Source organism: Corynebacterium sp. TAE3-ERU2 (assembly GCF_019209955.1).
Lineage (GTDB): Bacteria > Actinomycetota > Actinomycetes > Mycobacteriales > Mycobacteriaceae > Corynebacterium > Corynebacterium megadyptis.
Genome location: NZ_JAHUTL010000001.1, coordinates 57,672 through 519,044 on the forward strand (window position 1 = coordinate 57,672; position 461,373 = coordinate 519,044).

The 461,373-nt window shown below is 63.4% G+C and carries 394 protein-coding genes, 7 tRNA genes, 1 other RNA gene, 2 pseudogenes and 3 riboswitches (1 of these 407 cut by a window edge); of the genes and pseudogenes, 139 read left to right on the forward strand and 265 right to left on the reverse strand.

Going from position 1 to position 461,373, the window contains the following annotated elements:
* The 3 genes in view from KRX12_RS00240 to KRX12_RS00250 are tightly spaced (at most 51 nt apart) and all read right to left on the reverse strand, a layout consistent with a single transcriptional unit that may run on beyond the window.
* Positions 1 to 1,543, reverse strand: the 5' portion of a protein-coding gene (locus KRX12_RS00240) for a DAK2 domain-containing protein (RefSeq protein WP_218365355.1). The gene continues 44 nt to the left of window position 1, outside the view; only the first 1,543 of its 1,587 coding nucleotides appear in the window; it begins with the start codon at positions 1,541 to 1,543; its stop codon lies beyond the left edge, outside the window.
* Positions 1,544 to 1,557: 14 nt separating this feature from the next.
* Positions 1,558 to 2,262, reverse strand: a complete 705-nt coding sequence (locus KRX12_RS00245; protein WP_218365356.1) for a uracil-DNA glycosylase — start codon at positions 2,260 to 2,262, stop codon at positions 1,558 to 1,560.
* A 51-nt stretch (positions 2,263 to 2,313) separates the two neighbouring features.
* Positions 2,314 to 3,324: a thiamine-phosphate kinase gene (locus KRX12_RS00250; RefSeq protein WP_218363718.1), complete on the reverse strand. Its 1,011-nt coding sequence runs from the start codon at positions 3,322 to 3,324 to the stop codon at positions 2,314 to 2,316.
* A 135-nt stretch (positions 3,325 to 3,459) separates the two neighbouring features.
* Between KRX12_RS00250 and KRX12_RS00255 the strand changes: the two genes are divergently transcribed.
* The gene (locus KRX12_RS00255; RefSeq protein WP_255550002.1) at positions 3,460 to 4,455 is read left to right on the forward strand and encodes a DUF3515 domain-containing protein; all 996 of its coding nucleotides are present in this window, start codon (positions 3,460 to 3,462) and stop codon (positions 4,453 to 4,455) included.
* A gap of 13 nt (positions 4,456 to 4,468) precedes the next feature.
* Here KRX12_RS00255 and KRX12_RS00260 read toward each other — a convergent pair whose 3' ends face one another.
* The 5 genes from KRX12_RS00260 to KRX12_RS00280 form a co-directional block, all read right to left on the reverse strand.
* On the reverse strand, positions 4,469 to 5,539 hold the full coding sequence (locus KRX12_RS00260) for an ABC transporter substrate-binding protein (protein WP_218363719.1): 1,071 nt from the start codon (positions 5,537 to 5,539) through the stop codon (positions 4,469 to 4,471).
* A 17-nt stretch (positions 5,540 to 5,556) separates the two neighbouring features.
* Positions 5,557 to 6,345, reverse strand: a complete 789-nt coding sequence (locus KRX12_RS00265; RefSeq protein WP_218365357.1) for an ABC transporter ATP-binding protein — start codon at positions 6,343 to 6,345, stop codon at positions 5,557 to 5,559.
* A 7-nt stretch (positions 6,346 to 6,352) separates the two neighbouring features.
* Positions 6,353 to 7,396: an iron ABC transporter permease gene (locus tag KRX12_RS00270; protein WP_218364321.1), complete on the reverse strand. Its 1,044-nt coding sequence runs from the start codon at positions 7,394 to 7,396 to the stop codon at positions 6,353 to 6,355.
* Positions 7,397 to 7,511: 115 nt separating this feature from the next.
* Positions 7,512 to 7,653: riboswitch (cobalamin riboswitch) on the reverse strand.
* A gap of 47 nt (positions 7,654 to 7,700) precedes the next feature.
* Positions 7,701 to 8,813 (reverse strand): D-alanine--D-alanine ligase family protein, encoded by a 1,113-nt coding sequence (locus KRX12_RS00275; RefSeq protein ID WP_218363721.1) that lies wholly within the window; start codon positions 8,811 to 8,813, stop codon positions 7,701 to 7,703.
* Positions 8,814 to 8,979: 166 nt separating this feature from the next.
* Complete coding sequence (locus tag KRX12_RS00280) at positions 8,980 to 9,978, reverse strand: NAD(P)H-dependent glycerol-3-phosphate dehydrogenase (RefSeq protein WP_218363722.1); 999 nt, start codon at positions 9,976 to 9,978, stop codon at positions 8,980 to 8,982.
* A gap of 174 nt (positions 9,979 to 10,152) precedes the next feature.
* Here KRX12_RS00280 and KRX12_RS00285 point away from each other — a divergent pair, with 174 nt between their 5' ends.
* Both KRX12_RS00285 and KRX12_RS00290 read left to right on the forward strand, forming a co-directional pair.
* Positions 10,153 to 11,538, forward strand: a complete 1,386-nt coding sequence (locus tag KRX12_RS00285) for a YdiU family protein (RefSeq protein WP_218365358.1) — start codon at positions 10,153 to 10,155, stop codon at positions 11,536 to 11,538.
* A 24-nt stretch (positions 11,539 to 11,562) separates the two neighbouring features.
* Positions 11,563 to 12,561, forward strand: a complete 999-nt coding sequence (locus tag KRX12_RS00290; RefSeq protein WP_218363724.1) for a bifunctional NUDIX hydrolase/histidine phosphatase family protein — start codon at positions 11,563 to 11,565, stop codon at positions 12,559 to 12,561.
* Positions 12,562 to 12,663: 102 nt separating this feature from the next.
* Here KRX12_RS00290 and leuD read toward each other — a convergent pair whose 3' ends face one another.
* Together leuD and leuC are read right to left on the reverse strand one after the other, a co-directional pair.
* On the reverse strand, positions 12,664 to 13,251 hold the full coding sequence (leuD, locus tag KRX12_RS00295; RefSeq protein ID WP_218363725.1) for a 3-isopropylmalate dehydratase small subunit: 588 nt from the start codon (positions 13,249 to 13,251) through the stop codon (positions 12,664 to 12,666).
* 30 nt (positions 13,252 to 13,281) lie between these two features.
* A complete protein-coding gene (gene leuC / locus KRX12_RS00300) occupies positions 13,282 to 14,700 on the reverse strand; it encodes a 3-isopropylmalate dehydratase large subunit (protein ID WP_218365359.1) in 1,419 nt (472 codons plus the stop codon).
* Between the two features lie 230 nt (positions 14,701 to 14,930).
* Between leuC and KRX12_RS00305 the strand changes: the two genes are divergently transcribed.
* Positions 14,931 to 15,656: an IclR family transcriptional regulator gene (locus KRX12_RS00305; RefSeq protein WP_218363727.1), complete on the forward strand. Its 726-nt coding sequence runs from the start codon at positions 14,931 to 14,933 to the stop codon at positions 15,654 to 15,656.
* A 132-nt stretch (positions 15,657 to 15,788) separates the two neighbouring features.
* Here the strand turns inward: KRX12_RS00305 and KRX12_RS00310 are convergent.
* Positions 15,789 to 15,861, reverse strand: a tRNA-Glu gene (locus tag KRX12_RS00310).
* A gap of 853 nt (positions 15,862 to 16,714) precedes the next feature.
* Here KRX12_RS00310 and KRX12_RS00315 point away from each other — a divergent pair.
* Positions 16,715 to 17,128: a Rieske (2Fe-2S) protein gene (locus tag KRX12_RS00315; protein WP_218363729.1), complete on the forward strand. Its 414-nt coding sequence runs from the start codon at positions 16,715 to 16,717 to the stop codon at positions 17,126 to 17,128.
* Positions 17,129 to 17,261: 133 nt separating this feature from the next.
* The gene (locus KRX12_RS00320) at positions 17,262 to 18,626 is read left to right on the forward strand and encodes an MFS transporter (RefSeq protein WP_218365360.1); all 1,365 of its coding nucleotides are present in this window, start codon (positions 17,262 to 17,264) and stop codon (positions 18,624 to 18,626) included.
* 171 nt (positions 18,627 to 18,797) lie between these two features.
* On the opposite strand, the gene KRX12_RS00325 is transcribed toward KRX12_RS00320, so the two are convergent.
* From KRX12_RS00325 to gltX, 3 genes are all read right to left on the reverse strand, one after another.
* Positions 18,798 to 18,870, reverse strand: a tRNA-Glu gene (locus KRX12_RS00325).
* Positions 18,871 to 18,905: 35 nt separating this feature from the next.
* A tRNA-Gln gene (locus KRX12_RS00330) sits at positions 18,906 to 18,977 on the reverse strand.
* A 128-nt stretch (positions 18,978 to 19,105) separates the two neighbouring features.
* Entirely contained in the window at positions 19,106 to 20,602 is a 1,497-nt protein-coding gene (gene gltX / locus KRX12_RS00335; RefSeq protein WP_218363731.1) for a glutamate--tRNA ligase, read from the reverse strand.
* Positions 20,603 to 20,656: 54 nt separating this feature from the next.
* Between gltX and KRX12_RS00340 the strand changes: the two genes are divergently transcribed.
* Positions 20,657 to 21,781: an isochorismate synthase MenF gene (locus KRX12_RS00340; protein WP_218365361.1), complete on the forward strand. Its 1,125-nt coding sequence runs from the start codon at positions 20,657 to 20,659 to the stop codon at positions 21,779 to 21,781.
* Positions 21,782 to 21,922: 141 nt separating this feature from the next.
* On the opposite strand, the gene KRX12_RS00345 is transcribed toward KRX12_RS00340, so the two are convergent.
* The 12 genes from KRX12_RS00345 to KRX12_RS00400 all read right to left on the reverse strand — a co-directional run bounded on the left by KRX12_RS00345 (position 21,923) and on the right by KRX12_RS00400 (position 37,905).
* A complete protein-coding gene (locus KRX12_RS00345; RefSeq protein WP_218363733.1) occupies positions 21,923 to 22,720 on the reverse strand; it encodes a fumarylacetoacetate hydrolase family protein in 798 nt (265 codons plus the stop codon).
* Between the two features lie 192 nt (positions 22,721 to 22,912).
* Complete coding sequence (locus KRX12_RS00350) at positions 22,913 to 23,554, reverse strand: exonuclease domain-containing protein (protein ID WP_218363734.1); 642 nt, start codon at positions 23,552 to 23,554, stop codon at positions 22,913 to 22,915.
* Positions 23,554 to 25,482, reverse strand: a complete 1,929-nt coding sequence (locus KRX12_RS00355) for a DUF294 nucleotidyltransferase-like domain-containing protein (protein WP_218365362.1) — start codon at positions 25,480 to 25,482, stop codon at positions 23,554 to 23,556. Before KRX12_RS00355 ends, KRX12_RS00350 begins: the two co-directional genes overlap by 1 nt.
* Before the next feature lie 197 nt (positions 25,483 to 25,679).
* Positions 25,680 to 26,699: a 3-isopropylmalate dehydrogenase gene (locus KRX12_RS00360; RefSeq protein WP_218365643.1), complete on the reverse strand. Its 1,020-nt coding sequence runs from the start codon at positions 26,697 to 26,699 to the stop codon at positions 25,680 to 25,682.
* A 59-nt stretch (positions 26,700 to 26,758) separates the two neighbouring features.
* A complete protein-coding gene (locus tag KRX12_RS00365) occupies positions 26,759 to 27,412 on the reverse strand; it encodes a hypothetical protein (protein ID WP_218365363.1) in 654 nt (217 codons plus the stop codon).
* 136 nt (positions 27,413 to 27,548) lie between these two features.
* Positions 27,549 to 29,144: a phosphoglycerate dehydrogenase gene (serA, locus tag KRX12_RS00370; RefSeq protein ID WP_218365364.1), complete on the reverse strand. Its 1,596-nt coding sequence runs from the start codon at positions 29,142 to 29,144 to the stop codon at positions 27,549 to 27,551.
* A 212-nt stretch (positions 29,145 to 29,356) separates the two neighbouring features.
* On the reverse strand, positions 29,357 to 31,030 hold the full coding sequence (locus KRX12_RS00375; protein WP_218365365.1) for a cell wall-binding repeat-containing protein: 1,674 nt from the start codon (positions 31,028 to 31,030) through the stop codon (positions 29,357 to 29,359).
* A 215-nt stretch (positions 31,031 to 31,245) separates the two neighbouring features.
* The gene (locus tag KRX12_RS00380) at positions 31,246 to 33,126 is read right to left on the reverse strand and encodes a DUF262 domain-containing protein (RefSeq protein ID WP_218365366.1); all 1,881 of its coding nucleotides are present in this window, start codon (positions 33,124 to 33,126) and stop codon (positions 31,246 to 31,248) included.
* 67 nt (positions 33,127 to 33,193) lie between these two features.
* Complete coding sequence (locus KRX12_RS00385) at positions 33,194 to 34,213, reverse strand: cation diffusion facilitator family transporter (RefSeq protein WP_218365367.1); 1,020 nt, start codon at positions 34,211 to 34,213, stop codon at positions 33,194 to 33,196.
* A 112-nt stretch (positions 34,214 to 34,325) separates the two neighbouring features.
* Complete coding sequence (gene ilvC / locus KRX12_RS00390; protein WP_218363741.1) at positions 34,326 to 35,339, reverse strand: ketol-acid reductoisomerase; 1,014 nt, start codon at positions 35,337 to 35,339, stop codon at positions 34,326 to 34,328.
* Positions 35,340 to 35,390: 51 nt separating this feature from the next.
* Positions 35,391 to 35,939, reverse strand: coding sequence for an acetolactate synthase small subunit (ilvN, locus tag KRX12_RS00395; RefSeq protein ID WP_218363742.1), 549 nt, complete (start codon positions 35,937 to 35,939; stop codon positions 35,391 to 35,393).
* A gap of 19 nt (positions 35,940 to 35,958) precedes the next feature.
* On the reverse strand, positions 35,959 to 37,905 hold the full coding sequence (locus KRX12_RS00400) for an acetolactate synthase large subunit (RefSeq protein WP_218363743.1): 1,947 nt from the start codon (positions 37,903 to 37,905) through the stop codon (positions 35,959 to 35,961).
* 633 nt (positions 37,906 to 38,538) lie between these two features.
* Between KRX12_RS00400 and KRX12_RS00405 the strand changes: the two genes are divergently transcribed.
* The 3 genes from KRX12_RS00405 to ilvD all read left to right on the forward strand — a co-directional run bounded on the left by KRX12_RS00405 (position 38,539) and on the right by ilvD (position 43,132).
* Complete coding sequence (locus KRX12_RS00405; protein ID WP_218365368.1) at positions 38,539 to 40,170, forward strand: mechanosensitive ion channel family protein; 1,632 nt, start codon at positions 38,539 to 38,541, stop codon at positions 40,168 to 40,170.
* 6 nt (positions 40,171 to 40,176) lie between these two features.
* A complete protein-coding gene (locus KRX12_RS00410) occupies positions 40,177 to 40,794 on the forward strand; it encodes a PH domain-containing protein (RefSeq protein WP_218365369.1) in 618 nt (205 codons plus the stop codon).
* 493 nt (positions 40,795 to 41,287) lie between these two features.
* Positions 41,288 to 43,132: a dihydroxy-acid dehydratase gene (gene ilvD / locus KRX12_RS00415; RefSeq protein ID WP_218365370.1), complete on the forward strand. Its 1,845-nt coding sequence runs from the start codon at positions 41,288 to 41,290 to the stop codon at positions 43,130 to 43,132.
* 133 nt (positions 43,133 to 43,265) lie between these two features.
* On the opposite strand, the gene KRX12_RS00420 is transcribed toward ilvD, so the two are convergent.
* Together KRX12_RS00420 and KRX12_RS00425 are read right to left on the reverse strand one after the other, a co-directional pair.
* Entirely contained in the window at positions 43,266 to 44,681 is a 1,416-nt protein-coding gene (locus KRX12_RS00420; RefSeq protein WP_218365371.1) for a DoxX family membrane protein, read from the reverse strand.
* A gap of 86 nt (positions 44,682 to 44,767) precedes the next feature.
* Entirely contained in the window at positions 44,768 to 45,646 is an 879-nt protein-coding gene (locus KRX12_RS00425; protein WP_218365372.1) for a LysR family transcriptional regulator ArgP, read from the reverse strand.
* Between the two features lie 70 nt (positions 45,647 to 45,716).
* Here KRX12_RS00425 and KRX12_RS00430 point away from each other — a divergent pair, with 70 nt between their 5' ends.
* The gene (locus KRX12_RS00430) at positions 45,717 to 46,514 is read left to right on the forward strand and encodes a LysE family transporter (protein ID WP_218365373.1); all 798 of its coding nucleotides are present in this window, start codon (positions 45,717 to 45,719) and stop codon (positions 46,512 to 46,514) included.
* 105 nt (positions 46,515 to 46,619) lie between these two features.
* Here the strand turns inward: KRX12_RS00430 and mgrA are convergent, their stop codons facing one another.
* A complete protein-coding gene (mgrA, locus tag KRX12_RS00435) occupies positions 46,620 to 47,714 on the reverse strand; it encodes an L-glyceraldehyde 3-phosphate reductase (protein WP_151641628.1) in 1,095 nt (364 codons plus the stop codon).
* Between the two features lie 81 nt (positions 47,715 to 47,795).
* On the opposite strand from mgrA, the gene KRX12_RS00440 reads away from it, so the two are divergent.
* Entirely contained in the window at positions 47,796 to 49,154 is a 1,359-nt protein-coding gene (locus KRX12_RS00440) for a M20/M25/M40 family metallo-hydrolase (protein ID WP_218365374.1), read from the forward strand.
* A 126-nt stretch (positions 49,155 to 49,280) separates the two neighbouring features.
* Here KRX12_RS00440 and KRX12_RS00445 read toward each other — a convergent pair whose 3' ends face one another.
* From KRX12_RS00445 to KRX12_RS00460, 4 genes are all read right to left on the reverse strand, one after another.
* Positions 49,281 to 50,693: an HNH endonuclease signature motif containing protein gene (locus KRX12_RS00445; protein ID WP_218365375.1), complete on the reverse strand. Its 1,413-nt coding sequence runs from the start codon at positions 50,691 to 50,693 to the stop codon at positions 49,281 to 49,283.
* A 323-nt stretch (positions 50,694 to 51,016) separates the two neighbouring features.
* Positions 51,017 to 52,522: an Asp-tRNA(Asn)/Glu-tRNA(Gln) amidotransferase subunit GatB gene (gene gatB / locus KRX12_RS00450; RefSeq protein ID WP_218363753.1), complete on the reverse strand. Its 1,506-nt coding sequence runs from the start codon at positions 52,520 to 52,522 to the stop codon at positions 51,017 to 51,019.
* 64 nt (positions 52,523 to 52,586) lie between these two features.
* Positions 52,587 to 53,618 (reverse strand): 6-phosphofructokinase, encoded by a 1,032-nt coding sequence (locus KRX12_RS00455; RefSeq protein WP_218363754.1) that lies wholly within the window; start codon positions 53,616 to 53,618, stop codon positions 52,587 to 52,589.
* Positions 53,619 to 53,646: 28 nt separating this feature from the next.
* Positions 53,647 to 55,146 carry a DHA2 family efflux MFS transporter permease subunit gene (locus tag KRX12_RS00460; protein WP_255550005.1) on the reverse strand — a complete coding sequence of 500 codons (1,500 nt, stop codon included), beginning with the start codon at positions 55,144 to 55,146 and terminating at the stop codon, positions 53,647 to 53,649.
* A gap of 160 nt (positions 55,147 to 55,306) precedes the next feature.
* Here KRX12_RS00460 and KRX12_RS00465 point away from each other — a divergent pair, with 160 nt between their 5' ends.
* Entirely contained in the window at positions 55,307 to 55,621 is a 315-nt protein-coding gene (locus tag KRX12_RS00465) for a hypothetical protein (protein ID WP_218363755.1), read from the forward strand.
* Between the two features lie 168 nt (positions 55,622 to 55,789).
* Here KRX12_RS00465 and thpR read toward each other — a convergent pair whose 3' ends face one another.
* From thpR to gatC, 3 genes are all read right to left on the reverse strand, one after another.
* Positions 55,790 to 56,386 (reverse strand): RNA 2',3'-cyclic phosphodiesterase, encoded by a 597-nt coding sequence (gene thpR, locus KRX12_RS00470; RefSeq protein WP_218365376.1) that lies wholly within the window; start codon positions 56,384 to 56,386, stop codon positions 55,790 to 55,792.
* Between the two features lie 213 nt (positions 56,387 to 56,599).
* Complete coding sequence (gene gatA / locus KRX12_RS00475) at positions 56,600 to 58,084, reverse strand: Asp-tRNA(Asn)/Glu-tRNA(Gln) amidotransferase subunit GatA (protein WP_218365377.1); 1,485 nt, start codon at positions 58,082 to 58,084, stop codon at positions 56,600 to 56,602.
* A gap of 18 nt (positions 58,085 to 58,102) precedes the next feature.
* Positions 58,103 to 58,396 carry an Asp-tRNA(Asn)/Glu-tRNA(Gln) amidotransferase subunit GatC gene (gene gatC, locus KRX12_RS00480; protein ID WP_151529985.1) on the reverse strand — a complete coding sequence of 98 codons (294 nt, stop codon included), beginning with the start codon at positions 58,394 to 58,396 and terminating at the stop codon, positions 58,103 to 58,105.
* A 145-nt stretch (positions 58,397 to 58,541) separates the two neighbouring features.
* On the opposite strand from gatC, the gene KRX12_RS00485 reads away from it, so the two are divergent.
* A complete protein-coding gene (locus KRX12_RS00485; protein ID WP_218363758.1) occupies positions 58,542 to 59,198 on the forward strand; it encodes an amino acid-binding ACT domain protein in 657 nt (218 codons plus the stop codon).
* On the opposite strand, the gene ligA is transcribed toward KRX12_RS00485, so the two are convergent.
* On the reverse strand, positions 59,170 to 61,203 hold the full coding sequence (gene ligA / locus KRX12_RS00490) for an NAD-dependent DNA ligase LigA (RefSeq protein WP_218365378.1): 2,034 nt from the start codon (positions 61,201 to 61,203) through the stop codon (positions 59,170 to 59,172). The two genes, KRX12_RS00485 and ligA, sit on opposite strands and share 29 nt — an antisense overlap.
* A gap of 142 nt (positions 61,204 to 61,345) precedes the next feature.
* Here ligA and KRX12_RS00495 point away from each other — a divergent pair, with 142 nt between their 5' ends.
* Positions 61,346 to 62,017 carry a 3'-5' exonuclease gene (locus KRX12_RS00495; protein ID WP_218363760.1) on the forward strand — a complete coding sequence of 224 codons (672 nt, stop codon included), beginning with the start codon at positions 61,346 to 61,348 and terminating at the stop codon, positions 62,015 to 62,017.
* A gap of 29 nt (positions 62,018 to 62,046) precedes the next feature.
* Here KRX12_RS00495 and KRX12_RS00500 read toward each other — a convergent pair whose 3' ends face one another.
* The 4 genes from KRX12_RS00500 to KRX12_RS00515 all read right to left on the reverse strand — a co-directional run bounded on the left by KRX12_RS00500 (position 62,047) and on the right by KRX12_RS00515 (position 65,350).
* A complete protein-coding gene (locus tag KRX12_RS00500; RefSeq protein ID WP_192796162.1) occupies positions 62,047 to 62,205 on the reverse strand; it encodes a hypothetical protein in 159 nt (52 codons plus the stop codon).
* Between the two features lie 147 nt (positions 62,206 to 62,352).
* On the reverse strand, positions 62,353 to 63,339 hold the full coding sequence (locus tag KRX12_RS00505) for a hypothetical protein (protein WP_218365379.1): 987 nt from the start codon (positions 63,337 to 63,339) through the stop codon (positions 62,353 to 62,355).
* Positions 63,339 to 64,436 carry a tRNA 2-thiouridine(34) synthase MnmA gene (mnmA, locus tag KRX12_RS00510; RefSeq protein ID WP_218365380.1) on the reverse strand — a complete coding sequence of 366 codons (1,098 nt, stop codon included), beginning with the start codon at positions 64,434 to 64,436 and terminating at the stop codon, positions 63,339 to 63,341. Before mnmA ends, KRX12_RS00505 begins: the two co-directional genes overlap by 1 nt.
* A gap of 230 nt (positions 64,437 to 64,666) precedes the next feature.
* Complete coding sequence (locus KRX12_RS00515; protein ID WP_218365381.1) at positions 64,667 to 65,350, reverse strand: aminotransferase class IV; 684 nt, start codon at positions 65,348 to 65,350, stop codon at positions 64,667 to 64,669.
* Positions 65,351 to 65,454: 104 nt separating this feature from the next.
* Here KRX12_RS00515 and KRX12_RS00520 point away from each other — a divergent pair, with 104 nt between their 5' ends.
* On the forward strand, positions 65,455 to 67,422 hold the full coding sequence (locus KRX12_RS00520; protein ID WP_218365382.1) for a chorismate-binding protein: 1,968 nt from the start codon (positions 65,455 to 65,457) through the stop codon (positions 67,420 to 67,422).
* Between the two features lie 8 nt (positions 67,423 to 67,430).
* Positions 67,431 to 68,204, forward strand: a complete 774-nt coding sequence (locus tag KRX12_RS00525; RefSeq protein ID WP_218365383.1) for a spermidine synthase — start codon at positions 67,431 to 67,433, stop codon at positions 68,202 to 68,204.
* Between the two features lie 48 nt (positions 68,205 to 68,252).
* Here the strand turns inward: KRX12_RS00525 and KRX12_RS00530 are convergent, their stop codons facing one another.
* The 7 genes from KRX12_RS00530 to KRX12_RS00560 all read right to left on the reverse strand — a co-directional run bounded on the left by KRX12_RS00530 (position 68,253) and on the right by KRX12_RS00560 (position 75,383).
* Entirely contained in the window at positions 68,253 to 69,329 is a 1,077-nt protein-coding gene (locus KRX12_RS00530; protein ID WP_218365384.1) for a GTP-binding protein, read from the reverse strand.
* A gap of 69 nt (positions 69,330 to 69,398) precedes the next feature.
* On the reverse strand, positions 69,399 to 70,523 hold the full coding sequence (locus KRX12_RS00535; protein ID WP_218365385.1) for a cysteine desulfurase family protein: 1,125 nt from the start codon (positions 70,521 to 70,523) through the stop codon (positions 69,399 to 69,401).
* Positions 70,524 to 70,642: 119 nt separating this feature from the next.
* The gene (locus tag KRX12_RS00540) at positions 70,643 to 71,593 is read right to left on the reverse strand and encodes an electron transfer flavoprotein subunit alpha/FixB family protein (RefSeq protein WP_218365386.1); all 951 of its coding nucleotides are present in this window, start codon (positions 71,591 to 71,593) and stop codon (positions 70,643 to 70,645) included.
* 30 nt (positions 71,594 to 71,623) lie between these two features.
* Positions 71,624 to 72,421 (reverse strand): electron transfer flavoprotein subunit beta/FixA family protein, encoded by a 798-nt coding sequence (locus KRX12_RS00545; protein WP_151549044.1) that lies wholly within the window; start codon positions 72,419 to 72,421, stop codon positions 71,624 to 71,626.
* A gap of 56 nt (positions 72,422 to 72,477) precedes the next feature.
* Complete coding sequence (locus KRX12_RS00550; protein ID WP_218365387.1) at positions 72,478 to 73,650, reverse strand: SAM-dependent methyltransferase; 1,173 nt, start codon at positions 73,648 to 73,650, stop codon at positions 72,478 to 72,480.
* A 33-nt stretch (positions 73,651 to 73,683) separates the two neighbouring features.
* Positions 73,684 to 74,505: an NUDIX hydrolase gene (locus KRX12_RS00555; protein WP_218365388.1), complete on the reverse strand. Its 822-nt coding sequence runs from the start codon at positions 74,503 to 74,505 to the stop codon at positions 73,684 to 73,686.
* Between the two features lie 20 nt (positions 74,506 to 74,525).
* Positions 74,526 to 75,383 (reverse strand): ABC transporter ATP-binding protein, encoded by an 858-nt coding sequence (locus KRX12_RS00560; RefSeq protein WP_218363771.1) that lies wholly within the window; start codon positions 75,381 to 75,383, stop codon positions 74,526 to 74,528.
* Positions 75,384 to 75,704: 321 nt separating this feature from the next.
* On the opposite strand from KRX12_RS00560, the gene KRX12_RS00565 reads away from it, so the two are divergent.
* On the forward strand, positions 75,705 to 77,735 hold the full coding sequence (locus tag KRX12_RS00565; protein ID WP_218365389.1) for an alpha-1,4-glucan--maltose-1-phosphate maltosyltransferase: 2,031 nt from the start codon (positions 75,705 to 75,707) through the stop codon (positions 77,733 to 77,735).
* Between the two features lie 316 nt (positions 77,736 to 78,051).
* Positions 78,052 to 80,253: a 1,4-alpha-glucan branching protein GlgB gene (gene glgB / locus KRX12_RS00570; protein WP_218365390.1), complete on the forward strand. Its 2,202-nt coding sequence runs from the start codon at positions 78,052 to 78,054 to the stop codon at positions 80,251 to 80,253.
* Here the strand turns inward: glgB and KRX12_RS00575 are convergent, their stop codons facing one another.
* Both KRX12_RS00575 and KRX12_RS00580 read right to left on the reverse strand, forming a co-directional pair.
* On the reverse strand, positions 80,254 to 81,159 hold the full coding sequence (locus tag KRX12_RS00575; RefSeq protein WP_218363774.1) for a tetratricopeptide repeat protein: 906 nt from the start codon (positions 81,157 to 81,159) through the stop codon (positions 80,254 to 80,256). It lies immediately after the preceding gene.
* A gap of 96 nt (positions 81,160 to 81,255) precedes the next feature.
* Complete coding sequence (locus KRX12_RS00580) at positions 81,256 to 81,564, reverse strand: thiamine-binding protein (protein ID WP_218364327.1); 309 nt, start codon at positions 81,562 to 81,564, stop codon at positions 81,256 to 81,258.
* 175 nt (positions 81,565 to 81,739) lie between these two features.
* Here KRX12_RS00580 and mce point away from each other — a divergent pair, with 175 nt between their 5' ends.
* Positions 81,740 to 82,198, forward strand: a complete 459-nt coding sequence (gene mce, locus KRX12_RS00585; RefSeq protein ID WP_218365391.1) for a methylmalonyl-CoA epimerase — start codon at positions 81,740 to 81,742, stop codon at positions 82,196 to 82,198.
* A gap of 28 nt (positions 82,199 to 82,226) precedes the next feature.
* Here mce and KRX12_RS00590 read toward each other — a convergent pair whose 3' ends face one another.
* The 20 genes from KRX12_RS00590 to rho all read right to left on the reverse strand — a co-directional run bounded on the left by KRX12_RS00590 (position 82,227) and on the right by rho (position 103,775).
* Positions 82,227 to 82,520, reverse strand: coding sequence for a hypothetical protein (locus KRX12_RS00590; protein WP_192796161.1), 294 nt, complete (start codon positions 82,518 to 82,520; stop codon positions 82,227 to 82,229).
* A 98-nt stretch (positions 82,521 to 82,618) separates the two neighbouring features.
* Positions 82,619 to 83,311: an endonuclease NucS gene (nucS, locus tag KRX12_RS00595; RefSeq protein WP_218365392.1), complete on the reverse strand. Its 693-nt coding sequence runs from the start codon at positions 83,309 to 83,311 to the stop codon at positions 82,619 to 82,621.
* Positions 83,312 to 83,350: 39 nt separating this feature from the next.
* Positions 83,351 to 83,809: a DUF2550 domain-containing protein gene (locus KRX12_RS00600; protein WP_218363776.1), complete on the reverse strand. Its 459-nt coding sequence runs from the start codon at positions 83,807 to 83,809 to the stop codon at positions 83,351 to 83,353.
* A 308-nt stretch (positions 83,810 to 84,117) separates the two neighbouring features.
* Positions 84,118 to 84,486 (reverse strand): F0F1 ATP synthase subunit epsilon, encoded by a 369-nt coding sequence (locus tag KRX12_RS00605; protein ID WP_218363777.1) that lies wholly within the window; start codon positions 84,484 to 84,486, stop codon positions 84,118 to 84,120.
* 10 nt (positions 84,487 to 84,496) lie between these two features.
* On the reverse strand, positions 84,497 to 85,942 hold the full coding sequence (gene atpD / locus KRX12_RS00610; protein ID WP_151529961.1) for a F0F1 ATP synthase subunit beta: 1,446 nt from the start codon (positions 85,940 to 85,942) through the stop codon (positions 84,497 to 84,499).
* A 3-nt stretch (positions 85,943 to 85,945) separates the two neighbouring features.
* Positions 85,946 to 86,923, reverse strand: coding sequence for a F0F1 ATP synthase subunit gamma (locus tag KRX12_RS00615; protein ID WP_218363778.1), 978 nt, complete (start codon positions 86,921 to 86,923; stop codon positions 85,946 to 85,948).
* A gap of 51 nt (positions 86,924 to 86,974) precedes the next feature.
* Positions 86,975 to 88,651: a F0F1 ATP synthase subunit alpha gene (gene atpA / locus KRX12_RS00620; RefSeq protein ID WP_218363779.1), complete on the reverse strand. Its 1,677-nt coding sequence runs from the start codon at positions 88,649 to 88,651 to the stop codon at positions 86,975 to 86,977.
* A 56-nt stretch (positions 88,652 to 88,707) separates the two neighbouring features.
* The gene (locus KRX12_RS00625) at positions 88,708 to 89,526 is read right to left on the reverse strand and encodes a F0F1 ATP synthase subunit delta (RefSeq protein WP_151529959.1); all 819 of its coding nucleotides are present in this window, start codon (positions 89,524 to 89,526) and stop codon (positions 88,708 to 88,710) included.
* Positions 89,527 to 89,531: 5 nt separating this feature from the next.
* Positions 89,532 to 90,101: a F0F1 ATP synthase subunit B gene (locus KRX12_RS00630; RefSeq protein WP_151529958.1), complete on the reverse strand. Its 570-nt coding sequence runs from the start codon at positions 90,099 to 90,101 to the stop codon at positions 89,532 to 89,534.
* Between the two features lie 30 nt (positions 90,102 to 90,131).
* Entirely contained in the window at positions 90,132 to 90,371 is a 240-nt protein-coding gene (locus KRX12_RS00635) for an ATP synthase F0 subunit C (protein WP_018019996.1), read from the reverse strand.
* A gap of 86 nt (positions 90,372 to 90,457) precedes the next feature.
* Positions 90,458 to 91,234 carry a F0F1 ATP synthase subunit A gene (gene atpB / locus KRX12_RS00640; RefSeq protein ID WP_218363780.1) on the reverse strand — a complete coding sequence of 259 codons (777 nt, stop codon included), beginning with the start codon at positions 91,232 to 91,234 and terminating at the stop codon, positions 90,458 to 90,460.
* A 476-nt stretch (positions 91,235 to 91,710) separates the two neighbouring features.
* The gene (locus tag KRX12_RS00645; RefSeq protein WP_255550006.1) at positions 91,711 to 92,133 is read right to left on the reverse strand and encodes a hypothetical protein; all 423 of its coding nucleotides are present in this window, start codon (positions 92,131 to 92,133) and stop codon (positions 91,711 to 91,713) included.
* Positions 92,134 to 92,175: 42 nt separating this feature from the next.
* Positions 92,176 to 93,375: an MraY family glycosyltransferase gene (locus tag KRX12_RS00650; protein ID WP_218363781.1), complete on the reverse strand. Its 1,200-nt coding sequence runs from the start codon at positions 93,373 to 93,375 to the stop codon at positions 92,176 to 92,178.
* Between the two features lie 291 nt (positions 93,376 to 93,666).
* Positions 93,667 to 94,323 (reverse strand): L-threonylcarbamoyladenylate synthase, encoded by a 657-nt coding sequence (locus tag KRX12_RS00655; RefSeq protein WP_218363782.1) that lies wholly within the window; start codon positions 94,321 to 94,323, stop codon positions 93,667 to 93,669.
* Between the two features lie 176 nt (positions 94,324 to 94,499).
* Complete coding sequence (locus KRX12_RS00660) at positions 94,500 to 95,531, reverse strand: permease (protein WP_218365393.1); 1,032 nt, start codon at positions 95,529 to 95,531, stop codon at positions 94,500 to 94,502.
* A gap of 15 nt (positions 95,532 to 95,546) precedes the next feature.
* On the reverse strand, positions 95,547 to 96,362 hold the full coding sequence (locus KRX12_RS00665; protein WP_218365394.1) for a TIGR03943 family protein: 816 nt from the start codon (positions 96,360 to 96,362) through the stop codon (positions 95,547 to 95,549).
* A 104-nt stretch (positions 96,363 to 96,466) separates the two neighbouring features.
* Positions 96,467 to 99,622, reverse strand: coding sequence for an alkaline phosphatase (locus KRX12_RS00670; RefSeq protein ID WP_218365395.1), 3,156 nt, complete (start codon positions 99,620 to 99,622; stop codon positions 96,467 to 96,469).
* Positions 99,623 to 99,816: 194 nt separating this feature from the next.
* On the reverse strand, positions 99,817 to 100,677 hold the full coding sequence (prmC, locus tag KRX12_RS00675; protein WP_370625501.1) for a peptide chain release factor N(5)-glutamine methyltransferase: 861 nt from the start codon (positions 100,675 to 100,677) through the stop codon (positions 99,817 to 99,819).
* Position 100,678: 1 nt separating this feature from the next.
* Positions 100,679 to 101,752 carry a peptide chain release factor 1 gene (gene prfA, locus KRX12_RS00680; protein WP_151529950.1) on the reverse strand — a complete coding sequence of 358 codons (1,074 nt, stop codon included), beginning with the start codon at positions 101,750 to 101,752 and terminating at the stop codon, positions 100,679 to 100,681.
* A gap of 1 nt (position 101,753) precedes the next feature.
* The gene (gene rho, locus KRX12_RS00685) at positions 101,754 to 103,775 is read right to left on the reverse strand and encodes a transcription termination factor Rho (protein ID WP_218365397.1); all 2,022 of its coding nucleotides are present in this window, start codon (positions 103,773 to 103,775) and stop codon (positions 101,754 to 101,756) included.
* A gap of 593 nt (positions 103,776 to 104,368) precedes the next feature.
* Here rho and KRX12_RS00690 point away from each other — a divergent pair.
* The 3 genes from KRX12_RS00690 (at position 104,369) to KRX12_RS00700 (ending at position 107,649) form a co-directional block, all read left to right on the forward strand.
* A complete protein-coding gene (locus KRX12_RS00690; protein WP_218363788.1) occupies positions 104,369 to 106,165 on the forward strand; it encodes a long-chain fatty-acid--CoA ligase in 1,797 nt (598 codons plus the stop codon).
* 90 nt (positions 106,166 to 106,255) lie between these two features.
* Positions 106,256 to 107,332, forward strand: coding sequence for a GTP 3',8-cyclase MoaA (gene moaA / locus KRX12_RS00695; RefSeq protein ID WP_218365398.1), 1,077 nt, complete (start codon positions 106,256 to 106,258; stop codon positions 107,330 to 107,332).
* 59 nt (positions 107,333 to 107,391) lie between these two features.
* Positions 107,392 to 107,649, forward strand: a complete 258-nt coding sequence (locus KRX12_RS00700) for a MoaD/ThiS family protein (RefSeq protein WP_151529947.1) — start codon at positions 107,392 to 107,394, stop codon at positions 107,647 to 107,649.
* Between the two features lie 25 nt (positions 107,650 to 107,674).
* Here KRX12_RS00700 and KRX12_RS00705 read toward each other — a convergent pair whose 3' ends face one another.
* On the reverse strand, positions 107,675 to 108,094 hold the full coding sequence (locus tag KRX12_RS00705; protein ID WP_370625503.1) for a molybdenum cofactor biosynthesis protein MoaE: 420 nt from the start codon (positions 108,092 to 108,094) through the stop codon (positions 107,675 to 107,677).
* Between the two features lie 64 nt (positions 108,095 to 108,158).
* On the opposite strand from KRX12_RS00705, the gene glp reads away from it, so the two are divergent.
* The 3 genes from glp (at position 108,159) to KRX12_RS00720 (ending at position 110,715) form a co-directional block, all read left to right on the forward strand.
* Positions 108,159 to 109,442: a gephyrin-like molybdotransferase Glp gene (gene glp / locus KRX12_RS00710; protein ID WP_218365399.1), complete on the forward strand. Its 1,284-nt coding sequence runs from the start codon at positions 108,159 to 108,161 to the stop codon at positions 109,440 to 109,442.
* Between the two features lie 134 nt (positions 109,443 to 109,576).
* The gene (gene moaC / locus KRX12_RS00715) at positions 109,577 to 110,053 is read left to right on the forward strand and encodes a cyclic pyranopterin monophosphate synthase MoaC (RefSeq protein ID WP_218364333.1); all 477 of its coding nucleotides are present in this window, start codon (positions 109,577 to 109,579) and stop codon (positions 110,051 to 110,053) included.
* Entirely contained in the window at positions 110,050 to 110,715 is a 666-nt protein-coding gene (locus KRX12_RS00720; protein ID WP_218365400.1) for a molybdenum cofactor guanylyltransferase, read from the forward strand. The genes moaC and KRX12_RS00720 overlap by 4 nt, the downstream gene beginning before the upstream one ends.
* A 62-nt stretch (positions 110,716 to 110,777) precedes the next feature.
* Here the strand turns inward: KRX12_RS00720 and KRX12_RS00725 are convergent, their stop codons facing one another.
* Positions 110,778 to 111,350, reverse strand: coding sequence for a MogA/MoaB family molybdenum cofactor biosynthesis protein (locus tag KRX12_RS00725; RefSeq protein WP_370625504.1), 573 nt, complete (start codon positions 111,348 to 111,350; stop codon positions 110,778 to 110,780).
* A gap of 136 nt (positions 111,351 to 111,486) precedes the next feature.
* On the opposite strand from KRX12_RS00725, the gene modA reads away from it, so the two are divergent.
* The 3 genes from modA to KRX12_RS00740 are packed head-to-tail and all read left to right on the forward strand — an operon-like array spanning position 111,487 to position 115,039.
* On the forward strand, positions 111,487 to 112,254 hold the full coding sequence (modA, locus tag KRX12_RS00730; protein ID WP_218365401.1) for a molybdate ABC transporter substrate-binding protein: 768 nt from the start codon (positions 111,487 to 111,489) through the stop codon (positions 112,252 to 112,254).
* 23 nt (positions 112,255 to 112,277) lie between these two features.
* On the forward strand, positions 112,278 to 114,269 hold the full coding sequence (locus KRX12_RS00735) for an ATP-binding cassette domain-containing protein (protein WP_218365402.1): 1,992 nt from the start codon (positions 112,278 to 112,280) through the stop codon (positions 114,267 to 114,269).
* 11 nt (positions 114,270 to 114,280) lie between these two features.
* Positions 114,281 to 115,039: a metalloregulator ArsR/SmtB family transcription factor gene (locus KRX12_RS00740; RefSeq protein ID WP_218365403.1), complete on the forward strand. Its 759-nt coding sequence runs from the start codon at positions 114,281 to 114,283 to the stop codon at positions 115,037 to 115,039.
* A 111-nt stretch (positions 115,040 to 115,150) separates the two neighbouring features.
* Here the strand turns inward: KRX12_RS00740 and thrB are convergent, their stop codons facing one another.
* From thrB to argS, 4 genes are all read right to left on the reverse strand, one after another.
* Entirely contained in the window at positions 115,151 to 116,074 is a 924-nt protein-coding gene (gene thrB / locus KRX12_RS00745; protein WP_218363794.1) for a homoserine kinase, read from the reverse strand.
* Between the two features lie 5 nt (positions 116,075 to 116,079).
* On the reverse strand, positions 116,080 to 117,417 hold the full coding sequence (locus tag KRX12_RS00750) for a homoserine dehydrogenase (RefSeq protein WP_151529940.1): 1,338 nt from the start codon (positions 117,415 to 117,417) through the stop codon (positions 116,080 to 116,082).
* Between the two features lie 167 nt (positions 117,418 to 117,584).
* Complete coding sequence (gene lysA / locus KRX12_RS00755) at positions 117,585 to 118,937, reverse strand: diaminopimelate decarboxylase (protein WP_218365404.1); 1,353 nt, start codon at positions 118,935 to 118,937, stop codon at positions 117,585 to 117,587.
* Positions 118,938 to 119,098: 161 nt separating this feature from the next.
* Positions 119,099 to 120,757 (reverse strand): arginine--tRNA ligase, encoded by a 1,659-nt coding sequence (gene argS, locus KRX12_RS00760; RefSeq protein ID WP_218365405.1) that lies wholly within the window; start codon positions 120,755 to 120,757, stop codon positions 119,099 to 119,101.
* Positions 120,758 to 121,094: 337 nt separating this feature from the next.
* On the opposite strand from argS, the gene KRX12_RS00765 reads away from it, so the two are divergent.
* The 5 genes from KRX12_RS00765 (at position 121,095) to KRX12_RS00785 (ending at position 126,516) form a co-directional block, all read left to right on the forward strand.
* On the forward strand, positions 121,095 to 122,768 hold the full coding sequence (locus KRX12_RS00765; RefSeq protein WP_218363797.1) for an L-lactate permease: 1,674 nt from the start codon (positions 121,095 to 121,097) through the stop codon (positions 122,766 to 122,768).
* Positions 122,769 to 123,305: 537 nt separating this feature from the next.
* Positions 123,306 to 124,091, forward strand: a complete 786-nt coding sequence (locus KRX12_RS00770) for a (Fe-S)-binding protein (RefSeq protein WP_218365406.1) — start codon at positions 123,306 to 123,308, stop codon at positions 124,089 to 124,091.
* The gene (locus KRX12_RS00775; protein WP_218365407.1) at positions 124,088 to 125,635 is read left to right on the forward strand and encodes a lactate utilization protein B; all 1,548 of its coding nucleotides are present in this window, start codon (positions 124,088 to 124,090) and stop codon (positions 125,633 to 125,635) included. The genes KRX12_RS00770 and KRX12_RS00775 overlap by 4 nt, the downstream gene beginning before the upstream one ends.
* A gap of 2 nt (positions 125,636 to 125,637) precedes the next feature.
* Complete coding sequence (locus tag KRX12_RS00780) at positions 125,638 to 126,282, forward strand: LUD domain-containing protein (RefSeq protein ID WP_218365408.1); 645 nt, start codon at positions 125,638 to 125,640, stop codon at positions 126,280 to 126,282.
* A 161-nt stretch (positions 126,283 to 126,443) separates the two neighbouring features.
* Positions 126,444 to 126,516, forward strand: a tRNA-Arg gene (locus KRX12_RS00785).
* Positions 126,517 to 126,644: 128 nt separating this feature from the next.
* On the opposite strand, the gene KRX12_RS00790 is transcribed toward KRX12_RS00785, so the two are convergent.
* From KRX12_RS00790 to KRX12_RS00810, 5 genes are all read right to left on the reverse strand, one after another.
* Positions 126,645 to 127,052, reverse strand: a complete 408-nt coding sequence (locus KRX12_RS00790; protein ID WP_255549091.1) for a MarR family winged helix-turn-helix transcriptional regulator — start codon at positions 127,050 to 127,052, stop codon at positions 126,645 to 126,647.
* Between the two features lie 449 nt (positions 127,053 to 127,501).
* The gene (locus tag KRX12_RS00795) at positions 127,502 to 130,153 is read right to left on the reverse strand and encodes an AAA family ATPase (RefSeq protein WP_218365409.1); all 2,652 of its coding nucleotides are present in this window, start codon (positions 130,151 to 130,153) and stop codon (positions 127,502 to 127,504) included.
* Positions 130,154 to 130,162: 9 nt separating this feature from the next.
* A complete protein-coding gene (locus tag KRX12_RS00800; RefSeq protein WP_218365410.1) occupies positions 130,163 to 131,317 on the reverse strand; it encodes a DNA repair exonuclease in 1,155 nt (384 codons plus the stop codon).
* 71 nt (positions 131,318 to 131,388) lie between these two features.
* Entirely contained in the window at positions 131,389 to 132,327 is a 939-nt protein-coding gene (locus KRX12_RS00805; protein WP_218365411.1) for a hypothetical protein, read from the reverse strand.
* Between the two features lies 1 nt (position 132,328).
* The gene (locus KRX12_RS00810; protein ID WP_218365412.1) at positions 132,329 to 135,355 is read right to left on the reverse strand and encodes a DEAD/DEAH box helicase; all 3,027 of its coding nucleotides are present in this window, start codon (positions 135,353 to 135,355) and stop codon (positions 132,329 to 132,331) included.
* Positions 135,356 to 135,893: 538 nt separating this feature from the next.
* On the opposite strand from KRX12_RS00810, the gene putP reads away from it, so the two are divergent.
* The 3 genes from putP to KRX12_RS00825 are packed head-to-tail and all read left to right on the forward strand — an operon-like array spanning position 135,894 to position 138,779.
* Entirely contained in the window at positions 135,894 to 137,462 is a 1,569-nt protein-coding gene (gene putP, locus KRX12_RS00815; protein WP_218365413.1) for a sodium/proline symporter PutP, read from the forward strand.
* A gap of 59 nt (positions 137,463 to 137,521) precedes the next feature.
* Positions 137,522 to 138,274: an HNH endonuclease family protein gene (locus KRX12_RS00820; protein WP_218365414.1), complete on the forward strand. Its 753-nt coding sequence runs from the start codon at positions 137,522 to 137,524 to the stop codon at positions 138,272 to 138,274.
* A 31-nt stretch (positions 138,275 to 138,305) separates the two neighbouring features.
* Positions 138,306 to 138,779, forward strand: a complete 474-nt coding sequence (locus tag KRX12_RS00825; RefSeq protein WP_218364337.1) for a DUF2269 domain-containing protein — start codon at positions 138,306 to 138,308, stop codon at positions 138,777 to 138,779.
* Between the two features lie 196 nt (positions 138,780 to 138,975).
* Here KRX12_RS00825 and KRX12_RS00830 read toward each other — a convergent pair whose 3' ends face one another.
* Positions 138,976 to 140,994, reverse strand: coding sequence for a DEAD/DEAH box helicase (locus tag KRX12_RS00830; protein ID WP_218363809.1), 2,019 nt, complete (start codon positions 140,992 to 140,994; stop codon positions 138,976 to 138,978).
* A gap of 50 nt (positions 140,995 to 141,044) precedes the next feature.
* The gene (locus KRX12_RS00835) at positions 141,045 to 142,295 is read right to left on the reverse strand and encodes an MFS transporter (RefSeq protein ID WP_218365415.1); all 1,251 of its coding nucleotides are present in this window, start codon (positions 142,293 to 142,295) and stop codon (positions 141,045 to 141,047) included.
* Positions 142,296 to 142,389: 94 nt separating this feature from the next.
* On the opposite strand from KRX12_RS00835, the gene KRX12_RS00840 reads away from it, so the two are divergent.
* A complete protein-coding gene (locus KRX12_RS00840; protein ID WP_218363813.1) occupies positions 142,390 to 142,944 on the forward strand; it encodes a hypothetical protein in 555 nt (184 codons plus the stop codon).
* A gap of 30 nt (positions 142,945 to 142,974) precedes the next feature.
* Here KRX12_RS00840 and KRX12_RS00845 read toward each other — a convergent pair whose 3' ends face one another.
* The 3 genes from KRX12_RS00845 to KRX12_RS00855 form a co-directional block, all read right to left on the reverse strand.
* A complete protein-coding gene (locus KRX12_RS00845) occupies positions 142,975 to 143,658 on the reverse strand; it encodes a hypothetical protein (protein WP_218363815.1) in 684 nt (227 codons plus the stop codon).
* A gap of 142 nt (positions 143,659 to 143,800) precedes the next feature.
* Entirely contained in the window at positions 143,801 to 144,655 is an 855-nt protein-coding gene (locus tag KRX12_RS00850; protein WP_218365416.1) for a (2Fe-2S)-binding protein, read from the reverse strand.
* A 5-nt stretch (positions 144,656 to 144,660) separates the two neighbouring features.
* Positions 144,661 to 146,262: a carboxylesterase/lipase family protein gene (locus KRX12_RS00855; protein ID WP_218365417.1), complete on the reverse strand. Its 1,602-nt coding sequence runs from the start codon at positions 146,260 to 146,262 to the stop codon at positions 144,661 to 144,663.
* A 350-nt stretch (positions 146,263 to 146,612) separates the two neighbouring features.
* On the opposite strand from KRX12_RS00855, the gene KRX12_RS00860 reads away from it, so the two are divergent.
* From KRX12_RS00860 to KRX12_RS00870, 3 genes are all read left to right on the forward strand, one after another.
* A complete protein-coding gene (locus KRX12_RS00860) occupies positions 146,613 to 147,608 on the forward strand; it encodes a hypothetical protein (protein ID WP_218363820.1) in 996 nt (331 codons plus the stop codon).
* Positions 147,609 to 147,800: 192 nt separating this feature from the next.
* The gene (locus KRX12_RS00865; protein ID WP_370625505.1) at positions 147,801 to 151,664 is read left to right on the forward strand and encodes an ABC transporter ATP-binding protein; all 3,864 of its coding nucleotides are present in this window, start codon (positions 147,801 to 147,803) and stop codon (positions 151,662 to 151,664) included.
* A gap of 195 nt (positions 151,665 to 151,859) precedes the next feature.
* The gene (locus KRX12_RS00870; protein ID WP_218365418.1) at positions 151,860 to 155,657 is read left to right on the forward strand and encodes a multifunctional oxoglutarate decarboxylase/oxoglutarate dehydrogenase thiamine pyrophosphate-binding subunit/dihydrolipoyllysine-residue succinyltransferase subunit; all 3,798 of its coding nucleotides are present in this window, start codon (positions 151,860 to 151,862) and stop codon (positions 155,655 to 155,657) included.
* A gap of 130 nt (positions 155,658 to 155,787) precedes the next feature.
* Here KRX12_RS00870 and KRX12_RS00875 read toward each other — a convergent pair whose 3' ends face one another.
* A complete protein-coding gene (locus tag KRX12_RS00875) occupies positions 155,788 to 156,516 on the reverse strand; it encodes a hypothetical protein (protein WP_218365419.1) in 729 nt (242 codons plus the stop codon).
* A gap of 211 nt (positions 156,517 to 156,727) precedes the next feature.
* Between KRX12_RS00875 and KRX12_RS00880 the strand changes: the two genes are divergently transcribed.
* Positions 156,728 to 157,816, forward strand: a complete 1,089-nt coding sequence (locus tag KRX12_RS00880) for a magnesium and cobalt transport protein CorA (protein ID WP_218363823.1) — start codon at positions 156,728 to 156,730, stop codon at positions 157,814 to 157,816.
* Between the two features lie 351 nt (positions 157,817 to 158,167).
* On the opposite strand, the pseudogene KRX12_RS00885 reads toward KRX12_RS00880, so the two are convergent.
* A pseudogene (locus KRX12_RS00885) lies at positions 158,168 to 158,635 on the reverse strand (general stress protein); the annotation flags it as partial.
* A gap of 310 nt (positions 158,636 to 158,945) precedes the next feature.
* On the opposite strand from KRX12_RS00885, the gene KRX12_RS00890 reads away from it, so the two are divergent.
* From KRX12_RS00890 to KRX12_RS00900, 3 genes are read left to right on the forward strand one after another with little or no spacing between them, the layout of a single operon-like run.
* Entirely contained in the window at positions 158,946 to 160,250 is a 1,305-nt protein-coding gene (locus KRX12_RS00890) for a magnesium transporter MgtE N-terminal domain-containing protein (RefSeq protein WP_218363824.1), read from the forward strand.
* Positions 160,251 to 160,253: 3 nt separating this feature from the next.
* A complete protein-coding gene (locus tag KRX12_RS00895) occupies positions 160,254 to 160,841 on the forward strand; it encodes a DUF1003 domain-containing protein (RefSeq protein ID WP_218363826.1) in 588 nt (195 codons plus the stop codon).
* 30 nt (positions 160,842 to 160,871) lie between these two features.
* Positions 160,872 to 161,999 (forward strand): Mrp/NBP35 family ATP-binding protein, encoded by a 1,128-nt coding sequence (locus KRX12_RS00900; protein ID WP_218363828.1) that lies wholly within the window; start codon positions 160,872 to 160,874, stop codon positions 161,997 to 161,999.
* 96 nt (positions 162,000 to 162,095) lie between these two features.
* Here KRX12_RS00900 and tatB read toward each other — a convergent pair whose 3' ends face one another.
* The 3 genes from tatB to sigE all read right to left on the reverse strand — a co-directional run bounded on the left by tatB (position 162,096) and on the right by sigE (position 163,810).
* Complete coding sequence (gene tatB, locus KRX12_RS00905) at positions 162,096 to 162,581, reverse strand: Sec-independent protein translocase protein TatB (RefSeq protein WP_218365420.1); 486 nt, start codon at positions 162,579 to 162,581, stop codon at positions 162,096 to 162,098.
* Positions 162,582 to 162,710: 129 nt separating this feature from the next.
* Complete coding sequence (locus tag KRX12_RS00910) at positions 162,711 to 163,079, reverse strand: anti-sigma factor (protein ID WP_218363832.1); 369 nt, start codon at positions 163,077 to 163,079, stop codon at positions 162,711 to 162,713.
* A gap of 80 nt (positions 163,080 to 163,159) precedes the next feature.
* Complete coding sequence (gene sigE / locus KRX12_RS00915; RefSeq protein ID WP_218363834.1) at positions 163,160 to 163,810, reverse strand: RNA polymerase sigma factor SigE; 651 nt, start codon at positions 163,808 to 163,810, stop codon at positions 163,160 to 163,162.
* Positions 163,811 to 164,003: 193 nt separating this feature from the next.
* Here sigE and KRX12_RS00920 point away from each other — a divergent pair, with 193 nt between their 5' ends.
* Complete coding sequence (locus KRX12_RS00920) at positions 164,004 to 164,651, forward strand: O-methyltransferase (RefSeq protein ID WP_151641058.1); 648 nt, start codon at positions 164,004 to 164,006, stop codon at positions 164,649 to 164,651.
* A 108-nt stretch (positions 164,652 to 164,759) separates the two neighbouring features.
* Here KRX12_RS00920 and glgC read toward each other — a convergent pair whose 3' ends face one another.
* The gene (glgC, locus tag KRX12_RS00925; protein ID WP_218365421.1) at positions 164,760 to 165,977 is read right to left on the reverse strand and encodes a glucose-1-phosphate adenylyltransferase; all 1,218 of its coding nucleotides are present in this window, start codon (positions 165,975 to 165,977) and stop codon (positions 164,760 to 164,762) included.
* 102 nt (positions 165,978 to 166,079) lie between these two features.
* Between glgC and glgA the strand changes: the two genes are divergently transcribed.
* From glgA to KRX12_RS00940, 3 genes are all read left to right on the forward strand, one after another.
* Positions 166,080 to 167,252: a glycogen synthase gene (gene glgA, locus KRX12_RS00930; RefSeq protein ID WP_218365422.1), complete on the forward strand. Its 1,173-nt coding sequence runs from the start codon at positions 166,080 to 166,082 to the stop codon at positions 167,250 to 167,252.
* Positions 167,253 to 167,381: 129 nt separating this feature from the next.
* The gene (gene budA, locus KRX12_RS00935; RefSeq protein WP_218363836.1) at positions 167,382 to 168,137 is read left to right on the forward strand and encodes an acetolactate decarboxylase; all 756 of its coding nucleotides are present in this window, start codon (positions 167,382 to 167,384) and stop codon (positions 168,135 to 168,137) included.
* 100 nt (positions 168,138 to 168,237) lie between these two features.
* Positions 168,238 to 169,647, forward strand: coding sequence for a GH32 C-terminal domain-containing protein (locus KRX12_RS00940; RefSeq protein WP_218363837.1), 1,410 nt, complete (start codon positions 168,238 to 168,240; stop codon positions 169,645 to 169,647).
* Between the two features lie 139 nt (positions 169,648 to 169,786).
* On the opposite strand, the gene KRX12_RS00945 is transcribed toward KRX12_RS00940, so the two are convergent.
* The 5 genes from KRX12_RS00945 to KRX12_RS00965 form a co-directional block, all read right to left on the reverse strand.
* Positions 169,787 to 170,659, reverse strand: coding sequence for a methyltransferase domain-containing protein (locus tag KRX12_RS00945; protein WP_218365423.1), 873 nt, complete (start codon positions 170,657 to 170,659; stop codon positions 169,787 to 169,789).
* Between the two features lie 221 nt (positions 170,660 to 170,880).
* The gene (locus KRX12_RS00950; protein ID WP_151529904.1) at positions 170,881 to 171,051 is read right to left on the reverse strand and encodes a DUF3117 domain-containing protein; all 171 of its coding nucleotides are present in this window, start codon (positions 171,049 to 171,051) and stop codon (positions 170,881 to 170,883) included.
* Positions 171,052 to 171,173: 122 nt separating this feature from the next.
* Entirely contained in the window at positions 171,174 to 171,989 is an 816-nt protein-coding gene (locus KRX12_RS00955) for a glucosyl-3-phosphoglycerate synthase (protein WP_218365424.1), read from the reverse strand.
* 71 nt (positions 171,990 to 172,060) lie between these two features.
* Entirely contained in the window at positions 172,061 to 172,921 is an 861-nt protein-coding gene (gene folP, locus KRX12_RS00960; RefSeq protein ID WP_218365425.1) for a dihydropteroate synthase, read from the reverse strand.
* Between the two features lie 35 nt (positions 172,922 to 172,956).
* On the reverse strand, positions 172,957 to 173,742 hold the full coding sequence (locus KRX12_RS00965) for a TIGR00730 family Rossman fold protein (protein ID WP_218363842.1): 786 nt from the start codon (positions 173,740 to 173,742) through the stop codon (positions 172,957 to 172,959).
* 247 nt (positions 173,743 to 173,989) lie between these two features.
* On the opposite strand from KRX12_RS00965, the gene KRX12_RS00970 reads away from it, so the two are divergent.
* Together KRX12_RS00970 and KRX12_RS00975 are read left to right on the forward strand one after the other, a co-directional pair.
* A complete protein-coding gene (locus KRX12_RS00970) occupies positions 173,990 to 174,997 on the forward strand; it encodes a DapH/DapD/GlmU-related protein (RefSeq protein WP_218365426.1) in 1,008 nt (335 codons plus the stop codon).
* A gap of 114 nt (positions 174,998 to 175,111) precedes the next feature.
* Positions 175,112 to 176,485, forward strand: coding sequence for an amino acid permease (locus tag KRX12_RS00975; RefSeq protein WP_218363844.1), 1,374 nt, complete (start codon positions 175,112 to 175,114; stop codon positions 176,483 to 176,485).
* Positions 176,486 to 176,613: 128 nt separating this feature from the next.
* Here KRX12_RS00975 and KRX12_RS00980 read toward each other — a convergent pair whose 3' ends face one another.
* The 7 genes from KRX12_RS00980 to typA all read right to left on the reverse strand — a co-directional run bounded on the left by KRX12_RS00980 (position 176,614) and on the right by typA (position 183,869).
* Positions 176,614 to 177,192 (reverse strand): GtrA family protein, encoded by a 579-nt coding sequence (locus KRX12_RS00980; protein ID WP_218363845.1) that lies wholly within the window; start codon positions 177,190 to 177,192, stop codon positions 176,614 to 176,616.
* Positions 177,193 to 177,325: 133 nt separating this feature from the next.
* Positions 177,326 to 178,465, reverse strand: a complete 1,140-nt coding sequence (dapC, locus tag KRX12_RS00985; protein WP_218363846.1) for a succinyldiaminopimelate transaminase — start codon at positions 178,463 to 178,465, stop codon at positions 177,326 to 177,328.
* Between the two features lie 21 nt (positions 178,466 to 178,486).
* Entirely contained in the window at positions 178,487 to 178,804 is a 318-nt protein-coding gene (gene fdxA / locus KRX12_RS00990; RefSeq protein ID WP_151549115.1) for a ferredoxin, read from the reverse strand.
* A 29-nt stretch (positions 178,805 to 178,833) separates the two neighbouring features.
* Positions 178,834 to 179,277 carry a hypothetical protein gene (locus KRX12_RS00995; protein WP_218363847.1) on the reverse strand — a complete coding sequence of 148 codons (444 nt, stop codon included), beginning with the start codon at positions 179,275 to 179,277 and terminating at the stop codon, positions 178,834 to 178,836.
* A gap of 3 nt (positions 179,278 to 179,280) precedes the next feature.
* The gene (gene mshB, locus KRX12_RS01000; RefSeq protein ID WP_370625507.1) at positions 179,281 to 180,225 is read right to left on the reverse strand and encodes an N-acetyl-1-D-myo-inositol-2-amino-2-deoxy-alpha-D-glucopyranoside deacetylase; all 945 of its coding nucleotides are present in this window, start codon (positions 180,223 to 180,225) and stop codon (positions 179,281 to 179,283) included.
* Entirely contained in the window at positions 180,222 to 181,868 is a 1,647-nt protein-coding gene (locus KRX12_RS01005) for an ABC transporter family substrate-binding protein (RefSeq protein WP_218363848.1), read from the reverse strand. The genes mshB and KRX12_RS01005 overlap by 4 nt, the downstream gene beginning before the upstream one ends.
* Positions 181,869 to 181,940: 72 nt before the next feature.
* Positions 181,941 to 183,869 carry a translational GTPase TypA gene (gene typA / locus KRX12_RS01010; protein ID WP_218363849.1) on the reverse strand — a complete coding sequence of 643 codons (1,929 nt, stop codon included), beginning with the start codon at positions 183,867 to 183,869 and terminating at the stop codon, positions 181,941 to 181,943.
* 453 nt (positions 183,870 to 184,322) lie between these two features.
* Between typA and KRX12_RS01015 the strand changes: the two genes are divergently transcribed.
* Genes KRX12_RS01015 through arsC form a run of 3 tightly spaced genes read left to right on the forward strand, consistent with a single transcriptional unit; the run spans position 184,323 to position 186,012 of the window.
* The gene (locus KRX12_RS01015) at positions 184,323 to 185,021 is read left to right on the forward strand and encodes a hypothetical protein (RefSeq protein WP_370625157.1); all 699 of its coding nucleotides are present in this window, start codon (positions 184,323 to 184,325) and stop codon (positions 185,019 to 185,021) included.
* Between the two features lie 21 nt (positions 185,022 to 185,042).
* On the forward strand, positions 185,043 to 185,618 hold the full coding sequence (locus KRX12_RS01020) for a DUF402 domain-containing protein (RefSeq protein ID WP_218365427.1): 576 nt from the start codon (positions 185,043 to 185,045) through the stop codon (positions 185,616 to 185,618).
* Between the two features lie 43 nt (positions 185,619 to 185,661).
* Positions 185,662 to 186,012, forward strand: coding sequence for an arsenate reductase (glutaredoxin) (gene arsC / locus KRX12_RS01025; RefSeq protein ID WP_218365428.1), 351 nt, complete (start codon positions 185,662 to 185,664; stop codon positions 186,010 to 186,012).
* A gap of 78 nt (positions 186,013 to 186,090) precedes the next feature.
* Here arsC and KRX12_RS01030 read toward each other — a convergent pair whose 3' ends face one another.
* The 8 genes from KRX12_RS01030 to KRX12_RS01065 form a co-directional block, all read right to left on the reverse strand.
* A complete protein-coding gene (locus KRX12_RS01030; RefSeq protein ID WP_218365429.1) occupies positions 186,091 to 187,809 on the reverse strand; it encodes an ABC transporter ATP-binding protein in 1,719 nt (572 codons plus the stop codon).
* A gap of 2 nt (positions 187,810 to 187,811) precedes the next feature.
* Entirely contained in the window at positions 187,812 to 188,810 is a 999-nt protein-coding gene (locus tag KRX12_RS01035) for an ABC transporter permease (RefSeq protein ID WP_218365430.1), read from the reverse strand.
* Entirely contained in the window at positions 188,803 to 189,729 is a 927-nt protein-coding gene (locus KRX12_RS01040) for an ABC transporter permease (protein ID WP_218363859.1), read from the reverse strand. The genes KRX12_RS01035 and KRX12_RS01040 overlap by 8 nt, the downstream gene beginning before the upstream one ends.
* A 358-nt stretch (positions 189,730 to 190,087) precedes the next feature.
* Positions 190,088 to 191,671 carry an ABC transporter substrate-binding protein gene (locus KRX12_RS01045; RefSeq protein WP_218363861.1) on the reverse strand — a complete coding sequence of 528 codons (1,584 nt, stop codon included), beginning with the start codon at positions 191,669 to 191,671 and terminating at the stop codon, positions 190,088 to 190,090.
* Between the two features lie 226 nt (positions 191,672 to 191,897).
* Positions 191,898 to 192,377 carry a hypothetical protein gene (locus tag KRX12_RS01050; RefSeq protein ID WP_218365431.1) on the reverse strand — a complete coding sequence of 160 codons (480 nt, stop codon included), beginning with the start codon at positions 192,375 to 192,377 and terminating at the stop codon, positions 191,898 to 191,900.
* Between the two features lies 1 nt (position 192,378).
* Entirely contained in the window at positions 192,379 to 193,146 is a 768-nt protein-coding gene (locus KRX12_RS01055; protein ID WP_218365432.1) for an energy-coupling factor transporter transmembrane protein EcfT, read from the reverse strand.
* Entirely contained in the window at positions 193,143 to 194,630 is a 1,488-nt protein-coding gene (locus tag KRX12_RS01060; protein WP_255550033.1) for an ABC transporter ATP-binding protein, read from the reverse strand. Before KRX12_RS01060 ends, KRX12_RS01055 begins: the two co-directional genes overlap by 4 nt.
* A gap of 95 nt (positions 194,631 to 194,725) precedes the next feature.
* A complete protein-coding gene (locus KRX12_RS01065) occupies positions 194,726 to 195,331 on the reverse strand; it encodes an ECF transporter S component (protein ID WP_151549130.1) in 606 nt (201 codons plus the stop codon).
* Positions 195,326 to 195,435, reverse strand: a riboswitch (TPP riboswitch). It overlaps the preceding gene by 6 nt.
* Positions 195,436 to 195,609: 174 nt before the next feature.
* Here KRX12_RS01065 and KRX12_RS01070 point away from each other — a divergent pair.
* From KRX12_RS01070 to KRX12_RS01085, 4 genes are all read left to right on the forward strand, one after another.
* Positions 195,610 to 196,521 (forward strand): DUF808 domain-containing protein, encoded by a 912-nt coding sequence (locus tag KRX12_RS01070; protein ID WP_218363867.1) that lies wholly within the window; start codon positions 195,610 to 195,612, stop codon positions 196,519 to 196,521.
* A gap of 400 nt (positions 196,522 to 196,921) precedes the next feature.
* Positions 196,922 to 198,571, forward strand: a complete 1,650-nt coding sequence (locus KRX12_RS01075) for a sodium-dependent transporter (protein WP_218365433.1) — start codon at positions 196,922 to 196,924, stop codon at positions 198,569 to 198,571.
* Between the two features lie 2 nt (positions 198,572 to 198,573).
* A complete protein-coding gene (gene metS, locus KRX12_RS01080) occupies positions 198,574 to 198,741 on the forward strand; it encodes a methionine/alanine import NSS transporter subunit MetS (RefSeq protein WP_151529880.1) in 168 nt (55 codons plus the stop codon).
* Between the two features lie 217 nt (positions 198,742 to 198,958).
* Positions 198,959 to 199,489 carry a type 1 glutamine amidotransferase domain-containing protein gene (locus KRX12_RS01085; protein ID WP_218365653.1) on the forward strand — a complete coding sequence of 177 codons (531 nt, stop codon included), beginning with the start codon at positions 198,959 to 198,961 and terminating at the stop codon, positions 199,487 to 199,489.
* Positions 199,490 to 199,523: 34 nt separating this feature from the next.
* Here the strand turns inward: KRX12_RS01085 and KRX12_RS01090 are convergent, their stop codons facing one another.
* Positions 199,524 to 200,186: an isochorismatase family protein gene (locus KRX12_RS01090; protein WP_218365434.1), complete on the reverse strand. Its 663-nt coding sequence runs from the start codon at positions 200,184 to 200,186 to the stop codon at positions 199,524 to 199,526.
* Between the two features lie 132 nt (positions 200,187 to 200,318).
* Here KRX12_RS01090 and KRX12_RS01095 point away from each other — a divergent pair, with 132 nt between their 5' ends.
* The 3 genes from KRX12_RS01095 (at position 200,319) to KRX12_RS01105 (ending at position 203,563) form a co-directional block, all read left to right on the forward strand.
* Positions 200,319 to 200,663: an ArsR/SmtB family transcription factor gene (locus KRX12_RS01095; RefSeq protein WP_370625158.1), complete on the forward strand. Its 345-nt coding sequence runs from the start codon at positions 200,319 to 200,321 to the stop codon at positions 200,661 to 200,663.
* A 10-nt stretch (positions 200,664 to 200,673) separates the two neighbouring features.
* Positions 200,674 to 201,885 (forward strand): MFS transporter, encoded by a 1,212-nt coding sequence (locus tag KRX12_RS01100; protein WP_218365435.1) that lies wholly within the window; start codon positions 200,674 to 200,676, stop codon positions 201,883 to 201,885.
* Positions 201,886 to 202,117: 232 nt separating this feature from the next.
* Positions 202,118 to 203,563 carry an amidohydrolase gene (locus KRX12_RS01105; RefSeq protein WP_370625159.1) on the forward strand — a complete coding sequence of 482 codons (1,446 nt, stop codon included), beginning with the start codon at positions 202,118 to 202,120 and terminating at the stop codon, positions 203,561 to 203,563.
* A 254-nt stretch (positions 203,564 to 203,817) separates the two neighbouring features.
* Here KRX12_RS01105 and pyk read toward each other — a convergent pair.
* The 16 genes and pseudogenes from pyk to KRX12_RS01185 all read right to left on the reverse strand — a co-directional run.
* Positions 203,818 to 205,239 (reverse strand): annotated as a pseudogene (gene pyk, locus KRX12_RS01110) (pyruvate kinase); the annotation flags it as partial.
* A gap of 408 nt (positions 205,240 to 205,647) precedes the next feature.
* On the reverse strand, positions 205,648 to 206,529 hold the full coding sequence (gene lgt, locus KRX12_RS01115; protein ID WP_218364344.1) for a prolipoprotein diacylglyceryl transferase: 882 nt from the start codon (positions 206,527 to 206,529) through the stop codon (positions 205,648 to 205,650).
* A 101-nt stretch (positions 206,530 to 206,630) separates the two neighbouring features.
* Entirely contained in the window at positions 206,631 to 207,440 is an 810-nt protein-coding gene (gene trpC / locus KRX12_RS01120) for an indole-3-glycerol phosphate synthase TrpC (RefSeq protein WP_218365436.1), read from the reverse strand.
* Between the two features lie 162 nt (positions 207,441 to 207,602).
* Entirely contained in the window at positions 207,603 to 208,322 is a 720-nt protein-coding gene (locus KRX12_RS01125) for a TIGR02234 family membrane protein (RefSeq protein ID WP_370625509.1), read from the reverse strand.
* Entirely contained in the window at positions 208,319 to 208,717 is a 399-nt protein-coding gene (gene hisI / locus KRX12_RS01130) for a phosphoribosyl-AMP cyclohydrolase (protein ID WP_218364348.1), read from the reverse strand. The genes KRX12_RS01125 and hisI overlap by 4 nt, the downstream gene beginning before the upstream one ends.
* Positions 208,707 to 209,549: an imidazole glycerol phosphate synthase subunit HisF gene (hisF, locus tag KRX12_RS01135; RefSeq protein ID WP_218365437.1), complete on the reverse strand. Its 843-nt coding sequence runs from the start codon at positions 209,547 to 209,549 to the stop codon at positions 208,707 to 208,709. The genes hisI and hisF overlap by 11 nt, the downstream gene beginning before the upstream one ends.
* Positions 209,550 to 209,735: 186 nt before the next feature.
* Positions 209,736 to 210,572 carry an inositol monophosphatase gene (locus tag KRX12_RS01140; RefSeq protein WP_218365438.1) on the reverse strand — a complete coding sequence of 279 codons (837 nt, stop codon included), beginning with the start codon at positions 210,570 to 210,572 and terminating at the stop codon, positions 209,736 to 209,738.
* Positions 210,573 to 210,616: 44 nt separating this feature from the next.
* Positions 210,617 to 211,357 carry a bifunctional 1-(5-phosphoribosyl)-5-((5-phosphoribosylamino)methylideneamino)imidazole-4-carboxamide isomerase/phosphoribosylanthranilate isomerase PriA gene (gene priA, locus KRX12_RS01145; protein WP_218365439.1) on the reverse strand — a complete coding sequence of 247 codons (741 nt, stop codon included), beginning with the start codon at positions 211,355 to 211,357 and terminating at the stop codon, positions 210,617 to 210,619.
* A 66-nt stretch (positions 211,358 to 211,423) separates the two neighbouring features.
* A complete protein-coding gene (gene hisH, locus KRX12_RS01150) occupies positions 211,424 to 212,059 on the reverse strand; it encodes an imidazole glycerol phosphate synthase subunit HisH (RefSeq protein ID WP_151530320.1) in 636 nt (211 codons plus the stop codon).
* A 92-nt stretch (positions 212,060 to 212,151) separates the two neighbouring features.
* Positions 212,152 to 213,561 (reverse strand): MFS transporter, encoded by a 1,410-nt coding sequence (locus tag KRX12_RS01155; protein WP_218365440.1) that lies wholly within the window; start codon positions 213,559 to 213,561, stop codon positions 212,152 to 212,154.
* Entirely contained in the window at positions 213,562 to 213,747 is a 186-nt protein-coding gene (locus KRX12_RS01160) for a hypothetical protein (protein ID WP_369408538.1), read from the reverse strand. It lies immediately after the preceding gene.
* 30 nt (positions 213,748 to 213,777) lie between these two features.
* Entirely contained in the window at positions 213,778 to 214,431 is a 654-nt protein-coding gene (gene hisB / locus KRX12_RS01165; RefSeq protein ID WP_225976683.1) for an imidazoleglycerol-phosphate dehydratase HisB, read from the reverse strand.
* 84 nt (positions 214,432 to 214,515) lie between these two features.
* On the reverse strand, positions 214,516 to 215,619 hold the full coding sequence (locus tag KRX12_RS01170) for a histidinol-phosphate transaminase (protein WP_218365441.1): 1,104 nt from the start codon (positions 215,617 to 215,619) through the stop codon (positions 214,516 to 214,518).
* Positions 215,620 to 215,641: 22 nt separating this feature from the next.
* Positions 215,642 to 216,958: a histidinol dehydrogenase gene (hisD, locus tag KRX12_RS01175; RefSeq protein WP_218365442.1), complete on the reverse strand. Its 1,317-nt coding sequence runs from the start codon at positions 216,956 to 216,958 to the stop codon at positions 215,642 to 215,644.
* Between the two features lie 142 nt (positions 216,959 to 217,100).
* Positions 217,101 to 217,667: a hypothetical protein gene (locus KRX12_RS01180; RefSeq protein ID WP_218363884.1), complete on the reverse strand. Its 567-nt coding sequence runs from the start codon at positions 217,665 to 217,667 to the stop codon at positions 217,101 to 217,103.
* A 6-nt stretch (positions 217,668 to 217,673) separates the two neighbouring features.
* The gene (locus KRX12_RS01185; RefSeq protein ID WP_218365443.1) at positions 217,674 to 218,354 is read right to left on the reverse strand and encodes a hypothetical protein; all 681 of its coding nucleotides are present in this window, start codon (positions 218,352 to 218,354) and stop codon (positions 217,674 to 217,676) included.
* Positions 218,355 to 218,455: 101 nt separating this feature from the next.
* Here KRX12_RS01185 and KRX12_RS01190 point away from each other — a divergent pair, with 101 nt between their 5' ends.
* The 7 genes from KRX12_RS01190 to KRX12_RS01220 all read left to right on the forward strand — a co-directional run bounded on the left by KRX12_RS01190 (position 218,456) and on the right by KRX12_RS01220 (position 227,921).
* Positions 218,456 to 219,136, forward strand: a complete 681-nt coding sequence (locus tag KRX12_RS01190) for a TetR/AcrR family transcriptional regulator (protein WP_218363888.1) — start codon at positions 218,456 to 218,458, stop codon at positions 219,134 to 219,136.
* Positions 219,137 to 219,145: 9 nt separating this feature from the next.
* A complete protein-coding gene (gene glgX / locus KRX12_RS01195; RefSeq protein WP_218363890.1) occupies positions 219,146 to 221,785 on the forward strand; it encodes a glycogen debranching protein GlgX in 2,640 nt (879 codons plus the stop codon).
* Positions 221,786 to 222,021: 236 nt separating this feature from the next.
* On the forward strand, positions 222,022 to 223,224 hold the full coding sequence (locus KRX12_RS10980; RefSeq protein WP_218365444.1) for a BRCT domain-containing protein: 1,203 nt from the start codon (positions 222,022 to 222,024) through the stop codon (positions 223,222 to 223,224).
* Between the two features lie 66 nt (positions 223,225 to 223,290).
* Positions 223,291 to 223,953, forward strand: coding sequence for a hypothetical protein (locus KRX12_RS01205; RefSeq protein WP_218365445.1), 663 nt, complete (start codon positions 223,291 to 223,293; stop codon positions 223,951 to 223,953).
* A 269-nt stretch (positions 223,954 to 224,222) separates the two neighbouring features.
* Positions 224,223 to 226,646: a malto-oligosyltrehalose synthase gene (treY, locus tag KRX12_RS01210; RefSeq protein ID WP_218365446.1), complete on the forward strand. Its 2,424-nt coding sequence runs from the start codon at positions 224,223 to 224,225 to the stop codon at positions 226,644 to 226,646.
* A 6-nt stretch (positions 226,647 to 226,652) separates the two neighbouring features.
* Positions 226,653 to 227,681: a GTP pyrophosphokinase family protein gene (locus KRX12_RS01215; protein WP_151549152.1), complete on the forward strand. Its 1,029-nt coding sequence runs from the start codon at positions 226,653 to 226,655 to the stop codon at positions 227,679 to 227,681.
* Positions 227,682 to 227,762: 81 nt separating this feature from the next.
* Complete coding sequence (locus tag KRX12_RS01220) at positions 227,763 to 227,921, forward strand: hypothetical protein (RefSeq protein WP_218363900.1); 159 nt, start codon at positions 227,763 to 227,765, stop codon at positions 227,919 to 227,921.
* An 85-nt stretch (positions 227,922 to 228,006) separates the two neighbouring features.
* Here the strand turns inward: KRX12_RS01220 and KRX12_RS01225 are convergent, their stop codons facing one another.
* From KRX12_RS01225 to KRX12_RS01235, 3 genes are read right to left on the reverse strand one after another with little or no spacing between them, the layout of a single operon-like run.
* Entirely contained in the window at positions 228,007 to 228,396 is a 390-nt protein-coding gene (locus KRX12_RS01225) for an RNA-binding S4 domain-containing protein (protein WP_218363902.1), read from the reverse strand.
* A 2-nt stretch (positions 228,397 to 228,398) separates the two neighbouring features.
* Entirely contained in the window at positions 228,399 to 228,626 is a 228-nt protein-coding gene (locus KRX12_RS01230) for a hypothetical protein (protein WP_218363904.1), read from the reverse strand.
* Between the two features lie 59 nt (positions 228,627 to 228,685).
* Positions 228,686 to 229,345 carry a YigZ family protein gene (locus KRX12_RS01235; protein WP_218363906.1) on the reverse strand — a complete coding sequence of 220 codons (660 nt, stop codon included), beginning with the start codon at positions 229,343 to 229,345 and terminating at the stop codon, positions 228,686 to 228,688.
* Positions 229,346 to 229,451: 106 nt separating this feature from the next.
* On the opposite strand from KRX12_RS01235, the gene treZ reads away from it, so the two are divergent.
* On the forward strand, positions 229,452 to 231,224 hold the full coding sequence (gene treZ / locus KRX12_RS01240; RefSeq protein ID WP_218365447.1) for a malto-oligosyltrehalose trehalohydrolase: 1,773 nt from the start codon (positions 229,452 to 229,454) through the stop codon (positions 231,222 to 231,224).
* Between the two features lie 109 nt (positions 231,225 to 231,333).
* Here treZ and ilvA read toward each other — a convergent pair whose 3' ends face one another.
* The gene (ilvA, locus tag KRX12_RS01245) at positions 231,334 to 232,659 is read right to left on the reverse strand and encodes a threonine ammonia-lyase IlvA (RefSeq protein ID WP_255549095.1); all 1,326 of its coding nucleotides are present in this window, start codon (positions 232,657 to 232,659) and stop codon (positions 231,334 to 231,336) included.
* A gap of 139 nt (positions 232,660 to 232,798) precedes the next feature.
* Positions 232,799 to 236,344: a DNA polymerase III subunit alpha gene (dnaE, locus tag KRX12_RS01250; protein ID WP_218365448.1), complete on the reverse strand. Its 3,546-nt coding sequence runs from the start codon at positions 236,342 to 236,344 to the stop codon at positions 232,799 to 232,801.
* Positions 236,345 to 236,484: 140 nt separating this feature from the next.
* Between dnaE and rarD the strand changes: the two genes are divergently transcribed.
* Positions 236,485 to 237,363: an EamA family transporter RarD gene (rarD, locus tag KRX12_RS01255; RefSeq protein WP_218365449.1), complete on the forward strand. Its 879-nt coding sequence runs from the start codon at positions 236,485 to 236,487 to the stop codon at positions 237,361 to 237,363.
* A gap of 19 nt (positions 237,364 to 237,382) precedes the next feature.
* On the opposite strand, the gene KRX12_RS01260 is transcribed toward rarD, so the two are convergent.
* The 3 genes from KRX12_RS01260 to lspA are packed head-to-tail and all read right to left on the reverse strand — an operon-like array spanning position 237,383 to position 239,466.
* Complete coding sequence (locus tag KRX12_RS01260) at positions 237,383 to 238,021, reverse strand: hypothetical protein (RefSeq protein WP_218365450.1); 639 nt, start codon at positions 238,019 to 238,021, stop codon at positions 237,383 to 237,385.
* A gap of 24 nt (positions 238,022 to 238,045) precedes the next feature.
* Positions 238,046 to 238,978 (reverse strand): RluA family pseudouridine synthase, encoded by a 933-nt coding sequence (locus tag KRX12_RS01265; protein ID WP_218365451.1) that lies wholly within the window; start codon positions 238,976 to 238,978, stop codon positions 238,046 to 238,048.
* Complete coding sequence (gene lspA, locus KRX12_RS01270; RefSeq protein ID WP_370625510.1) at positions 238,975 to 239,466, reverse strand: signal peptidase II; 492 nt, start codon at positions 239,464 to 239,466, stop codon at positions 238,975 to 238,977. Before lspA ends, KRX12_RS01265 begins: the two co-directional genes overlap by 4 nt.
* A 138-nt stretch (positions 239,467 to 239,604) precedes the next feature.
* Here lspA and KRX12_RS01275 point away from each other — a divergent pair, with 138 nt between their 5' ends.
* Both KRX12_RS01275 and KRX12_RS01280 read left to right on the forward strand, forming a co-directional pair.
* Positions 239,605 to 240,576, forward strand: a complete 972-nt coding sequence (locus tag KRX12_RS01275) for a hypothetical protein (protein ID WP_218365453.1) — start codon at positions 239,605 to 239,607, stop codon at positions 240,574 to 240,576.
* 119 nt (positions 240,577 to 240,695) lie between these two features.
* Positions 240,696 to 242,345: an ABC-F family ATP-binding cassette domain-containing protein gene (locus KRX12_RS01280; protein ID WP_218365454.1), complete on the forward strand. Its 1,650-nt coding sequence runs from the start codon at positions 240,696 to 240,698 to the stop codon at positions 242,343 to 242,345.
* Positions 242,346 to 242,424: 79 nt separating this feature from the next.
* On the opposite strand, the gene KRX12_RS01285 is transcribed toward KRX12_RS01280, so the two are convergent.
* Positions 242,425 to 243,057: a hypothetical protein gene (locus KRX12_RS01285; RefSeq protein ID WP_218363925.1), complete on the reverse strand. Its 633-nt coding sequence runs from the start codon at positions 243,055 to 243,057 to the stop codon at positions 242,425 to 242,427.
* Positions 243,058 to 243,440: 383 nt separating this feature from the next.
* On the opposite strand from KRX12_RS01285, the gene KRX12_RS01290 reads away from it, so the two are divergent.
* Entirely contained in the window at positions 243,441 to 244,409 is a 969-nt protein-coding gene (locus KRX12_RS01290) for an asparaginase (protein WP_218365455.1), read from the forward strand.
* Here KRX12_RS01290 and KRX12_RS01295 read toward each other — a convergent pair whose 3' ends face one another.
* Complete coding sequence (locus tag KRX12_RS01295) at positions 244,410 to 245,810, reverse strand: DNA polymerase IV (RefSeq protein WP_218365456.1); 1,401 nt, start codon at positions 245,808 to 245,810, stop codon at positions 244,410 to 244,412.
* 268 nt (positions 245,811 to 246,078) lie between these two features.
* Between KRX12_RS01295 and KRX12_RS01300 the strand changes: the two genes are divergently transcribed.
* A complete protein-coding gene (locus tag KRX12_RS01300; RefSeq protein ID WP_218365457.1) occupies positions 246,079 to 247,512 on the forward strand; it encodes an HNH endonuclease signature motif containing protein in 1,434 nt (477 codons plus the stop codon).
* A 58-nt stretch (positions 247,513 to 247,570) separates the two neighbouring features.
* Here KRX12_RS01300 and ileS read toward each other — a convergent pair whose 3' ends face one another.
* The 22 genes from ileS to KRX12_RS01410 form a co-directional block, all read right to left on the reverse strand.
* Positions 247,571 to 250,756, reverse strand: coding sequence for an isoleucine--tRNA ligase (gene ileS, locus KRX12_RS01305; RefSeq protein ID WP_218365458.1), 3,186 nt, complete (start codon positions 250,754 to 250,756; stop codon positions 247,571 to 247,573).
* 358 nt (positions 250,757 to 251,114) lie between these two features.
* Positions 251,115 to 251,279 carry a hypothetical protein gene (locus tag KRX12_RS01310; RefSeq protein WP_192795949.1) on the reverse strand — a complete coding sequence of 55 codons (165 nt, stop codon included), beginning with the start codon at positions 251,277 to 251,279 and terminating at the stop codon, positions 251,115 to 251,117.
* A gap of 590 nt (positions 251,280 to 251,869) precedes the next feature.
* The gene (locus KRX12_RS01315) at positions 251,870 to 252,844 is read right to left on the reverse strand and encodes a DivIVA domain-containing protein (protein ID WP_218363935.1); all 975 of its coding nucleotides are present in this window, start codon (positions 252,842 to 252,844) and stop codon (positions 251,870 to 251,872) included.
* Positions 252,845 to 253,265: 421 nt separating this feature from the next.
* Complete coding sequence (locus KRX12_RS01320; protein ID WP_151530352.1) at positions 253,266 to 253,568, reverse strand: YggT family protein; 303 nt, start codon at positions 253,566 to 253,568, stop codon at positions 253,266 to 253,268.
* Between the two features lie 210 nt (positions 253,569 to 253,778).
* Positions 253,779 to 254,264, reverse strand: coding sequence for a cell division protein SepF (locus KRX12_RS01325; protein ID WP_151530353.1), 486 nt, complete (start codon positions 254,262 to 254,264; stop codon positions 253,779 to 253,781).
* Between the two features lie 101 nt (positions 254,265 to 254,365).
* Positions 254,366 to 255,073, reverse strand: coding sequence for a YggS family pyridoxal phosphate-dependent enzyme (locus tag KRX12_RS01330; protein WP_218365661.1), 708 nt, complete (start codon positions 255,071 to 255,073; stop codon positions 254,366 to 254,368).
* 23 nt (positions 255,074 to 255,096) lie between these two features.
* Positions 255,097 to 255,855, reverse strand: coding sequence for a peptidoglycan editing factor PgeF (gene pgeF, locus KRX12_RS01335; protein WP_218365459.1), 759 nt, complete (start codon positions 255,853 to 255,855; stop codon positions 255,097 to 255,099).
* 16 nt (positions 255,856 to 255,871) lie between these two features.
* Entirely contained in the window at positions 255,872 to 257,140 is a 1,269-nt protein-coding gene (ftsZ, locus tag KRX12_RS01340; protein WP_151530355.1) for a cell division protein FtsZ, read from the reverse strand.
* 188 nt (positions 257,141 to 257,328) lie between these two features.
* Complete coding sequence (locus KRX12_RS01345; RefSeq protein WP_218363940.1) at positions 257,329 to 258,009, reverse strand: FtsQ-type POTRA domain-containing protein; 681 nt, start codon at positions 258,007 to 258,009, stop codon at positions 257,329 to 257,331.
* The gene (gene murC / locus KRX12_RS01350) at positions 258,010 to 259,470 is read right to left on the reverse strand and encodes a UDP-N-acetylmuramate--L-alanine ligase (RefSeq protein WP_218364355.1); all 1,461 of its coding nucleotides are present in this window, start codon (positions 259,468 to 259,470) and stop codon (positions 258,010 to 258,012) included.
* 111 nt (positions 259,471 to 259,581) lie between these two features.
* On the reverse strand, positions 259,582 to 260,661 hold the full coding sequence (murG, locus tag KRX12_RS01355) for an undecaprenyldiphospho-muramoylpentapeptide beta-N-acetylglucosaminyltransferase (protein ID WP_218363942.1): 1,080 nt from the start codon (positions 260,659 to 260,661) through the stop codon (positions 259,582 to 259,584).
* Positions 260,662 to 260,670: 9 nt separating this feature from the next.
* Entirely contained in the window at positions 260,671 to 262,101 is a 1,431-nt protein-coding gene (locus KRX12_RS01360; protein ID WP_218365460.1) for an FtsW/RodA/SpoVE family cell cycle protein, read from the reverse strand.
* Positions 262,094 to 263,569 (reverse strand): UDP-N-acetylmuramoyl-L-alanine--D-glutamate ligase, encoded by a 1,476-nt coding sequence (gene murD / locus KRX12_RS01365; protein WP_218365461.1) that lies wholly within the window; start codon positions 263,567 to 263,569, stop codon positions 262,094 to 262,096. The genes KRX12_RS01360 and murD overlap by 8 nt, the downstream gene beginning before the upstream one ends.
* Positions 263,570 to 263,578: 9 nt before the next feature.
* Positions 263,579 to 264,679: a phospho-N-acetylmuramoyl-pentapeptide-transferase gene (gene mraY / locus KRX12_RS01370; protein WP_151530360.1), complete on the reverse strand. Its 1,101-nt coding sequence runs from the start codon at positions 264,677 to 264,679 to the stop codon at positions 263,579 to 263,581.
* Positions 264,680 to 264,731: 52 nt separating this feature from the next.
* Positions 264,732 to 266,225, reverse strand: coding sequence for a UDP-N-acetylmuramoyl-tripeptide--D-alanyl-D-alanine ligase (murF, locus tag KRX12_RS01375; RefSeq protein ID WP_218365462.1), 1,494 nt, complete (start codon positions 266,223 to 266,225; stop codon positions 264,732 to 264,734).
* Positions 266,226 to 266,235: 10 nt separating this feature from the next.
* The gene (locus KRX12_RS01380; RefSeq protein WP_218365463.1) at positions 266,236 to 267,744 is read right to left on the reverse strand and encodes a UDP-N-acetylmuramoyl-L-alanyl-D-glutamate--2,6-diaminopimelate ligase; all 1,509 of its coding nucleotides are present in this window, start codon (positions 267,742 to 267,744) and stop codon (positions 266,236 to 266,238) included.
* 190 nt (positions 267,745 to 267,934) lie between these two features.
* Positions 267,935 to 269,797, reverse strand: a complete 1,863-nt coding sequence (locus KRX12_RS01385) for a penicillin-binding protein 2 (protein ID WP_218365663.1) — start codon at positions 269,795 to 269,797, stop codon at positions 267,935 to 267,937.
* A gap of 330 nt (positions 269,798 to 270,127) precedes the next feature.
* Positions 270,128 to 270,976: a hypothetical protein gene (locus tag KRX12_RS01390; RefSeq protein WP_218365464.1), complete on the reverse strand. Its 849-nt coding sequence runs from the start codon at positions 270,974 to 270,976 to the stop codon at positions 270,128 to 270,130.
* 3 nt (positions 270,977 to 270,979) lie between these two features.
* Positions 270,980 to 272,029, reverse strand: a complete 1,050-nt coding sequence (rsmH, locus tag KRX12_RS01395) for a 16S rRNA (cytosine(1402)-N(4))-methyltransferase RsmH (protein ID WP_218365465.1) — start codon at positions 272,027 to 272,029, stop codon at positions 270,980 to 270,982.
* 191 nt (positions 272,030 to 272,220) lie between these two features.
* Positions 272,221 to 272,652 (reverse strand): division/cell wall cluster transcriptional repressor MraZ, encoded by a 432-nt coding sequence (gene mraZ, locus KRX12_RS01400; protein ID WP_218363956.1) that lies wholly within the window; start codon positions 272,650 to 272,652, stop codon positions 272,221 to 272,223.
* A 603-nt stretch (positions 272,653 to 273,255) separates the two neighbouring features.
* Complete coding sequence (locus KRX12_RS01405) at positions 273,256 to 273,660, reverse strand: DUF3040 domain-containing protein (protein WP_218363958.1); 405 nt, start codon at positions 273,658 to 273,660, stop codon at positions 273,256 to 273,258.
* A 193-nt stretch (positions 273,661 to 273,853) separates the two neighbouring features.
* Positions 273,854 to 274,285 (reverse strand): SAV_6107 family HEPN domain-containing protein, encoded by a 432-nt coding sequence (locus KRX12_RS01410; protein ID WP_218365466.1) that lies wholly within the window; start codon positions 274,283 to 274,285, stop codon positions 273,854 to 273,856.
* Between the two features lie 161 nt (positions 274,286 to 274,446).
* Between KRX12_RS01410 and KRX12_RS01415 the strand changes: the two genes are divergently transcribed.
* On the forward strand, positions 274,447 to 275,001 hold the full coding sequence (locus KRX12_RS01415; protein ID WP_218365467.1) for a GNAT family N-acetyltransferase: 555 nt from the start codon (positions 274,447 to 274,449) through the stop codon (positions 274,999 to 275,001).
* On the opposite strand, the gene metF is transcribed toward KRX12_RS01415, so the two are convergent.
* Complete coding sequence (gene metF / locus KRX12_RS01420) at positions 274,998 to 275,933, reverse strand: methylenetetrahydrofolate reductase [NAD(P)H] (protein ID WP_218365468.1); 936 nt, start codon at positions 275,931 to 275,933, stop codon at positions 274,998 to 275,000. The two genes, KRX12_RS01415 and metF, sit on opposite strands and share 4 nt — an antisense overlap.
* Positions 275,934 to 276,145: 212 nt before the next feature.
* Between metF and KRX12_RS01425 the strand changes: the two genes are divergently transcribed.
* Together KRX12_RS01425 and KRX12_RS01430 are read left to right on the forward strand one after the other, a co-directional pair.
* Positions 276,146 to 277,237, forward strand: a complete 1,092-nt coding sequence (locus KRX12_RS01425; RefSeq protein WP_218363966.1) for a polyprenyl synthetase family protein — start codon at positions 276,146 to 276,148, stop codon at positions 277,235 to 277,237.
* 5 nt (positions 277,238 to 277,242) lie between these two features.
* Positions 277,243 to 278,727 carry an alpha-(1->6)-mannopyranosyltransferase A gene (locus KRX12_RS01430; protein ID WP_218365469.1) on the forward strand — a complete coding sequence of 495 codons (1,485 nt, stop codon included), beginning with the start codon at positions 277,243 to 277,245 and terminating at the stop codon, positions 278,725 to 278,727.
* 71 nt (positions 278,728 to 278,798) lie between these two features.
* On the opposite strand, the gene KRX12_RS01435 is transcribed toward KRX12_RS01430, so the two are convergent.
* Positions 278,799 to 279,167 (reverse strand): Rv2175c family DNA-binding protein, encoded by a 369-nt coding sequence (locus KRX12_RS01435; RefSeq protein ID WP_218363970.1) that lies wholly within the window; start codon positions 279,165 to 279,167, stop codon positions 278,799 to 278,801.
* A gap of 71 nt (positions 279,168 to 279,238) precedes the next feature.
* Here KRX12_RS01435 and KRX12_RS01440 point away from each other — a divergent pair, with 71 nt between their 5' ends.
* Positions 279,239 to 281,539 carry a PASTA domain-containing protein gene (locus tag KRX12_RS01440; RefSeq protein WP_218365470.1) on the forward strand — a complete coding sequence of 767 codons (2,301 nt, stop codon included), beginning with the start codon at positions 279,239 to 279,241 and terminating at the stop codon, positions 281,537 to 281,539.
* A 74-nt stretch (positions 281,540 to 281,613) separates the two neighbouring features.
* Here the strand turns inward: KRX12_RS01440 and KRX12_RS01445 are convergent, their stop codons facing one another.
* The 14 genes from KRX12_RS01445 to KRX12_RS01510 all read right to left on the reverse strand — a co-directional run bounded on the left by KRX12_RS01445 (position 281,614) and on the right by KRX12_RS01510 (position 298,132).
* Positions 281,614 to 283,005, reverse strand: a complete 1,392-nt coding sequence (locus tag KRX12_RS01445) for a class II 3-deoxy-7-phosphoheptulonate synthase (protein ID WP_218363974.1) — start codon at positions 283,003 to 283,005, stop codon at positions 281,614 to 281,616.
* 68 nt (positions 283,006 to 283,073) lie between these two features.
* Positions 283,074 to 283,598: a polyadenylate-specific 3'-exoribonuclease AS gene (locus tag KRX12_RS01450; RefSeq protein WP_218365471.1), complete on the reverse strand. Its 525-nt coding sequence runs from the start codon at positions 283,596 to 283,598 to the stop codon at positions 283,074 to 283,076.
* Between the two features lie 207 nt (positions 283,599 to 283,805).
* Positions 283,806 to 285,074: an acyltransferase family protein gene (locus KRX12_RS01455; protein ID WP_218365472.1), complete on the reverse strand. Its 1,269-nt coding sequence runs from the start codon at positions 285,072 to 285,074 to the stop codon at positions 283,806 to 283,808.
* A 194-nt stretch (positions 285,075 to 285,268) separates the two neighbouring features.
* Complete coding sequence (locus KRX12_RS01460; protein WP_151529253.1) at positions 285,269 to 286,018, reverse strand: 1-acyl-sn-glycerol-3-phosphate acyltransferase; 750 nt, start codon at positions 286,016 to 286,018, stop codon at positions 285,269 to 285,271.
* A 179-nt stretch (positions 286,019 to 286,197) separates the two neighbouring features.
* Positions 286,198 to 287,163, reverse strand: coding sequence for an ROK family glucokinase (locus KRX12_RS01465; protein ID WP_218365473.1), 966 nt, complete (start codon positions 287,161 to 287,163; stop codon positions 286,198 to 286,200).
* A 72-nt stretch (positions 287,164 to 287,235) separates the two neighbouring features.
* Positions 287,236 to 288,378, reverse strand: a complete 1,143-nt coding sequence (locus tag KRX12_RS01470; protein ID WP_304505797.1) for a glycosyltransferase family 4 protein — start codon at positions 288,376 to 288,378, stop codon at positions 287,236 to 287,238.
* Positions 288,379 to 288,485: 107 nt separating this feature from the next.
* Positions 288,486 to 289,511: an NlpC/P60 family protein gene (locus KRX12_RS01475; protein ID WP_218363982.1), complete on the reverse strand. Its 1,026-nt coding sequence runs from the start codon at positions 289,509 to 289,511 to the stop codon at positions 288,486 to 288,488.
* Between the two features lie 385 nt (positions 289,512 to 289,896).
* Entirely contained in the window at positions 289,897 to 290,568 is a 672-nt protein-coding gene (locus tag KRX12_RS01480) for a C40 family peptidase (protein ID WP_370625511.1), read from the reverse strand.
* Positions 290,567 to 290,742: riboswitch (cyclic di-AMP (ydaO/yuaA leader) on the reverse strand. Its footprint overlaps the gene before it by 2 nt.
* Before the next feature lie 744 nt (positions 290,743 to 291,486).
* The gene (locus tag KRX12_RS01485) at positions 291,487 to 293,109 is read right to left on the reverse strand and encodes a cytochrome bc complex cytochrome b subunit (protein WP_218363984.1); all 1,623 of its coding nucleotides are present in this window, start codon (positions 293,107 to 293,109) and stop codon (positions 291,487 to 291,489) included.
* Entirely contained in the window at positions 293,106 to 294,311 is a 1,206-nt protein-coding gene (locus KRX12_RS01490; RefSeq protein WP_218363986.1) for a ubiquinol-cytochrome c reductase iron-sulfur subunit, read from the reverse strand. The genes KRX12_RS01485 and KRX12_RS01490 overlap by 4 nt, the downstream gene beginning before the upstream one ends.
* Positions 294,308 to 295,189: a c-type cytochrome gene (locus KRX12_RS01495; RefSeq protein ID WP_151529265.1), complete on the reverse strand. Its 882-nt coding sequence runs from the start codon at positions 295,187 to 295,189 to the stop codon at positions 294,308 to 294,310. Before KRX12_RS01495 ends, KRX12_RS01490 begins: the two co-directional genes overlap by 4 nt.
* A gap of 131 nt (positions 295,190 to 295,320) precedes the next feature.
* On the reverse strand, positions 295,321 to 295,935 hold the full coding sequence (locus tag KRX12_RS01500; RefSeq protein WP_151529247.1) for a heme-copper oxidase subunit III: 615 nt from the start codon (positions 295,933 to 295,935) through the stop codon (positions 295,321 to 295,323).
* A gap of 640 nt (positions 295,936 to 296,575) precedes the next feature.
* On the reverse strand, positions 296,576 to 297,007 hold the full coding sequence (locus KRX12_RS01505) for a cytochrome c oxidase subunit 4 (protein ID WP_151529246.1): 432 nt from the start codon (positions 297,005 to 297,007) through the stop codon (positions 296,576 to 296,578).
* Positions 297,008 to 297,025: 18 nt separating this feature from the next.
* A complete protein-coding gene (locus KRX12_RS01510; RefSeq protein WP_218363992.1) occupies positions 297,026 to 298,132 on the reverse strand; it encodes a cytochrome c oxidase subunit II in 1,107 nt (368 codons plus the stop codon).
* Between the two features lie 619 nt (positions 298,133 to 298,751).
* Here KRX12_RS01510 and asnB point away from each other — a divergent pair.
* The gene (gene asnB, locus KRX12_RS01515) at positions 298,752 to 300,674 is read left to right on the forward strand and encodes an asparagine synthase (glutamine-hydrolyzing) (RefSeq protein ID WP_218365475.1); all 1,923 of its coding nucleotides are present in this window, start codon (positions 298,752 to 298,754) and stop codon (positions 300,672 to 300,674) included.
* Between the two features lie 105 nt (positions 300,675 to 300,779).
* Here the strand turns inward: asnB and erpA are convergent, their stop codons facing one another.
* A complete protein-coding gene (gene erpA / locus KRX12_RS01520; RefSeq protein WP_151529243.1) occupies positions 300,780 to 301,124 on the reverse strand; it encodes an iron-sulfur cluster insertion protein ErpA in 345 nt (114 codons plus the stop codon).
* A 345-nt stretch (positions 301,125 to 301,469) separates the two neighbouring features.
* Here erpA and KRX12_RS01525 point away from each other — a divergent pair, with 345 nt between their 5' ends.
* The 5 genes from KRX12_RS01525 (at position 301,470) to KRX12_RS01545 (ending at position 305,175) form a co-directional block, all read left to right on the forward strand.
* Complete coding sequence (locus tag KRX12_RS01525) at positions 301,470 to 302,177, forward strand: DUF3043 domain-containing protein (RefSeq protein ID WP_218365476.1); 708 nt, start codon at positions 301,470 to 301,472, stop codon at positions 302,175 to 302,177.
* 21 nt (positions 302,178 to 302,198) lie between these two features.
* Entirely contained in the window at positions 302,199 to 302,726 is a 528-nt protein-coding gene (locus KRX12_RS01530; protein ID WP_218365477.1) for a bifunctional adenosylcobinamide kinase/adenosylcobinamide-phosphate guanylyltransferase, read from the forward strand.
* Positions 302,727 to 302,818: 92 nt separating this feature from the next.
* The gene (gene cobT / locus KRX12_RS01535) at positions 302,819 to 303,889 is read left to right on the forward strand and encodes a nicotinate-nucleotide--dimethylbenzimidazole phosphoribosyltransferase (protein WP_218365478.1); all 1,071 of its coding nucleotides are present in this window, start codon (positions 302,819 to 302,821) and stop codon (positions 303,887 to 303,889) included.
* Positions 303,879 to 304,730 (forward strand): adenosylcobinamide-GDP ribazoletransferase, encoded by an 852-nt coding sequence (locus KRX12_RS01540; protein WP_218365479.1) that lies wholly within the window; start codon positions 303,879 to 303,881, stop codon positions 304,728 to 304,730. The genes cobT and KRX12_RS01540 overlap by 11 nt, the downstream gene beginning before the upstream one ends.
* Before the next feature lie 250 nt (positions 304,731 to 304,980).
* Positions 304,981 to 305,175: a hypothetical protein gene (locus KRX12_RS01545; protein WP_151529238.1), complete on the forward strand. Its 195-nt coding sequence runs from the start codon at positions 304,981 to 304,983 to the stop codon at positions 305,173 to 305,175.
* Between the two features lie 100 nt (positions 305,176 to 305,275).
* Here the strand turns inward: KRX12_RS01545 and KRX12_RS01550 are convergent, their stop codons facing one another.
* The gene (locus tag KRX12_RS01550) at positions 305,276 to 306,382 is read right to left on the reverse strand and encodes a branched-chain amino acid aminotransferase (protein ID WP_218365480.1); all 1,107 of its coding nucleotides are present in this window, start codon (positions 306,380 to 306,382) and stop codon (positions 305,276 to 305,278) included.
* Positions 306,383 to 306,572: 190 nt separating this feature from the next.
* Here KRX12_RS01550 and KRX12_RS01555 point away from each other — a divergent pair, with 190 nt between their 5' ends.
* Positions 306,573 to 308,054: a leucyl aminopeptidase gene (locus KRX12_RS01555; RefSeq protein WP_218365481.1), complete on the forward strand. Its 1,482-nt coding sequence runs from the start codon at positions 306,573 to 306,575 to the stop codon at positions 308,052 to 308,054.
* Between the two features lie 74 nt (positions 308,055 to 308,128).
* On the opposite strand, the gene KRX12_RS01560 is transcribed toward KRX12_RS01555, so the two are convergent.
* Entirely contained in the window at positions 308,129 to 308,539 is a 411-nt protein-coding gene (locus KRX12_RS01560; protein WP_151529235.1) for an oxidoreductase, read from the reverse strand.
* Between the two features lie 240 nt (positions 308,540 to 308,779).
* Between KRX12_RS01560 and sucB the strand changes: the two genes are divergently transcribed.
* The 8 genes from sucB to KRX12_RS01600 all read left to right on the forward strand — a co-directional run bounded on the left by sucB (position 308,780) and on the right by KRX12_RS01600 (position 320,183).
* Positions 308,780 to 310,906 (forward strand): 2-oxoglutarate dehydrogenase, E2 component, dihydrolipoamide succinyltransferase, encoded by a 2,127-nt coding sequence (gene sucB / locus KRX12_RS01565; protein ID WP_218365482.1) that lies wholly within the window; start codon positions 308,780 to 308,782, stop codon positions 310,904 to 310,906.
* Positions 310,907 to 311,157: 251 nt separating this feature from the next.
* Complete coding sequence (gcvP, locus tag KRX12_RS01570) at positions 311,158 to 314,007, forward strand: aminomethyl-transferring glycine dehydrogenase (protein WP_218365483.1); 2,850 nt, start codon at positions 311,158 to 311,160, stop codon at positions 314,005 to 314,007.
* A gap of 15 nt (positions 314,008 to 314,022) precedes the next feature.
* Entirely contained in the window at positions 314,023 to 315,135 is a 1,113-nt protein-coding gene (gene gcvT, locus KRX12_RS01575) for a glycine cleavage system aminomethyltransferase GcvT (protein ID WP_218365484.1), read from the forward strand.
* A gap of 45 nt (positions 315,136 to 315,180) precedes the next feature.
* On the forward strand, positions 315,181 to 315,567 hold the full coding sequence (gcvH, locus tag KRX12_RS01580; protein ID WP_218364010.1) for a glycine cleavage system protein GcvH: 387 nt from the start codon (positions 315,181 to 315,183) through the stop codon (positions 315,565 to 315,567).
* 146 nt (positions 315,568 to 315,713) lie between these two features.
* Positions 315,714 to 316,478 carry a lipoyl(octanoyl) transferase LipB gene (gene lipB, locus KRX12_RS01585; protein ID WP_218365485.1) on the forward strand — a complete coding sequence of 255 codons (765 nt, stop codon included), beginning with the start codon at positions 315,714 to 315,716 and terminating at the stop codon, positions 316,476 to 316,478.
* A 44-nt stretch (positions 316,479 to 316,522) separates the two neighbouring features.
* Positions 316,523 to 317,557 carry a lipoyl synthase gene (gene lipA / locus KRX12_RS01590; RefSeq protein WP_151529229.1) on the forward strand — a complete coding sequence of 345 codons (1,035 nt, stop codon included), beginning with the start codon at positions 316,523 to 316,525 and terminating at the stop codon, positions 317,555 to 317,557.
* A gap of 88 nt (positions 317,558 to 317,645) precedes the next feature.
* Positions 317,646 to 318,434 carry a DUF4191 domain-containing protein gene (locus KRX12_RS01595; protein WP_151529228.1) on the forward strand — a complete coding sequence of 263 codons (789 nt, stop codon included), beginning with the start codon at positions 317,646 to 317,648 and terminating at the stop codon, positions 318,432 to 318,434.
* A 144-nt stretch (positions 318,435 to 318,578) separates the two neighbouring features.
* On the forward strand, positions 318,579 to 320,183 hold the full coding sequence (locus tag KRX12_RS01600) for an aspartate:alanine exchanger family transporter (RefSeq protein WP_218364012.1): 1,605 nt from the start codon (positions 318,579 to 318,581) through the stop codon (positions 320,181 to 320,183).
* A gap of 65 nt (positions 320,184 to 320,248) precedes the next feature.
* Here the strand turns inward: KRX12_RS01600 and KRX12_RS01605 are convergent, their stop codons facing one another.
* Positions 320,249 to 320,722: an RDD family protein gene (locus tag KRX12_RS01605; protein ID WP_218365486.1), complete on the reverse strand. Its 474-nt coding sequence runs from the start codon at positions 320,720 to 320,722 to the stop codon at positions 320,249 to 320,251.
* Positions 320,723 to 321,073: 351 nt separating this feature from the next.
* Here KRX12_RS01605 and glnA (KRX12_RS01610) point away from each other — a divergent pair, with 351 nt between their 5' ends.
* A complete protein-coding gene (glnA, locus tag KRX12_RS01610; protein WP_218364013.1) occupies positions 321,074 to 322,507 on the forward strand; it encodes a type I glutamate--ammonia ligase in 1,434 nt (477 codons plus the stop codon).
* 154 nt (positions 322,508 to 322,661) lie between these two features.
* On the opposite strand, the gene KRX12_RS01615 is transcribed toward glnA (KRX12_RS01610), so the two are convergent.
* The 5 genes from KRX12_RS01615 to KRX12_RS01635 form a co-directional block, all read right to left on the reverse strand.
* Positions 322,662 to 323,390, reverse strand: a complete 729-nt coding sequence (locus tag KRX12_RS01615) for a ZinT/AdcA family metal-binding protein (protein ID WP_218365487.1) — start codon at positions 323,388 to 323,390, stop codon at positions 322,662 to 322,664.
* Positions 323,391 to 323,627: 237 nt separating this feature from the next.
* On the reverse strand, positions 323,628 to 324,488 hold the full coding sequence (locus KRX12_RS01620; protein ID WP_151529223.1) for a metal ABC transporter permease: 861 nt from the start codon (positions 324,486 to 324,488) through the stop codon (positions 323,628 to 323,630).
* A complete protein-coding gene (locus tag KRX12_RS01625) occupies positions 324,481 to 325,158 on the reverse strand; it encodes an ATP-binding cassette domain-containing protein (RefSeq protein ID WP_218365488.1) in 678 nt (225 codons plus the stop codon). Before KRX12_RS01625 ends, KRX12_RS01620 begins: the two co-directional genes overlap by 8 nt.
* Positions 325,155 to 326,474, reverse strand: a complete 1,320-nt coding sequence (locus KRX12_RS01630; RefSeq protein ID WP_218364019.1) for a metal ABC transporter solute-binding protein, Zn/Mn family — start codon at positions 326,472 to 326,474, stop codon at positions 325,155 to 325,157. The genes KRX12_RS01625 and KRX12_RS01630 overlap by 4 nt, the downstream gene beginning before the upstream one ends.
* Before the next feature lie 41 nt (positions 326,475 to 326,515).
* Entirely contained in the window at positions 326,516 to 327,196 is a 681-nt protein-coding gene (locus KRX12_RS01635) for a ZinT/AdcA family metal-binding protein (protein ID WP_218365489.1), read from the reverse strand.
* Between the two features lie 334 nt (positions 327,197 to 327,530).
* Here KRX12_RS01635 and KRX12_RS01640 point away from each other — a divergent pair, with 334 nt between their 5' ends.
* Entirely contained in the window at positions 327,531 to 328,238 is a 708-nt protein-coding gene (locus KRX12_RS01640; RefSeq protein ID WP_370625166.1) for a hemolysin III family protein, read from the forward strand.
* On the opposite strand, the gene KRX12_RS01645 is transcribed toward KRX12_RS01640, so the two are convergent.
* Complete coding sequence (locus tag KRX12_RS01645; protein ID WP_218364023.1) at positions 328,235 to 329,725, reverse strand: MFS transporter; 1,491 nt, start codon at positions 329,723 to 329,725, stop codon at positions 328,235 to 328,237. The genes KRX12_RS01640 and KRX12_RS01645 overlap by 4 nt on opposite strands.
* Before the next feature lie 90 nt (positions 329,726 to 329,815).
* Between KRX12_RS01645 and KRX12_RS01650 the strand changes: the two genes are divergently transcribed.
* Entirely contained in the window at positions 329,816 to 330,352 is a 537-nt protein-coding gene (locus tag KRX12_RS01650) for a TetR/AcrR family transcriptional regulator (protein WP_218365490.1), read from the forward strand.
* A gap of 7 nt (positions 330,353 to 330,359) precedes the next feature.
* Here the strand turns inward: KRX12_RS01650 and KRX12_RS01655 are convergent, their stop codons facing one another.
* From KRX12_RS01655 to KRX12_RS01675, 5 genes are all read right to left on the reverse strand, one after another.
* Entirely contained in the window at positions 330,360 to 331,010 is a 651-nt protein-coding gene (locus KRX12_RS01655; RefSeq protein WP_218365491.1) for a hypothetical protein, read from the reverse strand.
* A gap of 128 nt (positions 331,011 to 331,138) precedes the next feature.
* On the reverse strand, positions 331,139 to 332,671 hold the full coding sequence (gene glpK / locus KRX12_RS01660; protein WP_218364028.1) for a glycerol kinase GlpK: 1,533 nt from the start codon (positions 332,669 to 332,671) through the stop codon (positions 331,139 to 331,141).
* 40 nt (positions 332,672 to 332,711) lie between these two features.
* Positions 332,712 to 333,452, reverse strand: coding sequence for an MIP/aquaporin family protein (locus tag KRX12_RS01665; RefSeq protein ID WP_151529214.1), 741 nt, complete (start codon positions 333,450 to 333,452; stop codon positions 332,712 to 332,714).
* The gene (locus tag KRX12_RS01670) at positions 333,452 to 335,176 is read right to left on the reverse strand and encodes a glycerol-3-phosphate dehydrogenase/oxidase (protein ID WP_218364030.1); all 1,725 of its coding nucleotides are present in this window, start codon (positions 335,174 to 335,176) and stop codon (positions 333,452 to 333,454) included. The genes KRX12_RS01665 and KRX12_RS01670 overlap by 1 nt, the downstream gene beginning before the upstream one ends.
* A gap of 666 nt (positions 335,177 to 335,842) precedes the next feature.
* Positions 335,843 to 336,382, reverse strand: a complete 540-nt coding sequence (locus tag KRX12_RS01675) for an NUDIX domain-containing protein (RefSeq protein WP_151529212.1) — start codon at positions 336,380 to 336,382, stop codon at positions 335,843 to 335,845.
* A 134-nt stretch (positions 336,383 to 336,516) separates the two neighbouring features.
* Between KRX12_RS01675 and thrC the strand changes: the two genes are divergently transcribed.
* Both thrC and KRX12_RS01685 read left to right on the forward strand, forming a co-directional pair.
* On the forward strand, positions 336,517 to 337,947 hold the full coding sequence (gene thrC / locus KRX12_RS01680) for a threonine synthase (protein ID WP_218365492.1): 1,431 nt from the start codon (positions 336,517 to 336,519) through the stop codon (positions 337,945 to 337,947).
* Between the two features lie 53 nt (positions 337,948 to 338,000).
* The gene (locus KRX12_RS01685) at positions 338,001 to 338,357 is read left to right on the forward strand and encodes a YbaN family protein (protein WP_225976647.1); all 357 of its coding nucleotides are present in this window, start codon (positions 338,001 to 338,003) and stop codon (positions 338,355 to 338,357) included.
* 83 nt (positions 338,358 to 338,440) lie between these two features.
* Here KRX12_RS01685 and KRX12_RS01690 read toward each other — a convergent pair whose 3' ends face one another.
* From KRX12_RS01690 to KRX12_RS01700, 3 genes are all read right to left on the reverse strand, one after another.
* Complete coding sequence (locus KRX12_RS01690; RefSeq protein ID WP_218364036.1) at positions 338,441 to 340,066, reverse strand: cation acetate symporter; 1,626 nt, start codon at positions 340,064 to 340,066, stop codon at positions 338,441 to 338,443.
* 35 nt (positions 340,067 to 340,101) lie between these two features.
* Positions 340,102 to 340,443 (reverse strand): DUF485 domain-containing protein, encoded by a 342-nt coding sequence (locus KRX12_RS01695; RefSeq protein WP_370625167.1) that lies wholly within the window; start codon positions 340,441 to 340,443, stop codon positions 340,102 to 340,104.
* A gap of 526 nt (positions 340,444 to 340,969) precedes the next feature.
* On the reverse strand, positions 340,970 to 342,232 hold the full coding sequence (locus tag KRX12_RS01700) for a glutaminase (RefSeq protein ID WP_218364039.1): 1,263 nt from the start codon (positions 342,230 to 342,232) through the stop codon (positions 340,970 to 340,972).
* A gap of 125 nt (positions 342,233 to 342,357) precedes the next feature.
* On the opposite strand from KRX12_RS01700, the gene KRX12_RS01705 reads away from it, so the two are divergent.
* Positions 342,358 to 343,647, forward strand: a complete 1,290-nt coding sequence (locus KRX12_RS01705) for a nitrate/nitrite transporter (RefSeq protein ID WP_255550012.1) — start codon at positions 342,358 to 342,360, stop codon at positions 343,645 to 343,647.
* Here the strand turns inward: KRX12_RS01705 and KRX12_RS01710 are convergent.
* The 3 genes from KRX12_RS01710 to glnA (KRX12_RS01720) are packed head-to-tail and all read right to left on the reverse strand — an operon-like array spanning position 343,644 to position 348,658.
* The gene (locus KRX12_RS01710) at positions 343,644 to 344,051 is read right to left on the reverse strand and encodes a hypothetical protein (RefSeq protein ID WP_218365493.1); all 408 of its coding nucleotides are present in this window, start codon (positions 344,049 to 344,051) and stop codon (positions 343,644 to 343,646) included. The genes KRX12_RS01705 and KRX12_RS01710 overlap by 4 nt on opposite strands.
* A 44-nt stretch (positions 344,052 to 344,095) precedes the next feature.
* On the reverse strand, positions 344,096 to 347,278 hold the full coding sequence (locus KRX12_RS01715; RefSeq protein ID WP_218365494.1) for a bifunctional [glutamine synthetase] adenylyltransferase/[glutamine synthetase]-adenylyl-L-tyrosine phosphorylase: 3,183 nt from the start codon (positions 347,276 to 347,278) through the stop codon (positions 344,096 to 344,098).
* Positions 347,279 to 347,317: 39 nt separating this feature from the next.
* On the reverse strand, positions 347,318 to 348,658 hold the full coding sequence (gene glnA / locus KRX12_RS01720) for a type I glutamate--ammonia ligase (RefSeq protein ID WP_151529205.1): 1,341 nt from the start codon (positions 348,656 to 348,658) through the stop codon (positions 347,318 to 347,320).
* A gap of 130 nt (positions 348,659 to 348,788) precedes the next feature.
* On the opposite strand from glnA (KRX12_RS01720), the gene KRX12_RS01725 reads away from it, so the two are divergent.
* The gene (locus tag KRX12_RS01725) at positions 348,789 to 350,381 is read left to right on the forward strand and encodes a CYTH and CHAD domain-containing protein (RefSeq protein ID WP_218365495.1); all 1,593 of its coding nucleotides are present in this window, start codon (positions 348,789 to 348,791) and stop codon (positions 350,379 to 350,381) included.
* Between the two features lie 18 nt (positions 350,382 to 350,399).
* Here the strand turns inward: KRX12_RS01725 and KRX12_RS01730 are convergent, their stop codons facing one another.
* A complete protein-coding gene (locus KRX12_RS01730) occupies positions 350,400 to 350,597 on the reverse strand; it encodes a hypothetical protein (protein WP_218364043.1) in 198 nt (65 codons plus the stop codon).
* Positions 350,598 to 350,739: 142 nt separating this feature from the next.
* Between KRX12_RS01730 and KRX12_RS01735 the strand changes: the two genes are divergently transcribed.
* Positions 350,740 to 352,029, forward strand: coding sequence for a hypothetical protein (locus KRX12_RS01735; RefSeq protein WP_218365496.1), 1,290 nt, complete (start codon positions 350,740 to 350,742; stop codon positions 352,027 to 352,029).
* A 20-nt stretch (positions 352,030 to 352,049) separates the two neighbouring features.
* The gene (gene thiD, locus KRX12_RS01740) at positions 352,050 to 352,913 is read left to right on the forward strand and encodes a bifunctional hydroxymethylpyrimidine kinase/phosphomethylpyrimidine kinase (RefSeq protein WP_218365497.1); all 864 of its coding nucleotides are present in this window, start codon (positions 352,050 to 352,052) and stop codon (positions 352,911 to 352,913) included.
* Between the two features lie 11 nt (positions 352,914 to 352,924).
* Here the strand turns inward: thiD and rnpB are convergent.
* From rnpB to cobC, 5 genes are all read right to left on the reverse strand, one after another.
* An RNA gene (gene rnpB / locus KRX12_RS01745) (RNase P RNA component class A) lies at positions 352,925 to 353,371 on the reverse strand.
* Between the two features lie 16 nt (positions 353,372 to 353,387).
* Positions 353,388 to 354,590, reverse strand: a complete 1,203-nt coding sequence (locus KRX12_RS01750) for a bifunctional RNase H/acid phosphatase (RefSeq protein ID WP_218365498.1) — start codon at positions 354,588 to 354,590, stop codon at positions 353,388 to 353,390.
* A gap of 9 nt (positions 354,591 to 354,599) precedes the next feature.
* A complete protein-coding gene (locus KRX12_RS01755; RefSeq protein ID WP_218365499.1) occupies positions 354,600 to 355,316 on the reverse strand; it encodes a C4-type zinc ribbon domain-containing protein in 717 nt (238 codons plus the stop codon).
* 9 nt (positions 355,317 to 355,325) lie between these two features.
* The gene (locus tag KRX12_RS01760) at positions 355,326 to 356,465 is read right to left on the reverse strand and encodes a Nif3-like dinuclear metal center hexameric protein (protein WP_218365500.1); all 1,140 of its coding nucleotides are present in this window, start codon (positions 356,463 to 356,465) and stop codon (positions 355,326 to 355,328) included.
* Positions 356,466 to 356,513: 48 nt separating this feature from the next.
* Complete coding sequence (gene cobC / locus KRX12_RS01765; RefSeq protein WP_218365501.1) at positions 356,514 to 357,542, reverse strand: Rv2231c family pyridoxal phosphate-dependent protein CobC; 1,029 nt, start codon at positions 357,540 to 357,542, stop codon at positions 356,514 to 356,516.
* 50 nt (positions 357,543 to 357,592) lie between these two features.
* Between cobC and KRX12_RS01770 the strand changes: the two genes are divergently transcribed.
* The 3 genes from KRX12_RS01770 to KRX12_RS01780 are packed head-to-tail and all read left to right on the forward strand — an operon-like array spanning position 357,593 to position 359,659.
* Positions 357,593 to 358,252: an HAD hydrolase-like protein gene (locus KRX12_RS01770; protein ID WP_218365502.1), complete on the forward strand. Its 660-nt coding sequence runs from the start codon at positions 357,593 to 357,595 to the stop codon at positions 358,250 to 358,252.
* Positions 358,236 to 358,724: a low molecular weight protein-tyrosine-phosphatase gene (locus tag KRX12_RS01775; protein ID WP_370625512.1), complete on the forward strand. Its 489-nt coding sequence runs from the start codon at positions 358,236 to 358,238 to the stop codon at positions 358,722 to 358,724. Before KRX12_RS01770 ends, KRX12_RS01775 begins: the two co-directional genes overlap by 17 nt.
* A 5-nt stretch (positions 358,725 to 358,729) precedes the next feature.
* Positions 358,730 to 359,659: an SURF1 family protein gene (locus KRX12_RS01780; protein WP_218365504.1), complete on the forward strand. Its 930-nt coding sequence runs from the start codon at positions 358,730 to 358,732 to the stop codon at positions 359,657 to 359,659.
* Here the strand turns inward: KRX12_RS01780 and KRX12_RS01785 are convergent.
* The 4 genes from KRX12_RS01785 to KRX12_RS01800 all read right to left on the reverse strand — a co-directional run bounded on the left by KRX12_RS01785 (position 359,596) and on the right by KRX12_RS01800 (position 362,598).
* On the reverse strand, positions 359,596 to 360,570 hold the full coding sequence (locus tag KRX12_RS01785) for a CobD/CbiB family cobalamin biosynthesis protein (protein ID WP_218365505.1): 975 nt from the start codon (positions 360,568 to 360,570) through the stop codon (positions 359,596 to 359,598). The two genes, KRX12_RS01780 and KRX12_RS01785, sit on opposite strands and share 64 nt — an antisense overlap.
* Positions 360,571 to 360,642: 72 nt before the next feature.
* Positions 360,643 to 361,587 carry a GDSL-type esterase/lipase family protein gene (locus KRX12_RS01790; RefSeq protein ID WP_218365506.1) on the reverse strand — a complete coding sequence of 315 codons (945 nt, stop codon included), beginning with the start codon at positions 361,585 to 361,587 and terminating at the stop codon, positions 360,643 to 360,645.
* Positions 361,588 to 362,056: 469 nt separating this feature from the next.
* Positions 362,057 to 362,129 (reverse strand) — tRNA-Val (locus KRX12_RS01795).
* Between the two features lie 94 nt (positions 362,130 to 362,223).
* Positions 362,224 to 362,598 carry a DUF3052 domain-containing protein gene (locus KRX12_RS01800; RefSeq protein ID WP_151529262.1) on the reverse strand — a complete coding sequence of 125 codons (375 nt, stop codon included), beginning with the start codon at positions 362,596 to 362,598 and terminating at the stop codon, positions 362,224 to 362,226.
* Positions 362,599 to 363,116: 518 nt separating this feature from the next.
* Here KRX12_RS01800 and aceE point away from each other — a divergent pair.
* Entirely contained in the window at positions 363,117 to 365,852 is a 2,736-nt protein-coding gene (gene aceE, locus KRX12_RS01805; RefSeq protein ID WP_218365507.1) for a pyruvate dehydrogenase (acetyl-transferring), homodimeric type, read from the forward strand.
* Positions 365,853 to 365,916: 64 nt separating this feature from the next.
* On the opposite strand, the gene KRX12_RS01810 is transcribed toward aceE, so the two are convergent.
* Complete coding sequence (locus KRX12_RS01810) at positions 365,917 to 366,936, reverse strand: alpha/beta fold hydrolase (RefSeq protein WP_218365508.1); 1,020 nt, start codon at positions 366,934 to 366,936, stop codon at positions 365,917 to 365,919.
* Positions 366,937 to 366,973: 37 nt separating this feature from the next.
* On the opposite strand from KRX12_RS01810, the gene KRX12_RS01815 reads away from it, so the two are divergent.
* Positions 366,974 to 367,288: an acyl carrier protein gene (locus KRX12_RS01815; protein ID WP_218364064.1), complete on the forward strand. Its 315-nt coding sequence runs from the start codon at positions 366,974 to 366,976 to the stop codon at positions 367,286 to 367,288.
* A 5-nt stretch (positions 367,289 to 367,293) separates the two neighbouring features.
* Positions 367,294 to 368,157 carry an HAD-IIA family hydrolase gene (locus KRX12_RS01820; RefSeq protein ID WP_218365509.1) on the forward strand — a complete coding sequence of 288 codons (864 nt, stop codon included), beginning with the start codon at positions 367,294 to 367,296 and terminating at the stop codon, positions 368,155 to 368,157.
* On the opposite strand, the gene KRX12_RS01825 is transcribed toward KRX12_RS01820, so the two are convergent.
* From KRX12_RS01825 to KRX12_RS01845, 5 genes are all read right to left on the reverse strand, one after another.
* On the reverse strand, positions 368,154 to 368,630 hold the full coding sequence (locus tag KRX12_RS01825; RefSeq protein WP_218365510.1) for a hypothetical protein: 477 nt from the start codon (positions 368,628 to 368,630) through the stop codon (positions 368,154 to 368,156). The genes KRX12_RS01820 and KRX12_RS01825 overlap by 4 nt on opposite strands.
* A gap of 192 nt (positions 368,631 to 368,822) precedes the next feature.
* A complete protein-coding gene (locus KRX12_RS01830; protein ID WP_218365511.1) occupies positions 368,823 to 369,668 on the reverse strand; it encodes a serine hydrolase in 846 nt (281 codons plus the stop codon).
* 49 nt (positions 369,669 to 369,717) lie between these two features.
* Positions 369,718 to 371,058, reverse strand: a complete 1,341-nt coding sequence (locus KRX12_RS01835; RefSeq protein ID WP_218365512.1) for a dicarboxylate/amino acid:cation symporter — start codon at positions 371,056 to 371,058, stop codon at positions 369,718 to 369,720.
* Between the two features lie 121 nt (positions 371,059 to 371,179).
* Entirely contained in the window at positions 371,180 to 371,926 is a 747-nt protein-coding gene (locus KRX12_RS01840; protein ID WP_218364074.1) for a trimeric intracellular cation channel family protein, read from the reverse strand.
* A gap of 33 nt (positions 371,927 to 371,959) precedes the next feature.
* Positions 371,960 to 372,031 (reverse strand) — tRNA-Asn (locus KRX12_RS01845).
* Positions 372,032 to 372,220: 189 nt separating this feature from the next.
* Between KRX12_RS01845 and KRX12_RS01850 the strand changes: the two genes are divergently transcribed.
* The 3 genes from KRX12_RS01850 to KRX12_RS01860 all read left to right on the forward strand — a co-directional run bounded on the left by KRX12_RS01850 (position 372,221) and on the right by KRX12_RS01860 (position 374,534).
* A tRNA-Ile gene (locus KRX12_RS01850) sits at positions 372,221 to 372,297 on the forward strand.
* Positions 372,298 to 372,546: 249 nt separating this feature from the next.
* On the forward strand, positions 372,547 to 374,223 hold the full coding sequence (locus KRX12_RS01855; RefSeq protein WP_218364076.1) for an AMP-binding protein: 1,677 nt from the start codon (positions 372,547 to 372,549) through the stop codon (positions 374,221 to 374,223).
* A 71-nt stretch (positions 374,224 to 374,294) separates the two neighbouring features.
* Positions 374,295 to 374,534, forward strand: coding sequence for a hypothetical protein (locus KRX12_RS01860; RefSeq protein ID WP_218364078.1), 240 nt, complete (start codon positions 374,295 to 374,297; stop codon positions 374,532 to 374,534).
* Here the strand turns inward: KRX12_RS01860 and dnaG are convergent.
* Positions 374,531 to 376,411 (reverse strand): DNA primase, encoded by a 1,881-nt coding sequence (gene dnaG / locus KRX12_RS01865; RefSeq protein ID WP_218365513.1) that lies wholly within the window; start codon positions 376,409 to 376,411, stop codon positions 374,531 to 374,533. The genes KRX12_RS01860 and dnaG overlap by 4 nt on opposite strands.
* Before the next feature lie 85 nt (positions 376,412 to 376,496).
* Here dnaG and KRX12_RS01870 point away from each other — a divergent pair, with 85 nt between their 5' ends.
* The 4 genes from KRX12_RS01870 to crtI are packed head-to-tail and all read left to right on the forward strand — an operon-like array spanning position 376,497 to position 379,627.
* Positions 376,497 to 376,931 carry a ribonuclease domain-containing protein gene (locus KRX12_RS01870; RefSeq protein WP_218365514.1) on the forward strand — a complete coding sequence of 145 codons (435 nt, stop codon included), beginning with the start codon at positions 376,497 to 376,499 and terminating at the stop codon, positions 376,929 to 376,931.
* Positions 376,932 to 376,933: 2 nt separating this feature from the next.
* Complete coding sequence (locus KRX12_RS01875) at positions 376,934 to 377,176, forward strand: hypothetical protein (RefSeq protein WP_218365515.1); 243 nt, start codon at positions 376,934 to 376,936, stop codon at positions 377,174 to 377,176.
* Positions 377,177 to 377,178: 2 nt separating this feature from the next.
* Positions 377,179 to 378,066: a phytoene/squalene synthase family protein gene (locus KRX12_RS01880; RefSeq protein WP_218365516.1), complete on the forward strand. Its 888-nt coding sequence runs from the start codon at positions 377,179 to 377,181 to the stop codon at positions 378,064 to 378,066.
* A complete protein-coding gene (gene crtI, locus KRX12_RS01885; RefSeq protein ID WP_218365517.1) occupies positions 378,053 to 379,627 on the forward strand; it encodes a phytoene desaturase family protein in 1,575 nt (524 codons plus the stop codon). The genes KRX12_RS01880 and crtI overlap by 14 nt, the downstream gene beginning before the upstream one ends.
* Here the strand turns inward: crtI and KRX12_RS01890 are convergent.
* Both KRX12_RS01890 and KRX12_RS01895 read right to left on the reverse strand, forming a co-directional pair.
* The gene (locus KRX12_RS01890; RefSeq protein WP_218364084.1) at positions 379,624 to 380,886 is read right to left on the reverse strand and encodes a deoxyguanosinetriphosphate triphosphohydrolase; all 1,263 of its coding nucleotides are present in this window, start codon (positions 380,884 to 380,886) and stop codon (positions 379,624 to 379,626) included. The genes crtI and KRX12_RS01890 overlap by 4 nt on opposite strands.
* Positions 380,887 to 380,896: 10 nt before the next feature.
* Positions 380,897 to 381,451: a YdcF family protein gene (locus KRX12_RS01895; protein WP_218365518.1), complete on the reverse strand. Its 555-nt coding sequence runs from the start codon at positions 381,449 to 381,451 to the stop codon at positions 380,897 to 380,899.
* A gap of 47 nt (positions 381,452 to 381,498) precedes the next feature.
* Between KRX12_RS01895 and KRX12_RS01900 the strand changes: the two genes are divergently transcribed.
* Positions 381,499 to 383,487, forward strand: a complete 1,989-nt coding sequence (locus KRX12_RS01900; RefSeq protein ID WP_218365519.1) for a TPM domain-containing protein — start codon at positions 381,499 to 381,501, stop codon at positions 383,485 to 383,487.
* Here the strand turns inward: KRX12_RS01900 and KRX12_RS01905 are convergent.
* The 3 genes from KRX12_RS01905 to KRX12_RS01915 are packed head-to-tail and all read right to left on the reverse strand — an operon-like array spanning position 383,484 to position 385,944.
* Positions 383,484 to 383,963, reverse strand: coding sequence for a hypothetical protein (locus tag KRX12_RS01905; protein WP_218364087.1), 480 nt, complete (start codon positions 383,961 to 383,963; stop codon positions 383,484 to 383,486). The genes KRX12_RS01900 and KRX12_RS01905 overlap by 4 nt on opposite strands.
* A 25-nt stretch (positions 383,964 to 383,988) precedes the next feature.
* Complete coding sequence (locus KRX12_RS01910; RefSeq protein ID WP_218365520.1) at positions 383,989 to 384,546, reverse strand: hypothetical protein; 558 nt, start codon at positions 384,544 to 384,546, stop codon at positions 383,989 to 383,991.
* A gap of 12 nt (positions 384,547 to 384,558) precedes the next feature.
* The gene (locus KRX12_RS01915; RefSeq protein ID WP_151529172.1) at positions 384,559 to 385,944 is read right to left on the reverse strand and encodes a glycine--tRNA ligase; all 1,386 of its coding nucleotides are present in this window, start codon (positions 385,942 to 385,944) and stop codon (positions 384,559 to 384,561) included.
* A 266-nt stretch (positions 385,945 to 386,210) separates the two neighbouring features.
* Here KRX12_RS01915 and KRX12_RS01920 point away from each other — a divergent pair, with 266 nt between their 5' ends.
* Positions 386,211 to 386,645: a Fur family transcriptional regulator gene (locus KRX12_RS01920; RefSeq protein ID WP_151549269.1), complete on the forward strand. Its 435-nt coding sequence runs from the start codon at positions 386,211 to 386,213 to the stop codon at positions 386,643 to 386,645.
* Positions 386,646 to 386,648: 3 nt separating this feature from the next.
* Here KRX12_RS01920 and KRX12_RS01925 read toward each other — a convergent pair whose 3' ends face one another.
* The 14 genes from KRX12_RS01925 to KRX12_RS01990 all read right to left on the reverse strand — a co-directional run bounded on the left by KRX12_RS01925 (position 386,649) and on the right by KRX12_RS01990 (position 401,653).
* Positions 386,649 to 387,944: an HNH endonuclease signature motif containing protein gene (locus KRX12_RS01925; protein ID WP_218365521.1), complete on the reverse strand. Its 1,296-nt coding sequence runs from the start codon at positions 387,942 to 387,944 to the stop codon at positions 386,649 to 386,651.
* Between the two features lie 127 nt (positions 387,945 to 388,071).
* Positions 388,072 to 389,214, reverse strand: coding sequence for a VIT1/CCC1 transporter family protein (locus KRX12_RS01930; RefSeq protein WP_218365522.1), 1,143 nt, complete (start codon positions 389,212 to 389,214; stop codon positions 388,072 to 388,074).
* A gap of 160 nt (positions 389,215 to 389,374) precedes the next feature.
* The gene (locus KRX12_RS01935) at positions 389,375 to 390,115 is read right to left on the reverse strand and encodes an isoprenyl transferase (protein ID WP_218364095.1); all 741 of its coding nucleotides are present in this window, start codon (positions 390,113 to 390,115) and stop codon (positions 389,375 to 389,377) included.
* Positions 390,116 to 390,130: 15 nt separating this feature from the next.
* Positions 390,131 to 390,874 (reverse strand): DNA repair protein RecO, encoded by a 744-nt coding sequence (gene recO, locus KRX12_RS01940; protein WP_218364096.1) that lies wholly within the window; start codon positions 390,872 to 390,874, stop codon positions 390,131 to 390,133.
* A 15-nt stretch (positions 390,875 to 390,889) separates the two neighbouring features.
* Positions 390,890 to 391,816, reverse strand: a complete 927-nt coding sequence (gene era / locus KRX12_RS01945) for a GTPase Era (RefSeq protein WP_255550015.1) — start codon at positions 391,814 to 391,816, stop codon at positions 390,890 to 390,892.
* A 6-nt stretch (positions 391,817 to 391,822) separates the two neighbouring features.
* On the reverse strand, positions 391,823 to 393,151 hold the full coding sequence (locus KRX12_RS01950; RefSeq protein WP_151529166.1) for a hemolysin family protein: 1,329 nt from the start codon (positions 393,149 to 393,151) through the stop codon (positions 391,823 to 391,825).
* A 3-nt stretch (positions 393,152 to 393,154) separates the two neighbouring features.
* Entirely contained in the window at positions 393,155 to 393,757 is a 603-nt protein-coding gene (gene ybeY, locus KRX12_RS01955) for an rRNA maturation RNase YbeY (RefSeq protein ID WP_218364097.1), read from the reverse strand.
* Positions 393,754 to 394,749, reverse strand: coding sequence for a PhoH family protein (locus tag KRX12_RS01960; protein ID WP_218364098.1), 996 nt, complete (start codon positions 394,747 to 394,749; stop codon positions 393,754 to 393,756). Before KRX12_RS01960 ends, ybeY begins: the two co-directional genes overlap by 4 nt.
* A 40-nt stretch (positions 394,750 to 394,789) precedes the next feature.
* On the reverse strand, positions 394,790 to 395,551 hold the full coding sequence (locus tag KRX12_RS01965; RefSeq protein WP_218365523.1) for a 16S rRNA (uracil(1498)-N(3))-methyltransferase: 762 nt from the start codon (positions 395,549 to 395,551) through the stop codon (positions 394,790 to 394,792).
* 5 nt (positions 395,552 to 395,556) lie between these two features.
* The gene (gene dnaJ / locus KRX12_RS01970; RefSeq protein ID WP_218365524.1) at positions 395,557 to 396,693 is read right to left on the reverse strand and encodes a molecular chaperone DnaJ; all 1,137 of its coding nucleotides are present in this window, start codon (positions 396,691 to 396,693) and stop codon (positions 395,557 to 395,559) included.
* Positions 396,694 to 396,786: 93 nt separating this feature from the next.
* Positions 396,787 to 397,824 carry a heat-inducible transcriptional repressor HrcA gene (gene hrcA / locus KRX12_RS01975; protein WP_218364101.1) on the reverse strand — a complete coding sequence of 346 codons (1,038 nt, stop codon included), beginning with the start codon at positions 397,822 to 397,824 and terminating at the stop codon, positions 396,787 to 396,789.
* Positions 397,825 to 397,852: 28 nt separating this feature from the next.
* The gene (gene hemW, locus KRX12_RS01980; RefSeq protein ID WP_218365525.1) at positions 397,853 to 398,992 is read right to left on the reverse strand and encodes a radical SAM family heme chaperone HemW; all 1,140 of its coding nucleotides are present in this window, start codon (positions 398,990 to 398,992) and stop codon (positions 397,853 to 397,855) included.
* Between the two features lie 8 nt (positions 398,993 to 399,000).
* Positions 399,001 to 399,681: a hypothetical protein gene (locus KRX12_RS01985; RefSeq protein ID WP_151529159.1), complete on the reverse strand. Its 681-nt coding sequence runs from the start codon at positions 399,679 to 399,681 to the stop codon at positions 399,001 to 399,003.
* A 133-nt stretch (positions 399,682 to 399,814) separates the two neighbouring features.
* Complete coding sequence (locus KRX12_RS01990; RefSeq protein WP_218365526.1) at positions 399,815 to 401,653, reverse strand: long-chain fatty acid--CoA ligase; 1,839 nt, start codon at positions 401,651 to 401,653, stop codon at positions 399,815 to 399,817.
* A 166-nt stretch (positions 401,654 to 401,819) separates the two neighbouring features.
* Here KRX12_RS01990 and malQ point away from each other — a divergent pair, with 166 nt between their 5' ends.
* The gene (gene malQ / locus KRX12_RS01995) at positions 401,820 to 403,964 is read left to right on the forward strand and encodes a 4-alpha-glucanotransferase (protein ID WP_218365527.1); all 2,145 of its coding nucleotides are present in this window, start codon (positions 401,820 to 401,822) and stop codon (positions 403,962 to 403,964) included.
* A gap of 112 nt (positions 403,965 to 404,076) precedes the next feature.
* On the opposite strand, the gene KRX12_RS02000 is transcribed toward malQ, so the two are convergent.
* Positions 404,077 to 404,382 (reverse strand): hypothetical protein, encoded by a 306-nt coding sequence (locus KRX12_RS02000; protein WP_218365693.1) that lies wholly within the window; start codon positions 404,380 to 404,382, stop codon positions 404,077 to 404,079.
* A gap of 11 nt (positions 404,383 to 404,393) precedes the next feature.
* On the reverse strand, positions 404,394 to 406,460 hold the full coding sequence (locus tag KRX12_RS02005) for a M3 family metallopeptidase (RefSeq protein ID WP_218365528.1): 2,067 nt from the start codon (positions 406,458 to 406,460) through the stop codon (positions 404,394 to 404,396).
* A 118-nt stretch (positions 406,461 to 406,578) separates the two neighbouring features.
* On the opposite strand from KRX12_RS02005, the gene KRX12_RS02010 reads away from it, so the two are divergent.
* The 4 genes from KRX12_RS02010 to KRX12_RS02025 all read left to right on the forward strand — a co-directional run bounded on the left by KRX12_RS02010 (position 406,579) and on the right by KRX12_RS02025 (position 411,944).
* Positions 406,579 to 408,003, forward strand: a complete 1,425-nt coding sequence (locus KRX12_RS02010; RefSeq protein ID WP_218365529.1) for a carboxylesterase family protein — start codon at positions 406,579 to 406,581, stop codon at positions 408,001 to 408,003.
* Between the two features lie 178 nt (positions 408,004 to 408,181).
* Entirely contained in the window at positions 408,182 to 408,907 is a 726-nt protein-coding gene (locus tag KRX12_RS02015) for a DUF2786 domain-containing protein (RefSeq protein ID WP_218365530.1), read from the forward strand.
* A 49-nt stretch (positions 408,908 to 408,956) separates the two neighbouring features.
* Positions 408,957 to 410,726, forward strand: a complete 1,770-nt coding sequence (gene treS, locus KRX12_RS02020) for a maltose alpha-D-glucosyltransferase (RefSeq protein ID WP_151529152.1) — start codon at positions 408,957 to 408,959, stop codon at positions 410,724 to 410,726.
* Positions 410,727 to 410,735: 9 nt separating this feature from the next.
* Positions 410,736 to 411,944, forward strand: coding sequence for a phosphotransferase (locus KRX12_RS02025; RefSeq protein WP_218365531.1), 1,209 nt, complete (start codon positions 410,736 to 410,738; stop codon positions 411,942 to 411,944).
* Between the two features lie 12 nt (positions 411,945 to 411,956).
* On the opposite strand, the gene idi is transcribed toward KRX12_RS02025, so the two are convergent.
* A complete protein-coding gene (idi, locus tag KRX12_RS02030) occupies positions 411,957 to 412,505 on the reverse strand; it encodes an isopentenyl-diphosphate Delta-isomerase (RefSeq protein ID WP_218365532.1) in 549 nt (182 codons plus the stop codon).
* 56 nt (positions 412,506 to 412,561) lie between these two features.
* Here idi and KRX12_RS02035 point away from each other — a divergent pair, with 56 nt between their 5' ends.
* Together KRX12_RS02035 and brnQ are read left to right on the forward strand one after the other, a co-directional pair.
* Positions 412,562 to 413,701, forward strand: coding sequence for a MalY/PatB family protein (locus KRX12_RS02035; protein ID WP_218365533.1), 1,140 nt, complete (start codon positions 412,562 to 412,564; stop codon positions 413,699 to 413,701).
* Between the two features lie 99 nt (positions 413,702 to 413,800).
* On the forward strand, positions 413,801 to 415,186 hold the full coding sequence (gene brnQ, locus KRX12_RS02040) for a branched-chain amino acid transport system II carrier protein (protein ID WP_255550018.1): 1,386 nt from the start codon (positions 413,801 to 413,803) through the stop codon (positions 415,184 to 415,186).
* On the opposite strand, the gene KRX12_RS02045 is transcribed toward brnQ, so the two are convergent.
* Positions 415,183 to 415,773 carry a hypothetical protein gene (locus KRX12_RS02045; protein WP_218365534.1) on the reverse strand — a complete coding sequence of 197 codons (591 nt, stop codon included), beginning with the start codon at positions 415,771 to 415,773 and terminating at the stop codon, positions 415,183 to 415,185. The two genes, brnQ and KRX12_RS02045, sit on opposite strands and share 4 nt — an antisense overlap.
* A 107-nt stretch (positions 415,774 to 415,880) precedes the next feature.
* On the opposite strand from KRX12_RS02045, the gene KRX12_RS02050 reads away from it, so the two are divergent.
* From KRX12_RS02050 to KRX12_RS02065, 4 genes are read left to right on the forward strand one after another with little or no spacing between them, the layout of a single operon-like run.
* Positions 415,881 to 417,458 (forward strand): ABC transporter substrate-binding protein, encoded by a 1,578-nt coding sequence (locus KRX12_RS02050; protein ID WP_218365535.1) that lies wholly within the window; start codon positions 415,881 to 415,883, stop codon positions 417,456 to 417,458.
* Positions 417,458 to 418,405: an ABC transporter permease gene (locus KRX12_RS02055; RefSeq protein ID WP_218365536.1), complete on the forward strand. Its 948-nt coding sequence runs from the start codon at positions 417,458 to 417,460 to the stop codon at positions 418,403 to 418,405. The genes KRX12_RS02050 and KRX12_RS02055 overlap by 1 nt, the downstream gene beginning before the upstream one ends.
* Before the next feature lie 19 nt (positions 418,406 to 418,424).
* Positions 418,425 to 419,300, forward strand: coding sequence for an ABC transporter permease (locus KRX12_RS02060; RefSeq protein ID WP_218365537.1), 876 nt, complete (start codon positions 418,425 to 418,427; stop codon positions 419,298 to 419,300).
* The gene (locus KRX12_RS02065; protein ID WP_218365538.1) at positions 419,297 to 420,940 is read left to right on the forward strand and encodes an ABC transporter ATP-binding protein; all 1,644 of its coding nucleotides are present in this window, start codon (positions 419,297 to 419,299) and stop codon (positions 420,938 to 420,940) included. Before KRX12_RS02060 ends, KRX12_RS02065 begins: the two co-directional genes overlap by 4 nt.
* Here KRX12_RS02065 and KRX12_RS02070 read toward each other — a convergent pair.
* Complete coding sequence (locus KRX12_RS02070; protein ID WP_218365539.1) at positions 420,937 to 421,881, reverse strand: ADP-ribosylglycohydrolase family protein; 945 nt, start codon at positions 421,879 to 421,881, stop codon at positions 420,937 to 420,939. The two genes, KRX12_RS02065 and KRX12_RS02070, sit on opposite strands and share 4 nt — an antisense overlap.
* A gap of 125 nt (positions 421,882 to 422,006) precedes the next feature.
* Here KRX12_RS02070 and KRX12_RS02075 point away from each other — a divergent pair, with 125 nt between their 5' ends.
* Complete coding sequence (locus KRX12_RS02075) at positions 422,007 to 422,909, forward strand: ribokinase (RefSeq protein WP_218365540.1); 903 nt, start codon at positions 422,007 to 422,009, stop codon at positions 422,907 to 422,909.
* Here KRX12_RS02075 and KRX12_RS02080 read toward each other — a convergent pair.
* Both KRX12_RS02080 and bioB read right to left on the reverse strand, forming a co-directional pair.
* The gene (locus KRX12_RS02080; RefSeq protein ID WP_151529141.1) at positions 422,906 to 423,178 is read right to left on the reverse strand and encodes a hypothetical protein; all 273 of its coding nucleotides are present in this window, start codon (positions 423,176 to 423,178) and stop codon (positions 422,906 to 422,908) included. The genes KRX12_RS02075 and KRX12_RS02080 overlap by 4 nt on opposite strands.
* A complete protein-coding gene (gene bioB / locus KRX12_RS02085; protein WP_151529140.1) occupies positions 423,165 to 424,202 on the reverse strand; it encodes a biotin synthase BioB in 1,038 nt (345 codons plus the stop codon). Before bioB ends, KRX12_RS02080 begins: the two co-directional genes overlap by 14 nt.
* 243 nt (positions 424,203 to 424,445) lie before the next feature.
* Here bioB and KRX12_RS02090 point away from each other — a divergent pair, with 243 nt between their 5' ends.
* From KRX12_RS02090 to KRX12_RS02105, 4 genes are read left to right on the forward strand one after another with little or no spacing between them, the layout of a single operon-like run.
* Entirely contained in the window at positions 424,446 to 426,377 is a 1,932-nt protein-coding gene (locus tag KRX12_RS02090) for a solute carrier family 23 protein (protein WP_218365541.1), read from the forward strand.
* Positions 426,378 to 426,428: 51 nt separating this feature from the next.
* Positions 426,429 to 427,214, forward strand: a complete 786-nt coding sequence (locus tag KRX12_RS02095; protein ID WP_218365542.1) for a hypothetical protein — start codon at positions 426,429 to 426,431, stop codon at positions 427,212 to 427,214.
* Positions 427,215 to 427,271: 57 nt separating this feature from the next.
* Complete coding sequence (locus tag KRX12_RS02100) at positions 427,272 to 428,048, forward strand: thioesterase family protein (protein ID WP_218365543.1); 777 nt, start codon at positions 427,272 to 427,274, stop codon at positions 428,046 to 428,048.
* 11 nt (positions 428,049 to 428,059) lie between these two features.
* On the forward strand, positions 428,060 to 428,776 hold the full coding sequence (locus KRX12_RS02105) for a queuosine precursor transporter (RefSeq protein WP_218364131.1): 717 nt from the start codon (positions 428,060 to 428,062) through the stop codon (positions 428,774 to 428,776).
* A gap of 84 nt (positions 428,777 to 428,860) precedes the next feature.
* On the opposite strand, the gene lepA is transcribed toward KRX12_RS02105, so the two are convergent.
* The gene (gene lepA, locus KRX12_RS02110) at positions 428,861 to 430,711 is read right to left on the reverse strand and encodes a translation elongation factor 4 (protein WP_218365544.1); all 1,851 of its coding nucleotides are present in this window, start codon (positions 430,709 to 430,711) and stop codon (positions 428,861 to 428,863) included.
* A gap of 84 nt (positions 430,712 to 430,795) precedes the next feature.
* On the opposite strand from lepA, the gene KRX12_RS02115 reads away from it, so the two are divergent.
* A complete protein-coding gene (locus tag KRX12_RS02115) occupies positions 430,796 to 431,368 on the forward strand; it encodes a type II toxin-antitoxin system PemK/MazF family toxin (RefSeq protein ID WP_151529134.1) in 573 nt (190 codons plus the stop codon).
* A gap of 252 nt (positions 431,369 to 431,620) precedes the next feature.
* Complete coding sequence (rpsT, locus tag KRX12_RS02120) at positions 431,621 to 431,887, forward strand: 30S ribosomal protein S20 (RefSeq protein ID WP_077940495.1); 267 nt, start codon at positions 431,621 to 431,623, stop codon at positions 431,885 to 431,887.
* Positions 431,888 to 431,989: 102 nt separating this feature from the next.
* Here rpsT and holA read toward each other — a convergent pair whose 3' ends face one another.
* The 14 genes from holA to KRX12_RS02190 form a co-directional block, all read right to left on the reverse strand.
* On the reverse strand, positions 431,990 to 432,949 hold the full coding sequence (gene holA, locus KRX12_RS02125) for a DNA polymerase III subunit delta (protein ID WP_255550047.1): 960 nt from the start codon (positions 432,947 to 432,949) through the stop codon (positions 431,990 to 431,992).
* The gene (locus tag KRX12_RS10985) at positions 432,949 to 434,364 is read right to left on the reverse strand and encodes a ComEC/Rec2 family competence protein (RefSeq protein ID WP_218365545.1); all 1,416 of its coding nucleotides are present in this window, start codon (positions 434,362 to 434,364) and stop codon (positions 432,949 to 432,951) included. The genes holA and KRX12_RS10985 overlap by 1 nt, the downstream gene beginning before the upstream one ends.
* Entirely contained in the window at positions 434,361 to 435,044 is a 684-nt protein-coding gene (locus tag KRX12_RS02135; protein WP_218364144.1) for a ComEA family DNA-binding protein, read from the reverse strand. Before KRX12_RS02135 ends, KRX12_RS10985 begins: the two co-directional genes overlap by 4 nt.
* 60 nt (positions 435,045 to 435,104) lie before the next feature.
* Complete coding sequence (locus KRX12_RS02140) at positions 435,105 to 435,932, reverse strand: DegV family protein (protein WP_218364146.1); 828 nt, start codon at positions 435,930 to 435,932, stop codon at positions 435,105 to 435,107.
* A complete protein-coding gene (locus KRX12_RS02145; protein WP_218365546.1) occupies positions 435,929 to 436,633 on the reverse strand; it encodes a histidine phosphatase family protein in 705 nt (234 codons plus the stop codon). The genes KRX12_RS02140 and KRX12_RS02145 overlap by 4 nt, the downstream gene beginning before the upstream one ends.
* Positions 436,634 to 436,637: 4 nt before the next feature.
* Positions 436,638 to 437,108 (reverse strand): ribosome silencing factor, encoded by a 471-nt coding sequence (gene rsfS, locus KRX12_RS02150; RefSeq protein WP_151529125.1) that lies wholly within the window; start codon positions 437,106 to 437,108, stop codon positions 436,638 to 436,640.
* A gap of 38 nt (positions 437,109 to 437,146) precedes the next feature.
* On the reverse strand, positions 437,147 to 437,848 hold the full coding sequence (nadD, locus tag KRX12_RS02155; RefSeq protein WP_151549316.1) for a nicotinate-nucleotide adenylyltransferase: 702 nt from the start codon (positions 437,846 to 437,848) through the stop codon (positions 437,147 to 437,149).
* Positions 437,845 to 439,101: a glutamate-5-semialdehyde dehydrogenase gene (locus tag KRX12_RS02160; RefSeq protein ID WP_218365547.1), complete on the reverse strand. Its 1,257-nt coding sequence runs from the start codon at positions 439,099 to 439,101 to the stop codon at positions 437,845 to 437,847. Before KRX12_RS02160 ends, nadD begins: the two co-directional genes overlap by 4 nt.
* A 69-nt stretch (positions 439,102 to 439,170) precedes the next feature.
* Positions 439,171 to 440,082: a D-isomer specific 2-hydroxyacid dehydrogenase family protein gene (locus tag KRX12_RS02165; protein WP_218365548.1), complete on the reverse strand. Its 912-nt coding sequence runs from the start codon at positions 440,080 to 440,082 to the stop codon at positions 439,171 to 439,173.
* A 10-nt stretch (positions 440,083 to 440,092) separates the two neighbouring features.
* Positions 440,093 to 441,313: a glutamate 5-kinase gene (gene proB, locus KRX12_RS02170; RefSeq protein ID WP_218365549.1), complete on the reverse strand. Its 1,221-nt coding sequence runs from the start codon at positions 441,311 to 441,313 to the stop codon at positions 440,093 to 440,095.
* Positions 441,314 to 441,319: 6 nt separating this feature from the next.
* Entirely contained in the window at positions 441,320 to 442,831 is a 1,512-nt protein-coding gene (gene obgE / locus KRX12_RS02175; RefSeq protein WP_151549320.1) for a GTPase ObgE, read from the reverse strand.
* A gap of 200 nt (positions 442,832 to 443,031) precedes the next feature.
* Complete coding sequence (rpmA, locus tag KRX12_RS02180) at positions 443,032 to 443,292, reverse strand: 50S ribosomal protein L27 (protein ID WP_151529119.1); 261 nt, start codon at positions 443,290 to 443,292, stop codon at positions 443,032 to 443,034.
* 30 nt (positions 443,293 to 443,322) lie between these two features.
* A complete protein-coding gene (gene rplU / locus KRX12_RS02185) occupies positions 443,323 to 443,628 on the reverse strand; it encodes a 50S ribosomal protein L21 (protein WP_151549321.1) in 306 nt (101 codons plus the stop codon).
* 142 nt (positions 443,629 to 443,770) lie between these two features.
* Positions 443,771 to 446,848: a translation initiation factor IF-2 N-terminal domain-containing protein gene (locus tag KRX12_RS02190; RefSeq protein ID WP_218365550.1), complete on the reverse strand. Its 3,078-nt coding sequence runs from the start codon at positions 446,846 to 446,848 to the stop codon at positions 443,771 to 443,773.
* 288 nt (positions 446,849 to 447,136) lie between these two features.
* On the opposite strand from KRX12_RS02190, the gene KRX12_RS02195 reads away from it, so the two are divergent.
* The gene (locus KRX12_RS02195) at positions 447,137 to 448,663 is read left to right on the forward strand and encodes a Re/Si-specific NAD(P)(+) transhydrogenase subunit alpha (protein WP_218365551.1); all 1,527 of its coding nucleotides are present in this window, start codon (positions 447,137 to 447,139) and stop codon (positions 448,661 to 448,663) included.
* 3 nt (positions 448,664 to 448,666) lie between these two features.
* A complete protein-coding gene (pntB, locus tag KRX12_RS02200; RefSeq protein ID WP_218364160.1) occupies positions 448,667 to 450,112 on the forward strand; it encodes a Re/Si-specific NAD(P)(+) transhydrogenase subunit beta in 1,446 nt (481 codons plus the stop codon).
* Positions 450,113 to 450,178: 66 nt separating this feature from the next.
* On the opposite strand, the gene ndk is transcribed toward pntB, so the two are convergent.
* From ndk to KRX12_RS02240, 8 genes are all read right to left on the reverse strand, one after another.
* Positions 450,179 to 450,589 (reverse strand): nucleoside-diphosphate kinase, encoded by a 411-nt coding sequence (ndk, locus tag KRX12_RS02205; protein WP_151529114.1) that lies wholly within the window; start codon positions 450,587 to 450,589, stop codon positions 450,179 to 450,181.
* 69 nt (positions 450,590 to 450,658) lie between these two features.
* Complete coding sequence (locus KRX12_RS02210) at positions 450,659 to 450,973, reverse strand: hypothetical protein (RefSeq protein ID WP_218365552.1); 315 nt, start codon at positions 450,971 to 450,973, stop codon at positions 450,659 to 450,661.
* Positions 450,966 to 451,271 (reverse strand): hypothetical protein, encoded by a 306-nt coding sequence (locus KRX12_RS02215; RefSeq protein ID WP_218364162.1) that lies wholly within the window; start codon positions 451,269 to 451,271, stop codon positions 450,966 to 450,968. Before KRX12_RS02215 ends, KRX12_RS02210 begins: the two co-directional genes overlap by 8 nt.
* Positions 451,272 to 451,285: 14 nt before the next feature.
* On the reverse strand, positions 451,286 to 451,702 hold the full coding sequence (locus KRX12_RS02220) for a DUF4233 domain-containing protein (protein WP_218364163.1): 417 nt from the start codon (positions 451,700 to 451,702) through the stop codon (positions 451,286 to 451,288).
* Entirely contained in the window at positions 451,699 to 453,192 is a 1,494-nt protein-coding gene (locus KRX12_RS02225; RefSeq protein WP_218364164.1) for a folylpolyglutamate synthase/dihydrofolate synthase family protein, read from the reverse strand. Before KRX12_RS02225 ends, KRX12_RS02220 begins: the two co-directional genes overlap by 4 nt.
* Entirely contained in the window at positions 453,189 to 455,864 is a 2,676-nt protein-coding gene (locus KRX12_RS02230; protein WP_218365553.1) for a valine--tRNA ligase, read from the reverse strand. The genes KRX12_RS02225 and KRX12_RS02230 overlap by 4 nt, the downstream gene beginning before the upstream one ends.
* 85 nt (positions 455,865 to 455,949) lie before the next feature.
* On the reverse strand, positions 455,950 to 456,282 hold the full coding sequence (locus KRX12_RS02235) for a helix-turn-helix transcriptional regulator (RefSeq protein WP_151640884.1): 333 nt from the start codon (positions 456,280 to 456,282) through the stop codon (positions 455,950 to 455,952).
* Positions 456,283 to 456,423: 141 nt separating this feature from the next.
* Positions 456,424 to 457,404: a malate dehydrogenase gene (locus KRX12_RS02240; RefSeq protein WP_218365554.1), complete on the reverse strand. Its 981-nt coding sequence runs from the start codon at positions 457,402 to 457,404 to the stop codon at positions 456,424 to 456,426.
* A 477-nt stretch (positions 457,405 to 457,881) separates the two neighbouring features.
* Between KRX12_RS02240 and KRX12_RS02245 the strand changes: the two genes are divergently transcribed.
* Positions 457,882 to 458,769, forward strand: a complete 888-nt coding sequence (locus KRX12_RS02245; protein WP_151549331.1) for a TetR/AcrR family transcriptional regulator — start codon at positions 457,882 to 457,884, stop codon at positions 458,767 to 458,769.
* Positions 458,770 to 458,884: 115 nt separating this feature from the next.
* Here the strand turns inward: KRX12_RS02245 and clpX are convergent, their stop codons facing one another.
* Entirely contained in the window at positions 458,885 to 460,159 is a 1,275-nt protein-coding gene (gene clpX, locus KRX12_RS02250) for an ATP-dependent Clp protease ATP-binding subunit ClpX (RefSeq protein ID WP_218365555.1), read from the reverse strand.
* 460 nt (positions 460,160 to 460,619) lie between these two features.
* On the opposite strand from clpX, the gene KRX12_RS02255 reads away from it, so the two are divergent.
* A complete protein-coding gene (locus KRX12_RS02255; RefSeq protein ID WP_218365556.1) occupies positions 460,620 to 461,252 on the forward strand; it encodes a YtxH domain-containing protein in 633 nt (210 codons plus the stop codon).
* The last annotated feature ends 121 nt before the right edge of the window (positions 461,253 to 461,373 follow it).

Below are 461,373 nucleotides of genomic sequence, written 5' to 3' on the forward strand. Positions count from 1 at the left end.
GATAGACGCTGAGCTCAATATCGCGCTGCGCCAGCACCTCCTCCTGCAGCAGCGCACTCAGCTGCTCTACCCCACTGGCGTCACTGAGCAGCACGGTCACGAGTTCGGACTCTGGCCGCAGCAGCCGTTCGCAGGCCGCCGCCACCGCCGCATCCAGGGTGCTGGCACAGGCGAGTTCTTCGCTTGTCGACGCCGCCCCCGAGCCAGCATGCGCCACATACTGGTTCGGCTCTGCACTGATATAGCTGGTACGCATCGCGGAGGCGGCCTCGGACATCGCATAGCAGTCCACCACGAGCGGTTGGCGGGGATCGTGCACGGCGATAGCCGCCAACCCCGACACCAGCTGGCTGGTGGGCACCAATTGGATAAACACCCCGCTGGCATGGGCGGCTAATTCGGTAGAGACCAATTCCCGCTTGGAGAGCATCCCATTGGGCAGCACCGAGACTTCCTTCGCGCCGACTGTAGAGATAGCCTCGCCGATCTTTTTCACCGTGTCCTCCCCGGCGCTCGCTGGCGCCACCACGGTGGCCCCGGAGGCCTCATAGAGCTCGGCGAGTTCGCCGTGCGGGCACAGGGCGATGATGATGCGCCGCTGCTGATCCACACGAGCAGATTCCGGCTCCGGCTCGGGCAGGGCCTCGAGATGCAGCTGGGAGACCTCGCCGCCATAGCTATAGGCGGTCTCGATGACGGTGCCGGGCTGCTCGGAGTGAATGTGTATCCGGCCCTGATAGTCCCCGGCGCGGGCGAGCACCAGGCTATCGCCGAGTGGCTGCAGGGCGGCGTAGAGCTCGTCGATGTCCTCGCCTTCGTAGTAGAACATCACCTCGAGGTAGGTGCTACTACGCATCTGCGTAGCAGTGCCGCGGTGCGGGGTGATGGCGGAGAGATCCTGCACCGGCACCGTCGGGTCGATCTGCTGGGCGAGCGTCTCGAGGAGCACCACGAGTCCGGCTCCCCCAGCGTCGACGACTCCCGCCTCGCGGAGGACATCGAGCTGCGAGGGCGTGGCATCGAGGGCGCGCTGGGCGGCGGCGGTGGCAGCCAGCACCACCTCTGCCAGATCATTCGAGCCGGTGGCATCGGCGGCCACGGCGGCCGCCCGCAGCACGGTCAGTACCGTTCCTTCTACCGGCTCGTTGATGGCCTCATTGACCATGGCCAGTGCGGTGTTGAGGGAGGTGCGCACCATAGTGCCGTCGATGCCGCCGCCGGCTGCGGCCAGTGCCACCGCGCGGAGCACTTGGCTGAGCACCATTCCGGAGTTTCCCCGCGCCCCGCGCACGGAACCCTGGGCGAGGGCTGTGGCGACGTCGTTGACGTCGAGTGGCTGCGGGGAGGCGTCGATAAGCGTCTCGAGATGCGCCAGTGCGGCTTCCATCGTGTGCGCCATATTGGAGCCAGTGTCCGAGTCCGGCACGGGGAACACGTTCAGCGCATTGATCTCCGCCCGGCGCGCCGCGAGCTGCGTGGCGGCGGCGCGTGCCCACGAGTGGAGTTCTGTGGGGCCGAGCGTGGTGGGGGCTGCTGAAGTCATAGTGACACTACAGTCTAGTGTTTCGGCTGGGATGCGTGGGTGGGGTGTGTATCGAGTCGCCAGTCTATGGGCGTGGCACCGAGCTTGCTGAGGATGTCGTTGGTGCGGGAGAAGGGCTGGGAGCCGAAAAACCCGCGGGAGGCGGACAGCGGTGAGGGGTGCGGCGAGCAGATACACGGGGTGTCGCCGAGGAAGCGTTGGGTGTTTTGGGCGTCGCGTCCCCACAAGATCGCCACCAGCGGGGTGTCGCGTTCGGCGAGGGCTGTAATAGCGCATTCGGTGACCTCTTCCCAGCCGTGTCCGCGGTGGGAGCCGGCGCGCCCTGGGCTGACGGTGAGTACGCGGTTAAAGAGTGCAACACCTTGTTCGCACCAGGCGCTCAAGTCGCCGTGTTCGGGCGGGGTGATGCCGAGATCGGAGTGGAGTTCGGTATAGATATTGTTCAGGCTGCGCGGTAGGGGGCGCACATCGGGTTGGACGGAAAAGGACAGCCCCATGGCATGGCCGGGAGTGGGATAGGGGTCTTGGCCGACGATGAGCACCTTGATCTCGTCGAAGGGATAGCTGAAGGCGCGCAGCACGTCGCTGCCGGCGGGCAGATAGCCGCGCCCGGCGGCGTTTTCGGCGCGGAGAAACTCTCCCAGCTGGTGGATGGTATCGGCGACGGGGGCGAGCACGGGCGCCCAACTGTCGTGCACGGGCAAGTCGGTGGTGGTCATGGCGGTGCCTTTAGCGTCGTGGTGGATGCGGTGGGGATGGGCCGGGCTGGCTTAGGGGCTGTGCCGGTCCGCGGGTCTGCTGGAAAAGGTACTCCAGCCATCGGCAAAGCGGGCGGTCTCGCCATCAACGGTGACGGGATAGGGGGCGCGGCCGCGCACGACTTCGCCGATGACGCGGAATCCGCTCGGCGCTTGGCCGGCGGTGGTGGCGATGATGGCGTGGTCCTCTCCCCCGCCGAGTACCCATTCCCAGGGGTCGCGTTCGAGGAGTTCGGCGGCGCGGCGCATGGCGGCGCTCGGCGCGATGGCGGCGCCGAAGAGGTTGATGCCGACGCCCGAGTGATAGGCGATGGCGTGGCAGTCGGTGTAGAGGCTATCGGAGGTATCGGTCATCGCGGTGGCCCCGGTGGCGCGGGCGATCACCCCGCGTTTGGGTTGCAGTTCTGGGGTGCAGTGCGAGCGCACGAGGTGGCGGAACTCCTCCGGAATGTCCTCGGGGCCGAGTTCGGAGAGCAGGGCGAGCCCGGCGGCGGATTCCCCGAGGGCTCCCGAGGCCACAACTTTTTGCCCGACGCGCGCCTTGGACAGCGTGGTGGCGGGCAGATTACCGCCGAGCTGCCCGGTGGCGGTGATGGAGATAATGAGTTCCTCGGATTCCACCAGATCGCCGCCGACGAGTTCGGCGTTGTGTTTGGCGGCTTCCTCGGCGATGCCGTGGGCGAGTTCTTCTACGAAGCTCACCGGGGTGGCGGCGGGGGCGCCGAGTGCCAGCAGTGCGGCGACGGGACGCGCCCCCATGGCTTCGATATCGGCGAAGTTCGCCACGATCGCTTTGCGACCAATATCGTGGGCGCTGGACCAGTCGAGCCGAAAATGCCGGTTGCCCACCAGCATGTCGGTGGTGACCACGGTGCGGGTATTGGGCACGGGGTGGCCGAGCACTGCGGCGTCATCGCCATTGCGGGCCGAGGGCGCGGCGCGCAGGATCGCCGCGATCGCGCCTTTTTCTCCTAGGTCGGCGAGTGTTGGCCCGCCGTAGCGGGTGGGAAAGGTCACGGGCATCGTGTTATGCCACCGTCCTCGTTGTGTGGGTGTTCATCCGTGGCGCCGCCTGCACATGCCCGGCGGGCGTGCGGGCGCCGCATTTGATGCTATCCGATGCTCCGCCACAACGGGCTGCGGGTAGAGTTTGTGGCTATGAGCAGCTCCCGTACTGAGACTCCCGCCTCTGATATTCCTCGGCGTCCCATCATTATCGCGCTGGTGCTTTCGATTCTTCTCACCATTGCGGTGCTCCTCGGCACTAAATGGCTTTTCGGCGATGGCCGCGATCCCGTAGCGCTGTCTGAATTGCCCTCTGAGCAGGCCGATTCAGCGGAGTGCTCGGCGCTTATCGACGCTCTCCCGGAGTCGCTCAACGGCCTGAAAAAGGCGCGTCTGGTGGAACCGGTACCGGCCGGGGCCTTCGCGTGGTCGGGCACCGATAATCAGCGCATCACCTTGCGCTGCGGTGTGCAGCCCCCTGCCCAGTACACCACTTTGGCCCGCACCGAGGATATTGATGGCCGCGAGTGGTTGCGGGTCAAAGACGCCACCACCGGCTCGACCATGCAAACCTGGTATCTCGTGGGTGCTACCCCCACGGTGGCGGTGACCGCCGATGCGCAATCCTTGGGCGATGCCCCCAACCCGGTGGCGGATCTCGACGATGCCTTGGCGCCGATTCAGGGCGAGCGCTTGTCCCCTGCTGCCGCCCCCTTGGCGCAGCTGGACTCCCCCGATGCCGAGAATCCCAGCTGCGCGGCCTATGAGCAGGCGCTGCCGAGCGTGCTAGAGACCTCCTCGGGCACCTACCGTCTGGTTAAGGGCTCGGAGCTGATCGCCGCCGGCTATCCGCAGGATCCGCAGAACACGGTGGCGTGGATGCCGGATGACGATGGCCTGGAGCCGATTGTCACCCGCTGCGGCCTGGCGGAGCCGGCGGGCTATGAGCCCGGTGAGCAGCTGCAGCAGATCAATGACATTCCGTGGTTCAATGACACCCAGTTGGCTAATGGAACGACCCAAGGCGTGTGGTACGCCCTGGGCCGTGATGTAGCTATTGCGGTGGCCATGCCCCAAGCTGTGGGCCAGACCGTGTTTGTGGATATCGGAGACGTCATCGCCGACACCACCGCCACGGTCGCCCGCTAGGCCGGCACCTGTTTTAGGAATCGATACGGACGTTGAGGCTGGGCTGGATATCGGATTCCGGTACCAGCCCGTACTCCTCTAGCCCCTTGCGCACGAGCTCGGCGCCGTCGATATTGAGCGGCCCGGAGGTCCACAGCGCATAGGGCAGGTTGATGAAGCGCTCCTGCTGCACCGCCTCGAGATCCTTGGTGGCGGGGTTCTTCTTCAGCTGCTCCACCTTTTGCTCGAAGCTCTGGCCGGGATAGTCGACGAAGACAAACACATCGGGCTGGGCATCGGCGAGGGTTTCCCAGCCCACCTCCACCCAGGTGTCATCGAGATCGTCTGTTGCGTAGTCTGCACCGGCAGCGGCCACCATTTCTGCGGGAGCACCCTTCGCGCCGGAGGTAAATACCGCATCGGTGCCGGAGTCGTAGAGGAAGACCACCGGCTTGTTCTCCGCCTGCGGGGCGTTATTCAGCGCCTCGATACGCGCATCCATATCGGCGATCACGTCTTCGGCCTTATCCTCATGGCCGGTGATCGCGCCGACGTTGCGCAGATCGCTGCGCACCGCATCCCACGGGTTTTCCACGCCGCGGGCGGTCGAGCCCTCTTGGCGGCAGGCCTCGGTGAGGATATAGGTGGAGATATCGTGCGTGGCTAGGGAGTCGGGGGTGATGTTTTTATCCTCCCCCAGCCCATAGCCCCAGCCGCCGTAGAACACCTGCGGGGAGGCGGCCACGATCTGTTCCAGGGAGGGATACTCCTCGCTGATCTCCTTTAAGTTATTGACCTTCTCGCCATATTTTTCGACGAGCACGTCGCGGTCCCGGTTCAGGCTTGAGACCGCAACCAGCTCATCTTGGGCATCGAGGGCCAGGTTGAGCGCGATGAGGTTGCCGTCATTGGCCAGGCCGGCGGCCTTTTTCGGAAAGCTCACCTCCTCGCCGCAGTTGGTGACGGTGACCATCTCGCCGGAGTGGTCGGTGGCATCGTTAGGCGCTGCGGGGTTCTCGGCGCTGCCGCCGCCGGAGCAGGCGCTCAGAAGGACTGTGGCGCTGCTCAGGGCGGCGACAAGCGCGAGGCGATAAGGCTGTGACATGTGTGTGTGTACGCATCCTATGGGTTGGAGGAATCATAACGGGTGGATACCCCATCGATAACGAGATGAGGGTGGCGCAGCCCTTGCCGCACAATCACCGAATCCACGCCAAAGACTGTGCGCACCCGCGCCGCGTCGAGCACCTCAGTGGGGCTACCGCAGGCAAGAACCTCGCCGTTGTGCAACACCAGGCAGATATCGAAATGCGTGAGCGCTAGGTCTAGGTTGTGGATTGTGGAGATGATTGTTGCGTGCGAGGCGCGCATGAGCTCCAAGACGCTGAGCTGGTGCTCCACGTCGAGGTGATTGGTGGGTTCATCGAGCAGGATCAAACCGGTGTCTTGGGCGAGGGCGCGAGCGATAAACACGCGCTTGCGCTGCCCTCCCGAAAGCTGGTTGCAGGTGCGTTCGGCCAGATCGGTCACGCCCACCCGCTGCATCGCCTTCTCGGTGGCCTCGCGGTCCGCAGCCGACGGCGGCCGCCACACCGACTGGTGCGGCAGACGCCCCAACGCCACGGTTTGGCGCACGGTCAGCCCCTCCGGCACGGTTTCTTCCTGGCCGACATAGGCCAGCATCTGGCCCCGCTGTTTCGCGCTCAACGACGCCAGCGGCGTGTCATCGATGCGCACCTGGCCGCGGGAAGGGAGAAAACCCGCGATGCTGCGCAGCAATGTCGTTTTGCCGGCGCCATTAGGGCCGACGATGGCGACCATGGCGCCAGGCTCCACGCTGAGGGTGACGTTGCTGAGGATAGGGGTGGCGTCGATAAGGCAATCCAGCTGCTCGAGATGGAGACTACGCATCAGAGTTCTAGGCCTCCTTAGCGAAGCTATACGAGCTCGACCTGCCCATGATGAACAGGAACAAAGGCGCGCCAATAATGCCGGTGACTACTCCGAGGGGAATTTCCTGCGCGCCTGCGACAACGCGCGAAGCCATATCCACCCAGAGCAAAAACAGCCCGCCACCGAGCATGGCGATGGGCACCAACCTGCGATGCGTTGGGCCCACCAGCATGCGTGCCAAGTGCGGCACCACGAGACCGACAAAACCGATCCCGCCGGACACCGCGACGAGCACGCCCACGAGCACCGCTTGGAGAAGGAACAGAGATGCTCGGAGCTTATCGACGTCCACTCCTACGCTTGCGGCCACATCCTCCCCCGATGCCAAGGCATCGAGACGAGGACCGAGGACGAAGAGAATGACAGCGGCCAGAAGCGTCGCCACCACCGGGATGCCTAATTTGATCCACTGCGCCCCTGCGACAGAGCCCAGCATCCAAAACATCACCGATTGCGCGGCGCGCGGATCGGGACCGATGAACACGAGAAAACTGGCGAGGGCTGAAAAGGCGCTCGCGAGCACGACACCGGTAAGGATCAGCCGCAAGGGGGTGATACCTCCCTGGGCGTAGGTGATTCCATACACCGCCATCGTGGCCACGAGCGCACCAATCAGCGCCCCGCCAGAAAGTGCCCACACCCCTAATGAGGAGAAAATGCCTAGAGTAATAACGGCTGTCGCGCCGACGCTAGCGCCGGAGGACACGCCCAACAGATAGGGATCAGCCAGAGGGTTACGCACCAGAGTCTGCATGGCCACACCGGCCAGCGCGAGCCCAGCGCCGACGATGAGAGCAAGCAGGCCTCGCGGCGTCCGCAGCTGCCACACAATGGTCTCCACCGACTGCTCCGGCACCGTGGCCGAAGACAGGCCCAGCTTCGACTGCATCACAGCAGCCACATCACCGAGCGGGATGGTGACCGATCCCACCGCTACCGAGGCAACGGCTGAGACCGCAATGAGCAGCACAAGCACGGCCACGAGGGCCGTGTAGCTGCGTCGAAAAATCGACACGCCAGCAACAATCCTTCACTGCTAGGCGACCTTAGGAAAACGAGATACTCGCATCCCCACGCGAGGCCGAAAACCTAGCCATCAAGTGGTTCACACTTTCTTTCAGCTGCCTTTAACGTTGGCCGAGGGCAGGCATTCGGACTTGTCCACATATCCTCGCTGTGAAAGCGAAGCGCGGCTTACCGTTGCGCGTCAGCTCTGGAGTTGCACCAGATTCCCCTGCGGGCTCGACCCAGCAGCGCTTTGTATTTTACACCGCGGATGGATGGCTGCGAATAAGCGTCGATAAGCGCCGCAGCTAGCGGCGAGAAAGCGCCTGCTGGACCACAATATCTAGCAGCTCAGCGTAGGGCACGCCGGAGGCCTCGAATACCTTGGGATACATCGAGATCGGGGTAAAGCCGGGCATGGTGTTGATCTCGTTGAGCACCGGGCCGGAGTCGGTGACGAAGAAATCGACGCGCGCCAAGCCCGTGCAGTTCAGGGCGTGGAAGGTTTCCACAGCCAGCGACTGGATCAGCTCCGTGGTCTCCTCGGCGAGCGGCGCCGGGATCGCGGCAGAGACCACATTGTCCAAGTATTTGGTGTCGAAGTCGTAGAAGCCCTCGTCGCCGTCCTCGGTGCCGATGAGCTGCGCCGGCACCGAAGCCACCACCTCGCCCGAGGGGTATTGCAGCACGCCGCACTCCACCTCAGCGCCGCGGATTTCCGCCTCCACGATCACCTTCTCGTCATAGGCCACCGCCGCCTCATAGGCCGCGGGGAACTCCTCCCAAGACTCCACCTTGGAAATACCGATCGAAGAACCGCCGCGAGCCGGCTTGACGAATACCGGCAACCCCAGCAGCTCCTTTTCTGCCTCACTGAGCTCGCCGCGCTGCCGCAGCACCACCTCGCGCCCCACGGGCAGCCCCGAGGCGCTCATGAGTTTCTTGGTGTATTCCTTATCCATCCCGGCCGCCGAGGCCAGCACCCCGGCACCCACATAGGGCACCCCGGAGAGCTCGAACAGACCCTGGATGGTGCCATCCTCACCGAATTTGCCGTGCAGCACCGGCACGATCACATCCACGCGATCATAGAGCTGCCCGGCGCGCTCGCCGCTGCTATAGCGGAACTCGCCGCGCCGGTTGGGATCCACCGAGAGCTGAACCTCCTCGGTGTGTTCCACCACGGGTAACTCGCGGCCGTCGGCGCGGAGCTGCTGCGGATCGGATTGCCCCACCACCCACGTGCCTTCGAGGGTGATGCCCACCGGCACTACCCGGTAGGTCTCAGCATCGAGGTGGCTCATCACCGCCGAGGCCGAGATACAGGAAATCGAGTGCTCGGAGCTGCGGCCGCCATAGACGACGGCAACAGAGGTACGGGTGTCAGTGGCATCGCTGGCAAAAGAGGTGGGAGCAGTCATCTCGGTCTTTCATATCTCGGCTGTAGTGACGGGCTGTCTTATGGACAGTAGTGCGGGACTGTGGGTACGGGCTGTGTTGCGGGGCTGTCCGCCTGCTGCGGCGCAGGCACGCGGCATTGCACCGCACCTCGGCGAGCGGGGTGGGTGCCGAACCGCTGCGATTGTACTACTCGGACTTCTTCGAACGCCCCATCAGCGCACCCACCATGGTGTCCACATCCATTCCCTCGTGGCACACCAGGTACACGGCGTGCGTGATAGGCATGTCTACCCCGTGCCGCTCGGCGAGGCGGAACACCGACTCCGAGGAGGTCACGCCCTCAGCCACCTGCCCCGAGGTGGCGTGGGTGGCCTGCTCAAGCGAATCGCCCCGGCCGAGGCGGGCGCCGAAGCTGCGGTTGCGCGACAGCGGCGAGCTGCAGGTGGCGACCAGATCGCCCAATCCTGCCAGCCCGGCGAAGGTGCGGCTATCGGCGCCGACCGCCACGCCCAGCCGGGCGATCTCGGCGAGGCCGCGGGTGATCAAGCTCGCGGTGGTGTTCTCCCCTAGCCCTTTGCCATTGGCCATACCGCAGGCCAGGGCAATGACGTTCTTGCACGCCCCGCCGAGCTCGGTGCCGATGACATCGGTATTGGTATAGGGCCGGAAATAGGGCGCAGAGCAGGCCGCCTGGGCGTATTTGGCGTTGTCCTCGTTAGTGCAGGCGATCACGGTGGCGGCGGGCTGTTCCATGGCCACCTCGCGGGCCAGGTTGGGCCCTGAGAGCACGGCGATGCGCTCCGGCTCGATGCGTCCAGCCTCGGCGATTACCTCGCTCATCCGCATCAAGCTGCCGTGTTCTACACCCTTGGCGAGGCTGATCACGATCGCCTCCCGCGGGATGAGCTCGACCCACTGCTCCACATTGGCGCGCAGTGTCTGGGAGGGAACGCCCAAGACCACGATGTCGGCGCCGGCGAGGGCGTGGGCGGCATCGGCCGTGGCGGTCACGGACTGGGGCACGCTAAGCCCGGGCAGGTAGTCGAGGTTCTCGCGCATGATCTGTATGGATTTCGCCACCGATTCCCGGCGCGCCCAGAGGCGCACGGTGGCTCCGGCATCGGCGAATACCTTGGCTAGGGTGGTGCCCCAGCTTCCTGCGCCCATCACTGTCACGTTGACCATGAACCCTGTTGTGTCCTTCCCGAGGTATCTGCTCGTTGCGGTGGTAGCTGCTCGTTGTTGTAGCTGCACTGTGTCGAAGCGGCGCGCAGAGTGGAGTCGCCGCAGACAGTGCTGCGTCTGTGTGCGAGTCTACCGAGCATTGCCCAGCGGCCGTGGACAGTACACTGTGGCGGTATGTCTACTCCTGTGTTGCGCGCCGAGTTTGCCGAGAACTTCCCCGATCTCTGCCTTGAGTGGCAGGCAGCTGATTATCCCGATGCCTCGCTGCTGCAACTCAATGAGCCTCTCGCGGCGGAGCTCGGGTTGGATCCGCAGTGGCTGCGCACGGATGCGGGGCTGGATTTTCTGTGCGGCCGGGCCAGCGGCTGCTATACCCAGCCGGTGGCCCAGGGCTATGCGGGCCACCAGTTTGGCCAGTTCAATCCGCAGTTGGGCGATGGCCGCGCCCTGCTGCTCGGCGAGCTCGACACTCCTGGTGGGCTGGTGGATCTTCACCTCAAGGGCTCGGGGCCCACACCTTTTTCGCGGGGCGCGGATGGGTATGGGGCGCGCGGGCCGATGCTGCGGGAGTATCTGATCTCCGAGGCGATGCACGCTCTCGGCATCCCGACCACGCGGGTGCTGGCGGTGATTGATACCGGCCGCAGCGTGCTGCGTAGTGGCCCTGAGCGCGGGGCGATGATTGTGCGGGCGGCCAGCTCCCATATTCGCGTGGGCACCTTCCAGATGGCGACGGTCCTTGGCGCCGAGGATGTTTCCGCCCAGCTGGTCGAGTATTGCCTCCAGCGGCATTATCCCGAGTATGCCGGCGGCGGGGCGCTGGCCTTGCTCGAGCAGGTGATGAACACTCAGATGCACACCGTGGCGCAGTGGATGGGCGTGGGCTTTATCCACGGGGTGATGAACACCGATAACACCACGATCAGCGGCGAGACGATCGACTACGGCCCCTGTGCTTTTCTCGACGCCCACGCCACGGATGCGTGTTTCTCCAGCATCGACACCACCGGCCGCTACCGCTACAGCCAGCAGCCGGCGATCCTCGGCTGGAATATGGCCCGCTTCGGTGAGGTGCTGCTGCCGCTTATCGACGCCGACCCGCAGGCCGCCATCGCCCAAGCCCAAGAGGTCCTGAGCAGCCAGGGCAGTCGCTTCGACGCCATCGCCACCGAGATGTGGGCCGCCAAGCTCGGTATCAGCGGCCGGCCACAGGCGCCGCAGGTGGTCTCCTTTGCCCTGGATTATCTGCGCCGCGAGCAGCCGGATCACACCACGTTTTTCGCCACTCTCGAGGACTACGCAGCAGAGCAGACCCATCCTCTGTGGCAGGCCTGGCGGGACTGCGAGCCGGATCCGCAGCGGAATAATCCTGTGGTCATTCCCCGCAACCACGAGGTGGAACGCGCCCTCAGCGCGGCCGTCCAGGATGACTGGCAGCCGTGGGATGCACTCCTGCACGCGCTGCGCCACCCCTTCGATGCCGACGCCGCCTATCCGGAGCTGCTCGAGCCGGCAGCTGCGGAATGGACGGAGAATTTCACCACCTTCTGCGGCACCTAAGACCGCCGTCCTACAATTGCAGCTATGGCTTCTCACGCGCAGGAAACTGATAAAGACCGCAAGAACAACGTGCTTGTCACGGGTCGGCTGCAAAAAATTCCTTCTAATCCCTGCAAGGACATCACCCGCCCGACCCTTGCTGCGGGCGCGGTGCTGTGGCGCGGCGATCGTTCCCGCCCCGAGGAGATAGAGGTGGCGGTGATTCACCGTCCCCGCTATGACGACTGGTCTTTGGCGAAGGGCAAGCTGGATCCGGGTGAGTCCCTGCCGGTGACTGCCGCCCGTGAGATCGAGGAAGAAACCGGCTACGAGGTCCGCCTGGACAAGCTCATCGGCAAGGTCAGCTACCCGGTGCACAAGCGCACCAAGGTGGTCTATTACTGGCTGGCCGAGGTCATCGGCGGCGAGTTCAGCGCCAATGATGAGGTGGACACGCTGCGCTGGCTGCCCATTGACGACGCCGCCTCGCTGCTGTCCTACCAGCTGGATGTGGACGTCTTGCGCAAGGCCGAGAAACGGCTGCGCCTTGCCCCGGATACCCGCGTCATTCTGCTGCGCCACGCCAAGGCCTATCAGCGGAAGAATTGGCAGGGCGATGACTCTATCCGGCCTTTGGATAAGAAAGGGCGTCGACAAGCGGAAATGCTGGTGCCTTTGCTCAGCGCTTTTCGCCCCGAGCAGCTGTATTCCGCCGAGCCTGATCGCTGCCAGGACACTATTGCCCCGCTGGCCGATGAGCTGGGCATGGATGTCACCGTCAATGAGCTCTTCGGCGACAATGCCTGGCTTTCGCAGATGACAAACTGCCACAGCGCCATCTCGGAGCTGTCCCGCAGCGGCACGATTTCTGTGGTGTGCTCCCAGGGGATCTGGATCCCCGATGTGGTGGCGTGGGCCGCGGCCCGCGGTCAGCTGCCGATCGATGAGATTAAGGCGAAGAAGGGCTCGATGTGGATGCTGGACTTCCGCGACGGGCAATTGGTGGGCGCGGACTATCTCGCCAGTGCCCTGCCGGTGAAATAACCGGCTTATCGCCCGCATACGCCATACGACCCCGCCAGGTGGATAACACCATGGCGGGGTCGTATGCTGCGCGGGGCGCGGGGCCGCAGCGGGGCGGCGGGCTTAGAAGACCCGCGGCATGAAGGGCTTGCGCTGGGCCTCGAAACGCTTGATGGCGTCTTCATCGCGCAGAGTGAGGCTGATATCGTCGAGCCCCTCGATCAGCCGCCAGCGGGTGTAGTCATCCACCTCGAAAGGCAGGATGTGCTCGCCGGCGGTGACGGTGCGGTCGACGAGATTTACCGTCAGTTTCAGGCCCGGGGTCTGCTCCATCAGCTTCCACAACAGCTCGATATCGCTGTGCTCCATCTGCGCGGCCAGCAGCCCGGCCTTACCGGCGTTGCCGCGGAAAATATCGGCGAAACGCGGGGAAAATACCACCCGGAAACCATAGTCCATGAGCGCCCACACGGCGTGCTCACGGGAGGAGCCGGTGCCGAAGTCCTCGCCGGCGACCAAAACCGAGCCTGCTGCGTAGTCCTCTTGGTTGAGCACGAACTCGGGGTCGCGTCGCCACGCGGCGAACAGCCCGTCCTCGAAGCCGGTGCGGCTGACCCGCTTGAGGTAGACGGCGGGGATGATCTGGTCGGTGTCCACGTTCGACCGCTTCAGCGGCACGCCGACACCAGTGTGAGTGTGAAACTTCTCCATTGTTGCTCTCTTCTCCTACTGCGACGGTGCTTAGAGGTCTGCGGGCGATGCCAGGGTGCCGGCCACCGCGGAGGCGGCGGCCACCGCGGGCGAGACCAAGTGGGTGCGACCACCCTTGCCCTGGCGTCCCTCGAAGTTGCGGTTCGAGGTAGAGGCGCAGCGCTGACCGGGCGAGAGCTGGTCCGGGTTCATACCCAAACACATCGAGCAGCCGGGCTGGCGCCACTCGGCACCGGCGGCGGTGATGATCTTATCCAGGCCCTCGGCCTCGGCCTGTTCCCGCACCCGCTGGGAGCCGGGCACCGTGAGCATGCGAACATTCTCGGCCACGCGGCGGCCCTTGAGCACCTCAGCGACCGCCCGCAGATCCTCAATGCGGCCATTGGTGCAGGAGCCGACGAAGACGGTATCGATTGTCACCTCGCGCAGCGGCTGGCCGGGAATCAAGCCCATATAGTCGATGGCCTTCTCCGCGGCCGAGCGCTCGTTTTCGTCGCTGATCTCCTCCGGGTTGGGCACGCACTCGGCCAGCGGCAAACCCTGGCCCGGGTTGGTGCCCCAGGTGACGAAGGGGGTGAGGGCATCGCCGTCGATGGTGACGACCTTGTCATAGCTGGCGCCCTCATCGGTGCGCAGGCTGGACCAGTATTCGACGGCCTGATCCCACAGCTCGCCCTCGGGCGCGTACTGCCGGCCCTTGATGTAGTCGAAGGTGATCTGATCGGGGGCGATCATGCCGGCGCGAGCACCCGCCTCAATCGACATATTGCAGATGGTCATGCGCTCTTCCATCGACAGCTTCTCGATGGCCTCGCCGCAATATTCAATAATGTGGCCCTGGCCGCCGCCGGTGCCGATCTGCGCGATGATCGCAAGAATCAGGTCCTTGGCGGTCACGCCCTCGCCGAGAGTGCCGGTGACATTAACGGCCATGGTCTTAAAGGGCTTCAGCGGCAGCGTCTGGGTGGCCATCACATGCTCCACCTCAGAGGTGCCGATACCGAAGGCGATCGCACCGAAGGCGCCGTGGGTGGAGGTGTGCGAATCGCCGCACACCACCGTCATACCGGGCTGGGTGAGACCCAGCTGCGGCCCCACCACGTGCACGATGCCCTGTTCTTGATCCGCCATGGGGTGCAGCCGCACGCCGAACTCCTCGGCGTTGGTGCGTAGTGTCTCCACCTGGGTGCGCGAGATTTCGTCCTTAATCTCCAGGATGGAACCGGTAGTGATGCCCTCGGTAGGGACGTTGTGGTCCTCGGTGGCCAGGGTGAGATCGGGGCGGCGCAAGGAGCGCCCCGCCAGCCGCAAACCGTCGAACGCCTGCGGGGAGGTGACCTCGTGAAGAAGCTGTAGATCGATGTAGATGAGATCGGGTTTGCCTTCTTCACCATGGGTCACGATGTGGTCGTGCCACACCTTTTCCGCCAGCGTTTTGGGGCTGGTCATATGATCACCGTTACCTTTCACTATGGTGCCTGCCGCAGCAGAACGGTCGTGTCTGCGTATGCCGCGGCGCGACTGGATGCACGGACGAGGGTTGTCCTCGGCATGTTCTGGCTGCGCATCTCATGCTCAACGTGGGGCTGGCACGCTGGGTCTGGGCGGTGTGTCAGGACACCCCGCTCAGCTCCAACCAGAAACTAGCCTCTCACGATATGGGATGATAATATCGTGTCATGGGAAAGTTTAACTCACTTGATGGGCAACAGTCCAGCGGAATCAAAGTACTGGACCGCACAGTACTTATCCTGAACACCGTCGCGAATTCGCCCCAATCCCTCAGCGAGCTGTGCGAACGCACCCAGCTTCCCCGCGCCACGGCACACCGGCTTGCCACCGCCTTAGAAATGCACGATCTTCTAAGCCGCACCTCCGATGGCAAATGGTCCATCGGCTCCGCCCTGCGCGCGCTCGGTGCCTCGAGCTCGGACAAGCTTATCGACGCCGCCGTGCCCATCATGGCCAACCTGATGGAGACTACGCAGGAGTCCGTGCAACTATATCGCCTCAACGGAACGATGCGTACCTGCGTGGCCGCCCAAGAGCCCTCCTCGGGACTGCAAAACACCGTGCCCGTGGGCTTTCGCATGCCACTGACCGCAGGCTCGGCCGCGCGCGTCTTCGTGGCCTATGCCCCACCGCATCTGCGCGACACCATTCTGCGCGATGCCCACTTCACCACCACCGACTTGGAGCAGGTGCGCGCCCAAGGCTACGCAGACTCGGTCTCCGAGCGCGAGGTCGGCCTTGCCAGCGTCTCCGCGCCCATCTTCGATGCCAATGGCGAACTGCTCGCCGTGCTATCGGTCTCCGGCCCCGCCGAGCGGCTTGGTCCTAACCCCGGGGCACGGCACGGGCAGGCATTACTCGAGGCCTCCCGCCAGCTCAGCGGCACCGCCTAAACACCGGCGACTGTCATAGCCCGCGGGCGGCACAACCGGCGGGTGCCGCAGCCGGCAGGTGCCGGCATACGAAAACACCTCCTCCCTTCTATCTTCCGGAAAAGATAGGTCAGGGAGGAGGTGTGCGCGTTGTACCCCGTACGGGATTTGAACCCGTGTTACCGGCGTGAGAGGCCGGCGTCCTAGGCCGCTAGACGAACGGGGCCTTGGATCGCTTCGAACTGCTCGTTCGTTGCCTGCATAAAGTTACACGACGGCTACTAAAAAATAGAAATCGCCGCCCTCAGCTGCGGAAATAGGCGTTGAGGGCGGCGTCGATAAGGCGTGTGGTGCACACGCACACGCGGGGCGTCTTCGGCGGTAAGTGAAGACGCCCCGCGCTGAACAATAATGTGAAAACCGATCCATGAACGCTCGGAGCCTCAGCGACTGCGCGTTCACGCTAACGACGAAGGTGCGGAAGTGTCGTGACCCCGGTGTCGTGCTCTCACCATGGGCCCGTCCGCTGTCTCTGCATCAGAGTCAGGTGTCGAGGTGATCTATGCGCAATCCGTAGACTATCGAGGAGGTCTCGGTGAACAGAGTCACGATAAACATTCACCTTCGCTTAGCTCTACCCTCGCGCATCTCTAGCGCGGAGAGGGATTAGATTATGGCAATGCTCGCTACGAAGGGGACGTGCGACGCTGTTACTAGAAAAGACGCTGCTTCAGCCATCCACTCTCCTTTGCTGACATGAAATTGCTCTGAACAGGTATGCGATATATCGCCGAGAATCTCACCCGATGCGCGCCGTAGCGGTGGCGACCCGCTGCGACTTAGACAACCCCGTCCTAGGCGCTGGTGGTTATCTCAAAAAACCCGTGTGAACTTCTCACCCCTCACTCTAGACCTCCGGCGACAGCGGGGGAAGAGATTCGCTATTTTTCTTTCCCCACTATTCCGCTTGTACCCCATATCGCCACCCCTGCTTCATGTGGGGGGAACGGGCACACCGGCACTCGTTTTAAGGAGCACCTTAATTTTCCCACCCGCTGAGCTGGGGTAGCGTGAGGCTCATGAGTGGTTTTGATACGTCCCGCTTCCCCTGTTCGCGGCGCAGCTTCCTCAAAGGAGTCGCCGCGGCGACCGCCGCTACCGCCTCCGGCGCCTTGCTCGCTGCCTGCGGCAGCTCTGAGACCGCCGCACAGGTGGATTCCGCATCCGTACCGGTGGGAGGCGCCGTCTTCGTCGAGGGCTGGGTTGTTGCCCAACCACAAGAGGGAGTGTTTACCGCCTACTCCGCCACCTGCCCTCACGCCCAGGGCCCCATCGATCACCTCGAGGACGTCGATGGCGAACAGGTGGCCGTCTGCTCCAAGCACATGTCGAAATTCAGCCTGGCCGATGGCTCGGTCATCGAAGGCCCCTCGCGGGATCCGATGGTGCCGGCCACGATCGACAAAGCCGGCAACGAACTGACCGTCTCCTAAAGATCCAGCGCCACACTGGGTGCGAGAGGTACACTTCTCGCGCTTTGAGGGGGCACTCACCTCTGCTTTTCCGCGCCACCCTCTATGGGGGATGAGGCGAGCGCCACGGCGGAGGCTGGTTTAGGCTCCCTCTATGCACCACCCCGATATCGACTCCACGTCATCTGCTACTACGCATCAGCCCGCGCCCTCGCGCACGGAGCGCCTTGATTCTCTTCCCGTGACCAGAAAACACGCCCAAATCTTGGGCGGCTCTGGGATCGGATGGGCGCTCGACGCGATGGACGTCGGGCTTATTTCTTTTATCATGGCTGCCCTCACCGCCCATTGGGGCTTGAGCCATACCGAAACATCGCTATTGGGATCCATCGGCTTTGTGGGGATGGCGATCGGTGCCACCTTCGGTGGTTTGCTCGCCGATAAATTTGGGCGCCGCTCCGTATTCACCCTCACCTTGCTGGTGTATGGCATCGCCACCGGCGCCTCCGCGCTTGCTGGCAGCCTCGCGGTCTTGCTCGTGTTCCGTTTCATCGTCGGCCTGGGGCTCGGCGCTGAGCTACCTGTGGCCTCCACCTTTGTCTCTGAGTTCGCTCCGCGCCGCATCCGTGGCCGCATGGTGGTCATCCTCGAGGCCTTCTGGGCGCTGGGCTGGATCCTCGCCGCCTGTATTGGTGCATTCGTGGTGGCCGCCGACGATAACGGCTGGCGTTGGGCTCTCGCTTTGGGCTGTATCCCCACCGTGTATGCACTCGTCGTTCGTTTTGGCATGCCGGAATCCGTCCGCTACCTCGAGGCCACGAACCGCCACGAGGAGGCCGAGAAGGTCGTCCGTTCCTTTGAAGAGTCCCCGGCTCTCGGACGCCAGCCGCAGCACGACCGCGCAGTGGCGGCAATGGAACCCGAGGTGGCGAACGCCCACTCTATTTGGGCATCGCCGCTGCGGCGTCGCACCGCAGCCTTGTGGACGGTCTGGCTGTGCATCAACCTCGCCTACTACGGGGCGTTTATCTGGATTCCGTCGATTTTGCACGAGCAGGGTTTCACCCTCGTGAAATCCTTCACCTTCACCCTCATCATCACTCTGGCACAGCTGCCCGGCTACGCCGCGGCCGCCTATCTGATTGAGCGTTGGGGCCGCCGCTTGACCCTCGCGGTCTTTCTTGCGGGTAGCGCCACCGCGGCGCTGAGCTATGGTTTGAGCTCGGCGGAGTGGCAGATTATTGCCTCCGGCTGCTTCCTCAGCTTTTTCAACCTCGGCGCATGGGGTGCGCTCTATGCCATTGGGCCGGAGCTCTACCCCACTGCCCTGCGCGCCACCGGCACCGGTGCGGCCGCTGGTTTCGGCCGTATCGCTTCTATCGCCGCCCCGCTGATCGTTCCGCCCCTGCTCGCCTTCGGCGGGCAAATCATGCTCTTTACCGTCTTCGGTATGGCGTTTGCGCTCGCCGCAGCCGCAGCCTTAACGTTGCCGGAAAATACCAACGTGGCACTGGATTAGCCGCAGCACCGCCGCTCTCACAGCACGTGAGAGAACGGGGCATATAATACGACAAGAAGGGGCGCCGAGTGCGCCCCTTCTTCTTGTTATGCGCCATAGAGAGCTCGCGACAAAGCAACAACCTCCCCTTCGCTTCCACCGAAGTGAAAATGAAGAGGAGGTTGTATGTTGTACCCCGTACGGGATTTGAACCCGTGTTACCGGCGTGAGAGGCCGGCGTCCTAGGCCGCTAGACGAACGGGGCTTAGGAACCAGCATGAAGCGTACTTCATACTGAAGCTGGCCTACCAGGACTCGAACCTAGAATGACGGTACCAGAAACCGTTGTGTTGCCAATTACACCATAGGCCATCGCGCTCAGCTGCTGATTGTTATCAGCTCCTGCTGTGCAACGAGGAATACTATAACCATGACGGCTCTCATTGCACAAACCAGCAGCTCAGGCGGAATTTTAGAGCTTTATTGAGGCGCCAATTGCGTTAGTTGGCGCTCTCCTCGCTCCACGGGGTACGCGCCCGGGCGGCCCGCAGGCGAGCCAGGGTGGAGTCCTTGCCCACCAATTCCATGGACTCAAACAGCGGCGGCGAGACCTGGGCGCCGGTAAGCGCCACGCGCAGAGCGCCATAGGCCTTACGTGGCTTGAGCTCCAGCTCTTCAATCAGACGAGAGCTCAGGGCCGACTCGATCTGTGCAGTGCTCCACTCCTCGAGCGGCTCCAGCACGGCGATCGCCTCGTCGAGGGCCTGGACGGCATCCTCCTTGAGATTCTTGCGGGCTGCCTTCGGCTCCAACTCGAGGTCCTCATCGGCGACAACGAGGAAGCGCAGCAGGCCCCAGGCATCGCCCAAGGTCTTGATACGGGTCTGCACCTGCTCGGCAGCGAAACGGAAGGCGTCGTCGGGATAGTCTGCCGGGAAGTCGTGGTACTCGCTGAGATAGGTGCGCAGGCGGGAAGCGAAATCGTCGAGTTCCAGCAGGCGGATGTGATCGGCGTTGATGGCCAGCATCTTCTTCTCATCGAAGCGAGCTGGGTTGGACAGCACATCGGTGATGTCGAAGTTCTCAATCAGCTGGGAGGTGGTGAAGATATCTTCATCCTTGCTCAGCGACCAGCCGAGCAGGGCGAGATAGTTGAGCATGCCCTCCGGGATGATGCCTGCATCGCGGTGGTTAAAGAGGTTCGACTGCGGATCGCGCTTCGAGAGCTTCTTATTGCCCTGCCCCATCACGAAGGGCATGTGCCCGAACTCTGGCACGCGCTGGGCCACGCCGATCTGCATGAGCGCCTCATACAGCGCGATCTGGCGCGGCGTAGAGGGCAGGAGATCCTCGCCACGCAGGACGTGGGTAACCCCCATGATGGCATCGTCCACCGGATTCACCAGGGTGTAGAGCGGCTGGCCATTGGAGCGAGCCACCACATAGTCCGGCTGGGTCTGGGACTTGAAGGAGATCTCGCCTCGCACCAAGTCATTCCACGCCCAGTCCTTTTCCGGCATGCGCAGGCGCCACACGGGCTTGCGGCCCTCGGCCTCAAACGCGGCCTTTTGTTCCTCGCTGAGATCGCGGTCGAAGTTATCGTAGCCCAGCTTGGGATCGCGCCCTGCGGCCTTGTGGCGCTCCTCCACCTCCTCTGCGGTGGAGTACGCGGGGTAGACCAGTCCGGCGTCGATAAGCTTCGACAGCACCTCCTTATAAATGTCGCCGCGCTGCGACTGACGATAAGGCTCGTGGGGGCCGCCCTTTTCCACGCCCTCGTCCCAGTCGATTCCCAACCAGTTCAAGGAATCGATAATGGCCTGGTAGGACTCTTCGGAGTCGCGGGCAGCATCCGTATCTTCAATGCGGAAGATCATCTTGCCGCCCGTGTGGCGGGCGTAGGCCCAGTTGAACAGGGCGGTGCGCACCATTCCGACGTGCGGAGTGCCGGTGGGCGATGGAGAAAAACGAACGACGACTTCTGAAGTATGAGACATGGTTGTCTAGTCTAGTAGCTTTCCCGTGGCCTGCATGAACTAGCATTACATGCCATGGCCCGATTCGCTCACCGTCCCTCTTCTGCACCGGATTTCCTGCTCTCTCGTGCCCATGGATCAGTGCGCACCCAAGGATCGCGCGCTACCTACAGCGACCCATGGGAAGCCGTGGCTGCGCTGCGCGAGGGGCGGGTGACGATGGTGGTCGGCGCTCTTCCTTTCTTGCGCGATGATCCCGCAGCACTGACCGTGCCCGAGCGGATCATTAGCGAACAAGGCCCCCTGGAGCCGCACGCGCACTATCGCATCGGCCCCGGTTCGCAGCTGCACTCCGAGCTTGTTGGCGTCGACCCCGAGGAGGATGAGCATCGGGCGCGGGTAGAGGCGGCCGTCGCCACCATCGCACGCACCCGTCTGGAAAAGGTGGTGCTTGCCCGCGCGGTGGACGTGCGCTTCGACCCACCGGCCGATCCGCTGTTGGTGGCAGCCAAGCTCATTGATCGCTCTCCCCACTGCGATGGCTTCATCGCCGACCTCTCCCCCGCTGGCGGCGACCACGCCCACACCATGTTGGTGGGCTCCTCCCCCGAGGTTCTGGTGCGTAAACATGGCACCACGATCAGCGCCTACCCACTGGCTGGTTCGGCACCTCGCGGCGTCGATAAGCGCAGTGATGAAGAAAATGGGCAGCGGCTCTACAACAGCACCAAGGACCTCGCCGAGCATGCCCATGTGGTGCAGCATTTGGAGCGCACCTTGCGGCCGCTGTGCGAGACGCTGAGCATTCCCGAGCGCCCCGAGCTGACCAAAACCGCCGAGATGTGGCACCTCGCCACCCCCATTACGGGCACGGTCAAGGAAGCAGAGATGACTGCGCTCGAGCTGGCCCTGCAGACACACCCCACCCCGGCGATTTGCGGCACCCCCACCGATGCCGCAGAGGCAATCATCACCGCCACCGAGACACCGCGCGGGTTCTATGCTGGCGCTGTGGGCTGGTCCAATCGGCGCGGGGACGGCGAGTACATGGTGGCGATCCGCTGCGCCGAAGTCGATGCCTATGGCACCCACGCCCGCACCTGGGCCGGCGGCGGGATCGTCGCCGATTCCGATCCGCAGGCCGAACTCGATGAAACCACCGCCAAGCTGCGGACCATTATGTCCGCGCTGGGGTTATAAGGGCGCGCGCGGGCCTGCGGGACTGCGGGCGTAGGGGCGCGCGCGACATACGACAACCACCCGCCGCCGAGTGGGATCTCAGCAGCGGGCGGGCATAAGTGTGAGGCCGCGACGCGCGGCGGGCGCAGGGGCGCGGCCGGTTTAGGCGCGCTCGACGGGGTTGGCCAGACGGCCCAAACCGGGGATCTCGATCTCGATGTGATCGCCGGGGAACATTTCCTCTGTTCCTGCCGGGGAGCCGGTGGAGATAACATCACCCGGCAGCAGCGTCATGGACGCGGTAATGAACTCCACGATCTCTCCCACGGACATGATCATCTGCGAGGAGTTGGAATCCTGCTTGGTCTCGGTGACACCGTTGTGCGTCAGGTGTGCCTTGATGGGCAGGTCCTCAAGATCGAGGGAATCGAGGTCGGTTTCGATCCACGGGCCCAGCGGGCAGAAGGTGTCAATGCCCTTCGCGCGCGACCACTGGCCATCGGAGAACTGCAGATCGCGGGAAGAGACATCGTTGATGACGGTGTATCCGAGGATCACGTCTTTCCAATTCTCGGCCTTGACGTTCTTGCACGGGCGACCGACGATGAGCGCCAGCTCGCCCTCGAACTCCACTCGGGTGGCGAAGTCGGGGATCTTGATGGCAGCGCCTGGGCCCACCACAGCTGTCGGCGGCTTCAGAAACAGCGTTGGGGGCAACGCATCCGCAGACTTCTTAAACACCTCCGCCACGTGGTCCGCGTAGTTGCGGCCGATCGCGCAAATCTTCGACGGCAGCATCGGTGCGAGCAACTTCACCTCGGCGATCGGCCAGCTACGGCCCGTGAATTCCGGCTTAGTGAAAGGAGTCTCTTTGATCTCCTTCGCTACCTGATCCTCACCTTCCCCCTCGATGACGGCGAAACACATTCCTTCTGGGTGGGCAATTCGTCCAAAACGCATGCCGACCATCTTAACCAGCCCGCGCTTCCACGCGCCGCTAATCGGGCATAAAACCTGCTACAGCACGGCGGCTCTCCCACCAGATGGGGTTAGTTTCCGCGCTGCTACTACGCATCAGAGCGGCTGATCCCCCATCGCGCTCGCGAGCAGGGAAAATCAGGGCCACCTAAGCGGCGCCACTCTGATGCGTAGTCACAACTGAATATCACGCAGAGTGGAGTACCCGAGGTGTGCCCTCATGGCTAGGTAGAGCTCAGCGCAGGCGATGGCGTCGATAAGCGCATTGTGATTGGGATAGCGCGGCAAGCTATAGCGGGCGCGCACCCGTGGCAGGCGAAGGTCCTCGCCGCGCGGATAGGTCGACATCTTTTCCATGTGGGTGCGTTCGAGTTGGAAGGTGTCGGCGGTGGGCACTTTCAGGGGCGCGCCGAATTCCTGTTCGCAGAGCGCGGAGAGGAAGCGCTGCTCGATCGGGGCGAAATGCACCAGCATGGTGGTGCCCGCGAGCCGGGGAAGAAACGCCTCCAAGGCCTCGCGGGGGCTTAAGCCGGTGGCGAGTTGGGTATCGGTGAGATGGTGCAGCGTCGCGGAGGTGCCCACCGAGCGGTCCTGTTTGATGAGCATATAGCCGGCCTCGCCGAGATGAATTCTGCGGCCACGCACCGGCACCCACCCGATCGAGAGCATGGCGTCCTTTTTCGGATTCAGGCCGGTGGTCTCGATATCGACGGCGAGCAGCTCCGCCTCGTCGAGGGGCGTGCGCGGGTCCTGAGCGGCGACGGCCTCGAACTCGGCGAGCGCGCCGGTGGCCTTCTTTTTTCCCCAGCCGAACATCAGATACTCCGCACGGGGTATTTGGTGCTCAGCGCTGATTGCATCGAGCGGATGATGGAAAAGGCATCGCGGAGGCCTTCGCGTTCGATGGTGCTGAGCTGTTTGGGGTCGATGTGGTAGTCCACGGCTTCCGGAGCGGCGCCACTACGCAGCTGCGCCGCCTGGTGGCGCTGCACCACCGTGTTAAGAAAATGGAAGCTATCGAGCAGATCAGCCCCGCCCTTGGCGGAGACCCACTTGCTTCCCATCGCATACTCCAGGCGCTCGGAGGTGCCGAGAGGCCGCATGCTGGTGTCGGTGGGCGCGGATAGGGCAAAGAGGCGGGCCATTTGCACGATCGTGGCCGTGCCGCCCTTTTTCACGTTGAGGGTATTGGCATAGTCGCCGCTGCGTTCCACCACGAGCCCGCGGAAGAACCCCAACGGGGCATCGCGCCGTGCCGCAAGCGCAGCCAAGTGAGCGTGCATCCTGCGCGCGCCGTGGGCCTGATCATTCGCGGATTCGATGACCTCCTCGGCAAGCGCCAGGGTGCCGGCGATACCGCGCATGTCGAAGAACACCTGCGTGTGCAGTACCGCCTCCGGCTCCGGAGCGGATACCCACGTGTGAAAGGTGTGCTTCCACTGGCTCACCGTCATGCGCCACTCGGGGTTGGAGGCCATCATCTCGCCGGGGCAAAGCACCTGGCCGGCGGCGGCAAGGCGGGTGCACACGCGCTCATAAAACGTGGCGAAATAGTCGCCATGCGCGCCGGGGTCGAAGTCATCGGCGAGGATGAGCGCATTGTCCTGATCGGAGGCGAAGCCCATTTCGCGGCGCCCGTGCGAGCCGAGCACCACGAAGCAATAGTCCACCGGGGGCGGGCCCATCTCTTCTTCCGTGAGCGCGATCAGCCGCTGGGCCAGGGCATCGGCGGCGAGGGTGAGCAGCCCAGAGACCTCCGCTGGGTCGGCGCCGCGCTCGATGAAGCGGGCGGCCACTTCCTTTGCGGAGCTATAGACCTCTGCGAGCTCCGCATCGGTTTCGGCCCGCTCCATATCGGCGTGCACGAAGATCGGATCATTGCGCAGCAGGCGCATAATATCGCCCGAGGCGACGATGCCGACGAGGTTGTGATCATCGATCACCGGCAGGTGGTGGATGCGGTATTGCGCCAGCAGCAGCATCGCCTCGAAACCGCGCATCGAACTGCTCACCGTCACCGGATCTGGGGTCATCACCACAGAAATCGGCAGCGAGGAATCGATCGCCTCCGCCACCACTTTCTTGGTCATGTCCCTATCGGTGACGATGCCTAGCAGCCGCACCGTATCTTGTGCCGCATCGACGAGCACCCCGTCTTCCAGCGCAGTTTCATCGCCCTCGACCACCAGCAGGCTGGACACGCGTTGGGAGGCCATGCGCGCCGCCGCCTCCCTAATGGAGGTATCGGGGCTGCAGCAGGCGGGCCGGCGCACCATGCACTCGCCCACCGAGCTGCGCAGCGCATCGGAGGCCGACTCCTCCCGCATCTGGGAGGCCGTCGCCCGAATCCGCTGCGACTGCGAGGAGAAAAAGCGGTGCACCTGTGGCTGGTTCTCGCAGAGCTGAAGAAATGCCTCGCGCGGCAGCCGCAACAGGAGGCTATCCTCCACCGCGACCATCGTGTACATCGACGGAGAATTATCCTCGAGCGTCGAATAGCCGAAGGAGCGCCCAGCGTCGCGGCGATCGAGCAGCAGCCCATCCTCGCCGAGCACGTCTACCGCGCCCGAACGAATGATATTGAGAAAGCTATTGGGCTGTCCCGCACTAAAAATGACCTCGCCGGCGCGGATATACTCCACCACCACATGCTGCGGCAGCTCACTCAGCGCGTCGGCCGAAAGGTGACTAAAAGGCTCATGCGCCGCTAAAAAATCGCGGATCTCTTCCAGTTCTACGTTCATGTCCCGTAGTGTAATTCACTTCACTTTTGAGACGACGTGTTTTAGACCAAAATGATCCGCGATTGTGACCTAGATCCCCACTGGGGCAACAGTGCTTATCGACGTCGCCCTCCTGCTACTACGCAGCAGAGTGCCGACAGCAACGCCCCAGGCACCCAGAGCCGCGCGAGACGAAGGCGGCTCTGGGGAGCGCACGGCTAGCTCAAGCGAGCAACGATATCGTCTCCCACCGCCGTGGTGGAGATGGCGGCATCGGCATCGCGTGCCGATAGATGATTCTGCACAGCCTCCTCGATACGCTGGGCATTAGCCTCGTCATCCAGGTGACGCAGCAAGAGCGCCATCGAGAGAATGGCGGCCACCGGATCGGCCACACCGGTGCCGGCGATATCGGGGGCGGAGCCATGGACGGGCTCAAACATCGAGGGATTCGTGCCGCTGGCGTCGATATTGCCGGAGGCAGCCAGGCCAATGCCGCCGGTGATGGCGCCGGCCTCATCGGTGAGGATGTCGCCGAAGAGGTTGTCGGTGACAATCACATCGAAACGGGAGGGATCAGTGACCAGGTAAATCGTGGCGGCGTCGATATGGCAGTAGTCCACGGAGACCTCGGGATAGTCCTTGGCCACCTCATCGACGGTGCGCTGCCACAAGGAACCAGCGTGGACGAGCACATTGGTCTTGTGGACCAGCGTCAGCTTCTTGCGCCGCGATTGCGCTAGGTCGAAGGCATAACGCACCACGCGCTCGACACCGAAACGAGTATTCTGGCTCACCTCGCTGGCCACCTCGTGCGGAGTGTTCTCCCGCAGGGTGCCGCCATTACCGGCATAAAGTCCCTCGGTGCCCTCGCGCACGACCACGAAGTCCACCTCGCCAGGATCGCGCAGCGGCGAGGTGGTTCCCGGATAGATCTTGGAAGGACGCAGATTCACGTGGTGATCAAGGGCGAAACGCATCTTCAGCAACAGGCCTCGCTCCAACACGCCCGGAGGGACTTCCCCTGGTGCACCGATAGCGCCGAGCACAATGGCGTCGTGGCGCTTCAGCTCTGCCAGATCCTCCTCGGTGAGTAGCTCGCCATTGCGGAGATAGCGGCGCGCCCCGAGATCAAAATCGGTCGTGGCAACGTCGTCACGCACTGCATGGAGCACCTTCAGCGCTTCGGCCGTGACCTCCGGCCCAATACCGTCGCCGCCGATGACTGCAAGTTTCAACCCAGATTTCATAGAGTGATACACCTTTCCCATATAGTGAACAGCGCTAGTGTAGCACGTTAGCCCTGCCCCGCGAGCACATTAACTGTGCGCTGCAACTGCAGCACCGCCGCCACCGCGCTCCGCAGCGCCGAGTCGAAACCAGCCTCATCGCAGCCGGCGACCTCCACCGCGGTGTGCACGGCACACCACCACCCCTGCTCCCCTTTCACCGGGAATGCCGCCGCATTATCCACCTTGCTGGTCGCGAAATTGCACACGTGCGCCAACTCGCCCGGTTCGCTGTCGACCTGCGAGATCGCGACCACCTGGAGGTGCCCGCCACGAGTCGCCCCAAAATCCACCGGCAGGCCATCGATAGCAAACTCAATGCGTCCAGTCTCAGCAGAGGGCTGCACCTCACTGACCCCATGGGCCTTAAACCACGCAGCCAAGGACTGCATCACCGCTGCACGGGCGGCATCATCGGGATCTTCCGCCGCAAGGTTCGGGGCAGGCTCAGCAGAGTCCGCGGCGGAAATCATCCCGCAGGCCGCCACAGCCCGCTCCCGATACGCCGAATCCGAGATGCTACTACGCAGTAGAACCCTGCCGCTTTCTGCATCAGCGACAAGTTGGGAGCCGGGATTGGCGGAATTATAGGCCGCAACTGCAAGAAGAGCGCGGGGATAGTCGTCGACGGTGAAGCTCATAGGCAAAGTCTCAGAGTGCATAACTCTGTAGCGTAGTAGCACCAAAAAATAACCCGCGTGACTACCCGAGTATCGCTACTCGGAAGCCACGCGGGCAGCAGCTACCCCCGCCGCCCCACCGCAGCGAGCACGCGGCGGCGAGGGGCAGGCGACGTGATTAGTCCAGGCAGAGCTGGAAGACGAGGGAGGCGTCGAGCTTCTCGCCGATGGTCTCCACGACCTCTTCGGGAATTTCCTGATCGATGCGCAGGATCAGGGTGGCGCCGGAGCCGGTGGCGTCCTGGGACAGCGCGGCGGCGTTGATATTGACCCCGCACTCGCCGAGCACGGAGCCGACGATGCCCACCGCGCCCGGGGCGTCGGTGTACTGCAGGAAGAGGTTGTGTCCTTCGGCGCGCAGATCGAGGCCGCGGCCGTTGATGCGCACCACCTTTTCCACGCTATTCAATCCGGTGAGGGCGCCGAAGACCTCGACGGCGCTGCCGTCGCTGGCGATCACCTTCACTCCGAGAACGGAGCGGTGGGTCTGGGCCTCAGTGGCGGTAGAGACATCCAGCTCCACGCCACGGGACTCGGCGATCTGCGGGGCGTTGACGAAGGTTACGGGCTGGTCGACTGTCGTGGCGAATACGCCGCGCAGCGCCGACAGGCCCAGCGCCTCGATGTTCTCGGAGGACAGCTCGCCGCGGCCCTGGACCTCGACGCGCACGGCAGCGCCGTCGAGCAGGTGCACCGCCACGAGTCCCAGCTTGCGGGCCAGCTCCAGCCATAGGGCCACTTCCTCGCCCACGGCGCCGCCGGAGACGTTGACCGCATCGGGAACGAACTCGCCGGCCAGGGCCTTGAGTACGGAGTCGGCCACATCGGTGCCGGCACGGTCCTGGGCCTCAACAGTGGAGGCGCCCAGGTGCGGGGTGACGACTACCTCGGGGCAGGCGAAAAGTGGGGAGTCCGTGCAGGGCTCGGTGGCGTAGACGTCGAAACCGGCGCCGCGGATGGTGCCGGCCTGGATGGCGTCGACAAGCGCCTGCTCATCGACGAGACCACCGCGCGCGGCATTGATGATGATCTGCCCCTTCTTGGCCTTGGCCAGCAGCTCGGCGTCAAACATGCCGGCGGTTTCCGGGGTTTTGGGCAGGTGAATCGTGACAAAGTCGGAGCGCTCCATGAGCTCCTCGAGCTCCACGAGCTCCACGCCCAGCTGGCCGGCGCGGGCCGGATTGGCGTAGGGATCGTAGGCGATGATGTCGGTTTCGAAGGCGCGCAGGCGTTGAGCGAAGAGCTGACCGATATGGCCGAAACCGACGATACCCACAGTTTTCCCGTAGATTTCCACGCCCTTAAAGGAGGAGCGCTTCCACTCGCCCTCGCGCAGAGTAGCGTCGGCGGCGGGGATCTGGCGCGCGGTCGAGAGCAGCAGCGAGATGGCGTGCTCGCAGGCGGAATGGATATTGGAGGTGGGGGCGTTGGCCACCATCACTCCCTGCTCGGTCGCGGCATCGATGTCCACGTTGTCCAGGCCCACGCCGGCACGGCCCACGATCTTCAGCTTCGGCGCCGCGTCGAGCACCTCCTTGTCCACGGTGGTGGCAGAGCGCACCAGCAGCGCGTCGGCGTCCGCGACCGCAGCGAGCAGTTCGGGGCGGTTGGGACCGTCAACCCACCGCACTTCCACGGCATCTCCGAGCGCATCGACGGTGGACTGGGCGAGCTTATCTGCGATGAGAACGACTGGACGGGTTGTCTCGGTCACGAGGAATCTCCTGGGGATATGGGGTGTTGGGCGGCTTCCGGCTGATGCGTGACGACGCCGCCACGCCTTCATAGAAAGTCTGATATTCCAGACTTGCGGTGAGGCCAGAAACAGGCCCACCCTCTGCTGCGTAGTACAGCGTGGGTGGGGCCTTTTAAATCTTAATGGCTAGGAGACCGATCCTTGCTGAATCGGCCTCAATTGGGGGGATTTTATTGATAGGACACAAACCACGGACGCGGCTCGATGTCCATCGTCTGCTCCGGAGTGAAGGTGGGAGAATCCTCGTCGTAGAAGTTCTTCCACGCCAAGAAGATGCGTGGATCGAGATCTTCCTTGAGCACCTCCCAGGTTTGGAACTTCAGATCCGGGGTGCCGTGACCATCGGCGTGCAGCACGATGGCCAGCTCGGGGTAGTCCACATTCAGCTGCTCGCGGTTGCGGATCATCTGCAGTTGGAACTGGTGCAGTACCAAGGGCTTCTGCGGCAGGTTATTCTCCTCGACCAGCTTGGCGAGCCAATCGGAGACCTCGTTCACCTCGGCAGCGTCCACATGGCCCACATTCTGCAGGGGCAGATCATTCGGCCCGAGCTTCCACTCCGGATCGAGCGCCAAACCCACGTTGGGGCGCCTGAGCAGCTCTTCGTAGAGCTTGGCTTGGTCGAGCAGACGCGCCCGGCCGGGCTGTAGATCAAGCACCGCATAGCCGCCGACCTCGGTGATGGCATCGAGATAGTCAAGCAACTCCTCGGTCGTGGCCTCATTGGAATAGTCATTATCATCACCCGGATCCGAGGAGGCCACGGTGGCCATCATCTCGAAGGCGGGGATGACCGGATCGTCCACATACTGCTGGTACTGCTCGGCGATGTCTACCACACGCTCCGCAGCGGAGGCAGAATCCTGCTCACCCATCGCCCCCAAGGCAGGACCAGTGTGGTGGCCATAGAGGGCAACCACGTGGCGGCCTGGGAAGACGAGCTGGCCGCCACCGGGCTGCTCCTCGGTGACCTCCTGGCTGAGCACAATGCGCTTCTTCAGGTTCTCCTTGGAACCAAAGAGACGACCCAAGGCGATCACCGGCTTATCTTCCATTCCGGCCACAGCCTTGATGCCCTCTTCCGAGGCGCGTGGATCCGGCCACGGCAGAGCAATGAGGTCAGCACCCCACGCCTTGGCGGTGGCAGTTGCCGGGATACCGCTCATCGGGGAGGTCAGCACCACCGGAGAGTTGCCGTCGTCAAGCGCGGACTGGGCTGGGAAATTCTCCTGCTCCTTGGCCTTGCCCTCGGCCGGGGTGGAATAGCCCTCCGGAACCAGCAGGGTGGGCTGCTTGGGATCCAGATTCACAATGTCCGTGATGGCCTGTCCGGTACTTTCGGTGGTCTTCTCAGTGAAGCTCTGCGAGGTGGCGGCCTCCAAGGATGCGATGGTGCCTTCATCCTTGATGAAGGTGATTTCAGCATCGTCAGTTGCCTCAGCCGCGGCGAAGTCCGTATCGCCGACCAGCAGCACCTTGGTGGCCTTGAGACGCTTGAGCTCCTCGAGGATCGCGGCGCGGTTATCGGGAGTATTCATCAGCATCGGGGCGTGGGCCACAGCCGCGATCGATGCGCCGCGCAGCTGCGAGGCCTTAGCCATCCCAGTGACCACCGCTGTCTCGGAGTGGTCATAGAAGAGCTTGGAGGCGTCAATGCCGGAGAAATCGTTATCGCCTACCACGAAAGGGGCCTCGCCGAAACGGGGGTCCACGTCGCGGGCTGCCGCTGCATTCGACGCCGCCGGTTTATTATCGGCGCCGCCATTGTTATTAGAGCACGCCACTCCCACGCTGGAGAGCATGAGCACACTCGCGGCGATCGCGATAGCCTTGTTCTTCTTCACTAAATAATCCTCTCGCCCTGACGGGTTCGATTGCTGGTTTGCCTAGGTCTTTAAACATATCTACCTACCCATTGGACGCGGTCTCGGCTGCGTGCTAGCGGACACTACGCAGCAGCCCAGCGATACCCGGCGCGCCACCGTGCCGAGGTCACGTGCGCGCACCACGAAACGCGCCCCTACAGGGCAGTATCGACAGCTTAGCCTAGCGCATCTTATTATTCTCCCGTGCTTTCTTCGGGACACTGGAAGGCATCGGGGCCCTCGTGGCCGCCACGCAGATCGTTTTCATCCACGTCGTGAATCGCCTCATTACCCATCGCCTCTTCGATGGCCTGCACCACTTGACGGCGGCGATCGGAGAAGAATTCCTCTGCCTTGGCCGCGTGCAAGTACTCGGGGCGGAGCATGGAGGTGGCGAGTACCGCGTCGAACTCGGCATCTTCCATGATGGACTTCGACTGCACGCGCGGCAGGTAGCGCGAGGGCGGGGTTCCCGAAATCACCACCTGGGTGCGCCGACCCATCGGGGCGCGGTTGAGCACCGAGTTATACAGCACTGGGTCCACACCCTGCTCGGCGCACCATCGCGGCGGGAAGATGTAGTGGAATCCGGCGTCGAGATCCTCGATATTTTCGCCGGTAAATTCCAGCCCGGTGCGCCAGTCCTTGGCCCCGCGACCCATCATGAGCGCGAAGATTCCCTTATAGGCAGTGGAATCGGCGTCGATGCTGAGCAGACGCGACTCGGCGAAGCGCGCCTTCGCCACGCTCGCGGGCAGCTCCACATCCGCGGCAGCGCCAGACTCCCCTGCTGCACCGGACTGCCCCGCTGCACCGGACCGCTCGGCGCGGGCGGCGGCGAGCACCCAGCGCGGCACTTCGTTGACGTCTCGGGCGGCCCGGTTGGCCACTGCGGCGGTGCCGTAGAGCTCGCCCATAATCACGCACCAGAACCACCTGTAGAGCCGGTCCCACGCTGCGCGGGACTGCCATACTTCCGGCTCCTCCTCCAGGATCGCAAGGATGACAGCCAGCGCCACCAGCTGGGAAGTATAGGGCACTTGCTCGCGGGTGAAGATGCGGCGGTCGCGGAGGAATTTCGCGGTGTGCGCGAAGGCCACTCGCATTGCCTCGGCGGCGGGCTTGTACTCCTCGAGGGTGAGCTGCAGGATATCCTCGCGCTGCCCCGAGGCGCGGCCACGCCGGTAGGTCACCAGCAGTGTCACGGCCTTGAGGAAGTCGGTGGTGCCGACATCGCCGAGCACCTCGAAATTGGAGAGCACATCCTTGGTCTTTTTCCAATCGTCTCCCAGCTTGTACTCGCTGTCCTCGGTGGCAAAGACCGAGGTGAGTAGGTCGAAGACGCCCATGCGTAGTCCGCCGGAGTTGGCGTGGGCGAAAATGGAGCCGATGCCGCCGGTGTGGGTATCGCGATCCAGCCGGATCATCGGCACGCTATAGCGAGACAGCGGGCGCACGACGCGGTTCATGATGGTTTTCATGCGTTCGCGCGTATCGGCGTCGCCCCGGGCGGCGAGATCGAAGAGCATGTTGGCGCCCTTGTCATTCAATAGGTCAGCAATGGGAATGACCTCATTGCTCAGCTCCGCCTCATGATCGCTGACCCCGCCGTCGATAAAGGGCCCGAAATGCGTGTGCACGATGCCGTGTTCATCCACGGAAAACACAGCTTCATCGGGCAGGATATCGCCCTCGAGCGCCTTGTTGATGTCCAGATAGAACTTGCGACGCACCCGCTTGCGGCGAAAGTCCACGGTGTCGATATAGCCATCGCCGCTCAAGGTATGAAACAGCGTGGTGAGCCGCTGCTGGCCGTCGAGAAGCAACCAACCCGGATCGGAGCCTTCATTCGGCGCCCCCTGCAGCGGCCGCGGTTTGAAGCGCACCGGCTCGCCGCGCACATCCAGAGTCATCAGCGTGCCGATCGGATAGCCGCGGAGCACCGTCAGGATGAGGGCGCGTACTCGATCCACATCCCAGCGGAAGGTGCGCTGAAAATCCGGTAGCTGCAGATCACCCCGATTGATGCGGGCAAACAGGTCAGTCAAAACATAGCTTGGCGTACTAAAACCCATACCCTTAAACCTAGCGCTTCATTCCAGCCGCGTCGCGATAGCGCTTATCGACGCCGCCCCGCGCCACTTACTCGCCTTGGCATTGTACTTCCTCATGCCCTGCGTGCTTCTCGGATTCAATCTGAATGGTGGCGTGCCCCAGGCCCATCTCCTTCAACGCGGCCGTGGCGGTATCGAGTACTACGCAGTGGTCCGAGGCGTCCAACGTATTGTCGACCACAAGGTGGCAGGAGCACAGATGCGTAGTGCCATCGAGGCTCCAGATGTGAATGTCGTGTACCTGGTTGACCGCATCGATCTCGATGAGCCGCTGCTGCACCCGATCGACGGTCACCCCGGCTGGGGCGTGCTCGAGAAGCACCTGGCAGGCATCCAGCACCAGCCGCAGGGAGCGCGGCAGAATCATCGCGGCGATAATAACGCTCGCAATGGTGTCGGCGGCCACGAAGCCGGTGTAGCGAATAATCAACCCGGCGATAATCACCGCCACCGAGCCCAATAGGTCGGTGAGCACGTGCAGATAGGCCCCGCGCAGGTTCATGCTGTCGTGCTGTCGCCGCACCAAGACCACCGCCGCGATGGTATTCACGGCCAGGCCGATCACGGCGACGATGAGCATCATGCCGGTGTCCACGGTGTGGTGGTGGCCGAAACGCCCGATCGCCTCAATGAAGATATAGATCGCAATCACAGTGACGGTGAGGGCATTGAAAAGCGCGGCGAAGACCTCCATGCGCTTATAGCCAAAGGTCGCGCCGGCGGAGTGCGCGGAGCGCCCCACCACCATCGCGATCAGGGCGATAAACAGTCCCGCCGAATCCGAGAGCATATGCGCCGCATCGGAGAGCAAGGCCAAGGATCCGGAAATGAGGCCGACGATGAGCTCGGCGAAGAAGACCGTAGCTGTCAGGCCGATAACGACAAGCAGCGCCCGCAGCGAGTCGGTGGGCACATGCGCATGCGCATGGTCGTGACCATGGGCATGGTCGTGACCGTGATCGTGGTCGTGACCGTGGCCGGAGTCATGCGCGGAGTCGTGGGCATGCTCCTCGTGGGAGTCGTGGGAATGAGGGGAGGAGGTAGTCATACCTGATAGCCTATCCCCTATTTTCATTAATTGCCAGTATTGAAAATATTATGGTTAGCCTATACGTGCAAAAGCCCCACCAGATGGTGGGGCTAATGGCTATTTGGGGCTACTACGCAGTGGCGTCCAGCGGGTTCTTCACCCAGGACATCATGTCGCGCAACTTCGCACCGGTCTTCTCGATCGGGTGGTTGGCGATCTGCTCGCGGTAGTCCTTCATCTTCGGCTGGCCGGCCTCAACGTCGGCAACCATGTCGCGCACGAACTTGCCCGACTGAATATCAGCGAGCACCTCTTCCATGCGCTTCTTGGCCTCGGCGTCGATGATGCGCGGGCCGGCAACGTAGCCGCCGAGCTCAGCGGTCTCGGAGATGGAGTAGTTCATGTTCTCCAGGCCGCCCTCCCAGATGAGGTCCACGATGAGCTTCATCTCGTGCAGCACCTCGAAGTAGGCCATCTCGGGGGCGTAGCCGGCCTCGGTGAGCACCTCGAAGCCGGTCATCATCAGCGACTCGAGGCCACCGCAGAGCACGGCCTGCTCGCCGAAGAGGTCGGTCTCGGTCTCCTCGCGGAAGGAGGTGACGATCACGCCGGCGCGGGCGCCACCGATAGCGGCAGCATAGGACAGCGTGAGGTCCTGGGTGTTGCCGGAAGGATCCTGATCGACGGCGATCAGGCAGGGCACGCCCTTGCCGTCGACGAACTGGCGACGAACCAGGTGACCGGGACCCTTGGGGGCCACCATGCCCACGGCGATGTCCTCGGCGGGGGTGATCAGGTCGAAGTGGATGTTCAGGCCGTGACCGAAGAGCAGCACATCGCCGGACTTCAGGTGCGGCTCGATCTGCTCGGTGAAGATCGTCGCCTGGGAGGTATCCGGGGCCAGGATCATGATGACATCTGCCCACTCGGACACCTCGGCGACGGATCCAACCTCGAAGCCAGCCTCTTCGGCCTTAGCGGCGGACTTGGAGCCCTCGCGCAGACCGATCTTGACCTCGACACCAGAGTCGCGCAGACACTGAGCGTGAGCGTGGCCCTGGGAGCCATAGCCCACAACCGCAACCTTGCGGCCTTGAATGATGGACAGGTCTGCATCGGCGTCGTAGAACACTTCAATAGCCATGTTGGAGAGATCAACCTTTCATTGATGGAAATGCTAGGGGTAGCGTATCACTTACTGGGACTCGAAGTCCACTATTTGAGACGCCTTCTTGTGGTTGGGCGTGAGAATGCGAGGACCACGGTGCATCGCGATCTGGCCGGACTTGGCCATCTCCCGAATACCGAAGGGCTCGAGCACCTCGAGCAGCGCGTCCAATTTATCGGGCGCGCCGGTGGCCTCGATCACCATGGAATCGGGAGAGACGTCCACGACGCGGGCGCGGAAGAGATTCGCCGCATCCACCACGAGCGGGCGGTTGGCGGCATCGGCGTTCACCTTCACCATGAGCAACGCCCGCGCGATGGTCTTCTCCGGCTCGAGGCGCACCACCTTGAGGACGTGGATCAGCTTGTTCAGCTGCTTGGTGATCTGCTCGATCGAGTCATCGTCGGTGTGGACCACGATGGTGATGCGGTTGACGCCGCGTGTTTCGGTGCGCGCCGAGGTGATCGCGCTCATGGTGTACGCCCGGCGGCTGAATAGCCCAGCAACGCGGGAGATGATGCCGTCGACATCCTGAACGAGCACGCTGAGAGTGTGACGATGGATTTCTTCAGACATTGATTCTTATCCTTCTCTCTTAGCCGCGCGATGCGGAGTCGGTGTCGGCAGCAGCCGCTGCGGTGTTCTCTGCGTAGTCGCTCTCCGCCCGCGAGGCGTGCGCCGCGTAGCCGGAGGCATTGCCATCGGAATAGTCCGAGGCGGACGCGGCCGAGGACTCTTCGTCGAAAAGCGGACGCAGATCACGGGCGTATTGGATATCCGTGTTCGAGGCGCCGGCCGAGACCATCGGCCACACCTGGGCGTCCTGGCCCACGATGAAGTCGATGAGCACGGGCCGGTCGTTGATCTCGCGCGCCTTGTTAATGGTGGGCACGATGTCCTCTTCCTTGGTCACGCGGAAGGCGACACAGCCGAGCCCCTCGGCGAGGGCGACGAAGTCCGGCACATACTCGCCCTGCTCACGCAGCTTGGTGTTGGAGTAGCGACTCTCATAGAACAGTGTCTGCCACTGACGCACCATGCCGAGATTGCCGTTATTGATCACCGCCACCTTGATGGGCATGTTCTCAATCGCGGAGGTGGTGAGCTCTTGGTTGGTCATCTGGAAGCACCCATCGCCATCGATGGCCCATACTTCCTTATCTGGGCAGCCCGCCTTGGCGCCGAGGGCGGCCGGCACGGAATAGCCCATGGTGCCCAATCCGCCGGAATTCAACCACGTGCGCGGATGCTCGAAGTCAATGAATTGCGCCGACCACATCTGGTGCTGGCCCACGCCGGCACAGTAGATGGCGTCCGGGCCGACTGTTTTAGAGAGCTCGCGGATCACGTGCTGCGGGGTGAGCAGGCCATCATCCACATCGTCCCAGCCGCGCGGGAAGCGCTCCTTGAGCGAGTTGAGATAGCTGTGCCACGCGCTGAGGTCCTGGGTGTCAACGGACTCGGAGTCGAAGGCGCGGTTGAAGGCGCTCAGCACCTCGCGGGCATCACCGACGATCGGCACATCAGCCACCCGGATCTTGCCGATCTCGGCTGGGTCGATATCAGCGTGAATCACCTTGGCCTCGGGAGCGAAGGAATCAACATCGCCGGTGACGCGGTCATCGAAGCGCGCGCCGATGGTGATGAGCAGATCCGCGCGTTGGATCGCACCCACCGCCGAGACGGTGCCGTGCATGCCCGGCATGCCCATGTTCAGTTCATGATGAGAGGGCACAGTGCCCAAGGCCATGAGCGTAGTGGCCACCGGAATGCCGGTTTTGTCGATGAATTCCTGCAGCTCCGCGGACGCATTGGCCTTGATGATGCCGCCGCCAGCATAGATCACCGGTTTGGAGGCTTGGGAGATGAGCTTGACGGCCTCATCGATCTGTCGGCTGTGCGGCGTGACCGTCGGGCGATAGCCGGGGATCTTGATCTTCGGCGGCCACTCGAAGGTCATCTCCGCGTTTTGTACATCCTTGGGGATGTCCAGCAGCACCGGCCCGGGGCGTCCCGTGGTGGCGATGTGATAGGCCTCGGCGAAGGCCCGCGGGATGTCATTGGGGTCGGTGATCATGTAGTTGTGCTTGGTCACCGGCATGGTGATACCGCGGATATCCGCCTCTTGGAAGGCGTCCGTGCCCAGCAGGGAGTGCCCCACCTGGCCGGTAATGGCCAGCATCGGAACGGAGTCCAGCATGGCATCGGCGATCGGGGTGACCAAGTTAGTCGCGCCCGGACCAGAGGTGGCGACGCACACCCCGATACGGCCGGTGGCCTGGGCATAGCCGGTGGCAGCATGGCCCGCGCCCTGCTCGTGGCGTACGAGTACGTGGCGCACCTTGGTGGAGGAATAGAGGGGATCATACAGCGGCAGGACGGCGCCGCCAGGAATACCGAAAATGGTATCGATCCCGATGAGTTCCAAGGTCGTTACGATTGCCTGCGCACCAGTCATGCGCTGACCATTCACGGCATCCGCCTGTGAGGTCTGGCTGTGGTGCGCTGCAGCCTGCGATGAGGGCTGTTGCTTCTCGGCCACGGTGGATTGGCTCCTTGTTCGTTGCTGTCACTTGCTATGTACTACGCAGCAGAGTTGTCCCACCAGCACACCGAAAGATAGAGGCGCGGGTGGGCATATCCTGCCGGCGGGGAGTGAAACATCAGCTGTGTAATTATGTCGTAGCACTCAGCGGCGCCTCGGGGGGTGATGGAGGGACACAGACCGCTGATAAACCAAAACCCTCGGCGGGAACTCGTCTGGTGTTCGAGTCCGTCGAGGGCGCGTGCTATATGGGACGACTAGTACCGACCGCTACGGCGCGCGCCGCTCGGTAATTACGAGTACAAGTCGAATGTTGGTCATGCGGCAATAATACACAGCAGCCCTCGGAACTCACACACAATTCACAGAAACTACCCCCATCAGACGGCAGCGCGGCCGAAGCGGTCCGGCCACGGCCGACGCGCCACTCCCCCAGCGCGGCCGCATGCTGCGGCGATAGCGGGCGCTCTGCCGGCAACCGCGGACAGCGCCAGCACCACGGTGGCGGCGGAACTAAAAAATGCGGCTGAGAGTTAGATGAGAGCAGGTCAGGGTGGCTGCGGGTGGGCGTCGATAAGCGCTAATAACTCGTTGGCCACACCGCGGGAAACGACTATTTTAGAAACCACCATGCTCACTCAAGCTCAGTACATCTTCTATCAAACGCTCGACTGGATCGTCAGCCAAGGTCTCACCCTTCTTCTTCTCATTCTCTTGGGCCTACTCGTGCCCAGAGTCGGCAGGCTCATCAACCGCTACGTGCAATCCAAATGGGAGGACTCCGAGGAAGACCGCAAGGCCAGTCTCGCGCTCGTCGGCGCGGCCGTCTATATCGGCCAAGGTATCGCCTACTTCCTCCTCATCCTCGTCTTCTTCAAGACCCTAGGCCTCTCGCTCGTGGGTGCCGCCGTGCCGGCGACCGTCATTTCTGCCGCCCTCGGTTTTGGCGCCCAAGCCCTCATTGGCGACTTCCTCGCGGGCTTTTTCATCATCACCGAGAAGCAATATGGTGTCGGCGACTGGGTGCAATTCGAAGGCAATGGCATCAGCGTCGAAGGCGACGTCATGCAGATCACCATGCGCGCCACCAAGATCCGCACCCTCAACGGCGAAAACGTCACCGTCCCGAACGGTACAGCCCGCGTGTGCATCAACTATTCCAACTACTGGGCCCGGGCTGTCGCCGTCCTTCCGGTGCCGCTACTGGGATCCGACTCGGTGGAATCTGCCATCAGCCGCTCCACCAGCGCCGCCGAGCGCGCCCTCAATGACCCAGTAGTCAAGCGCGATATCATCGGCGAACTCGAAGTCCATCCCGCCGTCGATGTCGTTCCGCCCACCATCGTCGGCATGCCGTGGATGATGACCATGCGCTTTATCGTCCAGGTCAATCCCGCCCGCCAATGGGCCGTCGAACGCGCCATCCGCACCGAAGTACTCAAGGAATTCTGGGACGAATACGGCTCCGCCACCACCGTCGATGGCATGCGCGTCGCCGAGCTGCGCGACGCCACCACACGTCCCCTCGAAACACCACACTCCCTCGCAGCCCGTTCTTCGCTTGACGACGCCGCCCGCGCCGATAATAAACCTGCCGAGGATGCGGCACGCGCCGCTGGCGTGGCTGCTGCTGGTGCTGGTGGCGCTGCGGGCGTGGCTGCTGCTGGTGCGGCGGGCGCTGGTGCGGGCGTGGCTGCTGCTGGCGCTGCGGACGCAGCGACGCCCGACGAGGAACCGACTCAGCAGGCTGCCGCCCTGGCCGATGAACGCACCCGCAGCTTCCCTGCCACCGATGCGCCGGTGATAGAGGAGCCCGGCGTCGATAAGCGCGATGCCGAAGAAGATCAGGGCCCCACGCACATCTTCCGCACGGACGTCTACGAGCAGCGCTGGAAGCAGGCACTCTCGCTCGGCGGACGGACGCGCGTGTCCACCACGCTGATGATGATCGCGGCACTGATCTTGCTGATCACCAAGCTATTGACGGTGCAGCCGGCGGAGGACTGGCGGGCCACGACCCGCTTCGTCGACCCGACCACCTCCAGCAGCCAGCCCTCCACCCCAGCCTCAACCACGCCATCGCCCGCGACGAGCGAGCCAAATGGGACACCCGAGCCCAGCGCCACCAACCCAGCCCCCACCAGAAACTCGCCCGCCCCTAGCAGCTCGCCTGCTCCGAGCACCTCGCCCCAAGAGCCAGAGCAGTCCGAACCGGAGAACTCGGAGGCTAATAATCCCAGCGAGACGACGGACGTAGAATAGGCAGCTATGAACTCACGCCCCGGACACTCAGATAAGCCCGCACGATCCTCCCGCGCCCGCAGCACAGACGCCGCAGGCCGAGCCGATACTGCCCGCTCGAGTACCCGGGATGGTGCTGCCAAACGAAGCGACGAGATCGTCACCACCTTCCGCCCCGACCGCAGCCACATCCTCGCGGCCGTCATCATGATCCTCATCGCCCTGGTAGGCGTGGCCTACCAGCCGTTGCTTCTCGGCTGGATCCTGCTACTGCCGCTGATCTTCATCTATTACGTCCTAAAGTCCGCCACGCTGGTGGGGCCGGCGGGCATCACCATCTCCCCCGCCTTTGGCTCCTCCACAACCGTGCCCTGGGACAACATCGACGGCGTGGAGTTTTCCGGGGCCAAAGCCCTGCTGCGCACCTCCGACTCCCAGAAGCACCGCATGCCGGGCGTGACCTTCAATTCCCTGCCCAAACTGGAAGCCGCCTCCCAAGGCCGTATCCCCGACCCCATCACCCAAGGGCGCGACGCCGCCGCAGAGAAGGTCGAAGTGGTCCATAGAGATGGGCGCAGCGAGCTTCGCGAGAAAAAGCCCGAGCGGGACGCCTCCACAGAACAGAAGGACAAGCCTCAAGGCTAGACTGAGGTGCGGCTGCTGTGGGGCGCTGAGCTCGTGTAGCTGCTGTGGTGCGATGGCGCGGCGCGGTGAGCTGGTGCGGCGCGGCGCTGTGGCGGCGGTGATCGATGGGGCGAGCACACCGTCGCTCGCGCGTGCATCCGTCTCATACTCCCCGCTGATTGTCCGCATACTACGAGCGGGCCCCCACCGGCGGCATAACTTCCCAGGGCGCACACGTGCTGTGGATGCTACTACGCATCAGCCTGACTCCCCCGCACACACCCTGCCGCCGGCTGCGGTATTCGTGGTGGAAAAACACGGCGCTGGCCCTCGTTCCGCGGTTAAGAAAAGCAGCGTCGCAGCGTCGATAAGCTGCATAAATCCGATAAAACAGCCGAGCACTCTCGCGCAACCTGGGGCGCTAAAGCTGCCCCCGTCACTAATTTTTCAGGCCTGACCCTCTACTCTGTAGCGTAGTCACCCATCAATCGTCATTTTCGGAAGTGTTCACCTTATGATTCCCCTTCGCTCACGTGTGACAACTGTCGGCCGCAATGCCGCCGGGGCGCGCGCCCTCTGGCAAGCAACTGGTACCAAGCCGGAGGATTTCGGCAAGCCCATCGTGGCCATCGCCAACTCCTATACTCAGTTCGTTCCAGGGCATGTGCACCTGAAGAATGTCGGCGATATCGTGGCCGATGCGGTGCGCGCCGCTGGGGGTGTGCCGAAGGAGTTCAACACCATCGCCGTCGACGACGGCATCGCCATGGGCCACAATGGCATGCTCTACTCGCTGCCCTCGCGCGAAATCATCGCCGACTCGGTGGAGTACATGGTCAACGCCCACACCGCCGACGCCCTGGTCTGTATCTCTAACTGCGACAAGATCACCCCGGGCATGCTCAACGCGGCGCTGCGATTGAACATCCCCACCATTTTTGTCTCCGGTGGCCCCATGGAATCGGGCGAGGCGATTGTGGTTGATGGCGTCGCCAAGCGCGGATCCGATCTGGTGGACGCGATCTCCGCCTCCGCCAACGACACCGTCGATGATCACCACCTCGAGCAAATCAGCAACTCTGCCTGCCCCACCTGCGGGTCCTGCTCCGGTATGTTCACCGCTAACTCGATGAACTGCCTCACCGAGGCCCTCGGGCTGAGCCTGCCGGGCAATGGCTCCACCTTGGCCACCCACGCCTACCGGCGCCGCCTCTTCGAGCGGGCCGGGCAGCGCATCGTGGAGATCGCCCACCGCTACTACGCAGAAGAGGACGACTCCGTGTTGCCGCGCGCCATCGCCAACCGCGATGCCTTCACCAACGCCATGACACTGGACGTGGCCATGGGCGGTTCCACCAACACGGTGCTGCACATTCTGGCCGCCGCCATCGAGGGCGAGATCGACTTCACCCTCGACGATATCGACGCGATCTCGCGGCGCACCCCGTGCCTGTCCAAGGTGGCCCCCAATTCCGACTACTTCATGGAAGACGTGCACCGGGCCGGCGGCATCCCCGCCATCTTGGGCGAGCTCTACCGTGGTGGCCTGCTTAAGGAGACCGTCCACTCGGTGCACTCCGATTCCCTGGCCGACTACATCGCCCACTGGGATATTCGCGCCGAGAACCCGAGCGAAGAAGCAATGGATCTCTTCCACGCAGCTCCCGGCGGGGTACGTACTACGCAGCCGTTCTCCACCGAGAACCGCTGGGAAAGCCTCGACACCGACGCCGCCGGCGGATGCATCCGCGACGTCGAGCACGCCTATACCGCCGAAGGTGGCCTGTGCGTGCTGCGGGGCAACATCGCCGAGGACGGCGCCATTTTGAAAACCGCCGGTATTTCCGAGGAGCAATTCCACTTTGAAGGCACCGCCCGCGTCGTGGAGTCCCAGGAAGAGGCGGTGTCTGTGATCCTGAACAAGGTGCTGCAGCCCGGCGAAGTCCTCTTCGTCACCTACGAAGGCCCCGCCGGCGGCCCCGGCATGCAGGAAATGCTGCACCCCACGGCGTTCATCAAGGGCGCCGGCTTGGGCAAAAAGTGCGCGCTCGTCACCGATGGTCGCTTCTCCGGCGGCTCCTCCGGGCTGTCCATCGGCCACGTCTCCCCCGAAGCCGCCGCCGGCGGCACCATCGGCCTCGTGCGCACCGGAGACCCCATACTTATCGACGTCGCCTCGCGGACGCTTCACGCCGATATCTCCGAGGATGAACTCGCCGCGCGCCGCGAAGAGGAAAACTCCCGCGAACGCCCCTTCACTCCACACCAGGACCGACCCCGCGCAGTGAGCAAGGCGCTCAAAGCCTATGCCGCCATGGCGTCCTCGGCCGATAAGGGCGCTGTGCGCATCGTCGACTAGGGCTAGCGGGGCGCTTCTTCCAGGCCGTGTCGGTTGCGGAGTAGAAGGCGTCGATAAGCGCTGTGCGTAGTGCGCAAAATAAGAAAGGGGCTGGTCTGTGACGACCAGCCCCTTTCGGTTATGTGTTGCGGCGCTAATTCAGCGGATTAACTCCGGCGCCAAACCACCACAGTGCAACGGCGGCCGCGCCACCAACAAGCACCCACAGCCACGAGCTCAGCAAGGGGCGGTGCGCCCACGAGCGGTTGAAGTCGAGCGATAGCTTGCCCGGGCCGGTGAACTGGAGGGCAAGTACTGCGAGAATCATGACTACGCAGAAGAGCACCTCGCCCGACCAATTCAACGGATTCACACCCGCATTGAGCACATCGATCTGGTGCAGCGCAGACAACAACGTGGCGACAATACCCACGGCCGCAGCGACCGGGGTCAAGAGACCAAGCAGCAAGAACACACCGGCGAGCAGCTGCAGGCTGGGCTGAACAACCGACAGCAGCCACGGCATCGCGTAGCCGCTGAACTCGTTTTCCAACCCAGACAGACCCTCGGAGTCGCCGAGCTGGAAGAAAGTCTTCACCCCGGCGAGGATCAGCAATGCGCCCACGCCTACGCGGAGCAGGAAGATACCGAAGTCCAGGGTGCCACGGCGGTGGTCCAGCGCCGGGTCATAGGGCTGTTCGGCATCATCGGCCGGCTCCGCCATATCGCCCTCCACCCACTGGGGGCCGGCGGCCGGTGCTGCAGCCGCGCCGGATGCTGCAGCCACGCCCGGCGCTTGTGCGTAGTCCGCATCATAATCCGCATCCCCTGCCGGCTGGGGGCGCTGAAGAGCCACAGTCTCCTCTGCAGCCGGGCGGGTCGGCTCGGGGCGCGGGGGTTGGCGTCGTTCCGAGCCAGGCTGGGCCGCGGGTGCCGGCGTGCTTTCAGGCTCCGTGGCGCGAGTGTCGCGAGCGCTAGTCGGCGCATCCGATGCGAGCGGACGAGAACGCTCGGGATGCTTGTCCGAGGCGGCCTGAGCAGAGGCAGCGGCCGCGGCGGCTGCGCCGGCGCGGGGCATCACGACAGTTTCGTTGCTGTCCTCTTCGCGACTAGGGGTGCTACTACGCACCGGAGCAGCACCGCGCTCGGGTGCGTCGTTCGCGGGCTGTGCTGCAGGCTGTTCTGCAGGCTCAGCAGCGCGTGCTTGCTCAGGCTGGCCGGCCTGGCCGCGGGGTGGAATAGCCTGCGGTGCTGCACGGCCAGTGCGTTCGTAAATACTGCCCGCCGTGGAGCGCTTGCCAGACTTCTTCGGCTCGGGCGTGGAACTCTGCTGCGTAGTAGCAGAGGACTGTTTTTTAGAGTGAGCCTCGTCGCGCGCACTCGCTGCGGGCTCGCTAGCCGCAGGCTTATCGGATGCGCGTTGCGACTCCGAAGCCTTGGCGTCCTTGGAATCCCGGCGCGCATCGGCCGAGCCCGCGGAATCCTTGGGGTTGTAGGTAGGGATTTCGGTGTCCTCGCCGAAGTCGTCGGCACGGGCCTTGTCGGGGCGGGGGTTCTCAGGCTTGGTCATGCAGCTCAGCGTATAGCGCCGAGCTGGTGAAACGAAGGATTTCCTCACCGGCGTGCCGTGAGTGTGAGGGAACCTTTACAGGATTGTTATTGCTCGAGGGCGGTGGCAGCGTCCAGGACAGCGTCGCTGAGCGCACCCAGGATGGGTGATTCGAGCCGCCAGTGCTGCCAGTAGAGGTGGACTTCTTCGACGCTGTCATCAAGGAGGACCACGTCGCCGCTGTCGAGGAGGGGGCGTAGTTGCGTCTCGGGAAGAAGGCCCCAGCCGAGGCCGACGCGGGCTGCGTAGACGAAATCTTCCGATGAGGGGATCCAGGAGATGCTGCGGTGGCGGCTGTCTTCGCCACTGCGTAGTCGCCCGAGCAGGTCGTGTTCCTGGAGCTCGTCATTGGGGCCGTAGCGCAGCGCGGGCATCGAGGCCCAGTCGAGGCTGCCGTCGGGGCGGGTGTAGGTGTCGAGGAGCCGGGGATGCGCGGCCGCGCGATAGCGCATGACGCCGAGATAGTGGGATTCACAGCCGGAGACGGCCTCGGCTTCGCGGGTGACGGCGCCGAGGACGTCACCGCGGCGCAAGAGGTTGCGGGAATGGGATTCGTCTTCGATGCGTAGTCGCAATGACGCACTATTCCAGGAGGCGACGTCGGCAAGCACCGGCCGAAACCAGGTGGAGAGTGAGTCGGCGTTAATGGCGATGGCTAGGGGCACGCGGCCGAGGCGCCCGCGTAGTTGGGCGTTGGTTTCGGCCTGCAGCAGCGCCATGCGGCGGCCCGCCTGGACGAGGATTTCTCCTGCCTCGGTGGCGCGGACGGGGTTGGCGCGTTTGAGCAGTACCCGCCCGATCGTGTTTTCCAGCGCTTTGATTCGCTGGCTGACCGCCGAGGGGCTGATGCCGAGCCGTGAGGCGGCTGCTTCGAAGCTGCCTTCATCGACGACGGCGAGGAGCGTGTTCAGCTTGACGTTGTCCATGAAGCAATTTTAACGCAGGTGAAGAATACTTAATTTTCCTTCACGCGTGGAGTGCAAGAATATTGAGTACGTGATTGCACTGAATGGCTTTTTCGTTGGATTGTCCCTGATCATCGCGATCGGACCGCAGAACGCGCTACTGCTCAAACAAGGTGTTAAAGGAGTCGCCGTGGGCGCGGTCGTCACCGTCTGCCTGCTCTCCGACATTTTGCTCATTCTCGGCGGCACTGCTGGAATGGGCGTACTCGTCGAGAAGGCCCCCACCGCGCTCGTCGCCCTGAAATGGGCTGGGGTGGTGTATCTCAGCTACTTTGCCTACACCTGTTTCCGGGATGCGCTCGCTCCGAAGGCGGGCGCACTACGCACCACGGATGTACGCGATCCCGAAGAGATGGATCTGCGTGGCGAGGATGCTACTACGCACAACACCCCCGAGATCATCGCTGAGGCAGGCGCACTCCAAGACACCTCTTTCCGCCGCACCGACATCGGCGAAGAGCACAGCGATCACGGCAGTGGCTACGTCTCCGGCGGCAGTGTTGCCACCAAGCGCCGCAGCCGCATGACTACCTCCGAAAAACCGTGGCTCAGGCCGGTGATCGCCGCGCTCGTGTTCACGTGGTTCAATCCGGCCGCCTATATCGACACGCTGGTCATGCTGGGCGGACTCGCCAACCAATTCGGCCCCGTCGGTCGTTGGGAATTTTCCGCCGGTGCCCTGGCAGCAAGCGTGTTGTGGTTTCCCACCATCGGTTTCGGTGCGCGTGCGCTAGCCCGGCCGCTGTCGAAGCCACAGAATTGGCGCCGACTCAACTTCGCCATCGGCATTGTCATGGTGATCATCACGGTGCGGTTGGCCTTGCACTAGCGTGTGAAGCGCATGCGAGGTGGCGTCGACAAGCATTATCGACGCCACCTCGCGTTTTTCAACCCGATGGCTCGTGGCCGCGTGGTTGCTCGCTCTTCTGCGTAGTTACTTCTTCTTCGACGCGGTCGCCCCGGCCCAAATATTGATTCCGGCATCATCGGAGGCCTCGTCGATGGCGGCCAGCTCGGCGTCGGTGAAGTCCAGATTATCCAGAGCCGCCACGTTGTGGCGCAGCTGTTGCGCAGACGATGCGCCCACCAGAGCCGAGGCCACAGTCAGCTCACCGAAATCACCTTGCTCGCGCAATACCCAGGCGATGGCCATTTGGGCGAGGCTTTGCCCGCGCTCGCGCGCAATGTCGTCCAGGGCCCGCACCATGGCTAGATTGCTCTCGGAGAGCATGCTTTCGCCAAAAGAGCCCTTCTCGGCCGCGCGGGAATCGGCGGGCACGCCGTCGAGATAGCGGTCGGTCAGTAGTCCCTGAGCCAGCGGCGAGAAAGCAATCACCCCGAGCCCGTTGTCGGCAGCGGATTCAAGCAGGGACTCGCCGTCCTCGCCGGGTTCTTCGACCCAGCGGTTCACAATCGAATAGCTCGGCTGATGGATCAGCAGCGGGCAGCCTTCCTCCTGCATGATCGAGGCTGCTTCTGCCGTCAGCTCTGGCCCATAGGAAGAAATACCCACATAGAGCGCTTTTCCGGAGGCGACAATATCGCGCAGGGCATACATCGTCTCCTCCAACGGCGTATCCGGATCGGGGCGATGGTGGTAGAAGATGTCCACGTAATCCACTCCCAACCGGTCTAGCGATTGATCCAGCGAGGACATCAAGTACTTGCGCGAGCCACCAAACCCGTAGGGGCCGGGCCACATGTTCCACCCTGCCTTCGAGCTGATGATCATCTCATCACGATGCCCTGCGAAGTCGCTACGCAGAATCTCGCCGAAGTTGCGCTCCGCGGAGCCTGCGGGCGGCCCATAGTTGTTGGCCAGGTCAAAGTGTGTGACGCCGAGATCAAAGGCACTACGCACAATATCTCGCTGCACATCGAGACGACGGTCATCGCCGAAGTTATGCCACAACCCGAGAGAGAGGGGCGGCAATTTTAGGCCTGAATTACCCACCCGGCGATAGTTCATGGACTCGTAGCGGTCCGGCGCGGGTTGATAGGACTGGGGTGCTTCTACTGTGAATGACATGCTCCCAGTGTGCCTGCGACAGTGGCGATCGTGCTACTACGAAACAGGGCCACTCCCCCATTACCGCTGCTAGCCCATAATATGGGGAAGATGACTACGCATCAGCTCTACGACTCCACTCTTGACCTACTTCGCACACTGATCCGCAACGCGTGCGTCAACGATTTCACTCCCGGCTCGGGCAACGAAAAGCGTACCGCCGAGACCCTCCGTGAGTTCTTCTCCGATGCTCCGGCCGAGGTTCGTGAGCGCCTCTCAATTGAAAGCATTGAGCCCAGCCCAGGTCGCACCACTCTCATCGTTACTGCCGCCCCAGCCCACGATGAGGGACTCGCCCCTCTTACCTTCTTCGGCCACACCGACGTCGTTGTCGTCGACGAACAGCACTGGACCAAACCCTGCTTTGACGCGGTGATCGAAGACGGCAAGATCTACGGCCGAGGCGCGGTAGACATGCTATTTATCACTGCAGTGCAAGCGGTCGTAACTAAATGGGCTGCCGCACAGAATCATCTTCGCCGCCCGATCCAATTTGCTGCTCTCGCCGATGAAGAGGCACGCGGTGGACTCGGGGCGGGTTGGATCGCCGAGAACCAACCCGATGCCCTTTCCTTTGATCATTGCCTCGGTGAGACCGGCGGTGGGCACATCGTTCTCGATGGAACCTCGCGCTGCGTAGTAGTCAACGCCGGCGAGAAAGGAGCTGCCCAGCGACGTATTCACTTCACCGGAGATCCTGGGCACGCATCGACTCCGTGGGGAACAACAATGACCACGGGCATCCTGGGTGAAGTCACCACCCGGCTAGCCGCATTGTCTATCCCTTCTGATCAACCCCTGTGGGAGCCGTTCGTCCGCGCCTTTGGTTTCGATCCCGAGACTGAGCGGGCATTTCTTGCCCACGAGACGGACGATTACAGCCCGTTCGGCGAGATGTCCCGCTTCGCCCATGCAATCTCTCACACCACTGTCGCTCCCACAGTTGTTCGCGCCGGCGGCCCCATCAATGTTCTTCCCTCATCTGGGTATGTGGATCTGGATATCCGCCCCACACCAGGCATGACCCAAGACGATGTGGATGCCTATCTTCTCGAAGCCATTGGCGAGCTGCGTAGTCACTGCCGCATCGAACGGCTGATCTGCGAAGATGCCACAGTATCCCCCACCGATTCACCGCTCTACGACGCGATCAGCGCAACTTTGGCCGAGCTCTTCCCCGAGGAACAGGTGCTGCCCATCATTGCTTCAGGGGGTTCAGACTTACGCTTCGCCCGTAAAATGGGCGGCGTCGGCTATGGCTTTGCAGCACATGCCGCTGGACGCACGCTCGGCGAAGTCCAGGCCCAGCTGCACGCCCACGACGAGCACCTGCATCTCGAAGACCTGGACCTGACTCTCCGTGCATACCTGGGAGTAACTGAACGCTTCGCAAGCGACTAAGCCCCGCGCGCCTTAACGACGCCGCCCGCACCGTGTACAACCACCTCGCAAAGCCGTCCCCTCTCCTCGCCCGCCCCACCTCCTAGGGGCTCCCTGGGTGGAGTTCTCGCGTGGCGTGGCGCAACGCTAACTCTGAGCGTCGGTGGCGGTGTCCTGGCTGTGATAGGCACACGGCTCGGGCCAAGGCTGGGCCCGCACTTTTGCACCAGGCGCTTGCTGCGCTGCCACGGAGTCGTTGACGTGGACTTCTGGGCTGGATTCTGCGGCGTGTGCCCCGCGGGTCGCACCTACTCGCCCCGTCTTGGGGTCCCGCGCTGCATGGTGTTTGCTGTGGTGGGCGCGGGTGTCATCGTTGTCGCTGTGGTGGATGCGACAAAGACAGGTGAGATTCTCAATATCCGTCGCCCCACCCTGCGCATAGGGCTCGATATGGTGAATTTCGCATTTGGAAATGGGCGTCGAGCACCCAGGATGTGAGCACACATTCTGCGCCGCGGCCAAGGCAATGCGCTGAAATATATTGGCGCAGCGCTCGAATCTTCCCAACCGAAGAACATCGCCAGTATGCGGATCATGGACTGCAAGGAATCCGTATTTTTTCATGCCGAGCGCCATGACTTGCTCAGTGGTCAAGGGAATACCTGTGTTTGTGGGGTGCTCGATGCCGGCATTGGCGTAATCGCAGTGGGTGAAATCTTTCGGCGAAATGCACACCACCAGAGTGCTGTCTGCATTCCCTGTACCGCGTTTAATAACGGTGCTAAACGCCTCTTCGTAGCGTTGGTGATAAGAACGCTGATCCCCCTTGGGGCGAGGCTTTCTCATTTCGCGATCGACCTGATCTGTCAGGACTGCTGCCGCATCGGGCGCAATACGCCCGAATATCCCCACATTGCCATCGGTTCCGGGTTTGGTGATAGTTAAGCGTCGAGAAGCGGCGCTATCACGGTCAGCCTCAGGTAGCGAACTATTGACCCGGCGCACGCGCAGAATCAGCAGTTCACGGGTGTCATCATAGGAATGCTCGGCGCCATAGCTGATTGCCTCGAGGCGAATCGATTCGCGAATGCGCGCATCTTTCGTGCGCAACCCAGCCAAACTCGTTTCAATGAGCCGGCGCATATCGGCGCTCAACCGGTGTCGCCGCAGCTTATCGACGCTCAAAGCCCGCAACTGGCGAGCCTCTTCAACGCGCTGCGCCGTCTCGTGAGCCGGCTCATCCTCCGGCGGTGCGTCCTTTATCGGCCCATACAACCGTGCCGCCTGGGTAGACACATTCGAGGCCCGCGTTTTCGACCACCCCAGGGTGTCTTGTAAAAACCGCACGGGCTTTTTCGTACCAGCCACAGCAACAGCCTTCTCGCTTCGGACGCGGTGCGCGAGCAAAACATCAGTGTGGGCTTTCAGGTCTTGAAGCTGCTCCAATCTCTGATAGGTGGCTATAACGTGGTCGAAATCCTCCACCCCTGATTCCAATTCTTCGGTGAGACGAAGCAAAAAGGCCTCGTACTGGCTAATTTCATCGATAAGTGCGGTCATCGTGTGTCCCCCATGGCAACAATGCTCGTCGTTGTGTGTGTTGACAGCACTGTGACAAATCCGCGCCCCCTCCGCCACGCTTTCGCCCCGCCACGCGACTGACTTGTGGATTGCGCGAAATTTATGCACAGCCTAGGACGATGGTTGTGCGGTCATCGACACTTTCGGGTAGGCACTACGCATCAGAGCGCGAACAGGAAAACACGCCGCCACCGCTAATGCGTAGTCCCTTTTACCCACACACCAACCCCTCCCAGGCTGCGAGCACGAAAAAAGCCGGCAGCACCTCTCGCGAGGTCGCTGCCGGCAGCTCTGCTGCGTAGTTACTGTAGCTTCGACGCGATGAGCTGGTTGACTACCGCCGGGTCGGCCTTGCCGCGGGTAGCCTTCATCACGGCGCCGACGATGGCACCGGTGACCTTTTTGTTGCCGGCCTTGTACTTTTCCACGATGTCAGGATTGGCAGCCAGGGCCTCGTCGACGGCCTTCTCGATGGTGCCGTCGTCGCGCATGACTTCCAGGCCGCGCTGGGACACAACCTCAGAGACGCTGCCCTCGCCAGCGAGCACGCCATCAACGGCCTGGCGGGCGAGCTTGTTGGTGAGCTTGCCCTCGTTGATCATGCCCACAACTTCGGCGACCTGCTCGGGGGTGATGGCCAGCTGCTCAAGATCGACTTCGAGCTCATTGGCCTTTTGGGACAGATAGGACACCCACCACGAACGGGCTTCAGCAGAGGTGGTGCCCGCATCCATGGTGGCGACGATGAGATCGAGGGCGCCTGCGTTCACCAGATCACGCATGGCGGCATCCGATAGCTCCCATTCCTCCTGCAAGCGCGCCCGACGCACCCACGGCAGCTCCGGCAACGTCGCGCGGATCTCCTCTACCCACTCGCGCGGAGCAACCACCGGCGGCAGGTCAGGGTCATTGAAGTAACGGTAGTCATCCGCGGTTTCCTTGCGGCGCCCCTGCGTAGTCGTGCCATCAGTTTCCTGATAGTGGCGAGTCTCCTGGCGGATCGAGCCCCCATCCTGCAGCACCGCAGCCTGGCGCTGCATCTCGAAGCGCACGGCCTGTTCCACAGAGCGCACCGAGTTGATGTTTTTGGTCTCGGTGCGGGTGCCGAACTCGCTCTGCCCGATGGGGCGCAGGGAGAGGTTGGCGTCGCAACGCATCGAGCCCTGGTCCATGCGAGCATCGGAGACCCCAAGGGCCTTGACGAGATCACGCAGCGCAGACACATAGGCGCGGGCCACCTCAGGCGTGCGGGCACCGGCGCCTTCAATCGGCTTGGTCACGATCTCAATAAGCGGCACACCGGCTCGGTTGCAATCAACCAGCGAGGAGGTGGCACCCTGGAGGCGTCCGTCGGCGCCGCCGATGTGGGTCAGCTTGGCGGTATCTTCCTCCATATGAGCGCGCTCGATCTCGACGCGGAACACCTCGCCATCATCGAGCACCACATCGAGGTAGCCGTCGTAGGCGATCGGCTCATCGTACTGCGAGATCTGGTAATTCTTCGGCTGGTCCGGATAGAAGTAGTTCTTGCGGGCGAAGCGCGAGGACTCCGCGATCGAACAATTCAACGCCAAGCCAATCTTGATCGCCCATTCCACGCCCTTGGCATTAACTACCGGCAGCGCCCCGGGCAGGCCCAAGCTCACCGGATCCACATTCGAGTTCGGGGTGTCTCCGAAATGCGCGGAGCTCGCCGAGAACATTTTGGTCTCTGTCGACAGCTCCACATGCACCTCAAGCCCCATCACGGGATCGTAGGTGGCGAGGACATCCTCGAAGTCCATCAGGTCAAAATCCGCTTGCGTCATAGCACCCCATAATAGTTCATGGCCCGCACGGAGATATCCATGCGGGCCATGATCCTTCTACTCTTTAGCCAAACAGCGCCTGAGCAGTGCGGTAGCGCCCCTCGGGCACGCTCTTCAGCTTGCCCACAGCAACATCAAGATCCACCAGCTCGATGTGCTCACCGCGCAACGCCACCGACTTGCCGAAGTCGCCAGTGTGGCAGGCGCGGGCGGCGTGCACGCCATAGCGGGTGGCGAGCACACGGTCGAAAGCGGTCGGGGTGCCGCCGCGCTGGATATGCCCCAGCACGGTGGTGCGCACATCCTGGCCGAGGCGCTTTTTGATCTCCTCGCCGATGACCTGGCCGATACCATTGAAGGTCTTGTGGCCGAACTGGTCTTCCTCGCCCTCATCGAAGTCCATGGTGCCCTCCTTGGGCAGCGCTCCCTCGGCGACGACGATAATGCCGTATTTCTCGCCCATCTGGAAGCGGCGTTCCATGCGCTTACAAATGTCATTGATGTCGAAAGGATGCTCCGGAACCACGATGTAGTGGGCGCCGCCGGCCATGCCGGCGTGCAAGGCAATCCAGCCCACGTGGCGGCCCATGACCTCCACGATCATCACGCGGTTATGGGATTCAGCAGTGGTGTGGAGACGGTCGATGGCATCGGTGGCCACAGACACTGCGGTGTCGAAACCGAAGGTGTAGTCCGTGCCATTGACGTCATTGTCAATGGTTTTCGGCACGCCCACCACGGGGATGCCGTTATCGGAGAGCCACTTCGCGCCCTTGAGAGTGCCCTCGCCGCCGATCGGAATCAGGGCGTCAATGCCCGCATCCTCTAGGTTCGCCTTGACTTGATCGATCCCCTCGCGGAACTGGTTCGGGTGCAAACGGCCGGTACCCAAAATGGTGCCGCCGCGCAGCAGGATGCGGTCAATACTCTCGTCGTCATAGAGCTGGGTGCGGCGATCCTCAAGCAGGCCCACCCAGCCGTCTTGGTATCCCACCACCGTGGAACCATACTCGGCGGTCGCAGTACGAACGATACCGCGGATAACAGCATTCAGGCCGGGGCAGTCGCCACCAGAAGTCAGAGTCGCAATACGCATGCGTTTCAGTCTAGTCCTTATCTTTGTGTTATGCCCGATCGGACAGCGTATTTTCCGGTTTCGGAAACGTGTATTTGCTTACAGTCACTAATCCACAGATCATCGCCAGCATCGGCAAGGACATCGCGAGCGCCACGCTCGTCGATAGCACCGCCCCCACAGCGGCGGCGCCGATCACCGAACCAAGCTGACGCGTAGTGTTATACACCCCTGAGCCCGCACCGGAGAGCTCCGGGGTCAGCTCCCGCATGGTCGCCACCGAGTTGGGGGCCCACACGAACGCGCTCGCCACACCGAAAAGAGTGAGCGGGATCATCAGCAGCAGCGGGGCGGCGTCGATAAGCATCAGCCCCGTCATAGCCCCGAGCACAAGCACGCAGCCGCCGAATCCCACCAGCGACATCGTGCGCGGATGTACCCGGTCGGACATGCGCCCTGTCACCGGGGCGAGCACGAAGGCCACCAGCGCCATCGGGATCAGCAGGAAACTGGCCTGCTGGGCGCTCATCCCGTGGGTGGACTGCAGAAACAGCATCACCGGCAGCATCATCGAGTTCACACAAAAGCCCATCATGGCGATCGAGAACGCCCCGATCGAGAAGTTGCGGTAGCCGAAAATCTGCAGCGGCACCAGGGGGTCGCGCTGGGCGCGGGCGGCGCGGCGTTGCAGCGCGATGAATGCTACTACGCATAAGAGCGCCAGGGCGAACAAGACCCACACCACTGGTGCGTAGTGGAGGGCAGGCCCCTGCTGCACCGCGAAGACCAACGCGAACATACCGATCATGCTGATCGCCACGCTCGCCAGATCGATCCGGCGCGCCACCCGCTCCAGTGCGGGCACCCAGGCCCACACCAACACAATCGAGACCACACCGATGGGCACATTGACGAAGAAAATCCACTGCCATCCGAAACGGGACACCAACAGCCCGCCAAGCAGCGGGCCGGCGAGGTTCGCCAAACCCGCCACCGCGCCCCACACGCCCATGGCGGCGCCGCGGCGATGACGCGGAAAGATCCGGTTAATCACACTCATCGTTTGCGGGGTCAATAGCGCCGCACCAATGCCCTGCACCGCCCGGGCGATGATCAGCGCATGCACCGACTGCGACAACCCGCACGCCAGCGAGGACAGCGTAAACACCGCCATGCCCACCATGTAGACCTCGCGCTGGCCATACCGGTCCCCCAGGCGCCCGGTCACCAAAAGCGGCACTGCAAAACACAGCAGATAGCTACTGGTCACCCACACCACTTCGGTGAGCGTCGCATCGAGCTGCGCATATAGCTGCGGGGTCGCCACCGCCACGATGGTCTGATCCAGCAGAATCATAAAGAAACCGATGCACAGCGCCGCCAGCGCTTTCCACTGCGGCCGGAGACTCTCCTGCTCCATCGGCGCCGTGGGCCCCTGACCAGGCCGCGCGGCATCAGCGCTTGTCGACGCCATCTCGGGGCCAGCAGCCGCAGCAGACCGCGCCCGAGCCGCGTCGGTATCCCGTGCGGGAAAACGAGGAGTAGACATGGCACGCCAGTCTACTCCGACGCCCCTGCTCCCCCGGCGGCCCCATCGCGCCAGCCCAGACTCGTTAGTCTCACGGTGCTACTACGCAACAGAGTGGCTCACCCCCGATCGCCGCCTCGGTTCACCCCACCGGCTGCTGTCGCGGGCTACGATAGCCGGTATGAACCTGAAAAAAGCTGAGAACGTCAATACTGCCGCCATGGTCACCGTCGGCCTGATCGGTGGCTGGCTCACCGCCCGAGAAACCTTGATCCGCCCCCTTGGTGGGGCTGTCCTTGCTGCCGCCGGCGGCTATGCGGCCCGCAGCTGGTACAAAAAGAGCGGCGGTGTGGTCGCTACCGGGCTGACCGGACTCTACGTTGCTGGTTTCGGCCTCTCCCACCCGTTGGCGAAGAAGATCGGCGCATGGCCTGCCGTGCTGTCTGTCACCGCCGCCACCGCTGGCGCTGCTTGGGCGCTCAACGATAACGCCTAACACCGCTTTTCACCGCACATCCCACGCGCCACGGCCCATGCCTCAAGTCAGGCATGTCCAGCTGCGGCGCGTGGTTTTTCTGTGGGGCGCCCCTCGCCCCGCCGCCACCGCGCTACCGGCAGTCACCTCGCCGCGCTTAAGGTCACACTGGCTATCTGTACCCTCTCATCACTGGGCGAGCGGAATACTTCCCACACGGCGATGCAGCGCGCCGCCGCCTGGTCCCGCCCCCAGCTCGGAGACCAGCACGTCTACCCGATCCACGAGGAAGCTGGGCCCCGCATAGAGCGCACCATCCTGGGCGATTTCTGCAGTAAGCGATACAGCGGGCGTCTTCTCTGGCCCGTCTCGATGAGCCTGTGTTCGCCCCCGCCGCATGCGAGCCACCGTGAGATGCGGGCGCGGGGTGGCGTGGTCCGGTTCGATTCCAGGCAGCACGCACCGCCGCATACACTCGGTCATCTCGCGTCTGCCGTCTCCCACCCCGATCCACAGATAGCGGCCGTGGAACTCCCCCGCCCCGCGCAGCGACAACCGAAACGCCGGTGTGTCCCGAAGCGATTCCGCCAGGTGCTGCTGCACCGTGCCGATACTTCCGCTGGGCATCTCGCCATAGAACTGGCACGTGATATGCCAACTGCACGGCTCGCTCCACCGCAGCTGCCCGGCCGCGTGCCCCGCCGCGGAGAGACTACGCAGCGCAGCGGCCAGATGATCGCGGGCGGGCGCACTGGGATATACCGCGCTGAATAGTCGCACACTCATACCCCTCAGCGTAGCTTTCTCACCAGCGCTTTTCGACGCCACCAGCCGCCGAATATCGGTGCGCAAGCGCGATCGAGACCGCCATGGGGCAGCCTCGTGTAGGCACGCAGTGCTCTACTGCGTAGTAGCAGAAGGCACGGCACACCTGGTGTCGCAGGTGTGCCGCGCCGTATCAGTAGCGCCAACCGGAACATCGGCCGGCGCAAGAACTAATTAAGAGCGCCCAGCCTCGAAGGCGGCGCCGACTGTGTAGAGGCGGTCGTCGCAGAAGGCGGGTGCCATCAGCTGGAGGCCGACGGGGAGGCCGCTGTCGGAAGCCATGCCGGCGGGAACCGACATACCGGCCAGGCCTGCCAGGTTCAAGGGCAGGGTGAAGAGGTCGAAGTTGTACATGGCCAGCGGGTCGTCGATCTTGTCACCGAGTTTGAAGGCGGTGGTCGGGGTGACGGGGCCGGCGATGACGTCGACGGTTTCGAAGGCGCGGGCGAAGTCGCGGGCGATCATGGTGCGCACGCGCTGGGCCTGCAGGTAGTAGGCGTCGTAGTAGCCCACCGAGAGGGTGTAGGTGCCGAGAATGATGCGGCGTTTGACCTCGTCGCCGAAGCCGGCGGCGCGGGACATGGCCATGACGTCGTTGGCGGAGTGGGTGCCATCGTCGCCGGTGCGTAGTCCGTAGCGCATGCCGTCGAAGCGCGCCAGGTTGGAGGAAATCTCCGAGGTTTGGATCAGGTAGTAGGCGTTGAGCGCGTGGTCGAAGCTGGGGCAATCCACCTCGACGATCGTTGCGCCCTGCTGCTTGAGCTGCTCGAGGGAGGCGTCGATGGTCTCGAGAACACCGGCTTGGTAGCCATCACGGATGAACTGCTTGGGGCAGCCCACGGTCACGCCGCTGAGGTCGCCGTGGGCGCCCTTGGTGGCGGCGTCGACCACGGGGGCGACGGGCTTATTCACGGAGGTGGCGTCGAAGGGGTCCTCGCCGGCGATGACTTCGTGCAGCAGCGCGGTGTCGAGCACGGTGCGGGCGGCGGGGCCGCCCTGGTCCAGGGAGGAGGCGCAGGCGATCAGGCCATAGCGCGAGACCGTGCCATAGGTGGGCTTCACGCCCACGGTGTTAGTCAGCGCGGCGGGCTGCCGGATCGAGCCGCCGGTGTCGGTGCCGATAGCCAGCGGGGCCTGCAGCGATGCCAGTGCTGCCGCCGAGCCGCCGCCGGAGCCACCTGGGGTGCGCTCGGTGTCATAGGGGTTGCGGGTGAGTTTATAGGCCGAGTTCTCGGTGGAGGAGCCCATAGCGAACTCGTCCATGTTGGTTTTTCCGAGAATCGGAATACCCGCCTCGCGCAGCTTGCGGGTCACCGTGGCGTCGTAGGGGCTCATATAGCCCTCGAGCATTTTCGAGCCCGCCGTGGTGGGGGCGTCGGTGGTGACGAAGACATCCTTCAGCGCCAAGGGAACACCGGCCAAAGCCGAGGCGGGCTGCTCGCCGCGGGCGAGAGACTCATCCACGGCATCGGCGGCCGCCAAGGCCTGCTCGGCGCCGACATGCAGATAGGCGCCGATATCTCCATCGACCTCCGCAATGCGATCAAGGAAGGCCTGGGTGACCTCGCGGGACGATACCTCGCCGGAGTGGATCTTGGTGGCCAGGTCGGCGGCGCTGAGCGAGAGAAGTTCTACGCTCGATTCAACATAAGAGCTCATGTAGTTGCTATCCCTTCTCTATTCGCCCAAAATCCGCGGCACGGCAAAACGCTGCTCGGCCGAATCGGGGGCCTGATCAAGTGCCTGCTCCGGGGTCAGCGAGGGCTTCACCACGTCCTCACGCATCCCCGTGGATACCGAGTGCGGGTGGCTCATCGGCTCGACGCCTTCGGTATCGACTTCCTGCACGGCCTCGACGTGATCAACAATATTGATGATCTGCGTGCCGAGGTGATCGAGCTCCTCGTCGCTTAGAGCTAGCCGGGCAAGGTCGGCCAAGTGGGCCACCTCGCTGCGAGAAATATCAGCCACGGTGAATTCGTCCTCCTCTTAGGGTTTCGCTGTAACTTCCCTAGCTTAACCTACGGCTACTACGCAGCAGAGTGCCCCGCCCCATGCGGCCCCACGACCCCCGCCTCCTGCCGCCTAGATCACAAAAGTCGCTACTATGAACGGTGTGTCCTACCTAATACGAGTCCTCCTGCCCGACGAACCCGGCAGTCTCGGCATGCTTGCTGAGGCGATCGGTGTCATTGGCGGCAATATCCAATCAGTGGATGTTGTGCACCAATTCGACAGCGGCACCGTTATGGATGACATCGTGGTGGATTTGCCTTCTGGCACTCTCCCAGACAGCATCGTCTCCGCCGCGCAGGAAATCCCCGGTGTGATCATCGATTCGCTGCGCCCCTTCTCGGGAGTGGTCGATCGCCGCGGCCAGATCAAGATGCTGGCTGCTGTCGCCGAAAACTCTAGGCGTATCGACGTAGCCATGAAGGAGCTTGTCGACGTCATCCCCCGCACCATGACCTCTGGGTGGGCCATTGTGCTCGGGCCTGCTGGGCGTGTGGCGGCCTCCACTGCCGCCCCCGAAGACGACGGTAATCTCCCGGAGATCAACGTCCATTCCGCCCGCCTGCTCGACCCCGAGAAAGAAACATGGGTCCCGGAACGCTGGGCGCTCTTGGATGCCTCGCTAGCGGTGGTGCCGCTGGGCGAGAGCGACTTACTGCTGGTGGTGGGCCGCCCCGGCGGCCCCGATTTCCTCTCCAGCGAGGTCGAGCACCTCGGCAACGTGGGCCACGTTATTGGCTCAATCCTAAAAGCTGCATAAAGCCCGCCTCGTCGAGGATCTCCAGGCCGAGATCGCGGGCCTTGGTTTCCTTCGAGCCGGCATTCTCCCCAGCCACCACATAGGTGGTCTTTTTCGATACCGAGGACGCCGCTTTGCCGCCGCGCGCGACAATGGCGTCCTTCGCTTCTTCGCGGGTGAAATTCTCCAGGGTGCCGGTGACCACGATGCTCATGCCCTCCAGCACCTGCGGCAGCTCCGCTTGCTCGGAGATATCTTCCTCCATGGTCACCCCGCTCGCGGCCCAGGTGTCCACGATGGCCCGGTGCCAGTCCACCTGCCACCAGTCGGCGATCGATTCAGCAATCGTCTGGCCCACGCCCTCGACTTCAGCGATCTCGGCCAGGGGAGCGTCGAAAAGCGCTGGGATCGAACCGAAATGCTGGGCGAGCGCCCGGGCGGCGGTGGGGCCGACGTGGCGAATAGAAAGCGCCACGAGTACCCGCCAGAGCTCCACCCCTGTCGAGGCAGCGAGATTATCCAGCAGTTTTTTGGCGCTCGCATTGAGCGCGCCGGTGGAGGTGGTATACACCGCGGAGGCGCGCAGGTCCTCCTCGCTGAGATCGAAGAGCCGAGCTTCGTCGCGGAGAATCCCGCGGTCGATCAGATCTTGGGCGCCTTTCTCGCCGAGGGCCTCGATATCGAAGGCGCTCCGCGAGGCCAGATAGGACAGCCGGCCGGTGAGCTGCCCGCGGCACGAACGGGTATTGGGGCAGCGCCAATCAGCGTCATCGGCCTTCGCCGGGCGCAGTCGCGTGCCACACTCGGGGCAAAGCGTGGGGAAGATATACTCCCGCTCGCTGCCATCGCGGGTATCGGCCACCGGGCCCAATACCTCCGGAATGATCTCGCCGGCCTTGCGAATCACCACGGTATCGCCGATAAGAACGCCCTTGCGGGCCACCTCCTCGGGGTTGTGCAGGGTGGCCATGCTCACCGTCGAACCGGCCACGAACACCGGATCCATCACCGCGTACGGGGTGACTCGCCCAGTGCGGCCCACGCTCGCCCGAATATCGATGAGCGTCGTGGTTACTTCCTCCGGCGGGTACTTATAGGCGATCGCCCAGCGCGGCGCCCGGGATGTCGCGCCATAGTCGCGCTGCTGCTGCAGATCATTGACCTTCACCACCAAACCATCGAGCTCGAACACGGCGTCGTGCCGGTGCTTTTCCCAGTAATTGACCTGGGCGATGATCTCCTTCGTGCTGCTCGCCGTGGTGGTGTACGGCGAGGTGGGTAGCCCCCATGCGGTCATCGCCTCATAGGCCTCGAGCTGGGAGGCGGGGCTAAAGCCCTCGCGGGCGCCGATACCGTGGCAGACCATGCGTAGTTTCCTACGCCGCACCGCCGCGGTGTCTTTTTGCCGCAGGCTCCCGGCGGCAGCATTGCGCGGATTAGCGAAGGGCTTGCCGCCTTCTGCGATCCGCGCGGCATTGACGTCGGCAAAATCCTCAATGGCGATAAACACCTCGCCGCGGATCTCGACCAGCTCGGGCACCGGATACTCCGCGCTGTGCTGCAGCTGATGCGGAATGTCCTCAATCACCTTGGCATTGGCGGTGATATCTTCCCCCACCCGGCCATCGCCGCGCGTGGCAGCCCGCTCCAGCTGGCCCTGGCGATAGACCAAGTCGATCGACAGGCCATCGATTTTCAGCTCTGTCAGGTACTCCGGCGCCGGAGTGCGCTCCAACCAAGCCCGCAGCTCATCGAGCGCGAACACATTATCCAAGCTATACAGCCGCTCGAGGTGCGTGACATTGGCAAAGCTCGACGATTCCGATACCGGCGCGCCCACCTGCAGGGTCGGCGAGTCCGGCACCCGCAGCTCGGGGTGCTCGGCCTCCAGGGTCTCTAGCGCACGAAAAAGCTGATCAAACTCCGCATCCGAGATCTCTGGCTGCTGGTTGTAGTACTTCTCACGGTGATGGCGCACTGTCGTCGCCAGCTCGTCCCACTTTTTGCGCAGATCGTCTGTAGTCACAATCCGACAGTCTAGCGCGTGCCCACCCACAGGATTGTGGTGCTACTACGCATCAGAGTTGCGCGAGATGGCGTCGTCACGCGCCCTGCCCCAACCGCACGTGGCGACCGAGTGTCCGGTGCGCAGTTTAAGCTAAGTAACCATGAACCACTTCGATCCGCAGAACATGCTCACCTTCGACCTTGAGACCACCACCAACGACCCCATGGAGGCGCACATTGTCACCTCCGCGATCGTCTCCATCAAGGGGCGCTCGGTGGAGCCGCTGGAGCTGCTCGCCGATCCGGGCGTGCCGATTTCGGAGGCCGCGACGAAGGTGCACGGAATCAGCACCGACTATGCCCGCGAGCATGGCCGCCCGCACGATGAGGTTCTGCGTGAGACCATCGACCGGATCTATCAAGGCTGGTCCGATGGCCAAAGCCTGGTGGTCTTCAATGGCACTTTCGATCTGACGATTCTGCGCCAACGCTCCCAGGACTTCGTCATTAAAGGCCTGGTCTATGACCCGTATGTGATCGACAAGGCCAAGGATCCCTATCGCAAGGGCCGGCGCACCCTGGGCAGCCTGTGCGAGTTTTATGGGGTGCGCCTCGACAACGCCCACGAAGCCACCGCCGATGCCCTCGCCGCGGCGCGCATCGCGTGGAAGCAGCTGCGCATGTGGCCCGAGCTGGCGCAAATGGACGCCGATGAGCTCATGGAACAGCAGGCCGTGTGGTACTACGAGTCGCAGTCGAGCTTGAAGAAATACTTCGAAAGCCGCGGCAAGGACTCCTCCACGGTCTCAACCGTGTGGCCCATGCGCGGCTAGCTACATGATCCGTGGGCGCGGGGGCGGGCTTAGAGAATAATCGCCGCCGCGATCACGGCTAGGAAAATCACAGAGACGATGATGCCGATGATGGTGCTGGAGCGATCGTCTCCAGTAAAGTCCGGCAAGCCGTATTTGTTTTTAGGGAGCGAATCCGGATCCAGCTCCTCGCCTTCTTCTCGGCGCACGACGTTTCTCCTTGGATCGGCAGGTGATCGATGCGCTGCTAATCCTAGCTCACCGAACCGCATCCGAGTTCTCCCCCGCCTGCGCAACGCTTATCGACGCCATCTCGCCGCCACACATCCCCTCGCCGGGCTGTGCGCTGTTGCCGCCTAGAGATCCCCGGCGTCTCGGCTGAGCATCTCGCCCACCACGCGGGCCGTCTTCAGTGCGCGCGCCGCACTGAGCAGATCGCCGCGGCTGAGATCTTCTTCCGGGGCAATATCCACCGAATCGACGAGGACGTCTCGTGGCAGCGCCAACTCATCGATGAGTCCGGCGGCCTCTTGGGCGCGGGCGCGGGGGCACTCCCCGAGTTCATCGACATGATCTGTACTACGCACCAGCCTCAGTCCGAGGCTAGTGCCCTGCTCGATCGACTCGGCGAGCGCATCTTTGGTGGAGCTATCCCACCCAGTGGCGGTGCTGAGGATCGCGTCGAAATGCATGCCCACCCTGATCTGATCCGGGGTGAGGCTGGGAACATGCAGGATACGACGGTCGGCGCTGGAGCCGAGTGCAGCCAGCGCCGGGGTGAGCTCATCGCGGTGGATCGCCGGGATGGGATCCAAGGTGGTGGCTGGGGTGAGGGTGCCGCGCAGAATGGGCGCGAGAAGCGGCTCATCGATTTGCAGCCACACTGATGCGTAGTAGCGTCGCCGAATCTCGGCGATATGGCGGGTGATGCCTTCGTACAGACTGGCGCTGAGATCGCGCATGGCCCCAGGGTCGCGGAGGAGCAGCTGGCCAGTGCTGAGCTCAATGGAGGCCGCCAGGCTCCACGGGCCCACGATCTGTTCTTTGATGACGCCGCCGACGCCGGTGCCCCAGCAGGATTCGAGCTCGTCGAGGTCTCGTTCGGTGCGGTCGAGTATGCGGCGGCTGGCGATCTGGGGGCGCGCATCCATGCGCCAGGAGCGCGGGCCGCGGGAGACCTGCAGCCCCTCCAGCAGGCTGGCGGTGCGGCCGATAGCGTCGGAGCCTAGACCGCGCTGGGGTAGGTGCGGGATTGCTCGATAATCGCCGGTTTCGCCTGCGATCACGGAGGCGGCGTCGATAAGCGAAAGCCCAGGCATGGGGCCGACAGAGTAGGCAACCATTATCGACCCGTCCCGCAAATAGTGCCGGAGCCGAGCACAATATCGCCGCCGGGATCGGGGCGATAGAGCACGGCGGCTTGGCCGCGGGCGACGCCACGCAACGGCTCCTGCAGATCCAGCACGAGCCGATCGGCGTCGCGATCCACCTGCGCCCGCGCCGCCACGACGCCGCCATGCGCCCGCACCTGGACCTCGCAGTCAAACACGCCCTCCATGTCCGGGTGGAGCACCTTCACCCGATCGGCCTCGATACGGGTGACGGTCAGCGCCTCGCGCGGACCAACCACCACGGTGCCCGTGGAGGCGTCAATATCGGTGACATAGCGCGGTCGCCCATCCGCGGCCGGGGCCTTAATATCTAGGCCCTTGCGCTGGCCGATGGTGTACTCGTGCACCCCAGAGTGCTGGCGCAGCACCGCGCCTTCCTGATCGACGATCGCGCCCGGGCGCACCCCGATGTGCTTGCCCAAAAACGCTTGGGTGTTGCCGTCGGGAATAAAGCAAATGTCATAGGAGTCCGGCTTCGAGGCGACCGCGAATCCCATCTCCTTCGCCTCCTCGCGGATCTGCGGCTTGGGAGTATCGCCGACCGGGAACATGCAGCGCTTGATCTCCTCGATGCCCAGCACGCCCAGCACATAAGACTGGTCTTTGTCTGGATCCACAGAACGACGCAGATAGCCGTCGCCGCCATCGCTCGGCTGGGTCAGCTGTGCGTAGTGCCCCGTGACAACCGCATCGAAGCCCAGCGCCACACCCCGCTCGAGCAAGGCGCGAAACTTGATCTTTTCATTGCAGCGCAGGCACGGGTTCGGGGTCTCGCCAGCTGCATAGGAGTCCACGAAATCATCGATCACATCCTCTTTGAAGCGATCGGAGAAATCCCACACATAAAAAGGAATGCCCAACTTATCGCACACCCGGCGCGCATCCGCCGAATCCTCCAAAGAGCAGCACCCGCGCGAGGACTCGCGAACCGACTGCGGATCGCGGGACAACGCCAAATGCACACCAATAACCTCATGGCCCGCCCGGACCGCCCGGGCAGCAGCCACTGCAGAATCCACCCCACCACTCATCGCTGCGAGAACCCGCACTGCTCGATCTCCTCCTTGTGCGCTCCCCCACGCCCGTGGACGCGAAGGCTGTAGTTAGGGCCGGCGGCGCCACTGGGTCGCTGGCGCTCGTGTACTCCTGTGCGGCGCCGGTGCGTGGCGCCAGTGTTAAACGAGGCCTCATCCTAACAGGCGCGGCTTGCTACTACGCATCAGAGTGGCTGTACGTAATTCCCCTCCAGCAGCGGCGACTGCCGGACACGCCCAAAGCTCTAGCTGGATGGGTGCAGCCACTGTTGTGTCAGCGTGTCGATCACCTGCTGCGCGGGCCCGCGTGCCGCGCCGATCTGACGGACCCCGTGCACGGCGTTGAGGGCGATTGCACCGTCATAGTCCGAGAGCCGGAAGGCGTGTTCAGGCTGCCATCCCAGCTGCGGTGTCTGCTCCCGCAAGAACGCGAGGGTGGTGCTGGGAAGAATATCTGGGCTGGCGGGGATGCAGACCTGGCCGCCGCGCAGCACTGCCAGGGACCAAAACGACCCCTCGGTGAGTTCGCCTGTCTCCGGGCAGCGGAAAACAATGTCGTCGTATCCGCGTGATTGGGCAGCAGCGATAAGTTCTCGGACGGGCTGAATATCGGTGTGCTTCTCTGATGCGTAGTAGCGCCGATACGGCACTTCTTCTACCTGAGTGATCGGTGCCCCGCAGCGGGGCGGCAGCTGCCGGGTGCTCACCTCGACGGAGTCCCTATAGGCGGTAATCCGCACCACGCAGGGATCGCTGGGCAGGGCGGCGAGATGGGGCTGGAGGGTGGCGTCGAGAAGCGTAAGGGGCATGTCGAGGCAGCTGCCGAAGGCGCGGGCATCGTGGCGGAGGCGGCGCAGGTGATGTTCCCAGCCGCGGACGGGGCGGGTGTTGAGGAAGGTGGTGAAATGCCCCTGCGGTCGCTGATTCATGCTCCTCCTTGTCGGCGGTGGTCATGTGAGGCTTCATCGTAGTTGGCGGCGGATGCGCGGGGCAGATCGGTCGGGGCGGGCGGCGGCTTCTAGGATTAAGGCCCATGAAGGTTCTGCTGATCGATAATGTCGATTCGTTTACCTATAACCTCGTTGACTACTTTCACCGTCTCGGCGCCAGCGTGACCGTACTACGCAACAGCGCTCCGCTGCCCCCGCTCGACGCTGTGGACGCGATCGTCTTATCGCCGGGCCCGGGCAGTCCGCACGATCCGGCGGCGCTGGGCTGTTCCAGCTCGGCGCTGGAGGCGGCTACGGCTCGCGGCATTCCGGTGTTGGGGATCTGTCTGGGCGCGCAGGCGATGGCGGTGGTCAATGGCGGCGAGGTGCGCCACGCCCCGGAGCCGATGCACGGGCGGGTCGACTCGATCAGCCACACCGAGCATCCGCTGTTTCGCGGCGTGGAGCAGGACTGCGCAGCGACGCGCTATCATTCGCTGGCGATTACCCGCCTGCCCGAGTGCATGGAGGTGCTGGCTCGTTCCAGTGATGGGGTGATCCAGGCGATCGCGCATCGCAGTCTGCCGCAGTGGGGTGTGCAGTTTCACCCCGAGTCGATTCGCACGGATGCGGGGCTGCAGATTCTCGATAACTTCCTGCATCTAGCTGCCGAACATGCCGGCTGCCAGGTGCAGATTCATAGCTTCGCGCATCTCGTCGAGGAGTCGGAGCTCTACTGCGTAGTCCGCCAGTGGGCGCGCTACTACGCATCAGCCTCCATGTGGCTCAGCGCCGCCGCCGATCGCTTCAGCTATCTTGGCATCGGCTCCCGGGTGGAGTCCTTCGGTTTCGCCGATGCGCCCAGCATGCCGACCGTGCACATCGACCGCGACGCCCCGGAGCTGGGGGCATTCACGCTCGGCTGGGTGGGCTACTTCGACTATGAGACGCCCACGCACGACCCCGACGCCGCCACCACCGCCCGTTCCGCCGATCCGGCCAGCCAGTGGATGTGGGTGGACTGCTGCGTCGTGATCGATCGCGAACAGGGGCAGATGCATCTGCTCGGCCGCGGCGGCCTCGAGCAGTCGCTTATCGACGCCATCTCCGCGCTTGCTCCCCTGCCCGCCGAGCAGCACCCTATGGCCCAGCCCAGCCATCCGCCGGCGCGCCCGCCGGTGACGCTGCTCTCGCCGCCGCGTATCCGCGACGATCGCGCCAGCTACATGGACAAAATCATTCAGGCGCAACGCCACATCCTCGACGGCGATACCTATGAGGTGTGTCTGACTACGCAGCTGGAGGTGGAGGCAGAGCTGGATGTGTGCGCGGCCTTCGACTATTTACGACGCCGCCACCCCGCCCCCTATTCGGCCTTGCTCGAATTTCCCGACGTGCAGATCCTGTCCTGCTCGCCAGAAAAGATGCTCAGCATCGATGCCTCCGGCCGGGCGGTATCGAAACCGATCAAAGGAACTCGGCGCCGCGACAGCGACCCCGCCACCGATCGTGCTTTAGCAGCCGAGCTACACACCGAAAAAGAACAGGCCGAAAATTTGATGATCGTCGATTTGGTACGCAACGATCTCACCCACCACTGCCAGCCAGGCTCGATCACGGTAGAGAAACTCTTCGACGTTGAAAGCTACCCGAGCGTGCACCAGTTGGTCTCTACTGTCTCTGGGCTACTACGCAGTAGAGACGATGCCCTCCCTCTCGTGCGCGATTGCTTCCCTGGTGGCTCTATGACGGGCGCGCCCAAGATATCGACGATGAGAATCCTTCACCAGCTCGAAGGCGCCCCGCGTGGCATCTATTCTGGGGCGCTCGGCTATCTCAGTAGCAGCGGCGCCATCGACCTTGGCATGGTGATCCGCTCCTTCATCATCAAGGGCACCACGGTGAGCTTCGGAGTAGGCGGGGCGATCACAGCCCTATCTACCCCGGCTGAGGAATGGGAGGAGATCATGGTGAAGTCGCACCTATTCCGCGAACTCATGGGAATCGACACTCTCGAACAACCGCCCGAGGACCACGTAGCCACCTGCTCGACTACCCCACCCACCACCTAAGGACCGATATGGCACGCCGCAACCGCTCCCGCACCGAGAAGCATCCGAGCACCAGCACACGGGCACTTGCTGGAAACTATGAGCTCAGCCACGGCGAGGCGACGTTGAAATTCGATAACGGCTGGTGGCTCTATATTGATGGCCACCCCTCTTCGCACCTCAAAATCGGAGAACCGCGCTATCTCGCTTTCGATTACATGCAATGGATCGCGGCCTGCGTCGATAAGCATGTGCGGGCGCAGCTTGATCCGCAGCGGCTGCGCATCACCCACTTGGGCGGGGGCGGCTGTTCGTTGCCGCGCTACTTCGCGGACGTGTATCCGCGCTCGCGCAACTCGGTGGTGGAATACGACGCGGTGCTCGCCGAAAAGGTGCGGGAATGGTTCGACATCCCGCGCGCCCCACAGATAAAGATCCGCGTCGGCGAGGCCGCCGCCACCACCGCATCCTTTCGGCCCGAATCACGCGATGTCATCATCCGCGACTGCTTCGCCGGCGGCGCGGTGCCCGCAGCCCTCACCGAGCGGGAGTTCGTGCACAATGTGCACCGCAGCCTGAGCGCGGACGGGATCTACGTCGCCAATACCTCCGGCGCAGCGCGGGCCGAACGTGTGGTGCTCGACGAATTTTTCGCACACACCGGGATCATCGCCCCCGCCGCTGTGTTGAAATCGGGTTCTGCTCGCGCCGCCAACGCGGTGCTGGTGGCCTCCGATCGGGCGCTGCCGGATCCCGATGCACTACGCAGCAGCATCGTTCCCGCCCGATGCGACTTCCGCTAGCCGCACCCAAAAGCGCCGTTGCCGCCGTTGCAGCGGCCGCAGCGGCAGTTATACCTGCACCAACGCCCGTGCCTCCTCGTCGGTGAGCATGGCCTCCTCGAAGGCCTGCAGCGCCGCACGCTGATCGAAATTCACCCCGATGAGCACGACTTCATTGGAGGGAGCCACCCCTGCGCTCGCCCAGGGCGCGGCTGGCTGAATGGTGAGATTGGGCCCTGCTTGGCTCCACACGTGGGCCATCTCGAGGCGATCGGCGAGCCAGCAATGGCCCTTGGAACGTACCAATCCAGTTGTGCTGCGTAGTGCCTGTACCAAGCGCTCGCGATCAAAGGGGCGATCCCCACGAAAGACCACGGAGGAAATCCCGTACTCCTCGGTTTCGGGTGTGTGCGGATTCGCGAGCTCCTCGGTATAGCCCTGGTAGGTTGCCGCGGTGTGGGCGTCGTAGAGGGCGGAGTCGAGGATGGCGTCGGCGGCGATCTCGCCGTGGGTCACGGGCACGATACGCGCCCGCGGGTTCATCGCGCGCACCGCGTCGATGGTCGCCCCCGTTGCGGCTTCGCCGGCGATATCGGTTTTGGTGATGAGGATGAGATCGGCGAATTCTGTTTGCTCCACGAGCAGATCGGCGATGGTGCGCTCGTCGTTTTCGTCGAAGCTGGCGCCGCGCTGCAGCTGGGTGATGAAGGTGGAGGCATCGACGAGCGTGACCATCGAGTTGATGGGGGCGACATCGCACAAACGGGTGCCGTCGTCGAAGGTCCACTCGAACGTGGCCGCCACGGGCATCGGTTCGGAGATACCGGTGGATTCGATGACGATGTGATCGAAGCGCCGCGAGCGGGCTAGCTCGCCGACGCTGTCCACGAGGTCCTCACGCAGTGTGCAGCAGATGCAGCCATTGGACAGTTCCACGAAGCGCTCCTCCCCGCGCTCGAGGTGACTGCCCTTGGCGATGAGATCGGCGTCGATGTTGATTTCGGAGAAGTCGTTGACGATCACCGCGATTTTTCGCTCGCGGGCATCGTGTAACAGGTGATTGAGCAGCGTGGTTTTGCCCGCCCCTAAAAATCCCGACAATACGGTGACAGGGGTCGTGGCAGCAGGTGTGATAGGTGAACTCATGGCCCATCACCATACCCTATTGGAAACCGATTCCATTAAACGGGCGCCGGATCGCCCTACCAGCCCGCTTCAGCACATCCCAGCGACGCGGGCCATCTCAACAATCCGCGGAAACTCCTCCACGACGCGCGCAATATCCTCCTCGCATGTGGTGCGCCCCAGCGTCATACGCACCGCCGAGCGCGCATCCGCCTCCGAGACCCCCATCGCCAGCAACACCTCGCTCGCGCGATTCACCCCGGCCGCGCACGCCGAGCCCGTGGCGCACTCGATCCCCGCGCTATCGGCGAGCATGATCAAGCTATCGCCCTCCGCCCCGGGCACGCTGAAGTGCAGATGCCCCGGCAAGAGCTGCTGTCCCTCACCATGCATGAGCACATTCTCGATGGAGTCCCGAAGTCCACTGCGTAGTCGCTCACGCACATCTTCTAGGCGCTGCTTTTCGACGCTCATCTCCGCGCACGCCTCCCGCAAAGCCGCAGCCGTGGCCACTGCTCCCGCCACGTCCACAGTGCCGGGGCGGATACCGCGCTGCTGCCCGCCGCCACACAGAATCGGCTGCGGCACCGGCGAGCGCCGGGCGAGCAGCAGCCCCACCCCGCGGGGACCGCCAAATTTATGCGCGCTCGCCGCTAGGGTGTGTGCCCCGAGCTCACGGAAACTCACGGGGATGTGCCCCACCGCCTGGACGGCGTCGATATGCACGGGCGTATCCACCGCCGCGGCTGCATCCACCAGAGTTTCTACCGGCTGCACGACCCCGGTTTCGTTATTGGCCAGCATCATCGTGGCCACCGAGTGCGGGGTGGACAGCACCGAGCGGATGGAGTCTTCGTCCACCGCGCCGCCGGGGCTGACGGTGAAATATTCGCACTCGCGGCGGGCCACGACCTCCCGCACAGCCGGGTGCTCGATCGGGCTACTCGCCACGGGCAGCTCGGGCTGGGCCTGCGCGAACCCGGCGACGGCCAGATTGTCGGCCTCAGTTCCCGAACCGCAGAAAATTACCTCAATGGGTTCGCAATCGAGGCACTCGGCAATAGTTTCGCGCGCCTCGGACAGCAGCGCATTCGCCGCCCGCCCCGAGCCATACTGCCCGCCGGGGTTGAGCGCCCCCGAGGCCTCGATCCACACCTGGCGAGCGGTCTCGCGCAGCGGTGCTGTTGCTGCGTAGTCCAGATAGATGCGCTTCATTGCTTCCTTGGCTTCTCCTACATCCGGTTGTGCTACTACGCAGCAGAGCCCCATCCCGTACTCCCCCACCCGCGCCTGTCGCTACCCCCTACGTAGACGACGCGGGCACAGGGAGTTATCTAGCCGCGACGGTTGGTGATCTCCTCGATCAGCTGCGGCACCACCTCGTCGACATCGCCGACCACGCCGAAGTCCGCGATCTCGAAGATCGGGGCGTCTTCATCGCTATTGATCACCACGATGCGCTTGGCGGTCTGCATACCGGATTTGTGCTGGATGGCACCGGAGAGACCGAGGCCGATATATAGATCCGGCGAGACGGTCACACCGGTTTGGCCGATCTGATAGTTGCCGTCGTAGAAGCCCTCGTCCACTGCGTCGCGGGTCGCGCCCACCGCACCATCGAAGAGATCCGCCAGCGGCTCGGCCAGGGTCTTGAAGCCATCGGCAGAGGACAAGCCACGCCCACCGGCCACCACCACAGGAGCCTGGGTGAGCTGCGGACGATCCCCACGCTCGGTGGGAATAAAGGAGCGGACCTGAGCATCCAGCGGCGAGGAGTCGGGCAGATCGATGGTGGCCAGCGCCCCGGCGGCCGGTGCCGCATCGGGCGTGATGGCGCCGCCACGCACCGCATAGATCGGGCTCTCGCCGCCCACGGCGGCTGTGACCGAGTATTGGTCACCGAAGATGGACTGCGATGCGGTGCCATCGGGGTTGATCGCCACCACATCGTTGAGCACGCCCGAGGCGACACGCGCCGCAAGCCGCCCCGCGATCTCAGATCCAGCCACCCCAGCTGCCACCACGATCGGGCCAGGCTGGCCCGCGGCGAGCATAGACAGGGCATCCACCTCGGGGATGATGAGCCGCTCGGTAACGGACTCCGACTCGGCGGCGATCACCATTTCTGCGCCCCACTGCCCCAGCTGGGCGGCAAAACCCTCGGCGGTACCGGGGGTGCCCACCACCACCGCCGAGACCTCGCCGAGCTGGCGGCCAGCGCTAATCAGCTCGGCCGTGACTGCGTCGAGCTCACCATTGGAATGCTTGACAAGTACGTATGTCATTGTTGTTCACTACGCCTTTCTGACTGCGCTTTAGAGCAGGCCCTCGGAGGACAGGTAATCGGCGATGGCCTTCGCGCCGTCACCGTTGTCGCGGACGATCTGGCCGGAGCCGCGCTCCGGACGCGGCGTGGCGGACTGCACCACGGTGGCGGAGTGGGCCACGCCCACCTGGGAGGGATCCACCCCGATAGCGGCGAGATCGATCCGCGTGATCTCGGCCTTCTTGGCAGCCATAATGCCCTTGAAGTTAGGAAAGCGCGGCTTCGCGGCGCGCTCACTGATGGAGACAACAGCCGGGTAGGACGCACTCATCTCATAGCTGCCCTGGTGGTCGGTGCGCGTGGCCTGCACGGTCCCTGCCTCCGGATCGGCGTCCACATCGGCCACCATGGTCAGCGCCGGGAGCTGGCGATATTCCGCCAAAATGCCCGGGATCATGCCCATCTGCCCATCGGAGGAGGCATTACCAGCAATAATGAGCGCCACATCATCGATGGTGTTGATCGCGTTGTGCAGCGCCCAGGCTGTGCCCATCGTGTCGGAGCCCGCCAGAGAATCGTCGACAAGCAATACCGCGTCATCGGCACCCATGGCGAGGGCCTTGCGCAGGCACTCCTCGGCGCCCTCGGGGCCCATGCTCAGCGCCACCACGCGGAAGCCGGCATCGGGGTGCGCCTCTTTAATGCGTAGTGCCTGTTCCACCGAGTACTCGTTGATCTCATCGATCACCTCGTCCGCCGCCTCGCGGTCGAGGGTGAAATCCTCCTCGAGCGACTTCGTGGACCACGTATCGGGTACGTGCTTGACCAGTGCAACCAATGCTGGCATGAGCTCGTTCAATCTCCTTCGGGCAGTATTTCAACACACTTTTGTTGTCTATTTGCTTAGCGGACACCATCGTAATGCTTCCGCGGATGGCAGACAAAGGCCATCGCGCCCCGATCGAGGCGGGCGATCACGCAGGCATAGGCCTGCGATCCACGCAGTTTCAGTTTTTTACGTAGTACATCGGGATCCACATCCACCCCGCGCACCAGAATTTCCAGACTCCCCGCCGCGCGCCGCTTCATCACCTGCCGCAGCTGCTTCAACGGCGCGGCCTCAAGCACCTCGAAGCCACTCGCTCCCGGCGGGATCTGCTCCCCAGTGAGATAGGCAATGTGCTCATTGAGCATCCACAGCCCATGACGCTGGGCATAGGCGCGCACCAGCCCCGCCCGCACCACGGCCCCATCGGGGTCGATGATATAGCGGCCCACCTCGCCCACGGGCGCCTCCGGCGGCTCCTCGGCACTGGTATAGCGATCCACCGTGCCCGCCTCGTCGATCACCCAGGCCTCGCGGCCGCTCGCGCCGAGCTGCTCGGAATAGAGGCAGGTTTCTTTCACCGCCCCCGCCACGCTCGCCACCGTCACCAGCCCCGGCCATTCTGCGTAGTCGATGCCCGGGGCGCACTTCACCACCACAGGGGTATCCGGATAGGCCGCCAGAAGATCCGGCAGCGGCGGCACCAGATCCTGCACCTTGGTGATGCGCCGCCCACCAGCCCGGCGCGCCGGATCCGCCACCACCACATCGGCGCCGGGCGCCACTGGGGCGAGGGCATCGGCGCGCACGCACCAACCCTGCGCCAGGTTGTGGGCCGCCATGGCCACCCGCGCCGGATCGAGATCCGAACCGAGATAGCGCAGCCCGGCGCGAGTGAGCTCTAAGCCCTCACTGCCGATCGAGCAGGTGACATCATTGACCAACGCCTGCTCTCCACACAGCGCCCGTAGCCGCTCGGCGCGGGCAGCCGCCACCTGCCACGGGGTGGCCTGTTGGGCAGATTCCTGGCACATCAGCAGCTCCTCGCCACCGGTGCGGAACTTCTGCGCTGCCGAGCGGCGAGCACTCACCAGCTCAACGACAGCGCGACCATAGTCGCCGAACTCCGCGCGGGCGGCGGCGTGATCGGCGATCATGCTCGCCTTCGTGCAGGCATGCTCCCGCGCCCAGTGCGCGATGGCGGGACCGTGGGATGCGAGAAAATGCACCTCGCTCGGGCTTAAGGACATAGCCCTACAGTGTAGTTGCCGCCCCCACTGCTACTACGCATCAGAGATCACACGTCCGAAATAGCTATTGCATTCCGGCTTATCGACGATCGGCTCCATGTCCACCTCTGGCAGCGTCGCTAAGAGCGCGGCGACAGAATCCACGGCGCTGAGCACCCGCAGCTTCGACCAAGTCGGCAGCACGAGCTGCACTGTTCCCTCAGCCCAGCCATCAAGCAGCTCCTGGGGGCGGTACCAGCCGGCAGTCGTTGTTTCCCCAGAGACCGCATCGGGTCGCTGTTCGCGCGGTGCAACCACCACAAAGGAAAAAGCATCGAAGCTGCGTGCCGCGCCGGGAGGGCCGATCCAGCGGGCGAAGGGGTGCAGCAGCGAGGACGCTATCTGCAGCTGCTGGGTGTGCAGGAAATCGCCGAATCCGAGCTGCTTGGACTCGAGCGCGAGGCGTTGCTGATGAAACCTATCCGCCCGCCGCAGCAGCTCCTGCGTGCCCTCGCAGGCAATGAGCGTGCCGGTTTCTTCGAAGAGTTCGCGGACCGCGGCGGTCACAATCGCCGCAGCGTGGTTCGGCGCAACTCCGAGTCTGTGTGCCCACTGCTCAGGCGACGGCCCCTGCCACAACGCAGCGTGCATAGCGGAAGAAAGATAGTCGCCGCGGTCCACCCCACCACCGGGAAATACCGTGGCCGAGGGGAAGGTGGGCATGGAGTTCACTCGGTGCTGGGCATAGACCTCAAGACCGGCCTGCCCGTCGCGTACTAATACCACCGTGGCTGCCAGCCGCGGGGCGGGCGGGGTGTGGCCCGGCGGCAGCCGCAGGGCGGCCTGGGAGAGATCGCGGGCGGTGGGACGCTCCATCACTCTGCTGCGTAGTAGCCCTAGGAACGCGGGGCGCGGTGCGCCCCACCGGTGCGGGAGCGACGGGCGAAATAGCGGCCGTCGATACGATCCAAGGTGATCTGCTGGTGGAAAGTGGTGGTGAGGTTCTCACTGGTGAGGACATCATCAATGAGGCCCTGGGCGACGATGCCGCCCTCGTCGAGAAGCAGCGCGTGGGTGAATCCGCGGGGGATTTCCTCCACGTGGTGGGTGATCATCACCGTGGCCGGCGCATCGGGGTCCATGGCGAGATCGCCGAGATAGCCCACGAGGTCTTCGCGGCCGCCGAGGTCGAGGCCCGCGCCCGGTTCGTCGAGAAGCAACAGCTCGGGATTGGTCATCAAGGCGCGGGCGATGAGCACCCGCTTCTTCTCGCCCTCGCTGAGCGTTCCCCAGGTGCGATCCCGCAGATGCAGGGCGCCTACCTGCTCGAGGGTGTCGATGGCGTGCTCGAAGTCCATTTCCTCATAGGCCTCGCGCCAGCGGCCGAGAATGGCATAGCCGGCGGAGATCACCAGATCCGCCACCTTTTCATCCTCGGGGATGCGGGTGCCGATCGCCGAGGAGGTCATGCCGATCATGGTGCGCAGATCGCGCATATCGGTCTTGCCCACTTGCTCGCCCATGAGAAAGGCCACACCACTCGTGGGGAAGGCCTCTGCGGCGGCTAAGCGGAACAGGGTGGTCTTGCCCGCACCATTCGGGCCGATCACCACCCAGCGCTCGTCCAGCTCCACCTGCCAGGTGATATTGCCCAGGAGGGCGCGACCATCGCGCACGAAAGAAATATCACGAAAATCGATCAGCAGGTCCGGATCCGTGGGGGCTACAGGCGAGGAACTCATAGCCTCCATCATGGCGGAAAAATGCAGTGCTGTGGGCGAGCCACACCCTGGCCTCCCCCTGCGGCGCCCTAGCGGCGCCCCGGCGGCTGCGGTGGCGTCGACTCAGCGCGCGGCGGTGGCGCGCGGCGGGATCGATTGAGCGCGCGCCGAGCACTGGTCACTATCACCTATAACTGTGGTCAAAATACCAAAAGCAGCACCCTGTAATTCCCCTTCTGAGCCAGTAGACTTGGGGTTCAACGTCGCATCGTCTATACAAAATCGTCTATATAAAACTGCCCCGCGCTCGAGCCCTTTTCGGCCGGCGCGGAGCGAGAGAAAGTGGTGTCTATTGTGACTGGCAGACTCGGTATTGATGACGTCCGCCCGTACATCTCAGGGAATCGTTGCCCCTCCAAGGCCGTCGTTGGTGAGGTCGTTCCCGTCTTCGCCCTCGTCTGGCGCGAGGGGCATGATGCTATTTCCGCCACCCTCAACGTTAAAGGACCCAAAGAGTCCTCCGTGGCTCCGAAGATGAAGCGCATCCCGATGAGCGCGGATGCCTTCGATCAGGACGAGCACCACGCGATCTTCGTGCCCGATGTGCCGGGTCAGTGGAGCTTCCGCGTGGACGCCTGGTCCGATCCCATGGCCACCTGGCGCCACGCGGTCACCGCCAAAATCCACGCCGGCCAGTCCGCAGCCGAGCTGGCCAACGATCTGGAGACCGGCGCCCAGCTCTTCGAGCGCGCCGCCAAGAAAGCGCCGAAGACCTATCAGCAGCAGCTTCTCGACGTCGCCGCCACGCTGCGTTCCGACGCCGAGGTCCGCGCCCGCGTCGCGCCCGCGCTCTCGAAGGACATCCTCGGCATCTTGGACCTGCACCCGCTGCGCGAACTGCTCACCCGCGGCCGCACCCACAAGGTCGAGGTCATGCGCCGCAAGGCCCTGGTTAGCTCGTGGTATGAGCTCTTCCCCCGTTCCACCGGCGGCTGGGATGACTCCGGCGCGCCCGTGCACGGCACCTTCGCCAGCACCGCGGAGCAACTGCCGCGGATTAAGGCCATGGGCTTTGATACTGTCTACTTCCCGCCGATCCACCCCATCGGCGAGATCAACCGCAAGGGCCGCAACAACACCCTGGTGACCGAGCCGAACGATGTGGGCTCGCCCTGGGCCATCGGCTCCAGCGACGGCGGCCACGACGCCGTCCACCCCCAGCTCGGCACCCTCGAGGACTTCGACGCCCTTATCGCCCGCGCCAAGGAACTGGACCTCGAGATCGCCCTCGACTTGGCGCTGCAATGCGCCCCCGATCACCCCTGGGCTAAGGATCATCCCGAGTGGTTTACCGTCCTTCCGGACGGCACCATCGCCTATGCGGAAAACCCGCCCAAGAAGTACCAGGACATCTACCCGCTCAACTTCGACAATGATCAACAGGGCATCTACGACGAAGTCCTGCGCGTGGTGAAGTTCTGGATCAAGCGAGGCGTGACCACCTTCCGCGTGGACAACCCGCACACCAAGCCCACCAACTTCTGGGAGTGGCTCATCGCCACCGTGCATGAGACCAACCCTGAGGTGATCTTCCTCGCCGAGGCCTTCACCCGCCGCCCGCGCCTCTACGGCCTGGCCAAGGCAGGTTTCTCGCAGAGCTACACCTACTTCACCTGGCAGACCTCCAAGCAAGAGCTCACCGAGTTCGGCCAAGAGATTGCCCGCATGGCCGATATCTCGCGGCCCAATCTCTTTGTCAATACTCCCGACATTCTCCACGCCTCCTTGCAGGAGGGCGGCCGTGGCGCCTTCGCTATCCGCGCCACCCTGGCCACCACCCTCTCCCCGCTGTGGGGCATGTACTCCGGCTTCGAGCTCTACGAAGGCGAGGCCGTGGCCCCCGGCAGCGAGGAGTATATGGACTCCGAGAAATACGAGCTGCGCCCCCGCGACTTCGAGGCCGCACTGCGCAATGGCGACTCCCTCGAGCCCTATATCACCACCCTCAACCGGATTCGCCACGAGCAGCCCGCCCTGCAGCAGCTGCGCTCCATCCACTTCCACGACATCGACTCCGAGCAGATGATCGCCTACTCCAAGGTGGACGCCCTCACCGGCAACACCGTGCTGGTGATCGTCAATCTCGACCCGTGGAACGAGCACGCAGCCACCGTGCGCCTCAACATGGAGGCCATCGGCCAGGACTGGGATGCCGAGTTCGAGGTCACCGACCAGATCACCGGCAACCGCTACACCTGGAGCGCCGCCAACTACGTCAACCTCAAGCCCTGGGAGAACGTCGCGCACATCTTCGTGCTGCCCGACGTGCCCCCTACCCGGCGCGAAGCACTGGCGTGGCGCACCATCGAGGACTATCGCCTCTAGTCCCACCGTCGGCACTGAGGGCTGGCAGCTGCGGTGCCCGGCGCGGCACCGACTGCGGCGGGTAGCACTACGCAGCAGAGTGCGAGTGGCAGCGAGACGGCGTCGATAAGCGTCTCGCGCCGCTGAGCACCGGCGCCCCTCGCTCTTCGTGGCATCCGCTCCGCCCCTGCCCACAGTGCCGTGCGCCACCCTCTCAGGGCGCGTGCCCACCGCCGATCCGGCAGAGGACACGACAGCTCTCAGCCCGATCCGCTACACCGCGTACTCTTCTGCGTAGTAGCTCAAACACCCGACCATCCGACAGAAAGCTCACCCCATGCCCTTCGATCCTCACGATCCCACCCTCGGCATCCCCGACCACGACTTGCAGCGTCTGCGGTATTGCCAGCACCACGACCCCCATGCTTTCTACGGCTGGCACGCCACCCCGAGCGGCGCGGTGATCCGCACCCGCCAACCCGGCGCGGAGAAGGTGGAGATCCTCACTGCTGATGGCGGCACCCACGAGGCGGTGCACACCACGGATGGCATTTTCGCCATGCTGCTCGAGTCCTCGGAGCCGATTGACTATCGCCTGCGCGTCACCTGGCCGGGGATGGAACCGATCACCGTCGCTGATGGCTACCACTTCCTGCCCACGCTCGGCGAGACGGACCTGTACCTGATTGGTGAGGGCCGCCATGAGCGACTCTGGGAGGTGCTGGGCTCACATGTGCGCACCATCGACACGGAGATGGGTCCGGTGGTCGGCACCTCCTTCGCGGTGTGGGCGCCGAACGCGATCGGTGTCGCCGTGGTGGGAAGCTTCTCCGGGTGGAACCCGGCCCAGTACCCGATGCGTTCGCTCGGGTCCTCGGGTGTGTGGGAGGTGTTTATCCCCAACGTCGGCGTGGGCGAGGTGTATAAGTACGCCATCCAGAGCAAGGAGGGCTACCGCCGCGATAAGGCCGATCCCATGGCTCGCCAGGCGGAGGTGCCCCCAGCGACGGGATCGATCATTAACGAATCCACCTATGAGTGGAAGGACGATGCCTGGATCACCAAGCGGGCGCGTTCCAATGCTCAGACCGAGCCGATGAGCGTCTACGAGGTGCATCTCGGATCGTGGAAGCAGGGGCGCACCTACGAGGATCTCGCCGTCGAGCTGGTGGACTATGTCGATCACATGGGCTACACCCACGTGGAGTTCCTGCCGGTGGCGGAGCACCCCTTCGGCGGCTCCTGGGGCTATCAGGTCTCAGGCTACTACGCACCAACGTCGCGCTGGGGCACCCCCGATCAATTCCGTGCCCTCGTGGATGCCTTCCACGCCCGCGGTATCGGCGTGATCGTGGACTGGGTGCCGGCGCACTTCCCCAAGGACGAATTCGCCCTCGCCCGCTTCGATGGCGAGGCCCTCTACGAGCACCCCGACTGGCGCCGCGGCGAGCAGCGCGACTGGGGCACCTATGTGTTCGACTTCGGCCGCACCGAGGTGCGCAACTTCCTCGTCGCCAATGCGCTGTATTGGTGCAAGGAATTCCACATCGACGGCCTGCGCGTGGACGCGGTGGCCTCCATGCTGTATCTGGATTACTCCCGCGATGAGGGCGAGTGGCTACCCAACCAATTCGGCGGCCGGGAAAACCTCGAGGCCAAGCAGCTGCTGCAGGAAGTCAACGCCACCGTAGCCAGTACCTTCCCCGGTGTACTCACTATTGCGGAGGAGTCCACCTCCTGGCCGGGTGTCACCGCCCCGACCTACAACGACGGCCTGGGCTTCTCCCTGAAGTGGAACATGGGCTGGATGAACGACACCCTCGAGTATTTCGCGCAGGACCCCATCCACCGCAAGTACCACCACAACGAGATCACCTTCTCGATGGTCTACGCCTACTCGGAGCGCTACGTGCTGCCCATCTCCCACGACGAGGTGGTGCACGGCAAGGGCACTCTGTGGACCCGGATGCCCGGCGATCCTTGGAACAAGGCCGCCGGCGTGCGCACCCTGCTCGCCTATATGTGGGCGCACCCAGGCAAGAACCTGCTCTTCCAGGGCCAGGAGTTTGCCCAGGTGCAGGAGTGGAATGAAAACCGCTCCATCGATTGGGGAAACATGGAGGGCTGGGAAGGCGAATACCATCGCGGCGTGCACCAGCTGGTGCGCGATCTCAACTCCAACTACAAGGAGCTACCGGCGCTCTATTCGCTCGATAGCGACCCCGCCGGTTTCCAGTGGGCCAAGTCCGATGACGCGGACAACAACATCCTCGCCTTCTACCGCACCGGCGATAAGGGCGAGAAGCTGCTCTGCGTCTTCAACTTCGGTGGCTCCTCCCAGCAGGCCTATACCCTCGGCGTGCCGGAGGCCGGCCGGTGGTCGCTGCTGCTGAACACCGATGCCGGCGCCTATGAGGGCGCGGGCAACGATATCGGCAGCGGCTTCGACGCCACCGACAGCGCCTGGGACGGCTACCCCTACTCCACGACGCTGCACATCCCCGCGCTCTCCGCGCAGTGGTACCGGCTAGACAGCTAGCTAGTACAGTGCCGAGGCCAGCTTGCCCCGCGCCGCCAACACGCGCGGGTCAGCGGTCTCGTACATGCCAAAAAGCTCGATGAGGCGGTCCTTGAGGGCCGCCTTTTCTTCGCCCTCGGCCTGGGTGATCGCCGCGATGAGCCCGTCGAAGGCCTCCTCCACACGCCCATGCGCGATCAGCGCATCCGCTGCTGCGTAGTGCTTATCGACGCCCCCCTGCGCCGCATCCCCCTCATCATCCGCGGCAGCCTCGCTTGCACGGGCCCGCTGGATCACCTCGGCACGCTTAGACAGCTGCACCAGCTCCGGATCCTCCGGATGCTCGGCCAGGGCCTCCTCGAGGATCGGCAGCGCCTGGTCGAGATCAGGCTCGGCGGCGTCAAGGAGACTACGCACCTGAGCAATACGGGGATCTTCTTCCGGCTCCTCGCCCGGCAGCCCCTCGAGTTTGCCGGCGACAGCCCCCACCACGGCGGCGGTCCACTGCTGCAGCGCCTCCTCGGGCTGGCCGCCCTGGAAGTCGGTTATTGGTTGGCCTTGGGCGAGCGCCAGCACGGTCGGCAGGCCCTGCACGCCCAGCGCTTGGGCGAGCTGCGGGGTGCGATCGGCGTCCAGATATGCGTAGATCCAGCTGATCTGCTCCTGCGTGTTGGCGAGACGGCTCAACACGGTGTGCATCTCCGCGGACTCGGGCGAGCGCTGGGTACCGATATGCACCACCACCGGCACCTGCATGGAACGCTCCAGCACCTCGGACTTAATGTTCTGCTCGGTGACATCCACCACCGGTGCCACGGTGTGCCCGGCATCGCGACCCTGGGTGTGGCCCTTCGCCTCCGCGCGGGATTTCACCTCCCCCAGATCAATAGCCCCAGCAACAAATCGTTCAGGTGCGTTCTCAGCCATGGTGCTCCTTAGTTCTGCGTAGTGTAATTCTGCGTAGTGTAATTCTGCGTAGTGTAATTCTGCGTAGTGTCGTCTACCGTGAGTTCGGCCGCATCCTCACTCAGCCTCACTCAGGTGCTTTTCTAGCGATGCTACTTTGCCCTTCAGCCGGTCGCTGTAGCCGGGCCGAATATCGGCCTTCAACACCAGCGACACCCGAGGACTCACCTCCATCACCGCCTCCGTGGCGCGCTTGACCACGTCCATCACCTCATCCCAGTCGCCCTCGACGAGGGTGAACATGGCATTGGTTTCACAGGGCAGGCCGGAGGCGCGCACGACGCGCACCGCCTCAGCAACAGCCCCAGACATCTCGGCGTCCGTCGTGGGAGTGACGGTGGGTGCGACAGAAAAAGCAATCAACATGGGACACATCCTAGCTGCGTGTTTGCGGCCGCGCTGCCACCGGCGATGGGTGTGGTGGCAGCGGGCGGCGTCGATAAGCGACACGCGCTCGTGTTGTGTCACAGTGTGGTTTCTCTCAGTTCTCGCGGCCGGCTTCTGCCCCACAGCCGCTGCTAAGTGGCTTAAAGTGGGGAGCATGAGTAATGACATTTCTGGCATTGAGATTCCCCACGAGTACGTCGTCTGCCTGGACCACGTGGGTATCGCTGTTCCCGACTTCGACGCCGCCGTGGAGTTCTACCGCTCCGCATTCGGCTGGGTGAACCACCACGACGAGGTCAATGAAGAACAGGGCGTGCACGAGGCCATGATCGGCCCGAAAAACATGTCCGCCACCGACGGCATGATTCAGCTCCTCGCCCCGCTGAACGAGCAGTCCACCATTGCGAAGTTCATCGATAAGAAGGGCCCCGGCCTGCAGCAGATGTGCCTGCGCACCAACGACATGGACGCCCTCTGCGAGCATCTGCGCAGCCAGGGCGTGCGCCTGCTCTATGATGCACCGAAGCAGGGCACCGGCGGCGCCCGCATCAACTTCGTTCACCCGAAGGATGCCGGCGGCGTGCTTCTCGAGCTCACTGAGCCGGTGAAGTAACTCCCCCACTCCCTTTTGGGCGCGGCCCCTAGCGGCGCGCCCAACATGCGCGGTGCCAATGACGACGATCAGCGGCACCGCGCATCGTGTCTTTCGGCCACGCCACAATATGCGCCGTGCCCGCGTAGATCGGCCCCTGACAGCCCGGGCACACATAGTCCTTCACCGCCGAGGGCCCGCCCATCTCGCGCACATAATAGTCGCGGCCGAAGCTATAACTCGGCCCCTCCTCCACGCGGGTACCCCAATAGCCGCTGCCATCGCGCGGCAACGGGCGCCGGGCATAGCGGCCCGTCGTGTTTCTGCGATTCCTCCGCGGCACGACACTTACCTCCCGTGTATCTGCGGTTATTCCACTGCCACTCTGATGCGTAGTAGCACCGCCGCTTATCGACGCCACCTACCCGCCTTTTCCCCTGCTTAGAACAGGCGCAGCTCGTCGGATTCGAGCCCGCGCAGCTCGTTATAGTCGAGGACTACGCAGGAGAACCCGCGATCTTCGGCCAGGGTGCGTGCCTGGGGCTTGATCTTCTGGGCGGCGAAGACGCCGCGGACCGGTTTCAGCAGCTCGTCGCGGTTGAGTAGCTCCACGTAGCGGGTGAGCTGCTCCACACCATCGATTTCTCCGCGGCGTTTGATCTCGACCGCAACGGTCTGGCCTTTTTCGTCGCGGCAAAGAATATCCACCGGCCCGATCGCGGTGAAATACTCGCGGCGAATGAGCGTATAGCCGGGGCCGAGGGTGGTGATGTGTTCGGCCAGGAGCTCCTGCAGGTGCTGCTCCACCCCGTCTTTTTCCAGGCCTGGGTCCTCGCCGAGGTCGTATTCCAATTCGGAGTGGATGGCCTCGACTGTGATGCGTAGTTGCTCACCTTTGGAGTTTTCCACCACCCATAGCCGCACCCCGGCCTCGGCCTCGTCGGCATCGTCGATGGCCTGCTCGGTGAGCGTGCAGGGAGGTGTCATCCAGTTCAGCGGCTTATAGGCGCGATCATCGGCGTGGATGGACACGGAGCCGTCGGCTTTGATCATCAACAGCCGATCGGCGGTGGGGAGATGGGCCTCGAGCCGACCCACATAATCAACGGAACAACGAGCAATCACAAGACGCATTCTGACTACATTAACAGAGTCAGCGGCGGGGTCTGAGAGCTATTGATGTCCCTGGCTTTCGCGAAAATACGAGCGTGCGGCCCGCAAATTGGTGCGCACGCGCTGCCGTGAAGGCGCCGCTTCAATCCATGCGGTCAGCGCCATTTCGCTGTGCGCGTCCAAGGCTACTTCGTAGTGCTGGCCGGCGATATCTAGCTCCAGGATGGACAGATACGGCTCCATAAAAGAAGCCTCCCCCGCGGTGATCCGGCGCCGGGATACCACCTGGGTATCGGACCGGCTGAACACCATATTCGGGGAAGGCAAAAGAGAGCGCACCTTGTAGTAATAGAGCACCATGCCGCGATAGCGGAGCATTCCGTGACGCCAGCCATGCACTCCTTCGGCGGGCAGCCGCCGCATAATAACCGGGGTGCCCTGGGATCGCAGCGTAAAAAATCGCCACAGAACGAGGAGGGCCGCCACTCCGGCTGCCGCAATAATCACACTGGCGATCACTCGCACTTCCATTGCCACTCTCCCGCCGCGCATCAGGTACTCAGAGACTCGGAAATTATTCCCAGTCTACATCTATTGCAGACCATCTTCTTCATTATTGCTTCTAGCTGCGCTTATCGACGCCAACTCACCGCTATCTCCTCTGATGTCTGCTGTGAGACGCGCGGCGAAGCAAGGCAATACGCGTGCGACGAGAACAGTGACAGCACGGGAACAGACACAGCACGGGAACAGATATGGCACAAGAAAAAGGCGCCATCCCGGTCTGGGATAGCGCCTTTATTCAGTAGCGTGTCAGCCTTGGGGCTTTAGCCCGCGTGGCGACGAACTGCCTTCAGCTCGGCTTCTGCCCGAGCCTTCTCCACAGCGTCGCCCGTGGCCAATGCGGACTCAGCGGCGGAAGAATCCACCTCGTCGGCCCACGTTGCATAGTCGGCCAGCACGGTGACCTTCTCCGGAGTGACGGAGAGGAAACCACCCTGGCAGGCGGCGACCTTCTTCTGGCCGTCTGTCGCGGTCAGAGTCACCACGCCATTGTCGACGAGCTGAGCGAGCATAGGCTCATGCCCTGGCAACACGCCGATTTCACCTTCGATGGTCTGCGCGGTGACGATGGTGGCCCGACCGGACCACAGCACGCGTTCCACGGAGACCAGTTCTGCGGCGATGTCAGCCATAGCTTAGCCCTTAACCTTCCGCTTGGATCTTCTTGTAGGCAGCCTCGACGTCGTCCAGCCCGCCGAGACCGTTGAAGGCCTGCTCCGGGTAGTGGTCGAACTCGCCGTTGCAGATGCGCTCGAACGCGTCGATGGTGTCCTCCAGCGGCACGTAGGAGCCGGGCAGACCGGTGAACTTCTCAGCAACGAAGAAGTTCTGGCCCAGGAAGCGCTCGATACGACGGGCACGCTGCACCGTGATCTTGTCTTCCTCGCCGAGCTCATCCATACCGAGGATAGCGATGATGTCCTGCAGCTCCTTGTTCTTCTGCAGAATACCGATCACGCGCTGCGCCACTGCGTAGTGACGCTCGCCGACAATACCGGGCTCGAGGATACGAGAGGTAGAGGTCAGCGGGTTCACGGCCGGGTAAATACCCTTCGATGCGATACCACGGTCAAGCTCGGTGGTGGCGTCGAGGTGGGCGAAGGTGGTGGCCGGGGCGGGGTCGGTGTAGTCGTCCGCGGGGACGTACACGGCCTGCAGCGAGGTAATCGACTTGCCCTTGGTGGAGGTAATGCGCTCCTGCAGGACACCCATCTCGTCAGCCAGGGTGGGCTGGTAGCCCACGGCCGAAGGCATACGACCCAGCAGGGTGGACACCTCAGAGCCAGCCTGAGTGAAGCGGAAGATGTTGTCGATGAACAGCAGCACGTCCTGGTGCTGGACATCGCGGAAGTACTCCGCCATGGTCAGACCGGACAGGGCCACGCGCATACGCACTCCTGGCGGCTCATCCATCTGGCCGAAGACGAGCGCGGTGTCTTGCAACACGCCCATCTCCTCCATCTCGAGGTGGAGGTCCGTGCCCTCACGAGTACGCTCACCGACGCCGGCGAACACCGAGGTACCGGAGAACTCGCGGGCGATACGGGTGATCATCTCCTGGATGAGCACGGTCTTGCCCACACCGGCACCACCGAAGAGACCGATCTTGCCACCCTTCACGTAGGGGGTGAGAAGGTCAATCACCTTGATGCCGGTTTCGAGGATCTCGGTCTTACCCTCGAGCTGGTCGAATGCCGGCGGCTCGCGGTGGATGCCCCACTGCTCGCCGTCGCGGCCGAGACCCGGCTCGTCGAGGCAGTCACCGAGGGCGTTGAACACGTGGCCCTTGACGACGTCGCCCACGGGCACCGAAATCGGCTTGCCGCTGTCCTTGACCTCTGCACCGCGGACGAGGCCGTCGGTGGGGGCCATGGAGATGGCGCGCACGAGGTTATCGCCCAGGTGCTGAGCGACCTCGAGGGTGATGGTCTTTGCCACTGCTTCGAGGGTGACCTCGACTGTCATGGCGTTGAAGAGTGCCGGAAGAGCGCCGCGGGGGAATTCCACGTCGACAACCGGCCCAATGACACGAACTACTCGACCGGCAATTGCGGTCTGAGCATCGTGCTCTTGTAGAGCTGTAGACATAATTTAGTCACTTTCTCCGCTTTCGGCGAGCGCTCCCGCGCCACCGACGATCTCTGTGATTTCCTGCGTAATTTGAGCCTGTCGAGCCTGGTTGGCAACGCGGGAGAGGTCATTGACCAGCTCGGTTGCATTGTCCGTAGCGGACTTCATGGCGGTGCGGCGGGAAGCGGATTCTGCCGCAGCGGCCTCCAGGAACAGGGCGTACACGGTGCGCGAGACATACTTCGGCAAAAGCTCTGCCAGAAGAGTGTCTGCGTCGGGCTCGAAAAGGTAGTCCGCTGCCACACCCTGGTGTTGAGTCAGGATGGAGTCCTCGGAGTCGAACTCCTCAGTTTCCAGAACCGGCTCGATGGGCAGCACCTGCTGCACCGAAGCGGTCTGGGTCAGCATCGACTCAAACTTGGTGTAGACAACGTGGACCTGGTCAAAGCCCTGAACGCCCTCGCCCTCATCGCTCTTCAAGCCCTCACGGGGCTTGGTGTAGCCCTCGGAGCTGGCCAGGAAGCCATCGATCAGGTGACGACGCACGTCGTGCGTTTCTTTCCATGACGGGTCTTGCGAGAACCCAGTCCACGCACCCGCAAATTCTTCGCCTCGGAAACTGTAGTAGCCAACACCCTTGTTACCGGTGACATAGCGCACCGTTTCGTAACCGCGATCCTCCAGCATGCGCGTAAGCTCCGCTGCCTTCTTGAACACGTTGTGGTTGTAGCCACCGGCCATTCCTCGGTCACTCGAAACCACCAACACGGCGGCACGCTTGCCGTTTTCACGCTCGTGCAGCATCGGATGATCCAGGGAGCTGGCGGATGCCAGCTTGTTGATCACACGGTGCAACTCGACCGCATACGGCTGCGAGGCCTCAACCCGTGCTTGGGCCTTGGTGATTCGCGAGGTGGCGATCATTTCTTGAGCTTTAGTGATCTTCTTAGTGGAGTTCACTGACCTGATGCGGTCGCGAAGCTCGCGAAGATTAGCCATGAATCATCGCCTCCCTTCTTTTCCTTGGACGGTCATTGTGTGCATCACTGCTTACTTCTTAGCAGCTTTCTTGGACACGGAAATCTGGCTCTTGCTGACTTCCGTCTCGTCGAGTGCATCAACTTCCGGCTCATTGATAATCGGGGTTCCGTCCGAGGCCTGGAAGCTGGCCGCGAAGTTATCGGCTTCTTGGCGCAGCTGATCCTTGGACTCATCAGAGAAGGGAACGCCGCCCTTAATCTGCTCGAACACGTCACCGGCAAAGGCATGCAGGTGTTCGTGCAGCTCAGACTCGAAACGACGGACGTCCTCAACGGGAACGGAGTCGAAGACGCCTTCGTTCGCGAGGTGGATGGAGACCATTTGGTCCTCCACGCTCATCGGGTTGTTCTCTGCCTGCTTCAGCAGCTCCACGAGGCGCTGTCCGCGCTCGAGCTGACGCTTGGAAGCGGAGTCCAGATCCGAAGCGAAGGCAGCGAATGCCTCCAGGTCGCGGTATGCGGCCAGATCCAGACGCAGGTTACCGGAGACCTTCTTCATGCCCTTGGTCTGAGCGGCACCACCCACACGGGAGACCGAGATACCCACGTTAATAGCGGGGCGGACACCCTGGTTGAACAGGTCGGACTCGAGGAAGACCTGACCGTCGGTGATGGAGATCACGTTGGTCGGGATGAAGGCGGACACGTCGTTCGCCTTGGTCTCGATGATCGGCAATGCGGTGAGCGAACCGGCACCCATGTCGTCGGAGAGCTTCGCAGCGCGCTCCAGCAGACGGGAGTGCAGGTAGAAGACGTCACCGGGGTAAGCCTCGCGTCCCGGAGGACGGCGCAGCAGCAGGGAGATCGCACGATACGCCTCGGCCTGCTTGGTGAGGTCATCGTAGATCACCAGCACGTGCTTGCCCTGGTACATCCAGTGCTGGCCCAGAGCGGCGCCCGAGAAGGGAGCCAGCCACTTGAAGCCTGCAGCATCGGAGGCCGGGGCCGCCACGATGGTGGTGTAATCCAGTGCGCCGTGCTCGCGCAGAGTCTCGCGGACTCCAGCGATGGTCGAGCCCTTCTGGCCGATGGCCACATAGATACAACGGACCTGCTTTTGCGGGTCGCCGCTGTCCCAGTTGGCCTTCTGGTTCAGAATGGTATCGATGCAGACCGCGGTCTTACCGGTCTTGCGGTCACCAATGATCAACTGACGCTGACCGCGACCAATCGGGGTCATTGCGTCGATTGCCTTGATGCCGGTTTGCATCGGCTCTTCGACCGGCTGGCGCTGCAGCACGGACGGTGCCTGCAGCTCCAGGGCACGCTCTTCTTGCGATGCAATTTCGCCCAGGCCGTCGATGGGCTGGCCCAGGGGGTTGATAACGCGGCCGAGGAAGTCATCCCCAACCGGAATCGAAAGGACCTCTCCGGTCCGCTTTACTTCGTCGCCCTCTTTAAGAGTCTCGTAGTTACCCAAAACCACGACGCCGACGCGGTCAGTGTCAAGGTTCTGAGCGACGCCAATCACGCCGCCAGGGAACTCGAGCAGCTCATTCGCCATCACCGACGGTAGCCCCGAAACCTGGGCAATACCGTCAGCTGCCGAAATGACCACGCCGACCTCCTCGCGGGAGGCCTCCGGGGAGTAGCTCGAGGTGTAGCTAGCAATCGCGCTACGGATCTCATCGGAGGAGATCGTCAGCTCCGCCATGTTCTTCCTGCTCTCGGTTGTTTCGTCCAGCATGTTGTCCAAAAATGTAGTCGTGTCAGTGCGTAGTGCCTGCGACCCGCAATGCGGGTTTAGGCGAATGCGCGGCGCATTCTTTCGATCTTGCCCTTGGTAGAGCCGTCGATCACTTCATCACCGACGCGGATGATCACTCCACCGAGGAGGCTGGTATCAACCTCGGTATGGACGTTCATCGCACGACCGTAAATACGTCCCAGTTTGTCCGCTAGTGCCTGCTCCTGCGTGGAGTTGAGCTCTGATGCAGCAACGACATGGGCAACTGAGCGGCCAGAGACCTCTGCAGCGGAGTCAACGAGAGAAGCCAGATCATCGATCGGGTTCTTCTCCGGGCGACCAATGGCTTGCAATGCAAGCGCCTCGGTCACCGCGGTGACCTTGCCGTAGAGAACCTTGGCAAACAGCTCACGCTTCCGAGATGCAGGTTGGGTCCGGTCGCTGAGAAGATGAGTCAATTCGGGCTCATCTTCCAGGATGCGGCTCAGTCGGAAGAGCTCGCCTTCCACCTGCTTCAGCTGACCCTGCTCCTGTGCGGAGCGGAACAGGAAGCGTCGTCCAACCTCAACCAGTCCGGTGCGCATTTCGCGCGGGTTGGACCAGTTGAGCTTCACAATGTCGCACAGCACGCCAAGGGCGGTCTCCGAGACTTTGCCCCCAAACACCGTCTCCATCAGGCCGGCGCGAGCGTCGGCCGGAGCGGCTGTATCGGCTGCTGCCACACGCAGGCCGCGGTCAACATCCAGGGCATCGACGATGTCGAACAACTCGGTGCCCGTCTGAGCGGTAACTGCTACTGCGTTGTCGGAGCTGTTGGCCACGCGGTCAACAAATCCGAACGCTTGGTTTAGCGCCTCGCGGCTCGCTGCGTGCATATCGCTCACTTTCCTGCCGGAGCCACGCTATCGAGCGAGGACAAGAAGTTATCGATCGTGCCCGAACGCTTGACGTTGTCGGAGAGTTGCTCTCCGAGCAGACGCTCAGCAAGGTTGATCGAGTTCTGTCCCATCTCGGAACGCAGTTCAGAAACAACCTGCTCGCGCTGGGCAAGAAGCTGCTTCTCTCCGGACTCAATAATGCGGTTGCTCTCTTCGGTGGCCTCGGCCTTCATCTCGTCCACGATCTTCTTGCCCTTGTCGCGGGCTTCTTCGCGGATCTGCTGTGCTTCGGCGCGGGCCTCAGAAAGCTGCGCGTTGTACTTTTCCAGCGCGGCCTTTGCCTCAGCCTGTGCGGCCTCGGCGCGTTGAATGCCGCCCTTGATCCGGTCCTCACGCTCGGCCAGGACCTCTTGGAACTTCGGAAGTACGAACTTCCAGAAGAGGAACAGGATTACGATGAGCGAAACAAAGGACCAGACGAGGTCGTAGTTAGCAGGCAACAGCACGGAGAATTGTCCCTCCCCGGGAAGCTCCTCCCCACCGGCTGCTAAGTAGGTATAGACGTTCGTCATGAGTCTTTAGTGCTTTCGTGTCTGTTCGTCTTAGAGGATGAAGCCGGCGACCAAGCCGATGAGGGCGAGGGCCTCAACGAAGGCGATGCCCAGGAACATGGTGGTACGCAGCTGGCCGGCCATCTCAGGCTGGCGAGCCATGCCCTCGAGGGCCTTACCAACGAGGATGCCGATGCCGAGGCCCGGGCCGATGGTGGCGAGACCGTAGCCGACGGTGGCGATGGAGCCGTCAAGACCGTTAGCGGCCTGTGCGAGGATGACTTCGTTCATGATGTGTCGTTCCCTTTCTAGGGGCTCAGCGCTTCCTTAACTGAGCCTGGAATTGTGTGGTTTTTTGGTCCGCTGAAATCAGCGGGTCAGTGTTCGTCTGCGTGCAGAGAGAGTTCGATATACACGGCCGACAGCAGGGCGAAGATGTACGCCTGCAGGAAAATGACCAGCATCTCGAACAGAGTGAATGCAATCGCTGCGAATAGGGTCACTGCGGACAGCGCGGTCCAGCCATTCATCTGCCAGAAGAAGAAGTTGGTGGCAGAAAACAGCAGCACCAGGATGATGTGACCGGCCAACATGTTGGCCATAAGACGCAGAGTGAGGGTTGCGGGGCGCAGCACGAAGGTGGAGAAGAACTCCAGCGGAATCACCAAGAAGTGCAGCGGCCATGGGAGATTAGGAATCACCACAGAGGACTTGACGTACTTGAAGAATCCGTAGCGCTTAGCACCCGCATAGACGAAGGCGATGTATCCGAAGATCGCCAAGACCAGCGGCATGCCGATTCTGGCGTTCGGAGAGATGTTGAGGCCAGGAATGATCGAGGGGATATTCATAGCCAGAACAAGGAAGAAGATAGTGGCAATAACCGGCAGGAACCGGCGGCCCTCCTTCTTGCCCAAGATATCTTCCGAAATGTGAATACGAACGAAGTCAAGGAGCATCTCGGCTACGTTCTGGAGGCCACGCGGAACAACCTTGGGGTTGCGCATAGCCACGAGGAAGAAGATCGCCAACAGCACCGCCATAAGCAGGCGGACGAACATCAGACGGTCGATTGCGAACCAAGTATCGTCGAACCAAATTGGACCCGGGGAAAATTCGTGTTCCAGAGAGGGCGGATGGAACTCACCCTTCATGGACAGTGTTGTAACGCTCAGCGTTCTCTCCCGTGTTCGGGCCGAAACGCCCTGTACAGAGCAGCTTCGGTGCGATGGACGTCTGATTTTCTTTGGCCGTACCGGACTCCGTCGCACATCTCGTGACGGCCAATTGTGGGCAGCGCATAGGAGCGTTTGCCCGTCGATAAGATTATCAGGCTTGTCTCAAGTTCACCCGAAAGATGAAACGGCCACGCCCACCCCTCGCCTAGACATAAGAAAAACCCGCGCGTAGCGGGCATTTTTCCCCTCTTGTAAGCTGTCTCACAGGGGCTATACGCCCCTGTTATGGGGGTGGTTCCGCCGGCACGGGTTCTCGCGATAACTATTGAGCAGAGTGAATAGATGCACCACCAGCCCCAGCAGCATCCCCCCAGTAGAGGGGATTACGGCGGGAGAACATGTCTTGTGTGGGCAGCGAGTAGGCGTCGATAAGCGTCCGCCCGCACTCGCAGTTAGTTGATGGTGGTCACCTTGGTGGTCATAATCGCCCAGACCTCGGCGCCGAGAACGATCACCAGCGCCGCGATCGTGGTCACAACGAGCGCAATCGGATCATAGAACGTCAGGTCGCGCAGGGCCCACAGCACGATGATGAGCACGACGATCTTCACGAGCCAGCCACCCAGCACCACCACGCCCGTCATCTCTGGGGAGGTATGGGAGGTAAGAAGGGTGCTGAGCACGGTGAGCAAGACGAAACCGCCACCGATAGCCGCGCCGAGAAGCACGCCCCACACTCCGGGGAGATCGCGAATGAGCCACCACAGCAGCACCGACAGCACCGTCACGGCCACCAGCGCCAGCGAACCCATCTTCATCGCGCGCACCAAGGGGCGCCGCGGATCATCGTATTGCGAGGCGGTTTTTTCAGTCATAATGCGGAAATTGTACACACTACGCACTAGCGCAGCGCCCAGCTAGGAACCCCGCGCCACAGAGGTCGAGCTGCGGCGCATATGGCGCCCTTCCCCACTGCCCCGAGTACCGGCCGCGCGACGCAGCGAAGGCAGCACCGTCAACACCACGGCGAGCAGCGCGCTCACCCCGAAGATCGGGCCGGCGATGCGCGCCGGAAACACCGTGAACCCCACCGCGCCGAAGGCGACCACCGACACCCAGGTGTACAAAATGAGCACCACGCGGCGGTGGGTGTGGCCGATGTCGAGCAGGCGGTGATGCAGGTGCTTGCGGTCGGCGGCAAAGGGCGAGCGCCCCGCGGAGACGCGCCGCACCACCGCCAGAACCAGGTCCAGCACGGGGATGAAGATCGCTGCCGCCACCACGATGAAGGGGCTGAGCAGGGCGACGATGTCCTCGGTGCCGTAGAGGCTCATGTTGATCTTGCCCGAAGCGGAGGTGGCCGCGGCAGAGAGCAGCAACCCGATGAGCATCGCTCCGGTATCGCCCATGAAAATGCGGGACGGCTCGAAATTATGGGGCAAGAAACCGGCACAGACTCCCACCAAGGCAGCGGCGATAATCGCCGGTGGATAGGCCGAGACAGCTCCGCCTTGATCGTGCAGCACCGTCAGGGAGAACACGAGAATGGCCGCCCCGGCGATCATGCCCAGCCCTGCGGCGAGTCCGTCGATGCCGTCGACGAAGTTAATGGCATTAATCAACGCCACCGTAAACACAGTGGTAAAGACCGTGGACTGGACACTATCGAGGATGACGGTGGTGCCCTCCCCAAAAGGCACATAGATCAATGTCCACGACAGTCCGAGGGCGCTCATCACAATGGCGGCCAGAATCTGGCCGATGAGCTTCGTGACGGCGTCGAGCTCGAAGATGTCATCGATCACGCCCACCACGACAATCACAATGCTCGCCCAAAACACCGCATGCATTTCGGGAGTCATGGGCATAAACCCACGCGTCAGCGCCGGCAGCTGGGAGGCCATCACCACCGCCAGCACCAGCCCAGTAAACATCGCTACCCCGCCGAGCTGTGGCTTCGGGATTGTGTGCACGTCCCGATCCCGAATATCGGCCAGCAGCCCGGCGCGCACCACCGCATGCCGAATGATGCCCGTGGTGAGATAGGTGACCGCGCAGGCTGCCAGCAAAATGAGCGCAAGCTCACGCAGCGGAACACCCGCTCCACCAGCGCCCATCGTGTTGTCCTTTCCTTCTCGTGCCGCCCAGGTTGAGTCTCGCGGGCGATATCTACTACTGCTACTACGCAGCAGCGTCGCCCCTAGAGTGGCCCCTAGTGTGGCCCCACGCCCTGTGCACTCTTCGTCTCAGCAGTCTAGGCCACCGCCAGCACTCACGGGGGTGGCCACGGCTGTGGCAGAGGCCAATTCGTCTTTTTCGCGCACCGCCGCGTGCCGACGCGTGCTGCCGGCGCGCCGCATCACCACGGGCCAAACGATGCGGCCGTGAGCGGTGATGTCTCGTGTACTTTAGCGGGCGCGGAGCTGCTCTGGGTCGATCTCGAGCACCTCTGCGATCCGCTCCGCGGAGATTGCGCCCTCGCGGAGTAGCCGCGTCTTGTTGCCGGAGAGATCAACGATGCTGGAGGGCTGCCCCATGGCGCACTCCCCACCGTTGAGATAGGTAGACACCGCGTTGCCGAGCTGCTGCTTGGCGTCGACAACGGTGGTGGCCGGTGGCTGCCCGGAGATATTGGCGCTGGATACGGCCATCGGGCCGGTTGCGCGGAGCAGTTCGATGGCCACGGGGTGCAGCGGCATGCGGAGCATCACGGTGCCGCGGGTATCGCCGAGGTTCCACATCAGCGACGGTGCTTGTTCGATCACGATGGATAGCCCGCCGGGCCAAAAGGCCTCGACTAGGCGTTGGGCATTGGGCGTATAAGTATGGACCAGGCCGCGTACTGTGTCCCAGCTTCCGATGAGTACCGGCACCGGCATATCTGGGCCACGACGCTTCGTGGCGAGGAGCTGATTCACCGCCTGATTATTGAAGGCATCGCATCCCAAGCCATAGAGGGTATCGGTAGGAAGAACAACGAGCTTTCCTTCCGCAACCTCGGCTGCAGCGGTGCGGACACCGAGCTCGCGCTTGTCATCTTGGGAGCAATCGAAGATCCGAGACACGTCGAATTCTCTCCTTATACGTCAGCGGCAATTGTGGTGGTGTAGCAAAAATAGTACGCCCCAGAGCACACGGCGCGATAACACCGTCCACGGTAGGCCGCCTATTCGGGTGCTCGCAGCTGCAGAGTGGCTAGGCTCTCTGCCGCGGCCCATGCCCGCAGCACACGCCAGCGGCGCTATAGTCCGCCGAAAAGTATACCGCCGACGATCACCGCGCTGAGGATGGAAAAGGCCAGCGCGAAGGGCACGAAACGCAGCACAAAGGCCTTGCCCCACATGCCGTATTGCATGGCGATGAGCTTGATATCCACCATCGGGCCCACCACGAGGAATACGAGCTGCGCTGTGGGCGAGACATGGGTGAAGGAGGCGGCGATAAAGGCATCGGCCTCCGAGCACAGGCTGAGCACGATCGCCAGCGCCGCCATCACGGCGACGGCCACGAGCGGGTATTCATTGATCGTCTCGAACCAGGAGCGCGGCACGGTCACCTTGATCAGTGCCGCAGCCATCGCGCCGAGGGCGAGGAAGCCACCGGCGTTCATCAGATCGCTCAGCGCCGAGGCGCGAAATACATCCAGCTTCTTCACATGGCTATGGTCGTGGCCGCGACCGATCTCCATGTGCTCCTCTCCCCTGATGCTGATCCACATCCATCCCACGAGGATGGCGGCGGCGAGCGAGGCGAGAAACCGCGCCCACACCATGAGGGGAAAACCATTGAAGGCCACGGCGGTAGAGACGAGTACCACCGGATTGATCGCCGGCGCGGCGAGCATGAACGCAAGCGCCGCAGCGGGCGGAATCCCGCGCCGAATCAGTGACCCACTCACCGGAACCGAGCCGCATTCACATCCCGGGAGTAATAGACCGGAGCTGGCCACGGTGGGCACGGCGAGAAATTCATTGCGCGGAGTGATTGTGCGTAGTGCGGTATCTGACACAAACGCCGATATCGCCCCCGACACGATCACGCCGAGCACCAGAAAGGGCATGGCCTGCAACGTGATGGCGACGGTGATCGAGGCCCAGGATTCCACTGCGCCGCTCATTGGCAGGATAGGCCCGCGAATGCGGACCACCACCAACGCAAGGGAGAGCAGAGCTACCGCAGCGACGGGAATAAGCCACCAGCTGCGCGGCCCTATTCCGTGTCGGCGCTGGCGGAGATCGCTTGCGGTGTGCGGGGGATGCGCGTGCGTGGTCATCTCACACCTGCTTTCTTAGAGATAAGGGCGGTTGGGTTGATCGATCGGCTCGGTTTCTTCCACCCGCAGCACCGGCCATTGCGCGTCGGCTGCGGTGTCTACTGTGCCGCTGAGCTCGTACCACTGATCTGAAACTGGGTCCGCGAGGCCTTCTAGGCGTACCTGATAGGGAATGGCATCGGCCGCGCAGCAATAGATCTTGAACCGCCCGAGAAACCAGCCTCCCTCCGCGCCTTCTGAGGCGAAGCCCACCACCCGGACCTGCACCCCATCGAGGTCCTCTTTGGAGCCAAAGTAGAAGCGGTTGGCGAGATCCTCGAGTGTGATCTCATTGACGTCATCGCGCGCCAGCTCGGGAAAGGCGATGGTGCCATCGGGGTTGCGTTCCACCCGCACCAGTTGTTGGGCGCGTTGCGCCTGCGGATCCCCCATGCTTGTCGACGCCCCGCCCACGGCCGCCGATCCCAACATCGACGCCCCTAGCGGGTCCGGCGCGCTCACCACCGCGAGCAGCACGGGCACAAGCAACACCCAGGACGTGGCGCGCACTGGGTGCTCCCCCGCTGCGGTGGCCGCGTCGAGCCGCACCCGAGCCAGGGACCACACTCCCAAGCCGAAAAGCGCCAGCCCGGTGAGAATCATGACCGGGCGAAAGAAGGGCTGCACATAGTTGTTGAGCTGCCCAGTAATCGCCAATACCAGCAACACGATGCTCAGCAGCACCACGATGGTGGAGGCCAGCACGGTAGATAGGCCCTGTGCGGGGCTGGTCTCGCGCGTCTCCGCGCAGCAGGCCTGCTGAGGCGGAGATGAATGCTCACACGGAGCCATGGTGAGTAGATGTCCTTTCCACGGGCTACTACGCAGCAGAGTGATCTGAAAATCAGTGTAGGTATCTGCGGGGCTAGAGCGTGTGACCGCCCTAGCCGCGAGACCTAGCTGGTGCGGGAGCGGCTGCTCAGCAGCGCGATTCCACCCACCACGACGATCACGGACACACCGGCCAGAATCCACCACACGGTGTGCGTATTCGAGGAGGTGGCGTCGTACTGCGCCTGCTTATCCCATTGCGGGCTGAGATCGATGGCACCTGGATCCGTGTCGAGCTCGAGGGCATTGGCGGCGACGTAGAAAATATCTGTTTGATCCAACTGCCCCACCACGTTCTGCGCGCCGGGCCCGGAGGCAGCCACCTGAATCTGCGCCCCGGTGTGGGTCTGACCACCGAGCGCCACATCATCCTCATTCGAGGGCGCGGTGGCGTAGTTCATGGTCATCTCCACCCCTGGGGTGGTGCCGGCGAGGGTGATGGTGCGGCCAGCTGTGATCGCCCCCGGGTTGGTGATCTGCGAGGTGTGCGCATGATCGGTGGTGGAGATGATCAAGGTGGGCTCGCCGGTGGTCTCTACCCACTCGCGGACTGCGGCGAGGGTGGCGTCGTAGTCGCTGAATTCCCCGAACTGGCCGCAGGCATCGGCGTCGTGGCCGGCCTTGTCCACCGAGGCGGCTTCAACCTGTAGCAAGAAGCCGGCGTCGTTGCGCAATAAATCCAAAGCCGTGGTGGTCATCTGCTCCAGCGATGGGATCTCCGGGCCGCGCTCGCTATTGGCGCTGCACTGCTGGGCGGGGGCGATGGCGCCGTCTTCGGTGGGGATCGATTGGGCATAGTGTCGCGGCAGGTTGCCGGGGGCGAATAGCCCCAGCACGGGGCTGCCGGTATGGGCGTCGCTGAGCCGCTGCATCTCCTCGGTCGTGCTCACGATCTGATAGCCCTGAGCCTCGGCGTTCTCGAGGACACTCTTACCTTCGGTCCAGTCGTTGCCGGCCCACATCCCACCGCGTTGCACGATCTGCTCGAAGGCCTCGCGGCCGCCGCCGAGGGTCACATCGGCGCGCAGATCCACGATCTGCTCCGAGATCGACCCGAGACCGCCATTCTCCCGATACTGCGAGTCCATGTCTGGGCCTTGACATTTCTCATTGTTCTTGTCCTTCTCCGGCCCATAGCACTTGCGGTTCAAGGCGTGAGTGGCGAAGGCGGCCGGGGTGGCATCTTGCACCTCGGCGGTGGTGACATTGCCGATTTTCATGCCCTTGGCTTTGGCCAGCTCCGCCATGGTGGGCACCGGCACGCCGGTGACATCCACGCCCACCGCGCCGTTATAGGTTTTGATCCCCGAGTTCCACGCCGAGCCCGAGGCCGCGGAGTCGGTAACGAGATCCGGTTGGCCGGTGCTGCGGGAGAGCGCATAGGTGGTAGCACTGCCGGTGAAGTCGAAGTTGTCATAGCCGGGCAGCCGTCCCGAGGGGCCCACGAGATAGTTGCGGGCGGAGGTGATCTCGGAATTACCGGTGCCATCAGAAATCATCAGCACCACATTCTTCGCCTTATCCGTAGACAGCCCGTGCCCCTGCGTGCCATAGTGTGCGCAGTCTCCTGGCTGAGGCGCGCCGCCATCGGCGGTGACGAGATAGCACGTCTCGCGTACATCATCGCGTGCCGCGGCAGCCTTCTTCAGGTCGATGCTCTGGAACGGAGAGGACTCAGCCACCTCCCAATCGCCGAGGCGCAGCGCATTGGCCATCACATAAAACATGTCGGTTTGATCGATCATGCCGATCACATTCTCCGCTCCCGGACCGAAAGCGGCCACGCGCAGCTCGGCACCATTGTGCTGGGTGGAGAATTTCTCCTCCCCTTCAATCACCTCTGCGGGCAGCGTGCCATAGCCGACGGCCTGGCCCACTCCATCGTTGGTGGCCAAGCGGGTCGCGGGGCTGACCGACTCCGCGCTATCGGGAAGGATCTGCGCCGAGTGGGCGTGATCGGCAGCCAGCAACACCAGGGTGTTGCCATCGGCGCGGGCAAAGTCGAGGGCTTCCTGGATGGCCTCGTCGATGCGCTCGACCTCACCAATCATCCCGCAGGCATCGGCGGCGTGATTGCGCTTATCAATGCTGGCGGATTCTACCTGCAGAAAAAAGCCGGTCTCGGCCTCAGGATCGTCTAGCAGCCGCAGGGCCGTGGAGGTCATCTCGGCCAACTCGGGCTCGCTACCGGTGTCATTGGCGCTACAGGTCTCGGGCGGCTTCTGCGCCCCACCGACGGTGGCCGTGGAGGGGGCGAAACGGGTGGTGAGATTGCCGTCGTTGAACAACCCCAGCACCGGCTCCTCCTGCGAGGCCCGCTCTACTGCGGCCAGCTCCTCGGCAGTGGTGACGACGGTGTAGCCGGCGTCGGTGGCGTTATCGAGCACGCTGCGGCCTTCCTGCCAGGTCATCGTGCTATCCAGATAGGGGGTGCGCGCCGGGCCGCCCTCTTGCACGATCTCGCGGAAGGATTCCATGCCGCCGCCGAGGGTGATATCGGCGCGGGTTTCCACCAGTTGCTCCGAAATGGATCCCAAGCCGCCGTTGTTGCGGTACTGCTCCGAGTACTCGCCTCCCTGGCAGCGTTCGTGCTTATCCTCTTCCGGCCCGTAACACTTGCGCCCCACCGCATGCGCCGCGAGCGACGCTGGGGTGGCATCCTGAACTTCCGAGGTGGTGACATTGCCGGTGCGCATGCCCGCCTTTTTGGCCAGTTCCACGATATTCGGCACCGGCTCGCCCTCAAGATCCACGCCGATGGCGCCGTTATAGGTTTTAGTGCCGCTCGTCCACGCGGTGGCGGAGGCAGCCGAGTCTGTGACGAGGTTGAAGCTGCCATCGCGGTCAATGGAATGGTGGGTGTAGGTGCCGGTGGCGGACAATTCATCGATGCCCGCGAACCGTCCGCCCGCCCCCTTGAGATAGTTCCGCGCTGCGGTGATGGTTTGTTGATCCATGCCATCGCCCACGATGAGGATCACGTTGCGGGCGGTCTCCGTACTGCGGCCCGGCCCTGCGGTGCCGAAGCGGGCGCAGTCGCCCGGGCCTGGGGCGCGGACGGTGCCGTCGTCGGTAATGGCGATGCAATCGCCGCCGTCGCTGGGCGCGGTGTTTGTTGGAGTGTCCTCGGCATGGCCGAGCGGGGCTAGTCCGAATCCGGTGAGTGCTGCGATGAGCAGGCCCGATGCGCACAGTCGGGGCACTCGAGTCGATATCGCCATGATGCTGTTGTATCCCTTTTAGCTATCCACGTCGGGAGCCACCGCGCCGTCGCTGCTCAAGGAATTCGCAGCCGGCGCTGAGGTGGCTCGGGCATAGTCGATGCCTCGAGGGATCACTCTAAAAAGTGAGCATGACACGGCCTGTACCGTGACGCTACGCACATATGAATACTCGGTGACGAATAAGAAACTTGTTAGTTTCGGAAAGCTATCGCGAATCGATGGATACCATTAAGATCGTCGAGCACCTCGGCAGGGCTGAAGGCCCCATAACGATCAAGGGCGTCCCGCACCAATCGTGAAGTGGCATCATCATGTTCGATGCCCACTGCCCCACCGGGGCGAAGCAGCCGCGCCAGCACAGGAATCATCGGCTCGATCACACTCATCCCGTCCGCACCAGCAAATACTGCCGCATGGGGGTCGGCGGCCACCTCTGGCTGGACGACGCTGCCCTCCGGCACATACGGCGGGTTGGTCACTATCAGATCCACCTGGCCATCCAGCGCCCTAAGCAGTTGCGGATCGGTGGCGTCGCCTGCGAGCACCTCGAGGTTCGGGTACGTGGAGGCGTTCTGCGTAGTATATTCCCGCGCCCGCGCACTCAGCTCCACCGCACTCACCCGCGCCTGCGGCACAGCCGCGGCAATCCAGCAGGCCAGCGCGCCCGAACCGGTACAGAGATCCACCACGCGAGGCGCGGCTATCCCCGCGTGCATCATGTCCTCTAGGCGCTGCACGGCCCACTCGGCGAGCACCTCGGTTTCTGGGCGCGGAATAAATACCCCGGGCCCCACGGCGAGGTCGAGGGGGCCGAAGGCGGCGCTGCCGAGAATATGCTGCAGCGGCTCCCTGGCGGCGCGGCGAGAAAGGAGCTCGTCGAAGTCTTCCGGTCGGGACAGAACGTCACCGTGATGAAAAAACAGGCGGGAGCGGTCGATGCCGAGATGGTGGGCGAGCAGCGAGGAGGCGTCGTTAAGCGCAGAAGAGCAACCGCTCGCGGAGAGACGAGCGGTTGCTTTCTGTAGTGCTTGACGGACCGTGAGGTCGGTCACGTTAGTTCTCCGCCTCCAAGCGCGCGGCGCGTTCGGCCGCCTGGAGCGCGGTGAAGAGATCATCGAGCTGACCATCCAGCACCGAATCAAGGTTATTGGCCTTGTAGTTGATGCGGTGATCAGAGATGCGGTTTTCCGGCCAATTGTAGGTGCGGACGCGCTCAGAGCGGTCCATGGTGCGCACCTGATTAGCGCGGCCCTCGGCGGCCTCCGCCTCGGCTTCTTCCTCGCGCATCTGCTGCAGACGAGCGGCCAGCACCTGCATGGCGCGGGCACGGTTTTGAATCTGCGAGCGCTCCTTTTGGCAGGTCACCACCACTCCCGTGGGCAGGTGGGTGATGCGCACGGCCGAGTCAGTGGTGTTCACGCCCTGACCGCCCTTACCGGAGGAACGATAGACGTCCACGCGGATGTCCTTTTCGTCGATCTCCACATCCTCGACCTCATCGGGCTCGGGGTAGACGAGCACACCGGCCGCGGAGGTCTGGATACGACCCTGCGATTCGGTGACGGGCACCCGCTGCACGCGGTGCACCCCGCCCTCGAACTTGAACACGCTCCACGCGCCATCGCGGGAGGGCTGCTTCGAGCGGATCGAGAGGGTGATGTCTTTGACGCCACCCAGATCGGACTCGGCGAGGTCGAGCACCTCGGTGGAAAAGCCATTCTTATCGGCGAACTTCTGGTACATGCGCACCAGCTCACCGGCGAAAAGCGCGGCTTCTTCGCCGCCGGCACCGGACTTCACTTCCATCACGATGTCATCGCCATCGTGCGGATCGCGCGGGGCCAGTAGATCGGCGAGCTGCTCCTCGAGTTCGATGGCACGCTGCCCCAGCCGCTCGGCCTCCTCCGCAAAGTCATGATCCTCATAGGCCATTTCCTTCGCGGCTTCGTGGTCCTCGCGGGTGGACTTCAACTCCTTGTACACCTTCACGATCGGGCCGAGCTCCGAGTAGCGCTTTGCGACGCGGCGCGCGGCCTTTTGATCGTTATGGAGTTCAGGATCAGCCATCTGCTGCTCCAGGCCGTGATATTCGGCCAGGATGTCATCAACTGCTGAAACTTGGCTCATCTTAGGAGTATTCCTCCTCCTGGTCGGCCGCCATCGGCGCGGAGGATGCTACCTGCACCATGAACTCGCCATTGTTCTTGGTCTTCTTCAGCTGCTTGATCAGCAGGTCAATGGCCTGCTGGTTGTCCAGCGCAGACAGGATACGGCGGAGCTTGTGCATGATGCGGGCCTCTTCCGGGGCGAGCAGCAGCTCATCCTTACGGGTACCGGAGGGATTAACATCCACGGCCGGGAAGACGCGCCGCTCGGAGATCTTGCGATCCAGCTTCAGCTCGGCGTTGCCGGTGCCCTTGAACTCCTCGAAGATCACGGTATCGCCGGCAGAGCCGGTCTCCACCATGGCGGTGGCGATGATGGTGAGGCTGCCGCCGTTTTCGATATTGCGGGCAGCACCGAGGAAACGCTTCGGCGGGTAGAGCGCATTGGAGTCCACACCACCGGAGAGGATACGGCCCGAGGCTGGGGAGGAATTGTTGTAGGCGCGGCCCAAACGAGTGATGGAGTCCAGCAGCACCACCACGTCCTCGCCCTGCTCCACCAGGCGCTTGGCGCGTTCGATGGCAAGCTCGGCGACCGCAGTGTGCTCGCTCGGCGGGCGGTCGAAGGTGGAGGCAATAACCTCGCCCTTGACGCTGCGCTGCATGTCCGTGACTTCCTCGGGGCGCTCGTCCACCAGCACCACCATCAGGTAGCACTCCGGGTTATTGGTGGCGATGGCGTTCGCAATGTTTTGCAGAATCGTCGTCTTACCGGCCTTCGGCGGGGAGACGATCAGGGCGCGCTGGCCCTTACCAATGGGCATGATCAGATCGATCACACGGGTGGTGAGGATCCGCTGCTCGGTTTCCAGGCGCAGACGCTGGTTCGGATACAGCGGGGTGAGCTTGGAGAAGTCCGGGCGCTGCCGAGCCTCGTCCACGCTCATGCCGTTGACGGTATCCACGCGGACCAGCGGATTGTACTTCTGGCGGCGGTTATTGCCGCGGTTATTCCCGCCGACCTTGGCTTGGCCGGTAATGGCGTCGCCGCGACGCAGCCCGTTTTTGCGAATCATGTTCTGATTGACAAAAACGTCCTGGGTGCCGGCCTGGTAGCCGGTGGTGCGCACGAAGGCAACGTTGTTATCCACGATGTCCAGGATGCCGCCTACCGGCTGCAGCTGGTCATCATTGCGGTTGTCATTATCGTCCTGGCCGTCGTTGCCGCGATCGTTATTGCGATCGTTGTTGCGGTCATTATTCCGGCCACGACGGTTGTTGCGATCACGACGATTGCGGCGACCGCCCTTGTCATTGCGGTCTCGGCGATTGCGGCGGTTACCGCCCTGATCATTGTTGTTATCGTCATCATCCCGGCCGGAATCATCGCCATCGCGGTTATCGCGGTTCTTATTCCTGCCGCGGTTGTCGCGGTCGCGGTTATCGCGGTTATCCCGATCGCGGTCACGATTGCGGTTATCGCGGTCGCGACGATCACGGTTGTCGTTGGAGGAGTTGTCCTCGGAGTCACCGCGCTCATTGTCATCCTCGCCGCGGTCATTATCACGACGCTCGCGCTGAATCTGGCGCTGCTTATGGCGGCGGGCCCGGCGCGCTGCGGAGCGAGACTCGTAGTACACCGGCTCATCCTCAGACTCGGAGGACTGGGAGGAGGACTCGGCGGCCTTCTCCGGCTTCTCGTTCTTGTCGCCCTTATCGGAGTTCTTCTCGGCCTTGTTCTCATCGGCGGCGTCGTGCTGCTCTGGGGTGTGGGCCTTGGCAGTAGCGCGACGACGTCGCGAACGCGGCGAGTGATCCTCGGCCTCAGCGGAGGAATCGGAGGCGTCCTTCTTCGCCGCAGCGCGCTGAGAGCCCTGTCCCCCATTGCCCCCGGCCGCGCCGTTCTGGGCAGCCTTGATGGCGTCAACGAGCTCAACCTTGCGCTTACCGGAGAGACCACGCAGACCCAAGTCGCGGGCCATCGCGCGGAGTTCCGGCAGCCGCAGGGTGTTCAGGTCCTTAGCGGAAGTGTCCTTGTCGGTCACAGAGTTCCTTTCATCGCTTTTCTTCATCCCCCGTGATCGCCGCGGCTGTGCAGGAAACACGCCGTATGCAGCGGATACGAACACCTGCCCTAGTCGCTAGGGCACGCATGGGCATTCGAGGTTAAAAGCTACTGTGGAGTTTGATATGGGGACTACCTGTGGATCATGATTACCCAGCGGTGAAATGTCGGCAGATAGTCTATACGCGTGGCGTAAACGCGAGGCGTCACGGAGTGCGGGCTCACGGCCGTCGACGCAACGTCGATAAGCAGTGGCGGTCAGCCGCCTCCTACAAGGGCGATCAAACAATGTGATGTGAGCCGCACCACACGCACCGCAGTCTGCAGTTAGCCACCGCGAAGTGGTAAAGAGTGTGCGGGGAGTGTGCGACGTCTAAAGCCTCGTTGACGCCTGTGTTCGCACCAAGAGCGTAGAGCACGATCCTCAATCATTCTTAAGTTGCGTGCTACTGACTCCCGATCATAACAGAGCTGTAACTCTCCTGCGAAGAGGCATCGCTTGGTTTGTGCCATGTGGGGTTGGGCCCGCGATCAGACACAAGTGTGTCGCGCCGAACAGTTAAGCTAGACCCTATGCGCAGCACCATGCACGATATCCCCCTGTCCTTGGCGCGAATCCTCACCTACGGCTCCACCGTGTTCGGCGACACCACGGTCACCACGTGGAGGAATACCGGCCCCGAGACCACGACCTTCGCGGACATCGGGTCCCGTGCCGCCGCTTTCGCCCATGCCCTGCGCGATGAGCTGGGAATTGACGGCGACCAGCGCGTGAGCACCTTCATGTTTAACTGCGCCGAGCATCTCGAAGTGCTCTTCGCCACCTCGTGCATGGGGGCGGTATTTGCGCCGCTGAATAAGCAGTTGATGCACGATCAGATTCGTCACATTATTAATCACGCCGAGTCGCGGGTGATCGTGGCGGATCCTTCTCTCGCCGCGCCGCTGGGCTCTATCCTGCGCGGCTGCCCCACCGTGAGTGCGGTGGTGTTTATCGGGCTCGAGGACCACGAGCAGCTACGCGCGCTCATTCCAGAGCATCTGCCCGTGTATTCCTATGAGGCGCTGCTCGATGGGCGCTCGGCGCACTATGACTGGCCGGAATTGGATGAGACCACGGCGGCGGCCATGTGCTATTCCACCGGCACCACGGGGGCGCCGAAGGGCGTGGCGTATTCGCATCGCTCTCTATATATCCAGACCCTGGAGTTGCGCTCCTCCGATGCGATGGCGATTGCCCACGGCGTGCCCTTTTTATGCTGCGTGCCGATCTATCACGTGTTGAGCTGGGGTGTGCCCGTCACCGCCTTTATGTCTGGCACCCCGCTGATCCTGCCCGGCTCCGATGTCTCGGCCCCGCGACTGGCGGAGATTATCGAGACCTGCCACCCGCGCATGGCGCATGGGGTGCCCACCCTGTGGATTTCCCTCATGGTGCATTATCTTTCCCACCCGCCGCAGCGCATGAGCCTCACTGAGCTATTCGTCGGCGGCTCCCCCGTGCCGCCGGTGCTGATCCAGCTGTGGGAGGAACGCTATGGCGTGGATGTGGTGCACGTCTGGGGCATGACGGAAACCTCCACGGTCGGCACAGTCTCGCGCCCACCGGTGGGCGCCTCCGGCGAGCGGCGCTGGCTCTATCGCACCTCCCAGGGCCGTTTTTCGCCCTCGGTGGAATTCCGAGTGGTCAACGATGGCGCTATCCAGTCCTCCACGGACCGCAACCAAGGCGAGATTCAGGTGCGCGGCAATTATGTGACCGAGCGCTACTATGACTCCCCCACCGAGCATGGCGAAAACCCTGCCTCGGTCTTTCGCGGCGAACCGGTGGATCATGCCGCAGAACAGTTCACCGAGGATGGCTGGTTAAAGACGGGCGATGTGGGCTCGGTGACCAAGGATGGCTTCCTCACCATCGAGGACCGCGCCCGAGACGTGATTCGCTCCGGTGGCGAGTGGATTTACTCGGTGCAGCTGGAAAACATGGTGATGGAACACGACGATGTGGTCGAAGCCGCAGTGATCGGCTACCCCGACGATAAGTGGGGCGAGCGCCCCCTGTCGGTAACGGTGCTGCACCCAGGCGTCGATCCGACCCGGGAGACGGCGGAGCGGCTGCGCGATAGCCTGCGCGAGCGCCTGCCCCGCTGGATGCTGCCCGAGTATTGGACCTTTGTCGAACGCATCGACAAAACCAGCGTGGATAAGTTCGACAAGAAGGATCTGCGCATGCACCTGCGCGATGGAGATTATTCGGTGATCAAGCTGATCGGCCCCGGCGCCTCCACCCCGCAGGACAGTACCCACCGCGCGGAGAACACGGAGGATAGCGGGACCAACGAGGGGCAGGATCCCGCAGCGCAGCGGTGACCGTAGCGGTGATCGCAGCGGTGGCCGCAGCATAAAACCCAAGGGGTGTGCTGGCATCACAGTCGGTGTATCTATACTCTTGTCTGCACCATGAACAATGACGCTGCCCCTCTCTCCCCTCAGCGCGAGGCCGCATCCGAGCCAACCACCCTGCTTTTGCAGGATAGGTTCGGCCGCACGGCCCGCGATCTGCGTGTGTCGTTGACCGATAAATGCAATTTGCGTTGCACCTATTGCATGCCCGCCGAGGGGCTGAATTGGTTAGCTCAGGAAAAGACGCTCACCGATGAAGAGCTGTGTCGCCTCCTGCGCATTGCGGTGGAACGCCTCGGCATTCGTCAGCTGCGTTTCACCGGCGGCGAGCCCCTGCTGCGCCGCTCCCTGCCCGAGATCATCGCTTTTGCCACCAGCTTGCGCACCGATGAAGGCCGCGCCCCGCTCACCGCGTTGACCAGCAATGGGCTCGGGCTAGATAAAAGGGCCGCTGAGCTTGTCGACGCTGGCCTGAATCGGGTGAATATCTCCTTGGATTCGCTCGATCGCCACCGCTATCACACCCTCTCGCGGCGCGACCGCCTCGATGATGTGTTGGCCTCCATCGACACCGCACTCAAGGTCGGGCTCACTCCGGTCAAGATCAATACCGTGGTTATGCCCAACTCGAACGAAGGCGATATTCTGCCCCTCGCCCACTTCGCGGTGCGCACCGGCGCTCAGCTGCGCTTTATCGAACAGATGCCCCTCGGTCCGCCCGAGAAATGGGATCGCAACATCATGATCACCGCCCAGGACATCCTGGACACGCTCGCCGAAGACTTCGAGCTGACCGCCTCCTCCACGCCCCGCGGTTCCGCCCCAGCCCAGCTGTGGCATGCTGTAGAGCGCCAGCACCCGCATCACTCTGGGGAGATCGGGGTGATTGCCGCGGTGACGCATCCCTTCTGTGGCGACTGCGATCGCTCGCGACTGACCGCCGATGGCTTCATGCGCAATTGCCTATTCTCCCGCAGCGAAACGGACTTGCGGACGCTGCTGCGCTCGGGGGCGAGCGATGAAGAGATCATGGCCGCCTGGGCTGAGGGCATGGCGGAGAAGAAAGCCGGCCACGGGATTGATGATCACAGCTTCATCCAGCCCCAGCGCCTCATGTCCGAAATCGGCGGCTAAAGATACGCCGCCGCCCTGACCCAAATCGTGTGATTGTCTCAGAGGAGAACCCGCCCGTGATGTCTGATGTGAATGTTCAGGTTCGTTTCTTCGCCGCCGCCGCAGATGCTGTGGGCCGCGAGCACATTACCCTGCACCTGCCGGCAGAGTCGGCGGTAGCCGATGCGCTTGCCGCGCTGCACCGCCGATTCCCCACCGCCGCGCCGGTGCTGGCGAACTGCGCGGTGTTCATCGACGACCACCTCGAGGCGGATGAATCCCGCCAGCTGGCGACCGTAGAGAGCATGGATCTGCTGCCGCCTTTCGCCGGCGGCTAAAGTAGTGCCGCTGCCGAGTTAAGGCTTAAGCGCAGTTCGACCACTCATAGCTGCCATCGGCGAAATACTGTTTCTTCCACACCGGCAGACGCAGCTTGACGGCGTCGACAAGCGCTGCGATGGCGGCAAAAGAGTCCTGCCGGTGCGAAGAGGATACCGCCGCGGCGAGTGCCACGTCCCCAATGCGCAAGGAGCCGGTGCGGTGATAAACGGCCAGCGCGTGCAGATCGAAGCGCTCGGCGATGTCGTCTGCCACCTCGGCGATGATGCGTGAGGCGGCCGGATGCGCGGAATATTCGAGCGCGCTCACACTATGGCCGTGATCGTGATTGCGCACCCGCCCATCGAAGGTGACCACCGCACCCGCCTCGGGGCACGCGACCGAGGCATGAACCTCGACCATATCGATCGGCTCGGTGCACATTCCGGAACTGGTGACGGCCAAGGGGCATCCTTTCTGCACTGCGGCTGACTCCGCTGCTCATCGCTACTCGCTAGACTTGCCTACTATGCCACAGATTCGCAATGTCGACGATCACCTGCGCGCCGTCGTCGAACTCGGCCAGCGCTACCTCACCGCCACTGCTGCATCCACCGAGACGCGGGCGACGGAAGACTGTCGCGGCCGGGTACTCGCCACGGACCTTTCCGCCCGCTACCCCATCCCGGTGTTTCATAACTCGGCGATGGACGGCTTCCTGGTGCATCACGCTGATCTCAGCGACGGCAGCACCACCCTGCCGGTGGTCGCGGATGTGCCCGCCGGCAGCGCCCCGCACACCCCGCGCCCAGGCGAGGCAGTACGCATCATGACTGGCGCCCCCATCGATCTCAGCGGCTCGCCCGCAGAGTCCCCGCTGGCCGTGGTGCCGGTAGAGGCCTCGGATATGCCCATCGGGCGCAGCGACTGCCCCGCCGAGGTGCGCCTGAACGGCACGGCTGCTCCTGGCCAGCACATTCGCGCCGCCGGGGAAGATGTCAGCGTCGGACAGCTCGTACTCACCGCGGGCACAGTGCTCGATGCCGGCGCGATCGCCACCGCGATCTCCATCGGCTACGCCGAACTCAGCGTCTACCGCCTGCCCACCGTGGCAGTACTCTCGACCGGCGATGAGCTCCGCGGCCCCGGCGAAGAACTCGGCCCGGGACACATTCCCGATTCCAATGGCCCGATGCTGGCGGCGCTAGTTTCCGCCCTCGGCGCCGAATGCATCCGCGTGCACAGCAGCTCCGATTCCCCCGCAGAATTCGAAGACACCCTGCGCTCGCTGAGCGAGCGCGCCGATCTGATCATCACCTCCGGCGGAGTCTCGGCGGGCTCCTTCGACGTAGTCAAGGAAGTACTCAGCCGCCACGGAGTATGGTTCGGCCCCATCGCCCAACAGCCCGGCAAGCCACAGGGCCTCGGCATGATCCACGACACCCTCATCACCTGCCTGCCGGGCAACCCGGTGAGTGTCTACGCGTCCTTCCACCTCTACGTAGCTCCGCTCATTCGGCTACTACGCAGCAGAGCGAGCACCCCGGATCACTGGGATCTTCCCATCATTCACGCCACCGCTGGTGGGCACTTCCCCAGCGATTCCCGGCGCGCCCGTTTCGTGCCCGTGTGTCTGGAGCGCGAGGGCTCCATCACCGATGCGACGGTGCGGGCGGTACCCGCCCATGATCGCGGCCTCGGCTCACATCTGATTAGCTCGCTCGCGATCGCCGATGGGCTTGCGATCGTCCCACCCGGGGCAGGCGATATCACCGACGGCGCAGCTGTGTCGGTGCTCAGCACCCGGCTCTAGAGGGCTATATGCCGGCGGCGGGTGCCGGCGAGTACGATTCGGGCGCGCGCCACCAAAGTCCACCTTCGGGCGCGCGCCACCGTGCTTTTATCCACGACTTAAGTATTTTCCAAGGACGTTTCATGAGCAAAGATCTGACTTTCACCCACCTCAACGAGGCTGGCACCGCCTACATGGTGGATGTGACCGCCAAGAACCCCACCGTGCGCGAAGCTACCGCCTATGGCGAGGTGGCGTGTTCGGCCGAGGTGATGAGTGCGCTGAGGGATAACCGCGTCCCGAAGGGCGATGTGCTCGCCGTGGCCCGCATCGCCGGGATCTCGGCGGCAAAGAAAGTGCCCGAGCTTCTCCCGCTGGCCCACACCATCGGCGTGCACGGCTGCTCGGTGGAGCTGGAATTGCAGGACGACCACGTGGCTATCACCGCCACGGTGCGCACCGCTGATCGCACCGGCGTGGAGATGGAGGCACTCACGGCAGTCTCGGTGGCGGCACTCGCCGTGATCGACATGGTGAAGGGCGTGGATCGTTCTGCCTATATTCGCCGCAGTGCGATCATCGCCAAGTCAGGTGGACGCTCCGGCGACTGGTCCCGCGAGATTCCCCAATGAGCGCCCAAGTCGATGTGATTCTGCTGGCCGGGGGCCGCGGCAGTCGCATGGGTGGCCGCGATAAAGCCACCGTCGAGGTGGCGGGCCGCCGGCTGATCGATCACTGCCTCGCCACTATCGAGGCGATCGCAGAGCCCGCGGCCATGTGCGTGGTCACTACCCGCCCTGTGGAGCTGCCGGAGACTATTCTGCGCGCCACCGAGCGTCCCGCCTTCGCTGGGCCGGTCGCCGCTATCGCCGCGGGTGCGCAGCGGCTACGGGCGGATCGCACGCCGAGTCCCACCACGCTTGTTCTCGCGGTAGACGCGCCTCACTCCGCCCAGCTCTATCCGCAGCTGGCCGCGGCACTCACGGCACCCGCAGCCGGTGGCGAGAATGCGGCAGAGCAGGCGCACACAGCCCACAGCGCGGACACAGCGGGCGGAGATGTCGCTCTGGTGCGTAGTAGCGATGGCCACCGCCAGCCTTTATGCGCTTTGTGGCGCACCGCCTCCCTAGAACAGGCGGTGGCAGCGGTAGAGGAATGCGCCGGGGCTGCCGTATCGGCGTTAATGAAGAATCAGCGCATCATTACTGTGCCGGGAGATGGCTCCGAACGCGACTATGACACGCTCGCCGCGTTGGAGGAGTTTCCGCCGGCGGCCGCCCAGCGGCACGACTAGCGCGCGGCCGGCGCGAGGCGGCGCGGGGCGAGCCCAGCCCCAGTGCCGATAGACGCAAGCGGCTAGTGGTGCTCCTGGTTTTCGTGCTCGCTGCTGCCGTCCATTTGATCCACAATGTGGCTCAGCAGCGGGCCCACCACGGCCAGCACATCCTTTACTCCGCCGCGCGAACCCGGCGCGTTGACGATCACCGCGGGACGCTGCCCAGAGCGGCGGGCGATGCCCACCAGCCCCCGCGACAACGCCGCCAGCGGAGTCTTCTCTAGCCCGCGCAACAGAATCTGGGTGGAGATTTGGCGCAGTTCCACATCGAGCAAGGGTGCCGTCGCCTCGGGGGTTAGATCCCGCGGCGATACCCCGGTGCCGCCGGTGGTCAGCACCACCCGCGCGCCTGCCTCGATCGCCGCGATGATCGCGCCCTGCACCGAGTCCACACCGTCTTCGACGACCGTGATCTCCTCCACTGTCACCCCATGCGAGCGCAAACCCTCGCGGGCGATGGGGCCCGAAAGATCCTGCCGCTGCCCGCGGGCGCAGCGATCGGAGACGGTGATCACCGCGCCGGGGATATCCGGCATGGCGGCAATGGGCTGGGGGCTGTGGTGGGTGTGCTGATGGGCAGTGTGTTCAGTCACGATAGGGTGGCTCCTCATGCGTGTCGACGGCGGCGGTGGCAGGCGGCGTTCAGGCTGCTGCGTAGTGCCACTGTAGGTGATGCCTCAGGTGTGCGGGCAGCGCGGTCGCCCGCGGGACGCTGTGTACCATATGTGCATGCGTAAAATCCTGACGACGTTGAGTAGTGTGTTCGTCGCAGCCGGCGTGCTCAGCGCCTGCTCCTCCCCCACAGATGTTCCCGGCGGAGACGCCACCCAACTCGATGTCTTCGCTGCCGCCTCGACGCGGGTGCTCAATGATGACTTCGCGGATCTCGGCTCCGAGCTGGATAGCCCTGCCGAGTTGGTGATTCACAACGCGGGCTCCTCGGCGCTGGTACAGCAGCTGGTCGATGGCGCGCCTGCGGATGTGCTCATCACCGCCGATGAGCGCACCATGAACCGTGCCGTCGAACAAGGCGTAGTCGATAGCCCCGAGATCATCGCCAGCAACTATCTGGTGTTGGTCGTCCCCGCGGATAATCCCGGCGAGATCACCGGTTTCGATGAGTCCCTGCTCGATGCCACCGTCGTGCTCTGCGATGAGCAGGTGCCCTGCGGGGCAGCATCAAAGACGCTTATCGACGCCACCCTGCCGTCCCTTCAACCCGCATCGCTGGAGTCGAATGTGACCGATACCCTGGGCAAGGTCACCTCGGGCGGGGCCGATGCCGCGTTGGTCTACGCCTCTGATGCAATCGCCGCCGGCGACGCCGTGCGCACCTTCGAGATCCCCGGTGCCGAGGCGAGCCCTAACCGCTATCTGGCCGCTGTGGTTGCGCGAAGCGAGAAGAAGCCAGAGGCCGCCGCCTTTGTCCGGGCGCTGCATAGTAGCGCCGCCGATGAGGCGTGGTCCCGCCACGGCTTTAGCCCCGCCAGCTCCTAGTTTTTCTCGCAGAAGTCATCGCGATGCCTGCCGCACTTACTCCTGCCCGCACCCGCCAAACCCTTCCCATCATCGTGGCCGCATGGTGTGGGCTCTGTGTGATTATTGCCCCTGTGCTCACCCTGCTGTGGCGGGTGCCGTGGAGCCGGGTGCCGGAGATTGTGCGCGAACCCGCCACTCGGGAATTGATCGGGGTGACGATCTCCTCGGCGCTTTGGGCCACGCTGATCTCCACTGTCCTCGGCTTGGCGGTGGCGCTGTGGGTGCACACCTTGCGGGCTGGGCGCACGATCACCCGATTGCTGGTGCTGCTTCCCTTGGCGTTGCCGCCGGTGGTGGGCGGCATGGCGCTGACCACGCTGCTCGGGGTCTACGGGGTGGGCGCACCGCTATTGAATCTCTTCGGGCTGCGCTTCGCGTTCGCCTTCCCGGGCGTGGTGGCCTCGCACGTATTTATCGCTATGCCCTTCGTGGTCATCACTATCGAACAAGCCCTAGCCCAGCTGAGTCCCCGAGTACAGTCCTCGGCCCGCTCGGTGGGGATGAGCACGGGGGCGATCAACCGGCACATCCTCATCCCCACGGTGCTGCCGGCGCTTGCTAGCGGGGCCGGTTTGGCCTGTGCCCGCTCCCTCGGCGAGTTCGGCACCACCCTCACCTTCGCCGGCTCTTATCCTGGAGTGACCCGCACCCTACCGATCGGTATTTATCTCGAGCGGGAGATCGACCCCGAACGCGCCCTCGTTTTGGCGGCGGTGCTCATGCTGCTGGCCGTGGCGGTGCTCGGGGCGGCACTGGGCGGGGCGGCTCTATGGCTGCGGCCGCGCAGCGCCGGGAAGGCCCACCAGGCGACGCTCGGCCCGATCGATGCCACTGCCCTCTCCAGCCTCACCGCCCCCACCGAGACAGCCGCAGCGCTGAGGATCGGCGAGGGCGTACACGCCACCACCTTCCCCCAGGCCCGCACCACCGCGCTGGTCGGAGAAAACGGCGCGGGCAAAACCACCTTGGCGCGCATGATCGTCGGCGAGCTCCATGGCACCCGCATCCAGCTGGGCGAGCGGATCCTCGACCCGGCAGGTACCGCAGGCACGGTGGTGCCGATGCAGCAGCGCGGCATTGTGCTTCTCACCCAAGACCCCGCGTTGCCGCCTAGGATGCGGGTGCACCGAGTGCTCACTGTGGTCTGTGGCAGCGCCGAGACCGCCACCCAGCTGCTTGCCGCGGCGGGGATTGCGGAGCTCGCGGAGCTGCCCATCGCCGAACTCTCGGGCGGCCAACAAGCCCAAGTGGCTCTGCTGCGCGGCCTGGCGGCTCGCCCACATACGCTCATCTTGGATGAGCCCATGGCCGCCCTCGACGCCGCGAGCGCCAGCCGCTGGCGGGCAGTACTCGAGGCCTGTGCCCAGCAGCGCACCGTACTCCTCATTAGCCACAACGTGGTCGATATCGCCACTCTGGCGCACTACGCAGCAGTCCTCGAGGCCGGCGAGGTCACCGCCTTCGGCGATGTGGAAGAGATGATGCACCAGCCACCGACTGAGTTCATGGCGTATCTCGCCGGCCTCAACCGGCTGCACGCCACGGTGGTCTCGCACAGCTCGGGGCTGGTGACGGTGCGCTGTGCCGGGCAGCTGATCGACGCCACCACCCAGGACCACACAGCCCCCATGCCCGAGAGCCACACCAGCCCGCTATCTCCAAATAGCGATGTTGCCGTGCTGCTCGCCCCCACCGCTGTGAGTATCGCCCCCAGCGACACCACCGCGCGGACCTCGGCGCGCAACTGCCTTCACGGCACCGTCGTGGCCTTGGAACACAGCGGCGAGCAGGTCAGTGTGCACGTGCGCGTGGCCGAGAGCACCCAGCTGCTACGGGCCGCGGTGACCGCGCGCAGCGTCGCCGAGCTGGGGCTGAAGGTGGGCAGCACGGTCTGTTGCACCTTCAAAGCGCTGGCCACCTCGGTGCACCCCATGCCCCGCACCGAGCGTTCTCAACGCCGGCGCGCCGAGTAAACTACTCCACCATGCCCACCCCGCACGCCGAGTCGTCCCGCCCTGCGAGCAGCCCGTCACCAGGTCCCGCGCCCACCCGCGCGCTTTTCGACGATTCCCTGCCGCTGAGCGCCAAACAACGCCTCGTCCTCGAGGCGGTGCGCGCCCACAGCGATGGCGCCAGCATCTCTGCCTTGGCATCCGATACCGGCATGCACGTCAATACTGTGCGCGGCCACATCGATGAATTGCTCGCCCGCGGCGCGGTGCGTAGTAGCACCACCCCAGCCACGGGCGGGCGGGGCCGGCCCAGCTTGGTGATCCACGCCCGCATTCCCGATTCGGCGGAGATCAGCACTGAGCAGATCGAGCTGGTCAATGAGCTCGCCCAGCTCTTGGCCTCAACCGCCGATACCTCTGCCGCCCACCGCAATGCGGTGCAACTAGGCCACCGCTGGGCGCAGCGAGTCGGCTACGGCGGCGAGCACTGCACGGACTACGCAGAACAGGTAGCAGCGCTAGTGACCCTGATGCGTCGCACCGGCTACGACCCCGATGAACCGCAGGAGGATCCCGCCGCGCCCGAAACGCGGATCATCTCTTTGAACCGCTGCCCCTTTGTCTCCGAGTCCACCCAACCCGATCCGCTGGTCTGCTCAATCCACCACGGCTTCGCCCAAGCCGCGCTGGGCACCGTCGCCGATCACCACACCACCTTGAACCTGGTTCCCTATGTGCGCCCGGGCCAATGCGATATTCGGCTGGACTGCGCTCCTCTACAGCAGAGTTAGCACCCACTGACGCAGCGAGCCCCGTTGTTGCTGCGTCTGCTTCGCAGACACAGTTCACAACGGGGCTTTATGGCGCGTCGAGAAGCCAGCAGCTTCCGCGCCCATATGGTTTTAGGAGCGCTCGACGCGCACCGGACCGGCTACCGGCAATTCCATCACTTTCAGCCCAGAGGCGCGGGCGTCATCGAGGATGGCGGCCTCGACCGGCTCGGTGGAGAGCACCATCACGGTCGGGCCGGCACCGGAGAGATAGGCGGCATAGCCGCGGTTGCGCAACCGGTTGACCCATTCGGCGGTCACGGGCAGCACATCGGCCCGGTAGGGCTGGTGCAGCCGGTCGCGGGTGCCCTCCCACAGCAGCTCGGGATGGTGCTGCAGGGCCATCACCATCACCGCGGTACGCGAAACATTAAAGCGGGCGTCAATGTGGGTGACATCCGAGGGCAGGACCTTACGCACAGCATCGGTGGAGGCGTGGAAATCCGGCACCAAGGCGGTGGCCTGGATGGACTCGTGCACTGGCAGCGACACCGCATGATATTGCGGCTGGGTGCGCCCGTCTACGGGAATATCGGTCCACGACACCACCGCGGCGCCCAGCACGGAGGCCGCGGCGTTATCGGGATGGCCTTCGAAAGCGGAGGCCAGCTGCACGATCTCGGCGGCGCTGAGCGGCTCGCCGGCAAGCCCATTAGCGGCACACACTCCCGCCACGGCGGCAGCCGCAGAGGAGCCGAGCCCACGCGATTGCGGAATGTTGTTATGGCAGCTCACCTTCAGCCCAGGCGCACTCATCCCCGCAGCGGCGAGACCGCTGCGCAGCGCCTTCACCACCAAGTGGGTTTCGCCGCGCGGCAAATCGTCCTGGCCTTCGCCGAAGATCTCCACCTCAAGCCCTGAGGAGGTGACCTCCACCTCAACGGTGTCGTATAACCCCAGCGCCACGCCGAGCGTGTCGAAGCCCGGGCCGAGATTGGCCGAGGAGGCGGGAACGGTGACGCTGACCCGAGTGCCGGGAACCAAGTCCGTCGCCATGGCCTTTAGCGTCCTTCCAAACGGATCACGCTGCGGATGGTACGCACAGCGTCGAGTTGCTTGATGGCATCCACGGTGGCGGCCAGATCCGCCTCGGTAGCGGAATGGGTGACCACGATCAGACGTGCATGGTCCTCGAATTCCTCCTGGCGCACGGTGCGGATCGAGATCTTGCTCTCGGCGAACTTGGTAGCGATCTCGGCGAGCACGCCCTCCCGATCCTGGACTTCCATATCCACGTGATAGCGGGTACGCACATCGCCGAAACTGGCGATGGGCAGATTGGCGTAGGTGGACTCGCCCGGGGCGCGACCGCCGTGCACCTTGTTTCGAGAGGCGCCCACGAGATCACCCAGCACCGCGGAGGCGGTGGGCGCACCGCCGGCACCATTGCCGTAGAACATGAGACGACCAGCGGCCTCTGCTTCGACGAAAATGGCGTTGAAAGACTTGTTCACGCTGGCCAGCGGGTGCGAACGCGGGATCAACGTGGGGTGCACGCGGGCGGCGATCTCCTCCACGCCCTTATCGTTGGTGAATCGCTCACACACGGCCAGCAGCTTGATGATGTAGCCGGCATCCTTGGCGGCCGCGATATCGTCGGCGGAGATATCGCTAATGCCCTCGCAGTACACATCATCCGCGGTGACGCGGGTGTGGAAAGCCAGGGAGGCCAGGATGGCGGCCTTGGAGGCGGCGTCGTGGCCCTCAACATCAGCCGTGGGATCGGCCTCGGCATAGCCCAAGCGGGTGGCTTCGGCGAGCATGTCGTCGTAGTTCGCCCCCGTGGAGTCCATGCCATCGAGGATGAAGTTGGTGGTGCCGTTGACGATGCCCATCACCAGCTCCACCTGGTCGCCGGCGAGCGAGCGACGCAGCGGGCCAACCACGGGGATAGCGGCGGCCACAGCGGCCTCGAAGTACAGGTCCACGCCAGCGGCATCGGCGGCCTCGGCGAGCTCGGCCGAGTGGGCGGCGACGAGCGCCTTATTGGCGGTCACCACGGACTTGCCGGCACGCAGCGCGGCCAGAACCAGCTTGCGGGGGTAGTCGATGCCACCGATAACCTCCACCACAATGTCCACATCGTCTCGGTTGATCAGAGACATAGCGTCGGTGGTGAGCAGATCCCGGGAGACGGCGTCGGCGTGCTTCTCAATATCAGAGACGGCCACGCCCTTCAGCTCCAGCGGGCCGCCGATGCGGTGCTCGAGAGCATCGGCGTCCTGCTGCATAATGCGCAGCACTTCGCTTCCGACGGTGCCGTGCCCCAGAATCGCGACGCCAACCGGTGAGCCAGCGCCCTTCCCAGGCTTGAAGGTTACGGGTGCGTTCTCAGACATGGATCGATATTCCCCTTAAGAATTATTTCTGTCTGTGGTCGGTGTTGGGCGGGTAGCTACAGCATCCGCGCTAGGCGGGCGCAGCGTGAGGCAAGTATAAACCTCCGCCGCCGCGATCGCCGTGGGTGTGTCCCAGGCCTCAAGGCCGCTGGGTGGGACGCTACGGGCTAGGCGCCGGTGGTATTTTCCAGCGCCAGGATGTCCTCCACGGTCTCACGGCGCACCATGAGCTTGGCTTCGCCGCCGCGCACGCTCACGATCGGCGGGCGCAAAAAGGCGTTATAGCGGCTGGACATCACATAGCAGTACGCGCCGGTGGCGGCGATGGCGAAGAGATCACCGCGCCGCAGGTCATTCGGGTAGGAGGCCTCATTGATCAGAATGTCGCCCGACTCGCAGTGCGCGCCCACAATGCGGGTGCTGATGTTCTCCCCCTCGGCAAAGCGATCGACTAGGCGGCCATCATAGGCGGCGCCATAGAGGGCGGGGCGGATATTATCGCTCATCCCGCCATCGACGGCCACATAGCGGCGGGTGGTGTCCGCGTCCACGTGCACGTCCTTGACCGAGCCCACCTCATAGAGGGTGACGGTCGACGGTCCCGCGATAGCGCGACCCGGCTCCACCTTCACCGAGGGCGCAGGGATTCCCAGCTCGTCGGCACACTCGGCCACCCGACCGATCAGGTCGGCGGCCACCTCGCGCACATTGAGCGGCTCTTCCTCTTCGGTATAGGCGATGCCATAGCCGCCGCCGAGATCCAGCACGCGCAGCTCTGCGGTGTCCGCAGCGGGCAGCTCATCATGTAGTTGCTTGAACAGCCCCAGCACGCGCTCGGCCGCCACGGAGAAGCCATCGGCGTCGAATACCTGGGAGCCGACATGGCAATGCAGGCCGATAAGGCGCAGGTTTTCGGCGCGCACGGCCGCACGGGCCGCCTCCATGGCGGAGCCAGAGGCGAGGGAGAAACCGAATTTCTGATCCTCGTGCGCGGTGGCGATGAACTCGTGAGTGTGGGCCTCCACGCCGGGCTTCACGCGCACCAATACATCCTGGACGTGGCCGGAGGCGGCGCTGAGCTCATCGAGTAGTTCCAGCTCGTCGGCGTTATCCAGCACCACGGAGCCCACCTTCTCGCGAATAATGGCGCGCAGGAAGGCCACGGACTTGTTATTGCCGTGGGCGGTGATCCGCGCCGCGGGGAATCCGGCTGCGAGCGCGATCTGCAGCTCTCCGAGGGAGGCCACGTCCATGCATAGCCCCTCCTCATCGACCCAGCGCGCCACGGTGGCGGTAAGTAGCGCCTTCGATGCGTAGTGCACGTTATGGCCGCCGCCGAAAGCCTCGGCCATATCGCGGCAGCGGCTCCGGAAATCGTCCTCATCGATGACATAACACGGGGTGCCATAGGTTTCCGCGATCTCGGGAAGCGGCACACCAGCAATGGTGACCACGCCGTCGTCTTGGCGCATGGCATTACGCGGCCACACGTGGGAGGGAATGCTGTTGAAGTCGTTCATCAAGGGGGCTCTTTTACTTAAGTAGTTTGATCAGCGGCATACACGCCCACCCCACCACCACGCCGACATCCCACCGCACGGTGGGAGGCAGCGAGGTGGCGTCGATAAGCGATCGCGGCCACCTGCGGTCGGGAGTTCGTGGTGAACGAGATTACCCTACGCTACATGCGCTCCGGCGCGGTGACCCCGCACAAACCGAGCGCATTGCTCAACACCTGGCGGCTGGCGGCGGCCAAGGCTAGGCGCGCGATGTGCAGCTCGGTGGTCTCCTCGCCGGCCTTGGGCAGGATCTGGCAGGTGTCATAGAAACGGTGGAAGGTGCCGGCCAGCTGCTCGGCATAACGGGCGATTCGGTGCGGTTCGCGCAGGTCAGCGGCCGAGGCGATCGCAGCGGGGAACTCGCCCAAGGTGCGGATGAGATCACCCTCGCGCTCGCTATCGAGCACCGAGTAATCGATATCGGCGCCCTGCAGGCTCACACCCAGCTCGGCGGCCTTGCGCGCAATCGAGCACAGGCGCGCGTGGCCATACTGCACATAGAACACCGGGTTATCCGAGGAGCGGGAGGCCCACAACGCGAGATCGATGTCGAGGCTCTGATCTACCGAGGAGCGAATCATCGCATAGCGGGCGGCATCTACGCCCACGGCCTCTACCAGATCATCGAGGGTGATCACGGTGCCGGCGCGCTTGGACATGCGCACGGGCTTGCCATCGCGCACCAAGTTCACCAGCTGCCCGATGAGCACTTCCACCTGTTCGGGGCGATAGCCCAAAGCGGCAGCGGCGGCCCGGAGCCGGGAAATGTACCCGTGGTGATCAGCGCCGAGCATGTAGATGCACAGGTCATGGCCGCGATCAATCTTGTCGGCCACATAGGCAATATCACCGGCGATATAGGCGGCATCGCCATCGGATTTGATGACCACCCGGTCCTTATCGTCGCCGTAGTCGGTGGACTTCAGCCACCACGCGCCATCGGCTTGGTACAGGCTGCCATTATCCTTCAGCGTCTGCACCGCCGCATCGACGGCCCCGGATTCGAAGAGGGAGTTCTCGTGGAAGTAGACATCGAAGGTGGTGCCGAACTCCGCCAGCGAGGACTTGATGTGGGCGAACATCATCTCCACACCATGAGCGCGGAAGGTTTCTTTCATCTCCGCCTCGGGCAGCTCGAGGGCATCCGGCACGCGGCGCAGCACCTCGGTCGCGATCTCGGTGATGTAGTCGCCGGCATAGCCGTCCTCGGGGGCGGGCTCATTCTTAGCCGCGGCGATCAAGGAGTTGGTGAATCGATCGATCTGGCGACCGTGGTCATTGAAGTAGTACTCGCGGGTCACCTGGGCGCCGCTGGCCTCGAGCACACGCCCCAAAGAATCGCCCACGGCGGCCCAGCGGGTTCCACCCAAGTGAATGGGGCCGGTGGGATTGGCCGAGACGAACTCGAGATTCACGCGCTCCCCCGCGAGGGTATCGGCGTGGCCATAACGCTCACCTGCGGCGAGGATCTCGGCGATGATCGCGCCCTGGGCGGCGGCGTTGAGGCGGATATTAAGAAAGCCCGGCCCGGCGATCTCAGCCTCGGAAATGCCCTCGTGCTGTGCCAGAGCCTCGGCCAGCCACTGAGCGAGCTCCCGAGGATTGGCCCCCGCACGCTTGGCCACCTGGAGGGCGAGGTTCGTGGCGTAGTCACCGTGCTCCGGATTGCGCGGACGCTCGACGGTCACTGTCTCAGGAAGGACAGAAGAATCGAGGTCGTGCTCGGCAAATACGGATTCCGCGGTGCGTCGAATTAATGCAGCAAGATCGGCAGGTGTCATAGCGGATCAGTGTATCGCATACCCCCATTTGCTCCACCAATTTCTTCACGAACCTCCAGCGTAACCTTAAAAAATCCTGAAATGAGACACAGAGCACCTCAGCTTATTTTTGGATTCACGACATCCTACGTAAGAATGGTTGTGAACATCACATCCCACCTGTGGATGTCTCATAGAACCAGTATCGGTGTGCAGAACTTCACACTGCGAGTGCACTACTGGCCCACATCCGAACACGCGCCGCACCACCCCTCGGCGGCACGGGCCAGCAGCAGAGAGGCATGTTCTGAAGCGATACAGCAGACACACACAGGTCCACCACACTTAAGGAGTTGCGGTGAACAATACATTTACCGTGGTCACTGATGCCGTGGGAGGCAGTCTTGGCCTCTCTGCTTTAGTAGCAACCATCCCCCTGGTCACCTTTTTCGTGTTGCTTCTCGGCTTCAAGGCCCGAGCACACGTCTCCGCGGCGGCCGCCACCCTAGCTGCGATCCTGGTAGCCGTCTTCGGCTTCAGCATGCCCACCGAACTCGCCCTGATGTCCGCCCTCCGCGGCGGCATCTTCGGCCTTCTGCCCATCGTCTGGGTGATCGTGATGGCCATCTGGTTCTACCAGATCACGGTGGCCTCGGGCCGTTTTGAAGACCTGCGCCGCACCTTTGACAAGCTCGGCGATGGCGATGTGCGCATCCAAGCCATCCTCATCGCCTTCTGCTTCGGCGGCCTGCTCGAGGCCCTCGCCGGCTTCGGTGCCCCCGTGGCCATTACCGCCACCATGATCCTCGCCCTCGGCGTGAAGCCGCTGCGTGCCGCCACCGCCGTCCTGCTGGCCAATACCGCGCCGGTGGCCTTCGGCGCCGTGGCTATTCCGATCACCACCGCCGGCGATGTAGCCGGCCGCACGGCGGAGCAAACCGCCAATATCGCCGCCATCGTCGGCCACCAGGCCCCGCTGATCGCCGTGTTCGTGCCCGTCATCTTGCTCTTCATCCTCGACGGCATGCGTGGTGTGCGCGAAGCATGGATCCCCGCCTTCGTTATCGGCGGCGCCTTCGCTATCGCCCAGTGGGCCACCTCGAACTTCTTTGCCTACCAGCTCACCGACGTGGTCGCCTGCATCGTCTCCCTCGGCGTGGCCTTCGTCTTCCTGCAATTCTGGACCCCGCGCGGCATCGAGGAGCTGCGCGAGCGCATGGACCTTCCCCCGGCCGCAGTGGCCGAGGAGCTGCCGGCCCGCCGCGTCGGCATGGCACTGCTGCCCTATGGTGTGGTCACCTTCGTCTTCGGTATCGCTAACTTGGGTTCCACCATCCCCGAGGCACTGAAGTCCATCGCCATCAGCGTGGAGTGGCCGGTACTGGCCGATCGCTTGGTTAATGCCCAAGGCGATCCGATCAAGTCCACCTACACCTTCGCGATCATCGCCAACCCCGGCAGCCTGATGCTGATCTCCGGTCTGATCGTGGCCGTGATCTACGCCATCTTCGACGAGAATGGCACCTACCCACTCAAGGCCGGCCAGGTGCTGCAGGCCTTCACCGACACCGCCTATCGCATGCGCTGGTCCGCCCTGACCATCGTGCTCGTGCTGGGGCTGGCCTATGTGATGAACTACTCCGGCCAGACCATTGCCATCGGCGAGTTCGTCGCCTCGCTGGGCGGCGCCTACGCCTTCCTCGCCCCCACCTTGGGCTGGGTGGGCACCGCTGTGACCGGCTCCGATACCTCCGCCAACGCCCTCTTCGGCAAGATGCAGGTCACCGCCGCACAGCACGCTGGACTCAACCCGGATCTCATGCTTGCGGCCAATACCTCCGGCGGCGTGGTGGGCAAGATGATCTCCCCGCAGTCGCTGGCGATTGCCGCCACCGCCGTGAAGATGGAAGGTCGCGAGTCCGACATTTTCAAGTCCGTGGTTCTGTGGTCCTTCGGCATGCTCATCGCTGTGTGCACCATCGTCTACCTGCAGACCAACGTGCTCTCCTTCATGGCACCCGTGGTTCCCTAAAACCACTGCGGCGCTTATCGACGTCGTCCCGCTGCCGCATCCACCCTCCTCGGCACCGGTGCCCGCCGTGCTGGTGGCGGGGCCAGGAGAAGGCGTCGATAAGCCGCAGCACCGCATGGAAGTTAGGTAACGCTCAGCTTCTTACCCCCGTTGCCCTGTACTCGGCAACGGGGGTTTTCTCCATCCCCCTCTCCCCCACCTTGGGGTCAGCCGGCCATCACAGCTCCAATTAGGAAACACGAGTGTTTCTTAAATATATGCAGGTGGACCGGCTTTTTTAGAAGCGCGATCGGTTCACATTCTGAGCAGATTTCGGGTAGATTAGACATATCCGAACGTAGGATGTGTCGGTGAAAGCTGACGCCGCCGCCGTTCGTTCGCGACGTGCAACTACCCCCTCACCGCGTCGGCCTCTTGACTTTGGCACGTCAAGCAGTCCAGAGCGGTAGCCCCGCCGCGAGCTCGACCTCATGCCACTCGATGTAATCGCCATTGTGCGCCAACAATAGTTAGCCAACATTAGTTAAAGGAGCGTCCGTGCGAGTCGCGATCTTTACCACCTGTATCGGTGACATTCTCGGGCCGGACATCGCTAAGGCGACCGCCCTGATTTTGTCCCGCCTCGGCCACGATGTTGTGGTCCCCGATAAACAAACCTGCTGCGGCCAGATGCACATTAACACTGGCTACCAGCGCGAAGCCGTGCCACAGATTGAAAATTATGTGGACGCCTTCTCCGATCCCTCTATCGACTGCATCGTCAGCCCCTCCGGTTCCTGCGCGGCTGCGGTGCGTCATGAACACGAGCGGATCGCAGATCGCTATGGCTCCGCGGCGCTGCGCGATGGGGCTGCAGGCACCGCCAAGAAAACCTATGAGCTCTGCGAGTTCCTCACCGATGTGGAGCAGCTCGAAAACGTGGGCGCATTCTTCCCGCACCGCGTGACCTATCACAGCTCCTGCCACTCCCGTCGCCTGCTCCAGCTGGGCGATCGCCCCTACCGGCTCCTGCGCGCCGTGGAGGCCATCGACTTGGTGGAGCTGCCCTCCTCCGAGGAGTGCTGTGGCTTCGGTGGCACCTTCTGCGTGAAAAACGCCGAAACCTCGGCCGCGATGGTCAATGACAAGACCCGCAATATCAAGTCCACCCTCGCCGAATACGTCACCTCCGCGGACTACTCCTGCCTGATGAACATCTCCGGCACCCTCTCGCGCCAGCACAGCGGTATCCGCAGCGTGCACATCGCCGAGATTCTCGCCTCCACCAAGGAGCACCCGTGGACCCCGGATTCCGCCGCTTATACCAAGGAGTTCATGCTGTGACCACCTTCCTCGGAAACCCCACCGTTCCTCCGACAGCGCCCGAAGGTGTCGGCTACCTGCGCGGCTCGCGCAGCTTCCAAAAAGGCGCCCACGATGGCCTCTACAACGCCACCCAGCGCCGCAACCTCTATAACGCCACCCACACCATCCGCAATAAGCGCGCCCAGGTCGTGGAGGAACTTCCCGACTGGCAGGATCTGCGCGAGGCCGGTTCCGGTATCAAGCGCGATGTTGCCTCCCGCATGCCGGAGCTGCTCGAGCAATTCGAGGCAGCCGTCACCGCCCACGGCGGCCACGTGCACTGGGCCCGCGATGGCGTCGAAGCAGGCCAGATCGTGACCGATCTGATCAAGGAAACCGGCGAAACCCACGTGGTCAAGATCAAGTCCATGGCCACCCAGGAAATCGGGCTCAACGATCAGCTGCGCGATGCCGGTATCACCGCCCGCGAGACCGACCTCGCCGAGCTCATTGTGCAGCTGGGACACGACTTCCCCTCGCACATTCTGGTGCCCGCCATTCACCGCAACCGCGCCGAGATCCGCGATATCTTCGTTCGCGAGATGCCCCACACCGACGACTCTTTGCCGGCTAACCCGCCGGAGCTCGCCGAGGCCTCCCGCGTGTTCCTGCGCAAGCAGTTCATGGAAGCCAAGGTGGCCATCTCCGGCGCCAACTTCGGTGTGGCCGAGACCGGAACCGTGAGCATCGTCGAATCTGAGGGCAATGGCCGCATGTGCCTTACCCTGCCCGAGACGCTCATCTCGGTGATGGGTATTGAAAAGCTGCTGCCCACCTTCCAGGACTTCGAGGTATTCCTGCAGCTGCTGCCGCGCTCCTCCACCGGTGAGCGCATGAACCCCTACACCTCGCTGTGGACGGGCGTGACCGAAAATGACGGCCCGAAGAACTACCACATCGTGCTGCTGGACAATGGCCGTACCCACGCGCTGTCGAACGAGATTGGCCGCGAGGCGCTGAAGTGCATCCGCTGCTCGGCCTGCCTCAACGTCTGCCCGGTGTATGAGCGCGCCGGCGGCCACGCCTATGGCTCCACCTACCCGGGCCCCATCGGCGCGATCCTCTCCCCGCAGCTGACCGGCATCATCGACCACAATGACCCGAATGCCTCGCTGCCCTACGCCTCCTCTCTGTGCGGCTATTGCTTCGAGGTATGCCCCGTCAAGATCGACATTCCGGCCGCGCTGCTGGAGCTGCGCCACCAGAAGATCGAAACCGATAAGCCAAAGATCGAAGGCGCCATCTTCGGCGCCATGGGTCTGGTGTTCGGCAACGCCAAGATTTGGAGCCTCGCCACCAAGTCGGCCTCTCTGGGGCGGGTCCTGGGCGGCTTCAATAAGAAGATCACCCACATGCCGAGCTTCCTCGCCGGCTGGACCGATGTGCGCGACACCGCCGTGCCCGCCAAGACCTCCTTCCGCGACTGGTTCAAGTCCGAGGAGGCCCAACAGTTGCTCAAGGACGCCAAGCGCGAGGGGCTGCCCGCCGCCGCTCATGCCGGCACCGACGAAGAGGAGAAGTAGCCATGTCTACGCGTAACGACGAGGCCAAAAAGGAGATCCTCAACCGCATCCGCAACGCCCAGAAGCTCTCTAATGTGCAGACCGGCGGCTACGATGTGGTGCGCAACTACATCACCGAGCACGATTATCCGCGCGAGGAAATCAAAGAAGTGCTCATCGATCGCCTGCTGGACTACAAGGCCATCGTGGAGCAGAGCACCGAAGCAGAGCTCGGCGCCACCATCGTGCGCCTGCTCGAAGAGCGCGAAGCCAAGGACGTGCGCTATGCGCCAGGTCTGGACGCCAGCCTCTTTGAGGGCTTCTCCGGCAGCGCCACCCCGGACGATGTGACAAGCGATCCCCGCCTGCTCGACTCGGTGGATGTGGTGGTCACCGACTCCCACACCTCCTCCGCCCAGACCGGCACGATCTGCCTGGAATCCAATGAGACCAACGGCCGGCGCGCCCTCACCCTGGTTCCGGACTGTCACATCTGCATCGTGCGCATGGACACCGTGGTCTACGGCGTTCCCGCCATGATCAGCCGCCTCGACCGCCATCGCCCGATCACGATGATCTCCGGGCCCTCGGCCACCTCCGACATCGAGCTCAGCCGTGTCGAAGGTGTGCACGGCCCCCGCACCCTGATCGTGGTGCTGGTGGACTAGACGCACCGCCCTGGGGCCCGGCAGCCGCCTCCACGCGCCACCCGCTGGGCCCCACTCTGCTGCGTAGTAGCACCTCCGACCCAGGTTTTATCGCACGGCAGGGATAGTGCTAACATACGTACGGTGCATAGCAGCGGGTAACTGCTACTACGCATATTTTTGCCCCCGTAGCTCAGGGGATAGAGCATTGGTTTCCGGTACCAAAGGTCGCACGTTCGAATCGTGTCGGGGGCACAGAAGAAGGGAGGGGCCGCAGCGATATGCTGCGGCCCCTCCCTTTTGCCCTGCGGCCGCTCCCACCGGCGGCCTTCGCACAGGAGCTGCGCCGAGCCACTCGCCCGTGGGCGATGCTCATGGCTGGTTTAGGGAGTGGGCCGGGCTTGGAGGACGTTCCTGAAGAACACGTCGAGGTGGTGGGCTTGATCATTGCTCATGTGGTCGAAGATCAGCCGGTTGACGGACTCCACGTGCATGGGCACTGCCTGCTTGAGGCGCCGCTTGCCCTCCTCGGTCATGATCACGACAACACCGCGGCCATCGCCGACGCATTTGGTTTTTTCGATCAGCCCGCGGCGTTGCATGCGGGAGAGCTGGTGCGAGGCGCGGCTGCGATCCCAATTCAGGTGGGCGCAGATTTCGCGGATCCGAGCTTGCTCGTCCTCTGACTCGGACAGCACGACCAGCACGGCGAATTCGGGCGAGGTCAGCTCGGCTTCAGCTTGCAGAGTGTCCTCTATATCGCGCTCGAGTTTGCGTATCGCATCGAGCATGAGGCGCCAGAGTGCTTGCTGATTGTCATTTAGCCAGCGTGGCTCGTGCTGAATCACTATCCCTTATCTTCCTTAACTTTTCCGCGCGCGAGATCTGTGCGCTACCGGTCTGGTGCGGTCGGCCGCGGCTGTAGCCAGCCTTGATGCGGCCGCAGTGGCCCGCTGCAGAGTGTGAGTGGCGGCAGCCGCATAAGCGGCGCCTCACGCTGTAGCGGGAGATGAGGGAATAGCTCGTGACGCGCAGAACACCTCCGGTGCTCATGTCACTGAGTTCTTCTAAGACTAGCGTGTCACAGCAGTCACGTCATCTTTGCTTAGCTGGAACAAACTGGCTCAGCGCCGTGGGATGCGACTCGGAGCACGCGAGAAAGAGATACTCCTCGCTCGCGTGCTCGGCTGCTGGCGCGCGTCGGATCCTGCTGTCACATTCCGCGCGTGCTCAGCGGCGTTTAGTGAGCAGCGCGCTTCAACTCCTCGACGCGGTATTCTTTGCGCTTGCCGATGGCGGCGAAACGCTGGGGATCGCAGGTCATGATGAAGATCTGCTTAGTGGCTGCCTCGCGCTCGATCAACCCCGACAAGCGCTTGAGCCGCAGCACATCGGAATTGCCGAGGGCATCATCCATAATCACCGGCATCACGGTATCGACGCCGTCCGACTCCGCGTTGTTCGCCGCCAGGTTCGCAATAGCGAGCCGCAGCATCAACCCCAGTTGCTCAGAGGCGCCACCAGAGAGCTCATCCACGCTCAGCTGCTCTTCGCGAATCACTCGCCCGACAAGACCGGTCTCGTCAAACTCATAGGAGACCTCACCCTCATGCAGCTGCGCGGCCAAACGCTCAAGCTCCTCGCGGATCGGCTTGGCATAGCGCTGCGTGACATCGCGGTAGTGCCGCTCGAGGGTATCCAGCAGCAGTTTGGCCACATCGGCCCGGTGCTGGGTACGCGCGAGAATGCTCTCCACGCGCTCGAGCTCGGCCTTGGCGATCTTCTCCTTCTCCGCAGCGCCCTCAAAGGCGTTGATACTGCCCTTAATCTCCGACTGGCGCCGATAGGCCTCCTCGAGGTGCCCCTCGGTGTTCTTCAGCAGGGTCTCATCCTGTTCCGCGGCGCGGCGCGCCTGCTCGAGGCTGAGAACACTATCGTCTTCCTCCAGGGCCTGCAGCGCCGCAGTGAGCGTGGCGAGCTGAGCATCGAGGCTGCGCAGTTGCTCTTCCTCGGCCTCATCACTGTGCTCCTGCTCCGCGGCCTCGAGGGCCTGCGCGCGACGCTTCTGCTCATCGATGGCATCCTTGAGTTTCTCCCGGGCCACAGCCACGTCTTGGTCGATCCTCGAGGTCCGCGCCTCCTCTAGGTTCGTCCGCGCCTTCGCGGTGGCGGCATCGGCCTGTTCCACGGCCGTGCGCAGCTCGTTGAGGCGCTCCTCAAGCGCCTTCTCCCCTGCCTCGTCGGCGCTCATGCCCTCTGGGAGTTCCGCGGCCTGGAATTTCTCAACGGCGTCTCGGATATCATCCACGTCCCGCTTCCCTGCGTGCCGTGTCCGCGCCTTCTTCAGGCGCGCAATATCCGCGGTGATGGATTCGGCGGTCGTGGCGATCTGCTTGAGCTGCTGCACAGAGTCCACCTCGAACTCGGTGCACAGCTGATCGCGCTCGCGGATGAGCTGGTCCAGAGCATCCTTTTCGGCAGCCACATTGGCCGCCGGTTCGATCACCGCATCGACCTCGCCGATGCGCAGCGTCGTGCGTTCGCTGACCTGCACCACCGTGGCCGTATCGCTGAGTGTGTGGGTCTCACCATTAACCGCAATCTCGGCACCCGCGGCGGAGGATAGCGTCAATGTCGAACTCGCCGCCGCCACCGTGGCCTGGGCGTAGACAATCTTCTCCGCGATCTCTTCCGCCCGGGCGATGTCGCTGCTGCTGGGCACATCCTCCGGCAGTTTCTTCTTCTGCTGGGAAATCTCGGCGGTGTACTCGTCGTACTGCGCCAGAAATTCCGTGTCCTTCTGGTGGCGGATTCGCTCGCGCACGGCATGCTGGTGCTGCTCCCACACCCGATATTCGGCGCGGGTGCTCTGCTCGGCTTCCACCGCGGCATCGAGTGCGCTGCGGAGCCCCTCGATCTTTTCCGCATGCTCCTTGGCCTGTAGTTCGAGCTCTTGTTGCGTCCGCTCGCACTCTGTCACGCGCTGCGCGCTGGCAGCCAGCTCCTCGGCAGCGCGGGCCCGCTGCTTCTTTCGCTCCTCGATGCGCTGCTTCTTTTGCTCCTCGACATCCTTTTTCGTCTGCAGGCGTTCCCGCTCGGATTCCCGCTTTTCCGCTCGCACCACCTCGCGTTGCGACGCCTCCAGCTGCTGTTTCAGCTCTGGGATCTGCGGCTTCAGCCGAGCCAGCTCAGCCTCAGCGGCCTCATAGTTTTCTAGCTGGGCGCTCAAGTCGGTGATCGCCGCGCGGGCTTCGGCGTGACGCTTCGTGGCGTCTTCTACCTCCTGCTGGGCCTGCTTGAGTTCCTTGGAGGGCTTGCCTGTTTTGGTGTAGTAGCGCGAGACCTCATCGCGCACCTTCGCCATCAATTCGGACTGTGAACCCTGCGCGATACCGGCACCATCCCCAGCATCGGCGAGCTGCAGAGGCTTCTCCAGCTGGTTAAAGCCCACCTCCCCGAGAGTGTGGTCCAATGCGCCCTGTTTGACGAAGAGCAACTTATGCAGATTGCTATCGAGGTGTTCATCGATGATCTGCATGAGCTCATCATTGGCCTGATCGTCGGTGTAGGTCCGCGGATTCGGGGAGTGAATGACAAGCCGAGCGTTCGGCTTATTGAGGAACTGCTTGCTGATGGTGAAGTGCTGATCACCGATCGTGGCTTCGAGGCTGACCTGCATAGGCTCGGTGCTGCCCACCCGGCGCATGCTTTTAATCCACTTCTTTTGCGCGGTGGACTTTTCGGAGAGCACGAGGTCAATAGCCTCCACAATGGTGGACTTGCCCACCTCATTGGGGCCACTGATCATGCACACACCGCTGGCCGGAATGTCCCGTAGCTCGAGGTGCTCGATGGAGCGAATATTGTCAATAGTGATGGAATGAATCTGCATGGTACTGCCCTACTTCCGCTCAGAAACGATCAGCCGGTGCAGCAGCCCCACCGCGTCGCTCGCCGTGTTGTCTGTGTCCGCCTCTTCGATGAGTTCGCTCATCGCCGCCCCCACATATCCACCGAGCCCGAGATTCTCGAGCTCCTCCTCGGACGGGGCCAGCAGGAGGTTATAGGTGCGCTCGCGTCGATAGAGCGCGGCAAAGATACTCTCTAGTTCTGCCAGCTGCTCTTCGAGGTAGCGCATCGTATCGAGGGTGGCCGTGCCCACCAGGGCATATTTCACCACCGTGGTGGCCTTATCGGGATACTCCCGCAGGGCGCTAATGAAGGCTTCCGCATCCTCGTGGCTGGCGATCTCGTACTCGAGCGCATGCCACGTCCAGGTGCCGATGTGGTGCGACTCGACCGTGACCTGCGAGGTGGAACCGGTGGCCTCGATGTCTACAACGAGAGCATTGCCGGAGTCCTTCTCGCCGCCGCCGGCGGTGGAGAAATCATGATAATCGGTGACTTCCGGGCTGCCTGAGAACCACACGCGCCCCGTGGAGCCAAGCGAGGCGGTGGAGTGGGTATCGCCCAAGGCCAGATAATCAATCACCCGGCGATCCAGGGCACGCTCAACGGTGCCAAGGTCGATCGGGACGCTATCATCATCATTGCTGCGCGACTCCACCTGGCCGTGCCCCACGGCAATGCGCACGCTCCCCTCTTCTGCCTGCTCGAGATCCTCCAGGGCCTCGGCCACGATATCGGTGGAGACACGCTTGCTGAGATAGGGGGCGCCAACGAGCTCAACGCCTGGGCGAATCTCTATGGGCGCGCTATCGCGGATCACATGGACATTGTCGATGGCGTCTGTAAACCGGAAAATATTATTGGCCACTAAGGGATCATGATTGCCCGGCAAGAGATACACCGGTACAGCTAAGTTGCGCAGCACTTCCATGGTGCGGCCGGTTGTTGTGGCATTGAGACTATTGGCGTCGAATACATCGCCGGCGACGACGATGAACTCGCAGTCCTGCTCGGTGGCAAGATCACCGAGCTTTTTAATGGCCGCGAGACGATCGGCATCGAAGCGACTATGCGCCTCAGCGGGAAGAAAACCCCGCTTCATTCCGATCTGCCAGTCCGAGGTGTGAATAAATCGTGTTCGTGTCATGCATTCATTGTTAGCAAAACTACCGGACACTGCACGCTGCACTGTCGCCCAGATGTTCTACTGTCGCCGCTTTAAGGGGAATCTGGGCTCGAAGAACCCTCGTTGTGGGTGAGGAAATAGTACATATCCTCGATATCTGTGATGGCCCGCAGCTCATCAATCGAGGTATAGGACACCGAGCGCATCGCGATGTGCAAGAGGCTGAGATCGGAGTCGTCGAGGGCAGGCTCCACCTGCGGATCCGGCAAGGAAGGAAGCTCACCTCCCTGCCAGAACGCCGTGGCATCCACCTGCTGCTGGCGTTTCTGCGTGGACGAGCGGCTGGACGCCGCCGCGGCAGCAGGCTCGTCGGGAGTGCCGCTGCGAGCGGTGTCCTTCCCCCGCTCCGCTGGAGCGTTCGCCGCGGCGTTCTCCTTAACCCGCCGCTTCACCGCCGCCTCGATCTCCTGTGGATCCCAGCCGCGCAGATCGAAGATGCGCGAGCTGCGGCGGGATATCTCCGCAGCGGCGGCATGGGCCACGGCCACGATGTGCTTACACACTGGGTTGGGATCTGGGCACTCACACGTGCCGGTGATGCTGCGCGGATCGGAAAAGCCGAGCAGGCGCTGCGCACGACGATCCAGCTCGCCCCTTAAGAATGCCGGCAGATAATCCGGCAGGGAGACAAGATAGTCCCACAGCTCGCGCTGGTCGCGGCGCGCAATGGGAGCGAAGCGCAGCTGTACCTCGAAGGGCTCCGGCCGGGAGCCACGCACCTGTGCGCTGATCAGATTCTCGCTATAGCTGAGCAGCGCCACCCGATCCTCGCGGGCATAGTCGCGGCCGCGCTGCTTGCGGCCTGGATCGGTGTCCCGCTCGACAGAATCGACGATGAATCGGGAAACTGTAGACAGCCACTCGCGGTCCTCGGGCTGCTTCTCGGCGGCGGCAGCACGCTGCTGAGGATCGTGCCGTTTCGCGCCAAAATTCGCATAAATGACGTTATCGCGTGAGGTATAGCGGGGCATATTAGTCCTCGTCCTCCTCGATGGTTCCGCGGTAGGTCAATAGGGTCTCCAGATCCTCTTGGCTCAGCTCGCTGATCCAGCCTTCGCCTTCACCAACAATATCGCTGGCCAGTTGGATCTTGCCCTCGATAACATCCTGGATGGCTTCTTCCATGGTGCCCTCACACACCATCTTGTACACCGTCACATCCTTGCGCTGGCCGATCCGGTAGGCGCGGTCCGTGGCCTGGTTTTCTACCGCCGGATTCCACCAGCGGTCCATGTGCACCACAATATTGGCCGCAGTCAGGTTCAGCCCGGTTCCGCCGGCTTTGAGGCTCAGCACCATAATCGGCGGGCCCTCCTCCGATTGGAACTCGGTGACCATCCGGTCGCGCCCCTTCTGCGACACCCCGCCGTGCAGGAAGGGCACCTCGCGCCCAACGTGCTCGCTCAAGTAGGGCACGAGAATATCGCCAAAAGCACGATACTGGGTGAACACCAGCATCTTTTCCCCATTGTCGAGGGCGGCGTCGATAAGCTCCACGAGCCTGCCGACCTTACCGGAGCGGTGTATGCCCTGGTAGGTGATGGAGGAGCCATCGCCGAGGAAGTGCGCGGGATGATTGCAGATCTGTTTAATGCGGGTCATGGCGGCGAGGATCATGCCGCGGCGCTTCATCGACGCGGTGTCCTCCACCTCCTTTTTAATGCGATCCACATAGGACTTATACAAAGCCGCCTGCTCTTTGCTCAGCAGCACGTGCAAGACGTTCTCAGTTTTATCGGGAAGATCGTCGATCACCGCCGGGTCGGTCTTTAGCCGCCGCAGGATGAAGGGGGCGGTGAGCCGACGCAGCGCGTCTTTCATCTCCGGATCATCGTAGACCTCGATAGCGCGGGCAAAGTGATTGCGGAAGAAGGAGGCGCTGCCCAACATCCCGTAGTTACAAAAATCCATCAGCGAATGGATCTCCGCCAAGCGGTTTTCGATCGGGGTACCCGTCAAGGCGATGCGATGCGCGCTGGGAATCACCTTTGCCGCACGCGCCATGCGGGTGGAGGAGTTTTTGATCTGCTGTGCTTCATCCAGCACGAGATGCTGCCAGTGCAGCTCACAGAATAATTCGACATCGCGCGAGAGCACCCCATAGCTAGTGATCACCAGATCGCACTGTTTTGCCTGGTGCACAAATTCTTGACCTTTCGGCCGCTCCGAGCCGTGATAGACCATGACGGAGAGATCTGGGGTGAATTTCTGGGCCTCCCGGTGCCAATTCGACAGCACCGAGGTCGGCGCCACCACCATGGTGGGCGCCTCCCTGAGTCCCTCGTGCTTCTCTATCGCCAGCAGGGTGAGAAGCTGCAGAGTTTTGCCCAAACCCATGTCATCGGCAAGCACCGCGCCCAGCTCGTGGCGCGCCATCCAATACAGCCAATCCACGCCGCGGCGCTGATATTCCCGCAATGTGGCATGCACGCTATCGGGAATTGCAAGGCGCACCGGCGTGGGAACGGGATCGGCGTCCGCGCTCATCAGCGAACTAAACCAGTCGCTGCCACGAAACTCGATATAGCGCTGACCAGCGCTCTTCAGCGCCATCTCGCGCAGCGCCGCGGCCGAAAGATAATTCTCCTCCGCCAGATCGAGCTCATCGGCGCGGGGATCGTCCTGCTGTGCCGCGGAGTCCTTCGCGCTCACGCTATGGCTTTTCACCATCTCCACATAGGCGCGCACCCCGTCCAGGCTGCGGCTATCCGCCATCACCCACGAGCCACGCAGCTCAATCAACCCGGAGGTGGATTCGATCAGACGCTGCGCTTCCTCCGGCTCCAGCTCCACCCCGCCGAGCGAGAGCGTCCAGTCATAGCTGAGCAGCTGATCCATGCCATAGGTGGAGGCACTAGTGAAGTTCTGCACCTTGGAGGTATGCAGCTTGGCCGTGAGCTCATGCTCTCCCCAGGAGCGCGGCAGCATCACCGTATAGCCGGCGCTGCGGAGCTTCGGCACATCCTTATCCAGAAACTCCCCCAGCTGCTCCAGGGTGAGGAAACGATCCCAATCCCCGCGTGTTCCGGGCTCCTCGCCCCACGGATCATCCTGCTGTTGCTGCTCCACCTCGGGGCTGCCGAGGGTGCTCGCCACCTCGAGGAGTCGATTGTGATCATCGCGCAGCCTATTCGCGAAGGCGGCGTCGATAAGCTCGGCCTGCACCGGCAGAGGTGTATCCACCCCGAAGCGCACCTGAATCCGCACCGGAAAGAGCAGCTCCTCGGCGTCGGAGTCTGGGAGATCGGAATGGGTGGGGGCGTCTTCCACGATCACCATGAGCTCTACCCGCGAGCTAGTGATGGAATCCTTCCACTCATTGAGTTTGCTCGCGAGCGTCGGTCCGCCGCGACGCAGCGATTCCGAGTTAAGCAAGGTGCGCGAGAAGGTATGCAGCTCGCGGGAGCGGGGCTCGTCAATGAAGTCCCGCAAAATATAGGAGGCAATCCAGTGCGGCAGCTCCTCGGCCATGTCATCGGCCACGGCGGCGCTGCCATTGGCGGTGAGCACCTGCGGAATCGCTAAGTGCATACGCCCCATCCACACCCGCTCCCGCCCGGAGGGCAAGAGCTGCCATTGCGGCCACCAATGATCATCTGCCCAGCGCACCCGCAGCACCACCCGCCCAGCGCGCACGAACTGCTTCAGCCCCCGATAGAACTGAATAATCCACAGCAGATCGGGCGCTACTTGCGTGACGACGCTATCTCCCTGCTCCCCATCGAGCAGGGAGATCAATTCCTCAATGATCTCCACGGCCTTCTCGGGATAGCAACGGGCGACGGGGATGGGCAGCCGCACGCGCCGCCCTTTGGGCGTGCTCAAGTGCGCAGTGAAACGATGGCCGAAGTTGAGGGGGTGAATGAGCGCGAGAAGCTCCGGGCTAAACGCGTCGGCGGGAAGCTGTTCGGGGATGAGGATTTTGTGCCCCTCCACCTGCTCGACCCACAGAATCAATCCGCTTTCGCGATGCCAGAAACCGTGCACGAGATGCGTCACGTCCGTCCACCCTCCTTTCCTTAGTCCTCGTCTTTTTGCTGTGCTCACCACGACGGCGGCTGTGGTTGATCCGCGACCGCGGATCGTGTCGTTGCTGGGTCAGCTTCTCAGCCCTAAGCGATCGATTCTAGTCCTTCTCCGCGCCGCGTGCGGCTGCGCCCAGCTGACACGGTCCGACGCTACTGCGCACGTCTATGGCGCTACCCGCAGCCGCTCAGGCTGGACAGGGCCTGTCCCCCTCATAAGAGCCTAGCGAGCAACCTGAATAAGACATGAGAGCACAACCTCTGTACTATCGGCCAACGCACAACGGCCACGTGGTGTACGTGGCAGCTACCCCGATGTTCGAAGACAACGGTCTGAGTGAGCGCGCCGGTCTCCGCCATGGGGTGTGAGAGGCGCGCTGAGATTGGGCTGTGCGCAGGCGAGTATCGCCTTGAGAAGCGTCGTGGGAGACGCCCCGGCCCTGTGCTGGTGCCTGCGCACAGGCACGACAAGCTGCGTAGCATCGGAGAAAAATGAGAATGGAGTGCACGACTTGAGCGAAAATACTTGGTTTATTCTCGCGATCATCATCTACATGTTGGCGATGCTCGCGATTGGTTATTGGAGTTATAAGCAAACAGACGAATACGACGATTATGTGCTCGCTGGTCGCGGCCTGAATCCTTTTGTTGCCGCCCTCTCGGCGGGCGCCTCGGATATGTCCGGCTGGCTGCTCATGGGTTTGCCGGGCGCGCTATTCCTCACGGGCTTCTCGGAGCTGTGGATCGCCATCGGCCTGCTGATCGGCTGCTGGGCGAACTGGACCTGGGTGGCGCCGCGCCTGCGCTCCTATTCGGAGATCGCGAATAACTCGATTACGGTTCCGAGCTTCTTGGAAAACCGCGTACAGGATAAGTCCCGCGTACTCCGGATTGTCTCCGCCGTGGTGATCATCCTCTTCTTCACCTTCTATGTGTCCTCCGGCATGGTCGCCGGCGGCAAGTACTTCGAGTCCACCTTCGGTGGCAGCTACTTGGACGGCATGCTCATCGTGGCAGCCGTGACGGTGGCCTATACCTTCATTGGTGGCTTCCTTGCTGTGTCCTATACCGATGCCGTGCAGGGCACCATCATGTTCCTCGCGCTGATCGTGGTGCCGATCATGGCACTGCTGTCCTTGGACGAGCCGTCCAGCATCTTCACCTGGGCTGTCGAACAGCCCTATGGCCCCTATGACGCCGGCAATTCCTCCTACTTCAATATGATCTCTGGCGTCTCGATTACCGCGATCATCGGTAACCTCGCCTGGGGCTTGGGCTACTTCGGCCAGCCGCACGTGATCGTCCGCTTCATGGCGCTGCGCGCGCCCTATGAGGCTAAGGCCGGTCGCTGGATTGGTGTGGGCTGGATGCTGCTGTGCATCATCGGCGCTACCTTCGCCGCCTTGGTGGGCACCGCCTTCTTCGGCCAGGATCCCTCCATTCTGGTCACCGACCGCGAGGCCTTCGAAACGATCTTCCTCGACATGGGCCGGATTCTCTTCCACCCGCTGCTCGCCGGTCTGCTGCTGACCGCCGTGCTGGCGGCCATCATGTCCACCCTGTCCTCCCAGCTGCTGGTCACCTCCTCCGCACTGATCGAGGATCTGACCAAGATCGTCTACAAGCGAAAGCTGCCGGACAATATCCTGGTGAACCTCTCGCGCACCGCCGTGGTGGCCGTGGCCGTGATCGCCGCCGTGCTGGCCATCAACCCCTCCGACTCGATTCTGGGTCTGGTGGGCTTCGCATGGGCGGGCTTCGGTTCCGCCTTCGGCCCGATCATCCTCGCTTCCCTCTACTGGCGTCGACTCACCGCCGGCGGAGCGATTGCCGGCATGATCACCGGCGCGGTCGTCTCCTTCGCCTGGGGCATGTCGCCGCTGAGCGACACCCTCTACGAGATGGTGCCCGGCTTCTTCCTCGCCACTGTCGTGATGGCCGTGTTCTCGGTCATGTCCAAGGGACCCAGCCAGCAGGTGCTGGATGAGTTCGATAGCGCATCGAAGCTCGCCAGCATCGCCGAGGAGCAGCCCAAGATGGATATTGAGACTGCCGCCGAGCAGCTCGAGACCAAGGGCTAAATCCTCTCGATCACACGCAAAGGGAACCTCATCGAGGTTCCCTTTCGTCATTGAGAGGTATGGATCTTTCTTCCCGCCGCGGCTGGTTTATCCTTTTATGCTTATCGACGCTTCTCTGGCTTCTTATCGGCCTCGCCGCACGCGTGCCCGCGCATCCGCCCACCGAGCCGCAGCTGCCTGGATTACACAGCACGCTGCCCACGGTGAGCGTCGTCAAGGCGCGTACCCGCCACCCTGGATACCGGCGAGAATTCTTCGGGCCGGGCTGGCGGGACCACCCCGGCTTGGGCGCGGGCTGTACCACGCGCGATCGCGCGCTGCGTGCCGCGGGAGTGCAGGCGCCGTGTCACAACGGGCCCCGCGGGGTGATTCAGGATCTTTATACCGGCGAGCGGATTGACGCTGCCGTCGAGGAGCTCCAGATCGATCACGTATTTCCGCTCGCCGCCGCGTGGGATATGGGGGCGGCCATCTGGCCGCGTGCCAAGGCGGAGGATTTTGCCAATGATCCACTCAACGTGGTGGCTGTGAGCGCCGCCGCCAATCAAGACAAAAGCGACGCCCTGCCCGCGGCATGGATGCCTCCCTACCACCGGCATCGCTGCTGGTATTCCCAACGTCTCGCCGCTGTGGCGGCGCGGTATCAGCTGGCACTATCCCAGCCGGATATTACGCGCATGAAGCGCAGTTGCTGGGTTAGCGAAGTTCTAGGACTTTCACTAAAATCGCAGTTTGCGCTGAGTTATCCGGTTGGGCACCCACAGCGTGGCCAGCGCGGGAGGCCTCGGCGTGATGTTTCTACCACCCAGTAATAGTTCACCCCTTAGTGAAAGAGGACTCACCATTTCTACTGTGATGCTGGCACTCCACGTGCTCTCCGCCGTGCTCTTCTTGGGCCCGGTCACCGTGGCTGTATCGACCTTCCATGTGCAAGCAGCCCATGCACATAACGGCAACGATAAGGCCAAGGGTTCCGCCGCGCTGCTCTACCGGATCAGCAACACCTACGGCTTGCTCTCGCTGCTGGTGCCGCTGCTGGGCTTCGGCGTGATGTTCTCCAACCTCGATGCATGGCTCAAGGAAGGGCTGCTGCACACGTCCATTCTGCTGTCCGTCATCGCGTGGGCCGTGTTGTACTTCTTGATTCTGCCCCGCCAGAAGGCCATGGCTGCCGAATTGGGCATTCTCGACGCCGACGATATGCCGGAGAATGCCACCGTGCAGGATTGGGACAAGGCAAAGTCCCAGCTGTCGATGTTCGGCGGCATCTTCTCGCTGCTGTGGATCATCATCTTCGCTTTGATGATGACGATGTAGCGGCACGCTTTATCACTGCCTCCTCGCTGCCTCCGTGGCAGCGAGGTTTTCTTATGTCTCCGTGCCGCCCGCTGTTTTAGCGGCGTCGCGGGCGACGTGTACGAGTGCCCCATGCAGTCGCTACAAGAGAAAACACCACCTCGCCGGATAATCCAGCGAGGTGGTGTGGGGTTATTGTGCTGAGAGCTCGGGGAGCTTAGTAGCGGTCGTCCCGGCGACGGAAGCTGCCACGGCGATCACCGCGGTCTCCCCTATCGCGACGGTCGAAGCCACGGCCACCGCGGCCGCCATCACGGCCACCACGATCGCCACGGTCACCACGATCGAAGCGTCGACCGCCATCGCGACCACCACGGCCACCGAAGCCACGGCCGCCGCCACGACCACCACGGTCACCATAGCCGCGCTCCAGGGAAGCATCGGGGGCAGACTCGATATTGATCAGCTGGCCCGAAATGCGGGTATCTTCCAGCCGGTCGAACACATCGCGGGGCAGGTCCTTGGGCAGCTCGACCAGGGTGTGATCCACATTGATCACGATCCGGCCGAAGTCCTTGGAGTTCAGCCCGCCTTCGTTTGCCAGCGCGCCCACGATGGAACCGGGACGCACATGCTGCCGCTTGCCCACGGCGAGGCGATAGATGCTCATGTTCTGATTAGAACGCTCGAAACGCCCACCGCGGTCGCCGCGGTCACGGCCACCACGATCGAAGTCGCGCTCGCGACGATCGGAGCGGTCCTTACGCTTATCGCGCGGCGGCTCCTTCATCAAGAATTCATCGCTGGCCTGAGCCTGCGTTGCCAATGCCGCCGCGATATCCACCATCGGAATATCGTGCTCATCAGAGTATGTCTGCACCAAGGAACGGAAGATGGTGACCTGAGAGTCCTCCAGCGCCTCGGTGATGGAATCGGCGAACTTCTCCTTGCGGGATTCATTCACCTCATCAACGGTCGGCAGATCCATCTCGTTCAACGGCGCGTTAGTGGCGCGCTCGATAGAACGCAGCATGCGGCGCTCACGCGGGGTGACGAAGAGAATAGCCTCGCCGGAGCGACCGGCACGGCCGGTACGGCCAATGCGGTGCACATAGGACTCGGTGTCGTGCGGGATGTCGTAGTTCAGCACATGGCTGATACGTTCCACATCCAAACCGCGGGCAGCCACGTCGGTGGCCACGAGAATATCGAGGCGACCATCCTTGAGCTGGTCCACAGTGCGCTCGCGCTGGGCCTGCGGAATATCGCCGTTGATGGCCTGCGCGGAGAAGCCGCGAGCACGCAGCTTTTCTGCGAGCTCCTCAGTCTCGAACTTGGTGCGCACGAACATGATCATCGCTTCAAACTCGGTGACCTCGAGGATACGGGTCAGAGCATCGAGCTTGTTGCGGTGCGCCACCATCAGATAGCGCTGGTTGATATTGGTGTTGGTGCGGCTGGTCGAACGGACGGTGATTTCCTGCGGCTGATTGAGATACTGCTGGGAAATCTTGCGAATGCCGTTCGGCATCGTGGCCGAAAACAGTGCCACCTGCTTGTCTGCAGGGGTGTCGGCGAGGATGCGCTCGACATCCTCTTGGAAGCCCATTTGCAGCATCTCATCGGCCTCATCGAGGACGAGATAGCGCAGGCCGGAAATATCCAGCGAGCCCTTCTGCAGGTGGTCGATCACACGACCTGGGGTACCCACGACGATGTGAGCACCGCGGCGCAGACCCGACAACTGAATGCCATAGGACTGTCCACCATAAATCGGCAGCACGTTGATGCCGCCGAGGTGATCGGCGAAGGACTGGAAGGAGTCAGCGACCTGCAGCGCGAGTTCGCGCGTCGGTGCCAATACCAGTGCCTGCGGAGAACGCTCGTCCTTGTTGATGCGCGCCAAAATTGGCAGCGCAAAGGCGGCGGTCTTGCCGGTACCCGTCTGGGCGAGGCCTACGACATCGTGGCCTCCCATGAGAACGGGAATGGTTTGTTCTTGAATAGGGGACGGCGTTTCAAAGCCAACCTTGGTGACTGCCTCCAACACATCTGAGGGTAAGTCCAAGCTTTCAAAGCCGGTGGGTGAGCCGGTGTCCTCAGAAGTGTTCGCATCCCTGGTGCTGTGCTGATCGGCAGACTGTGCTGCCGCACCTTGCGAAGTATCCTGAGAGTCCGACGAAACGATATGATCCGGACTGTCCACGTCTCCGGTGACGTTATCGGTGTTACTCATTGCCCCACCACGTTACGCTGCGCGGCGACGCATAGCCAATTGTCTCGGGCTTATCCCTTCCGACAAGGGCTTTCAGCAGCGCCGTCATCACGGGACTCCAGGGACTCACGCGCTCCCAACCACACCACTGCGGCAGTGAATCCAATCAGTCCGCAGGAGGCGAAGGCCCAGCCATAGCCGACCCAGCCCGCCAGAGCACCCACCACAATCGGGCCGGTGATCGTCCCGAAATCTTGGGCCATTTGGAAATTGGCGAGAACACGACCACCGGAACGCTCCCGCCCCACCACATCGGCCAGCGCCGCCTGCTGCGCGGGGTTGAGACAGCCCGCCCCGAAGCCGGCGAAAACGGAGACGGTCAGCAGCGTGATCGGCTCTTGGGTGAGACCAATGCTGGCCGTAAACACCGCATTAATCACCAATCCCGTAATCACTAGGGGCTTGCGCCCCCATTGATCGGACAATCGCCCAGAAAATTGCAGGGCAAGCGCATTGCCGCCGGCGAAAAAGGCGAGTGCGATACCAGCAACGGCACCAGCTTGGTGGAACATCGCAGCGGAAAAAAGAGGAATGATGGCCACGCGCACGCCGAAGTTAGACCAGCCATTGGCGAAGGCGGAGACCAGCGCTGCCCGATAGGCGGAATCCCGCCAGGCCTCGGAAAAGGTCATCGGGGCTAAGGTGTTCGTGTTCTCATAGGAGCCTATTGCCTCGGCGGAGAGCATCACATACACCACTGCGGCGGCCAGCAGCACGGTGGCGCCATAGATGAAAAATGGGGCGCGCATGCCCATAAAGGACAAGGCGGCGCCCACCACGGGCCCCACGATATTGCCCACAAGAAAACCGGTGGCGTAGATAGAAGAGGCCTTGCCGCGCACCTCGGGTGGCGCCATGCGCACAATCAACCCCATGGCCGAGACCGTGAACATGGTCGAGCCAATACCGCCGATACCGCGCAGCACCACGATCTGCCAATAGTCACTCACCGCGCCGACGAGCCCCGTGGTGATCGCCACGGTGATCAAACCGGTGAGATAGACCTTGCGGGAGCCCAGGCGATCAATTGCCCGCCCGGACACTGGGGCGAAGAGAAGCCGCGAACCCGCGAACACAGAGACGACGGCACTCGCCGCAGCGAGGGAGACATCAAAGCTGCGGGCGAATTGCGGGATGATCGGCGCCACGATGCCAAAACCGACGGCAATAATAAACGCCGCCGCAACAAGCGCCCAGATTTCCTTGGGCAGCGGCGGGACAGAACGCTTCTCCTTGTCCTGCGTATGTGCTAGTCGACGCATCACGCGCCTCATTCCTCCTTCGATACCCCACCCTTTCGAACAGGTGTTCGCTTTTGGCGTGGGAGTGTCTCAGCCGCTGTTTAGACTGCGGGCCATGCGAAACATTAACAGCAACACTAAGCCCCATTTCTTTAATCCCGCACAGCGTTATAGCAGCTCCAGCCGCACTGGGCAGCGGCCAGTTTCCACGGCCACGGCGCTGGCCCTCATCAGGCGGGACCACCCCGATATCGTGGAGCGGGTGGCATCGACGATTCACCATCCCCGCTCTTTAGCGCGTACCCCCAGCACGTGGCGGCCACCGACGCTCACTCTTCCCGCGGTGGACATCGCCGGTGTTCCCGAGTTGAAGCTGAATATCACCCGCTATCGGGCGAACCCAGCCATGGCGGCAGCGCTGGCCCAGGGGCCGCACTCCCCCACTCCGGCGTATGCCGTGATCGCGCGCTTTACTAATCCACGCGGCGATAGCGTTCCTGCCAGCGTCAGCGAGGCGTGGATGCGCTCTTTCATTCCCGAGGAGGCGTCGTTTATGGTGCACGAGATCCTCACGCCCACCGCCCCCACCTACTGCTGGGTGGTGGACAGCACCTATGCACCGCTGCCCTCACCGGTGTCGTTTTTTGTCCAACACACCACCGCCGCTTAAAGCGCACGGCGGTGGCGCGGGTATGACTGCCTAGCTGTCGTCCTCGTCGAGGTCGAAATACTCTTCGTCCTCGGTGTCATAGAGTCCGCCGAGGGCGGCGCGCCGCTGGGCGGCATCGTGATCGTCCTCGTCGATGGGCGCCAGCTGATCCTCCCAGTCTTCGGCTTGATCCGCGGCGAGGCTAATGACATCGAAAAGACGGTCATAGTCGGTGAAGGAGCCGAGGCTGAGGATCTCGTTATCCCATGCCTCATCATCGTCTCCAAGAGCGATGAACTCCACGGTCGCCGTGGGCACGCCCTCCTCGAGGTCCACGCGGAGCACGATCTCGGAGTTGGCTGCCACCTCAGCGCGCACGGTATGAGCGTCCTCTTCGTCTTGGAAGAAGTCCAGATCCGCAATGCGATCATCGGTGCCGCTGAGCACATCCCGCAGGATGGTGACTACCTGGTCGGTGGCGATGTGCTCACTCACGGTGGCAACAGCATCCTCTACCGAGAACACCACCGCCACCAAGACGGCCTCGAAATCCTCATCTTCCTCATCCACATCGGCGGCAGCAATGTAGACATTGGCGGCAGGAAAGTCAGGGTCGATGTCCACAAAGTGGATCTCCACCTCGGAGGTGATCGGTACAAAGAGAGTGCAGTCGTGCGCACGCGACTCGATGCCCGCATCGTCTAGTGCCGCTGCAATATCCTCTAAGAAACTCATGGAGGCAGGCTTTCCTTCCACATAGATGGTTACGTGACACCCCGCCACAAGCGGCGGGGCTGCCGCTCTACAGCCTAGTTGCCCCGCCGCAGAATCGCCGCAGGGTGATTGATGGACATCGGGACGCCACGCGAGATGCTTCTTAGAAGCTCGCCAGCGCCGCACATTGCTGTGCCATGCGTTCGCGCTTGATATCGGGTTTTTGTTTCGGACAGGACACGCACACGCCGCAACCGGGAGAGTGAAAAATCATGCAGCACGTCAGCCTTTTAGTGCTCAGCACCACATCATCATCGGGCTCATCCTCGCCTAGTGCCATCTGCAGATCGCTGGGACGAAACTCCCCATCGACATAATCAAAGAAGCGCGGCTCCACCACGCGGGCGCGATCCTGCAGCTCTACGCGCATCCCCTCGAGCACCGCCAGACAGGCGGCGATGCCCTCATAGGGAGCAAAAGCCTCATTGCCCGCCGTGGCTGCCGCCATGGATACCGCATCGCTGACCACCGCCCATAACGCGGCCACAGAGACATCAGTGATCTCCGCGAGACCGCACACAATCGGCTCGAGAAGCTCCGCCCATCCCGCCCCGAGCTGCCGATAGCTATCCGCGGAGGGTTCGAGCACATGGTTCGGGTGATAGCCATACCAAAAACCCGCACCATGGCCGGTGGGTGTGTGCACAAACATGGTGGCTGGATGCTCCGCGTCGCAGATCGCCACGAGATCGTGATCGAGGGCCAGCATCATTGTTGGCTCAATGAGGGTGGTGACAAAACTATGAAACCACAGCTGCGCACAGTGTTTGTCCTCGTCCATGGGGAAAAGCTCATGGGTGGCGGCGATGGCCTGGCGCAGGCGGTCGAGGAGGGCGGCGTCGATAAGCTGCGTGGAGAGTAGCTGCTCCGAGTCCTCATTTAATGGCGACAGCGCTTGGCTGAAGCGGGGATGCTCGTGGATCAGCAGCGACCAGTGCGATGCCGGACTAAAACTCATCTTTTTCATCCCTCCTGAGACGCCGAGCAGTGGGCAGTGCGGGGCAGAATCGACTCGAGTAGCGCCAGCGTCTTTGCCACCCGAGTGGGGCTGGTGAAATCGGGCTCATCATTGCCCCACTGCCGCAAATCATAATTATCCCACGCTTGGCGACGCTGTGAGCGCGGATCATACACCACCGTCGATGCGCTATCGAAGACTTTGGTGGCCCTACGCGGCATGCGATCCGCCACTGCGGCGTGATAGCGCGGCCACCCCGAACCGACCTGGGAGTGATGAATGAAGTTGCCCCAATAGGCCTGCAGCTCGGTGGTGAGCGCCGCGAACTCGGCGGCGCCTCCGAGCCTATTGAGACCAGAGACTCGCGAGGCCTCCATATCGCCAAAGACGGCGGTGAGCTCGAGCGAATGCATCGCCCCAATGCCGAGGCGGCGCAACACAGCGGGGGCGAAGTCGAATCGATACATCCAGGTATCGGCGATGCGCGCATGGGCCTCGGCGAGCCGCACCGAGGGCACCCAAAACACGGCATCGGTGAGCAGGTCCGCAAAATCCTCGCGGCTAAACGCGGCCGAGTACTCGCGCAGCACCTCGTGGGCACGTTCGGTATCGAAGGCGGTGAGCATGCGATGCGCCGAACGCGAGCGCGCGGACTCGCGAACATAGAGGGCCTTGGCCATCGAGGCTTCGTCATTATTCGTACCGATCAAAAGCGGCACCGGCGCCTGGCGCCCCTGCGCGAAGGCATCCAGCGGGTGCTGCGGCAGCACATGGCCGTCCACCACTGGGCCATAGGGCGAGTTGAGATTGAGCATGTCCCGCAAGCGCAATTGGGATAGGCTGCCGGCGCGCACCAGATCGGCGGGCGGCAGCGCCCGGAGCACGGACATATCGGCGAGATCGTGCAGTTTAAGATTGTCGACCAGCGCCCGCGCCCAGCGCCGCGACTGCTCCTGGGAGTGAAACGAGGCCGCCGGCGCGGATTGGGCAATAGCCTTGTGAAATAACCCCCGCGCTGCCGGCGAGGCCAGCAGCGAAATCACGCTCGCCGCGCCCGCGGATTCGCCCATGATGGCAATATTGTTGCTATCGCCACCGAAGGCAGCGATATTCTTTTTCACCCAGCGCAACGCCGCCAGTTGATCGTGCATCGCCGGGGTGGGCACGCATTGGCCACTGATCTCCGATAGATCGAGATAGCCGAATACCCCCAGCCGGAAGTTCAAGGAGACGTAGACCACATTCAGGGCGCGCACAAAGTTATGCCCGCGCAGCATGGTTTCATGCGAGGAACCCACCAGATAGGAACCGCCGTGAAAATACACCACCACGGGCAGCTGCTCGTCGGTATCGGGGCGCACAATATCGAGGTTGAGGCAGTCGGGCCCACCCGCCAATTTCGTTCCCCATAAACTGGCCGGCTGCCATGCCTTGGCGCCATATTCGGTGCAGTCTTTCACCCGGGACCACGGTTCGACTGGATGGGGCACGCGCCAGCGGCGTTCGCCGTCGACAAGCCCCGCATAGGGCACTCCTCGCCACGTCAGCAGTCCGGAGCGCGCCACTCCTTTGACATAACCAGCGGTGGTTCGGACCAGCGTTTCCATATCCTCCACGGTAGTTGTTCCGCGTGGTTGGTGTGGGCTACTACGCAGCAGAGTTCTTCAGGTCGCGCCGCGCGCAGCCCTTCGATTATCAGGCGCGTGTGGAGAAGAGATCACAGCGGGCCCGGCAGGCGCATGCGGAATATAAATTATGGCAGGTGTCGTTTACTGTTGTGTATATCCGGCGGTGCAGTACAACCACTACACTGGGCAACAATGCCCACCAGCCCTGATACACAGCGCCCTCCGCCAGAATGAGGCCGCCTGGGGCTGGGCATTCCTAGCACTCAAAGAATCACATACCGCCGATTATTTTCCCCATTATGAATTTCTACTAAGGAGCTCTACTTATTATGTCTCAATCCACTTCACAGGAACCGACGTATGACATCACCGATGCATTGGGTTCTGATCCCGAAACCTTGCACGAGCGCACCGGAGCATCCGGCAAGATCCTGATTAAGGCCCTCAACCATGTGGTGAAGATGCAGTCGTCTTCGATCACCAGCTACGTGAACTGGCTGCGCAAGCGCAACCCAGAGGCCAGCCCAGCTGATATTCAGAAGATGCTGGACCAGCACATCACCTATCTGGCCACCGGCTCTGGGGCCTCCGCCGGCATGGCCGCTGCCGTGCCGGGCATCGGTTTTATCACCGGCGCCGCCGCCGTGGGCGCGGAGTCGCTGGTATTTCTCGACGCCGCCGCCTTCTACACCATGGCCTCGGCCTATCTGCGCGGCGCGGATATCTCCGATCCCCAGCGTCGCGAAGCACTCATCCTCGTGGTGATCATGGGTTCCTCCGGCACCGCCCTCGTCGATGCGGCCGTGGGCGATCTTGGCGTTGAGGGAGGCGCATCGACGATCTCTACCCTCTCTCGCTTCTCCGGGCCGTCGATGAGCAAGATTAATAACCGCCTGCTCAAGCAGGCGTTGAAGCAGACCAATAAGCGACTGCGCGCCGCCTGGATCGGCAAGGTGATGCCCCTGGGTATTGGCGCTGTGATCGGCACCGTAGCCAACCGCAAGCTGGCCAAGAAGCTCATCGGCAACACCTATGACTCCCTGGGCTCGGCACCGGCGGAGTTCCCCTCCCTGCTGCCTGCCCTCGAGGAGATTAAGGATGAGGACGTCAGCGCCATGGACAAGGAAGTCACCGAGGCTGTCACCAAGGCCCACCAGAACGAGGGCCTGGCTGCCCGCAGCTGGGAGTTTGTCAGCTCCACCGCCAGCAACGTCGGCAGCAGCGTCGCTGATGCCGCCCACGGGGTTGCTGGAGGCGTGTCCGGTGCAGTGCGTAAACTTCCTTTCGTAGCGAAGAAGAAGGACGCCACCGACGGCGAGGCCTAAGCTCGTGCGCTAAAACGCACCTGACGGTGCACCGCTGCCCGCGGGCAGCACTCGGCCCCGCCACCTGTGGTCGCCCACCGCTTCATGCGGTCGACGCAGGTGGCGGGGCTTTTTTCCTGCATCGACAGGCCGCGGCTGCCAAGAGCGGTACAGAGTAGATCGACACACAGAGCTTTAAGGAGGAGCAGAACCGTGACCGCTTCGCAGTCCGCGCACTCTGAGCCGGAGCGCGCAGGCATCACCGAGCGCGGCAGCTCCCGCACCTCCTCATCGCAGCGTCCGGCCGCGAAGTCCCAGCGCGGCTTTCCGGCCCTGCGGCGGCTGCTCAGCACCGCCTGGGAGCTGAAGTCGGTCAGCCTCTTTGCCATCGTCTGCACCCTCGCCGAGGTTGTGGCCGAGCTCAGCGTGCCCCTGCTGACCGGTAGCGCAGTGGATATCGCCACGGGCTCACGCAAGGCCACCTCCTGGACCGAGTTCGTCCATCGCTCCGGAATCTTTGCCCCCTTCGGTGTGTCGGGAAGCGCCGATGCGCTGCGGATCGTGGTGATCTCTCTCATCCTCGCCGCCCTGATACGTTTCGTCTTCCAGGCGGGGCGCCGCTACTCCGCGGGCAGGTTATCCATCTCCGTTCAGCATCTGCTGCGCATACGCATTCTTTCCACGCTGTCCCGCCTCGACGGCCCCGGCCATGACCGCATCCGCACCGGCGAGGTGGTCTCGCGCTCTATCTCGGATCTCAACCAGATCCAAGGCATTCTGGCCATGACCCCCTTGGCGCTCGGCTCGCTGCTCAAAATCCTTGCCGAGCTCGCAGTCATGCTCTGGCTTTCTCCCCTGCTGGCGCTGGTGGCGGTGATCTCGCTGCCGGTGGTGGTCGTAGCCGCGGCTGTGTCGCGCCGCCCGCTCTACGCCGCCACGTGGACGGCGCAACAACAGGCCGCCGAGGTAGCGAGCCACGTGGAGGAAACCGTCAGCGGTATTCGCGTGGTCAAGGCCTTCACCCAGGAAGATCGCGAAAGCACGACTCTCGCCGCTGCCAGCCGCCGGCTTTTCGCCCTGCGTATGCGCGTCGCCCGTCTCACCGCCCGCAGCATTCCCTTCATTGAACGCCTCCCGCAAATCGCGCTCGTGGCCAATGTCGCCCTCGGCGGTCTTTTAGTGCTCAATGGCACGATCACCCTCGGCGTCTTTGTCACCTTCTCCTCCTACTTGGTCTCCCTCACCGGCCTCGCCCGCGTCTCCTCCGGCATGCTCATGCGCATCTACATGGGCTTTTCCTCGGTGGAACGCGTTTTTGATGTCCTCGACCAGCGCCCCGCACTGCCCGATTCCACCGATCCTGTGCCCCTGCCCGCCAGCCGTCTCGGCCTCGACGTGCACGATGTGCACTTCAGCCAGCCGGAGAATGGCCGCGCCGTACTCAACGGCATGTCGCTGCGCATTCCCCCTGGCACCCGCATGGCCATGGTGGGCCCTGCCGGCTCCGGTAAAACGATGCTCACCCAGCTCGTGGGCCGTTTCTACGATCCCGACGAGGGCAGCATTGCGCTTATCGACGCCACCTCCCACCGTTATGACCTGCGCGATATTCGCCGCGCCGAGCTGCGTGAGCGGGTGGCCATCGTCTTCGACGATCCCTTCTTGTTCTCGGATTCCATCCGCAACAACATCACTGTCGGGGCAGACATCTCGGAGGAGACACTCCGCACCGCCCTCGAGGCCTCCTGCGCCGCCGAGTTTGTGGATGAGCTCGACGACGGCCTCGACACCGTCTTAGGAGAGCGCGGCCTCGATCTCTCGGGGGGCCAGCGCCAGCGCCTCGCCCTCGCCCGGGCCCTCGCCCGTGGCGCGGATGTGGTGGTGCTTGACGACGCCACCTCCGCCATCGACGCCATCACGGAGGCAGCGATCTACGAGGGCATTCGCCGCCACTACCCCGACCTGACGATCCTCGCTATCGCCCACCGGGCCTCCACCCTGGAACTCACCGATACGGTGGCGCTGGTGGATGAAGGCCGCGTGAGCGCCTGCGGCAGCTTGGAGGAGATCTCGGCGAATCAGGACTTCGCTCATCTGATGGATCTCAGTTTCCAGCAGCGCCCCAGCGAGGAGGAGCCGGTCCCCTTCGACTCGGAGCTCCGGCCGAGCGAGGAGCAACTCTGGCCTGCAGAGCCGGTGGGGCGGCGGCCGCAGGAGCGCGGCACGATTGCCAAGTCTCAGGCCACCGCGATCAGCGGGCGGGGCGCGTTGATGTCCCAGCCGCTGAATGATCGCCTCGCCGCCGATATCGCACGACTGCCCGAGGCCACCGAGCAGCCTCATCTCGCTGTGTCGAATACCGAGGAGGGCTTTAGCCTCACGCGGCTATTTCGTCCCGTTCGCGGTCTCATCGCAGCCAGCATTGTGCTGTTGGTGATGGGCGTGCTCGCCGATATCGCCCTGCCCACCCTCATCCGCTATGCCATCGACCGTGGCATAAGCGAGAACAACCTGCGCATGCTGGTGCTCATGGCGCTCGCCGGGCTGGCGATGATTCTGCTCAGCTGGGCGGCGGCGGTGGCCCAAACCATCATCACCGCCCGCACAGGTGAGCGTCTGCTCTACGGGTTGCGTGTGCGTTCCTTCCGCCACATCCTGCGGCTGTCCATGGACTTTTTCGAACGCACCCTCTCGGGCAAGATCATGACCCGCATGACCACTGATATCGATGCGCTGAGCTCTTTTCTCCAAACTGGGCTGGCACAGACCGTGGTGGCGTTGAGTACCCTAGTGGGTATCTCTGGGATGCTTCTGGCCACCAATGTCCAGCTCTCGCTGCTGGCCTTTAGCGCACTGCCGATCGTCGCAGTGGCCACCGTGGTGTTTCGCCGCATCTCCTCTCGGCTTTATCGCCGCAGCCGGGAACAGGTCTCGGCGGTCAACGCCGAGTTCCAGGAATCAGTGGGAGCACTACGCACCAGCCAGATGCACGGCGCCGTGGATCGCAGCCTCGCGGAGTTCACGGCCGCAGCAGCAGAATACAAGCGGCTACGCATCGCCTCCCACACCGCTGTTTCTCTCTATTTCCCCGGCATTAATGCCATCTCGCAGCTCGCCCAGGCGGCCGTGGTGGGTTGGGGCGCCACGATGGTGCTGGAGGGGGAGATCTCTGCGGGCGTGCTCGTTGCCTTCGTCATGTATCTCAGCGCTCTCTTCGGCCCGATCCAGCAGCTCTCCCAAGTCTTCGACAGCTATCAACAGGCCTCGGTGGGCTTCAACCGCATCCGCGATTTGCTCATCACCCAGCCCAGCGTGGTGTCCACGGGCACGCGGGACGACGCCGACCGGGCTGCCAACGGCGCCCTAGCCCTCGATGATGTCAGCTTCAGCTATAGCCCGGATACTCCTGCGGTCACCGAGCATCTATCCTTCGAACTCGCCCCCGGAAGCACGGTGGCGGTAGTGGGCCAGACTGGGGCGGGCAAGTCCACCATCATCAAACTCGCTGCCCGCTTCTACGATCCTGCCTCCGGCGCGGTGCGCGCCCGCGGGATAGACATCCGCGACTTTCCGCTCGCCGCATGGCGGGGACAGATCGGCATGGTGCCACAAGAAGCACACCTCTTTAGCGGCACCATCGCCGAGAACATCGCCTATGGCCGCCCCGAGGCCACCCACGCTGAGATCACTGACGCCGCCGCTCGCGTCGGCGCGCTGAGCGCGATCGCCAGCATCCCCGGCGGATTCCGGGCCCAACTCGGGGAAAAAGGCCGCGGCCTGTCCTCGGGACAACGTCAGCTCGTTGCGCTCGCCCGCGCCGAGCTGACCCAGCCTTCCCTGCTGCTTCTCGACGAGGCCACCGCCACCGTGGATCCCGCCACGGAAAACACCATTCTGCAGGCCTCAGACCGCGTCACGGAGGCCCGCACCAGCGTGGTCGTGGCCCACCGCTTGAATACCGCCGCGCGAGCGGATCGGATCATTGTGATGGATCATGGCCGCATCATCGAGGACGGCACCCACGAGAACTTACTCAACCAAAAGGGAATCTATTGGCGCATGTGGACTTCCTCTTAGGAGGGTGTACTCGGCGGCAGGAGTGGTTAACCCGCTCACACCCGCCACCGTGGTGGTCAGATCTCGCACGAGAGGTGCGTAATTTCTGCCCAGATTTAGGCGACAAAAGGGGTGGACCACCGTTAGTCTGGTCCAATACCACTAAACTGTGTATGAATCACCCAATAACCCAAGGAAATGAGGCGAGCACCTGCCGTGAGCAGCGCTAGTACTTTCGGCCAAAATCAGTGGCTGGTAGACCAGATGTTCCAGCAGTTCAAGGAGGATCCCTCCTCCGTAGACAAGGAATGGCGCGAGCTGTTCGAAAAGGAGGGCAGCCCCGCTGAGCCCACCCCCGAGAACACCCCCGCATCCTCGTCCAAGAGCTCCAAGAAGGCCGCCCCCAAGGACACCGAGGGCTCCGGCCCTAAGGCCCCTGCAGCGCCGAAGAACACCGCAGGTCCGAAGAATAAGGCCCAACACAGCGAGCCACAGCCCATCGCTGAGAAGGCCCGAAAAGCAGCCACCGATCCCAATACCAAGATTGCGCAGGCTCGCGAGGCCAATAAGGAGAAGAAGCGGAAGGCAGCCCAATCGCCTCTGACTAAGATTCAGGACAGCCCCGAGGCCGGCAATTTCCCCATGAAGGGTGCCGCCAAGGCCGTGGCAAAGAACATGGACATCTCTCTCGAGCTGCCCACCGCCACCTCGGTGCGCGATATGCCGGCTCGGTTGATGTTCGAAAACCGCTCGGTCATTAACAATCACCTCAAGCGGACTGTGGGCGGCAAGATCTCCTTCACCCACATCATCGGCTACGCCATGGTGAAGGCAATCATGGCGCACCCCGATATGAATAACTCCTACGAGGTCATTGACGGCAAGCCGAACCTAGTGGTGCCGGAGCACATTAACCTCGGTCTTGCCATCGATATGGAAGGCAAGGGCGGCGAGCGTTCCCTCGTGGTCGCCAAGATCGCCGAGTGTGAAACCCTCGACTTCAAGCAGTTCGTCGAGGCCTACGAAGATGTGGTCGAGCGCGGCCGCACCGGCAAGCTGAAGATGCCGGACTTCCAGGGCATCACCTGCTCGCTTACCAACCCGGGTGGTATCGGTACCCGCCACTCTGTGCCCCGCCTCACCAAGGGCCAGGGCCTCATCGTGGGCGTGGGCTCCATGGACTACCCCGCCGAGTTCGCTGGCGCCTCCGAGGATCGCCTCGCCGAGCTGGGCGTCGGCAAGCTTGTGACCATTACCTCCACCTACGATCACCGCGTGATCCAGGGCGCCGAGTCCGGCGAGTTCCTGCGCACCATGTCCCAGCTGCTGGTGGATGACACCTTCTGGGATGAAATCTTCACCTGCATGTCTGTGCCCTATGCACCGATTCGTTGGCGCCAGGATCAGCCCAACACCGGCATGGACAAGAACACCCGCGTGATGCAGCTGATCGAGGCCTACCGCTCCCGCGGCCACCTCATCGCCGATGTGAATCCGCTCAACTGGCATCAGCCCGGCATGCCGATTCCGGATCACTCCGATCTGCAGCTGGAGACCCACGGATTGACCCTGTGGGATCTGGACCGCACCTTCCACGTGGGTGGCTTCGACCAGCGCGAAACCATGACCCTGCGCGAGGTCGTCACCAAGCTGCGCGCCGCCTACACCCTGAAGGTGGGCTCCGAGTACAACCACATTCTGGATAATGACGAGCGCACCTGGCTGCAGGATCGCCTCGAGGCGGGCATGCCCAAGCCCACCGTCGCCCAGCAAAAATACATTCTGCAGAAGCTCAACGCCGCCGAGGCTTTCGAGAACTTCCTGCAAACCAAGTACGTGGGCCAAAAGCGCTTCTCCCTCGAGGGCGCCGAGTCCCTCATCCCGCTGATGGATGCGGCCATAGATACTGCCGCCGGCCAGGGCTTGGACGAGGTCGTTATCGGTATGCCTCACCGCGGCCGTTTGAATGTGCTCGCCAATATCGTGGGTAAGCCGCTGAGCCAGCTCTTCAAGGAGTTCGAGGGCAACGCTGACCCGGCTGCTGCCGGTGGTTCCGGCGACGTGAAGTACCACCTCGGTGCCGAGGGCAAGCACATCCAGATGTTTGGCGATGGCGAGATCAAGGTGACGCTCACCGCTAACCCCTCGCACCTCGAGGCCGTTAACCCGGTCATGGAGGGCATCGCCCGCGCCAAGCAGGACATCCTGGACAAGGGCGAGGCCGGTTTCTCCGTCATGCCGCTGCTGCTGCACGGCGACGCTTCCTTCGCAGGCTTGGGCGTGGTGCAGGAGACCCTGAACCTGGCCCAGCTGCGCGGCTACACCGTGGGCGGCACCGTCCACATCGTGGTGAATAACCAGATCGGCTTCACCACCACCCCGGATTCCGGTCGTTCCAGCCACTACGCCACCGATCTGGCCAAGGCCTATGGCTGCCCGATCTTCCACGTCAATGGCGACGACCCGGAGGCCGTGTACTGGGTCGGCCAGCTGGCTACCGAGTACCGCCGTCGCTACGGCAAGGATGTCTTCATCGACCTCATCTGCTACCGCCGTCGCGGTCACAACGAGGCCGATGATCCCTCGATGACCCAGCCGAAGATGTACGACCTGATTGACGGCCGCGAGACCGTTCGCGCCCGCTACACCCAGGACCTGATTGGTCGTGGCGATCTGAACAAGGACGACGCCGAGGCTGCCGCCCGCGACTTCCACGATCAGATGGAGTCGGTGTTCAACGAGGTCAAGGAAGCCAAGAAGCGCGATGCCTCCGGCCAGGAGGGCATCACCTCCTCCCAGGAGCTGCCGCATGGTTTGGACACCTCCATCACCCGCGAGGAACTCGTGGAGATGGGCCAGGCCTATGTCAACGTCCCCGAGGGCTTCGAAATCCACAAGCGCGTCAAGCCGGTGGCCAAGAAGCGTGCCCAGTCCGTCAAGGAAGGCGGCATCGACTGGGGTTGGGGCGAGCTGCTCGCCTTCGGTTCCTTGGCCATCGGTGCGGAACGCACCGTGCGTCTCGCCGGCGAGGATTCCCGCCGCGGTACCTTCACCCAGCGCCATGCCGTGATGTTCGACCCGAACACCGCCATGGAGTACAACCCGATCGACCACATCGCTCGCGAAGGCGGCGAGGGCAAGTTCATGGTGTACAACTCGGCTCTAACCGAGTTCGCCGGCATGGGCTTCGAGTACGGCTACTCCGTGGGCAACTTGGATGCTGTGGTGGCATGGGAAGCCCAGTTCGGTGACTTCGCCAATGGCGCCCAGACCATCATCGATCAGTACCTCTCCTCCGGTGAGGCGAAGTGGGGCCAGCTGTCCAAGCTGATCCTGCTGCTGCCCCACGGCTACGAGGGCCAGGGCCCGGACCACTCCTCCGCCCGCATCGAGCGCTTCTTGCAGCTGTGCGCCGAAGGCACCATGACCGTGGCCCAGCCGACCACCCCGGCGAACCACTTCCACCTCATCCGCCGCCACGCCCTGAGCGACCTGCACCGCCCGGTCGTGGTCTTCACCCCGAAGTCCATGCTGCGCAACAAGGCCGCCGTGTCTGCCGTGGAGGACTTCACCGAGGTGAGCAAGTTCCAGTCGGTGATCAATGACCCGAACCAGTTCGATCGCAACGGCGAGCAGCTGGGCGATCCGGAGAAGGTCAAGACGATCCTGCTGTGCTCCGGCAAGGTCTACTACGACTTGGAGAAGCGCCGCGCCGACGACGGCCGCGATGATGTGGCTATCGTCCGCCTGGAGATGCTGCACCCGATCCCGCACAACCGCCTCAACGATGCCTTCGAGTGCTACCCGAACGCCGAAGAGGTGCGCTTCGTGCAGGACGAGCCGGCCAACCAGGGCCCCTGGCCCTTCCTGGCCCTGCACCTGCCGGATCTGCTGCCGGATATGCCGAAGCTGCGACGCGTGTCTCGCCGCGCCCAGGCCTCTACCTCCACCGGTATGGCCAAGGTGCACCAGTTCGAGCAGAAGCAGCTCATTGACGAGGCCTTCGCCGACTAGACGCCTGCAAGCTGAGCCCACATAGCCAGCGGGCTCAGCACAGTGCTACTACGCATCAGCCCCAGGAACCGAGTGATCTCGGTCCTGGGGCTGATGCGTTCGCTGCGTCGTCGATGCTGCGGCGTCGCGTTTAATCCGCGCCGTTGGAAAGCACTCGGTTGGAGGACAAGAAGGTGGTGTAGACCTCATTTTGATCCTCGCCGCTATTGAGCTCCTCAGCGATCTCCTTCAAGGAGGCCTCGGAGATAGCGCCATTGACCACGTTGAGCTTGTCCCATTCCTTACGGTTGAGCAGTGGCCGCTGGTAGAGCACGATAAAGTTCTGCGGCAGTTTCAGGTCTTCGCTCTCTGCGCAGCCATGAGTCGGCGAAAAGTTCGAGTTATGCACGGTGCGCGGCAGTGAGCCCAAGAGGCTATCGAGCACCGTTTCAGAGAAATCAATATCGGTCGGTGTGATCTCACCGGCATCAATCTTCGCGGTGTAGTCCTGCGATAGTTCCTTGGCGCGGACGGGATTGAGTGCTTCGAGAGCCGTGCCGAGGCAGACCACTACGACATCGGCATGGTTGGTTTCCACGGCCTGAATCCGCGCGGCCGTGTCAAGGTCATATTCAAAGTCCACGAAGGTTTGGCGGCCACGAGAGGCAAGCGCCCGCGAGTACAGCTCCCCCATGATCACCTGTTCTTGATCGGAGGAATCCACCATCACCTGCACCGGTGATACTTCTACCTCATTGACCTCGCGGTAGGGCTCGGCGACGCATCCACTGCTCAGCATGCCCACCACACCGAGGGCGCATACAGTGCGCACGGTCGCAGGGGCGCTGGGGTGGAGCTGCCGAGGCATCGTCGTGGTCATGGTGCAAGCAGGCCAATCTAGCTAGGCAAATGGGACTGGCGTGGAACACGAGGCATGCGGCGCACACGCGCGGCCACACCACCGCTGATTCTAGCGCAGCTGCCCCCATAGCCCGTGGCGCCACGGAATTGCTGATATCGCCCTAAGCGGCGGTACACTTGCCTGCGGTCCGCACCACAGTGCTGGGCGTGTACGTCAAGGAGGTTCTCGCATGGTTGATCCACTTCGTTTGCCGCATAAGAGTGGTAAGCACACTGACGCTCAGGAGCACCCTGTGGGGTCTCGACTGCGCGTGCCCGTGGAGCGGGCCGTGGATCGCTGCCGCGTGATGTGCCACGGACGCGAGCTGAACCAAGAGTTCTCATACGAGAGTGCCCTGCACTACGCCACTGAGCACGAAGACTGCTACGTCCTTTTGGAGCTCTCGGAGCCTGATGAGCAGCAGATGGAGCACATCGCCGCGATCTACGGGGTGGATGAACTGATCGTGGAAGACACCGTGACCGCCCATCAGCGGCCCAAGGTGGAGCGCTACGATGATCAGCTCTTCTTTGTGCTGCGCACCGTGGTGTATCAGGAGCATGAGCGCGTCCGTGACGCGAAGGAGATCATCCAAACCGGTGAACTCCAGATGATTCTCGGCCCCAACTTCATCATCGCTATCCGTCACGGAGTACTTACCGGGCTGAAGCGTTGGCGCCGCGAGCTGAGCGAATGGTCCGAGCAGCTCGAGCTAGGCCCTGTGGCATTAGCGTGGCAGCTCTCTGACCTGGTGGTGAATGAGTACGTGCGCATCGCCGGCGAGCTCACCACGGATGTGGACGAGATCGAGGAAGAAGTCTTCACCCCGAACTCCCCCATCGATATTTCGCAGATCTACATGCTCAAGCGAGAGATCCTGGAGATGAGGCACTCGGTGGATCCGCTCAGCACCGCGCTGCGTATCCTCACTCAGAACCACAAAGATGTGCTGAGCAAGCCGCTGCGCTCCTATTTCCGTGACGTGCTGGATAACCAGCTCATTGCGGCCGACTCCATCGCTTCCCTCGATGAGCGCCTCACTGCCTTGATCGATGCTGCCGTGGCCAAGGTCACCATGCAGCAAAACTCGGATATGCGTAAGATTTCCGCGCTCGTCGGTATGGCCGCGCTGCCCACCATGATCGCTGGTGTGTACGGCATGAACTTCGATCACATGCCGGAACTGCACTATGAGTACGGCTACTACGTGGTGCTCGGCGTCATGATTGCCGCGGTGGTTCTCATGTGGTGGGTGCTAAAGAAAAACCACTGGCTCTAACCTCAGCGCCGTGGGGCGCAGGCTAGAACCAGTGGCTCTCATCGTGTTTCATGCGCGGCGTTAGCGTCGCGGAAACTCCGAGTTATCGGAGGGCTCTCCCCACGCCTGATCCTGCTGTGGCTGTTGTGGTGCAGGCTGCTGTGGGTGCTGCGGCTTCTCCTGTTGCGCAGTTTGTTGCGGCTGCTGTTCCTCACGAGGTGCGGGCCAGCCGCCCTGCGGCTGCTGCGGCGCAGGTTGCTGCGGATTCTGCGGCTGCTGCTGCGGCGCCTGCTGCTGCACAGGCGGTTGCTGCACAGGCTGCTGCGACCAGGTGCTGCGGTCGTTGTTGCGGGGCCGAACGATCTGGCCGCGGGCAATCGAGTCACGGGCTTGGCGGGCGGTGTGCGGCTCGCACAAAATGTCATAGCGCCCGGCCACAATCTGGGTGCTCGACGCGAAATCGCGTTTCCCCTTCGACGCGGCATAGGGCACGCTCACAGACACCAGCCCGAAAATCACACCGAGGATCGCACCGGTGAGAAGCGGTACCAGCCAGTTTTCATAAAACAGCCCGAAGAGCAGCCCGAAAAACAGGCCCGCCCACGCGCCGGATACTGCGCCGCCTAAGAGCACCTTGCCCCAGGTCAAGCGACCTTGAACGCGCTCGACTTCCATAAGATCAACCCCCACGATGGTGAGGTCCTTTACCGGAAACTCCTGATCAGAGAGCATATCTACGGCGGCTTGGGCCTGTTCATAGCTCTCGAAACTTGCAACCGGCCACCCTTCCGGGCGCTTCTTCATCGCCATCGCCTTCACGTTGTTCGCGGGGGATGTCATAGCAGTATCTACCAACTTCTTTGCATCTACGGGCAGCACAGCGCCGCCTGGGAATCATTCAGAGCTCGCTTAAGCCGCGCCATCTGGGCTGGCTCGTTATCGGGCCTTCACTAGCCCTAACGCCCGAAGCCTGCGGAAGGTTCCCGAACAATACGTTCCACTACCTCGTTTATGGGGTTTCCCATGCGTAGTACGCTTATCGACGCCCACCTCGCGCCACCTCCCCTCCTGCCGCAGGTGAACACCCAGCTTGGGCGAGCCCCAGCAGCAGTAGCAGGATCTGTGCAGCTGACCGTTACAATATCTAGTTATGAATGCAGTGACGAGAGTGTATGCCGGCCGACTGGCCGGAATGGTGGTGCGTAGCCCAGACGCCGAACCCATTGGTCGTGTCCGCGACGTTGTCGTGATGATGCACGGGCTCGAACGTGACTCTCGCGTACTCGGTCTGATCGTGGCGCTTCCTTCCAAGCGCCGCATCTTCCTGCCGATGCTGCGCGTAGCCACCATCGAACCCCAAGAGATCGTCCTTGCCTCGGGGCAAGTATCGATGCGCTCCTATCAGCCCCGCGAGGGCGAGACGACTATCTCCCAGGACATCATCGGCGCCAAGGTGCACGTCGATGATCCCGAGCTGGAGAATCTCCATGGCAAAGCCGTGGAGGTCGCCGATGTGGAACTGACCCGCACCCGTACTCGCGACTGGGTGATCTCCAAGATCGCGGTGAGCGCCAATAAATCCACCTTCGGCCGGCGCCCCACGCTCTATGTCACTCCGTGGAAGTATGTGCATGGCCTGGGAGAAACCGCGACCAGCCACGAGCAGGAAACCGCGAAGCTGCGCTCCCAATTCGAGGAGATGCGCCCGGCCGACGCGGCGCCGCTGTTCTACAACCTCAGCGCCTCCCAGCGTCGTGCCGTCACCAGCGGCCTGAACGACGAGCAATTGGCCGATATTCTCCAGGAGCTCTCTGAGGAACGCCAGGCCGAGCTGATCGAGGAGCTGGCTATCGAACGCGCCGCGGACGTGCTCGAGGAGATGGACCCGGACGATGCCGCCGACCTGTTGGAAGAGCTCCCCGACGCCACCGCCGACGTGCTGCTGGAACTGATGGATCCAGAAGACTCCGCGCCCGTGCGTCGCCTCATGAGCTTCCTGCCTGACACCGTCGGTGCGCTCATGACCTCGGACCCGTTGGTGATGACCCCGCAGCGCACTGTCGCCGAGGCACTCGCGATGGCGCGCAACCCCGATCTGCCGACCTCGCTGTCCTCTATGGTGTTTGTGGTGCGCCCTCCCACAGCGACCCCTACCGGCACCTACCTGGGATGTTTGCACCTGCAAAAGCTGCTGCGCGAACCCCCTTCGGAGCTCATCGGCGGCTTGCTCGACCCCGATCTCCCACCGCTGTATGCCGATGACCTGCAGGAAACTGCGGCTCGGTATTTCGCCACCTATAACTTGGTGTGTGGCCCTGTGTTGGACGATGACGGTCACCTTCTCGGTGCCGTCGCCGTCGATGACTTGCTCGACCACATGCTGCCCGAGGATTGGCGCGAGACCGGAATCCGGCCCGCCCAGTCCGAGACCACCACGCCCCTACAGGAGGCCTAGCTGATGAGCGATTACCGCAATAGCCTCGATACGCCCATGGCCACGCGACGCCGTGGCCTCCGCATTAATGCGGACGCTGTGGGCGCCATGGCGGAAAGGGTTGCCCGTTTCTTCGGAACTGGCGAGTACTTGTTCTGGCAGACCATCTTCGTGATCACGTGGATCGCGTTGAACCTCGGCGCGTGGAAGTGGCAGTGGGACCCCTACCCCTTCATCCTGTTGAACCTGGCCTTCTCCACGCAGGCCGCCTATGCGGCGCCGCTGATTCTGTTGGCCCAAAACCGACAGGAGGACCGCGACCGCGTCTCCTTGAGCGAGGATCGCCGCCGCGCCGCCCAGACCAAGGCCGATACGGAGTTCCTCGCCCGCGAGCTGGCGTCGGTACGCCTCGCGCTGGGTGATAGCGTCACTCGTGACTATCTGCGCCGCGAGATGGAAGATCTATCCAGTTTGCTTGAGCGCATCGAGGCGAAGCTGGACGATGAATCCGCGGCACGCATCGCCCGCGAACACGGCGACCACCAGTCCTCCGAGTTCCATGAGCCCACTCAAGGCGATGTGGTAGACACCAACCGCCGCCCCCACAGCTAAAGCCCACAGTCAGGAGAATCGCACACCCCGATGTCTCATATTGAAGAATCCCTCGTCCGCCAGGCCCTCTCTCGTGTCGAAGACCCCGAGATCGGTCGCCCCATTACGGAGCTCGACATGGTGAAGTCGGTGGAGGTCACCGGCAACGATGTGGCAGTGGTGATCTATTTGACCATCGCCGGCTGCCCCATGAAGTCCACCATCACAGAGAATGTGCGCGCCGCTATCGAGGAGCTCGACGGCGTGGGTGAGGTCTCGGTCAGCACGGATGTGATGAGCGATGAGCAGCGCCGCAATCTGCGCCTGCGCCTGCGCGGCAGCCAGGATGATCCGGTCATCCCCTTCTCGCAGCCCGACTCCACCACCCGCGTATTCGCCGTGGCCTCCGGCAAGGGTGGTGTGGGTAAATCATCGATGACGGTGAACCTCGCCGCCGCTCTCGCAGCGCGGGGGCTCAGTGTGGGCATTCTCGACGCCGACATCTACGGCCACTCCATCCCGCACATGCTCGGCAGCACCGAGGCGCCCAATATGGTCGAAGATATGATCATGCCGCCCCAGGCGCACGGCATTAAGCACATCTCCATTGCCCACTTCACCGAGGGCAATGCCCCTGTGGTGTGGCGCGGGCCGATGCTACACCGCGCGATCACCCAATTCCTCACCGATGTGTTCTGGGGCGATATTGACGTCCTCCTGGTGGATCTTCCGCCCGGCACCGGCGATGTGGCGATCTCGATTTCCCAGCTGCTCCCCACGGCCGAGTTGTTGATCGTCACCACCCCGCAAGCCGCCGCCGCCGAGGTGGCGGAACGCGCCGGCACCATTGCTCAGCAGACTCGGCAGCGGGTGCGCGGGGTTATTGAAAACATGGGGGCTATGGTGCTTCCCGACGGCAGCACGATGGATATTTTCGGCTCCGGTGGCGGCGCCACGGTGGCCTCCCGCCTCACCGAGCTACTCGGCACCCAGGTGCCACTATTGGGATCGGTGCCGCTCGACCCCGCGCTGCGGGAACAGGGCGATACAGGCATCCCGATCGCCGTGCATGATCCCAGCAGCCCCTCCGGCGCGGCGGTGACCGCGATTGCCGAGCAGCTGGTGCGCCGCGAGGGCTCGCTCACCGGCGTCCAGCTGGGAGTGAACCCGCGGCGCTAGCAGCTGCGTGAGGCGCGCATAGACACCACCCCGCCTTCGTGAAGGATCTTTTCTCTCACGAGGCGGGGTGTGGTGTGTCTTCAGGAGCAGCGCGGCCTAGGTGATGTCATCCCAGCTGAAGTTGCGGTTCTGTGGCCCGCTGGGCGGCATCTGCTGTGCCGGGGGCTGGGCGGAGGAATCGGCGTCCTGGCCCCGGGTATTCGGCACCACCGTGCTGCCGGAGGCGGGTGGCACCGCAGTGCGGTCGCGATAGGCCTCGCCTTGAGTGTCGCTGGCCATGATCTTCTTCGGATCAAAGGAGTCGAGATAGGAGCCATCGCCGTCGAAGAGCGCCTTCGTCAGGGCTGCTTTGGGGCCCATGGCGGTGAATTTCGACAGCTCTTGTACCGGTCGGGCCACCTCTTCGAACTCGGGGCCAATCTCTTCATTAAGAGTCTGTTTGGTGCGGTTGATGGCATCGCGGGCGGCGATGAACGCGGCACGGACGTCTTGGATGACTCCAGGCAGCCGGTCGGGGCCGACGACGATGAGCACCACGACGCAGACGACGAAAATCTCGCTCCAGCCGACGCTAGAAAACACCAGTCCCTCTTTCTTCTTCGCACCATCTCGCTATAGCAGGACACTACTTGTTTCAGATTCTAGCGCGCCACGCCGGCGCGATATGCACCAGGAGCAGCAGGCACACCCGCAGGAAAAAACAGCGGTGCTCTAGCGCCCCTGGACGTGACGAACAGCGCGGTAGAACACCTCGACGCGATCCATCAAGCTGGGTGCACTACCGCGACTTATCTCGTCTGCGCCTGGCCCTTCCGGGCAAGACATTTCAATCTGGGCAAGCTTGGCGATGAGCGAACGCGGTGCTCGCAGACCATCATTGACCCGCTGCCGCACTGACTCGGCGGCCTGCCGCTGGCGATGAACCTCATGGCGACACAAAGGGCAATGCACCAAGTGCACCCGCGCGCGGTCAGCGGCGATCGGGCTGAGCTCGTTATCCACGTAGGCGGCAATGGCCTCGGGTCCTAGGTGCTCGACTGAGTCGAAGCTATCGGCTTCGTTGCGGTAGTCGCTGATCATCTCCGTCGGTCACCTCACCTTCAATGTGCTCGTGTGTTCATGTGTGCTGTGCTGCAGCAGCTGCGGCAGCAGTTCCGGCGCTAGCTGTGGTGAGGCACCAATAGCTTCGCGTTTTCATCATCCGCTGCGGCGGCCCGTTCCAAAGAAGCTCGGAGCTGGGTCCGGCCGCGGTGAATCCTGCTGCGTACAGTTCCCATTTTTACCCCGAGGGTATCTGCAATTTCATCGTAGGACATGCCAAGTACGTCACAGAGCACGATCGCCACACGAAAATCGGGCGATAAACTATCGAGGGCCTCCTGCAAGCTGGGATCCAGATTGGCCACGTGATAGGCCTGCTCAGGGGTCAAAACTGTGCCGGGAACACGCTCATAATCCTCGGGCAGCGATTCCATCCGGATCTTGTTGCGGTGGCGCACCATATCGAGAAACAAATTGGTGGTGATGCGGTGAAGCCATCCCTCGAAGGTGCCCGGTTGGTAGTTTTTTAGCGAGCGAAACACACGCATGAAGGTCTCTTGGGTGAGATCCTCAGCGTCGTGCTGATTACCGGACAAACGAAAAGCGAGGCGATACACGCTATCTGCGTGTTCCTCGACGAGCTCGGCCCAGCTGGGCATCGATCCTTGTCCTGCATCGAAGGCAGCAGTGCCGTGAAGCGGTTCCTCACACGCTGCAGCTGTAGGGGATTCTGCAGCGGCGGGCGAAGCGAGGGCAGGACGATCAGTCATGAGAGCTATTGTGCCGTATGGAGATAAGAAATAACTGAGTTCCGCACAACAATCCCGTAACGCTCGACTGGGAATGCGCTGTCAGCACAGCCGCTGCGCCCTTTTATGGCACTTAAGCCACACCTGTCACAGCTTTGCTGCTGGTGGTGCGTTGTTCCCCCGCCCTGCGCACCGCCACTTTAAAATAAGGCGCGTGACTGAGACTGCATACCGTGCTTTGACTGACTACATTCGCTCTACCGCCGTCACCAGCGAGAGCCTGCAGGCCGCAACGGAGGGCGCAGCGGAATTCGGCGTTCCCACCCTCGACGCGATCAGCGGCTCCGTATTGACTCTGCTGGGCTCCCAAGCTGCCCGTGGCGCAGAACCAAGCGCAATTGCTGTCACCCCCGCCGCCGCAGTGGTGGGCCTGCACCTCTTCGAGGGCATGGGCCCGGCGGGACATCTCACCTGTATCGACCCAGAGCTCGAGCACCAGAAACTGGCGCGCCGGAGCTTCACCGAGGCAGGTATCGCAGCCTCGCGCTTCCGCTTCCTGCCCTCGCGCCCCCTCGAGGTGATGGGCCGGCTAGCCACGAACTCTTATGACATCGTCTATGGCGATGTGGCCCCGCAGGACATGCAGGCCTTTGTGGACTCCGCGTGGCCGCTGATTCGCCCCTCCGGCATGATCATTGTGGCCGCGAGCCTGCTCGATGGCACCGTGGCCGATGAGTCCCGCACAGACCGAGACACCGCCGCCGCCCGCGCCCTCGACGAACAACTGCGCGACTATCACGATGCCCTCGTCACCCGCCTCCCCCTGGCCGGCGGTCTCAGCATCATCAGCAAGCGCCCCTAAGCCGCGAGACAAGCGTCGTCACGCATACTCGCGACGCCACAGCATAGACGTCAGCGCCTGGGCTTGTCCTCATGGGAGAAGCCCAGGCGCTGCAACGTGTGGGTCTAGCTAGACGATCTCGTTTTTGCCCACGCAGACCACGCCGCCGGGGCTGACCTTGAAGCGGGACTTATCGCGCTCGTGATCGACGCCGATGAACTCGCCCTCGCTCACCTTGACGTTCTTGTCCAAGATGGCGTGGCGCACCACCGCACCCTTGCCAATACGGACGCCGGGCATCAGCACCGCGCCCTCGACAGTGGCACCGTCCTCCACGATCACATTGTTCGACAGCACCGAGTTACGCACCGTGCCGCCGGAGATAATGCAGCCGGAAGAGACCATCGAGGATTGCGCTATGCCGCCTTGCACGAACTTGGCCGGCGGCAGGTTGCCGATCTCGGAGGTGTGGATGGGCCAGTGCTTGTTGTAGAGGTTAAACACTGGGTGGACGCTAATGAGATCCATGTGAGCCTCGTAAAAGGCGTCCACGGTACCGACATCGCGCCAGTAGCCATGATCGCGCTCGGTGGAACCGGGCACCGCATTGGCCATGAAGTCGTAGACGTGGGCGTCGCCGCGATCCACGAAATAGGGGATGATGTCTCCGCCCATATCGTGCTCGGATTCGTCATTGTCTTCATCATCCAGCAGGGCCTTGATGAGGGCCTTGGTGGTGAACACGTAATTACCCATGGAGGCATAGGTGACGTCCGGATCGTCCGGGGTAGCCGGCGGATTCTCGGGCTTCTCGAGGAACTCGGTGATATTGCCGTCTTCATCGGACTGGATGCAGCCGAAGGCGGTGGCCTCGGAGCGGGGCACGCGAATGCCGGCCACAGAGACGGACTTCCCAGACTTGATGTGCTCCTCCACCATCTGGGAGGGGTCCATGCGGTAGACGTGATCGGCGCCGAAGACGATAACGTAATCCGGTTCTTCGTCATAGATCAGGTTCAGCGACTGCAAAATGGCGTCTGCGGAACCGGTGAACCAGCGCTTACCCAGGCGCTGCTGCGCGGGCACTGGGGTGATGTACTGCTCAGCGAGGCCAGAGAGCTGCCACGACTGAGAGATATGACGGTCCAAGGAGTGCGACTTGTACTGGGTGAGCACGCAAATCTGCATGAATCCCGCGTTGACAAGATTGGAAAGCACAAAATCGATGAGGCGATAGGTGCCGCCAAAGGGAACGGCTGGCTTGGCACGGTCAGCGGTGAAGGGATACAGGCGCTTACCTTCGCCGCCAGCAAGGACAATTGCTAGAACATGTGGTTGGCGTTTCACGCCTTCCAATCTATCCCCTTTTAGGTAGACGCGCCGGAAAAGTGGGTTACCCCATACACACTTCCGCCCCCTCGCTCGCGAGGTCACACTACTGTGGGGATTATGCGAGTTGGAATGATGACCAAGGAGTACCCACCGGAGATTTACGGCGGCGCAGGCGTGCATGTGGCGGAGCTGACCCGCTTCATGCGCGAGCTCGTTGACGTCGATGTTCACTGCATGGGTGCGCCCCGCGATGAGAAGAATGTGTATGTCCACGGAGTGGATCCCGCACTCGAGGATGCCAACCCGGCCATCAAGACCCTCTCCACGGGGCTGCGCATGGCCACTGCCGCACACAATGTGGATGTGGTGCACTCCCACACCTGGTATTCCGGCCTAGGCGGGCACTTGGCGGCGCGCCTCTACGACATCCCCCATATCGCCACCGCACACTCCCTCGAGCCGCACCGGCCGTGGAAGCGCGAGCAGCTCGGCGGCGGCTACGAGGTGTCCTCGTGGTCGGAGAAGAACACCATGGAATACGCCGATGCGGTGATCGCTGTATCGGCGCAGATGAAAAACGCCATCATGGAGGCCTATCCGCGCATCGACGAGAACCGTATTCACGTGGTTCTCAACGGCATCGACCCCGAGCTGTGGCATCCCCGCCCCACCTTCGATGACAACGAGGACTCCGTGCTCCGCGAGCTCGGCGTGGACCCGAACAAGCCCATCGTCTCCTTCGTGGGGCGCATCACCCGCCAAAAAGGGGTAGAGCACCTGGTCAAGGCCGCCTCCCACTTCGATGAGGGCGTGCAGCTGGTGCTCTGCGCCGGCGCGCCGGATACTCCCGAAATCGGCGAGCGCACCGCCACCTTGGTGCGACAGCTGCAACAGCAGCGCGACGGCGTGTTCTGGGTGCAGGAGTTTTTGCCGAAGCCGAAGATTCAGGAATTCCTCACCGCCTCGGATACCTTCGTCTGCCCCTCCATCTACGAGCCGCTGGGCATCGTCAATCTCGAGGCCATGGCCTGCGGCAGCGCCGTGGTCGCCTCCGATGTGGGAGGTATCCCCGAGGTGGTCAATGACGGCGTCACCGGCAGCCTCGTGCACTACGATGCCGAGGACACCGAGGCCTTCGAGCGCGACTTGGCCGCCGCGGTCAATGAGATGGTGGCTGATCGTTCTCGCGCCAAGGAGATCGGCGAGAAGGGCCAGCAGCGCGCCGTCGAGCAGTTCTCTTGGGCCACCATCGCCGAGCAGACCATTGATGTCTACCGTTCTTTGATGTAACTGCTCGTAGCCGCAACCTTGCTCCCGCTCCAGCACGCCGCTGTGGGCGGGAGAGGTGTTTTATGGGCAGGCGAGATGGCGTCGATAAGCGTGCGGCAGCATCCTGGGAGTCGCGACTAGGCTGGGGCCATGACCCACTACCCCACACACAGCACCCAGCTCGCGCCGGTGGAACGACATACGATTTTTCAAAACTCGCTGATGACGGCGCTGCTCGATGGCATTTACGACGGCGACATGACGGTGAGTGAGCTGCTGGGGCAGGGCAATTTTGGAATTGGCACCTTCGACGCCCTCGATGGGGAGATGATCATCGTCGATGGTCAGTGCTATCAGGTGCGCGGCGACGGCACGGCCCGCCCGGCGCGCCTGGACCAGTGCTCGCCATTCACAGTGGTGACCAATTTCGTGCCGCGCATTAGCGCCCACGCGCCGAATGATATGTCGCGCAGCGATCTCGGCACCTATATCGATTCGCTCCAGCCGAGCGAAAACTACATGTACGCCGTGCGGATTAGCGGCCAGTTCCACGATGTGTCCGTGCGCACGGTCACCCGACAGGAAAAGCCCTATCGACCTATGGTGGAGGCAACGGCAGACGATACCGAGATGCATTTTGCGGATGTCTCCGGTGTGATCGGCGGGTTCCGCACCCCCGTCTACGAAAAAGGTATTTCCGTTCCCGGCTGCCACGTGCACTTCATTGATGATGCGCGCAACCGCGGCGGGCATGTGCTGGATTTCCGCGTCAAGGACGCGATTATCGAGCTCTGCCCCGCAACGGAGCTGAACCTGCGGCTGCCACTCTCCTCGGATTTCTCCCGCGCCGACCTCGCCCCGGAGAACCTCGATGAGCAGATCCACACCACGGAAGTAAAAAGTTAAGTACTATCGACGCCGCAACGCTCTACCCATTGTGAACTGGGTGTGCGCAGCAGCCAATCGGTGCCCGAACACAGTTGTCGAAAGAAACACTAGGTACGTTATGAGCCACCGCCCCGAGTTACACGTCACCGCCGAAGAAGGCATTCTCGCGGCCCCCGCTGGGGTGCTGCTGCACGACGACGTGTGGCACGTTTTCAACCAGTACAAGCCGAGCGCCTCGGCGAGCTCCCGCTGGGGGCACCAGGCCTCCCGCTCCCTGCCCTATGACTGGGACGTGTGCGATGATGTGCTCGCCACCCACGGCGACGAGGTCGAGCTGCGTGCCGGCTCGGTGATCCCCGTGGGTAAGGGCATCGACATCTTCTTCACGGCCGTCTCCGCAGACGCCACCACCATCAAGGTGGCCGAGATCGCCGACGCGGACGCCACCACCGAGACAGTGGCCGATGACATCTCGCACCTCGATAGGCATGTGGACAATGTGCACACCGTGGTCTCGGACTGCCACGGCTATTCCCACTTCCGCTCGCCCTGCGTGGTTCCTGATTGGCGCTCCACGCAACGCGATGATCACCACGGCTGGATCATGCTCGCCGTGGCCGGTTCTTCCGACAACCCTGACATTGTGGTCTTCGAGTCCGCCGATCGCCGCGACTGGAATTTCGTGGGCCCGCTGCGCTGCGTCGGCACGCCCAGCGGCGTCAGCCAGTATCAGCGCATCGTCTCTCCCCGCCTGATTCGCTTGCAGGATGAGGTGGACGAAAAGATTTATGATGTTTTGCTGCTGACCGTTGAAACCGATGGCCGCGATATCTCCGGCTATCTGGTGGGCACTCTCACCGACTCCGAGTTCAGCGTGATCACCCCCTTCACCCGCCTCGACCGGGGCCATGATTTCTCGCGTCCCCGCAACACCAATGTGGTGACCGGCTTCAACACCGACCCCGCGGCGCGCTACGCATCCAGCACCATGTTTGGCCTGATGAACGGGGTGGGGCGTGGCGACGATCCCACCACCCATCTGAGCCTGCAGCAGGAAAACTGGGCCAATTGCCTCACCCTGCCGCGCCGAGTGACCCTGCAGGGCGGCATCCTCTACCAAACCCCGCGCGCTGGGCTTCCCGACGCCATCCGCGCCTCCGAGCACGCCCGCGCCTTCATTGCCCGCCTGGATGCGCAGCCGAGCGAGGACGCCGTGGTCGATATCGAGCTCCGCGACGCCACGGGCGCCGTCGCTGCGCGCGTGTCCTATTCTTCCGATGAGATCACGCTGGATCGCAGCATGAACCCGCACCACGAGGGCAGTGTCCCCGCCGTGGCGGAGCGCAGCAGCGAAGAAACCGAGGCGCTCTCCCTCATCGTGGATGGCTCCACCGTGGAAGTCTTTGCCGACGGCGGACTGATCGCGATGGCCTCGCGGGTGTATTTCGATGGCGGCTGCCAGTCCATCACCTACACCGCCCGCCATGGCGCACGGGTGGAATCGACCATGGAGATCGAGCCGCTCTAAACCCGGCTAGCCGCCGCGGCTGGTTGCTCATCGCTTATGGGCCCGCACCCCCTATGTGTATGCATGAGGGGTGCGGGCCCAGTGCTGTTTTTTGAGCTGTACCGGCTAGTCGCCGGTTAGCTGCCAGTCATTCGCCGAACTAGTCGCCGACGCGAGCGAAGCGGGTGATGCTGGCGCGGGCGGTGATCTCCATGCGCTTGGGCAGCACAGCCACGCGCTCGGCGAGTACCTCCGGCTCGATGTGGCGCGCCGAGGGGCTCATGCCGATCTGGGCGGCGATAGAGGGCTGATCGAGGCTCATGCGGAATTCCACCAACTGCGGCGACTGCACCGGGACGAGATACTCCGACATCTCCTCGATCAGGCGCTCGGTACTGCCCTGCTCTACGTCCAGAATGCCGAGTGGCTCCCGCAGCTCACTCAGGTGCCCGGGTTCGGCGTTGAGCATCACTACGTTCCCGCCGAGCGCGAGCACACGGGCACATTCCGCGGCATTGTGCGGGGCGAAGATCAGGGTGAGGGCGTGGATGGAGCGATCGAGCAAGGGCAGGCGCTCTAAAGCATCCGCGACCACGGCGCCGACGCGCGAGTGGGAGTGGGTGAGCTTTTCCGCGGCGGGAATAGAGACGTCGATGCCCACGCCGCGGGAATCATCCACTGCATCCAGCGTGTGCGACAGATAGTAGCCCGTGCCGGCGCCGATCTCGCACAAGGCGGGGGCGATATCGTTGCCCACTCCCGCGTCCTCGAGGGCCTCATGCACACCCTGGGTCACGGCCTCCACGAATGGTGCGTAGTGCCCCTGGGATAAAAAGGTTTCGCGATCCGCCACCATCTGGGCGTCATCGCCATCATGGGCCAGCCGGCCATTCGCCGCGAGGGTGACAAAGCCCTCGGCAGAGACCTCATAGCTACGCCCCGTCGCCGACACCAGGCTGCGGTAGCCATCGTGGGACACCAGCGGGGTGCCATCCACAGGGTCGGCGAGGAGGTCACTTACATCATCGAGCACGGCTACCGCCTATCTACATCTTTGTTCGGTTCAACTGCGCCGCGCGGCAACATCACCGCACGCAATGGTTTACGCAGCATAAGTAGTGCATACAAGGAATCCTCCTCGCTGCACTGGGCACAGAACATTTTTGCCCATGGTACAACCAGGAGGAGGAGCACCCAAACTTCACCCGTGGCCGTGCCGAGCACGAACGCTAGGGCGAAGAAGGAAGCGGGAGGCTAGGCCTCCGCAACATCAAGAAGATGGTGGCCAAGCTCGGCTGCTTCATCCTTGCTCAATTCCACCACCAAGCGGCCGCCACCGTCAGCGGGGATCCGCACCACGATTTTCCGGTTTTCTTCGACAGCTTCCAATGGTCCATTCCCCGTGCGCGGTTTTTGAGCAGCCACGATAAGCCTTCCACTATGACAAAAAATTGTTACAACTACCCATACATCCTACGCCGTAGAACGCGGCCATGCGTTGCTTTTGTCCGGTGTACTCAGCCTTGAGCCGCTCACAGTGGGCCAGCTCACGGTGTGGTGGGCATGCTGTGCGCCGCAGCGTCGCTACTCGCGACGCCGAGCGATTCCAGTGGCGGCCGGCTGGCACACGAATCACGCTCGAGCAGGACTCGGGCCACGCTATCGGCGGTATGGGCCAGCTGTTGCAGCGGACGATGCTTGTGGCGTTTGACCCCCAGATCCGCCTCGGCAATGGCGGCGGGGCCGAAGCGTGCTGCGATATCGAGCACAATTCCGATTTCCACGCCGAAGTCAATGATGAAGGAGCAGGCGCGGGCACTCGAGCGACGCAGGGCATACTCCCCCGCCAAGGGCTGGGAGATGTGGCCGAGCTCGGGGTGCAGAATCCGCAGCAGAGGTTTGGCGGTGAGCTCGGTGACGCGGCCACCGCCGTGTGGGTCCTCGCCGAGTGGTCGCCGATAGGCGGCTTTGACGAGGTGGATCCCAGGATCGGCCAGCGGCGCGAGCAGGCGCCGGACGAGGTGCGGTGGCGGATTCTGTAGATCGGCGTCCACAAACACCACATAGTCGCCTCTGGCGGCGGCAAGCCCGCGCCAGAGGGCCTCGCCCTTGCCGGGGTGGGGCGCAATAGCAGGATGGATCTCGCGCCAGTTAAGCACCCGTGCTCCCGCGGCGGCGGCACGGGCGGCGGTACGATCTTCGGAGTCGGAGTCGATGACGATGATCTCTGTTGGATCATCTTGCTGTACGGCCGCGATCACTTGGGCCACGGTGGCTTCCTCGTTGAGGGCAGGAATCACCACCGAGACGCTGGCGCCGCCGAGGTGCTCGGAACACTTAAGGGGCGGCGCAGACGGAGTCATATGTCTCGTTATATCAGGAGCGTGGCAGCAGCATCGATTCGCGCGCATCTATCTAGCGCGGGGCGTGCCGCCTAGATCAACCCTCGTTGCGCCCGCACCGGCGCCATATCGCCGGAGATCGCGGCGACCATGCGGCAAACATCCACGGTATCGCTGACTTGGTGGACCCGAAACGCCGCCACCCCGTGCGCTGCGGCATGCGCTGTGGCCGCGAGGGTGCCAGCTACCCGCTTATCCACGGCACGGCCGGTAGTCTCGCCTACAAAGTCCTTATTCGACAGCGCCATGAGCACCGGCCAGCCGGTAGCCACGACCTCATCGATGCGGCGCAAAAGCTCAAGTCCGTGATAGGTGTTCTTGCCGAAATCGTGGGTGGGATCAATCAACACCTTATTCTCCGGTACCCCGCACGCCACGGCCCTCTCGGCGAGGGCACTGGTCTCAGCAATCACGGCGTCCACCACATCGTCATAGCGCACCCGGTGCGGGCGGGTACGCGGCTGCTGCCCGCCCGTATGGGAGCACACATAGCCCACCTTCTTCTCCCCGGCGAGCTCGACCAGCTCCGAATCCACCCCCGCCCACGTGTCATTAATAAGGCTCGCGCCGGCTTCCACGGCGGCGCGCGCCACCTCGGTGCGCCAGGTGTCCACCGAAATCGCTATCTCGGGGTGGCGCTCATGGGCGGCGGCAATGATCGGCACCACCCGGTCCACCTCTTCCGCAGCAGAGACGAACTCGCCGGGCCCCGCCTTTACCCCGCCGATATCGAGAATCGTGGCTCCTTCGCCAACGACGCGGTCGATGCGGGCGAGGGCGGCGTCGTCGCTAAACGTGGCCCCCTGGTCATAGAAGGAGTCGGGGGTGCGATTGATGATCGCCATCACCGCCGGCAGTGGGCCGGGCCGAAACGCGGGGGACAAAGCGGGCATGAGGATCTCTCTCGTGTGCTCGGGTCTACCCTGGGCTAGGCCTGCGGCGCCGCGGGCGGCTCGGCCAAGCCGAACTCACTGTGCACGCGGGTGATGTGCTGCACTGCTTCGTCTATGTCGTCGGTGATGATGAAGCGATCGACATCGTCTTCGTCAATAAAGCCCTCCTCGATCACCCGGTCCAGCATCCACTGTTTCAGCGGCGCCCAAAACTCGGTGCCGATGAGCACTATCGGATAGTTGGTGATCTTGCCCGTCTGGGTGAGCACGAGCGCCTCGAAAAGCTCATCCAAGGTGCCGAAGCCACCGGGCAGGCACACAAACGCCTGGGTGTACTTGAAGAGCATGGTCTTGCGCACGAAGAAATAGCGGAAGTTCAGGCCCAGATCCACCCACTCGTTGAGGTGCTGCTCGTGCGGCAGTTCAATGCCCAAACCCACGCTCAGCCCATCGGCATCGCTGCAGCCACGGTTCGTGGCCTCCATCAGGCCCGGGCCGCCGCCGGTAATGACGGCATAACCGGCCTCCGCGAGCGCCGCGCCGAGCTTCCGGCCCAGGACGTAATAAGGATGATCGGGCGCGGTGCGGGCAGAGCCAAAGACCGTCACCGCCGGCGGCAGCTCCGCCAGGGCGCCGAAGCCCTCGACGAACTCGGACTGGATGCGAAGCACCCGCCAGGGATCGGTGTGCAGCCAGTCCGCGGCGGCGGAGTGATCCAAGAGCCGTTGATCGGTGGTGGACTCCTGCGGGGACTGCTGCCGCATCAATACCGGCCCGCGGAGGCCACGGCGGGGCGAGTCAGGGGTGGTGTCGCTGGTCATATGCTCATCCATTCTTCGCTTCAGACATCTGTTTGTAGCTGTTCACACTAGCCGTTGCGCGCGAACACGGCGTGGGATTACACCACGGGCACACGCAGTGCGCTGCCAAGGCTACCCCGCCCTACCGCTGTGCGCAGGAGGCGGCATTCTGCTTTCATTACACCGTGGCGATGGCGTGTCTGGGAGCGCCGCGGGCCGAACCCTGCCCATACTTAAGCCGCAGCAAGCTGAAGGTAGGATGAGATTCATGCTCACACATGGTGCCACTGCAGTGGGAATTGCAAATATCGCGATGGATGGGACTGTTCTCGACACCTGGTATCCCCACCCCGAGCTGATGATGGACGCGGACTCGCACACGCTGCCCTCGAGTTCCGGAACCACTCGCCTCGGTGCACATCGACTGACCCCAAAAATGCTGTCGCTGGTGCGTATCGACGAGGACCGCATGGTGGAACAGGTGGCGGTGTCCACCACCATCCGCGATCTCTCCCAGCCGCCGCTCGATGCCCACGATGTATTCCTGCGTCTGCATCTGCTTTCGCACCGCATTGTCCGCCCCCACGAGATCAACATGGATCGTGTGCTCGATCTCCTCTCCACTGTGGTGTGGACCAATAAGGGGCCCTGCCTGCCCGATAATTTCGAGTTCGTGCGCACCTCCCTGCGTTCCCGCGGCCTCATCCATGTCTATGGCGTCGATCGGCTGCCCCGCATGGTCGACTATGTGGTGCCCTCTGGGGTGCGCATCGCCGAGGCCGAGCGGGTCCGCCTCGGCGCCTATCTCGCCCCCGGCACCTCGGTGCTGCGCGAGGGCTTCGTCTCCTTCAACTCCGGCTCGCTGGGGCCGAGCAAAATCGAGGGGCGCATGTCCTCCGGCACGGTGATCGGGGAAAACACCCGGGTCGGCTTGGCCGCCACCGTGATGGCCGGGCGCAGCGAGACCAATCCGCGGGTGCCCACCACCATCGGCGAGGACTGCGTACTCGGCGTCAGCTCCGGCGTCATCGGGCTCGATCTGGGAGATCACTGCAGCATCGGTAATAACGTGGTGCTGGAGCCACACACCCCCGTTCTCTTCTTCGACGGCGCCCTCCCCCAGCCCGGCGCGTCCATGGAGCAGGGCCGGTGGGGCACCGCCGCGGACATGGCCGGTGGGAGCAACTGGACCGTGCGCTGCGCAGCAAGCGCCGGCACGATCGTCGCCTCCCAAGCGCCACAGCAGGCAACACCGGGCTATAACAGCTTTAGCTAAGGGGCTGATCAGCGGCCGAACGGGCAGCATCGCGCCAGCGTGCTACCCCTTATGTGATGGGGCGGCTGGCAGAAAATGTACCGAGCGGTACAGAGTGTAATACGCTAGCTAACCATGACTACCGTGGACACAGCTGAGAACACACTCGGCTCAGGCTTAAAAACCCGCCACCTGACCATGATGGGGCTCGGCTCCGCCATTGGTGCGGGACTCTTCCTTGGCACCGGCGTGGGCATCAAGGCCGCCGGCCCGGCGGTGCTCTTGGCCTATATCGTGGCCGGCATCATCGTGGTGTTTGTGATGCAGATGCTGGGCGAGCTATCTGCTGCCCGCCCGCGCTCCGGCTCTTTCTCCGAATATGCGGAAATGGCCTTCGGGCACTGGGCTGGCTTCACGCTCGGCTGGATGTATTGGTTCATGCTCACCATGGTGATGGGCGCGGAGATGACCGGCGCAGCCGCCATCATGGGCTCGTGGTTTGGGGTGGCTCCCTGGATCCCGGCGCTCGTCTGCGTAGTATTCTTCGCCATCGTGAATCTGGCCGCGGTGCGCGGTTTCGGCGAGTTCGAGTTCTGGTTCGCCTTCATCAAGGTCGCCGTGATTATCTTCTTCCTGATCGTCGGCGTGCTCATGATTATGGGCTGGCTGCCCGGCCACGAGGCCGTAGGCTTGACCAACTTCATCGACGCCGGCTTCGCCCCTAATGGCATCTCCGGTATTGCCGCCGGCCTGCTGGCTGTGGCCTTCGCCTTCGGCGGTATTGAGATCGTCACCATCGCCGCAGCAGAGTCCGAAAAGCCCCGCGAGTCCATTCGCGTGGCGGTGCGCTCGGTAATCTGGCGTATCTCCGTGTTCTACCTGGGCGCAGTGCTGGTGATTACCTTCCTGCTGCCCTACTCCCGTATCGGCGGCGCCGATTCCGCCGCGGATTCTCCCTTCACCATCATTTTGGGCATGGCGAATATCCCCGGCACGGTGGGCTTCATGGAGGCCGTGATCGTGCTGGCGCTGCTCTCGGCATTCAACGCCCAGATCTACGCCACTTCGCGCTTCGTCTACTCCTTGGCGCAGCGCGGCTACGCGCCGAAGGCCTTCCGCTCGCTCAGCGGCACTAACCAGGTTCCCACGCTCGCGGTGATCCTCTCGGTGATCTTCGCTTTCGGTTCCGTGGCCCTGCAGTGGTGGAACCCCGCGGGGCTTTTGGAGTTCCTCTTCAATGCTGTCGGCGGCTGCCTCATCGTCATCTGGGGATTCATCGTCGCCAGCTATCTCAAGCTGCACCCGGAGATGGAGCGCAATAAGGAAATCTCGGTCCGCATGTGGGGCTATCCGTGGCTCGGCTGGGTCACGCTCGCCATGCTGGCGGGGCTGACCATCCTCATGCTTTTCGACGCCTCCTCCCGCCCCCAAGTCAGCTCCGTGACGGTGCTGACCCTGGCGCTTGTCGCCCTGTCCTTCCTCACGAAGGGTTCGGCGCGAAAGAAGTAACTACGCAGCAGAGTGTGGGGGCATAAGCCCCTGTTGTCCGCCACACACAGCACACCCCGAGACGCCGCATATCCAGGCATCTCGGGGTGTGGTGTATCTGTGCAGTTCTGTGAGGCGTCCCCGCCCGGCTAGACCGGCGCCTGCTCCAGCACCACCCGTGTTTTTCTAAAGGTCCACAGCTTATTCACTACGAAATTCACGGGCATGGCCACCGCCGTACCGGCTAGGGCCGCCCAGTAGAGCTTGGTGCGCAGCCCCGTGGAGCCATCGAAGATATCCGAGGGCAGAGCCACGGGCGACTCTGGGTTGATAAGCAAGGTGGACACTACCTGGGTGACTACCAGCGCCCCGAGCCCGGCGATGAGGAAGGGGATGAACTGCTTCAGCCAGGAGGGCCGGTGCGAGGTGCGGAAGGTCCACATGCGGTTGAGCTGGAAGTTCGACATATTGGCCACCAGGAAGGCGATGGTCAAGATGATGTGGAACCAGCGGATGTGAAACTGGGTGCCCAGCAGGTTCATGGCGGCGTCTTCTTCGTGAATACCGAAGCCACCGTCGAGGATTTTCTTCACGACCACCACGGTGAGGAAGTTCACCACAACGCCGGAGGCGCCGACAATGCCAAACTTGAGGAATTGCCGGAAATTGCGGCGATAGCGTGAGGCCCCCGAACCGCTGCGCGGCTGGGCTACCTGGTGGTTAGTCACTACTCTCTCCCCTAGCGAATGCCATGTTGAATACGGCTCAGGCGGGTATCCACCCGCTGGTGTTCATCCAGAGTTTACCCGCTGCATGCCGCAGAATAGGAACCCTTCATAGGCCCCTAGCGCGGGTAATGGCCTAAGCCGGCGCTCGGCCGAAGCCTCCCGCGAGGCGCCGTGCCGCCGCCTCGATCGCGCTATCGCTGGCAGTGATAGATAAGCGCACATGGCTGTGGCACTGCTCGTTATCGCCATAGAAGGTGCCCGGCGCGGTGATAATTCCGAGATCCGCGAAGGCCTCCACGGTCTCTTGGGCGCTGCGCCCTTGGGTGACCCAGAAGTACAACCCCGCCTCGGAATAGTCCACCTGCAGCCCCGCGGCGTCCAGGGCGGCGCGCAGTGTTTCGCGGCGGCGGCGATAGACCTCGTACTGCTGCTGCTCGTGCTCCTCGCTACTCAGCGCGCACACCATGGCGTGTTGCACCGCCCAGGGCAGCGATAGACCGCAGTGCTTGCGCACCTCGGCCACCTCGCCCAGCAGGCCGCTATCGCCGAAGATGAAACCTGCGCGATAGGAGGCCATGTTCGAGGTCTTCGACAGCGAATGAATCACGATGAGGTTCTCGAGGCTCTCCCCGCACACCTCGGGATGGGCGATGGAGCGAGCCCGACCGGAATAGTCCAAGCCGAGATAGCACTCATCGGAGGCAATAATCGCCCCGGTCTCGCGCGCCCACGCCACCAGTTCCTTGAGTTCGGCGGCGCTACGGACACGGCCGGTGGGATTCGATGGCGAGTTGATATACACAAAGTCCGCATCGGAGGCGGTGATATCCGCGACTTCTTCGGCCACCACGACGCACGCCCCACACAGCCGCGCGGCGATATCGTAGGTGGGATAGGCGATCGCCGGTACGGCGATGCGGTGCTCGCCGCCGAGGCCCAGCAGCCACGGCAGCTGGGCGATGAGTTCTTTGGTGCCGACCACGGGCACAATCGCGGCCGCGGGCACGGGCTGTATGCCATAGCGGCGGTGCAGTGACTGCGAGATAGCGTCGATAAGCGCCGGAGTGCCGAGGGTCGGCGGATAGCCGGGATGGGTGGCGTGGGCGCGCAGGGACTCGGCGATGGGCTCGGCCACGGGATCGACCGGCGAGCCCACTGTCAGGTCGATGGCTCCCTCGGGGTGGGCGTGGGCGCGCTCGATAATGGGCCCGAGGCTATCCCACGGGAAGGCGGGAAGGCGACGGGCCAAGGGCTGGCGGGAACGCGCGGTCACGATGAGAGCCTCCCTGAACCTTTAAGCCTGGGGAGGTAGCTCGGAGACCAATGGCGGATCGAAGTCTTGGGCGCCGAGCTTGGCAGCACCGCCGGGCGAGCCGAGGTCATCGAAGAAGGCGGCATTGGCGTCGTTGTAGTCAATCCACTCATCCGGCACATCGTCCTCGTAGAAAATAGCCTCCACGGGACACACCGGCTCGCAGGCGCCGCAATCCACGCACTCATCCGGGTGGATGTAGAGCGAACGCTTGCCCTCGTAGATGCAGTCCACCGGGCATTCTTCCACGCACGCCCGGTCCATCACGTCGACGCAAGGCTGAGCGATGGTGTACGTCATGTGAGCTAACTCCTGAAAATGTGTGACAACTATGGTTGTGTGGTGTGCGCATCGGGGCGCGGGGGCCGCGGGCTTTTCTGCCACAACGGCATGAGACCGCCCGCGATTCCAGCAGCAAGTAACAACACCGAGCGCAAACTAGACCCGACAAGCATATCCCCAGTCACCGACACCGAAAAAGTTAGGATCATATAACCTGACACCCACACGATCGCCGGTACGGCCGCCGCGAGCATGTTCTCCGTCCACAGTCGCGCCGTGCGGGTCAGCACCGCCGTGAAGAAGAAGGCGATCACGATGGTGTAGGGAAAAGGAATCGAGTTCCCGCCCGGCAGTGTGATCCACGTGCCTAGATAGACCACCTCCAATAGCACCGACACCAGCGATCCCACCGATAACCACAGGAGGCCGCCGGCGATTTCACCGGTGCTGTGCTCGGCGTAGGTGTAGCGCTGTGGATGGCTGAGCTGCATCGCCTAGTCCTCCTTCCCACAGTGCGGGAGTTGGGCCAGTTCATCCTCGCTGAGCACATGGATCTCATTCACCTCATCGAACACATCCGTGGCCTCGCGCGGCAGCTCTGGCCCCGCACCAATTTGATAGCTTTCGCTCGCCGTCACCGGCTGGGCAATGAGATTCGATAGCGCAAACACAGGAGTATCCGCCTCGGCCTGCGCGGGCACCGGGTTGGTGGCGCTCACGGAGCCATCGGCGATCCAAATCTGGGTAGCGTGGGCCTTCATCGCCGCCACCTTCTGGGCCTGCTCCGCAGGGCTCAGGGCCAGGCGAATATCGGCGTGCTCGACCCGCGCGATCTCCGCATCGGCGCGGCGCCACGTCTGGGGAATGGAGCGGATTCCCGCGAAGCCGGCCTCGAGATCCTCCTCCAGCGTCACCGCCCACAGGATGCGGATGTGCTCCGGGGCGGCCCGATGGGTGATGGTATGCGCCGCGATGTGATCTGGGTGGCCATAGCCGCCGTCCGGGCCATAGGTGATCAACAGCTCAGGGTCGTACTCGGCAATGAGCTCCCGCAGCTGCTCGGTGGCCTGATCCAGGTTATTCACCAAGGCCCGCGGGTGCGCCGCGGAGGGATCGCCGGCCATACCAGAGTCTCGCCACTGCCCCGGGGCGCCGAGGTGAATCCCGCGCACCCCAAGGGCCGCCAGCGAGTCCTGGAGCTCGCGGATACGGAACCCGCCCAGCTGATCGGAGTGCTCGGCGACTAAGTTCTGGTAGGGCTCACCGATCACCTCTCCCTGTTCACCCAGGGTGCAGGTGACCACGATGACATCCGCGCCGCGGCGCGCCAGATGGGCGAGGAGCCCGCCGGTCCAGATGGCCTCATCATCAGGATGGGCGTGGACAGCAAAAACGGTGACGCCATTTAAGGGCATCTCGGACTGCACAGTGGTGATCATGGGGTTTCGGTGTTCTCCTCAGGGGTGCCGATACGACTGGGACCTAGGCCTTGGCGCACGCTCCAGCTGGCGGCGCCGGCGAGTCGCCCAGCATAAGGATCAACGGGCCACTCAGCGAAAGTGGAGGCGGGGCCGATAATACGCGCCCCTGCCGCATCAAGGCGGATGGTATAGGACAGTGGGTAGGTCAGGATCTCGCGGTTTTCCACCGACCGCACCGCCTCGGTGGCGGCGGTGCCGTCCACTGCGCCGGCGAGATACTCGCGCAGTGTGGCGTCGAGATCGCTATCGCATAGCTGCGACACAGCCACTCCACATAGATAGCGGGTCGCAAGCTCGATGGGGGCTTGCTCCGTGCGGGAGTGGGTGACAATACCGTCGATATGCCCCTCGGGCATGAGGGTGCTAAAGAGCTCGGCGGTGGTTGTCAGGATCACGTTCACATCGATGCCCTGCTGCGCGGCGAGATCGCTGATAGACCGCGCCGCCGTCACGGCCTCGTCATCGGCGGCATCCACGCCGAGCACGACGGAGCGGCCCGTGGGCAGCGCCTCCGGCTCTATCTCTGGCTGTGGGAACTCGCTGGGATCTGCCAGCCCGAGATGCGCACTTCGGCCGGTGGCGAGCTTGGCCACGAGGGGGGCGTCGATAAGCCTCATGAAACCGGCCCGCCTAGCCGGGGTGCTCAGCGTGGGGGCCTGGGTGTTTAACACCACGTCAAGACGGCGATGATAGACGCGGGTGGCGGTCTCTACCCCGGGCACGAGCTGCAGGGCGGGCTCGGTTGTCTCCTCCAGCGAGAGGTCGGCCAGATCCATCTGACTGCGGCGCATCATCTCAGCGGCGCTACCGGCCGAGCGAATCTCGCGGAAAATGAGTCTTTCGATCTTCGCGGGCTGCAGTCCCCAGTAGCGATCATTCCGCGACAGCACCACCTCACCGCGCTGCCTGTCAATGGAGGAGACTTGATAACGCCCGCCGGAGACCGGCATGGTGTTGGCCAGAACGCGGTCGAATCCATCGGTACCGGTGAGGAAAATATGGCTCGGCAGCAGGTGCGTGAACAACCTCTGCCACTGCTCCACGCGGTGGCCGAAGTCCACGGCCACGGACTTGCCGCCATTGCTGACACGAATACCGGAGATCTGGCGATAGCCAGCGGTGTCTGTCGTGCCTGGGGTGGAGACGATGGATTCCCACAGGTATTGAAAATCGGAGCCGGTGATGGGGGTGCCATCAGACCATTGGGCCGCGGTGCTGATCTGATAGCGCACCGTCTGCACCGCATCGCCGACCGGTTCTATCTCCTCGGCGCTGGTGAGCAAAGAGGAATTGAGCTCACCGCCGACGAAGGCGCTGGGCAACACCAGCGCCGCCATGGATTCCACAAAAGGTGTGGAATCGGCGATCAGATGCGGATTAAAACCGTTGAGCAAAGGATCCATGCCCACGATGATCTTGTTGCGCTCAGCGGGATCGATATCCTCGGGGCGCTCCGGCGGCGTGGAGGAGGACGTGGTACTGATCGTCCGCTCCACTTCCTCCACCGGCGGCGGGCCCGGATTGGCTGCACAGCTGGCAATACTGAGAGCGACGACCACGCTGGTGCAGCTCAGCGAGGCACGGCGAAGCACATTGATCACCCTCATGAGTCTAGCGGCTAGGCCGGTGCGGCCGAGAAGTCGCGCTAGGTGTTGCGGGCTACTTGTTGCGAGCTACTTGTTGCGGGCCTTCTCGCGGGCGCGGGCGCGGCCACGGTCGGTGGCAGAGAGAATCACCTTGCGCACGCGGATGCGCTCCGGGGTGACCTCCACGCACTCGTCCTGGCCACAGAACTCCATGGCCTCGTCGAGGGAGAGCACATGCGCCTTCGCCAGGGTAAAGGTGGCGTCCGCCGTTGCCGAGCGCATGTTGGTGAGCTTCTTCTCCTTGGTGATGTTGACGTCCATGTCCTCATCACGGTTGTTCTGCCCCACAACCATGCCCTCATAGGCCTCCATTCCGGGCTCCACGAAGAACTGGCCACGATCGGCCAGCTGCATCAGCGCATAGGTGGTGACCTGACCGGAGCGATCGGCCACCAAGGAACCGGAGGCGCGGTCCTTGATCTCGCCGGCCCAGGGGCGGTAGCCATCCGAGTAGTGATTGGCAATGCCAGTGCCCTTGGTGTCGGTCATGAACACGGTGCGGAAGCCGATCAGACCGCGGGCGGGCACCTCGAATTCCATGCGCACCCAGTCGCTTCCGGTGGTGTCCATGGACATCATGATTCCCTTGCGGCTGGCCAGCAGCTGGGTCACAGCACCCTGGTACTCGGCGGGCACGTCGATGACCATGTGCTCGAAGGGCTCGTGGATCTTGCCGTCGATGGTCTTGGGCACCACCTGGGGCTTGCCGACGGTGAGCTCGAAACCTTCACGGCGCATGGTCTCCACCAGCACGGACAGCGCCATCTCGCCGCGGCCCTGCACCTCCCAGGCGTCGGGACGCTCGGTGGGCAGCACGCGCAGGGAGACGTTACCGATGAGCTCCTGCTCGAGACGGGCCTTCACCACGCGGGCGGTGAGCTTATCGCCACCGCCGCGGCCGGCCATCGGCGAGGTATTCACTCCGATGGTCATGGAGATCGCCGGCTCATCCACAGTGATACGCGGCAGCGGGGTCGGATTCTCCACATCCGCGAGGGTGTCACCGATCATCACCTGATCGATACCGGAGATCGCCGCGATATCGCCGGCGATAACCTCCTTGGCGGGCACGCGCTGCATGCCCTCCGTGGAGAGCAGCTCGGCAATCTTGACGGTCTTGGTGTGCTGATTGCCCTCATCGTCGTAGTGAATCCATGCCACCTGCTGGCCCTTCTTCAACACGCCAGCGTGGACGCGCACCAGGCCAATACGGCCCAAGAACGAGGAGGAGTCGAGGTTGGTCACATGGGCCTGCAGCGGGGCGTTGATATCGGCCGAGGGCTCGGGCAGCACATCGTAGAGCACGTTGAAGAGCTCCTGCAGATCCTTCGCATCCGGCACATTGCCATCACCGGGGTTTTCGGTGGAGGCGGTGCCGGCGCGGCCGGAGGCGTAGAGCACCGGCAGATCCAGCAGTGTCTCGGCGGCCGCCTGGGCTTCCTCGTCCTCCAGAGTGGAGGCGAGCTCGAGCAGCAGGTCCTGGGATTCTTCGACCACCTCGTCGATGCGGGCATCGGGGCGGTCGGTCTTGTTCACGCAGATAATCACCGGCATCTTCGCCGCCAGGGCCTTGCCCAGCACGAAGCGGGTTTGGGGCAGCGGGCCTTCGGAGGCGTCGACGAGCAGCACCACGCCATCGACCATGGACAGCGCCCGCTCCACCTCGCCGCCGAAGTCGGCGTGGCCGGGGGTGTCGATGACGTTAATAATGAGATCTTCGCCATTCTTGCCCTGGCCCACACGTCGAATGGAGGTGTTCTTGGCCAGAATGGTGATGCCCTTTTCCTTCTCCAGATCACCGGAGTCCATCACCCGATCGGCGATCTCTCCGTGGTCACCGAAGGCACCGGATTGTTCGAGCATGGCGTTGACGAGGGTGGTTTTGCCGTGGTCAACGTGTGCGACAATGGCGACGTTTCGGAATTCGGTGCGCGCGGTAGTGTTGTTTTCGCTCACGGGCTTGTGTGTACTCCTGCAATATAGATGGTGATCGCGGCGCGCAGACGATGAAGAAGGGAACGCGCCTATCGCCTTCGCGTCATACGCGGGCAACGACTAGCCGAGTGTACCCCCTTTTCCGGCGATACCACATCTTTTAGAGTAGATTGTAACGAAATGGCAACAAAAACCTATCTATTCCGACAGTGACACATCCTCTTATGCCTTCACAGAGTGCGGTAGCTACTGCGGCCGTTGCGCGTGACGACGCCGCCCCGGGGCGGATACCCCGCAGGCCCGAGCCTGTTCCGTCCGTGGCTGCGACGATGATAGTGAACACAGGCCTAGCCTCACTCTGAGAAATGTATTAGTGTTGTGACTGTTGTGACTAATGTGGTTTAAGTGAAGTCTGTGGACTAGAGCTTTGTGCCCGTCGCATGTACAGCTTCCAAGAAAGGACACTGAAACCCCGTGAAACTCCGTACCCCGATCGCCGTCGCCTGCGCTGCCGCCCTGACCGTTGGCGCCACGCTCTCCGCCCCGCTGGCCACCGCGCAAACCAGCTCCGATATGACGGTTCCCGTCATCACCAATCCCCAGCTGATCGACGATCTCGGCCGCCCCTCCCCTGAGGTACTGGCCCAGGCCCGCGCTTTCGCCAACCAGCCCTTCATCCCCGAGCAGCTGCGCGATGCCGTGATCGCCGCCGTGGAGTTCTACGAGGGTGGCCACTCCCCCGCGGGTGCACCGCTGCTGCAGCCGGAGAACACCCCCGAGTTCACTCAGTTCTACTGGCCCACCATCGCCGGCTCCTGCATCGGCGGCGAGCACACCGCCGTGGGCACCGCCATCGCCGTTCCCGGTCCGGCCGATCTGCCGCTGCCGGGTGTTCCCGCCGATGAGGCCGGCTTCGTGTTTACCGCGCTCGGCACCCCCGGCCTGGCTGCAGAGCAGCAGGACGCACTCAACGTGCACTGGATGAATATCGACACCCTGCAGTTCGGCACCTCCCGCCTGGACGATGGCGGCCTCAACCCCGACGGCCCCGCCACGCTCAACGGCACCGCAGCCACCGGCAAGGGCACCATCATCGCTGTTCTCGAGGGCACCGTGAATACCTCCGAGACCGCCTGCCACTTCGCCCCCACCGCCGCGATCTTCACCGTCTAAGAGCGACTGCGCAGGTATCTCATGTCCACCTCCCAGGCCGATGCGAAGGATGGAGGCCCCACTGTGGATCTCCATCCCGTAAAGCAGGAGACCTTTGACGTCTCCGCGCTGACCAACACGGACCCCAAGGGCTACCTGCGCGCGGTGGATACCTACACCGAAACAGACTTCGGGCTGTACATGGCGCGCGGGGCGGATCATCCCCGCTTCGGCTATCTCGAATCGTGGCTGTTGCCCGAGCTCGGCCTGCGCGCCAATATTTTCCACTTCCGCCCCGGGGTGGATGTAGACCAAGAGCTCTACATCGACATCGCAGATATCAACCGCGAGGGAACCACCTGGACCACGCGGGATCTCTACGTGGATCTCGTGGCCACCACCGGCACCCCCATCGACGTGCTCGACATCGACGAGCTCGCCGCCGCCACCTCCGCCGGGCTCATCACCGCCTCCGAGGCTGAGCGCGCCATCGATCGCACCCTCACCGCCGTGGAAGGCATCACCCGCTATGGCGATGATGTGCACCAGTGGCTGCGCTCGCGCGGTATCACCCTCGAGTGGGCGGACAACGTCACCCTCACTCCCGCGGGCTGCTAGTTCGCTATACGACGCCACGCTCCACACCGGTAGCCTTGGCGGCATGACCCTTATCTATCACAATCCCCGCTGTTCCAAGTCCCATGCCGCGCTGCAATATCTGCGCGATCGCGGCATCAAGCCGACCATCGTGCGCTATCTCGAGGACACCCCCGATGAACAGACGCTCCGCAGCCTGCTCGCGGATGCTGGCCTGCGCGCCCATGAGGCCATCCGCACCGGCGAATCCGAGTACGCCGAGCTGGGGCTGAGCCCCGAGACGCCGGAGGATGAGCTTATTGCTGCCATGCTCGCCCACCCGAAGCTGATCGAACGACCCTTTGTGCGTAGTGCCTCCGGGGTGGTTATTGCTCGCCCCACAAAGAAACTCGACGAGATCATCGACCCCGCCTAATTCCCCCTAGATAGCACCTAAGGGCCGCTGCAGCACGTGCTGCGGCGGCCCTTGTGGCGTTGTGGGTGCGGGCGGGGCTTAGTCCCCTGCTCCGAGCTCGATGCCGAGCCCAGGCACGGAATCAATGAGATTCCGGGTGTAGTCCTGCTGGGCGTGATCGAAGATATCGTCCGCGCTGCCCTGCTCCACCACCTTGCCGTTTTGCATGACCACGATGTCGTCGGCGGTCTGGCGCACCACGGCGAGATCGTGAGTGATGAACAGATAGGAGAGATTGAACTCATCCTGAAGCTGCGTCAGCAGCTGCAGAATCTGGTTCTGCACCAGCACGTCGAGGGCGGAGACGGCCTCGTCCAAGACGATCACTTCCGGCTGCAGCGCCAAGGCGCGGGCAATAGCGATGCGCTGGCGCTGACCGCCCGAAAGCTCATTGGGGTAGCGGCGCATGGTCGAGCGCGGCAGTTGTACCACATCCAGCAGCTCGGCGACGCGCTTTTCCCGCTGCTCGCGGTTGCCCACCTTGTGCACCTTCAGCGGCTCCTCGATGCAGCGGTAGATCGAATACATCGGGTTGAGCGAACCATAGGGGTTCTGGAACACCACTTGGAGCTTGCGGCGCATATCGAAAAGCTCCTTGCGGCCCAAGGTAGAGAGATCGGTGCCCTTGTAATACACCTTTCCCTCGGTGGGGTCGAGCAGGTTCAGCACCATATTCGCCACCGTGGACTTACCCGAGCCGGACTCGCCCACCAGCGCCAAGGTGGTGCCGGTGCGCAGCCCGAAGCTGACATCATCGACGGCCCGCAGTTCCTTCTTCGCGCCGCGGGCGCCGCGGACATCAAAGATCTTGGTGAGATTCTCCACGCGGATCACCTCGTCCTGTACCTGCGAGTGATCGCTGCTGAGCTTGTCCGTGGACTCCACACCCTGCTGCTGTGCCTGCTGAATGCGGGCGGAGGCCAGCGAGGGGGCGGCGTCGACAAGCCGGCGGGTATAGGGGTGCTGCGGGTTGCGCAGAATCTTCAGCGAGGGACCCGATTCCACAATGCGGCCGCGGTGCATCACCACGAGGTGCTCGGCGCGCTCGGCGGCCAGGCCCAGATCGTGGGTAATAAACAGCACGGCGGTGCCGAGTTCCTCGGTGAGGGTGCCCAGGTGGTCCAGGATGCGCTTTTGCACCGTCACGTCGAGAGCCGAGGTGGGCTCGTCGGCGATGAGCAGCTTGGGATGCGCGGCCAGGCCCATGGCGATCAGGGCGCGCTGGCGCATGCCGCCGGAGAACTCGTGCGGATACTGCTTGGCGCGGCGCTCCGCGTCCGGCAGGCCCGCCTCCTCGAGCAGCTCGGCGACACGCTTGTCGTACTCCTTCGGATCCACCACGTTATTGGCGCGCAAGGATTCCTTGATCTGGGTGCCAATGCGCCACACGGGGTTGAGGTTACTCATCGGGTCCTGCGGCACCAGGCCGATCATCTTGCCCCGGTATTCTTGGCGCTCCTTCTCGGAGACATCGGTGATGTCCTGGCCGTCGAAGGTAATGGAGCCGCCGGTGATCTTTCCGGTGCCGGGCAAGAGCCCGAGGATGGACATGGCGGCGGTGGACTTACCGGAGCCGGACTCGCCCACGATCGCCACGGACTGCCCGGGATAGATGGCGAGGTTGATGCCACGCACGGCATCCACGGTGCCGGTGGTGGACTCGAAGGAAATCTTGAGATCTTCGAAGGTCAATAGCGGCACGGAGCGATCCACCTCGGCGGAGTTATCGGTGCCGGCAGGGGGCGTAGTATTCGTCATATTTATCGCTTCCTTGCCTTCGGATCGAGGGCGTCGCGCACGACGTCACCCATCATGATGAAGCTGAGCACAGTCATTGCCAGCGCCACAGCCGGGTAGAAGAGCACCATCGGCTGGGTGCGCAGCGAGGCCTGGGCGCGCGAGATGTCGCCACCCCACGAGACCACCGTCGAGGGCAAACCGATACCCAGGAAGGACAGCGTGGCTTCGGCCACGATGAAGGTACCCAGAGCCACGGTGGCGTAGACGATGATCGGCGCCGCCGCATTGGGCAGGATGTGGCTAAACAGGATCTTGGTGCGCGATGCGCCCAAGGCGCGGGCGGCGGTGACGAACTCTTCATTCTTTACGCTCATCACGGCACCGCGGGTGATGCGGGCGATCGAGGTCCAGCCGAAGAGACCGAGCACCACGATCACGGTGAACACCGTGCGGTGATCCTTAAACATCTGCATCACCACGATGGCGGCCAGCACCAGCGGCAGCGCGAAGAAGACGTCGGTGATGCGGGAGAAGATGGAGTCCACGATGCCGCCGAGATAGCCGGCGGTAGCACCGATGAGCACGCCGAGCACCACGACGAACATCGTGGTGAGCACGCCGACGAGCACCGAGGCACGCGCCCCGTAGATGGTGCGGGCGAAAATGTCACAGCCCTGGCGGTCGAAACCAAAGGGGTGACCATCAGTGGGCCCCTTGAGGGAGTTGGCCAGCTCGCAGGTCTGCGGATCCACGCTGGTAAACAACTGCGGGACCAAAGCGAGCACAATGGCGGCGAGCATGAGCACGGCCGAGGTCCAGAACAGCGGACGGCGACGCAGGTTCTGCCACGCCTCGCCCCACAGGGAGGTCGGTGCGGACTCATCGGCCACCGCGTCGACAGCACCGAGGCCGGTTTCATCCACGGCATCAACGAAGTGCTCTTGGCCCTTCTTCGTCTCAAAGGCGGGACCCTGAAGGTTCTTCTCGGGGTTGAGGTGTGCGGGAGATGGTTTAGGCATAGCGAATCCTCGGATCGAGCACGGCGTAGATCAAATCCACGAGCAGGTTGGCCACAATATAGACGAGCACCAGCACGGTGGTGAAGGACACCACGGTGGCGGGCTCGCCCTTGAGGATGGCTTGGTAAATAGCACCGCCGACACCGTTGATACCGAAGATGCCCTCGGTCACGATGGCGCCACCCATGAGGGCACCAAGATCCGCGCCGAGGAAGGTGGCAACGGGAATCAAAGAATTGCGCAACACGTGGCGGTTCATCACCGTGCTGCCCTTCAGGCCCTTGGCGCGGGCGGTCCGCACATAGTCGGCGGTGAGGTTCTCACTCACGGACTGTCGGGTCAGGCGCAGCACATAGGCGAAGGACACCGCGCCCAGCACGATCGCAGGCATGAGCAGCGCCTCGAAGGACTCATTGGGGCCGACCGTGGTGGGCAATAGTCCCCACTTCACGCCCACCATGAATTGCAGCACGAAGCCGATCACGAAGGTGGGCACGGCAATCACGAGCAGAGACAGCACCAGCACGGTGGAGTCGAAAATGCCACCGCGGCGGATACCGGCGACCACGCCGAAGAGAATGCCGAAGAGGGTCTCGAAGGCCAGTGCCATGAAGGCGAGCTTGATGGTCACGGGGAAGGCATTGGCCATCACCGAGGACACAGGCTGACCGGAGAAGGTGGTGCCGAAGTCAAGAGTAAAGATGCCCTTGATGTAGAGCAGATATTGGACGAGGAAGGGTTTATCCAGGTTGTACTCTTCCCTGATGCGTTGAGCCGCGGATTCGGATAGTCCACGGTCACCACCCAGGGCTTGCACAGGATCACCCGGCATGAGGAATACGAGCGCATAGATCAGCAGAGTCGCTCCGATGAACACCGGAATCATCTGCAGAACGCGGCGCCCCACATAGCGCAGCATAGGCGAGGACTTTCTAGGTTAGGTAGCGCGGTTGACGCGTCGATCCTCCCGCAAGCCACCACCGCTGGCCGATCCGATTGTCCTGTGATGCACGGAGAGCTCGGGGGCGCAGTGAGACTAGCGAGACTATCGCTTTAAATTACCAAAGCTTCACACATACCAGCACCCCTGGCCGCTGCGGATGACACCGTACGAGCGTTGAGAACTGTGATTATTCAGAGCGCAACGTCCTTTCGGAGACTCATCCCAGGCCGCCAGGGGTGCTGGGGATCAAAAGCGAACACTGCGCCCGGCAGTGCCGCCCCACCCGTGGGTACACGAGCTGGGCCACACCGCCGCAGGCGCAGGCGAGAACAGATTACTTCTTGGTGATCTGCTCGTAGACGGGGACGGACTTCCAGTTGAAGACCACGTTCTCCACGGTGTCGGCGCTGCCGCCGGTGACGTTGGAGTACCACAGCGGGATCGCGGGCAGATCCTCAAGCAGGATCTCCTGGGCCTCGTTGTAGAGCGGGGTGGCTTCCTTCACAGACTCGGCGCCGGCAGCCTCATCGAGCTTGGCGTCGAAGTCCTTGTTGGAGTAGTCACCATCATTGGAGCTGGCGCCGGTGGCGTACAACGGCCCCAGGAAGTTACCCAGGCCCGGGTAGTCAGCCTGCCAGCCGGTACGGAAGGCAGTGGTGATCTCGCGGTTGGTCACCTCATCGCGCAGGGACTTGAAGTCCGGGTAGGGCTTGCCCTGAGCGTTGATGCCGAGCACGTTCTTCAGGGAGTTGGCGGTCGCATCGACCCATGCCTGGTGGCCACCATCGGCGTTATAGGCGATCTCGAAGGTGCCCTCGAAAGGAGCGATCTCATCGGCCTCGGCCCACAGTTCCTTGGCGCGGTCCGGGTTGAAGTTCAGCACCTCTTCGCCCTTGAGATCGGGGTCATAGCCGTCGATCACCGGGGAGGTGAAGTCCTTCGCCGGGGTGCGGGTGCCGAGGAAGATCTTATCGGTGATCTCATCGCGGTTCACCGCCATCGAGATGGCTTCACGACGCAGCTTGCCCTCCTCACCGTTGAAGTGCTCCAGGCTCTCCGGGATGGTGAAGGACTGGAACACGGCGGCGGGCTGGTTCACCGCGCGGTCGCCGAGCTCTTCCTCATAGGTGGAGAAGGCGGAATCCGGCACGGCATCCAGGACATCGAGGTTGCCGGAGAGAAGATCGGCGTACGCGGCGTCCTGCTGCGGGTAGAAGGTGAAGCGCACGCCGTCGTTCTTCGCGGCACGCTCACCGTCGTAGTACTCGTTCGGGACGATGAGGGCGTCCTGCTGGTGGTTCCACTCTTCGAGCTTGTAGGGGCCGGAGCCCACCGGGGACTCGCCGAAGGCGTCCATGTCCTCGAAGGCGACGTCGGGAAGCGGGAAGAAGGCGGAGTAGCCAAGGCGCAGCGGGAAGTCAGACTCGGGCTGCTGCAGCTCGATGGTGAAGGTGTAGTCGTCCTCTACCTTCAGTCCCTCCATCTCGGAGGCGCCATCCTCGTAGCCCATGATGGGCTCGAAGAAGTAGGCGGAGAGCTGCTCGTTCTCCATGGCATAGTTCCAGGCCTTCACAAAGTTCTCGGCCTTGATCTCGGTGCCATCGGAGAACTTCTTGCCCTCCTTGAGCTTCACGCGATAGGTCTTATCGCCCTCCAACTCGATGGAGTCAGCGAGATCGTTATGAACCTCACCCTCGGTGTCGTAGTACACGAGACCGGTATTAATGAGGTCAATAATGCGGCCGCCACCGGTCTCATTGGTGTTAGCCGGAATCAGTGGGTTCTGTGGCTCGGATCCGTTGGCGCGGATGTAGTCAGCTCCGCTGCCCCCGCCAGAACCGTTATCATCCGAGCACGCAGCGAGGCCCAAGGTGAGCGACGCGGCGCCGAGGATGGCCAGCGACTTCTTTAGCGTCATGGCGTTAGTTCTCCCATTCGAGGTAGGTCATGCATATGGTGATGTCATCGGGTAATGACGATCGCCTTTGCGGCACGTCACATCTTAGTTTGCCTGAGAACTAAACACGAAAAACTCTTAGCTCACTGTGTGCTGCAGCTCAGCTACCTGAACCTTCACCCCTTGTAGGGGGCCGGAAAACATTTCTATAGGTCCCCAGAAAGCCCCCTCGCGCGGGGGTAATTAGCTAGGGTGCGCGGGAAAAGTCCACATCCTGCCACGGCAGCACGGAAAGAATATGCCGATCCTCCTGTGCCGCCCACATATCCCAATAGGCCGCATAGCCCGGATCGCGTTCAAGCGCCCGCCGCTTGCGCTCGGCAGCGTCGAAATCGAGGAAGATCGTGGCCACCGGACCGCGCGCCCGGGCGGCCGCGACAGTGGCGGGGGTGATGGCCCCGCAGCCTTCCACAATCAGCGGCGCGGTGGCCTGAAGACTCCGCCACTGCCCTGCCCGCCCCTGCTCCCAGTCCCAGCGGTAGTATCCCGGCGCGATGGGTGCCAACACATCCTTGGCGACGATCTCACCGGCGGCGGCCAGCCCATGCCAACCCGGATAGAGATCATCGAGGTGCACTAGCTGGGCGCCGCTGCACTCGGCCAACCATCGCGCCAGGGTGGTTTTGCCCGCCCCGGAGCGGCCGTCGATAAGCACAGTGCGTGGCATCTTAAGCCCCGAGGAAACGGAATGCGCCGCTGGCGATAGACACCCCGAGCGCCACAAAGGAAATGGCCAGGCAGGCGAGCAAGATGGCGTAGTCGCGGCCAGACATGGTCGATTCCCGCGCCCAGGTGCGCTCGTGATCGCTGCCGAAACCGCGGGCCTCCATGGCGGTGGCGAGCTTGGAGCCGCGGCGCAACGCCAAGACGAGCAGGGCGAAGATCTGCCCGAAGAAACGGGTGACGCGGCCACGATCGCCGAGCCCGCGCGAGCGGCGCGCCCGCTCAAGTGCCCGCCAGTCGCGTTGGAAAAGACTCATCAATCGCACGCCGGCCACCGAACCGATGACGAAGCGGGCAGGCAGCTTGAGCACCTGGGCCAGCCCATCACCGAAATCGGTGGGATCGACTTTGTAGGAGACGAGCACCACGGGCAGGCCGATGGCGAGCACGCGCAGCATGATCGCGAGCGCCAGCTCGAGGGAGTTATCCGTGATGTGGGCGAAGAGGAAACTGGCGTATTCGGTGCCTTCGGGCCGGCCATACAGGGCCATGGAGATACCCGAAATGGGCGTGACGGCCAGAATCGGCCAGCCGCGGCGAGCCAGCTGCAGCCACGACATTCCGCACAGCGGCGTCACCGCGAGGGTGCAGAGCAGCGCCACCCCGGCCGATACCCAATCCACGCTGATGAGCAGTGGTGTCGTGAGAAAGAGCACGCCCAGCAGCCGGGTGACGGGATTCGTGCCACGGAGGACGTTTACGCGTGCGCTCATGCTGCTCCCTCCCCCGCCTGGGGTGTGGGGGCGTGCTTATCCACGTGGATGCGGTGATCCCCTAGCGCGTCGATAAAGAGCTGATCGTGGGTGATGGAGGCGATCGCCACGCCCTCATCGGCCAGCTCGCGGATCAGATGCACCAATTCGGTGAAGGTGCGCCGGTCTTGGCCAAAGGTGGGCTCATCCAGCAGCAAGACCTGTGGGGCGGCAACCAGCGCCGTCGCCACAGACAAGCGGCGTTTTTGCCCGCCGGACAGAGTAAAAGGATTGGCCTCGGCGAGGTGGGCGAGCCGCAGCCGCTCTAAAAGCTCATCCACGCGGGGATGCTCCTTCAGATGCTTATTGCCGCTAATCACGCGCGGGCCCACGAGCAGCTCCTCGCGCACGGTGCGGGCGACAAATTGATGCTCGGGGTCCTGAAACACGTAGCCCAAGGTTTGGGCCAAAGCGACAGAGCGCAAGCGGTGCGGATCGACGCTGCGCTGCGGTGTGTGCACCCGCACGCTCCCGCGCACGGGCCGGAGCAGGCCGGCGACGCTGAGCGCCAGCGTCGATTTACCGGCGCCATTATCGCCGGTAATCACGGTGGAATGCCCGGCGGGAATGCTGAGGTTCAGCGGCCCCGCCACCGGCTGGTTCTTCTGCCACCCCACCATAAGATCCGTGGCGGATAGTGCTGCATTGGCGTTCGCCGGCACGGTGTGGGCGGCGGGTAGGTCGAGCTCCACCCCGGGAACCCACACTCCCTGCTCCGCCAGTTCGGAACCATGCTCGGCGATGACGGTGTCGATGGGCCCATCGGCGGCGATATCGCCCGCAGCGCCCACGACCACCGTGCGATCGAGGTGCTGCTGCCAGATGTCTACCCGGTGTTCCACCACGATGAGTGTCGCCCCGGTGCGCTCGGCAACGGCGATCACCGCATCGCGGACCTCGCGCACCCCGGTGGGATCGAGGTTGGCGGTGGGCTCGTCGAGCACAATCACCCGCGCTCCCATCGCGATCACCCCGGCCAAAGCGAGGCGCTGTTTTTGCCCGCCAGATAGCTCTGCGGTGGGATGATCCAGCGGCAGATGCAGCCCCACCAGCTCGAGTGCCTCGGGTACTCGCCGCCAGATCTCCGCGCGCTCCACGCCGAGGTTCTCGCAGCCAAAGGCGACATCATCGCCCACGCGCGAGCTGATGACCTGCGAGTCGGGGTCTTGGAGCACCATTCCCACGAGGCCACGGGCCTGCTCGGGCGAGCGCCCCGCAACAGTGATGCTGCCGTGCTCATCGCCCTCATCCTCGCCGCCCAGCACGCCGGCGATGGCGTGCAGCAGCGTGGACTTGCCCGCTCCGGACTGCCCTAAAACGAGCACCCGCTCACCCTGCTCAATCTGCAGATTAATGGAGCGCAGAGTCGGGTTTTTTCGGCCTCCGTGCCGCCAGGAATAGTCCCGCACATGCACGGGGGCAGCGGCGTCGCTGAACTGCGACAGACCGTGTGAGTGCTTCACTATGGGCCACTTTCCTTGAGGTTCTCGCCGTGGACGGCGACGCACCCACGCGCTGCGGCGGATGCGGTTCGGGCAGCTTAGACTTCAGCGCGGTGTTCGCGGCCTACCGCGAAACGATCCAAGGCGCCAGCCGCTGCGAGCGCCCGCACCAGCACATAGCCGAGCAGACCCGCCAGGAAGAGACCGGAGACGATCAGGGTGGAAAGGTAGGTGATATTAAAGAGCAGCGACTTGGCGTAGTTGGCGCTGAGCACCAGCTCCAGCAAGAATGCCCCAACTGCGGCGCCGGCACCGGCCAGCATGGCCACGACGGGAGTGAAGCGTCGATAAGCAAAAATGAGGAAGATCAGCTCTGCGCCGATTCCCTGCGCAAGACCGGAGTACAGGGTCTCCGGGCCCCACTGGCTACCCAAGGTGGCAGAGACGGCGGCGGCGAGCAGCTCCACGAAAATCGCAGCGCCGGGCTTGCGAATCACCAGCCCGCCAAGAACGCCGCCGAGCAGCCACACGCCCACGGCGATACCGCCCAAACCAGGGGTGAGCGCGTCTGCGGCGGTGTACCAGGCGTAGCCCACCGAATTCCAGATCCAGAAGATCAGACCGGTCGCCACACCCAATACGGCGGCCACCACGATGTCGACGACGCGCCACCGCGAGGCGGTGCGCTGGGTTGATGATGTCATGAAAAAGTACCCTCCCTCTCGCCGGAATTACCCGGATCAGGTTCACACGGTGTGTTCTCAGCCCCAGCGCGGCCTATGGCGCGCGGGCACCCGCGGTAATGTCAGTATTTAGTATGCTTAGGCAACGGCGCGACTCCCACACAGATAAACGCACAGGCCAAGGCTGGTCCATGCACACTGTGGAGTGGCAGCGCCGGTACACGGCTCTTGCAACACTAGCGGGGCTAGTGCACCCTAAGCAACCGCTCTTTTTCCCCGTATCTAGTTAGGACCTCTTCATGGCCGGTGGGCTTGCAGCGCTTCTCGACGACGTCTCCCTTCTTGCTCGGGCCGCCGCCGCGAATATTGACGATGTGGCTCTCCACGCGGCCAAGACCTCTACCAAGGCCGCCGGCGTGGTGGTCGATGATGCGGCTGTGACCCCGAAGTTCGTCGCCGGAGTCTCGCCCTCGCGCGAGCTGCCCATGATCTTCCGGATCGCCCGGGGCTCGCTCTTTAATAAGCTCATTGTGATCCTGCCGCTGGCGCTGCTATTGAGCTGGCTGGTGCCCTGGCTACTCAACCCGATCCTGATGGTCGGCGGTGCCTTTCTCTGCTTCGAAGGCATGGAGAAGGTAGTCGAGCTGGTCACCGGCGCGGAAGGCAAACAGACCCCGGCCTCCGCCAATAAGTCGGTGGATGAGGACCAGCTGGTCAAAAGCGCCATCGCCACCGATCTCATTTTGAGCGCGGAGATCATGGTGATCTCCCTCAACCAGGTGGCCCACCTGACCTTCGGGGTGCGCACCGCGGTGCTCGTGGTGGTGGCCATGGGCCTGACCGCGCTGGTCTATGGCGCGGTGGCGCTGCTGGTGAAGATGGATGATGTGGGGCTCAAGCTCGCCGCCTCCGATAACTCCGGCGCCGCCACCTTCGGCCGCGGACTGGTCGCCGCTATGCCGAAGGTGCTGGCCGCGATCAGCGTGATCGGCACCTTCGCCATGCTCTGGGTCGGCGGGCACATTATCGTCCACGGTGCCGCCGAGCTGGGATGGCGTGGCCCCGAGGACCTGATGCATTCCCTCTCCCACGGCCACTACAGCTTCCTCGGCTGGTTGATTAATACCGGCTACTCGCTCGTGGTCGGTGCGATCATCGGCAGCATTCTGGCCACGGCCGTGCACTTCTCGCCGCTGAAGCGCAACCACTAACGCAACCACTACGACTTCACTACAACTTGGGCGGGGTATATCTCCGCAGGCGCCGCACTGGGGTGAGTCTCCGCTGCGGCGCCTTTATTGATGGGCATTACTATATAAGACCCCTATTTTTCTGCTCTTTGCTCCTGCAACCCGAGATTCGCAGCGCGCAGCAGCACTCTGCGCGACCCTCGCTACCCCCAGATGAGCGTAGCCGCGAGCCCTCGACAGGCCTCCTAGCTGGGAAACCCCGCCTTTCTTAGATTTTCCTGAAATTCTATAGAGGCTGTTCTTATATCCGTACCGACTCTGTTATTGTGAGACCAAGTTTCCCACCATGTGAAACTTTCTTTGAGAGTGAGGTGCGCGGCACACTGCGGCGCATCGGAATCAGTAGAAAAGAGACCGAGACATGTCTACCTCCACGAGCACCGCAGGTAGCGCCGAGGTCGCCCAGGGCCGCGAAACATTCTCCTCGCGGCAGGCGTTCCTCTTCGCTGCCATCGGCTCCGCTGTGGGCCTAGGAAACATCTGGCGCTTCCCTTATGTTGCCTATCAGTCCGGCGGTGGCGCCTTCCTCATCCCCTATATCGTCGCCTTGATCACCGCGGGTATCCCGCTGCTGTTCTTCGACTTCGCCGTGGGCCACCGCTTCCGCGGCTCGGCACCGAAGGCATTTCGTCGCCTAAAGTCCTGGACCGAGCCGGTCGGCTGGTTCCAGGTGGGTGTGTCCTTCTTCATCACCATCTACTACTCGGTGATTATTGCGTGGGCCGCGATCTACGCGTTTAGCTCCATCGGCAAGTCCTGGGGCGATAATGCGGAGGAATACTTCTTCAACGACTTCCTGCAGATCGACGCCACCTCCATCAACAGCCTGAACTTCGTGTGGCCGATCGCCATCGTCCTCGCCGTCGTGTGGGTACTGGTCCTCGCCGTGCTGGCTCTGGGCGTAGATAAGGGCATTGGCCGCCTGTCCACCTGGGCGATCCCAGTGCTGGCCGTGATGTTCATCGGCATGGTGATCTATGCGCTCACCCTGCCCGGTGCCGCCGCCGGCCTGAACGCCTTCTTTACTCCCGATTGGTCGGCACTGAGCAACCCGACGGTGTGGATCTCCGCCTATGGCCAGATCTTCTTCTCGCTCTCGGTGGCCTTCGGCATCATGCTCACCTACTCCTCCTACCTGAAGCCGCGCTCCAACCTCACCGGCACTGGACTGGTGGCCGCCTTCGCTAACTCCTCCTTCGAGGTGCTGGCCGGTATCGGCGTGTTCGCCACCTTGGGCTTCATGGCAACCCAAGCGGGCGTGGGCGTGGACGAGGTCACCTCCTCCGGCCCGGGCCTGGCCTTCGTGGCCTTCCCCACCGTTATCTCGGAAATGGGTGGGCTCTGGGGCTCGGTCTTCGGCGTCGTGTTCTTCGCCTGCCTCGTGATCGCCGGTATTACCTCTCTGCAGTCCCTGCTCGAGGTGGTCATCGGCGCCTTCCAGGACAAGTTCGACCTTCCCCGCGTGCAGGCTGTGCTGCTGGTGGGCGGTTCCATGGCCGTGATCGCCATGATCTTCTTCCCCACCACCTCTGGTCTGGTCACCCTCGACATCGTGGATAAGTTCACCAACAACATCGGTATTGTCGCCGTCGCTATCGCCGCGATCATCGTGGTGGACTGGATTCTGCACCGCACCGATGAGCTGGCACTGCACCTCAATGCGGTCTCTTCCTTCCGCGTGGGCAACACTTGGCGCATCTTCGTCGCCAATATCACCCCCGTGGTGCTGGCGATCATCCTCTTCCAGGAGATCACCACCCTGATTGCCGAGCCCTATGAGGGCTACTCCCCCGCCCAGCTGGGCATCTACGGCTGGGGCGTGATCGGCGTGATCTTCATCGGTTCGATGGCGCTGACCATCCTGCCGTGGCGCGGCAACCAGGCCCTCGATGGCCCGCCCGGTTCGGACTTCGGTGTGGATGTCGATCATTCCCTCGGCTTCCGCGGCATCGGCGACGATGGCCCCGAGGCCACCCTCCACAAGACCGCCGACACCAAGGAGGCGCACTAATCATGACCGGTACCGCAATCATCATGATGGCCCTGTTCATCCTCGTCATCTGGGGCGGGCTGGTGTACTTCAGCGTGCAGCTGATGAAGCACCCCGATGAAACCTCCGGCTTCCTCGGCGCTGACCCCAAGGCAGACGATGACATCCTGCTGAAGCTAGAAAAGAAATAAGCCGGCACCGACCTCGTGCTCAGGCCCATCAACCCGCGTGCTTCTCGACGTTGCGCGCGGGTTGAGTGCATTATCCCCCACAGCGCTGTACGTCTGGCCGCTGCGCGCCTCGAGACACGCGCCCGGTGGCGACGACGGTGGCACGAACGGCACGGCCCGCCCTATTCTGGGCCGCACACTAAAAAAGCCGAAAATAATGTGAAAGGACGTGGACGTCGTGTCCGATCTGAAGTCTGTGACCGTCGCCGTTGTAGCCACTCATGGTTTTGATGATGATGAGCTCTCCAGCCCCATCGCCGCCATCACCGAAGCCGGTGGGCGGGCGCTCGTAGTCTCCACCGAGGCCGGTGAGATCGAGGGCAAGAAGGGCTCCACCGTGGCGGTGGATGTCACCACCGAAAAGGCGGATGCCGCTGATTTTGATTGCCTGCTCTTGCCCGGGGGAACCAAAAACGCCGATACCATCCGCACTGATGCCCACGCCGTCGCACTCGTGAAGAACTTGGTGGAGGCCGGCAAACCAGTGGGCGTGATCTGCCACGGTGGCTGGATTCTCAGCGACGCCGATGTGCTGCGCGGCCGGACCATCACCTCCTACCACTCGATGAAGACCGACCTCATCAACGCGGGGGCCACCTGGGTTGATCGCGAGGTCTGTGTCGATGGCGCACTTATCTCCTCGCGCACCCCCGCCGATCTGCCCGCCTTCAACGAGGAGATCCTGCGCGCCTTTGCCGCCGCGCACTAAGCCCCCTCGCCCCTGGCTGCTGCCTAGTTACGGGCTAGACCAGCAGCAGCTGGCCACCCTGGGCGCGGATCTCACGCAACGCCTCCAGCGAGCTCTGCTCTGCCACCCCTGCGGTTAAAGGCACGAGAAGCCGCACGGCGAAGCCCGCTGCAAGGCCATCGAGACAGGTGGCGCGCACGCAATAGTCCGTGGCGATGCCGGCAACATCGAGGGTTGTCACCCCGTGTTCCCGCAGTGCCTCGGCGAGGCTCGTGCCATGCGGGGTGGCTCCTTCGAATCCCGAATACGCCGCAGTGTATTCGCCTTTGCTGACGTCAATGCGTATCTGCTCGGGGGCGGCCGCTGCGGCATTATCGAGCGCCCGCAGCGCCTGGGGATGTAATTCCGCTCCTTTAGTGCCGGCCACGCAGTGCTGCGGCCAGCTCTCGGCAAAATCGGGATCCTCCGCAAAGTGGGCTCCGGGATCGATGTGCCAATCGCGCGTGACCGCGCACACCGCATAGTTGCGGGCATGGGCGGCGCAGAACTCCGCCGTCGCCGCCAGCGCGTGGGCACCGCCCTCCACCCCGAGAGCGCCCCCTTCGACAAAGTCATTTTGCCCATCCACGAGGACAAAAGCGGCACGATCCTGTGGGGCCGAATAACTCGTGGTGTCAATACCGGCAGCGCGTAGTGTCTGAAGTGTGAGTGTAGTCATATCTACTACTCTAGGCCTACCCGCCGTCCACCCTTGACCACGCGCAGCAGGCAACCCTATTATCTTCATATGCACGAAGATAAGAAGCTAAGGAATGGATCACCTAAACGCGTCCCGAGTGATCACGTGCACGTGCCTGCTATCACCGAGAGCGGCTCCTTGGAACTCGCCGCCGCCGAAGTGCTCAAACTGCTCGCTGACCCCACGCGCATTCGCATCATCCTCACCCTGGGGAAAGCCGAAGAGATGAGCGTGAACGAGATTTCGGCCACCGTCGCTAAGCGTCCCGCGACCGTCTCCCAGCATCTCGCCAAAATGCGCCTGGCGCGGATGGTCACCACCCGCCACCAGGGCACCAGCGTCTACTACTCGCTGACCGATGAGCACGCCATCCAGCTGATCAGCGAGGCCATGAACCAGGCTGAGCACGCCGTGAGCGCCGAGGCGCTCTCCCGCACCCACACCCACGACAACTAAAGGCACCGTCATGCTTTCTGTTCTTCGCAATCACCGCTACGCTCGGCTTTTCGGGGCCCAAGTTATTGCTCTCGTGGGCACGGGATTGCTCACCGTTGCCCTGGGCCTACTCGCCTTCGATATCGCCGGCAGCCAAGCCGGCAGCGTGCTGGGCACCGCGCTGAGCATCAAGATTATTGCCTATGTGCTGCTCTCCCCCGTAGCCACCACGCTGCTCGCGGGGTGGAATCCTAAGGTAGTGCTGGTTTCGGCGGATGTGGTGCGCGGCCTCATTGCCTGTGGCCTGCCTTTTGTCACCGAGACATGGCAAATCTATATCCTCATCTTTATCCTGCAGGCCGCCTCGGCCACCTTCACCCCGACCTTCCAGGCCCTCATCCCCGATGTGCTGCCCGATGAAGAGGACTACACGCAGGCACTGTCCCTGTCTCGCCTGGCCTACGATTTGGAGTCGGTGCTTTCGCCGCTTCTCGCCGCCGCGCTGCTGGCCGTGATGAGCTATCACTTGCTCTTCCTCGGCACGATCATCGGCTTTGCCTGCTCCGCCGCGCTCATTCTCAGCACTCACATCGAGGAGTATCGCCGCACCCTCGAGATCGACCGCACCGAATCCATCTTCCGCCGCCCCCTCGCCGGGGCCCGCATCTTCCGGCGCACCCCAGAACTGCGCGGCGTGGCCTGGTCGAATCTCACCGTGGCCGCAGTCGGGGCCATGGTCATCATCAACACCGTGGTGGTGGTGCGCGATCAACTGCAGCGGCCGGAGTCCGATCTCGGTATCTTGCTCGCCTTCTTCGGCGCCGGCTCGATGTTTATTGCTCTCGTGCTGCCGCGGCTGCTGCACTACGCAGTAGACACCACGGTCATAGTCCTCGGCGCCATCAGCGCGCCACTGCTCCTCGCGGCGGTTGCGCTCGCCCTCCACGGTTCGGCCGCGTGGTGGTTGATGTGTCTGCTCTGGGCCCTGCTCGGCGCAAGCGCCGCGCTCATTGCTACCCCGAGTTCGCGGCTGCTGCGCCGCCACAGCACCGTCGATAACCGCACCGCCGTGTTCGCCACCCAGTTCAGCGCGTCTCACGCCTGCTATCTGCTTACCTACCCGGCCGCAGGTTTCATCGGCAGCCTCGTCAGCCTCTCGGCTGCGGCCTGGACGCTGGGCGTGCTCGGCGCGATGGGAGCAGCGGGAACCGCCCTGTGGTTCGCCCGCGCCAAGCGTAGCTAGCTGGGGCATTCCCCACCCCCTATCGCTTGGCTAGGAGCCATAGGGGGTGCATAACCCCTTGTGCCGCGCTGCCTGCGCCTCTAGGGTTGATGGCACTATACCTTCTTTTCCCATAGTTGCCCCCTCGGGGCTTTTTGCTTGCCCCACCACCGTCCGCGGCGGACGGCGAGCGAGGGAAAAGGGGGCGAGAACACCCAGTGCACGCAACCTGCGAAAGGAACCTAGTACCCCCGTGAATGACACCACAGCCGCCTCGGCGCATGCGCGCGATAAGAGCCGGACTATCAAGAACATTATTGATAATCACGGGGTGAAACTCGACTGGCAGAAAGCCTTCTACCAGGACATGCACGCCAATCCGGAGCTCTCCGGATTTGAGGTGGAAACCGCCCGTAAGATCGCCGCGCACCTACGCAACTTCGACTGCGAGGTACACACCGGCATCGGTGGCCACGGCATCGTGGCTATTTTCCGCAATGGTGATGGCCCCACCGCGCTGTTCCGCGCCGACTTCGATGCGCTGCCGGTGAAGGAAACCTCCGGCGCCATTTACGCCTCCACCCGCACGCGGGTGCGTGAGTCTGGGGTGGAAACCCCGATCATGCACGCCTGCGGGCACGACATGCACACCACCGCCCTGCTCGGCGCCTGCGCCGTCATGGACTCCACCCGCGATAGCTGGTCCGGTACCTTCGTGGCGCTCTTCCAGCCGGCTGAAGAGATCTCGGTGGGCGCGGCGGCGATGGTCAATGATGGCCTCGCCGATATCATCCCGAAGCCCGATGTGTGCTTTGGCCAGCACGTGATCGCCGGTCCCGCTGGCCGCATCCTGTCCCGCCCCGGAGCGGCACTTGCTGCATGCGACACCATCACCATCAAGCTCTACGGCAAGTCCGCGCACGGTTCGATGCCGCACAACTCCATCGACCCCACCTACCTAGCGTCGATGATCGTGGTGCGACTCCAAGGAATCGTGGGACGCGAGATCAACCCCAATGACTTCGCTGTGATCACCGTCGGCTCCCTGATTTCCGGGCACACCAATAACACGGTGCCGGGCGAAGCCACCTTGGTGCTCAACTGCCGCTTCTACGACAACGAGGTCAAGCGCAAGACCTACCAAGCCATTAAGCGCGTGGTGCACGGCGAATGCCAGGCCTCCGGGTGCGAGCGCGCCCCCGAGTTCCGTTTCTCCAATCACGGCGAACTCACCGAGAATGATCCCGTGGTGTATTCGCATGTGCGCTATACCTTCGACGAGGTCTTCGGCGAGGAGAGCGTGGACGCAAAACGCTGGACTGCCTCGGAGGATTTCACCAATATCCCCCGCGCCTTCGGCGCCCCCTACTTCTTCTGGCTGGTGGGTATCACTCCCCGCGAGCAGTGGGAGAAGGCGCTCGCCGAGGACACTATCGAGGACATTCCCGTCAATCACGCCGGCGACTTCCTCCCGGATTATGAGCCTTCTGTGGAGGCCTCCACCAAGGCCGCGCTGTGTGCCGTGCTCACCTACTTGGTAGACGATAAATCCGAGGCCACCATTCAGCGCCCGGACGAGGCGAATCTGCCGAAGAATCTCCCCTCCGATCCCACCGAGGTGCGCTCAGAGGCCGTGGTGGAATCCGCGAACCTCCCCGACGCCGAGGCCGCACACCGCGCCCACGAGCTGCGGAAGTAACACCATCGGCCACCGCCCCTGTTGAGACGGGGGCCGCAGACGCCACAGACCACCGATCCCCACTCCTGTCATGGGAGAGGATCGGTGGTCTGTGTTATGTAGTGCGGTAGTAACCGCAGCCAGCCGCCCTAGTGCCAGCCGGGGCGGACACTTACGGCAGGCGCAGGCTACTTCGCGGTCGAGCTCGTCGTGCCGGTGCTGGTGGCGGTGGAGGGGGTCTCCGATACCAGGGTGGCGTCGCTCTCGCTCTCACGCTTGGTGGAGCGGGTGTTATCGCCGAGCAGGTGCACCTGGATCATGTTGGTGTTACCGGGGATTCCGGGAGGAGTACCGGCAACAACCACCATCACATCATCGCGGTCGTACTCGCTCATCGACAGCAGCGCCTCGTCGACGGCCACCATCATCTCATCGGTGTCGTGGACGGTTTCGGTCAGGAAGGTCTCCGCACCCCAGGACAATGCCAGCTGCGAACGCACGGCCGGGTCGGGGGTGAAGACCAACAGCGGCAGCGGGCAGCGCAGGCGAGCCAGGCGCTTCGCGGTATCGCCGGAGGTGGTGAAGGCCACCAGAGCCTTGGCGTTCAGACGCTGGGCGATATCGCGGGCCGAGTAGGTGATCACGCCACGCTTGGTGCGCGGAACGTGCGTCAGCTGCGGCACATCGCCGTCCTTTTCCGCGACCCGCACGATGCGGGACATGGTGCGCACCACGTTGTGCGGATCCACACCAACGGAGGTTTCACCGGAGAGCATGACGGCATCCGCACCATCCAGCACGGCGTTGGCCACGTCGGAGGCCTCGGCGCGGGTCGGGCGGGAGTTTTCGATCATGGAATCCAGCATCTGGGTAGCCACGATCACCGGCTTAGCGTTTTCGCGTGCGATCTGGATGGCGCGCTTCTGAACCAGCGGCACCTCCTCCAGCGGCACCTCCACGCCGAGGTCACCACGGGCAACCATGATGGCGTCGAAGGCCAGCACCACGGACTCGAGAGCCTCAACGGCCTCGGGCTTTTCCAGCTTGGCGATGACGGGGACGCGGCGGCCCTCCTCATCCATGACCTTGTGCACGAGCTCGACGTCGGCCGGGGAGCGCACGAAGGACAGGGCGATGAAGTCCACGCCCAGGTTCAGCGCGAAGCGCAGGTCCTTGATGTCTTTCTCGGACAGGGCCGGCACGGAGATATCCATACCGGGCAGGGAGACACCCTTGTTGTTGGACACTGGGCCACCTTCGGTGACCTCGCAGACGACGTCGTTGCCATCGACCTCGATGCAGACGAGGCCGACCTTGCCGTCATCGACCAGCAGGCGGTCACCCGGCTTGGCGTCATTGGCCAGGTTCTTGTAGGTGGTGGACACGCGGTCGTGGGTGCCCTGCACATCGTCCACAGTGATGCGGACGGTTTCGCCGGTCTCCCACATAGTGGAGCCGTCGATGAAACGGCCGAGGCGGATCTTGGGGCCCTGCAGGTCGGCGAGGATGCCGACAGCGTGACCAGTCTTATCGGTGGCCTCACGGACCCAGCGATAGTTCTGTTCATGGTCGGAGTGATCACCGTGCGAGAAATTCAGGCGAGCCACGTCCATGCCAGATTTGACGAGCTCAAGAATGCCCTCCTCACTAGCAACGGCGGGACCGAGGGTACATACGATTTTCGTTCTCCTATTCACGCTTCCCCACTGTAGTGCTCCTAGCGCAATCCGGCTACACACGCCGCTGTGGAGAAAGCGCTGGAAGACGCACTAACAGCCCCGCTGAAGCCCACACCGCCCTGTTGTTTTATCCACAGAAATGTCCACAAAACCACACAAATGCAGGTCAAACAGGCACAAAACCACATTGTGATCTGGGTCCATGCCGCCCCGTGATGTGCGAGATGTGGCCACAGCCACCCTCTCTGGCGAAGTTGATCACACTGGCACGCACCACCGCCTACACCGTCGCCGCACCGTCATCGCACTGCCGCCTACAGCACCACCGCACCACCGCCGCAGGCGAACACAGCCGAGACATAAAACGCACCCACCATGTGGTGAGTGCGGTCTCTGTGCTCTCGGCTAAGTGGCCCTGCTGGCGCCTCAGAGCGTGCTCTGTGGGGACTCCACCGCAGCGGTCTGGGTCTGCGCGGCGTCGCGGTGGCGTTGCCGCGCCCGCATCATGATGAAGACGAGCACTGCGGCGAGGAACACCACAGCGGAGACAACGGTATTGACCCGCAGGCCAAAGATATGGGTGGCCGCATCCGAGCGCATCAGCTCGATGACGAAGCGGCCTGCGGTATAGCCGGCCACATAGAGTGCGAATACCTGGCCGCCGCGCAGCGAGAAGCGCTTATCTGCCCACAGCAATAGGGCGAAGATGATGAGGTTCCACAGCAGCTCGTAGAGGAACGTCGGGTGCACGGTGGCCAGCACCTCGCCGGTGGAGCGGCCCGTGACCGGCGCGAGCATGCCAGTGGCGTCGACGCGCTCATAGATCTCCAGCGCCCAGGGCACATCGGTGGGATAGCCATAGAGCTCTTGGTTGAACCAATTGCCGAGGCGGCCGATGGCCTGGGCCAGGATGATGCCGGGGGCGACGGCATCGGCAAAGGGGGCGAGCGGGATCTTCTTCATGCGGAAATACACCGCCACGGCAATGGTGCCGAGGGCAATTGCGCCCCAAATGCCCAGTCCGCCATTGGTGATTTTCAGCGCGTCGATGGGAGAACAGCTCTCGCAGAAGTACTTATCGTGATCGGTGATCACGTGATAGACGCGGCCGCCGATGATGCCGCTGGGCACTGCCACGAGTGCCGCATCATAGACGACCTCCCCATCGCCGCCGCGATCCTGATAGCGCTTTTTGGTCAGCAGCAGCGCCGCCACGATGCCGGCAATAATGCAGAGCGCATAGGCGCGCACGGGAATGGGGCCGAGCTGCCATACGCCCTGCGGCGGGGAGGGAATGGCACGGGTCAGCCCCGCGCTTAGGCGGCCGAGGTCGCCCGCGAAAAGCGCAGACGGCAAGCCGGCGGAAATAAACTGGTCTAGCACCGTGTGGGATCTCGCTTCGTGAGTTGCTAGCGGGTGGAGGGACACGCCGGATGCTGTCCGGCTGCCACCAGTTTACGACACAGCCCCGCGGGGTCCTCATGGGTGACCAAGGAGGTGGAAATGATCACCGCATCCGCGCCCCAGCCGGCGTAGGTCATCAGCTGCTGCGGGGTATCGACGCCCGACATGGCGATGCGCACCACCCCGCTGGGCAGGCCGGGGGCGATCTCAGAAAAGGCCGTGGGGTTGAGCTCGAAAGTATCCATGGACCGGGCATTCACCCCGATGAGCGTGGCCCCGGCCTGCACCGCCCGGCTTGCTTCTTCGCGGGTGTTGACCTCGACCAACGCGGTCATGCCCAGGGATTCGATACGATCGAGCAGCGCCTCCAGCCGGTGCTGATCCAAGATGGCGGCAATCAACGGCACCACGTCGGCGCCGAAGTAGCGGGCCTCGTGGATCTGGTAGGGGTCAATGATGAAGTCCTTGGCCATCACCGGCACATCCACTGCTTGTTTCACCGCGCGCACATCACGCAGATCGCCGTTGAAGCGGCGGCGCTCGGTCTGGCAGGAAATGATACGCGCCCCCTCGCGCTCAAACTGCTGGGCCAAGAGCGCGGGGTGTTCGATGGCGGCGAGCTCGCCCTTATTGGGCACGGCACGCTTCAGCTCGGCAATAATGGAGCATCCCGGTTGGGAGAGGGCGACGCGGGCGTCTCGCGGCTTCGGCGCCGAGAAGGACAGCCTTTTGATCTCTTTAAAGGGCAGGTGGTGCTCGCGCGCCTTCACGTCCTCGCTGACGCCAGCGAGAATGCGCTCGATCTCCGAAACCATGCCGTGTCCTTCGAGTGTGTCCGGCGGCTGTGGTGGCCTGTATAAGAATCGCACCACCGCCCTGGAATTAACTCTTTTAGGCTATAGCCTGCCACGGGCTATCCCTAAATTACCCCTATTTTCCCAGTTCACGGCACCTCTATACGGAGTTATGCAGAGAACTTAAGAGGTGGATGTGGTGCCTGCGTCCTTGTCCTCGTCGGTGGTGTCCGGGGCCTCGGTGGGATCAATATCTTCATCGAGGGCATCCCACATCACGCGCCCGGAATCGGGGGATTCCCGCAGATCCTCGCCAAGTTTTTCGCGCCGCGCCGCCCGCTTCTCGTATTTATTCGACGCCGCGCGTGCCTGCCCTGGCTGCAGCAGCAACAACACGCCACCGAAGACCGCGCTGGCGCAGGCCACCAGCGCCAATGCGGGGCCGAGGGTGGAGCTATCAACGGCTTGGATGCTGGCCCACTCGGTGAGTGTCTGTACCTGCTGCGAGGTGCCGGCCGCGGAGGCGCCCGCATCGTGGGAGTCCGCGAGCAGCAGCGCCCGCGCCCGCGAGGGGTCCGGCTCGCCTCCCAGCACGCTGAGCGGGGCATAGCCGCCGACTACCCCAGCCACAGCCACCACGCCACCAATGACGCGGCGCACGAGGGGACGCAAGACCGCCGCCGCTACCACCGAGGCGAGAAAGAGCAGGGCGATGGCGGCCAGCTCTGTCGACCACGTGGCGCCGAGGATCTCGAAGGAGGCTGCTCCGGATTTATCGTCGAAGCTCTCGACGCTCACCCACACCATGCGGGTGGATACCCACGCCACCACGGCGCCCAGGGCAATCGCCCCCAAGGCCATCCAGTACTTGGCGGGGCGCTGGGCTGTGCTGCGCGAGCTCACTGCTGTTCTCCTTCTGCATCCTCGAGCGCGCAGCCGAAGCTGAGCTCACGGTCATCGAAGCAGGTACGGCTACCGGTGTGGCAGGCGGCGCCGGTCTGGTGCACGCGCATCAAGAGGGTATCGCCATCGCAATCCGCGGCCAGCGAGACCACTTTTTGCACATGCCCGCTGGTGAGCCCCTTGATCCAATACTCCTGACGGGAGCGGGAATAGTAGGTGCCGCGACGCGAGGCCAAGGTATAGGCCAGCGCGTGCGCGTCCATCCACGCCATCATCAATACTTCCTCGCCGCGTTCCTCCTGCACCACCACGGGAACGAGGCCATCGGCATTAAAGCGCACCTGGGCGGCGACGGCGGGGTCCAGCTCATAATCGGCGGGATTGCTACTTGGCATCATCGTCCTCCTCGGCTGCAGCGGGCTGCGCGGCCGGGGCGACGCCGCCGCCCCGGCTGGTGCGCACCTCCAGGTTGGCGTCGATAAGCGCCTGCTTGCAGGAGGCAATGCTGACTTCTTGGAAATGGAAAATGCTGGCCGCGAGCACCGCATCGGCGCCGGCCTCAATGGCGGGCGGGAAATGTTCGGCGCTTCCGGCACCACCGGAGGCAATCACGGGCACGGACACGGCATCGCGGACGAGGCGGATCAGCTCGGTATCGAAGCCGGCCTTGGTGCCATCGCCATCCATGGAATTCAGCAGGATCTCCCCTACCCCGCGGCGCTCGGCCTCGCGGGCCCACTCGATAGCGTCGATCTCGGCTGAGCGCGTGCCGCCATGCGTAGTCACCTCAAACCCGCTGGGCTGCGGGGTGCCACCGGCGGGCACGCGACGGGCATCGAGGCTGAGGACCACGCATTGGGAACCAAAGGTTTCCGCCAATTCGGTGAGCAGCTCGGGCCGGGCAATCGCGGCGGTATTCACGCTCACCTTGTCCGCCCCGGCGCGCAGCAGCTGGTCCACATCCTCCACGCTGCGCACCCCGCCACCAACGGTGAGGGGGATGAACACTTGATCGGCGGTGCGGCGCACCACGTCGAGCATGGTGCCGCGGCCGGCGGTCGAGGCGGACACGTCGAGGAAGGTGAGTTCGTCTGCTCCCTCGGCGTCATAGCGGGCCGCGAGTTCCACGGGGTCGCCGGCATCGCGCAGCCCCTGAAAGTTCACGCCTTTTACTACGCGCCCTTGATCCACATCCAGACACGGAATCACTCGCACTGCTACGCCCACGGTTGTTCGTCCTTACCCACGATTGTTGTTCACGATTACAGAGTTTTTGACTGTAGTTGAATTCTCGTTATCAGTCTCCCACGCACCGGCCGGTACACCGCGTACGGGGTGGGGGCTTATCGACGCCATCCTCCAGCCACCAGCAGCTGCGGCCCGCCGGCTGCACCCGGCTGCCTTGATGCGCCCCTAGCCGGCCTGCCGGATGACGTCCATGACCACCTCGTGGATTTCCGGGGTGGCGGCCACCATGCCGATGCCCCCGGGCCGCCACGGCGTGCCGCCAAGATCGGTGACCACATTGCCCGCCGCGGTGTTGAGCACATAGCCGGCGGCGTTATCCCACGGGTGGGGGCTAAAGCTCACGGCCCCGCCGAAGCGGCCAAGTGCGGTATAGGCGAGATCCACACCTACCGAGCCGCTGATGCGCAGCCGCGGGAAACGGGTGATGAGTTCCCCGAGCAGGGCGTGGCGCAGTGTCGTGGGGAAGCGGGAATCGCGGGGCGAGACAATGGAGCCGAACCCGAATTGGGTGATCGAGCGCACATGCTCTGCCGGCTGCGGCGCCGCCACCCCGTTGAGATACACCCCCGAGTGGGTCGTGGCGGAGAGCAGCTCCCCGGTGGCGGGCAGTGCGGTCAGGCCCACCACGGCCTGCCCGCCGACGATGAGGCTGACCAGAATCGCGCACTGCGGGTTGCCTGCGGAGTAGTTGGAGGTGCCGTCGATGGGGTCGATCACCCATTGCGGGCCGGGGGTCGTGGCGGCTGCTGCGTAGTCGCGCACCGCGCCAAATTCTTCGCCGGCACAGGCGATACCAGTGTGGGCGAGAAGTTCCTCGCTGAGCGTGCGCTCGAGCTGCAAGTCCACGGCGGTGGCGAAGTCCCCCGGCGCCTTTGTGACGGCAGGCGGGGAGCCGAGCCCGCCGCGAAAGACCGGCAGCAGCGGCTGCAGAATGCGTTCCGCGGTGCAGCGCAGCTGCTCGAGCTGCTGGGCGTCATAGTCCGTCTGGGGTGTCTGCGCCATGGTGGTCTCCGCCCAATCCTGATGTGTCGGTGCCGTACTCGTCGCTAGTCCAGCGCGTCCACGGCGGCCTGCACCTCGGCGAGGCTAAAACGGTGTTCGTAGAGGGCCTTGCCGATGATCACCGAGTCGATGCCCTCGGCACGGTGCTGGGCCACGGCCAGCACATCCTCGATGCTGGAGATGCCGCCGGAAGCGACGATGCAGGCATCGGTAGCGGCGGCCACATCGCGCAGCAGGTCAATATTCGGCCCAGTCAAGGTGCCGTCCTTGGATACATCGGTGACGACGAAGCGGCTACAGCCGGCGGCGTCGAAACGCTCGAGAACCTCCCACAGATCGCCGCCATCGGAGACCCAGCCATTGCCGCGGGTGCGCCACTCGCCATCGATGTGCTTGACATCCAGCCCGATCGCTACCGCCTCGCCATAGCGCTCGAGCACCGCCTCGGCCCAGTCCGGGTTTTCCAGCGCCGCGGTACCGATATTCACGCGGGCGGCACCGGTGCCGAGGGCGCGCTCGAGCGAGGCATCGTCGCGGATACCGCCGGTGAGCTCCACCTTGATGTCGAGCTCCCGAATCACCTCTGCCATGAGCTCGTGATTGGAGCCGCGCTTGAAGGCGGCGTCGAGGTCCACAAAGTGCAGCCACTCGGCGCCCTGCTCCTGCCAGGTGCGGGCCGCCTCGAGCGGGCTGCCATAGCTTTTCTCTGTCCCAGCCTCGCCCTGGTGCAGGCGCACGGCCTGGGAATCTACAACGTCGACGGCGGGAATGAGAGTAAAACTCATGACGATCAATGATCCTTCACGTGAGAAGAGTCGGTGGCCGCTACTCGGGCCCGGGCGGGGATTAGCTTAGAGCGTAGCAATCCAATTGCGCAGCAGCTCGGCGCCGCTGTCGCCGGATTTCTCGGGGTGGAACTGGGTGGCCCATAGCGGGCCGTTTTCGACGGCGGCAAGAATGCGATCGCCACCGTGCTCGCTCCAGGCGAGCTTCGGGGGCAGGAAGGGCTCTTCTACCTGCATCTCCCAGGAGCGCACGCCATAGGAGTGCACAAAGTAGAAACGCTCCGCTGGGTCAATGCCGTCAAACATGCGCATGCCGGCATCGGCCTCGACGGTATTCCAGCCCATATGCGGCAATACATCCGCCTCGAGCCTTTCCACCGTGCCCGGCCACTCCCCCAGCCCCGCGGCATCCACGCCATGTTCGACGCCGCGAGCAAACATCACCTGCATGCCGACGCAAATACCCAGCACGGGCCGGCTCCCGGCGAGACGCTCCCCGATCAAACGCGGCCCCTGCACCTTTTTCAGCCCCTCCATGCAGGCGGCATAGGCGCCGACCCCGGGAACGAGCAGGCCGTCGGCGGCGAGCACCTCGCGCGGATCATGGGTGACCAGCGTGGTCACGCCGTGGCGTTCAATTGCTCGGTGCGCCGAGCGCAGGTTTCCGGCGCCATAGTCCAGAATGGCCACTGTTGTTGTCATGAGGTTGTCTCCACCTTGTTTTGTGCTTATCGACGCCACCCTGCAGCGGCGGGGCGGGCGCATCCACGAATTCTAGCCTGCGGTGGCCGAACCTAGCCGCGCTTCTTGTTTTTCTTTCCCCGCTTCCAGCCGCCGGGGCGCGGGGCGCGGCGCAGCAGCGCCTCCACCGGCACGGCACTGGCGCCGACGCGACGGATCTTGCGCATGCCATAGACGGCTTTGCGGGCCACCGGCACCTGGCGCAGCTGGGCGCGGGTATTGCCATATTCGGCGATACGATGCCGGCCCATCACCGCATCGGCGTAGCTGATCATCAGCCCCACCACGACCAGGCCGGCGCCGACGATAAAGGCGTCCTGGTAGGCGGCGCGGGCGGCCACGATACCGAGTACGAAGGAGCCCATGCCGGTGCCGGTGTCATAGGACATATTCCACAGCGCGGAGGCTTCGGAGACCTTCGAGCGCGGCAGTCGGTTGAACATGGCCAGCAGGGCCTCGTTTTGGATGGCGCCGAAGCCACCACCGAAGGCTAGTGCCGCAAAGAGCAGCAGCCAGCTGGGCCACTCGAAAATAATGATCACGGCGATAGCAACCAGGCCCAGTGCAGAGAGAATCTGGGCGGGGCGCATGGTGGCCCCGGCCTCGCCGCGGCGATCGGCCACCACGCCCGAGAGGAAGCGGAAGATCATCTGCGCGCCACCGACGACCGAGAGCACGATACCGGCGATAAACGCACCCGTGTTGGGGTCCATATCGCGGATCGCGGCCGGCAGGAAGGAGGACACCGCACCGAAGCCCATGGCCACCGTGGAGATGGCGATGGCGGGCACGGTGATGAGTTTCCACGTGGCGACGCGCTGGTTGAAGCCCTCGGACTCCTCTTGGTTATCCGTGGTGGGATTGGGCCGCACCGGCGGAATGAGCACGCACAGCGCCGCGCCGGAAACACCGATCACTGCGGCGATGATATAGACCACCGTGAAGCTGACATTATCGGCCACCGCGAGGCCAATCGGCAAAAAGACCATCTGCGATAAGCCGACGCACACGCCCAGCATGCCGGAGGCCTTACCCAGGAAACGCAGCGGCACGATCTCCGCGATGAGGGCTGCCTGGGCCACCGTGATAGCGCCGAAGCCCACGCCGCGGAGGGCGGAAAAGAGCAGCGCCGGCACCACTGTCATACCCAGCAGGTGGCCGAGAGCGGGCACGCCGAGCATGAATGCCGAGGCCACCATCACCGGCCGGTATCCGAGGGCGCGGATGGCCTGCGGAGTGAAATATTGGGTGAGCACGGTGGCGGCCATGAAGATGGCCGTGGTCGCACCAGCAAGCGCGTCGGAACCACCGGCATCAATAACGGCCAGCGGCACCACCGGCAGCAGAATGGAGAAAGCGCCGAAGGCCGAGCCCACTGCGATGAGCGTGGCAATAAACCCGGGCGACTTCCACATGCTGGGCAGTTCTTCGAGTTCTGCTCGTGAAAGTACCCGAGTGCTCATCTAGGCTCCTAACTCTCCAATCATCCACAACACCCCGCCAGCGAAGCCGATCAGGGCTAATACACCTAAGACTATCGTGAGTACTTTTTGCTCTGCCCTATAGGCCGAGATAGCGCCGCCGACCAGCAAACCAGCCACCATGAACAGCAGATATATCAACCACGAGGTGCCCGTGTCTCGCTGCATATCGGCGGCGGCGAGAACATAAAACTGCATCTACAGGCTTCCCTTGGTCGAGGGCACACCGCTGACGCGCGGATCCTTTTCCACCGCCTGGCGCAGGGCGCGGGCCACCGCCTTGTATTCGGCCTCGGTGATGTGGTGGGGGTCGCGGCCATAGTGGCAGCGCACGTGCAGCGCGATCCGCGCATTCAGGGCCAGGGTTTCAAAGAAGTGATGGTTGATCACGGTGGGATAGTGCCCGCCGATCACCGCCGTGAGCATCTGGTCCGGCTCCCCCTTCATCACGCAATAGGGGCGGCCGGAGACATCCACGATGCCCTCCACCAGGGACTCGTCCATGGGCAGCTGGCAGGAGCCGAAGCGGCGAATACCGGATTTATCTCCCAGCGCCTCCGCGAAGGCCGTGCCGAGCACGATGCCGGTGTCCTCCACGGTGTGGTGAGCATCGACCTCAATATCGCCCTTGGCGCGCACCTCAAGATCGAAGCTGCCGTGGCTGGCAAAGGCGTGCAGCATGTGGTCGAAGAAAGGCAGCTCGGTGGAAATATCGGCCTTACCGGTGCCATCGAGGTTCAACTCCACCGAGATGGTGGATTCCTGGGTGGCCCGCTCGATGCGAGCGCGGCGCTCCTTATCGGCGGTTTCTGCGCTGATGCGCTGATCCCTGCTGTGGCTGAGATCGGGCATGATGTGCTCCTTGGTCTTTACGCCGGCCCCGAGCACTGTGGCTGGGACCGGCATGGTGTGCGTGTCGTGTTCTGAGAACTCTGCTTATATATTCTGCTGAATCTCGCGTGCGGCGGCGAGGAAGGCATCATTTTCCTCCGGCAGGCCCACGGTCACGCGCAAGAAACCGTCCACGCCCACGTCCCGGATCAGCACTCCCCGATCCAAGAACTGCTGCCACACCTGGTGGGCATCGGCGAAGCGTCCGAAGAAAATGAAGTTCGAGGAGCTATCAACCACCTCGTAGCCGATCTCCTTCAGCTCTGCGGCCACCCGATCGCGCTCCGCAGCAAGGGTGGCGACCGTGGCCAAAGTGTCCTCGGAGTGCTTCAGCGCCACCACCGCGGCGGACTGGGTGAGCACGGAGAGGTGATAGGGCAAACGAGTAAGCATCACGGCCTCAACAAAGGCGGGCGCGGCTACAAAATAGCCCACGCGGGCGCCAGCGAAGTCGAACGCCTTCGACATCGTCCGCGAGATCACGAGCTTGTCCGGATAGGTATCAAGCAGCGTGGCAGCCGAGGGTTGATCGGAGAACTCCGCATAGGCCTCGTCCACGATCACCACGCCCTCGGTGGCCTCGATGATGGTGGCAATATCCTCCAGCGAGGTCAGCCCACCCGTGGGGTTATTAGGGGTGGTCACAAACACCACGCTGGGTGCGTGCTCGGCGATCGCGGCGAGCGCCCGATCGATATCGATATCGAAATTCTCATCGCGGGGACAGTTGAGAAACTCCGTCATGGTCGATTCGGAAAGAATCGGATGCATGGAGTAGCTCGGCTGGAAGCCCAGGGCGGACCGGCCGGGGCCACCGAAGGCCAGCAGCAATTGCTGCAGCACCTCATTAGAGCCATTGGCCGCCCAGACATTGTCTACGGTGACCTCGACCCCCGTCTGGCGGGAGAAATACTCGGCCAACGCGGTGCGCAGCTCCACGCTGTCTCGCTCCGGGTAGCGGTTGAGTCGCGCAGTATCGGCGGCGAGGCGTTCCTGCAACTCGGCGACGATCGCCTCGGAGGGCGGATAGGGGTTCTCATTGGTGTTGAGTGCGACCGGCACCTCGAGCTGCGGCGCACCATACGGCGATTGCCCGCGCAGGCTATCGCGTAAGGGCAAGTCATTCAGCGAAGGGTGGGAAGCTGCCATGAAGTCTCACGCCTCTTTCTTCTTAGTCGGTGGCTGCGTCGGTGCGGGCCTTGATGGCCTCACCGTGGGCGGGCAGGGCCTCGGCATCGGCGAGGGCGATCACGGCGGGGCCGATCTCGCGCAAGGCCGCGTCGTTGTACTCGATGAGGTTCACGGCCTTCAGGAAGGTGTGGGTAGACAGCCCCGAGCTGTGTCGCGCCGTCCCCGAGGTGGGCAGCACGTGATTGGACCCGGCCGCATAGTCACCCAAGGGTACCGGCGAATAGGTGCCCACAAAGATCGCCCCCGCGTTGCGGATCTTCTCCGCATCCGCCCGGGACTGGCGGGTGTGCACCTCGAGGTGCTCGGCCGCATAGGCGTCGGCGGCGCGCAGCGCCTCCTCCATGGAATCGACCAGCACAATACCGGACTGGGCGCCACGCAGGGCCTGGGCCACGCGCTCGGAGTTCAGCGTCACGGAATAACGCTGCTCCACCTCGCGGTCGACGGCGGCGGCGAACTCTGCGGAATCAGTAATTAATACAGACGCCGCCATCACGTCGTGTTCGGCCTGGCTGATCAAGTCATAGGCCACTTCCACGGCATCGGCGCTGTCATCGGCGACGATGGCGATCTCGGTGGGGCCGGCCTCGGAGTCGATGCCCACCACGCCGCGCACCAAGCGCTTAGCGGCGGTGACAAAGATATTGCCCGGGCCGGTGATCATATCGACCGGCTCCAGATCGGCGCTGTCATCGCCATAGGCCAGCAGGGCCACCGCTTGGCCACCGCCAACGGCCCAGACCTCGTCTACCCCGAGCAGCTCACAGGCAGCCAAGATGGTGGGGTGTGGCCAGCCGCCGAACTGCTGTTGCGGCGGAGAGGTCACTACCAGGCTGCTCACCCCGGCCTCTTGGGCGGGGATGACGTTCATCAATACCGAGGAGGGGTAGACGGCATTGCCGCCGGGCACATAGAGCCCGACCCGCTCGACGGGAATGAACTTCTCGGTCACCGTGGCCCCATCAGCCAAGGTCGTGGTGCTGCTCTGTGGAACCTGAGCGGCGTGCACCTGACGAATACGGGAAATGGCCTCGTCGAGGGCAGAACGCACCTGCGGCTCCAGCGAGGCAGCGGCCTCGCGCATCACCGCCTGTGGCACCCGCACCGACTCAGGGCGGATGCCATCGAACTTCTCGCCATAATCTAAGGCCGCGGCGGCGCCGCGCTTCTGGACGTCGGCCACCATGGGAGCGACGGTCTCGATAACAGCGCCCACATCAGTGGCACCGCGCGGCAGCGCCTCCCGCAGCTCGCGGGTCGAGGGGGTTGTTCCACGAAGGTCAGTAATCTGCAGCATCGCTCACACACATCTTTCGTTAAATTCATCGGCTGCTCGGCGGGCGTGTGGGGCTATTGTAAGAGCCCACCCTTAACTATCGGCATTCTACGCCCCGTACAGGTGTAGCCCCCCGATACCTCTACCGCAGGAAACACCGCGCTCAGTGCCGGGCCGGTGCGGACTGCTCCGCTGCGGGCTGCTGCTCGCCGACGCCGACGCTCACCCAATAGGACAGCGCCGCCACCCCGGCCGCGGCCACCACGCCCACCCGTCCGGTGAGAGTCACAGCGATCATGGCACTATCCCCCACCTCAACATCGTGCAGGTCGGGCAGCGGATGGGCGATCATGGCCAGCCAATTGCCGAGATCAAAAGCCATCAGGGCGCCGATGGCGGCGCTGCCCACCACGGCTGCCATGGTCCAGAGGCTTGGGGCGGCTGGGCAGCGTCGATAAGCGCCCATGCCCAGCACCATCGCTACCGCGGAACTCGCGATAACCCACAGCGCATACTGCGGAAACTGCTGCGCAATGGCCGCGGCATCGCTGTATACCCGCCCATCAGCGGCCACGGTGACCCGCTGGCCGGGGCGCAGCAGACCCCACGGAAGAGCCCACGCGGCATTGACCCCCACCGCGAAGGCAAAGCTGCCGAGCGCCGTGCGCACAGCGGGGCGCTCGCTCACATAGCGCCGCAGAGAAGACGCGGCGCCAGTCGATCCTGCCATGCCCACCTAGTTACACATGGTCCAGCGGCCATCTTCGCGTTCAAAGCGCATGGTGCTGGTTTCGGCATTCGGGCCGGTCGGAGTGACCTGTGCGCTCGCGGAATCGCCATTGACCTGAATATCGCTGACGTCCTGCACACCAAGGTTGAGATTGGGCTGATCCTGCAGCGACACATCCGGCACCTTCGAAGGATCGCCCGCGGCATAGCCGCCATTGCTTTCAATCACGCGCCGGCAGGTGTTGTTATTGGCATATTCCATAAAGGAGCGCAGGGTGGTCTGCTCGCCCCAGCCGCGCACGAGCTGCTCAATTTCCTGCTTGTCTTTCTCATTGGCCGGCTGTCCACCCTCGATCGGCTGCTGGTCAGGGGCCGCCGCGGCCGCCTGCTGGGCTGCCTGCCGGGCCGCCTCCAGCTGCTCCTGCTGGGCCTGCTGCACCCGCTCGCGCTCATTCTCCGCGGGGGCGTCCTCTGCCTGGTTATCCTTGTTCTCTTCGGCCTTCTCCTCCTCGGAGCGCTCCGGCGTGGCCGTGGAGGTAGAGGTTGTTGTGGTGGTGGATTGGCTACTGCTGCTCGAGGACGAGCTCGGTGCCGAGTCCTCCTCGTCGCGGCTGCAGGCGCTCAAGGTCAAAGGCAGCACCAGCAGCGCTGCGACGACGCTCTTCTTGGACAGAGACGCGATGGACACGATAGACAACTTCTCCTCAGTTAAAGGTCTACTACCCGCATAGGCATCTCATCCCGCGGGTCAGTGCTGGATCAACCGTAGCAAACACACCTGACAACCATATGAGAATCCGCGCAGACCAGTCCCAGACTCCGCTGAAAACCATCTCGATGCTTGTCGACGCCACCCGCTCGGCGGAGTTCACTACAGTAATCACTGTGCAACTATCGAAACAGGCGATTATTGACTCCGCCATGACCATCCTGGACACCTTTGGATTGGCCGATATGACCATGCGGCGCGTGGCCACCCACCTCGGGGTAGCCCCTGGGGCTCTGTACTGGCATATCCCCTCCAAGCAGGCGCTGATCGCGGAGATCGCCCAGGAGATCCTCGCCCCGGCGTGGGCGGAGATGCCCGCAGAGGGCGTCGATACGCACTGGAGCGAACGCCTCGAGCAGGCGGCCGAGCGGCTGCGGGAATGCCTGAACGCCCACCGCGATGGCGCCGAGATCGTCAGCGCCGCACTTCCCCAACCCGAGCTGGCGGCCCGCGCCGGCGAGATTTTCCGCGCGCATCTGCCGCCGGAGATCCCCGCCGCCCAGCGCGAGGACATGGCAGCAGTATTTCTGCACTACGTGATTGGCGCCGTCTTGGCCGAGCAGTCCACACGCCAACTCACTGAGCTTGCTCACCCGCGCGAAGAATCCCCTTCTCACCTGCACGAGGTGGACTATCGCGGCCGCTTCGATATGGGCGCCCAGCTGCTGGTTAAGGGTATTATCTCGCAATACCGTCTATGATCGTTCCCTATGAGCACTTCTGATCTACCCTTCGAAGTTTGGCCCGGCGATGCCTACCCTCTGGGTTCCACCTACGACGGCGCCGGAACCAACTTCGCCCTCTTTTCCGACATTGCGGAGAAAGTGGAACTCTGCCTCATTGATGCGGATATGAACGAAACCCGCGTCAATATGGAGGAAGTGGATGCCCACATCTGGCACTGCTACCTCCCTGGCGTTCAGCCCGGGCAGCGCTACGGGTATCGCGTGCACGGCCCCTATGACCCCGACAACGGACACCGTTGCGACCCGAACAAACTGCTGGTTGATCCCTACTCCAAGGCTTTCGCTGGGGAATACGATGGCGATCCCTCGCTGTTCTCCTACGACATCTTCAAGCCCGAGGATCCGAACGCCCGCAACACCGAGGACAGCCTGGGCCACACCATGCTGTCGGTCGTGATTAACCCCTTCTTCGACTGGGGCGCAGATCGCGCCCCAGAGGTTCCCTATCACGAGACCGTCATCTACGAAGCCCACGTCAAGGGCATGACGATGACGCACCCCGATGTGCCGGAAAACCTGCGCGGCACCTATGCCGGCCTGGCCCATCCGGCCATCATTGACTACCTCAAGCACCTCGGCGTCACCGCCATCGAGCTGCTGCCGGTCCACCAGTTCTTCCAGGACGATCGCCTGCGCGAGCTGGGCCTACGCAATTATTGGGGCTATAACACCTTCGGCTTCCTCGCCCCGCACGAAGACTATGCCGCCGCCTCTGAGCCGGGCGGAGCCGTGGCCGAGTTCAAGGGAATGGTGCGCAGCTTCCATGAAGCTGGCCTCGAGGTGATCCTCGACGTGGTGTACAACCACACCGCCGAGGGCAACCACATGGGCCCGACCATCTCCTTCCGCGGTATCGACAACGCCGCCTACTACCGGCTGGTGGATGGCGATCGCCGCCACTACATGGACTACACCGGCACCGGTAACTCCCTGAACGTGCGCCACCCGCACTCGCTGCAGCTGATCATGGATTCGCTGCGCTACTGGGTCACCGAGATGCACGTCGATGGCTTCCGCTTCGACCTGGCCTCCACCTTGGCCCGCGAGCTGCACGACGTGGACCGCCTCTCCTCCTTCTTCGATCTGGTTCAGCAGGACCCGATCGTCTCCCAGGTGAAGCTCATCGCCGAGCCGTGGGATGTGGGCGAGGGCGGCTACCAGGTGGGTAACTTCCCGCCGCTGTGGACCGAGTGGAACGGAAAATACCGCGATACCGTCCGCGATTTCTGGCGTGGCGAGCCCGCCACCCTCGGCGAGTTTGCCTCCCGTTTGACCGGATCCTCCGATCTTTATGCCAATAATGGTCGCCGCCCCACGGCCTCCATTAACTTTGTCACCGCCCACGATGGCTTCACCCTCAATGACTTGGTGAGCTACAACAACAAGCACAACGACGCCAATGGCGAGGGCAATAACGACGGCGAATCCCATAACCGCTCGTGGAACTGTGGCGAAGAGGGCCCCTCCGAGGACCCGCAGGTGCTGCAGCTGCGTGCGCAACAGCGCCGCAACTTCCTCACCACCCTGCTGCTCTCCCAGGGCACGCCGATGCTGGCGCACGGCGATGAAATGGGCCGCACCCAGGGCGGTAACAACAATGTGTACTGCCAGGACAACGAGATCGCGTGGATGGACTGGGAGCAGGCCGAGACCAATGCCGATCTGGTGGCCTTTACCAAGCGCCTGCTGAACATTCGCGCCATCCACCCGGTGTTCCGTCGCCGTCGCTTCCTCGCCGGCGGCCCGCTCGGTGATGCGCAGCTGGCCAAGCGCGATATCGCCTGGCTGGTGCCGGATGGCAAGGTGATGAGCCAAGAGGACTGGAACTTCGCCTTCGGCAAGTCGCTCATGGTGTATCTCAATGGCGATGCCATTGCCGAGCCCGACGAGCGCGGCGAGAAGGTCCATGATGATTCCTTCATTTTGTGCTTCAACGCCTATCACGAGGACATTCAGTTCACCGTTCCCGATGAGCAGTTCGGTAAGAGCTGGCGTTTGATCGTGGACACCACCGAGGCCACCGGCTACCCGCTGGAAGAAGAAGTGGTCGAGGCTGGGCAGACCTTCGTGGTTCCCGCCCGCTCCACCTCCATCCTCAAGCAGATCGAGCCGCCAGAGGCCGAGGAGAACCAGGCCAGCGATGACGAGTACGCTCGCCGTCTGCACGCCGTGAACGTGGGCTCCGAGCGCACCAACTACTCCGGTGAGCGCCTCGAGCGCGCCCTGCGCGACCGCGATCACCGCATCAAGCAGTCCCAGGCGCGGCTGGCCAAGCTCGCCGAGACCGATCCCGAGAAGGCCAAGGCCAAGCTCGAGCGCGCCAAGGCGAAACTCGAGGAGGCACAGGGCATGGAGGATGCCGAAATCGACGCCCTGAAGGCCGAGGTGGAGGTCCTTATGGCCCAAGCCGAGCAGCACGCCCGTGAGGATTCCGAGAGCGCCGGTGAGCAGCAGGCACAGTCCTACTCCTCCAACGACACCGAGGCCCGTTCGCACACCGATTGGACCGAAGAGCTGGCGGATGCCGAAAAGCGCGCCCACGAGAAGGTCGAGCAGGTAACCCGCGAGACCGCCGAGCGCGTCCAAGAGAACAAGGCCGACTAGCTCAGCACGAGGCCGCCTCCAGGCTTCACCCACGCCCGCGTATGATCGTGACAGACATGTACACGCTCCTCTGCGCGGGCGTCGGCTATGTGCGCGGGGGTGCGGCCAGCCGCCGAGTGCGCGGCCAGCCGCCGAGTGCGCGGCCAGGCGCCGAGTGCGCGGCCAGGCGCCGAGTGCGCGGCCGCACAGGGCGTGTACGGCCTTGTTAGCGCGAATGAATATAAGGAGCGGGACACGTGGTTGCGGTTCATGGCGGAAATGTGGAATTTGTGGGCACCACGCTCACCTTTCAGCCCAGCGAGCTTGCCCGCGCCCTTCGGGTGCCGGCGCAGTCCATGCGCCTAGATTCCTCCTGCACGTGGCAGCTAGAGGAGCCGACCGCACTCAGCTGCGGCACGCTCACCGTGCGCTCCGATCACGACTGCCTGACGATTACTATCGCACCCAACCACGCCGAGACCGCCCGAGATCTCGTGCGGGTACTCACCGGCATCGCCACGGGAGAGGGCATGTCCATTCCCGGCCTGGACTGTGTGCTCGCCAGCGGCGAATTCACCCATGGTGATCCCGGCCAGCTCGAGACGCTGAGCCTCGCACGGGTTCGCGATGGCCGGATAGAAGAAGAGTGCACCCTCGAAGGCGCAGACATTGCCACTCGCTGCAGCGAGTTCTTGGGCCACGACATCCTGGTGGCCTATAACGCGCAGCCACTCCTGCTGGGTATTGCCCAGGCGGCCCGCCGGGAAGGCGTGGATGCACCGGAGTGCGAGTTCGGCTGCCTGCTTGCTCTCACCCGCGCCCAGGCCGCCACGGCGGATGCCCCCGCCCAGCAGGTCCGCTTGGGCATGCCCATTGCGGAGACACTCACCCTGCTTGGCGCTGCCACCGCAGACGCCACCGAGCCCGGAGATCTCCGCGCGGTATGGGCGGGATCCTCGCTGCGGCTGGGACGCTGCAGCTCCTCCGGAACAGTGCAGCCCGTACTGCACGATCGTCTAGCCGGTGTCTCCGGCACGAGCGCGCGTGCCGCCGCGAGCACTACCGCTGGGCAGGAGACATCCGATACGACTGGGGGCGCGAAAGCCAAGGGCTCTGCCAACGCCCCGGCATGGGCCAAGGTGCAAGCCCCCGACTCGGTGCCGGAGGCCAACCCCAATGCCACCAAGGACAACCCGCTGTTTGGCCAGAATGTCACCCTCACTGGCGAGTTCTCCCCCTTTGACAAGGGACAGCTCTGGGAGCGCATCGCCGACTGCGGCGGCACTGTGGGCAAGAACGTGACCAAAAAGACCACCATTCTGGTGTGCGGGCCGTGGAATGGGATCACCTCCAAGCAGAAGAAGGCGGAGAAATACCGCGAGCAAGGACAGAGCATCGAATTCTGGGATCAGCCACGGCTGCTGCAGGTGCTCGGCTTAGACGAAGAACCTCCCTTCTAGCCCCCGATAAGGGGTGTGTGCGGGGCCAGCGGAACCTCAGCGGCCCTCGGGAGAGTCCACATCACTATGACTCTTCATACGCATCTGATCACGCCCCTTCTCCGGCCGACGGCATTAGTGCGCCGGGACCGTCTCGACAGCGCCCACTTCGCGACATCAGCACCGCTGGTGAATCTGTGCACCACTTTGGCCGCAACCCTCTGCCATGACGGCACCCCGCTCACCCAGCGCGATATCGACTCCCTGCAGATCAGCGTCTCTCGCGCGTGGGGCATGGCGGCCACGAATCTCGTCGATGCCGCCCGCACCCCGCGGGGCCTGCGTTTCCTTACGCGCCGGTGCGGGGAGATGACCCAAATCCGCACTCCTCGCTACTCGCCCACTGCGTGGCTGGCCCACCCCACTACCTTCACCATTCTCAATAATCACCTCACCAACCTGCTCGGCAGTGATGTGGTGTTCGTAGCGCTCTCCGATGATCATCTCTTCGCCGTTCCGGTGCGCGCGGCCGCAGGCTTCAGCGATGATTGGATCACTGAGCTTGCACGCATCCACCTGCCGCAGCGCCCCGGAGAGCCCCCGCAGCCGCTCAGCCCGCACGCCCTGCTCTACCAAGACGGCTTTCCACATGAGCTCAACCCGCAGAATATGCCCAGCACGCTCGCGTCCTCCCCGGCCGCGGCGCGACGGCGGCGCACTATTCCGCTCATGGGAAGCGAAGCAAGCTAGCCCGCGAAGGACCCAGGCGTTCGGGACCAGGGTGGGCTGGGGCATGCCCATCCGCAGCAGAACCCGCACGCGGAGCAGAATCGCCCGCGCAGGGCTAGTTCTGCCGCTGCGGGCGCGAGCAGGTCTACACTCATAAGGCACATGTGCGTGTGCGTCTGCTCCGCGATAGTGCTAGCGAATCTCGAGCGCCGTCACTGAGCGAGAACCTGGGCGCGCCGCGTGTGCTGTCACGCATTGTGCGATTTCTACAAACTGAGGACTGATTTTTCATGCCCCGTACACCCATTACCTCCACGTATCGTCTCCAGCTGCGCGGCCCGAAAGCCGATGCCCAGGGCCGTGCGTTTGGTTTTGCCGAAGCAGCCGAGGTAGTCCCCTATCTGCATGAGCTGGGTGTGAGCCACGTGTACTGCTCGCCGATTCTGGCGGCGGCACCGGAATCCAATCACGGCTACGACGTGATCGACCCCACCACCGTCAATCCGGAGCTGGGTGGTATCGAGGGCTTCCGCGCGTTGGCGAATGTGGTGCATGAGCACGGCATGGGCCTCGTCATCGATATCGTGCCCAATCACGTGGGCATCGATAATCCCCGCGATAATGCGTGGTGGTGGGATGTACTCAAGCGCGGCCAAGCCTCGGAGTTTGAGTCCTATTTCGATATCGACTGGCACAAGGATAATGGTGCCGGGGGCAAGCTGGGACTGCCGGTGCTCGGCGCGGAGGGCGATGAGGACAAGCTCGAGTTCCGCGAGGTCGAGGGCGAGACCGTCCTTGCCTACTATGACAATATTTTCCCCATCGACGAGGGCACACTCAGCGAGGATCCCCTCGAGACGTATCGCCAGCAGCACTATAAGTTGATGTACTGGCGCGACGGGGTGATCAGCTATCGCCGCTTCTTCTCCGTCAATGGCCTCGCCGGCATCCGCCAGGAAGATCCGCTGGTGTTTGAGCACACCCACCGCGTGATCCGCCAGCTCTGCGCCGAGGGGCTTATCGACGGTATCCGGGTGGACCACCCCGATGGTCTCTCCGATCCTTTTGGTTATCTCAAGCGGCTGCGCGATGTGATCGGTGAGGATCGCTGGCTGGTGGTGGAAAAAATCCTCGATGTGCACGAGCCGCTCGATGCCCGTCTCGCCGCCGATGGCACCACCGGCTATGACGCCCTGCGCGAGCTCGACGGGGTCTTTCTCAATCGCCGCGCCGAGGATGCACTCTCGATGCTGGCTCTCGAGCAGTCCGGCTCTACCTGGAATCAGGCGGCGATCGATGCAACTGAGCACGCCCTGAAGCGGGATGTGGCTGCCGATGAGCTCTCCGCCGAGGTACGCCGCCTGGCGCGGGCGCTGCGCCGCGATAACTTCTCCACTGTGGGCGGGCGGGTCTCCGATGAGGAGCTCTTCGACACCATTGTGGACTTGGTGGCCGCCATGCCGGTCTACCGCGCGGACTATCTCTCTTTGTCGCGCGTGACCGCCACCATTGTGGCGGATATGGGCCGGCGCTTCCCCTCCCGCCGCAACGCCCTCGACCTCATCTCTGCTGGCCTATTGGCCGATGGCGAGGCCAAGATCCGCTTCGCCCAGGTGTGCGGCGCGGTGATGGCTAAGGGCGTGGAGGACACCACCTTCTACCGCGCCTGCCGTTTGGTGGCACTGCAGGAGGTGGGCGGCGCCCCAGGACGTTTCGGTGTCTCCGCCGCAGAGTTCCATCTTTTGCAGCAGGAGCGCAGCGTGCTGTGGCCCAAGGCCATGACCACCCTGACCACCCACGACACCAAGCGTGGCGAGGATGTGCGCGCCCGTATCCTCTCCATTTCTGAGACTCCCACCGAGTTCGCAGAATTAGTGCGCGAGGTCTTGGCGCTCACCCCTGCCCCGGATTCCCAGACTGGGCTCTTTTTGCTGCAGAACCTGCTGGGTATCTGGCCGGAAGACGGCGAGGTATCCGATTCTCTCGTGGAGCGTTTCCACGCCTATGCGGAAAAGGCGATGCGCGAGGCCAGTGTGCACACCACCTGGACTGATCCGGATGCCCAGTTCGAAGATTCCATTCACAATTGGATCGATGCGCTCATCCAGGGCCCTGCCACCCCGCTGATCACCGCCTATGTGCAGCGGCTGGCGCCCTCGGCACGGGTGCTCTCGGTGGGCCGTAAACTTCTGCAGCTCATCGGCCCCGGCATCCCGGACATCTACCAGGGCAATGAGTTCTTCGATGATTCCCTCGTGGACCCAGATAATCGCCGCTTCGTCGACTACACCAAGCGCGAACAGTGCCTGCAGATGCTGATCGAGCAGGGACTGCGCACCGAGGAGGGCACGGCGCTTATCGACGCCACCCCCGACCTGGTGAAGCTCGCCGTGGTGCACGAGTCCTTGACCCTGCGCCGGGGGCACCCGGATTACTTCATTAACGCCGACTATCAATCGGTATTCGCCCAAGGTGTGGCGGAGAATCACCTCGTGGGCATGGCCCGCGGCGATGGGGAACGCAATGTGGATGTGATTGCGGTGGCCACCCGCACCCCGCTGCTCTTGGACGATGACGGCGGCTGGCGCGACACCACCATCACTCTGCCCGACGGCACCTGGCAGGACCGCTTCACGGGGCGCCAGTGGCAGGGCACCATCGCCGTCGCGGATCTTTTCGCCACCTTGCCGATCGCGTTGCTGGAAGGTATCTAAAACGGAGTGAGCACTGAACCTGTTTCCGAGGGTGACATCGTACACACCCCCGAGCACATATCCGCCCTCAGCGACACCTATACGCAGTGGTGCGCTGCGCATCCCGATGCGGCGGAACGCTTTCAAGATGTGATCGAGGATCTGCTCACCGATGGCGGTATCACCTATGACCGGGTGGTGGCGCGGGTGAAACAATGGCCCTCCTTAGAGGCGAAAGCCTATAAGCGGGATGCCGAGGGCGAGTGGGTGTATCCGCATCCCTGGGACGATATTCATGACATTCTCGGGGTGCGGGTCACCACGTTTTATTCCACCGAGATTCCCATCGTGATCGACATGCTGGGCGGGCATTTCCATGTGCTGCGCTCAATCGATAAAACTGCGCAGACGCGGGTGAGCGGTAGTTTCGGCTATGGCAGTCACCACCTGGTGGTGCGGGTTCCTTCCGATCACGACGATCTGGAAGATTTCGCCGGGCTGACCTTCGAGGTGCAATTGCGTACCGTGCTGCAGCATGCGTGGGCCGAGTTCGAGCACGATATCCGCTATAAGGCCTCTGGGGCCACTGTGGATCCGCGGGTGGATCGCGCTTTTACTCTCGCCGCTGGGCTGATTGAGTTGGCCGATCAGCAATTTGATCAGATAGCGAGCATCCAGAATCCCTCCCCGGAGCCGGGCGATGATGTTGCCTTGACTGCGATCACCTTGCCCGGCGTGCTGGCCATTTTGTTGGGCTCGCAATTCCCGCGTTCTAAATCCGAGCACTATCCGTGGCTGGAAGAGCTCCTCAAGCGCAATGGTGTCACCACCGTCGCCGAGTTGAAGGAGCTGGTGAACGCGCCCGCGATTGCGCGGCTGCGGCGACGCTTGGACTACCGTTTCCAACCCAGCCAGGTGCGCATCGTGGACGATCTGCTGCTCGATCGCTTCGGCGAAGAGCACATTGCCCGCACTGATTCCACCGGTAACCGCGCTGCTCAGCGGCCACATCGCCTCGCCCGCCGCTTGAAGCGGCTGCGCCGCGAGGACACCTAGGGGCTTCTCCACCGTAGGTTCGGTGGGCTAGACTGGCGGCTGGTACATACCCCATCCGACTAGTGCAAGGAGACGATCGAGATGGATAGTTTTGCAGAGCAGTTCCCTGTTGCCGCTGACATGGTGCACGTGTGGGCGCTGCGGGCAGCCGATTTCTTCCGCGAGTTCGGGATCGATATCCCGCCCGCTGAGTGGGGCATGGACGATCTGGACGCTGTTGTGGGAAGCGTGGAGTTCTAGCTTTTCAGCGGCTATCACCAGCGCCGCACTGGACGAAGGACATCACTGTTCTTCTTCCGGTGCGGCGCTTATGTGTATTGCAGAGCTATAGCTCGTCGCTGCGGCCACGCAGGCGATCGAGTTGGCGGCGTTCTTTCTTCGTGGGGCGGCCGGCGCCACGGTCGCGGCGCGGTTGCGAGACCAAGATTTCTCGCGGCGGAGGCGGCGGGGAATGATCCACATAGCAGGTGCGAGCGATGGTGGCGCTGACGCGTTTTTTGAGAGTCTGCGTGACCTCAAGCTCAAGGTTGCGGTGCTCCACCCACACGCTGACGCGGTCTCCCGGCGCGACGAGTTGGGAGGGTTTGGCCGTGGTGCCATTGATCTTGACATGCCCTGCTTTGCACGTCGCCCCGGCACGGGTGCGAGTTTTGACGATGCGGACAGCCCAGATCCATGCGTCGATACGCACGGGCTCGCTACTGGGGGAGGTCACAGCTAATTCAGGTCCCGGTGGTTGATGATTTTGTGCACGCGCCAAGCGTTATAAGACGCCCCCGCGACCGCGCAGATAAACACCAGCATCGCCAGCGTTGAGCCGATAATAAGCCCGGCAATGGCCGCACCGGTACCACCGATGCCCCAGATAGCCGCGTTGCGGGAGTATTGCCGAACCGCTCGTTTGCGCCGTTCGACGGGGTTATTGGGGTAGCGCTGCATACTCATGCACCCAATAGTACCCACTGCCCTGGCCGCACAAGCAGCGCGGGCACGGGCGTGTGCAGCTACTTTCGCTGCGGCGTGTCCACCCACATGGTGCCGTCCCGCTGGGCCTCCACCGTGCCGCCGGTGAGCTGTGCGATCAGTGTCTGAGCGCGCTCCTCGTCCGCCGGGTCGAGAGCAAGGCTCAACGCCACCCCTTGGGCGGTGTATTCCGGATCGAGCACCGTCAGCTCGAAGCCATGCGGATAGCGCAGTTCCGCCTCTATTTTTCCGGCGGTGGCGTGATCGAGCTCCAGCCGCAGCAGCAGCCGTTCCGCCCTTTCGACCACGTGGACGTTCTCCATGGCGCAGTGCACCGCCTGCCCATAGGCGCGCACCAGCCCGCCGGTGCCCAGCTTTATTCCACCGAAGTAGCGCACCACCACGGCCACAACGTTCTGCAGACCGGTGCCGCGCAGCACATCGAGCATGGGCATTCCGGCGGTGCCGGAGGGCTCGCCATCATCGCTGGAGCGCTCCACCGGCTGAGCGCCGTCCACGTGGAGGATAAAGGCGTGACAATGGTGGCGGGCATCCGGGTAGTCGGAGACGCAGCGCGCGATAAAGGCGCGGGCATCTGCTTCGCTGTCGGCGCGGGCGATCAATCCGATAAAACGGGAGCGCTTTTCTTCAAATTCTGCCTCTGCGGGCGCCTCGATGCTCTCTGCTGGCAGCTGGTACATAGGTGACATTCTTGCATTAGTCCGCGCGCTCGACCGCATTGTCCCGCCCCAATGTGCCCGCTCGGTGCGGCGGTGCTGGCCGGGGTGGTTGCTACAGTGGACAAGCATGAAAACTTTTAGCGTATGGGCCCCGTATGCACGTGCCGTGTCGTTGCTTGTCCACCCCGGCGGAGATTCCTCCCGGGAGCGCATCATCGAGCTGCACCGCGATCCCCATCGCAGAGACGTCTACACCACCTCGGAGATCAGCCCCAGCCCGGGCGATCGTTATGGGTTCATCCTCACCACAGACAATGAGGAGGCCGAGGGTGGCGTCGATAAGCTCGGGCCCCTGCCCGATCCCCGCTCTCATGCGCAACCGGATGGGGTGCATGGCCTCAGCGCCGTCGTGGATCACGATTATCCTTGGGAGGACCAGGCGTGGACCGGCCGCAGCCTTCCCGGCCAGGTACTCTACGAGCTGCATGTGGGCACTTTCAGCCCCGAGGGCACCTTCACCGGCGTGATCGATAAGCTCGATCACCTTGTTGATCTCGGTGTCACGGCGATTGAGCTGATGCCCGTGCAGCCCTTCGGGGGCAACCGCAACTGGGGCTATGATGGCGTGTCGCTGCACGCGGTCCACGCCGGCTATGGCGGACCCGATGGGCTGAAGGCGCTTGTCGACGCCGCCCACCGCCGCGGCATCGCCGTGGTGCTGGACTGCGTGTACAACCACTTCGGCCCAGAAGGTAACTATGTGGGCGCCTTTGGCCCCTACACCTCGGGAGGCTCCACCGGCTGGGGCGAGGTGGTCAACCTCAACGGGGAAGATTCCGATGAGGTGCGGCGCTACGTCCTCGACGCCATCGAACAATGGCTGCGGGACTATCACATCGACGGGGTGCGCCTAGACGCGGTGCAGGCCCTCGACGATCCGGGCGCGGTACCGATTTTGGAGGAGATCTCCGAAGTGGCGCGTCGCGTGGAGGCAGAGACTGGAATCTCGCGGTTTATGATCGCCGAATCCGATCAAAATGATCCCCGCCTGGTCACCGCGAAAGAAGCGGGCGGCTATGGACTCGATGCGCAGTGGATTGACGATATCCACCACGCCCTCCACTCCCTCGTCAGCGGCGAGCAGCACACCTACTACACAGACTTTGGCGATACCGCCACCCTGGCGAATGCGCTGGAGGAGGTCTTTGTGCACACCCGCTGGCATTCCACGTTCCGCCGGAAGCGCCACGGCCGCCGCCTCCACACCGATGTGATTCCCGCCAGCCGCTTTGTCACCTACACCACCACCCACGACCAGGTGGGCAACCGCTGCCAGGGCGATCGCCCCAGCCAGAACCTCACCCCTGCCCAGCAGGTGCTCAAGGCCGCCACAATCTACCTCTCCCCCTATACCCCGATGCTCTTTCAAGGCGAAGAATTCGGTGCCACCACGCCCTTCCAGTTCTTCGTCTCGCACGGCGATGAGGAGCTGCTGCGCCTGACCGCGGAGGGCCGTTTGCGCGAATTCGCCAGCGCTGGGTGGGATCCCGAAGACGTACCCAACCCGGCTGAGGAAGATACCTTCCTCCGCTCCAAGCTGAACTGGGACTTCGATGCCACCCAACACCGCATCATGGAGGCCTATCGCACACTGCTGCAGCTCCGCCGCAGCTGCGGTTTGGCCGATCCGTGGCTCGAGCACATGGAGGTCAGCTGCGATGAGCAGTGGGTGGCCATGGACCGCGGCGAGTACGTGTTCGTGGGCAACTACTCCGAACGTGAGGCCCACGTCCCCTTCGGTGGCACGCTCGTCTACTCCTTCACCTCCCCCGAGGTGGGCGAAACCCACACCACGCTCGGCCCCTGGGAGTTCGCGCTGATCAAGGCGGATAAAAACTAGGACGCAGCCGGTAGCACTACGCATCAACGCCACCTCTCCTCCGTGCCGAGGGCACGAACTGGGAGCAGGTGGCGTTGTTATGGGCTAGGCCTGGGCCGCGTCCTCAGAACTACACCAGGAACTGGTATTCCGGCGACTCTGGGGTGAGCATGGTGCACTTCATGCGGGAGGCATCCATGCGCTCGAGGAGAGGATCGAGATCGCGGGCGCGGGAGAGCTGCAAGCCCACCAGCGCGGTGCCGGTTTCTCGGTTATTGCGCTTGAGGTACTCGAATCGGGTGATGTCATCATCCGGGCCGAGAATATCGGTGACAAAGCTGCGCAACTGGCCGGGCTCTTGGGGAAAATCAACCAAAAAGTAGTGCTTGAGGCCGCGGTGCACCAACGAGCGCTCCACGATCTCGCTATAGCGCAACACATCGTTATTGCCGCCAGAGATGATGCACACCACGATCTCGCCGGGCTTGAGGGCGACGTCGAAAAGCCCCGTCACAGACAAAGCACCGGCGGGCTCGGCGATGATTCCCTCGTTTTGGTACAACCCGAGCATCTGGGTGCACACCGCGCCCTCATTGGCGGAGATCATGTGCACGCGCGAGCGGTTGCGGTCGATGATGCGATAGTTGAGATCGCCGACGCGCTTCACGGCCGCGCCGTCGATAAACGGATCGACCGTGGGCAGCGTGGTAGGCCCCTTGTTCTCGAGGGCGGCCTGCATCGAGGCGCCCGTCTCCGGCTCCACACCAACGATGGCGGTGGTGGGCGCCATATCGGCCAGATAGCTGACCACCCCGGCCAGCAATCCGCCGCCGCCCACAGGCACCACGACAGTGTCCGCCGATTTGCCCATGGCGGTGAGCTGGGCGAGAATCTCGGCGGCCACGGTGCCCTGGCCGATGATGGTGTCGCGGGCATCGAAGGGCTCCACGAGGGTGGCGCCGGTCTCCTTGGCATCGGCCTTCGCCGCCGCCGAGGCGGCGTCATAGGTATCGCCAATCTGGATGACCTCGACGAAGTCGCCGCCGTGCACGCGGATGCGCTTGAGCTTCTGCTTCGGGGTTTGCTCCGGCACATAGATGCGGCCGGTGATGCCGAGGGTGCGGCACGCATAGGCCACGCCTTGGGCGTGATTACCAGCAGAGGCGGCCACGATCCCGGCGGCACGATGCGCGTCATCGAGCTGCGAGATGTTGTTATAGGCGCCGCGGATCTTATAGGAGCGCACGTCCTGGAGATCTTCGCGCTTCAGATACACCTCCGCGCCGGTGAGCTCGGACATGCGGGGGCTGTACTGCAGCGGGGAGGGACCCAACACGGTGGAAATTCGCGCCTGCGCCATTTGAATATCGGACGCGTGAATCTCCAGAGATGCAAGCTCGTGCGTCGCGGTGTCAGCTGGCGTGGGCGCGTCAGTCGCGCTGTGGTGATCCGTCATGCAGCAAGATTCTAGCGCCTCGCGCTATCGCCTTTGTGCTCCCCTCCCCTAGAGCGCAGAAAACGCCACCCTTCAGGACCATCGCAGAGGCGCGCGCGATGGTGGCTGGAGGGTGGCGTCGATAAGCGACATCGGGGCGCTAGGCCAGAATGCCGGGCCCCATCTCTGCCTTGAGATCGCCCATCAAGCTGGGGGTACGGTTCACGCGCAAGTGATCGCCGAGCACCATCATCGTGGTTTCCTCGCCGCACTCGAGCGTGAGATACACATCGGATTCGCCCTTATTGGCCTGCAGCACACCCTTCAAACGGGAAATATTCGCAATCGTGCACTGATCGGCGCGCATGCGCAGCCGCAGCGGAATACCATTGCCACTTCCCGCAAGATCGGGCTGTTTCATGTCATCGCAGAAGATCGACTGGCGCTCATCCTTTTCGGAAATGTGCGCCTTCACCAACACGATGCTGTCCTCAGCGATCATGCCGCTGACCAGGGCGTAGACCTTGTTAAACACCAGCACCTCGAGCTGGGCGCCGATGTGGTCCTCGATCGTGATAATCACCCAGGGCGAGCCATCGCGCTTCGAGAAACGACGGTCCACCTTGGAAATAATGCCGCCGATGGTCACCTCTTGTCCGTGACGCACATTGCGCTCCAAGATGTCGGTGAATGCCGTATCGGTTTGCAGCGCCAGGGCGTCCTCGAAACCGTCCAGCGGGTGGCCGGAGACATACAGGCCGAGCATTTCCCTTTCGAGGGCGAGCTGCTGCTTTTTATCCCAATTCTGATCCGGCACCTCGATCTCGAAGATCGTGGTGTCCTCGGCCCCATCGCCCAGGCTGGCGAAGAGATCGAACTGGCCCTTGGCCACCGCCTTCTTGGTGGAGGAAACACCATCGACTGCTTCTTCGTGAATCAGCATCAGGCCTTTACGGGGATGGCCCAAGGAGTCGAAAGCGCCCGCCTTGATCAGCGACTCGGTCACGCGCTTGGTGCACGCCACGGTATCGATTTTGTCCAAATAGTCGGAAAAAGAGGTGAAACTTCCCTTTTCTTCCCGCGCGGCAATGATGGAATCCACCACTTCCTCGCCCACATTGCGCACCGCGCCCAAACCGAAGCGGATGTCCTTGTCCACCGATTGGAAGGTCAGCTTGGAATCGTTCACATCCGGCGGGAACACGTGAATACCAAGGTGGCGGCAATCGGCCAGGTACACGGCCGACTTGTCCTTGTTATCCGAGACCGAGGTGAGCAGCGCCGCCATGTACTCAGAGGTGTAGTTCGCCTTGAGATAGCCCGTCCAAAACGAGACCAGGCCATAGCCCGCGGCGTGCGACTTATTGAACGCATAGGAGGCGAAGGGCTCGATGGTATCCCACAGTGCCTTGATGGCCTCCGAGGAATAGCCGTTTTCTTTCATCCCCTTCTCGAAGGTGATGAACTCCTTCGCCAGCACCTCGGGCTTCTTCTTACCCATGGCTTTACGGAAACTATCCGCTTGGCCCGCCGAGTAATTGGCCACTTTCTGCGAGATACGCATGATCTGCTCTTGGTAGACGATCAGACCATAGGTGTCTGCGAGAATTTCCTTCAGCGGCTCGTCCAGCTCGGGGTGGATCGGCTCGATGGGTTTGCGCCCATTCTTACGATCCGCATAGGCCAAGTGCGCGCCCACACCCATGGGTCCGGGGCGATAGAGCGCGAGCGCCGCGACGATATCGTCGAAGTTTGTTGGTTTCATGCGCTTAAGCAGTTCGCGCATACCGGAGGAGTCCAGCTGGAACACGCCGAGAGTATCGCCGCGGGAGAGCAGCTCATAGGTTGGCTCGTCCTCGGTGCTGAGGTTTTCCAAATCCAGATCTTCGCCGCGGTTTTCCTTGATGTTTTCTAGGGCGTCACCGATGACGGTAAGGTTGCGCAGCCCCAGAAAGTCCATTTTCAGCAAACCGATAGCTTCGCAGGCAGGATAATCCCAGCCGGTGATGATGGCGCCGTCGGAACGCTTCCACATCGGAATGTGATCCATCAGCGGCACCGAAGCCATAATCACCGCACAGGCGTGCACGCCCGCTTGGCGCACCACGCCCTCGAGGCCGCGGGCGGTCTCATAGATCTGCTTCACATCCGGATCGGACTCAATGAGTGAGCGCACCTCCCCAGCTTCCTCGTAGCGCTCGTGCTCGGGGTCGGTGATACCGGCCAAGGGAATATCCTTCGCCATGATCGCCGGCGGCAGGGCCTTGGTGATGCGGTCCGCGATCTGATAGCCGGGCTGGCCAAACTGCACGCGCGCCGAGTCCTTCAGCGCCTGCTTGGTTTTCACCGTGCCGAAGGTGATCACCTGCGCCACTTTGTCCTCGCCCCAGCGGTCAGCGGCATAGCGCACCATTTCGCCGCGGCGGCGATCGTCGAAGTCGATATCGATATCGGGTGCGGAGGGGCGCTCCGGGTTGAGGAAGCGCTCGAACAGCAGATCATGCTCGATCGGGTCAATATTGGTGATCGTCAGCGCATAGGCCACCAAGGAGCCTGCGGCCGAACCACGGCCCGGCCCCACGCGGATACCGACAGAGCGGGCGTGCTTGATCAGCTCCGCCACGATGAGGAAGTAGGAGGGATAGCCCTTCATGTCGATCACTTCGACCTCGTATTGGGCGCGGTCGATATAGTCCTGCGGCACCTCTCCATCGGGGAAGCGGTTACGCAGGCCCTCAAGCACCTCGTGCTGCAGCCACGACGTCGGGGTTTCGCCCTCCGGAACATCGGCGATCGGCATGCGATCGTGCGGATGCGGCTCCCAGATTTCGCTGTAATCTTCTACGCGCTCCGCGATCCACAGTGTGTTGTCGCAGGCCTTGGGCACCAGAGTGTCCCAGGTGTCGCGCATCTGATCGGCGCTTTTAATGTAGTAGCCGGTGCCGCCGAATTTGAAGCGATCTTCATCGTGCAGGGTCTTGCCGGTCTGCACGCACAGCATCGCCTCGTGGGCCTTGGCCTGGGATTCGAGCACATAGTGGCAGTCATTGGTCACCAGCGGCGGCAGCTGGAGCTTCTGCCCAATTTCGAGCAGTTCCCGTCGGACCCGCTTTTCGATATCGAGCCCGTGGTCCATGAGCTCGAGGAAGAAGTTGTCTTTGCCATAAATGTCTTGCCACATGGCGGCCGCCTCGAGGGCCTGATCGAACTGCCCGAGACGCAAACGGGTTTGCACGTCTCCGGAGGGGCAGCCGGTGGTGGCGATAATGCCCTCGGCGCGCTCGGCGATCAGATCGGCGTCCATGCGCGGCCACTTACCCAATTGGCCTTCATAGGAGGCCATTGAGGAGAGGTAGAAGAGATTTTTCAACCCGGTGGCGTTTTCCGCGATCATCGTTTGGTGCAAATACGCGCCCGAGGCGGAGACGTCATCCGATTTTTGGTGCGGCTCGCCCCACCGGATGCGCTGTTTATTAAAGCGCGACTCCGGGGCCAAATAGGCCTCCACGCCGATGATCGGCTTGATGCCCATATCGGTCATCTTGCGATAAAACGCATCAGAGCCGTACATGTTGCCGTGATCGGTCATGCCCACGGCCGGCATGCCCTGACGCTTGACCTCCTCAGCGAGCAGGTCGATCTTGGCCATGCCGTCCAGCATGGAAAACTCCGTGTGATTATGCAGATGAACGAAGGATGAGCCCATAGTGTCACGATTCTAACTGCTTTCCGCTGCCGCCTCGAAGCCCCTCGTGGCGCGCCCCTTCTTCCTCCCCACTACGCACTTATCGACGCTGCCCTACAGCAATGAATCCGGCCCCAGGCCGAGGGCCTAAGGTATCTAGCATGGTCTACGGCGTTCTTGCTTATTTGCTGTGGGGACTTTTTCCCGCCTATTTTCCTCTGCTCGACCCCGCGAGCCCCTTCGAGATCTTGGCGCACCGCATCGTGTGGACCGCCGTAGTGATGGTAATCGTTATCAATATCACAGGGGCGTGGAAAGAGCTCTGGCGCGCCAGCAGCCGCACGTGGATGACTGTGGCCGCCGCCGCGGTGGTGATCGCGATCAATTGGCTCGTCTACGTTATTGCGGTAACCACCGACCATGTTGCCGAAGCCGCGCTGGGATACTTCATCAATCCCCTCGTGGCCGTGGTGCTCGGATTGGTGTTTTTACGCGAAAAGCTGCGCCCGCTACAGACCGTGTCGGTGATAATCGCCGCCATCGCGGTCGCGCTCCTGCTGCTCTTTAGCTCCACCCCACCACTCATCGGCCTCACCCTGGCTTTTAGCTTCGCGATCTACGGTCTGCTTAAAAAGCGGGTGCCGCTACGCCCGAGCGCCTCGCTTGCGGCCGAAACTATCGTGCTGCTGCCCTTCGCCCTGCTCTACCTCATCTGGCTCGAGACCAGCGGCCAGGGCACATTCCTCTCCACCGGGATCGGGCACATGGGGCTGCTCGCATCCTCCGGCGCGGTCACGGCGCTGCCGCTTTTGCTTTTCGGCATGGCGGCACAGCGCATCCCGCTCTCCACGGTGGGCATGCTGCAATACATCACCCCCACCATTCAGATGCTCTGGGCGCTCTTTGTCACCCACGAGCACCTCGACCAGGTGCGCTGGATCGGCTTCATCATTATCTGGATCTCAGTCACGATCTTCATCGTCGATATCGCGGCGCATGGAGTACACCGCCGCGCCCAGAATCGACGCCAGAACTCCTAGCGGTAGCGCCCGGCCGGCTTTAGAGCGCCGGGGTCTGCTGCGTAGTGGCCGGGACCTGCTGCGCCGTCTCGAAATCAGCGCGGTGGACCGGCATGATTCCGAAACGCCCCCACGCGGCGTCATTAGGCAGCGCCTCTAGGTAGGCGACGTCCTCGTTCAAACTGAGTGTCTTAATGGTGCGGGTAGGCGCCCAAATCACCAGTCCTTCGATCGGCGTGGACTCGGCGTCGTCAAGCAAAAACTGGGCGGCCAAATCGTGGCGCAGCGCCGTGGCAAATACCTCACGCCTATCCGCGGCGGCCGATGGCTCCGGCACCACCACCGGCGAGGACATGTTGAGCACCACCGCCGAGACCCGGGGCACATCCAACTCATCGGCGATGCGCGCCGCCCGGGTCACCGACACAGGCGCGTCGAAAGTCACCAAAGCGAAAGCCGGCTCTTTACTGTCGAGCCCCGAGACTGTCGCCGCAGCGCGCTCGGCATAGTGATCGATAGATTCGCCTGTCTCCCGCCCCAGCATGTCTCCATTCGAGCTCGCAGGGCGCTCGCCGGTGTAGACCCGGCCGGCCGTGAAGACCACGGCAATGGTCAGTAGCGCCACGCCCACAGCAATGAGGACATAGCGCAGCATCGAGGAGTGGTTCACATCAGACATGGCATACCCATCGTGGTGTATCGGCTAACTTTCCCGAAGAGTATCGAGCGCTCGCGCAAGATCCTCTGGGTAGTCGCTCGTAATCGTCATCTTTTTGCCCGTGGCAGGATGATCAAACGTTAATGACACGGCATGCAGCCACTGCCGGTTGAGGCCGAGCCGCTCCGCGAGCGCAGGATCCGAACCGTACATGGGATCGCCCACACAGGGATGGTGCAAACTGGAAAAGTGCACGCGAATCTGGTGGGTGCGCCCCGTCTCTAGGTGAATATCGAGCAAAGATGCCTCGGCGAAGGCCTCGAGAGTCTCGTAGTGGGTGACACTCGGCTTGCCGTCGCGTGTTACCGCGAAGCGCCATCCCGCGGAGGGGTGGCGGCCAATGGGGGCGTCGATCGTGCCCTCGAGCGGATCGGGGTGGCCTTGGATGAGAGCGTGATACGTCTTGGTCACCGTGCGCTCCTTGAAGGCGCGCTTGAGCACCGAGTAGGCGAGCTCGGATACGGCCACCACCATCACTCCCGAGGTTCCCACATCGAGCCGCTGCACAATGCCCTGGCGCTCCGGCGGCCCCGAGGTGGCGATGCTATAGCCCGCGGCTTTCAACCCGCCGACCACGGTGGGGCCCTCCCAGCCGATCGTGGGATGCGCGGCCACACCGACCGGCTTATTGATGGCAATGACGTGCTCGTCGGAATACAGCACCTCCATGCCCTCGATCAGTTCCTCTTTAGGGATGAGATCCTGGTTCGGCCCGGGCAGGGTGACCTCGAGCAGCGCGTCGACGGCGAGCCGATCGGATTTTCGCACCGGCTGACCGTCGATAAGCGCATCGCCCTTCGCCACAATATCTGCGGCCGCCGACCGAGAAATCCCCAATACCTTGGATAGGCCTTGGTCTACGCGCATTCCCGCCAAACCATCGGGGACCGGCATGCGGCGAAACTGCTCAGAGCTCATGCTGTCTCCTTCGTTGGCTCGGGTTCAAAAAACATCGACACAATCACCACGACGACCCCAATGGTGATCGCGGAATCCGCCAAGTTGAATACGGCGAAGCTGCCAATGGAGATGTAGTCCACGACATGGCCGACGAAAAAGCCAGGCGCGCGAAAAAGCCGATCGATGAGGTTGCCTAGGGCACCGCCCGCGATGAGGGCAACTCCGATGATCTGGGGACGGTGCACCATTGTGCGACCGAAGTAGAGCGCGCCGAGAACAAACACCAACTGCACCGTGGTGAATACCCAGGTGTGATCTTCTCCCATAGAAAACGCCGCACCGGAATTAAACACCAGTACAAGACGCGCCCAATCGCCGATGACTGACACGGGATTGAGGGGGTCGATGGTGTGCAGAATGGCTTGTTTAATCACCTGGTCCAGCACCGCGATCACCACGATGATCGGGACCAGCACTCTCAATGCGCTCCTCTTCTTTGTTTCCACGCCATCAATATTGCCTTACTCCCCGCGCAGAACAGAACTGCCGCGCCTTCCGCCGCGCTTATCGACGTCTACCTCCACACCGCTGCACACTGGCCCCCGCACTAACCAGCCCATGCAGTCTCACTAGAATCATCGGTTATGACACCCCCGTGCCGCAGCCACCGCCCTCGTCGTTTATCCCGCAGCGTCATCGCCCTGTGCGCAGTTGGCGCCGTGGGCTTAGCAGGATGCTCCGCTGAGGATTCCGCCACCGACACCGCCGCTGTAGACAGCGATAATGCGGTGGAGTTGCAGCTGGACTCCCCCAAAGTCACCGTCATCGATGCCGGGGCGCAGGATTCTGCCACCGAACTTCGCTACACCGCGACTGCGGACAGCCCAGAAGAGGAATTATCGGTGGTGGCCTACGACGGTTTTAGCCAACAAATCGCAGCCCTTAACGAGGTCGAACCTCAGGCCCCCGCCGGCGGCGATGTCACCAGCCTCACCCTGCCGCTCACCGGCCACATCGACGGCGATAGCGGCCGAGTCGAACTCGCACTAGGAGCCCCCACCTCGACGGATCTGTCCCTCAACGACACCCTCGCCAGCGCCGAAGGATTCCGGATCGCGGTCGACCGCAGCGATCGTGGAATAGCGAACTCGGTGCGTCTCGCCGCCCCGAAGGAGGCATCCGACGAGGCCCGCTCCATGGTGGAATCCGCGGTCTTCACCTGGCTATCGCTTTCCGTGGTGTTCCCCGAGGAGCCCCTCGGCGACGGCGCCCAGTGGACCGTGGACAGCCGAGTACCGGGCGAAAACTCCATGCTCCAAACCATCACCTACACCCTCGACGCCCACGAGGGCACCACCGCCACACTCAGCGCCGAGATTCAACGCCGCTCCACCCTCGGGGCGCTCAGCGCCGGCGAGGACCACCCCGAACTAGAGGTCGTCTCCACGGAATCAACCTCCACAGGCGAGCTCACAGTGAACCTCGACAGTAGCGTCCGAAACACCGGCCGCATGGCAGTAACCACCCGATTGGTCTACGCCGCCGATGCGGCACGCGAGGACCAACAAGCCGTGATTCAAGATCTCACCAGCGCAGTGGAGTATTCTTCCCCATAGAACACTGGGTGTCACCCCACTACAGCAGTCGCCGCGCGCCCAGCCCGCACGCCGGCGACGCCTCAACGAGCCTGCGCACTGTGAGGCCGACACCATCACCCGCCGATGAGGAGCAGCCCATGTCTAAACACATCCATATTGCCGTCGACGGTGTCAGCTTTTCCTATGGGGCACACCGCGTTCTCACCGATGTGTCCTTCGCCGTCGGCGCCGGCGCAGTGGCCGGACTCATCGGCGAAAACGGTGCCGGGAAATCAACGCTCATGCAGTTGATCAGCGGCACCCTTGAACCCGATGTGGGAGCAATCATCACCCCCACCAAAACCGGCTACCTCACCCAAGAAGTATCGTGGCCGCCCACCGCTCCCCTGCGCTCGATCATCTCCGACGCGATCGGCGAGCTCAAAGCCATCGAGCGCGACATCATCAGCGTCTCCGAAGAACTCGCCACCCACCCCGACTCCGCCGAGCTCGCCCAACGCTTCGACACCCTGCTCGCCGCGGCCGAACGCCACCAAGTCTGGACCCTCGACGCCCGTATCGCAGAAGTCCTCGCCGGCTTAGGACTGGCCAAAGTTGATCTCGACGCCCCCATAGGCTCCGTCTCCGGCGGGCAACGCCGCCGCCTCGCCCTCGCCGCGCTCCTGCTCCGGCCCGTCGACGCGCTCATCTTGGACGAGCCCACCAACCACCTCGACGATCTCGCCTGCGACTTCCTCATCGACGAACTCCGGTCCTTCGACGGGCCCGTGCTGATGGCCAGCCATGACCGCTGGGTATTGGACAAAGTCGCCACCCATATCGTCGATCTCGATCATTCCCTCGGGCCGGAGGGCGGCGAAGGTGAAAATCTCGCACAAGGCGTGGTGTTTGGCGGAAGTTTCTCCGAATACCTCGCCTATCGCAAAGAACTTCGCACCCGCTGGGAACACGACTACCGAATCCAGGAAGCAGAACGCTCCCGTCTCGAAGCCGGGGTGCAAGTAAGCGAAACCGATCTTTTTGCCCGCCAGGACTCCAAAACAGAAACCCGCTCCTCCGCCAAGTACTACGCCGACAAGGCAGCCAAAGTGCACGGGCAGCGCATACGTACCGCACGCAATCGCCTCGACGCTCTCGAGCGGCGGGAGATCCCCGCGCCGCCGAAGCGGCTCGAATTTGCTGGTTTGCCGGAGCACTTTCTCACCACCACTGGCTCGGACTACGCACTCATTTTTCGTAATTTCACCGTTCCTGGCCGCATGGAACACGCATTATCGGCAAAGATTCGCCACGGAGACCACGTTCTCATCACCGGCCCAAACGGCGCCGGAAAATCGTCCCTGCTGGAAGCAATCGCGAATACCACCGATGACGAAAACCCCAGTTTGATTATCGGCGATGACCTTCGCGTCGGCTGGATGCAGCAGGACACCGACTGGGACGATCCCTTCCGCAGCGCCAATGACATTTACGCCGATCACGCACCCAAGGGCGCGGCCTCTCTCACCGAGCTGGGTTTGCTCAGTGAGGAAGCTGCTCGGCGCCCGATTGAAAAGCTGTCGTTGGGGCAGCGCCGCCGGGTAGCGTTGGCGATCGTGTTGGCGGATCCACCGGATATTTTGCTGTTGGATGAGCCCACCAACCATATTTCCCTCACCTTGGCCGAGGAGCTCGAGGAGGCGCTGGACGGCTACGAGGGGGTGCTGCTGCTGGCCACCCACGATCGGTGGATCAAGCGGCGGTGGCAGCAGCGCGTGATTGATATTCCCGCACCGCGCCCCGAATAGAGCGCACAAAAAAGGGCCCATCCTCCCGCTGCGGGGAGATGGGCCATGTGCTGCGCGGCGATGCGCTCGCCGTGTCTGCTTATTGCGGGGCGGGGGCGCCTTCCGGTGCGGGCGGTGCCTCGCCCTCGGGTGCGGGAGGAACCTCGCCTTCAGGGGCGGGTGCTTCGCCCTCGGGGGCGTTGTCCTCGGGCACCGGTGCCGGGGCGGGGAGCTCCTTGCAGAATGCGGGAACTTCCTCTGGGGCGACGGTGCTGTTGACCACGGTGCAAGCCCAGTCTTGGGAGACCTTCCAGTGGCCGTCTTCGTTGACGAACTCCACGCCCTCAGCGATCTGCGGCTCGCGATCCGGGAGGGTGAAGTGGATGGTGGCCATCACGCTATCGGGGGTCCAGCCGGGCAGGATCGGGTCCACCACTTGGAAGTTGGCGCCGGACTCTTGCTTGGAGCGGGTCATGACGTCGAACAGCTCGGGGGCCTGGTCACCGTTTTGTACGGTGAGCACGCGCTCCTCGATGGGCAGGTTCGGATCGGTGGCCCGGGCCAGAACGCCGTTGAGTTCTTCCAAGGTGGGAAGTTCGACAGCGGCGGTCGAGGAGCTGGTGCTGGAGCTGGTCTCAGACTCCTTGGAATCGCTGTCCTCAGAGCCGCACCCTGCCAGCACCAGCGATGCGGCGGTGACTAGTGCGAGTGCACGTGCCTTGTAAAGTTTCACTACTCTCCTCAGTCCTTGACTGTGTAGGTCAATTTTGTGATTGTCCGCCCAGCGCCACTCAGCGTAGCGCGGGCGCGTCCACACGGGTAGGAACCACGATCGCGGGCACCATCAGTGACCGCGAGTCATGAGATGACGCAGCCATCTCAGCCCCTTCTCAGCGGCAGCTTAGAGCCGCTTCATGCAGGTCTCGGGCGGAAAATCTAGTACTTGGATTCTACACGGGCCAACGCGAATGGCCACATCCTGGACGGCGTCGATAAGCGCCGAATGGCGGGTGTGGGCGTACGAGAGGAGCCACGGTCGCTGTTCGGAGTAGCGCGGCAGCGGGCTATCGAGGCGTTTCCGCCCGCGGCGCGGCGGCGGTGTGGCACGCTATATGCATGACTAACGAGACCGATACCACTGCGGAGCACGCCACCACCCCAGCTGCCAAAATTGTTGTGATTACCACGGGCGGAACGATCGCCTGCACAACCGATCGCGACGGAGTGCTCTTGCCCACAGTGAGCGGAGCCGAGCTGCTGGAACCGGTCGCCCAACGCTTCGAGGACACACAGCTGGCGCTCGAGGTGCGGGAGCTGGACCGCCTCGATTCCTCCGCGATGACCCTCGCCGACATCGACGCCATCATCGCCGCTGTCCACGACGCCCTCGACGACCCCACGGTGACCGGTGTCGTCGTCACCCACGGCACCGATTCCATGGAAGAAACCGCCGTTGCCGTCGACACCTTCCACGATGATCCCCGACCCGTGGTCTTCACCGGCGCCCAACGCAGCTTCGACCACCCCGACTCCGATGGGGTCGGCAACCTCTTCGAGTCCGTCGTGATCGCCATGGACTCCAGCGCCCGCGGCATCGGCGTCATTATCGTGTTCGGCCACGCCGTCATCCCCGCACGCGGCGCCACCAAATGGCACACCAGCGACAACCTCGCCTTCGCCACCAACGCCCCCGAAGAGCCCACCCGTGCCGAGCCTCTGCCCGTCGCGCCCCTGGCTGACGTCACCGTCGATATCATCGCCGCATATCCCGGCGCGCCACGCACGCTTGTCGACGCCGCCCTCGAGCACGGAGCCGACGGCCTCGTCATTGAAGCCATGGGGGCAGGCAACGTCGGCCGAGAACTCGCCATCGCCGTCGGCGAAGCCCTCGACGCCGGCACCCCCGTGGTGATCACCACCCGCGTTCCCCGCGGCGACGTGCACGGCTCCTACGGCGGCGCCGGCGGCGGCGCCACCCTGCTCCAAAAGGGAGCCCTGGGATCCCACTACTTCCGCGCAGCTCAGGCCCGCATTCTTCTTGCTGCCGCTATTGCCACCGGCGTTCACCCCGCGACGCTGTTCTAATTAATCCATCTCTTCTTCATACCCGGCCAACCACTCCTCCCACTCCAGGGAGGCCAGTGGATCGGCGGGCTGAAGATCCGGGTCATCTACGGCGAAACTTCGCGTACGTCCACGCGTTGTCGTGCGAGTTTCAAAACGCACCGACACGATTCCGTGTCCAGAGCCCTGTACCCAACCGTGACCGTACTCGGGGTGTACCACGTCCTGGGTGGCGGTCCAGGTGGGGCTATCTGGCTCTGGTTCTGGGGATTCTTCGCCGTCATGAGCGGGTTCTGGAGAACTATCCCGAACACCCACCTCGGTATCGTCAAACTTCGCGGGCGGCAGGACCCGCTGATCAAGTTCGGGAAACATGACGTTTTGGCGTGCCGCCTCCAAACCGGAAAACGACACCCCAACGAGCCTGATCGGCCCGAGTTCATCTGGGTAGCGCACCATTTTCTTGGCCACCGCGTGCAAAGTGTCGAAATCATCGGTGGCATAGTTCAGCGTGTGCGAGCGGGACTCGATGTGAAAGTCCGCCATACGCAATTTCACTGTGACCGTACGGGCGCCGCGGCCATCCTGGAGTAGCCGTCGGTGTGCTCCACTTGCGGCGCGCTCCACTGCAGCGTCCACATCATTGCCTGTGACAAGATCCAGCGGATACGTGTGCTCTTGAGAGATCTGTTTCGCAATCGCGCGCGGTTTAACTAGGCGGTGATCGTGTCCGCGCGCAAGATTCCACAACTCGAGGCCGGTTTTACGGCCGAGGCTTATCACCACTTCTTCTTCGCTGAGTGCCGCGAAGTCACCGATCGTTTCCACCCCGAGCGCCCGCAGCTTGGATGCGGAGACAGGACCGATCCCCCAGAGTTTGCCCACGTCCAGGGGATGGAACATGGCTGATTCCTCTTCTTGGGCAACCACGAAGACGCCATCCGGTTTCGCCTCACCTGAGCCGATTTTCGCGAATTGCTTACCGCTGCCGGCCCCAATCGAGGCGGGCAGGCCTGTTTCTTCGCGAATTTCTTCGCGCAGCTCTTCGGCCCAGGCTTTCACAACCTGAGGTTCCTCGCCTTGTATCTCGTGGGGCTCGAGAAAAGCTTCATCGATGGAGAGCTGTTCAATAACGCCGGCCCGCCGTGCCACGATCTCGAATACGCGCGCCGATGCTGCCTTGTACACGGCCCGGCGCGGCTGCACGACCACTGCCCCGAAGCCCACCATGGCTTTCGCTTGAAACATCGGCATGGCCGAGTGCGCACCAAACGTGCGCGCTTCATAGGATGCCCCGGCCACCACACCGCGCCCGTGCACCCCGCCTACGAGCACGGGCCGGCCGCGCAGCGTGGGCCGTGTCAGCTGCTCACAGGATGCATAAAACGCATCCATGTCGATGTGCAGCACCCAACGTCTCATACCTTCGAGTTTTCCAGATCTTTCTCATGCGCTTATCGACGACGTCTCCTGGCGATGTACCCGCACAGGAGAGTGACCAAACATCGCAGTCTAGTTCCACACCGTCGTTCTGGGCGAGACAGTACGCCCCAGTTGTGCATAACCCCGGAACAAAGCTGAGTATTTCACAGACGCACCGCGTATCAGGCTTTCTGCCAAGCCAAGATCGCCTGGGGTCGCTAGTCTTCGGCTACACCCCAAGAACTACCGCCTCTAGGAGAACACCATCATGTCTGTACAACGCTGTCACCAGCTCATTCGCGTCATCGGCGATGCGTATGAGGAACTCGTCGAACTTTTTGACTTCGACCAGGGTGGAACCCTGAGCCTTGCCGAGAGTTTGCCGGCGCTCGTGGAGCTGGAAAAACACAAGGCTGTACAAGCGCATTTAGACATTTTGCTCTGCCATCTCGCCGGCAAAGAAAATCTCACCCACGTCGCTGGGACCAATAAGCCCCGTCGCGTTCTGCGTGAGCACCTGGGCTGGTCAGGTAGAAAAATTACCGCTGCTATAGGCGAAGCGAGCCGGCTGTACAGTCCCGTGAAAGATGCCCGCATCGAAGCGGCCGAAACCGATCCAGCTCTCGACGCCGAGGTCAAGGCAGACATGGGTCTCGCCACCGATTTGCGCGCCATCTCTCGCAAGAAACTACTCACCCAGCACATTGGCGCAGAAAAACGCACCCTCATTGATAAGCAGCTGCTCAACCTCATGGCACACAACTCCCTGCAAACCGAAACCTTGCGTGCTGAGGCCATCGACTACGCCGCCAGCCATAGCTTCAATGCCACCCGCTCCTTCCTCCGCGAAAAAGTGGCCTCGCTCAACGACACCCTCGAACCCGATAAAGAGCACGCCGAACGCAACCGTTTCTTCACCGTGTCCAAGCCCGACAAACACGGCGGACAGCGTATTCACGGCTATCTGCCGCCACGCACCTGCGCCAAGTTGCATTCCCACATGGACAAACATCTGCGCACCACCCGCGACAAAGATGATGCCCGCAGCCTCAACCAGGTCATGGCCGACGCCTTCGACTCAGCCATCGGTTCGCACCAGAACAAGGGGGTCTTTGGCATCTCCATCTCAGCGAAGGACTTCGATATCGAGGACTATCGAGCCGCCAACGTTAGCTTCCCCACCGACACCGGCGTGAGCCTGAGCCCAGCAGACGTACTCAAGGTGGCGGAGCAGAAATATGGTTTCGTGTGTGTCCACGACCCAGAGACAGGCCAAGCACTGTCTGTGCACAAGGTGGAACGCCTTGCCAGCTTCCGCGACCGCATAGCGCTACTGGCCTCCGAATTGGTGTGCTCGCACCCAGACTGTAACGAACCAGCGAGCCGCTGCCAGGTCCACCACCTGCTCGCGTGGAAGGACGGAGGAAAAACCGAGCTCCCGAATCTCACCCTGCTGTGTCCCGAACACCACAGCGATAACGACGATTCGCGCAGCAACCCACACAAAACCCACGCGGTACGAGATCCCCGTACGGGCCGTGTGGGCGTGACCTACCCCGCGACAGCCACGCACCCCACCCCCACCATCACCTTCAACGACTCCCCCGACGCCCAACGCTCAGCGGGGGCACGTATCCGACAGCAAGCATGGCCCCAGCGCCTGCACGCAGAGGAGACCACGGAATGGCGCTATGCCAGCTAAGCCGCCCTGTAAACGCAACAAACCCCGCCGAAGCGGGGCTTGGTGACACGGGCGGCTACTATGCCTCGTTCTTCTTCACAGAGACATACACGCCGTCGAGAACAGGATGGCCGTCCTCGAGAGCATCGTCAATGATGGACAGATCCGTACACAGAACCTCACCAGCGATGGTGTCCTTGTGCTTAGTCGCCCACTCCAGCTTGTCTTCCGGAACCGACAACACGGCAGTGATTCGATCGGACACCTCAAACTCGGCGGCCTTACGAGCATCCTGGATACCGCGGATAACATCGTTGGCCCAACCCTCGGCCTCCAAATCCTCGGTGAGGGTCATGTCGAGCACCACGAGGCCCTCCATACCAGCAATCTGGTTGGTGGACTCGGGGTTGTCCGCAACTAGCTTCTCGGTGAACTCGCCCTGCTGCAGCTCGACGCCATCGGCGACCACGGTGTCGCCGGAACGAGAGTAGTTGCCAGCCTTGACCGCCTTGATGGCTTTTTGCACATCCTTGCCCAGACGCGGACCAGCGACGCGGGCGTTCACCACCACCTCGAATCGGCCGACGGCATCCACATCGTCAGTGAGCTCAACCTCCTTCACGTTCACCTCATCACGAATGATGTCCGCAAACGGCTCGAGGCGCTCTGCGTGCGGCACAGCCACGGTGAGTTTCGGCAAAGGCAGGCGGTTACGCAGCTTGTGCGACTTACGCACCGAGGAAGTAGCCGATACCACCATGCGCACCTCGTCCATTGCCTGAACAAGCTTCTCGTCACGCGGGAACTGCGACGCATCCGGGAAGTCAGTCAGGTGCACAGAGCGCTCACCGGTCAAACCGCGGTAAATCACCTCAGTAGCCATCGGCAGCAACGGGGCGGCCACACGCGTGAGAGTTTCGAGCACGGTGTAGAGGGTGTTGAACGCCTCCGGGAATTCCTGGTCGCCTGCCCAGAAACGATCACGAGAGCGACGCACGTACCAGTTGGTCAGAGCATCACAGAACCACCGCACCTCATCGCAGGCAGTAGCAATGTCCAGGTCATCGAGGGCCTTGTCTACGGCCTCGACGAGATCACCGGTCTTAGCCAAGATGTAGCGATCCAGCACGTTGGTCGAGCTGGTATCGAAGCGCGCCGGGGTGGAGCTGTACAGCTGCAAGAAGCTGTAGGCATTCCACATCGGAAGCAGCGCCTGGCGCACGCCCTCGCGGATTCCCTGCTCGGTCACGATGAGGTTACCGCCACGCAGAATGGGTGAGGACATGAGGAACCAGCGCATGGCGTCGGAGCCGTCCCGGTCGAATACCTCGTTCACATTGGGATAGTTGCCCTTGGACTTGGACATCTTCAACCCGTCATTACCCAACACGATGCCGTGAGCAACCACGTTGGAGTAACCGGCCTTGTCCCACAGCGCAGTAGCGATGACGTGCATGGTGTAGAACCAACCACGCGACTGACCCGAGTATTCGACGATGAAGTCGGCCGGGTTGTGGGTATCGAACCACTCTTTGTTCTCGAAGGGGTAGTGCTTCTGGGCGAAGGGCATGGAGCCGGACTCGAACCAGCAGTCAAGTACTTCTGGTACGCGCCGCATGGTGGATTGCCCGGTCGGATCGTCCGGGTTGGGTCGGGTCAGCTCGTCGATGTAGGGGCGGTGCAGAGACGTCGGTCGCGTCCCAAAATCGCGTTCAAGCTCGTCGAGGGAGCCGTAGACATCGACGCGCGGGTACTCGTCGTTGTCGGAGACCCACACTGGGATGGGAGAGCCCCAGTAGCGGTTGCGGGAGATGTTCCAGTCGCGTGCGCCTTCCAGCCATTTGCCGAATTGGCCGTCGCGAATGTGCTCCGGAACCCAGCGGATCTGGTCGTGGTTGAGTTCCACCATCCGGTCGCGGATTTTGGTGACCTCGATGAACCAGGAGGGCAGCGCCATGTAGATCAGAGGCTCACCAGAGCGCCAGGAGTGCGGGTAGGAGTGCTCGATGGTCTGGTGGCGCAGGACGCGTTTGGCGGCCTTAAGGTCCTTGATGATGTGCTTGTTCGCATCAAAAACCAGCTGTCCCTCGTATTCGGGCACAGCGTTGGTGAACTTGCCGTCCATGTCGACGGGGATGACCACGTCGATGCCGTTGGCCGAGCAGGTATTCATGTCGTCTTCACCGAAGGCGGGGGCCTGGTGAACGATGCCTGTACCGTCTTCGGTGGTCACATACTCGGCGGCAAGGATCTGGAAGGCGTTGGGGTGATCCTTGAAGTGCGGGAAGATCGGCTCGTAGCTCAGGCCAACGAGTTCGTTTCCGGGGTGGGTGGAGACGATCTCGTGATTCTCGCCGAGCTCCTTGGTGTACTGCCCCAGCAGGTTTTCGGCGATCAGGAAGTCCGCGCCGCGGAATTCTTCCAGTCCGTCGTCGCCGACGCGCACCCGCACGTAGGTGACGTCGGGGTGGACTGCGAGCGCCAGGTTGGATGGCAGGGTCCACGGCGTGGTGGTCCATGCAAGAGCCTGGGTGCCCACGAGCTCGGGGTTGGCGTCACCGTTGGCTGCGGTGATGGGGAAGGTCACCGTCAGGGTGGGGTCTTGGCGCATTTTGTAGCTGTCGTCGAGGCGGGTTTCCTGGTTAGACAGCGGGGTGTGCTCGGCCCATGAGTAGGGCAGCACGCGGAAACCTTGATAGATCAGGCCCTTCTCGTAGAGAGTTTTAAACGCCCACATGATGGATTCCATGTAGTTCAGATCCATCGTCTTGTAGCCGTTGTCAAAGTCCACCCAGCGGGCCTGGCGGGTGACGTATTCTTTCCACTCTTCGGTGTACTGCAGCACGGAGGTGCCGCAGTATTCGTTAAATTTCGCCAAACCCATGTCTTCGATCTCACCTTTGTCGGTGATTCCGAGCTGCTTCTCTGCTTCCAGCTCGGCGGGCAGGCCGTGGCAGTCCCAGCCGAAGACGCGATCGACTTTCTTGCCCTTCATCGTTTGGAAGCGGGGCACGATGTCTTTGACGTAGCCGGTCAGGAGGTGGCCGTAGTGCGGCAGGCCATTGGCGAAGGGAGGTCCGTCGTAGAAGACGAATTCTTTGGCGCCTTCGCGTTGTTCAACGGAGGCGTGGAAGGTGCGATCGTTCTTCCAGTAGTCGAGAACGTTCTTTTCCATGTCGGGGAATCGGCTGCTTCCGCCGCTCATGTCTACGCGGGGATAGACTCCGCCTACGTTGCTCTTCGATGAGCTTTCGCCTGTGGTCATGTGGGCTCCTTACAAAGACAATTCTGGGCAGTTATGCGTGTGGTGTTATTCGCCTAGGGACGAGTTTCCCTGAGCATGTCTGCCCTGGATACCCGCGGTACCACCCTATTTGCGTGCACCCCAGGAGGGTGCGCGCCTCTTCGTTTGTCTTGTGTAAGGATTATCGACCCTCGTCGGCTGGTTCTACTTGCCGCCGTGGCGGTGTTCTTCCAGCGGCTCCCCGGTGATTGCCGGATCAATGCCTTGTGTTGCGTCACGGGGTGTTTACCCCTCGTTTGTGATGCTTCCGGGCAAGTATATCGGAGAATTCTCCTTCAGCGATAGTTCGGTTTCTTCGCCTGCCGCCGCGCGAGCATGGCTATCGCTTTCGCCGCGCGTAGCGCCATGTATCGATTCCCCATACCGCGATGCCGGCGATGGAGGTGGCGATGAGAAGATAAGCGAAGATGATCTCCTCGGTCTGCACAGTGAGAACAAGCAGAAAGAAACTTGCGAGGGCGAGCACGATAGCGAGAAGCATCATAGCCAGGATTGTAGAGGGTGAGGGGCTGTTTTTTGCTTTACGACGCCACCCCGACTGCCCCTGTGTCCTTCACGCCCACCTGCGCCGCGCCACCGCGTCCTTGTAGCTGAGCCAGCGTTGAGGAATGCCCTCGCCCCGTGGCGTCCATTCGCTCTGCCTTGGATCCGTGTTGGGGCCTTCGGGGGCTAGGGGATGTTCTGCATAGAGGGCCAGCCGCCGCGCTATTGTCCCGTGCCGCCTATACTCTCCGCCTGCCCAGGCTCATACACTCCTCAGCACCGCCTTGTGTGTGCTCTGCCGGGAAAACCGCCCACGCGGACGGTGTGGTGGCCGCGGCGGGCAGCGTCGCTACTGCCCAACCGGACTAGTCCTCTCTGTGACGTCTCGGGAGACATCAATGACGGTGATTTTCTCCTGCACCCCGATGCGCTGGGGTTCGTTCTGGCTGAATCCTTGCTCAGGCTGAACCTCTCCCCCAGGTTCCCAGCGTCTCTTCGGCCCCACCAGCCTTCAGGGTGGCGTCGATAAGCGTGCATGCCGAAGGCCCCACACACATCGGTGCGTGGGGCCTGTGGCTAAAAAACGTGCTGCTAGTTATTCGAACCGTTGTGGGGGTTCGGAGCCGAGGTGGTGGTGGTATCCAGCTCCTGCAGCTTGGTCTCCAGCAGGTTCTTCAGGCGGGTGCGGTACTCGCGCTCGAAGACACGCAGCTCGTCGATACGGTTCTCGTAGACGCTCTGCTGCTGCTTCATGGTGGCCATGGTCTCGCTGTACTTGCGGTCGGCCTCGGTCTGCAGGCTGGAGGCCTTCTGCTCGGCCTGCTTGACCTTGGCATCGGACTGCGCGGTGGCGTCGTGGATCATGGTCTCGGAACGCTGCTTGGCATCGGAGAGCATGCGCTCGGACTTCTCGTTGGCTTCCGCAATGGTCTTTGCGGCCTGGTCCTTGGCGGTACCCAGGGTGCGGCGAGAGGTCTCGTTGGCCTCGTTGATGGTCTTCTCGGCGGTCGCGCGGGCTTCGTCCAGCATGGACTGAGACTCGTTGCGGGCGTCGTTGGTGAGACGATCGGCCATCTCCTGAGCCAGACCCAGGACGCGAGCGGCCTGCATGTGGGTCTCGGGGGAAGCGTTTTGATCATCTGCGGCAGCGGCCACGGAGACCGGCTGCTGCGGCTGCTGCTGAGCGCCAGCGTTGTCGCGGGCCTGGGCTGCTGCCTTGCGGGCCTCCTCGGCCTCCTTGCGGGCAGACTCGGCCTGCTTCTTGGCTTCTGCGAGTTGGGACTCGTACTTGGTGGCGAGCTCCTTCTCGATGCGCTTGCGCAGCTCGGTCTCGTTGACCGCCGGGCTGGCAGCAACTGCGCCACCGCGCACGGTGTCGGCGGAGTCGAGCTCCGACTGGAGCTCCTCTACCTGGGCACGCAGTGCATCGTTGTCGTCTTGGAGTTGACCAAGAGTGTCTTCGACGAGATCGAGGAACTGGTCAACCTCATCCTCAGCGTAGCCTCGCTTGCCGATCGGCGGCTTGCTAAAGGCAACATTGTGCACGTCGGCTGGAGTCAGCGGCATTGACGATTCCCTTCGCGTTAGTTTCTCTATCTTAAAAATTCTCTCAGCCGCTCCGGCGTCGCACAAGATGCTTAGACACTCTTTCGCAGCTTTGAAAATTTTTCGCGACCGACGGGGGATCTGCCTCCGTCGAATCTATATTTCTACGTTTTTCTCTTATTACGTTATCTTACGCAGATTCCCTCAAGGTGCACTGCACCTTAACACAATATACGGGTTTGATTTCGGATGTCTACGCAATTTGCTGCCGAGTCCGCGAGGACTCTGCCCGCGGGTTACCCCCGCTAGCCACATCGTAGTATCCGATTTCTCATGCTCTACACAGAACATCACCCCGTATACCGGGCCGCAGCCTCACGGCAGTGAAGCTGATATCCCGAGTGTACGGGGTGGGAGGTGACACCGTCGAGAATTGCGCAAATTACACGAACGCGGCGCTATAGATGGCGATGACGATGTACTCCAGCAGGATGAGGCCGATGAACAGCACCAGCACGGAAACGTCCAGGGCCACTCCGCCCATGCGTACCGAGGGGATCATCCTGCGCAGGGCCTTCACGGGCGGGTCGGTGACCATGAAGATGGGCTCGGCGATGTAGTAGAACCAGCGCGGCGGGGAGAAGCTGCGCGAGAACGACACCACCATCTCAATCAGGATGCGGGCGATGAGCACATAGCGGAAGATGCGGATCGCCCAAAGCAGAATCATAAAAGCTGTAGTCACGGGTGTAGAGCCTAACGTATCTCACGTGTCGAGGAACAATATTTCTCGCCCTGCGTGGGCCGACCAGTCGCCGCGGAGTGTAGCGAACGTCATACTCCAGGCGCGGCGCTCAGCGGGGCGCAGGTGCTGCACACTGCTGCTAGTACGACGCCCACCGACGAAAAGAGGAGCGTCGGTGGGCGTAAAAAGATCGTGGGGGCGGCCGGCGTATTAGACGCGGGCGGTGCGCTCCAACTGGGTGGTGGAAACGTGTGCCCCGTCCGGGATGAGAGCGAAGACACGCGGAGCAACCTTCTTCATGGTGCCGCGGAGCGCAAAGCCCAGGCCGGCGGCGAAGTCCACCACGCGATGGGCGTCCTCGCTATTCATGCGGCTGATATCGAACACCACGGCATCGCCATCACGGAAGGGCTCGCCAATGCGCGCAGCTTCGGTGTAGCTGGAGATCTCCACGGGCACGATGGCGCAGGCGTAGGAGCGGTCACGGTCACGATCCCGCTCGTAGTAGCCCTCGGATTCCCGGCTCGGCTCCTCGTAGCGACGGCCGTAGCGCTCGCTGTAGCGATCCTCACCATAGGGGCGCTCGGCGTAGCCGCGCTCCTGGTAGCCGGCCTCGTCGCCGTAGTAGGCGTCATCCATGTCATCGGCGATGGGGCCGAGTCCGAAATACTCTTTGAACTTGTTCAAGCTCGACATCGTGTGGTGTTCCTCTTCTTAGATCTATGTGGAGGGATTGTGCTGGTCAATTGGGGTGTAACCAAGAGTGCGCGAGGCTCACAACCGCGTAATTTCTATCGTTAGACTACTGGCCGCGGGCCGAGGATATCCGTTCCGACACGCACAAATGTCGATCCCGCCTCAATTGCATGCACCATGTCCGCGCTCATGCCTGCCGAGTAGTCCAAGCGCCGCCCTAGCTGCTCCGACCAACGCTGCACGACTGCGGCGCCGCGCGCAAAAACGTCGCGCGGATCGGCGTCGAGCGGCGGCACACACATGAAGCCGCCACAGCGGGTGCGGGGCTGCGATTCGAGCATCTCGACGATCTCTGCCAGCTGATCCAGTCCGGTGCCGCCGCGCGCGCTATCGCCATCGGCGGAGAGCTGCACGAGGCAGTGCAGCACCGTGTCCTCCTGGCGCTGGCCACGCTCGATGGCCAGCTCCATTCCGCGATCCAGCTTCTCGGCGATGGCCACCGAATCCACGGAGTGCACCCAGTCTGCCCAGCGGGCGATCGAGTTGGCCTTCTTGGATTGGATCTGCCCGATCATATGAAAGGACATCTCCGGCAGGGCTTCCTTCTTCTCTTTGGCCTCTTGGTCCCGATTCTCCCCCACCGCTGTGACTCCGAGCTCCTGCAGCAGCGCCACATCGGAGACGGGATGAAACTTCGTCACTGGCAGCAATTGAATCTCGGCGGCCTCGCGGCCCGCATGGGCGGCGGCCTCGGAGATGGTGGCGCGCACCCGCTCTAGCCGGGTGGCGAGTTCCTCGCGCCTGGTCAGCGTCTCTTCACTCATTTTTCCTCCTAGGATCGGCGTGGCTCGTGTGCGTGAGCCGCGGCGCGGCCGTTGAGCCACACCAGCCCCGCTTGGCGTCCGGTGGGCCCCTGGGCGCGGCGATAGGAAAATAGCGACTCGTCCTCGATGGTGCAGCGGGGATCAACATCAATGGCGCGCACGCCCAGCGCGCGCAGCTGCGCTACCAGCCCGGCCCGAATATCCAATCCCGTGGTGCCCGTGGCGGTGCGGCACCGACTACCCGGCAGACGGGACTCGACATCGGCGGCCATCTCTGGCGGCACCTCATAGCGCGCCCCAGAGGCGGCGGGGCCGAGCAGGACATGGATGGCCTCTGGCCGGGCCCCGAGCTCCACCATGGTCTCTACGGTGCGGCGGACGATGCCATTGCGCGCGCCCATCCGGCCGGCATGGGCGGCGGCGACTACCCCGGCATGGTGATCCGAGAGCAGCACCGGCACGCAGTCAGCCACCAGCACGGCGAGAGCGAGGTCGGCGCTGGTGGTCACCAGCGCATCGCTGGCGGGCACCGGCTCCTGCTGCGGACGATCGACCACGGTGACTGTCGGGGAATGGATTTGCTCCATCCACACGATGCGCTCCGGGGCGAGGCCGATGATGCGGGCTAGCCGGCGGCGATTAGCGGCGACAGCCTGCGGATCATCGCCCACGTGATCGCCAAGATTAAAACTGTCGTAAGGGAAGGCCGAAGCCCCGCCGGCACGGCTAGTTACAACCTTGCGGACGGGGCGAGTATCGATAGTCACGTAACTGCTTCAGTTCCTAACGCATGAAATCGGGAATGTCGAGGTCATCCACCGGCGGCTCCGAGCGGCGCGGTTCGGGGCGCTCCTCGTAGTCATTGTGGGTAAACAACCCCGGGGAGCGATCGCTGCCCAAGCGGTGGCGTGCTTGGTTAGCGCGGTCATCATAGGCGCGGTGCTCGCGGGCCGGCTCCTCGGCACGCTCGGGGGCGGGGCGCTCGCCGGACTCGGCGCGCTCGCCGCGGCCGAACATGCCCTCGTTCTGGCGCGGTGCCGGGGTGGGGCTGGCGGCAGCCGGGCGCTCCGCGGGCTGGCGCACATTATCGTTATCGGCCACCGAGGCGGCATCGTCGAAGCCCGTGGCGATCACGGTGACGCGCACCTCGTCGCCGAGGGTGTCGTCGATGATGGTGCCGAAGATGAGATTCACATCCGGATCGGACTGGCTCTCCACCATCTCTGCGGCCTGGTAGACCTCCTGCAGGCCCAGATCGGAACCACCGGCGAAGGAGAGCAGCACTCCCTTGGCGCCTTCCATGGTGGACTCCAGCAAGGGAGAGTTGATGGCCTGCTCTGCTGCCGCCACCGCGCGGTTATCGCCCCGCGAGGAGCCGATGCCCATGAGGGCGGAGCCGGCATCGGACATCACGGCACGCACGTCCGCAAAGTCCACGTTGATAATGCCCGGGGTGGTGATGAGCTGGGTAATGCCCTGCACGCCGTTGTAGAGCACCTCGTCCGCGGAGCGGAAGGCCTCCATCATGGAGAGGTTGGCATCGCCTAGCTGCAGCAGGCGATCATTAGGAATCACGATGAGAGTGTCGCAGGAGTCGCGCAAGGCCTCGATGCCCTCGAGCGCCTGACGCATACGGCGGCGGCCTTCAAACTTGAAGGGACGGGTCACCACGCCCACGGTGAGCGCGCCCATCTTCTTGGCGATATTGGCCACCACCGGGGCCGCGCCGGTGCCGGTGCCGCCACCCTCGCCGGCGGTCACGAAGACCATGTCGGCGCCCTTCAGGGATTCCTCGATCTCGGACTTGTGGTCCTCGGCAGAGGTGCGGCCCACCTCGGGATTAGCCCCGGCGCCAAGGCCGCGGGTGGCCTCACGGCCAATGTCGAGCTTGACGTCGGCATCCGAGAAGAGCAAAGCCTGCGAGTCGGTATTAACGGCGATAAATTCGACGCCCGCCAGGCCCTCTTCAATCATGCGGTTGACGGCGTTGACGCCGCCGCCGCCGACACCGACGACCTTGATGACGGCGAGGTAGTTGTTCGGTGAGGTCATGGTTATAAGGCTCGCCTTTCGGGTTTTTCTCGTGTGATCCTAGTTTTATGTGCGCTCAGGTGTAGCCCACATATTGTTGAAACAATGTAAGTCCATCATGGTCGACACATACGCATTTGAGGGTGACATTCGCGCGGCGTGTCTTTAACCCTAAAGCTCAACTTTAGAGTTCTGACGTGCGCTTTCGCTTAGCGGGTCGTGACCATATTCGGGTTGCTCACATTCCACCAGTCCTCAGGGCGAGTGAGCACCGCACGGGTGGCCCGTGCCTTATTGGCGGCATCCTCGGCCGAGCCCCAATACACGGCCTTGGCCCCCATCTCGGCGTTCTCGAAGTGCAAGGTCAGCTCGAAGGGGCTCGGGGCTTCGACGAAGCGCAGCAGCCCGCGCTGGTCGCCGGCGATCTCCTCCCACGCGTTCACGGCGTCGACGACGGCCGCATAGATCTTGGGGTTGTCATCGCTCATGCCCACAATCTTCATCGCGCCGCGCGGATCATCGCTGATCACGAAGGGCACCCCATCGCGGTCGGCAAGATGCGCGCCATCGGCCTGTTCGGAAAAGATGAAGGGTTCGCGCTCCACCACCTGGACTTCGATGCCGCGGGGCGAGGAATGGCCCACCGTCGCCGATTTCACCCACGGCAACTCCGCGACGCGGCTCGCCGCACCAGCGGTATCCACGCGCAGCGAGTTTTCCCCTTCCACCACACCAGCGGCGGCGAGCACCTCCTCCGTGGAGGTTTCCTTATTCCCCTCTACCGAGACCTGCGAGACGGTGATGATGGGAAAGAACACGCAGATCAGCACTGCCACTGCCCCCAGGGCGATCACCGCGCCGAAAGCTTGGACAATCCTCCTGCGGCTCACTTATTCCCCCGCCTCTGCTGTGGTGGCGGAGCTGGACAAGCCCTCGAGAATTTCGTCGGCAAGCATCGTCACCGAGCCCGCCCCCATAGTGAGCACAATGTCGTGCGGGTTCACCAGTTCAGCAACCACCCCGGGCACCTCGGCGAAGCTATCCACATAGCGGCAGGGCGCGCTCACCTTATCGGCGATGACGCTGCCGTTCACGCCTTCGACGGGCTCCTCGCGGGCGCCGAAAATATCGAGCACCACCACGGCGTCGGCCATCGACAGAGCGGCGGCGAACTCCTCAGCGAATTCGATCGTGCGCGAGTAAAGGTGCGGCTGGAATACCACCACCACTTTGCCTCGCCCGATCGCGCCGACCTTGTCCTGGGCGGCTCCAATCACGGCGGAAACCTCGGTGGGATGATGCGCATAGTCATCAAAGACGCTCACCCCCAGGGCCGGCCCCTCGGCCACGGTGCCGTGATACTCGAAGCGGCGGCGCACCCCGGTGAACTCGCTGAGCCCTTCGGCCAGGGCGTCCACATCGCCACCGGCGACATGGCCGGCGAGCAAGGCGGCGGCGGCGTTGAGCACCATGTGCTCCCCGGGTACGTGAATGGTGACGTCCACGGCGGTATCGCCGAGGCGAATCCGGGCGCGGGTGCCATACACCGTGGTGGTGCGCTCCTCGATAATCGCGCCGGCCGGCACATCTGGGTGCATGGAGCAGGCCTCGCGGGTGCCATAGCCGACCACCGTGGTGCCCTTAGCCACACACCGCTCCCCCAACGCGGCGGCGTGTTCATCATTGAGGCACACCACCAGCGTGCCATCGTCGACAAGCCGCGCTGCGAAATCATCGAAGACGGTGAAATAGGCGTCGTGGGTTTTGAAATAGTCCAGGTGATCCGGCTCGATATTGGTCACCACGGCCACCTTGGGCCGGTATTGCAGCAGCGAGGCATCCGATTCATCGGCCTCGGCCACAAAGCAGCTGCCGGTGCCGTGGTGGGCGTTGGTGCCGGCCTTATTGAGCTGGCCGCCGATAGCGAAGCTGGGATCCATGCCCGCCTGCTGCATGGCCACTACCGCCATGGAGGTGGAGGAGGTTTTGCCGTGGGTGCCCGCGAAGAGCACCTGGTCGTGGCTATCCATGAGCAGCGCCAGCATTTCCGAACGGCGCAGGATAGGAATATTCAGCTCACGGGCGCGCACCAGCTCGGGATTGTCTTGGGGGATCGCCGCGAAGGAGGTGACAACGGCAGTGGGGGGTGTGCCCTCCCGGTCGATATTGGCGGCGTCGTGGCCGATGGAGATGTCCACTCCCATGGACCGCAATGCCAGCACCACCCGGGAATCCTTGGCATCGGATCCACTGACCTCGGATCCTCGCGCCAGCAAGATGCGCGCGATGCCGGACATGCCCGCACCGCCGATTCCAATCATGTGCACCCGCGTTAGGTCCGCGTCCACCATCTGCTCGCTCACCACTGTTCTCCTCGTGTATGTGTGTTTCTGTGCTCGTGACGACGCCACCTCGCCACCACAGTCCTGCTGTGGGCGGCGCGGCGCGCCTTAGGGTTGATGTTAGCCGCGTGCGGCCTGAACGATGCGCTCGGCGATGTCCTCGGCGGCGCTGCCCAATCCGGCCTGGTCGGTGGAGTGCACCATGGCCTCATAGAGCTGTTCATCACTCAGGATCGCCAGCACCTGGGTGGCGAGGCTGTGGCCGTTGAGATCGGCGTCGGCGATGATGGTCGCGCCGCCGGCACTGATCACCGGCTGGGCATTGAGCCCCTGTTCGCCATTGCCATGCGGCAGCGGCACGTAGATGGCGGGGGTGCCGGAGGCACTCACCTCGGCCACCGTCATCGCGCCGGCCCGGCAGCAGATGATATCGGCGGCCGCATAGGCCTTGTTCATCTCGGTGATATACGGCAGCGGCACATAGCCGGCACGCGCCTCGGGTGCCTCGTTCTTCTTGCCATAGGCGTGCAGCACCTGCACCTCGCCGGCGAGGAGCTCCTCGAGTCCCTCGGCCACGGCACGGTTGAGCGAGCGCGCGCCCTGGGAGCCGCCGGTGACCAGCAGGGTGCGGCGCTGCGGATCCAGACCGAAGCTCTCGCGTGCCTCCTGCTGCGCCTGCTCCCCGCGGGTATGGGCGTGGGCGCTGCGGATGGGCACGCCCACCACATCGCCGGGGATGCCGGACTCGGCCACCGCATTCAACCCGGTGCCACCGAGACGTACGCCCAGCTTATTGGCCATGCCGGCGCGGGCATTGGCCTCGTGTACGAAGAAGGGGATGCCGAGGCGGCGCGCCGCCAGATAGGCGGGCGCGGAGACATAGCCGCCGAAGCCGATGAGCACGTCTGCGTCGACAGCCTTGAGTACTGCGATGGTGGCGCGCACCGAGTTGAGCACCCGCCACGGCAGCTTGGCCAGAGCCATGCTGGGTTTGCGGGGCACCGGTACCGGTGGGATGGTGCGCAGCTCATAGCCGCGCTCGGGCACGAGGTCCATCTCGAGTCCTCGGGTGGTGCCGAGGGCTGTAATGCGGATATTCTCCTCCCGCGCCCGCAGTGCATCAGCAACAGCGAGGGCAGGTTCGATGTGGCCAGCGGTGCCGCCGCCTGCCACCACCACGGATAGTGTTGTCTCGCTCATGGGGCCTTTCTACCTTTGCCGATTATGGGAATGAGGATGGCGACGCACATGGGTGAGTGGTTCGCCATAGCGGCGCACGCGATCGCGTTCGCTGTGCCGGGTCAGCGCTTCTCGACGCCGCGAGCTGGGCCGGGCATCGCGCTGCTCATGCTCTCCCCCACTGCGGGGTGACTCGCCCCGGCCCTCGCGAACGGACACGCCCGTGGCCATCGGCTCGGGCAGCATGAGCAGCCGATCGAACCATGGCCGGCCATGGGACTGCAGGGCGGAAATCGCCTCTGGTTCGTGGCGGGCGCAGTTCAACAACAGGCCCATGGATGCCAGGGTGATAATCGCCGAGGTACCGCCCGCGGAGATCAGCGGCAGCTGAATACCCGTCACCGGCCACAGGCCGATCACATAGCCGATATTAATGAATGCTTGGATCACGATGGAGCCGGTGAGCGTGGCCGCCAACAAGGAGAGGAAGCGGCTATTGCTCCGCAGCGCGATGCGGAAACCGAGCACGCAGAGCGCGGCGTAGAGCACGATCACCATGGTGGCGCCCACGAGCCCAGTTTCCTCGCCGATGATGGCGAAGATGAAGTCGTTTTTCGCCTCCGGCAAATAGAACCACTTGGCGCGAGATTGCCCCGGACCGACGCCGAACAGGGACCCATCGGAGAGGGAGAGATAGCCCTGATAGGACTGGAAGGCGGCACCGCGGGTGTCATCGAAGCGACCGAAGAAGGCGTCCTTGAACACCGAGATGCGATCGGAACGAAAACCCGAGGAATTCCTCACCGCCACCGCCAGCGCGATAACGGTGGCGACAGCCGTGAACACGATATAGCGCAGATCCAATCCGGCAAATACCAGAGTCACACCCACCACGACGAGGAACGCCAAGGCCATGCCGACGTCCCTCTCCGCGAGGATCAGTCCAAGCATCCCCACCGCGACGAAAATGAACCAGCCGAAGCGTGCTTTTTTCTTCTCCGGAGGGCAGTCCGCGAGCCACGCGGAGCCCCATACCGCGATTGCCACCTTGGCCAGCTCGGAGGGCTGGAGCCGGATGGGGCCGAACACGATCCACGATTGGGAGCCCACCTCTTCGCGGCCGGTACCAATGGAGGGCACGAGCACGAGGACCAAGAGCAGCACGGACACGGCCAGCACCCAGGGGGCACTGCGCCGAATGGCCTGGGGGCGCAGGCGCAGACACAGCCACATCGCCACGAAGCCCACGCCGACCATGAGGGCTTGGCGCATCGCCGTGCCAAACACGGAGGCGCCCTCAAGCACCGACCATGTCATCGAGGAACTGGCCACCATCAAAATGCCGAAGAAGGCGAGGATGACCACGATGGAAGCAACAGCGTAGTAGTCCAGCAGTGGCCGCAAGGCCACGTGAAAATATTTCCGTCGGCCGCCGTGTTCGTTGGTGAGCACGTTAGACATTGCCACCTCCAGTTGTGGGGAATGCGGCACGCATGGCGTCGGCGAAGATATCGCCGCGTTCACCCATGCCGCTATACATGTCCAATGATGCCGCAGCAGGCGCCAAGATCACGTCAACACCGGCCACGGCGTGTTCGCGGGCGAAAGCAGCGATCTCTGCCATGGCCTCGTACTTATCGGTGCTGGTTGAGACATAGACCGGCAGCTCGGGGACGTGCAGCGCCAGCTGCTCGGCAATGAGCGGGGCGTCCACCCCGAGCAGTGCGGCGGCTACCATGCGGTCGCCATGAGCGCGGACCACCTCGGAGACATCGGCGCCTTTGAGCTGGCCGCCGGCCACCCACAGGATGGACTCGAAGCCCTTGAGGGCGGCGTCGGCGGCGTGCGGATTGGTCGCTTTGGAATTATCAATCACGGTGATCGCGCCGGCGGCATCAGTCACCTGGTGCACCACCTGGCCGCGGTGGGCGGCCACCCCGAAGCTATCGAGAGCGGCGGCAATATCGGCGGGGGCAACTCCGTGGGCGCGGGCCATGGCAGTGGCGGCCAAGGCGTCGAGCTGACCGGCGCGCCCCGCAGGGGAGATCCCCTCGATGGGGCGAATAGGGATGCCCTCCTCGGCAGCGGCTGCCGCCGGCAGAAATGCTCGATCCACGATCCAGCCGTCCCGCACCCCCACCTGGCCAGGGGCGGGATCGCCCAGGGTAAAGCCCACGGTGCGCCCGGCGGCCTGGGATTCCATGGCGCGCACATGCTCATCGTCCACGCCGAGTACGCTCAACTCGCCGCGCAGGATGCGTGCCTTGTCCGCGCCATAGGCAGCGAAGCTGCCATGCCAGTCAATGTGGTCCTCGGCCAGGTTGAGCACGCAGCCACAGTCTGGGGTGAACTCGCTGCTCCAGTGCAGCTGGAAGCTCGATAGCTCCGCCACCACCACCTCCACCCGTGGGGTGTCCAGCAGCGCATCGGGGATGGCGATGCCGATATTGCCCACCGCCGCCGAGGCCGGATTGTGGCGCTTGATCATCGCCGCCAGCATGGCGGTGGTGGTGGTTTTCCCATTGGTGCCAGTGATCGCCAGCCAGGTGCGGCGCGGGCCGAAGATCTCGGCGCGGTCCACAAGGTAGGCGAATTCCACATCGCCAAGGACGGGAATGTCCGCGGAGATGGCGTCGACAAGCAGCGGCGAATCGGGGCGCCATCCCGGTGAGGTGATCACGCAGGAGAACTCGCTCAGCCGGGCGCGGGCCGCCGCCGTGCTCAGGGCTTCGGCGCCGAGTTCGGCGATGGCATCGGCTGCGGCGGGATTATCGTCGGCGATCGCCATCTCCGTACCCAAGGCACGCACGAGTCTGGCGCAGCCACGACCCGAGATGCCGGCCCCGGCCAGCAGTATGGGACCTGCGAGAAACTCCGGCAGCCCAGAGGCGTCAGCGGTGGATGGGTGGGAGAGCTGATCTGCAGACATGATGAAAGGCTATACCCCTGCGCTGGTGAGCCACTCGCTGTAGAACAGCGCCATGCCCGCGGTGCAGGCCATGGCTGCGAGCAGCCAGAATCGGATGGTGACGGTGGTTTCAGCCCACCCGCCGGACTCGAAGTGGTGGTGGAAGGGGGCCATGCGGAACACGCGGGTGCCGCGAGTTTTGAAGACGATGATCTGAATGGCCACCGAGGCGACCTCGATGACGAAGAGCGCGCCGACGATAATCATGAGCAGCTCCGTGCGCGAGGCCACGGACAATCCCGCCACGAGGCCACCGAGCGCGAGTGAACCGGTATCACCCATGAAGATCTTGGCGGGCGCGGCATTCCACCACAGGAAGCCCGCGCAGGCGCCGGCGCCGGCCGCCGCGAGCATGGCGAGATCAAGCGGATCGCGCACCGAATAGCAGCCCGGCTGCACGGCGACATCGCAGGAGTTGCGGAATTGCCAGAAGGTCATGGTGGTATAGGCCACCATCACCATGGCGGTGGAACCGGCGGCGAGTCCGTCGAGACCATCAGTGAGGTTCACCGCATTCGACCAAGCGGACACGAGGATGTAGATGAACACCAAAAACACCAGAGTGCCCAGGATGCCTCCGCCAAAAGCCAGATCCACGGTGTCGATATCGCGAATGAACGACAGGTGCGTGGACGCGGGGCTGATGCCTTGGTCATTCTCAAAGCGCAGCGCACAGAATCCGAAGATGACGGCGACCGCGAGCTGCCCGAAGAGCTTGCCCTTCTTATTCAGCCCCAGATTGCGGCCCTTCGCCAGCTTGATGTAGTCATCGGCAAAGCCCAGCCCGCCGAGGGCGAGCGTCAACAACAGCACCAAGATGCCGGAGGCGGTGAAGGCGGTGGATCCGGTGATCGCGCCCACGATGGTTGCGACCACATAGCCGCCGAGAATACCGGCGAGGATCGCGATGCCGCCCATGGTGGGGGTGCCGCGCTTCCGGAGGTGCGAGGCCGGCCCATCCTCGCGAATTTCTTGGCCCAGCCCCTCGGCCGAGAAGCGACGAATGAGCACCGGGGTGAGGAAAATGGCAATGAGGAAGCTCACTACCCCGCTGATGATGATCTGCGTCATGACGTAATCTACCCGTGCGTTTCTTTCTATACCTTCGTGACTGTTCTGGCGTTTATCGGCTCTTGCTCAGTTGCGCCAATTGCTCGGCGACGTACCACAGCCGATCGGCATTGGACGCCTTGACCAACACCACCTCGCCCGGCTCGACGCCGGCGGCAATGATATTCAGCGCCCCGTCCACGCCCTCGGCGATATGGGTGTCGATACCGAGTTCCTCGGCCACGCCAGCGAGGGCGTGGGTGTTGACGTCCGTACCGACCGTGATGAGGTGATCGATGCCCTGATCCAGCAGCACCTGCCCCAGATCCTCGTGGGCGCTGATGGCATCCTCGCCCAGCTCGGCCATCTGTCCTAAGATCGCCCAGCTGCCGGTGCCAGCGGCGGCGGCCGTGGAGGCCAGCGTCTTGATGCCGGCGCGCATGGAGTCCGGGTTGGCATTATAAGAGTCGTTGATAATCACCACTCCATCGCTGCGGGTGGTGATGGCCATACGGTTCGCCGAGGCCGCCGTGTGGGCGCTCAGAGCCGCCGCGATCTGTGCGCACTCTAGGCCCACAGCATGCCCCACCGCCGCCGTGGCCAGGGCGTTATACACCTGATGTTCGCCGCTGACCTGCAGCTGGACATCCGCGCTGCCGCTCGGGGTGGTGAGGACGAAGCGCGGGCGTGCTAGCTCATCCACGCGCACCTCGGTTGCCGTGATATCGGCCTGCGGCTGGGGCGCGCGCCCGTCGAGCGCCGCCGAGGTAAAGAGCACCCGCGCCGCGGTCGTCTGCGCCATCTGCGCCACCAGCTCATCATCGGCGTTGAGCACCGCTACCCCGTCGGCGGGCAGGGCCTCGATGATCTCGCCCTTGGCGGTGGCGATATTCTCCCGCGAACCAAACTCGCCCAGGTGGGCGCTGCCCACGTTGAGCACCACCGCAATATCGGGGCGGGTGATCTCGGTGAGATGACGAATATGCCCGATCCCACGGGCAGACATTTCGCTGATGAGATAGGTGGTGTCCTCATCGCATTTGAGCGCGGTATAGGGCAGGCCGATCTCATTATTAAAAGACCCAGGCGGCGCGACGGTCTCCGCCACCGAACGCAGCAATGTGGCCAGGAAATCCTTGGTTGAGGTCTTGCCCGCGGAGCCGGTCACACCCACCACCTTCAGCCCGTGTTGCTGCTGCAACTCCGCGGTATTGCGGCGGGCCAGCGCCGCCAACCCGCCCACCACGGCCTCCGTGCGGCCGGTGGTATCGACGGCGAAGGCATAGGCGTTGTCCATGCTGCGATCCAGCTCGGTCACCGGTAGCACGATCGCGGGCCCCTCGACCTCCTGGGCCACCAAGGCAGCCGTCGCCCCAGACTCGAGGGCGGTCGGCACGAAATCGTGGCCATCCACATTCGCCCCAGGCAGGGCAACAAATAGCGAGCCCTGGGCAACATTGCGGGAGTCAAACTCCACCGGCCCGGTCACGATGGACTCAGGATCGGCACTGGCAGAGAGCTCCCCGCCGGTTATCTCGGCGATCTGCGCGAGCGTGTACTTCTTCATCAGCTGGCCTTTACTTGCTCTCGGTGCCGCGCTGCTTGAGTGCGGCACGGACCTCTTCACGATCATCAAAGTGGTGGTTGACGCCCTTGATCAGCTGGCCGGTCTCATGGCCCTTGCCGCAGACCACCACGGCGTCGCCCGGCTGGGCCCAGTTGATGGCGGCGATAATGGCCTCGCGGCGATCGCCGATCTCCGTCACCTCGGCGCCCGGGGTCTCGGCCTGCTGCTCGGTGGCGCCGCGCACGACCTCGGCGCGGATGGATGCCGGCTCCTCGGAACGCGGGTTGTCATCGGTGATCACCACGAAGTCGGCGCGCTTGACCGCCTCTGCGCCCATGATCGGGCGCTTAGTGGCGTCGCGATCGCCGCCGGCACCAATCACCGCTGCGACCCGACCGGAAATCTGGGCGCGTACGGTGTCCAGCACCTCGGCGATGGCCCCCGGCTTATGGGCATAATCCACCACGGCCATAAAGTCTTGGCCCTCATCGATGGATTCCATGCGCCCGGGCACGGCTACCTCGGCGATGCCTTGGGCCACTGCGTCCACATCGGCGCCAACTGCATGAGCACAGGCGATGGCCAGGGCGGCATTAGCCACGTTGAAACGGCCGGGCAGCGGCAGCTGCACGGTGTGGGCGGCGCCATCCACGGTGAGGATAAAACGCTGGGAGCCGGTAGCGGAGACCTCAATATCGGAGGCGGTCACCTCGGCGCTCTGGCCGTGGGTGGCCACGCGCAGCACAGACTCGCCGGCGCGCTCGGCCATGGACTCGCCCCAGTGATCATCGATGCACACCACTGCCTGCTCGGCGTGCTGCGCGCTGGAGGGATCAAAGAACAGGGCCTTGGCCTCGAAATACTCCTCCATCGTGGGGTGGAAATCGAGGTGATCCTGCGACAGGTTAGAAAAGCCCGCGACGGCGAAGTGCGTGCCGGCGACGCGACCGAGCACGAGGGCGTGGCTAGAGACCTCCATGATCACGTGTGTGACCCCCTCCTCCACCATGGTGGCGAAGAGCTTCTGCAGCGTCGGGGCCTCCGGGGTGGTGAGCTTGGTCGCCACGGGGGTGCCGTTGATACGGGTTCCGGTGGTGCCGATCAGCCCCACTCGATGCCCAGCCTTCATCATGCCCTTTTCCAGCATGTAGCTGGTCGTGGTCTTACCGGAGGTGCCGGTGACGCCGATGATGCTGAGCTTCTCCGAGGGGTTGTTATAAATCGCTGCGGAGACCGGTCCGAGGATCTCGCGCACATCGTCTACCACGATGATCGGGCGGGTCTCCTCCGCGTCGCGAAGAATGCCGGCGCCGGCCTGATCGGTGAGGATCACCGCGGCCTCACAGCCGCTGGCATAGGTGGCGCCGTGCACCTGAGTGCCGGGGAGCGCCGCGAACACAGCGCCCGCGGGCAGCGAGGTGGAATCCAGTCCAATCTCGCTCACGCTCAGAGCCTCGCTGGGCTCATTGATTACGCTGCCGCCGCTGAGGGTAAGGACCTCAGAAAAGTTCAGTGCCACGCGCAGTTTCCTCCTTGATATATAGGGCTCATTAGTCTCTAGCGCTATTCAGTTATAGGCTGCCGTGCTGCTCGCCGGCGCCGTGGTGCGCATTCGGTTGCGCTCTACTTTAAGCGCAACCGCCGGGCGATGCTGCACCCGCCTCGCACCGCCCTGCACCGCCCGCTGCGGGGTGGAGCAGGACCTGTGCCTAGTAGGCCTGAAGCACAAGGTTGCCCTCGCGCGGCGGGCTGAGCGGAACATTATCCCGCGCCAGCAACCACTGCGCAATGTCTTTAAACAGGGGCGCGGCCGTGCCGCCACCGCCGCCGTGGACGCCGCGTTCTGGGTCATCGAGCATGATGCCGATGACATAGCGGGGATCATCCGCCGGAGCGATACCGGCGAAGGTGATCCAATAGTCCGAGTTGGAGTAGGCGCCGGTATTTTCATCGACCTGCTGCGCGGTACCGGTCTTGCCGGAAATCTGATAGCCCTCAATCGCCCCATCAGGAGCGGTTCCGGATTGGCCACCATCGGCGCCCTGCACCACGCCTTGGAACATATTGCGCACCACCTTGGCCGCCTCGGGCTTCATCACCTGCACGCTCTCGGGTGCCTCAATGGGCACCTCATTGCCCTCGGCATCGGTCTTGGACTTCACGATGCGCGGCTGGATGCGCTCGCCATCATTAGCGATGGTTTGATAGATCCCCGTCATCTGCAGCAGCGACATCGCCATACCCTGTCCGATGGGCAGGTTGGCGAAGGTACCGCCGCCCCAGTCCTCGCGGGCGGGCAAGAGGCCGGCGGTCTCGCCGGGCAGCTCCACTCCCGTGGCTTCTCCGAGGCCGAAACGGTGCAGATAGTCATTGAAGCGATCCTCCCCTACGCGCTGGGCGAGCATCAGGGTGCCCACGTTGGAGGATTTAGCGAAAACACCGGTGGTGGTGAAGCCCACCGTGCCGTGTGGCCATGCATCGCGCACGGTCACACCCGCCATGTCGATGGAGCCGGGCACGCTGAGCACCTCGTCTGGGGTGGTCAGCTCATTGTCGATCGCCGCAGAGGCGGTGATGATCTTCGCCACCGAGCCCGGCTCGAAGGGATTGGAGATCGTCGGATTGGTGAAACTCCGCCCCTCCTCGAGTTGCTTTTTAATATCGCCATTGGGGTCAATGGTGTCGGAATTGGCCATGGCGAGCACCTCGGCGCTGCGGGCGTCGAGCACGATTGCCTGGGCACTCTCGGCACCGGAAATATCCTTAGCCTGCTGCACCTGCTGCTGCACATAGGTCTGCAAATCCAGATCCAGTGTGAGCTCATAGCTGGCGCCATCCTGCACCGGGACGACGTCGCGAAGCGTGCCCGGAATAGCCTGGCCATTGGTGGAGACATCCTCCTTAGAGGAGCCATCCTTCCCAGCCAGATTCTCGTCCGCATAGAGCTCGAAACCGAACTGGCCCTCGCCTTCCATGCTGGTCTTACCCACCACGTTCTGGGCGATAGCCCCATTGGGATAGTTGCGGATTTCTTGATAGTCCGCGGCAATACCGGGGAAGGTGTCGACGATCTCCGCCGCCACATCCGGATCCACATTGCGCACGAGGATCTCATAGGAGGAATCGGCCTCGAGCTTTTTCAGGATGTCTTCTGGCTTCACGTCCTCCGCGCTTGCCCCAGCCTCCTTGATGGTGGCGGGAATCTCCTGCGCAATTTTCTCCAATTGCTTATCGACGTTGTCCGCGATGGCCTGCTCGCGTTCCTGCTCGCTCATATCGTTGTAGCCGCCGGCCTCGTAGAGCTTATAGTCCTGGCGTTCGCGCTCTTCCTCACGGAACTGCTTCGGCGAGACGGTCAGCGAGCGGGCCTGCATGGTCGAGGCAAGGCTGTGGCCATGACGATCCTCGATCGCGCCCCGGCGCGCGGGATCCACATAGAGGCGGCTGCGCTGGGCCTCCGCCTTGGCCGCAAACTCCGGGCCCCACACGACCTGCACGAGGGCGAGTCGGCCGATGAGCACCACGGCGAGAAGGATCGCAAAAACTTGCGCCACGCCGAGGCGCTTTTTCAGATTGACGGGGCCACTGGTGCTGAGCCACGTCCAGAAACGCGAGGTGGCCTGGGGCGGCTGCGACCCGCGTTCCGAGCGCGGGGCACGGGGAGCATCGTCGAGCCGGGGGCGGCGGCGAGAACGCGCCGAGACGTCGGCCGCCTCACCGCGTTCGCGGCGAACCGGGCGGCGGGGTTCCCTGCGGCGCGGCCTAGATGATTCACTCACGAACCGAGACTCCTTCACTACCCTTAAAGAAAACGCTGGCCTTGGAACTGACAAGACAGGGCTTTTAGCCTCAAAACTACAGCTAGTGCCCTGTCTATAGAGGTCGAGTTCAGTCTAAACCGCCTAGCGCCCCGCATAGGGGAGCGGCGCACCGGATTGCGCGCTATTCGGCGTCTCGCGCGTTTCGGCGACACCATCATTCACCGAGTTATTACGCGGCGCGACGGCTTCGAGACGATCGCGCATCTCCTCGGTGCGGTTGGGATCGCTGCTGGCGCGGTTCGGCCGGCCCTGTCCCTTATTGACGTCAATGATCGGCAAATTCCCATTGGGGTTGGGAGCCAGCTTCTCCTCCACTACCCCATCGCTGCGCACGTCGAGAGCACCCGGCTGGCCGGGAATCACCATCTTGTGATCGGCGGCCCTGGCGGCCGCATCAGCGGCGGCGCGGGATTGTTCCACATCGCGGCGCAGGGTTTCGAGCTGATTACCCAGCTGGGCATCCTGCTGCGAGAGGCGCTGAATAGTAAAGGTCTGCTCCGTGTTCAGTCCGGACAGCGACATCGTGCCCACCACACCGAGCACGCTGAGCAGGAGGAAGAACACCAAGGTGCGCACCACGCCCTGATCCGGGCGCGGGGATTCCACGCGGCGGCCGCGCACCGACACCACCTGTTGGCTGCCCAGCCTGCGCTGGAACTTCCGCTGCGGCTTCGGCGCCGCCGGCGCCTGCGGCCGCAAGGTGGTGGCACGGTGGCCATAACGGGTGCTCAATGACTCCCGCTCGGCGGTGTCCCTGTCACGCTCGAGCGTATCGACGCTGCTGAAGGTGCTCGTGCTGTAATCCCGCGAGCGATGGGAGGTATCCGCCCAACGCGGGGAGGGACGATAAGCATCGTGCTCTGCCTGGCCCGAGCCATCCTGCGCGCTGCGCCGAGGACGCCGCACGGGGGTTCCTGCGGTGAGGGTCATGTCTTAGAGCCTTTCTTCCGATACTTTTTCAGCGGCGCGCACCCGCACCGATGCGGCGCGGGGATTCATCTCGATCTCGGCGGCGGATGCCTTCTCCGAGCCGCGGGTGAGCAAGCGGAACGACGGAGCGGTTCCCGGGAGATCCATGGGCAGCCCCGGCGGAGTGGTGGAGGTCGTGAGATCGGTGAGCACCTTTTTCACGATCTTGTCCTCGAGCGACTGATAGCTCATGAACACCATTCGCCCGTGCGGGGCGAGTCGTTCGGCCACCACGGGGATGAGCTTTTCCAGTGACTCGAGTTCCGCATTGACTTCCACACGCAGGGCCTGGAAGGTGCGCTTGGCTGGATGCCCGCCCGTACGCCGGGTCGCCGCGGGGATGGTGTCGTACAGCAACTCCACGAGCCGCGCCGAGGACTGGAAGGGCTCCTTCTCGCGCTCCCGCACGATCGCGCTGGCAATCTTGCCCGCAAAACGCTCGTCACCATAGGTTTTGAGGATGCGCGCGAGATCTCCGTGGCTATAGGTGTTGAGCACATCCGCCGCGGTTAAATGCTGGCTATTATCCATGCGCATATCCAGCGGGGCGTCCACCTTATAGGCGAAACCCCGATCGACTTGATCGAGCTGCATGGAAGACACACCCAGATCGGCGAGCGCCCCGGTGAGGCCATGCTGCTGGGCGCGGATAGCGGCCGGCGCCGTCGAGCGATCGATCTCCTCACCCAGATCATCAAAGCGGGCGTGGATCGGACAGAAGCGAGCGCCGAAGCGCTCGAGCCGAGTACTGGCCTCAGCCAGGGAGCGGGCATCGCGATCGACGCCGATAACGAAACAGCTGGGGAAGGTGGACAGCAGATGCTCGGTGTGTCCACCCGCACCGAGAGTGGCATCGACGATCACGGGATGCTCGGAGGCCTCGATCGCGGGAGCGAGTAGCTCGGTGACGCGATCGCGCAGCACGGGGACATGGCCATGATTGGCTTCGAGCTCCCGCGCTTGGGCGCTGGCTGTATCCACGTCGCGTTCCTGTTGTGTGTGCTGTGACGTCATGGTGCGCGATCGCACCCCCTCTCGCTATGAGTCGTGCAGGTAAATAGATGTGTGGTCTCACCGGACACGTCGGCGGTGTATATAGAGCTCCGTCCGAGGGAACATTCTGGTATCGGGGAAGTACACCAGAACTTCAACCTCAGCCGGAGGTCTACACACACCGCGTGGGCGTTGTCGACAGCGGGCCTGTGTTAGATAAAGCCGCCCAGAACGTCATCCTCTGCTTCCGCGAAGGAATCCTCGGTTTCGGCCTGGTACGCAGCCCATGCCTCGGCATCCCAGATTTCTAGGAAGTCGACCGAGCCGATCACCACGCACTCTTTCTTCAAGGCCGCATACTCACGATGCGCCGCCGAAAGCGTGATTCGACCGTGCCCGTCAGGGCGTTGCTCGTCCGCACTCGCAGCGAGGTTACGAATGAACGCCCTCGCCTTGGGGTTGGTACGCGACACCGCCGCTGCCTTACGTGCTCGAGCAGCAAACTCCTCACGGGGATACACGGCCAAGCTGTGATCTTGACCCTTGGTGACCATGAGGCCGCCCGCAAGTTCCTCGCGGAACTTTGCCGGCAGTGTGAGCCGTCCCTTGTCATCGAGCTTCGGGGTATAGGTGCCAAGAAACATGGGTTTATTGGCCTCCTTTACGTGTCAATCACCTCGAAACCCAGTGATGCGGGATACCTCGTTCAACGCGGCACTCAGGTGCGCATCTCGCATGCCTTCGATATCCAATTTCCTGCCCGCCGAGCGGCCACAATGAGCCGGCCAGCTGACCTAGGCCCCACAATACCCCACTTTCCCCCACTTTTAACAGCCTGCGCCGCCCATTTCTTTTTCTTCTCGCTAAATCCACTGTTCATCGCGGTATTTTTCTCTCGAGCGCGGTGGGAGACACGATGCGCGATGACTCTCTGGGGCGTCACAGTAGGGCACGAGAGGTGACTGTAGTACTCCTGACCCCCATAATCCCCATGCGCACCACCTCTACCTTTTCGCTTTTCAACCGCACTATCTTCACCTTGCACTCGGCCGAGAGCACCGAGTGGGGCACAGTGGGGGATCGCGGTGGGAGAAAGTGGGAAGCCATGTAGTGCACTAGCCCCGTGGGGGTGTGCCGATACTGCTGGCGCGAGGTGTGGGCATGAAAAAAGCGCGCACCTTAATAGGTGCGCGCTGGATGGGGCCTCAGACCCTTAGCCCCCCCCCTAGCGATGAACGGTTGGGGCGTTAGTGCTCGCCGAAGCGGCGGCGGAAACGCTCTTCCATCGAGCTTGTGTCTTGTTTCGGTGCGGCCGCGGGGCGGGAGCTACTGACGGTGTGCAGCTTCGGACCTGACTCGGCCGAGCCGCCCTCGCCGCCGTCACGCAACATCCAGAGACCAGCGCCGAACATAATAAGAAAGCCCACTGCGCCGAGGGCGATGAACCACAGGTTGGTCTGGCTCAGCGCGATGCCACCGATCAGCACAAGAAGGCCGATGACGCCGACGGCAATCCCCCGCAGGCTCAGCGAACCAGAACCACCACCGAAAGCGGATTCCTCTTTAATTGAGGATCCAAACTTGGGATCGTCTGCAAGTAGTGACTGCTCAATCTCACGGAGAAGCTTTTTCTCCTGCTCTGAAAGCGACACTGTTCCTCCCGGGCGGGTGTGTGGCTGGGCTCCTTGTGCAGAGCACCTGCCGCTGATGGGGTCTTCAAAATACAACAACGTTTCACTGCCGCGAATTGTTCCGATCACCATTCACCGGCAGTACTCCCACCCCCGACAGCCCCACACGCCCCGCCATGGATAGCCGCCTCATGGCGACGCTGCGGCCGAGTTTCTAGGCTGCGGTGGAAGTGGGATGCAGCTGCTCATCTACATCGTCTAGGAAGGACTCTACCAGCCGCATCAAGGCACCCACGCGGGCTGGGGAAATGTGCCGATCAAGGCCATTAAGTGCACGCTGCCTCACCCGGGAGAAGGCCTCGAAGAGATCGGCATAGTCGGCACCACGTTGATCTACGAGGCGCAGCTGATCCCAGGCTGAACGCGGCAGCCGTCGCCGCTTCGCCACAGGACTATCTGCCACCCGCGCTCCCGCGAGACGCAGCGCAGCGCGGTAGCCATATTCGAGAGCATCGAGCAATTTATCGTCCAGCAGCGCCTGCTGCGCGGCCTCATAATTGTCCACACCGCTGCGGAAAAGCCGGACACTATTCGGAACGCGAGGACGGAGGGAGGAGACGGTGGAGGATACGATCGGGGTGGCCATGGGCTGCTCCTTCATTATTGAGTGCTGTAGTGCGTTGTTTAGCTGTGACACTAGTGAGCACCCAGGACACTCCACCCTCCGTGTTCGAACACGTGTTCTATCGAGAATGTTCGGCTAGAATATGCCACACATCGCAGAGAAGAATGGTGAAATAAGAAGTTATGGCTGTGGAGGAAATACGCGAGCTCACGACCGTCGAGTTTTGTATGCTGACCCCGCATTTGGTGGACATCTACATTCGCGCAATGGGCTATGACCCCACCTTGGCCGATTCCCGCGTTTCCGCGTGGCGGCATAACTCCCGCAACCGCGATTTTCACGCCTTCATCGCCGTCCACGATCGCTCCATCGTCGGCGTGGTGTACGGCTTTCGTAGCAATAGCACCCAATGGTGGTTCAATCAGGTCTATCACGGGGTACGCCAGACCTACGGCGCCCATAGTCCGCAGCTAGGCACCCTCAAGGATTATGTGGAACTCTCCGAGATCCACGTCGATCCCGCCTATCAAGGCCGAGGCATTGGGCGCCGCCTCATTACGGCGTTTATCGACGCCGCCCCCACCCAGATTCTTCTCTCCACTCCAGAAACCGCCGGGGAAAACAACCGCGCTTTCGGCCTCTACCGCTCTTTAGGCTTTCAGGACCTGCTGCGCAATTTTCGTTTCCTCGGCGATTCCCGCCCCTTCGCGGTGCTTTGTCTTCCCACCTCTTCTTAGGCGGCCGGCTGCCACGCCGGGGCCATGCCGAGATTGTGCAGCACCTCTTGCGTGGCGCGGGCGAAGTTCATCGTCATAAAGTGCAGATCCTCCACCCCTTCCGCGATCAAGCGCTCGGCCATCTCGGAGGTCACCTCGATCCCCACGGCCCGGACCTGCTCATCCGTCTCTGCCGCAAGCAAACGCCGTTCCAGCGCCGTCGGCAAGGAGGAACCGGACAACTCCACCTGACGCCGGGCCGAGCGCAGGCTCGTGATCGGCATCAGGCCGGGAATCACCGGCTTCGCGCCGTGTACGGGATCGGCGGCAGCAAGCCGATCTCGGAGCCGCAGGAAGTGCTCCACATCAAAAAACATTTGGGTGATGGAAAACTCCGCCCCGGCGCGCAGCTTCTCCAGGGTCCAGTGCGTGTCCGCGTCTAGATTCTCGGCGCGATAGTGGCCTTCGGGGAAGCTGGCGACGCCGATAGTGAAGTCGCGGCACTCCTCCACGGATTTGGTTAAACGGATGAGATCGATGGCATAGTTCAGTCCGCCTTCGGTGGGCACCCACTCCCCCAGCGGATTGCCGGGCGGATCACCGCGCAGGGCCAAGAGGTTGGTGAGCCCCAGGTGGGCATACTCCCGCAGGATCGACGTGAGTTCCTCGGCGGTGTGTTCCACCAGAGTCAGGTGCACCAAGGTGGTCAGCGGGTGCTGCGAGAGCCGGCGCGCGATGCGGCCGGTGCGCTCGCGGGTGGAGCCGCCGGCGCCATAGGTCACCGAGGCGAAGGCCGCACCCAGATCGTGGAAGGTGCTCGCCGCGTCCCACATGCGCTGCTCGGCTGCGTCATCGCGGGGTGGCATGAATTCCACCGAGAAGGCCACGCGAGCTTCTCGGGGAGCAGTGATGGCGTCGATAACCGAACGGTGCTGCGGCTGTGTTGTGGGCATGGTGCTGCATTAAAGCACATACAAACCGCTTTGTGCGCGAATTGCCCCCAAAAGTGAACCGAGCGGTTCATTCCTACGGAAAATTATGTGCCCCGCACGCACCTCGTGTCTGCTGCACACGCTAGAGTCAACAGTGATACAACCTAGACCCTCCTCGCCGCCGGCTGGGGCCTCGCTGACCCCTACCCCACTATCGATCTGGAGAGACTGTGATGTCGACTCACTCGGAGCTGTTCACCGACCCTATTCAGGCCATTCCGCCAGTGGTACGTGAGCATTTGCTGAGCTACTGCACACAGCGCAATCAGCACTCCCTCGCTATGGACGAGAACGTGCATCTCGGCACTGCGGTGCTGGAAGATTTCGTGCTCAGTGGCGGTAAGCGCATGCGCCCCATCTTCGGCTGGACCGGCTTCATGGGCGCTCGGAGCCCCGAATGCACCGAGGATATTGAGGCTGTTACGACTGCCTTATCCGCCCTCGAATTCATCCAAGCCTGCGCTCTTATTCACGATGACATTATCGACTCCTCCGATACTCGGCGCGGCTACCCCACCGTGCACCGCCGGGTAGAGGCCTATCACCGAGAGCAAGGCTTTTCCGGCGATGCCGCCCACTTTGGCGAATCACTGGCTATATTGCTCGGCGATATGGCGTTGGTATACGCCGATGACATGGTGATGGATTCCGGCCTATCGGATGCCGCGCTGCGGCGCATACGTGAGCCCTGGCGGGCGATGCGCCATGAGGTCATCGGGGGACAGATCCTCGATATCACCATCGAGTCCAAAGGCGTCGAGGGCGTGGAGGCACCCATGCGCGTCAATCGCTATAAAACGGCCGCCTACACCATCGAACGCCCGCTGCATCTGGGCGCCGCTATCGCCGGCGCAGACGAGAAGACCATCGCCGCCTATCGCTCCTATGGTCGTGACGTGGGGATCGCGTTCCAGCTGCGGGATGATGTGCTCGGGGTCTTCGGCGATCCAGCCGTCACCGGCAAACCGGCCGGCGATGATCTTCGCGAGGGAAAGCGCACCGTATTGGTGGCGCGCACGCTCGCGATTCTCGATGCTCGCGCCCCGCAGCGGGCTGCCCGACTGCGCGAAGGCCTCGGCCACGTGGAAAGCGCCTCCGATATTCAGGAGCTAGCCGAGATTATCGCTGACTCCGGGGCCGTGGACGAGGTGGAAAGCCATATCACCGAGTTAAAGAACCAGGCGCTCGCGACCATCACGGCGGTACCCACCGTGGCGGGCATTCTCGGCGATCTTGCTGAACGCGCAACCGCGCGGAGGATGTAGTGGCGATGGACTGGGCTCGTGCACGCTGGGTCGGTCTCGTCGCCGCAGTGCTGATCATCGCGGGATCCTATGGCGGAGGTGCCATCCGCAACCGCGGCGGAGTATTAGAGGCACTCGGGCTGGACTTTATGAGCTACGGCCATGGCGCCGGGGTGTCCAATACCGTGGTTTGGCTCGGCATTATGGGCACCGTGGCCGCCTGGGTGCTCCTAGGGCGGCAGGTGATGTGGAATCCGCGGCTCTCCGAGAAGGACAAAGTCGCTGAGATCCGCCGCTGTCTCATCGCCTGGGTCGCCCCACTTCTTGTTGCCGCCCCGATTCTCTCGCGCGACGTCTATAGCTATCTCATGCAGGGAGCGATGCTGCGCGATGGCTTCGACCCCTATACCCAAGGCGCTGCGGTGAACCCCGGGCCCTTCCTTTTGGAGGTCAGCCACGACTGGCGCAACACCACCACCCCCTATGGGCCGCTGCATCTATGGATCGGCGAAGGCATTACGAGCCTAGTCGGCGAGAACGTCACCCTCGGCGTGCTGCTATACAAGGTGGTCTCTATCGCCGGCTTCATCGCTATTGCGTGGTCCACGCCGAAGATTGCTCGCTGCCTCGGCGGCTCACCGGCGCTGGCGCTGTGGCTGGGCGTGGCCAACCCGGTGATGGTGCTCCACCTGGTGGGCGGCATGCACAACGAATCGCTCATGGTGGGCTTGGTCAGCCTCGGCCTGCTCTGCGCGCTGCGCCAGCGCTTCCTCTGCGCGGTGCTGCTGGTGTCTGTCGCGGTCTCGCTCAAGGCCACGGCGGCGCTGGCGCTGCCGTTTATCGTCTGGATGGGAGCCCGCCATCTCGCGGCCGTCCTGGAACGCCGGACGGGGCTCGCTCCCACTCCCCGCGCGCTCCTCGCCTTCTTCGCTACCGGTGCCTGGATGGTGGTGGAGTTCGCCGTGGTCATGATCGCGGTCACCGCCGCCTCGGGCTCAAACTGGGGATGGGTATCGCAGCTTTCGGGGAACTCGAAGGTGATCAACCCGCTGGCGCTGCCCTCGCTCATCGCCGACATTGTCACCCCGGTGATCCTGTTCATCACCGATGACTTTTCCTATAACACCGCGCTGGCCATCACCCGCCCCATCTGCGGGGTCATCATGCTTCTCGGCATCGCAGCAGCGTGGTGGATCTATCGCCAGAACAATCGGCGCAATATCATCGGCATCGCCGTGGCCTATGGCTGCGCCGTGGTATTCAACGCCGTTACCCTCCCGTGGTACTACACCAGCCTGCTCAATGTGATCGGGACCTTCCGCCCCTCGATGAGAGTCATCAAGGCCACCACCCTGCTGTCTATCATCATTGCGCTCGCCTTCACCGGCAGCGGCAATCACCAGCTCTACAACCCAGTCTGGATGGTGCCCACCACCATCGTGGCTTACTTCGCCACCGGCTATATCTTCACCGACGCAGAACGGCAACAGCCCCGGCACCGCACAGCCTGAGCCGAACGCGAGGCTGCGTTGCGGTAGAAGGATGCTGTGCCGGCGACGGGGCGTCGATAAGCGTGCTGAGTTTAGAGAGCCATGGCCTGGGCGCGGCGCATAACCTCGCGGGCGAGATGCCCGTGGAGAGCATCGACGGGGCGACCGGGCAGCGAGTCATCGGCGCTGAAAAGATACTCCAGGATCTCAGCATCCGTGTAGTGGCCATCGGACAATAGCGCGATCACTCCGGGCACAAAGCGGTTGAGCGAACCGTCCTCGTTGAGGAAGCGCTCCGGAACATATTTCACGCCATCCCGCTGCACCACAAGCAGCTGATGATCGCGGACGAGGTGATGCACCTTCGTCACCACCACACCCATGCGCTCAGCCACATCGGGGATGGCTAGCAGGGGCTCGTCAGGGCTTAAAACATCCTTGGACACTGGAATCGAACTCACGGCACCTAATGTATTACAGAGTGACGAGAAACGGTTAGCTTAACTTCGTTAATGCAGGCATACTATTCACCATGACTCAACTGGCGGTCGGCACACTTCTCGATCAGCGCTACCGAGTGGAAACTCTTATCGCTCGGGGCGGAATGTCCTCTGTGTACCGGTGCCTAGACCTGCGCCTCGGGCGCCCCGTGGCGGCAAAGGTACTTGATGATCGGCTCATGGATGACCCCGTCTCGCGGGAGCGTTTCCGCCGCGAGGCCCGCTCCATGGCGCAGCTCTCGCACCCGAGCCTCGTGAATGTCTATGACACGAACTCCTCCGGCGATCACGTATTCCTCATCATGGAACTGATCACCGGCGGCACCCTACGCGAGCTGCTCTCCGAGCGCGGCCCCATGCCGCCGCACGCGGCCACCGCTGTGATGCGTAGTGTCCTCACCGCGCTGTCGGTGGCGCACCGCGAAGGCATGGTGCACCGCGACGTCAAGCCCGATAATGTGCTGATCAACGGCAACCATCAGGTCAAGCTCGCCGATTTCGGGCTGGTGCGCGCCACATCGCACGCCCACCACACCTCCGACCAGATCATCGGCACCGTCTCCTATCTCTCCCCCGAGCAGGTCGATGGCTCCTCGGTCGGCCCCGCCTCGGATGTGTACTCCGCCGGCATCGTGCTCTTCGAGCTTCTGAGCGGCGATACCCCCTTCACTGGGGACAACCCCATGGCCCACGCCTATGCCCGCCTGCACGCGGATGTGCCGCCGCCCTCCACGCGCATCGACGGCGTCCCCCCAGAATTCGATGAGCTCGTCGCCCGCGCCTGTGCGCGCAACCCCGCCGATCGCTTCGCTGACGCCCAGGAGTTCCTCGACGCCGTCAACGACGCCGCACGCACCCTGAACCTTCCCGATTTCTCCGTGCCCGTGCCCCGCCACGGTGCCGCGCACCGGGCCACCACCGTGGTGAGCCCCGCGATGAATCCAGAGCCGAACGGCCTTATGGAGGGCCCCGGCCAGCCCCAGCAGCCGCGCGAGGGGTTATTCCCCGACGCCGAAGAGGAGGCCGGCCCGCACGCCACCACGCAGGAAACCCGCACCTTCGGCGCCGTTCCCCCGGCCGGCCCCGCTGGGCCGGCGGTTCCGGCAGGTCAAGCGGTTCCGGCGGGCCCCATGGGCGCCCCCGACGCCCCTACCCCGCATGGCGCGGCACAGCCCACCGCCTACGATGCCCCTGAGAATCCCCCGGCTCCCGCTGCGTCGGCAGCGCCCTCGCGCCCGTCCCGGCCCGCCGGCAATCGCCGCGGCATTGGCTTTTGGGTATGGCTGGTGGTGATTGCCCTTACCACCGCAGCGGTGGCCGTGGGTGGTTGGTGGTTCGGCTCCGGACGCTACGGCGATATCCCCTCGGTCCTCGGCATGGACCAAGAACAGGCCGTGGCCACCGTGCAGGAGGCCGGTTTTTCGGTAAGTACCGACGAGATCTATGACGACGAGGTCGCGGCTGGGGAGGCGGTGAATACCCTGCCCCCTTTTGGCGAGCGAGTACCACGCGGTCATGATGTCGTGGTACTCCTCTCCCGTGGCAAGCCGACCGTCCCCGCCATCCCCCAAGACCACGACCCGCTGAAATACGAGGCGGCTGTCACCGACCGCACCCTGGAGTGGGAGCTGGGCGAGGCCGCCTATGATGACACCGTTCCCGCCGGCAAAGTCCTCGACGCCTCCCCTGCCCCCGGCACCGAGGTGAAGGTGGGATCGGCGGTATCGGTGATTCTGTCCAAAGGCCCCGCCCCCGTGGAGGTACCCGATATTCGTGGCCGCAGCGAAGACTCCGCCCGCGCTATGCTCAAGCGGGCCGGCTTGGAGGTCTCCGAGGTGCGCAAGGAATACGACGAGGGCGTGGACCCAGACGAGGCGGTATCGACCATCCCCTCCTCCGGTACCTCGCTGAACCGCGGCGACTCGGTGATCCTAGTGATGTCGAGTGCCATCAAGGTACCGAAGATCACCGGGCTGAGCCTCGACGAGGCGAAAGACGTCCTCTCCGACGCCGGTATCAGCATCCGAGAGGCCTCCTATGTATCGAAGACCGGCCGCGTGGTCGATGAGGTAGTGGCAGTAAGCCCCTCCCCCGGCTCCGGTCTGGATCCGTCGAACGCCACCGTCTCCGTGGAGGTGGCGTCAAAGGTGAAGATCCCGAGTGTCTTGGGCAAGCGCGTATCCGATGCGGTGAAACAACTCACCGAGGACGGCTTCGCGGTGGATACCTCGGGGCTGGACGATGATGATCGCGTAATCGCCCAAAGTCCCCTCCCCGGGCTGAGCAGAGACTCCTCCCGCGGGGATGTGACCATCGAGCTCACGGCCCTCTAACGCCCAGCTGGCATAACACAACGGCCCGCACTCCCTGTATCGGGGAGGCGGGCCGTTGTGCTGCGCGGAGGAAGCTACTGGTTACGCAGCATCTCCGCGACGAGGAAGGACAGCTCCAAGGACTGCTGCGTGTTCAGTCGCGGATCGCAGGCCGACTCATAGCGGCCTGGCAGATCGATATCGGTGATGTCCTCGGCACCACCGAGGCACTCGGTGACGTTCTCGCCGGTGAGCTCAACGTGGATACCGCCGGCGTGGGTGCCGAGGGCGCGGTGCACCTCGAAGAATCCCTGCACCTCATCCAGCACCTTGTCGAAGTGGCGGGTCTTATACCCATTCGAGGAGGTGTGGGTGTTGCCGTGCATCGGGTCGGTCTGCCACACCACCTTGTGGCCGGATTCTTCCACGGCGCGGACGATTCCGGGCAACACGGTGCGCACTTTGTCATGACCCATGCGGGCCACCATGGCCAAGCGCCCCGGCTCCTTGTTCGGATCCAGCTTCTCGGCATAGGCAACGGCCTCTTCTGGGCTGGTCTTCGGCCCCAGCTTGATGCCCACGGGGTTAGAGATCAGCGCGGCGAAGTTCACGTGGAAGTCATCGATGCCGCGAGTGCGCTCACCGATCCACAGCTGGTGTGCGGAGAGATCATAGAGTCCGGTCTCGCCGTTTTCGTCTTGGCCAAGACGCAGCATGGCGCGCTCATAATCCACCAGCAGCGCCTCGTGGGAGCAGAAGATATTGGCTTGGCGCAGGGACTCATCGGAGACACCGCAGGCCTGCATGAAGCTCAGTCCGCGCTCGATCTCTCGCGCCAGGGCCTCATAGCGGGCACCAGCCGGCGATTGCGCCACGAACTCGCGGTTCCACTCCGTCAGGCGGTACAGATCCGCCGTGCCGGAGGCAGTAAGGGCGCGCACCAAGTTCATCGCGGCCGAGGAGTTTGCGTAGGCGCGGATCATGCGGGCCGGGTCGTGGCGGCGCGCCTCAGGGGTCGCCTCCACACCATTGACGATGTCGCCGCGGTAATTGGGCAGCCCATTGGCATCGAGGTCCTGGGAGCGCGGCTTGGCGTATTGGCCAGCGATACGGGCCATCTTCACCACCGGGGTGGAGGCGCCATAGGTCAATACCACCGCCATCTGCAGCAGGGTCTTCACATTCGCCTTGATATGCGGCTCGGTATTGGCCTCGAAGGTCTCGGCGCAGTCGCCGCCTTGCAGCAGGAATGCATTACCGAGCGCCACTTCACGCAGCTGATTCTTCAGCAGGTGAATCTCCGGCGGCAGCACCACCGGCGGCACAGACTCGAGGATCTTGCGCACCGCAAGGGCTTCCTTCTCATCCCACGACGGCTGCTGCTTGGCTGGGCGCGCCACGACATCGTCAAAGCGCTCCCGAATGCCCGCAGGCAGCGGGGGAAGATCGGGCAGCTCGGATTCTGATATATCTACACTCCAACTCACACGTTTATTCTTAGCACACCGAACTATTCTTCCCTCCCCTTGCCTACCCCAGCAGAGCGGGGCGGATGCTACTTTCGGCGCGAGATGGACTGGGCTGCCCCATCGAGGCCCAGCGGCATGGCGTTGGTGCAGATAAGAAACTTGGCGCGGTTGTGCCTGGCGTCGACAAGCGCATCGTGCACTGCGCTCGGCACGGCCGGCAGTTGCGGCCTACCAGCCATTTCCCAGTACTGCTTCAGCTCGCGGGTAAAGCGCGGCAGCTGCCGTGGCAGGCCCCGCATATCCCCCCAGAGCTGCGCGAGGACGATGTGATCATAGGCGCCCACCCAGGCCCATAGTTCGGGACGAGTGCCGTCGTGGGTGAGGAACTCAAAGACCTCGCGACGGATGGTGGCCCGCGTTTTCCACTCGCGGCTGCCGCGCTCCGGCAGCTTGTCGAGCACGTGCGCGCGCACCCAGTCATTGGCTGAGCGCGGATCAAACTCGCTCGACACGGCGTAATATTCACGGCCGTCCTCGGCAACAATCCCGATAGAGACCAGCTCGATGGTGGTCCCGTCCTCAATAAACTCGGTGTCGTAGAAGAATCGCACGGTGGTTGTCTGCTTGCTTTCTACGCCCCGGAACCTCTTCTGCCCCGGCGCGAGCGTGGCCGTCTGCGCGCTGCCTGGCGAAGAGCAGCCGACAGAGCACAGAAAGGCGAACGTACTCGAAGTGTCATTTCAGTCTAAGCACACCGGCGCGCCACGTGCTCAGCGGGGGTATAGCCACCCTCGCCGGAGCCGCCCAGGCGCACGTAACTAGCAGCGCGAGTGGCGTGCGGACGCCGCATACTCGGCGCTATTGTCCGGCTGATTCTTCCCCGCATCCCTGCGGCCAGCGATCATCGGCTCGATCGCCGGCGGCGCTAGGGTCCAGCCGAGCACTGGCACACGAGAGAGCAGGTAGAAGCCATAGCAGGCGGCCATTGCCACGATGAATACGCCGATCACCCACAGCGATGGACTCGACAGCAGCCCGTTACCCGGCTCGATGAGCACGTCCTCGCGGTAGCGAAAGAGCATGCCGAAGAGCACAGAGATTGCGATGGGGTGGCCGATATAGACCACGAGGGTGTGACGGCCGACGAAGGCGAGCGCGGAAAACAGCAGCGGCACGCTGGCGAGCGCCACCGCCAATAAAATCGCCGTGGGCAGCAGCCAGAGCCGCCACAGCAGCCCCTCGATGAGGTCGATGAACTCGGTGCTCCAGCCCCACATGCCTTCCTCACGTACGGGCAGCCCCGCAAGCGTCCCCGAGCGAGCCGAGCCCAGCCACCAATCATGCGCGGCATAGGCCGCCAACCCACTGAGCCCATAGGCCGCAATGAAGCGCGGCTGAGTGCAGCTGCGGGCAATCCAGGTGATGGCGACACGGTAGCGCAGTCCGATCATGTAGATGGGCAGATACTGCGCGAAATGCAGCACAATCGACGCACTCACGGGGGTGAGTTGCAGCAGCACTGGGCTAAAGGAGGCGGCCACTGCCACCCCATTGCTCAGCCGCCGGGTGGCCCATGCCCAGAGGCAGAACACGGCCAAGCAATACAAGAACCAGTACATGCCCTCGCCGTGGAGCACGCTATCGACTACCCACCCCGCCCCGCGGTGCTCGAAGTCGGCGAAGCGCACCATCTCATATTCTTTAATGAACAAGTAGATGGGCATCCACACTAGGTAGGGCAAAAAGAAAAACCAGATGCGTTTGGTGAGGACCTCGCGGAGGGAAAAGCGCAGCACTTTCGCCGAGAAGTAGCCGGAGACCAAGAAGAATAGCGGCATGCGCAGTGGATCCAGCAGATGGTTGAGCTCTGCCAGCCACGTGTCCATTCCATAGGGCACCTCTAGGCACACGTGCAGCAGCGTTACTCCGACAATGGAGAGCCCCTTCGCGGCATCGGGCCATTTCAGGCGCTCTTTCACCACCGTGTGCTCCTGCACATGCGGCATGCCGTGGCCGGTGGCATCCGGCTCCATCCTCTGTTCCACATCAGCAGCGTTATATCGCGTGGCAGGCTGATTCTGCGTCATGCGCCCGTACACTTTCTCCCTCGTGCCCCGTCATCCCAAGCGCGCTTATCGACGCTCAGCTCCCCGACACGATCACCGCGACTGCGCATGCAGCAGCGGCGCCGATAGGGGTTCAGCAGGACTGCCCTAACCCTATCGACGCCGCTCAAAAAAGTTAAACTATGCCACCTTAGCGTAACCTAAGAATCGCTGTCTTAGCCCTCCCAATTGGCGGGGAGTTCCGCCCCTTCCGGATAGCCCTTGCCCGCAGCGAGTGCTTCTTTGACATCCGCGGCATACAGGTCCACATAGGGATAGCCGGACATCTCCGAGAACAGGGCCGTGATGTGGTCGGTGAGCGCGCGGGCGGCCTCATAGCTATCGGGGTCCAGGCCGCGCTCCTGCACAAAGGCGATGGGGTCGATCGGTGGGGCCACTTTCATCCACACCTTGGCGGGGCGCACAATCCACGAGCCGATGGGATTGGCCTTGCGGGAATTGATCATCGCCACCGGCACGATGGGCTGCTGACATTCCAAGGCGGTGCGGGCCATGCCGGTCTTGCCGCGATAAATGCGACCATCCGGCGAACGGGTGCCCTCGGGGTAGACGCCGAGCACGTCGCCGCGATCGAATACCTTACGGGCCGCAGCAATAGCATTAGCCGCAGCATCCTCCGAGGTGCGATCGATCGGCACTTGGCGTAGCGAGGTGAAAAACCACAGCTGTATCTTGCCCACCAGTCCGGTACCGGTGAAATACTCATTCTTGGCGAGGAAGGTGATCTCACGGTCGCACAGCAGCGGGAAGAAGAAGGAGTCCATCACGGACTGATGGCTAGAGGCGACGATCGCAGAGCCGCTCGCTGGGATATTCTCCTTGCCTTCAATCTCTGGGCGGTTATACACCCGCAGGAAGGGTCCGATGAGGATGTTCTTAAACACCCAGTACCACTTGTTTTTCATGTGCGACTTCCCTAGCAAATGGGGCGCTGTAGATGATCTGCCCTACACGGGGCACACCACGGCTCGGCGCCGGTGAATGCATGATCTGTCCTCCCACGAGGACCGTAAGTATAGGTTAGTAGAAACTAGCCTTCACGTCCGGAAGTTTCGCCGCGAGGACGCCCGCGGTGCGCACAGAATCAGTCCACCGGGGCGAGGAAACGGGTGCGCGCCCGATCGGCCGCGCCAATCATGCCGGCATCCGAGCCCAGTTCCACCGTCTTAATATCGGCGAGCGGACGGTGTCCGGCGCCCACAATGCGCCGCGCGAAGCGCTGCTTCGCGGCCTCAAGATACAGCGGAGAATCCTTGGCCACGCCGCCGCCGACCACAATAAGCTCGGGATCGAGGATATCGGCGACGATGGCCAACCCCTCCCCTAGCCAATGGCTAAAGTGCTCCACCACTTTCACCGCAGCAGGATCCCCATTACAGGCCGCCTGCATGATCCTCCTGCCGGTGAGCTCATCGGCCTGCGAGCGGAAGCGACGCACAAAGCTCGACTCCTCGAACTCGCCGGAGCCAATGATCTCCTTGGCAAAATCCGGCAGCGCCGTGCCCGAGCAATAGCGCTCTAGGCAGCCCCGTTTACCGCAGGGGCAGCGACGCCCATCGGGTACCACCGTGATGTGCCCGAACTCGGGGGCGGTGCCGAAAGCGCCACGATAAATCTCCCCGTTATGCATGAGCGTCGCCCCGATCCCAGTGCCGATGGCAAAAAGCACCCACGTCTGGGCGTCGCGGGCGGCACCGAAACGGTACTCGCCCCACGCAGCAGCATTGGCGTCATGCTCGAGGACAACGGGGAGGTCAATGAGCCGCTCGATGTCCGCGCGGACGTTCTTATCGCGCCACGGCAGATGCGGGGCGAAACGTACCCGCTCGCATTCGGGATCGATAAAGCCGGCGACAGCAAGCCCCACCGCCCCCACATCGTGGCGAGAACGCAGAGACGTGACCACATACGCAATCGCCTCGTCGAGTCCACGCTGGGTGGACGGGGTGGGGACCTGGGTCGAGTCGATGATGCGCCCCTCGGGCGTCACTACGGCGCCGCGAAGGTTGGTACCGCCGATATCGAAACCGATGGAGTGGGTGGCAGACATAATGGAAGCTCTATGGGTCCCGTCTCTAGAGGTTAAAACTCACCCAGTATATATGCGCTTGACTGCGTCATTCTAATCGCTGGACGAGTGGAGAATACGCTGCAGCCGCGCCGCCATAATCGGCCACGCCCAGTGCTGCACCACGTGGGCGCGGCCCCGCTGCCCCATTGTGCTGCGCAGAACGTCATCATCGAGCAGACGAACTATCGCGTGCACTAGGCTGTCGATGTCTCGACCATCGACCACGATGCCCGTCTCCTCCGTCACGGTCTCTGGCGCGCCGCCGGAATCGCCCGCCACCACCGGCACCCCACTGGCTTGGGCCTCGAGGTAGACGATGCCGAGCCCCTCGACGTCGAGGCCCTTGCCGCGGGTACGGGCCGGCATACTAAAGACATCGCTGGCGGCGAGCAGCTGCCGCATCTCGCCGAATTCACACTGCCCCATGAGGTGGATGCGCTCGCTGGCCTGGGAGTTGGCGTCGATAAGCGCGCGCAGTTTCTTCTCATATGAGCCGGTGCCGACAAGCACGAGTCGCGCCTCGGGGTGGCGGGCAAGAATGCGCGGCATGGCGCGCACCAGCTGGTCCTGGCCCTTGCGAGGCACAAGCCGAGAGATACAGATGATCAGCGGCTCATCGCCCCATCCATAGCGGGCGCGTACCTGCCGCCGTTCTTTCTCGCTCAGGGGGTGAAATAGCTCGGGATCCACTCCCGAGGGCAGCGGCTCATAGCGTGGATGAGTACCCAGTGCCGGGCGGATCCGGCCCAAGGTGTAGTCGGAGATATAGGTGATCACATCGGCAGAAGCGCCAATGCGCCGCAGAATCTGGCGGGCGCCGGGCACCATCGACCACCCGACCTCGTGGCCGTGGGTGGTAGCCACCACCTGGCGGGCCCCAGCCGCCCGCGCCGCCGAGCCGAGCACCGCGAGAGGGGCCGCAGCCCCAAACCACACGGTGTCGATATCGTACTGGGCGATAAGACGACACATCTCCGCTCTGAGCCCGGGAGTGGGCAGCATGACCCGGCGAGGCCAGCGCACCACCGTGTACTCGACCTGGGCATCCCATGCTGCGGCCGCCGCAGCGTCTTGTGTGGAGGCAAGCACCACAATCTCCGCGGGATCGAGATAGGAGACGAAATCGCGGAGATAGGACTGGATCCCGCCGACTGTGGGCGGGAAATCATTGGTGACAAGCAGCGTGCGGCCCATAGTCATCCCATTCTAGCGAGGGCCCCTAGGCCACACAGTGGGGCCTAAAAAAATCACGCCACGCGATCCTCCCAGAGAGGACGGTGGCGTGAGGGGGCGTGCCGGTATTAGTAGCGGCGCGCGCCGTAGAAGGGCATCGAATCCACGGAGACGACCTGCACGGGGATACCATAATCCGAGGCGTGGACCAGCTTGCCATCACCGATGTACATGCCCACGTGGGTGGCTCCGGGGTAGTAGCCCACGATATCGCCCGGCTGCAGCTGATCGCGGGATACCGGCGTGCCACCGGCCATCTGGGCCTGGGAGGTGCGCGGAATGGACTTACCCTGCTGCGCATAGGACCACACCATCAGCCCAGAGCAGTCGAAGGCGTCGGGGCCGGTGGCTCCCCAGCCATATGGAGCGCCGAGCTTGCTCATCGCGGCATTCACCGCGCTCATCCCGCCTGGGTTCGAGCTGGTAATACCGGCGAGATCGAATCCCTCGATGGGGCCGTTCTTGTTTTGCCACGCCTGGCGCAGGCTCGGCTCCAGGGCGTCAATACGCGCCTCCAGCTCACTGGTGCGCTTATTCAGCTCATCCTGCTCGCGCTCGAGCTTGGCCCGCTGGGCCTTCAGGTCGCCTAGGCGGAAGTCGGCCACAGCCTTGGCTGCAGCGGCACGCTCATGTTCCTGAGCTGCCTCGCGCAGCGCCTCCTGCAATTCCACAATGATGCGCTCATTGCGCTGACTCAGGGCGCTCATATAGGCAGTGCGATCGATGGCGTCCTGCGGGTTATGTGCCGAGGAGATGCCCGAAAGGGGATCGAGGCTCGCACCGCGGTAGCGGGCCTTAGCCACCTGGTTCACATCGCTGCGAATGCTCTCGGCGTTCTCTGCCGCTTCTTGTGCAGCCGCAGAGGCTTGCCGGTACTCCTCCGCGAGGCGCGCCGCCTCCTCATTGCTCTTGTCAATATCGATGGACAGCTGCTTGACTTCCTCGTTCTTCGCAGTGGCCTCGTGGGAGACCGCGTCCATCTCCTTAATCAAGCTCTCCATCTGGGCGGGATCAGCGCTGGCAAGAGGCGCAGCGATGCTGCTGGCAGATAGGGCAAGGGCGCAGGTAATAAGCCCGAGCTTGGTGAGTTTCATGTGTTCTCCACGTGCGTGTTAGAAGTGCCGGCGCTGAAACAACAGCGTCACAATAAAAGTTACAGCGGGCCACGGGCCGCGCTGTGTGGTGTTCCTGCTCCCCTAGGGAGCACACACCCAGTTAGCGGGTTAGTTTAGCGTAAATTCCGCCAATACCAACCCCGATGTGACCACTGAGGCTTAGAGTAAATCACAGTGGTGAAAGTTATTGGCCCAGCCAGCTAGACGAGGCCGCAGCCCTGCCCACCCCCAAACGTAGGCGGCGAGCGAAGAGGGCTACGAGCACCGGCGCCCCAGCGAATGCCGAGGCGCCGCCATAACGACAAAACCGCAGACCGTACGTTGGTCTGCGGTGTGCTGTCAGGGCTGTCCTCGCCTGTGGCTCTTAGAAGCGAACCACGGAGTGGATCGGCATGTAGTCGAGCGGACGCTCGCCCACCGGGGTGCCGGACTGCATGGCGTCGATGATGGTGCCATTGCCCACGTAGATGCCGACGTGGGAAGCGCCGCCGTAGTAGGCAACGATGTCGCCGGGACGGATCTGGGACAGCGGCACGCGGACGCCGGCAGCTGCCTGCTGCTGAGAGGTGCGCGGGATGGACTTGCCCACCTGGGAGTAAACCCAGGAGGTGAAGCCGGAGCAGTCGAAGGCGTCCGGGCCGGCAGCGCCCCAGACGTAGGGAGCGCCGGTCTTGGAGCGAGCGATGCTCACGATGCGGTCACCAACAGAGTTGGAGGATGCCGGAGCGACAGAGCGGGCGACCTGAGCCTGGCCGGGAATCTGCACGGGCAGCTGAGAGCTCAGCTGGCCGGTATCAACGATGTTGTTGATCTCTGCCGGCACACCGGGAATGTTCGGCACGGCCGGAACGCTAGGAACGTTCGGCACGCCAGGAACGGACACGTTGCCGACGACCGGCACGTTGATGTCGAGGGCCTGAGCCGGAGTGGCCAGTGCGGCGGAGGCACCGGCGGCAACGGCGGTTGCGGCTGCTGCGTTGCGAACGATACGGCTTGCGCTACGACGATTGTGATTACCCATTTGAAACTTTTCCACGTCTTCCTTGTTTGAACCGGCCGGGTTAGCTGACGGGCTAGGCATCCGGAAGGCCTCCCATCCTCGCGCCGTGCTCTCTATACTGAGCACTCTTGCGAGAATTTCACCCCAGATATTTAGGTGGTTCCCCGGCTCCGGCGGCATCCTCAGGATCGGAGTTGATCAGAGACTGTGCCGGATTAGGTCTGGCTTATTCTTTTCGGTAGATGTTCGTCGGTGGCGACCAGATCGTTTTCTTACTCTCTGCTTCGTCCCGCGAAGTCTCGTTTAGGTTACGAAACGGCAACGATACTTGTCCAGCTTTCAGCAAAATCTAGGCGCTGTTATCAAGTCGTAATCTTCCAGTGACCATTCGGTGATCGAAACAGGCGACGGCGACGCGGCCCCAGACCGTTCGAATGACACCCCTTTTACCTGCAGTTTTTCGCATATTTTCGTCCCATGCTGCACCGATAGTGGGAGCCGCCCACCGTCGGCCGGGGCTCCATAATTATTTTTTGTGACCTTCCCCACTATGGCCGTTATCGGGCCGTGATCGTGCCCGAAACGTTATCTCAGCGCGACCACACGAAGCCCTAGGATGTCTGATCAGTAGCCCTGGAAACGCCCCTGCGCCCCGCCGAGCGCACCGACCGCGCCGGCTGGCGAGAGCGGTACTGCCCCGAGAACCGCGTGCTGGCCGCGTGGCGGTCTCTAGGCCGCTGTGGGGAACGCTTCCCTACTGCGCGTGGACAGGTGACTGTGCTGCTTGCCAAGGCGGTAGAGGCGGTGTCTACCCCACCGTCGGACCACGGTTGGCTGTGTGGGCCCTCGATGGTGCACACCGAGCATAAGAGAAGGACCCTCACCCCGAGGGTGAAGGTCCTTGACTCTATGACGCAGTAGTCTCAGTACAGAATATGTACTTCAGGTGTGATGCTATTCGCGGCCGGCATCCTTGTCGGCGCGGCGATTAGCCTCGTTGAGGTTCTCGAGCATGGTGCGCTCTTCCTCTTCGTTGGCGTGCTCGATCTCGGCAGCGCGGCGAGCGACATCCTCGCTGTCGGCCTTCCACAGGCCGCGACCCGGGTGCCCACCGAAACCAAGCTGGTTCGGCTGGTTCGGCACCTTGGCGCCTGCGTACTCGAGCGGGATCTGGTGTCCGTGCTCGTCCACTGGGCCGATGGGCTGGTGAACTTCCACGTACTCGCCGTGCGGCAGACGCACGATCACGCCGGTTTCGACGCCGTGCTCCAGCACCTCGCGGTCAGCGCGCTGGAGGCCAACGCAGATGCGGTAGGTGATGAAGTAGGAGATCGGCGGCAGCAGGATGAGGCCGATACGACCAACCCACGTCATGGCGTTGAGCGAGATATCGAAGTGATAAGCGAAGAGGTCGTTACCACCAGAGACGGTCAGCAGTCCGTAGAAGACCAGAGCCATCACGCCGATACCGGTACGGGCCGGTACGTCGCGGGGACGCTGCAGCAGGTTGTGGTGCTCATCGTCGCCGGTGATCTTCTTCTCGATCCACGGGTAGGCGAAGAGCAGGACCACGAGGATGCCAAGCATGATGGCAACCCAGAACACGGCCGGGATGGTGTGGTTGCCGATGTAGAGCTCCCACGCCGGCATGACACGGGCGGCACCGTCAGTCCACAGCATGTAGATATCAGGCTGGGAACCAGCGGAGACCTGTGCCGGGTTATAGGGGCCAATGTTCCAGATGGCGTTGATCGTGGTGATACCTGCCATCAGGGCCAAGGCACCGGCGGTGATGATGCCGAAGGCGGAGGCCTTCAAAGCGAACACCGGGAGAATACGGACGCCCACAACATTGTTCTCGGTGCGACCTGCGCCCGGGAACTGGGTGTGCTTCTGGAACCAGACGATCGCCAGGTGTGCACCGATCAGGGCCAAGATGATGCCCGGCAGGATCAGCACGTGGGCGATGTAGAAGCGGTCCAGCATGATCTCGGAGGGGAAGTCGCCACCGAAGATCAGCCAGTGCATCCAAGTACCGATGATCGGCATACCCACGATGATGGCGGACATAATACGCAGACCCACGCCGGAGAGCAGATCGTCCGGCAGGGAGTAGCCGAAGAAGCCCTCGGCGACGGACAGCAGCATCAGCACGCTGCCGATGATCCAGTTAGCTTCACGCGGGCGACGGAACGCGCCGGTGAAGAAGATACGCATCATGTGCACGATGATGGAGATCGCGAAGGCCAGGGCGGCCCAGTGGTGCATCTGTCGAATGAACAGACCACCACGCACCTCGAAGGAGATGTTCAGCGCGGTCTCGTAGGCACGAGACATCTCCACACCGTTGAGCGGTGCGTAGGCACCGTCGTAGATGACCTTGGAGATAGACGGATCGAAGAACAGGGTCAGATAGACACCCGTGACGATCAGGATAATGAAGCTGTACAGCGCGATCTCACCGAGCATGAAGGACCAGTGAGTCGGGAACACCTTGTTAATTTGGGTGCGCAGGAAGCCGGCTCCGCTGTAGCGAGAGTCAATGGCTTCTGCGCGCTCAGCTAGTTTATTGCTCATGATTTACGCTCCCAGAATGCCGGTCCGACAGACTCGATAAAGTTGCCTGCGGCGACGAGGTAACCATCTTCATCGACGGTAATGGGCAGCTGCGGCAGGGCACGAGCGGCGGGGCCGAACACCGGCTTGCCGAAGTGCAAAGCGTCGAACTGCGATTGGTGACAGGGGCACAGGATTCGGTTGGTCTGAGCCTCGTAGAGCGAGGTCGGGCAACCGATGTGCGTGCAGATCTTGGAGTAGGCGTAGTAGTCGCCGTAGTGGAAGTTCTCCTGTCCGACACGCTCGATCACCTTGGCAGCGTCGGCGCTGCGCAGGCGGATCAACATGACGGCGTTACGCGGACCGTGGATCGAGTGCATGTGCTCCTCGTAGACCATGGCCTGCTTGTCGTAGCGGTCGCCGTCGTTGACGTACTCGTCAGGAAGCGGGAACACCGTCTCCATCGAAGCTGCCAACAGATCTTCGGGACGCATACGCACCAGACGGGTCACACCCTGGGTGGTGTAGTGCCCATCGTGCTTCTCCGCGGTCACGCCGGTGTCGCGGCCCAAGTACAGCTTGGTGCCGTGCTCGGCGAGGGTCCAGCCGGAGGTCCAGAGGGTGCCGTCACCCTGGATGCCCAACTCATGAGGCTTCCACGGGTTCTTCACCATGCCGCCGAGCGGGGCCAGGATGCCCAGGCCGGCGACGGCTGCGCCGGCGCCCATGACACCCTTGAGCATCTTGCGACGACCCAGAGTGGAGGTCTCCCAAGCGTCGTTGAGCAGCGCGCCGAGGGTCTTTGCATCGACCTCAGCGGAACCGCCATCGTGACGCTGCTGGACGGAGATCTCTTCGGGGATGAACTTCTTCACATAGGTGACTACGCCCATACCCATCGAGATGATGCCCAGACCGGCAGTCAGGCCCAACATCGGGGTGTAGAAGGTGTAAAGCCACAGTCCCTCTTGGCCGAGTGCCTTGTACTGCCACGGCCAGAAGAGGTAGATCGCCATGAAGGCGAGCATGAGAACGATGCCCGCGATGAAGAAGAAAGCGACCGAGCGCTCGGCTCGCTTCTCAGCGGGGTCATTCTCAATCGGGAAGCGTTCCTTGCGGTACGCAACCGTGACGTCATCAAGCTCGGTGCCGAGACGGGCGAGCTCCTCGTTGCTCATCGCAGCGAGTTCTTGCGAGGTGTATTCTTTGCTGTTTTTGCTCATGAGCGCGATCCAATCCACAGAGCAGCAGCGATAAGCGCTGCCATACCGGCAAGCCACATGAACATACCCTCAGCCACTGGGCCGAGGCCGCCGAGGCTCCAACCACCGGGGCTCGGGGTTTCCTTCGTGGACTTGATGTACGCGATGATGTCCTTCTTCTCGTCCAGCGAGAGCTGACGATCGGAGAACTTCGGCATGTTCTGAGGGCCAGTGAGCATAGCCTGGTAGATCTCTTGCTCGTTGGCGGGATCCAGAACTGGGGCGTACTTACCGGAGGAGAGCGCACCGCCACGTCCGGTGAAGTTGTGGCACGACGCACAGTTGAGGCGGAAGAGCTCGCCACCGCGGGCGACGTCTGCCGGATCGATAGTGCCGTCGTAGTGGCTACCGCGCAGCGACTCCATGGCGATGGTGCCGTCCTCGTTCTTCACGAGGCCGGGACCGCCACCGTTGGCGTCCACATATGCGGCAAGTGCCAGTGCTTGGTGCTCGTTATAGCGCGGGGTCTTGCGCTGTGCCTGTGCCTCATTGCGCAGCATCGGCATACGGCCAGAGTGCACCTGGAAGTACACGGCGCCTTCGCCAACACCGATCAGGGAGGGACCGCGTCCCTCAACGCCCTGAAGGTTGGTGCCGTGGCACGTAATGCAGGCTACGTCGTAGATGTCCTTACCCTCTTGAACGAGAGCGGCATCGTCTTTTTGAGCGGTTGCTACCTGTGCATCGGGGGTCAGTGCGTGAGCCAGCAGGCCGGCGCCAGTCAGACCCACCGTGAGTGCAAGAGCACCCGCGACGGAACGGCGTGCCTTACGCCGCGTCCGGGTCTTCTTTGCTTCCGCGGACTTCGCCGCAGAAACATCGTGTGGTGTGGTATCCATCATTTTCCTTTTTCGGGTTTCGGAAAGTGAAGGGCTGTTGATCCGCGACCACTCCTTCTGCCCTGCCGCATCACTGCCTGCCTGTCACAGACTGCGGTTGAGAGCCAGAAATGGCGCGAGACCGATACGGCCTACTGAATGAAGTAAATGGTTGCGAACAGGGCAATCCAGACAACATCGACGAAGTGCCAGTAGTAGGACACTGCCATTGCTGCGGTTGCCTGTGCCGGCGTGAACTTGGACTTCGCGATACGAAGCAGGACAACCACAAAGGCCAGAACGCCCGCGAGGACGTGGGCTGCGTGGAAGCCAGTCGTAATGAAGAAGACCGAGCCGTAGACACTGCTCTGAATAGTCAAGCCGTGCTCGACCAAGTGGTAGTACTCATATGCCTGGCCAACGAGGAAGATCGCGCCCAACAGTGCGGACAGTGCATACCACCGGCGGAGACCGAAGACGTCACCCCTTTCTGCTGCAAAGACGCCCCACTGTGCGGTGAAGGACGACGAAATAAGGATCGCCGTGATCATCATCGCGTAGGGGACATTGAGGTGGCCCGTTCCCTCGTCCCACGAAACTCCCTGGCCATTGGCGCGGGAGACGAAGTACATGGCGAACAGACCACAGAAGAACATCAATTCCTGAGACAGGAACACGATCGTTCCCACACTGACCATGTTGGGTCGGTTCAGTGCGGCAACGCGCTGTGTTGCTGCCGTTCCTGAGTTATTTACTGCGCTCGTCACGCTTCTAAGTATGACTGATTCCTAAGGAAGATTCATCATCTACCCCCGATATAGCGCCAACTTTTTCCGTTTTCCCAGCTCGCGCTCGAGGGTTTTCTAAGAATTTAAGAAGTTTTCGATGAGCCGGGAACTTTTTGGAACCGCATCCGACGCCCCTCCGTCGGCGGTGGCAACTACTCCCCCAGGCGGGCCCGCGGCGTGATCGTCAAGGATCTCAGCAGCGTGTGCCCAATTCTCTCGCGCTCTGCTATCTCTGCGGGCGAAAGTGAGTATGCGTTTATGCTAGCGGATCAGTGCTTATTAACTCTCATAAATGCACCCTAAGAACGGCGAGATTCATCTCACAGACCCGCACAACTGGGCTTCGGCCCCCCATAGTTACCCCCATGCGGAGGCCCCTTCCGCGCGAAGATTCACCTCCCCCACCCTTAATGAGGAGAGGACGCTCACACGCTCCCGAACCACGCCGGCGACAGCTAGGGTTCTTAGGCTGCCCTTAGACATAACACACGCGGCACCCGCCTCAACTGAGAGTGAGGTGGGTGCCGCGTGAAAGTTTTTGTGAGCTATGCGGGCCGTGCGTAGGAAGCAGACAACCTACACACCGTGGGCCCGCCTAACCGTTAGCCCGGAAAAAGACTTAGTGCTTTTCCTTCGGGATGCCGTACTGCAGGTTGAGCATGGTGGTGGACCAGATAACCAGGACCGCACCGAAGCCAATCATCCAGTAGTGCATGTAGATGATGCCCGCGCCCAGCACGAAGATGGAACCAGACATCACGGCCGGCCAGATGGAGCTCGTGGAGAAGAAGCCGTAGGTGCCGGCACCGTCTTCCACTTCTGCTTCCTCCCAGTCCTGCGGGAGGATATCTTGGCGCTTCTCAGTGAAGTGGAAGTAGCCCGCGAGCATCAGGGTCATGAGGGTGGAGATCACCAGCATGGTGATACCGATCCACTCGCCGCCCGGCAGGTTTCCGGAGTCTTCAACGAAGATGGTCGCGAAAATGTAGATGATGGACGCCGCACCAATGTATGCGGTGAGGGCGTACAAGAGTTTAGAGCTGACCTTCATGTTTCTTGACCTCGTTTCCTAGTTGCCCGCGTTAGCGCCGGGCTTGTCGAGGAAGTTCCCGCCATCGCGAGAGTCCTCACGGCCAGAGACGAACGGAGCGGTGGAGGTGGCGTAGGGGGCCTCGCCGATAGACTCCAGAGCGGCCGCATTGGTGGCCTGCGGATTATTAATACGGTACTCGAGGTACTGCTTGAACTTCTCGGGGGAGACTGCACGAACCTCGAAGTTCATCATGGCGTGGTAGGTACCGCACATCTCAGCGCAGCGACCCACGAAGGCGCCTTCCTTATCGATGCTCGTGATCTGGAACTCACGCTGAGACTTATTGGCCTCCGGGTGGGAGTACACGTCACGCTTGAAGAGGAACTCCGGCACCCAGAAGGAGTGGGAGACGTCAGCGGAAGCCAACTGGAAGGAGATCGCGGTGTTGGTCGGCAGGACCAGAACCGGAACCTCTTCGGTGGTGCCGACGGTCTCGATCTTGTTGTAGCGGAGGTAGGAACGATCGTTCAGGGACGTGCCATGAATCGGGTTCGGATTCTTCACACCCTCGGGATCCTTAGCGGATGCCTCGGCTGCAGCCTGACGCTCCTCATCGATGCCCTGGTACTCATTACCGGTCGGGGTGAACTGGCCGTCCACCTCTTGGTAGCCGAACTTCCAGTTCCACTGATACGCGGTCACGTCCACGGTCACCTTCGGATCCTTATCCAAAGCGGTGACGCGGTCCTGGGTCTGCACGGTGAAGAAGAACAGTGCCATCACAATGATGATCGGCACGCCGGTGAGCACGAGCTCAAGAGGGATGTTGTACTGAGTCTGGCGCGGGAACTCGTCCTTGCCAGCCTTCTTGGCGCGCTTCGCGGAGAACCCGAAGATCGAGTAGATCATGAGTCCCCACATGATGATGCCGATGATCCAGGCCGCAACCCAGACCCACACCCAGAAGTTACCCATCTCGTACGACTCGGGGGTCACACCCTCGGGCCAACCCATGCGCAGGGCATGGAAAAAGCCGTTATCAGGTGGGGTGACGTCACAACCAGTCAGCGCGAGTGCGCTGACACCGGTGACGCCTGCAAGCATCGCCTTGCGCGAAATACCACGCTTTTTACGCTGTTCCACGTGTGTCTGCCTTCCTGTCCACACAAAAACTTTGTGAGTGCCCAGAGCTGCGAGCTCGTCCTAAGACACTCTCTTAACTAAGCAGAGTACTGCATATCGGCTGTTTTTCCATGTTGTTTGTCATGATTCTTTAAGGATTCGGCCGATTCCTGAAAATTCTCTGAGGATTGTCCTCGGCACTTCCTGCCACAACGAGAGCGACGCCCGTCAATATTGTGCCCTAAGTCACCAGTTTTGGGGCGGGCTGTTCTCCCCCGTTCGGGCGTAGCCGCTCCCCCGCTCGCGCTCGCTTCATAGCGAGGTTCGCGGCTGCACCATGGCGCGTATCGAGGCTACACGGCCCTCAACCCAGCCCACGTAACGCTTAGGGCTCCACGTGATCACGGCTGTACTATTGGGAACGGCGTAGCGAGCCCGTGAGTTGATACGTCGTGGATACGCCGCGCGCTGAGGTGCTGTGGCCGAGCCCGCGCCACCTTAGCGGGCGGTGACCGACTCCCCTCGCGGGGATTCCACAGCAGTGTCGCTCGCGCCAGAGCGCACCGTCGGCACTGTACGCTACGTCCTTAATATCTATAGCCCTCTGACACTCTTTAGGAATCGAGGAACCAGCCCGACTATGTGTGGTCTTCTTGGAATGCTCACCGCCGAGGCGAATGCCGCCGACTTTCAACACGCCGTGGAGCAGGCGCTGCCCTGCATGCACCACCGCGGTCCCGATGCCTCGGGCACCTGGCACGATGAGCATGCTGTCTTTGGCTTCAATCGCCTCTCTATCATCGACCTCGCACATTCCCATCAGCCCCTGCACTGGGGCCCGGAGGGCGAGCCGGATCGTTACTCGATGACCTTCAACGGCGAGATCTACAACTACATCGAATTGCGGGAGACCCTGCGCAAGGAGGGCTATACCTTCCACACCGATGGCGATACCGAGACCATTGCCGTGGGCTATCACCACTGGGGCGATAAGGTGGTCGAGCACCTGCGCGGCATGTTCGCCATCGCTATCTGGGATACCAAGGAGCAGGTCCTCTTCCTGGCCCGCGATCAATTCGGCATTAAGCCGCTCTACTTCGCCACCACCCCGGCCGGCACGGTCTTTTCCTCCGAGAAGAAGACCATCCTCTCCATGGCGGAGGCCATCGGTCTGGACCTGGACCTTGACTATCGCGCCATCGAGCACTACGTGGATTTGCAGTATGTGCCGGAGCCGGAGTCGCTTCACGAGGACATTCGCCGCCTCGAGTCGGGCTGCTTCGCCACGGTGCGTCCGGGCGAGAACTTGGTGCAGCAGCGCTATTTCCGCCCGCAGTTCAACACCACCCCGGTGCCCAAGGGTGCCGAGCAGGATCTTTTCGACCGTATCGCGCGGGCGCTGGAGGATAGCGTCGAAAAGCATATGCGAGCAGATGTCACCGTCGGTTCGTTCCTCTCTGGCGGTATCGACTCCACCGCCATCGCTACTCTCGCTAAGCGGCACAATCCGAACCTATTGACCTTCACCACCGGCTTCGAGCGGGAGGGCTATTCCGAGGTGGATGTGGCGGCAGAGTCGGCGGAGGCCATCGGTGTCGAGCACATCGTGAAGATCGTCTCCCCAGAGGAGTACGCCACGGCCATTCCGCGGATCATGTGGTACCTGGATGATCCGGTGGCGGACCCGTCGCTGGTGCCGCTGTATTTCGTGGCGCAGGAAGCCCGCAAGCACGTCAAGGTGGTGCTCTCCGGCGAGGGCGCCGATGAGCTCTTCGGCGGCTACACAATATATAAGGAGCCGCTGTCGCTGGCGCCCTTTGAGAAGGTCCCCTCTCCCCTGCGCGCGGGACTGCGTCGCCTCGGCGCTGTGCTGCCCGAGGGCATGAAGGGCAAGTCCCTGCTCGAGCGCGGCACGATGACGATGGAGGAGCGCTACTACGGCAATGCGCGCTCCTTTAACTTCGAGCAGATGCAGCGGGTGATCCCGTGGGCGAGCCGCGAGTGGGATCACCGTGAGGTCACGGCCCCGATCTACGCTGAGTCCACCCACATGGATCCGGTAGCACGCATGCAGCACCTCGATCTCTTTACCTGGATGCGCGGCGATATCTTGGTCAAGGCCGACAAGATCAATATGGCTCACTCCCTTGAGCTGCGCGTGCCCTTCCTCGATAAGGAAGTATTCGCCGTGGCGGAGACGATCCCGCACGAGCTCAAGATCGCGCAGTCCACCACCAAGTACGCACTGCGGAAGGCCATGGAGCAGATCGTGCCCGCGCACGTGCTCCACCGCAAGAAGCTGGGCTTCCCCGTCCCGATGCGTCACTGGCTGGCCGGCGATGAGCTGCACGGCTGGGCCCAGGACACCATCAACGAGTCCCAGACAGAGGAGATCTTCAATAAGCCAGAGGTGCTGAAGATGCTCGCCGAGCACCGCGCCGGCACCTCGGATCACTCCCGTCGCCTATGGACGGTGCTGGCCTTCATGGTCTGGCACGGCATTTTCGTGGAACACCGCATCGATCCGCAGATCGAGCAGCGCGACTACCCGGTGGATCTCTAAACCACCCCACACAGCACAACAGCCCAGCATCCCGCACAATCGGGAGCTGGGCTGTGGTGTGTGTATGGACGCTTATCGACGCCGCCCTCCACTCACAGTGCGTGTTTAGTGGAAGGAATCGCCGCAGGCACAGGAGCCGGTGGCGTTCGGGTTGTCGATGGTAAAGCCCTGGGCTTCGATGGTGTCGGAGAAATCAATGGTGGCGCCGGCGAGATACGGGGTGCTCATCTTGTCCACGACGAGCTTCACGCCGCCGACCTCATCCATCTTGTCGCCGTCCAGGGAACGGTCGTCGAAGTAGAGCTGATAACGCAGACCAGAGCAGCCGCCAGGCTGCACGGCGATACGCAGGGAGAGATCTTCGCGCCCCTCCTGCTCGAGCAGAGCCTTCGCCTTCGCGGCGGCAGCCTCGGTGAGGATTACTCCGGTGGCGGATTCGGGTGCAGTCATGGTGAGTGGATTCTCCTTATAGTTATTGAGTCATAGGACACACGGCGGTCCTCGCGGGAGGTGGGCTGATGCCGTGCCCCAGGCGCGGACGCTGCTGTCATGTCAGTGGCACCAAGGCTACCGCGTGCCTCTACTGAGTGTAAACACATCCTCACAGGCACCTATTCCCCACCCTGCGTTCGCCCGCGGCTGCCTGTACGCAGTGCTTCAGCTGCCTGGGCCGCGGCGTGGGCGGGGGTGCGCCACCGCCACCACGGACCCGTATCACCTGCCGCGCCGGCCAGCGTGGGTACTTCGCGCGCGCCGATGGGTATCTCTGGGGAATCTTTTACTAGCCTATTAGGCGTGAAACTACCGTGGCAGAAGAATCAAGACGAGACCGCATCCGACGCCCCCGCTGACACCAGCGCCGCAGAGGAGCATTCCACCGACTCCGAGGAGCAGCACCCGCGGGGCTATACCCCGAAGAAGGGCCGCCCCACCCCGAAGCGCAATGAGCGTGAGCGCGAGCGCGGGGTGCGCCGCGAGCACTTCTCCGCACCGGAGACGCGCGCCGAGGCCCGCGCCCGGCGGAAGAAGTTCAAGGAGTCGATGACGAAGGAGGAGTACAAGGAGTACAAGGCGCGGCAGAAGCGGCAACGCCGCGAGGAGCAGCGCCGGATCCAAGAGGGCATGGACCGCGGCGAGGAGCGCTATCTCCTCGAGCGCGATAAGGGCGAGGTGCGTGGCTTCGCCCGCGATTGGGTGGATGCCCGCCGGTTCATCACCAATATGATGATGCCGCTGGCCCTGATCCTGCTGTTTATCATGCTGGTGTCGAACGCCGTGCCGCAGATTTCGATGGCGGCATCGATGATCGCGATGATCATCATGCTGGCGATCTTCGTCGAAGGCATCATCATGGGCCGCCGCGTCAATAGGGCCGCCCGCTCGAAGTTCCCCGGCTCCACCGAGCCTGGTTTCGGTTTGGGCTTCTACGCCTTCTCCCGCGCCGGCCAGCCCCGCCGCTGGCGTTCCCCGCGCCCGCGCGTGGAGATCGGCGCCGAGGTCTAAAGCCATGCTGAAAGGCTCGCGATGCGTCATCTGATTCTCGGCGGGGCCCGCAGTGGCAAGTCGGGCTATGCCGAAGCGCTGCTCAGCGATGCCGCGGATGTGCTCTATGTGGCCACCGCTCGGCCGTGGCCGGGCGATGAGGATTTCGCCGCCCGCATCGCCGAGCACCAGCGTCGCCGTGATCCGCGGTGGCGCACGGATGATTCTTCCGATCTTCTCGCGGTGCTGCGCACCCCGCCTGCCGCGACTCTGCTGGTGGACGATCTGGGCACGTGGATCACCCATGAGCTCGACCACGCCCAGGCGTGGGAGAAACCGCGCGGCACCATCCGCCCGCGCTGCACGGCGCTTATCGACGCCATCTCCTCGCTGCCCGCATCCACCACACTGGTAGTGGTCAGCCCAGAGGTGGGGATGGGTGTGATCCCCGAGCACCGCTCCGGCCGGCTCTTTCGCGATGAGCTGGGCTGGCTCAACGCGCAGCTCGCCGCGGTGATGGACAACGTCACCTTGGTGGTCGCCGGTCAGGCACTGCCCTTAAAAAAATGAAATTCTCGGTGCTGCAGCCGTATTCTGGGTACGTCTGATCCCCAATGCGGAAACCACTCGCGGTTTCCCGTGCCAACATAAGGAGCTGTCTCATGGAGTCCCTGCCCTCCGCCTCCGATCTATTTGCCAAGGTAGATCCCCCTAGCACTGCGGCGCGGCAGGCGGCGATCGCGCACCAAGCGGACCTGACGAAGCCTGTGGGCGCCCTCGGCCGCTTTGAGGAGATCGGCATCTGGATCTCCTCCTGCCAGGACCAGTGCCCGCCGCGCACCATTACTCAGCCCACCATTGTGGTTTTCGCTGGCGATCACGGCATCGCCGCCAATGGTGTCTCCGCCTATCCTTCTGAGGTGTCGATTCAGATGGCGGAGAATATCCGCCACGGCGGCGCCGCGATCAATGTGCTGGGCCGGGCCGCCGGCGCCGAGGTGCGGCTGGTGGATGTCTCCCTCGACCACGATGTGTGGGGCGATGAGCGCGTCTCTCGTTCCTGCGGGTCGATTGACCGCGAAGATGCCATGACTAATGAGCAGGTGGTGCGCGCCCTCGAAATCGGCAAGCGCATCGCCGATGAAGAAATCGATCGCGGCGCGGATCTCCTCATCGCCGGCGACCTCGGCATCGGCAATACCACCCCGGCGGCTGCTCTCACCGGCGTCGCCACCCGCCTAGAGCCCGTCGTGGTGGTCGGCCGCGGCACCGGCATCGACGATGAAGGCTGGAAACGCAAGGTAGCAGCGGTGCGGGATGCCATGTTCCGCGCTCGCTTGCTCAACCGGGAACCCGTCAGCGTGCTGTGCACCATCGGCTCGCCGGATCTGGCCGCCATGGCTGGTTTCCTCGCCCAGGCTGCGGTGCGCCGCACACCGGTGATCCTCGACGGCGTCGTCGTCACCGCCGCCGCCCTCTGGGCTAACCGCCTCGCTCCCGGCGCGCGTCAGTGGTGGATCGCGGGACACCGTTCCGTGGAGCCGGCGCACAGCGCCGCACTCGAAGCCTTGGATCTCACCCCAGTTCTAGATTTCGGTATGCGCCTCGGCGAGGGCTCCGGCGCCGCCGCTGCCCTGCCGATCGTGCGGGCTGCGGTAGACATCATGACGGATATGGCCACCTTCAGCTCTGCTGGGGTCTCCACCCACAACGAGGACGAGAGTGTCGGGTAAAGCGGGTCCCTCCGGCAGTGGCCGCCACGGCCACCCGCTGTGGGAGGGGCCAGCCACCATCTTTTCTTGGCTCACCGTTCTCCCCCTCCGCGGGGCCACGGTATTCGATACCACCACTGGTCGGCGGGCCATGACCTCCGTGCCGCTCGTCGGCCTCGCCCTCGGCGCCGTCGCTACCCTGATCGCTGTGGTGAGCGCCCCCGCCTCCGCCGCGCTGGCTGCGGTGCTCATCGTGGTGGCGGTGCAACTCTTGAGCCGCCTCATGCACCTCGATGGGCTGGCGGATGTCGGTGATGCGCTGGGCTCCTATGCCCCTCCGGAGCGGGCCCGCGAGATTCTTGGCGATCGCTATACCGGGGCGCTGGGCATGGGCGCGGTCCTGCTCGCCCTGCTCACCCAGGTGGCTGGGCTGGCCACTGTTCTCGGCGCAGCAGCCCCCTCGGCCGCGCTGCTGCTGGCCCTGCTCAGTATCTTCTTTCTCTCTCGGTGGTCGGCACTCGTGGTGTGTCGTCGCAGTGCCTCGCCACAGCGGCAGGCGCTCTCTCCCACCGGTTTCGGGGCGCTGATCATGGGCACCGTGCCCGCGTGGCGGGTGGCTGCCTGGGCCGCCGGTTTCGTCGTGATCGCCGCTGCGGGGTGGCTCGCCTTGGGTGCTCCTGGCATGGCTGCGGCCACGATCCTGAGCACCACGGTGATCTGGCTCTGCGCCGAGGGCCTGGTGCGCCACATGGCTCGCCGCTTTGGCGGACTCAATGGAGACTGCACCGGCGCGATCATCGAGATCACCACCGCTCTTGCCGCCGTGGCCTATGGACTCAGCCTCTCCTGGCTCGCCTCTTAAGTGCAGGGGGAGGCGGCGGGGGTGGCTCCGTGCGCTCCCGCCGCAGCTGTTGTGGACACGTCGACATCGTGGAGAAAATTCCCGCCCCGAGCGCGAAGTAATGAATAAATTTTCCGCGGCCACATCAGCATTGTTTCCCCAGCGCACACAGCATTTTTTACTTATTGCCCCTTAGTGAGCGAGCAATTAATCTCCTCTGTGCAAGTGTTCAGAAAGCCACGACTGTGGCACCACAAGAGGGAGACACACTTTGTCCTTCGTCCTATCCATTAATGAGATCGTTGATGGCCCCATCAAGGATCTGTACCTCGAGTTCGGCGGCAACAACTGCTGCCCGCCCCCGGCACCGGCGATCCTGCCGAACCTCACCACCGTAGATTTCTCCGGTGCGCACTTCGGCTCCACCGATCTGCTCGACCTCAACATCGATCTCTCGGCTCTCTAAGCCATCCTTATATTTAAGCGATACATCTCACGCACACCGCAACACCGGCGCCCCCTCCCATGAGGGACAGCGCCGGTGTTGTCTATGAGGACTACGCTGCTTAGGCCTCGATGAGCGTGTGAATCCAGCCGTGCGTATCCTCCACGGTGCCGCGCTGGATACCCGTGAGGTGATTGCGCAGCTCCATGGTGACCGTGCCGGTGGCACCGCCAGCGATCTCAAAATCGCCGTGAGCGGACTTCACCGCGCCCACCGGGGTAATCACAGCCGCGGTGCCGCAGGCCAAGGCCTCGGTCATGGCCCCCGAGGTGGCGTCGTCACGCCACTGCTCCTTCGACACCAGCTCCTCCTTGACCTGATAGCCGAGATCGCGGGCCACCTGAAGCAGAGAATCGCGGGTCACGCCGGGAAGCAGAGAACCGGACAGGGCGGGGGTCACCACGGTGACATCCTCCCCTTCGCCGTAGACGAACATGAGATTCATGCCGCCCATCTCCTCGATGTAGTTCAGCTCGATAGAGTCCAGCCACACCACCTGGTCGCAGCCCTTTTCTTCCGCCTGGGCCTGGGCCAGAAGCGAGGCAGCGTAGTTGCCAGCACACTTGGCCGCACCGGTACCACCGCGGGCAGCGCGGACGAAGTCCTCGCAAATCCACACCGACACGGGCTTGATGCCCCGCGCGAAGTAGGCGCCGGCCGGGGAGGCGATGAGCACATAGGTGTAGCTATTCGCCGGGTGCACACCCAGGGAGGTCTCGGTGGAGATCATGAAGGGGCGCAGGTACAGAGATTCCTCGCCGCCGGCGGCCGGAACCCAGTCGCGGTCGATGTCCACCAGCTGGCGGATGGACTCGAGGAATACCTCTTGGGGCAGCTGCGGCATGGCCAAGCGGTGCGCCGAGTTCTGGAAACGCGCAGCGTTGGCATAGGGGCGGAAGGTGACAATGGAGCCATCCTCGTGCCGATAGGCCTTCAGCCCTTCGAAAATGGCCTGGCCATAATGAAAAACATTCGTGGCCGGATCAAAGGACAGCGGGCCATAGGGGCGCACCTGGGCGTCGTGCCATCCCTTATCGTGGGACCACTCAATGGTCACCATGTGATCGGTGAAGTGCTTGCCAAACCCCGGGGCCTCAAGAATCTTCGCGATCTCAGCGGCGGGGGTGGGGTTCTCGTTCTTCCTAATGGTGAACTCTAAATCTTGCATGGTATTAAGCTACTCCCTCTCTGGTTTCAAAGCCCTGATTACCCTAAGTTTCGGGCAACCAACTCGCGGCGGCGCTTCTTAGCTCACGCTAGGCTGGTGGAAGTCTTATTCACAAGACGTTGCCGGCGCCACCGACCACAGCTGGGCGTCGATAAGCATTGACCGCTGTACAGAAAGGATTGCGAACCATATGGCGAACTCCCTGCCCGCGCGCGGCTACCTGCCTGAATTGAAGCGAAGCAAAAAGCTGGAGAAGAACACCTCCGTGCTGCTCGTGCCCGTCTACGAGGGCGAGAGCGAATTGGAGCTGCCCGTACTGGGGCCGCTGGACGATGCCTCGGCGCGCTCCCTGTGTGATGCGCTGAGCGCTGTCGGCGCCACCGGCAAGGCCGGCACCGTGCACACTGTGCCCGCCCCGAAGAAGCTCAAGGTAGACGCAGTCGCCGCGGTGGGTCTGGGCGCTGCCGAGGACTCCGATGCGGAGACGATTCGCCGTGCCGCCGGTAGCGCCATGCGCAGCCTGCCCGAGCACGCCGTTGTGGCCACCACCCTCTCTGAGCTCAATACCGCAGCCGCCGTCGAGGGCTGCGCGCTGGGCGCGTATGACTATCGCGGACTGCGCACTGAGGGCGAGAGCACCCGGCCTAGCTCGGTGACCTTCCTCGGCGCCGATAAGAAGGAATTCGAGGCCGCCGTGATCGTGGCCGAGTCCGTGGCGCTGTGCCGCGACCTCGTCAATACCCCCTCCTCGCACCTCTACCCCGAGTCCTATGCATCCTTCGTGGCCGAGGAAGCCGCGAAGGTGGGGCTGCAGGCCACCGTGCTGGATGAGAAGAAGCTCGCCAAGCGCGGCTTTGGCGGCATCCTCGCCGTGGGCATGGGCTCGTCCCGCACCCCGCGGCTGGTGCGCCTGGAGTGGAAGCCGAAGAAGGCGAAGACCCACGTGGGCCTGGTGGGCAAGGGCGTGACCTTCGATACCGGCGGCATCTCCATTAAGCCGGGCGCCAATATGGAGAACATGATCTCCGATATGGGCGGCTCCGCGGCCATGATCGCCACCATCGTTGCCGCCGCCCGCCTCGAGCTGCCGGTGCAGATCACCGCCACCATCCCGCTGGCGGAGAACATGCCGGGTGGCAAGGCCTACCGTCCGGGCGATGTGATCACCCACTATGGCGGCACCACCTCCGAGATCCAGAACACCGACGCCGAGGGCCGCCTCATCCTGGCGGATGCCTTGGTGCGTGCCAGCGAGGACAATCCGGACTACCTCATCGATAGCGCCACCCTCACCGGCGCCCAGGTGGTGGCCTTGGGTGATCGCACCTCCGGCGTGATGGGCGACGAGACTCTCCGCGAGCGCATTGCCACCACGGGTCGCGATGCAGGTGAGCCGGCATGGGCCATGCCGATTCCGGAGGAGATCGCCGAGCAGTTCTCCTCGCCTTCCGCGGATCTGCGCAATATTGGCACCAACCGCTCCGCCGGCATGATGCAGGCCGGCTATTTCCTCAGCCGCTTCGTCGGCGAGGGCATCCCGTGGGCCCATATCGATATCGCGGGCCCCGCCTTCAACACCACCGCCGTCCACGGCTACACCCCGAAGCGCGCCACCGGTGTTCCGGTGCGCACCTTGGTGGATCTGCTCCGTGACATCTCGGTCAATGGTTAAAGACCTGCACCCATGACTAATCCCATCCACTTCGGTGGATGGGATTTTTCCTTTTCTCTGCCTTCTACCCAGGGCTACTTATCGACGCCGCCCTCGGGCTCATTGTGTCTCTTTTCCCATTCCTCGCGCCGCTGCCGCTGTTCCTCGCGCTTGCGGAGGATACGGTCACGTTCGATTCGCTCGCGCATCCTTTGCGGATACCCCGTCTCCTCCACATCGAAGAGGCCGATACCCAGCGCGGAGGCGGTGGCGTTGATGCCCTTGGGCCCGCCAATCCGGCGGCGGATGAAGTCTCCATGCTCATCCACCAACACCACGCTCATCTCATTCACCAGCGTTTCGGGCTCGACGAAGCCCTCCACGAAGCCACGGCCCTGCATCCATGCGCGCAGCTCGGCGAGATCGGCGTCCCGGATGGATCCGGTGGCGCTGCGGGGAGCCTTGAGTCCCTTTTTGGATCTGCCACGGTTGAAAAGATTGAACATGACACATCATTCTACAAGCCCCCTGCGATAAGGCGGGGCTGCTCTCCACTGGGGGCATAGCGGGCCTGCACAGCATGCAGAGATCCGCTCCCACGCGCAGGGCCGCGCGGATAGGGGCACGCTATGCACAGAATGCGGAGCCTAACCGCCTACAATGGACCGTTAAAAGCGGTACTCTTTTTGTTGTTACCGTTTGACGATTTTTCACACGCTACTTTCATGCGAGGAGACTTAAAAACAATGGCGTTCTCCGTAGAGATGCCCGAGTTGGGCGAGTCAGTTACAGAAGGCACCATCACCACGTGGCTGAAGTCCGTGGGCGATACGGTCGAGGTCGACGAACCGCTCCTCGAGGTGTCCACCGACAAGGTTGATACCGAGGTTCCTTCCCCCAAGGCAGGCGTCCTGCTTGAGATCAAGGCTGACGAGGACGACACCGTCGACGTTGGCGACGTTATCTGCGTCATCGGCGACGAGGGCGAGGAGCCCTCCGGCGATTCCGATTCCGATTCTGATTCCGAGGAGTCGGAGGCCGAAGAGTCCTCCGCCGAGGAAGAGAAGAAGGAGTCTGAGGACAAGCCGAAGGCAAATAAGAAGTCCTCCTCCAGCGAGGCCACCGACGTGGCCATGCCCGAGCTGGGCGAATCCGTTAGCGAAGGCACCATCACCTCCTGGCTGAAGTCCGTGGGCGATACGGTCGAGGTCGACGAACCGCTCCTCGAAGTGTCCACCGACAAGGTTGATACCGAGGTTCCTTCCCCCGTCGCCGGCACCCTGCTCGAGATCCTCGCCGAAGAAGACGACACCGTCGACGTCGGTGACGTTATCGCCCGCATCGGCGACGCCGACGCCGCCAGCTCCTCCGACGACTCCGACTCCGACGACGACTCGGACGAAGACGAGGCAGAGGCCGAAGAAGCTGAAGCCAAGGAAGAGAAGAAGGAGTCTGAGGACAAGCCGAAGGCTGATAAGAAGTCCTCCTCCAGCGAGGCCACCGACGTGGCCATGCCCGAGCTTGGCGAATCCGTTACAGAAGGCACCATCACCTCCTGGCTGAAGTCCGTGGGCGATACGGTCGAGGTCGACGAACCACTCCTCGAAGTCTCCACCGACAAGGTTGATACCGAGGTTCCTTCCCCCGTCGCCGGCACCCTGCTCGAGATCCTCGCCGAAGAAGACGACACCGTCGACGTCGGTGACGTTATCGCCCGCATCGGCGACGCCGACGCCGCCAGCTCCTCCGACGATTCCGACTCCGACGACGATGAGGACGAGGCAGAAGCCGAAGAAGCTGAAGCCAAGGAAGAGAAGGAAGAGAAGAAGGAGGAGCCTAAGCAGGAGTCTGCTCCGAAGAAGGAGGAGAAGTCCGAGGCTCAGCCTGAGAAGAAGGAAGAGAAGAAGCAGGAGAAGGTCAATACCGGCGATAACCTGCCGTATGTGACCCCGCTCGTGCGGAAGCTGGCTGATAAGCACGGCATTGATCTCTCCACTGTCGAGGGCACCGGTGTGGGCGGCCGCATCCGCAAGCAGGATGTGCTGGCTGCCGCCAAGGGCGAGTCGAAGGGCGAGTCCGAGGACGCAGCCCCGGCGAAGGAGGAGACTCCCCGCGTGTCCACCAAGTCTGTGGACCCGGCGAAGGCCGAGCTGCGTGGCACCACTCAGAAGGTCAACCGTATTCGCGAGATCACCGCGAAGAAGACCCTCGAGGCCCTGCAGATCTCCGCGCAGCTCACCCAGCTGCACGAGGTGGACATGACCACCATTGCTGCCCTGCGCAAGGAGGCCAAGCCGGCCTTCACCAAGGCTCATGGTGTGAACCTCACCTACCTGCCCTTCTTCGCGAAGGCCATCGTGGAGGCCTTGGTGTCCCACCCGAATGTCAACGCCTCCTACAACGCTGAGACCAAGGAGATCACCTACCACCCGAGCGTGGGACTGGCTATCGCCGTCGACACGCCGAAGGGTCTGCTCACCCCGGTGATCCACGAGGCCGAGAAGCTGTCCCTGCCGGAGCTGGCGAAGGCGATCGTGGACTTGGCTGATCGCGCCCGCAATAACAAGCTCAAGCCGGCCGATCTGACCGGTGGCACCTTCACCATCACCAATATCGGTTCCGAGGGTGCGCTCTCCGATACCCCGATCGTGGTTCCGCCGCAGGCAGCCATGGTGGGCACCGGCGCTATCACCAAGCGTCCGGTCGTGGTCAGCGAGAACGGCAATGACGCCATCGCTATCCGCCAGATGGCCTACCTGCCCTTCTCCTATGATCACCAGATCATCGACGGCGCTGACGCTGGTCGCTTCATGACCACCGTCCGTGACCGCCTCGAGAACATCGACTTCACCGAGGATCTCGAGCTGAGCTAAACACAGGGCTCTTCCCAACCACCCCGCGCAGTGCGTCAACGCCAGCGCGGGGTGGTTGTCTTTATGCACCACCCCACAATCACCCCCACCGCTACCCCCGCATTCCATCACCGCAGGATGTCTGCAATCCGAGAATGGGGGCCACCACTCTCAATCCCAAACAGTGACCCAGCTCCTATAATGAGGGGGACATTTCTTTTCCTTACTGTCCTTCATCCCCAAGGCACATCAACCCCACGGAAAGGCCCACTTTGTCTTTCAGCGATCGCCATATCGGCCCCGACGCTCATGAAACTTCGATCATGCTGGACACGCTTGGCGTCTCCTCATTGGAGGAACTCATTGAGAAGGCCGTCCCCGCCTCGATTATCAATACCGAGCGGATGAACCTGCCGAGCGAGCAGTCGGAATTTGAGGCGCAGCGCGTGCTCGCCCACGACGCCGAGCAGAACATCCCCCTCAAGTCCTTCTATGGCCAAGGCTTCTCCTCCACCATCACCCCGTCGGTGATCCGCCGGGGTGTTCTTGAGGATGCCGGCTTCTATACCGCCTATACCCCTTATCAGCCGGAGATCTCCCAGGGCCGCCTCGAGGCCCTGCTGAACTTCCAGACCATGATCTCCGAGCTGTGCAACCTGCCCATCGCGAATGCCTCGCTGCTGGATGAGGCCACCGCCGTGGCCGAGGCCATTAGCTTGATGAGCCGCAAGGTGAAGAAGGGCCGCAGCGTGGTGTTGGACAGTCGCCTGCATCCCCAGGTGCTGAGCATCGCCCGCGAGCGTGCCCGCGTTATGGAGCTCGAGGCGCACGTCCAAGACCTGTCCGTGGGGTTGGTCGCCGAGGATCTTGTGGGCACCGTGATTGCCTACACCGGCACCGAGGGCGATGTGCGCGATATTTCTTCGCTTATCGACGCCACCCACGACCGTGGCGGTCTCGCCACCGTGGTAGCAGATCCCATGATGCTGGTCCTGCACACTGCCCCTGGTGATCTCGGCGCGGACGTGTGCGTGGGCACCACCCAGCGTTTCGGTGTGCCGTTGTTCTTCGGCGGGCCCCATGCCGCGTTCATGGCGGTCACTGACTCCTTGAAGCGCCAGATCCCGGGCCGCATCGTGGGCGTGAGTAAGGATCTGGACGGCTTCCCAGCGTATCGCCTGGCCCTGCAGACCCGCGAGCAGCATATTCGCCGCGATCGCGCCACCAGCAATATCTGTACCGCCCAGGCATTACTGGCCGTCATGGCCTCGATGTATGCCGTCTATCACGGCGCGGAGGGGCTGAAGGGCATCGCCCGCGAAATCCACCGCAAGGCCTGCAGCTTTGCCGATGCCATCGAGTCTGCGGACGACGAGCTATCGCTGGTGCACTCCACCTTCTTCGATACCGTCTGCATCTCCACGGGCGGCCGTGCCGACGAGTTCGCCACCACCGCCCTCGAGGAGGGCTATCTCATCCGCGCGGTGGATGAGGACCGCGTGTGTGTGAACTTCGGTGAGGCCACCACCGAGGACGATATGGCGGCCTTGTGCCGTATCTTCGGTATCGCCGACGACACCCTGGAGCAGGAAGCCGAGTCGCGCATCGAGCAGGAGCGCGCCGATGAACCGCTGCGGCATGAGATCTTCTCCCAGATCCACTCCGAAACCCAGATGATGCGCTATATTCGCCGTCTTGGCGACCGCGATCTGGCCCTCGACCGCACCATGATTCCGCTGGGCTCCTGCACCATGAAGCTCAATCCCACCTCTGCGGTCGAGCCGATCACTTGGCCTCATCTGGCAGATGTGCACCCCTTCGCCCCGGAGTCGCACACCAAGGGCTGGCGTCGTATCATCGAGGATCTCGAGACATGGCTGGCGGAAATCACCGGCTATGCCAAAGTGTCGGTGCAGCCCAATGCCGGCTCCCAGGGCGAGCTGGCCGGTTTGCTGGCTATCCGCCGCTACCACGTCTCCCGCGGCGATGATCAGCGCGATGTGTGCATTGTTCCCGCCTCCGCCCACGGCACCAATGCCGCCTCTGCTGCGCTGGCGAACCTGCGTGTGGTCGTGGTGGCTACCGCCGATGATGGCACGGTAGACATCGAGGATCTCAAGGCCAAGCTGGAGGTCCATGCCGGCCATGTCGCCGCCATCATGATCACCTACCCCTCCACTCATGGCGTGTATGAGGAGAATGTGGGCGAGGTGTGCGAGCTGGTGCACGAGGCCGGCGGCCAGGTCTACATCGATGGCGCCAACATGAATGCCCTCGCCGGTATCGCCCGCCCCGGCGCATTCGGCGGCGACGTCTCCCACCTGAATCTGCACAAGACCTTCACCATTCCGCATGGTGGTGGCGGCCCGGGCGTGGGCCCGATCGGCGTGGCCGAGCACCTGGTGCCCTTCCTGCCCACCGATGCCCGCACCGCCAATCCGCATGAGGATGCCCCCGTGGGCGAGGGCGTGCCGATCTCTGCCACCTACTATGGCTCGGCGGGTGTGACCCCCATTTCCTGGATGTACCTGCGGTTGATGAGCAGCGAAGGCCTCTTCGCCGCCTCCGCCCATGCCGTGCTTGCCGCCAACTACATCGTGAAGAAGCTCGAGGGCGCCTATCCGGTGCTCTATACCGGCAAGAATGGTTTGGTTGCGCACGAGTGCATCGTGGATCTGCAGGAGCTAACCAAGCAGTCCGGCGTCACTGCCCTCGACGTGTGCAAGCGCTTGGTGGACTTCGGCTTCCACGCCCCCACCCTCGCTTTCCCTGTGGCCGGCACCCTCATGGTGGAGCCCACCGAGTCCGAGGACCTCGCGGAGCTCGATCGCTTCGTGGAGGCGATGCTCGTAATCCGCGAAGAGATCCAGGAGATCATCGACGGCACGGTCGCCGTGGAGGACTCCGTGATCCGCAAGGCCCCCTTCACCGCGGCCAGCGTCGTCAGTGATGAGTGGAACGAGAAGTTCAGCCGCGAAAAGGCCGCCTTCCCCGTGCCGGGGCTGCGCCGCGATAAGTATTTCCCCGCTGTCCGTCGTATTGATGATGCCTATGGCGATCGCAACCTGGTCTGCTCCTGCCCGCCGCCGGAGGCCTTCGACATCGACTCCGACCACGCTTAACCCGAAAGGCTCACCATGACTGATCTTTTGCACTCCCCGTTGCACGATCTCAACGAGAAGCTCGGCGCCAGCTTCACCGACTTCGGGGGCTGGAATATGCCGCTGAAGTACGGCCGCGAGCTCGAAGAACACCGCGCCGTGCGCGAGCGTGTCGGTGTGTTCGACCTGTCCCATATGGGCGAGCTCTCGGTGCGCGGTAGCGATGCCGCCGCATTCTTGGATTATGTGCTCGTCTCGCAGCTATCCACCTTGCCGGTGGGCAAGGCGAAGTATTCGATGATTGTCAACGCCGAGGGCGGCATCATCGATGATCTCATCAGCTATCGCCTCGCCGAGGACGAGTTCTTGGTGGTGCCCAACGCCGGCAACCAGCCCGCAGTGTGGGCCGCCTTCGAGGACCGCGCCCGCGAGCGCTTCGCCGATGCCGATCTGGTGCTCGAGAACCAGAGCCTGGACACCGCCCTCATCGCCGTCCAGGGCCCGCGCAGCGCCGAGCTGCTCAGCGAACTGGTTCCCGCCGATTCGGCTGACACCCTCAATGGGCTCAGCTACTACTCCGCCGCCCCGCTCGCGGTGGCCGGGGTGGATACCCTCGTGGCCCGTACCGGCTACACCGGCGAGGATGGTTTCGAGGTGTATGTGGACAAGGAGCACGCCCCCGCTGTGTTCTCTGCGGTGGTCGACAAGCTCGAGGCCTATGAGGGTGCCGTCTGTGGCCTTGCCGCTCGGGACTCCCTGCGGCTCGAGGCCGCTATGCCGCTCTATGGCCATGAGTTGAGCGAGGATCTCACCCCCGTAGATGCCGGCTTGCGTGTGCTCGTGGGCAAGAATAAGACGGGCGAGTTCTACGGCGATCAGCTCCGTGAGCTGCCCACCCCGCAGCGCAAGCTCGTGGGGCTGCGGGGCGAGGGGCGTCGCGCCGCCCGTGCCGGCTCCGTGCTGTATGTCGGTGAGGAGCGCGTTGGCGAGATCACCTCCGGCCAGCTCTCCCCCACCCTCGGCCACCCCATCGCTTTGGCCTATGTAGACGCCGATCACGCTGCAGAGGGCACCACCCTCGAGGCGGATGTGCGTGGCAAGCGCCAGCCAATGACCATTGTTGCCCGCCCCTTCTACAAGCGCGGCTAAACTATTTACCATTACGTTCTCCAGCTCGACAGAAAGGACTCACCCATGTCCCAGCTGCCCTCCACTTTCTCCTACTCCGAGGATCACGAGTGGATCGATCGCGCCGCGGATGACGCCGCCGGCACCACCGTCAAAGTTGGTCTGACGTCCATCGCCGCGGATCGTCTCGGCGAGATCGTCTTCGTGGATCTGCCCGCTGTGGGCGATTCCGTGGAGGCCGGCGAGATCTGCGGTGAAGTCGAATCCACCAAGTCCGTCTCGGATATCTACGCCCCGGTCACCGGCACCGTCACCGCCGTCAACGAGGAGCTCGAGGACAACCCGGGCCTGATCAATGACGAGCCCTTCGCGGGCGGTTATCTCTTCGAGGTCGAGGTGCAGGAGGTCGGCGAGCTCATGGATGCCGCCGAGTACGAGGCACAGAACGCCTAACTCGTCTATCAGCCGCTTCACGCTTATTGTGTGGAGCGGCCTTTTCCTGCTTATCGACGCCCACCTCTGCCCCACAACCAGCTGCCGCCCACGGCAGCAAGGCGAGTGAGGTGCACGCCACAGGGCGCGTGTACCCTTGAGTCATTATGACTGCACCGCGCGAGCCTTTTACCCCCGCAAGCCAAGCAATCAGGCATCTCGATACCCCTATTGAGCTGCATCGGCTAGGCACCCGCGACTATGTGGAGATGTGGCACGAGCAGGCGGATCTGGCGGCGGCGCGCGCCCGCGATGAGATCGCTGACCGGGTGCTCATGCTCGAGCACCCCTCTACCTATACGGCGGGTAAGCGCACGCAGGAATCAGATCGCCCGACCAACGGCGTGCCCTGCATTGATGTGGATCGCGGCGGGCGAATCACCTGGCATGGCCCCGGCCAGTTGGTGGGCTATCCCATCATCAAATTGCGGGATCCGGTGGATGTGGTGGACTATGTTCGCCGCGTCGAGGAGGCGCTCATTCAGTTGGTGCGCTCGCTGGGGCTGAGCACGGCTGGGCGGATTGATGGCCGCTCGGGGGTGTGGGTGCCCGCCGATGAGCGCGGCCCAGATCGCAAGGTCGCGGCATTGGGTATTCGCATTACGCGAGGAATAACTATGCATGGTTTTGCGCTGAACTGTGATAACACCTTGGACTATTACGATCACATCGTTCCTTGTGGCATTAGTGACGCTGGGGTCACTACCCTGTCACGGGAGCTGGACACCGATGTGCGGGTGGAGGATGTGATCGAGCCGTGTTACCACTGGCTGGTTGAGGCTTTTGCAGGCCGGCTGGAGGTGGCCGATCACAGCTTTGGCTCCGCCGAGGACCCCTGCTCCCCAGCTGCCATCCGGAAACTATCGCTATAAAACACACGCCTCGCCCACGGTGGGGCCCGTAATTTGAGGACAAAGTGAGCGAAAAGAAGCTACTACGCATCGAGGCGCGGAACGCCGAGACTCCGATCGAGAATAAGCCGCGCTGGATCCGCACCCAGGTCAAAACTGGCCCGGAGTATAAGGACATGAAAAACCGCGTGTCCGGCGCCTCTCTGCACACGGTGTGCCAGGAGGCCGGCTGTCCCAATATTCACGAGTGCTGGGAGGACCGCGAGGCCACCTTCTTGGTTGGCGGCGATCAGTGCACTCGGCGCTGCGATTTCTGTCAGATTGCCACGGGCCGGCCCACCGAGGTCGATCGCGATGAGCCTCGTCGTGTTGCTGAGTCCGTGCAGGAGATGCAGCTGAATTACTCCACGATTACTGGCGTCGCCCGCGATGATCTGCCCGATGGGGCATCGTGGATTTATGCCGAAACCTGCCGCCAGATCCACAAACTCAACCCCAACACGGGTGTGGAACTATTGGTCGACGATTTCCGCGGCAACCCAGACGCGCTGCAGCAGGTCTTCGAGTCCGAGCCGGAGGTCTTCGCGCACAATGTGGAAACGGTGCCGCGCATCTTTAAGAAGATCCGTCCCGCCTTCCGCTATGAACGTTCTTTGGATGTGATCCGCCAGGCTCGTGATTATGGTCTCGTGACCAAGTCCAACTTCATCCTTGGCATGGGCGAAACGGTGGAGGAAGTGCGCGAGGCCATGCAGGATCTGCATGATGCCGGCTGTGAGATCCTCACCATTACGCAGTATCTCCGCCCCGGCCCGCTGTTCCACCCCATCGACCGCTGGGTGAAGCCCGAGGAGTTCGTGGCGCATTCCAAGGCCGCGAAGGAGATCGGATTTAAGGCCGTGATGTCCGGGCCGCTGGTACGCTCTTCCTACCGCGCTGGGCGCCTCTATGCGCGGGCGATGGCCGAGCGCGGCGAGGCCCTGCCGGAGAACCTCGCGCACCTGGGCGAGGATACCGGCACTACCGCCCAAGAGGCCTCCAGCCTCATTCAGCGCTATGGCGCGTCCAAGGACACTCCGGTAACCTCTGCCCGCCGCTAGGGCGGCCCTAAAAGACACACGTGAGGAAAGGGTGACACAGGAAGAGGCAATGCGGGCGTGAGCACGCTGATCGCCTATCCTAAAACACATGGCTGATACGAATAAGAAACAACGGAAACTAGCGGCAAAGCAGGCCGCCAAGGAAGAAAAGGCGCTGAAGAAACAGCAGCGCAAGCAGAGCCGGGCGCAGGTCTGGCAGGCCTTTAAGATGCAGGCGAAGAACGACAAAAAGCTCGTTCCGCTCATGCTTCTCGCCATCATCGGCCTCGGCCTTGTCTTCTTCCTCATCGGTTCGCTCTTTGGTGGCCAGTGGTTCCTGCTGCCGCTGGGCTTGGTGCTGGGCTTCGCTTTGGCGATGTACATCTTCACCAAACGCGTGGAGAACACTGTGTACGATCGCGCCGAGGGCCAGGCCGGCGCCGCCGGCTGGGCGCTCGAGAATCTGCGGAGCGGCCCCGGCGTGGAGTGGCATACCCGCACTGCGGTGGCCACCAACCACCACATGGATGCCGTGCACCGCGTCATCGGCCCCGCCGGTGTGGTGCTCGTTGGTGAGGGCGACATCAAGCGGGTCCGCCCGCTCATGGCGAATTACAAGCGCCGCCTCGTGCGTATCGCCGGGCAGACCCCGATCTATGAGATCTTCGCCGGTGAGGGCGAGGACCAGGTGCGAGTGCGCAACCTGCAAAAGGAAATGATGAAGCTGCCCCGCAACTATAAGAAGAAGGAGCTGGGCGCCCTTTCTGCTCGTTTCGAAGCGATGGACCGCGACCCGCTCCAGGCCGCTGGCATGCCGAAGGGACCTGTGCCCAAGGGCGCATCCATGGCCGGTATGAACCGCCGCGCCCGCCGCGCCGCCCAGCGTCGCTCCAAGTAGGCCGCGCCTAAAAATCAGCCACGAGCACTGCCTCTTACCTCCGCTGCCCCTCGGGCGCGGAGGTTTTTCTCTGCCCTCCCCCAGCCCTGCATAGCACCGGTGGACGTTCTATGTTTTAGAGCGCCGACGTGCAATGATGGATGGGTGAGTATCTTTGCTGAGAACCACCTGCTCGCGCTCACTGTCATCATGGCGGTGGGGCTGATTATCGGCAGGATCAACATCGGGGGATTTCGCCTCGGGGTGGCCGCTGTACTCTTTGTCGGACTGGGCTTCGCCACCGTTGAACCGGGCGTCAAGCTTCCCGAGGTGGTGTACCTGCTGGGATTGGCATTATTCGTCTATACCATCGGGCTCGAGGCAGGGCCGACATTCTTCGCCTCTTTACGTACCCGGGGGCTCAAGCACAACGCGTTTATCCTCGCGGTGCTGTCTCTGGTCACGGCCATATCGTGGGGATTGATCACCCTCACCGGCTTGGGGGTGTCTACCGGTGCCGGCATGTTTACCGGCGCGGTCACCAACACCCCGGCGCTGGCCGCCGTGGTGGATTCACTGGCCGAAATCTCACAACCGGAGCACCTCGATCTGCCCGTGGTGGCCTACTCCCTCGCCTATCCACTGGGTGTGCTCGGCGTGATCATGGTGATCGCCATCTTGGCGAAAGTGCTCAAGATCGATCATGAGCAGGAAGCCATTGACGCCGGCGTGGCGCCCCACGAGCTGGTCTCACAGCGCGTCCTAGTGATCGCGAATGATGTTCCGGCGGTGGACAATATTCCGCTGCTATGGCAGCTGCGCGTCATCATCTCCCGCGTCCAGCACGGGCATCGGGAAGGGCTGGCGGAGTATGGCGATCGGGTGCGCCCCGGCGATATCCTCACACTCGTCGGCGAGCCGACCGAGGTCGAGCGTGCCGTCGAACGCCTCGGAAAACCGCTCGAAGGCGGCCCCTCGCATGATGAAGATCTGGACTTTCGCCGTATCTTCGTCTCCTCGAAGGACGTCGTGGGGGTGCCGCTGTCGAAGCTGGAACCGAAGCTCCAGGGCATGCTGGTGACCCGTGTTCGCCGCGGCGACGCCGACATGGTGGCCACTCCCGATATGATGCTGCAGCTCGGCGACCGCGTCCGCGTGGTGGCCGACCCACAGACGCTGCGCCGCGCGAACCGTATTTTCGGCGACTCCTATGCGCGAGTATCCAATGCCGACATGCTGCCGCTGCTGGCGGGCTTGGCCTTGGGACTGCTCGTTGGACTTATCCCCTTCCCACTGCCCGGTGGTTCTGAGCTCAAACTGGGCAGCGCGGGTGGCCCGCTCCTCGTCGCGCTGATCTTGGGCGCGATTGGCCGCACCGGGCCGGTGGTCTGGCAGATTTCCTATAGCGCGAATAACGTCCTCCGCACCACCGGTATCACGCTCTTTCTCGCGGGAATTGGTACCACGGCGGGGGCAGGCTTTAAAACTGCGCTCAGCGACCCTGCCTCATTGACCATCATCGGCGTGGGTTTCATCATCACCGTTCTGGTCTCTACGATCACGATTCTCGCCGGCTACTTCTGGATGAAGATTCCTTTCGGTCAGGTCGCCGGTATTCTCGCCGGCGTACAAACCCACCCTGCCGTGCTCAGCTACGTCTCTGACCAAACCAAGAATGAACTGCCCGCAATCGGCTACACCACGGTCTATCCCGTTTCCATGGTGGCGAAGATCGTCCTGGCCCAGGTCTTGGTGTTCATGCTGCTCTAGCGAGCGCCGCGACGCACCTCATAGTTCAGGCCCCTGGTACATAACCAGGGGCCTGTGGTGTTCTTTTAGCCGAAGATTACTGCGGTTTTGGTGACACGGTCGTGGATGCCGCGGCCGTCCTCATCCACCATTGCGGCGGGGAAGATCAGTAGGGTGAGAGCAGTGCGGGCGGCGGCCCTCCACAGCCCCACTGTGGTTTCCTCATCAATGCGGGCCACACCAATTCCCAGCAAAGCCTGGCCGGGAGTACGGGCGAGCAGCGTCACGCTGATCGTGCCCAGGATGAAGTAGCACAGATAGGTCAGCGTGGCCGTACCGGTGAAGAAATCAGAGAACTGATCAATGATGATGGCGGTACCCCAACACAGGGTCCAGTCCACCAGGACACCGACGGACCGCCGCATCACCGATGCCAAAGCGCCGGGCCCCGTCTCTGGGAACCCGAGCTTTTCACCAGCCCACTTGGCGGGTCGATCGGCGTTCTCGGCCGAACTAGGAATTGCGGGACCGTCAAGCCAGCTACGCCTCTTTTCTGCCATGATCCCAATGTAATCGGGGACACGAGAGAAATGAAACTATTCGCATTATCCTTTTTCTCATCAACCCCACGGCCGCGGGGCCTCAGCAGCGCTATGACGGCTGGGCGAAACGCCCACCCCCTTTTCGTTCGAGCTATAGATATTCGGGTACTATGGGGTTCCAGCGGCACGCGCCATATCGCAATATAGCCCGCGCCGTTCTCCTCATACCTGACGGTGTTCCTAAGCTGGAGGGCTGCGTCGATAAGCGCGTATAACTCACACGCCATAGCGGCCCCACGGCAGTGATGTAGCACCTACACTGGGGAGGAGATCTCAACCCAATAAAATAGCCCCAAGGAGCTAATACCCGTGGAGTTTGAAACCCCGAGCGACGTAGTCAAATTTATTCAGGACGAAAACGTTGAGTTTGTAGACGTGCGCTTTACCGATGTTCCCGGCACGGAACATCACCTCACTATCCCAGCGTCCATGCTCAATGAGGACGCAATGGAGGAGGGACTGGCGTTCGATGGCTCGTCGATTCGCGGATTCACCACGATCGACCAGTCCGACATGAACCTTCTGCCGGATCTGTCGACCGCCTATATCGATCCCTTCCGCGCTGCGAAGACCCTCAACGTTCGCTTCTTCGTGCACGATCCCTTCACCCGCGAGCCCTTCACCCGCGACCCGCGCAATGTGGCCCGCAAGGCGGAGGAGTATCTAGCCTCGACCGGCATCGCCGATACCTGCTTCGTCGGCGCCGAGGCCGAGTTCTATCTCTTCGACAAGGTGCGCTACGCCTCAGATGTGCAGCGCAGCTTCTACGAGGTGGACTCCGGCGAGGGCTGGTGGAACCGCGACGCCGCAACACAGATCGACGGCAGCCCCAACCTGGGCTATAAGAACCGCCACCAAGGCGGCTACTTCCCCACTGCCCCCTATGACCAGACCATGGATCTGCGTGACGCCATGGCCAAGAACCTGCTGCGCATCGGCTTCGATGTGGAGCGCTTCCACCACGAGGTGGGCAATGGTCAGCAGGAGATCAACTACCGCTTCGACACCCTGCTCCAGAGCGCCGATCTGCTGCAGAGCTTCAAGTACGTGGTGAAAAACACCGCCATCAAGTGGGGCAAGACCGCCACCTTCATGCCGAAGCCGCTGGCGAACTCCGCCGGTAGCGGCATGCACGCGCACCTGTCGCTGTGGAAGGACGGCGAGCCGCTCTTCCACGACGAGTCCGGCTACGCTGGCCTCTCCGATACCGCCCGTTATTTCATCGGCGGCATCCTCGAGCACGCTGGCGCTGTGCTGGCGTTCTCGAACCCGACGCTCAACTCCTACCACCGCCTGGTGAAGGGCTTCGAGGCCCCGATCAACCTCGTGTACTCGCAGCGCAACCGCTCCGCCGCCGTGCGCATCCCGATCACCGGCTCGAACCCGAAGGCCAAGCGCATCGAGTTCCGCGCCCCGGATCCTTCGGCGAACCCCTACTTCGCGTTCTCCGCGATGATGCTCGCCGGCTTGGACGGTGTGAAGAACCGCATCGAGCCGCATGCGCCCGTGGATAAGGACCTCTACGAGCTGCCGCCGGAGGAGGCCGCATCCATTCCGACCGCGCCGACCTCCCTGGAGGAGTCCTTGGCCGCGCTTGAGAAGGACGCCGACTTCCTCACCGAAGGCGATGTGTTCACCGAGGATCTCATCGACACCTACGTCAAGTACAAGTGGGACACCGAGATCACCCCGTCTCGCATGGGCCCGACCCCGCTGGAGTACGAGCTCTACTACGACTGCTAAACGCTGCGCGTAGCTCCACCGTCCGCATCATCCGTTGCGGGCGGTGTTTTTTATGCTTATCGACGCCCACCCGCGCCACCATCACCGTCCAGACAGACGACGACCGCCTTCCCGCAGAGAGCGAAAGAAGGCGGTCGGCTACGGCGCTTCCGGCTTAGTCGTCGTGGTCGTGATCGTCGTGGTCATGGCCATCGTGGTCATGCTCGGCATGATCGTGATCGAAGAGTAGTTCCTCGATGCTGGCCTGATCGGCGGTGGCGGGATCGACGAAGGTGGGCAGTTGCTGGGAGTCCAGCAGCGCGTCCTTGTCCTCGCCAAAGCGGGCGTGGAAGAAGGTGGTGTCATCTTCCTCTTCCTTCTCGCCCAGCAGCAGGAAGGGGTACGGGGCGGAGTCATCCGTGGCCGTGAATACGTACCACGTGAAGTCGTCATCATCGCCGACCTTACGATCCACGGTCTCGAGGAACTCATAGGCGCTTGGGGCGTCGGCGGGGTTGTCCAGGTCCTTATAACTGCCCACGAAGGTCATCTGATCGCCATCGATCACCAGCCCCTCTTTGCCATCGCCATAGGTCTCGAGGATCGTGTTCTTCAGATCATCCCAGTTCTCGGAATGCTCGATCGCGGCCTTGGCGAAGTCGGCGGCCATCTCGGGATCGTTGATATAGCTGCCGAGACTACGGTAGGAGCCATCCCAATCCTGCAGGGCGGCGGCAGCCTCATCGGCCTTATCGGAGACCGCATCGGTGGCCTCAGTGGCCGCCTCGGAGGCGGCGCTGGTGGCATCGGACACGCTATCGGAGACCTCGTCGCTAGAACAGCCGGCCAGGGCTACTGCGCTGGCGGCGCCCAGAGCGATGAGGGTCGTCGGTAGTTTCTTCATAAAATAGATATCCTTCGCTACTGCGACAGTGGTGAACAGCACCCAAGGCTACCTGAGATATATCGACGCCAGTCTCTATGTAGATAACGATCCGTTTACGATTGCCCCAAGTGACCGCGCGCGTCAGGCGCCGGACGATACACAAACACGGGCCCTCGTCGTGGCTGCGGCAGGAAAAGTTCTCTTCCCTGCAGGCCGACGAAGGCCCGTGTGGTGGCTGTACCCAGCGGCCGCCGTTTAGGCGGAGCGGCTGAGCACTGCGGAGGTATCGCTGAGTGCCGACTGCTTACGATCCGGCTTCACGATGGCGCGGTAGCCAACGAAGATCAGGAGGCCGACCACAGCGGTGACGACGATCGCACCACCGGGGCGCAGATCGAAGGTGTAGCTGAGGGTCATGCCGAGCATGGTGTAGATGATGCCCAGCACGATCGAGAGCAGATAGGCCTGCTTGTAGCTGCGGGCCACGATGAGTGCGGTGGCCACTGGCAGCACCATGAGAGAGACCACGAGCAGCGCACCGATTACCTTGGCAGCCAATGCCACAGTGACTGCGGCGAGCGCGGTGAACACGGTGTTCACCAACTGCACCTTGGTGCCGGAGATACGAGCCAGCAAAGGATCGACGACCATATCTTGCAGGCTGCCGTAGAACACCACGCTGGCGGCGACCACGAGCACAAACACGATGGAGGTGGCCCACACGTCGAATTGGGTGACGGCGGTAATCGAGCCGAAGAGATAGGACTCGAAGCTACGGCCACTCGGCGCCAAGTCGGCGAGGATCACGGCCACACCAAGACCGGCACTGAGGGTCACGGCCGTGGCCATGTCGCCGTACTGCGGGAACTTCTTACGCATCAGCTCGATGCCGAAGGCGCCGATCACGGCGACCACAATAGCGCCGACGACGGGGCTGAAGCCCGCGATCAGGCCGAGGGCCACGCCGGCAAGCGAGGTGTGGGAGAGCGCATCGCCCATCATCGCGGTGCGACGTGCCACCATCACGATGCCGATCAGGGGAATGGATATCGAGAGCAGCAGGCCCACCAGCAGGGTGCGGCGGACGAACTCGAATTCGAAGAAAAGCTCAAGCATCGATCAACTGTCCTTCCTCGATGCGCTGGATGCGATCAATGGTGACATGGCGGCGGATTTCGTCGAGATCGTGCGTAACCATGAGCACGGTGAGGCCATGCTCCTTACGCAGCTGCTCAATGAGAGTGAGGAACTCGACACGAGAGCCGGCATCGACACCGGAGATCGGCTCATCCAGGATGAGTAGATCGGGTTGGGTAATGAGCGCGCGGGAGATAAGCACCCGCTGCTGCAAACCACCGGACAGCTCTGAGAAAGGTACATCGACGATCTTCTCCAGCCCCATGGAGCGGAGAGTCTCCTCTGCCTTGTCCCGTTGCTTCTTCCGAGCGAAGGTGAACATGCCCATCTCCCGAGTCAGGCCTTGGGCTACCAACTCGCGGGAGGTGATGGGAAAGGAGATCTTCTCGGTGGTGGTGGCCTGCGGCACATAGCCGACGCGGTGTAGCTGATCCCCCTTCGACGAGGGCGATCCGAACAACGTCGAGGTGCCCTGGGTGGGCTTATAGGCACCGATGAAGATCTTCAGGGCGGTGGACTTGCCGCAGCCGTTCTCGCCGGTGAGACACACAGCCTCGCCGTTATTGAGGGTGAAGTTCACCCCTTTGAGGACGGGAAAACGGCCGAAAGAAAAGTGCAGGTCCTTGGTTTCGATAACTGCGGTGCTCACTGCTTTTCCCCCAATGATTCGTAGAGGTTTTCTAGGTTCATGCGCATATATCCCGTGTAGCCTTTGTCGCCTCCGCCGTACTCCATGGAGTTCAGCGGCAGCGCCCGACCATCGACTTCTTCGGCCACCACATTTGCGGTCTTGGGATCGGTGCCGTCTTCGTAATACACAACGTCGATGTCTTGCGCACGGGCGAAGCGAATGGAATCGGTGAGCACGCGCAGGCTCGGAGCCGAGTTCGTCGTCAGCCCCTGCAGCGGATGCTGGGTGAGCTGATAGTCACGTGCGAGGTACGCGAAAGCATTGTGGGCGGTCACGAAATCGCGGCGCGGGGCGTCGAGCAGCTTCTCCTTGAACTGTGCCTCCATGGTGGTGAGTTCACGCACCAGGTTGGACTTGTTCTTCTCGATCTCTTTTTCGTGATCGGGGATCAGCTTGCCCAGTTCCACGTTGATGGCATTCGCGTAGCGCTTGGCGTTGACCACCGACAGCCAGGAGTGCGGATCGAAGCTCACGGTATCCGTTTCGGAGGAACCGCCGTCGACCACATTGCTCAGCTCCAGTTCATTGCCGTCGCCGTCCACGAAGCTGTACTCCAGCAGGGACTCGGACACGCGATCAGAGACGAACACCCACTCCCCCGAGTCGGGGAATTTGAAGGTCACTTCGCCAGATTGGTGTCCCATCTGAATGTCATACACCTGGCCAGGGATGACGTCGGTGGCGGCTCGCTGCTGGAGCTGTGCGCCCTTATCGTTCATCACCTCGCGGCCCTTGTCGATGTAGTCCTGCTCGCTCAGCCCTTCCTCGAAGGGGAAGAAGGCGCCACGCAGCGAGCGCTCGTGGGTATGGCCAAAGAGCATCGTGTAGTTCGTCGAACTATCGATGGTGCCGTGCCCCATGTACTGGAACTCGCCGAGAGCGGCTGCTCCCTTGTAGTTAATGAGGTCCACGTAGTCAGAAAGCTGCAATACCGGCAGGTTGGGTAGAATGTCGCGAATTTGCGGTAACCACGGCTCCATATTGGCGCCGTTGACTACGAGCATGTCGGCCTCAGAGAGGGCCTTGATATTTTTCGGTGTGGGCTCCCAGAGATGCGGGTCTTGGCCTTCGGGCAAGAAGCTACGTACCTCGGCGTGCTCGCCGGCAATATCGGACACGAGGCTGTAGATCGGATAAAACGACGCATAAATCAGCGGAGCATCGCCTGAAGGGCCTGAAGACGACTCATCGCCCCCGCCGTTCGTTGCGCTAGGTGAAACCGCGCAACCAGCGAGAGCGACGAGCAAACTGAGGAGCAGAAGGATTTTTTTCATCACTTCAGTGCGTGCCTATGCGGCACAACCTCCATCAATTTTTAGTGAGCGTGCTCCAGAAGTTCTTCCTGGATCTGGGCCTGGGTGGCGCTGTCCGGGTTCAGGAAGGTCGGGAAGTTCTCGGCCTCGAGGAGGGCATCCTTGTCATCGCCGAAACGAGCGTGGAAGTGCTCGAGGGTCTCCTCGCCGTGCTTCGGCATGAGCAGAACGTACTTGTTCTCGGTGTCACCCTTGGCCTCGAAGACGTACCAGGTGAAGTCCTTGCCGTTGTGGCTCTTCTCTACGGACTCAACGAACTCGTACTCAACGGGCTCCTCGGAGGGGTTCTCCAGCTCGTCCGCGGTCTTGACGAAGGTCATGGAGTCGCCATCGACAACCAGACCGGCGTAGGGCACACCGTAGGACCCCTGCAGCTCCTTCTTGAGCTCGTCGATGCTCTCGCCGTGCTCTTCAGCAGCCTTGGTGAAGCCTTCCTCCATCTCGGGGTCATCGATGTAGCTACCGAGGCTGCGGTAGGTGCCATCCCAGTCCGCGAGGGTGGCCTTGGTGGCCTCGGTGGCCTCGGAAGCGGCCTCGGAGGCGGTCTCGCTAGCCTCGGAAGCGGCGGAGGTAGCAGATTCGGTTGCCGAAGAAACAGTGTCCTTGGCTTCCTCGCTGGAGCAGCCAGCGAGCGCCAGGGAACCGGCGGCGGCGATTGCGAGGATGGAGCGGGAAAGCTTCATGAGAGCCCTTTCCTTTTGTGCACAGTTACGGTTTACATCGGGCCGCCATTCAAAAAATTTATCTTTTTGGACGCGGCTCGAGACAGGGTTCAGTTGATTGAACCAAGCTGAGCTTAGGCTAAAACGATGTGGAGAAGAGTGTCAATAGATTACCCCCTAGTGGGGCGATACCCCGCCTATCCTCGAACTTTATTCGTGATCTAGCTCGCCTTGCCGGTGAATTCACCCGAGCTTAAGCTGTGAACGTCCACCCACCGCGGCGGGTAGGAAGAATGGCTAGGCATACACGATCTATTACGGCCTTCGGCACACCACATAAGAGAAAGGCATCCCCGTGGAACCCTCCACAATAACGGTCCACAGCACTCGTGCTTATCGCGGCGAGCGACCGCGGGGGCGCGGCTGGGTACACGCCGTGGCCACCGTGCTGGGAATCATTGCCGCCAGTGTGTTGGCTACCTATAGCTGGATCATGCTCACCCCAGCCCAGGCGAGCGGCGTGATGATTTATGGGGCGGGCATGGTGGCCCTGTTTAGCGTCTCGGCGACCTACCATCTTGGGCCGTGGCGCCGCCCCAGCACCGTGATGTGGTGGCGTCGTGCCGATCATTCCACCATCGCCGTCTTTATCGCCGCCACCTACACCCCCATGCTGCTATTGAGCGTCGACTCCCCCCTCGCTGAGTGGATGCTCGTGGCCGCATGGGGCGGCGCCGCCGCCGCGGTGGCGCTGAATATGTTGTGGATCAACCATCCCCGCTGGCTGGATGTAGCGGTATATCTCGTCTTGGGCTGGCTCGTGGTGCCTATCCTCCCGCAACTTCTTGCGGGCACGGGATGGACTGTGGTGTGGCTCCTTGCCGCCGGTGGCGTGATCTATTCTGCGGGGGCTGTTATCTATGGGCTCAAGCGCCCGGGCCGTACTGCCCGCTATATCGGCTATCACGAGTATTTTCACGCCACCACTGTGGTGGCCGCCGGGCTGCACTATGCGGCGGTGTGGCTGGTGGTCATGAACCACGCTGCCGCACTATGCGCTTAACGCTGTGGGCGCAGGGTGAAAAATGCCATGGTCGCGGTGGCGCCCATGAGCACGACGGCGATCGCGGAAGTCACCACCACACCGGAATCGAAGGCGGCCCGCGCCGAGGCGGCGAGCGCCTCGCCCGCCTCGCCACCGATAGACTCCGCGGTGGCAATAGCGCCGCCGAGGGTATCGCGGGCGGTGGCCGCGGCGGCACCGGAGATCGCGTCGGGCACATCCACATTGCTGCGATAGACGGCATTAACCACCGAGCCGAGCACCGCAGTACCAAGCACGGCCCCCACCTCATAGGCGGTTTCCGAGATCGCAGACGCCGCCCCGGACTTCTCCGGGGGCACAGCGGAGAGGATGAGGTCATTAGAAATGGTCTCCGCCACGCCCACGCCAATGCCGATCACCATGAAGGCGAGCACAAGACCTAAGTCGGAGTGGGAGCGGCCCGAGAACAGCACCATGAGATAGCCGGCCGCATTCATCAGCAGCCCGAAGGTCACCAGCAGGTGCGCGTCGATACGCATCGCGGCCCTCACCACCAGCAGGCCGGCGATGATCGTGGCGATCATTCCCGGCACGAGCAAGAGCCCGGCGACCATGGGGCTGTGCCCGCTCACCAACTGGAAGTGCTGGGAGATAAAGTACAGCAACCCCACCAGCGACAGAATGGCAAAGAGATTAGCCAGCACGGCGCCGGTGAATTGACCCAGCCCAAATAGCCGCATGTCCAGCATCGGATTGGAGCTGCCCAGCTGTCGGCGCACGAAGAGCACCCCGCAGAGCAGGCCGAGGGCGGCGAAGAGGATCGGCTGCCAGCTGAAGCCGGAGGCGCCGATGCTTTTGATCGCCAGCACGATCGGACCCATGGTGAAAAAGGCCAGCACAATAGAGAGAAGGTCCAGCGCCCCGGGATGCGGGTTGCGGGATTCCGGAATCCACAGCGGCCCCAGCACGATCAGCGGCACCAGCACTGGGATGGCCATCAAGAAGACAGAGCCCCAATAGAAGTGCTCGAGCAGCACGCCACCCACCACGGGGCCGATGGCGGCGCCGCCGGAGAATCCCGCGGCCCAAATCGCAATGGCGAGGCGACGCTCCGTGGGATCACTAAAGATATTACGAATCAAGGAGAGCGTGGCCGGCATGATCATCGCGCCGAATAGTCCCATGCCCGCGCGGGCCGCCACCAAGAGGGCGGCGCTCGGGGCGAGGGCGGCGACCACGGAGATCACTGCGAAGCCGGAGCAGCCGATCAACAGCATCAGGCGCCGACCGACGCGATCGCCGATACTGCCCATGGGAATGAGCAGTCCCGCCAATACCAGCGGGTAGATATCCACCAACCACAGCAGCTGGGTGCCGGTAGGCGTCAGCTGCTCGGAAATATTTGGCAGGGCGAAGCTGAGGACCGTGTTATCGATGGAGACGAGCAGCACTGGCAGCATGAGAACCGCCAGCGCCTTCCACCTATCTCTCTGTTCTGGAGTCATAGCGCTACACAATCTAACAGACCCAGACTAAACCGTCCAGCCGGTACAGTTTTGCTGGTAAAGAGCACCTTACTGCGCTAGTATGACGGCATGTCCGCACGCGAAGCTGTCCTCGACGCCTATGAAACGCTGCTCATTGAACGCGATGATCAAGCCGCCACGATCAAGGCCATCGCGCAGACCGCCGGCTGTTCCAAGGGCGGGCTGCTCTACCACTTCCCCAGCAAGCAGGCGCTCGCAGACGGTCTCATCGACAGGCTGAAGCGCCGCACCAGCGACGATATTGAGACGATGCGCACCGCCGAGGAGGGCGCGGTGAACTACTACCTGCGCACCTCCGCCGTCACCGATGACCACTTCGGCCGCACGCTCATGGCCGTCACGAAGATCGGCGCCAGCCACAGCGGCACCGTGGAGAACGCGCTGTCGATGGTGCAGGAACGCTTCCTCGCCGAGCTGCGGCGCTACTGCCCCAACGAGACTGTGGCCATCGCCGTGCTGCTGCTGGGCGATGGCCTGTACTACAACGAAATCAACTCCGGATTCTGCTGCACGGCGAAGCGGGATGTGACACCTGAGGTTCTCGCGGCTGCCGCCACGCTTATCGACGCCACCTCGCCGGAGTAATCCCCGTTTAGGCGGGGGCGTTGATGTAGATATTCTCCAGCAGCTGATCCCGTAGCTCTGGCTGTACCGGCTCGCCGGATTCATCGATCACGGTGGCCACGAGGCTAATCGAGCGCTCCCCGAGCGGCACCACGATCATCTTCGCCTCCTGCACGACCTGCACATCCAGCATGGCGGTGTTATAGGTCATGTTCTTCGCAGGATAGCCGCAGACCTCGGGGGCGTCCGTGACCTGGAGGTCACCATCCTGGGAGAGCATATTCAGGGTGTCGGTGTATTGCTGGAAGGCCTCCTCTGGGCCGACCTCGACGGTGCCGCCCACAATGCTGGCGGTGACCGAGCCGGAGCTCATGGACAGCAGAATGGAATCGGCCTCGGCCTCTGGGTGGCGCTCCCAGCCCTCGGGCAGGGGCATCGCCACGGTATAGCCGGTATCGCCGACAGTAACCTCCGCGCTCGGCCCCTCAATCGGGGCGCATGTGCCGGCGGTGTCTGCGGGCGCATCCGCCGCGGCGGGAGCCTCCTCGCTGGCGGTGCTGGACGCCTCGGCCGCAGGGGACTCCGCGGCAGAATTATCGGCCTCCGAGCCGCAGGCGGCGAGCGGCATGATGAGCGCGGTGGTGGCTAGGGCGGCGAGGGAGATTCTGAGGGGACGCATAGTTGAGTATCGTAGCGTGCCGCGCGGACACGGACAGGGACAAGCCCCGCCCACGGTGGCTATGAGTGCGAATGCACACCGTGAACGGGGCTTGTATCTATTCCCTCACACACTGTCCCGTGCGGAGGTTAATCCTCCTCGGGGACCTCCCAGTTATAGGAGCGCTCCACAGCGCGGTTCCAATCGCTGTAGAGACGATCAACCTCTTCTTGCGGCATGGAGGGACTCCATGTCTTCGCCTCAGAGGACTGGTCCTTCAATGCGGCCAGGTCTTCCCAGAAGCCGACACCCAGGCCGGCAGCGTAAGCCGCGCCGGTAGCGGTGGTTTCCACGTTCTTCGGGCGCACCACCTTGGTGCCCAGAATGTCGGACTGGAACTGCATGAGCAGCTCGTTCATGGTCATGCCGCCGTCGACGCGCAGGTTGGTGATCTCCACTCCGGAGTCGGCCACCATGGCGTCGGCCACCTCGCGGGTCTGGTAGGCAGTGGCCTCCAGCACGGCGCGGGCGATGTGCTTGCGGTTGGTGAAGCGGGTCAGGCCGACGATCACGCCGCGGGCATCGGAGCGCCAGCGCGGGGCGAAAAGTCCCGAGAAGGCGGGCACGATGTACACGCCGCCATTGTCCTTAGCCTCGCGGGCGAGATTCTCCACGGAGGGCGAGTTGGGGATCAGCTGCAGGTTGTCCCGCAGCCACTGCACCAGCGAGCCACCCATGGATACCGAGCCCTCCAGCGCGTAGACGGGCTTTTCGCCCTCGAGCTGGTAGCAGACGGTGGTGAGCAGGCCGTTTTCGCTCAGCTGCGGCTTGGTGCCGGTGTTGAGCAGCAGGAATAGGCCAGTGCCATAGGTGTTCTTGGCATCGCCGGCGCGGAAGCAGCCCTGGCCGAACATGGCAGCCTGCTGATCGCCCAGGATGGCCTTGATCGGCACCCCGGAGAGCGAGCCGCGGGCACGGATGGAGCGGAAGTCGCCCACGGAGGGACGGATCTCGGGAAGCATGGCCATCGGAATGCCCATGGCCTCGCACAGCTCCTCGTCCCACTCCAGGGTTTCCAGGTCCATGAGCAGGGTACGGGAGGCGTTAGTGACATCGGTGGCGTGCAGCGCCTCTGCCCCATCGTCGCCCTCGGCGCCGCCGGTCATGTTCCACAGCAACCAGGTGTCGATGGTGCCGAAGAGCAGCTCGCCCTTCTCGGCACGCTCGCGGGCACCCTCGACGTTGTCGAGAATCCACTTCACCTTCGGGCCAGCCGGATAGGAGTTGATGAGCAGGCCGGTGCGCTTCTGCCACTTATCGGCAGTGCCCTCACCGATCAGCTTGCGGCAGATCTCGGTGGTGCGGGTGTCCTGCCAGACGATGGCGTTGTAGATGGGCTCACCGGTGTTCTTGTCCCAGACAACGGTGGTCTCGCGCTGGTTGGTGATACCGACGGCCAGCACGTCCTGGGCGGAGATGTCCTGGTTGGCCAGGGCGCGGCCGACGGCGCGGCGGGTGTTATCCCAAATCTCCTTGGGGTCGTGCTCCACCCAGCCCTTCTGCGGGAAGTACTGCTTGTGCTCGTACTGGCCGACAGAGATCTGGTTGGCGTCGTGATCGAAAATGATGCAGCGAGTCGAGGTCGTACCTTGATCAATCGCGGCAATGTATTTGGTGGACATAATGTTCTCCAATGGTGGGGGGGTGATGGGGGAAGGTGGATTACATGACGGTGGCCATGAGGCCAACGACGACGGCTGCAATCATCGGGGCGACAACAGGCACCCAGGCGTAGCCCCAGTTCGCGTCGGCCTTGCCCTTGATGGGCAGGAGGAAGGCGTAGGCGATACGAGGACCAAGGTCACGGGCCGGGTTGATGGCATAACCGGTGGGGGTACCAAGCGACATACCGATGGAGACCACCACGAAGGCCACGGCGAAGTAGGTCATCGGGCCGAGCTCGCCACCGGTGGGGCCCCAGGCGATGAAGGCCAGGAGCACGAAGGTGGCCATGAACTCGGTGAATGCGTTCCAGCCGTTCTTCGGATGGGCGGGGCCGGTGAAGAAGATGCCACCGGTCACGCTGTTCGCATCGGTGTTCTCGCCGTTGTCGTCCAGCGAGTTGGCGTCGAAAAGCTGCTTGAAGGTGAGGTAGCAGAGGACTGCTCCGAAGAGACCGCCGAGCATCTGACCGACGATGTAATAAGGAACGAGCTCCCACGGGGTGGCACCATTGAGCGCAAGCATCACAGTGACGGCCGGGTTCAGGTGGCCTCCGGAGACATTCGCCACGGAGGCACCGATAAACACGGCCATACCCCAACCGAGGGCAATGAGAAGCCAGCCAGTGTTCCGGGCGCCGGAGGTGCGCAGCGTATTAACGGCGCACACTCCATTACCGAGGAGCAGGAGCAGTGTGGTGCCGAGGAATTCCCAGCCCAGCGCTTGGGTTGCTGTGATCATTAGATATCTACGCTTTCGTCGATGTTGGTTCGGGGATCGCCGGCCTTGATCATGTAGTCGGTGGCAGCGGCATCGGTGAGAGCCTTTTCGGCGTTGAGCTCGGCTTCGACGCGGCCACGGAAGCTCTCCAGCTCTGCCTCCACAGTTGCGTCATCCCAGCCCAGGTGCGGGGCGATGAAGGTGGCAACGGCCTCGGCCGCGACGGTGCCGCGATCGTCGTACTCCATAGCCACGCGCAGGCGGCGGTTGAGCACGTCCTCCAGGTGCAGCGCACCCTCGTGGGTGACGGCATAGAGCACCTCTGCCCAGATATAGCCCTCCGCACCCTCGATGGGCGTGAGCAGGTCCTTATCCTCGGCGGCGGGGGCCAGTACCTCTTCATAGAGGGAGCCATAGCGGCCGAGCAGGTGCTCGATGGTCGCAGCCGGCAGCTCGTAGCGGGCGGCCAGCGCGTCCACCTGGTTGGCGAGCGCATGGTAGCCATCGGCGCCCAGGATCGGGGTCTGATCGGTGATGGACTCCGGAACCTGCTTCGGGATGTCGCCGATCGCGAGATCCACGGCATCCTTACCGATCACGCGGTAGGTGGTGTACTTACCGCCGGCCACGGAGATCAGGCCCGGCAGGTCGCGGGCAACAGCGTGGTTGCGGGAGAGCTTGGTGGTGGTATCGGAAGAGCCGGCCACCAGCGGGCGCAGACCGGAGTAGACGCCCACGATATCGCCGTGGGTGATCGGGGTGCGCACCCGCTCGTTGAGCTCGCCCAAGATGTAGTCGATGTCTTCCTTGGTGGGTGCCGGGTCTGGGCGACCCTCGGTGTACTCGGTGTCGGTGGTGCCGACGATCCAGTACTCGCCCCACGGAATCACGAAGAGCACCGACTTCTCGGTGACGAAGCAGAGTGCGGCGTCGGATTCGATCTTGTCCTTCGGCACCACAATGTGCACGCCCTTGGATGCGTGCACGGAGAACTTGCCCTCCACGCCGGCCATCTTGTGGATGTCGTCATTCCACACGCCGGTGGCGTTGATGAATACCGAGCCATGCACGGTGGTCTCACGGCCAGTGTCAGTATCGCGCAGGGTAGCGCCGACGACGCGGCCGTGCTTCTTTTCAAAACCGACCACCTGGGTGGAGGTGCGGATGGTGGCGCCGTACTCGGCGGCGGTGCGCAGCACCGTCATGGTGTGGCGGGCGTCGTCGACAAGCGTGTCGTAGTAGCGGATACCGCCGACCACAGCATCTTCCTTCAGCGCCGGGACCACCTTGAGGGCGCCCTTGCGGGTGTAGTGCTTCTGCATGGGGACGGTCTTGGCGCCACCCATGAGGTCGTAGAGCGTGAATCCGCCGAACATCATGACCCGCTCCCACACGCGGTTGGTCAGCGGGAAGAGGAACTTCAGCGGCTTGACCTGGTGCGGAGCCAGGGTGGACATATTCAGCTCGCGTTCGCGAAGGGATTCTGCCACGAGGCGGAAGTCCAGCATCGCCAGGTAACGCAAACCGCCGTGGAACATCTTGGAGGAACGAGAGGAGGTGCCGGAGGCAAAGTCGCGGGTCTCGATCACCGCGACCTTGAGACCACGGGTGGCGGCATCGAGGGCAGCACCTGCGCCCACCGAGCCACCGCCGATGATGACGACATCAAATTTCTCTGAACCGAACTTCTCCCAAGATTCCTCGTAGTACTCGGGGTTGAGTGCCTGCTTCGATGTGGAAGCCATGTGAAAGTCACGACCTTTCCGGCCCGTCGACGCCTCGTGTTGCACTCACCAATGGGTGAGCTTCGGCGCATCGGTGGAGGCCAACAATGGGTTGATGTGAGGACGCAGTGCGGGAGTTAGGAAAGTTCTAACACTCTCATCACTTAGAGCACTGAGCCCTAATGTCAAAGTCCAGAGTAACAGCGCCTACCCCACCCCAAAAGGGTGCTTTTTATTAGTAGGACAAAGCAAGTCCCACACAAAGGGGCATAACCGCAGGTAAAAGACATATATGCAGCGAGCTATGCATAGTTGGTTGTGACTTGTAGCACATTGCACCGCTAACCTACGGTGTCGTCACTACCCCCTTTCGGGGCCTGTTTTTTCAAAATAAGGGCCGCCAAAACTACGGAATAGTAACCGACTTTTAGCTGGCGTTTTAGAGAATTCATCCCATGTCTATGCGCATAAGCTACGGAATGGTAATGAGTTATACCCCCGCGAATTTGAAAATGATCACCACCCCACAGGAAACAAAGCTACTAATCGGTAAGCGGGCATATATGTCCTGTCATTTTGCGCCCAGTTACCCCCAGCATCCTCCCCCAAAACCGAACCCTTTATGTCTATTACGGCCATCGCCGACCCCTCCCCCAGAAGGGCCGGCGAGCGCGGCCTCCCCCACCGCTAGAAGGCCGGCTTGTCCCGCTTGTGATAGCCCATGCGCGGCTGGAAGCCCTGCGGGCGGCGTCGTTGCGCGACGGCGTCGGCGATGAGCAGCCGGAAGCGCGGCGCCACGGAGGAGGGCAGCTGGGCGATGCTGAACCAGCCCACCGCACTGGATTCGTCATCGCCCACGGCCGGCTCGTCTTCGCCCACCACCTCGAGGCGGAAGGCGATATCGATATAGGAGGCAACATCCCCATTGGGGTAGGTCACCGGCCCCACTGCCCCGCACCCAAGAAGAGCGGCGACGCGGGTATCAAGGCAGGCCTCCTCTTTCACCTCGCGCACGGCGGTGGTGGTGGGTTCTTCTCCCGCATCGGCAATGCCGGTGACCGGCGTCCACATGTCATTGTCTGCCCGGCGGACGAGCAATACTTCGGGAGCATTGAGAAAGTTGCCGGTGGTGGACTCGCGTAACACGATCGCGGTCACCCCTGGAAGAAGCAGCGGCTCGTGGCCGATTTTTTCACGAAGACTGAGAATATAGTCAGGTGTAGGCATATCACCTGACTCTACCCGCACACGCTGCACGGATAGCCGGTGCGCCCGCGCCCTCACCCGCTTCAGGGGAGATATCCGCCGCCGGAGCGGGGTCGAAGTTTTGCTCACTGCACCAACCCCCTAAGCTGGGTGAGGTGCACTACATTTCTACTCGCGATACCTCGGCCACCCCGTATTCCTTCACCGATATTCTCCTCGGCGGCCTCGCCCCCGACGGCGGGCTCTTTTTGCCCGAAAGCTACCCGCAGCTCAGCGACGAGCAGCTCACTCAGTGGCGAGCTGTACTGAATGAGCAGGGCTATGCCGCACTCGCTTTCGAGGTGCTGCAACTATTCGTCGATGACATTCCCGCGGAGGATCTGCGCGGTATCTGCGAGCGCGCCTACACCACCCCGAAGTTCTCGGACCCGGAGATCGTTCCGGTGCGCACCCTCGGCGATGGCCTGCTGCTCGGGCGCTTGTCCATGGGGCCTACGGCCGCTTTTAAGGACATGGCCATGCAGCTGCTGGGCGAGCTCTTTGAATACGAGCTGGCCCGGCGCGGGCAGTCCCTGAATATCGTGGGTGCCACCTCCGGCGATACCGGATCCTCGGCGGAGTATGCGATGCGCGGGCGCGAGAATATCCGCGTGTTCATGCTCACCCCCGCAGGGCGTATGACTCCCTTCCAGCAGGCCCAAATGTTTGGCCTGCACGATGACAATATCTTCAATATCGCCCTCGATGGCGTCTTCGATGACTGCCAGGATGTGGTCAAGGAGATCTCCGCGGATGCCGACTTTAAATCCACTCGGTCGATTGGTGCGGTGAACTCCATCAACTGGGCCCGCCTCATGGCCCAGGTGGTCTACTACGTTTCCTGCTGGATTCGCGCTACGTCCTCCAATGAGCAGCAGGTGTCCTTCTCCGTGCCCACCGGCAATTTCGGTGATATTTGCGCCGGCCATATCGCGCGTTCGATGGGCGTTCCCATCGACAAGCTGATCGTGGCCACGAACGAAAACAATGTGTTGGAGGAGTTCTTCCGCACCGGCGATTATCGGGTGCGCAGCTCCGCCGAAACCCAGGCCACCTCCTCGCCGTCGATGGATATCTCCAAGGCCTCCAACTTCGAGCGCTTCATCTTCGATCTCCTCGACCGCGACGCGGCGGCCACCGCGGAGCTCTTTGGCACCCAGGTAAAGCAGGGCGGTTTCTCGCTCAGCGAGCATCCCGCCTTTGCCCGCGCCGCAGCGGAGTATGGCTTCCTTGCCGGCACGTCTACCCACGATGATCGCCTGCGCACCATCGCCCGCGTGCACCGCGACTATGGGGTGCTCATCGATCCCCACACCGCGGATGGTGTGGCCGCCGCCGAGCAGAACCGCGAGTCCACCGACTCCCCCATCATCTGCCTAGAGACGGCGCTGCCGGTGAAATTTGCCGAGACCATCACCGAGGCCATCGGCTCCGCCCCGGAGCTGCCGGAGCGCTTCGCCGGGATTGAAGATGTGGAGTTCCGCGTCTTCGACATGCCCAATGATGCCCAGCGCGTCAAGGACTTCATCGACGAGCGGCTCGCCTAGCGCGACGCGGCAAACATTAGTCTTGCCTAAAGCACCCTTGTTAGTATGCAAGGGTGCTTAAGTTTATGCTGCGGGCGGTCGGTGTGATCGCCACCGGATGCGGAATCATCGGCATAGTGTTGCCGCTGTTTCCCACGACGCCGTTTTTGCTCCTCGCAGCGTATTGCTTTGCCAAAAGCTCTCCGCGGATGCACGACTGGCTGCTCTCCCACCCGCAACTCGGCCCCTATATCACCAACTATCAATCTGGGGCGATGAGCAAAAAGCACAAGATTTTCACCCTCACCACGATATGGCTGGCCGTGGCTCTTGCCATCTGGCGAGTGGATCATGTGCTCGTCTACACCCTGTTCCCCTTGGGCGCGCTGGGCATGACCTGGCATATTTCGCGGCTAACTACCGCCCGCTAAAACCACCACCGGCCCACCCCTCGAGTCTGCACTGAGGTGGTGGGCCGGTGTGGCGCGGGGTGGCGTCGATAAGCGAGAAGCAGCTAGTGCTGCACCGCCTTGGCGGCGCCGATTCCGGTGAGGGCGCGCACTTCCATCTCTGCCGCCTTGCCCTCGAAGTTATCGGGCTTACCGAGGTAGGTGCCGATAATGCCGAGGAGGAAGCCGGCAGGGATCGCGACGATCGAGGGATTGGTAATCGGGAAGATCGCGAAGTCCGCATTCGGCAGCATGGCCGTCTCCGTGCCGGAGAATGCTGGGGAGAGCACGATGAGAATGACGGAGGTGAGCAGGCCGCCGTACATGGAGAACAGGGCGCCGGTGGTGTTGAAGCGCTTCCAGTAGAGCGAGTAAATGATGGTGGGCAGGTTCGCCGCGGCGGCGATACCGAAGGCCAGGGCGACCAGGAAGGCGATATTTTGGCCCATGGCACCAATGCCCATAACGATGGCGAGCACGCCAATGACCACCACGGTGATCCGCGAGACTCGCACCTGCTCCTCTTCGGTGGCCTGCCCCTTACGGATCACGTTGTTGTAGAGGTCGTGGGCCACCGAGGCCGAAGCGGTGATGGCCAGACCGGCGACCACGGCGAGGATGGTGGCGAAAGCGATGGCAGAGATCACGGCCATGAAGATCGTGCCACCGACCCGCGCCGAGAGCAGCAGCACAGCGGAGTTCACTCCACCGGGCGCGGCCTGGATCTGCTCAGGCCCCACCAGCGCGGCGGCGCCATAGCCCATGAACACGGTGAGCAGGAAGAAGAGCGCGACGATGCCGATGGTCCACGCCACCGAGCGGCGCGCCTCATGGGCGGTGGGCACGGTGTAGAAACGCATGAGCACGTGCGGCAGGCCAGCGGTGCCGAAGACGAGCGCCATGCCGAGGGAGACGAAGTCCAGCTTGGTCAGCGTGGAGGCGCCGTATTTCAGGCCCGGGCCGAGGATGTCCTCGCCCTTGGGGTGATTGGCCACGGCGGATCCGAGCAGCTCATTGAAGCCACCCTTGACGGCGAAGAAGGTCAGCAGGGTGATGAGGATGGAGCCGCCCACCAGCAGCACCGCCTTGATCATCTGCACATAGGTGGTGCCCTTCATACCGCCGACGAGCACGTAGACGATCATGAGCACGCCGACGATGGCGACCACGCCCGACTGCGCGACCTTGCCCTCGATTCCCAGCAGCAGGGCGACGAGTCCGCCGGCGCCGGCCATCTGGGCGATGAGATAGAACAGCGAAATAGACAGCGTCGAGATCGCGGCCGCGGTACGCACCGGGCCTTGCTTCAGCCGGAAGGAGAGCACATCGGCCATGGTGAAGCGGCCGGTATTGCGCAGCGGTTCGGCCACGAGCACCAGGGCCACCAGCAGGGCCACGAGGAAGCCCACCGAGTAGAGGAAGCCGTCATAGCCATAGAGGGCGATGGCGCCGGTCACGCCGAGGAAGGCGGCGGCGGAGAGGTAGTCGCCAGCGATGGCGAGGCCGTTTTGCTTGCCGGAGAAGGAGGCGCCGCCGGTGTAGAAATCGGAGCCCTTCTGCGAGGTCTGGCGGGTCACGCGGATCACGATGCCCATGGTGGCCACGATGAATGCCACGAAGATGGAGATATTGAGCACCGGGTTGCCGGTGCTGATCGCTTCAGTCGCGAGCACTGTTGTGGAGTGAGTCATAAGTAGTCCTTGGTATCTGCTAGGAGGGGGCGGCGCTAGTGCTGCTGGGGTTCACTGAGGCGCTCGTTCATCTGCTCACGGATCAACGCGGAAGCGGGATCCAGCGTGTTATCGGCGAAGCGCAGATAGGCCCAGGTAACAATCCCGGCGGTGAGGAACTGGGCGATGCCGAGGACCATGCCGAGGTTGATATACCCGAACACCTTGATGGTCACCACATCCACCAAGAAGGTGGCGGTGACGATATAGAGCAGATACCAGGTGATGAAGGCGACGAAGACGGGGAAGACGAATCCACGGAAGGTACTACGCAGGCGTGTGAAGTCTTCTGTCTGGGCGGTCTCGATGAAATCCTGCTCGGTGGGAGTCCGGGGCACGACCGGATCCCTACCCTGCGAGGAGGGGGATGGGGACACAGGCATGGGTGTCTCACTTCCTATTGTCAAAGGTTGGGCTCATAGCGACCGACACCTGTGACCCACCACGCGCCTCCATGCACGTGACGTGGACCTCATAGTGTGCGGTCGTTGTGAAGTGAGACACTACAGGCAGATGTGAAGACTGTGAAGCGACTTTCCTTTCCCATCCGAGCGCATCACCCCCGCGAAAAAATGAGCCTCGCCTAATCTTCTTTGCAGGCCTGCAAAGGCGCGCCACGCGCCCACCGCAGGACACACCGCAAGCGACGGAGAAAATGGACTAAAAAATACTTTTATGTATCAAGAATCTGCCTTAATGGGGGTAACCGTGCCGTATTTCGCGCCCGATACACCCCCTTCCCCAACGTAACTTATGCAAAGTTCTTCACATTTTCTCGGCCGTCTACCCCCTATTGGGCGGAGCTGTCGGAGCGAGCCGCGGCGCGGCCGCCACTACCCCCACCGTGGCGGCGCCAGCCCGGCGCTAGTGCCGAATGAGGCCGATATCGGTGACCACTTCGAAGCACTCCTCCCCACTGAGGGAGGATTGGTCCACCTGCGAATCGGGGTCGATAATTACCACGCGGTGGCCCTCCTCGCGCAGCCGCCGCAGCCCCTCGAGCAGCATGCGCAAGGCCACCGGCGCCAGGGAGATAACGCGAGAGATATCCACGGCGAAAATCGGACCGCGAATCTCGCGGGTGCGCATGGCGTGCAACAAGGCCTCGCCGGCCGAGAAGTTGAGCGTTCCCTGCAGCTTGAGAAGGGAGATATCTCCCTCTTGGACCAGCTCGCGCACCGCGTTCACGCCACGCCGGTCGGTGGCCATTAAGTGCAGGCCCCAATCGCGGGAGAGCCGCTGAAATACTTTGCGCCCCAGTACCGAGTTGCCATTGACGTCGAGCGGCGGGGAGAAAGTGGCAATGCCCAGCTGCCCAGGCAGACAGCCCATCATGCCGCCCGAGACCCCCGATTTAGCGGGAATGCCCACGGAGGTCATCCACCGTCCGGCGGCGTCATACATGCCCGCCGAGGCCATCACGGCCAAGGTTTGGTGGCACACATCCTCGCTCACGACCTGCTCGCCGGTGAGCGGCTGCACCCCACCATTGGACAGGGTGGCGGCCATGACCGCGAGATCCCGCACGGTGACATTAATGGAGCACTGATACACATAGGACACCACGGCGTCATGGGCGTCGTCGCCGATAATCCCATAGGAGCGCAGCATATGCGCGATGGCGAAATTGCGATCCGAGTTATCCAATTCCGAATAGGCCACCGCCATGTCCACGCTGAGCTCGCGCCCGGCCAGCCGAGAGAATTGGGCGAGGATCTTCTCCACGCGTTCTTCAATGGTGGAGTCCACGCCATTAATCAGCTGATTAATAGCGATCGCCCCAGCGTTGATCATGGGATTGACCGGGCGGTTGGTGGGCGTATCCAAAGAGAGCTCATTAAACGCCTCGCCGGATGGCTCTACGCCCACAGTCTCCAGAACCGTCTGCAGGCCGCATTCCTCGAGGGCGAGGGCGTAGGCGAAGGGCTTGGACACCGACTGCATGGAGAATTCCTGCTCGGCATCGCCGACACAGTAGATACGGCCATGCGAGGTGCATAGGCCGATGGCCTTGCGCTCCGGATCGGCCTGCGCCAGCACGGGGATATAGTCGGCGACCATGCCTTCGGCGTCATAGTCGATGGACTCGAGTGCGAGCGACAGGTAATCGTGAATCGGGGTAGACATACTCAGCTCCAAAGCCTTCCTTATCGCTGCGGGGCCACAGACGGGACAGACTCGACACTACCAACGCTCGCCCCCTGCCTATGACCCGCCTGCCAGCGGCGCTCGTGCCAGCACTATCGTGGTGGATGATGAACACCTCCGCTGCCGCGTCCTCCGCGTCCTCTGCTGGCGCCCCCGACCCCACTGACCCCACCGCTGCCGTCAGCCAGCGGCAGGCGATGGTGGTGTGGCTGGCGGCCGTCGTGGTCTACATCGTGGCCATCATGGGCCGCGGTTCCTTCGGCGTGGCCAGCGTCGAGGCTTTTGAGCGTTTTTCCGCTTCTGCCAGCGGGCTCGCCGTGTTCACCGCGGTGCAGATGGGGGTGTACGCCCTCGCCCAGATTCCCACCGGCGTGCTGATTGATCGTTTCGGTGCCCGCCGCCTGCTTGTTGCCGGCGCCCTCGTCATGGCCGGCGGCCAGCTGCTGCTCGCGCTGAGCACGAGCTTTACGGTGGCCATCATCGCCCGAGTGCTGGTGGCGATGGGCGATGCCACCGCATTTTTGTCGGTGATGCGCATCATTCCGCAGTGGTTTCCCTTGCACCGGGCACCCATTTTCACCCAGCTGACGGCCGCATTGGGGCAGGTGGGCCAGTTCCTTTCCGCGGTGGTATTTCTCGGTATTCTCCACGCCGCGGGCTGGGAAGTGGCCTTTATTTCCGCGGCTGCGGCGGGCGTGCTGGTGGCGCTGGCGGCCTGGGTGGCTATTCAGGAGCCGCCCCGCCGGCTGGTGAGTTCCACCCAGCCGCTGCGGACCCGCCTGCGCATCGTGGCCACCCATCCGGCCTGCTGGCAGGGCTTCTTCATTCACGGCATCGGCTTATTCCCCCAGGTGGTCTTCACCCTCACCTGGGGCATGCCGCTGATGACCCTCGGCATGGGGATCAGCGCCCACGTCGCCGGCTGGGTGCTGGTGGTCAATACCGTGGTGCAGGTTCTTGCCGGCCCGCTCCACGGGCTCATCTCGGCGCGCTTCGGGGCGAATCGCTGGCTGCTGGCGCTGGTGAGCTCGGGCATCACCATGGCGCTATGGGCGCTCTTTTTCGCTAGCGCCTCCCCGCGCGGAGTGGCGTGGATCGTGGTGCTCAATGTGGTGATGGGCGCGCTCGCCCCGGTGGCCAATTATGGCTTCGACCAGGTGCGCGAGGCCGTGCCCCACGAGGTGCTCGCCACGGGCACCGGCTTGGCCAATATGGGCGGCTTCACCGCGGGGATGATCGTCGCCCAGGGCTATGGCATGCTTCTCGACGTCGCCGCCACGGACAGCACCCACTACACGTGGGGCGATTTCCGCTTCGCTGGGCTCGCCGCCCTCATCGTGTGGGCGCTGGGCGCCAGTGCTTTGGTGTGGGCGCGCCGCCGCGAGCGCCGCTAGCGCGGGCTGGGGCCACCACGGCCCCGCAGCAGCGCATCCACCACGCTGTGCACGGCTTGGTCGCCGAGGGTTTGGCGCACGGCGTCATAGACCTTGGCGGCGTCGAAGCTCGTCCCGCGCGGAAATTCGATCCTGTCCGCGCCCTCATCTCCGGTGGGCGGGGTCGCCGCTGCGGATTCGGCATCCTCGACTTCCTCCGCGTCCACCACATCCTCGCCGGCCGAGGCGGCGGCGGGAGCACCGGGCACGCCGTTGTGCTCCACATAGATCTCGCGGTCGTCCTGATCGATCACGAGAAACTCCTCGGGATCGACCCCGAGGTTACGGAGGGTATCGGCGAACTCGATGAGATCACCGACGGTGGGGCTATCCATTTCGAGCCCGATACGCATGGAAATATTCATTGCACTGCTCCTTCTAGGCGCTAGGTGCACCCCAGTGTAGCGATCTAGAAACGCTCACTCCCCCGGGGAATGCGCCGCATCTGTTGGGGTCGCTGCTGGCCGCCACCGGAGAAAGACCCCATGGGCCCGAATCGGTGCTCCATCCCCTCCGAATCGGCAATCTCATCACTGATGGTGGACTCGCCCCAGAACACCTCGTCCACCACCTGCCGGGCGCGGCGGGTCTTTTTCAGATAGTCCTCCAAGAATTCTTGGTAATTCATGGGGTTCCAGCCGGCGGCCGCCGCGGTTTCCGCGAGCTGCGGCCCGGGCTGCGGCAGCTGATCGGTGCGCTTGCCCCGCACCAGCACCAGCGCATTGCGGGCACGAGTGGCGGCCAGCCATGCGGAGCGCAGAATCTGTACCTTCTCCGCGTCCACGATGCCCTCATGTTCCATCACATCCAGCGCCTCCAAGGTGGAGGTGGTGTGCAGGGCTGGGTGCTTGTGCGCCTCAAGCATGCTCACGAGCTGCACCGTCCACTCGATATCGGTGAGCGCGCCCCGCCCCAGCTTGGTGTGGGTTTTACGATCCGCGCCGCGCGGCAAGCGTTCATTGTCCACGCGCGCCTTCATGCGGCGCACCTCGCGCACGGTCTTTTCATCCACGCCCCCAGGGGGATAGCGGAACTCGTCGATGGCGGCGAGGAACTGCACGCCCAGCTCCTTATCGCCGGCAATGTCGGTGGCCCGCAGCAGCGCCTGTTTCTCCCATACCGCGCCCCACGAGGAGTAGTAGCGCTGATAGCTTTCCACGGTGCGGGCCACGGCCCCCGATTTCCCTTCGGGGCGCAGGCCCAAATCCACCTCGAGAGAGGGATCGCTGGAGGGCTTGCTCAGCCGGCGGCGCATGCGATCGACGATGCGCTTCGCCCACATCAGCGCCTCATTCTCCCCCACCGACTCCACGGGCTCGGCCACAAACATCACATCGGCATCGGAGCCATATCCCAGCTCCTTACCGCCCAACCGGCCCATACCAATCACCGCGATGCGGGCAAGGGGTTTCTCCACCTCGCCCTTATGCACGGAGCCGCGGATCTCGGCGGCGAGGGCGGCGTCGAGCACCGCATCCCAGATCTCCGAAAGGCTCGCGCACACCGTCTGCACGTCGATCAGCCCGAGCAGATCCGCGGAGGCGATACGCGCCAGCTCTACTCGACGCAGCGAGCGGGCCACGGTGATCGCCCGGTCGGGATCATCGTGCCGGGCCGCGGCCGCACGCAGTGACTTGGCAATGGTCTCCGGCGATTGCTCCAAAAGCCGCGGCCCCTTGGCGGAGTCGCTAAAGAGCTTGAGCACCTCGGGGGCGGAGACCACCAGATTCGCCGCATAGGGCGAGGTCCCCAGCACTTTCATCAGGCGCTGCCCCACGATCCCCTCATCGCGCAGGGTACGCAAGAACCACGTGCGGTCATAGGCCGCATCCGAGAGCTTGCGATAGTTGAGCAGACCCTGGTCCGGGTTGGCGGTATCGCCCAGCCACTCCATCAGGGTGGGCAGCAGCATCGCCTGGATCTTGGCCTTGCGGGAGGAGCCCGAGGCAAGCGCCGTCAGATGCTCATAGGCCCGATCCGGGAATTGATAGCCCAAGGCGGCCAGCTGCAGCTTCGCGGATTCCTTACTCAAGGTGAGCGTGCCGGTATCGAGGGCGGCCACCGAGCCCAGCAGCGGGCGGTAGAACAGCCGCGTATGCAGCCCACGGACCTGAATGGAGACGCGCTTGAGCTTCTTCAACAGGGTTTCCGCGCTGGTGCCGCGCCCCTCCCCGCGCAGCCCGGCAGAGCGCGCCAGCCACCGCAGGGCGGTGGTGTCCTCCGGCTTGGGCAGGGCATGTGTGCGCCGCAGGCGCTGCAATTGCAGGCGGTGTTCAATGGTGCGGAGAAACTCATAGTCCTCGATGAGTACCTTGCCGTCTTCTCGGCCCACATAGCCGGCGTCGATAAGCGCCTCGAGTGCAGACACGGTCGCCTTGGTGCGCAGGGTCTCATCCACGCGACCGTGCACCATCTGCAGCAGCTGCACGGCAAATTCCACATCGCGCAGCCCGCCGCGGCCGAGTTTGAGCTCGCGCTCCTGCATATCGGAGGGCACATTATTCAGCACTCGAGAGCGCATGTGTTGCACGCCCTCCACGAAATTATCCCGCTGGCTGGCCTCCCACACCATGGGCTCGAGCGCCTCGATATAGCGTTGTCCCAGCTCCATATCGCCGGTGAGGGGGCGGGCCTTGAGCAGCGCCTGAAATTCCCAGGTTTCCGCCCAGCGCTTGTAGTAGCTCACATGCGATTCGAGGGTGCGTACCAGCGCCCCCTGCTTGCCCTCGGGGCGCAGGGCGGCATCGACCTCGAAGAAGGCCTTGCCGCCGATGCGGATGAGTTCGCTGGCCAGGCGGGTGGCCTTCGGGGTGGCGGGTTCGGCCACGAAGATCACATCGACATCGGAGATATAGTTCAATTCCCGCGCCCCGCACTTGCCCATGGCGATCACCCCGAGCGCGCAGTCCAGGGGATCCTCGCCATAGACCCCGGCGGCGGCCACGGCGAGCCCCGCGGTAAGCGCGGCATCGGCCGCATCGGACAGCCGCGCCGAGACGGTTTTAAACGCCACCATCTCTAGGCCGGAGCGGCGGCTGGTCTCGGGATAGGTGCCGGCAAGATCCGCGGCGGCAATGCGCATGATGATGCTGCGATAGGCTACCTTCAGCGCCCGCTCGGCCTCGGTGCCCACCATGCCGGCCACATACATGCCCACCTCGGAGCAGTTCTCGGCCGCAGGCTGCGCGGAGACATCCTCGGCGAAGCGGGCGGGATGGGCATCCACCGCGCCGAGCATGAGACGCAGCATCTCCTCCTTGGTGGGCATCGGCTCTTTGAGGCTGCGCCACGTCTCCGGATGGGCCACCAGATGATCGCCGAGCGCGGTGGAACCGCCGAGCAGCGCGATGAGCCGGACCCGCAGCTCGCGGTGCTCGCGCATGCTGCGATCAAACTCGGCGCGTTCCGCATCGTCGAGGTTGGCGACCAAGCGGATGAGGGTATTGAGCGCCAGATCCGGGTCGGCGGCACCGGAGAGCTGCCGCAGCAGCTCGAGGGACTCCTCGTTGTACCACCCCAGCTCCTTGAGGTCATCGGCGGCCGTGGGGCGCTGGAGGGACAAGCTGGCTGGGGTGGGCAGGCTAGTGCGCATGATCTTTATCCTCGACTGCGGGCGGTGGAATGCTCGATCTTAGTAGTGCAGATTGGTGCGCAATTCCCACGCGCTGATCTGGCTTTGATAGTCCCGCCACTCGCTCCACTTGCTGCGCAGGAAGAACTCGAAGACGTGCTCGCCCAATACCTCGGCGAGGAACTCGGACTGCTCCATCATGTGCAATGCCTGGTCCAAGCTGGCCGGCAGGTCCTGATAGCCGAGGGCGCGGCGCTCCCGGCGGGTCAGCTGCGAGATATCGTCCTCGGCCGGATCGGGGAGCTCATAGCTTTCTTTAATGCCCCGCAGACCGGCGGCAAGCAGCACCGAATAGGCTAGGTAGGGGTTGCAACCGGTGTCTGGGGAGCGCACCTCGATGCGCCGGGAGGAGACCTTCGTGGGGCGATAGGTGGGCACGCGCACCATGGCGGAACGATTCGACACTCCCCACGTGGCCGCGGTGGGGGCCTCATTGCCAAACATGATGCGCTTATAGGAGTTCACCCACTGGTTGGTGACCGCGGAGATCTCCGGGGCGTGGTAGAGGATTCCGGCGATGAACTGCTTCGCGGTGCGCGAGAGGTTGTACATGTCATCGGAGTCGTGGAAGGCATTGGTATCGCCCTCGAAGAGCGACATGTGGGTGTGCATGGCCGAGCCGGCGAAATCCCGGAAGGGCTTCGGCATAAAGGTGGCCTTCACGCCGTGGTGGGCGGCCACATCCTTAATCAGGTAGCGGAAGGTCATGATGTTATCCGCCATATTCAGCGCCTCGGCATAGCGGAGATCAATCTCCTGCTGGCCCGGCGCGGTCTCGTGGTGCGAGAACTCCACGGCGATGCCCATGGATTCGAGCGCGGCCATGGCGTCGCGACGGAAACGCGGGGCATCGTCGTAGGTGGCGTGGTCGAAGTAGCCGCCGTTATCGGTGGGGACGGGCTCTTTGCCATCGGTATCGAGGCTACGCACCATGTAGAACTCAATCTCGGGGTGCAGCAACGCCCGGAAGCCTTCATCCGCCAGCCTTTCAGTCTGGCGCCGCAGCACCTGGCGGGGATCCACCCACGAGGGCTGGCCATCGGGCATGACGATATCGCAGAACATGCGGGCGGTATTCTCCAGCCCTTCGCCATAGGAATCCGGCAGCATCTGGAAGGTGGAGGGATCGGGCTTGGCCAGGGTGTCCGATTCAGAGATGCGGGAAAAGCCCTCCACGGCCGAGCCATCGAAACCGATGCCGTCTTCGAGCGCGATCTCGAGCTCTGCGGGGGCGATGGCCACGGACTTCAGGTAGCCGAGAATATCGGTAAACCAGAGGCGCACGTAGCGGATGTCTCGTTCTTCAATGGCGCGGAGCACGAATTCCTGTTGGCTGTTCATATATTCCAACCTACTTGAGTTCGGCGATCGAGTTGGTCCAGTATCCTGCCCTGATCTACAGCCGCGACTCGGCACACCCCCGAGTGGTGTTTACGCAGCTAACACGGAGCAAAACTGGTAGATATTGGGCATGGGCACTGCCACGAATCTTGAGGTTGAAATAAAGTTCTCCGCCACCGAGGAGCTCGCGGTTCCGGATCTGACGCATGTCTCTGGCTGTGCGGCCGCGCGCGAGACCGTGGTGCACCGTTTATCGGCGGTGTATTTTGACACCCCCGATCTGCGGCTGACGCGGGCGAAAGTGACGCTGCGGCGCCGTACCGGCGGCAAGGATGACGGCTGGCATATCAAGCTGCCCGGCGAGCAGGGCCGGCTGGAGATTCACGCCGATAGTGATCCCGCAGATCCGGAACGCATCCCCGCGGAGATTCTGGCGACGGTGCGGGCCTTAAGCCGCGGCCAGAGCCTCGAGCCTATCGCCCGAGTGGATAATGAGCGCCACGAGACGGTGTATGAGGATGCGGCGGGAGAAGCGCTGGCCGAGTTCTGCGATGATCACGTTTCTGCCCGCTCTTTCCTGCCCACGGGCACGGCGCGGCGCTGGCGCGAGTGGGAGATCGAGCTCGCCGGGCCGGCCGCCGAGACCAAGCGCGGGGCGAAGTTCTTGCGCAAGGCCAGCAAGGTGGTGCGCGCCGCTGGCGCCAGCGACTCCGATAGCCCCTCCAAGCTGGTGGCGGCGCTGGGCGAGTCGATTGCTGCCGCCCCCACTCCCCCGCAGCTGGCCGAGCTGCCCTCTTCCTCCCCCGCGGCGGGCGTGGTGGCGGCGCTGGCACAGAATCGCGATCGCATCGTGGAGATGGATCCGCGGGTGCGCCGCGATGAATGGGATTCGATCCACCAGATGCGGGTGGCCACCCGCGAGCTGCGCAGCCACATGCGCACCTTCGAGGGCATTCTCGTGGGCGAGGCCTATGGCCATATTGAGCAGGAGCTCAAGGCCCTGGCCGGCATCCTCGGCCAGGCCCGCGATGCGGAGGTGGTGGCCGAGCGCATGGCTCACCTGATTGAGGCCGAGGACAGCGGCATGATCGATGAGACCACCCGCACCCGCGTGCTCCAGGGTCTCCACCGCGATTATCGCCGCGCCCACGCCCGGGTGGTGAAGGTGCTTGATAGCGAGCGCTATCTCACCTTATTGCGAGATCTCGACGAGCTGCTCGCCCATCCGCCGCTGGCCGACGACGCGCATGAGGCCGGCGACACGGCCGCCGCGGCTGAGCCGGAGCAGGTGCTGGCCAGCCATCTCGACGACGCCTACCGCCGCTTGGTGAAGCGCCATAAGAAAGCGGTGGCGTTGTGGGCCGACCAGGAGCTGGATCTGCACACCCGCGAAAACGCGGTGCACAATATGCGCAAGGCGGCGAAGAAGCTCCGCTATTCGGCGGATGCCGCCGGTGCGGCCACCTCCTTGAAAACGAAGAAGGTGGTGAAGGCCTGTAAGCGCATGCAGTCTGTGCTCGGCGATTTCCAGGACACCGTTACCTCGCGGGATATGATCGTGCGGCTCGCGCTGCGCGCCCGCGCGAAGGGCGAGGATACCTTCGCCTATGGGCTGCTCTATCAAAAAGAACGCCAGCTGGGGCTGCAGGCCCTCAGTGGCTATGAAGAGTCTTTCGACGCTATTCGCGCCGCCTATACAAAGATGCGAGGGCGGCGTCGATAAGCGCTGCGACTGCTGGTTTTATCCCCAGTCGTCGTCGTTCCAGTCGTCCTCGCGCTCGCGCTCATCGGCGGCCTCGTTGCGCTGGTGCGCGATCTCGAAGGCGTTGCGGGCCTCTTCTTCGGTGGCATAGGGACCCATGCGATCGTCCCACGATCCCACCTTGTCGGTGGACACTTCTCCGGTGGAGGTGTTGTAGTACCACTTTTTCTCAGTCATGCAGTCTCCTTAAAAACTATGTGTATTGGGCATTATGCCCATTGTAGGGGCCTTAGCGCCCCCATGTCGGCACATGCGGGAACACGCTGTCCTAGAGTGGGTGAGAAGTTATGTTCCCGCAGAGTCCTAAGGAGGGGCCAAGGTGTTGTGGCCGAGCGCACATCCTGATCACGCAGCGGAGGTGGCACGGCTACACCCCACCGCCGCTCCGGTGGCCTCGGCCCCTGCGACTGTGCCGGTCATGGGCGAATATGGCGATGACACCGGCGGCACCGTGATCATTGCGCACACGACCTATCGCAGCGCGGTAGCCGCCAGCCCCATCGCCGAGGATGTGGTGCGGGTGCAGGTGCACGCCCGCGATGTGGACGGCACCACCACCACGTTCAGCGAGACCATTGGCTGGTCGCGGGTGGTCGAGCTCATGGATCAGCCGCCCGCTGCCCACGCGGAGCTGCGCGCCGCATATCCGTGGGCATGGCGCTTATCGACGCTCATTGCCAGCCTCGGCTGGCGCCCCTCCACCACCTCCGGTCACGCCGGCCTGGAGATCACTGTCTTCACCGATATTCCCGACGTCGAGGGCTTTGGCCGCTTCGAGGCCACCGAGGCGGCGCTGGCGCTGCTCATTCACAGCGAGTCCACGGCCAAGGACGATGCGCCCGGGCGCACCCGCGTGGTGGACACCTTGGTGCATCATGCCGCCACGCTGGCCCCGCAGCCGGTACTTCCCGCCCGCTACCATGCGGCGCTGCGCAGCGCCGGGGCGACCACGAAGCCGCATCTGGTGGTGCTCGATCACGCCGATGGCTCGGTGACGGCCGCCGCGCATCTCAGCCAGGACGGCGGGCAGCCGCACGTGGTGATCGGGGTGTATGCCCCGGGCGAGCGCCCCGCGCCTGCGGAGGCGAGCGCCACCCGCCGCGCCTGCATGGCTGCGGCCTGTTCTACTTTCGGGGTGACGACACTGCGAAGTCTGCCCGATGCCCCGGAGCGTATCCATGACTGGGTGCAGGCGCTGCATATTCACCATTCCCACAGCGATACCCCCGTGCCGGACTATGTGCCCAGCGCCCGCGAGGCACAGGAGTGGGCCGAGTTTTTCGCGGCGGAAGATGAGCGCGCCCAGCACACCGCCATGTTTTTGCGCTCCCGGCGCGAATCCCAAGCCTATGAGGCGTTGAATGCCTCGGCGGCAGCGCTGGCGGCGCACTGCGCCACCGGCAGCCCCCTCGATGAGCACCTCACCGCGCTGGTGCAGCTCTGCCGCACCCGCGGGGCCGTGGCGGCCCGTCCCTTAGAGTGGGGCGTCTCGCCCGCGGTGCTCGCCGTTGTCCCCCAGTCCCGCGCCCAGCACACCATTGCCGAGCTCAGCGAGGACGGGTGTGTCGTCGTCGCGTTGGGCACCGGAACCACCGCCTGTATGCACTAGCCCCACCGATACGAGAGCCTATGACCTTCGACTCCATCCCTCGCGTCCTGTCCATCGCCGGTACGGATCCCACCGGCGGCGCCGGTATCCAAGCCGATATCAAGGCCATCTCCGCGGCCGGTGGTTTCGCCATGACGGTGGTGACCTCCCTGGTATCGCAAAACACCCGCGGGGTGCGCGAGATTTTTACCCCGCCCCGCTCTTTCCTGCGCGAGCAGCTAGAGGCGGTGCGCAGCGATGTGGATATTGACGCCATCAAGATCGGCATGCTCGGCGATCGCGAGACCATCACCGAGGTGGCGGATTTTCTGGGGCGTATCGACGCCGATATCCCGGTGGTGATCGACCCTGTGATGAAGGCCTCCTCGGGGGATCTGCTACACGATGAGCGCTCGGCCGATGCCTTGATCGAGCTGCTCCCCCGCGCCGATCTGATCACGCCCAATGCTGGGGAGCTGGCGGTGCTCCGGCAGGCCATGAACGGCGGTGGCCCGTTCCACGCTGGGGCCTGTGCGAATCGCGAGGAATCGCTGGCCTATGCCACCGAGGTGGCGCGCACGCTGCACACCGCCGTGGTGTGCAAGGGCGGCCATATCTCCGATGCGGACGCCGGTAACACCCTGATCACCCCCGATGGCGCCCAGTGGCATACCCCCGTCGAGCGGATCGATACCCGCAATACCCACGGCACCGGCTGCTCCTTGTCCTCGGCTATTGCGACGCGGCTTGGCGCCGGCGAGCACGCCTCCGAGGCGGTGCATTGGGCCACGGTGTGGCTGCATGAGGCCATCGCGCACGCCGATGAGCTGGAGGTCGGCCACGGCCACGGGCCGGTGCACCACTTCCACCAGCTCTACCGGCAGGCTGGGCTGCTGGGCGAGTAAAAAAAAAGGGGCGAATGAGCCGGCCTATGAGCCGGATTCTGTTCCCGCGGCTGCTGCCGTGGGCGGTAATCATCCATCTGGACCCGCCATTGCTGACGGGCCTCACGCGGCCAACCCACACGGCTCAAGAAGTCGAGCAACTTCAGCCTTTCACGTGGCTGTCCGTGTGCAGGCACACCAGAGGTGCGCCCTTCGGCCTTGCTCCCGGTGGGGTTTACCTAGCCGCCCGCATCACTGCGGGCGCTGGTGCGCTCTTAACACACCCTTTCACCCTTACCTGCCAGTGCATATCATCCAGTGCAGCTGGGAGGCGGTTTCCTTTCTGTGGCACTATTCCCGCAGGTCGCCCTGGGTTGCCGTTAGCAACCACCGTGCTCTGTGGAGTCCGGACTTTCCTCGACGAGGCGACGTACACGCTTCCGCGCAGTTACGCCCGCCGCGATTACCCAGCCGACTCATTCGCAAGAAGTTAGCTTAGCCGGTGAGATTCACAATGCGCACACTCACTGGGCCATCGGCATAGAACTCCACCACAGAAATGGAGGCGAGGTCGAGGTGCAGCCGGTGGAAGAAGCGCTCATCCGCGCCAAGTGCATGCCGCAGCACCGCCTTGATGGGGGTGACATGGGCGACGAGGGCAAGGTTGCGTTCGCGGTGGTTCTCAATGAGCTGCTGCACACCCTCCCATACGCGCTGATCGGCGTCGAGTACGGATTCCCCACCGGGGGCGGCCGTGGTGGGGTCGTTCAGCCAGGTGCTGTGCAGCTGTGGATCGCGGGCGTGGGCGTCGGCGAAGCTCAGCCCATCCCAGTCGCCAAAGTCCATCTCGCGCAGGCATTCGGCGGTCTCCACCGCCGGGCCGTCGACCGTCTCGGCGAGGATCTCGGCGCTGCGCTGGGCGCGGCTCAGCGGCGAGGCCACGATGGCGTCGATGTGCTGGGCCCCATAGAAGCCCTCGCCGTCGAGGCCGGCGGCAATGCGCTGTGCGGCCGCCCGCACCTGCTGTTCGCCGAGCTCCGTAAGCGGGGCATCGGAGTGGCCGGCATAGAGTTTCTGCGCGGACATCTCGGTTTGGCCGTGGCGCAGCAGGATCAGCCGCGTCGGCGTGCTCGTCGCCCCAGTCCAGCGCGCCGCGGTGCTGGGGGCGCTCGGCGCGGGGTCGAGCGGCAGTTCCTGAACGGTGCCGGGCTCGTCGGTGGCCAGTAGCGGATGTACCGCCCGCGGCTGCGGGCGATCCTCCCCGCCGAGCACCATATGCCCCGGCTTCACCCCGGTGCCGTGCAGATCCATGGCCTCATTAGAGAGCTCATCGGCCCGCTTATTCTTGGCGCGCGGAATCCAGTGATAGCTCACTGCCCCGATCTCCTGGGCCAGGGAGCGCGCCGCCAGTGCCAGCTTCTGCATATCGGCGTGCTTGATCTTCCACGCCCCAGACATCTGCTGCACCACCAGCTTGGAGTCCATGTACACCTCCACCTCGGAGGCGCCAAGGTCGCGGGCGACCCGCAGGCCGTTAATCATGCCGTGGTACTCGGCTACGTTATTGCTCGCCGAGCCCAGGTATTCCACCACGGTGGCCAGCTCGCGGCTGCGGGTGGCGTTATACACCACGGTGCCGGCCCCAGCGATGCCGGGATTGCCGCGCGAGCCGCCATCGGATTCAATAACCAGCTTCATAGATGCCCCCTAGCCGCGCTCACGCACCAGGTAGGTGCCACACTCTGGGCAGGTGGGAACGCTATCGCTGGGGGCAGACATGATGGCGGATGCCTGCGCCACCGGCAGGATAATGGAACACCCGCCACAGGTGCGCCCATTAAAGAATGCGGCGCCGAAGGCGGAGGCGCTCGCCGCGAGCAGCCGCAGCGCGTCCTCGGGAAGCTCGGCGCGGATCTCCGTGATGCGCTCCGCATTCGAGGCCTCGGCGGCCTCGGTGGCGTGTTGGGCGGCGGCCACGGCCCGCTCCGCGGCCTCGATCTTGCGGTCCAGCTCATCGGATTCCGCGCCGCTGGCCATGGTGTTCATCTCGGCGGCAGCCACCCGCTGCTCCGCCTCCTGCAGCAGGTCCTGCTGCTCGCCCAGTTTTTGGCGAGTGGAGCGGAGATCGTGCTCGAGATCGCGGCGGGTGGCGGTATCCGTCGACGCCCCCAGGGCCTGCACATTGGCCTTTTCGCGGCGGCGTAGCTTGCGGATATCCGCCTCGATCCGGCTCACTGCCCAGCGCTGATCCTCGGTGGACATCTGCGAGGCGGCGCGAGCATTGCGCTCCTCGGCGCGCTGGGCGAGCAACGCCTCCAACACCTCGCGCTCGGCCTGCTCTTCTTTTTTCAGCGGGCCGGCTCCGACGCGTTCGCGGCGAGCTAATTCGGCGAGCATGGGCTGCAAGTGCGCAGCTAGGCGCATGATTCTCCTCTAGTGGTGGTGCGGGTGTGCGGACATCGTCCACGGATCAGTACGGATGTCGATGATTGTAGTGTCTAGCCCCGTTTCCGTAGCGATCAGCTCACTGACCTGCGCCGTCCAGGGGAACTCGCTGGCCCAGTGCGCGGTATCGATCACGGCGGGGCCACCGGCGCGCAGATACTCGTCCACGGGGTGATGGCGCAGATCGGAGGTGACGTAGACGTCCACGTCCAATCCGCGCACCGTATCGAGGAAGCTATCCCCCGCCCCGGAGGAGACCGCCACGCGCTGCACGAGCTGCTCGGGATCGCCGGCGGCGCGAATCCCCCAGGCGGTTTCGGGCAGGGCGTTCGCCACCTGCTGCACAAAATCGGCGAGCCGCATCGGCTCGGGCAGCTGTCCGATGCGCCCCAAACCATAGGCCTGCTCGGGATCGGTGATGCCGGCGAGCTCGACGATATCGAAGGCCACCTCCTCATAGGGATGGGCCTGCTGTAGCGCGTCATGGATGGCCTGGCGGACCCGGCGCGGGGCCACGCATTCCACCCGCCACTCGGCGGTGCGCTGCAGGGTGCCCACCTCGCCGTCATAGGGATCGGCGCCGTCTTGGGGCTCAAATTGGCCGGTGCCGGGGAAGCTATAGGCGCACTTGGCATAGTGCCCGATCTCGCCCGCACCAGCGCTAAATAGCGCCTGCTTGACCTGCTCCAGATGGCTCTCGGGCACCTGCACGCCCCACTTGTCCAGCCCAGCGGGATCGATCGGCTTGATGGGCCGGCCGGGGCGAATGCCGACGAGCTCGGCGAGCTTATCGTTCACTCCGGGCCGCGCCGAATCGGCGTTGGTGTGCGCCGCAAAAAGCGCCACCCCGCCGCGGATAAGGGTGTGCAGCACCTGCCCCTTCGGGGTGTCGGCGGCCACCGAGTTCACGCCCCGTAGCAGCAGCGGGTGGTGCACGATGAGCATGTCCACTCCCTGCTCCACGGCGCGCTGGGCCACCTCGAGGGTGACATCCAAAGCGAAGCCCACAGAGCGCACCGGGGCTGCCGGGTCGCCGCAGATCAGGCCCACCTTGTCCCAGGATTCCGCCAGATAGGGCGGGTAGGCGCGGTCTAGGATGGTGCGGATATCGGCCACGGTATAGCTCATCGGCTCTCCTCAGTCGCTGTGGGATCTCGTCCACCCCAGCGTACGTGCCTAGTCCGGGATGGTGGCGCAGGCCTCGAGGAAGGCGTCGATAAGCGTGCGCACGGCGGCCTCCTCGCGCACCGCAAGCCGCCAATAGCGCTCATCCAACCCAGGGAAGCTCTGGCAGGGGCGCACACTAATCCCGTCACGGGCGAGGGCCAGGCGCACCTGCTCGGGGTGGTGGCAGCGCGGCTCGATGAGCATAAAGGGCGCAGGCGAGGTGGGCAGGTGGATCCGCGCATGCGGGGCGAGCAGGGCGCACTGGCGTTGTTTCGCCGCCGCCAGCCGCTGCCGCTCCTGGCGGAGGAACTCCTCGCCCCGGGCGGCCACAGTAAGAAAGGCCCGGTACTGCAGCGTGCTCAGCGGCCAGTGCGGACGGTAGCGCGCCCAGCGCTGGAGAATCTCGGGGCTGCCCACCGCATAGCCACAGCGCAGCCCAGCCAGGGCGAAGGTTTTGGTGAGCGAGCGCAGCACCACATACTCCCCCGCCGCGGCCTGAGTGATCACGCTCTGCTCATCGCCGGCGATATCCATGAAGGCCTCATCCACCACCACGGTGCGCTGCGGGGCGCGCAGCGCGGCGATCTCCTCGGCGCTGTAGAGCCGGCCGGTGGGGTTGGTGGGATTGCCGAGCACCACCATGTCGGCTGCCGCAGGAATCGGCGGGAGCGAGAAATCGGCGGCGGTCCGACACAGCTCGACCTCAAAGCCTTGGTCGAGCAGCTGGGCCGCGGGCTCGGTGAAGCCGGGGCTGAGCACCACGGGATGGCGCGGCTCGCAGCGCCCCAGCAGCGCAAAGCCTTCCGCGGCGCCGTTGAGCAGGAGCACATTTTCTGCCCGTACCCCGTGCATCGCCGCGATCGCCTCCTGGGCCTGGGCGGCGAGGCCGTGGTCCGGATAGCCGCGCAGATTATCCACCTCGGCGCGCAGCGGCGCGAGCAGCCACTCCGGGGTGCGGGCGGCGACATTCACCGCGAAGTCGAGCTCCGCGGTGGCCGCGGGCACATCGCCGTGGAAGTGCAGATCATAGAGGGACACAAGCTTCAAGCCTAAAGCATGGCGTGGGTGTTTCTGACAGACTGGACAGCATGAGTTCTGGGACATTTCTGCTGCTCGATATTGATGGCACCCTCGTGGATTCCTTTCGCGGCATCCGCCATAGCCTGCTGCTCGCGCTCGACGAGCTGGGTGTGGAGCACCCCAGCGAGGAGTTCCTCTCCACTATCGCTGGTCCGCCGATGGAGCAGACCCTCGGCCGGCTCGGTCTGGATGAGCAGACGGCGCGCCGTGGCCTGCACGCCTATCTGCGTTATTTTGGCGAGTCGGGCTGGTCGATGTCGCAGCCCTACCCCGGCGCGCTCGAGTTTCTGCGCCGCGCCGCCGCCACCCCGGGGCTGACCGTGGCCACCTGTTCGAGCAAGGGCGAAGGCTTTGCTCGCCAGACCCTGGAGCACTTCGACATGATGGAGCATCTCGCCTTCCTTGGGGCGGCCGAGGAGCACGGCACCCGCCGCACTAAGATTGCGGTGCTCGACTATGTCATGGACCGCCTCGAGATCGATCCGCAGCGCGACACAGTGGTGCTGGTGGGCGATCGCATCCACGATTTTGAGGCGGCCCACGCCCGGTCGATCGATTCCATCGCGGCTGAGTGGGGATATGGGCGCCCGGACGAGTACGCGGCGGCCACCCACTCGGCTTCCGATTTTGCAGCCACCGAAAGGATTCTCAGTGACTACTTCAGCTAAGCCCCACATCGTGTTCGTCTGCACCGGCAATATTTGCCGCTCCCCCATGGCCGAGGTCATCGTGCGCGCCGCAGTCGAGGATGCGGGCATGGCCGACGCCGTCGAGATCTCCTCCTGCGGTATCGGCGGCTGGCATAGCGGCCAACAGGCGGATCGTCGCGCCCGCGCCGAATTGGCTGCGCATGGCTATGATGGCGAGTCCCATCGCGCCCAGCAGCTGAGCAGTGCGCTTATCGACGCCGACCTGCTCATCGCTCTCGACGATGGCCACATCGATGACCTTCTCTCCCAGGGCGCCGCTGAAGAGCGCATTCGTTTATTGCGCTCCTTTGATCCGGACTCCGCTCCGGGGGCCATCGTGGAGGATCCCTATTATGGCGGCAGCGAGGGCTTTAGCATCACCCGCAGGCAGATCGAGGCGGCCACCCCGGGCATTGTGGACTGGGTTCGTCACGCGACTTCGCTAAGCTAAGCACCGTGTCTGGACATAACAGCGCCGAAAGCAGCCGCAGCTCTGCGGGCCTGAAGGCTTTTCTCAATCCTGGCTGGGTGATCGCCGCCGTCCTTGTGGTGGCCTTCACCTATCTTGCTATTGCGGTGCTCGCACCGTGGCAGCTGGGCAAGAACTCCGATACCAATGAACGCAATGAGCAGCTGGATGCCGCTTTTGCGGTGGAGCCGGTGGACTATAGCGAGCTGGTGGACTCCACCGGCCGCATTGATCCGGCAGATGAGTGGCATCGCGCGATTCTGCGCGGGCACTATCTCCCCGAGCACGAGGTGCTTTTGCGTATGCGCCCTGTCGGCGGCGGCCCGGCCTTCAACGCGCTGACCCCCTTCGAGCTGGATTCCGGCGAGGTGGTGCTGGTCAATCGCGGCTATGTGCCGGCCCGCAATACCGAGGTGCCCTCCATTGCGCCCGCGCCCAACGGCGAGGTGACGATCACCACCCATGTGCGCGTCAATGAGCCCACCCCCACTCAGGAGCCGATGCTCGATCAGGGCTATGAGCAGGTATGGGGCATTAATACCGAGCAGATAGCGGAGCTCACCGGACTGCCGCTGGGCCGCGATTTTGTGCAGCTCACCGCGGATCAGCCGGGGGTGCTCACCGCCCAGCCGCTGCCCTCAAAGGAGAGTGGCCCCTATCTCTCCTATGGTTTGCAGTGGATTGCCTTTGGCATCATGGCGCCGCTCGCGCTGGGCTATTTCATCTATGCCGAGCTGCGGGAGCGCCGCCGCGATGAGGAGGAAACGGAGCACACCTCCGCCTTGGATCCGCTCTCTCAGCCGCAGCCCTATCTCAGCGACACTCCGGCCACGCCGAGCCCGAAACGGGCCCGCTATAGCGAGAAGCGCCACAGCGCCTTCCAGCGGCGCGCGGAACAGGACGAAGAGCGCTTCTGAGCCAGCAGCACCGCCCCGAGCGCCGCGAGCGCTTGGGTGCGCCGCGCCAGCTGTACTGCCGCCCGCAGATCCTGAGCCTGCGGCGGCGACCCGGCCCCCAAGTGGGGCCGGTTTTCTGTGCCATGGGCATAGACGGTGGGCCCGCCCAAGCGCACCCCGAGATACCCGGCGGCGGTGGACTCCACCACCCCGGCATTGGGGCTGGGATGCTGCGGGGCCTGCTCCCGCCAAAAACGCAGCGTCGCACGCCCCCGGCCGCGAGTGGCGGCCAAGGCCACGTGCAGCGCCCCATTGATACGGGCGGGGATATAGGCAACGACATCATCGATGACCGCGGCGACGCGCCCGAAGCGGAGATAACGCTCGGAGCGATAGCCCACCATGGCGTCGAGGGTGTTAATCGCGCGGTGGGCGGCCACCAGCTCGGGGCGGCCGGTGGCGGCGAGCACCAGCGGCACCACCGCGGCATCGGAGGTATTCTCCGCCAGGGATTCGGTGCCGGCGCGGGCCATGGCCGGCAGATCAAGCAGCGCGGGATCTCGGGAGCAGAGCCAAGGGATCCAGGCGCGGGCGCTCTCGCTCTCTCCGGCCTCAAGGGCATCGGCCAAGCTGCTGCCGACGCGCTCGAGGGTGGTGCCGCCGAGACTGGCCCACAGCACCGCCGCCATGGTGAGCTCCGGGGCGCGTTTCGCCGCCGCGTGCGTCGCGAGCACCACAGGGGCCAGCGCCGCGCCCCAATAGAGGGCGCCGCGGGCCACCGAGTCGGCATAGAGGCGGCGCTCCAGCCACAGCGCATAACGGCCGAATAGCGCCACGGGGTGCCCGCGCTGCGGATCGCCGATGATCCGGTCGGCGGCGACCCCAGCGATAATGCCGCAGGCGCCGGCGCGGCCGTGCGTAGGAGCAGTCATAAGCGTCTAGCCTACGACAACCGCCCCCACACCATGCAGGGCGTGGGGGCGGTGGCAGGCACTCAGAGCGACTTAGCGCAGCTTATTGGCCACGATGTGGCCCATAGCCTTGGTGCCCTGGACGGTCGGGTGGTTCGGCAGCGGCCCGATCACCGGGTCCGCCACGCCGGCGACCCAGCGATCCTCATTGCGGGGAGCGCAGGTGCCGTGGCCGATGCTCTCGGGGTAGATGTCCACGAAGTTCATGCCAGCGAAGTGAGCGGCATTACGCAGGGAGTCGCGGAACTTCTCCTGCACCTGGGTAGCGCCCGGGGTGGCGATGGGGTGCAGCACGTGCTGCTCGTTGTAGAGGCAGACCTGATCGTTGGTAGCGAACTCGGGGTAGGACACCAGGGAAACGCGAGCGTTCGGGGCCACCTGGCGGATGCGGTTAGCGGTCTCGCGCATGGTCTCGCGGAAGAGAGTGGAATCCGGGGTGGGGATATTGGCCATGTCCATGCCGGCATCGACCCACTGCAGGGTATCGAGGCCACCGTACATCATGGCGACTTCCTTGGTGCCGGGGCCGATGGATCCCTGCTGGATGGCGAGCTCCAGGTAGGCGCGCAGCTGAATGACGGGGGCGCCGCCGGTGCCATTGCAGGACCAGTCAGCGAGGGAGTAGCCGAGGTCGCGGGCAGCGGTCTTGGGCCAGTTATCCATATCGGTGGCGCAGTTCGGCACCAGCGGGCTCTGCGCAGGAGCCAGGCCACGCGGGCCACCCTTACCGGCGTTGGCGGTGAAGGAGTCACCGAAGGTCACCATCTCCTTCTCCCCCGAGTGAACCGGCTGGAAGGGCAGGCCCGGTGCCGGCGGCAGTGCCGGGGCAGCAGGCAGACCCGGGATCTGCGGCACCTCCGGCAGCGGCGGCAGCTGCGGAAGCTGGGCAGAGGCCACGTTGGCGGAGCCCAAGCCGATGGTGGCCACAGTCACCGCGGCGACGGTGGCCTTAAGGATGGAGGAGGAGAAACGACGCATAACTCACATTTCCTAAGAATATGCAGCCCCCGCCCAGACTGAACTCCCCCTCAGCAGAAGCTGAGAAGAGCGCTCATCGAGGCGGCCGAGACTGCACGGCGGTCATATTGACACCCTCGCCACGATCCCGACAGGAACGCAGCACAGAGGGTTTTAAATCACGTGTTGAGGATAGATCATAGATAATCGTGACACAACCGTTATCTAGCGGGGCAGGCAGCGACACGGCCGCTGCGCCCTTATTTTCTTCTCAGCCCCACAGAGGCCATTCCCCCAGCGCATTGCCCCTTTTATTAGTGACCGTAGCGACGGTGACACAGCAGCTATATAGCTGCTAAAAATAAACTTTCTGCAACACCCTTTTGGGTTCAAAATTCCCAATTTTCACACCCACCACATGTGCCACAGCGAATCTCCCCCACACATACACACAGCCCCACCGCACTGCTGCGATGGGGCTGTGAATCTGTGCGCCCTGACGGGCTCGAACCGCCGACCTGCTGGGTGTAAACCAGCTGCTCTTCCAGCTGAGCTAAAGGCGCGCACGCTCACCATTGTGAGCTGTGTGGACACAGTAGCACAGCCCGAGGGCAATCCTTAAACAATGCCCTCTAGCTGCGCGAATGAGAAAAGAAACTAGCGCTTATAGCCGCGCTGTACCAAGCAGGAACCCTGCCAATCGCCGAGGCGCTCTGCCTTGGTTTGCACCAGCCCGGCGAGCTGCGCGGATTCCGCGATCACGCCCGGTTCGATGGTGCCGGGCTGGCCGGCGCCGGGGGTCAGCAGCCACACTGCGCCACTGTCGGCGAGGGAGCGAAGGGAGTCTACGAGGCCGTCGACTAAGTCGCCGTCCTCTTCACGCCACCACAACAGCACGACATCACAGAGTTCATCAGTGTCTTCTTGGAGGAGCTCGGCGCCGATAGCGTCCTCGAGGGCCTCGCTGATCGTGCTGTCCGCATCCTCGTCCCAGCCGACTTCTTGGATAATGTCGCCGGTCTTTACATCCATCAGCTGGGCATAGCCTGCTCCGCTGTTGTTTACGGCGCCGGGGGCGTCGCCCACTGGGTTGGTTCCTTCCTGAGCTTTAGTTGAGGTCACCCTTCAGAGACTACAGCCCTGAGAGCCTTTTATCTCATCCCAAACTAAAAAAGACCCTCCCGTGCCCACACGTCCCACCACTAGCGCGGGGCCGCACCCCCGTTCACTACACACAGTGCGGACCCGCGCGCCGCTCTTGTTCTGCGGCCGCCCTGGGGCCACTGTGTGGCGGCGCGAGGCGCTTAGCTGCACAAAGAGCATGGCCAATCTGCAGGCACGAAGCATAAAAGGCGGCGGGGCGGCGTCGATAAGCATTGTGCACAAAAGGATCAGTGGAACGCAGTGCCATGCCACCGCGGATAGATCCGTATTCTAGTGAGTAGACAGAGTCTCCGCGGACACCCCATTGCGCCGCTGCGCGCCCCCTTTTAGAGGGTGATGGGGCATTCGACGAAGGAACAATTTTTTGACCCTAGGAGGTTTAAGGCATGGCTTCCACCGCCGGCGACAGCTCTCAAGACCAAACAAACTTCTCCCTCATTCGTGATGGCGTCGCGTCCTATCTCAATGACGTGGACCCAGAGGAGACCCGCGAATGGCTGGACTCCCTCGATGGCATGCTCGCGGAGTCGGACATCACCCGTGCCCGCTTCCTGATGCTGCGCCTGCTGGAGCGCGCCAGCGCCCGCCGCGTACCGCTGCCCTCATTGACGTCCACGGACTACGTGAACACCATTCCCACCAGCATGGAGCCGGAGTTTCCCGGCGATGAGACCATTGAGAAGCGTTATCGCCGCTGGATCCGCTGGAACGCCGCCATCATGGTGCACCGCGCCCAGCGCCCCGGCATCGAGGTGGGCGGCCACATTTCCACCTATGCCGGCGCTGCCCCGCTCTATGAGGTGGGCTTCAACCACTTCTTCCGCGGCAAGGATCACCCCGGCGGTGGCGACCAGATCTTCTTCCAGGGCCACGCCTCCCCCGGCATGTATGCCCGCGCCTTCCTCGAGGGACGCCTCAGCGAGGACGATCTGGATGGCTTCCGCCAGGAGGTCTCCCGCCCCCAAGGCGGCATGCCCTCCTACCCGCACCCGCACCTGATGCCGAAATTCTGGGAGTTCCCCACCGTGTCCATGGGCTTGGGCCCGATGAACGCGATCTACCAGGCTCGCTTCAACCGCTACCTAGAGAACCGCGGCATCAAGGACACCTCCGATCAGCATGTCTGGGCCTTCCTTGGCGATGGCGAGATGGACGAGCCCGAATCTCGCGGCCTCATCCACATGGCTGCCTTGGACAACCTGGACAACCTCACCTTCGTCATCAACTGCAACCTGCAGCGCCTCGACGGCCCGGTGCGCGGTAATACCCAGATCATTCAGGAACTCGAGTCCTTCTTCCGCGGCGCCGGCTGGTCCGTGGTGAAGGTCGTGTGGGGCCGCGAATGGGACAAGCTCTTCGAAAAGGACAAGGAAGGCGCCCTGGTTCACCTGATGAACCACACCCCGGACGGCGATTTCCAGACCTTCAAGGCCAATGACGGCGCCTATGTGCGCGAGCACTTCTTCGGCCGCGATGAGCGCACCGCCAAGCTGGTCGAGGACATGAGCGATGAGGAAATCTGGAATCTGCGCCGCGGCGGCCACGACTACCGCAAGATCTATGCCGCCTTCAAGCGCGCCATGGAGACCAAGGATCGCCCCACCGTGATCCTGGCGCACACCATTAAGGGCTACGGCCTGGGCCACAACTTCGAGGGCCGCAACGCCACCCACCAGATGAAGAAGCTCACCGCGGAGGATCTGAAGAAGTTCCGCGATAAGCAGGAAATCCCGATCTCCGATGAGGAATTGGAGAAGGATCCCTACCTGCCGCCGTACTACAACCCCGGCCCGGAGTCCGAGGAAGTCAAGTACATGCTGGAGCGCCGCAAGGAGCTCGGCGGCTTCCTGCCTGAGCGTCGCGATAGCTACCAGCCGCTGAGCGTTCCGCCGATCGAGAAGCTGAAGTCCGCGCTCAAGGGCTCGGGTAAGCAGAAGGTCGCCACCACCATGGCGATTGTGCGCATCTTCAAGGATCTGATGCGCGATAAGGAGCTGGCTCCGCACTTCGTGCCGATCATCCCCGATGAGGCCCGCACCTTCGGTATGGACTCGTGGTTCCCGACGCTGAAGATCTACAACCCGCACGGCCAGAACTACACCCCGGTGGACCATGACCTCATGCTCTCCTACCGGGAGGCCACCGACGGACAGATCATGCACGAGGGCATCAACGAGGCCGGTTCCATGGGCGAGTTCATCGCCGCCGGCACCTCCTATGCCACCCACGGCGTGCCGATGATCCCGCTGTACATCTTCTACTCGATGTTCGGCTTCCAGCGCACCGGCGACTCCATCTGGGCAGCGGCGGACCAAATGGCCCGCGGCTTCCTGCTCGGCGCCACCGCCGGCCGCACCACCCTCACCGGCGAGGGTCTGCAGCACATGGACGGCCACTCCCCTGTGCTGGCCTCCACCAACCCCTCGGTGATCTCCTATGATCCGGCCTTCGCGTATGAGCTGGCCTATATCGTCCGCGAGGGCATCGACCGCATGTACGGCGAGGGTCGGGGCGAGGATGTGATCTACTACCTCACCATCTACAACGAGCCGACCTCCCAGCCGGCCGTGCCGGAGAACCTCGATGTCGAGGGCCTGCTCAAGGGCATCTATCTCTTCGACGATGCCGAGGATGCCGAGCACTCCGCGAATATCCTCGCCTCCGGTATCGGCATGCAGGCCGCGCTGAAGGCCCAGGAGATGCTGCGCGAGAACTACGATGTTGCCGCCAATATCTACTCGGTGACCAGCTGGACGGAGCTGGCCCGCGATGGCCAAGCCTATGAGCTGGCCGCGCTGCGCCACCCTGATGAGAAGCACGAGAAGCCCTTTGTCAGCCGCGCGCTTGCCGACGCCGAGGGCCCGTTTGTGGCCGTCTCGGACTTCGCTACCGCTCTGCCGGATCAGATCCGCAAGTGGGTGCCCGGCGACTACACCGTGCTGGGTGCCGATGGCTTCGGCTTCTCGGATACCCGCCCGGCAGCCCGCCGCTACTTCAATATCGACGCCGAGTCCATCGTGGTCGCCACCCTGGCCGCGCTTGCCCGCGAGGGCAAGGTAGACGAGGACGTCGTGGCCCAGGCCGCACGGGAGTATAAGCTCGACGATCCCACCGAGGCCTAAGAAGCACACACGCCCCCATGCCGCTCACGCGGTATGGGGGCGTTGCTGTGTGTTCCGGAGAAAACTAGTCGAGAGCCTCGATCAACTCATCGATGCAGGCGCTGAGCAGCTCCGGTTGCTCCAGCGGCAGCATGTGGCCGGTATCGGCCACGATCTTCAACGTGGCATAGGGCCATACCTCGTGGATCCGCTCGGACTGGCTGACGGGGGTAAAGATGTCCTTTTTGCCCACCAGAATGAAGCCGGGAATCCCCCGCAGGTACTGGGCGGCGGCGAGCTCTTCGTGTTCCTGGAGATCGTCGAAGAAGCCCACCAGCGTGGCCAAGGGGGTATGGCGAATCATTTCCGCATGGAACTCCACGATGGGGTATTCGATGTCGTGCGCCTTGAACACAGAGGTCGCCAGCGCCGGGCCGAGCAGCTCGCTCATGGAGTCACGATATTTTTGCACCACCTCGGGCGCGGCCTCGACGGCGTTATAGGCCATATCCGCGATCGGCGAGGCCAGCACCTGCGGCACGCCCTGGGCGGAGAAGGAATCGATGGCGGTATCGACGAGCACGAGTCCCTTCACTCGCCCGGCGAGGTGCTCGTGATAGCGGCGCAGCATATTGAACACGACGAAGCCACCGAGGGAGTGCCCGACGAGGATGAGCGGCTCGTCCTCGGTGCGGGCGCTGATGGCGGCATAGACATCATCGGCGGCGCCGGAGATGGTGCACAGCCGGGGATCCACTTCCCCCGTCTCGCCGTGCCCGCGCAGGTCCACGGCGAGGCTGCGGATCCGCGGATAGCGCTCGCGCAGGTGATCGATCTGCAGGAAGAAGGAATCGGCGGTGAGGGTGAAGCCGTGGACGAACACGACGGTGGCGTCGGGGTCCTGCTCACAGCCGAGCTGATAGTACTGCACTGCGATGTCATCGACATCGACGGTGCCCGTGGCGGTGGGGTTGGTCAGCCCGGGGGCGTGCTGGTCGGAGGCGTGGCGATAACGGCTCTCGCGGAGCTTCTTTCGCCCGCTGGGGGTGAGCCGCCACACCATGGCTTGGGTGAGCTGTTCAAAGCGGCGGGGAACGAGATCCATAAGTGTCCATCCTAGTCGCACCGTTAAGCTAAGAATCATGAGCCAACTAGGAGAACAGCTTGCCCGCGCCTTGGGCGCGCAGCCGGCCGCGAGCGAGGAACCCGAGGACACCTCCGATACCCGTACCCAGATCACCCGCCTCATCGCCCGGGTGAAGGACATGGACCGGGAAGCCGTGGACGTCGATGCCGACTTCAGAGAGGATCTCGGGTTCTCGCGACTGGAGCTGCTGGAGCTAGCGCTGCGGGTAGAACAGGCCACCGGCCTGCAGGTAGGCGACGAAGACGCCTTCACCTTCAGCACCGCCGCCGAAGTGATAGCCGCTGTGGATAAGCAGAACAGGGCACAATAGGAGCTATGACTGCTCATATTTCCTTTTTGACCGACATGGACGGTGTCCTCATCCAAGAGGGCAAGATGATCGACGGTGCCGATAGCTTCATCGCCGAGCTCGAGTCCAATGAGATCGAGTACATGGTGCTCACCAATAACTCGATCCACACACCCCGCGATCTCGCGGCCCGCCTGCGCAACACCGGCCTGGAGATCCCCGAGGAGCGCATCTGGACCTCGGCGCTGTCCACCGCCCGGTTCCTCTCCAGCCAGGTGGGCGAAACCACCGCCTTCGTGGTGGGTGAATCTGGGCTGACCACCGCCATGCACGAGGCCGGCTGGATCATCTCCGACAAGGAGCCGGAGTATGTGATCCTGGGTGAAACCCGCACCTACTCCTTCGAGGCGATCACCCGCGCCATCCGCTTGATTCGCGATGGCGCCAAGTTCATCTGCACCAACCCCGATGTCACCGGCCCCTCCCCCGAGGGCATTTTGCCGGCCACCGGCGCCGTGGCGGCGCTGATCACCTCCGCCACCGACCAGAAGCCCTACTTTGTGGGCAAGCCCAACCCGGTGATGATGCGCAGCGCCTTGAATGAGCTCGGTGTGCACTCCGAGTCCACCGTGATGATCGGCGATCGCATGGATACCGACGTCAAGTGCGGCCTCGAGGCCGGGATGCGCACCGTTCTCGTGCGCTCCGGTATTTCCGATGATCTCTCGATCACCAAGTTCCCCTACCGCCCCACCAAGGTGGTGGATTCGGTCGCCGATCTGGTGGGTCACACCCTGGATCCCTTCGAGGACGGCTTCTACACCGATGGCGCCAAGAAGTCCTCCACCGCCAGCTCCGGCAAGAAGAAGGGCTCTAAGAAGAAGAACTAGGCCGAGACGATCCGCACGCTCGTGCTGACCTGTGCACTGAGGCTCTCGCCGAGCTCAGTCAGGGCAGTCGCGAGCGTGTCTAATTCCGTGGCCGTGCCGCTGAGTAACTGAGAGCAGCTCACAGTGCGGCTACGCGGGTCGCTCTGCCACTGGGTGCACCAATTCGCCTCATAATCCACGGTGGCGCTGGCCGGCACCGCCGGCTCCGAGCGCAGGTGGGTATAAAACAGCTCCTCCACGGCCATGCGCCGGGAGCGAGGCAGCCCCGCGATATCCACGACGGCGATCTGAATATCATCCACCCGGGGGCGAGGAAGCGCCCGCAGGGCTGGCCGCAGCGCGGCGCGGTGGGCGAAGTGATGGCAGGTAGCGGGGAAGGTCATGGTGCTGGCTCGTTTCTTCTCTGCGGGACCCAGCTCGCCGTACAGCGCGGTGGCGCTGGCGAGCAGGTGGCGTCGATAAGCAATGGGCAAACCCCGCGGTGCGGGTGCCCTAAGACGAGGTACGTCTTCCCCAACGACCTCTCATGGTGGCGCGGCACGTGGCCGCGCGTCTAGAAGCAATAGTGCTGAAAAAGAGAGCACCCCAGCAACCCTCAACCACCAGTTGATACCCCCTTTTTCTCAAGTGGTACTTGAGGTTCACAGCGCTCTCTGAGGCCGCTCTTAATTCCGCTGCTGCAGCCGGCGCCACACCCCGTCATTGAACTCGGACCACAGTGGCTTGGCCCAGTCACCGAAGTCGCGGTCGGTGAGCACGACGAGCGCGGTGCGGGTCTCCGGAACGAACCACATATAGGTGCCACTGACGCCGAAGTGGCCGATGGTTTCCGGCGGCATGGAGGCCCCCGTCCAGTGCGGATCCTTCTGCCCTTTAATCTCGAATCCGAGACCCCACGGGCAGGGCTTCTGCATGCCATAGCCGGGCACAATGCCGATGAGTTCCGGATACTGCACGGTGGCGAGCTCGCGGCTCATCTGCTGCGAGAGCAGGGAGGGCACGAGCAGCTCCTGGGCGAACTTGGCCACATCCGACACACTCGATTCGATGCCGTGCCCGGGTGAGCCCTTGAGCACCGTGGTGGCCATGCCTAGAGGCTCGCACAGGGCCTCGTGGAAATACTCGGGAAAGCTGATCCCCGACTCCTGCTCAAGGAACTCGGCGAGCAATTCAAACCCATAGGAAGAGTAGATCCGGCGCTCTTCTACCCCGCGCATGCGATCGCCCTCATGAAAACCCACCCCCGAGGCATGCGCCAGAAGATGGCGCACAGTCGAGCCTGCGGGGGCGGGTGCGGGTGCCGGAGTATCGAGGTCAAAGACGCCTTCCTCCACGGCAATGAGGAAGGCATAGGCGGAGAGGAGCTTGCTCACGCTGGCCAGCGGCACCACCTTTTTCGTGTCACCGACGGTCTCGGTGAGGGTGGCGGCGCCGGTCTCGCGATCGAGTTGGACCAGGGCGCCGGCGACATTGTCCACGGGCCACTGCGTGATCTCCTCCAGAAGCTGCATACCCGCCATGGTAATACCTTGGCGGGCAGCGTTTGGCCTTCTTGAGACGCTAGGACGTCACGTCCGCGTGGCTGCGCTCCTCCTCATAGGTCGAGACCTCCTCATTGTCGTAGGTGTGCTCATCGAGGATGCCCTCGCGCTTGGCCACCACAGTGGGCACCAGCGCCTGACCGGTGACGTTCACGGCGGTACGGCCCATATCCAGGATCGGGTCCACGGCGAGCAGCAGGCCGACACCGGCCAGCGGCAGCCCCAGCGTGGAGAGGGTGAGGGTGAGCATCACGGTCGCGCCGGTAGTGCCGGCGGTCGCTGCCGAGCCGATCACGGACACGAAGACGATGAGCAGATATTCCTTCACGCCGAGGTCGATGCCATAGAACTGCGCCACAAAGAGCGCGGCGATGGCCGGGTAGATCGCGGCGCAGCCGTCCATCTTGGTGGTGGCTCCGAGCGGCACCGCGAAGCTGGTGTAGCTGCGGGGCACGCCGAGGGCCTGCTCGGTGGTGCGCTCAGTCACGGGCATCACGCCCATGGAGGAGCGGGTAACAAAGCCGAGGGAGGTCACCGGCCACACCTTGCGGAAGAAGGTGCGCACGCTCAAACCGTTGAGGGCGAGAACGCTCGGGTAGATCACGCCGATCACCACCGTGAGGCCGAGGTAGATGGCGAGAACGAAGGCGCCAAGCGAGCCGATGGTATCCCACCCATAGGTGGCCACGGCGCGGGCGATCAGCGCGGCGGAGCCAATCGGCGCCAGCCGGATGATCCACCACAGCACCTTCTGCACCAGCTCCAGCAGGGAGCGGGAGAACTCAATCACGGGCTCGGCCTTCTTGCCCACCTGCACCGCGGCGATACCGAAGGCGATGGAGAGCAGCAGCAGCTGCAGCACGTTGAAGTTCGGGGTGGCGCTGAAGCCGTCCGCCCCCTCACTGACGCGCACGCTCAAGCCGAGCATATTGTCCGGCACGAGCGAGGAGATAAAGCCGAGCCAAGAGCCCACGCTGTCCGGCTCCGCGGCACTGGCGGCATCCACGCTGCTATTGGCGCCTGGGCGCAGGACGGTGCCGATAATCAGACCGGCCACCACCGACACCAAGGCCGTGATGGCGAACCAGATGATGGTCTGCCCCGCCAGCCGGGCGGCATTGGTCACTTCCCGCAGATTAGCCACCGACGTGATCACGGCGGTAACCACGAGTGGCGGAATAAGGAGCTTCAGCAGGCTCACATAGGTCGAGCCGACGGAGCTCACAACCTCCGTCAGCCACGAGTCGTCGCCCATACGGCGGGCGAAGAATCCCAGAATGAGGCCAATGATGAGGCCATAGATAACTTGTGCGCCGAAGCTGGTGAACTTTTTCCAGCTCGGCGAGGATGTGGCAGTCATAGTCGCTGTCTTTCTCGTTGATGCTTGTCGACGCCCACTCGGGGCCGGCGCAGCACCGTGCTGCGCCAAGTTCCACATCCTAAACCGAACCGATCCGTTCAGACAATTAAGACAGCTTAGTCTATTTCTTTTTCATGTAGGTATTCCAGGTCTGGCGGGCCCGCGCCGCCATGGAGCCGCGCACTCGGCGGGGGTTGGCGAGAGTGCGCGTGCGCATCCATACCTTGCGGGCACTCAGGGTGGAATTTTGTGGCAGCACCCACCCCATCCAGAAGGCAAAGATGGCCATGAGCGCGCCGGTGAGACCGGCCACCACCATGCCAATGCCCGAGAGGCCATAAGAATCAAAGACCACGAGCACGGCCGAGGCCACGAGCGCCGGCACCGCATAGAGGGGCTGCCCGCCAAAGACGGCGGGCGGATTGCCGGCAAAGACATCGCGGATCATGCCACCGCCCACGGCGGTGATGAGCCCGAGGAACACGGCCGAGGCGACCGGCAGATCAAAAGCCAAGGCCTTCGAGGTGCCGGTCACGGCCCAGACGCCCAAGATGATGGCGTCGGCATGCACCCGAAACATCGTCCACCACCGCGCGTGCAGATCAAGCACAAAGGCAATGAGCGCCCCCACGCCGGCCATGGGCAGATAAATGGGATTAGTAATGGCTACGGGGGCGCCTTCTTGGATGAGGACATCGCGCAGCATGCCGCCGCCGAGAGCTGAGAAGACGGCGAGAAAGAAAAAACCCACCACGTCGAAACCACGCTGGCGGGCGATCGTGCCGCCGATGACTCCATTGAGTACCACGCCGATAAGATCCAGCACGGCCCAGAGAGTGAGAATAGAGGGGGAAACTACAGCAGTCATCGATACTTTTTCCTTACCCCAGACATGAAAAAGCTCCCCCAGTTGGATTCGAACCAACAACCCTTCGATTAACAGTCGAATGCTCTGCCGTTGAGCTATGGGGGATTGTGTTTTCAACTAAGTCCTGTAGCGGACCTCGCTGGCAACGAGAAATAACTATAGCCCGCCCCTACAATCACAAGCAAACTCGCTGCTTATTCCAATTTTTGAGGCTTAAGAAGAGCAACTATCACCACAGCAGAACGACGGGCTATAATGACCCTCGCGCCTAAGGCTTTGCACTCGATGGCGCGTGGGGCTGTAGCTCAGTCGGTTAGAGCCGCGGACTCATAATCCGCTGGTCCCGGGTTCGAGCCCCGGCGGCCCCACCACTACACTTCTTTCACAAGCGCAACACCACCCCCACTGGCCACACCCGCTGGCCGTGGGGGTGCTGCATATATAGCCTGCTCGCTGGATTCTTAGGCGGCCCTGTCTTGGTTTTGCCCCACGGATCCCTAAAGTGTAGGTGAGCAATAGCTTTTTATCATTTTGTAACCTTGCGCTTATTTAGAGCGATACACCTAGATGAGGCGTTCAGCCCAGCGCCATGTATCCCAGAGGAAAGGCCCGAAAAGACGATGTCCCAACGTCCCACACGCGTGAGCGCAGCCACCCATGCAGATCAGCTCGTGCGCAGCATTAAGCCCCTGAAGAAGACCGGCGTACTCCGCAATCGCTCGCTCAGCGGCTGGAAGGATACGCTCACGGCTGTGGGCCGCTGGGGACTCAGCATTACCTCGCTCGTGGAACAGTCCACCGTCGAATTTGGCGATCGCACCGCCATCATCGATGACTTCGGCGAGCTCACCTTCGCCGAGCTGCGCGAGCAGGCCCGGAACATGGCCATTAACCTCGCCCTCAACGGGGTGAAGGAGGGCGACATGATCGCCATCCAGGCCCGTAACTCCCGCGGCATCATCCTGCCGCTCGCCGCCGCCGGCTATATCGGCGCGCAGCCCATGATCGTCAATCCGGCATCGTCGACCACCCAGATCACCAATATCTTCAACGCCTATGGCGCGGACGTGTTCATTGTGGACGCCGAATACGCCGAGGTCGCCTATGCCAACCCGGATGTGCCGCACTATGTGGTCGAGGGTGCGGTAGCCGCCGAGGGCGAGGAGCAGGTGGACATTTCCAGCAGCCCCACGATCGCGGAGCTGACCTCCACTCCCGCCCAGAGCTTCACGCTGCCGAAGCGCCCGAAGCCGCAGAATACGGTGATTATGTCCTCCGGCACCCGCGGCATCCCCAAGGGCGTCGTCATGCCTATCCCGCTCACCCCGAAGGCCCTGGCCGGCGTGACGCGCGTAATCCCGTGGCGCATGAACATGACCATTCAGGCCACCGCCTCGATCTTCCACGCCTGGGGCTATGGCAACCTGCTGGCCGCACTCATCACCGGCAGCACCCAGATCCTGCGCCGCCACTACGACCCGGTCGAGGCCGTGGCCGATTGCGAGCGCTACAAGGTCAACGCCATCATCTCCTCCGCCGTATTCCTGCGCGGCTTCGTGGCCGAGGCGAAGAAGACCGGCGCTAAGATCGGCCCCTTCGAGTTCATCGCGAACTCCGGCAATGCTGTGCCCGCCTATCTGGTGGAGGAGCTCGTGGATGCCTTCGGCCCAGTGCTCTACAGCCTCTATGGCTCCACCGAGCACTCCCAGATCTCGATTTCGACCTCCGAGCAGATGCTGGCTGATTCCTCCAATGCCGGCCGCCCCAACCTGGGCACCGTGCTGAAGATCTTCAAAGAGGACGGCTCCGAGGCCGGCGTCGGCGAGCTGGGCGAGATCTACTCGGCTAACTCCATGACCATGGTGGGCTTCCTCTCCGATAAGTACACCCCCTCTACCCACGATGGCCTGCTGGCCACCGGCGACCTGGGCTACCTGGACGAGGACGGCTTCCTGCACTTGGAAGGCCGCGCCGATGACATGGTGATCAAGGGCGGCGAGAATGTCTTCCCCCGCGAGGTCGAGGAGTATCTCGGGGCGCTCGATGAGGTCGCCGATGTCTATGTCTCGGGCAAGCAGGACGATGTGATCGCCCACCTCGAGGCCTGGGTGGTCAAGTCGGACTCTGCCACGGCGCTCACGAAGGACGAGCTGCGCGAGAAGGTGCGCGTCGCCCTGGCCGAGCACAATGTGCCGGAGTACATCTTCTGGGTGGATGATCTGCCGCGTAATGACAGCGGCAAGGTGGTGCCCCGCTGGCTGCCGGACCCCGCCACCCTGGACCAAGACCAGAGCTAGCGCGACCCGACTGTCCTGACCGCCTCTTGCTACAGTGGTTCGATACACGTTGTGTATAGGAAAGGACAGGAATGATTCAGTTCGTTGTCGGCGCTGCCGCCGGTTATGTCTTCGGCACGAAAGCAGGCCGTAAACGTTATTCCCAGATCAAAAACGCCTATCAGGCGGCGGTGAACTCCCCCGCCTCGAAGGCGGCGGTCAACGCGACGCGCAAGGCCATCGCCAATAAGCTCGATCCGCAGCCGCGGATGCGCGAGGTGAAGAACCTGCGCTCTGATAACCAGTCCGTGCTGGAGCCGGACGAGGACTAGTAGCGGTTCGCCCGCTCCAGCAACTGGCGGCGCTGCTGTTCCAGCGCCACCACATCCGCGAAGAGGCTGTCATAGGCCTTTTCGTCTTTCGTGGGGTTCATCCGTTCCAGCTGCCCTTTGAGCTGAGCGATAATCTGCCCCACGCGCACTTCCTGCAGCCGTGAATACACCGAGTCCGCGTAGCGCACCAGATGGGCGGCATCCACGCGGATGGTTTCCACGGCCAGTTCAGAAACTAGGCCGCGGCCGTGAATATCCGGGATTTCCCCGGCCACCGCTGCGAGCCAGTCCACGCCCTCGTGATCACCGTCCGCCTGCAGGACCTTATCCACGGCCTGTTTCACCGCCACATACGAGGGATGCGTGAAGGTGGAATCATCAAAGGCCCGCATATAGGGCACCGCGATCTCGGGGTGCTGCAGCGCCAATTTAATCGCCTCCCGCTCCGGCCAGAGACGGCTATCGCGCGGATCCGGCCGCGGCACCCGTGGCTCCTCCTGCGGGGCCGCTTGTGGACGCCGCTTCGACTGCTGCTGCGGGCGTGGGGCCCGCGCCTGTTCCCGCACCCGGCGCACCACCTCGTCGATATCGCGCCAGCCCAGCCAGCCGGCAAGCTGGCGGGCGTACTCGTCCCGCAGGGTGTGGTCGTGAATATCGGCGATGACGGGGATCGTGCGCCTGAGCGCCTGCAAGCGCCCCTCGACGGAGTCCAAGTCATAATCCTCGATGATCGAGCGCACCACGAACTCGAACATGGGCTCGCGGCTGGCCACGAGCTCGCGGACTGCGGCATCGCCCTTCTCTAGGCGCAGATCGCAGGGGTCCAGCCCCTCCGGGGCCACCGAGACATAGGACTGGCCGGTGAATTGCTGATCGCCATCGAAGGCGCGCATCGCGGCCTTCTGCCCTGCCTCATCGCCATCGAAGGTATAAATCAGCTCGCCGCGGAAGTAGGAATCGTCCAGCATGAGCCGGCGCAGCATCTGCAGGTGCTCCTCGCCGAAGGCGGTGCCGCAGGCCGCCACGGCGGTCTGGATGCCGGCGGCATGCATGGCCATCACGTCCGTGTAGCCCTCCACCACCACCGCCTGGTGGGAGGCGGCGATATGCTTTTTGGCCATGTCCAGCCCGAAGAGCACCTTGGACTTCTTATACAGCAGGGTATCGGGGGTGTTCATGTACTTACCCAGCTTGTCATCGTCGAAAAGCTTGCGGGCACCGAAGCCGATCACATCCCCGGCCAGGTTCTTGATCGGCCACAGCAGGCGGCGGTGGAAGCGATCGATCGGGCCGCGGCGGCCCATCTTGCCCAGACCCGCCGCCTCAATCTCGGTGACGTCGAAGCCCTTGCGCAGCAGGTGCTTGGTCAGGGTGTCCCAGCCCGCCGGCGCATAGCCGCAGCCGAACTCGCGGGCGTGCTCGGAGCTGAATCCGCGCTCGGTGAGAAAATCGCGGGCGGTCTGCGCCTCGGCGGAGCCCAGCTGCTCTTGATAGAACTCGTGGGCGATCTTATTCACCAAGATCAGCCGCTGCCGCGTGCCCACGTCTTCCCGCCGGCCCGGTCCCCCGCCCTCATAGGAAATCTGGTAGCCAATTTTCTCCGCGCAGGCCTCCACGGCTTCGGGGAAGCTGAGGTGTTCCATCTTCATGAGGAAGGAGAAGACATCCCCGCCCTCACCGGAGGAGAAGCAATGAAAATAGCCGCGGGCTGGGCGCACGTGGAAGGAAGGTGTTTTCTCATCCTTGAAGGGCGATAGCCCCTTCAGCGAGTCCACACCAGCGGGCTTGAGCTGCACATAGTCGCCAACGATCTCGTCGATCGGCGTGGCCTCTCTGATCGCTTGAATGTCCCGCTCAGGGATACGTCCTTTACCCATGGCCCCTACATTAGCGTGCGGCTGAGACACGAATCATGCCACCGCTGCTGATCTCTATCAACGGAGGCTAATACACTACGTGTTTATGGCTGATGAACGTTCTTCGGGGCCACGCGGCTCCCTGCGTCGAGTGGCGCTGTCCGTCGGCGCCGTCCTCCTCGCCGGTCTCGGCGCCTATATCGGGCTCGATGGCTCGGAGCCGTCCACCGATAGCAGCGCCAGCAGCGCCAGCGGCGATACCTGCGCGCTCGATACCCTGCCGCCGGAGGCCGCGGAGGTAGTGGAGCGCATCGAGGCCGGCGGCCCTTTCGACTACCCCGAGAACGACGGCACCCACTTCGGTAACTACGAGCAGCTGCTGCCGCAGCGCGCCCAGGACTACTACCGCGAGTACACGGTGGAGACCCCAGGGCTCAATCATCGCGGGCCGCGGCGCATCGTCACCGGCGGAGACGCACCCGATGTGTGGTACTACACGGCCGATCATTATGAGAGTTTCTGCAGGATGACGGGAGTTTAGGCATGCAGCTAGTGGCAGTGGATTGTCGGCGCGCACGCAGTCGCAGCGAGCTGATTGCGCTGATCTCTGATGCGCTCAGCGCCCAGCCGCATCAGCGGGCCAGCAACCTCGACGGGCTGCATGATGCGTTCAAGGAGCACCCAGTCACCCACCTGCTGCTGCGTGGGGTGCGGCTGAGTGCGGCCGAGGTGAATCCGATCGAGACGGTGGCCCGCGCCGCCGCGGTGACGGTGGTGTGCCGCTGAGTATGAGTGTCTCCCATCCCGATTATTTGCGGCGCTTCCAAGACTGCGCCGATGCGGCCGCCAGCCAGGTCATCCGCTCCTATTCCACTAGCTTCGGCTTGAGCAGCCAGCTGCTCGCCCCAGCCGTGCGCCGCGATATCCACAACCTCTATGCGGTGGTGCGCATCGCCGATGAGATCGTCGACGGCACCGCCACGGTGGCGGGCATGAGCCCCGCCGAGATCCGTGCCGAGCTGGATCGCTATGAGGCGGCGGTGCTGGCTGCCCCCGAGCGCGGTTTTCATACCGACCCGGTGCTGCACGCCTATGCCGCAACCGCCCGCCGCTGCGATTTCCAGCGCGAGCACATGGCCGCCTTCTTCGCCTCCATGCGCCAAGATCTGGACCGCAGCGAGCACACCCCGGAGAGCCTCGCTCGCTATATTTATGGCTCGGCTGAGGTGATCGGTCTGATGTGTGTGCAGATCTTCCTCGCCGGCCGGGAGGTGCCGGCCGCGGATCGGGACACGATGGAGCGCGGCGCCCGCAGTCTCGGCGCGGCATTTCAAAAAATCAACTTCCTGCGGGATCTCTCCGAGGACAGCGCTAGTCTCGGCCGCGCCTATCTGGGCGAGCTGACAGAGGAATCCAAGGCCGCGCTCATCGCCGAGATCCGCGCGGACCTGCAGGTCTCCTATACATCGATCCCGCTGCTGCCCACCTCCTCGGCGCTGGCGGTGCGCTCGGCCACTAATCTTTTCGCCGCCCTCAGCGATGAGCTGGAGCAGGCCCCCGCCGAGCAACTCTATCGGCAGCGACTGCGCCTGAGCCCCGCCCGCAAGGCGGGCATCATTGCCCGCTCCCTCGCCCAAGGTGCACTCCACCGGAAAGGCCCCCATGTATCCCTCTAGTGCCCTCGTGATTGGCGCCGGCGTCGCCGGACTGGCCACCGCCGCGCTCTTAGCCCGCAGCGGCATGCAGGTGGATGTGGTGGAAAAGAATGACGAGGTGGGCGGCCGTGCCGGGCTGCTCGTGGAGGACGGCTATCGCTGGGATACCGGCCCCTCCTGGTATCTCATGCCGGATGCCTTCGACCACTTCTTCGAGCTCATGGGTACCTCGACTGCCGAGCAGCTGGATCTGCGGCTGCTCGATCCTGGCTATCGGGTGTTTATCGACCCCTATGAGCCGCTCGATGTGCCCTTCGGCCGAGACGCCGCTGTGGAGCTCTTTGAGTCCCTCGAGCCGGGGGCCGGCGCCACTCTGGAGACCTACTTGGATCAGGCCGAGGACGCCTATGACATCGCCATGCAGCGTTTCCTCTACACCACCTTCTCCTCGCCGGGGCCGCTGCTCGATTCCAGCGTGCTGCGACGACTCGGCACCCTCAGCTACTTGCTGAGCACCTCGCTGGATAAGCATGTGCGGCGGCGTTTTAGTGATCCGCGGCTACACCACATTCTCAGCTACCCGGCCGTGTTTCTCAGCTCCCGCCCCGAACGCACCCCGGCGATGTATCACCTGATGAGCCACACCGATCTCACCCAGGGGGTGCGCTATCCCATGGGTGGTTTCGCGGCCGTGATCGACGCCCTCTACCGCCTCGCCCGCGACGCGGGGGTGCGCTTTCATCTCTCTACCCGTGTCACCGCCATCACCCATGAGGGGAAGCGGGCCACAGGGGTGCGCGTCCTCGACGCCCAGGGCACGGCCGCCACGCTCACCGCGGACGTGGTGGTCTCCGGCGCGGATCTCCACCACACCGAAACCACGCTGGTGCCCGAGCGGCTGCGCAGCTACTCGGAGCGTTCCTTCGCCCGGCGGGATCCCGGTATCGGCACGGTGCTCGTGCTGGCCGGGGTGGATGGCCCGCTGGAGCAGCTCGAGCACCACAATCTGTTCTTCTCGCGTGACTGGACCCCGGATTTCGATGCGGTCTTTTCCGGCCCCCACCCGGATCGTCCCCTGGGCGCGTCGCAGTCAATGTATGTATGCCGCCCCTCGGCCACGGACCCGAGCGTCGCCCCGACGGGTAAGGAGAATCTTTTCCTGCTGGTTCCGGTGCCCGCGGATATCAGCCTCGGCCACGGCGACGCCTATGGGCACTCCCCCAGCGCAGCGGTGCAGGCGATTGCGGACTCCGCGCTGGCGCAGTTGGGGGACGCCATCGGCGAGTCGGCGCTGCGTTCCCGGGTGGAGGTGCTGCGCACGATTGGCCCAACGGATTTCGCGGATCGCTATCATGCCTGGTGCGGCGGCGCGATCGGCCCTGCCCACACGCTGCGCCAGTCGGCTTTTCTGCGCGGCGCTAATGCCTCCTCCGAGCTCCGCGGCCTCTACTATGCGGGTGCCACCACGGTGCCTGGGGTGGGTGTGCCGATGTGTTTGATCTCGGCGGAGAACGTGCTCAAGCGGATCCGCGGGGATCGCTCGGGCGGGCCCTTGGCCTCCCTCGAAGGGGAGAATACCTAGCAGTAGAACACGGAGATATCGGCGGCGTTGCGGGCGGTGCGTTCGAGCCGGGATTCTGTCATGGATGCGATCTGATCCACGAGCACCCTCTGGCGCTGTTGCTCGTTCTCGGCCTGGGTGTACCAGGCGGCGAACATCGGGTCGAGCGAGCCGGGCGCGCTGAGATGCAGGTAGTCGTACACCCGATAGATGAGGTTGCGCTGCCGGGTTTGGCGGCGCTGGTGCTGGTCTTCTTCCATCACGTATAACACGGCGATGGTTTTGAGCATGCGCACCTCGGCGGCCACCTCGGCGGAGACCACCAGCTCTCCGTGATGCCGGCCTAGGGGCGCCCCGTCGTGGGCGTTAAGGGTGGCGCTAATGGCGGCACCGACATAGCGGCCGACCAGCTGCGAGGTCATGGCTTTTAATCCGGTGAGGGCGCGCAGGGAGCCATCGAAGTCGGCGGCTTGGGCCACACAGGAGAGCTGACGTAGCCGGTCGGCGGCGTCGATAAGCTCCTCGGGGCTGCCGCCAAAGGCGTGGGCGCCTTGCTGGGCGAGGGCGGCAAGTTCCACCAGATCCCAGAGCACGCCGAGACGGATGCGGCCGGAGAGAATGCCGTCTTCCACATCGTGCACGGAGTAGGCGACGTCATCGGAGAAGTCCATCACCTGGGCTTCCATGCACTTTTTCTGCCCGCTCACCCCGGCGCGCGCCCAGCGGAGAATCTCGCGATCCTCATCGTAGGCACCGTATTTGCGGCGTCCTTCGCTGGCGGTCCAGGGGTATTTGCAGGAGGCGTCGATGGCGGCGCGCGATAGGTTCAGCCCATAGCTATTCCCGGCGGCGTCGAGCACCTTCGGTTCGAGGCGGGTGATGATCCGCAGGGTTTGGGCATTGCCTTCGAAGCCGCCGGCGTCTTGGGCGACGGTGTTGAGCGCCACTTCCCCATTGTGCCCATAGGGCGGGTGGCCGATATCGTGGCAGAGCCCAGCGAGTTCGCAGAGGTCGGGGTCCAGCCCGAGGCCGCTGCCGATTCCGCGCGCAATCTGCGCCACCTCGAGGGAGTGCGTGAGCCGGGTGCGCGGGGTGTCGCCATCGCGGGGCCCCACCACTTGGGTTTTGTCCGCGAGTCGTCGCAGTGCCGCCGAGTGGAGGACGCGCGCCCGGTCGCGGGAGAAGTCGCTGCGCTCGTCGGGTGCGGCCCCAGGGAGCTGCGCGCTTTTGGCCGCTTCGCTCAGGCGGCGTTCATAATCGCTGGCGGAGTAGACGTTCACCCTAGTGACGCTAGTAGAGTTGCTTCATTCGGGCCCGCAGACTTGGCCGATAAAATGAGCCAAGCGTGCGAAAACACCGCTCGACACGTCGCGCCCAGCGCCGACCGGCCACGGTCTCCACCACCAGCACCGCCAGCCCACCGGCCTCATGCAGCAGCCCATAGACGCGCAGCCTCGCCCGCACCCCATGCCCGGTGGCGGCATATCCTTCCCGACGCGCCACCCACCGCGCTCGCAGCAGATGAGTCCGATCCGTCACCACGATCAGCGGTGTTCGCTTATCGACGCTTGCCCCCACCGCTTCCAAGGAGCTGCGCGTATCGTGGCCTTCCGGCACCTCGACGAGGTCGCAGCGCGGCACCCCGCGCTCCGCGAGATAGTTCGCCCCCGCTTCGGCTTCGCTGAAGCGATCCCCGGGTAATTTCCCGCCGACGATGACAATCCTCTGCACGGTGTGGTCCTGATAGAGCCGGTGGGCGGCGCCGAGGCGCGCGGCGAAGACCTGGGAGGGCACGCCATCGTACTGGGAGGTTCCCAGCACGAGCGCTGTGGGGGACGTGGTCATAGTGGTGCCGAGACTAGCACGGCGCAGAGTGCACTACTCTGGCACGTATGAGCACGCGCATAGTTGGTCCCCTGTCCGCCACCATGATTGCTGCCGGCGCTATCGGCCTGCTTGCCGCTGGTCCCAGCGCCCATGCGGAAGCACCGCCAGTGACCATGGTGTCCTCCGCGGATTATCAACAGTTGAGAGACAATTATGTGGGTGATTTTGCGGGGGTGTTCTCCTCCGCGGAGGCTACCGCGATTAGCGACTCACTACGCCAGGGCTTTCAGGATCATGGGCGGCTGCTTTATCTGATTTTCGAGTCTGATTATCAAGGCACCGGCACCGAGCGGGCCGAGCAGTGGTTCCAGCAGATGTCCGGCGATAACGTGGCGATCATCTCGGTGGATGTGTCCTCGCGCGCCTATGGCTACCACGCTGGTTCCGAGTGGTCGGAGTCGGAGCTCAAAGACATTGTTAATGCCGGCCTGCCCGCCCTGGGAGACAGTAACTGGGCTGCGGGGGCGCAGACAATGGCTGATACTTATGCCTCCTCCGGTTCTTTGAGCGGCGAGGAGATTGGCTGGCTCGGCGGCGGTGCCGTTGCCGTGGTGGGCGCCGGCGGCGGGCTGTGGTACGCCTCGAAGCGGCGGCGTAAGCAGGAGCAACGCCAGCAGATTGAACAGGCCCGACAGTTCCGCTCCGATGATGTGGATAGCTTCCGCAGCCTCGATACCGAGGTGCTGGCCGAGCTCGCGGAAGAAGAGCTGGTCTCGACCGATGAGTCCATTCGCCGCGCCCACGAGGAGCTGCGTCTGGCGAAGGCCGAGTTCGGTGAGATCCGCACCCGCCAATTCACCCAAGCTCTCGAGTCCTCACAGCGCACCCTGCACGAGGCTTTTGCCATCAAGAGCGCCCTCGATGCGGGGAATTTCCGCGGCGAGCGGCGCGATGGGCTGGTGCGGATCGTGACCTCCTGCGCGAGCGCCGATGATATTCTCGACGCCCGCTCCGAGGATTTTGCGCGGATGCGCAATGTCTTGCTCAACGCCCCAGAGAATCTGGATCGACTCACCCAGCGCATCGTGGATTTGCGCACTCGACTGCCGCGCGCCGAGGAGCAGCTGGAGCAGCTGCGTTCCCGCTATAGCGCCAGCACCTTGGGGTCGATCACCGACAACGTGGAGATGGCGGAGAAGCACCTCTCCGAAGCCGAGTCCACCCTCGATACCGCCCGCGACCGCGCCCAGCTGCCGGCGGGCGAGCAGTCCGATGTGGTGGATTTGATCACCGGTACCGAAAAGCTCGTGGACCAGGCCGATCAGCTGCTGGCTGGCGTGGAGCACGCCGAGACGAATATCGCCGGCGCGCGTGCCGCCCTGCCGGGGCTGATCGAGGAGGTCCGCGCGGAGCTGCGCGAGACCGAGGATCTCATGCGGCGCAGCCGCAGCACCGGCGTGCGGGTAGATGAGCAGCGTGTCAGCTCCGTCACCCAGCAGGCCGAGCAGGCGGTAGCCCACGCACAGGAGCAGGGTGAGGCCGATCCCTTGGCCAGCCACGCCACCCTCACCGAGGCCGATGGCGAGCTCGACCTGCTGCTCGAGACCCTGCGCACCACCTCGCGCGTGGGTGAGGAACTGCTGCGGCGTCTCGACAGCACCTTGGCGTCTGCGGATCGTCTCATTCAGTCCACCGAGGATCTGGTGGCCACCCGTGGCCGAGTCATTGGGGCGCGGCCACGCACCCTGCTGGCCGAGGCCATCCAGCTGCGCTCGCGGGCGCAGCAGCTGCGCGGCACGAATCTGCGGGGCGCGGCTGATACCGCTGTGGAGGCGCATCGCGCCGCTGATCGCGCCTATCGCGCGGCAGAAGACGAGATTTCCAAGTACAACGATCGGCACCGCTCTTCGGGCAGCACCTCGGGTGCCTTTGTGGCTGGCATGGTGATCAACAGCCTGCTCAGTGGCGGCGGTGGCGGCGGCTTCAGCGGTGGTGGCGGTTCCTTCGGCGGCGGTGGCGGTGGAGGCTCCTTCGGTGGCGGCGGCCGTTTCTAGTAGCGCGGCCGTCTGATCGGCGAATCCACCACCACGCAGGCCCATGTCAGCACGACGGCGTCGATAAGCGGAATCTCGGCATGGGCCGGGCCGTTTTCTATCTCGACGCGGCCGGACACCCGCGGCCGGGTGAAGGCCGCAATGGCGCCATCGGCGGTGGTGATGGCGCGTTCTTTGCGCCAGACCGAGCAGCGATCCAGCTTGTAGCGCCGGTCGCCGCATTCGGCCTCGAGAGAGGTAATGGTAAAGCCTGATTGGCGCACGCACATCATCTCCCCGTCTGCGGCGGTGGCGCGGAAGCTGAAGGAGGTGGTGCCGGGGGTGTATTCCACGAGGAGGCGCTGGCCGTCCACGTAGATCACATCGGAGCGCACGTGGGCGATGAGGAGATCATCGCGGTCGAGCAGCTCGTTTTCATCCCATACCCACACCCACGGCGATTGCCCGGGGGTGGTGGAGACTCGCTGCTCAACCATGATCGTGCGCCCTTTCTATCGGTGCTTAAAGCAGGAACACGGCCAGCGCCAAGATGGTGAGCAACACCAAGGTGGCGATGATGATGGTGGAACGCGACTCGAGACGGTTCTCCAATGCGATGCGCGCCAGCCAAGCGAGAAACACGGCTTCCTCCTGGCTAAGCAGATCATCGGAGGGAAGATCGCTCAGATCCAGCTCGACGTCGCGAACTCCCGAGTTGAAGCCAGTGAATTGGCCCAGCTTAGTACCGTCGTGATCCTCCACCACCCAGTTATTGGAGGATTCATTGACCACACGCATGGCCCGGCCATTAGCGTCCACGGCGAATGCCTTGGCCTTGGTGAACTTGGTGCCAGCCTCTTCGGGCTTCGCGCTGTAGACGCGGCCGTCCGGGGTGGTGGCAGAGGCGCCGTCATCGGGGGCCACATGGAGGCGCCACGGCTCGCTGCCGCCCACGCTCATGCGCCCGGATACGCCCTCTTGGGTAATCACGTCCACGGCCACCACATCCGCGCCTTGACGCAGCTTCATGACGGTGCCGGACTCGCCCTTTTCGCGGCGCGACCACTGCAGATTCTCCATGTGTCCTACTCCTTAGCAGCCAATGAGGCGCTGGGCCAGATAGCCCTGCAGCTGGTCGATGGAGACGCGCTCCTGCTCCATGGTGTCGCGCTCACGCACGGTAACTGCGTTGTCCTCGAGCGTGTCGAAGTCCACGGTGACGCAGAAGGGGGTGCCGATCTCGTCGTGACGACGGTAGCGGCGGCCAATGGCACCGGAGACGTCATAGTCGATGGTCCAGTACTTACGCAGCTCATCGGCCACCTTTTCGGCGGTCGGGGTGAGCGTTTCCTTCTTGGACAGGGGCAGCACAGCCACCTTGATCGGAGACAGGCGCGGATCGAGCTTCAGCACGGTGCGCTTATCGACGCCACCCTTGGCATTCGGGGCCTCGTCCTCGGTGTAGGCATCGCAGAGGAAGGCCATGAGGGCGCGGGTGAGGCCGAAGGAGGGCTCGATCACGTAGGGCACATAGCGATCGCCGCTCGCCTGGTCGAAGTAGGACAGGTCCTCGCCGGAGGCGGTGATGTGGCTGGAGAGATCGAAATCGGTGCGGTTAGCCACGCCCATGAGCTCGCCCCAGGGGTTGCCGCTGAAGTCGAATTTGTACTCGAAATCGATGGTGCGATCGGAGTAGTGGGCGCGCTCGTCCTGCGGCACATCGAATTGGCGGATGTTCTCGGGGTTGATGCCCAGATCGATAAACCAGTTCCAGCAGGCATCGACCCACTCGTCGAACTTCTCCGGTGCTTCTTCCGGCTTGACGAAGTACTCGATCTCCATCTGCTCGAACTCGCGGGTACGGAAGATGAAGTTGCCCGGGGTGATCTCGTTACGGAAGGCCTTACCCACCTGGCCGATACCGAAGGGCGGCTTGAGGCGGGCGGTCGTCATCACGTTTTTGAAGTTGATGAAGATACCCTGGGCGGTTTCGGGGCGCATGTAGTGCAGGCCCTGCTCGTTATCGACGGGGCCGAGGTAGGTCTTCATCAGGCCCGAGAAGAGCTGCGGTTCGGTCCACTTGCCGTCCTGGCCGGTCTCGGGATCCTTGACATCGGCGAGGCCATTCGCCGGCGGGTGGCCGTGCTTCGCCTCATAGGCCTCGAGCAAGTGGTCGGCGCGGTAGCGCTTGTGCGTGTGCAGGGACTCCACCAGCGGGTCGGTGAAGGTCTCGACGTGGCCGGAGGCCTCCCACACCTGGCGCGGCAGGATGATCGAGGAGTCCAGGCCCACCACATCGGCGCGGCCTTGAACGAAGGTGCGCCACCACTGCTTCTTGATGTTTTCCTTCAGTTCCACACCCAGCGGGCCGTAGTCCCAGGCCGAGCGGGTGCCGCCGTAGATCTCACCGCATGGATACACCAGACCTCGGCGTTTGCAGAGATTGACCACGGAATCGACAACAGATTGCTGTGCCACAGGAAGCTCCTCTTTTAGCGTCTACACATGTAAGTCTCAACCATACTATCGCTAGGGGCCACAGCCGCTGTCATCTCCTCGCCCGAGAGACGTCCCTTCCCTGATGTAACCGTTTTCATTTCAATTTCGATAAACCTTAAAGGAAACAGATGACAATACTGTGTCGGCCCCATTGTGGGGCTTACACTAATGCCTGATGATCCCCGTCTCGGCGATAACAGCCCCGCCGAGTGATTGTTCCCCTGTAACTCGAAGGAGTCAGTTCGATGGCTACCCGTAACGACCCGACCATCCCCAAGCTTGGCGTGCGTAGCACGAGGCAGCGTGCAGCCGTGGTGAATGTTCTCCGCGACTTGGACGCTTTCGCTTCTGCGAAAACGATCCACGAGGAGCTCACCCGCCGTAATTACCGAGTGGGCCTGACCACCGTCTACCGCACCCTGCAGTCCTTGGCTGATATTGAGGCCGTGGACGTGCTGAACATGGCTTCCGGGGAGACGCGCTACCGCCATTGCGACACGGAAGGACACCATCACCACCTGGTCTGCACCGACTGCGGCAAGACCGAGGAAATCGAGGGTGGCCCTGTGGAGGAATGGGCCCAGCAGGCCGCCCAGGCTCATGGTTTCAAGCTCACTGCCCATACCGCCGAGGTCTTCGGCTTCTGCGCCGAGTGCGCCCCTCGCCACTCCGCCCCTTAAGCACTAGAACGGGGCGGGCTCGTCCGCCTCGGGGTGCACCTCACTGCCGTAGATCGCCTCATTCTTCTCGCGCCGCACCTGGTGCTTGTGGCGCATCCGCTCCTCCAGCGTCAGCCGGCGCATATCCTTGATCACTCCCTCCGGCACGGAGGTGGCTTCCTCACCGTCCTTGGAGCGCCAGATAGTGTTACCCTGCGGATCCATCTCGACGGTGTACTCCCCGAGCGTCTTGAGCCGGTGATGCTTGGTGCACAGTGGATGCAGATTCCACGTCGCCGTCGGGCCACCTCGGTTATATTCCTGGAGGTGGTCCATCTGGCATTTCGATGCCGCCGTGGTACACCCAGGGAAGTTGCAGCAGCCATAGCGGGCGATCACCTCGTGCCGCTGCGACTCCGTGGGCTGATAGGAACCCACCTCCGAATCAGAGAGCAACTGGAGCGCGGTCACCTGCTTGAGCAGCTCGTCTGTGGCGTACTCCGATAGCCACCCCTGCTCGGGAGTCCACGCCTGCTTCTCATACCAGTTGGCGTAGACATGAAAGACCACCTTGGTGTTGGTGTTCTGCGTCATCAGCTCCACGAGCGCATCCGTCCGCGAGATCCCCCGCTGCGCGGCCACTTGGGCGATCGTCCCCATCACCTGGTGATAGCGATGATTCTTCAGCTCGATGTCGATATAGCCGGTATCGCCCTCGGGATTGTCCCAAAAGCTCACTGATTCCTGCGTTGTTCGGCGCGGATCTTTCTCCCCACTGGAATCCACCCCGAGCGGATCCACCCGCACCAGGATGTCATTGATGCGCCGGCGCAACCAGTAGCGCCCTTTGAGCTGCTGATTATTGCGCCGCGGCAGCACATCGAGCAGGAAATTCAGCTCAAAGTCCACCCTTTTCTCCGGCGCAATCCCCACCAATGCCGAGGCGAGAGCAAGCAGGTGGGAGTCATTGAAAATCGGCCTCAGGCGCAACACCGCCGCGAGCAACGGGAAGTCCCGGAAAAGCTGGGAGAGCTCCAGGAGCGTCACCACGAAATTCTCGGTACACCCTAAAGGCCCGGCGAAGCGCGCCGCGGTATATTCCACCGCATCGCCCTCCCCCGCCCTCTCCGCGAGATAATCGATCAGCTCGATGCGACGACGATTCACCTCGAGGGCGCTATACGGTAGTGTCGCCAGCTCGTGACTATAGCGACAGTCTGTATTGTTAATACGTTCGAACACCGCGCCCCATAGCGAATGGGAGCTGTAGATAGTACGGGCCTCTGCGGGTAATTGATCTTCTTCTAGCTGCGCAAACATTATTCCCCCTGCACGCTATTTCTATCCTAAACTTTTCCCCTTAGAACTATATTCTCGCATAGGTGTTCGATAGTCAATAGCTGCGCACGAGTTTTTTTTAGACAGGGCAGCTCAGCCAGCAGCCCAGCTAGGAGATACTGGTACCGAAGATCGTGCCCAATAGCCAGGTCACGCCTGCCGCTCCGAGACCAATGGCCAGCTGCCGCAGCGCCCGCTTGGCCGGCGGCCCGCCGGAGAGTACGCCCACGATGCCACCGGTGAGCAGCAGGGCGATACCAACGAGCACGGTGCTGATCACCGCAGCCGTGGTGGTGGAGAGGGCAAAGAGGAAGGGCAGGATGGGGATGAGGGCACCGCCGGCAAAGAACGCGAAGCTCGACAGCGCCGCGGTTATCCCTGTACCCACGGATCTGGTATCGGAGGACGCATCGCTCAATTCGCCCGGGGTCTGAACATCATGTGCGGTGCGGATGCGCTGCAGCACGGCCCGAGCTTTGTCTTCGGCCTCCTGCTGATCGATTCCGCGGGCACGATAGACCAAGGCGAGCTCATTGGCGTCGAAGTCGAGCTGCGGCAGGGCGCGGCGTACCTCGGGGTCGGGGGTGGATGCCTCGAGGAGCTCTTTTTGGGACTGCACCGAGACGTACTCCCCCGCCGCCATCGAGAGGGCGCCGGCCAAAAGTCCGGACACACCGGTGAGCAGAATGACGTTCTGCGACACCCCGGATCCCGCGATGCCGAGCACGAGCGCGAGGTTAGAGACGAGACCATCGTTGAGCCCAAAGACCCCGGCGCGGAAGCCGCCGGACATGCGTTCCCGGGAGCGCGCCGCGAGGCCGCGAACGACCTCGGCGTGGATGCGCTCATCGGCCTGCATTTGGCCGGTGGCGTCTTGGTCCTCCTCATAGGGGCTACGGGACTCCGCGTTTTGCATGAGCGCCAAGGTGAAGACTGATCCGAAGTGGCGCGCCATGAAAGCCATAAACCGCGTGGAGAAATCAGGCCGCAGGGGCATGCCCACTTCGTCGCCGAGGAGGGTGTGCCAGTGCTGCTCGTGCCGCGACTCCGCTTGGGCGATGCGCAGCAGGATCTCGCGCTCCTCCCCCGTCTTACCGCGGGCGAGCTCGCGGTACACGGCCGCCTCGGCGCGTTCATTGGCGAGGTATTGGCGCCAGCGCTTTACTTGCTTGGGGCTGGCAGTACTGAGCAGCCGCGCAGCCTTCTTCCCTCCCGCCTCATGGCTTCCTGCGGACGTCGCTTTGTCTGACATTTCTCTCCCAGCTCATGCGTGCGCCACGTCGCGCGCGTTATGTTCACGTGCCGCGGCTCATGACGACGATACGTGGCCGATTACCACGTGATCGCCGGTATCTTAACCCCTCGTGGCGGCGCTGCCAACCGGGGTTGATCATGGGATATGGGTGAAATTTTTATTTCACTCCACCGAATCGGCGATCGCGGCGGGCATATTCCTCCACTGCGGCGAAAAGGTCCTGGGGAGTGAAATCGGGGAAGAGTTTGTCTTGGTAGACCATCTCGGCATACGCGGATTGCCAGAGCAAAAAGTTTGAGGTGCGCTTCTCCCCCGAGGGCCGCAAGAAGAGGTCCACATCAGGCATATCGGGCTCGTCGAGGAACTCGGAGAAGCGCTCCTCGGTGATAGCCCCAGGCGAGAGCGTCCCGGCACGGGCTTGGCGGGCGATCTCGCGGGCGGCGTCGACGATCTCGGCTCGGCCGCCGTAGTTCACGCACATAGCCAGGGTCATGCGGGTGTTGGACGCGGTGAGCTGCTCGGCTTCTTCCAGCTCGCGGATGACGCTGCGCCATAGCCGCGGCCGGCGGCCTGCCCACCGCACTCGCACGCCCTTCTCGTTGAGTACGTCGCGCTGCCGCCGCAGCACATCGCGATTGAAGCCCATGAGGAAGCGCACCTCGTCCGTGCTGCGCCGCCAGTTCTCGGTGGAGAAGGCGTAGGCGGAGAGATACTCCACGCCCAATGCGAGGCAGGCATCCACCACATCCATGAGCACGGCTTCGCCGCGTTTGTGGCCTTCGGTGCGCTTGAGGCCGCGTTCCTTAGCCCAGCGCCCATTTCCGTCCATGACCAGCGCAATATGGCGCGGAATAAACTCGGCGGGAATGTTCGGCGGGGTAAGTTCAGATGAATTCACTCCCTCATTGTGCCATTAATCCGCCCGCAGGCTGAGCACGCCCCGTTCGAGGTGGTATTGCACGTGATCGGTGATCAAGCGGTGCGCTGTATCCACCAGTGCCGCCCATTGCACCGGATCGGCCTGCTGGGCGCGGGCCATGGCATCGTAGCGGCCGTGCGCCATCCACCACATGAGCCGAAGCGCCTCGGTGGGCACGGTGGCGGCACCGGGTGGGCGGCATTCGGCGCATACGGCCCCGCCGGAGCCGGGGTCGAAGCCGCGGTGGGGCCCCGGTTTATCGCAGTGGGCGCAGTTGAACATTTCGGGCAACCAGCCGGCGCTGCCCATCGCCTGCAAGAGGAAAATATCGAGGCTGAGCAGCGGAGTGTCATCGTGGCGCAAGGAGTCGAGGGCGGCGGCGGCGAGATCGAACAGAGCCGCATCGGGCAGATCCGCCAAGGAGAGCTTTTCGGCGGTTTCGAGCACCGCGCAGGCCGCGCTATAGCGTTGGTAGTCCTCGATGATGCCGGATGCGTAGTAGTTCACCGTGTCTGCGCCGGTGATGAGCGCCAGGTTTTTGCCTGGGTAGCACTCGACGTCGAGAAGCACGAAGCGCTGGATCCGGGAGCCGAAACGCGAGCGGGCGCGGCGTACTCCTTTGGCCACGGCGCGCACCAGACCGTGTGCGCGCGTGAGCAGCACGACGATGCGATCGGCCTCGCCGAAATCATAGGTGCGCACCACGAGGGCGCGGTCGCGGAAGCTGCCGCGTCGCACGCGTGAGGACCTCCCCTAAAACCCGAGTCGTCCCAAGGATTTGGGATCCTGCTGCCAGTCTTTGAGCACCTTAATACGCAGGTCGAGATAGATATTATGGCCCAGCAGCTGGATGATCTCTTGGCGGGCGTTGTGCACGATGCGCCCATAGCGGCGATCGGCCTTGCCCATGAGGATCTTCTTCTGCCCGGGCCGCTCCACATAGATCACGGCGTGCACGTTTTTCACCCCGGGGCGCTCGGGATCGTCCAGCACCTCGTCGATCTCCACGGCCACCGAGTGCGGCAATTCCTCTTTGAGCCCGCTGAGGGCGGCCTCGCGGATGAGCTCGGCCATGCGCTTCTCGGTGGAGTCGTCGGTGATGTGATCGTCGGGATAGAACTTCGGCCCCTCGGGCAGCAGCCCCACAATCACGTCCATGAGCACATCGAGCTGCTCGCCCGACATCGAGGAGACCGGCACGAGTTCCGCCTCGGGCCCGAGCAGCTCATGGGCCTGCAGCAGCCGCTCGGCGATGGTATCCCGGCTGACCTTATCCACCTTGGTGATCACGCCCAGCAGGGTGGTGTGCGGCGCCACCTTGCGCACGTTCTCCACGATCCACCGATCGCCGGGCCCGATCTTCTCATCGGCGGGAATGGTGATGCCGATGACATCCACATCGGCATAGGTCTCGGCCACCATCTCATTGAGGCGCTCACCCAGCAGGGTGCGCGGACGGTGCAGCCCTGGGGTATCCACGATGACTACCTGCGCGTCCTCGCGGTGCACGAGCCCGCGAATGGTGTGCCGCGTGGTTTCCGGCTGATCGGCAGTAATGGCCACTTTCTCGCCCACCAGGGCGTTCATCAGCGTGGACTTGCCGGTATTGGGCCTTCCCACGAAACTCACAAAGCCAGAGCGGAAACCTTCAGGTGTATCGGTGAACATGCGCTTAAGCATACGCGATCAGCGTTGCGGCTCTTCGTCCTGCTCCGCTGGCTTATCGACGCTGACCACCACGGTGACAATACGCATCCGGCCCTTGCGATCCGTGCCGCCTTCCGCGGTCAGGGTGAGCCCGTGGGTATGGGTGCTGGAGCCGGGCAGGGGCACGCGCCCCAGGCCGAAGGCCATGAGCCCGCCCACGGTGTCCACGTCGAGGTCATCGTCAAACTCGAGATCCTGCTCGAGTTCCTCGGCCACAAACTCCTCGAGCTCGTCGAGGGAGAGCTTGGCGTGCACGCGGTAGCACCGCTCGGAGATCTTCTCGATGGGGGCGATCTCATCGGAGTCGTACTCGTCGGCGATCTCGCCCACGATCTCCTCCAAGATGTCCTCGATGGAGATCAACCCGGCGATGCCGCCGTATTCGTCCACCAACATCGCGATGTGGAAGCGCTGCAGCTGCATCTCCTGCAGCAGCTCGTCGAGGGACTTCGAATCGGGCACGAAGCTGGGCTCGCGCATCAGGTCGGTGACGGCGACGCTACGGCCGCCATCGGTGGAATAGTAGGTCTGCTGCACGAGGTCCTTGAGATAGACCACGCCCACGATATCGTCCACGTTTTCCCCGATCACGGGGATGCGGGAGTAGCCGGAGCGCACGCATAGCGAGGTGGCCTGGCCGGCATTCTTGTCCTGCTCGATCCACACCATCTCCGGCCGCGGCACCATCACTTGGCGGGCCGTGGTGGAGGTGAGGTCAAAGACGGACTGGATCATCTTGCGCTCGGAGTTTTCCACGATGCCGTTTTCGAGGGCCATGTCCACCATCTCGCGCACCTCCACCTCGGAGGCGAAGGGGCCATCGCGGAAACCATCACCGGGGGTGAGCTTATTGCCCACCCAGATGAGAATGCGGCTGATCGGGCCCAGCACATAGCCGATGGCGGAGAGCACCACGGCGGAACGCAACGAGACCGTGTAGGGGTTCTTGCGCCCCACGGTGCGGGAGAACACGCCCACCACGAGATAGTTGATGAGGCTGAAGCCGAGCACCGCGATCAGCAGCGCCCAGGCCTTGCCATCGATCAGGTCCACGGTAAACAGGGCGATGAGTACCGCGGCGATGGCGTCGAGAAGCGTGCGCAGCAACACCAGAAGATTGATGTTGTCGGCGCGGCGCTGCAACACTTTCAGGAGGGTTTTGGAACCCTCCTTCTCGCTTTTGACCATCTCTTCCACGCGGGCGGGAGAGATGGAATTGACGGCGGATTCGATGGTGCCGAAAGCCGCGGAGGCGATGGTGGCGACCACCGCCCCGAGGACGAAGATGAGCAATAAGGTGGGTTCCATAAGTTAGGGGCGGGGCTCCGCGATCGGCGGAATGTGTCCTTCTGTATCGGTCAGGGTCTCATCCAACTCGGCGCGATCGGCCGCGCTGGGAAAAGCAGATGCCCCCGAGGGCTTGGCGGGAAACTCGAGCTCGCGCTCGTGGATGTCATCGTACCAGTCGGCCAAAAGCTCATTTTGCAGCGCGAACATCTCCCGTTCCTGCTCGGGCTCGAGGTGATCGAAGCCCATCAGGTGCAGGCAGCCGTGCACAGTGAGCAGCGCCAATTCGTGGGAAAGATTGTGGCCAGCCTTGGTGGCTTGGCGCTCCGCGAACTCGGGGCAGAGCACGATATCGCCCAGCATGGCCGGGCCGGGATCGGCGGCGTCGGGGCGCCCACCGGAACCGGGGGTGAGCTCGTCCACGGGGAAGCTCATCACATCGGTGGGGCCTTCGAGATCCAGCCAGCGCACATGCAAATCGGCGATGGTGTCGAGGTCCACGATGTGGATGGATAGCTCTGCGGCTGGGTTGATGTCCATGCGTCGCAAAGCGAAACCGGCGACGTCGATGAGTGCTTCCTCATTGACTCCCGGGTATCCGGACTCATTAAAAATCTCGATGCTCACTGCTGGGCCTTCCGCTTGAGCTGGCGTTCATCATAATCGTCATAGGCGTCCACGATGGCGCCCACGAGCTGGTGGCGCACCACGTCCTCGGCGCCGAGATCGGCAAAGTAGATATCCTCTACCCCGGAGAGGATCTCGCGGACAATGCGCAACCCGGACTTCTGCCCACCGGGCAGATCCACCTGCGTGATATCGCCGGTGACCACCATCGTGGAGCCGAAGCCGAGGCGGGTAAGAAACATCTTCATCTGCGCCGGCGTGGTGTTCTGGGCCTCGTCGAGGATCACGAATGCATCATTGAGGGTGCGGCCGCGCATATAGGCCAAGGGGGCTACCTCGATCACACCGGCCTCCATGAGCTTGGTGATGGCCTCGGGGTCCATCATGTCGCGCAGCGCATCATAGAGCGGCCGCAGATAGGGGTCGATCTTGTCATTTAAGGTGCCGGGCAAAAAGCCCAGCTTCTCCCCTGCCTCCACGGCGGGACGAGTAAGAATGATGCGCGAGACAGCCTTGGACTGCAGGGCCTGCACGGCCTTGGCCATGGCCAAATAGGTTTTACCGGAACCGGCCGGGCCGATACCGAAGACCACGGTGTGCTGGTCGATGGCATCCACATAGTCCTGCTGGCCACGAGTCTTGGGGCGAATCACCTTGCCCCGGCGGGCCACGATCTCCTGGGCCAAGCGGCGATTGACGCCCTCGGGGGCCTCGACGCTCACCATAGTAATGGTGTGCTTGACCGCGTCGCGGGTGATGACGTGCCCCCGCCGAGCCATGGCCTGCAGCTCGTTCAGCACGCGGCGCGCCCGGGCCACCACGGGGGCGGGCCCGGTGAGGGTGACCTCGTTGCCGCGCACGAAGAAATCGCAGGCCAGCTGGTTGTCGAGGACCTTGATGTTCTCGTCATTGATCCCGCAGACCGCCTGGGCTAGCTGCGGCTCGATGCTATAGCTCAGCGATGCGGTTTCGGTGCGCTCGTAGATTCCCACGTGCTCTCTTTCTTGTCCTTTCCGGAGTGTCCACTGCAGCTTAACGTAGATGCCAGCGCGGAGTGCGCGAACCAATCGCGGCCAATGCCACCAGCCCGGCGCTGGCGGTGCGCAGCACCTCGGGGCCGAGCAGCACCGGCTGGGCGCCCGCCGCGCGAAAGGCCGCCAGCTCCTCCTCACTGATCCCGCCCTCGGGGCCGACGATGAGCATAATCTCTGGGGCATCAACAGGGGCGGTGCCCAGCGACTCGGTGGCCTCCTCGTGCAACACATAGGCCAGCCCGCCGGCGGCGGTGAGGGCCTCGATGCGCTGCACAATCTCGGCGGTCTGGTGCAGCTGCTCCACCTCGGGCACGACGGGGCGGCGGGACTGCTTGGCGGCCGCCACCGCCGTGCTCACCCATTTGCCGTGCAACTTCGCCCGCTTCTGCGCCGGCCACTTGGCGATACACCTGCTGGCCTGCCAGGGAATGAGGGCATCGACCCCGCCCTGGGTGGCCAGATCCACGGCGAGCTCCGCCCGCTCGGATTTGGGCAGCGCCTGGACGATACTCACCCGCGGCCGCGGCGCGGCCACCTCCTCCACCGCGCAGACAGTCAGCTCCACGCGCTGCTTGCTGGGCGGGGCGGCGATCTCGCAGCGCAGCACGAGGCCGCGGCCATTGCTCAGCCGCAGCTGCTCGCCCACGCCGAGTCGCATCACGGTGCCGGCATGGGTGGCCTCTTGGCCGCGCAGCTCCACGCGCGCACCCACCGGCGCGGCCGCCGCGAGCTCGGGGTCCAAAAAGAGCGGAAGGGACACTGCTTTTACCTGCGGAAGCGGCTGCGGACGCGGTCGAAGAAGCCCTCGCCCTCACGGTCCTGGCTATGCACCTTGACCGACTCGGAGGACTGGGCACGCACCTTCTCCAGCAGCTCGCGGGAGGCGTCATTGAGCTCGGTGGGCACGGTGACGTCGAGGTGCGCCACCATGTCACCGGCGCCCTCGGCGCGCAGCTTCGGCATGCCGGCGCCGTGCATGCGCACGGTCTGTCCGGGCTGGGAGCCGGGCTGGATATCCACCGTCAGCTCCTCGCCGCGAAGATCGGTGACGGTGAGAGCAGCGCCGAGCGCCGCATCCACCATGGGCACCTTCGCGGTGAAGTGCAGGGTATCGCCATCGCGGGTGAATACCGGGTGCGGGGTGGTGCTGACCTCCACGTAGAGATCGCCGGCCGGCCCACCACCGTGTCCGACCTCGCCCTGGCCGGCCATGCGGATGCGCATGCCGTCGGCGATGCCCTGCGGAATAGACACCACGAGATCGCGGCGCTTGCGCACCCGTCCCTCGCCCGAGCACTCCGAGCAGGGATCCTTGATAATCTCGCCGAAGCCCTGGCAGGCGCGGCAGGGGCGGGAGGTCATCACATTGCCGAGGATGCTGCGCTGCACCTCTTGGATCTCGCCGCTGCCATGACACGTCCCGCAGGTCTCGGGCGCAGCCTTGGACTCCGAACCGGTGCCCTCGCAGCGATCGCAGAGCACGGCAGTATCGACGGTGATGTCCTTCTTGACTCCGCGGAAGGCCTCCTCCAGGGAGATCTCGGTGCGCAGCAGGGCATCGTTGCCGGGCTGCACTCGCGAGCGCGGGCCACGGCCGCCCCCACCGGCGCCACCGAAGAAGGCTTCGAAGATATCGCCGAAGCCGCCACCGGAGAAGCCACCGCCATAGCCGCCCTGGGCGCGCTGCTCCATCGGGTCCCCGCCCATGTCCACGATGCGGCGTTTCTCGGGATCGAGCAGGACCTCTTGGGCCACCGAGATCTCGCGGAACTTCTCCGCTGCTTCCTCGGTATCGTTGACATCCGGGTGGTACTTGCGGGCCAGCTTGCGGTACGCCTTTTTAATCTGCGCATCGCTTGCCGACGAGTCCACGCCCAAGATTCCGTAATAGTCACGAGCCACGAGTCTTAATCTTTCCCCTAAGTAGTTGTATATTGACAGTGCTCAAACACCGATAGCTTAGTCTCCTCCCCTACAAGGAGAAACTTCGCGGAATTATTCCCCGTGATATTCGTCTGTGAGCACCCGCGACACATAGCTGGCCACGGCCTGCACCTTGGACATGGTGCCGTAATAATCCATATAGGTCGGCCCCATCACCCCCATGCCGCCCAGGCGTTCGCCGGTGCCATAGCCGGTAGCCACCAGCGAGGTGTGCTTCAGCTCCGATTCCTCGTGCTCGCCGCCGATGGAGACGCGCACGGAACCAAGATCGTGGGCATTGGAGAGCAGTTTGAGCACCACCACCTGCTCCTCCAGCGCCTCGAGCACCTCGGGAAGCCCCTGGGGAAAGTCGCCGCGGGCGCGGCTGAGATTGGAGGCGCCGGCCAGAATGAGGCGATCGGAAGGCGCCTCGACGAGGGTCTCGATAAGCACGGTGGCGCAAGTGATCACGGGAATACGGATGTCGTGCGGGGCGTGCGAGGCCAGATCCGCCAGCGCCACCGAGGCATCGGAGAGGGTGTGATTGCCCAGGGCCCGGTTGAGGGCGTGGCGCAGCTGCGCCACCTGTTCCGGCTCGATCACATCCTCGAGTTCCACATTGCGTTGCTCCACCCGGCCGGTATCGGTGATGAGCACGAGCAAGAGCCGCACGGGGCTGAGCAGCACCACCTCGCAGTGCTTGACCCGCGAGACCTGCAGCATCGGCATCTGCACCACCGCCGCCTGGCGGGTGAGTTGGGAGAGCAGCTGCACGGCGCGTCGCAGCACATCCTCCAGATCCACCCCTTCCTCCAGGAAGGAGAGGATGGCGCGCCGTTCGGGCAGCGAGAGCGGTTTGACGTCATGAATGGAGTCCACGAAGCTGCGATAGGCCTTCTCCGTGGGCACGCGCCCCGAGGAGGCATGGGGCTGGGTGATAAAACCCTCCGACTCCAGCACCGCCATGTCATTGCGGATGGTGGCCGAGGACACCCCGAGGTTATAGCGCTCCACCAGCGACTTCGACCCCACGGGCTCCTGAGAGCTGATGTAATCGGCAACAATCGCGCGCAGCACGCGGACGCGCCGCGCATCAGTGGCTGTGGACATGCATCTACCTCCCTCTTAACGCACCAGCCTAGTGCTCCTCCTCCGCGAGCAACAGATCGGCGATGATCCCATCGGCCAAGAGGCGACCCTGATTACTCAGTCTGAGCCGGTGCTTATCGACGCTCAGTAGCTGGCGATCAACGTAGCGGTCGATCGTCTCCGCAGCAGCCGGGTCCAGCGCGCTCCGCGCTATTCCCTCGCGCATGCGCAGGCCCAGCATAATCTGCTCGGTGTGGCGGTCGCTAGCGCTGAGCTGCTCCGTCTCCTGAATCGGCAACTCGCCGCGGCCGAGCCGCTCATAGTAGCGCCGCGGATGCTTGACGTTATAGAAGCGCTGGTTGCCGATATGCGAGTGCGCCCCCGGCCCGGCACCCCACCAGTCGGCATCGCGCCAGTAGCCGATATTGTGCCGGCACTCCCCGCCCGGGCGGGCCCAATTGGATACCTCATACCAGTCGAGTCCGGCCGCTTCGAGGCTGTGGGAGATGAGCTCATAGCGGCGGGCCATCACATCATCGTCGGGGGCGGGCAGCTGCCCGGTGCGCACCAGCCGCCCCATTTTGGTATTCGGTTCCACGATCAGCGCATAGGCCGAAACATGGTCCACCCCGGCCCCTAAGATCGTATCGAGGGTGAGGCGCACATCATCATCCGTTTCGCCCGGGGTGCCGTAGATCATGTCCAGGTTCACGTGCTCGAAACCGGCGGCATGCGCCTGCTCGGCCGCCGCGGCGGCACGGCCTGGGGTGTGGGTGCGATCGAGGGTGGCCAGCACCGACTCGCTGGCGGATTGCATCCCCAAAGACACGCGGGTGAAACCGCCCGCGCGCAGCTGCTCGAAATAGCGGGCCGAGGTGGATTCCGGATTGGACTCGGTGGTGATCTCCGCATCGGGGGCGAGATCATAGTGCTGGCGGATCATGCCCAGAATGGAGACGAGTTTCTCCGCGCCGAGCAGCGAGGGCGTGCCTCCGCCAATAAAGACCGTGTCCACCACGCGATGGCTGGTGGCGGCGGCCGAGAGCTCCAGCTCGATGGCGAGGGCCTGGAGATAGGACTCCGGGGAGGAGGCGCTACCGAGCTCGCCCGGGGTGTAGGTATTGAAATCGCAATATCCACAGCGCGTGGCGCAAAAGGGCACGTGAATATACACGCCAAAGGTGCTCATGGCTGCTCTCATGCACCCCGGTCGCTGGCGTGCATGCGGCGCCGCACCGAGGCCACCACGCCGTCGATCCACGCCCGCTCGGCGAGGAACTCGGGCGGGTGGGAGCCGCGGGCAGCCGCGGCATAGGAGGGGTGGGCGCGGGCGACGGTCTCCAGCCAACCCTCGGCGCAGGCGTGCACCAGCCGGCGGGTGCGGGTGAACATAGTGGCGAGGCTCACGCTCTCAAGGTCTGCGGCGGCGCAGGCAGTCTGGTCCAGCTCCCATTCCACAATCGCGGCGAGCTGCTGGGTGGCCAGTTCGGTGCGACCCTGCATGGCGTCGCTCAGCGCCGGCACCGACATCGGACTCGATAGCGCGAAAGAGGTGGAGAGCAGGTGGGCGTCGACAAGCTGCGGGCGCGCATATCGCTCCGTGCGCTTGCTGGATTCCCACACGCCCATGGACCCGGCGCGCAGCCCGCTGATGAGGGCCTGGCGGATGCCGTAGAGCTCCGAGACCACCACGCGGGCGTCGTTGATGGCTTCCACCGCGATCTCGTCGAATTCGAGGAGGCATTCCTCCACGAGCTCGGCGTCCCAGTCGGTGATGGCTTCGGCGATGTGCTCGATGTATTCGGCCACTTCATCGCCGATGTTGTACATCTCTTGAGTGAGCTCTTTGAGGCGCAGCTTGGCGTCAAGTAGCTCCACGTGCTGCTCCTTTACTCGCTGGGACGGGCGGGTTGTCTTCTGCGCGTACGACTTTAAGCCAGTTCTAAGAAAAAAGGGGGATGCCTCGCCGGGTGTGGCCCGATGGAGACATCCGCCCTGGGTAGTCCTGCGGCTAGTTCGTGCGGTAGAGCACGTCGATCTCTTCCGAGAAGCGCCGCACCACCACGTTGCGCTTGACCTTCAAAGTGGGAGTGAGCTCGTTTTCTTCTTCCTTGAGGTCCCGGTCCAGGATGTAGAACTTCTTGATCGCCTCGGCGTGGGAGACCATCATATTGGCGGAGTTGATCGCGTCCTGGATTTCGGCACGGAGCATGGGATCGAGGGCCACATCCTTCACCGACTTGGAGAGCGGGATATTGCGCTGGGCCTTGAAGTGCTCGAAGGCCTCCGGCTCCAGGGTGATGAGCACGCCGACGAAGGGCTTGCCATCGCCCACCACCAGCGCCTGGGAGATCAACGGGTGGGAGCGCAGCTGGTCCTCCAGCGGGCCGGGCGAGATATTCTTGCCGCCGGCGGTGACGATGAGATCCTTCTTGCGCCCAGTGATCTCGATGTGGCCGGATTCGTAGATCTCGCCGAGGTCGCCGGTGTTGAACCAGCCATCCTCGTCGAAGGACTCACGATTGGCCTCCTCGTTGTTCCAGTAGCCGCGGAAGAGGGTCTGCCCCTTGAACATCACCTCGCCCTCCGAGGAGAGCCGGGCGGAGACGCCACCGACGGGGCGGCCGACGGTGCCGATGATGTTGTCATCAAAGTTCACCGCAGCGGCGGCGGTGAGCTCGGTGAGGCCATAGCCCTCATAGACCGTCACACCGATGCCGCGGTAGAAGTGCAAGAGATCCCGGTCCATGGCGGCGCCACCGGAGATGCAATAGCGCACCGAGTTACCCAGCGCGGCGCGGAGCTTGGAATAGACCAGCTTGTCGTAGGTGGCGTGCCGCCACTGCAGGGTCTTGCTGGGGCCTTCCTCGGTATCGAGGGCCTTGGAGTATTCGCGGGCGGTCTTTTCCGCCTTCTCAAAGATCGCATCCTTGATCGGGCCGGCCTGCTTGGCGTTGAGCGCGGCGCCGTTGCGCACCTTCTCGAACACGCGCGGCACACCCAAGATGAGATGCGGGCGGGAGCGCTGGAACTCCACCGACAAGGTGGAGAAATCGGACCAGTGGCTCTGAGTGGCGCCCGAGATCACCACGCCCAAAGACACGGCGCGGGAGAACACGTGGGCCAACGGCAGGAAGGTGAGCACCCTATTGCCCGGGGTGGCCACCTGGCCGATGGGGTGAGTAAGCAAGGCATAGGCCTCGGCCAACCAATTGTGGTGCGTCAGCATGCAGCCCTTGGGGCGGCCGGTGGTGCCGGAGGTATAGACCAAGGAGGCGAGATCCTCGGAGCGGGTCTCGGCGATGCGTTTTTCCACCTCGGCGTCGTCTACCTCACGGCCTTCAAACATGATGGTGTCCACGGCGGAGGCATTAATTTCGAGGATGCGGCGCAGCTTCGAGGCCGAGCCGGACAGCCGCGGCACACCATTCTCATCCACCAGCAGGTTACGCATGAGCGCAGTGTGTTCTTGGGATTCGGTAAAGGCGAAGACCGCGCCGGAATCCTCAATAATCCACTGCACTTGGCTGAGCGAGGAGGAGCCATAAATCGGCACCGACACCGCCCCGGCCGCCCAAATAGCGAAATCAATGAGCGTCCACTCATAGCGGGTCTCGCAGAGCAGGGCCACGCGATCGCCCTTCTGCACTCCATTGGCAATTAAGCCCTTGGCCACCGCATAGACTTCCTCCGCAAATTCCTGGCCGGTGACATTAACCCATTCGAAGTTCTGCGGCCGGGTAAACATAATGCCGTAAGGGCGGGAGCGGGCGGTCTCCAGCATGGCGGTCAGGCATGTGTCATGCTCGCCGATGCTGTACTTCGCGGGGGTGGAGTACTCATTCACCATGCTTATTGTGGACCTTTCTTTCAACCGGGCGGCAACGCCGTTGCCTATTTTGAAGAAACCTTCATGTTGTAAGCTACCCGCCCCCACTGGCCGAGCGCACATAGCTCGCCAACGATAGCGGGCAATTATTGCACGATCCTCAGCGGTCAATGGCACTATGGTTCCTGTGAGCTCTAGAGACGAACTTCGTAATTTAGCCAGTACCCTGAGTGTTGCGACGCAGTACACCGCCAACGACGGTTCCGTAGTGGAGGTGAGTGAGGACACCCTCATCTCCATCATTGGGGCCTTAGGTTATGAGCTGTCCGCCGACTCCTCTGAGCAGGAGTTAGCGCAGTTACGCGCCCGCGTGGAGGATGCGGAAGCCACGCGCCCCCTGCCGCGCTGCGTAGTGGCCCGAGAAGGGGATCGCCACTTCTTTAATGTGCACGTGCACGACGGCGCCGCAGCCGATGTGCGGATCCTGCTCGAAGACGGCGGCGAGGTGCGCCCCCGCCAAGAGGATAATTGGACTCCCCCACGCACCGTCGATGGCTGCGCCTGGGGCGAGGCAACCTTCTCTACCCCCGATGATCTCCCCCTGGGCTGGCACACGCTGCAGTTGCGCTCCGAGGATATCGAGGAGGAGTGCCAGCTGGTAGTCACCCCCACCATGTTGAGCACCACCGCCTCCCTGCGCGAGCAGCCCTGCAGCGGCGTGATGGCGCAGCTCTATTCAGTGCGTTCCGCCGACTCGTGGGGCATCGGCGATTTCCATGATCTCGGCACCCTCGCCGAGGTGCTCGCGACGCATGCCGACGCCGACTACGTGCTGGTCAATCCGCTGCACGCGGCCGAGCCTTTCCCGCCGGTGGAGGATTCCCCCTACCTGCCCACCACCCGGCGCTTCATGAACCCGATCTACCTGCACATCGAGTCCATTCCGGAGTATCAGGCCCTCGACGCCCAGACCCAGGCAGAGATCCAGCAGCTGGCCGCGCCGCTGAAGGAGCTCAACCACTCGGGCGGGCTTATTGATCGCAATCCGATCTACGCCACCAAGCTGCAGGTGCTGCGCGAGCTCTATAACACTCCGCGCTCCCCCGAGCGCGAGCAACAGTTCCGCGAGTATGTGGAGATGGAGGGCCAGGGCCTCATCGATTTCTCCCTGTGGTGCGCCGAACAGGATCTCGCCGCCGAGGCCGAGCACGCCGCGCAGAATGGCAACCACGCCCTGAGCGAGGAGCCGATGGAGGTGGCCGCCTTCTACGCCTGGGTGCAATGGCTCTGCGATGCCCAGATGCGCCAGGCGCATCACCGCGCCCTCGACGCCGGCATGCGCATCGGCATCATGGCCGATCTCGCCGTCGGGGTGCACCCCGGTGGCGCCGATGCCCACACCCTCGCCGAGGTGCTGGCCCCGCAGGCATCGGTGGGTGCTCCACCGGACGCCTATAACCAGCAGGGTCAGGATTGGTCCCAGCCGCCGTGGGATCCCTTCAAGCTGGCGGAGTCCGGCTATGCGGCCTGGCGCGACATGTTGCGCACGATTCTGCGCCACAGCGGCGGCATCCGCATCGATCACATTCTGGGCCTATTCCGCCTGTGGTGGATTCCCCGCATGCAGGCGCCCACCCACGGCACCTATGTGCACTTCGACTACAACGCCCTCGTCGGCATCCTGGTCCTTGAGGCCGAGCGCGCCGGGGCGGTGGTGATCGGCGAGGATCTCGGTACCTTCGAATCCTGGGTGCAGGATGTGCTCGCCGAGCGCGGCATCATGGGCACCTCTATTTTGTGGTTCGAGTCCGAGCCCGAAGGCGGCGGCCCGCGCCTGCCCGAGCACTACCGCGAGCTGTGTCTCACCTCGGTCACCACCCACGATCTGCCTCCCACCGCCGGCTATCTGGCCGGTACCCATGTGGAGCTGCGGGATCAGCTGGGATTGTTCAGCCGTTCCAAGGAAGAGGAAAACGCCGAGGATCTGGCGTGGCAAAACGAGGTGCTGGAGCGCGTCCGCGAGCGGGGCTACTTCCGCGGGCACAGCCCCGTCGAGACCTTCCTGGGCGCCGAGCGCGGTGAGCGCGGGCAGCTGGTGGACTTGGTGGCTGCCCTGCACCGCTATGTGGCCGCCACCCCCTCGCTACTCACCTGCACCGCGCTGGTGGACTTGGTGGGCGATAAGGCAGTGCAGAATCAGCCGGGCACCACGAAGGAGCACTACCCCAACTGGTGTGTGCCGCTGCGCACTGCCACCGGCGAGCCGGTGCTTATCGAGGATCTGGCGGATGCGGAGTTCTTCCGCACCATCGCCGCGGCGGCGACGCGTTAGAGATGGCCGAGTAGCGCCATCACCACGACGAATAGCAGCAGCGCGATGAGTGCGAGCGTGACCCGCGACTTGCCATAGGTACTGCGCGGGCGGCGGCGACGGGGCTTATTCTTCATTCGGTGGTGGGCTCTTTCCAGGCGACGGGTTCTTGGTTCATCACGATCTTAGTACCCCGCGCCGCCGGGCCCGGCCGGACGGCCGCGGCGCTGCTGCTGCGGGAGGTGTCCTCGGCGTGCACGCGGGCGTGAATGCGGGAGCCCGCAAGGTCGATCACGCGCAAGAGCACCACCGCCCCAATCCCGCAGAGAACGAGCGTGACGGTGGTGACCACGGGCGCCTGCAGCCACACGGGCAAGGAGACGATCCACTGGCCGAGCTCATTGGTGATCTCAACGTAGATCTCTCGCAGCGCATCCATGGCTATGTAGTTTAGCGGGTCGCTCCCGCCAGGCCGCGCCGCTGCAGGAGCGGCTGGATATCCTTCTCGCGGCCGCGCAGCGTGGTGAAGGCCTCAGTGAAATCGCGGGAGGCGCCGCGGGAGAGCACCAGCTCCCTAAAACGCTGCCCCGCCGCGCGCACCGAGGCGGCATCGACGCCGCTGGGGCCATCCTCGCTGCGCTCGGCAGCGATGGCGGCGCCCACCTCCTTGAACCATTCGAAGCCATCGGCATCGAGCGCCTCCGCCCAAAGGTAGGAGTAGTAGCCCGCCGAGTAGCCACCGGCGAAGATGTGGTTGAAATAGCGGGTCTGATAGCGCGGGGCGAGGTGCTCTACCTCTAGCCCGGCGTCGCTCAGCGCGGCGCGCTCGAACTCGGCGACGGCCTCCGGGGTGGCGGCGATCTTTTCGGCCGCGGCGGCGCTGAGGCTATGCCAGGCGTAATCGATAATCGCAGCACCCAGATATTCGCTGGTGGCGAAGCCCTGGCCGAAGGTGCGGGAGGCGTGGATCGCGGAGACGAGTTCTGCGGGAATGACCTCGCCGGTGACGTGGTGGCGGGCGTAATTGTCCAGCACCACCGGCTCCAGCGCCCAGTTCTCGTTGATCTGGGAGGGGAACTCCACATAGTCGCGGGGCACGCTCGTGCCGGAGAAGCTGGGATAGCGCACCTGAGAGAGCAGCCCGTGCAGGCCGTGGCCAAACTCGTGGAAGAGAGTGGTCACTTCATCCATGCTGAGCAGCGCCTCGGAACCATCGGCCGGCTTGGTGATGTTCAAGACGTTGATCACCACCGGCTTGGTGCCGAGCAGCTCCGATTGCTCGACGAAGCCGGACATCCACGCCCCGCCGCGCTTGGAGGGGCGGGCATAGTAGTCGGTGAGCAGCAGGCCAATGCCGGTGCCATCGCTATCGCGCACCTCCCATACCTGCACATCCTCGTGATAGCCGCGCAGGTCCTCGCGCGGGTGCACGGTGATGCCATAGAGGCGCTCGGCGGCGAAGAACACGCCCTTTTCCACCACGCTGCGCAGCGGGAAGTACTCGCGCAGCTGGGACTCGTCGAGGGCGTAGTCCTGCTCGCGCAGCTTATTTTCCCAATAGGGCCAATCGGCGGCGGTGATCTCCTCGCCGCCGGCCACATCCTGGATGCGCTTGTACTCGCCATGCGCATTAGCTGCGGCGGCCGGGGCGAGATCCCGCAGCAGGGTCCACACCGCGGCGGTATCGGGGGCGGTTTCTTCTTCCACCACCAGCTCGGCGTGGCTGCTATAGCCGAGCAGCTCGGCCTTGCGTGCCCGCAGCTGGGCCATGCGCACCGCCACGGGGGTGGTGGATTCCACGCCGCGGGCCAGCGAGGCCTCGTAGACGCGGCGGCGCGACTCCGGCCGCTCGAGCTGCGCCTGCACAGACTGCACGCTCGGCAGGTTCAGGTGCAGCACATAGCTGCCATCCTCTTCGCGTGCCGAGGCAATCGCCGAGGCCGAAAGCCCAGCGAGCTCCTCCTCGGAGTCGAAGCTGACGGCGAGCTTCTGGGTATCGCTGAGCAGCTGGGAGCCGAAACGCTCCGAGAGCGAGGACAGCTCGCGGTTGAGCTCGGCCAACTCCGCCTTCTTCTCCGCATCGAGGGTGGCGCCGGAGCGGGCAAAAAGCCGCAGATAGTACTCGTGCAGCCGGCGGGACTCCTCATCCTCCGGCACCTCGGCATCGCGCACCAGCTGGTAGAGCTCGGTGTTCTGAATGATGGCGTCGCGGTGGGCCGCCAACTCTGGGGCGAGCTCGGCGGCCAGCTCGAGCATCTCCTCCGTGGAATCGGTATTGCACAGGTTGAAAAAGACCGACTCCACGCGGGCGAGATCGCGCCCCGAGGCCTCGAGCCGCTCTACCACGTCCTCCCAGCCCTCGCTGCGGAGAATCTCGCGGATCTCCTCCTCGTGCCGGCGCATGGCCTCAGTAAACGCGGGGCGAAAGTGCTCGAAACGGATGGCGGCGAAATCGGGCAGCTGATAGTCCAGAGTGGAGGGGGACAGCAGCGGGTTGTGCTCAGTGGTAGATGTCATAGCCGCCAATAGTAACGAAGACTATCAATAAGGAGCACGCCGGCGAGGCGGCGTCGATAAGCGATCGCCAGTGCTTTTCTTGGGGAAAAGACTCGCCCCTGCGATAGCATGGACAGCCATGAGTGAGAACACGATCACCGTATCGACTCCCGCGGGATCGATCCGCGGGCGAGTCTACGAGGACGGGGTGGCCGAATTCTGCGGTATTCCCCACGTGCACTACGAGCAGCCCTTTGACTTCCCTGAGCGGGCCGACGCCGCCACTGAGGTCATCGATGCCACCACCCCACGCCAGCGCCCGGTGGGGCTGAGCGTGATCGCCCCCGTGTCCGCGGTGCCGCGCGCAGAGCATGGGGTGCCCGCCGATCTCCCGGTGATCGCCTATGTGCACGGCGGGCGCTATGAATCCGACCACTATGACGGCTCCTGGTATCGCTCCCACGCCTTCGCCCACTCCGGGGCCATCGTGGTCTCTATCGGCTATCGCATGCGGCTCGAGGGCTTCGCCCAATTCCGCGCCGATGAGAGCTTTGCCTACCGCGGGGTCAGTGATGTGCAGCTGGGGCTCGACTGGATCCAGCGCTGCATCGAATCCTTCGGGGGCGACCCCACCAATGTCACCCTGGTGGGCCAATCCGCCGGGGCCGGCATCGCGCTGTGGCTGGCCCGGCGCGACCACTACACCGGCACCTTTCGCCGGCTGGTGGCGATGTCGCCCGGTTATCCGCCGCAGGATTTCTTCGCCCGCCGCGGCTGGCTGCGCAGCGCCCTCGGCGCCCCGATCACCCAGACCTCGCTGAATAACCTGGCCGCGCGCAAGCCCGGAAAGCTGGCAAAGGGCTATGCCTCGCTGCGGCGGCGCTATTTTTATGGCCCCGCGGTGGGCCCCTATCCCTTCATCCCCGGTGAGCTGGCGGATGTGGATATTCTGCTCACCTACACCGAGCACGAGATGTATCTCGAACCCAGCGCCGCGTGGATGGATGAGCACGCGCCGTGGCTGGCGAAGCTCGGGATACGGCTGCTGGCCGGGCAATTCCTGTTGCATAGCGCCCGCAGCTATCTGCACTGGGCGGACACACACTACCCGAAGCAGGTGGCGCGCCGCTTCGCCTCCGATTCCTCTATTACCCGCTGGGTGCAGGCCGCGACAGAGCGCACATCCGGCTCCACGTGGCTAGTGCAGTTTGCCGGCGATGCCGAGAACGGGACACCGGCGCTGCACTGTGTGGATCTGCTTCTCGCCTTCGACATGCTGGAGCATTCCTCCCCCATGGTCGCCACCTTCGCCGCGGGCGATCCGCAGCGGCTGGCCCCGCGGGCCGGCCAAGTGCACCAGCTGCTGGTGGACTTCGCCCACGGCCAGCGCCCCTCCTGGCCCTGCCATGAGCCCGGCCGCGGCAACCGGGCGGCTCTGTCGCTGTCTTTAAGCGATCCCGCCGCGCCGCCGCAGGTGGTCAGCGATCCGCTCTACGGGGTGCGCGTGCACTTCCGGCTGCCGGTGCAGCAGCGCAGAGCGGCCCGGCGCGAGGCCTGGGAATAACCACGGTGGCCTGCGGATACTAGCCCATAGACGGCGGCAGGCTGTGGATAGGAAAACCCCTTATGCACAGCCTTGCCCGCATTCTGGCCAACGGGCACCCACGGCGGGGCTCGGGCATTTAGTCTGCGGATACATCACTCATCCGCTTTCTAGCTACACCCACTTCAGGAGATTTCCCATGGCCAGCTCACTCGACACCATCAAAGACAAAATCCAGAAAATCCTCAGCCAGGCCCGCGATCGCGCCGGCACCGAGGAAGGCGATACCTACTTCGCCAAAGCCTTCGAGCTCATGGCGCGCTACGAGCTCGACGAACGCGACCTCGACACCGAGGATCCCAGCGATACCGTCAGCCATATGCATATCGAGTTCGGCGGCTCCTATACAGATATGCAAAGCACACTCCTCATGGCGATCGCCCGCTCCCTGCATTGCGAGGGTTTTGTCTACTCCACCTACCGCTCGGTAAAAGTCGGCGAGGCTGTTGTCTTTGGCCGCCTCCGGCACCTTGAACGGGTCTCTACCCTCTACACCCTCATCAACCCGATCATGCTGGTGCGGGCCAGCACTCTCCGCCACGATGCCCACAGCGGCGGCTATTCCTCCACGGTGACGCTGCGCCGCAGTTTCATGCGCGGCTTCATCACCATGATCTCCAGCCGGCTTGCCGAGGCCGAGGAGCAGGCCGCCGAGTCCTCCAGCAGCTATGAGCTGGCGCTTATCGACGACGCCTCCCTGGCACGCGCCGCCCGTGCCGAATTTATCGGCGATGCCTCCTTAAGCACCCGCAGCGCCGAGGGCCGGACCTTCGATCCGCACGCCTACTCCCGCGGCATGGACGAAGCGACGGCCACCGATATCGGCCAGCACCGCATTCGCCGGCGCGCCGCCCTCGAAGCCTAAAGGGGATCCGCTGCCGCGCGCGCCGGGAGTTTTCTCTAATCTGGTCTGTATGGCTGAAGACCCTTTGAAACTCGCACACCAGGAGCCCGCCGCTGAAACGGAAGTGGATGCGGAAGGCTATGTCGTAGAACCCTCCTCCGAGGACTATGCCACCCCGAAAATGGCCGAGAATAGCCTCGAGCCGGGATGGTACAAGGAGGCCGTCTTCTACGAGGTGCTCGTCCGCGCCTTCCATGACTCCACAAATTCCGGCTCCGGTGACCTCCAGGGTCTGATCTCCAAGCTGGATTATTTGGAGTGGCTGGGCGTGGACTGCCTCTGGCTTCCGCCCTTCTATGACTCCCCGCTGCGCGATGGCGGCTACGATATCCGCAACTTCCGCGAGGTGCTGCCCGAGTTCGGCACGGTGGATGATTTCGTGGAGCTGGTGGACAAGGCCCACAAGCGCGGCATCCGCATCATTACTGATTTGGTGATGAACCACACCTCCGACCAGCACCCGTGGTTTGTGGAGTCCCGCAAGGACCCCGAGGGGCCCTATGGGGATTTCTATGTGTGGAGCGATTCCGACAAGAAATACGCCGATGCCCGCATCATCTTCGTCGATACCGAGACCTCCAACTGGAGCTGGGATCCGGAGCGCGAGCAGTATTATTGGCACCGCTTCTTCTCCCACCAGCCGGATCTCAACTACGAAAACCCCGAGGTGCAGGAGGCCATGCTGGATGTGCTGCGCTTCTGGCTCGACCTCGGCTTGGACGGATTCCGCCTCGATGCGGTGCCCTATCTCTTCGAGGAAGAGGGCACCAATTGCGAGAACCTGCCCAAAACCCACGACTTCCTCAAGCGCTGCCGCGAGGTCATCGACGAGGAGTACCCGGGCCGGGTGCTGCTCGCGGAGGCCAATCAGTGGCCGGCCGATGTGGTGGAATACTTCGGCGAGCCCGTCGAGGGCGATGAGTGCCATATGGCCTTCCACTTCCCCCTCATGCCGCGCATCTTCATGGCGGTGCGACGCGAGTCTCGTCGCCCCATTTCCGAGATCCTCCAGGACACCCCCTCCATTCCGTCCTCGGCGCAGTGGGGTATCTTCCTGCGCAACCACGATGAGCTGACGCTCGAGATGGTGACGGACGAGGAGCGCGCCTTCATGTACGAGCAATTCGCCAAGGAGCCGCGCATGAAGGCGAATGTGGGTATTCGCCGCCGCCTCGCCCCGCTGCTCGAGGGCGATCGCAACCAGCTGGAGCTCTTCACCGGCCTGCTGCTCTCCCTGCCCGGATCCCCGGTGCTCTACTACGGCGATGAGATCGGCATGGGCGATAACATCTGGCTCGGAGACCGCGACGGCGTGCGCACCCCCATGCAGTGGAGCAGCGACCGCAATGGTGGTTTCTCCAAGGCCGATCCGGAGCGGCTCTACCTGCCGGTCATCCAGAACTCCCAATACGGCTACGATGCCCTCAACGTGGAGGCCCAGATGGCCGGGGAGAACTCGCTGCTGCACTGGACCCGCAATCTGATTCAGACCCGCAAGCAGCACTCCGCCTTCGGCTTCGGCGAGTTCACCGAGGTGCCCGCCAAGAACTTCGCCATCCTCAGCTATCTGCTGCGCGATGAGAAGGAAACCCTGCTCTGCGTGAACAATATGTCGCGCCGCCCGCAGGCCGTCTCCCTCGACCTCTCTGAGTTCGCCGGCCGCGTGCCGGTGGAGCTCAGCGGCGGCGAGCACTTCCCCGAGATCACCGAGCAGCCCTGGGTGGTCACCCTGGCCCCGCACGGATTCTTCTGGTTCGAACTCACCGATCCCGACGCTTAGGAGCTGATCATGGATTCCGCACTCGCAACCATGCTGGCCGCCCAGCGCTTCTATGGCGCAAAATCTGAGGCCATCACCGATATTGAGGTGGTGCAGACCGCCCCGCTCACCGGCAGCGACGCCATCAGATGGGTGGTGGCACGGGTGCACCGAGCGAGCGGCTCCGATCTATATCAGTTGCTTCTCGACGAGAACAACGCCGATGTGCTCTCCCAGCCGGCCTATGCGGCCCGCATGGGTGAGCTCATCACCAGCGACTCCCTGCCCGGCGGCGGCGCGGTTCATGCCGTGCCCGGCGCCACTCAGCCGCTCCTGCCAGCGGGGGCACTCGGCCGCGTGATCGAGGGCGAGCAGTCCAATACCTCCATCATCTTCGGCGAGACGGTGATCGTGAAGTTCTTCCGCAAGCTCGCCGGCGGCATCAACCCCGATGTGGAGCTTTTGGCTGGGCTCTCGGAGCATCACTGCAGCCATATCGCCCCGCTGCGGGGATATCTCACCCACGAGATCGAGGGCGAGACAATGATTACCGGCATGGTGCAGGACTTTGTGCACCACGCCACCGATGGCTGGGTCGATGCCCTCGCCGCGGTCCGCGCGGGCGCGGACTTCTCTGACTCCGCCCGCAACCTCGGTGTGGCCACCGCCGAGGTGCACCAGCTGCTGGCCCGTCATTTCGGCACGGAGACCGTGCCCGGCTCCCAAGTGGCGCAGGCCCTCAGTAACCGTTTGGAGGATGTGCTGGCCCAGGTGCCCGATCTGGCTCCCTTCGCCGAGCAGGCGCGGGCCGTGTATCAGCGCCTGCAGGATCTCGAGGTACCGGTGCAGCGGGTCCACGGCGATCTCCACCTAGGACAAACCCTGAAACAGGGCGAGAAATATATTCTCATCGACTTTGAGGGCGAGCCCGCCCGGCCGCTGGCGGAACGCCGGCGCATGGACAGCCCACTGCGGGACCTCGCGGGGCTGATCCGCTCTCTCGACTACGCCGCCAATTTCGAGCACACCGGCACCGCAGAGAGCCGGCAGCTGTGGTCTGATACCGCCACCGCCTCCCTGCTGGATGGCTATCACTTCGATCCGAGCAACCAAGATAACTTCGATATCCTGGATGCTTTCGTGCTCGATAAGGCGCTCTACGAGGTGGCCTATGAGGCCAATAACCGCCCCGACTGGATGTGGCTGCCGCTGGGTGCGGTCCGTTCTATCGCCGGCTAACTCCGGCCCCTATCAGGGACAGCCCAGTGCATCGCGGAGCGCGCGGTGGCTGAGCTGGTCCACCATCCAGGGGCTGAAGGCAAAGCCAGTGGCATCCACCGCGGCCGCCAGCTCGGCCGGGGTGGCCCAGCCATAGGAATCGACCTCGGAAGGGGCGGGCTGCAGCTGGGAGGTGGCGTCGATACGCGCAATGTAGACGGGGCAGAACTCGTGCTCCACGATGCCGCTGGAATCCACCGCGCGATAAGAATAGGTGGGTAGTACCTGCTCGATCCCGTGCAGCCCCTCAATCCCGAGCTCATAGCGGGCGCGGCGCGCGATCGCCTCCACAGCCTCCTCACCAGGGGCGGGATGCCCACAAAAACTATTGGTCCACACCCCCGGCCACGTGGCCTTGCTCAGCGCCCGGCGAGTGAGCAACACCCTGCCCTGCGTATCCTGGACATAGCAGGAAAAGGCCAGATGATAGGGGGTGTCCGTGCTGTGCACCTCGGACTTCAGTGCGGTGCCGATGGGCTGATTGTGGCTATCAAGCACAACCACGAGTTCGGGGGCGTTCATACTCACCCACCATAGCGGCTAGGCATAGGCGGTCGGGCACATGCACAATAGAGGCCATGGTTTGTCACTTCCTCGATAACGACACGCTGCGCCGGCGAGGCACCCGCAAGTGGAATACCTATGACCCGGCGCTGCTGCCGCTGTGGATCGCCGAATCTGACTTCTCCACCCACCCCGATGTGATCACTGCGCTGCGGCAGGCGGTGGAGCGCGAAGCCTTCGGCTACCCCGTGCAGGTTGAGGGCGTGAAAGAAGGGATGAGCGCCTTCTATCGCCAGCGCTATGGCTGGGCGCCCGAGCCCGACCAGGTAGAGGTCACCGCCGACGTGGTCCGCTCGGTGCAGCTGGCCATTGAGCTGCTCAGCTCACCCGAGGACGCCATCATCGTGCCCGTGCCGGCCTATATGCCCTTCCTTGAGCTGCCGCGGATCACCGGCCGCGAGATGCTGTGTATCGACGCAGACCCCCAGCCCAGTCTGGAGCAGATCCGGCAGGCTCACGCCCGCGGTGGCCGGGTGCTCATTCTCTGCTCCCCGCACAATCCCCTGGGCGTGATCTATGAGCGCGAATATCTGGTGCAGCTCACCGATCTCGCCGCCGAGCTGGGCATGCTCGTGATCGTGGACGAAATCCACGCCCCCATCTGCTATGAGCGCCCCTATGTGCCGGTGGCCTCGGTGAGCGAGAACGCCCGCCGGGTGTGCGTGACCGCCACCGCCACCTCGAAGGCATGGAATATCGCTGGGCTGAAATGCGCCCAAATGTATTTCACCAACCCGGACCACCAGGCAGCGTTTCAGGCGGCGGGGCCGCTGGTCACCGACGGCTATTCCACGCTTGGCCTCGTCGGCGCTGCGGCCGCCTATACCGCCTCCACCGATTATCTCGATGAGCAGCTAGAACTGCTGCGCCGCAATCGCGATTACCTGCTCCACGCCCTACCCGAGGCCCTCCCTGGAATTAAGGCCAGCGCCCCCGAGGCCACCTACCTGATGTGGCTCGACTTCGGTGATACCGCCCTCGCCGCGGGCGAGGAGACGGCCGCGGAATATCTCGAGCACCACTGCCGCGTGGTGCTCAACGATGGCGCCACCTTCGCCCCCGCGGAGCGCTATGCGCACTGCGCCCGGTTGAACTTCGCGACCCCGCCGGAGAACCTCGAGACCTTCGTGGAACTGCTGCGTCGGGCACAGTGACGTTGAGCACGCAGCGCATACCGAAGAACGAGTGGTAGGACCAGTACTGCTAGGCTGCTGAGTCGATAGCTCACATTCTGTCTAGAAAGCTCTCTTCCGATGTCTGACTCCGCTCGCTCGGCTGTGCAATCCACGGCAGTGTTCGCCACCCTCACCACGGCGACACTCATGCTGTTCTCGATGTTCTTTGGTGCCGGCAACCTCATTTTCCCGCCCATTCTCGGCGCCCAAGCCGGCACCCACTTCGCCCCCGCCATTCTTGGCTTCCTCGCCGCCGGGGTGGCCCTGCCCGTGGTGTCGATGATCGCGGTGGTGATCTCCGGCGAGGACGTGCTGGACTTATCGCGCCAGGCGGGTCGATTCTTCGGCGTGGTCTTCCCCGTGCTCATCTATCTCTCCATCGGCGCGTTCTACGCCGTGCCGCGCACCGCGGTGGTGAGCTACTCCACCGCCTTCTCCCCCGTATTCGGCGTGGACTCCCGCGCCGCCACCGTGGCCTTCTCCGCGGTGTACTTCGTGGTGGTCTGGCTCATGTGCTACCGCGAGACCGGCCTGATTGATCGCATCGGCAAGTGGCTCACCCCCGTGCTCCTCATCCTGCTGGTGCTCATGGTGGTCATGGCGCTGCGCCAGCTCGATCCCACTGGAGTGCCTGCCGCCGAGAAGTTCGCCGAGCACCCCGGCCCCACCGGACTGATCGAGGGCTATCTGACCATGGACTCGGTGGCCGCCCTCGCCTTCGGCATCGTGGTGATCTCCGCGCTGCGCGAAAAGGGCCTGGGCTCCCCCGATGGCATGGGCCTGAAGCGGGGCGCCATCATCGCCGCCGTCGGCGCCGGGGTGCTGCTCGGCGCGGTCTATATCGCCCTCGGCATGGTGGGCCGCGTGGTGCCCAACCCCGAGCAGTACGAGGACGGTGCCGCGATCCTCACCGATATCGCCTATGTGACCATGGGCCAGCCCGGGCGTGTGCTCTTCGGCATGGTGGTGCTGCTGGCGTGCATCGGTACCGCCGCCGGACTTATCGGTTCCACCTCTGGGTTCTTCCACCGCCTGCTGCCAGCCGTGAGCTATCAGCAGTGGGTGCTGGTCTTCACCCTCATCTCCTTCGCCGTGTCCACGGTGGGCCTGCAGTCCGTATTGGCGATCGCCGGCCCCATCATCGGCTTCCTCTACCCGCCCGCGATCACCTTGGTGGCCATCACGTTGCTGGCGCCGCTGTGGAAGAGCCGCCGGCTGTTCTACACCTTCCGTCTGGGCGTGTGGGGCGCGGTGGTGTGGTCGCTGCTCGCTTCCCTGTCCTCGGTCGGCGTGGCCAGCGAGAGCATTGAGCGTCTCCTCGGCTGGGCGCCGATGCATGAACAACAGCTGGGATGGGTGCTGCCGGTCCTCGCCCTCATCATCGTCGGGCTCATCCTCGATAGCGCTCTCCCGCCGCGTCGCCCCCTGCCCGCTCCGGTCCGCGAGACAGTGGTGCCGGCCTAGGCGATCTTGCCGATCTTATTCACCTCGAGCTGCGGATTGTCCTCGCGGAGGCTATCCGCCAGCTCATAGGCGGTGGGCCGGCTGCCGCGGGGCAGGCGCACACAATAATCCCGCAGAATGGCGGGCACCTCATGGGCCAGCTGGTGCGCGTCCACCCGCTGCTCGATATGCGCCGGCACCAGCGTCATGTAGGTGGTGATCGCCCCGTCGCGATGCTCCGACCAGATGTCTATGCGGTGCAGCTGATCGCGGTGAAAGCTCACCCCCGAGGCGGGGATCGTGATCATGCGTCCCACGATCACTCGCCGCCGGCGGGCGTGAAAGACGAAGCGAATAAATTGCAGCAGCGTGATGACCACGCCGACGATCGGTAGGGCCGCCGCCACCCCATAGAGGGTGCGGAGAGTCTCGTGGGTTTCCGAGGCCCACGCCCCCAGCAGCGCCGCCCCGATCAGGCCGAGAACAAGCACAAACACCACGCACAGCGCGGTGGTTCTCGAGCGCAGGATCGCCCCGCCACTCATCCGCACCGCAATGATGTCTCGGTCTGTGCCGCGTCGTGCCGCTGGTTGTCCTGCCTCAGTCATGGGGCTCATTCTAGGCAGGCTTTCTCCCTTAGCCGCGCTTCAACCCGCGTCTGCACCGATCCCCCGCATTCCTGAGAACGCCACTCAGCCGACTAGCCTGTGCAAGTATGAATCTCCCCTCTCGCCGCTCGCGGCGCGACCGCACGGGCCTAAGGACCGCCGCGCTCGCCACGGCACTCGCCGTGGGAGTCAGCGGCTGCAGCGCCGGCTCCACCGCAGTACAGGTGGGCCGCGTGGCTGGGGCTAACGACATTGTGGTGGCTGCCTCGGCGTCCCCAGTCTCCCTCGACTTCACCACCAACTCCGGCGCGGCCATTCCCGGCGCGCTGATGAGCAACGTGTATGAAACCTTGGTGCGCATCGACGATGAGGGCCAGATTGTGCCCTGGCTGGCCACCTCCTGGGAGGTCTCGGAGGATGGTCGCCGCTACACCTTCACCCTGCGCGATGATGTCACCTTTTCCAATGGCGATGCCTTCACCGCCGAGACGGTGAAGTTTTCCATCGACCGTGTCCGCTCCGAGGCGTGGAGCAATGGATTGAAGAAGAAGATGGACATCGTCGAGTCCGTCGAGGTGCTCAGCCCCACCGAGGTCTCGGTGCAGCTGGCGGCGTCGTCGAATCAATGGCTGTGGGATATGGCCACCCTCGTGGGGGCGATGATGACGCCCTCGGCCATGGACACCCTCGCCAGCGCCCCCGTAGGCACGGGCCCCTATGAGGTGGAGAACTTTGCTATCGGCCACTCCATTTCTTTTCGGGCCCGGAATGACTATTGGGGCCCGGCCCCGCAGAACCAGGGCGCCGCGATCCGCTATTTCGCCGATGCAGTGGCAGCCATGAACGCGCTGCGCTCCGGAGACGTGGACGTGGTCTATTCCATGCAGTCGCCCGAGCTGCTCCACACCTTCGACCCCGCCCGCTATACGGTCGAGGTGGGTACCACCAATGGCGAGGTGCTGTTGTCGATGAACAACAACCGCGCCCCCTTTAATGATGTCCGCGTGCGCCAGGCGGTGATGTATGGCATCGACCGCCAGGCCGTGATCGACACCGCATGGGACGGGCACGGTATCGACACCGGCGGCGCCCCAGTGCCGCCCACGGATCCCTGGTATGAAGCCTCCACCCGCTATCCCTTCGACCCGGAGCGCGCGCGGCAGCTGCTCGCCGAGGCGGGCATCGATGAGAGCAATAACCACGTGGTCTTCTCCGTGCCCTCGCTGCCCTATGCGGTGGCGGCGAGTGAGATCGTGGTCTCGCAGCTGCGCGATATTGGCTTGGATGTGAGCATCCGCTCCACCGAGTTCCCGGCGGTGTGGCTGAACGAGGTGCTCAAGCAGCAGGATTATGACATGTCGCTGGTGATGCACATCGAGCCGCGCGATATTCCGCAGCTTTTTGGCAATCCCGAGTACTATTTGGGCTTTGATTCGCCCGAGGTGCGCGCCCTGCTGGAGAAGGCCGATCGCGGCACTGCCCAAGAGCAGGTGCGCTATATGAAAGAGGCGGTCGATCAGATCATGGCCGAAGCCGGCGCCGATACCCTCTTTAATTTCCCCAATATTGTGGTTACCGACCGCGCGGTCAGTGGCGTGCGCGCCGATCAGATCACCGAGGGCCTCGAGCTGGCCACGATGCACCGCGACCCCGATTATGGGAAGTCTGGGAAGGAGCGCAGCTAATGTTTCGACTGCTCCTACGCGCGGGCATGCGCTTCGTGCTCACCGCGCTTGTAGCCTCCGTGGTGATTTTCGCGCTGCTGCGACTGATCCCCGGCGATCCGGCCGCCATTGCTCTCGGCGTCAATGCCACTGATGAGCTCATCCGCCAAAAGCAGGCGGAGCTCGGCACCGATCGCCCGCTGCTGCTGCAGTATCTGACCTGGATTGGCGGGTTTTTCACCGGCCACTGGGGAGTGTCCATGCAATCGGGCGAGGACATCACCCCCATCGTGTGGGACCGGCTGCAGGTGAGCCTGATCCTCATGGGCTGCTCGATGACGCTGGCGCTCATGATCGCCGTGCCACTGGGAATGTGGGCCGCTATTCGACGCCACCGCGCGGATGGAGTGGCCATCACCGCGTTGAGTCAGGTGGGGGTGGCACTGCCGAGCTTCCTCGCCGGCATCCTCTTGGTCACGATCGTCTCCGTGCGCTGGGGGCTGCTGCCCGCTAATGGCTGGGTGCCACCCAATGCCGACCCGGCGGGGTTTATCGCCCGGCTCATCCTGCCCACTATGGCGCTGGCCAGTGTGCAGGCGGCCATCATGACCCGCTATGTGCGCTCCGCTGTGCTCGATGTGCTGCACCAGGATTTCATGCGCACCGCCCTCGCCAAGGGCATGACCGTCTGGCAGGCGATGCGCGCCCATGGGCTGCGTAATGCCGCCCTGCCGGTGGTGACGGTCACCGGGCTGCAGATGGCGGCGCTGATCGTGGGCGCGGTCGTGATTGAGCGCGTCTTCGTACTGCCCGGGGTGGGGAGCTATCTTCTCGACGCGGTCACCGGCCGTGATCTCACCGCGGTGCAATCCGTGGTGATGGTGCTCGTGCTCATCACCCTGCTCACCACCTCTATCGTCGATCTGTCCTATAGCCTTCTCGATCCGCGCATCCGCGCCGGTCGCTAACACCGGGAGGGAAGAAGAGATGCATACAGAATCTCCGGATGCAGGCGCCGTCCGCACGCGGCAGCGCAAGCGCCCGCCGGCCAGTCTGTTCATCGGCGGCGGCATCGTGGCGGCGGTGGTGCTCACCGCGCTCATCGCGCTGGTGTGGACCCCCTTCGATCCGATCCACGCGGTGCCCGAGGAGCGGCTGCTCGGCCCCAGCGCGCAGCACTGGCTGGGCACTGATCGCTATGGCCGGGACGTGGCATCACAGCTGATGGCTGGGGCGCATATCACCCTCGCCGTGGGCGTGGTGGCGGTGGGCATCGGCATGCTCTGTGGAGTACCGCTGGGCATTATCGCCGGCATGCGCGGCGGGGCGATGGATGCGCTGGTGATGCGCGGCGCCGATCTCCTTCTCGCCTTCCCCGCGCTGCTCTTGGCCATCGTGCTCGGCGCGGTCTTTGGCACCTCCACGTGGTCGGCCATGGCGGCCATCGGTATCGCGGCCATTCCCGGGTTTGCGCGCGTCGCCCGTGCGGGCACCCTCAGCGTGCTCTCTCTGGACTTCATCGCCGCCGCCCGGATGTCCCAGGCATCGGGGCGGGCGATCGCGCTGCGGCATGTGCTGCCAAATATCCTCAGCCTCGTGATCGTGCAGGCCTCGGTGGCCTTTGCGCTGGCCATTCTCGCCGAGGCGGCCTTGAGCTTCCTCGGCCTCGGCACCCCACCGCCGGAGCCGTCGTGGGGGCGGATGCTGCAATCGGCGCAGGCCTCGCTTTATACCGCCCCGCAGCTGGCGCTGTGGCCAGGGTTGGCGATCGCGCTGACGGTGCTGGGCTTCAACCTGCTCGGCGACGGTCTGCGGGATCTGCTCGACCCCAGGCTGCACTCGACACGAAAGGCCGGCCAATGAGTGACACAGTGCTGGACGTAGACGATCTTCAGGTGCGCACCCGCGATGGGCACCAGCTGCTGCGCGGGGTGAGCTTTAGCATCGCGGCCGGGGAGAAAGTCGGAATCATCGGCGAATCCGGTTCGGGTAAATCGCTGACCGCGCTGAGCATCATGGGGCTGCACTCCCACACGCTGCACACCAGCGGCAGGATCACGCTGCGCGGCGAGCCGGGCAACCTAGTGGACTACTCCCCTGCCCGCTACGCCAGCCTGCGGGGCCGCCGGATATCCATGGTGTTTCAGGAGCCCATGACGGCACTGAATCCGCTCATGAAGATCGGCCCCCAAGTACGCGAGGCCGTGCAGCTGCACCAGCAGGATCTCGATTCCGCCGCCCTGAAGCGGCGCGCCCTGGCGCTGCTGGAGGAGGTGCGCTTGCCCGATCCAGACGCCCTCTACGAGCGCTATCCGCACCAGCTTTCGGGCGGGCAGCGCCAGCGCGTGCTTATCGCCATCGCCTTGGCGAATGATCCCGAGCTCATCGTCTGCGATGAGCCCACCACCGCGCTCGACGCCACGGTGCAAGCCTCCATTCTGGCCACCCTCAACCGCCTCACTGAGCAGCGCGGTACGGCCGTGTTGTTCATCACCCACGATCTCGGAGTGATGGCGCAGATCTGCGAGCGGGTGCTGGTGATGCGCGAGGGCGAGATCGTGGAACGCGGCACGACCCAACAGGTATTGCGCGAGCCCGGCGACTACACCCGCGGGCTGGTGGCCGCCTCGGATCTGGCGGCACGCGATTCCCGCGGGCACTTGTACACGGTGGGCAGCGCCGATGAGAGCTATCGCCCGGGCCACGCCTATGCCCAGCCGGAGTTTCCCACCCCGGGGCCGGTGGTGCTGGAGGCACAGCAGATCTCCCAAAGCTATCGCTCCCGCGGCTGGCGCGCCCGGCAGCGCCGCACCACCCAGGCCTTGGAGCCGCTATCGCTGAGCCTGCGCGCCGGCCAGCGCCTCGGGGTGGTGGGCGAATCCGGCTCGGGCAAGTCCACGCTCTTGAAGCTGCTGGCGGGGCTCGAGTCGAGCCGCAGCGGCGAGATCCTCGTCGATGGACGTGCCGCCACAGCGCGCACGCTGCAGCAGGTTGCGCAGATCGTGTTCCAGGACCCGGCTGCGTCCCTGGATCCGCGGATGCGCGTCGGCGAAAGCATCGCCGAACCGCTGCGGGCCGCGCGCCTCGGTGCGGCGGAGCGGACCGCGCGGGTGCAGGAGGTGCTGGCCGATGTCGGCCTCGACGCCGAGGTGGCGCGGCGTTATCCCCACGAGTTTTCCGGCGGGCAGCGCCAGCGCATCTCTTTGGCGCGCGCCCTCGCCCCGCGACCGCGGATATTGCTGGCCGATGAGCCTGTCTCCGCCCTCGATGTCTCCGCCCGGGCCCAGGTGATCAACCTGCTCACCGAGGTGGTGCGCGAATATCAGCTGGCCTTGGTGTTCGTCTCCCACGACCTCGGCGTGGTGCAGGCCCTGTGCTCGGAGGTAATGGTGCTCAAACAGGGCCAGCTGATCGAGGAGGGCGCGACCGCCGAGCTTTTCGCCCAGCCCCAGCAGAGCTATACCCGCGCGCTTATCGACGCCGTGCCGCGGCTGAGCCCCTAAGCGCCCAGGAGTTGGCCGGCCAGGGCATAGGCGTGATTGGGCCAGTACTCCCGTGGCCGCGGCCGCGGCGAGGCCTCATTCTGGTGGAAGCAATCAATCACATCCACCCAGCGCGAGGGCCAGGCGTGCATGCCATCGACCGCGCCCAGTAGCGCGCCGGTGATGGCCGCATTGGTGTCGGTGTCTCCTCCCCTGCCCACGGTGCGCACCAGCGACTCCTCGGCGCGCAGGACCGAGGCCAGCTCGTAAACCGCGTTGCCGAAGGCGATGGTCACCCAGCCTTCGTGTTCGAGGTACTCGGCCGGCGGGACCTCGCAATGGGCCTCCACCAGCGCCGCTACCTCTGGATAGGATGCGGCCTCGGCCTGCAGAATCTCGAGGGCCTCGGCACGGTCCGCGCCGGTAGCAATGATGCGGGCGATGGTGAGCACGTACACGCTCTGAATATCCATGCACAGCGGATTGATGTGGGTGAGCGAGCATTCTTGACGCGCCCACTCGGCAAGCCGCTCCGCGCCCTGCGGGTCCTCCTCCAACACCCGGGCGCCGAAGATCCCGAGCGGGCTGACGCGCATGAGGGCGCCATTGGCTTGGGACTCGGGATTCTTCTGGCCGCGGTTGAGCGCCGAGGAGCACGTAATGCCGATATCGAAAGGCTCGGATTGTGCCCAGCGTCGATAAGCCGCGGCCACGTCCTCGAGCACGAAGGTGCCCTGCCGCACCAAGGAGGCGGCGAGGGATAAGGCCATCTCGGAATCATCAGTGGGCTGGCCGGCGCTGAGCCCATAGGTGCCGCCATCGGCGAGCTGCCGTACCCCCTTCGGGTAGTGCGCCTGGATCGACTCCGCCGAGCGGAACTCGACCAAACTGCCGAGAGAATCTCCAATCAATTGCCCATAGAGTGCACCGCGGGCGCGCTCGAGTCGATGTGTTCTCACCATGGCTATAGACCCACCTTCCTCGCACAATCCTTGACTCTTCGCATTCTAGGACAGCGCTGAGACACCAGCCCCGTCCTGCTTCGCCCGCGGCATCGACGGCGCAGGTATCGGCTAAAATCTGGGGCATGAGCATCGCTGTCGTAGGTTCTATCAATGCCGATCTCACCGTGCGCGTGACGCGGCACCCCGCCCCTGGAGAAACGCTTCTCGGGCACAGCAGTACGGTCGCCCCAGGCGGCAAAGGCGCCAATCAGGCGGTGGCCGCGGCCCGGATGGGGGCGCAGGTCCATATGATCGGCGCGGTGGGCACGGATTCCTATGCGGAACCGGCCTGCGCCATCATGCGCGAAAGCGGCATGAGTGAGGAGGGCATCACGAGCGTGGAGGGGCCCACGGGCCTGGCGGTGATCACTGTCGCCGCAGATGGGGAGAACAGCATCGTGGTGGTGCCGGGGGCGAATGCCGCGATGAGCCCAGAGCTGGTGGATGCCCACGAGGAGCTTATTGCCGCGGCCTCCATCCTGCTGGTGCAGGGCGAGATTCCGGCCGCCGCCATCGAACGGGCCATCGCTGTGGCCACCCGCCATGGAGTGCGGGTGGTGGTGAATCTGGCGCCCGTGATCGAGATGGATCCCGCGGCGCTGCTGCACGCCGATCCGCTCATCGCCAATGAACACGAGGCGGGGCTGATCGCGCAGCTCTATAAGAAACAGGGCCAGGGCAGCCCAGAAGAGCTGGCGACGCAGCTGCGCGAGGCAGGCTTCGCCAGCGTCATCATCACATTAGGCGCCGCGGGCGCGCTGGTGGCCACGGCGGAAGGAATCCAGCAGGTGCCCTCCCCGCGGGTCGAGGCCGTGGATACCACCGGCTGCGGGGATGCCTGCGCGGGCGCACTCGTCGCGGCGCTGGATGAAGGCGCGGACCTGATCGAGGCCACGGCCCTCGGCTGCCGTGTCGGTGCCTTTGCCGCGACCCGCGCCGGGGCCCAAACCTCGTATCCGAGCACCGCGGAGGAGCTGCCCTCCTAGCGCTCTAAAGCGCGGGAGTCGAGCTCGCCGTGCCGGGAGCAGTGCGCCACCCAGCCCATGGGCATGATCTGGACGACCATGCGGCGTCCGCAAATCTGGCAGAAGCGCGGCGGCTCGAGCCCGATCTTGGCGCCGCGGCTCAGCTCCGCGAGGCCCTTCTTATTACGCTCGGCGTTCTCATCCAGCGGCTGCCCCGTATTGGGGTGATAGATCGGTTCCTCGCCGGTGAGAACCGCCATGAGCAGCTCGTCCGAATCAGATCGTCTCATTGAGGGCTCGGATCGGGAGACGCAGCTTGCCCAGCATGTCGAGGTCGGTTTCGGCGGGGCGGCCGAGGGTGGTGAGGTAGTTGCCCACGATCACCGCGTTGATACCGCCCAGCAGGCCCTGCTCGGCGCCGAGATCACCCAGGGTGAGCTCGCGGCCGCCGGCGAAGCGCAGCGTGGTCTTCGGCAGGGCGAGACGGAAGGCACCGATGGCACGCAGCGCCTCATTGGCCTCCATGGGCTCCTTGTCGGCGAAGGGGGTGCCGGGGCGCGGATCGAGGAAGTTCATGGGCACCTCGGTGGGATCCACCGAGGCCAAGTTCTGGGCGAACTCGGCGCGCTGCTCGCGGGACTCACCAAGGCCCAAGATGCCGCCGGTGCAGACCTCCATGCCCACCTGGCGCACGTTCTTCAGGGTGTCGATGCGCTCATCAAAGGTGTGGGTGGTCACCACCTGCGGGAAGTAGGACTCGCTGGTCTCGAGGTTGTGGTTATAGCGGTGTACGCCGGCGTCCTTGAGGCGCTGCGCCTGCTCCAGGGTGACCATGCCGACCGAGGCGGCGATCTCGATATCCACCTCGTCCTTGATGGCGTGGGTGGCGTCGATGAGGTCATTCATCAGCCGCTCGTCCGGGCCACGCACCGCGGCAACGATGCAGAATTCGCTGGCTCCGGTCTTGCGGGTCTGCTTGGCGGATTCAATCAGCTCGGGAATATCGATGCGGGCGGCACGAACCGGGCTATTGAACATGGCCGACTGGGAACAGAAGTGGCAATCCTCGGGGCAGCCGCCGGTCTTCAGCGACACAATGCCCTCGACCTCAACTTCGTCACCGCACCACTTCAGGCGCACCTGGTGGGCCAACTCGAGGAGTTCTTCGATCTTCTCATCGGGCAGATTCAGTACTGCGAGGGTCTCCTCATAGTTCAATCCCTCGCCGCGCTCGAGCACCTTGGTGCGTGCGTGCTCGAGAATAGTGCTCTCATCAAGGGCGCTACCCTGGGCGTCCTGCGTAGCCGTGGTCATAGCTGTACTCCTGTGTCGTGGGCAATAGGTGTTGCATGAGATGAACATCGTTTAGCAACAGATGTGTCAACGATAACACAAGCACTCGAACACTGTTCACGGCTTCGTGGCGTCGATAAGCCATGCGCACGGGGGTGAGTTCGTGGCCCCGCAGCTAGGTTCACTTCTTAGCAGGCTTTAAGGTGTAAGGCGCATAATTCGCCCTTTCCAGCTTCTTTTCTGAGACAAGGAGAGACGCCACTCGTGGCCACTTCCACCCCCACCGCCGTGCAGCGCACCCATCCTGTCCATCACGTTCCCGCCCCCGGCAAGCTCGCGGCCCTCGGCCTGCAGCACGTGCTGGCCTTCTACGCAGGCGCGGTGATCGTGCCGCTGTTGATCGCCAGCTCGCTGAATCTGGATGCGGAAACCACCATTCACCTCATCAACGCCGATCTGCTCACCTGCGGTATCGCCACCTTGATTCAGGTGGTGGGCATCGGCAAGCACGTCGGTGTGCGCCTGCCCTTGGTGCAGGGCGTGACCACCACCGCGGTGGCGCCGATTATCGCGATCGGCCTCGGCGTCACCGATGGCGAGGGCGGGGTGGAATCCCTGCCCACCATCTATGGCGCGGTGATCGCCGCCGGCCTCTTCACCTTCTTTGTGGCCCCGCTCTTCGGGCGGCTGCTGCGCTTCTTCCCGCCGGTGGTCACCGGCACCGTGCTGCTGGTGATGGGCACCTCCCTGCTGGCGGTGTCTGCCAATGACTTCACCAACTATGCCGAGGGCACGCCCGATCCCCGCGATCTGAGCTATGCCTTCGCCACCTTGGCCGTGATCGTGCTGGTGCAGCGCTTCTTCCGCGGCTTCTTGGGCACGCTCTCGGTGCTCTTCGGTCTGGTGCTGGGCACTGCCGCGGCGCTGCTGCTTGGCGACGCCGATCTGTCCAAGGTGGGCGACGCCGCCCCGCTGGGCATCACCACCCCCTTCTATTTCGGTATCCCCGAGTTCAATGCCGCCGCGATTGTGTCGCTGCTCATCGTCATGGTGATCACCATGGTGGAAACCACCGGCGATGTCTTCGCCACCGGCGAGATCGTGCGCAAGCGCATCGGCAAACCCGATGTGGAGCGCGCCATCCGCGCCGATGGCCTCTCCACCCTGCTCGGCGGCGTGCTCAACTCCTTCCCCTATACCTGCTTCGCCCAGAATGTCGGCCTGGTGCGCATCACGGGTGTGAAATCGCGCTGGGTGGCGGCGTCCGCGGCGGGCTTCATGATTCTGCTGGGCCTGCTGCCCAAGGCTGGGGCGATCGTGGCCTCCATTCCCGCGCCTGTGCTCGGCGGCGCCTCCCTGGCGCTTTTTGCCAATGTGGCGTGGGTGGGCATGCAGACCATCGGCAAGGCTGATTGGAAAGATGACCGCAATGCCGTGATCGTCACCACCGCCCTCGGTTTGGCCATGCTGGTGACCTTCAAGCCCGATATTGCCGAGGCCCTGCCCGAGTGGGCGCGCATCTTCGTTTCCTCCGGCATGACCATCGGCGCGATCACCGCCATCGTGCTCAATATCGTGTTCTTCCACCTCGGCGCACAATCCGGCTCGGATGTGGCCCGCCACGAGGGCCGCCAGGTCTCGCTGGAGACCATCAACGCCATGGAGCGCGAGGAGTTTGTGTCCACCCTGGCCCCGCTCTTCAACGAGGAGCAGTGGCCGCTGCACCGCGCCTGGGAGGCCCGCCCCTTTGAGGATGTGCAGGCGCTGCGCGAGGCCGTGCAGGTGGCGGTGCTCATGGCCGAGCCCGCGGAGCGCAGCCGCTTGATCGCCGACTACCCCGATATGGCCACCCTGGTGCTCAGCAGCACCGACTCTGAGGACTCGCGCCTCAACCAGGCCCGCGGCTCGGTGAGTCTGGGCGAAGCCGATGACGTGGAGACCGAACAGCTGCACGTGCTGGCCGAGACCTATCGCGAAAAGTTTGGTATGCCCTGGGTGGCGTGCCTGCGCACCGATGACAGCATCGACACCATCATCGCCGATGGCGTGCGCCGACTGGAAAATTCCGAGGCACAGGAGCTGCGCCGCACCCTCAGCGAAATCGTCGAAATCGCCAATGACCGCTTTGACATGGTGCTTGCCGACGCTAATCCCACGCGTTCCGCCTGGGATCGGAAGTTCACCGACATCGACTAAACCGGCGCATCCCTAGCATGGATACTGACCCTCAGTAGAAGGAGAAGCCCCATGAGCCCGTCTACCCCCGCGCCGCTGACTCCCATCAGCGTCGACCCCGCCGTTCTCACCCCGCGCCCCCACTATCGGGTGCTGCTCAGCAGCAGCCCCTCCCCGCACGAGGTGCGCGAGCATCTGCACGAGATCTTCGCTGATCGGCTGCAGACCCGCCTCGAGGAGCATGCCAGGCTGGTGTGCGTGCTGGACGGGCAGGTGGAGTATGTACTGAGCGCCCAGAGCGCCGAGGATCCCGCGCCCCACTCCCACGCGGTACTTGGGCCCCGCACGCCGCTGTCCAGCGCCAGCACCCAGCTCGAGGTGCGGGTGCATTCGGAGGTGCAGCCGCTGGTGCGCGCCCGCGAGACCCTGCGGGAGCTGAACTATATGCACGCCGAAGTAGCCGCCGCCCTGGCCGTGCGAGAGGACGCGGTGGCGGTGTGCCACGTGTTTCGCGGCGCCAGCCGCCCCTTCGCAGTAGATCCGCAGGTGTTTAGCGAGGCAGTGCGTCACGACGTTGTCTCCGCCTACATCGTGGACCTGATAGTCACCCGCACCGACGAGGGCGCCCAAGGCATGAGCATCGGCATGGTGGAAGCAGGCCACCCAGAGCTGCAGCTGCACTCGAGCGCCCAGCCCAGCGAGGTATATAACCAGCTGGCCGATGTGTGCCAATGGGCGCTGGCCCATCAGCCCATCGCGGCCGGCGATAGCCTGACGGTGGACGACCAGTGCTACCGCGCCGTGGAGGCCGAGTGGGCGGCGGGGCATCGACCAGCGCTGGAGCTGCATCTCGAGTAGCCCAAAAACGGGGGACATGGCCCTAAACGCGGCTACAGCCCGAGTAGAGTGTGATCTATGTCAAACTCCTATTTCACCCGCACGAGTGCCAGCGAGTTCGTCGCCACGGAACTCACCGCCGGCGCGTGGAATCCCCAAGAGATTCACATAGCGCCCGCCCTGGGGCTACTCACCTACATCCTGCAGGAGGATTTCGCCGCCCGCCGCCCCGGCGACACCCTGGATCTCTCCCGCATCAGCTTTGACATTCTTGGCACCGCCCCCATCGGCGAGGTGCGAGTGGATACCGAGGTGATCCGCCCCGGTCGCACCATCGAGTTGGTGCAGGCGCGGCTGATCATCGCCGAGCGCCCCGTGGTGATCGCCCGCGGCTGGTTCTCCGCCGCCTTCGATACCGGTAGCATCGAATCCACCACAGTAGAGCGCATGCCCTCCCGCTACGCCATCCCCAGCTGGAACTTCCTCGAGGCCTGGGAAGGAGCCTTTGTCGATAGCGTGGACGCCCACCGCACGGTGCTCAGCCCCGGTCACGCCCAGGGCTGGCTCTCCTCCCGCACTCCCCTGCTGGAGGGAGTGGAGGTCTCGCCACTGGTGAAGCTGATGACGGTGATGGACATCGTCAATGGCCTTGTGCTCAAGCACAACCCGAAAGAGGTGGCCTATCCCAATATCGATCTCAGCATCCACCTCTTCCGCGCCCCCGAAGGGCACTGGTTTGGCGCGGATACCACCATGAGCATCGGGCCTGCGGGGCACGGCCTCACCCACACCCATCTGCATGATGAAAAAGGTCCGATTGGGGTGTTGTCACAGACGCTGACGGTGCGGCCTTAAAATGCTTGGCTATGACTTCATCTACGACGCCCGCATCTGGGCAGGCGGCGGAGCCAACAGCCTCCGCCGCCGCTACTCACTCCGGTGGCCCCATGCCACAACGCTCGCTGTTTCCCATCTTCGGTGCCGTGTTCGTCGCGGTATTCCTGCTCTCTAATATCACCGCCACCAAGGGGGTGACCATCGGCCCGCTGGTGACCGACGGTGCCTTCTTCCTCTTCCCCCTCGCCTATGTGATTGGTGATGTGCTCACCGAGTGCTACGGCTTTAAAAACGCCCGCCGGATGATCTTCACCGGCTTCGGCACCGCCGTGCTGGCCATTATCACCTTCTATATCGCCATCTGGCTGCCGGCGGCCGACTTCTACGAGAACGACGAGGCCTTCGCCACGGTTCTGGGATTGGTGCCGCAGATTGTTGTCGCCTCCCTCGCCGGCTATCTGGTGGGCCAGTTGCTCAACTCCTATGTGCTGGCCACCATGAAAAAGCGCAGCGGCCAGAAGCGGCTCTGGTCGCGCCTGCTCGGCTCCACCGTCGTGGGCGAGCTAGCCGATACCATCATTTTCTGCGCCATCGCCGCCTCCGTCATTGGCATCACCACCTGGGGCGATGCCCTCAACTACACCATCGTCGGCTTCCTGTGGAAGACCGCCATCGAGATCGTGGTCATGCCCATCACCTATGCCGTGATCGGCTGGGTCCGCAAGACCGACCCCACCAGCTGGTAGCCAGCATCCCACCTCAAAAAATTAAGGGTGCGGGGCCAGAGTTGCTGCTCTGGCCCCGCACCCTTCGACGTCGCTAGGGGGACGCTACTTTCCCTCGTCGGTGGACAGCGCCGCCACGAAGGCCTCCTGCGGCACCGACACCGAACCGATATTCTTCATGCGCTTCTTACCGGCCTTCTGCTTCTCCAGCAGCTTGCGCTTACGCGAAATATCGCCGCCATAGCACTTCGAGAGCACGTCCTTGCGCAGCGCCCGAATATTCTCACGCGCAATCACCTTCGAGCCGATCGCCGCCTGCACCGGCACTTCGAACTGCTGGCGCGGGATCAGCTCCTTGAGCTTCACCGTCATCTTATTGCCATAGGTGCGAGCGTGATCGCGGTGGACGATGGCGCTGAAGGCATCCACCGGCTCACCCTGGAGCAGGATATCCACCTTCACCAGATCGGCTTCTTGCTCGCCGGCTTCCTCATAGTTGAGGGAGGCATAGCCCTTAGTGCGGGACTTGAGGGTGTCGAAGAAATCGAAGATGATCTCGCCCAGCGGCATCGTATAGCGCAGCTCGACGCGGTCCTCGGAAAGATAGTCCATCCCACCGAGCTGGCCGCGCTTGGACTGACACAGCTCCATGGTGGGGCCGACGAAATCGGCGGGGATGATTATCGTGGTTTTCACGATCGGCTCCCACACCTCCCGCAGCTTGCCCGAAGGCCAATCCGAGGGGTTGTAGACGATGGATTCCTCCCCCGCCTCATCGAGCACGCGATAGTTCACGCTCGGCGCGGTGGAGATCAAGTCCAGATCGAATTCGCGCTCGAGGCGATCGCGGGTGATCTCCATGTGCAGCAGGCCGAGGAAGCCGCAGCGGAACCCGAAGCCCAGCGCCACCGAGGTCTCCGGCTCATAGGTCAACGAGGCGTCGTTGAGCTGCAGCTTCTCCAAGGCGTCGCGGAGGTCCGGGTATTGCTCCTGCGAGATCGGGAATAGGCCGGAGTACACCATCGGCTTGGGCTCTTGGTAGCCCCGCAGCGGCTTCTCAGCACCCCCGGTGGCCCAGGTGACGGTGTCACCCACCTTGGACTGACGCACATCCTTCACGCCCGTGATCAGATAGCCCACCTCGCCCGGGCCGAGGCCCTGGCATTTCTTCGCCGTCGGGCTCATCACGCCGATCTCAAGGGTTTCGTGGGTGGCGCCCGTAGACATCATCTTCAGCTTCTGGCGCGGCTCGAGGCGGCCATCAAAGACACGAATATAGGTGACCACACCGCGGTAGGTGTCATAGACCGAATCGAAAATCATGGCGCGCGCCGGCGCGGAATCCGGCATCTCGCTGGCGGGGGCGGGCACCAGCTCGCACACCCTATCCAGCAGGGCCTCGACGCCCTCGCCGGTCTTGCCGGAGACCCGCAGCACCTCCTCGGGTTCGCAGCCGATGATGTGGGCGATTTCGAAGGCGTATTTTTCCGGGTCGGCGGCGGGAAGGTCGATCTTGTTGAGCACAGGGATGATCTCAAGATCGTTTTCCATCGCCAGATAGAGATTCGCCAAGGTTTGGGCTTCGATGCCCTGGGCGGCGTCGACAAGCAAAATTGCGCCCTCACAGGCCTCCAAGGCGCGGGAGACCTCATAGGTGAAGTCCACGTGGCCTGGGGTGTCGATCATCTGCAGCACAATGTTCTCACCGGCGTGCGCGCCGGTGCGCGGCACCCACGGCAAACGCACGTTCTGCGCCTTGATGGTGATACCGCGCTCGCGCTCAATATCCATATTGTCGAGGTACTGATCACGCATATCGCGCGCATCCACCACGCCCGTCAGCTGCAGAATACGATCCGCCAGCGTGGACTTACCGTGGTCAATGTGCGCGATGATGCAGAAATTACGGATCTGCGCCGGATCCGTGAACGTAGTTTCCGCACAATTGATAGCCATATCTCAACCTTCCCTGTTTTAGCCCCTCATACCCTACCTGAGCCGTATCGACGCCCACGGCAACGGCGTATAAACTGGGCAAGCATGGGTGACAGACTCGGCGCCATCGCCTCCTCGCTGCGGGATTCGGTGTGCTATGTCGCGGAACAATTCCAGCCCCCTAGCGATGAAGACCTTGACGATACCCTCGCCACGGTACGGGAACGCCTCGGCATATCCGGCACCGAAACCAACGAAGATCTGCGCCGCCTGCGCGCCGCCACCTCCGTACTGGTGCACGACAGCCGCGTGCTCTCCCGCAATATCTACTACGCAGCAGACATGGACGGCCAAGCCGAGCCGGGCGAAGTGGTGTGGGTGTGGCTGCGCACCGAACCCACCTCCGAGCCAGAAGACCGCGCCCTCGTGGTGGTGGGACGCACCCGACAAACCATTTTAGGGCTCCTCATCTCCTCCAACCCCGAACACCAAAACGATCCCTCGTGGCTCGATATCGGCTCGGGCAACTGGGATCTCGCCGGCGAGCAGTCCTGGGTGCGCATCGACCGCGTCATCGAAGCCTCCGAGCTCGGAATCCGGCGCCAAGGGGCGATTCTGCCGCGGCGGCGCTTCGGAAAAATCGCCCACCGCCTGCGCTCCGAGTTTGGCTGGAGTTAGCAACTGTTTGGTCGGGCCTTCATCGCCCTGCTAGAGTGTGTCGAGTTGTTCATTTTCGCGCGCGCGGCGCCAGCAGGCAGTATGCCCCATGGCCGCCGCCGAGCCAGAGTGGCGCATTAGGTGTTCAGTACCTTGAGTTCACCTCCCTGCCCCACGCGCCCGCCCAGAATGGTGCGGGCACGGCTTATACCAGCGCGAACGTGGCTGACAGTGACCATACCGTTTCCGCCAACGATAAAGAGGTTCTAGACCATGGCAAACATCAAGTCTCAGAAGAAGCGCATCCTGACCAACGAGAAGGCTCGTCTGCGCAACAAGTCCGTGCGCTCCGCCGTGCGCACCGAGATCCGCAAGTTCCGCGCCGCCGTCGAGTCCGGCGACAAGGCTGCCGCTGAGGCCCAGCTGCGCGCTGCTTCCCGCAAGCTGGACAAGGCCGTGTCCAAGGGCGTGTTCCACCGCAACAACGCTGCGAACAAGAAGTCCAATATGGCTCGTGCCTTCAACAAGATGGAGGGCTAAGTAGCCTTCTGCCTTACCGCGCCACCAGCACTCGCTGGCCCGGCGCGGTTTTTTCATGCCCGCCCTCTTTTGGGTCTTGGGGGTGCTGAGCGTGGAGGGTGCCTAGCGGGCCAATTCTGCGATGCGACGCACCGCGAATTCCACGGCGTAATTGGGCTCGAGGCCTTGGCCCTTGACCGCGGCATCGAGCTCGGCCACCACGATGACGGCCTCGCTGACATTACGGCTGCTCCAGCGGCGGGCAGCCGCGGCCACCTTTTCCACCTTCCATGGCGGCAGCCCCACCACGCGGGCCAGCTCATTGCCGTTGATGCGCCCCCGCACCGAGTACAGCCGAGCGATAGCGCCCACCGAGTTGGCCAATGCCGCAGAGATCAGCACCGGCGACACGCCCAACTGCAGGGCGCGGCGAGTAGAAGCCACCGCCCGCTCCACGCGGCCAGCGCAGGCCAGGTCCGCGATATCGAAGCCCGAGACTTCCGCCACCCCGGAATAGAAGGCGCGCACCGCTTGTAGGGTGACATCGCCATTGGTGTCAGAGACCAACTGGCTCACGGCGCCGGCAAGCTCGCGAAGATCCGAGCCCACACCCTCCAACACGGCCGTGACCACATCTGGGGTGGGACGCACCCCATGGGAGCGGAACTCTTTATTAACGAAGCTCGGCAGCTCATTGCGCTTGACCTTATGGGCCTCGTGCACGGTGGCGATCTTCGCCAGCTTGGTGGCCATCTTTTTCTGCCGTCCGCCGCCAGAATGCACAACGATCAGCGTGATGCCATCCGCTGGGTCCACGGCCGCCTCGAGCAGGAGCTTCGCGGCCTCCTCCCCTGCCTCGTGGGCATGGGTGAATACCACCACCCGCTCCTCGGCGAAGAGGGAGGGACTGAGCAGCTCAATGAGCTCGCTCGTCGTCACCTCACCCGCGCGCAGCTTGGTCACCGGCACTGGGTGGCCGGCCTGCTCAGACACGGCGTGAATAACCGCGCGCTGGGCGCGCTCGGCGAGGAACTCCTCCTCGCCCAGAACGAGGTGCAGGGCTGGTACAGACACGCCCTCCATCATGCCACGCGCCGCCGCGCGGGCAGCAACACGAGAAACCAACAACAGGCGAGGACCACCCCCACCACCGAATAGGGCCCGGAACCGCTCTCAATCACCGCCCAAGGCATGCCGGCAAAGAACTCGGCGCAGCGGTGAATCCACCACGTGCAGGGCTCGATAATCCGCACTGCCACAGCGGCCAGCGGCTCCGCTCGCAGCGCCACTAAGACCACAGCGAACAAACCGACGATTGTCACCGGCGCCACCGCCGCAGCCACGCACACATTGGCCGCCACCGCCACAGCAGAGACCCGCCCCACCATCAAGGCGAGCAGGGGCATAGTCACGATGTCCGCGGCAATCGCTACAGACAATGCTCGGATACACACATCAGGCAGCGGCAGCCATGCCAGCCGCGGGTAGAGATACGGGTGCAAGGCCACAATCCCCGCGGTGGCGGCACAGGAGAGGGCAAAACCATAGCTCACCGCCAAATCGCTGTCCCATAGCAACAGCCCCGTTATCGCCACAGCGAGCGCGTGCAGGGGTTCAGCCCGAGAGACGCTCACCACCGCCACCAGCCCCACCACCCCAGTTACGGCCGCTCTTTTCACCGAAGGCTCCGGCCCCACCAGCACCACAAAGGCCACCAGCGCTAGACCCGCAGCCGCGCATTGCCAGCGCGGCCCGCAGCCGGCGAGCCGGCAAGCGATCACGCACGCGGTGGTCACGATGGCCACATTCGCCCCCGAGACCGCCGAGAGGTGGCTGAGCCCCGTGGCGAGATAGGCCGCGGTTTCCTCCTCGCTTTGCAGGGAGGTATCGCCAAAGACCATGCCGGGGATGAGCCCCACCGAGCGCTGCCCCACGTTCTGCTGCACAAGCTCCATGAATCGTGCCCGCACGGTGTGCGCGCAGTGATCCCACCAGCTCGGCTCGCCCACAACACGGCCGTGCTGCAGCCGCGCCACCACGGCGTTCAGCCCGACGCGGGTGTCCTCCTGCAGCTGCACGCTGGCGACTACCTGTTCGCCGCGGTGGGGCTGCCAGCGTTCACACGGGTGAAAGACGGGCAGCTCGGCCGGGTAGCGGGCAAGGCGCAGGCGGGTAAGGCAGGTGCTGCCGCCGGATACGTCCGTGCTGCTGATTACTCGTCCGGCAAGCTCGTAGTGGCCGCGGGCCTGGGTTATGGGGTGCTGCTGGATGAGCAGGCGCCGCAGCTGGGCGACGCCACCGTGCACCACGACCGTAGCGGCCAGCAGTAGGGCACTTCCCGGCGCGCGATACGCCCACGCGGCGGCGACAGCGACCACCCCCAGCACCGCGAGGAGCAGCGGCCCGTGCTCGGTGGCCACCACCACCCATGTGGATGCCCACGCCATGCAGGCGATCGGGATGAGGCGCAGCTCGATGAAGGCGACGGGAGGGTTCACAAGGTGACCAGGTCCTTTATTGCCTCGAATTTGGCGGGGCCGATTCCTTTGACCTCCAGCAGCTGATCGACGCTCTCAAAAGGCCCGGATGCCTCGCGATGGGCGATGATCGCTGCGGCGGTTGCTGCCCCCACCCCGGGCAGTGTCTCTAGTGCGGCGCTATCGGCGCTGTTGAGCGCTACCTTCCCGCCCGGCGCAGCGCCCGGTGCGGCGGGGTTGAGTGGGGCTGCGCCAGCGATGGGGAGATCTTCCTCGGGGCCGGGCACATAGAGTTGCTGGCCGTCGCTGAGTTTTTGGGCTAGGTTGATTGCGCTGAGCTGCGCCTCCGGCAGCGGGGCGGCATGGCGGAGCGCATCATCGGTGCGCGCACCTGCGGGCAGGTGCTGCAGCCCAGGATTGGCGACGTGCCCGACCACGGCCACCACGATCTCCTTAGGTTGCTCGGTGGTGGTCTCGTCCTCATAGACAGCCACCGATTCGACCGGCGGTGGAGATGCATCGCGGAGCTGGGGCACGAGAAATACCCCGCCGAGGAGCAGCAGTACCACGGCGGCGATCAGGCCGTGGCGCGGGCTCAGCCGCAGGCGGGGATTATCGGGATAGCGGACCTGCAGGAGGTCTTCTTCGCCGGTGGGGCGAGTCAGCTCGCGCAGGCGATCAAGCGGGGAGGCGGAAGTCATGCCCCGCAGGCTAGGTGGCGGGCGAGGTGGCGTCGATAAGCGTGCGGTGCGGGCTGTGGACTACAGTTCGTTTTCCACAGCTAGGGCCTCGATGACGGCGCTGGGGTTGCCGCGAGTCACGCTCACCGCTATGGTGCCCGGCCCAGTGTGGGTGGCGAGGGCCGGTTCGAGGCGATCCAGCCGCACCGTGGAATCAACGTGGATGCGCTCCACGATGTGAATGGCCAGCTGGCGGGCGGATTCGCGGGCCTCGTGGTGCAGCACCGTCACCACCGCCGGTTCCTCGCAGCAATACAGCTCCACGACCTCGGCGAGCTTCGCTAGCGCCTTGGCTTGGGTACGGGTTTTTGCGGCGATCTCGATGCGGCCCTGTTTGAGATGCATGAGCGGGCGGATCGCGAGCGTGGCAGAAAAGAGCACATTGGCGGCCGAGAGACGCCCAGACTTGCGCAGCTCATCGATCTTGTGCACATAAAACCACACCTCGGAATGCTCGAGCACCTCCAAAGCGGCGTCATAGCAGGCATCAAGATCGGCGCCCTCGCGGGCCTTGAGGGCAGCGGCAATACAGGCAATACCAATGGTGGGCCCCAAGGATTCGGTGTCGAGCACGCGGACGCGGCTATCCTCAAATACCCCGGCGGCGGTGACGGCCGCAGACCATGTGGAGGAGATCTCCTTGGACATGTGCAGGGCGAGCACGCCCTCGTCGCCGCCGCGTTCTAGCTGGCGGGCATAGGCGGCCACGAGCTCGAGCGCGGATAGCCCCGCGGTGGTGCGGTCTTTGTCCGAGTGGGTGACGTGAATGTCTACCACCGTGATGCCGAGCTGCTCCGCGAGCGCGGGCGGCAGGCAGGCGGTGGAGTCGGTGACGATGCGCACCGTCATGGATGCGTGCTTTCACACACCGTCAGCCCCGGGGTCACACCCACGTTCCATCCCTCGAGATACCACTGGGCGTTGTCCAGATTATCGGCGGTGAAGGACTGCGGCTGGGGGGAACTGGGGTCATAGTGCGGGCGGGCCTGTAGCTGTGCCCAGCAGGTATTAGACACGGTGGACAGCCGGGAGAATTCCTCGGCCGTGGCGAAGCCGAGCAGCGAGCCGGTGAGCGCGTTGATCGTGCCGCCGTGGGCGACACACAGAATGGACTTGTCTTCCCACTCCTCTACCTCGGCCATGGCCTCATCCACTACGGCCCGCGCCCGGGCGGCGACCTCAAGGCGGGTTTCCCCACCCGGCGGCGCCCAGGACACATCATGGCGCCAGCGGGCGCGCGCCCCAGGGGTGGCGGCGTCGATCTCCGCGTGGGTTTTGCCCTGCCACTCCCCGAGATGGGTTTCGCGCAGCCGCTCATCGGTGATGAGGGGAACGTCCAGCAGTGTGGCGACTTCCCGCGCCGTATCGTGGGCGCGCTGCAAATCAGAGCAGACCACGCGCACGAAGTTCAGCCCCGATAGATAGCGGGCGGCTTGGCGCGCCTGAATCACACCACGCTCGCTGAGCTTCGTATCGAGCTGGCCTTGCATGCGAGCGGTGGCGTTATATTCGGTCTCTCCGTGGCGTAGCAGGACGAGTCGTCGGCCCATCGCGCTAGATTTCGTTCTCGGAGGGATCCTCGCCGGCGAGCGGGATCTGTCCGATGTCGTTGACCTCGCGGATATCCACCTCGTCGCCCCAGTCCTCGGGGCGGGTGAGCGTTTCCAAACCCTCGACGTCTACCAGCGGACAGTCCGCCCAGAGACGATCGAGGCCGTAGAACTGGCGCTCGGGCCCGCGGAAGATGTGGACCACGATGTCTTCATAATCCAGCAGCGCCCAGCGTCCCTCACGGGTACCTTCGCGGCGCGTGGGGTGGTTCCGGCCAGCCTTGGCCAGCTGGTCCTCCACCTCCTCCACGATGGCGCTGACCTGGCGCTCGTTATCGGCGCTGGCGATCACAAAACACTCGGTAATGGCGAGGCGCTCGGACACATCGATCACGGCGATCTCTTCGGCCAGCTTCTCGCTGGCGGCAAGCGCTGCAATCGACGCGTACTTAATGGCGGATTCTCGTGCTGTCACTTAATAAAACTCCTTTAAAATTCTTCTTCTACCGTAATCTATCGACTGCCCTCGGCGTGAGTTTCCGCGCCCGCGCGGCCCGCGCCGTCCTCGGCAGCGCCCGCGCCCTCATAGGACGGCTGCGATAGGCGATCCCGCCCCTCGGGCCGGTAGAGCTGCCGCTTGGCTATGTATTGCACCACTCCATCCGGCACAAGGTACCAGACCGGCCGGCCGGCCCGCGCCCGGGCGCGGCAATCGGTGGAGCTGATCGCCATTGCGGGAATTTCCACGATGGACAGGTGCTCATGATCGACTTCGGGAAGAATATCCTCCTCCAGCTCATAGCCGGGGCGGCTCACCCCCACGAAGTGCGCGAGATTAAACATCTCTTCCCAGTCCCGCCAGGTGACGATCTTCGCCAAGGCATCCGCGCCGGTAATAAAGAAGAGCTCGGCGCGGGGAAACTGTTCCCGCAGATCATGCAGGGTGTCGATGGTATAGGTGCTTCCACCGCGGTCGATATCCACCCGTGAGGTCGCGAAGCGTGGATTGGAGGCGGTGGCGATCACCGTCATCAGGTAGCGATCCTCCGCATCAGAGACATCGCGCCCTGCTTTTTGCCAGGGCTGGCCGGTGGGCACAAAGAGCACCTGGTCCAGCTGGAAACGATCGGCCACTTCGCTGGCGGCCACGAGGTGGCCGTGGTGAATCGGGTCGAAGGTGCCACCCATGATTCCGATACGTGCAGGGGCGCTCACGGGCGGGTGTGGCCTTCCCCACGCACAATCCACTTGGTGGAGGTCAGCTCCGGCAGCCCCACGGGGCCGCGGGCGTGCAGCTTCTGGGTAGAAATTCCGATCTCCGCGCCGAAGCCGAACTGCTCGCCATCGGTAAAAGCGGTAGAGGCGTTGAGCATCACAGCCGCGGCGTCCACTTCGCGGCCGAAGCGCTCCACCACGCCGCTGTCTTGGGCGGCAATGGCCTCGGTGTGGCCCGAGGAGTGGGCGCGGATGTGCTCGATCGCCCCAGCGACACCCTCCACTACCACGGCGGTGATGTCCATGGAGAGATACTCGGTGTCCAGGTCCTCTGCCGTGGCGGCCACGGCCTCATCATTGAGCTCCAGCAGCTGCTCATCGGCGTGCACGCGCACCCCGGCAGCCACCAGGGCGTCGATGATGGCGCGGCGGCTGGAGGTGTCGAGGGCGGCGTCGATAAGCACGGTCTCGGTGGCGTTGCACACGCTCACCCGACGGGTTTTGCCATTGAGTAGCAGGGCGATGGCCTGCTCCAGATCTGCCGAGGCATCAATATAGAGGTGGCAGTTGCCGGTGCCGGTTTCGATGGTGGGCACCGTGGCGCCGGTGACCACAGCATTGATCAGGCCGGCCCCGCCCCGCGGGATCACCAGATCCACCAGCCCACGGGCAGTGATCAGTTCCGTGACGCTCTCGCGGCTCTCGCAGGGCACCAGCTGCGCGGCTGCACGCGGCAGATCATGCGCGGCGAGCACATCCTGCAGGATGGCCACCAGCGCCCGGTTGGATTCCACCGCAGACTTAGAGCCGCGCAGCAGCGCCACGTTGCCGGACTTCAGGCAGAGGCCAAAGGCATCAACGGTGACATTGGGGCGTGCCTCGTACACCATGCCAATCACTCCGAGCGGCACCCGCACCTGGCTGAGTACCAGCCCATTCGGCAGGGTGTGGCCGCGGGTGATCTCCCCGACAGGATCGCTCAGTGCCGCCACTTGGCGGAGGCCATCGGCGATGCCGCTAATGCGCTCGGTGCTCAGGGCGAGGCGGTCGAGCAGCGCCTCCGAGGTGCCGGCGGCGCGTTCCCGTTCTAGGTCGCGCTCATTGGCGTCAATAATCTCCTCGGCGCGCTCTTCGAGGGCCGCGGCGGCCGCCAGCAGCACCTCATCCTTCGCCGGGGTGCGCAGCTGCGCGATGCTCGTGCTTGCCTCACGCGCGGCGCGGGCTAGGTCCATAGTCGTTGTATTAGCGTTCATAGCTCACAACTGTAGCGTGCACTGACGCTTGACGACGCCATCTCGCAGCCACAGCAGCCCGGCAGGCCACTAATAGCCCTGATCCACCGTCACCTCGGTGGGCATGGCCTCCCCCGCCTGATAGGCGGTGAAATTCTCCACGATCTGGGGAGCAATCAGCCGGCGGATCGAGTCCTTCGTATTGGCGGTATGAGGGGTGATCACTACCTGCTCCATCTCCCATAGGGGGTGGCCATCCGGCAGCGGCTCCGGCTCGGTCACATCGAGTCCGGCGCCGGCGATCTCCCCACGATTGAGGGCATCCACCAGGGCGTCGCTATCTACGAGCGGGCCACGGCCAACGTTGATGAGCACCGCATGCTCGGGCATGAGCTTTAAGGTGCGCTCGTTGATCATGTGGTGGGTGTCGTCTGTGAGCGGGGCGGCGAGAATCACCGCGTCCGAGGAGGACAGCACCTCATCGCGATGCTCCGAGGAATAGGTCTTATCGGCCCCCTCCACGGGGTTACCGGAATTATTGACCGCGAGGACAGTGCAGCCGAAGCCTTTGAGCATGGGCACCAGCTCGCGGCCGATACCACCGGCACCGATGATGCTCACGGTGCTATCGAAGAGCCAGCGGGTGGCGCTATCCACCTGTTTTTGGCAGCTCCACGACTGGGCGCGGGCCACCGGGGTGTGCTGGTGCAATTGGGCCAGCAGGAGCGCCACGGCGGACTCCGCCACTGGGCGGGCGAAGGTGCCGGAGCAATTAGAGTAGCGGCGCGAGCCATCGATAACGCCATGCGTGAAGTAGGCATCGATACCGGCGAGCCCAAACTGCACCCACTTCACGGAGTCGGGCAGCTCGGGAAAATCCTCGGCCGAGCCGTTATACACGAGCAGCTCTGCCTCGGAGAGATCCTCGGTCAATTCACCACCGACGGCAGCGAGTTGTTCTTCTACGGTGTCCCAGTGCGTCGGTCCCATTGCATATTTCATGCACCCCACACTACGCATGTGAGGAATAGCTCGACAGGTAATCCGCGTGGATTACCGGTCGCTTCATGCCCTCCGGCAGCTCGTGGGTGTGCTTGCCCAGCATTCCGTGCAGGGTCTTGGCATCATAGGAAACCTCGCCGCGGGCAATGGTGGTGCCCTTGGGGTCCTGAATTTCCACAATATCGCCGGAGCGGAACTCGCCATCCACCTCGGTGATGCCCACGGCCAAGAGCGAGGAGCCGCCACGCTGCACCACGCGCGCCGCGCCCTCGTCCACGCGCACCACGCCAGAGACATCTGCGGCATAGAGCGCCCAGAAGTTCCAGGCCTTCAAACGTCCCTGCTCCGGGTGGAATACCGTGCCCACCTGGGCGGAGGCGAGTGCCGGGCCGATATTATCGGCGCTGGCGAGCAGGACGGGGATACCGCCGCGGGAGGCGAGCCGGGCCGCCGAGACCTTAGAGGCCATGCCGCCGGTACCCACTTTGCCGCCGTCGCCGGCCACAACACCTGCGAGATCCTCCGGCCCAGTGACATCGGAGACGAACTTCGCTCCGGGCTCGGCGGGGTTGCGATCATAGAGACCATCCACATCCGAGAGCAGCACCAGCGCATCGGCCCTGATGAGGTGGGCGACGATCGCGGCGAGGCGATCATTGTCGCCGAAGCGCAGCTCGGAGGTAGCCACCGTATCGTTTTCGTTGATGATGGGCACACAGCGCAGCTGCCGCAGCCGCTCCACGGTGCGCTGGGCGTTGCGGGCGCGGGAACGCTCCGCCGCGTCGGAGGCGGTGAGCAGCACCTGGCCGGTGGTGCGGCCATAGCGGGCGAAGGAGCGACCCCACTGATAGGCCAAGTGCACCTGGCCTACCGAGGCGGCCGCCTGCTTGGTGGCCAGATCCCCCGGCCGGCTTTTCAGCCCCATGGGGGCCATACCGGCGGCCACCGCACCGGAACTGACGATAATGACATCGGTGCCGGCTTCCATGCGGGCTTGGCAGGCGTCCACGAAACGGTTGATCTTCTCCGCCGAGACCGCATAGTTCTCGTCTGTCACCGAGGAGCTGCCCAGCTTGACCACGATCTTCTTGGCCTTGGCAATCTCCCCACGCAGTCCTTCTCCAGCGGGTTCGTCGAGCACCGTCTCCGGTATTCCGGCGGGCGGGAACTCAGCCGATGGGGTGTCCTGCAGGGCATAGGGAGTAGTGGGCAGCAGTGTGTCTTCGTTCATCTATTCCTAACCCTCCCAGCGGTCGCGGGAGGCTTCTTCGTCACCAAAGTCGAACTCATCGATCAGGCCGCGGCGCGCCTGGGAGGCGCGCTTACGCTCTGCGGCAGTAGAACGGGTGGAACGCCCAATGCGGGCATCGGTGCCACGGGCGGTGGCTGGGGAACCGGAGTCACTGACACCAGCGGTGGTCAGCGGCTCCCACTCGAAGGTGATCTCACCAATGGTCACCTCGGCTCCCTCGCGAGCGCCCATCTTATACAGGGCGTCCTCTACACCCAACTTGGCCAGACGATCCGCGAGATAGCCCACCGCCTCATCGTTCTCGAAGTCGGTTTGTTGAATCCAGCGGCGCGGCTTTTCGCCCAGCACCTCGTAGCCGCCGGGGTTATTCGGATCGGCCACCACGCGGAAATCATCCTTCTTATGGGCGTCCACCGCAACGGGGCGCACCACGGTGCGCTGTTGGCGCTGCTTGGGATGCTTCTTCCGGTGTTCCTTCACCAGCTCCATGAGGCGATAGCGCAGCGGGTCGAGGCCCTGATGCGCCACGGCAGAGATGATGAATACCGGCCAGCCGAAGGCCTCGCGGAGATCCTCCATCACAAACTCGGCCAGCTCCCGCGCCTCGGGGATATCGGCCTTATTCAAGATGATAACGCGGGGGCGTTCGCGCAGATCGCCCAAGCCGGTGTCATGGTCGAGCACCGACTGGTAGGCGGCCAGCTCATTTTCCAGCGCCTCGATATCTGAGACCGGATCGCGCCCCGGCTCGAGCGTGGCAAGGTCCACCACATGGGCGAGCACGGCGGTGCGTTCGATATGGCGCAAAAAGTCCAGACCAAGGCCCTTGCCCTCGGAGGCGCCCGGGATCAGCCCCGGAACATCCGCGATGGTGAAGGAATCATTGCCCATGTCCACCACCCCAAGATTGGGCTGCAGGGTGGTAAAGGGGTAATCGCCAATCTTGGGCCGCGCCGCGGAGAGCACCGAAATCAACGACGACTTACCGGCAGAGGGAAAGCCCACGAGCCCCACGTCTGCCATGGACTTGAGCTCCAGGATCAGATCGCGTTGCTCCCCCGGCTCGCCCTTCAGCGCAAAGCCCGGGGCCTTGCGCTGCTTATTAGCCAGCGCCGCATTGCCGAGACCACCGAAGCCGCCCGAGGCGGCCACGAAGCGGGTACCCACGGCCACCAGATCCGCCAGCACCTCGCCGTCCTCATTGAGCACAACAGTGCCCGGCGGCACCTCGAGCACGAGGTCCTCACCGCGGGCGCCATTGCGGTGATCGCCGGCGCCATTATTGCCGCGGGAGGCCTTCAGGTGGGGGCGATAGTGGAAATCGAGCAGGGTGTGGGCTTGGTCAGAGACCTCAAGGATGATGTCTCCACCGTGCCCGCCATTGCCGCCATCCGGCCCGCCGAGGGGCTTGAACTTTTCGCGGTGCACAGAAGCACAGCCATGCCCGCCGTCACCAGCCTGCAGGTGCAGTACAACGCGGTCTACGAAACGGTTCATGTGGTCCTTTAGATCGAGGAAGATTAAGCACCTGATTGTAACTCACAGCCGCAGCAATCCACACGATCCCCGTTCCGGAGAGCACGGGCCGCACCTTCATGCCGGCCCTAACGCCGCGCGTAGCCCACCCGAGAAAGATTAAAGCCGCCTGCCTCCCCGTGCGGGGAAACAAGCGGCTTAGATCTGAAGCTCTACAAGCTTTAGGCAGCTTCGGTCGGAACGATGTTCACCATGCGACGGTTGCGCTTGGTGGTGAACTCGACGGAGCCTGCTGCAAGAGCGAACAGGGTATCGTCGCCACCGCGGCCGACGTTCTCGCCGGGGTGGAACTTGGTGCCGCGCTGACGGATGAGGATCTCGCCTGCGTTCACCTTCTGGCCGCCGAAGCGCTTCACGCCGAGGCGCTTTGCTTCGGAGTCACGACCGTTGCTGGAGCTGGATGCACCCTTCTTGTGTGCCATGACGGTTTTTCTCCTTTAAGCCTTCTCGGCCTACTTGATGCCGCTAATCTTGATAACGGTCAGGTTCTGACGGTGACCCTGACGCTTCATGTAACGGCTCTTGTTCTTGTACTTCAGGTTACGGATCTTCGGGCCCTTGACGTGCTCGATAATCTCCGCGGAAACTTCCACCTTGGCAAGCTTGTCGGCGTCGGTGGTCACATCGGCGCCGTCGACGAGAAGAACCGGGGTGAGAGCCACGGACGAACCCGGCTCACCCTCGATCTTCTCGACCTTGACGAGGTCACCTTCGGCAACCTTGTACTGCTTGCCGCCGGTCTTGACGATCGCGTACATAGGAGGGCTACCCCTTTTTCTAAAAACTCGGCTCGGGCACTCAAGGCGCCCGATTTAAGGACTTGTACTTTATTTCATGCTGAACGCACTGCGAACAGCGACTGTCCAAGACTACCTTTATCGGCTAGCAAAACACAAACCGCTACTTTTTGTTTGTGCTCCGGCGTGTCGCGCGACGCCTCCGGCCCTTGCTTGTCGACGCCGCCTGGCGCTGCTCGGACTGGCGCTTCTCCGGCTGTCGCTTCTCGGACTGGCGCTTCTCCGGCGCCTGCTCCTTCGCGGGTGCCTGCTCCGCACGGCTGTTCTTGCGCACCACCCGGCGACGACCACGTCGGCGCCGCGGGGAGGAGTCCTCGGACTCGTCCTTATCCGCCTGCTGCTGCGACTCGGGGGCCGGCTCAGACTGCGGTGCGGGGCTACGGTTCTCCTCGGAGCGAGCGCCCCGCGTGGAGCTACGGCGCCTGCCGCCGCGGCTACGCCGCGAGGACTGGCGACGGGAACCATCACCGGAGTCGCGTGAGTCACGCGACTCCGCTGCGTCCTCGGTCTCCTCGGCCTTGTCAGCGCTGGGCTGGGCAGGCTCGAAGTCCTCGCGCTTGGGCGCGTGATCCGAGCGGGAGTTCCCGCGGGTAGCGCGCTTGCGGCGCGGGGAGCGTTCGAACTCCGCCATAGCCTCGTCGAAGCTGGCCGGGGTGTAGTCCGCACCCGAGGGCTCGTCCGGGTCTTCCGCATCGGCGGTGTGAACCGCCTTGGCGGCGATGGCCTGTACATCCTCGGCGCTGCTCTCTTCGGAGCGCTTCTTCTCGGAACGCTTCTTCTTGGCCGGCTCCTCAGCTTGGGCAGAGTCCTTATTATCAGCAGAACGCTTCGTGTTCGTGCGCTTGGTGCTGCGGCGACGGCCGCGGCGCTGACGCTTCTCGGATTTCTCTTCGCGCTCAGCGTTCTCCGCCGAGTCCTCCGCGTTATCCGCTTGGGAATTGAGCGAGATGACGGCGTCGGCAAGCTCCTCGATGCTCTTCTCCGACTCCTCCTCGCGGTGCATCGCGAGGGCTGCGGGGTGCGAAGCCGGATCGTGGGAGGAGTGCTTCTTGTCCTGCTTGTCGTTCTTCTCGTTCTTCTCACGACGCTCGGAGCGATCGGACTTCTCGCCCTTATCGCCGCGGCGGCGCGGCTTGCGCGTCGGCTGCTCGCTCTGCTCGACCGGGTCGGTGTGAATAATCAGGCCACGGCCATCGCAGTGCTCACACTCGGTGGCAAAGGTATCGAGCAGCCCGGTACCCAGCTTCTTGCGGGTCATCTGCACCAGACCCAGCGAGGTCACCTCGGACACCTGGTGGCGGGTACGGTCCCGGCCCAGTGCCTCCTTGAGGCGGCGCAGCACGAGATCCTGGTTCTCGGGCAGGACCATATCGATGAAGTCCACCACGATCATGCCGCCGAGGTCACGCAGGCGCATTTGGCGCACGATCTCCTCCGCAGCCTCGAGGTTGTTCTGGGTGACGGTCTCCTCAAGATTGCCGCCGGTGCCGGTGAACTTTCCGGTGTTCACATCCACCACGGTCATGGCTTCGGTGCGATCGATCACCAGGGTGCCGCCAGACGGCAGCCACACCTTGCGGGAGAGGGCCTTGGAGAGCTGCTCATCCACGCGGTAGTGCTCGAAGGCATCCACCCCACCGTGTTTGTTGGGGTCATACTTTTCCATGCGATCCTCCAGATCGGAGGCCACGGAGTGCACATAGGCGTAGACGGTATTCCACGCCTTCGAACCATCCACCACGAGGTGGGAGAAGTCTTCATTGAAGAGGTCGCGGATCACCTTCACCAGCATGTTGGGCTCTTCATACATGGCGACCGGCTTCGCACCCTTAGAGGACTTCTCCTTCTTGGTGCGCTCATCGATCTGCTCCCACTGGGCGTGCAGGCGGGCCACATCAGCAGCGATGGCCTCCTCGCTCACCCCTTCCGCAGCGGTGCGGATGATGGCCCCACCCTGCTCGGGAACAACGCGCTTGAGAATGTCCTTCAGCCGTGCCCGCTCCGGGGCGGGCAGCTTGCGGGAAATACCTGCGGTACGACCACCCGGGACATACACCAAGAATCGACCGGCCAGCGAGATCTGGGTGGAGAGGCGTGCACCCTTGTGCCCGATCGGGTCCTTCACCACCTGCACGAGCACCTGATCGCCGCTCTTGAGAGCGTGTTCGATGGTGCGACGACGCCCGCCGAGACCAGCGGCGCGCCAATCCACCTCACCGGCGTAGAGCACACCATTGCGGCCCTTGCCGATGTCGATGAACGCGGCCTCCATGCTGGGCAGCACATTTTGGACGCGGCCCAGATAGATATTGCCCACCATCGAGGACTGGGTATCGGAGGTCACGAAATGTTCCACCAGCATGCCGTCTTCCAGCACGCCCACCTGCGTCACCCGTCCTGGGTGATCGGTGCGTTCCTTCTCCCGCACCACCATGGTGCGCTCCACGGACTCGCGGCGCGCCAGGAACTCGGCCTCGCTGACGATATGGCGTTCATTCTTGCGCGCTTCTCGACGCTCACTCCGGCGGCGACGCTGCGCCTCCAAACGGGTCGAGCCCTTGATGGCCTTGGGCTCATCAATCGGTTCGGGATCGGCGTCCTTCTGCGGCGACTTCTTGGACTTTGCCGGCTTATCCTCGCGCTTGTCCTCATTCGACTTGCGGGACTTGCGCTCGCGCGGCTTGTCCTCGCGACGCGGCTTCTCCTTCTCCGCGGCCGGTGCGTCCTCCTCCGGGGTGGCGGCGTCGACGGCGGGAGGGATGAACAGCGGCATGGGCGCTGCTGCGGCGGAGGGATCCTCCGGCGCTGGGGTGATCTCGGGGACGATCTCCTCGAGGAGCTCCTCAGAGGCATAGCTCGCGAGCTGCTTGTCCACCTTTTCTTCGATCTGGCTGATCTCGTTTTTCACGTTGTTTTCCACGCGCTTACGGATCCGCACCTCCGGGGATTCCTCCCCGTTCTCGGGCTCCGGACCTGGGGTGTCGCTGCGGAGGGCCTCGAGCAGCTGGGCGGCCTCGTCCTTGGTGAGCGAGGACTGCGCCACCTTGACCAGTCCGATCTTGTCCAGCTCAATGATGAGTTCCTTGGAGCTCATTCCCAGCATCTTCGCCATGGCAAAGACTCGGGTTCGCTCCCCCAGCTGGTTGATATCAAGTTCAGTTGTGTTGGGCTTTTCGGCCACGTTCTACTCCTTTATGCGAATCCGCGAGGGAGCTCTGCTCGACCACGCGCGATTCAGATGGGGATGAAAGTTCGGTGTGAAGTTATTGCTTGGTGAAATCTCCGTCTTCCTATTGTGGCACATCCCCGAGCCCACCCTTGGAGTTAGACCGGCCCGGCGTTGCAGATCGCCCGAACCGAACACATGTGTGGCAGGTAACACAGCTAGCGGGGTAGGGATCCCCTTCACGCCCGCGTTAATCTAAAGAGAAATTCAACACGTTGCATCAAGGTGAGGAGAAACAGCGTCATGCTGATAGGTATCCCGCGGGAGACCGATCCCGCACAGCCCCTCGTCTCCGCCACCCCTGATACCGTCGCCAAGCTCTTAAAAAAGGGTTTTGAGGTGCAGGTTCAGCGGGGCGCCGGTGTGGCCAGCGCCTATCCGGACGAGCTGTATGAGCAGGCTGGGGCACAGCTGGTGGGAGAGGACGTCTGGCATGCAGACATCGTCACGTGTCTCGATACCCCGGACAAAGAATCACTCAGCGCCCTGCGGTCGGGGGCCACGCTCATCGCCCGCATGGACCCCGCCCGCAATGAGGATGTACTGACGTATCTGAGCGAACGCGGCATCACCGCGCTCGCTATGGACGCTATTCCCCGCATCTCTCGCGCCCAGTCCATGGATGTCCTCTCCTCCATGGCCAATATTGCCGGCTATCGCGCCGTGATTGAGGCGGCCACCGCCTTTGGCCGGCTCTTCACCGGCCAAGTCACCGCCGCCGGTAAGATGCCGCCGGCCACCGTCTACGTCATCGGCGCGGGCGTGGCGGGGCTTGCCGCTATCGGCACCGCCCACTCGATGGGCGCAATTGTGCGCGCTACTGATCTGCGCCCCGAAACGGCCGAACAAGTGGAGTCCATGGGGGCAGAGTTTGTGCCCATCCCCGTGGCTGCGGAGACCTCCACGGATGGCTATGCCAAGGAGATGACCTCCGCCCAGGCCGAGGCCGCCGCTCAGCTCTACGCCCGCGAAGCCGCCGGCGCCGATATCGTCATTACCACCGCCAGCATCCCGGGCCGGCGCGCCCCTATCCTGCTGCGGGGTGAGGATGTGGCACAGATGGCTCCCGGCAGTGTGATCGTGGATATGGCCGCCGCCAGTGGCGGCAACTGCGAGCTCACCCGCCCCGGTGAGGTTGTGACCACAGCCGGCGGGGTCACCATCTTAGGCTTCAAGGATCTCGCGGGCCGCCTGCCCGCGCAGGCCAGCCAGCTCTATGGCCAAAATATCGTCAATCTCCTCGGCCTGCTCTGCCCCGAGCGCAACGGCCAGATTGCCTTGGATCTTGAGGATGAGATTATCCGCGCCATCACCGTCACTCACGACAACCAGATCTACTGGCCGCCGCCTCCGGTAACGGTATCCCACACGCCGCAGGCGCCCGCAGCGGAACCGGCGCCAGCAGAACCTGCAGAAGAACCGAAGACGGCGTCTTCTCGCCTCTGGTATCTCCTCGGCGCGGTGGCGGCAGTGGCATTAGTACTGTCGAGTCCACTCGCGGTGGCCTCGCACTATATCGTGCTGCTGCTCGCGATCGTGGTGGGCTTTTATGTGATCACCGCAGTCACACACTCGCTGCACACACCACTGATGAGTGAGACCAATGCGATCTCCGGCATTGTGATTCTCGGCGCGATCCTGCAAGTGGGATCCACGAATGTGCTGGTATCGGCCTTGTCCTTTGTGGCCATCATGGTGGCCTCGATCAATATTTTCGGCGGGTTCCACGTGACCTCCCGCATGCTCACCATGTTCCGGCAGGAGGGGTAGACAATGGATAGCGCACTTCTTATCGAACGCATCACTCAGGTCGCGTATCTGGCGGCGGCGCTGCTCTTTATTCTCGCGCTCGCGGGACTATCGCGACAAAGCACCGCGGCCCGCGGTAATCGCTTCGGCGCCCTCGGCATGGCCATTGCGGTACTTGCCACCATCGCCCAGGCACTGATGAACTCCACCGCCGACCCCGTCCACTACCGCTCTCCCGTGGTCACGCTGCTGCTGGTGGTCCTGGCCATGGCGCTCGGCGGGCTCATCGGCTGGGTACGGGCGAATAAGGTGGAGATGACCGGCATGCCCGAGCTCATCGCCGCCCTGCACAGCTTCGTGGGTCTCGCCGCGGTGCTCATCGGATTCAATTCCTACCTGCACGCCCATGCCGTGCCCGCGGATATGCTGGGCTTCCACTTGGGCGAGGTGAGCGTGGGCATCTTTATCGGTGCCGTCACCTTCACCGGCTCCATCGTGGCCTATCTCAAGCTCTCCGCACGCATGAAGGGTGCACCGCTGGAGCTGCCCGGCCGCAATATGATCAACCTCGCGATCGTGGTACTCGCGCTGCTGGCGACGGTGGTATTTATCCGCATCGGCGAGTCCCACTCGGTGTGGGCATGGATGGCGCTGCTGCTGGTGACCATCCTCGCGCTCATCCTCGGCCTGCACTTGGTGGCAGCGATCGGCGGCGGCGATATGCCCGTGGTGGTGTCCATGCTCAACTCCTACTCGGGATGGGCGGCCGCAGCCGCCGGCTTCATGCTGAGCAATAACCTGCTCATTATTGTCGGTGCGCTCGTCGGTTCCTCTGGTGCCTATCTCTCCTACATCATGTGTCAGGCGATGAATCGCTCCTTCATCTCGGTGATCCTCGGCGGTTTTGGTGCCGAATCGGCCAGCTCTGGGGCGCAGCAGGACATGGGTGCACATACGGAAACCACCCCCGAGGAGGTGGCGCAGCTGCTGGCCACGGCACGCACAGTGATGATCACCCCGGGCTATGGCATGGCGGTGGCCCAAGCCCAGTACCCGGTGGCCGCGCTCACCGCTGCCCTGCGGGAGCGTGGCGTGGAGGTACGCTTCGGCATTCACCCCGTGGCGGGGCGTCTACCCGGGCATATGAACGTCCTTCTCGCCGAGGCCAAGGTGCCCTATGACATCGTGCTGGAGATGGACGAAGTCAATGATGACTTCGCTGATGTGGATGTGGTGTTGGTGATCGGCGCTAATGACACCGTCAATCCCATTGCTTATGAGCCGGGCTCCCCGATTGCCGGCATGCCGGTGCTCAAAGTATGGGAGGCACAACGGGTGGTGGTATTCAAACGCTCCATGGGCGCCGGCTACGCCGGAGTGCCCAATCCGCTGTTCTACAAAGACAACACCGATATGCTGCTCGGCGATGCCCGGGCGTCGGTGGAGGCCATCCGCGCTGCACTGGATTAGCCCGCATACGCCAACAGCCCTTCCCGCCAAGCGGCGGGGAGGGCTGTTATGTATGAAGCGCGGGGTTTAGAGGTTCGGGAACCAGATGGAGATCTCACGCTCGGCGGACTCGGGAGAGTCGGAGCCGTGCACCACGTTCTCGGCTACCTCCAGGGCGTAGTCGCCGCGGATGGAGCCCGGGGCGGCCTTGGACACCGGATCGGTGCCGCCGGCCAGCTGGCGCCATGCCTCGATGGCGCGGGGCCCCTCCACCACACCAGCGATCAGCGGTGCGGAGGTGATGAAGTCCACCAGCTCGCCGAAGAAAGGCTTATCGGAGTGCTCGGCATAGTGCTTCTCGGCGGTCTCCTTATCGGCGACGCGCAGATCCAGTGCCGCGAACTTCAGGCCTTTGCGCTCGATACGGGCGATAATCTCGCCCACCAGTCCACGGTTCACACCGTCGGGCTTAATCAGGATGAGTGTACGTTCAGTCATGGTTTCCTACTCTAATGCACCAAGATCGCGCGCGGGCAGAATCCTCCCCAACGCCGGCGTGAATGCAGGTCAGAGCCCGTCGACGTAGTCGATGGCCTCTTGGAGGGTGACCCGGCGGTCATAGCGCCGCACCTGTTTGACGGCCGCCGCGGTGTCCGTGGCTTTGAGTTCACGCACATGCCGACGCTGCTCGACGCCGAGCTCCACGGGGCGCGGGTTCTTCGCCCGGGTGTACTGCGACCAGGAGGTGACCGCGAAGATCACCAGCAGGATGAGGCTGGCGATAAACATCCAGCCACCGAAGTTGCCGTCGATAAGCATGAGCACCACCCCGATGGCAGTGATGACTACTCCGAGGAGGCTGATGATTATTTCTTTATTCATGTCGCTCCTTATCGAGGGCGGCTTTGACCGCCTTGGCCCCGGCGCCGGGAAACCAATACGCGAGCCGGGTGGCCGCGGCGGGATCGTCGAGCTCTGCCAGCTGCTTCCGCTGCGGCCGAGACAGCCGGATGATGCCGCGCTGCTCTTCTCGGCGATGCCGCGTCCATGCGGCGAGTATCACCGGCATGAGCACCAATAACGCCAGGGTAATGAGGGGATGCGCCCCGAGCAGCGAGGCGCCCACGATCAGCGCCGATAGGCCGATGAGCTGATAGAGATCGCGTTGGGAATTACGCATAGGTCTTCCCCGCTTTAGGTGTGCTGGCTGGCGAGATAGCCGCGCCGCATCCGCTCAAGAATGTTCTTGCGCAGGTAGAATACATAGGCCCACACCACGATGAAGACCACGGCCATGATGCCCATGGACACGTGCACGATAATCCCTGCCAGGGCGAAGATTTGGAGCACCCAAATGGCGGGCAGCGCCCAGCGGGCTTTCATCATGAAGGCCAGCACCATATGCGCCACGCCGACCGCGCTCACATACACCCAGTTGAAAGTGGTCCAATAGGAGCCGCCATCCACGCGCAGGATCACGGTGAGTACCAGCAGCAAAGAGATGGACTCCATGCTCAAAATGCCCGCCATCACCCCGCGCAGACCCTTCATGGGGTCTTTATCGGGGGCATGGCCTGGACCGAGGGGACCATATTCCACGTTCTTGCTCATGTTGGTTCCTTTCCAAACAGGGCGCGGGCCTCCCCGGCGGTGACCACCGATCCGGTAATCACCACACCGGAGCCAGAGACCATCTCCCCTACCTCGCCGGTGTCTTCGGCCAACTCGATGGCTAGCTCGACGGCGGTGGGCAGCTGCTCGGCCACATGCACGCGCTCTTCCCCGAAGATTTCGCGGGCGATCTCCGCGAGCTCATAGACATCGCTGGCCCGCGGCGAGGTGTTCTGGGTAATAACCACCTCATCCAGCACCGGCTCGACCGCCTGCATCAGGCCGCGGGCGTCCTTATCTCCGAGAATCCCGAGCACGCCGACGAGGCGGCGGAAGTTGAAGTCGCGGTCGAGTGCCTGGGCCAGTGCTGCCGCGCCGTGCGGGTTGTGGGTGGCATCGACGAACACGCTCGGGGTGGAGCGCACGCGCTCCAAACGGCCAGGGGAGCTGACCGTGCCGAAGCCCTCGCGCACCGTGTTCAGATCGAGGGGGCGTCCCGGACCGGCGCCGAAGAATGCCTCCACGGCGGCCAGAGCGCAGGCAGCATTGTGTGCCATGTGTGCACCCGAGAGCGGCAGGAAAATATCCTCATAATCCCCAGCTAGGCCGCGGATGCTGATGTCTTGGCCGCCCACCGCCACGGTGGAGCTGAGTACGCCGCACTCGTGGCCATAGCGGGCCACGGCGGCATCGGATTCCACGGCGCGGTGCAGCACCACGTCCATCGCCGCCGGCTCCTGATTGCCCACGACCACCACATTATCGGGCGGGGTGAGTAGATCGGAGGCATCCCAGCGGGGCTTGATGATGCCAGCTTTTTCCGCGGCGATCTCCTCGAGGGTGTCGCCGAGATAGTCCGTGTGATCGACCCCGATGGGCATAATCACGGCCACATCCGCGTTGATCACGTTGGTGGCATCCCAGCGGCCGCCCATGCCCACTTCCACCACGGCGACGTCCACGGGGGCGTCGGCGAAGGCGGCGTAGGCCATGGCGGTGAGCACCTCGAACTTGGACATGGGCACCTCCGAGGAGGCGTCCACCATCTCCACGTAGGGCTTGATCTCCTCCCAGGTGCGCACATAGTCGCGCGGGTGGATCGGCTGGCCGTCGATGGCGATGCGCTCGGTCACCAGCTGCAGATGCGGGCTAGTGGTGCGGCCGGTACGCCGGTGGAACGCCCGCAGCAGGGATTCGATCATCCGCACCGTGGAGGTTTTACCATTGGTGCCCGCCACGTGAATGGTGGGATAGCTGCGCTGCGGCGAACCCAGCAGATCCATGAGCTTTTCGATGCGCTCCAGGCTGGGATCCAGCTTGGTTTCTGGCCAGCGCAGATCCAGCTCCGCCTCGCAGGCGGCGAGCGCCTGCATATCCGCAGGCGTGATCTCCTGGGATTCTGGCTGCTCTACCTCCTGGTTGACGTCGATAGGCAAACTCAACCCGGTCTCGGAGAGTTCTAGCTCTCCGAATTCTTCCTGATCCTTCATGAGAGCTGCTCAAGTCGCTTGCTAATGCGGTCGAACTCTTCGCGGGCCACCTGCTGGCGGGTGCGAATCTTCTCCACCACGGCCTCGGGGGCCTTGGCGAGGAAGTTCTCATTGCCCAGCTTCTTCGCGGTGGTCTCGAGTTCCTTCTCGGCGTTCTTCAGATCCTTTTCCAAGCGCTTGCGCTCGGCCGCAGTGTCCACGGTGCCGGAGGTATCGAGGTCCACGCTGACGGTGGCGGCGCTGAGGCGCACCTCCACGCTGGCGCTGGCATTGAAGCCCTCACCGGGGGCATCGAGGCGCGCCAGGGAGGTGATGATCTCGCGCTGGTTATCGAGGTCGGCGCGGGCAAAGTCCACCCGAGCCGGCACCTTCTGCGAGGGCTTGACGCCTTGATCGGAGCGGAAGCGGCGGATCTCGGTGATGAGCTTGACCGTATCGTCGATGCGGCGCTGCGCGGTCTCATCGCTGTCTCGCTCCTCGGCCTCCGGCCAGGAGGCGATCACGAGGCTCTCGCCATCAGTGAGCGCGGTCCACAGCACCTCGGTGACGAAGGGCATGGTGGGGTGCAGCAGCCGCAGCACGGTGTCGAGGGCGTGGCCCAGCACCCGCTGGGTGATGGCGCCACGGTGACGCTCGGCCTCGCTGGCGGTGTCGTTATCGCGCGGGATCTGCACCTTGGCGATCTCGAGGTACCAGTCGCAGAGCTCGTCCCAGGTGAAGTGGTAGAGCTCCTCATTCGCCTTCGCGAATTGATAGTCGTCGAGATAGCGATTGACGGTGCCCACCACCTCGTTGAGGCGGTCGAGGATCCACCGGTCGGCATCGCTCAGCTCGGCGCGTGCGGGCAGCTCGCCCACCTCGGCGCCATTCATCAGGGCGAAGCGGGTGGCGTTGAATAGCTTGGTGGAGAAGTTGCGGGCGCTCTGGGCGGCATCCTCACCCAGGGGCAAATCCACCCCAGGGTTGGCGCCGCGGGCAAGAGCGAAGCGCAGGGCATCGGCGCCGAAGCGCTCCACCCACTCCATCGGATCAATGCCATTGCCCAAAGACTTCGACATCTTGCGGCCACGCTCATCGCGCACCAGGCCGTGCAGGTAGAGGTCGCGGAAGGGAATCTGCGGACGCCCCTCCGCCGCGGTACCCAACTCGGTTTGGGTGGCGGCGAAGGTGCCGAACATCATCATGCGCGCCACCCAGAAGAAGAGGATGTCATAGGCGGTCACCAGCACCGAGGTGGGATAGAACTTGGCCAGCATCTCGGTATCGGCGGGCCAACCCATGGTGGAAAACGGCCACAGCGCCGAGCTGAACCAGGTGTCCAATACATCGGGGTCCTGCTCATAGCCGGCGGGGGCTTCCTCGCCTGGGCCGAGGCAGAGCACATCGCCCTCGGGGCCGTACCAGATGGGGATGCGATGCCCCCACCACAGCTGGCGGGAGATGCACCAATCGTGCATATTGTCGACCCACTCGAAGTAGCGCGGCTCCAAGGAGGTGGGGTGCACGGCGGTATCTCCCTCGCGGATCGCGTCGCCGGCCATGCGGGCCAGCTCCTCGACCTTCACCCACCACTGCTGGGACAGGCGCGGCTCGATCGGCTCGCCGCTGCGCTCGGAGTGGCCCACGGAGTGCACATAGGGCCGGATTTCCTTGACGATGCGTCCCTCGGCGGCGAGCGCCTCGCGCACGGCGACGCGGGCCTCTTCGCGGGTCAGGCCATCGAATTGGGTGCCGGTATCGGCGATGCGGCCCTTCTTGTCCATGATGATGGGCATGTCCAGATCGTGGCGCAGGCCCATCTCATAGTCATTGGGATCATGGGCCGGGGTGATCTTCACCGCGCCGGTACCGAACTCCGGGTCCACATAATCATCGGCGATGACCTGCAGGGAGAGATCATCACGGAAGGGGTGCGGCAGGGTGGTGCCGACGAGATCGCGGTAGCGCTCATCATCGGGGTGGACGGCCACGGCGACATCGCCGAGCATCGTCTCTACACGGGTGGTGGCCACAATGACGTGCGGCTCGGCATCGTCGAGGGAGCCATAGCGCATGGAGACGAGCTCGCCTTCCACGTCCTTGTACTCGACCTCGATATCGGACACGGCTGTCTCCAGCACCGGCGACCAGTTGACCAAGCGGTTCGCCCGGTAGATCATGCCGGCGTCATAGAGCTGCTTGAAGATGGTCTGTACCGCCTCGGACAGTCCCTCGTCCATGGTGAAGCGTTCCTTGGACCAATCCACGGAGTCACCGATGGCGCGCATCTGGCGGGTAATGGTGCCGCCGTATTGGCGCTTCCACTCCCAGACCTTCTCGACAAACTCCTCGCGGCTGTAGTCGAAGCGATCCTTGCCCTCGGTCTCCTTGAGCATCGCCTCCACCTTGGTCTGGGTGGCGATGCCCGCGTGGTCCATGCCCGGCAGCCACAGCACCTCATAGCCCTGCATGCGCTTGCGGCGCACGATGGAGTCCATCAGGGTGTGGTCGAGCGCGTGGCCCATGTGGAGCTGGCCGGTGACATTCGGCGGCGGCAGCACAATAGAAAACGGCGGCTTCTCGGAGGCCGGGTCCGCAGTAAAGTATCCGGCGTCTACCCACCGCTGGTAGAGCTCGGGTTCAACGGTCGATGGGTCCCAGCTTTGTGGAAGCTGCTCGCTGCGGTTGGCCATACGGGTTGGCACTCCCCCTTCAAGATAGAAGTCGTTCGTATTTCTCCCATCTTAGCCCGTCGCTTATCGACGCCCACCCGAGCCTTTAAGGCATGAGCAAACGAGCCAAATGGGCGAACTGCTCATCGCTGATGGTGTAGCGCACCCGCCGACCCTGCTGATAACGATGAATGAGCCCCACCTCGTGCAACTTCTTGAGGTGATGGCTCACTGTGGGCTGGGAAATCTCCAGAATCTCTTCCAATTGTGCCGAGGACATCGAGCTATCCGAGGCCACGAGAGAGAGCAGGCGCAGGCGGGTGGGATCACCCAAGACCTTGAAGGCTGCGGCAATGGCCGCGGACTCGTGTGGGGAGAGGTGGTGGCTATTGAGCGAGCGCTCAACCGGAAGCTCACTGGTGCGCGTCGGGGCGCTCATCTTAGTCCTCCTAATTTTAGGTTTGGCTAACTTTGTCTAATGTACATCGCCGCAGAAGGAGGAAGCAAGCAAAAACCGCCAGATCCCACATAAGGGAATCTGGCGGTAGCAGGAGTGCGCACCCGCTGGGGCGCACGAGGTTTAGAGCAGGCCGGCGTTCTCTACGGCGGCGCGCTCCCCGAGCAGCTCCTTGACGTTCGCGGCAATACGCTCAGCCTGGAACTCGGAGGTCTCGAGACCCTCGACGATCTTCCACTCACCGTTCTCACAGATGGTGGGCTGGCCGGCGAGGATGCCCTCGGGCACGCCATAGGCGCCGGTGCCCGGAACCGCGGCGGAGGCCCAGCTGCTGGTGCCGTTGATCCAGTCGTGCATGTGGTCAATGGCGGAGGAGGCAGCGGAGGCAGCGGAGGACTTGCCGCGCACCTCGATAATTTCTGCACCACGCTTGGCCACGCGCGGCACGAACTCGTTGACGTACCACTCGTGATCCACCAGATCGGAGACCTTCTCGCCATTCACGGTGGCGTAGGTGATGTCCGGGAACTGGGTGGCGGAGTGGTTGCCCCAGACGACCATGTTCTCGAAATCGGCGGAATCCTTGTCCAGCTTGGTGGCCAGCTGCGAAATGGAACGGTTGTGATCCAGGCGCATCATGGCGTTGAAGCGCTCGTGGGGCACGTCCTTGGCGGCAGACATGGCGATCAGGGCGTTGGTATTGGCCGGGTTGCCCACCACGAGCACGCGCACATCATCAGCGGCGTGATCGTTAATAGCCTTGCCCTGCGGGCCAAAGATCTTGCCATTGGCCTGCAGCAGCGCGGAGCGCTCCTCGCCCTTGCCGCGGGGCTTGGCGCCCACGAGGAACGCTGCGTTAGCGCCATCGAAGGCTACAGCGGCGTCATCGGTGATGTCGATGTTCTTCACCAGCGGGAAGGCGGAATCCAGCAGCTCCATGGCCACGCCCTCCGTGGCCTTGACGGCCTCAGGGATCTCGAGGAGCTTCAGCTCCACGGGAACATCCTTGCCGTAGACATCGCCGTTGGCGATGCGCCACAGCAGGGAGTAGGAGATCTGGCCGGCGGCACCGGTGACGACGATTTTCTTGGGGGACTGGGACATGATGTGGCCTTGCCCTTTCTTAGTAGAGTACTTTGAGCCCAGCATAGCGAGTCCGATCGTGTTTTGCTTGTTTGATTGCACACATCACATGTCTGAAATCTGGGATAATACCCACGGAAACACCACAAACTCGGAACTTTCCTGTCCGAACCCTTGCGTGTAGGCCAACAAAACGGGCATGGTGCTGGCCCCGCCGAGTGAGCGTCGATAAGCGAAAAAGTACGGATCTAACACCACACGCGGGTGAGGGAATTCCAACCCCTAAATGGTGTGACGAGCTTCGTACTCGCGGTCGGAAGAATATGCGGGTAGTACCATAATTTGGGGTGGAAAAGACGCCACCCCTGCCCGTTGTGCTTCACCGCGAGGAGCGTGAGGGCACGATTGAATAGTTGAAGGAACACCGCACGTGACGGCCGCACGACCCACCCAGAACGGACGTCAGTGGCCCGATCTCAAGGAGGATAACGCGCAATCATGACATCTGACTCCTCGCCCTATAAATACACCTCTGCGGACGCCGCGCAGTCCTCGGTGTATGCGGGAGAAGATCTCGCTCCCTTGAACTTCGAAGATGGCAGCATGCCACTACCCACCACCCCCGAGGCGGACTCCGCCGCGGCCACCGCCCCAGAGAATGAGGAGGGCGTCACTCCGGAGCATGTGGTGAAGGTAGCGCTGCGCACATTCGCCACGCACGGCTTCAAAGATTCCCGGCTCAAGGCCATCGCCAGCGAGTCCGGGATGTCCAAGCGCATGATCCACTATCACTTTGGCGATAAGCGCGGGCTGTATGTGCGGGTGATCCAGCGCGCCATCGCCGATCTGCGCCCAGTCATTGATGAACAGGCCCTCGAGACCGCCGTGCCGGTGGAGGGTATGCGCTCCATGGCGGAAGCGATCTATGACCAAATCACCGCGCACCCCCTGGCGGCACGGCTATTGGTGATGGAATCCCAGCAGAATCAGGCCAATATGGAGCTCTCCGGCCCCTTCGCGGATCAGTCCCAGGCGATGCTGCACATGGAGAAGCTGCTGATGCTCGGCCAGGATTCGGGAGCATTCCGGCCGGGAATTTCGGTGATCGATATCTACACCATCATCATCGCGCCCACGCTCATGCGCAGCACCTACTATTCCGCATACCTCAATCTCTACAACGTGAACCTCTTGTCCCAGGAGAATACCGAGGGCATGCGCCGCATGGCGGTGGATACTGTGCTGAGCTTCTTGACCTCCAATATGCAGTCCAGCGGCGGGATGAGCTATCTCAGCGCCGATGCCACCACGCATCTCAAGCACGACAATCAGGCCGGCGGCGAGGACATCTATTCCATGGAAGACAGCCTCTACGGCAGCTCTTAGGATCGGCGCTTATCGACGCCACCCTCCCCCAGCCATCCTCACACCAAAAAAGGCCAGCCCCTCGGGGCTGGCCTTAAATTGTCTGCCGCTAGGGCGCCACTAGGGCGCCGCGGTCTTAGGCAGTTTTTTCCGCGCCGTCTCCCTCTGCGGAGTATTCCGGCTCCTCTTCGCCACGGGCGGCGGGGCCGGTGATCGTGACGGTGGAGACATCCTCGCGATCTGGGACCGTGTACATGATCGGCACCAAAATCTCTTCCATAATTGCGCGCAGGCCGCGGGCGCCGGTCTTGCGCTCCAGGGCCTGATCGGCGATGGAGGCCAATGCCTCCTCCGTGAAGTGGAGGGACACCCCATCCATCTCGAAGAGCCGCTCATACTGCTTCACCAGGGCGTTGCGCGGCTCGGTGAGAACCTTCACCAACGCCTCGCGGTCGAGGTTGCCCACCGATGCCACGACGGGCAAACGGCCAATGAACTCGGGGATCAGCCCAAACTTCACCAGATCCTCCGGGCGCACCTCGGTGAAAATATTCTCCGTGGTCTCCGGCTTGAGGGAGCGCACCTCAGCACCGAAGCCCAAGCCCTTCTTACCGCGGCGCTCCTCGATCACCTTCTCCAAACCAGAGAATGCACCGGCCACGATGAAGAGAATATTAGAGGTATCCAGCTGGATGAACTCTTGGTTCGGGTGCTTGCGCCCACCCTGCGGTGGGATAGCAGCCACGGTGCCTTCCAGGATCTTCAACAGAGCCTGCTGCACGCCCTCGCCCGAGACATCGCGGGTGATGGAGGGGTTTTCGGACTTTCGCGAGATCTTGTCGATCTCATCGATGTAGATGATGCCCGTTTGCGCGCGATCCACATCAAATTCTGCGGCCTGCAGCAGCTTCAGCAGAATGTTCTCCACGTCCTCGCCCACATAGCCGGCCTCGGTGAGGGAGGTGGCGTCGGCGATAGCGAAGGGAACATTGAGCAACCGAGCCAAGGTTTGGGCGAGATAGGTCTTGCCCGAACCGGTGGGCCCCAACATGAGGATATTGGACTTGGCGATCTCCACCTCGTCCTCATCCATGGAGAAGGAGGCGCCGACCTGGCGCATGCGCTTGTAGTGGTTGTACACCGCCACAGCGAGAACCCGCTTGGCCTCGTCTTGCCCGATCACGTACTCATCAAGGAACTCCGCGATCTCCCGCGGGCGAGGCAGGCGGCTCTCCTCCGCCTCCTCTTGGGCGGCGGTATTGAGCTCCTCCTCGATGATCTCATTACACAGCTCGATGCACTCATCGCAGATGTAGACTCCGCCACCTGCAATGAGCTTTTTCACCTGCTTCTGGCTCTTTCCACAGAAGGAGCACTTCAACAGGTCAGCAGTCTCTTGCATATGTGCCATAAGCTGGAAAAACCCTCATTTAAGTCTCGTGTGTTGTGCGGCAGGAGCCGAGTGCGTCCTACCTACTCTAGCGCCTCCACCCCTAGGAGAGGCAGCGGCAGCGCCGAGCACACCATCCTTCAACCATTCTGCACCCGGAGCTATTCCTCACCCCGTGCACGGCCCCACCCCGCGGTGCCGATGGAACCTCCAGCAGGAAAGTATTAAGAAATGCAACCCTTTCTTTAACGTGATTTACATCTCCCCTTAATTGCAATTAAACACATTAAAAAGCAGGTCTCAGTGAAATATGGCGATTGTGCACCACTTCCATAATCGTCACATATCTATAACATTCTCAGATTTAATTTGATATTGGACGAATGGGCACTACAGTTAGGGCAGAAGGCCTGCTGCACAGCCTAACAGCCCAGCATGGCCCGATTTTCTCAACAAACCTATTTACTCAAGGAGTTAAATTATGCGTAAAAACACCCTGCGCACCGTTACCGCCATCGCTGGTTCCACCCTATTGCTTGGCCTTGCCGCCTGCTCTAGCGATGACGCCTCTGACGCCGTATCCGATGCCACCGATTCCGTCAGCTCTGCCGCCTCTGAGGTCAGCGACGCCGCCGGCGACGCCAAGGACGAGGCCGAGGATGCCGCTGGCGACGCCAAGGACAAGGCTGAGGATGCCGCTGGCGACGCCAAGGACAAGGCTGAGGATGCCATGGACGACGCCAAGGACGCTATGGACCACAAGGATGCCATGGATGTCGCCGAGGCTGACCTGCCCTCCGAGATCACCGAGGCCGCTGAGTCCTACGACATGTACGGCGAGAACGCCGGAGCTTTCGTCTCCGCTTATGAGCGCGACGGCGTGACCGTTGCCGAGTACGAGAACGCTGCCTTCGTCAAGAGCGACGCCGGCACCTACCCCGTCATCGGCGGTATGTGGAAGGTATGGCAGAACGAGGGCGGCCTGGACTCCGAGATCGGCGCCCCGACCGAGGCTGAGCGCGAGGTCGATGGCGGCTGGGAGCAGACCTTCACCGGCAAGACCATTCACATCATGCCGAATGAAGAAGGCACCTTCGTTGAGTCCTTCAGCTAATAGGCATTCGCTGAGCATCCACCTCCGCCGCTAGGCGGTCCCAGCTGGGTGCTCGCAACACAGCTCCCCTCCTCGCCTATGCGAGGAGGGGAGCTGTTGTCTGTGTGGTGCACGCGCGCTC

What these genes read in the sequence shown, in the direction of transcription:
- KRX12_RS01280 (WP_218365454.1), top strand. Translation starts at nt 240,696, where the DNA reads ATGTCTAAACACATCCATATTGCCGTCGACGGTGTCAGCTTTTCCTAT.
- ilvA (WP_255549095.1), bottom strand. Translation starts at nt 232,659, where the DNA reads ATGACGGATCACCACAGCGCGACTGACGCGCCCACGCCAGCTGACACC.
- glpK (WP_218364028.1), bottom strand. Translation starts at nt 332,671, where the DNA reads ATGTCCACCAAATACATTGCCGCGATTGATCAAGGTACGACCTCGACT.
- KRX12_RS00550 (WP_218365387.1), bottom strand. Translation starts at nt 73,650, where the DNA reads ATGTCCTTAAGCCCGAGCGAGGTGCATTTTCTCGCATCCCACGGTCCC.
- KRX12_RS01465 (WP_218365473.1), bottom strand. Translation starts at nt 287,163, where the DNA reads ATGTCTGCCACCCACTCCATCGGTTTCGATATCGGCGGTACCAACCTT.
- KRX12_RS01055 (WP_218365432.1), bottom strand. Translation starts at nt 193,146, where the DNA reads ATGAGCGCACGCGTAAACGTCCTCCGTGGCACGAATCCCGTCACCCGG.
- KRX12_RS01835 (WP_218365512.1), bottom strand. Translation starts at nt 371,058, where the DNA reads ATGACTGCCACATCCTCGCCGAGCTGGAAAAAGTTCACCAGCTTCGGC.
- KRX12_RS01310 (WP_192795949.1), bottom strand. Translation starts at nt 251,279, where the DNA reads ATGATGCTTCTCGCTATCGTGCTCGCCCTCGCAAGTTTCTTTCTGCTT.
- KRX12_RS01670 (WP_218364030.1), bottom strand. Translation starts at nt 335,176, where the DNA reads ATGGCTTCCACATCGAAGCAGGCACTCAACCCCGAGTACTACGAGGAA.
- KRX12_RS00315 (WP_218363729.1), top strand. Translation starts at nt 16,715, where the DNA reads ATGAGTGGTTTTGATACGTCCCGCTTCCCCTGTTCGCGGCGCAGCTTC.
- KRX12_RS00625 (WP_151529959.1), bottom strand. Translation starts at nt 89,526, where the DNA reads ATGCACGCAGCGAGCCGCGAGGCGCTAAACCAAGCGTTCGGATTTGTT.
- KRX12_RS01595 (WP_151529228.1), top strand. Translation starts at nt 317,646, where the DNA reads ATGGCTGATACGAATAAGAAACAACGGAAACTAGCGGCAAAGCAGGCC.
- KRX12_RS01770 (WP_218365502.1), top strand. Translation starts at nt 357,593, where the DNA reads ATGAGTTCTGGGACATTTCTGCTGCTCGATATTGATGGCACCCTCGTG.
- gcvH (WP_218364010.1), top strand. Translation starts at nt 315,181, where the DNA reads ATGTCCCAGCTGCCCTCCACTTTCTCCTACTCCGAGGATCACGAGTGG.
- KRX12_RS00895 (WP_218363826.1), top strand. Translation starts at nt 160,254, where the DNA reads ATGAGCGATTACCGCAATAGCCTCGATACGCCCATGGCCACGCGACGC.
- treS (WP_151529152.1), top strand. Translation starts at nt 408,957, where the DNA reads ATGGCTGAAGACCCTTTGAAACTCGCACACCAGGAGCCCGCCGCTGAA.
- clpX (WP_218365555.1), bottom strand. Translation starts at nt 460,159, where the DNA reads ATGGCACATATGCAAGAGACTGCTGACCTGTTGAAGTGCTCCTTCTGT.
- KRX12_RS01455 (WP_218365472.1), bottom strand. Translation starts at nt 285,074, where the DNA reads ATGACGCAGAATCAGCCTGCCACGCGATATAACGCTGCTGATGTGGAA.
- hisI (WP_218364348.1), bottom strand. Translation starts at nt 208,717, where the DNA reads ATGCCAAGTAGCAATCCCGCCGATTATGAGCTGGACCCCGCCGTCGCC.
- KRX12_RS00995 (WP_218363847.1), bottom strand. Translation starts at nt 179,277, where the DNA reads ATGCAGCTCAGCCATCCACAGCGCTACACCTACGCCGAGCACAGCACC.
- lysA (WP_218365404.1), bottom strand. Translation starts at nt 118,937, where the DNA reads ATGAACGACTTCAACAGCATTCCCTCCCACGTGTGGCCGCGTAATGCC.
- KRX12_RS00575 (WP_218363774.1), bottom strand. Translation starts at nt 81,159, where the DNA reads ATGGCTGAGAACGCACCTGAACGATTTGTTGCTGGGGCTATTGATCTG.
- KRX12_RS01910 (WP_218365520.1), bottom strand. Translation starts at nt 384,546, where the DNA reads ATGGAGAATCTGCAGTGGTCGCGCCGCGAAAAGGGCGAGTCCGGCACC.
- KRX12_RS01930 (WP_218365522.1), bottom strand. Translation starts at nt 389,214, where the DNA reads ATGTCAGACAAAGCGACGTCCGCAGGAAGCCATGAGGCGGGAGGGAAG.
- KRX12_RS01895 (WP_218365518.1), bottom strand. Translation starts at nt 381,451, where the DNA reads ATGACCACGTCCCCCACAGCGCTCGTGCTGGGAACCTCCCAGTACGAT.
- lepA (WP_218365544.1), bottom strand. Translation starts at nt 430,711, where the DNA reads ATGGCTATCAATTGTGCGGAAACTACGTTCACGGATCCGGCGCAGATC.
- KRX12_RS01905 (WP_218364087.1), bottom strand. Translation starts at nt 383,963, where the DNA reads ATGGTTGAGCAGCGAGTCTCCACCACCCCCGGGCAATCGCCGTGGGTG.
- KRX12_RS02060 (WP_218365537.1), top strand. Translation starts at nt 418,425, where the DNA reads ATGCATACAGAATCTCCGGATGCAGGCGCCGTCCGCACGCGGCAGCGC.
- KRX12_RS00890 (WP_218363824.1), top strand. Translation starts at nt 158,946, where the DNA reads ATGAATGCAGTGACGAGAGTGTATGCCGGCCGACTGGCCGGAATGGTG.
- KRX12_RS01050 (WP_218365431.1), bottom strand. Translation starts at nt 192,377, where the DNA reads ATGCCACGCACTGTGCTTATCGACGGCCGCTCCGGGGCGGGCAAAACC.
- KRX12_RS00420 (WP_218365371.1), bottom strand. Translation starts at nt 44,681, where the DNA reads ATGACCAAGCCTGAGAACCCCCGCCCCGACAAGGCCCGTGCCGACGAC.
- rsmH (WP_218365465.1), bottom strand. Translation starts at nt 272,029, where the DNA reads ATGACGTCACAGCACACACAACAGGAACGCGACGTGGATACAGCCAGC.
- KRX12_RS01040 (WP_218363859.1), bottom strand. Translation starts at nt 189,729, where the DNA reads ATGCTGCGCTATGTGGGGCGCCGCGTTCTGCAGATGATTCCGGTGTTC.
- KRX12_RS00250 (WP_218363718.1), bottom strand. Translation starts at nt 3,324, where the DNA reads ATGCCCGTGACCTTTCCCACCCGCTACGGCGGGCCAACACTCGCCGAC.
- sigE (WP_218363834.1), bottom strand. Translation starts at nt 163,810, where the DNA reads ATGACTGATCGTCCTGCCCTCGCTTCGCCCGCCGCTGCAGAATCCCCT.
- KRX12_RS01425 (WP_218363966.1), top strand. Translation starts at nt 276,146, where the DNA reads ATGTCGACTCACTCGGAGCTGTTCACCGACCCTATTCAGGCCATTCCG.
- KRX12_RS00835 (WP_218365415.1), bottom strand. Translation starts at nt 142,295, where the DNA reads ATGCGTCGACTAGCACATACGCAGGACAAGGAGAAGCGTTCTGTCCCG.
- KRX12_RS00840 (WP_218363813.1), top strand. Translation starts at nt 142,390, where the DNA reads ATGCGAAACATTAACAGCAACACTAAGCCCCATTTCTTTAATCCCGCA.
- KRX12_RS00700 (WP_151529947.1), top strand. Translation starts at nt 107,392, where the DNA reads ATGTCTGATGTGAATGTTCAGGTTCGTTTCTTCGCCGCCGCCGCAGAT.
- KRX12_RS02055 (WP_218365536.1), top strand. Translation starts at nt 417,458, where the DNA reads ATGTTTCGACTGCTCCTACGCGCGGGCATGCGCTTCGTGCTCACCGCG.
- KRX12_RS01675 (WP_151529212.1), bottom strand. Translation starts at nt 336,382, where the DNA reads ATGCCTACACCTGACTATATTCTCAGTCTTCGTGAAAAAATCGGCCAC.
- KRX12_RS02145 (WP_218365546.1), bottom strand. Translation starts at nt 436,633, where the DNA reads ATGGGCCGACGACTCGTCCTGCTACGCCACGGAGAGACCGAATATAAC.
- KRX12_RS00425 (WP_218365372.1), bottom strand. Translation starts at nt 45,646, where the DNA reads ATGGACAACGTCAAGCTGAACACGCTCCTCGCCGTCGTCGATGAAGGC.
- KRX12_RS02065 (WP_218365538.1), top strand. Translation starts at nt 419,297, where the DNA reads ATGAGTGACACAGTGCTGGACGTAGACGATCTTCAGGTGCGCACCCGC.
- KRX12_RS00580 (WP_218364327.1), bottom strand. Translation starts at nt 81,564, where the DNA reads ATGTTGATTGCTTTTTCTGTCGCACCCACCGTCACTCCCACGACGGAC.
- brnQ (WP_255550018.1), top strand. Translation starts at nt 413,801, where the DNA reads ATGTCTGACTCCGCTCGCTCGGCTGTGCAATCCACGGCAGTGTTCGCC.
- KRX12_RS00800 (WP_218365410.1), bottom strand. Translation starts at nt 131,317, where the DNA reads ATGACACGAACACGATTTATTCACACCTCGGACTGGCAGATCGGAATG.
- ndk (WP_151529114.1), bottom strand. Translation starts at nt 450,589, where the DNA reads ATGACTGAACGTACACTCATCCTGATTAAGCCCGACGGTGTGAACCGT.
- KRX12_RS01710 (WP_218365493.1), bottom strand. Translation starts at nt 344,051, where the DNA reads ATGAATATTTCCATGCGTATCGGGCTCGAAATGGATAGCCCCACCGTC.
- moaA (WP_218365398.1), top strand. Translation starts at nt 106,256, where the DNA reads ATGAACAATGACGCTGCCCCTCTCTCCCCTCAGCGCGAGGCCGCATCC.
- KRX12_RS01470 (WP_304505797.1), bottom strand. Translation starts at nt 288,378, where the DNA reads ATGGGCCGCACGCTGCTTGTCACCAATGATTTCCCGCCCACAGTCGGC.
- KRX12_RS01265 (WP_218365451.1), bottom strand. Translation starts at nt 238,978, where the DNA reads ATGAGCTCTGAGCAGTTTCGCCGCATGCCGGTCCCCGATGGTTTGGCG.
- ilvC (WP_218363741.1), bottom strand. Translation starts at nt 35,339, where the DNA reads ATGGCTATTGAAGTGTTCTACGACGCCGATGCAGACCTGTCCATCATT.
- KRX12_RS00520 (WP_218365382.1), top strand. Translation starts at nt 65,455, where the DNA reads ATGAAGGTTCTGCTGATCGATAATGTCGATTCGTTTACCTATAACCTC.
- pntB (WP_218364160.1), top strand. Translation starts at nt 448,667, where the DNA reads ATGGATAGCGCACTTCTTATCGAACGCATCACTCAGGTCGCGTATCTG.
- KRX12_RS01830 (WP_218365511.1), bottom strand. Translation starts at nt 369,668, where the DNA reads ATGCAGCTTCTGGAGGAGATCACGCAGTGGCCCGTGGACAATGTCGCC.
- KRX12_RS01415 (WP_218365467.1), top strand. Translation starts at nt 274,447, where the DNA reads ATGGCTGTGGAGGAAATACGCGAGCTCACGACCGTCGAGTTTTGTATG.
- ilvD (WP_218365370.1), top strand. Translation starts at nt 41,288, where the DNA reads ATGATTCCCCTTCGCTCACGTGTGACAACTGTCGGCCGCAATGCCGCC.
- KRX12_RS02220 (WP_218364163.1), bottom strand. Translation starts at nt 451,702, where the DNA reads ATGAGCAAGAACGTGGAATATGGTCCCCTCGGTCCAGGCCATGCCCCC.
- KRX12_RS00720 (WP_218365400.1), top strand. Translation starts at nt 110,050, where the DNA reads ATGAGCGCCCAAGTCGATGTGATTCTGCTGGCCGGGGGCCGCGGCAGT.
- leuC (WP_218365359.1), bottom strand. Translation starts at nt 14,700, where the DNA reads ATGACCAGCCCCAAAACGCTGGCGGAAAAGGTGTGGCACGACCACATC.
- gatA (WP_218365377.1), bottom strand. Translation starts at nt 58,084, where the DNA reads ATGAGCTCTTATGTTGAATCGAGCGTAGAACTTCTCTCGCTCAGCGCC.
- modA (WP_218365401.1), top strand. Translation starts at nt 111,487, where the DNA reads ATGCGTAAAATCCTGACGACGTTGAGTAGTGTGTTCGTCGCAGCCGGC.
- KRX12_RS01490 (WP_218363986.1), bottom strand. Translation starts at nt 294,311, where the DNA reads ATGAGCAAAAACAGCAAAGAATACACCTCGCAAGAACTCGCTGCGATG.
- glgA (WP_218365422.1), top strand. Translation starts at nt 166,080, where the DNA reads ATGCGAGTTGGAATGATGACCAAGGAGTACCCACCGGAGATTTACGGC.
- dnaG (WP_218365513.1), bottom strand. Translation starts at nt 376,411, where the DNA reads ATGGGTAAAGGACGTATCCCTGAGCGGGACATTCAAGCGATCAGAGAG.
- KRX12_RS01045 (WP_218363861.1), bottom strand. Translation starts at nt 191,671, where the DNA reads ATGACGCTAAAGAAGTCGCTGGCCATCCTCGGCGCCGCGTCGCTCACC.
- KRX12_RS02015 (WP_218365530.1), top strand. Translation starts at nt 408,182, where the DNA reads ATGGCCAGCTCACTCGACACCATCAAAGACAAAATCCAGAAAATCCTC.
- KRX12_RS00460 (WP_255550005.1), bottom strand. Translation starts at nt 55,146, where the DNA reads ATGTCTACTCCTCGTTTTCCCGCACGGGATACCGACGCGGCTCGGGCG.
- argS (WP_218365405.1), bottom strand. Translation starts at nt 120,757, where the DNA reads ATGACACCTGCCGATCTTGCTGCATTAATTCGACGCACCGCGGAATCC.
- KRX12_RS00790 (WP_255549091.1), bottom strand. Translation starts at nt 127,052, where the DNA reads ATGCTCGATGCGATACGCAAACTCGAGCGCGATATAGAGGACACTCTG.
- glgX (WP_218363890.1), top strand. Translation starts at nt 219,146, where the DNA reads ATGAGCACTTCTGATCTACCCTTCGAAGTTTGGCCCGGCGATGCCTAC.
- KRX12_RS00265 (WP_218365357.1), bottom strand. Translation starts at nt 6,345, where the DNA reads ATGCGTAGTCTCCATCTCGAGCAGCTGGATTGCCTTATCGACGCCACC.
- KRX12_RS01785 (WP_218365505.1), bottom strand. Translation starts at nt 360,570, where the DNA reads ATGACTGCTCCTACGCACGGCCGCGCCGGCGCCTGCGGCATTATCGCT.
- KRX12_RS02100 (WP_218365543.1), top strand. Translation starts at nt 427,272, where the DNA reads ATGTCAAACTCCTATTTCACCCGCACGAGTGCCAGCGAGTTCGTCGCC.
- holA (WP_255550047.1), bottom strand. Translation starts at nt 432,949, where the DNA reads ATGGAGGGCGTGTCTGTACCAGCCCTGCACCTCGTTCTGGGCGAGGAG.
- KRX12_RS02050 (WP_218365535.1), top strand. Translation starts at nt 415,881, where the DNA reads ATGAATCTCCCCTCTCGCCGCTCGCGGCGCGACCGCACGGGCCTAAGG.
- KRX12_RS00355 (WP_218365362.1), bottom strand. Translation starts at nt 25,482, where the DNA reads ATGAACGTAGAACTGGAAGAGATCCGCGATTTTTTAGCGGCGCATGAG.
- KRX12_RS00605 (WP_218363777.1), bottom strand. Translation starts at nt 84,486, where the DNA reads ATGGCTGACATCGCCGCAGAACTGGTCTCCGTGGAACGCGTGCTGTGG.
- KRX12_RS00845 (WP_218363815.1), bottom strand. Translation starts at nt 143,658, where the DNA reads ATGAGTTTCTTAGAGGATATTGCAGCGGCACTAGACGATGCGGGCATC.
- rpsT (WP_077940495.1), top strand. Translation starts at nt 431,621, where the DNA reads ATGGCAAACATCAAGTCTCAGAAGAAGCGCATCCTGACCAACGAGAAG.
- mgrA (WP_151641628.1), bottom strand. Translation starts at nt 47,714, where the DNA reads ATGTCATTCACAGTAGAAGCACCCCAGTCCTATCAACCCGCGCCGGAC.
- KRX12_RS01065 (WP_151549130.1), bottom strand. Translation starts at nt 195,331, where the DNA reads ATGACATCATCAACCCAGCGCACCGCCTCGCGGTGGCGCGTCGTCGAC.
- murC (WP_218364355.1), bottom strand. Translation starts at nt 259,470, where the DNA reads ATGGTGGACGCGGACCTAACGCGGGTGCACATGATTGGAATCGGCGGT.
- KRX12_RS01560 (WP_151529235.1), bottom strand. Translation starts at nt 308,539, where the DNA reads ATGTTCAATCTTTTCAACCGTGGCAGATCCAAAAAGGGACTCAAGGCT.
- KRX12_RS00495 (WP_218363760.1), top strand. Translation starts at nt 61,346, where the DNA reads ATGAACCACTTCGATCCGCAGAACATGCTCACCTTCGACCTTGAGACC.
- KRX12_RS01870 (WP_218365514.1), top strand. Translation starts at nt 376,497, where the DNA reads ATGGCTGATGAACGTTCTTCGGGGCCACGCGGCTCCCTGCGTCGAGTG.
- glnA (WP_151529205.1), bottom strand. Translation starts at nt 348,658, where the DNA reads ATGAACAGCCAACAGGAATTCGTGCTCCGCGCCATTGAAGAACGAGAC.
- KRX12_RS01035 (WP_218365430.1), bottom strand. Translation starts at nt 188,810, where the DNA reads ATGCCTAAACCATCTCCCGCACACCTCAACCCCGAGAAGAACCTTCAG.
- KRX12_RS02035 (WP_218365533.1), top strand. Translation starts at nt 412,562, where the DNA reads ATGGTTTGTCACTTCCTCGATAACGACACGCTGCGCCGGCGAGGCACC.
- KRX12_RS02075 (WP_218365540.1), top strand. Translation starts at nt 422,007, where the DNA reads ATGAGCATCGCTGTCGTAGGTTCTATCAATGCCGATCTCACCGTGCGC.
- KRX12_RS00440 (WP_218365374.1), top strand. Translation starts at nt 47,796, where the DNA reads ATGGGGAAGATGACTACGCATCAGCTCTACGACTCCACTCTTGACCTA.
- KRX12_RS01075 (WP_218365433.1), top strand. Translation starts at nt 196,922, where the DNA reads ATGTCTACCTCCACGAGCACCGCAGGTAGCGCCGAGGTCGCCCAGGGC.
- KRX12_RS02045 (WP_218365534.1), bottom strand. Translation starts at nt 415,773, where the DNA reads ATGACTGAGGCAGGACAACCAGCGGCACGACGCGGCACAGACCGAGAC.
- KRX12_RS02245 (WP_151549331.1), top strand. Translation starts at nt 457,882, where the DNA reads ATGACATCTGACTCCTCGCCCTATAAATACACCTCTGCGGACGCCGCG.
- KRX12_RS00515 (WP_218365381.1), bottom strand. Translation starts at nt 65,350, where the DNA reads ATGAATCAGCGACCGCAGGGGCATTTCACCACCTTCCTCAACACCCGC.
- KRX12_RS01475 (WP_218363982.1), bottom strand. Translation starts at nt 289,511, where the DNA reads ATGAAACTCACCAAGCTCGGGCTTATTACCTGCGCCCTTGCCCTATCT.
- KRX12_RS01460 (WP_151529253.1), bottom strand. Translation starts at nt 286,018, where the DNA reads ATGAAAAACAAGTGGTACTGGGTGTTTAAGAACATCCTCATCGGACCC.
- KRX12_RS00615 (WP_218363778.1), bottom strand. Translation starts at nt 86,923, where the DNA reads ATGGCTAATCTTCGCGAGCTTCGCGACCGCATCAGGTCAGTGAACTCC.
- leuD (WP_218363725.1), bottom strand. Translation starts at nt 13,251, where the DNA reads ATGGAGAAGTTTCACACTCACACTGGTGTCGGCGTGCCGCTGAAGCGG.
- KRX12_RS00820 (WP_218365414.1), top strand. Translation starts at nt 137,522, where the DNA reads ATGGATCTTTCTTCCCGCCGCGGCTGGTTTATCCTTTTATGCTTATCG.
- KRX12_RS00290 (WP_218363724.1), top strand. Translation starts at nt 11,563, where the DNA reads ATGGCTTCTCACGCGCAGGAAACTGATAAAGACCGCAAGAACAACGTG.
- KRX12_RS00630 (WP_151529958.1), bottom strand. Translation starts at nt 90,101, where the DNA reads ATGACGAACGTCTATACCTACTTAGCAGCCGGTGGGGAGGAGCTTCCC.
- KRX12_RS01925 (WP_218365521.1), bottom strand. Translation starts at nt 387,944, where the DNA reads ATGTTTGCGCAGCTAGAAGAAGATCAATTACCCGCAGAGGCCCGTACT.
- KRX12_RS00940 (WP_218363837.1), top strand. Translation starts at nt 168,238, where the DNA reads ATGAGCCACCGCCCCGAGTTACACGTCACCGCCGAAGAAGGCATTCTC.
- KRX12_RS00260 (WP_218363719.1), bottom strand. Translation starts at nt 5,539, where the DNA reads ATGTCACAGCCTTATCGCCTCGCGCTTGTCGCCGCCCTGAGCAGCGCC.
- glp (WP_218365399.1), top strand. Translation starts at nt 108,159, where the DNA reads ATGCCACAGATTCGCAATGTCGACGATCACCTGCGCGCCGTCGTCGAA.
- ilvN (WP_218363742.1), bottom strand. Translation starts at nt 35,939, where the DNA reads ATGTCTGAAGAAATCCATCGTCACACTCTCAGCGTGCTCGTTCAGGAT.
- KRX12_RS01755 (WP_218365499.1), bottom strand. Translation starts at nt 355,316, where the DNA reads ATGCGCCTAGCTGCGCACTTGCAGCCCATGCTCGCCGAATTAGCTCGC.
- asnB (WP_218365475.1), top strand. Translation starts at nt 298,752, where the DNA reads ATGTGTGGTCTTCTTGGAATGCTCACCGCCGAGGCGAATGCCGCCGAC.
- cobT (WP_218365478.1), top strand. Translation starts at nt 302,819, where the DNA reads ATGGAGTCCCTGCCCTCCGCCTCCGATCTATTTGCCAAGGTAGATCCC.
- KRX12_RS01725 (WP_218365495.1), top strand. Translation starts at nt 348,789, where the DNA reads ATGGGCACTGCCACGAATCTTGAGGTTGAAATAAAGTTCTCCGCCACC.
- KRX12_RS01485 (WP_218363984.1), bottom strand. Translation starts at nt 293,109, where the DNA reads ATGAGCAATAAACTAGCTGAGCGCGCAGAAGCCATTGACTCTCGCTAC.
- murF (WP_218365462.1), bottom strand. Translation starts at nt 266,225, where the DNA reads ATGAAGAAGTACACGCTCGCGCAGATCGCCGAGATAACCGGCGGGGAG.
- KRX12_RS01655 (WP_218365491.1), bottom strand. Translation starts at nt 331,010, where the DNA reads ATGCGTCCCCTCAGAATCTCCCTCGCCGCCCTAGCCACCACCGCGCTC.
- KRX12_RS00350 (WP_218363734.1), bottom strand. Translation starts at nt 23,554, where the DNA reads ATGTTCGGCTGGGGAAAAAAGAAGGCCACCGGCGCGCTCGCCGAGTTC.
- KRX12_RS02000 (WP_218365693.1), bottom strand. Translation starts at nt 404,382, where the DNA reads ATGGATGCGCTGCGAGAGATCTACGTTGAGATCACCAATGAGCTCGGC.
- KRX12_RS00340 (WP_218365361.1), top strand. Translation starts at nt 20,657, where the DNA reads ATGGCCCGATTCGCTCACCGTCCCTCTTCTGCACCGGATTTCCTGCTC.
- KRX12_RS01690 (WP_218364036.1), bottom strand. Translation starts at nt 340,066, where the DNA reads ATGACTCACTCCACAACAGTGCTCGCGACTGAAGCGATCAGCACCGGC.
- KRX12_RS00735 (WP_218365402.1), top strand. Translation starts at nt 112,278, where the DNA reads ATGCCTGCCGCACTTACTCCTGCCCGCACCCGCCAAACCCTTCCCATC.
- KRX12_RS00795 (WP_218365409.1), bottom strand. Translation starts at nt 130,153, where the DNA reads ATGCAGATTCATTCCATCACTATTGACAATATTCGCTCCATCGAGCAC.
- KRX12_RS01790 (WP_218365506.1), bottom strand. Translation starts at nt 361,587, where the DNA reads ATGCGTCGTTTCTCCTCCTCCATCCTTAAGGCCACCGTCGCCGCGGTG.
- rpmA (WP_151529119.1), bottom strand. Translation starts at nt 443,292, where the DNA reads ATGGCACACAAGAAGGGTGCATCCAGCTCCAGCAACGGTCGTGACTCC.
- KRX12_RS00665 (WP_218365394.1), bottom strand. Translation starts at nt 96,362, where the DNA reads ATGGCTCCGTGTGAGCATTCATCTCCGCCTCAGCAGGCCTGCTGCGCG.
- KRX12_RS01315 (WP_218363935.1), bottom strand. Translation starts at nt 252,844, where the DNA reads ATGCCGCTGACTCCAGCCGACGTGCACAATGTTGCCTTTAGCAAGCCG.
- gltX (WP_218363731.1), bottom strand. Translation starts at nt 20,602, where the DNA reads ATGTCTCATACTTCAGAAGTCGTCGTTCGTTTTTCTCCATCGCCCACC.
- mshB (WP_370625507.1), bottom strand. Translation starts at nt 180,225, where the DNA reads ATGATCACCACTGTGCAGTCCGAGATGCCCTTAAATGGCGTCACCGTT.
- obgE (WP_151549320.1), bottom strand. Translation starts at nt 442,831, where the DNA reads ATGAACCGTTTCGTAGACCGCGTTGTACTGCACCTGCAGGCTGGTGAC.
- KRX12_RS01295 (WP_218365456.1), bottom strand. Translation starts at nt 245,810, where the DNA reads ATGAGACGTTGGGTGCTGCACATCGACATGGATGCGTTTTATGCATCC.
- atpD (WP_151529961.1), bottom strand. Translation starts at nt 85,942, where the DNA reads ATGTCTACAGCTCTACAAGAGCACGATGCTCAGACCGCAATTGCCGGT.
- gcvT (WP_218365484.1), top strand. Translation starts at nt 314,023, where the DNA reads ATGACTGATCTTTTGCACTCCCCGTTGCACGATCTCAACGAGAAGCTC.
- KRX12_RS01615 (WP_218365487.1), bottom strand. Translation starts at nt 323,390, where the DNA reads ATGAAGAAACTACCGACGACCCTCATCGCTCTGGGCGCCGCCAGCGCA.
- KRX12_RS01170 (WP_218365441.1), bottom strand. Translation starts at nt 215,619, where the DNA reads ATGGCAGCTTCCCACCCTTCGCTGAATGACTTGCCCTTACGCGATAGC.
- KRX12_RS02165 (WP_218365548.1), bottom strand. Translation starts at nt 440,082, where the DNA reads ATGAAATATGCAATGGGACCGACGCACTGGGACACCGTAGAAGAACAA.
- KRX12_RS02140 (WP_218364146.1), bottom strand. Translation starts at nt 435,932, where the DNA reads ATGACGGTGCGCATCGTCACCGACTCCACCGCCTGCCTGCCGCCCGCG.
- mce (WP_218365391.1), top strand. Translation starts at nt 81,740, where the DNA reads ATGAGTAATGACATTTCTGGCATTGAGATTCCCCACGAGTACGTCGTC.
- KRX12_RS00780 (WP_218365408.1), top strand. Translation starts at nt 125,638, where the DNA reads ATGTCTACGCGTAACGACGAGGCCAAAAAGGAGATCCTCAACCGCATC.
- KRX12_RS01290 (WP_218365455.1), top strand. Translation starts at nt 243,441, where the DNA reads ATGACTAACGAGACCGATACCACTGCGGAGCACGCCACCACCCCAGCT.
- KRX12_RS01140 (WP_218365438.1), bottom strand. Translation starts at nt 210,572, where the DNA reads ATGGCGCAGACACCCCAGACGGACTATGACGCCCAGCAGCTCGAGCAG.
- folP (WP_218365425.1), bottom strand. Translation starts at nt 172,921, where the DNA reads ATGCCCGCTTTGTCCCCCGCGTTTCGGCCCGGCCCACTGCCGGCGGTG.
- KRX12_RS02195 (WP_218365551.1), top strand. Translation starts at nt 447,137, where the DNA reads ATGCTGATAGGTATCCCGCGGGAGACCGATCCCGCACAGCCCCTCGTC.
- lipB (WP_218365485.1), top strand. Translation starts at nt 315,714, where the DNA reads ATGACTGCACCGCGCGAGCCTTTTACCCCCGCAAGCCAAGCAATCAGG.
- KRX12_RS00650 (WP_218363781.1), bottom strand. Translation starts at nt 93,375, where the DNA reads ATGGGCGCTGGTGGAGCGGGTGTTCCGCTGCGTGAGCTTGCGCTCATT.
- KRX12_RS00525 (WP_218365383.1), top strand. Translation starts at nt 67,431, where the DNA reads ATGGCACGCCGCAACCGCTCCCGCACCGAGAAGCATCCGAGCACCAGC.
- KRX12_RS01715 (WP_218365494.1), bottom strand. Translation starts at nt 347,278, where the DNA reads ATGCGCACTAGCCTGCCCACCCCAGCCAGCTTGTCCCTCCAGCGCCCC.
- KRX12_RS00900 (WP_218363828.1), top strand. Translation starts at nt 160,872, where the DNA reads ATGTCTCATATTGAAGAATCCCTCGTCCGCCAGGCCCTCTCTCGTGTC.
- KRX12_RS00535 (WP_218365385.1), bottom strand. Translation starts at nt 70,523, where the DNA reads ATGAAGCGCATCTATCTGGACTACGCAGCAACAGCACCGCTGCGCGAG.
- KRX12_RS01275 (WP_218365453.1), top strand. Translation starts at nt 239,605, where the DNA reads ATGACACCCCCGTGCCGCAGCCACCGCCCTCGTCGTTTATCCCGCAGC.
- KRX12_RS00380 (WP_218365366.1), bottom strand. Translation starts at nt 33,126, where the DNA reads ATGGGTTTTAGTACGCCAAGCTATGTTTTGACTGACCTGTTTGCCCGC.
- KRX12_RS02115 (WP_151529134.1), top strand. Translation starts at nt 430,796, where the DNA reads ATGGGTGACAGACTCGGCGCCATCGCCTCCTCGCTGCGGGATTCGGTG.
- KRX12_RS00280 (WP_218363722.1), bottom strand. Translation starts at nt 9,978, where the DNA reads ATGGTCAACGTGACAGTGATGGGCGCAGGAAGCTGGGGCACCACCCTA.
- KRX12_RS01360 (WP_218365460.1), bottom strand. Translation starts at nt 262,101, where the DNA reads ATGTCTAACGTGCTCACCAACGAACACGGCGGCCGACGGAAATATTTT.
- KRX12_RS00740 (WP_218365403.1), top strand. Translation starts at nt 114,281, where the DNA reads ATGCCCACCCCGCACGCCGAGTCGTCCCGCCCTGCGAGCAGCCCGTCA.
- KRX12_RS00975 (WP_218363844.1), top strand. Translation starts at nt 175,112, where the DNA reads ATGACTACCGTGGACACAGCTGAGAACACACTCGGCTCAGGCTTAAAA.
- arsC (WP_218365428.1), top strand. Translation starts at nt 185,662, where the DNA reads ATGACCCTTATCTATCACAATCCCCGCTGTTCCAAGTCCCATGCCGCG.
- KRX12_RS01440 (WP_218365470.1), top strand. Translation starts at nt 279,239, where the DNA reads ATGACTCAACTGGCGGTCGGCACACTTCTCGATCAGCGCTACCGAGTG.
- atpA (WP_218363779.1), bottom strand. Translation starts at nt 88,651, where the DNA reads ATGCTGGACGAAACAACCGAGAGCAGGAAGAACATGGCGGAGCTGACG.
- KRX12_RS01180 (WP_218363884.1), bottom strand. Translation starts at nt 217,667, where the DNA reads ATGGCAGGATCGACTGGCGCCGCGTCTTCTCTGCGGCGCTATGTGAGC.
- KRX12_RS00455 (WP_218363754.1), bottom strand. Translation starts at nt 53,618, where the DNA reads ATGCGTATTGCGACTCTGACTTCTGGTGGCGACTGCCCCGGCCTGAAT.
- KRX12_RS01950 (WP_151529166.1), bottom strand. Translation starts at nt 393,151, where the DNA reads ATGGAACCCACCTTATTGCTCATCTTCGTCCTCGGGGCGGTGGTCGCC.
- KRX12_RS00385 (WP_218365367.1), bottom strand. Translation starts at nt 34,213, where the DNA reads ATGACTACCTCCTCCCCTCATTCCCACGACTCCCACGAGGAGCATGCC.
- KRX12_RS02225 (WP_218364164.1), bottom strand. Translation starts at nt 453,192, where the DNA reads ATGAAGGATCAGGAAGAATTCGGAGAGCTAGAACTCTCCGAGACCGGG.
- KRX12_RS00320 (WP_218365360.1), top strand. Translation starts at nt 17,262, where the DNA reads ATGCACCACCCCGATATCGACTCCACGTCATCTGCTACTACGCATCAG.
- KRX12_RS01300 (WP_218365457.1), top strand. Translation starts at nt 246,079, where the DNA reads ATGTCTGTACAACGCTGTCACCAGCTCATTCGCGTCATCGGCGATGCG.
- KRX12_RS00635 (WP_018019996.1), bottom strand. Translation starts at nt 90,371, where the DNA reads ATGAACGAAGTCATCCTCGCACAGGCCGCTAACGGTCTTGACGGCTCC.
- KRX12_RS02070 (WP_218365539.1), bottom strand. Translation starts at nt 421,881, where the DNA reads ATGGTGAGAACACATCGACTCGAGCGCGCCCGCGGTGCACTCTATGGG.
- KRX12_RS01495 (WP_151529265.1), bottom strand. Translation starts at nt 295,189, where the DNA reads ATGGATACCACACCACACGATGTTTCTGCGGCGAAGTCCGCGGAAGCA.
- budA (WP_218363836.1), top strand. Translation starts at nt 167,382, where the DNA reads ATGACCCACTACCCCACACACAGCACCCAGCTCGCGCCGGTGGAACGA.
- ftsZ (WP_151530355.1), bottom strand. Translation starts at nt 257,140, where the DNA reads ATGACCTCACCGAACAACTACCTCGCCGTCATCAAGGTCGTCGGTGTC.
- KRX12_RS01650 (WP_218365490.1), top strand. Translation starts at nt 329,816, where the DNA reads ATGTCCGCACGCGAAGCTGTCCTCGACGCCTATGAAACGCTGCTCATT.
- KRX12_RS01260 (WP_218365450.1), bottom strand. Translation starts at nt 238,021, where the DNA reads ATGTCTGATGTGAACCACTCCTCGATGCTGCGCTATGTCCTCATTGCT.
- KRX12_RS01530 (WP_218365477.1), top strand. Translation starts at nt 302,199, where the DNA reads ATGCGTCATCTGATTCTCGGCGGGGCCCGCAGTGGCAAGTCGGGCTAT.
- KRX12_RS01815 (WP_218364064.1), top strand. Translation starts at nt 366,974, where the DNA reads ATGAGCCAACTAGGAGAACAGCTTGCCCGCGCCTTGGGCGCGCAGCCG.
- KRX12_RS01190 (WP_218363888.1), top strand. Translation starts at nt 218,456, where the DNA reads ATGAGAATCCGCGCAGACCAGTCCCAGACTCCGCTGAAAACCATCTCG.
- KRX12_RS01645 (WP_218364023.1), bottom strand. Translation starts at nt 329,725, where the DNA reads ATGACTCCAGAACAGAGAGATAGGTGGAAGGCGCTGGCGGTTCTCATG.
- hrcA (WP_218364101.1), bottom strand. Translation starts at nt 397,824, where the DNA reads ATGTCCACAGCCACTGATGCGCGGCGCGTCCGCGTGCTGCGCGCGATT.
- KRX12_RS01700 (WP_218364039.1), bottom strand. Translation starts at nt 342,232, where the DNA reads ATGTCTACCCCGATTCACGATTACCTGTCGCTCGCACTCGAGTCCATC.
- KRX12_RS00345 (WP_218363733.1), bottom strand. Translation starts at nt 22,720, where the DNA reads ATGCGTTTTGGACGAATTGCCCACCCAGAAGGAATGTGTTTCGCCGTC.
- KRX12_RS00285 (WP_218365358.1), top strand. Translation starts at nt 10,153, where the DNA reads ATGTCTACTCCTGTGTTGCGCGCCGAGTTTGCCGAGAACTTCCCCGAT.
- crtI (WP_218365517.1), top strand. Translation starts at nt 378,053, where the DNA reads ATGTATCCCTCTAGTGCCCTCGTGATTGGCGCCGGCGTCGCCGGACTG.
- KRX12_RS01875 (WP_218365515.1), top strand. Translation starts at nt 376,934, where the DNA reads ATGCAGCTAGTGGCAGTGGATTGTCGGCGCGCACGCAGTCGCAGCGAG.
- KRX12_RS00560 (WP_218363771.1), bottom strand. Translation starts at nt 75,383, where the DNA reads ATGATGGAGGCTATGAGTTCCTCGCCTGTAGCCCCCACGGATCCGGAC.
- fdxA (WP_151549115.1), bottom strand. Translation starts at nt 178,804, where the DNA reads ATGACGTACACCATCGCTCAGCCTTGCGTCGACGTGATGGACCGGGCG.
- KRX12_RS01840 (WP_218364074.1), bottom strand. Translation starts at nt 371,926, where the DNA reads ATGACTGCTGTAGTTTCCCCCTCTATTCTCACTCTCTGGGCCGTGCTG.
- murG (WP_218363942.1), bottom strand. Translation starts at nt 260,661, where the DNA reads ATGAGCGAGACAACACTATCCGTGGTGGTGGCAGGCGGCGGCACCGCT.
- KRX12_RS01705 (WP_255550012.1), top strand. Translation starts at nt 342,358, where the DNA reads ATGATGAACACCTCCGCTGCCGCGTCCTCCGCGTCCTCTGCTGGCGCC.
- KRX12_RS01235 (WP_218363906.1), bottom strand. Translation starts at nt 229,345, where the DNA reads ATGTACCAGCTGCCAGCAGAGAGCATCGAGGCGCCCGCAGAGGCAGAA.
- thpR (WP_218365376.1), bottom strand. Translation starts at nt 56,386, where the DNA reads ATGAGTGTGCGACTATTCAGCGCGGTATATCCCAGTGCGCCCGCCCGC.
- KRX12_RS00805 (WP_218365411.1), bottom strand. Translation starts at nt 132,327, where the DNA reads ATGCCCCGCTATACCTCACGCGATAACGTCATTTATGCGAATTTTGGC.
- KRX12_RS00465 (WP_218363755.1), top strand. Translation starts at nt 55,307, where the DNA reads ATGAACCTGAAAAAAGCTGAGAACGTCAATACTGCCGCCATGGTCACC.
- proB (WP_218365549.1), bottom strand. Translation starts at nt 441,313, where the DNA reads ATGAACGAAGACACACTGCTGCCCACTACTCCCTATGCCCTGCAGGAC.
- thiD (WP_218365497.1), top strand. Translation starts at nt 352,050, where the DNA reads ATGACCTTCGACTCCATCCCTCGCGTCCTGTCCATCGCCGGTACGGAT.
- hisH (WP_151530320.1), bottom strand. Translation starts at nt 212,059, where the DNA reads ATGACAACAACAGTGGCCATTCTGGACTATGGCGCCGGAAACCTGCGC.
- gatB (WP_218363753.1), bottom strand. Translation starts at nt 52,522, where the DNA reads ATGACGCAAGCGGATTTTGACCTGATGGACTTCGAGGATGTCCTCGCC.
- KRX12_RS00875 (WP_218365419.1), bottom strand. Translation starts at nt 156,516, where the DNA reads ATGACCACGACGATGCCTCGGCAGCTCCACCCCAGCGCCCCTGCGACC.
- KRX12_RS02080 (WP_151529141.1), bottom strand. Translation starts at nt 423,178, where the DNA reads ATGAGACGATCTGATTCGGACGAGCTGCTCATGGCGGTTCTCACCGGC.
- prfA (WP_151529950.1), bottom strand. Translation starts at nt 101,752, where the DNA reads ATGAGCCAAGTTTCAGCAGTTGATGACATCCTGGCCGAATATCACGGC.
- KRX12_RS01880 (WP_218365516.1), top strand. Translation starts at nt 377,179, where the DNA reads ATGAGTGTCTCCCATCCCGATTATTTGCGGCGCTTCCAAGACTGCGCC.
- KRX12_RS00545 (WP_151549044.1), bottom strand. Translation starts at nt 72,421, where the DNA reads ATGCCAGCATTGGTTGCACTGGTCAAGCACGTACCCGATACGTGGTCC.
- KRX12_RS00690 (WP_218363788.1), top strand. Translation starts at nt 104,369, where the DNA reads ATGCGCAGCACCATGCACGATATCCCCCTGTCCTTGGCGCGAATCCTC.
- erpA (WP_151529243.1), bottom strand. Translation starts at nt 301,124, where the DNA reads ATGACTGCACCCGAATCCGCCACCGGAGTAATCCTCACCGAGGCTGCC.
- KRX12_RS02230 (WP_218365553.1), bottom strand. Translation starts at nt 455,864, where the DNA reads ATGGCCAACCGCAGCGAGCAGCTTCCACAAAGCTGGGACCCATCGACC.
- KRX12_RS02235 (WP_151640884.1), bottom strand. Translation starts at nt 456,282, where the DNA reads ATGAGCGCCCCGACGCGCACCAGTGAGCTTCCGGTTGAGCGCTCGCTC.
- KRX12_RS01605 (WP_218365486.1), bottom strand. Translation starts at nt 320,722, where the DNA reads ATGGCAGAAAAGAGGCGTAGCTGGCTTGACGGTCCCGCAATTCCTAGT.
- treZ (WP_218365447.1), top strand. Translation starts at nt 229,452, where the DNA reads ATGAAAACTTTTAGCGTATGGGCCCCGTATGCACGTGCCGTGTCGTTG.
- KRX12_RS02010 (WP_218365529.1), top strand. Translation starts at nt 406,579, where the DNA reads ATGAGTGAGAACACGATCACCGTATCGACTCCCGCGGGATCGATCCGC.
- KRX12_RS02215 (WP_218364162.1), bottom strand. Translation starts at nt 451,271, where the DNA reads ATGCGTAATTCCCAACGCGATCTCTATCAGCTCATCGGCCTATCGGCG.
- sucB (WP_218365482.1), top strand. Translation starts at nt 308,780, where the DNA reads ATGGCGTTCTCCGTAGAGATGCCCGAGTTGGGCGAGTCAGTTACAGAA.
- KRX12_RS00965 (WP_218363842.1), bottom strand. Translation starts at nt 173,742, where the DNA reads ATGACCAGCGACACCACCCCTGACTCGCCCCGCCGTGGCCTCCGCGGG.
- KRX12_RS00305 (WP_218363727.1), top strand. Translation starts at nt 14,931, where the DNA reads ATGGGAAAGTTTAACTCACTTGATGGGCAACAGTCCAGCGGAATCAAA.
- KRX12_RS01505 (WP_151529246.1), bottom strand. Translation starts at nt 297,007, where the DNA reads ATGAAGGTCAGCTCTAAACTCTTGTACGCCCTCACCGCATACATTGGT.
- hisB (WP_225976683.1), bottom strand. Translation starts at nt 214,431, where the DNA reads ATGCCCGATCTCAGCCACAGCAGGGATCAGCGCATCAGCGCAGAAACC.
- KRX12_RS00910 (WP_218363832.1), bottom strand. Translation starts at nt 163,079, where the DNA reads ATGATCAGCGACTACCGCAACGAAGCCGATAGCTTCGACTCAGTCGAG.
- KRX12_RS00645 (WP_255550006.1), bottom strand. Translation starts at nt 92,133, where the DNA reads ATGACTGAAAAAACCGCCTCGCAATACGATGATCCGCGGCGCCCCTTG.
- KRX12_RS00410 (WP_218365369.1), top strand. Translation starts at nt 40,177, where the DNA reads ATGAACTCACGCCCCGGACACTCAGATAAGCCCGCACGATCCTCCCGC.
- KRX12_RS00860 (WP_218363820.1), top strand. Translation starts at nt 146,613, where the DNA reads ATGTCTCAATCCACTTCACAGGAACCGACGTATGACATCACCGATGCA.
- KRX12_RS01630 (WP_218364019.1), bottom strand. Translation starts at nt 326,474, where the DNA reads ATGAAAAAAATCCTTCTGCTCCTCAGTTTGCTCGTCGCTCTCGCTGGT.
- glgB (WP_218365390.1), top strand. Translation starts at nt 78,052, where the DNA reads ATGCCCTTCGATCCTCACGATCCCACCCTCGGCATCCCCGACCACGAC.
- KRX12_RS01325 (WP_151530353.1), bottom strand. Translation starts at nt 254,264, where the DNA reads ATGTCGAGCTTGAACAAGTTCAAAGAGTATTTCGGACTCGGCCCCATC.
- ileS (WP_218365458.1), bottom strand. Translation starts at nt 250,756, where the DNA reads ATGACCACAGGCGAAAGCTCATCGAAGAGCAACGTAGGCGGAGTCTAT.
- KRX12_RS00750 (WP_151529940.1), bottom strand. Translation starts at nt 117,417, where the DNA reads ATGTCTGAGAACGCACCCGTAACCTTCAAGCCTGGGAAGGGCGCTGGC.
- KRX12_RS01990 (WP_218365526.1), bottom strand. Translation starts at nt 401,653, where the DNA reads ATGGTGAATGAGTACTCCACCCCCGCGAAGTACAGCATCGGCGAGCAT.
- KRX12_RS01090 (WP_218365434.1), bottom strand. Translation starts at nt 200,186, where the DNA reads ATGACTACACTCACACTTCAGACACTACGCGCTGCCGGTATTGACACC.
- KRX12_RS01155 (WP_218365440.1), bottom strand. Translation starts at nt 213,561, where the DNA reads ATGAGCACTCGGGTACTTTCACGAGCAGAACTCGAAGAACTGCCCAGC.
- KRX12_RS00830 (WP_218363809.1), bottom strand. Translation starts at nt 140,994, where the DNA reads ATGAGTAACACCGATAACGTCACCGGAGACGTGGACAGTCCGGATCAT.
- KRX12_RS01555 (WP_218365481.1), top strand. Translation starts at nt 306,573, where the DNA reads ATGGCGAACTCCCTGCCCGCGCGCGGCTACCTGCCTGAATTGAAGCGA.
- KRX12_RS01550 (WP_218365480.1), bottom strand. Translation starts at nt 306,382, where the DNA reads ATGCAAGATTTAGAGTTCACCATTAGGAAGAACGAGAACCCCACCCCC.
- KRX12_RS01410 (WP_218365466.1), bottom strand. Translation starts at nt 274,285, where the DNA reads ATGGCCACCCCGATCGTATCCTCCACCGTCTCCTCCCTCCGTCCTCGC.
- KRX12_RS00530 (WP_218365384.1), bottom strand. Translation starts at nt 69,329, where the DNA reads ATGAGTTCACCTATCACACCTGCTGCCACGACCCCTGTCACCGTATTG.
- KRX12_RS00555 (WP_218365388.1), bottom strand. Translation starts at nt 74,505, where the DNA reads ATGGAGCGTCCCACCGCCCGCGATCTCTCCCAGGCCGCCCTGCGGCTG.
- priA (WP_218365439.1), bottom strand. Translation starts at nt 211,357, where the DNA reads ATGAGTTTTACTCTCATTCCCGCCGTCGACGTTGTAGATTCCCAGGCC.
- KRX12_RS01100 (WP_218365435.1), top strand. Translation starts at nt 200,674, where the DNA reads ATGCTTTCTGTTCTTCGCAATCACCGCTACGCTCGGCTTTTCGGGGCC.
- KRX12_RS00855 (WP_218365417.1), bottom strand. Translation starts at nt 146,262, where the DNA reads ATGGAAACGCTGGTCCGAACCACCGCTGGTTATGTCAAAGGAGTGGCG.
- KRX12_RS00660 (WP_218365393.1), bottom strand. Translation starts at nt 95,531, where the DNA reads ATGACCACGCACGCGCATCCCCCGCACACCGCAAGCGATCTCCGCCAG.
- KRX12_RS00445 (WP_218365375.1), bottom strand. Translation starts at nt 50,693, where the DNA reads ATGACCGCACTTATCGATGAAATTAGCCAGTACGAGGCCTTTTTGCTT.
- KRX12_RS01760 (WP_218365500.1), bottom strand. Translation starts at nt 356,465, where the DNA reads ATGAGCTATACCGTGGCCGATATCCGCACCATCCTAGACCGCGCCTAC.
- metF (WP_218365468.1), bottom strand. Translation starts at nt 275,933, where the DNA reads ATGCCCACAACACAGCCGCAGCACCGTTCGGTTATCGACGCCATCACT.
- KRX12_RS01205 (WP_218365445.1), top strand. Translation starts at nt 223,291, where the DNA reads ATGACTCTTCATACGCATCTGATCACGCCCCTTCTCCGGCCGACGGCA.
- nucS (WP_218365392.1), bottom strand. Translation starts at nt 83,311, where the DNA reads ATGCGTCTTGTGATTGCTCGTTGTTCCGTTGATTATGTGGGTCGGCTC.
- KRX12_RS00670 (WP_218365395.1), bottom strand. Translation starts at nt 99,622, where the DNA reads ATGGCGATATCGACTCGAGTGCCCCGACTGTGCGCATCGGGCCTGCTC.
- KRX12_RS01730 (WP_218364043.1), bottom strand. Translation starts at nt 350,597, where the DNA reads ATGACTGAGAAAAAGTGGTACTACAACACCTCCACCGGAGAAGTGTCC.
- atpB (WP_218363780.1), bottom strand. Translation starts at nt 91,234, where the DNA reads ATGAAGGGTGAGTTCCATCCGCCCTCTCTGGAACACGAATTTTCCCCG.
- KRX12_RS00255 (WP_255550002.1), top strand. Translation starts at nt 3,460, where the DNA reads ATGAGCAGCTCCCGTACTGAGACTCCCGCCTCTGATATTCCTCGGCGT.
- KRX12_RS01800 (WP_151529262.1), bottom strand. Translation starts at nt 362,598, where the DNA reads ATGGATGTAAAGACCGGCGACATTATCCAAGAAGTCGGCTGGGACGAG.
- KRX12_RS02210 (WP_218365552.1), bottom strand. Translation starts at nt 450,973, where the DNA reads ATGAATAAAGAAATAATCATCAGCCTCCTCGGAGTAGTCATCACTGCC.
- hisD (WP_218365442.1), bottom strand. Translation starts at nt 216,958, where the DNA reads ATGCTGCAGATTACTGACCTTCGTGGAACAACCCCCTCGACCCGCGAG.
- KRX12_RS01230 (WP_218363904.1), bottom strand. Translation starts at nt 228,626, where the DNA reads ATGAGTATGCAGCGCTACCCCAATAACCCCGTCGAACGGCGCAAACGA.
- KRX12_RS02255 (WP_218365556.1), top strand. Translation starts at nt 460,620, where the DNA reads ATGCGTAAAAACACCCTGCGCACCGTTACCGCCATCGCTGGTTCCACC.
- hemW (WP_218365525.1), bottom strand. Translation starts at nt 398,992, where the DNA reads ATGAGCACCTTTGGCGTGTATATTCACGTGCCCTTTTGCGCCACGCGC.
- KRX12_RS00245 (WP_218365356.1), bottom strand. Translation starts at nt 2,262, where the DNA reads ATGACCACCACCGACTTGCCCGTGCACGACAGTTGGGCGCCCGTGCTC.
- KRX12_RS01020 (WP_218365427.1), top strand. Translation starts at nt 185,043, where the DNA reads ATGTCCACCTCCCAGGCCGATGCGAAGGATGGAGGCCCCACTGTGGAT.
- KRX12_RS02005 (WP_218365528.1), bottom strand. Translation starts at nt 406,460, where the DNA reads ATGACATCTACCACTGAGCACAACCCGCTGCTGTCCCCCTCCACTCTG.
- thrB (WP_218363794.1), bottom strand. Translation starts at nt 116,074, where the DNA reads ATGGCGACGGACTTGGTTCCCGGCACTCGGGTCAGCGTCACCGTTCCC.
- KRX12_RS01855 (WP_218364076.1), top strand. Translation starts at nt 372,547, where the DNA reads ATGTCCCAACGTCCCACACGCGTGAGCGCAGCCACCCATGCAGATCAG.
- mraY (WP_151530360.1), bottom strand. Translation starts at nt 264,679, where the DNA reads ATGACGCAGATCATCATCAGCGGGGTAGTGAGCTTCCTCATTGCCATT.
- KRX12_RS01070 (WP_218363867.1), top strand. Translation starts at nt 195,610, where the DNA reads ATGGCCGGTGGGCTTGCAGCGCTTCTCGACGACGTCTCCCTTCTTGCT.
- KRX12_RS02105 (WP_218364131.1), top strand. Translation starts at nt 428,060, where the DNA reads ATGACTTCATCTACGACGCCCGCATCTGGGCAGGCGGCGGAGCCAACA.
- KRX12_RS01635 (WP_218365489.1), bottom strand. Translation starts at nt 327,196, where the DNA reads ATGAAGCTTTCCCGCTCCATCCTCGCAATCGCCGCCGCCGGTTCCCTG.
- KRX12_RS02025 (WP_218365531.1), top strand. Translation starts at nt 410,736, where the DNA reads ATGGATTCCGCACTCGCAACCATGCTGGCCGCCCAGCGCTTCTATGGC.
- KRX12_RS00365 (WP_218365363.1), bottom strand. Translation starts at nt 27,412, where the DNA reads ATGCACTCTGAGACTTTGCCTATGAGCTTCACCGTCGACGACTATCCC.
- bioB (WP_151529140.1), bottom strand. Translation starts at nt 424,202, where the DNA reads ATGACCACGGCTACGCAGGACGCCCAGGGTAGCGCCCTTGATGAGAGC.
- KRX12_RS01900 (WP_218365519.1), top strand. Translation starts at nt 381,499, where the DNA reads ATGAGCACGCGCATAGTTGGTCCCCTGTCCGCCACCATGATTGCTGCC.
- mraZ (WP_218363956.1), bottom strand. Translation starts at nt 272,652, where the DNA reads ATGTTTCTTGGCACCTATACCCCGAAGCTCGATGACAAGGGACGGCTC.
- KRX12_RS01160 (WP_369408538.1), bottom strand. Translation starts at nt 213,747, where the DNA reads ATGCAGCGAGACACGGGCACCTCGTGGTTGATATATCTGCTGTTCATG.
- KRX12_RS01920 (WP_151549269.1), top strand. Translation starts at nt 386,211, where the DNA reads ATGGCTACCCGTAACGACCCGACCATCCCCAAGCTTGGCGTGCGTAGC.
- KRX12_RS02240 (WP_218365554.1), bottom strand. Translation starts at nt 457,404, where the DNA reads ATGTCCCAGTCCCCCAAGAAAATCGTCGTCACCGGTGCCGCCGGCCAG.
- KRX12_RS00880 (WP_218363823.1), top strand. Translation starts at nt 156,728, where the DNA reads ATGGTTGATCCACTTCGTTTGCCGCATAAGAGTGGTAAGCACACTGAC.
- KRX12_RS00850 (WP_218365416.1), bottom strand. Translation starts at nt 144,655, where the DNA reads ATGAGTTTTAGTCCGGCATCGCACTGGTCGCTGCTGATCCACGAGCAT.
- trpC (WP_218365436.1), bottom strand. Translation starts at nt 207,440, where the DNA reads ATGGTTTCGGAGATCGAGCGCATTCTCGCTGGCGTCAGCGAGGACGTG.
- KRX12_RS01820 (WP_218365509.1), top strand. Translation starts at nt 367,294, where the DNA reads ATGACTGCTCATATTTCCTTTTTGACCGACATGGACGGTGTCCTCATC.
- rarD (WP_218365449.1), top strand. Translation starts at nt 236,485, where the DNA reads ATGGTCTACGGCGTTCTTGCTTATTTGCTGTGGGGACTTTTTCCCGCC.
- era (WP_255550015.1), bottom strand. Translation starts at nt 391,816, where the DNA reads ATGCTTAAGCGCATGTTCACCGATACACCTGAAGGTTTCCGCTCTGGC.
- idi (WP_218365532.1), bottom strand. Translation starts at nt 412,505, where the DNA reads ATGAACGCCCCCGAACTCGTGGTTGTGCTTGATAGCCACAATCAGCCC.
- rplU (WP_151549321.1), bottom strand. Translation starts at nt 443,628, where the DNA reads ATGTACGCGATCGTCAAGACCGGCGGCAAGCAGTACAAGGTTGCCGAA.
- treY (WP_218365446.1), top strand. Translation starts at nt 224,223, where the DNA reads ATGCCCCGTACACCCATTACCTCCACGTATCGTCTCCAGCTGCGCGGC.
- murD (WP_218365461.1), bottom strand. Translation starts at nt 263,569, where the DNA reads ATGTCTGCAGATCAGCTCTCCCACCCATCCACCGCTGACGCCTCTGGG.
- KRX12_RS00540 (WP_218365386.1), bottom strand. Translation starts at nt 71,593, where the DNA reads ATGACATACGTACTTGTCAAGCATTCCAATGGTGAGCTCGACGCAGTC.
- KRX12_RS01620 (WP_151529223.1), bottom strand. Translation starts at nt 324,488, where the DNA reads ATGCTTGAGCTTTTCTTCGAATTCGAGTTCGTCCGCCGCACCCTGCTG.
- KRX12_RS00275 (WP_218363721.1), bottom strand. Translation starts at nt 8,813, where the DNA reads ATGACTGCTCCCACCTCTTTTGCCAGCGATGCCACTGACACCCGTACC.
- metS (WP_151529880.1), top strand. Translation starts at nt 198,574, where the DNA reads ATGACCGGTACCGCAATCATCATGATGGCCCTGTTCATCCTCGTCATC.
- KRX12_RS01030 (WP_218365429.1), bottom strand. Translation starts at nt 187,809, where the DNA reads ATGACGAATACTACGCCCCCTGCCGGCACCGATAACTCCGCCGAGGTG.
- KRX12_RS00505 (WP_218365379.1), bottom strand. Translation starts at nt 63,339, where the DNA reads ATGGTTGCCTACTCTGTCGGCCCCATGCCTGGGCTTTCGCTTATCGAC.
- KRX12_RS00970 (WP_218365426.1), top strand. Translation starts at nt 173,990, where the DNA reads ATGCTCACACATGGTGCCACTGCAGTGGGAATTGCAAATATCGCGATG.
- KRX12_RS02135 (WP_218364144.1), bottom strand. Translation starts at nt 435,044, where the DNA reads ATGACTTCCGCCTCCCCGCTTGATCGCCTGCGCGAGCTGACTCGCCCC.
- aceE (WP_218365507.1), top strand. Translation starts at nt 363,117, where the DNA reads ATGGCTTCCACCGCCGGCGACAGCTCTCAAGACCAAACAAACTTCTCC.
- KRX12_RS01220 (WP_218363900.1), top strand. Translation starts at nt 227,763, where the DNA reads ATGGATAGTTTTGCAGAGCAGTTCCCTGTTGCCGCTGACATGGTGCAC.
- KRX12_RS00955 (WP_218365424.1), bottom strand. Translation starts at nt 171,989, where the DNA reads ATGACTCCGTCTGCGCCGCCCCTTAAGTGTTCCGAGCACCTCGGCGGC.
- KRX12_RS02095 (WP_218365542.1), top strand. Translation starts at nt 426,429, where the DNA reads ATGAGCCCGTCTACCCCCGCGCCGCTGACTCCCATCAGCGTCGACCCC.
- dnaE (WP_218365448.1), bottom strand. Translation starts at nt 236,344, where the DNA reads ATGGGCTCATCCTTCGTTCATCTGCATAATCACACGGAGTTTTCCATG.
- KRX12_RS01430 (WP_218365469.1), top strand. Translation starts at nt 277,243, where the DNA reads ATGGACTGGGCTCGTGCACGCTGGGTCGGTCTCGTCGCCGCAGTGCTG.
- KRX12_RS01810 (WP_218365508.1), bottom strand. Translation starts at nt 366,936, where the DNA reads ATGGATCTCGTTCCCCGCCGCTTTGAACAGCTCACCCAAGCCATGGTG.
- KRX12_RS00405 (WP_218365368.1), top strand. Translation starts at nt 38,539, where the DNA reads ATGCTCACTCAAGCTCAGTACATCTTCTATCAAACGCTCGACTGGATC.
- KRX12_RS01750 (WP_218365498.1), bottom strand. Translation starts at nt 354,590, where the DNA reads ATGAAGCTGGTTATTGAATCCGATGGCGGCTCGCGCGGCAATCCCGGC.
- KRX12_RS01665 (WP_151529214.1), bottom strand. Translation starts at nt 333,452, where the DNA reads ATGATCACAGCAACCCAAGCGCTGGGCTGGGAATTCCTCGGCACCACA.
- KRX12_RS01390 (WP_218365464.1), bottom strand. Translation starts at nt 270,976, where the DNA reads ATGACCCTCACCGCAGGAACCCCCGTGCGGCGTCCTCGGCGCAGCGCG.
- KRX12_RS02160 (WP_218365547.1), bottom strand. Translation starts at nt 439,101, where the DNA reads ATGAACGCTAATACAACGACTATGGACCTAGCCCGCGCCGCGCGTGAG.
- KRX12_RS01860 (WP_218364078.1), top strand. Translation starts at nt 374,295, where the DNA reads ATGATTCAGTTCGTTGTCGGCGCTGCCGCCGGTTATGTCTTCGGCACG.